At 62.2% G+C, this 457114-nt stretch carries 394 protein-coding genes, 5 tRNA genes, 6 rRNA genes, 1 other RNA gene, 1 pseudogene and 2 riboswitches (2 of these 409 cut by a window edge); of the genes and pseudogenes, 257 read left to right on the forward strand and 150 right to left on the reverse strand.

All coding sequences use genetic code 11. From position 1 onward, the window contains the following. From gshA to AC3RCG_RS04610, 10 genes are all read left to right on the forward strand, one after another. Positions 1-950, forward strand: the 3' portion of a protein-coding gene (gene gshA, locus AC3RCG_RS04565; protein ID WP_070222828.1) for a glutamate--cysteine ligase. 349 nt of this gene lie to the left of the window's left edge; the window shows 950 of its 1299 coding nt (coding positions 350-1299); its start codon lies off the left edge, out of view; it ends in the stop codon at positions 948-950. A 97-nt stretch (positions 951-1047) separates the two neighbouring features. Next, complete coding sequence (gene gshB, locus AC3RCG_RS04570; RefSeq protein ID WP_070289932.1) at positions 1048-2004, forward strand: glutathione synthase; 957 nt, start codon at positions 1048-1050, stop codon at positions 2002-2004. A 12-nt stretch (positions 2005-2016) separates the two neighbouring features. After that, on the forward strand, positions 2017-2421 hold the full coding sequence (locus AC3RCG_RS04575; protein ID WP_035824452.1) for a PTS sugar transporter subunit IIA: 405 nt from the start codon (positions 2017-2019) through the stop codon (positions 2419-2421). 92 nt (positions 2422-2513) lie between these two features. Next, positions 2514-2783, forward strand: coding sequence for an HPr family phosphocarrier protein (locus AC3RCG_RS04580; protein WP_010393142.1), 270 nt, complete (start codon positions 2514-2516; stop codon positions 2781-2783). Positions 2784-2827: 44 nt separating this feature from the next. Beyond that, on the forward strand, positions 2828-4570 hold the full coding sequence (gene ptsP, locus AC3RCG_RS04585) for a phosphoenolpyruvate--protein phosphotransferase (protein WP_492403552.1): 1743 nt from the start codon (positions 2828-2830) through the stop codon (positions 4568-4570). A gap of 133 nt (positions 4571-4703) precedes the next feature. Further along, on the forward strand, positions 4704-5903 hold the full coding sequence (metX, locus tag AC3RCG_RS04590) for a homoserine O-succinyltransferase MetX (protein ID WP_071650235.1): 1200 nt from the start codon (positions 4704-4706) through the stop codon (positions 5901-5903). After that, complete coding sequence (gene metW / locus AC3RCG_RS04595) at positions 5900-6511, forward strand: methionine biosynthesis protein MetW (protein ID WP_070222822.1); 612 nt, start codon at positions 5900-5902, stop codon at positions 6509-6511. The genes metX and metW overlap by 4 nt, the downstream gene beginning before the upstream one ends. Continuing rightward, entirely contained in the window at positions 6511-7770 is a 1260-nt protein-coding gene (locus AC3RCG_RS04600; protein WP_492403550.1) for an AmpG family muropeptide MFS transporter, read from the forward strand. Before metW ends, AC3RCG_RS04600 begins: the two co-directional genes overlap by 1 nt. After that, positions 7751-8653, forward strand: a complete 903-nt coding sequence (locus AC3RCG_RS04605; protein WP_070289936.1) for a M48 family metallopeptidase — start codon at positions 7751-7753, stop codon at positions 8651-8653. The genes AC3RCG_RS04600 and AC3RCG_RS04605 overlap by 20 nt, the downstream gene beginning before the upstream one ends. Before the next feature lies 1 nt (position 8654). Next, positions 8655-9566, forward strand: a complete 912-nt coding sequence (locus AC3RCG_RS04610; RefSeq protein WP_070289938.1) for a pseudouridine synthase — start codon at positions 8655-8657, stop codon at positions 9564-9566. A gap of 134 nt (positions 9567-9700) precedes the next feature. Here the strand turns inward: AC3RCG_RS04610 and AC3RCG_RS04615 are convergent, their stop codons facing one another. Next, positions 9701-10477 carry an exodeoxyribonuclease III gene (locus AC3RCG_RS04615; protein WP_070222814.1) on the reverse strand — a complete coding sequence of 259 codons (777 nt, stop codon included), beginning with the start codon at positions 10475-10477 and terminating at the stop codon, positions 9701-9703. 109 nt (positions 10478-10586) lie between these two features. Here AC3RCG_RS04615 and pyrE point away from each other — a divergent pair, with 109 nt between their 5' ends. Next, on the forward strand, positions 10587-11249 hold the full coding sequence (gene pyrE / locus AC3RCG_RS04620) for an orotate phosphoribosyltransferase (protein WP_070222812.1): 663 nt from the start codon (positions 10587-10589) through the stop codon (positions 11247-11249). Here pyrE and AC3RCG_RS04625 read toward each other — a convergent pair. Further along, the gene (locus tag AC3RCG_RS04625; protein ID WP_492403547.1) at positions 11246-11488 is read right to left on the reverse strand and encodes a GNAT family N-acetyltransferase; all 243 of its coding nucleotides are present in this window, start codon (positions 11486-11488) and stop codon (positions 11246-11248) included. The two genes, pyrE and AC3RCG_RS04625, sit on opposite strands and share 4 nt — an antisense overlap. Beyond that, positions 11488-12231: a sulfite exporter TauE/SafE family protein gene (locus AC3RCG_RS04630; RefSeq protein ID WP_492403545.1), complete on the reverse strand. Its 744-nt coding sequence runs from the start codon at positions 12229-12231 to the stop codon at positions 11488-11490. Before AC3RCG_RS04630 ends, AC3RCG_RS04625 begins: the two co-directional genes overlap by 1 nt. Positions 12232-12356: 125 nt before the next feature. Between AC3RCG_RS04630 and AC3RCG_RS04635 the strand changes: the two genes are divergently transcribed. The 5 genes from AC3RCG_RS04635 (at position 12357) to AC3RCG_RS04655 (ending at position 15284) form a co-directional block, all read left to right on the forward strand. Further along, positions 12357-13250, forward strand: coding sequence for a LysR family transcriptional regulator (locus tag AC3RCG_RS04635; RefSeq protein WP_070222806.1), 894 nt, complete (start codon positions 12357-12359; stop codon positions 13248-13250). A gap of 21 nt (positions 13251-13271) precedes the next feature. Continuing rightward, on the forward strand, positions 13272-14138 hold the full coding sequence (locus tag AC3RCG_RS04640) for an alpha/beta fold hydrolase (RefSeq protein ID WP_121668422.1): 867 nt from the start codon (positions 13272-13274) through the stop codon (positions 14136-14138). Positions 14139-14233: 95 nt separating this feature from the next. Next, positions 14234-14425: a YqaE/Pmp3 family membrane protein gene (locus AC3RCG_RS04645; protein WP_070222801.1), complete on the forward strand. Its 192-nt coding sequence runs from the start codon at positions 14234-14236 to the stop codon at positions 14423-14425. A 65-nt stretch (positions 14426-14490) separates the two neighbouring features. Beyond that, positions 14491-14955, forward strand: coding sequence for a carboxypeptidase-like regulatory domain-containing protein (locus AC3RCG_RS04650; RefSeq protein WP_121668423.1), 465 nt, complete (start codon positions 14491-14493; stop codon positions 14953-14955). Further along, entirely contained in the window at positions 14955-15284 is a 330-nt protein-coding gene (locus AC3RCG_RS04655) for a hypothetical protein (RefSeq protein WP_121668424.1), read from the forward strand. The genes AC3RCG_RS04650 and AC3RCG_RS04655 overlap by 1 nt, the downstream gene beginning before the upstream one ends. 21 nt (positions 15285-15305) lie before the next feature. Here the strand turns inward: AC3RCG_RS04655 and AC3RCG_RS04660 are convergent, their stop codons facing one another. The 6 genes from AC3RCG_RS04660 to gatC all read right to left on the reverse strand — a co-directional run bounded on the left by AC3RCG_RS04660 (position 15306) and on the right by gatC (position 21774). Continuing rightward, positions 15306-16343 (reverse strand): oxidoreductase, encoded by a 1038-nt coding sequence (locus tag AC3RCG_RS04660; protein ID WP_492403542.1) that lies wholly within the window; start codon positions 16341-16343, stop codon positions 15306-15308. A 249-nt stretch (positions 16344-16592) separates the two neighbouring features. Next, entirely contained in the window at positions 16593-17840 is a 1248-nt protein-coding gene (locus AC3RCG_RS04665) for a TonB family protein (RefSeq protein ID WP_492403541.1), read from the reverse strand. Further along, a complete protein-coding gene (locus AC3RCG_RS04670; RefSeq protein ID WP_070289952.1) occupies positions 17837-18220 on the reverse strand; it encodes a BlaI/MecI/CopY family transcriptional regulator in 384 nt (127 codons plus the stop codon). The genes AC3RCG_RS04665 and AC3RCG_RS04670 overlap by 4 nt, the downstream gene beginning before the upstream one ends. A 190-nt stretch (positions 18221-18410) precedes the next feature. Further along, positions 18411-19913, reverse strand: a complete 1503-nt coding sequence (gene gatB / locus AC3RCG_RS04675) for an Asp-tRNA(Asn)/Glu-tRNA(Gln) amidotransferase subunit GatB (RefSeq protein ID WP_256267197.1) — start codon at positions 19911-19913, stop codon at positions 18411-18413. An 8-nt stretch (positions 19914-19921) separates the two neighbouring features. Continuing rightward, positions 19922-21418, reverse strand: a complete 1497-nt coding sequence (gatA, locus tag AC3RCG_RS04680; protein ID WP_070311063.1) for an Asp-tRNA(Asn)/Glu-tRNA(Gln) amidotransferase subunit GatA — start codon at positions 21416-21418, stop codon at positions 19922-19924. A gap of 53 nt (positions 21419-21471) precedes the next feature. Beyond that, positions 21472-21774: an Asp-tRNA(Asn)/Glu-tRNA(Gln) amidotransferase subunit GatC gene (gene gatC / locus AC3RCG_RS04685; protein ID WP_070222787.1), complete on the reverse strand. Its 303-nt coding sequence runs from the start codon at positions 21772-21774 to the stop codon at positions 21472-21474. A gap of 351 nt (positions 21775-22125) precedes the next feature. On the opposite strand from gatC, the gene AC3RCG_RS04690 reads away from it, so the two are divergent. The 6 genes from AC3RCG_RS04690 to AC3RCG_RS04715 all read left to right on the forward strand — a co-directional run bounded on the left by AC3RCG_RS04690 (position 22126) and on the right by AC3RCG_RS04715 (position 29007). After that, entirely contained in the window at positions 22126-23169 is a 1044-nt protein-coding gene (locus AC3RCG_RS04690) for a rod shape-determining protein (RefSeq protein ID WP_010393186.1), read from the forward strand. 108 nt (positions 23170-23277) lie between these two features. Beyond that, positions 23278-24339 (forward strand): rod shape-determining protein MreC, encoded by a 1062-nt coding sequence (gene mreC, locus AC3RCG_RS04695; protein ID WP_070222785.1) that lies wholly within the window; start codon positions 23278-23280, stop codon positions 24337-24339. Beyond that, a complete protein-coding gene (gene mreD / locus AC3RCG_RS04700; protein ID WP_035824494.1) occupies positions 24336-24848 on the forward strand; it encodes a rod shape-determining protein MreD in 513 nt (170 codons plus the stop codon). Before mreC ends, mreD begins: the two co-directional genes overlap by 4 nt. A gap of 12 nt (positions 24849-24860) precedes the next feature. Then, a complete protein-coding gene (gene mrdA, locus AC3RCG_RS04705; RefSeq protein WP_492403536.1) occupies positions 24861-26831 on the forward strand; it encodes a penicillin-binding protein 2 in 1971 nt (656 codons plus the stop codon). An 8-nt stretch (positions 26832-26839) separates the two neighbouring features. Next, entirely contained in the window at positions 26840-27955 is a 1116-nt protein-coding gene (gene rodA, locus AC3RCG_RS04710) for a rod shape-determining protein RodA (RefSeq protein WP_070222781.1), read from the forward strand. Beyond that, on the forward strand, positions 27955-29007 hold the full coding sequence (locus tag AC3RCG_RS04715) for a septal ring lytic transglycosylase RlpA family protein (protein WP_070311062.1): 1053 nt from the start codon (positions 27955-27957) through the stop codon (positions 29005-29007). The genes rodA and AC3RCG_RS04715 overlap by 1 nt, the downstream gene beginning before the upstream one ends. 160 nt (positions 29008-29167) lie before the next feature. Here the strand turns inward: AC3RCG_RS04715 and AC3RCG_RS04720 are convergent, their stop codons facing one another. Genes AC3RCG_RS04720 through argS form a run of 7 tightly spaced genes read right to left on the reverse strand, consistent with a single transcriptional unit; the run spans position 29168 to position 35354 of the window. Continuing rightward, positions 29168-29857 carry an SPOR domain-containing protein gene (locus AC3RCG_RS04720; RefSeq protein ID WP_492403533.1) on the reverse strand — a complete coding sequence of 230 codons (690 nt, stop codon included), beginning with the start codon at positions 29855-29857 and terminating at the stop codon, positions 29168-29170. After that, positions 29851-30609 (reverse strand): type III pantothenate kinase, encoded by a 759-nt coding sequence (locus AC3RCG_RS04725; protein ID WP_492403531.1) that lies wholly within the window; start codon positions 30607-30609, stop codon positions 29851-29853. Before AC3RCG_RS04725 ends, AC3RCG_RS04720 begins: the two co-directional genes overlap by 7 nt. Positions 30610-30613: 4 nt before the next feature. Then, positions 30614-31417 carry a biotin--[acetyl-CoA-carboxylase] ligase gene (locus tag AC3RCG_RS04730; RefSeq protein ID WP_409027282.1) on the reverse strand — a complete coding sequence of 268 codons (804 nt, stop codon included), beginning with the start codon at positions 31415-31417 and terminating at the stop codon, positions 30614-30616. A 10-nt stretch (positions 31418-31427) separates the two neighbouring features. Beyond that, positions 31428-32189 (reverse strand): SDR family oxidoreductase, encoded by a 762-nt coding sequence (locus AC3RCG_RS04735; protein ID WP_492403528.1) that lies wholly within the window; start codon positions 32187-32189, stop codon positions 31428-31430. 37 nt (positions 32190-32226) lie between these two features. Continuing rightward, entirely contained in the window at positions 32227-32898 is a 672-nt protein-coding gene (locus AC3RCG_RS04740; RefSeq protein WP_492403526.1) for a thiol:disulfide interchange protein DsbA/DsbL, read from the reverse strand. 9 nt (positions 32899-32907) lie between these two features. Continuing rightward, positions 32908-33624: an SPOR domain-containing protein gene (locus AC3RCG_RS04745; RefSeq protein ID WP_070222766.1), complete on the reverse strand. Its 717-nt coding sequence runs from the start codon at positions 33622-33624 to the stop codon at positions 32908-32910. A gap of 20 nt (positions 33625-33644) precedes the next feature. Further along, on the reverse strand, positions 33645-35354 hold the full coding sequence (argS, locus tag AC3RCG_RS04750; RefSeq protein WP_492403525.1) for an arginine--tRNA ligase: 1710 nt from the start codon (positions 35352-35354) through the stop codon (positions 33645-33647). 376 nt (positions 35355-35730) lie between these two features. Between argS and rsmB the strand changes: the two genes are divergently transcribed. From rsmB to AC3RCG_RS04790, 8 genes are all read left to right on the forward strand, one after another. Next, the gene (gene rsmB, locus AC3RCG_RS04755) at positions 35731-37152 is read left to right on the forward strand and encodes a 16S rRNA (cytosine(967)-C(5))-methyltransferase RsmB (protein WP_230506384.1); all 1422 of its coding nucleotides are present in this window, start codon (positions 35731-35733) and stop codon (positions 37150-37152) included. A 97-nt stretch (positions 37153-37249) separates the two neighbouring features. Beyond that, the gene (locus tag AC3RCG_RS04760) at positions 37250-37756 is read left to right on the forward strand and encodes a DUF4390 domain-containing protein (protein ID WP_226939765.1); all 507 of its coding nucleotides are present in this window, start codon (positions 37250-37252) and stop codon (positions 37754-37756) included. Beyond that, positions 37756-40053, forward strand: coding sequence for a sensor histidine kinase (locus AC3RCG_RS04765; RefSeq protein ID WP_070222758.1), 2298 nt, complete (start codon positions 37756-37758; stop codon positions 40051-40053). The genes AC3RCG_RS04760 and AC3RCG_RS04765 overlap by 1 nt, the downstream gene beginning before the upstream one ends. A gap of 98 nt (positions 40054-40151) precedes the next feature. Next, positions 40152-40871 carry a response regulator gene (locus AC3RCG_RS04770; protein WP_070222756.1) on the forward strand — a complete coding sequence of 240 codons (720 nt, stop codon included), beginning with the start codon at positions 40152-40154 and terminating at the stop codon, positions 40869-40871. Next, on the forward strand, positions 40868-41269 hold the full coding sequence (locus AC3RCG_RS04775; RefSeq protein WP_492403522.1) for a GTPase: 402 nt from the start codon (positions 40868-40870) through the stop codon (positions 41267-41269). The genes AC3RCG_RS04770 and AC3RCG_RS04775 overlap by 4 nt, the downstream gene beginning before the upstream one ends. 156 nt (positions 41270-41425) lie before the next feature. Then, positions 41426-41683 (forward strand): BTH_I0359 family protein, encoded by a 258-nt coding sequence (locus AC3RCG_RS04780; RefSeq protein ID WP_070222752.1) that lies wholly within the window; start codon positions 41426-41428, stop codon positions 41681-41683. Between the two features lie 86 nt (positions 41684-41769). Beyond that, entirely contained in the window at positions 41770-42549 is a 780-nt protein-coding gene (locus AC3RCG_RS04785; RefSeq protein ID WP_071653793.1) for a class II glutamine amidotransferase, read from the forward strand. Between the two features lie 136 nt (positions 42550-42685). Beyond that, positions 42686-43966 carry an EAL and HDOD domain-containing protein gene (locus AC3RCG_RS04790; RefSeq protein ID WP_035824533.1) on the forward strand — a complete coding sequence of 427 codons (1281 nt, stop codon included), beginning with the start codon at positions 42686-42688 and terminating at the stop codon, positions 43964-43966. Positions 43967-44154: 188 nt separating this feature from the next. Here AC3RCG_RS04790 and AC3RCG_RS04795 read toward each other — a convergent pair whose 3' ends face one another. Both AC3RCG_RS04795 and metH read right to left on the reverse strand, forming a co-directional pair. Beyond that, complete coding sequence (locus AC3RCG_RS04795; RefSeq protein ID WP_492403519.1) at positions 44155-44526, reverse strand: SPW repeat protein; 372 nt, start codon at positions 44524-44526, stop codon at positions 44155-44157. A 122-nt stretch (positions 44527-44648) separates the two neighbouring features. Further along, positions 44649-48443, reverse strand: coding sequence for a methionine synthase (metH, locus tag AC3RCG_RS04800; RefSeq protein ID WP_205602323.1), 3795 nt, complete (start codon positions 48441-48443; stop codon positions 44649-44651). 637 nt (positions 48444-49080) lie between these two features. Here metH and AC3RCG_RS04805 point away from each other — a divergent pair. After that, positions 49081-51552, forward strand: a complete 2472-nt coding sequence (locus AC3RCG_RS04805) for an IPT/TIG domain-containing protein (RefSeq protein WP_492403517.1) — start codon at positions 49081-49083, stop codon at positions 51550-51552. 145 nt (positions 51553-51697) lie between these two features. After that, a complete protein-coding gene (locus tag AC3RCG_RS04810; RefSeq protein WP_070289978.1) occupies positions 51698-52105 on the forward strand; it encodes a tautomerase family protein in 408 nt (135 codons plus the stop codon). On the opposite strand, the gene AC3RCG_RS04815 is transcribed toward AC3RCG_RS04810, so the two are convergent. The 3 genes from AC3RCG_RS04815 to def form a co-directional block, all read right to left on the reverse strand. Next, positions 52106-53008, reverse strand: coding sequence for a LysR family transcriptional regulator (locus AC3RCG_RS04815; protein WP_492403515.1), 903 nt, complete (start codon positions 53006-53008; stop codon positions 52106-52108). 30 nt (positions 53009-53038) lie between these two features. Continuing rightward, positions 53039-53995, reverse strand: a complete 957-nt coding sequence (fmt, locus tag AC3RCG_RS04820; RefSeq protein ID WP_070222742.1) for a methionyl-tRNA formyltransferase — start codon at positions 53993-53995, stop codon at positions 53039-53041. A gap of 93 nt (positions 53996-54088) precedes the next feature. Continuing rightward, positions 54089-54631: a peptide deformylase gene (def, locus tag AC3RCG_RS04825; protein ID WP_034749294.1), complete on the reverse strand. Its 543-nt coding sequence runs from the start codon at positions 54629-54631 to the stop codon at positions 54089-54091. Positions 54632-54937: 306 nt separating this feature from the next. Between def and dprA the strand changes: the two genes are divergently transcribed. The 3 genes from dprA (at position 54938) to AC3RCG_RS04840 (ending at position 59565) form a co-directional block, all read left to right on the forward strand. Beyond that, positions 54938-56041 carry a DNA-processing protein DprA gene (gene dprA, locus AC3RCG_RS04830; RefSeq protein ID WP_492403511.1) on the forward strand — a complete coding sequence of 368 codons (1104 nt, stop codon included), beginning with the start codon at positions 54938-54940 and terminating at the stop codon, positions 56039-56041. Positions 56042-56135: 94 nt separating this feature from the next. Then, the gene (locus tag AC3RCG_RS04835) at positions 56136-56600 is read left to right on the forward strand and encodes a Smg family protein (protein WP_070222738.1); all 465 of its coding nucleotides are present in this window, start codon (positions 56136-56138) and stop codon (positions 56598-56600) included. Between the two features lie 298 nt (positions 56601-56898). Further along, on the forward strand, positions 56899-59565 hold the full coding sequence (locus AC3RCG_RS04840; protein ID WP_070311033.1) for a DNA topoisomerase III: 2667 nt from the start codon (positions 56899-56901) through the stop codon (positions 59563-59565). A gap of 62 nt (positions 59566-59627) precedes the next feature. On the opposite strand, the gene AC3RCG_RS04845 is transcribed toward AC3RCG_RS04840, so the two are convergent. The 3 genes from AC3RCG_RS04845 to AC3RCG_RS04855 form a co-directional block, all read right to left on the reverse strand. Next, positions 59628-60362: a hypothetical protein gene (locus AC3RCG_RS04845; protein ID WP_492403509.1), complete on the reverse strand. Its 735-nt coding sequence runs from the start codon at positions 60360-60362 to the stop codon at positions 59628-59630. A 74-nt stretch (positions 60363-60436) separates the two neighbouring features. After that, positions 60437-61846, reverse strand: a complete 1410-nt coding sequence (locus tag AC3RCG_RS04850; RefSeq protein WP_071653824.1) for an alkaline phosphatase — start codon at positions 61844-61846, stop codon at positions 60437-60439. Positions 61847-61875: 29 nt separating this feature from the next. Then, on the reverse strand, positions 61876-63327 hold the full coding sequence (locus tag AC3RCG_RS04855) for an alkaline phosphatase (protein WP_099409856.1): 1452 nt from the start codon (positions 63325-63327) through the stop codon (positions 61876-61878). A gap of 269 nt (positions 63328-63596) precedes the next feature. Between AC3RCG_RS04855 and AC3RCG_RS04860 the strand changes: the two genes are divergently transcribed. The 4 genes from AC3RCG_RS04860 (at position 63597) to AC3RCG_RS04875 (ending at position 67257) form a co-directional block, all read left to right on the forward strand. Continuing rightward, a complete protein-coding gene (locus tag AC3RCG_RS04860) occupies positions 63597-64466 on the forward strand; it encodes an MBL fold metallo-hydrolase (protein ID WP_492403507.1) in 870 nt (289 codons plus the stop codon). Positions 64467-64480: 14 nt separating this feature from the next. Further along, entirely contained in the window at positions 64481-65137 is a 657-nt protein-coding gene (locus AC3RCG_RS04865) for a DsbA family protein (RefSeq protein ID WP_492403505.1), read from the forward strand. A 94-nt stretch (positions 65138-65231) separates the two neighbouring features. Further along, positions 65232-66695 carry a catalase gene (locus tag AC3RCG_RS04870; protein ID WP_492403503.1) on the forward strand — a complete coding sequence of 488 codons (1464 nt, stop codon included), beginning with the start codon at positions 65232-65234 and terminating at the stop codon, positions 66693-66695. A 178-nt stretch (positions 66696-66873) separates the two neighbouring features. Continuing rightward, positions 66874-67257 (forward strand): hypothetical protein, encoded by a 384-nt coding sequence (locus AC3RCG_RS04875; protein ID WP_070222728.1) that lies wholly within the window; start codon positions 66874-66876, stop codon positions 67255-67257. A 54-nt stretch (positions 67258-67311) separates the two neighbouring features. On the opposite strand, the gene AC3RCG_RS04880 is transcribed toward AC3RCG_RS04875, so the two are convergent. The 4 genes from AC3RCG_RS04880 to AC3RCG_RS04895 all read right to left on the reverse strand — a co-directional run bounded on the left by AC3RCG_RS04880 (position 67312) and on the right by AC3RCG_RS04895 (position 73957). Continuing rightward, positions 67312-70890: an ABC transporter permease/M1 family aminopeptidase gene (locus AC3RCG_RS04880; protein WP_492403500.1), complete on the reverse strand. Its 3579-nt coding sequence runs from the start codon at positions 70888-70890 to the stop codon at positions 67312-67314. Between the two features lie 10 nt (positions 70891-70900). Next, a complete protein-coding gene (locus AC3RCG_RS04885; RefSeq protein ID WP_070222726.1) occupies positions 70901-71794 on the reverse strand; it encodes an ABC transporter ATP-binding protein in 894 nt (297 codons plus the stop codon). Between the two features lie 183 nt (positions 71795-71977). Next, a complete protein-coding gene (locus AC3RCG_RS04890; protein WP_070222724.1) occupies positions 71978-73174 on the reverse strand; it encodes an ABC transporter permease in 1197 nt (398 codons plus the stop codon). 3 nt (positions 73175-73177) lie between these two features. Beyond that, positions 73178-73957, reverse strand: coding sequence for an ABC transporter ATP-binding protein (locus tag AC3RCG_RS04895; protein WP_492403497.1), 780 nt, complete (start codon positions 73955-73957; stop codon positions 73178-73180). 148 nt (positions 73958-74105) lie between these two features. Here AC3RCG_RS04895 and AC3RCG_RS04900 point away from each other — a divergent pair, with 148 nt between their 5' ends. Together AC3RCG_RS04900 and coq7 are read left to right on the forward strand one after the other, a co-directional pair. After that, positions 74106-74537, forward strand: a complete 432-nt coding sequence (locus tag AC3RCG_RS04900; RefSeq protein ID WP_121668442.1) for a hypothetical protein — start codon at positions 74106-74108, stop codon at positions 74535-74537. Between the two features lie 86 nt (positions 74538-74623). Continuing rightward, positions 74624-75268 (forward strand): 2-polyprenyl-3-methyl-6-methoxy-1,4-benzoquinone monooxygenase, encoded by a 645-nt coding sequence (gene coq7 / locus AC3RCG_RS04905; protein WP_070222718.1) that lies wholly within the window; start codon positions 74624-74626, stop codon positions 75266-75268. A gap of 90 nt (positions 75269-75358) precedes the next feature. Here the strand turns inward: coq7 and AC3RCG_RS04910 are convergent, their stop codons facing one another. After that, positions 75359-75781, reverse strand: coding sequence for an OsmC family protein (locus AC3RCG_RS04910; protein ID WP_070222716.1), 423 nt, complete (start codon positions 75779-75781; stop codon positions 75359-75361). A gap of 225 nt (positions 75782-76006) precedes the next feature. Between AC3RCG_RS04910 and rplM the strand changes: the two genes are divergently transcribed. The 5 genes from rplM to erpA all read left to right on the forward strand — a co-directional run bounded on the left by rplM (position 76007) and on the right by erpA (position 79093). Next, complete coding sequence (gene rplM / locus AC3RCG_RS04915; protein ID WP_010393282.1) at positions 76007-76435, forward strand: 50S ribosomal protein L13; 429 nt, start codon at positions 76007-76009, stop codon at positions 76433-76435. Positions 76436-76444: 9 nt separating this feature from the next. Beyond that, positions 76445-76837, forward strand: a complete 393-nt coding sequence (rpsI, locus tag AC3RCG_RS04920) for a 30S ribosomal protein S9 (RefSeq protein ID WP_010393285.1) — start codon at positions 76445-76447, stop codon at positions 76835-76837. Between the two features lie 170 nt (positions 76838-77007). Then, a complete protein-coding gene (gene argC, locus AC3RCG_RS04925) occupies positions 77008-78045 on the forward strand; it encodes an N-acetyl-gamma-glutamyl-phosphate reductase (RefSeq protein WP_070312424.1) in 1038 nt (345 codons plus the stop codon). A gap of 90 nt (positions 78046-78135) precedes the next feature. Further along, on the forward strand, positions 78136-78525 hold the full coding sequence (locus AC3RCG_RS04930; RefSeq protein WP_070290243.1) for a bactofilin family protein: 390 nt from the start codon (positions 78136-78138) through the stop codon (positions 78523-78525). Positions 78526-78730: 205 nt separating this feature from the next. Further along, positions 78731-79093: an iron-sulfur cluster insertion protein ErpA gene (gene erpA / locus AC3RCG_RS04935; protein ID WP_029496047.1), complete on the forward strand. Its 363-nt coding sequence runs from the start codon at positions 78731-78733 to the stop codon at positions 79091-79093. 169 nt (positions 79094-79262) lie between these two features. On the opposite strand, the gene AC3RCG_RS04940 is transcribed toward erpA, so the two are convergent. Both AC3RCG_RS04940 and AC3RCG_RS04945 read right to left on the reverse strand, forming a co-directional pair. Then, positions 79263-80357, reverse strand: a complete 1095-nt coding sequence (locus tag AC3RCG_RS04940) for an anhydro-N-acetylmuramic acid kinase (RefSeq protein ID WP_492403493.1) — start codon at positions 80355-80357, stop codon at positions 79263-79265. A gap of 146 nt (positions 80358-80503) precedes the next feature. Beyond that, a complete protein-coding gene (locus AC3RCG_RS04945) occupies positions 80504-81871 on the reverse strand; it encodes a M23 family metallopeptidase (protein ID WP_070289999.1) in 1368 nt (455 codons plus the stop codon). A 154-nt stretch (positions 81872-82025) separates the two neighbouring features. Here AC3RCG_RS04945 and tyrS point away from each other — a divergent pair, with 154 nt between their 5' ends. The 11 genes from tyrS (at position 82026) to AC3RCG_RS05000 (ending at position 91214) form a co-directional block, all read left to right on the forward strand. After that, a complete protein-coding gene (tyrS, locus tag AC3RCG_RS04950) occupies positions 82026-83291 on the forward strand; it encodes a tyrosine--tRNA ligase (protein ID WP_492403491.1) in 1266 nt (421 codons plus the stop codon). Next, entirely contained in the window at positions 83288-83734 is a 447-nt protein-coding gene (gene dtd, locus AC3RCG_RS04955) for a D-aminoacyl-tRNA deacylase (protein ID WP_070312422.1), read from the forward strand. Before tyrS ends, dtd begins: the two co-directional genes overlap by 4 nt. Positions 83735-83767: 33 nt before the next feature. Then, entirely contained in the window at positions 83768-84400 is a 633-nt protein-coding gene (locus AC3RCG_RS04960) for a YbhB/YbcL family Raf kinase inhibitor-like protein (RefSeq protein WP_492403489.1), read from the forward strand. A gap of 3 nt (positions 84401-84403) precedes the next feature. Then, the gene (locus tag AC3RCG_RS04965) at positions 84404-85048 is read left to right on the forward strand and encodes a histidine phosphatase family protein (protein WP_492403488.1); all 645 of its coding nucleotides are present in this window, start codon (positions 84404-84406) and stop codon (positions 85046-85048) included. Between the two features lie 118 nt (positions 85049-85166). Continuing rightward, complete coding sequence (gene dusB / locus AC3RCG_RS04970) at positions 85167-86219, forward strand: tRNA dihydrouridine synthase DusB (protein WP_071653823.1); 1053 nt, start codon at positions 85167-85169, stop codon at positions 86217-86219. Between the two features lie 168 nt (positions 86220-86387). After that, complete coding sequence (locus AC3RCG_RS04975) at positions 86388-86621, forward strand: helix-turn-helix domain-containing protein (RefSeq protein WP_008445162.1); 234 nt, start codon at positions 86388-86390, stop codon at positions 86619-86621. A gap of 107 nt (positions 86622-86728) precedes the next feature. Then, positions 86729-88315 (forward strand): bifunctional phosphoribosylaminoimidazolecarboxamide formyltransferase/IMP cyclohydrolase, encoded by a 1587-nt coding sequence (gene purH, locus AC3RCG_RS04980; RefSeq protein ID WP_070290015.1) that lies wholly within the window; start codon positions 86729-86731, stop codon positions 88313-88315. A gap of 180 nt (positions 88316-88495) precedes the next feature. Next, positions 88496-89035 (forward strand): crossover junction endodeoxyribonuclease RuvC, encoded by a 540-nt coding sequence (gene ruvC / locus AC3RCG_RS04985; protein WP_058050917.1) that lies wholly within the window; start codon positions 88496-88498, stop codon positions 89033-89035. Between the two features lie 35 nt (positions 89036-89070). Then, the gene (gene ruvA / locus AC3RCG_RS04990; RefSeq protein ID WP_070222695.1) at positions 89071-89649 is read left to right on the forward strand and encodes a Holliday junction branch migration protein RuvA; all 579 of its coding nucleotides are present in this window, start codon (positions 89071-89073) and stop codon (positions 89647-89649) included. A gap of 6 nt (positions 89650-89655) precedes the next feature. Continuing rightward, on the forward strand, positions 89656-90711 hold the full coding sequence (ruvB, locus tag AC3RCG_RS04995; RefSeq protein ID WP_034749202.1) for a Holliday junction branch migration DNA helicase RuvB: 1056 nt from the start codon (positions 89656-89658) through the stop codon (positions 90709-90711). A 32-nt stretch (positions 90712-90743) separates the two neighbouring features. Next, positions 90744-91214, forward strand: a complete 471-nt coding sequence (locus tag AC3RCG_RS05000) for a YaiI/YqxD family protein (protein ID WP_070312433.1) — start codon at positions 90744-90746, stop codon at positions 91212-91214. Between the two features lie 38 nt (positions 91215-91252). On the opposite strand, the gene AC3RCG_RS05005 is transcribed toward AC3RCG_RS05000, so the two are convergent. The 4 genes from AC3RCG_RS05005 to AC3RCG_RS05020 form a co-directional block, all read right to left on the reverse strand. After that, positions 91253-92392, reverse strand: coding sequence for an OmpA family protein (locus tag AC3RCG_RS05005; protein ID WP_492403482.1), 1140 nt, complete (start codon positions 92390-92392; stop codon positions 91253-91255). Positions 92393-92405: 13 nt separating this feature from the next. Continuing rightward, positions 92406-93923: an ice-binding family protein gene (locus tag AC3RCG_RS05010; RefSeq protein WP_492403480.1), complete on the reverse strand. Its 1518-nt coding sequence runs from the start codon at positions 93921-93923 to the stop codon at positions 92406-92408. A gap of 275 nt (positions 93924-94198) precedes the next feature. Next, entirely contained in the window at positions 94199-94666 is a 468-nt protein-coding gene (locus AC3RCG_RS05015) for a DUF2147 domain-containing protein (protein ID WP_070222691.1), read from the reverse strand. Positions 94667-94780: 114 nt separating this feature from the next. After that, complete coding sequence (locus AC3RCG_RS05020; RefSeq protein WP_492403479.1) at positions 94781-97588, reverse strand: valine--tRNA ligase; 2808 nt, start codon at positions 97586-97588, stop codon at positions 94781-94783. Positions 97589-98104: 516 nt separating this feature from the next. On the opposite strand from AC3RCG_RS05020, the gene AC3RCG_RS05025 reads away from it, so the two are divergent. Continuing rightward, positions 98105-99145 carry a porin gene (locus tag AC3RCG_RS05025; RefSeq protein ID WP_070290247.1) on the forward strand — a complete coding sequence of 347 codons (1041 nt, stop codon included), beginning with the start codon at positions 98105-98107 and terminating at the stop codon, positions 99143-99145. A 7-nt stretch (positions 99146-99152) separates the two neighbouring features. Here the strand turns inward: AC3RCG_RS05025 and AC3RCG_RS05030 are convergent, their stop codons facing one another. Beyond that, positions 99153-101249: a putative bifunctional diguanylate cyclase/phosphodiesterase gene (locus AC3RCG_RS05030; protein WP_070290023.1), complete on the reverse strand. Its 2097-nt coding sequence runs from the start codon at positions 101247-101249 to the stop codon at positions 99153-99155. A 238-nt stretch (positions 101250-101487) separates the two neighbouring features. Between AC3RCG_RS05030 and AC3RCG_RS05035 the strand changes: the two genes are divergently transcribed. The 12 genes from AC3RCG_RS05035 (at position 101488) to AC3RCG_RS05090 (ending at position 113053) form a co-directional block, all read left to right on the forward strand. Next, the gene (locus AC3RCG_RS05035) at positions 101488-102228 is read left to right on the forward strand and encodes a Crp/Fnr family transcriptional regulator (RefSeq protein WP_409027257.1); all 741 of its coding nucleotides are present in this window, start codon (positions 101488-101490) and stop codon (positions 102226-102228) included. 46 nt (positions 102229-102274) lie between these two features. Further along, positions 102275-104182 (forward strand): hybrid sensor histidine kinase/response regulator, encoded by a 1908-nt coding sequence (locus AC3RCG_RS05040; protein WP_492403476.1) that lies wholly within the window; start codon positions 102275-102277, stop codon positions 104180-104182. A 28-nt stretch (positions 104183-104210) separates the two neighbouring features. Beyond that, positions 104211-105017, forward strand: coding sequence for a response regulator (locus AC3RCG_RS05045; protein WP_070222683.1), 807 nt, complete (start codon positions 104211-104213; stop codon positions 105015-105017). A gap of 39 nt (positions 105018-105056) precedes the next feature. Then, on the forward strand, positions 105057-105314 hold the full coding sequence (locus tag AC3RCG_RS05050; RefSeq protein ID WP_070222681.1) for a hypothetical protein: 258 nt from the start codon (positions 105057-105059) through the stop codon (positions 105312-105314). 108 nt (positions 105315-105422) lie between these two features. After that, positions 105423-105538: riboswitch (TPP riboswitch) on the forward strand. A gap of 79 nt (positions 105539-105617) precedes the next feature. Beyond that, positions 105618-107531: a phosphomethylpyrimidine synthase ThiC gene (gene thiC / locus AC3RCG_RS05055; protein WP_086144896.1), complete on the forward strand. Its 1914-nt coding sequence runs from the start codon at positions 105618-105620 to the stop codon at positions 107529-107531. Positions 107532-107551: 20 nt separating this feature from the next. Further along, complete coding sequence (gene thiS, locus AC3RCG_RS05060) at positions 107552-107755, forward strand: sulfur carrier protein ThiS (RefSeq protein ID WP_071079564.1); 204 nt, start codon at positions 107552-107554, stop codon at positions 107753-107755. Positions 107756-107912: 157 nt separating this feature from the next. After that, entirely contained in the window at positions 107913-108707 is a 795-nt protein-coding gene (locus tag AC3RCG_RS05065) for a thiazole synthase (protein WP_070312414.1), read from the forward strand. Next, the gene (gene thiD / locus AC3RCG_RS05070; RefSeq protein WP_492403565.1) at positions 108707-109471 is read left to right on the forward strand and encodes a bifunctional hydroxymethylpyrimidine kinase/phosphomethylpyrimidine kinase; all 765 of its coding nucleotides are present in this window, start codon (positions 108707-108709) and stop codon (positions 109469-109471) included. The genes AC3RCG_RS05065 and thiD overlap by 1 nt, the downstream gene beginning before the upstream one ends. A gap of 9 nt (positions 109472-109480) precedes the next feature. Continuing rightward, positions 109481-110104 carry a thiamine phosphate synthase gene (gene thiE / locus AC3RCG_RS05075; RefSeq protein ID WP_492403473.1) on the forward strand — a complete coding sequence of 208 codons (624 nt, stop codon included), beginning with the start codon at positions 109481-109483 and terminating at the stop codon, positions 110102-110104. Between the two features lie 78 nt (positions 110105-110182). Then, entirely contained in the window at positions 110183-110815 is a 633-nt protein-coding gene (locus AC3RCG_RS05080) for an ANTAR domain-containing response regulator (RefSeq protein WP_492403471.1), read from the forward strand. A 90-nt stretch (positions 110816-110905) separates the two neighbouring features. After that, positions 110906-112012 (forward strand): S-(hydroxymethyl)glutathione dehydrogenase/class III alcohol dehydrogenase, encoded by a 1107-nt coding sequence (locus tag AC3RCG_RS05085; protein WP_035824628.1) that lies wholly within the window; start codon positions 110906-110908, stop codon positions 112010-112012. Positions 112013-112198: 186 nt separating this feature from the next. Continuing rightward, positions 112199-113053, forward strand: a complete 855-nt coding sequence (locus tag AC3RCG_RS05090) for a hypothetical protein (RefSeq protein ID WP_492403469.1) — start codon at positions 112199-112201, stop codon at positions 113051-113053. On the opposite strand, the gene AC3RCG_RS05095 is transcribed toward AC3RCG_RS05090, so the two are convergent. Then, complete coding sequence (locus tag AC3RCG_RS05095; RefSeq protein WP_492403468.1) at positions 113050-113325, reverse strand: hypothetical protein; 276 nt, start codon at positions 113323-113325, stop codon at positions 113050-113052. The two genes, AC3RCG_RS05090 and AC3RCG_RS05095, sit on opposite strands and share 4 nt — an antisense overlap. Before the next feature lie 109 nt (positions 113326-113434). On the opposite strand from AC3RCG_RS05095, the gene AC3RCG_RS05100 reads away from it, so the two are divergent. After that, positions 113435-115744 (forward strand): UvrD-helicase domain-containing protein, encoded by a 2310-nt coding sequence (locus AC3RCG_RS05100; RefSeq protein WP_070278250.1) that lies wholly within the window; start codon positions 113435-113437, stop codon positions 115742-115744. A gap of 318 nt (positions 115745-116062) precedes the next feature. Here the strand turns inward: AC3RCG_RS05100 and AC3RCG_RS05105 are convergent, their stop codons facing one another. From AC3RCG_RS05105 to AC3RCG_RS05115, 3 genes are all read right to left on the reverse strand, one after another. Next, on the reverse strand, positions 116063-116854 hold the full coding sequence (locus AC3RCG_RS05105) for a BPSS1780 family membrane protein (RefSeq protein WP_070290041.1): 792 nt from the start codon (positions 116852-116854) through the stop codon (positions 116063-116065). Positions 116855-116856: 2 nt separating this feature from the next. Beyond that, the gene (locus tag AC3RCG_RS05110; RefSeq protein WP_492403467.1) at positions 116857-117813 is read right to left on the reverse strand and encodes a homoserine kinase; all 957 of its coding nucleotides are present in this window, start codon (positions 117811-117813) and stop codon (positions 116857-116859) included. A gap of 84 nt (positions 117814-117897) precedes the next feature. Then, entirely contained in the window at positions 117898-118293 is a 396-nt protein-coding gene (locus AC3RCG_RS05115) for a hypothetical protein (RefSeq protein WP_070312407.1), read from the reverse strand. A 292-nt stretch (positions 118294-118585) separates the two neighbouring features. Here AC3RCG_RS05115 and polA point away from each other — a divergent pair, with 292 nt between their 5' ends. Beyond that, positions 118586-121348: a DNA polymerase I gene (gene polA, locus AC3RCG_RS05120; protein WP_492403465.1), complete on the forward strand. Its 2763-nt coding sequence runs from the start codon at positions 118586-118588 to the stop codon at positions 121346-121348. A gap of 163 nt (positions 121349-121511) precedes the next feature. Next, positions 121512-122396, forward strand: coding sequence for a dienelactone hydrolase family protein (locus AC3RCG_RS05125; protein WP_492403464.1), 885 nt, complete (start codon positions 121512-121514; stop codon positions 122394-122396). A gap of 98 nt (positions 122397-122494) precedes the next feature. Here AC3RCG_RS05125 and AC3RCG_RS05130 read toward each other — a convergent pair whose 3' ends face one another. Continuing rightward, complete coding sequence (locus tag AC3RCG_RS05130) at positions 122495-122776, reverse strand: hypothetical protein (RefSeq protein WP_492403568.1); 282 nt, start codon at positions 122774-122776, stop codon at positions 122495-122497. Between AC3RCG_RS05130 and AC3RCG_RS05135 the strand changes: the two genes are divergently transcribed. Further along, positions 122664-123422, forward strand: coding sequence for a ZIP family metal transporter (locus tag AC3RCG_RS05135; protein ID WP_070222636.1), 759 nt, complete (start codon positions 122664-122666; stop codon positions 123420-123422). The two genes, AC3RCG_RS05130 and AC3RCG_RS05135, sit on opposite strands and share 113 nt — an antisense overlap. A gap of 276 nt (positions 123423-123698) precedes the next feature. After that, on the forward strand, positions 123699-125441 hold the full coding sequence (locus tag AC3RCG_RS05140) for an ABC-F family ATP-binding cassette domain-containing protein (protein ID WP_492403462.1): 1743 nt from the start codon (positions 123699-123701) through the stop codon (positions 125439-125441). 43 nt (positions 125442-125484) lie between these two features. On the opposite strand, the gene AC3RCG_RS05145 is transcribed toward AC3RCG_RS05140, so the two are convergent. The 3 genes from AC3RCG_RS05145 to AC3RCG_RS05155 are packed head-to-tail and all read right to left on the reverse strand — an operon-like array spanning position 125485 to position 128431. Continuing rightward, positions 125485-126336 (reverse strand): sulfurtransferase, encoded by an 852-nt coding sequence (locus AC3RCG_RS05145; protein WP_492403461.1) that lies wholly within the window; start codon positions 126334-126336, stop codon positions 125485-125487. A gap of 13 nt (positions 126337-126349) precedes the next feature. Continuing rightward, the gene (locus AC3RCG_RS05150; protein ID WP_492403459.1) at positions 126350-127273 is read right to left on the reverse strand and encodes a DMT family transporter; all 924 of its coding nucleotides are present in this window, start codon (positions 127271-127273) and stop codon (positions 126350-126352) included. Between the two features lie 57 nt (positions 127274-127330). Further along, the gene (locus AC3RCG_RS05155) at positions 127331-128431 is read right to left on the reverse strand and encodes an aromatic ring-hydroxylating oxygenase subunit alpha (RefSeq protein WP_492403457.1); all 1101 of its coding nucleotides are present in this window, start codon (positions 128429-128431) and stop codon (positions 127331-127333) included. A gap of 407 nt (positions 128432-128838) precedes the next feature. Here AC3RCG_RS05155 and AC3RCG_RS05160 point away from each other — a divergent pair, with 407 nt between their 5' ends. The 9 genes from AC3RCG_RS05160 to AC3RCG_RS05200 all read left to right on the forward strand — a co-directional run bounded on the left by AC3RCG_RS05160 (position 128839) and on the right by AC3RCG_RS05200 (position 135828). Next, positions 128839-129090, forward strand: a complete 252-nt coding sequence (locus AC3RCG_RS05160) for an exodeoxyribonuclease VII small subunit (RefSeq protein ID WP_046683420.1) — start codon at positions 128839-128841, stop codon at positions 129088-129090. Further along, complete coding sequence (locus AC3RCG_RS05165) at positions 129087-129998, forward strand: polyprenyl synthetase family protein (protein WP_492403455.1); 912 nt, start codon at positions 129087-129089, stop codon at positions 129996-129998. The genes AC3RCG_RS05160 and AC3RCG_RS05165 overlap by 4 nt, the downstream gene beginning before the upstream one ends. Then, complete coding sequence (gene dxs, locus AC3RCG_RS05170) at positions 129999-131867, forward strand: 1-deoxy-D-xylulose-5-phosphate synthase (protein ID WP_121668464.1); 1869 nt, start codon at positions 129999-130001, stop codon at positions 131865-131867. 165 nt (positions 131868-132032) lie between these two features. Continuing rightward, positions 132033-134126, forward strand: a complete 2094-nt coding sequence (locus AC3RCG_RS05175; RefSeq protein WP_409027246.1) for an FUSC family protein — start codon at positions 132033-132035, stop codon at positions 134124-134126. Between the two features lie 269 nt (positions 134127-134395). After that, a complete protein-coding gene (locus tag AC3RCG_RS05180; RefSeq protein WP_070222622.1) occupies positions 134396-134581 on the forward strand; it encodes a hypothetical protein in 186 nt (61 codons plus the stop codon). Positions 134582-134671: 90 nt separating this feature from the next. Beyond that, the gene (locus AC3RCG_RS05185; RefSeq protein ID WP_492403451.1) at positions 134672-135037 is read left to right on the forward strand and encodes a glutaredoxin family protein; all 366 of its coding nucleotides are present in this window, start codon (positions 134672-134674) and stop codon (positions 135035-135037) included. A gap of 31 nt (positions 135038-135068) precedes the next feature. Next, positions 135069-135260 carry a hypothetical protein gene (locus AC3RCG_RS05190; protein ID WP_070290063.1) on the forward strand — a complete coding sequence of 64 codons (192 nt, stop codon included), beginning with the start codon at positions 135069-135071 and terminating at the stop codon, positions 135258-135260. Between the two features lie 84 nt (positions 135261-135344). Then, a complete protein-coding gene (locus AC3RCG_RS05195; RefSeq protein ID WP_492403449.1) occupies positions 135345-135545 on the forward strand; it encodes a hypothetical protein in 201 nt (66 codons plus the stop codon). Between the two features lie 94 nt (positions 135546-135639). Continuing rightward, on the forward strand, positions 135640-135828 hold the full coding sequence (locus AC3RCG_RS05200) for a hypothetical protein (RefSeq protein ID WP_070222614.1): 189 nt from the start codon (positions 135640-135642) through the stop codon (positions 135826-135828). 62 nt (positions 135829-135890) lie between these two features. Here AC3RCG_RS05200 and AC3RCG_RS05205 read toward each other — a convergent pair whose 3' ends face one another. Beyond that, on the reverse strand, positions 135891-136445 hold the full coding sequence (locus tag AC3RCG_RS05205) for a cob(I)yrinic acid a,c-diamide adenosyltransferase (protein WP_070290065.1): 555 nt from the start codon (positions 136443-136445) through the stop codon (positions 135891-135893). A gap of 150 nt (positions 136446-136595) precedes the next feature. Here AC3RCG_RS05205 and AC3RCG_RS05210 point away from each other — a divergent pair, with 150 nt between their 5' ends. From AC3RCG_RS05210 to glcF, 3 genes are read left to right on the forward strand one after another with little or no spacing between them, the layout of a single operon-like run. Next, positions 136596-138086, forward strand: coding sequence for an FAD-linked oxidase C-terminal domain-containing protein (locus AC3RCG_RS05210; RefSeq protein ID WP_492403563.1), 1491 nt, complete (start codon positions 136596-136598; stop codon positions 138084-138086). A gap of 16 nt (positions 138087-138102) precedes the next feature. Next, positions 138103-139173: a glycolate oxidase subunit GlcE gene (glcE, locus tag AC3RCG_RS05215; protein WP_070312394.1), complete on the forward strand. Its 1071-nt coding sequence runs from the start codon at positions 138103-138105 to the stop codon at positions 139171-139173. Positions 139174-139179: 6 nt separating this feature from the next. Further along, positions 139180-140415: a glycolate oxidase subunit GlcF gene (glcF, locus tag AC3RCG_RS05220; RefSeq protein WP_070312393.1), complete on the forward strand. Its 1236-nt coding sequence runs from the start codon at positions 139180-139182 to the stop codon at positions 140413-140415. On the opposite strand, the gene AC3RCG_RS05225 is transcribed toward glcF, so the two are convergent. The 4 genes from AC3RCG_RS05225 to AC3RCG_RS05240 all read right to left on the reverse strand — a co-directional run bounded on the left by AC3RCG_RS05225 (position 140408) and on the right by AC3RCG_RS05240 (position 145374). Next, positions 140408-142516 carry a putative bifunctional diguanylate cyclase/phosphodiesterase gene (locus AC3RCG_RS05225; RefSeq protein ID WP_070222604.1) on the reverse strand — a complete coding sequence of 703 codons (2109 nt, stop codon included), beginning with the start codon at positions 142514-142516 and terminating at the stop codon, positions 140408-140410. The two genes, glcF and AC3RCG_RS05225, sit on opposite strands and share 8 nt — an antisense overlap. Positions 142517-142700: 184 nt before the next feature. Then, positions 142701-143186, reverse strand: a complete 486-nt coding sequence (locus tag AC3RCG_RS05230; RefSeq protein WP_121668472.1) for a glutathione peroxidase — start codon at positions 143184-143186, stop codon at positions 142701-142703. Between the two features lies 1 nt (position 143187). Further along, a complete protein-coding gene (locus AC3RCG_RS05235) occupies positions 143188-144327 on the reverse strand; it encodes a PilT/PilU family type 4a pilus ATPase (protein WP_409027241.1) in 1140 nt (379 codons plus the stop codon). A gap of 3 nt (positions 144328-144330) precedes the next feature. Continuing rightward, the gene (locus tag AC3RCG_RS05240; protein ID WP_070312390.1) at positions 144331-145374 is read right to left on the reverse strand and encodes a type IV pilus twitching motility protein PilT; all 1044 of its coding nucleotides are present in this window, start codon (positions 145372-145374) and stop codon (positions 144331-144333) included. 70 nt (positions 145375-145444) lie between these two features. Between AC3RCG_RS05240 and AC3RCG_RS05245 the strand changes: the two genes are divergently transcribed. Together AC3RCG_RS05245 and proC are read left to right on the forward strand one after the other, a co-directional pair. After that, positions 145445-146146, forward strand: a complete 702-nt coding sequence (locus tag AC3RCG_RS05245) for a YggS family pyridoxal phosphate-dependent enzyme (RefSeq protein WP_070290071.1) — start codon at positions 145445-145447, stop codon at positions 146144-146146. 16 nt (positions 146147-146162) lie between these two features. Then, positions 146163-146993, forward strand: coding sequence for a pyrroline-5-carboxylate reductase (proC, locus tag AC3RCG_RS05250; protein WP_492403444.1), 831 nt, complete (start codon positions 146163-146165; stop codon positions 146991-146993). A 6-nt stretch (positions 146994-146999) separates the two neighbouring features. Here the strand turns inward: proC and AC3RCG_RS05255 are convergent, their stop codons facing one another. The 8 genes from AC3RCG_RS05255 to AC3RCG_RS05290 all read right to left on the reverse strand — a co-directional run bounded on the left by AC3RCG_RS05255 (position 147000) and on the right by AC3RCG_RS05290 (position 152276). After that, positions 147000-147716 carry an anti-sigma factor gene (locus AC3RCG_RS05255; RefSeq protein ID WP_492403442.1) on the reverse strand — a complete coding sequence of 239 codons (717 nt, stop codon included), beginning with the start codon at positions 147714-147716 and terminating at the stop codon, positions 147000-147002. Then, complete coding sequence (locus AC3RCG_RS05260) at positions 147713-148279, reverse strand: sigma-70 family RNA polymerase sigma factor (RefSeq protein ID WP_492403440.1); 567 nt, start codon at positions 148277-148279, stop codon at positions 147713-147715. Before AC3RCG_RS05260 ends, AC3RCG_RS05255 begins: the two co-directional genes overlap by 4 nt. Before the next feature lie 90 nt (positions 148280-148369). Next, positions 148370-148927 carry a DUF3455 domain-containing protein gene (locus tag AC3RCG_RS05265; protein WP_070290079.1) on the reverse strand — a complete coding sequence of 186 codons (558 nt, stop codon included), beginning with the start codon at positions 148925-148927 and terminating at the stop codon, positions 148370-148372. An 89-nt stretch (positions 148928-149016) separates the two neighbouring features. Next, positions 149017-149364, reverse strand: a complete 348-nt coding sequence (locus AC3RCG_RS05270) for a hypothetical protein (RefSeq protein ID WP_099409806.1) — start codon at positions 149362-149364, stop codon at positions 149017-149019. Beyond that, positions 149361-149738, reverse strand: coding sequence for a phage holin family protein (locus AC3RCG_RS05275; RefSeq protein ID WP_083287244.1), 378 nt, complete (start codon positions 149736-149738; stop codon positions 149361-149363). The genes AC3RCG_RS05270 and AC3RCG_RS05275 overlap by 4 nt, the downstream gene beginning before the upstream one ends. 221 nt (positions 149739-149959) lie before the next feature. Continuing rightward, on the reverse strand, positions 149960-150316 hold the full coding sequence (locus AC3RCG_RS05280; protein WP_492403437.1) for an ElaB/YgaM/YqjD family protein: 357 nt from the start codon (positions 150314-150316) through the stop codon (positions 149960-149962). Between the two features lie 108 nt (positions 150317-150424). After that, complete coding sequence (gene ubiA, locus AC3RCG_RS05285) at positions 150425-151279, reverse strand: 4-hydroxybenzoate octaprenyltransferase (RefSeq protein WP_121668476.1); 855 nt, start codon at positions 151277-151279, stop codon at positions 150425-150427. Positions 151280-151337: 58 nt separating this feature from the next. Next, complete coding sequence (locus AC3RCG_RS05290; protein WP_070312382.1) at positions 151338-152276, reverse strand: hydrogen peroxide-inducible genes activator; 939 nt, start codon at positions 152274-152276, stop codon at positions 151338-151340. A gap of 134 nt (positions 152277-152410) precedes the next feature. On the opposite strand from AC3RCG_RS05290, the gene AC3RCG_RS05295 reads away from it, so the two are divergent. The 8 genes from AC3RCG_RS05295 to AC3RCG_RS05330 all read left to right on the forward strand — a co-directional run bounded on the left by AC3RCG_RS05295 (position 152411) and on the right by AC3RCG_RS05330 (position 162492). After that, positions 152411-152650, forward strand: coding sequence for a DUF3717 domain-containing protein (locus AC3RCG_RS05295; RefSeq protein ID WP_070222578.1), 240 nt, complete (start codon positions 152411-152413; stop codon positions 152648-152650). A gap of 33 nt (positions 152651-152683) precedes the next feature. Beyond that, on the forward strand, positions 152684-153166 hold the full coding sequence (gene rfaE2, locus AC3RCG_RS05300) for a D-glycero-beta-D-manno-heptose 1-phosphate adenylyltransferase (protein ID WP_070222576.1): 483 nt from the start codon (positions 152684-152686) through the stop codon (positions 153164-153166). A gap of 127 nt (positions 153167-153293) precedes the next feature. Continuing rightward, complete coding sequence (locus tag AC3RCG_RS05305) at positions 153294-154790, forward strand: hypothetical protein (RefSeq protein WP_492403434.1); 1497 nt, start codon at positions 153294-153296, stop codon at positions 154788-154790. Further along, the gene (locus tag AC3RCG_RS05310; protein WP_492403432.1) at positions 154787-156256 is read left to right on the forward strand and encodes a hypothetical protein; all 1470 of its coding nucleotides are present in this window, start codon (positions 154787-154789) and stop codon (positions 156254-156256) included. The genes AC3RCG_RS05305 and AC3RCG_RS05310 overlap by 4 nt, the downstream gene beginning before the upstream one ends. A 44-nt stretch (positions 156257-156300) precedes the next feature. Continuing rightward, complete coding sequence (locus AC3RCG_RS05315) at positions 156301-156738, forward strand: hypothetical protein (protein WP_121668479.1); 438 nt, start codon at positions 156301-156303, stop codon at positions 156736-156738. Positions 156739-156774: 36 nt separating this feature from the next. Next, positions 156775-160476 carry a tubulin-like doman-containing protein gene (locus AC3RCG_RS05320; protein WP_492403430.1) on the forward strand — a complete coding sequence of 1234 codons (3702 nt, stop codon included), beginning with the start codon at positions 156775-156777 and terminating at the stop codon, positions 160474-160476. A gap of 284 nt (positions 160477-160760) precedes the next feature. After that, positions 160761-161729, forward strand: a complete 969-nt coding sequence (locus AC3RCG_RS05325; protein ID WP_492403428.1) for a hypothetical protein — start codon at positions 160761-160763, stop codon at positions 161727-161729. Between the two features lie 16 nt (positions 161730-161745). Further along, on the forward strand, positions 161746-162492 hold the full coding sequence (locus AC3RCG_RS05330; protein ID WP_070312379.1) for a hypothetical protein: 747 nt from the start codon (positions 161746-161748) through the stop codon (positions 162490-162492). 113 nt (positions 162493-162605) lie between these two features. Here AC3RCG_RS05330 and trmL read toward each other — a convergent pair whose 3' ends face one another. Then, positions 162606-163076 carry a tRNA (uridine(34)/cytosine(34)/5-carboxymethylaminomethyluridine(34)-2'-O)-methyltransferase TrmL gene (gene trmL / locus AC3RCG_RS05335; protein ID WP_070222564.1) on the reverse strand — a complete coding sequence of 157 codons (471 nt, stop codon included), beginning with the start codon at positions 163074-163076 and terminating at the stop codon, positions 162606-162608. A gap of 39 nt (positions 163077-163115) precedes the next feature. After that, positions 163116-163883, reverse strand: a complete 768-nt coding sequence (locus AC3RCG_RS05340; protein ID WP_492403425.1) for a phosphoribosyltransferase family protein — start codon at positions 163881-163883, stop codon at positions 163116-163118. Positions 163884-163940: 57 nt separating this feature from the next. On the opposite strand from AC3RCG_RS05340, the gene AC3RCG_RS05345 reads away from it, so the two are divergent. The 7 genes from AC3RCG_RS05345 to AC3RCG_RS05375 all read left to right on the forward strand — a co-directional run bounded on the left by AC3RCG_RS05345 (position 163941) and on the right by AC3RCG_RS05375 (position 170013). Continuing rightward, complete coding sequence (locus AC3RCG_RS05345; protein WP_227742101.1) at positions 163941-164864, forward strand: methyltransferase domain-containing protein; 924 nt, start codon at positions 163941-163943, stop codon at positions 164862-164864. A 465-nt stretch (positions 164865-165329) separates the two neighbouring features. Further along, positions 165330-166538 (forward strand): cytochrome c oxidase subunit II, encoded by a 1209-nt coding sequence (coxB, locus tag AC3RCG_RS05350; RefSeq protein ID WP_492403423.1) that lies wholly within the window; start codon positions 165330-165332, stop codon positions 166536-166538. 13 nt (positions 166539-166551) lie between these two features. Beyond that, positions 166552-168150, forward strand: a complete 1599-nt coding sequence (gene ctaD, locus AC3RCG_RS05355) for a cytochrome c oxidase subunit I (protein ID WP_034749009.1) — start codon at positions 166552-166554, stop codon at positions 168148-168150. A 55-nt stretch (positions 168151-168205) separates the two neighbouring features. Next, positions 168206-168322 carry a cytochrome oxidase small assembly protein gene (locus tag AC3RCG_RS05360; protein WP_217494223.1) on the forward strand — a complete coding sequence of 39 codons (117 nt, stop codon included), beginning with the start codon at positions 168206-168208 and terminating at the stop codon, positions 168320-168322. 1 nt (position 168323) lies between these two features. Further along, entirely contained in the window at positions 168324-168896 is a 573-nt protein-coding gene (locus AC3RCG_RS05365) for a cytochrome c oxidase assembly protein (RefSeq protein ID WP_071650232.1), read from the forward strand. Between the two features lie 9 nt (positions 168897-168905). Next, on the forward strand, positions 168906-169112 hold the full coding sequence (locus AC3RCG_RS05370) for a DUF2970 domain-containing protein (protein ID WP_070312376.1): 207 nt from the start codon (positions 168906-168908) through the stop codon (positions 169110-169112). A gap of 40 nt (positions 169113-169152) precedes the next feature. Then, entirely contained in the window at positions 169153-170013 is an 861-nt protein-coding gene (locus AC3RCG_RS05375) for a cytochrome c oxidase subunit 3 (protein ID WP_070222559.1), read from the forward strand. A gap of 161 nt (positions 170014-170174) precedes the next feature. Here AC3RCG_RS05375 and AC3RCG_RS05380 read toward each other — a convergent pair whose 3' ends face one another. Beyond that, positions 170175-170375: a twin transmembrane helix small protein gene (locus AC3RCG_RS05380; protein ID WP_046683386.1), complete on the reverse strand. Its 201-nt coding sequence runs from the start codon at positions 170373-170375 to the stop codon at positions 170175-170177. 36 nt (positions 170376-170411) lie between these two features. On the opposite strand from AC3RCG_RS05380, the gene AC3RCG_RS05385 reads away from it, so the two are divergent. The 6 genes from AC3RCG_RS05385 to AC3RCG_RS05410 are packed head-to-tail and all read left to right on the forward strand — an operon-like array spanning position 170412 to position 175571. Then, positions 170412-171158 carry an SURF1 family protein gene (locus tag AC3RCG_RS05385; protein WP_492403418.1) on the forward strand — a complete coding sequence of 249 codons (747 nt, stop codon included), beginning with the start codon at positions 170412-170414 and terminating at the stop codon, positions 171156-171158. Then, complete coding sequence (locus tag AC3RCG_RS05390; protein ID WP_070290105.1) at positions 171139-171768, forward strand: SCO family protein; 630 nt, start codon at positions 171139-171141, stop codon at positions 171766-171768. The genes AC3RCG_RS05385 and AC3RCG_RS05390 overlap by 20 nt, the downstream gene beginning before the upstream one ends. A gap of 18 nt (positions 171769-171786) precedes the next feature. Next, positions 171787-172962, forward strand: a complete 1176-nt coding sequence (locus tag AC3RCG_RS05395; RefSeq protein WP_070290255.1) for a COX15/CtaA family protein — start codon at positions 171787-171789, stop codon at positions 172960-172962. Next, positions 172963-173862 (forward strand): heme o synthase, encoded by a 900-nt coding sequence (cyoE, locus tag AC3RCG_RS05400; protein ID WP_070290106.1) that lies wholly within the window; start codon positions 172963-172965, stop codon positions 173860-173862. Beyond that, the gene (locus AC3RCG_RS05405) at positions 173859-174452 is read left to right on the forward strand and encodes an SCO family protein (RefSeq protein WP_492403415.1); all 594 of its coding nucleotides are present in this window, start codon (positions 173859-173861) and stop codon (positions 174450-174452) included. Before cyoE ends, AC3RCG_RS05405 begins: the two co-directional genes overlap by 4 nt. A 42-nt stretch (positions 174453-174494) precedes the next feature. Further along, positions 174495-175571 carry an AI-2E family transporter gene (locus AC3RCG_RS05410; protein WP_070222553.1) on the forward strand — a complete coding sequence of 359 codons (1077 nt, stop codon included), beginning with the start codon at positions 174495-174497 and terminating at the stop codon, positions 175569-175571. On the opposite strand, the gene AC3RCG_RS05415 is transcribed toward AC3RCG_RS05410, so the two are convergent. The 3 genes from AC3RCG_RS05415 to nhaR form a co-directional block, all read right to left on the reverse strand. Further along, the gene (locus AC3RCG_RS05415; RefSeq protein WP_492403413.1) at positions 175572-176912 is read right to left on the reverse strand and encodes a hemolysin family protein; all 1341 of its coding nucleotides are present in this window, start codon (positions 176910-176912) and stop codon (positions 175572-175574) included. Between the two features lie 120 nt (positions 176913-177032). After that, a complete protein-coding gene (locus tag AC3RCG_RS05420; protein ID WP_121668490.1) occupies positions 177033-178367 on the reverse strand; it encodes an MFS transporter in 1335 nt (444 codons plus the stop codon). Between the two features lie 123 nt (positions 178368-178490). Then, the gene (nhaR, locus tag AC3RCG_RS05425) at positions 178491-179405 is read right to left on the reverse strand and encodes a transcriptional activator NhaR (RefSeq protein WP_070222547.1); all 915 of its coding nucleotides are present in this window, start codon (positions 179403-179405) and stop codon (positions 178491-178493) included. Positions 179406-179520: 115 nt separating this feature from the next. Between nhaR and AC3RCG_RS05430 the strand changes: the two genes are divergently transcribed. From AC3RCG_RS05430 to AC3RCG_RS05450, 5 genes are all read left to right on the forward strand, one after another. Then, a complete protein-coding gene (locus tag AC3RCG_RS05430) occupies positions 179521-180594 on the forward strand; it encodes a DUF475 domain-containing protein (protein ID WP_070222545.1) in 1074 nt (357 codons plus the stop codon). 131 nt (positions 180595-180725) lie between these two features. Beyond that, positions 180726-181301: a TerD family protein gene (locus AC3RCG_RS05435; RefSeq protein WP_070222543.1), complete on the forward strand. Its 576-nt coding sequence runs from the start codon at positions 180726-180728 to the stop codon at positions 181299-181301. A 73-nt stretch (positions 181302-181374) separates the two neighbouring features. After that, the gene (locus tag AC3RCG_RS05440) at positions 181375-182070 is read left to right on the forward strand and encodes a TIGR00266 family protein (RefSeq protein WP_492403409.1); all 696 of its coding nucleotides are present in this window, start codon (positions 181375-181377) and stop codon (positions 182068-182070) included. Positions 182071-182109: 39 nt separating this feature from the next. Continuing rightward, positions 182110-182691: a TerD family protein gene (locus AC3RCG_RS05445; RefSeq protein WP_070290121.1), complete on the forward strand. Its 582-nt coding sequence runs from the start codon at positions 182110-182112 to the stop codon at positions 182689-182691. Between the two features lie 80 nt (positions 182692-182771). Then, positions 182772-182990, forward strand: coding sequence for a proteolipid membrane potential modulator (locus tag AC3RCG_RS05450; RefSeq protein ID WP_070312927.1), 219 nt, complete (start codon positions 182772-182774; stop codon positions 182988-182990). Between the two features lie 93 nt (positions 182991-183083). On the opposite strand, the gene AC3RCG_RS05455 is transcribed toward AC3RCG_RS05450, so the two are convergent. From AC3RCG_RS05455 to AC3RCG_RS05475, 5 genes are all read right to left on the reverse strand, one after another. Continuing rightward, on the reverse strand, positions 183084-183581 hold the full coding sequence (locus tag AC3RCG_RS05455; protein WP_070290123.1) for a zinc ribbon domain-containing protein: 498 nt from the start codon (positions 183579-183581) through the stop codon (positions 183084-183086). A gap of 144 nt (positions 183582-183725) precedes the next feature. Beyond that, a complete protein-coding gene (locus AC3RCG_RS05460; protein WP_492403406.1) occupies positions 183726-185366 on the reverse strand; it encodes a patatin-like phospholipase family protein in 1641 nt (546 codons plus the stop codon). 84 nt (positions 185367-185450) lie between these two features. Then, positions 185451-187733: a CPBP family intramembrane glutamic endopeptidase gene (locus AC3RCG_RS05465; protein WP_492403404.1), complete on the reverse strand. Its 2283-nt coding sequence runs from the start codon at positions 187731-187733 to the stop codon at positions 185451-185453. Beyond that, positions 187730-188455, reverse strand: a complete 726-nt coding sequence (locus tag AC3RCG_RS05470) for an ABC transporter ATP-binding protein (RefSeq protein WP_492403402.1) — start codon at positions 188453-188455, stop codon at positions 187730-187732. Before AC3RCG_RS05470 ends, AC3RCG_RS05465 begins: the two co-directional genes overlap by 4 nt. After that, complete coding sequence (locus AC3RCG_RS05475) at positions 188452-189150, reverse strand: ArsR/SmtB family transcription factor (protein WP_492403400.1); 699 nt, start codon at positions 189148-189150, stop codon at positions 188452-188454. Before AC3RCG_RS05475 ends, AC3RCG_RS05470 begins: the two co-directional genes overlap by 4 nt. 76 nt (positions 189151-189226) lie before the next feature. Here AC3RCG_RS05475 and AC3RCG_RS05480 point away from each other — a divergent pair, with 76 nt between their 5' ends. Together AC3RCG_RS05480 and AC3RCG_RS05485 are read left to right on the forward strand one after the other, a co-directional pair. Beyond that, on the forward strand, positions 189227-190333 hold the full coding sequence (locus tag AC3RCG_RS05480; RefSeq protein WP_492403398.1) for a cytochrome P450: 1107 nt from the start codon (positions 189227-189229) through the stop codon (positions 190331-190333). Beyond that, positions 190330-190677 (forward strand): antibiotic biosynthesis monooxygenase family protein, encoded by a 348-nt coding sequence (locus AC3RCG_RS05485; RefSeq protein ID WP_492403396.1) that lies wholly within the window; start codon positions 190330-190332, stop codon positions 190675-190677. The genes AC3RCG_RS05480 and AC3RCG_RS05485 overlap by 4 nt, the downstream gene beginning before the upstream one ends. 3 nt (positions 190678-190680) lie before the next feature. Here the strand turns inward: AC3RCG_RS05485 and AC3RCG_RS05490 are convergent, their stop codons facing one another. Continuing rightward, positions 190681-191133, reverse strand: coding sequence for a hypothetical protein (locus AC3RCG_RS05490; protein ID WP_070222524.1), 453 nt, complete (start codon positions 191131-191133; stop codon positions 190681-190683). 177 nt (positions 191134-191310) lie between these two features. Here AC3RCG_RS05490 and AC3RCG_RS05495 point away from each other — a divergent pair, with 177 nt between their 5' ends. Further along, entirely contained in the window at positions 191311-191577 is a 267-nt protein-coding gene (locus AC3RCG_RS05495) for a hypothetical protein (RefSeq protein WP_070290134.1), read from the forward strand. Between the two features lie 89 nt (positions 191578-191666). Here the strand turns inward: AC3RCG_RS05495 and rpoH are convergent, their stop codons facing one another. The 5 genes from rpoH to AC3RCG_RS05520 form a co-directional block, all read right to left on the reverse strand. Next, positions 191667-192560 carry an RNA polymerase sigma factor RpoH gene (rpoH, locus tag AC3RCG_RS05500; protein WP_492403561.1) on the reverse strand — a complete coding sequence of 298 codons (894 nt, stop codon included), beginning with the start codon at positions 192558-192560 and terminating at the stop codon, positions 191667-191669. Positions 192561-192982: 422 nt separating this feature from the next. Beyond that, positions 192983-193903: a permease-like cell division protein FtsX gene (gene ftsX / locus AC3RCG_RS05505; RefSeq protein WP_070222518.1), complete on the reverse strand. Its 921-nt coding sequence runs from the start codon at positions 193901-193903 to the stop codon at positions 192983-192985. Beyond that, positions 193900-194643: a cell division ATP-binding protein FtsE gene (locus AC3RCG_RS05510; RefSeq protein WP_070222516.1), complete on the reverse strand. Its 744-nt coding sequence runs from the start codon at positions 194641-194643 to the stop codon at positions 193900-193902. Before AC3RCG_RS05510 ends, ftsX begins: the two co-directional genes overlap by 4 nt. 8 nt (positions 194644-194651) lie before the next feature. Continuing rightward, complete coding sequence (gene ftsY, locus AC3RCG_RS05515) at positions 194652-195707, reverse strand: signal recognition particle-docking protein FtsY (protein WP_099409837.1); 1056 nt, start codon at positions 195705-195707, stop codon at positions 194652-194654. 164 nt (positions 195708-195871) lie between these two features. After that, positions 195872-196813: a MerR family transcriptional regulator gene (locus AC3RCG_RS05520; protein WP_492403392.1), complete on the reverse strand. Its 942-nt coding sequence runs from the start codon at positions 196811-196813 to the stop codon at positions 195872-195874. Between the two features lie 204 nt (positions 196814-197017). On the opposite strand from AC3RCG_RS05520, the gene AC3RCG_RS05525 reads away from it, so the two are divergent. The 10 genes from AC3RCG_RS05525 (at position 197018) to AC3RCG_RS05570 (ending at position 206690) form a co-directional block, all read left to right on the forward strand. Continuing rightward, positions 197018-198331: an NAD(P)/FAD-dependent oxidoreductase gene (locus AC3RCG_RS05525; protein ID WP_492403390.1), complete on the forward strand. Its 1314-nt coding sequence runs from the start codon at positions 197018-197020 to the stop codon at positions 198329-198331. Continuing rightward, on the forward strand, positions 198321-199118 hold the full coding sequence (locus AC3RCG_RS05530; RefSeq protein WP_070222508.1) for a DUF1365 domain-containing protein: 798 nt from the start codon (positions 198321-198323) through the stop codon (positions 199116-199118). The genes AC3RCG_RS05525 and AC3RCG_RS05530 overlap by 11 nt, the downstream gene beginning before the upstream one ends. Further along, positions 199115-200362, forward strand: coding sequence for a class I SAM-dependent methyltransferase (locus tag AC3RCG_RS05535; RefSeq protein WP_492403388.1), 1248 nt, complete (start codon positions 199115-199117; stop codon positions 200360-200362). The genes AC3RCG_RS05530 and AC3RCG_RS05535 overlap by 4 nt, the downstream gene beginning before the upstream one ends. A 2-nt stretch (positions 200363-200364) precedes the next feature. Beyond that, complete coding sequence (locus AC3RCG_RS05540) at positions 200365-200913, forward strand: chalcone isomerase family protein (RefSeq protein WP_492403386.1); 549 nt, start codon at positions 200365-200367, stop codon at positions 200911-200913. Continuing rightward, on the forward strand, positions 200910-202190 hold the full coding sequence (locus tag AC3RCG_RS05545; RefSeq protein ID WP_492403384.1) for an MFS transporter: 1281 nt from the start codon (positions 200910-200912) through the stop codon (positions 202188-202190). The genes AC3RCG_RS05540 and AC3RCG_RS05545 overlap by 4 nt, the downstream gene beginning before the upstream one ends. Continuing rightward, entirely contained in the window at positions 202181-202741 is a 561-nt protein-coding gene (locus AC3RCG_RS05550; RefSeq protein ID WP_139143699.1) for a DUF3833 domain-containing protein, read from the forward strand. The genes AC3RCG_RS05545 and AC3RCG_RS05550 overlap by 10 nt, the downstream gene beginning before the upstream one ends. Further along, complete coding sequence (locus tag AC3RCG_RS05555) at positions 202738-203505, forward strand: SDR family NAD(P)-dependent oxidoreductase (RefSeq protein WP_230506313.1); 768 nt, start codon at positions 202738-202740, stop codon at positions 203503-203505. The genes AC3RCG_RS05550 and AC3RCG_RS05555 overlap by 4 nt, the downstream gene beginning before the upstream one ends. Next, a complete protein-coding gene (locus AC3RCG_RS05560; RefSeq protein ID WP_121668499.1) occupies positions 203502-203957 on the forward strand; it encodes a nuclear transport factor 2 family protein in 456 nt (151 codons plus the stop codon). The genes AC3RCG_RS05555 and AC3RCG_RS05560 overlap by 4 nt, the downstream gene beginning before the upstream one ends. Positions 203958-204931: 974 nt before the next feature. After that, on the forward strand, positions 204932-205996 hold the full coding sequence (locus tag AC3RCG_RS05565; protein WP_070222502.1) for a porin: 1065 nt from the start codon (positions 204932-204934) through the stop codon (positions 205994-205996). 151 nt (positions 205997-206147) lie between these two features. Then, positions 206148-206690 (forward strand): hypothetical protein, encoded by a 543-nt coding sequence (locus AC3RCG_RS05570; protein WP_492403381.1) that lies wholly within the window; start codon positions 206148-206150, stop codon positions 206688-206690. Positions 206691-206763: 73 nt separating this feature from the next. On the opposite strand, the gene AC3RCG_RS05575 is transcribed toward AC3RCG_RS05570, so the two are convergent. Continuing rightward, entirely contained in the window at positions 206764-208467 is a 1704-nt protein-coding gene (locus AC3RCG_RS05575; protein WP_492403379.1) for a thiamine pyrophosphate-binding protein, read from the reverse strand. Between the two features lie 240 nt (positions 208468-208707). On the opposite strand from AC3RCG_RS05575, the gene rnpB reads away from it, so the two are divergent. From rnpB to AC3RCG_RS05660, 17 genes are all read left to right on the forward strand, one after another. Continuing rightward, positions 208708-209047: RNase P RNA component class A (gene rnpB, locus AC3RCG_RS05580), an RNA gene on the forward strand. Positions 209048-209709: 662 nt separating this feature from the next. Beyond that, positions 209710-210138, forward strand: coding sequence for a division/cell wall cluster transcriptional repressor MraZ (mraZ, locus tag AC3RCG_RS05585; RefSeq protein ID WP_034748899.1), 429 nt, complete (start codon positions 209710-209712; stop codon positions 210136-210138). Between the two features lie 9 nt (positions 210139-210147). After that, a complete protein-coding gene (gene rsmH / locus AC3RCG_RS05590; protein ID WP_070222499.1) occupies positions 210148-211119 on the forward strand; it encodes a 16S rRNA (cytosine(1402)-N(4))-methyltransferase RsmH in 972 nt (323 codons plus the stop codon). Further along, a complete protein-coding gene (gene ftsL, locus AC3RCG_RS05595) occupies positions 211116-211385 on the forward strand; it encodes a cell division protein FtsL (protein ID WP_034748894.1) in 270 nt (89 codons plus the stop codon). Before rsmH ends, ftsL begins: the two co-directional genes overlap by 4 nt. Further along, positions 211385-213163 (forward strand): peptidoglycan D,D-transpeptidase FtsI family protein, encoded by a 1779-nt coding sequence (locus AC3RCG_RS05600; RefSeq protein ID WP_070222497.1) that lies wholly within the window; start codon positions 211385-211387, stop codon positions 213161-213163. The genes ftsL and AC3RCG_RS05600 overlap by 1 nt, the downstream gene beginning before the upstream one ends. An 8-nt stretch (positions 213164-213171) precedes the next feature. Then, positions 213172-214680 carry a UDP-N-acetylmuramoyl-L-alanyl-D-glutamate--2,6-diaminopimelate ligase gene (locus AC3RCG_RS05605; protein WP_492403376.1) on the forward strand — a complete coding sequence of 503 codons (1509 nt, stop codon included), beginning with the start codon at positions 213172-213174 and terminating at the stop codon, positions 214678-214680. Further along, entirely contained in the window at positions 214680-216110 is a 1431-nt protein-coding gene (locus AC3RCG_RS05610) for a UDP-N-acetylmuramoyl-tripeptide--D-alanyl-D-alanine ligase (protein ID WP_492403374.1), read from the forward strand. Before AC3RCG_RS05605 ends, AC3RCG_RS05610 begins: the two co-directional genes overlap by 1 nt. Before the next feature lie 2 nt (positions 216111-216112). Next, entirely contained in the window at positions 216113-217288 is a 1176-nt protein-coding gene (mraY, locus tag AC3RCG_RS05615) for a phospho-N-acetylmuramoyl-pentapeptide-transferase (RefSeq protein ID WP_070222491.1), read from the forward strand. After that, positions 217288-218844, forward strand: a complete 1557-nt coding sequence (gene murD / locus AC3RCG_RS05620; RefSeq protein ID WP_492403372.1) for a UDP-N-acetylmuramoyl-L-alanine--D-glutamate ligase — start codon at positions 217288-217290, stop codon at positions 218842-218844. Before mraY ends, murD begins: the two co-directional genes overlap by 1 nt. Beyond that, positions 218844-220055 carry a putative lipid II flippase FtsW gene (gene ftsW / locus AC3RCG_RS05625; protein ID WP_070222487.1) on the forward strand — a complete coding sequence of 404 codons (1212 nt, stop codon included), beginning with the start codon at positions 218844-218846 and terminating at the stop codon, positions 220053-220055. Before murD ends, ftsW begins: the two co-directional genes overlap by 1 nt. Then, positions 220052-221146: an undecaprenyldiphospho-muramoylpentapeptide beta-N-acetylglucosaminyltransferase gene (gene murG, locus AC3RCG_RS05630; RefSeq protein WP_492403370.1), complete on the forward strand. Its 1095-nt coding sequence runs from the start codon at positions 220052-220054 to the stop codon at positions 221144-221146. Before ftsW ends, murG begins: the two co-directional genes overlap by 4 nt. Before the next feature lie 10 nt (positions 221147-221156). Next, a complete protein-coding gene (gene murC, locus AC3RCG_RS05635; protein WP_492403368.1) occupies positions 221157-222560 on the forward strand; it encodes a UDP-N-acetylmuramate--L-alanine ligase in 1404 nt (467 codons plus the stop codon). Between the two features lies 1 nt (position 222561). Next, the gene (locus AC3RCG_RS05640; RefSeq protein ID WP_070222483.1) at positions 222562-223530 is read left to right on the forward strand and encodes a D-alanine--D-alanine ligase; all 969 of its coding nucleotides are present in this window, start codon (positions 222562-222564) and stop codon (positions 223528-223530) included. 1 nt (position 223531) lies between these two features. Next, on the forward strand, positions 223532-224350 hold the full coding sequence (locus tag AC3RCG_RS05645; protein WP_070312913.1) for a cell division protein FtsQ/DivIB: 819 nt from the start codon (positions 223532-223534) through the stop codon (positions 224348-224350). 49 nt (positions 224351-224399) lie between these two features. Then, complete coding sequence (ftsA, locus tag AC3RCG_RS05650) at positions 224400-225632, forward strand: cell division protein FtsA (protein WP_010394955.1); 1233 nt, start codon at positions 224400-224402, stop codon at positions 225630-225632. Between the two features lie 154 nt (positions 225633-225786). Beyond that, positions 225787-226995, forward strand: a complete 1209-nt coding sequence (ftsZ, locus tag AC3RCG_RS05655; protein WP_034784974.1) for a cell division protein FtsZ — start codon at positions 225787-225789, stop codon at positions 226993-226995. Between the two features lie 223 nt (positions 226996-227218). After that, positions 227219-227725 (forward strand): peroxiredoxin, encoded by a 507-nt coding sequence (locus AC3RCG_RS05660; protein WP_086139099.1) that lies wholly within the window; start codon positions 227219-227221, stop codon positions 227723-227725. A gap of 151 nt (positions 227726-227876) precedes the next feature. Here AC3RCG_RS05660 and AC3RCG_RS05665 read toward each other — a convergent pair whose 3' ends face one another. Continuing rightward, positions 227877-228644, reverse strand: coding sequence for a class I SAM-dependent methyltransferase (locus AC3RCG_RS05665; RefSeq protein WP_492403363.1), 768 nt, complete (start codon positions 228642-228644; stop codon positions 227877-227879). Between the two features lie 104 nt (positions 228645-228748). Between AC3RCG_RS05665 and AC3RCG_RS05670 the strand changes: the two genes are divergently transcribed. From AC3RCG_RS05670 to lpxC, 3 genes are all read left to right on the forward strand, one after another. Beyond that, positions 228749-229519 carry a helix-turn-helix transcriptional regulator gene (locus AC3RCG_RS05670; protein WP_492403361.1) on the forward strand — a complete coding sequence of 257 codons (771 nt, stop codon included), beginning with the start codon at positions 228749-228751 and terminating at the stop codon, positions 229517-229519. A gap of 165 nt (positions 229520-229684) precedes the next feature. Further along, entirely contained in the window at positions 229685-230527 is an 843-nt protein-coding gene (locus AC3RCG_RS05675) for a DMT family transporter (RefSeq protein WP_070290265.1), read from the forward strand. Positions 230528-230602: 75 nt separating this feature from the next. Then, positions 230603-231538 (forward strand): UDP-3-O-acyl-N-acetylglucosamine deacetylase, encoded by a 936-nt coding sequence (gene lpxC, locus AC3RCG_RS05680; protein ID WP_070222474.1) that lies wholly within the window; start codon positions 230603-230605, stop codon positions 231536-231538. 109 nt (positions 231539-231647) lie between these two features. On the opposite strand, the gene AC3RCG_RS05685 is transcribed toward lpxC, so the two are convergent. Next, entirely contained in the window at positions 231648-232157 is a 510-nt protein-coding gene (locus tag AC3RCG_RS05685) for a DciA family protein (protein ID WP_492403359.1), read from the reverse strand. Positions 232158-232436: 279 nt separating this feature from the next. On the opposite strand from AC3RCG_RS05685, the gene secA reads away from it, so the two are divergent. Then, on the forward strand, positions 232437-235208 hold the full coding sequence (gene secA, locus AC3RCG_RS05690; RefSeq protein ID WP_121668506.1) for a preprotein translocase subunit SecA: 2772 nt from the start codon (positions 232437-232439) through the stop codon (positions 235206-235208). Between the two features lie 84 nt (positions 235209-235292). Here the strand turns inward: secA and AC3RCG_RS05695 are convergent, their stop codons facing one another. Then, positions 235293-236549, reverse strand: a complete 1257-nt coding sequence (locus AC3RCG_RS05695; RefSeq protein ID WP_139143047.1) for an alpha/beta hydrolase — start codon at positions 236547-236549, stop codon at positions 235293-235295. Between the two features lie 217 nt (positions 236550-236766). Between AC3RCG_RS05695 and argJ the strand changes: the two genes are divergently transcribed. The 5 genes from argJ to AC3RCG_RS05720 all read left to right on the forward strand — a co-directional run bounded on the left by argJ (position 236767) and on the right by AC3RCG_RS05720 (position 240062). After that, a complete protein-coding gene (argJ, locus tag AC3RCG_RS05700; RefSeq protein ID WP_492403356.1) occupies positions 236767-238005 on the forward strand; it encodes a bifunctional glutamate N-acetyltransferase/amino-acid acetyltransferase ArgJ in 1239 nt (412 codons plus the stop codon). After that, entirely contained in the window at positions 238002-238883 is an 882-nt protein-coding gene (locus AC3RCG_RS05705) for an ATP-binding protein (RefSeq protein WP_121668507.1), read from the forward strand. The genes argJ and AC3RCG_RS05705 overlap by 4 nt, the downstream gene beginning before the upstream one ends. Next, on the forward strand, positions 238880-239302 hold the full coding sequence (locus AC3RCG_RS05710) for an NUDIX domain-containing protein (protein WP_230506300.1): 423 nt from the start codon (positions 238880-238882) through the stop codon (positions 239300-239302). The genes AC3RCG_RS05705 and AC3RCG_RS05710 overlap by 4 nt, the downstream gene beginning before the upstream one ends. Positions 239303-239423: 121 nt before the next feature. After that, entirely contained in the window at positions 239424-239633 is a 210-nt protein-coding gene (locus AC3RCG_RS05715; RefSeq protein ID WP_070219361.1) for a FitA-like ribbon-helix-helix domain-containing protein, read from the forward strand. Positions 239634-239639: 6 nt separating this feature from the next. Beyond that, the gene (locus tag AC3RCG_RS05720; RefSeq protein WP_492403353.1) at positions 239640-240062 is read left to right on the forward strand and encodes a PIN domain-containing protein; all 423 of its coding nucleotides are present in this window, start codon (positions 239640-239642) and stop codon (positions 240060-240062) included. Between the two features lie 3 nt (positions 240063-240065). Here the strand turns inward: AC3RCG_RS05720 and yacG are convergent, their stop codons facing one another. The 11 genes from yacG to AC3RCG_RS05775 all read right to left on the reverse strand — a co-directional run bounded on the left by yacG (position 240066) and on the right by AC3RCG_RS05775 (position 250478). Beyond that, positions 240066-240257, reverse strand: coding sequence for a DNA gyrase inhibitor YacG (gene yacG, locus AC3RCG_RS05725; RefSeq protein WP_034785391.1), 192 nt, complete (start codon positions 240255-240257; stop codon positions 240066-240068). 18 nt (positions 240258-240275) lie between these two features. After that, the gene (gene zapD, locus AC3RCG_RS05730; protein ID WP_070219363.1) at positions 240276-241031 is read right to left on the reverse strand and encodes a cell division protein ZapD; all 756 of its coding nucleotides are present in this window, start codon (positions 241029-241031) and stop codon (positions 240276-240278) included. Between the two features lie 62 nt (positions 241032-241093). Next, complete coding sequence (coaE, locus tag AC3RCG_RS05735; RefSeq protein WP_492403351.1) at positions 241094-241741, reverse strand: dephospho-CoA kinase; 648 nt, start codon at positions 241739-241741, stop codon at positions 241094-241096. Between the two features lie 22 nt (positions 241742-241763). Continuing rightward, positions 241764-242633, reverse strand: coding sequence for a prepilin peptidase (locus tag AC3RCG_RS05740; RefSeq protein ID WP_492403349.1), 870 nt, complete (start codon positions 242631-242633; stop codon positions 241764-241766). A 285-nt stretch (positions 242634-242918) separates the two neighbouring features. Then, positions 242919-243509, reverse strand: a complete 591-nt coding sequence (locus tag AC3RCG_RS05745; protein WP_492403347.1) for a DUF2867 domain-containing protein — start codon at positions 243507-243509, stop codon at positions 242919-242921. A gap of 47 nt (positions 243510-243556) precedes the next feature. Then, positions 243557-244207: a DJ-1/PfpI family protein gene (locus tag AC3RCG_RS05750; RefSeq protein WP_492403345.1), complete on the reverse strand. Its 651-nt coding sequence runs from the start codon at positions 244205-244207 to the stop codon at positions 243557-243559. Between the two features lie 132 nt (positions 244208-244339). After that, positions 244340-244729, reverse strand: a complete 390-nt coding sequence (locus AC3RCG_RS05755) for a hypothetical protein (RefSeq protein WP_492403343.1) — start codon at positions 244727-244729, stop codon at positions 244340-244342. Between the two features lie 148 nt (positions 244730-244877). Then, positions 244878-246221, reverse strand: coding sequence for an ABC1 kinase family protein (locus AC3RCG_RS05760; RefSeq protein ID WP_492403341.1), 1344 nt, complete (start codon positions 246219-246221; stop codon positions 244878-244880). Further along, positions 246218-246952 carry a TetR/AcrR family transcriptional regulator gene (locus AC3RCG_RS05765; RefSeq protein ID WP_492403339.1) on the reverse strand — a complete coding sequence of 245 codons (735 nt, stop codon included), beginning with the start codon at positions 246950-246952 and terminating at the stop codon, positions 246218-246220. The genes AC3RCG_RS05760 and AC3RCG_RS05765 overlap by 4 nt, the downstream gene beginning before the upstream one ends. Before the next feature lie 783 nt (positions 246953-247735). After that, positions 247736-248932, reverse strand: coding sequence for a type II secretion system F family protein (locus AC3RCG_RS05770; RefSeq protein ID WP_492403337.1), 1197 nt, complete (start codon positions 248930-248932; stop codon positions 247736-247738). 73 nt (positions 248933-249005) lie between these two features. Continuing rightward, positions 249006-250478 (reverse strand): DHA2 family efflux MFS transporter permease subunit, encoded by a 1473-nt coding sequence (locus AC3RCG_RS05775; RefSeq protein WP_240453532.1) that lies wholly within the window; start codon positions 250476-250478, stop codon positions 249006-249008. Between the two features lie 206 nt (positions 250479-250684). Between AC3RCG_RS05775 and AC3RCG_RS05780 the strand changes: the two genes are divergently transcribed. Further along, positions 250685-251830 carry a hypothetical protein gene (locus AC3RCG_RS05780; protein WP_492403334.1) on the forward strand — a complete coding sequence of 382 codons (1146 nt, stop codon included), beginning with the start codon at positions 250685-250687 and terminating at the stop codon, positions 251828-251830. Positions 251831-251930: 100 nt separating this feature from the next. On the opposite strand, the gene AC3RCG_RS05785 is transcribed toward AC3RCG_RS05780, so the two are convergent. The 13 genes from AC3RCG_RS05785 to cobT form a co-directional block, all read right to left on the reverse strand. Beyond that, positions 251931-253385: a cobyric acid synthase gene (locus tag AC3RCG_RS05785; RefSeq protein ID WP_492403332.1), complete on the reverse strand. Its 1455-nt coding sequence runs from the start codon at positions 253383-253385 to the stop codon at positions 251931-251933. Further along, complete coding sequence (locus AC3RCG_RS05790; RefSeq protein WP_492403330.1) at positions 253382-254188, reverse strand: ABC transporter substrate-binding protein; 807 nt, start codon at positions 254186-254188, stop codon at positions 253382-253384. Before AC3RCG_RS05790 ends, AC3RCG_RS05785 begins: the two co-directional genes overlap by 4 nt. Further along, a complete protein-coding gene (locus AC3RCG_RS05795) occupies positions 254185-255084 on the reverse strand; it encodes a cobalamin-binding protein (protein ID WP_492403328.1) in 900 nt (299 codons plus the stop codon). Before AC3RCG_RS05795 ends, AC3RCG_RS05790 begins: the two co-directional genes overlap by 4 nt. Beyond that, positions 255081-256067 carry a threonine-phosphate decarboxylase CobD gene (gene cobD, locus AC3RCG_RS05800; protein WP_492403326.1) on the reverse strand — a complete coding sequence of 329 codons (987 nt, stop codon included), beginning with the start codon at positions 256065-256067 and terminating at the stop codon, positions 255081-255083. Before cobD ends, AC3RCG_RS05795 begins: the two co-directional genes overlap by 4 nt. After that, on the reverse strand, positions 256060-257013 hold the full coding sequence (gene cbiB, locus AC3RCG_RS05805; protein ID WP_492403324.1) for an adenosylcobinamide-phosphate synthase CbiB: 954 nt from the start codon (positions 257011-257013) through the stop codon (positions 256060-256062). Before cbiB ends, cobD begins: the two co-directional genes overlap by 8 nt. Then, positions 257007-257573, reverse strand: a complete 567-nt coding sequence (cobU, locus tag AC3RCG_RS05810) for a bifunctional adenosylcobinamide kinase/adenosylcobinamide-phosphate guanylyltransferase (RefSeq protein WP_492403322.1) — start codon at positions 257571-257573, stop codon at positions 257007-257009. Before cobU ends, cbiB begins: the two co-directional genes overlap by 7 nt. A gap of 7 nt (positions 257574-257580) precedes the next feature. Then, positions 257581-258213, reverse strand: a complete 633-nt coding sequence (gene cobO, locus AC3RCG_RS05815) for a cob(I)yrinic acid a,c-diamide adenosyltransferase (RefSeq protein ID WP_492403320.1) — start codon at positions 258211-258213, stop codon at positions 257581-257583. Position 258214: 1 nt separating this feature from the next. Further along, complete coding sequence (locus tag AC3RCG_RS05820) at positions 258215-258982, reverse strand: ABC transporter ATP-binding protein (protein WP_492403318.1); 768 nt, start codon at positions 258980-258982, stop codon at positions 258215-258217. A 7-nt stretch (positions 258983-258989) separates the two neighbouring features. Further along, positions 258990-260015, reverse strand: a complete 1026-nt coding sequence (locus tag AC3RCG_RS05825) for a FecCD family ABC transporter permease (protein WP_436543966.1) — start codon at positions 260013-260015, stop codon at positions 258990-258992. Positions 260016-260104: 89 nt separating this feature from the next. Next, positions 260105-261976: a TonB-dependent receptor domain-containing protein gene (locus AC3RCG_RS05830; RefSeq protein WP_492403316.1), complete on the reverse strand. Its 1872-nt coding sequence runs from the start codon at positions 261974-261976 to the stop codon at positions 260105-260107. A 127-nt stretch (positions 261977-262103) separates the two neighbouring features. Continuing rightward, positions 262104-262345, reverse strand: a riboswitch (cobalamin riboswitch). A 44-nt stretch (positions 262346-262389) separates the two neighbouring features. After that, positions 262390-262944 carry a histidine phosphatase family protein gene (locus tag AC3RCG_RS05835; RefSeq protein ID WP_492403315.1) on the reverse strand — a complete coding sequence of 185 codons (555 nt, stop codon included), beginning with the start codon at positions 262942-262944 and terminating at the stop codon, positions 262390-262392. A gap of 1 nt (position 262945) precedes the next feature. Continuing rightward, positions 262946-263752, reverse strand: a complete 807-nt coding sequence (locus AC3RCG_RS05840) for an adenosylcobinamide-GDP ribazoletransferase (protein ID WP_492403313.1) — start codon at positions 263750-263752, stop codon at positions 262946-262948. Between the two features lie 4 nt (positions 263753-263756). Continuing rightward, the gene (gene cobT / locus AC3RCG_RS05845) at positions 263757-264797 is read right to left on the reverse strand and encodes a nicotinate-nucleotide--dimethylbenzimidazole phosphoribosyltransferase (RefSeq protein WP_492403312.1); all 1041 of its coding nucleotides are present in this window, start codon (positions 264795-264797) and stop codon (positions 263757-263759) included. A gap of 467 nt (positions 264798-265264) precedes the next feature. Between cobT and AC3RCG_RS05850 the strand changes: the two genes are divergently transcribed. From AC3RCG_RS05850 to rrf (AC3RCG_RS05870), 5 genes are all read left to right on the forward strand, one after another. Further along, positions 265265-266795 (forward strand): 16S ribosomal RNA (locus AC3RCG_RS05850). 100 nt (positions 266796-266895) lie between these two features. Further along, a tRNA-Ile gene (locus AC3RCG_RS05855) sits at positions 266896-266972 on the forward strand. A gap of 27 nt (positions 266973-266999) precedes the next feature. Next, positions 267000-267075: transfer RNA gene (locus AC3RCG_RS05860), tRNA-Ala, on the forward strand. Between the two features lie 247 nt (positions 267076-267322). After that, positions 267323-270196, forward strand: a 23S ribosomal RNA gene (locus AC3RCG_RS05865). 139 nt (positions 270197-270335) lie between these two features. Further along, positions 270336-270448: ribosomal RNA gene (gene rrf / locus AC3RCG_RS05870) — 5S ribosomal RNA — on the forward strand. Together the 16S, 23S and 5S rRNA genes with 2 tRNA genes alongside form the textbook arrangement of a ribosomal RNA operon. A gap of 230 nt (positions 270449-270678) precedes the next feature. Here rrf (AC3RCG_RS05870) and rtcR read toward each other — a convergent pair. Continuing rightward, positions 270679-272283 carry an RNA repair transcriptional activator RtcR gene (gene rtcR, locus AC3RCG_RS05875; RefSeq protein WP_492405674.1) on the reverse strand — a complete coding sequence of 535 codons (1605 nt, stop codon included), beginning with the start codon at positions 272281-272283 and terminating at the stop codon, positions 270679-270681. Between the two features lie 206 nt (positions 272284-272489). Here rtcR and AC3RCG_RS05880 point away from each other — a divergent pair, with 206 nt between their 5' ends. The 5 genes from AC3RCG_RS05880 (at position 272490) to AC3RCG_RS05900 (ending at position 278080) form a co-directional block, all read left to right on the forward strand. Further along, a complete protein-coding gene (locus tag AC3RCG_RS05880; RefSeq protein WP_492405672.1) occupies positions 272490-274061 on the forward strand; it encodes an RNA-binding protein in 1572 nt (523 codons plus the stop codon). Positions 274062-274333: 272 nt separating this feature from the next. Further along, entirely contained in the window at positions 274334-275569 is a 1236-nt protein-coding gene (locus AC3RCG_RS05885; RefSeq protein ID WP_492405670.1) for an RtcB family protein, read from the forward strand. Between the two features lie 16 nt (positions 275570-275585). Further along, the gene (gene rtcA / locus AC3RCG_RS05890; RefSeq protein WP_492405668.1) at positions 275586-276605 is read left to right on the forward strand and encodes an RNA 3'-terminal phosphate cyclase; all 1020 of its coding nucleotides are present in this window, start codon (positions 275586-275588) and stop codon (positions 276603-276605) included. Positions 276606-276735: 130 nt separating this feature from the next. Beyond that, the gene (gene pedF, locus AC3RCG_RS05895; protein WP_492405666.1) at positions 276736-277221 is read left to right on the forward strand and encodes a cytochrome c-550 PedF; all 486 of its coding nucleotides are present in this window, start codon (positions 276736-276738) and stop codon (positions 277219-277221) included. Between the two features lie 25 nt (positions 277222-277246). Continuing rightward, on the forward strand, positions 277247-278080 hold the full coding sequence (locus tag AC3RCG_RS05900; RefSeq protein ID WP_492405664.1) for a substrate-binding periplasmic protein: 834 nt from the start codon (positions 277247-277249) through the stop codon (positions 278078-278080). A gap of 159 nt (positions 278081-278239) precedes the next feature. Here AC3RCG_RS05900 and AC3RCG_RS05905 read toward each other — a convergent pair whose 3' ends face one another. After that, positions 278240-280378 carry a TonB-dependent receptor family protein gene (locus tag AC3RCG_RS05905; protein ID WP_492405662.1) on the reverse strand — a complete coding sequence of 713 codons (2139 nt, stop codon included), beginning with the start codon at positions 280376-280378 and terminating at the stop codon, positions 278240-278242. A 204-nt stretch (positions 280379-280582) separates the two neighbouring features. On the opposite strand from AC3RCG_RS05905, the gene AC3RCG_RS05910 reads away from it, so the two are divergent. From AC3RCG_RS05910 to AC3RCG_RS05940, 7 genes are all read left to right on the forward strand, one after another. Continuing rightward, positions 280583-281539 carry a beta-propeller fold lactonase family protein gene (locus AC3RCG_RS05910; protein WP_070310875.1) on the forward strand — a complete coding sequence of 319 codons (957 nt, stop codon included), beginning with the start codon at positions 280583-280585 and terminating at the stop codon, positions 281537-281539. 336 nt (positions 281540-281875) lie between these two features. Further along, positions 281876-283396 carry an aldehyde dehydrogenase gene (gene adh / locus AC3RCG_RS05915; RefSeq protein WP_070221751.1) on the forward strand — a complete coding sequence of 507 codons (1521 nt, stop codon included), beginning with the start codon at positions 281876-281878 and terminating at the stop codon, positions 283394-283396. Positions 283397-283451: 55 nt separating this feature from the next. Further along, the gene (locus AC3RCG_RS05920; RefSeq protein ID WP_070289550.1) at positions 283452-283841 is read left to right on the forward strand and encodes a DUF779 domain-containing protein; all 390 of its coding nucleotides are present in this window, start codon (positions 283452-283454) and stop codon (positions 283839-283841) included. Positions 283842-283888: 47 nt separating this feature from the next. Then, the gene (locus AC3RCG_RS05925; protein ID WP_240453534.1) at positions 283889-285625 is read left to right on the forward strand and encodes a PQQ-dependent methanol/ethanol family dehydrogenase; all 1737 of its coding nucleotides are present in this window, start codon (positions 283889-283891) and stop codon (positions 285623-285625) included. Between the two features lie 287 nt (positions 285626-285912). Continuing rightward, on the forward strand, positions 285913-287073 hold the full coding sequence (locus AC3RCG_RS05930; RefSeq protein WP_070221754.1) for a porin: 1161 nt from the start codon (positions 285913-285915) through the stop codon (positions 287071-287073). 57 nt (positions 287074-287130) lie between these two features. Further along, positions 287131-289233 (forward strand): 4Fe-4S binding protein, encoded by a 2103-nt coding sequence (locus AC3RCG_RS05935; RefSeq protein ID WP_492405659.1) that lies wholly within the window; start codon positions 287131-287133, stop codon positions 289231-289233. Further along, positions 289223-290233, forward strand: coding sequence for an FAD:protein FMN transferase (locus AC3RCG_RS05940; protein WP_492405657.1), 1011 nt, complete (start codon positions 289223-289225; stop codon positions 290231-290233). The genes AC3RCG_RS05935 and AC3RCG_RS05940 overlap by 11 nt, the downstream gene beginning before the upstream one ends. Before the next feature lies 1 nt (position 290234). On the opposite strand, the gene AC3RCG_RS05945 is transcribed toward AC3RCG_RS05940, so the two are convergent. Next, positions 290235-292223, reverse strand: coding sequence for a sigma-54-dependent Fis family transcriptional regulator (locus tag AC3RCG_RS05945; RefSeq protein ID WP_492405655.1), 1989 nt, complete (start codon positions 292221-292223; stop codon positions 290235-290237). Between the two features lie 610 nt (positions 292224-292833). On the opposite strand from AC3RCG_RS05945, the gene AC3RCG_RS05950 reads away from it, so the two are divergent. From AC3RCG_RS05950 to rrf (AC3RCG_RS05970), 5 genes are all read left to right on the forward strand, one after another. Continuing rightward, a 16S ribosomal RNA gene (locus tag AC3RCG_RS05950) occupies positions 292834-294364 on the forward strand. Positions 294365-294464: 100 nt separating this feature from the next. After that, positions 294465-294541 (forward strand) — tRNA-Ile (locus tag AC3RCG_RS05955). Positions 294542-294568: 27 nt separating this feature from the next. Continuing rightward, positions 294569-294644: transfer RNA gene (locus AC3RCG_RS05960), tRNA-Ala, on the forward strand. 245 nt (positions 294645-294889) lie between these two features. Further along, positions 294890-297779: ribosomal RNA gene (locus AC3RCG_RS05965) — 23S ribosomal RNA — on the forward strand. Positions 297780-297918: 139 nt separating this feature from the next. Further along, positions 297919-298031, forward strand: a 5S ribosomal RNA gene (rrf, locus tag AC3RCG_RS05970). 225 nt (positions 298032-298256) lie between these two features. Here the strand turns inward: rrf (AC3RCG_RS05970) and uraH are convergent. After that, complete coding sequence (gene uraH / locus AC3RCG_RS05975; protein ID WP_034785620.1) at positions 298257-298610, reverse strand: hydroxyisourate hydrolase; 354 nt, start codon at positions 298608-298610, stop codon at positions 298257-298259. A gap of 120 nt (positions 298611-298730) precedes the next feature. Between uraH and puuE the strand changes: the two genes are divergently transcribed. The 10 genes from puuE (at position 298731) to AC3RCG_RS06025 (ending at position 315977) form a co-directional block, all read left to right on the forward strand. Then, positions 298731-299684, forward strand: coding sequence for an allantoinase PuuE (puuE, locus tag AC3RCG_RS05980; protein WP_409027194.1), 954 nt, complete (start codon positions 298731-298733; stop codon positions 299682-299684). Positions 299685-299793: 109 nt separating this feature from the next. Further along, positions 299794-301260 carry a xanthine dehydrogenase small subunit gene (xdhA, locus tag AC3RCG_RS05985; protein ID WP_409027193.1) on the forward strand — a complete coding sequence of 489 codons (1467 nt, stop codon included), beginning with the start codon at positions 299794-299796 and terminating at the stop codon, positions 301258-301260. A gap of 10 nt (positions 301261-301270) precedes the next feature. Next, positions 301271-303616: a xanthine dehydrogenase molybdopterin binding subunit gene (gene xdhB / locus AC3RCG_RS05990; RefSeq protein ID WP_409027192.1), complete on the forward strand. Its 2346-nt coding sequence runs from the start codon at positions 301271-301273 to the stop codon at positions 303614-303616. 9 nt (positions 303617-303625) lie between these two features. Next, entirely contained in the window at positions 303626-304705 is a 1080-nt protein-coding gene (gene xdhC / locus AC3RCG_RS05995) for a xanthine dehydrogenase accessory protein XdhC (protein ID WP_492404604.1), read from the forward strand. 9 nt (positions 304706-304714) lie between these two features. Continuing rightward, positions 304715-306031, forward strand: a complete 1317-nt coding sequence (guaD, locus tag AC3RCG_RS06000) for a guanine deaminase (RefSeq protein ID WP_492404602.1) — start codon at positions 304715-304717, stop codon at positions 306029-306031. Between the two features lie 43 nt (positions 306032-306074). Beyond that, entirely contained in the window at positions 306075-307577 is a 1503-nt protein-coding gene (locus tag AC3RCG_RS06005; RefSeq protein ID WP_492404600.1) for an adenosine deaminase family protein, read from the forward strand. A 792-nt stretch (positions 307578-308369) separates the two neighbouring features. Continuing rightward, on the forward strand, positions 308370-311804 hold the full coding sequence (locus tag AC3RCG_RS06010) for a TonB-dependent receptor (RefSeq protein ID WP_492404598.1): 3435 nt from the start codon (positions 308370-308372) through the stop codon (positions 311802-311804). A gap of 156 nt (positions 311805-311960) precedes the next feature. After that, the gene (locus tag AC3RCG_RS06015) at positions 311961-313658 is read left to right on the forward strand and encodes a bifunctional metallophosphatase/5'-nucleotidase (RefSeq protein WP_492404596.1); all 1698 of its coding nucleotides are present in this window, start codon (positions 311961-311963) and stop codon (positions 313656-313658) included. A 16-nt stretch (positions 313659-313674) separates the two neighbouring features. Continuing rightward, positions 313675-314904: a phospholipase D-like domain-containing protein gene (locus tag AC3RCG_RS06020; protein ID WP_492404594.1), complete on the forward strand. Its 1230-nt coding sequence runs from the start codon at positions 313675-313677 to the stop codon at positions 314902-314904. Positions 314905-314906: 2 nt separating this feature from the next. Beyond that, on the forward strand, positions 314907-315977 hold the full coding sequence (locus AC3RCG_RS06025; RefSeq protein ID WP_492404592.1) for a S1/P1 nuclease: 1071 nt from the start codon (positions 314907-314909) through the stop codon (positions 315975-315977). Between the two features lie 36 nt (positions 315978-316013). Here AC3RCG_RS06025 and AC3RCG_RS06030 read toward each other — a convergent pair whose 3' ends face one another. Then, on the reverse strand, positions 316014-316778 hold the full coding sequence (locus tag AC3RCG_RS06030) for a DeoR/GlpR family DNA-binding transcription regulator (RefSeq protein WP_121668533.1): 765 nt from the start codon (positions 316776-316778) through the stop codon (positions 316014-316016). An 85-nt stretch (positions 316779-316863) separates the two neighbouring features. On the opposite strand from AC3RCG_RS06030, the pseudogene AC3RCG_RS06035 reads away from it, so the two are divergent. Then, a pseudogene (locus AC3RCG_RS06035) lies at positions 316864-317448 on the forward strand (NUDIX domain-containing protein); the annotation flags it as partial. A 513-nt stretch (positions 317449-317961) separates the two neighbouring features. Here AC3RCG_RS06035 and AC3RCG_RS06040 read toward each other — a convergent pair. The 7 genes from AC3RCG_RS06040 to AC3RCG_RS06070 all read right to left on the reverse strand — a co-directional run bounded on the left by AC3RCG_RS06040 (position 317962) and on the right by AC3RCG_RS06070 (position 326192). Beyond that, positions 317962-318933, reverse strand: a complete 972-nt coding sequence (locus AC3RCG_RS06040) for an ABC transporter permease (RefSeq protein WP_034754516.1) — start codon at positions 318931-318933, stop codon at positions 317962-317964. 4 nt (positions 318934-318937) lie between these two features. Then, entirely contained in the window at positions 318938-320017 is a 1080-nt protein-coding gene (locus AC3RCG_RS06045; protein WP_070219324.1) for an ABC transporter permease, read from the reverse strand. Continuing rightward, positions 320014-321543: an ABC transporter ATP-binding protein gene (locus AC3RCG_RS06050; protein ID WP_492404589.1), complete on the reverse strand. Its 1530-nt coding sequence runs from the start codon at positions 321541-321543 to the stop codon at positions 320014-320016. The genes AC3RCG_RS06045 and AC3RCG_RS06050 overlap by 4 nt, the downstream gene beginning before the upstream one ends. A gap of 81 nt (positions 321544-321624) precedes the next feature. Continuing rightward, positions 321625-322620: a BMP family lipoprotein gene (locus AC3RCG_RS06055; RefSeq protein ID WP_070219322.1), complete on the reverse strand. Its 996-nt coding sequence runs from the start codon at positions 322618-322620 to the stop codon at positions 321625-321627. A 493-nt stretch (positions 322621-323113) separates the two neighbouring features. Further along, positions 323114-324016 (reverse strand): LysR family transcriptional regulator, encoded by a 903-nt coding sequence (locus AC3RCG_RS06060; protein ID WP_070219321.1) that lies wholly within the window; start codon positions 324014-324016, stop codon positions 323114-323116. 85 nt (positions 324017-324101) lie between these two features. After that, positions 324102-325031: a pseudouridine-5'-phosphate glycosidase gene (locus tag AC3RCG_RS06065; protein ID WP_409027184.1), complete on the reverse strand. Its 930-nt coding sequence runs from the start codon at positions 325029-325031 to the stop codon at positions 324102-324104. Positions 325032-325034: 3 nt separating this feature from the next. Further along, the gene (locus AC3RCG_RS06070; protein ID WP_070219320.1) at positions 325035-326192 is read right to left on the reverse strand and encodes a carbohydrate kinase; all 1158 of its coding nucleotides are present in this window, start codon (positions 326190-326192) and stop codon (positions 325035-325037) included. Between the two features lie 355 nt (positions 326193-326547). On the opposite strand from AC3RCG_RS06070, the gene xapA reads away from it, so the two are divergent. The 7 genes from xapA (at position 326548) to AC3RCG_RS06105 (ending at position 335225) form a co-directional block, all read left to right on the forward strand. After that, positions 326548-327387 carry a xanthosine phosphorylase gene (gene xapA / locus AC3RCG_RS06075; protein WP_070291092.1) on the forward strand — a complete coding sequence of 280 codons (840 nt, stop codon included), beginning with the start codon at positions 326548-326550 and terminating at the stop codon, positions 327385-327387. A 118-nt stretch (positions 327388-327505) separates the two neighbouring features. Then, positions 327506-328699: a phosphopentomutase gene (locus tag AC3RCG_RS06080; protein WP_492404585.1), complete on the forward strand. Its 1194-nt coding sequence runs from the start codon at positions 327506-327508 to the stop codon at positions 328697-328699. Then, on the forward strand, positions 328696-329655 hold the full coding sequence (gene deoC, locus AC3RCG_RS06085) for a deoxyribose-phosphate aldolase (RefSeq protein ID WP_070219318.1): 960 nt from the start codon (positions 328696-328698) through the stop codon (positions 329653-329655). Before AC3RCG_RS06080 ends, deoC begins: the two co-directional genes overlap by 4 nt. A 12-nt stretch (positions 329656-329667) precedes the next feature. Next, positions 329668-332049, forward strand: coding sequence for an aldehyde dehydrogenase family protein (locus tag AC3RCG_RS06090; RefSeq protein ID WP_492404583.1), 2382 nt, complete (start codon positions 329668-329670; stop codon positions 332047-332049). Between the two features lie 117 nt (positions 332050-332166). Then, positions 332167-333489, forward strand: a complete 1323-nt coding sequence (gene deoA, locus AC3RCG_RS06095) for a thymidine phosphorylase (RefSeq protein ID WP_492404581.1) — start codon at positions 332167-332169, stop codon at positions 333487-333489. 106 nt (positions 333490-333595) lie between these two features. Then, positions 333596-334003: a cytidine deaminase gene (locus AC3RCG_RS06100; protein ID WP_492404579.1), complete on the forward strand. Its 408-nt coding sequence runs from the start codon at positions 333596-333598 to the stop codon at positions 334001-334003. Between the two features lie 4 nt (positions 334004-334007). Continuing rightward, positions 334008-335225: a nucleoside deaminase gene (locus AC3RCG_RS06105; RefSeq protein ID WP_492404616.1), complete on the forward strand. Its 1218-nt coding sequence runs from the start codon at positions 334008-334010 to the stop codon at positions 335223-335225. 1 nt (position 335226) lies between these two features. On the opposite strand, the gene AC3RCG_RS06110 is transcribed toward AC3RCG_RS06105, so the two are convergent. The 4 genes from AC3RCG_RS06110 to AC3RCG_RS06125 form a co-directional block, all read right to left on the reverse strand. Then, a complete protein-coding gene (locus AC3RCG_RS06110; protein WP_121668540.1) occupies positions 335227-336390 on the reverse strand; it encodes a dipeptidase in 1164 nt (387 codons plus the stop codon). 11 nt (positions 336391-336401) lie between these two features. Beyond that, positions 336402-336824, reverse strand: a complete 423-nt coding sequence (locus AC3RCG_RS06115; protein WP_492404577.1) for a VOC family protein — start codon at positions 336822-336824, stop codon at positions 336402-336404. A gap of 160 nt (positions 336825-336984) precedes the next feature. Next, complete coding sequence (locus AC3RCG_RS06120) at positions 336985-337254, reverse strand: hypothetical protein (protein ID WP_492404575.1); 270 nt, start codon at positions 337252-337254, stop codon at positions 336985-336987. 142 nt (positions 337255-337396) lie between these two features. Further along, entirely contained in the window at positions 337397-337879 is a 483-nt protein-coding gene (locus tag AC3RCG_RS06125; protein ID WP_034754565.1) for a hypothetical protein, read from the reverse strand. A 310-nt stretch (positions 337880-338189) separates the two neighbouring features. Here AC3RCG_RS06125 and AC3RCG_RS06130 point away from each other — a divergent pair, with 310 nt between their 5' ends. Further along, positions 338190-339125 (forward strand): choice-of-anchor A family protein, encoded by a 936-nt coding sequence (locus AC3RCG_RS06130; RefSeq protein ID WP_180279079.1) that lies wholly within the window; start codon positions 338190-338192, stop codon positions 339123-339125. A 13-nt stretch (positions 339126-339138) separates the two neighbouring features. On the opposite strand, the gene AC3RCG_RS06135 is transcribed toward AC3RCG_RS06130, so the two are convergent. After that, positions 339139-339837 (reverse strand): TetR/AcrR family transcriptional regulator, encoded by a 699-nt coding sequence (locus AC3RCG_RS06135; RefSeq protein ID WP_492404572.1) that lies wholly within the window; start codon positions 339835-339837, stop codon positions 339139-339141. Between the two features lie 10 nt (positions 339838-339847). Further along, positions 339848-341305, reverse strand: a complete 1458-nt coding sequence (locus AC3RCG_RS06140; RefSeq protein ID WP_492404570.1) for an aminotransferase-like domain-containing protein — start codon at positions 341303-341305, stop codon at positions 339848-339850. A gap of 201 nt (positions 341306-341506) precedes the next feature. Between AC3RCG_RS06140 and aptA the strand changes: the two genes are divergently transcribed. The 7 genes from aptA (at position 341507) to AC3RCG_RS06175 (ending at position 351349) form a co-directional block, all read left to right on the forward strand. Beyond that, the gene (gene aptA / locus AC3RCG_RS06145) at positions 341507-342823 is read left to right on the forward strand and encodes an omega-aminotransferase AptA (protein WP_492404568.1); all 1317 of its coding nucleotides are present in this window, start codon (positions 341507-341509) and stop codon (positions 342821-342823) included. 75 nt (positions 342824-342898) lie between these two features. Further along, positions 342899-344404: a CoA-acylating methylmalonate-semialdehyde dehydrogenase gene (locus AC3RCG_RS06150; protein WP_492404614.1), complete on the forward strand. Its 1506-nt coding sequence runs from the start codon at positions 342899-342901 to the stop codon at positions 344402-344404. Positions 344405-344448: 44 nt separating this feature from the next. Further along, positions 344449-345816: an NAD(P)-dependent oxidoreductase gene (locus tag AC3RCG_RS06155; protein WP_492404567.1), complete on the forward strand. Its 1368-nt coding sequence runs from the start codon at positions 344449-344451 to the stop codon at positions 345814-345816. Continuing rightward, entirely contained in the window at positions 345816-347096 is a 1281-nt protein-coding gene (gene preA, locus AC3RCG_RS06160; protein WP_070219306.1) for an NAD-dependent dihydropyrimidine dehydrogenase subunit PreA, read from the forward strand. Before AC3RCG_RS06155 ends, preA begins: the two co-directional genes overlap by 1 nt. A 109-nt stretch (positions 347097-347205) precedes the next feature. Continuing rightward, positions 347206-348690, forward strand: coding sequence for an NCS1 family nucleobase:cation symporter-1 (locus AC3RCG_RS06165; RefSeq protein WP_121668548.1), 1485 nt, complete (start codon positions 347206-347208; stop codon positions 348688-348690). Positions 348691-348711: 21 nt separating this feature from the next. Further along, positions 348712-350103 (forward strand): dihydropyrimidinase, encoded by a 1392-nt coding sequence (gene hydA, locus AC3RCG_RS06170; RefSeq protein WP_492404564.1) that lies wholly within the window; start codon positions 348712-348714, stop codon positions 350101-350103. 10 nt (positions 350104-350113) lie between these two features. Further along, positions 350114-351349 carry a Zn-dependent hydrolase gene (locus AC3RCG_RS06175; RefSeq protein WP_492404562.1) on the forward strand — a complete coding sequence of 412 codons (1236 nt, stop codon included), beginning with the start codon at positions 350114-350116 and terminating at the stop codon, positions 351347-351349. 9 nt (positions 351350-351358) lie between these two features. On the opposite strand, the gene AC3RCG_RS06180 is transcribed toward AC3RCG_RS06175, so the two are convergent. Continuing rightward, complete coding sequence (locus AC3RCG_RS06180; RefSeq protein ID WP_492404560.1) at positions 351359-353119, reverse strand: allantoate amidohydrolase; 1761 nt, start codon at positions 353117-353119, stop codon at positions 351359-351361. A 73-nt stretch (positions 353120-353192) separates the two neighbouring features. After that, positions 353193-354131, reverse strand: coding sequence for a LysR family transcriptional regulator (locus AC3RCG_RS06185; RefSeq protein ID WP_034754583.1), 939 nt, complete (start codon positions 354129-354131; stop codon positions 353193-353195). Between the two features lie 131 nt (positions 354132-354262). Here AC3RCG_RS06185 and AC3RCG_RS06190 point away from each other — a divergent pair, with 131 nt between their 5' ends. The 14 genes from AC3RCG_RS06190 (at position 354263) to AC3RCG_RS06255 (ending at position 370162) form a co-directional block, all read left to right on the forward strand. Next, positions 354263-355495 (forward strand): urate hydroxylase PuuD, encoded by a 1233-nt coding sequence (locus AC3RCG_RS06190; protein ID WP_492404557.1) that lies wholly within the window; start codon positions 354263-354265, stop codon positions 355493-355495. Continuing rightward, on the forward strand, positions 355492-356727 hold the full coding sequence (locus AC3RCG_RS06195) for a M20/M25/M40 family metallo-hydrolase (RefSeq protein WP_492404555.1): 1236 nt from the start codon (positions 355492-355494) through the stop codon (positions 356725-356727). The genes AC3RCG_RS06190 and AC3RCG_RS06195 overlap by 4 nt, the downstream gene beginning before the upstream one ends. Positions 356728-356784: 57 nt before the next feature. Beyond that, positions 356785-357702, forward strand: a complete 918-nt coding sequence (locus AC3RCG_RS06200; RefSeq protein ID WP_121668553.1) for a LysR family transcriptional regulator — start codon at positions 356785-356787, stop codon at positions 357700-357702. Between the two features lie 209 nt (positions 357703-357911). After that, positions 357912-358586 (forward strand): hypothetical protein, encoded by a 675-nt coding sequence (locus tag AC3RCG_RS06205; RefSeq protein WP_492404553.1) that lies wholly within the window; start codon positions 357912-357914, stop codon positions 358584-358586. A 109-nt stretch (positions 358587-358695) separates the two neighbouring features. After that, positions 358696-360024, forward strand: coding sequence for an MFS transporter (locus AC3RCG_RS06210; protein ID WP_492404551.1), 1329 nt, complete (start codon positions 358696-358698; stop codon positions 360022-360024). 4 nt (positions 360025-360028) lie between these two features. Then, a complete protein-coding gene (locus AC3RCG_RS06215) occupies positions 360029-360706 on the forward strand; it encodes a DUF2848 domain-containing protein (protein WP_492404549.1) in 678 nt (225 codons plus the stop codon). Between the two features lie 4 nt (positions 360707-360710). Next, positions 360711-362069: an amidase gene (locus AC3RCG_RS06220; protein ID WP_492404547.1), complete on the forward strand. Its 1359-nt coding sequence runs from the start codon at positions 360711-360713 to the stop codon at positions 362067-362069. Positions 362070-362197: 128 nt separating this feature from the next. Further along, entirely contained in the window at positions 362198-363490 is a 1293-nt protein-coding gene (locus AC3RCG_RS06225; RefSeq protein ID WP_492404545.1) for a paraquat-inducible protein A, read from the forward strand. Beyond that, a complete protein-coding gene (locus AC3RCG_RS06230; protein WP_492404543.1) occupies positions 363483-365123 on the forward strand; it encodes a PqiB family protein in 1641 nt (546 codons plus the stop codon). Before AC3RCG_RS06225 ends, AC3RCG_RS06230 begins: the two co-directional genes overlap by 8 nt. Continuing rightward, positions 365120-365716: a PqiC family protein gene (locus AC3RCG_RS06235; protein ID WP_070312761.1), complete on the forward strand. Its 597-nt coding sequence runs from the start codon at positions 365120-365122 to the stop codon at positions 365714-365716. Before AC3RCG_RS06230 ends, AC3RCG_RS06235 begins: the two co-directional genes overlap by 4 nt. A 47-nt stretch (positions 365717-365763) precedes the next feature. Continuing rightward, positions 365764-366171: a DUF2946 domain-containing protein gene (locus tag AC3RCG_RS06240; protein WP_227742105.1), complete on the forward strand. Its 408-nt coding sequence runs from the start codon at positions 365764-365766 to the stop codon at positions 366169-366171. 77 nt (positions 366172-366248) lie between these two features. Then, positions 366249-368363 (forward strand): TonB-dependent receptor family protein, encoded by a 2115-nt coding sequence (locus AC3RCG_RS06245; protein WP_492404540.1) that lies wholly within the window; start codon positions 366249-366251, stop codon positions 368361-368363. Between the two features lie 8 nt (positions 368364-368371). Further along, complete coding sequence (locus AC3RCG_RS06250; protein WP_070291202.1) at positions 368372-369712, forward strand: PepSY-associated TM helix domain-containing protein; 1341 nt, start codon at positions 368372-368374, stop codon at positions 369710-369712. A 57-nt stretch (positions 369713-369769) separates the two neighbouring features. Beyond that, positions 369770-370162, forward strand: coding sequence for a hypothetical protein (locus tag AC3RCG_RS06255; RefSeq protein WP_099410309.1), 393 nt, complete (start codon positions 369770-369772; stop codon positions 370160-370162). Between the two features lie 3 nt (positions 370163-370165). Here AC3RCG_RS06255 and AC3RCG_RS06260 read toward each other — a convergent pair whose 3' ends face one another. Beyond that, a complete protein-coding gene (locus AC3RCG_RS06260) occupies positions 370166-371080 on the reverse strand; it encodes a LysR family transcriptional regulator (protein WP_070219348.1) in 915 nt (304 codons plus the stop codon). Positions 371081-371182: 102 nt separating this feature from the next. On the opposite strand from AC3RCG_RS06260, the gene AC3RCG_RS06265 reads away from it, so the two are divergent. The 4 genes from AC3RCG_RS06265 (at position 371183) to AC3RCG_RS06280 (ending at position 374942) form a co-directional block, all read left to right on the forward strand. Continuing rightward, the gene (locus tag AC3RCG_RS06265; protein WP_492404537.1) at positions 371183-372292 is read left to right on the forward strand and encodes a muconate/chloromuconate family cycloisomerase; all 1110 of its coding nucleotides are present in this window, start codon (positions 371183-371185) and stop codon (positions 372290-372292) included. Positions 372293-372301: 9 nt separating this feature from the next. Beyond that, positions 372302-372592, forward strand: coding sequence for a muconolactone Delta-isomerase (gene catC, locus AC3RCG_RS06270; protein WP_128140472.1), 291 nt, complete (start codon positions 372302-372304; stop codon positions 372590-372592). A gap of 11 nt (positions 372593-372603) precedes the next feature. Beyond that, entirely contained in the window at positions 372604-373407 is an 804-nt protein-coding gene (pcaD, locus tag AC3RCG_RS06275; protein WP_492404535.1) for a 3-oxoadipate enol-lactonase, read from the forward strand. A 131-nt stretch (positions 373408-373538) separates the two neighbouring features. Next, entirely contained in the window at positions 373539-374942 is a 1404-nt protein-coding gene (locus tag AC3RCG_RS06280) for a sodium:solute symporter family protein (RefSeq protein ID WP_070219286.1), read from the forward strand. 13 nt (positions 374943-374955) lie between these two features. On the opposite strand, the gene AC3RCG_RS06285 is transcribed toward AC3RCG_RS06280, so the two are convergent. From AC3RCG_RS06285 to AC3RCG_RS06295, 3 genes are all read right to left on the reverse strand, one after another. Then, positions 374956-376350, reverse strand: coding sequence for a GntP family permease (locus AC3RCG_RS06285; RefSeq protein ID WP_070312765.1), 1395 nt, complete (start codon positions 376348-376350; stop codon positions 374956-374958). Between the two features lie 118 nt (positions 376351-376468). Further along, positions 376469-376545: transfer RNA gene (locus AC3RCG_RS06290), tRNA-Pro, on the reverse strand. Between the two features lie 54 nt (positions 376546-376599). Further along, positions 376600-378693 carry an AsmA family protein gene (locus AC3RCG_RS06295; RefSeq protein ID WP_492404532.1) on the reverse strand — a complete coding sequence of 698 codons (2094 nt, stop codon included), beginning with the start codon at positions 378691-378693 and terminating at the stop codon, positions 376600-376602. A 120-nt stretch (positions 378694-378813) separates the two neighbouring features. Here AC3RCG_RS06295 and AC3RCG_RS06300 point away from each other — a divergent pair, with 120 nt between their 5' ends. Then, a complete protein-coding gene (locus AC3RCG_RS06300; RefSeq protein ID WP_227742107.1) occupies positions 378814-379182 on the forward strand; it encodes an ArsR/SmtB family transcription factor in 369 nt (122 codons plus the stop codon). Next, a complete protein-coding gene (gene arsC / locus AC3RCG_RS06305) occupies positions 379179-379601 on the forward strand; it encodes an arsenate reductase (glutaredoxin) (protein WP_099410304.1) in 423 nt (140 codons plus the stop codon). The genes AC3RCG_RS06300 and arsC overlap by 4 nt, the downstream gene beginning before the upstream one ends. Positions 379602-379661: 60 nt before the next feature. Here arsC and ispB read toward each other — a convergent pair whose 3' ends face one another. Next, positions 379662-380651: an octaprenyl diphosphate synthase gene (gene ispB, locus AC3RCG_RS06310; RefSeq protein WP_070219282.1), complete on the reverse strand. Its 990-nt coding sequence runs from the start codon at positions 380649-380651 to the stop codon at positions 379662-379664. Between the two features lie 304 nt (positions 380652-380955). Between ispB and rplU the strand changes: the two genes are divergently transcribed. The 5 genes from rplU to proB all read left to right on the forward strand — a co-directional run bounded on the left by rplU (position 380956) and on the right by proB (position 384387). Further along, positions 380956-381267 carry a 50S ribosomal protein L21 gene (gene rplU, locus AC3RCG_RS06315; protein WP_034754730.1) on the forward strand — a complete coding sequence of 104 codons (312 nt, stop codon included), beginning with the start codon at positions 380956-380958 and terminating at the stop codon, positions 381265-381267. Between the two features lie 53 nt (positions 381268-381320). Beyond that, the gene (gene rpmA, locus AC3RCG_RS06320) at positions 381321-381593 is read left to right on the forward strand and encodes a 50S ribosomal protein L27 (protein WP_070219281.1); all 273 of its coding nucleotides are present in this window, start codon (positions 381321-381323) and stop codon (positions 381591-381593) included. A 114-nt stretch (positions 381594-381707) separates the two neighbouring features. Beyond that, the gene (gene obgE / locus AC3RCG_RS06325) at positions 381708-382817 is read left to right on the forward strand and encodes a GTPase ObgE (protein ID WP_034754647.1); all 1110 of its coding nucleotides are present in this window, start codon (positions 381708-381710) and stop codon (positions 382815-382817) included. 13 nt (positions 382818-382830) lie between these two features. Then, positions 382831-383241, forward strand: a complete 411-nt coding sequence (locus AC3RCG_RS06330) for a hypothetical protein (RefSeq protein WP_492404528.1) — start codon at positions 382831-382833, stop codon at positions 383239-383241. Positions 383242-383268: 27 nt separating this feature from the next. Continuing rightward, positions 383269-384387, forward strand: a complete 1119-nt coding sequence (gene proB, locus AC3RCG_RS06335) for a glutamate 5-kinase (RefSeq protein ID WP_492404526.1) — start codon at positions 383269-383271, stop codon at positions 384385-384387. Positions 384388-384513: 126 nt separating this feature from the next. Here the strand turns inward: proB and nth are convergent, their stop codons facing one another. Beyond that, complete coding sequence (gene nth / locus AC3RCG_RS06340; RefSeq protein ID WP_492404524.1) at positions 384514-385161, reverse strand: endonuclease III; 648 nt, start codon at positions 385159-385161, stop codon at positions 384514-384516. Then, a complete protein-coding gene (gene rsxB, locus AC3RCG_RS06345) occupies positions 385158-385886 on the reverse strand; it encodes an electron transport complex subunit RsxB (RefSeq protein ID WP_070219277.1) in 729 nt (242 codons plus the stop codon). The genes nth and rsxB overlap by 4 nt, the downstream gene beginning before the upstream one ends. 357 nt (positions 385887-386243) lie before the next feature. Between rsxB and AC3RCG_RS06350 the strand changes: the two genes are divergently transcribed. The 3 genes from AC3RCG_RS06350 (at position 386244) to AC3RCG_RS06360 (ending at position 390361) form a co-directional block, all read left to right on the forward strand. Beyond that, positions 386244-386984 carry a substrate-binding periplasmic protein gene (locus tag AC3RCG_RS06350; RefSeq protein WP_070291129.1) on the forward strand — a complete coding sequence of 247 codons (741 nt, stop codon included), beginning with the start codon at positions 386244-386246 and terminating at the stop codon, positions 386982-386984. Positions 386985-387110: 126 nt separating this feature from the next. Continuing rightward, complete coding sequence (locus AC3RCG_RS06355; RefSeq protein ID WP_492404522.1) at positions 387111-389642, forward strand: TonB-dependent receptor plug domain-containing protein; 2532 nt, start codon at positions 387111-387113, stop codon at positions 389640-389642. Positions 389643-389683: 41 nt separating this feature from the next. Beyond that, positions 389684-390361 (forward strand): DOPA 4,5-dioxygenase family protein, encoded by a 678-nt coding sequence (locus AC3RCG_RS06360; protein WP_492404520.1) that lies wholly within the window; start codon positions 389684-389686, stop codon positions 390359-390361. A gap of 67 nt (positions 390362-390428) precedes the next feature. On the opposite strand, the gene AC3RCG_RS06365 is transcribed toward AC3RCG_RS06360, so the two are convergent. From AC3RCG_RS06365 to AC3RCG_RS06380, 4 genes are all read right to left on the reverse strand, one after another. Beyond that, the gene (locus tag AC3RCG_RS06365; protein ID WP_070291132.1) at positions 390429-391649 is read right to left on the reverse strand and encodes a polyhydroxyalkanoate depolymerase; all 1221 of its coding nucleotides are present in this window, start codon (positions 391647-391649) and stop codon (positions 390429-390431) included. Between the two features lie 279 nt (positions 391650-391928). Beyond that, complete coding sequence (gene fdxA, locus AC3RCG_RS06370) at positions 391929-392252, reverse strand: ferredoxin FdxA (protein WP_010395176.1); 324 nt, start codon at positions 392250-392252, stop codon at positions 391929-391931. Between the two features lie 331 nt (positions 392253-392583). After that, positions 392584-392871 (reverse strand): protealysin inhibitor emfourin, encoded by a 288-nt coding sequence (locus AC3RCG_RS06375; RefSeq protein WP_121668570.1) that lies wholly within the window; start codon positions 392869-392871, stop codon positions 392584-392586. Positions 392872-392974: 103 nt separating this feature from the next. Beyond that, positions 392975-394372 (reverse strand): gluzincin family metallopeptidase, encoded by a 1398-nt coding sequence (locus AC3RCG_RS06380; RefSeq protein WP_070219271.1) that lies wholly within the window; start codon positions 394370-394372, stop codon positions 392975-392977. 224 nt (positions 394373-394596) lie between these two features. On the opposite strand from AC3RCG_RS06380, the gene AC3RCG_RS06385 reads away from it, so the two are divergent. Further along, positions 394597-394881 carry a polyhydroxyalkanoic acid system family protein gene (locus tag AC3RCG_RS06385; protein ID WP_070219270.1) on the forward strand — a complete coding sequence of 95 codons (285 nt, stop codon included), beginning with the start codon at positions 394597-394599 and terminating at the stop codon, positions 394879-394881. Between the two features lie 178 nt (positions 394882-395059). On the opposite strand, the gene AC3RCG_RS06390 is transcribed toward AC3RCG_RS06385, so the two are convergent. Then, a complete protein-coding gene (locus tag AC3RCG_RS06390; protein ID WP_162995550.1) occupies positions 395060-395221 on the reverse strand; it encodes a hypothetical protein in 162 nt (53 codons plus the stop codon). Between the two features lie 245 nt (positions 395222-395466). On the opposite strand from AC3RCG_RS06390, the gene proV reads away from it, so the two are divergent. Genes proV through proX form a run of 3 tightly spaced genes read left to right on the forward strand, consistent with a single transcriptional unit; the run spans position 395467 to position 398870 of the window. Beyond that, on the forward strand, positions 395467-396699 hold the full coding sequence (gene proV / locus AC3RCG_RS06395; RefSeq protein WP_070219346.1) for a glycine betaine/L-proline ABC transporter ATP-binding protein ProV: 1233 nt from the start codon (positions 395467-395469) through the stop codon (positions 396697-396699). Beyond that, complete coding sequence (gene proW, locus AC3RCG_RS06400) at positions 396696-397799, forward strand: glycine betaine/L-proline ABC transporter permease ProW (RefSeq protein ID WP_492404516.1); 1104 nt, start codon at positions 396696-396698, stop codon at positions 397797-397799. The genes proV and proW overlap by 4 nt, the downstream gene beginning before the upstream one ends. Positions 397800-397811: 12 nt before the next feature. Beyond that, the gene (gene proX, locus AC3RCG_RS06405) at positions 397812-398870 is read left to right on the forward strand and encodes a glycine betaine/L-proline ABC transporter substrate-binding protein ProX (RefSeq protein ID WP_492404514.1); all 1059 of its coding nucleotides are present in this window, start codon (positions 397812-397814) and stop codon (positions 398868-398870) included. Positions 398871-398961: 91 nt separating this feature from the next. Here proX and AC3RCG_RS06410 read toward each other — a convergent pair whose 3' ends face one another. The 3 genes from AC3RCG_RS06410 to AC3RCG_RS06420 all read right to left on the reverse strand — a co-directional run bounded on the left by AC3RCG_RS06410 (position 398962) and on the right by AC3RCG_RS06420 (position 400282). Beyond that, positions 398962-399423 carry a GNAT family N-acetyltransferase gene (locus AC3RCG_RS06410; RefSeq protein ID WP_492404512.1) on the reverse strand — a complete coding sequence of 154 codons (462 nt, stop codon included), beginning with the start codon at positions 399421-399423 and terminating at the stop codon, positions 398962-398964. A gap of 47 nt (positions 399424-399470) precedes the next feature. Beyond that, a complete protein-coding gene (locus AC3RCG_RS06415; protein ID WP_070219266.1) occupies positions 399471-399725 on the reverse strand; it encodes an acyl-CoA-binding protein in 255 nt (84 codons plus the stop codon). 200 nt (positions 399726-399925) lie between these two features. After that, positions 399926-400282 (reverse strand): FKBP-type peptidyl-prolyl cis-trans isomerase, encoded by a 357-nt coding sequence (locus AC3RCG_RS06420; RefSeq protein ID WP_034760263.1) that lies wholly within the window; start codon positions 400280-400282, stop codon positions 399926-399928. Between the two features lie 197 nt (positions 400283-400479). On the opposite strand from AC3RCG_RS06420, the gene AC3RCG_RS06425 reads away from it, so the two are divergent. The 6 genes from AC3RCG_RS06425 (at position 400480) to AC3RCG_RS06450 (ending at position 408470) form a co-directional block, all read left to right on the forward strand. Then, positions 400480-401451, forward strand: a complete 972-nt coding sequence (locus AC3RCG_RS06425) for a YVTN family beta-propeller repeat protein (RefSeq protein ID WP_475414393.1) — start codon at positions 400480-400482, stop codon at positions 401449-401451. Positions 401452-401522: 71 nt separating this feature from the next. Then, positions 401523-402308, forward strand: coding sequence for a polysaccharide deacetylase family protein (locus AC3RCG_RS06430; RefSeq protein ID WP_070312795.1), 786 nt, complete (start codon positions 401523-401525; stop codon positions 402306-402308). 32 nt (positions 402309-402340) lie between these two features. Beyond that, positions 402341-403345: a sterol desaturase family protein gene (locus AC3RCG_RS06435; protein WP_492404611.1), complete on the forward strand. Its 1005-nt coding sequence runs from the start codon at positions 402341-402343 to the stop codon at positions 403343-403345. Beyond that, positions 403345-404172, forward strand: a complete 828-nt coding sequence (locus tag AC3RCG_RS06440) for an EI24 domain-containing protein (RefSeq protein WP_492404509.1) — start codon at positions 403345-403347, stop codon at positions 404170-404172. Before AC3RCG_RS06435 ends, AC3RCG_RS06440 begins: the two co-directional genes overlap by 1 nt. Positions 404173-404203: 31 nt before the next feature. After that, positions 404204-404989 (forward strand): competence/damage-inducible protein A, encoded by a 786-nt coding sequence (locus tag AC3RCG_RS06445; protein WP_492404507.1) that lies wholly within the window; start codon positions 404204-404206, stop codon positions 404987-404989. 364 nt (positions 404990-405353) lie between these two features. Beyond that, entirely contained in the window at positions 405354-408470 is a 3117-nt protein-coding gene (locus AC3RCG_RS06450) for a transglycosylase domain-containing protein (protein WP_492404505.1), read from the forward strand. A gap of 55 nt (positions 408471-408525) precedes the next feature. Here AC3RCG_RS06450 and AC3RCG_RS06455 read toward each other — a convergent pair whose 3' ends face one another. Continuing rightward, on the reverse strand, positions 408526-409131 hold the full coding sequence (locus AC3RCG_RS06455; RefSeq protein ID WP_070312779.1) for a glutathione S-transferase family protein: 606 nt from the start codon (positions 409129-409131) through the stop codon (positions 408526-408528). A gap of 131 nt (positions 409132-409262) precedes the next feature. Here AC3RCG_RS06455 and AC3RCG_RS06460 point away from each other — a divergent pair, with 131 nt between their 5' ends. After that, the gene (locus AC3RCG_RS06460; RefSeq protein WP_070291206.1) at positions 409263-410609 is read left to right on the forward strand and encodes a TAXI family TRAP transporter solute-binding subunit; all 1347 of its coding nucleotides are present in this window, start codon (positions 409263-409265) and stop codon (positions 410607-410609) included. Between the two features lie 13 nt (positions 410610-410622). Here AC3RCG_RS06460 and AC3RCG_RS06465 read toward each other — a convergent pair whose 3' ends face one another. The 3 genes from AC3RCG_RS06465 to AC3RCG_RS06475 form a co-directional block, all read right to left on the reverse strand. After that, positions 410623-410907 (reverse strand): helix-turn-helix domain-containing protein, encoded by a 285-nt coding sequence (locus AC3RCG_RS06465; RefSeq protein WP_070291138.1) that lies wholly within the window; start codon positions 410905-410907, stop codon positions 410623-410625. Next, positions 410904-411254, reverse strand: a complete 351-nt coding sequence (locus AC3RCG_RS06470) for a type II toxin-antitoxin system RelE/ParE family toxin (RefSeq protein WP_070291139.1) — start codon at positions 411252-411254, stop codon at positions 410904-410906. Before AC3RCG_RS06470 ends, AC3RCG_RS06465 begins: the two co-directional genes overlap by 4 nt. A gap of 157 nt (positions 411255-411411) precedes the next feature. After that, on the reverse strand, positions 411412-411873 hold the full coding sequence (locus AC3RCG_RS06475; RefSeq protein ID WP_070219342.1) for a rhodanese-like domain-containing protein: 462 nt from the start codon (positions 411871-411873) through the stop codon (positions 411412-411414). Positions 411874-412258: 385 nt separating this feature from the next. On the opposite strand from AC3RCG_RS06475, the gene glnA reads away from it, so the two are divergent. The 7 genes from glnA (at position 412259) to AC3RCG_RS06510 (ending at position 422692) form a co-directional block, all read left to right on the forward strand. Beyond that, the gene (gene glnA / locus AC3RCG_RS06480; protein WP_070219258.1) at positions 412259-413674 is read left to right on the forward strand and encodes a type I glutamate--ammonia ligase; all 1416 of its coding nucleotides are present in this window, start codon (positions 412259-412261) and stop codon (positions 413672-413674) included. Between the two features lie 173 nt (positions 413675-413847). Further along, positions 413848-414330, forward strand: a complete 483-nt coding sequence (locus tag AC3RCG_RS06485) for a DUF4124 domain-containing protein (RefSeq protein WP_070219341.1) — start codon at positions 413848-413850, stop codon at positions 414328-414330. A 5-nt stretch (positions 414331-414335) separates the two neighbouring features. Continuing rightward, positions 414336-415424, forward strand: a complete 1089-nt coding sequence (gene glnL / locus AC3RCG_RS06490; protein WP_492404501.1) for a nitrogen regulation protein NR(II) — start codon at positions 414336-414338, stop codon at positions 415422-415424. A gap of 48 nt (positions 415425-415472) precedes the next feature. Continuing rightward, positions 415473-416963 (forward strand): nitrogen regulation protein NR(I), encoded by a 1491-nt coding sequence (gene ntrC, locus AC3RCG_RS06495; protein ID WP_070291141.1) that lies wholly within the window; start codon positions 415473-415475, stop codon positions 416961-416963. Positions 416964-417101: 138 nt separating this feature from the next. After that, the gene (corA, locus tag AC3RCG_RS06500) at positions 417102-418067 is read left to right on the forward strand and encodes a magnesium/cobalt transporter CorA (protein ID WP_034760218.1); all 966 of its coding nucleotides are present in this window, start codon (positions 417102-417104) and stop codon (positions 418065-418067) included. 134 nt (positions 418068-418201) lie between these two features. Next, positions 418202-419575 (forward strand): ATP-binding protein, encoded by a 1374-nt coding sequence (locus AC3RCG_RS06505; RefSeq protein WP_121668575.1) that lies wholly within the window; start codon positions 418202-418204, stop codon positions 419573-419575. 300 nt (positions 419576-419875) lie between these two features. After that, entirely contained in the window at positions 419876-422692 is a 2817-nt protein-coding gene (locus tag AC3RCG_RS06510) for a TonB-dependent receptor plug domain-containing protein (RefSeq protein WP_230506618.1), read from the forward strand. An 88-nt stretch (positions 422693-422780) separates the two neighbouring features. Here AC3RCG_RS06510 and AC3RCG_RS06515 read toward each other — a convergent pair whose 3' ends face one another. After that, positions 422781-424412 (reverse strand): NAD(P)/FAD-dependent oxidoreductase, encoded by a 1632-nt coding sequence (locus AC3RCG_RS06515; RefSeq protein WP_070219253.1) that lies wholly within the window; start codon positions 424410-424412, stop codon positions 422781-422783. A gap of 1090 nt (positions 424413-425502) precedes the next feature. On the opposite strand from AC3RCG_RS06515, the gene AC3RCG_RS06520 reads away from it, so the two are divergent. Further along, positions 425503-428502 carry a TonB-dependent receptor gene (locus AC3RCG_RS06520; RefSeq protein WP_083287270.1) on the forward strand — a complete coding sequence of 1000 codons (3000 nt, stop codon included), beginning with the start codon at positions 425503-425505 and terminating at the stop codon, positions 428500-428502. A 174-nt stretch (positions 428503-428676) separates the two neighbouring features. Here the strand turns inward: AC3RCG_RS06520 and AC3RCG_RS06525 are convergent, their stop codons facing one another. After that, entirely contained in the window at positions 428677-429402 is a 726-nt protein-coding gene (locus tag AC3RCG_RS06525) for a 16S rRNA (uracil(1498)-N(3))-methyltransferase (protein ID WP_070312782.1), read from the reverse strand. A 524-nt stretch (positions 429403-429926) separates the two neighbouring features. On the opposite strand from AC3RCG_RS06525, the gene AC3RCG_RS06530 reads away from it, so the two are divergent. The 3 genes from AC3RCG_RS06530 to gap all read left to right on the forward strand — a co-directional run bounded on the left by AC3RCG_RS06530 (position 429927) and on the right by gap (position 435994). After that, positions 429927-432665, forward strand: a complete 2739-nt coding sequence (locus tag AC3RCG_RS06530; protein ID WP_492404497.1) for a TonB-dependent receptor — start codon at positions 429927-429929, stop codon at positions 432663-432665. 244 nt (positions 432666-432909) lie between these two features. Further along, complete coding sequence (tkt, locus tag AC3RCG_RS06535) at positions 432910-434907, forward strand: transketolase (RefSeq protein WP_070312784.1); 1998 nt, start codon at positions 432910-432912, stop codon at positions 434905-434907. 76 nt (positions 434908-434983) lie between these two features. Next, the gene (gene gap, locus AC3RCG_RS06540) at positions 434984-435994 is read left to right on the forward strand and encodes a type I glyceraldehyde-3-phosphate dehydrogenase (RefSeq protein WP_010395244.1); all 1011 of its coding nucleotides are present in this window, start codon (positions 434984-434986) and stop codon (positions 435992-435994) included. A 42-nt stretch (positions 435995-436036) separates the two neighbouring features. Here gap and AC3RCG_RS06545 read toward each other — a convergent pair whose 3' ends face one another. The 3 genes from AC3RCG_RS06545 to glnE all read right to left on the reverse strand — a co-directional run bounded on the left by AC3RCG_RS06545 (position 436037) and on the right by glnE (position 440191). After that, a complete protein-coding gene (locus AC3RCG_RS06545) occupies positions 436037-436819 on the reverse strand; it encodes a YoaK family protein (RefSeq protein ID WP_492404495.1) in 783 nt (260 codons plus the stop codon). A gap of 27 nt (positions 436820-436846) precedes the next feature. After that, positions 436847-437338, reverse strand: a complete 492-nt coding sequence (locus AC3RCG_RS06550; protein ID WP_083287269.1) for a cache domain-containing protein — start codon at positions 437336-437338, stop codon at positions 436847-436849. 96 nt (positions 437339-437434) lie between these two features. Then, positions 437435-440191, reverse strand: a complete 2757-nt coding sequence (gene glnE, locus AC3RCG_RS06555; protein ID WP_492404493.1) for a bifunctional [glutamate--ammonia ligase]-adenylyl-L-tyrosine phosphorylase/[glutamate--ammonia-ligase] adenylyltransferase — start codon at positions 440189-440191, stop codon at positions 437435-437437. Positions 440192-440450: 259 nt separating this feature from the next. On the opposite strand from glnE, the gene AC3RCG_RS06560 reads away from it, so the two are divergent. The 3 genes from AC3RCG_RS06560 to tldD are packed head-to-tail and all read left to right on the forward strand — an operon-like array spanning position 440451 to position 446948. Further along, the gene (locus AC3RCG_RS06560; RefSeq protein WP_492404491.1) at positions 440451-444626 is read left to right on the forward strand and encodes a YhdP family protein; all 4176 of its coding nucleotides are present in this window, start codon (positions 440451-440453) and stop codon (positions 444624-444626) included. A 36-nt stretch (positions 444627-444662) separates the two neighbouring features. After that, positions 444663-445463: a carbon-nitrogen hydrolase family protein gene (locus AC3RCG_RS06565; RefSeq protein ID WP_492404489.1), complete on the forward strand. Its 801-nt coding sequence runs from the start codon at positions 444663-444665 to the stop codon at positions 445461-445463. 24 nt (positions 445464-445487) lie between these two features. Continuing rightward, a complete protein-coding gene (gene tldD, locus AC3RCG_RS06570) occupies positions 445488-446948 on the forward strand; it encodes a metalloprotease TldD (RefSeq protein WP_492404487.1) in 1461 nt (486 codons plus the stop codon). Between the two features lie 197 nt (positions 446949-447145). Here the strand turns inward: tldD and AC3RCG_RS06575 are convergent, their stop codons facing one another. Continuing rightward, complete coding sequence (locus tag AC3RCG_RS06575) at positions 447146-449986, reverse strand: TonB-dependent receptor (protein ID WP_492404485.1); 2841 nt, start codon at positions 449984-449986, stop codon at positions 447146-447148. Between the two features lie 498 nt (positions 449987-450484). On the opposite strand from AC3RCG_RS06575, the gene aroG reads away from it, so the two are divergent. Beyond that, the gene (gene aroG, locus AC3RCG_RS06580; RefSeq protein WP_070219338.1) at positions 450485-451549 is read left to right on the forward strand and encodes a 3-deoxy-7-phosphoheptulonate synthase AroG; all 1065 of its coding nucleotides are present in this window, start codon (positions 450485-450487) and stop codon (positions 451547-451549) included. 40 nt (positions 451550-451589) lie between these two features. On the opposite strand, the gene AC3RCG_RS06585 is transcribed toward aroG, so the two are convergent. The 3 genes from AC3RCG_RS06585 to AC3RCG_RS06595 form a co-directional block, all read right to left on the reverse strand. Continuing rightward, positions 451590-452821, reverse strand: a protein-coding gene (locus AC3RCG_RS06585; protein ID WP_492404483.1) for an IS3 family transposase whose coding sequence is annotated in 2 segments (ribosomal slippage) — positions 451590-452453 and positions 452456-452821 — 1230 coding nt in all. Because the reading frame shifts where the segments join, the coding sequence is not laid out codon by codon here. 120 nt (positions 452822-452941) lie between these two features. After that, positions 452942-455680, reverse strand: a complete 2739-nt coding sequence (locus tag AC3RCG_RS06590) for a TonB-dependent receptor (RefSeq protein ID WP_492404481.1) — start codon at positions 455678-455680, stop codon at positions 452942-452944. A gap of 461 nt (positions 455681-456141) precedes the next feature. Further along, positions 456142-457114, reverse strand: partial view of a TonB-dependent receptor gene (locus AC3RCG_RS06595; protein WP_492404479.1) — the end only. The gene runs 1706 nt beyond the window's last position; only the last 973 of its 2679 coding nucleotides appear in the window; its start codon lies beyond the right edge, outside the window — the gene reads right to left on this strand; its stop codon occupies positions 456142-456144.

Genomic DNA, 457114 nt, shown 5'->3' on the forward strand with positions numbered 1-457114 from the left:
TGCAGATCTTCCGCCAGACGGGACTGCACGTGCGCTTCGGTTCGTGGTCGCCCGAGATCACCCAGCCGACACCCTTGGCGTTGCCGGATGGCAACATGCTCGTCATCGAGCCCCTCGTGCGCCTGAACAACGGCCGCCGCCTGGGCTTGAAGGATTTCGACCCGTGCACGATTCTGCTGAATAACGACTTGTCGGACGGCATCCCTGATATCTTGCAAAATATTCATGAACAAAGCTTGCTGCCGCCCTTGCACGCGGGCTGGGCCTTGCGCCGCAAGAGCAACCACTACACGGCCTACGATGAAGTGGTGAAAAAATTCGGCAAGATGATCGATGTCGACCCGTGGATGCTCAATCCCTTCCACGCCAAGTGCAGCGACGTCAATTTCCAGGAAGGCGAGGGCGAAGACGCGCTGGCCGCCAGCGTCGATGTGCTGCTGGCCAAGATCCGCAAGAAATACAAGGAATACGGCATCAAGGAAAAGCCCTTCGTCATCGTCAAGCCCGATGCGGGCACGTATGGCACGGGCATCATGACGGTGCGCGACGCCAGCGAAGTGCGCGACCTGTCGCGCAAGCAGCGCGACAAGATGTCCATCGTCAAGGACGGCAAGGTCGTCACCGACGTCATCATCCAGGAAGGCGTGCCCACGTTTGAAAGCATCAAGGATGCCGTGGCCGAACCCGTCGTCTACATGATCGACCGCTATGTGGTGGGCGGTTTCTACCGCGTGCACGCGGAAAAGGGCGTCGACCAGAACCTGAACGCGCCCGGCTCGCAGTACGTGCCGCTGGCGTTTGCCCAGCAGCATGCCGTGCCGGACTTGAAGGCCAAGCCGGGCACGGCCGCGCCGAACCGCTTCTATGTGTATGGCGTGGTGGCGCGCCTGGCCTTGCTGGCCGCGTCGCTGGAAATGGAGCGCACGGACCCGAATCCCGAGGTGTATTGATCCCTCCCCGCAGCTTGCCGGGCGCGGTGACTACCGCACCTGGCGATCTCGGCTAGAATCAAGCATTCCTTATCCAGGCTCCCCGATTGGACGCACCATGAAAATTGCATTCCTTGCCGACCCGCTGGCAGGCTTCAAGACTTACAAAGATTCCACCTTCGCCATGATGCGCGAGGCGGCCAAACGCGGCCACGCCGTGTACGCGTTCGAGCAGAAGGACATGGCGCTGGAAGAGGGCATCGTCACGGCACGGGTAAAACACATCGCGCTGACGGGCGACGAACACGATTGGTATAAGGTCGTCTCGACCGAGGAAGTGCGCCTGTCGGCCCTGGACGCCATCATCGAGCGCAAGGACCCGCCGTTCGACATGGAATACGTGTACGGCACGTATTTGCTGGAGCTGGCGGAAAAGCAGGGCGCGCACGTCTTCAACAAGCCGTCCGCCATCCGCGATAACAATGAAAAGCTGGCGATTGCCCAGTTTTCCGAATTCACGTCGCCGACCCTGGTGACGTCGGATGAAGCGCGCTTGCGCGCCTTCCACGCCAAACACCAGGACGTCATCTTCAAGCCGCTCGACGGCATGGGAGGCACGGGCATCTTCCGCGTCAAGGCCGATGGCCTGAACCTGGGCGCCATCATCGAGACCTTGAGCGAGAACGGCGCGCAGACCATCATGGCACAGCGCTTTATTGCCGACATCGTCAAGGGCGACAAGCGCATCCTCGTCATCGGCGGCAAGCCGGTGCCGTTTTCGCTGGCGCGCATCCCGCAGGCGGGTGAAGTGCGGGGCAACCTGGCGGCCGGCGGCACGGGCGTGGCGCAACCATTGACGGCGCGCGACCTGGAAATCGCAGAAAAGCTGGGCCCGATCCTGGCCGCGCGTGGCCTGATGCTGGTAGGATTGGACGTGATCGGCGACTATCTGACGGAAGTCAATGTCACCAGCCCGACCTGCTTCCAGGAAATCATGCAGCAGACGGGTTTTGACGTGGCTGCCATGTTTGTCGACGCCGTCGAGCATGGCGTTGCGCAAGCGCAGCAGCGCTAGAGGGTATTGACTATGGTAGGGATTTTGCTCATGACACATGCACCGCTGGGACAGGCTTTCATCGCTGCCTGCGCGCATGTGTTTCGCGGTCCAACGGAGCGGTTTGAAGCCATCGACGTCGTCGCCGACCAGGACCTGGCGGAAGTGCAAAAGCTGGCGTCGGACGCCATCTGCCGCCTCGACGACGGTTCCGGCGTGCTGGTGATTACCGACGTGAAGGGCGGCACGCCGTCGAACTGCTGCAACAAGCTGGCCGATGCGGGCAGGGTGGAAGTCATCGCCGGCATCAGCCTGCCGATGCTGCTGCGCGCCATCACGTATCGCCGCGACACGCTCGACGTGGTGGTGGAGATGGCGCTGGCCGGCGCGCAAAGCGGCGCCGTGCGCGTCGATAACCGCATTCGCGTGGGCGAGTAAGGAAGTACATGGCCGCCGCCCTGAAGGCGGCGGGTTTTATAGGCCAAGATTGTCATCAGCGTAGTGCATTCAGGGATAGAGACCATACAAAAATGATTCAAAAAGAACTCGAAATCATCAACAAGCTGGGACTGCACGCACGCGCCTCCGCCAAATTTACCCAGCTCGCCGCCAAGTTCAAGAGCGACGTCTGGCTGACCCGCAACGCGCGCCGCATCAACGCCAAGTCCATCATGGGCGTGATGATGCTGGCCGCCGGCAAGGGCGCGAAAGTGACCCTGGAAGCCGAGGGCGATGATGAGCAGGCATGTGTCGATGCGCTCACCGCCCTGATTAATGACAGGTTTGGCGAAGGCGAGTAATGCCCGCCGAACGCAGCCGCAGCCGCATTCCGACAGGTCAACCCATGGCATCTTTCACGCTCCACGGCATCCCGGTTTCCCGCGGCATCGCCATCGGCCGCGCACATCTGCTGGCGCCGGCCGCCCTTGACGTCAAACATTACCTGGTCGCCCAGGAACAGATCGAAGCCGAAGTCCAGCGCCTGCAAAGCGCCATCGCCACCGTCCACAAGGAACTGCAGACCCTGTGGAACGAGCTGCCCAAGGATGCGCCCACGGAGCTGGGCGCGTTCATCGACGTGCATGCGCTGATCCTCTCCGACCCGATGATTTCCGAAGCGCCGCTCGACATCATCCGCAAGCGCCATTACAACGCCGAATGGGCGCTGTTGACGCAGATCGATGAGTTGTCGGCGCAGTTTGATGAAATCGAAGACCCGTACCTGCGCGAACGCAAGGCCGACATCCAGCAGGTGGCCGAGCGCGTATTGAAAGTCTTGCTGGGCACGGAGCAGCTGCTGCCCAAGGCCGCGGCCGAAGACGAATTGATGGCGCAGATGATCGTCGTCGCGCACGACATCTCGCCGGCCGACATGCTGCAGTTCCGCGACCGCTCCTTCATCGGTTTCATTACCGACGTGGGCGGGCAGAACTCGCACACGGCCATCGTCGCGCGCAGCCTCGACATCCCGGCCGCCGTCGGCATGTCGCAGGCGTCGATGCTGATCGACCAGGATGACTGGCTGATCATCGACGGCGACGCCGGCGTCGTCATCGCCAACCCCAGCGCGCTGGTGCTGGAACAGTACCGCGAGCGCCAGGTGGCCATGCAGCGCGCGCGCAAGAAGCTGGGCAAGCTGAAAAAGACGCCGGCCGTCACCAAATGCGGCACGCCCGTCACCCTGCTGGCGAATATCGAGTTGCCCGAGGATTGCGCGTTTGCGCTGGAGTCGGGCGCCAGCGGCGTGGGGCTGTTCCGCTCCGAATTCCTGTTCATGGGCCGCGCCCACAAGATTCCCACCGAGGACGAGCAGTTCGAGGCTTACCGCAACACGGTGCAGTCGATGAAGGGAAAAGTCGTCACCATCCGCACGCTCGACATCGGCGCCGACAAGCCGCTCGACCAGTCCGACCATACGGCCTTGAATCCCGCCCTGGGCCTGCGCGCCATCCGTTACTGCCTGGCCGAGCCGCAGCTGTTTCTGACGCAGCTGCGGGCGATTTTGCGCGCCTCCGCCTTCGGCAAGGTGCGCATCCTGATTCCCATGCTCGCGCATGCGTTCGAGATCGACCAGTCGCTGGCCATGATCGCGCAGGCGAAGGCCAGCCTGCGCGAGGAGGGCATCAAGTTCGACGACGAGGTCGAAGTGGGCGCCATGATCGAGATTCCGGCCGCCGCGCTGGCTCTGCCCATGTTCGTCAAGCGCATGGATTTCCTGTCGATCGGCACGAACGATCTGATCCAGTACACCCTGGCCATCGACCGGGTCGACTACGAGGTGGCGCATTTGTACAATCCGCTGCACCCGGCCGTGCTGCAGCTGATCTCGATGACGATCGCGGCCGGCCACAAGGCGGGCATCGACGTGGCCGTGTGCGGCGAAATGGCGGGCGACGTGAAGCTCACGCGCTTGCTGCTGGGCATGGGCTTGCGCGAGTTTTCCATGCATCCGGCGCAGCTGTTAGCGGTCAAGCAAGAGATCCTCAACAGCGACCTGGGCCTGATTGCGCCACAAATGCGCAAAATTATGCGTTCGATGGAACCAAATGTGATCGCGGAAGCCGTCCAGCAACTGCAGCTCATGTAAACTGTCACCTTAAGCATCAGGACACATCGCGCGCGGCAAGAGGTGTCCTGATGTTAAAGTTGCAGCACCTATCATCGCGGTGCTGCATCGACCATGGCCCGTGGGGCCGCCCCCCTTTTATAAACCGACACACATGTCATCCATTGGAATCGTTTCGCCGCAAACCATGTATTTTGCGCAACCCCTGCAGCTGCAAAGCGGCGCATCGCTGCGGGACTATATGTTGATGTATGAAACCTACGGCACCCTGAACGCCGACAAATCGAACGCGGTGCTGGTCTGCCACGCCCTGAACGCCTCGCACCACGTGGCCGGCGTCTATGCGGACGAGCCGAAAAGCACGGGCTGGTGGGACAATATGGTCGGCCCCGGCAAGCCGCTCGACACGGACAAGTTCTTCGTCATCGGCGTCAACAACCTCGGCTCCTGCTTCGGCTCGACGGGCCCCATGCACACCAATCCCGCTACCGGCAAGCCGTATGGCGCCAGCTTCCCCGTCGTGACGGTGGAAGACTGGGTCAGCGCGCAGGCGCGCCTGGCCGATGAACTGGGCATCACCCAGTTCGCCGCCGTGATGGGCGGATCGCTGGGCGGCATGCAGGCGCTGGCGTGGAGCATCATGTTCCCCGAGCGGCTGCGCCACTGCGTGGTGATCGCCTCGACGGCCAAGCTGTCGGCGCAAAACATCGCCTTCAATGACGTGGCGCGCCAGGCCATCCTGTCCGACCCCGATTACCATGGCGGCGACTTCTATGCGCACGGCGTGGTGCCGAAGAACGGCTTGCGCGTGGCGCGCATGGTGGGCCACATCACGTATCTGTCGAATGACGACATGGCCGAGAAATTCGGCCGCAAGCTGCGCGACGCGGCGCAGACGGGCGACTACAAATTCGGCTTCGGCATCGACTTCGAGATCGAATCGTATCTGCGCTACCAGGGAGACAAGTTCTCCGAGTACTTCGACGCGAACACGTATTTATTGATCACCAAGGCGCTCGACTATTTCGATCCGGCGCGCGCGCATGGCGGCGACCTGGCCAAAGCCCTGTCGGGCACCAAGGCCAGGTTCTTCCTCGCCTCGTTTTCCACCGACTGGCGCTTCTCGCCAGAACGCAGCCGCGAGATCGTCGAAGCGCTGGTGTGCAACCGCCGCCAGGTCACGTATGCCGAAATCGACGCGCCGCACGGCCACGACGCCTTCCTGCTGGAAGATGCGCGCTATATGAACATGGTGCGCGCCTATTATGGCCAGGTTTGGAATGACATCGGGGCGGGCTTGCCCGCTCCTGCACCGCACACTGCCGTCCGCCAGGGCGCCAAGGAGACCGCATGACTTTTGACGAATTGAGCGCGCTGCGCCCCGACCTGGCCTTCATCGCCCATTGGGTGCCGAACAACGCGCATGTGCTGGACGTGGGCTGCGGCGAAGGCGTGATGCTGCAGTATCTGCAAAGCGACAAGGAGTGCAGCGGCTATGGCATCGAGATCGCCGACGACAAGGTGCTGGCCAGCACCCTGCGCGGCGTGAACGTGATTCAGCAGGACATGGAAAAGGGCCTGGCCATCTTTGGCGACAACAGTTTCGATACGGTGTTGTGCCTGTCGTCGCTGCAGATGATGAAGCAGGTCGAGCCGCTGCTGCGCGACATCGTGCGCGTGGGCGCCGAGGCTATCGTCTCGTTCCCCAACTTTGCCTACTGGCCGCACCGCGTGGCCTTGCTGAAAGGCCGCATGCCCGTGTCGAAGTCGCTGCCCTACCAGTGGTACGACACGCCCAACGTGCGCTGCGCCACCATCAACGACTTCCGCGAGCTGGCCGAGGAATGCGGCCTGGAAGTGATCGAATGCGTGGCCCTGGCCGAAGGCAAGATGGTTTCCGTGCTGCCGAACCTGCGCGGCGACCTGGCCGTCTTCCGCCTGCGTAAAAAAGCGGTGCATTGATGAGCACAAGCCCGGTGCCCGGCTGGCGTTCCTATGCCAATGGCCGCATGCTGGCCGTGCTGGTACTGGGCTTCAGTTCCGGCCTGCCCCTGTTCATCCTGCTGTACCTGCTGCAGGCATGGCTGGCCAAGTCGGGCTTGAACGTCAAGGCGCTGGGGCTGTTCGCCCTGGTGCAGTTCCCCTACATCTGGAAATTCCTGTGGGCGCCCCTGATGGACCGCTACCGCATCCTGGGACTGGGACGCCGGCGCGGCTGGATGGCGCTCACGCAAGTGGCGCTGTTCTTTTCCATCGGCGGCATGGGCATGCTTGATCCGCTCACGCAGATCGGCCTGATCGCGGCCGCCGCCGGCGGCGTGGCCTTTCTGTCGGCCAGCCAGGATATCGTCATCGACGCCTACCGGCGCGAAATCCTGTCCGACAACGAGCAGGGCCTGGGTGCCGCCGTCATCGTCAACGCCTATAAAGTGGCGGGCATGGTGCCGGGCGCGCTGTCGCTGATCCTGGCCGACCGCATGCCGTGGCAGCCCGTCTTCTGGATCACGGCAGCCTTCATGCTGCCTGGCCTCGTGTGCACCCTGCTGATCAGGGAGCCGACCGTGTACGGTTCGCCGCCAAAGACCATGCGCGAAGCGATCATCCTGCCATTCCAGGAATTCATCGCACGCGATGGTTGGCGTAACGCAATGTGGATACTTGCCTTCGTATTACTCTACAAAATCGGCGACAGCATGGCCACGGCGCTGGCGACGAAGTTTTATCTGGACCTGGGGTTTTCCATGACGCAGATCGGCCTGGCCGCCAACACCACGGGTTTCTGGGCCAGCCTGGCCGGTGGCGTGGTCGGCGGCGTGTGGATGCTCAAGCTGGGCATCAACCGGGGCCTGTGGGTGTTTGGCGCGCTGCAGGCGATCGCGATTCTGGGTTTCGCCTGGCTGGCGCAGGTGGGGCCGAATACCATGCTGCTCAGCGCCGTGATCGGTTTTGAAGCCTTCGCCAGCCTGGGCCTGGGCGCGGCCGCCTTTGTCGCGTTCCTGTCGCGCACCACGGACCCGCGCTATACGGCCACGCAATATGCCTTGTTTTCCAGCCTGAGCGCCGTGCCGCGCACCCTGATCAATGCCTCGGTGGGCTTTCTGGTCGCGGAATTGGGCTGGTTCTCGTTTTTCATCGTGTGCTTCTTCCTGGCCTTTCCGGCCATGATGATGCTGCCTAAAATTGCTCCATGGAGGTCTGCCAATGGCACCAATATCCCTTAAACGTTACGCCATCCTGGCCAGCCTGTGCGCGGCCACCGCGCTGGCGCCCCTGTCCGCCCATGCCCAGCAGGCGACGGTCCAGGACGGCATCAAGGTGCGTCCCCTGTCGACGTCGCGCATCTTTGCCGGCGGCGCCGATTTCAATGCACAATCGAAGCAGCAATATGCGCAGCTGGTCAACGAGGCGAAGGAAAAAAATGCGCTGGTGCCCGACAGCGATCCGCAAGTGAAACGCCTGCGCGCCATCGCCCAGCGCATCATCCCGTTTGCCACGCGCTGGAACGAGGCGGCGGCCGACTGGAACTGGCAGGTCAACCTGCTCAATTCCGACCAGGTCAATGCATTCTGCATGCCGGGCGGGCAGATCGCTTTTTACAGCGGCATCATCACCAAGCTGAATCTGACCGACGACGAAGTGGCCATCGTCATGGGCCATGAGATTTCGCACGCCTTGCGCGAACACTCGCAGGCGCAGGCGGGCAAGGGCAACCTGGCCGCCGTCGGCGCCAAGCTGGCCGGCGCCGGACTGTCGGCCTGGCTCGGTGTCGATCCGAGCATCACCAGTACCGCCACGAATATGGCGGCGCAGGGCGTGATGCTGAAGTTTTCGCGCGACGATGAACGCGAAGCGGACTTGATCGGCATGGACCTGGCCGCGCGCGCCGGTTTCGACCCGCGCGCCGGTGTCATCCTGTGGCAGAAAATGGCGGCCGTGAGCAAGGGCGCGCCGCCGGAATTCCTCTCGACGCACCCGTCGGGCAAGGACCGTATCTCGCAGATGAACAGCCACATGGCGCAAGTGCTGCCCCTGTACGCGCGCAGCAAGGGCGTCAGCGTGGACGCCTTGCCGCCATACCGCAGCAACGCCATCGCGCAGCGCTAGGATGACCAAGCGTCACGCCGCCGCACCTTTGCCCATGCGCGACGGCGTGGCGGCCAGCTACCTGTGGCTGCCGGAAGGGCAGTGGCCGGACATGCTGTCCTTTCTGGTCGAGCGCTATCCGCAGATCAGCGCCGCGCAATGGAGGGACCGCATGGCGCGCGGTGAAGTGGTCGATGGCGACGGCGCCGTGCTGGCGCCCGGCAGCGGATACAAGCGCGGCATGCGCATTTTTTACTACCGCGAGCTGGAGCGGGAAACGCCGATTCCCTTCCAGGAAGATATCCTGTTTCAGGACGAGCATCTGATCGTGGTCGACAAGCCGCATTTCCTGCCCATGACTCCGGGCGGGCGCTTCGTGCAGGAGACCTTGCTGACGCGCCTGAAGAAACGGCTCGATAGCGCTGACCTCACGCCGATCCACCGCCTCGACCGCGAGACGGCCGGCGTGGTGATTTTTTCACGCCAGATCGCCAGCCGGGGCGCCTACCAGTCGCTGTTCCAGCGCCGCGAGGTGCGCAAGACGTACGAGGCGCTGGCGCCCGTGCTGGCGGGACGCGATTTCCCATTCACCTACCACAGCCGCATGGTCGAGGGCGCGCAGTTTTTCCTCATGCGCGAGGAAGCGGGTGAGCCGAATTCGGAAACCGTCATCGATGTGATCGAAGAGCGCGGCGGCGTGAATCTGTACCGGCTGCAGCCGCACACGGGGCGCAAGCACCAGCTGCGCGTGCACCTGGCCTCGCTGGGCATCCCCATCGTCAACGATGCGTTTTACCCGGTGGCCTTGCCGTGCAAGGAAGACGACATGTCGCAGCCCTTGCAGCTGCTGGCGCGGGCCATCGATTTCACGGACCCGCTGTCGGGCGAGCCGCGCCATTTCGAAAGCCGGCGCGTGCTGGCGTGGCATGCTTAATCCGCCACCATCACTGACGTGCCAACAATGCTGTCGGATTACGGTCCTGCGGACCTAACCCGACCTACAGCAGATTCAGCGTAGGTCGGGTTAGCGCGCAGCGCGTAAGCCGACACCACCACGGACGTATCAGATCAGCCCTTGACCGTGTAATCGATGATCAAGGGTGCATGGTCGGAAAACCGCTCGTCCTTGTAGACGCTGACCGTATGCGCCTGGGCTGCGATGCCGGGCGTGGCGACGTGGTAATCGATGCGCCAGCCCACGTTCTTCGCGTAGGCTTGTCCGCGGTTGCTCCACCACGTGTACTGGTCTTCGCGCTTGTCCAGGCCGCGGTGCACGTCGACAAAGCCCACTTCGTCGAAGACGCGCGTCAGCCACGCACGCTCTTCCGGCAGGAAGCCGGAATTCTTTTTGTTGCCCTTCCAGTTCTTCAGGTCGATTTCATGGTGGGCGATGTTCCAGTCGCCGCAGATGACCACTTCGCGTCCCAGCGCCTTCAATTCGAGCAAATGCGGCAGGAACAGTTCCATGAAACGGAACTTGGCTTCCTGGCGTTCCGGCCCGGACGAACCGGAGGGGCAGTACACGGAAATGACGGACAGGTTGCCAAAATCGCAGCGCACGTAGCGGCCTTCGGCATCGAATTCAGGGCTGCCGAAACCGATATGCACGGCGTCCGGCTCCACCTTGCTGTACACGCCCGTGCCGGAGTAGCCCTTTTTCTCGGCATAGTGGAAATGGCCATGGTAGCCGTGCGGGTTGAGGAATTCCGGCGTCATGTCGGGCAGCTGCGCCTTCAATTCCTGCACGCAGATGAAATCGGCCGTCTGCGTGCCCATCCAGTTGAAAAAGCCTTTTTTGGCGGCGGAACGGATGCCGTTCAGGTTGGCGGAGATAATTTTTGGCATAGAGTGAGAATGAAAAGGGCGCTGGACGGGGCCGGCGGGCGCGGCATGGCGATTGTCTCGCCGCTGCGCGCGGATTAAAATACAGGCACTTTTAAAAAATGAGGCTAATGTGAATAATTTACGCCAGCAGTTTATCGCGTTTTCAGTATCCAAGGGAGTCTTGCGGTTTGGCGAGTTCACCACCAAGGCCGGGCGATCATCGCCGTACTTCTTCAATGCGGGCCTGTTCCATGACGGCGCCACCCTGGCCGAACTGGCGCAGTTCTACGCGCAGACCCTGCTCGACTCGGGCGTGGAATTCGACATGCTGTTCGGCCCCGCCTACAAGGGCATCACCCTGGCGTCGGCCACCGCCGTGGCGCTGGCCGGCAAGGGCCGCAACACCTCGTTCGCCTTCAACCGCAAGGAAGCCAAGGATCACGGCGAAGGCGGCACCATCGTCGGCGCCAAGCTGCATGGCAAAGTTGTCATCATTGACGATGTGATCTCGGCCGGCACCTCGGTGCGCGAATCGGTGGACATGATCCGCGCCGCCGGCGCCGAGCCATGCGCCGTGCTGATCGCCCTGGACCGCATGGAGCGTTCGGGCCCGGACGGCCAGCTGTCGCCAAGTTCGGCGGTGCAGGAAGTGTCGAAACAGTACGGCATTCCCGTCATCTCGATCGGCAACCTGGACGACTTGTTCGGCTACCTGAACGGCGCGGGCGCCGATCCGGAACTGCTCCAATACAAGGATGCCGTTTCCGCGTACCGCACGCGCTACGGTATTTAAGTCGTCTTTTCCAGCAGCGCCCGCAGCCGCGGGTCGCTGCAGGCGGCGCCAGCTTGCGGATGGCATTGCAGCAGCCGCTGCAGCAGCGCGCCGCCGATGCCGCGCCGGCGGAACGGCGGTTTCACGAACAGCATGTTCACCGTCACTTCATCGGCCTCTCTGCTGATATCGAGCATGGCCACCTGCTGGCCGTCGATCCACGCGCACAGCGCGCTGTCCCCTTGCCAGTCTATCCGCATCACGCCAGCCATGGTTTGACCGCCGCATGCAGGCCCAGGGCGAACAGGCCGATAAAAAAGCAGCGCTTGAATACCTGCTGCGCGATGCGCCCGCGCAGCCATTGACCGGCCAGCATGCCGGCCAGCGCCGGCAGCAGCGCATACGCGGATGCGCCGGCCGCGCCGAGGCTGAAGTCGCCGTGCAGGGCCAGGCTGGCCGCCAGCGCCACGGTCGATGCCGTAAAGGCCAGGCCCAGCGCCTGCACCAGCGCATCGCGCGCCAGCCCCAGTCCCTGCAGATACGGCACGGCGGGGATCACGAACACGCCCGTGGCGGCCGTCACCAGTCCCGTCGCCGCGCCGGCCAATGGCCCCAGCCACGCTTCGTGCCGCGCCGGCACGCGCAGCTGCAGCGAGAACAGGCCCGCCAGCGCGTACAGCATCAGCGCCACGCCCAGCGCGACGACGGCCCAGGCGCCGCTGTCGGCCGGCAGCAGGGCGCCGCCCGCCACGGTAGCGGCCATGACGGCCGCCAGCATGGGCCACAGGCGGTGCAGCAGCGCGCGCAGGCCGGGGCCGGCTGCCAGTTGCCAGATATTCGTCACCATCGACGGCACGATCAGGAGGGCTGCCGCCTGCACGGGCGGCATGACGAGGCTGAGCGTGCCCATGGCCACCGTCGGCAAGCCCAATCCGACTACGCCTTTGACGAAACCAGCGACGAGGAAGCTGGCGCCGACGGCCAGCAGAAATGACGTCTCCATTTTTTCTGTTCCACAGTGAATTGCGTGGATTCTGCGCGCGCTGGGCGGTTTCGCCAAGGTGGATTATTTTGAGTCAGCCTCAGTAAAATACGAAGGCTGGTAAGATGGTGAAAAGGGGAGCCGTCATGCGCTTTGATCTGGTCGATTTGCAGCTGTTCGTCAACGTGGTGGAAGCGGGCAGCCTGACGGCGGGCGCCGCGCGCAGCCATCTCGCATTGGCCTCCAGCAGTGCGCGCGTGCGCGGCATGGAAGAGATGCTGGGCATGCCCTTGCTGCTGCGCGGACGGCGCGGCGTGGAGCCGACGCCCGTGGGCCAGACCTTGCTGCATCACGCGCGCCTCGTCTTGCTGCAAATGGAGAAAATGCGTGGCGAGCTTGGCGAGTTTGCGCGCGGCTTGAAAGGGCAGTTGCGCCTGCTGTGCAATACGGCCGCGCTCAGCGAATTTTTGCCCGAGGCGCTAGGCGCTTTTCTCGACCGCCATCCGAACCTGACCATCGACCTGGAAGAGCGCCTCAGTTACGATATCGTCAAGGCCGTCTCGGAAGGGCTGGCCGACATGGGCATCGTGTCCGACTCGGTCGACATGCGCGGCTTGCAGACGTTTCTGTTCCGCCCCGACCGGCTGGTGGTGATCGCCGCGGCCGACGGCGTGCATCACCGCGCCCTGGGCCAGGATGGCGTCGTCGCGTTCTCCACGCTGCTGGATCACGATTTCATCGGCCTGGCCGACGACAGCGCGATGCAGCAGTATCTGGGCATGCATGCGGCACGCCTGGGCCGCCCCTTGAAGGTGCGCGTGCGCCTGCGCAGCTTCGATGCCGTGTGCCGCATGGTGGCCAGCGGCGTGGGCATCAGCGTGGTGCCGCTGGCGGCGGCCAGCCGCTGCCAGCAGACGATGGCGCTGCGCTGCCTGGAATTATCCGATCCCTGGTCGGTACGCAATCTGACGATCTGCGTGCGCCAGTTCAGTGAATTACCCCTGTATGCGCGCCAGTTGATCGATCATCTGAAGGCGTGACAGGGCATGACAGGAGCAGCGATGCGTTTTTCAGAAGACAAGATGGCCAGCCTGCTGTGCAGCGACCGGATCGAGCGGCCCATCCACATCTGGCAGCCGGAGCATCCCCGCGCCGTGATCCTGGCGATCCACGGCGGCATGGCGCATGCGGGCGACTACGTCACGCCGGCGCTATACTTCCGCCAGCACGGCATCGCCACCGTCAGCTTCGACATGGTGGGCCACGATGGCAAGCGCAAGGTGGACATCCCCTCGTTCGACGCCTTCCTCGACGACGAGGAGCTGTTCCTCGCCTGGGTCAAGCAGGCGTATCCGGGCGTGCCGATCTTCGTCATGGGCCACTCCATGGGCGGCCTGATCGCCACCCACCTGGGGCTGCGCCGCTTTGCGGGCGATCCGGCCATCAAGGGATTTGTGATTTCATCGCCGTATTACGTGAATGCGATTCCCGTGCCGAAGGTGCTGCAGATGCTGTCGGGCTGGCTGGCGCGGCGCTTCCCCACGATGAAGGTGCCGCTGGGTAACCTGACCATGCTGCTCACGCACGATCAAACCATCACCGCGCGTCATTTCCAGGACGAGCGCGACGGCATCCGCGCCAGTGCGGCGTCGGTGCGGTTTGCCCATGCGCTGACGTCGGCGCAAAAGGAACTGGCGGGCGGCCTGTCGGACTGGCGCTTCCCCCTGTTCGCCGCAGTGGCGGGCGACGACAAGCTGGCCGACAGCCGCGCCACGGAAAGCCTGCTGCGCAGCGTGCCAGATGGCTTGCTCGACTATCATTTTTATCCGGCCAATTATCACGAGAATTTCAATGAAGTGAACCGCGAAGCGATCTTTGCCGCCATCCTGGCCTGGATGGAGAAACTGCTGGCACCCGTGCAGGCTTGAGGGCCGAGTATCGTTATAATCGGCTTGACTGCATTTACCGCCGGCGCCTGCCGGCCCGGTCCCCGCGGCACAGGGGAATACTCAAGGAACGAACGATGCGCTTGCTGATTGCCCTGTTACTCCCATGGCTGACCTTTTTCACGATCGGCCGTCCGATCGCCGGCATCATTTGCCTGATCCTGCAAATCACCTTGATCGGCTGGCTGCCGGCCACGATCTGGGCCGTGTATGCGCTGAGCCAGTACAAGACGGACCAGAAGATCGCCGACGCCATGCGCCGGCGTTGATATAGGGCTAAGGCCTGTTTAAGCTGCGCTTCCTATCTTGATTCAACCGACATGAGGAGAGTGAGATGGCATCAAACAGACGCGGTACCCTGAGCCTGGCGGCGGCGATGCTGGCCGCCGGGCTGTTGCTGGGAAGTGCGGCGCAGGCGCAAACCGACGGTGCACTGCCGCCCGTGCAGAAGAGCGGGGCGGTGGAGTACCTGAGCGGCGGCATCGGCCTCGATGAGTCGACGGCCATCAAGAGCGCCAGCCGGCATTGGCCCTTGAGTCTCGTGTTTTCCGTGCAGGCGGCGGGCAAGGCGGAATTTGCCTCCGACGTGAAGCTGGAAATACGCGATGCCAAGGGCGCTCCGGTGCTCGATACGACGGCCAGCGGACCGTTCCTGCTGGCGAAACTGCCGCCGGGCAGCTACAGCCTGCGCGCCACCCTGGCCGGCAAGTCGCTGGAGCGCAAGGTGCAGATCAAGGCGGGCAGTTCCGCGCGCGTGGAGCTGGTCTGGCCGGCGGGAACGAACCAGGGCCGGCCTTGATGTCTGGCGACGGCAAGGCGCCCGAACGGGACTTGTCGGCGCGGGGCTTGTCGGCGCATATCCTGCCCACGTCGGCGACGATGGTCGGCGTGTGCATGACGGTGCTGTCGATCGGGCATCTGGCGCCGCGCGGCGACATGCGCGTGGCCATCGACAAGCTGCTCGCCGTCGATGCCATCGTCTTTCTCGTCAGCGCAGTGCTCTCGTTCATGTCGCTGCGCCCCGGCCAGTCGCGCTTGCGCTACGAATCGTGGGGCGAACTGCTGTTCATCTGCGGCCTGGCCCTGCTGGCGCTGGGCGCCGTGGTGCTGGCCTTCGTCATCAACTGACCGCGATCAGCTGACATCGAATCAGCTGACCGCGAGCACGCGCCCTTCGGCAGCGCTTTGCAAGGCCAGTTCGATCAGGCGTATCGTCGCTGCCGCATCCTCGGCCGCCACCGGCGCCGGTGCGCCGTGGCGGATGGCGTCGGCCATGCCCTGGTAAAAGTCCTGGTAGCGGCCCGCCTGCATTTCGAGGTGTTCGCAATGGCCGTCCGGCTGCGTGCCCAGGTGCAGCGCGCCGCGCACGGGGGCCACGCCCCAGCCGGGCTGGCCCGGCCTGCCGCCCGCCTTAAGCGCATCTTCCTGCGGATCGAGGCCGAATTTCACGAAACTGCCCTTTTCGCCATGCACGGCGAAGCGCGCCGTCGGCGCCTTCACCAGGCAGCCCGCTTGCAGCACCACGCGCAGCCGGTCGTAATACAAAACGATGTGCATGTAGTCGACGGCTTGCGCGCCATCGCGCTGCAGGACGATATCGGCGTACAGTTTTTCCGGCTTGCCGAACAGCTGCATGGCCTGGTCCAGCATGTGCGGACCCAGGTCGTACAGCAAGCCGCCGCCCGGCGCGCCGGATTCGCGCCAGCGCTGGCGGATCTCGGGGCGGAAACGGTCGAAGTGCGATTCGACGCTGGCGATGCGCCCCAGCGTGCCTTGCGCCAGCAGCGCTTGCAGGGTCAGGAAGTCGCCATCCCAGCGCCGGTTGTGATACACGCTGAGCACCAGCTGGCGCTCTTTCGCCAGCGCGATCAGACTCTGCGCCTCCGCGCTGGAAATGGTGAAGGGCTTGTCGACCACCACGTGTTTGCCCGCCTGCAGGGCCACCTGCGCCAGGCTGAAGTGCGCCTCGTTGGGGGCGGCGATGACGACCAGCTCGATGGACGGATCGGCAAACAGCTGCGCGGGTTCCGCATACACGGTCGCGTGCGGCCAATCCTTGTGCACGAGCTCGGGCTTGCTGGAGGCGACGGCCGCCAGTTCCAGGGCATCGATGGCGGACAGGACGGGAGCGTGGAAGGTGGAGCCGGCAAAGCCGTAGCCGACCAGGCCGGTTTTGATCTTGTTCATGGCGGATTCACAGGTGCGTGGAAGAATCCATGATCATACCCGCAAGCGGGCGGCGGCACCGCTGCAGCAATGCTGCCACGATGTGCCGCCGCGCATGCTTTAGAGCCTATCCCAGTAGGGAGCGTCTTTTGCAAGCAGCACATCAGGAGCGCGGACAAGGCGCGAGGAGGACGCGTGGCGAGCCACGCGACGACTCCCCGCTTCTGAGGGGCGCTTGCAAGAGATGTATTCATCTACTGGGATAGGATCTTAGTGCAGGCTCCAGACGTATTGCACCTTGACGCTGGCGCTGACCGGCTTGCCGCCAGCGAGGGCCGGCTTGAACGTGCACTTGGCAATGCCAGTGCGCGCCGCCTCGTCGAGGGCAGGATGGCCGCTGCTCTTGACCACGCTTGACCCTTGGACCTTGCCGGTGGCGTCGACATCAAAGGACAGGTTGACCGTGCCCGTTTCCTTCGCCTGCAGCGATGCGGGCGGGTAGACCGGTTTGCCGCACACGCCAAAGTCGATGACGGGGCGGCGCTCCAGCACGGGTGCGCTGTCGGCGGCGACGGCCTGGCCGTAGATGCCGAGGCAGGCGCCGGCCAATGCCAGCAGCGGCACGGCCGCCTTCCAGTTCAGGGCTTGTGGTGCGGGGCGCAGCAATCGTTTGATACGTGACATAAGATCTCCTCCGTTGGCCGCCTGGGCCAGGTGGTGGGTTGAGAACTGGAGACGTTCCAGTTCCGAGAGTGCAAGAGCCAGACGCCGCGGTTCGCCCAGTTGTCTTGCTGCGAAATCATCTGCAATATGTTCGCGTTCGAGGCGCACGCCGCGTGAAATCCACCAGACGGCAGGGTGGAAGAACAGCAGCGCCTCGATGGCGTTTTGCAGCAGGTTGACCAGATAATCGTGGCGCCGGATGTGCGCCAGTTCATGCGCCAGCAGCGCATCGAGCAGGTGCGGCGGCATGCCGGTGATCAGTGCCGCGGGCACCAGCACCATGGGGCGCCAGATGCCGGCCGTGAGCGGACTGGCGATGTTGTCGAGCACGCGCAGCCGCACAGGCCGCGCCACGCCGGCATCGTGCGCCATGCGCGACAGCCTTGTCTGCAGCTGTCCATGCGTGGCGCCCGTGTTCCTGGCGCTGCGCTCTATCCACAGCATGCCCAGCGCCATGCGCACGGCCAGCACGGCGGCGCACAGGGCCCACACGCCGACGACGGCGCGCAGCAGCAGGTCCAGGTCGGGCAGGCTGTCGGGCGCCAGCAGGGCGGCGGGCAGCAAGGCGCTGGAGTACAGCGCGCCCGTGGCATCGGCCCCGGCCAGGCGCAGATACAAGCCCGCCGCCGGCCACGCCAGGCAGGCCAGCAGGGCGCCGCAACCGACGGCGTAGCGCGCCTCGGGACGCGCATTGCGCAGGGCCGCCCACGCCAGCGCCGTGGCGCAGCCGATCAGCAGCCCTTGCCACAGGAAGTGCAGCAGGGTCCAGCCCAGCGCCGGCACGAAGCCGCTCATGACTGATCGTCCTTGAGCATTTTTTCGATTTCCTCGCGTTCGGCGCGCGACACGCCCGTGCGCAGCGCCGCCAGCACCAGCGCCTTGGCCGAACCGGCAAAGGCCTTCTGCATCAATTCCTTCAGCAGATTCGTCTGCAGGCTGTCCTGCGCCTGGGCCGGCGCATACACGTGCGAGCGCTGGCTTTCGTCGCGGATCAGCAAGCCCTTGCCATGCATGATCTGCATCAGGCGCAGCACGGTGCCATAGGTGATGGCCGGCTTGGCCAGCGCCATCGCCTCGTGCACCTGCTTGGCCGTGGCCGCACCCAGCGGCCACAGCGCCTGCAGCAGATCGAGCTCGGCTGCCGTCGGTTTCGGGGTGTCGTGCGTCTTGGCCATGCGGTTTTCCTCTTGCCTGAAATTCAATATGGCTAGATTAAACCTTGTAGACAAAAATGTATACTTTAATTTTCAGTGGCGTATAAACGCTTGTCAGACGTGACATAAAACGTAGACAAGCTTGTTTATAAGGAGACCCGGCAGGCAAAAAAAAAGACGCCGCAGCGTCTTTTTTTGGGGCGAGTGAAAATTATCCAGCCAGCTTGGCCTTCAGCAGTTCCGTCAGCTGGGCCGGGTTGGCCTTGCCCTTGGATGCCTTCATGGCCTGGCCGATCAGCGCATTGATCGCCGCTTCCTTGCCGGCGCGGTACTGCTCCACCGATTTGGCATTGGCCGCCAGTACTTCATCGACGATGGCTTCCAGCGCGCCCGAGTCCGAGATCTGCTTCAAGCCCTTGGCGTCGATGATGGCGTCGACCAGGTGCTCGTCGTCCGATTTCGCTTCCCACATGCCGGCGAAGACTTCCTTTGCCGCCTTGTTCGAGATCGTGCCATCGGCGATGCGCTTGAGCATGGCGGCCAGCTGGGCGGCCGAGACGGGGGCGTCGTCCAGGTCCACGCCTTCGCGGTTCAGGGTCGACGAGACGTCGCCCATCAGCCAGTTGGCGGCGGCCTTGGCGTTTTCCTTGCCGGCCTTCTCGACCACGGCGACGAAGTAGGTGGCCATGGCTTTCGATTGCGTCAGCACCAGCGCATCGTAGTCCGGCAGTGCGTATTCGCTGATGAAGCGGGCGCGCATGGCGGCCGGCAGTTCCGGCATCGAGGCCTTGACCGTGTCGATCCACGCTTGCGAGATGACCAGCGGCGGCAGGTCAGGGTCCGGGAAGTAGCGGTAATCCTGGGCGTCTTCCTTGCTGCGCATTTCGCGCGTTTCCTTGCGGTCCGGATCGTACAAACGCGTCGCCTGCACGACCTTGCCGCCGTCTTCGATCAGTTCGATCTGGCGGCGCACTTCGACGTGCACGGCTTCCTCGATGAAGCGGAAGGAGTTCAGGTTCTTGATCTCGCAGCGCGTGCCGAATTCCTTCTGGCCGACGGGACGCACGGAAACGTTGACGTCGCAGCGGAACGAGCCTTCCTGCATGTTGCCGTCGCAAACGCCCAGCCACATGACCAGCGAGTGCAGGGCCTTGGCGTAGGCCACGGCTTCGGCGGCGCTGCGGATTTCCGGTTCCGAGACGATTTCCAGCAGCGGCGTGCCGGCGCGGTTCAAGTCGATGCCGCTCATGCCGGCATAGTCTTCATGCAAGGACTTCCCGGCGTCTTCTTCCAGGTGGGCGCGCGTCAGGTTCACCGTCTTGGTGACGAATTCGCCATCCTTTTCGTAGCCGAAGGTCAGTGCGCCGCCGATGACGACGGGGTCTTCGAACTGGCTGATCTGGTAGCCCTTGGGCGAATCGGGATAAAAATAGTTTTTGCGGGCAAAGACCGAGTGCGGCGCGACGGTGGCGCCCACGGCCAGGCCGAAGCGGATGGCGCGGTCGACGGCCTGCTTGTTCATCACCGGCAGCACGCCCGGCAGCGCCAGGTCGACGGGGCTGGCCTGCGTGTTGGCTTCGGCGCCGTACTTGATCGGCGAACCGCTGAAAATTTTGGATTCGGTCGTGAGCTGCACGTGGTTCTCAAGACCGATGACGACTTCCCATTGCATAGTGTTCTCGCTTAATTTGGTGGCGCCGCCTGGGCGGCGCAAATTTTTTCTTAGATGCCGGCCGTTGCGTTGCCTGGAGCACGCGTATGCCAGTCCGTCACTTGCTGGAATTGGTGGGCCACGTTCAGCAGTTTGGCTTCGCCAAAATAATTGCCGATGATTTGCAGGCCGACGGGGCGCTTGCCATTCTTCTCTCCTGCACCGAAACCGCAAGGGATTGACATGCCGGGCAGGCCGGCCAGGCTGGTCGACAGGGTGTAGATGTCGGCCAGGTAGTTCGCCACCGGGTCGTCCGTCTTGTCGCCCAGGTCCCAGGCGACGGTCGGCGCGACGGGGCCCATGATGACGTCGCAGACGGCGTCCGGGCCATTCAGGACGGCGTCGAAATCCTGCGCGATCAGGCGGCGGATCTTTTGCGCCTTCAGATAGTAGGCGTCGTAGTAGCCATGGCACAGCACGTAGGTGCCGACCATGATGCGGCGCTGCACTTCCGGGCCAAAGCCCTGGGCGCGCGACTTCTTGTACATGTCCTGCAAGTCCTTGTACTCGGCCGCGCGGTGGCCGTAGCGCACGCCGTCGTAGCGCGACAGGTTCGACGATGCTTCGGCCGGCGCGATCATGTAGTAGGCGGGAATCGACAGGGCCGTATTCGGCAGCGAGATGTCGACCAGGGTGGCGCCCAGCTTTTCATACTGCGCCAGCGCGCCGCGCACGGCCGCTTCCACGTCCTTGGCCAGGCCTTCGCCGAAATACTCGCGCGGCACGCCGATGCGCAAGCCCGTCAACGGCTGGCCCAGTTCACGTGAAAAATCTTCCGCCACGCCGCCCTGTTCCGGGGACAGACTGGTCGAGTCGCGTTCGTCGAAGCCGGCCATGGCGGTGAGCAGCAGGGCGCAGTCTTCGGCCGAGCGGGCCATCGGGCCGCCCTGGTCCAGCGACGAGGCAAAGGCGATCATGCCGAAGCGCGAGACGCGGCCATAGGTCGGCTTGATGCCGGTGATGCCGCAGAAGGCGGCCGGCTGGCGGATCGAGCCGCCCGTATCGGTGCCGGTAGCCGCTGGCGTGAGGCCGGCGGCGACGGCGGCGGCCGAGCCGCCGGACGAGCCGCCCGGCACGGCTGTTTTATCCCACGGGTTCTGCACGGCGCCGAAGGCCGAGTTCTCGTTGCCGGAACCCATGGCGAATTCATCGCAGTTGACCTTGCCCAAAGTGACCATGCCGGCCGCCTGGAATTTTTCCACCACGGTGGCGTCAAACGGGCTGGCGTAGTTGGCCAGCATTTTCGAGCCGGCCGTCGTGCGCCAGCCTTTCGTGACGAACAAGTCCTTGTGCGCGATCGGCACGCCCGTCAATGGCGTGGCCGTGCCGGCGGCGATGCGCGCATCGGCGTCGGCTGCTTGCGCCAGGGTCAGGGCACGGTCGACGTGCAGGAAGGCGTTCGAGTTGTCCGCTTCGATGCGGTCGAGGAAATGCGTCGCCAGTGCAACGGCGGAAATTTCCTTGTTCTGCAAAAGCGTGGACAGCTGTTTGATGGATTTTGTATGCATGGCGTTTCTATTGTGATATTCGGCAAGAAGGCGGGAACGGCGCAACGGCGTGTTTATTCGATAACCTTGGGCACCAGGTACAGGCCATCCTGTACCTTCGGCGCCACGGCCTGGTAGGCGTCGCGGCGATTCTGTTCCGTGGCGACGTCTTCGCGCAGGCGCAGGGCGATATTGTCCATGTGGGCGGCCAGCGGGTGGCTCAGGGGCGCCACACCATCGGTATTGACGGCTTGCATTTGTTCCGCCAGTGCGAAAATCTTGTTCAATTGGGCCAAAGACGTGACGGCCTGGTCGTCGGCCATTTCAAGTTGGGCCAGGTGGGCGATGCGTTTTACGTCGGAGAGTGTCAGGGACATGGCGAATGGCGCGGAGTGCCGCGCATTAGTATTAAGTTGGCGTTTTGATAAAACGCGGGTATTTACTGCTATTTTGCTCACAAAAATCGAGGAATGCCGCGTAACTCGCGGCTGCAAGAGTCGCACTTTTCCATGGTTTTTGAGCAAATCGCATTCAAATTATAAGGTAGAATGGCGGGTTAATGCGTTGCCGGCGCTGATGGACCGCTGCCGCAGCATAGAAAAGATTGCGCAAGCGCCAAGCGAAACCCGAAAAAATCGCCTCCACGGATTTTCAGGGTGCCTGAAAGCGCCCGCTTTGAAACTCCCCATAAACAGCTTTTGCGCAGCTCGATGCGCTACAGGACACTCATGTTTGGTTTTTTACGCAGGTATATCTCCACCGATCTGGCCATTGACTTGGGCACGGCCAACACCCTTATTTATGTACGCGGCCTCGGTATCGTCCTGGACGAGCCATCCGTCGTCGCCATCCGCCAGGAAGGCGGTCCGAATGGCAAGAAGACCATTCAGGCAGTCGGCAAGGAAGCCAAGCAGATGCTGGGCAAAGTGCCGGGCAATATCGAAGCGATTCGTCCGATGAAAGATGGCGTGATCGCCGACTTCACCGTGACCGAACAAATGCTCAAGCAATTCATCCGCATGGTGCATGACTCGAAATTCTTCCGTCCATCGCCGCGCATCATCATTTGCGTGCCGTGCGGTTCGACCCAGGTCGAACGCCGCGCGATCCGCGAATCGGCTCTGGGCGCCGGCGCCTCGCAGGTGTACCTGATCGAAGAACCGATGGCAGCGGCCATCGGCGCGGGCTTGCCCGTGTCGGAAGCGACCGGCTCGATGGTGGTCGACATCGGCGGCGGCACGACGGAAGTGGGTATCATCTCGCTCGGCGGCATGGTCTACAAGGGTTCCGTGCGCGTGGGCGGCGACAAGTTCGATGAAGCCATCGTCAACTACATCCGCCGCAACTACGGCATGCTGATCGGCGAACAGACGGCCGAAGCCATCAAGAAGGCCATCGGTTCGGCTTTCCCTGGTTCGGAAGTGAAGGAAATGGAAGTCAAGGGCCGCAACCTGTCCGAAGGCATTCCGCGTTCGTTCACCATTTCCAGCAACGAGATCCTCGAAGCGCTGACCGACCCATTGAACAACATCGTCTCGGCCGTGAAAAACGCGCTGGAACAGACGCCGCCGGAACTGGGCGCCGACATCGCCGAAAAAGGCATGATGCTGACAGGCGGCGGCGCACTGCTGCGCGACCTGGACCGCCTGCTGATGGAGGAAACCGGCCTGCCGGTGCTGGTGGCCGAGGACCCGCTCACCTGCGTGGTGCGCGGTTCCGGGATGGCACTGGAACGTATGGACAAGCTCGGCTCGATCTTCTCCTACGAATAATCTGACAGAAGGGCCGGAAACCATTCCGGCCTTTTTTTGGTTTTGGCGCCGGCGTCTGACCGGGGCCTGCACGTTGGCGCACTGCGCCTGGCCTGATTATTGGAAGTCATGGAATACAGTCCTCCGCCACTTTTCAAACAAGGCGCCTCCGCCCGCGTCAAGATGATGGTGTTCGCCGGCATTTCTATCGCCCTGCTGCTGGTCGATTCGCGCATGCACGCGCTGACGGCCGTGCGTCAGGCGGTCGGCACCGTGCTGTATCCGGTGCAGATGGCGGCCCTGGTGCCGCGCGACGTGGCGCTGGGCGTCGGCAATTACTTTTCTTCGCTGTCGGCCCTGGAAAAACAGGTGCGCGACCTGAAGCACGAACAGATCGCCTCGGCGCAGATCCTGCAGCAGGCGCAGCTCAACATCGTTGAAAACAACCACCTGCGCAAGCTGATGGAAGCGCGCGAGCGCGTGCCCGTCAAGACCATGATGGCCGAAGTGCTGTACGACACGCGCGATTCGGCCTCGCGCAAGATCGTGCTCGATCGCGGCATCCAGAATGGCGTGGAACTGGGCCGCCCCGTGATCGACAACCTGGGCGTGGTGGGGCAGGTCACGCGCGTGTTCCCGTTCACCTCCGAAGTAACGCTCTTGACCGATGAAGAGCAGGCCATTCCCGTGCAGCTGCTGCGCAACGGCGTGCGCAGCGTGGCCATCGGCCGCGGCAAGTCGGGCACCATGGAGCTGCGCTTCACGGCCCCCAGCGCCGACATCCAGATCGGCGACATCGTCATCACCTCGGGCCTCGACGGCCTGTACCCGGCCGGTCTGGCCGTGGCGCGCGTGACCCTGGTCGAGCGCAATGCGCATGGCCCGTTCGGCCGCGTCGTGTGCCAGCCGCTGGCCGGCATCGAACGCAACACCCAGCTGCTCATCCTGATGACGTCGCCCGATATTCCGCCGCGCCCGCCCGCCGAAGATGTCAAGACGGGCCGCAAGATCGCCGGCAAGATGGCGCCGATCAAGGACCCGGCCAAGGAGCCTGCCGCCGCCGCGACAGCCCCCGCCGCGAAGCCGCCCGCCAGCGCCGCGCCGAAACCGGCGGCGCCGGCAGGACCTGCCGCAACGCCTGTAACAACGCCAGCACCTGCCGCCGTGCCACCGAAGGAAGCGACACGATGAACCGCCCGCATTACATCCTGCTGCCGGTCAGCCCCCTGTTCATCGGTTTTTCCCTGCTGTGCGCTTTTTTGCTGAATCTGCTGCCATGGGGCCAGTTTGTTGGCGTGCCCGATTTCGTCGCGCTGGTGCTGGTCTTCTGGGGCATCCACCAGCCGCGCAAGGTCGGCATCGGCGTCGCGTTCTTCATGGGCCTGATGATGGACGTGCACGATTCGACCCTGTTGGGCGAGAATGCCTTGGCGTATACCTTGCTGTCGTATTTCGCCATCATGATGCACCGGCGCGTGCTGTGGTTCCCCATCCTGACGCAGGCGCTGCACGTGCTGCCGCTGCTGCTGCTGACGCAGGCGCTGCAATTGCTGACGCGGCTGATCGTCTCGGGCCGTTTCCCCGGCTGGCTCAATTTCATCGAGAGCTTCGTCGCCGTCGCCCTCTGGCCTTTCGTGACGTGGATCCTGCTGGCGCCGCAGCGCCGCGCCGTGGACCGCGACCATAACCGGCCGATCTGACGGGCGCCTGCCATGACCGAACTGAAAAATACCGAGCGCGAACTGCATTTTTTCCGCATGCGCCTGACCATCCTGGGCGCGCTCGTCTTCGTCTGCTTTTCGCTGCTGCTGGCGCGCTTCATCTGGCTGCAGGTGATCAAGCACGAAGACTACGCGACCAAGGCTGAAGACAACCGCATCGCCGTGGTGCCCATCGTGCCCACGCGCGGCCTGATCCTCGACCGCAACGGCGTGGTCTTGGCGCGCAATTACTCGGCCTACACGCTGGAAATCACGCCGTCGAAATTGAGCGTCAGCCTCGATTCGGTGATCGACGAGCTGTCGACCCTGGTGCAGATCGATATCAAGGACCGCCGTCGCTTCAAGAAGCTGCTGGAAGAATCGAAGAACTTCGTCAGCGTGCCGCTGCGCACGCGCCTGACGGACGAGGAAGTGGCGCGCTTCACGGCGCAGCGTTTCCGCTTCCCCGGCGTGGAAGTGCAGGCGCGCCTGTTCCGCCAGTACCCGATGGGCGAAATCGCCTCGCACGTGGTGGGCTTCATCGGCCGCATCAACCGCAATGAAGCCAAGGCGCTGGAAGAGGGCGAGGACGCGGCCAACTACAACGGCACCGACCATATCGGCAAGGAAGGCCTGGAAAAAAGCTACGAAAAGCAGCTGCATGGCACCACCGGCTACGAAGAAGTGGAAGTGTCGGCCGGCGGGCGCGCCATGCGCACCCTGTCGCGCACGGCGGCCACCCCCGGCAACAACCTGATTCTGTCGATCGACATCGAACTGCAGAAGGTGGTCGAGGAAGCGTTCGGCGAATGGCGCGGCGCTGCCGTGGCCATCGACCCGGCCACGGGCGACATCCTGGCCTACGTCTCCAAGCCAGGCTACGACCCGAACCTGTTCGTCGACGGCATCGACCAGCAAAGCTGGAACGAACTCAATACCTCGCTGGACCGGCCGATGGTCAACCGTCCCCTGTCCGGCACCTACGCGCCCGGTTCGACCTTCAAGCCCTTCATGGCGCTGGCCGCGCTGGAACTGGGCAAGCGCACGCCGAGCCAGTCGATTTCCGATCCCGGCTTCTTCATCCTCGGCGGCCACACCTTCCGCGACGACAAGGTGGGCGGCCATGGCACGGTGGACATGCACAAGTCCATCGTCGTCTCGTGCAACACCTATTACTATCAGCTGGGCCGTGACATGGGCATCGACGCCATCCACGACTTCATGAAGCCGTTCGGTTTCGGCCAGCTGACCGGCATCGACCTGAATAATGAAAAGACGGGCGTGCTGCCGTCGACGGAGTGGAAGCGCAACCGCTTCAAGACGCCGCAGCAGAAAAAATGGGTGGGCGGCGACACGATTTCGGTGAGTAACGGCTCCGGCTACAACTCCTACACGCCGCTGCAGATCGCCCACGCGACGGCCAACCTGGCCAATAACGGCGTGGTGATGAAGCCGCATCTGGTGAAGATCATCGAAGACGCGAGCACGCGTGCGCGCACCCTGACGGTACCGAAGGAAAGCTACCGCATCGCGCTCAAGCAGGAAAACATCGACATCATCAAGCGCGCCATGGTGGGCGTGACCAGCGAGCAGGGCGGCACGGCCGCGCGCATCTTCACCGGCGTGCAGTACACTGTGGGCGGCAAGACGGGCACGGCGCAGGTGGTCGGCATCAAGAAAAACGAGAAGTACAATGCCAAGCTGCTGGCCGAGCGCCTGCGCGACAACGCCCTGTTTACGGCCTTCGCGCCAGCCGACAAGCCGCGCATCGCGATCGCCATCGTGGTGGAAAACGCGGGCTTCGGCGCCGGCGTGGCCGCGCCGATCGCGCGCAAGGCGCTCGACTACTACCTGCTGGGCAAGCGCCCGAGCGACAAGGAAAAGGACACCACCAAGGTGCCCAAGGAAGATGTCGACGAAGTGCGTACCCTGGAAGAAATCACCGACGAGCAGGCCGCCCCGGCGCCGCCTGCCAGGCAATAAGGAAGCACATGCCCATTAACGAGAGGCGCTCGCTGTGGCGGCGCGCCAAACCCTACCTGGCGGTGTTCGATCCGCCGCTGATGATCATCATCCTGATGCTGCTGTGCACCAGCCTGCTGACCCTGTATTCGGCCAGCATCGGCATCCCCGGCAAGATCGAGGACCATCTGCGCAACATCATGCTGTGCTTTTTCGTCATGTGGGTGGCGGCCAACGTCACGCCGCAGATGATGATGCGCATCGCCGTGCCGGCGTACACGGTATCGGTGATCTTGCTGGTGGCCGTGGCGCTGTTCGGCACCATCAAGCTCGGTGCGCGGCGCTGGCTGCATATCGGCGTGATCGACATCCAGCCGTCCGAATTCCTGAAGATCGCCACGCCGCTGATGCTGGCCTGGTTCTTCCAGCATAATGCGGGCGCCCTGCGCTGGAAATCGTTCCTGATGGCGGCCGTGCTGCTGCTGGTGCCCGTCTACCTGATCGCGCGCCAGCCCGACCTGGGCACGGCGCTGCTGGTGGTGGCGGCCGGCTTTACCGTCATCTTCCTGGCCGGCCTGTCGTGGAAGGTGCTGGCCGGCTTGCTGATCACCTTTGTTTCCTGCCTGCCGATCGCCTGGTCGCACCTGCATGATTACCAGCGCGACCGCGTGATGATGCTGATCGACCCGACCAAGGACCCGCTGGGCAAGGGCTTCCATATCATCCAGTCCATCATCGCCATCGGTTCCGGCGGCATGACGGGCAAGGGCTGGACGCACGGCACGCAGGCTCACCTGGAATTCGTTCCGGAGCGCACCACCGACTTCATCTTCGCCGTGTATTCGGAGGAGTTCGGCCTGGTCGGTAATCTGATTCTGATGCTGATGTATTTACTGCTGGTGGGACGGGGCATGATGATCGCCGCCAACGCCCCCAGTTTTTTCACTCGCCTGCTGGCAGGAGCGATAACTATGATTTTCTTTACGTATGCGTTTGTCAACATGGGCATGGTCAGCGGCATCGTGCCGGTGGTCGGCGTTCCCCTTCCATTCCTCAGCTATGGCGGCACCGCGCTGCTGACCCTGGGCGTGGCCACCGGTATCCTGATGAGTATTCAGCGCCACCGCAAGCTGGTGCAGACCTGATGCGGGCGCCTGTCGATACCTTCGCCATGCGCGGGCTGAGCCTGGCGGCCTTGCTGACCCTGGCCGCCTGCGGCACCGCGCCGCACAAGCCCGCATCGAACAACGTGCCGCTGCCGTCGGGCGGCAAGGTCAAGGTGCCCGTGCGCCAGGATCCCACCTTGCCGGTCTTGCCGGCGGCCGGCTCCGGGCGCGGCGGCTACTACAAGGATGACGGTCCGGGCGACAATCCGCCTGCCAACCTGCGCGACGTGCCCGATGCGGAAGTGCGCAACGAACCGTATTCGACGCGCTCGAACCGCCCGTATGTTGTCTTCGGCAAGACGTACACGCCGATCACCGACAACGAGCCATTCAAGCAGAAGGGCACGGGCACCTGGTATGGCAAGAAATTCCATGGCCAGCGCACCTCGTCGGGCGAAATCTACGATATGTACAAGATGACGGCGGCCCATCCGACCTTGCCGATTCCATCGTATGCGCGCGTGACGAGCATCGACAGCGGCGAGCAGGTGATCGTGCGCATCAACGACCGCGGCCCGTTCCACGCCACGCGCGTGATCGACGTGTCGTACACGGCGGCGCTGAAACTGGGCTTTCTCGGCAAGGGCAGCCACCAGGTGGTCGTCGAACGCCTGCTGCCGGCCGATATCGATGCCATCCTGGCGGCCCGCGCGGCGCCCAAGCCGGTGCCGTCGGTGGTGGCCATCTCCATCGATACGCCGGCCGACAGCGAACCGGAAATGCGCGCCGTGGTGCAGCCTGAAATCACCGCGCTGTCAGCGGTCGATGCCACCGTGGCCGCGCCCGCGCCAGCGGCGCTGGCCACCGGCTTCTACCTGCAGCTGGGCGCCTATTCGCGTGCGGACAATGCGGAAGCGGGCCGCGCGCAACTGGCGCCGTATGCGCAAACGCTGGGCAATCTTGATGTGGTGCCGGCCGGCCCGTTGTTCCGCCTGTACGGCGGACCGTTCACGAGCCGCACCGATGCGGCGCGCGCGGCGGCCAGCCTGCCGGCGTCGGCGGGTGTCAAACCGATCGTCATTGAGAGATGAGCGTAGGTCGGATTAGCGTGCAAGCGCGTAATCCGACACCATGGTTGGCGTCGCTGGCGTTGTCGGATTACGCGCAAGCGCTAATCCGACCTACCTGGCTGAAGCACAGTGAGCATCGCAGGTTGCCTATGCCGGACGCGCAGTAGGTTTGGTCCGGCGCTTATTTACAGGAGCGCAGTTCCTGCTCGTCGAACTGCTTCGTGATCTCGGCCAGCCGCGCGCGCGTGGCGGCGTCGAGGTCGCGGAACTGGTAGGCAAATTGCTTGCTGGCGCTGTAGCGCGGCGCGACGCGGGCGCTGTGCACGCCCTGTTTGTTGAGCGATGCCAGCTGACTTTGCGCGCTCGTTTCCGACTTGAAGACGCCCAGTGAAATGCCCCAGCGCAGTGGGCTGTTTTCGTTCATGATGAAGTAATTCGTCACGCCCAGCTGCTTCAATTCGCCGGCCTTGCGGTCGGCGCCTTCCTTGCTGCCCTGCGGCGGGATGTACACCATGTAGCTGGAAATGTCCTGGCCGGCGACGTTGCGGCGCGACTGGCGGTCGCCCAGGCTCAGCGCGGCCACTTGCGCTTCGAAGCGGCGGCCATCGGCCAGCAGGAAATTGCCCACCTCCGTGCACGCATACGATGGCGGCGGCGCCGGCGTTTCTGCGGCGACCGGCGCAGGCGCTGTGGCCATGGCCGGTGCGGTCGCCTGCTCCTGCGTCAGCAAGGTGAGCTTGCCCGCCTGCAGCTGGTTTTTCAGGCGCGCCGGTTCGCGCGTCTCGCTGCGAAAACTGCCCAGATAACCCTGGCCGATGGCCAGCACCAGCAGGTTGACGCCGGCCAGCAGCCAGAAGACGAATTTCAGCATACGTGGTTTCCTTGTGTTCCTGCGGCCCCGGCGCGCGCGGCCGCCTGCAGGCCGATCATGACGATATTGTCGACCAGGTGCAGCGGCACCGCCAGCGCCAGGGCCGGTGCGATGCGCAGTGCGGCGCCGCCCGACAACAGGCAGGCGCTGGCGCCGTGCATGCGCACGGCCCGTTCGATGGCGCCCGCCTGCGCCGCCAGGCAGCCGGAGAGGATGGCGTCGTCCGTGTTGTCGGCAAAGCCGGCCGGCAGCACGGCGTCGCTGGCGATGTGCGGCAGCTGCGCCGTATTGCGCGCCAGCGAGCTGGCCATCAGTCCCAGTCCAGGCAAGATCATCCCGCCGAGGAAAACGCCGTCGGCCGTGATGGCGTCGATGGTGGTGGCGGTGCCGCAATTGGCGACGATGACGGCCTGGCCAGGCGCCAGCGCGTGCGCGCCGATGGCGGCGGCAAAGCGGTCGCAGCCCAGCTGCGACGGCGCGCGGTAGCCGTTCGTCAGTCCGGCCAGCTGCGGCAGCGAGACAAAGTCACGCGGCACGACCGGCAACATGGCGCGCAGGCGCGTGCCGATGACGGCGCCCGCCACGTTCGACAGCAGCGCTTCGCTGATGGCCAGTGGTGCCCAGTGCGCGGCCAGGGTGTCGATCTGCGCATGCGCGACGGCGCCGCTGGCCAGCCAGCCGCCGGCCGCGCTGTCGGCGGCCACGAGCGCCCATTTGATGCGCGTATTGCCGGCGTCGATCAGCAGCAGCATGCGCTCACTCCCCGGCCAGGCGCAAGGACACGTCACCCGACATGACTTCCTGCAGGCCGCCATCGGTGCGCAGCAGCAAACGGCCCAGCTGATCGACGCCGGCCGCCACGCCTTGCTGCAGCAGCTGGCCGTTGTCGAGGATTTTCACGTGCTGGCCCTGCCACGCGTGCAGCAGGTTCCAGCGTTCCGCAAACGGCGCAAAGCCGGTGTCGTCGAATTCGGCCAGCACGCCGGCCAGGCGGCTCAGCAGCGCCGCCACCAGGGTGTTGCGCTCCATCTGCGCCAGCCAGGGCACGGCCGAGACGCTGCGCCCGATCTGCCGTTCCAGCGCATCGGGCATCAAGAGATTGATGCCGCAGCCGATGACGGCCCACATGCCGCCGCTATCGTCGCCCTGTGCCTGCTGCGTCTCGACGAGGATGCCGGCCAGCTTGTGGCCATCCTTGAGCAGGTCGTTCGGCCATTTCAGTTGCACCGGCACGCCCAGCGCCGTCATGCTTTCGGCCAGCGCCACGCCGACGGCCAGCGGCAGGCCGACCAGCTGGTGCAGCGGCCCCTTGAAGCGCCAGGCCAGCGAGAACATCAGGCTGGCGTCCGCCTGCGACACCCACGGCCGTCCGGCGCGCCCCCGTCCGGCCGTCTGCTGGCCGGCGATGCGCAGGGTGGGGCCGGCCAGGCTGGCGCAGCGCGCCAGCAGGTCGGCGTTGGTCGATCCCGTTTCATCGACCACTTCGATGGCAACGTGCGAGGCGCCGGTGGCGCAATGGGCGGCGATGGCCGCGCTGTTCAAGTCTGAGTGCTTCGTCATGTTGGTCAGTTCAGTTGCGCGCCTTGTGCGGCGCATTCGCGAAGGCCCGGTCGTAGACGGCATTGGGCAGCGCGCGCAGCAGCTTGGCGACGACGCCCATCTGCCACGGGATCACGCGGTAGCTGTCGCCGTCGGCGATGGCGCGCGCGGCGCGCACGGCGAATTTTTCGGCCGGCATCAGGAAGGGCATGCGGTAGGCGTTGTGGCGCGTCATCGGCGTGTCGATGTAGCCGGGCGTGATGGTGACGACCTTGATGCCCGCCGGTTTCAATTCCAGGCGCAGCGATTCGCAGTAGCTGATGACGGCCGCCTTCGAGGCGCTGTAGGCTTCGGCGCCGGGCAGGCCGCGGATGCCGGCCACGCTGCCGATGCCCACCAGGCGTCCGCTGCCCTGGTTTTTCATGGCGGCGATGAAGGGCGTGAAGGTGGCGACGGTGGCCGTGACGTTGATGGCGATGAGGCGCGCGAAGGCGTCGAGGTCTTCCGCGTGTTCGCTCAGGGTGCCGTAGGACACGCCGGCGCTGGCGATGACGACGTCGATGCCGCCGGCGTGGGCGATGAAGTCCTGTGCTGCGCCTTTCAGGGCGGCGTGGTCGCACACGTCGACGGCGTAGGCGCGGTGGCGTTCAGGGTGGGGCAGGGAAGCGATCAGTTGCTGCAGCGCGTCGCCGCGGCGGGCCAGCAAGCCCAGTTGGGCGCCATGGCGCGCGTACTGCAGCGCCAGGGCGGCACCCAGTCCGCTCGACGCGCCCGTGATGAAAACGCGATGCATCAGGCGATGCCCGGGCGCGCCAGGGAAGTGGCCATGCTTATTTCTTTTCCGCTTTGGCTTTCGCGACCAGCACGTCCATCACGGTGAGCGCCTGGGCGTTCAGCTGCTCTTCGTTCTTGGCCGACTTGCTGCCCTGATCGGCTTGCGAAGGCGAGGTGATGTAGCGGCCGTCGATGGCGATCATGGGCCAGAACGTCACGTTATAGCCCTGCATCATGGCGTCCGCGCGGCGCACGCGGGCCGAGACGCCCATCGAACGGTAGGTGTCGATGAATTTCTGGCGGTCCACGCCCTGCTTGGCGACGAAGTCGAAGACGGCGTCGTCGGTGTTCAGGCGGTTGCGTTCCACGTGCATGGCGTGGAAGACGCCGGTGTGCAGCTTGTCGACCAGGCCCATGGCTTGCAGGGTGAAGAACAGCCGCTGCTGCGGCGCCACGCTCTCGTCGCGCGACACGTGCACGCGCTTGAAGACGATATTGTCGCCCTGTTTCTTGACCCACGCCGCCAGCTGCGGTTCGAGCACGTTGCAGTGCGGGCAGTAATAGGCGAAGAATTCCGTCACTTCGATTTTCTTGCCCGACTCCGTCGCCTGCGGCGCGGGCAGGGTTTCGTATTCGACGCCGTTCTTCGGCTCGGCCGGCGAGGCCGATGCGCCCAGGGCGATGGTGCAGAGGGCGGCGGCGAACAGGATTTTCTTCAGAAAACGCATGCTGGTTCCTTATTTTTGGTTGCGGACGACGGCGACATCGATGCCGTTTTCAGACAGTTTGGTGCGCGCGCGGTTCATCGCTTCGAGCTGGTTGAACGGCCCGATGCGCACCCGGTGCAGCACGCCGGCGTCGGTGCTGCGGTCGCTGATGGCCGCTTCGAAACCGAGCAGCGCCAGTTTGCCGCGCGTGCTTTCGGCGTCCGACATGTCATGGAAGGCGCCGGCCTGCAGATAATAAATCCATTTGTCGCTGGCTGCATCGGCCTTGGCTTCCTTCACGTCTGCCTTGGCTTGCGGTGCTGGCGCCGCTGGTGCGGCCGCCGGCGTTTTCGGCGCCGGCTTGTCCTTCAAGGTACCGATCAATTCCTGCAGCGCGTCCGGCGGCGGTGCCTTCGGCTGCTGCGCGGGTGCGGGCGCCGGCGCCGGCGCGGCAGGCTGCGTCGGCGTGACGATCTCGCGCGGCTCCTTGGAGAAGTCGCGCGCCGCTTCCTTGGCCGCTTCCTTGTTGCCGTACATCGGCTTGTTCGGGTCGGCGATCTGGCCGGCCGTCGGTTCGGCCGACTTGCCGGCCTTGCCCGATTTGTCGGTGAAGGGCGAGGCGCCCTTGGTGATCACCAGGGCGACCACCACGGCGATGCCCAGGCCGATGACCAGGCCGATGATGATGCCGACCAGGGTATTGCCCTGCTGGCGCCGGGTCGAAGAGAAGCGGGAAGCATGATTCATTGACGGTTTGACCTTCGCGATTACATTTTGTTTGGCGCGGACACGCCGATCAGTGCCAGGCCGTTGCGCAGCACCTGGCGCGCGGCGACGACGAGGGCCAGGCGGGCCATCTTGACGGCGTCGTCCTCGACCAGCACTTTTTCGGCGAAGTAGAAGCTGTGCAGGTTGGCGGCCAGCTCGCGCAGGTAGAAGGCGACCTGGTGCGGTCCCAGTTCCGCTTGCGCGCGCGCCAGCATTTCCGGGTAGGCGGCCAGGGTCGCCAGCAGGGTCGCTTCGGTCGGCGCCGTCAGCGGGGACAAGTCCACGCCGGCAAGCGTGCTTTCATCGCCGCCCCAGTTTTCCAGGATGCGGCAGATGCGCGCATGCGCGTACTGCACGTAATAGACGGGGTTTTCATCGGTGGTTTTCAGCGCCACGTCGACGTCGAAGACGAATTCCGTGTCGGCCTTGCGCGAGATCAGGAAGAAGCGCACGGCGTCGCGGCCTTTGGCGATGTCGCCGCCGCCCGACCATTCGATCAGGTCGCGCACGGTCACGTAGGAGCCGGCGCGTTTCGAAATCTTGACTTCTTCGCCGTCCTTCATGACGGTGACCATCTTGTGCAGCACGTAGTCGGGGTAGCCTTGCGGGATGCCCATGTCGACGGCCTGCAGGCCGGCGCGCACGCGCGCGATGGTGCCGTGGTGGTCGCTGCCCTGGATATTGATGGCCTGCACGAAGCCGCGCTGCCATTTCACCAGGTGATACGCGACGTCGGGCACGAAATACGTGTAGGTGCCGTCAGTCTTGCGCATGACTCTGTCCTTGTCATCGCCGAAGTCGGTCGTGCGCAGCCACAGCGCGCCATCCTGCTCGTAGGTGTGGCCCGCCTTGATCAAGGTTTCCACCGCGCTGTTGACCTTGCCGTCCGCGTACAGCGACGATTCCAGGTAGTAATTGTCGAACTTCACGCCAAACGCCTGCAAGTCGATGTCCTGCTCGTTGCGCAGGTAGGTGACGGCGAACGGGCGGATCGAATCGATGTCTTCCACATTGCCGTTGGCCGTCGCTGGCAAGCCGTCGCTGGCCGCAACCGTCTTGCCGGCCTTGAAGTCGCTGGCGATGTCGGCGATGTAGTCGCCGTTGTAGGCGGACTCGGGCCATTCGGCGTCGCCGGGCTTGAAGCCGCGCGCGCGCGCCTGTACGGAGTTGGCCAGAGTCTGGATCTGCACGCCCGCGTCGTTGTAGTAGAACTCGCGCGTCACCTGGTAGCCTTGCGCGTCGAACAGCGAGGACAGGGCGTCGCCCAGGGCTGCCTGGCGGCCGTGGCCCACGTGCAGCGGACCGGTCGGGTTGGCCGAGACGAATTCCAGGATCACTTGCTTGCCGGCGCCTGCCGTGCTGCGGCCATAGCTGTCGGCCTCGCTCAAGATGGTTTTCACCACGGCCTGCTTGGCGGCGGCGGAGACGCGCACGTTGATGAAGCCGGGGCCGGCGATTTCCACTGCCTCGATCAGGCCCTTGCCGGCCGGGTTGGCCAGCACGGCCGTCACGATGGTTTGCGCCAGTTCGCGCGGGTTCTGTTTCAGCTGCTTGGCCAGTTGCATGGCGATATTGCAGGCGACGTCGCCATGCGATGCATCGCGTGGTCGCTCGAGCACCACGGATGGCGTCAGCGAAGTGCCGGCCAGGACGGGAGCGAGGGCGGCCTGGAACAGGGCGATGATTTCTTGTTTCTGTTGGGCGAGCATGAGCAGGATGGCGGTGGAACCGCGTTAAGAATGAATAGAATGAATCAAAAAGCAAAACGGACGGCAAGTATCCAAGCCGCCCAGACTGCGTTAATTATACTGGTTTGCCGCCGGGAACAATACGCTTGCCGGCAGTGTCCCCGTGCTGGCGCGTTTCACGATATTATCAGGACAGCATGCCCATGTTGGTGCGCGAAAACATCAGCATGGCGCATTCTGCTTGTATATATGCAGTTTTTTGCCGCAATTTACATGTATCGCTGCAATCGCTTGGGTCAGAGGACGCCACAAACGCTACAATCGACCCTTTATTGATGACGCGCGGCCGCGACTTTGCCTCCATGCAGCCCGCCGCGCGCAGCCACACCGGATAACTATGAACAAGCGCCCCACGCTGAAATTGAAAACCAAGCCGGCGCCAGGCCAGGCGCCTGCCGCACCGAAATTGCGTCCCAGCTACCATCCCGACCTGAAACCGGTCTTGCAGCCAGGCTTCCAACCCGATTTGCGCGCCGACTCGCTGGCGTTTTGCCTGCTGGGCGCGGCCAATGCCGTGGCGCAAGTGCGCACGGGCACGGCCCTGCCGCAGGCGCTGGCCAAGGTGTTTGCGCAATCGAACGCCAGCCCGCAGGCGCGCGGCGCCATCCAGGATATTTCCTACCGCACCATGCGTCAGCTGGGCCGCAGCGAAACGCTGGTCGGCCTGATGACGTCGAAGGCGCCGGAGCCGCCGATGCTCGCAGCCCTGCTGTGCTGCGCGCTGTCCTTGATGTCGGCCGAGCCGGGCGAGCAGCCGTACGAAGAATTCACGGTGGTCGACCAGGCTGTCACGGTGGCCACCTCGCACCCTGACCTGGCGCATGCCAAGGGCATGGTCAACGCCGTCTTGCGCCGCTTCTTGCGCGAGCGCAAGTCCTTGCTGGAAGCGGCCTTGCAGCAACCTTTGGCGCAATGGAATTATCCGCAGTGGTGGATCGATTCGCTGCGCCTGGCTTACCCGCGCGACTGGCAAGCCATTTTGACGGCCGGCAATGCCGTACCGCCATTGACCTTGCGCGTGAATCGCCGCAAGAGCACGGTCGAAGCCTACCTGGCCGTGCTGGCGGAGGCGGGTATCGCCGCGCGCCAGGTGGGACCGTTTGCCGTGCGCCTCGACAAGCCGATCGGCGTGGCGCTGATCCCCGGCTTCGAGCAAGGTGTCGTCTCCGTGCAGGATGCTGGCGCGCAACTGGCCGCGCCGCTGCTGGATTTGCAGGACGGCATGCGCGTGCTCGATGCCTGTGCGGCGCCGGGCGGCAAGACGTGCCATATCTTGGAACTGGCCGACGTGCACGTGACGGCCATCGATGCGGACGCCAAGCGCCTGCCGCGCATCGCGGAAAACCTCGAACGCCTGGGCCTGGACGCGACCTTGAAGGCGCAGGACGCGCAATCGAGCGCATGGTGGGACGGCCAGCAGTACGACCGCATCCTGGCCGACGTGCCGTGCACGGCCTCGGGCATCGTGCGCCGCCATCCCGATATCCGCTGGTTGCGCCGCAAGGGCGACGCGTTCCAACTTGCAACACTTTCATCCAAAATTCTGGACAACCTGTGGCAGATGCTGCGCCCCGATGGTAAATTGCTGTTCGTGACATGTTCGTTGTGGCCGCAAGAGTCCGAGGCACAGGCGGCGGCATTTGCGGTGCGCAATAATGCGACCCGATTGACAGCGCCTGGCCAGCTGTTGCCGACCGGCAGCGCGGAGCAGGACCACGACGGTTTGTTCTATGCGCTATTCCAAAAAAATGCGGCTTGAGCGATTCGTCGAACCTTTTCTCACGGACACTACCGGCACACTTGTGACAACACGACTCTTCCGACTCCTGGCCCTGCTGCTGATGCTGGCATGTACCATGCCACGCGCGCATGCCGCCGATATGGTCGAGATCACCCGTGCCTACATCGAGGCCAGCGAAGAGGGCTACAAGCTGGCCGCCACGTATTCCTTCGAGCTCAATCATGACCTCGACGATGCCGTGCAGCATGGCGTGCCGCTGTATTTCACGACGGAAATCGAACTGACCCGGCCCCGCTGGTACTGGTTCGATGAAAAAGCCATCGTGGCGCGCCAGACCAGCAAGCTGTCGTACAACGTGCTCACGCGCCAGTACCATGTGTCGGGCGGCGGCTTGCAGCAAAGCTTTCCCACGCTCGACGATGCGCTGTTCCTGATCCGCCGTCCCAGCCGCTGGCTGGTGGCGCGGCGCGGCGAGCTGAAAGTGGGGCAGACGTATAACGTCACCTTGCGCATGGGCATGGACCGCGACTACCTGCCCAAGCCGATACAGGTCAATGCCTTCAATAACAGCGACTGGCGCCTGGCTTCGAATAAAAAAACCTTCTTGTATACGGCGGAGTAGTGAGTCAAGCATTGCGCTATCTGCTGGTGGTGGGCGGCGGCATAGTCAGTATCCTGCTGTTCCTGCTGGCGTCCGCTTCCGATAATTCCGGCTTTTTCGACCGTTACTACACCTGGCTGCTGGGCCTGAACGCGGCCGTGGCCGTGTCCCTGCTGGCGCTGGTGGGTATTTCCCTGGGGCGTCTGTACGCGCGCTACAAGAGCGGCAAGTTCGGCTCCAAGCTGATGACGCGCCTGGTGATGCTGTTCGCCGCCGTCGGCATCCTGCCGGGCCTGGTGATTTTCCTTGTCTCTGTGCAATTTGTCTCCCACTCGATCGAATCCTGGTTCAACGTCAAGATCGAAGCGGCGCTGGAATCGGGGATTGAGCTGGGCCGTGCCGGCCTCGATGCAGCCCTGGTCGAACTCGATCACCGGGGCCACAAGGCCGTCGAAGAAATGGGCGCCGACCCGGTGGCCGGCCCGGCCGTGCTGACCAGCCTGCTGCGCGAAGAGGGCATGCAAAATGCCATGCTCGTCAGCGGCGACGGCGTGCTGCTGGCCAGCGCCGGGCCGCACAGCGCGGCCGACTTGCCGACGCCGGCCATGCTGGTGCAGGCAGCCTTGCCGGCCGGCTATGCCTCCGCCGAAGGGGGACTGGAATTGCACGACGACGGCACGGAGTCGGGCGGCGGCGGTTTCCGCTCGGGCTTGCCGGCGTCGCTGGAAACGGCGGCCAGCCTGCGCCTGCGCGTGCTGGTGGCCGTGCCGGGACCGTCCGTCTCGCCCCGCTACCTGCAACTGCTGCAATCGGTGCCGCCCAAGCTGGCGACGAATGGCGAGGTGCTGCGCGCCGCCTACAGCGAGTACAAGGAACGTTTCGTCGCGCGCGTGGGACTGCGCAAGATGTACATGGAAATCCTCACCTTGACCTTGCTGCTGGCTATCTTTGGCGCCATCGGCAGTGCTTTCCTGATCGCGGGCAACCTGGCCCAGCCCCTGCTGCTGCTGGCAGAGGGCACGCGCGCCGTGGCCGAGGGCGACCTGTCGCCGCGCCCCATCGTCGCCACCAAGGATGAACTGGGTACCTTGACGCAATCGTTCAACATCATGACGCGCCAGCTGCTCGATGCGCGCACGGCCGTGGAAAGCAACCGCGCCGCGCTGCAAAACGCCAAGGCCCACCTGGAATCGGTACTGGCGAATATGTCGGCCGGCGTGATGGTGCTCGATGGCGACTTCAAGCTGGTGACCTGCAATGAATCGGTCGAGCGCATCCTCCAGCATTCCGGGATGAGCATGGTGGGCCAGCCGCTGGCGCAGATTGCTGGAATGGAAGAATTTGGCGGCGCCATCATCAGCGCCTTCACGGCGCAAAGCGCGCAATCGGCGTCGGGCCGCAACCAGCAGCGCCTGCATTGGCAGCGCCAGATCGAGATTCCGCGCCGTCTGGGCAGCAGTGCCGACGAGCATGACATCACCTTGCTGGCGCGCGGCTCGCGCCTGCCGCTGGAGTCCGGCAGCGGCTACATCGTCGTGTTCGATGATATTTCCGACGTCATTTCCGCGCAGCGCTCGATCGCCTGGGGCGAGGTGGCGCGCCGCCTGGCGCATGAAATCAAGAATCCGCTCACGCCCATCCAGCTGTCGGCCGAGCGCCTGCAGATGAAGCTCGAAGGCAAGCTGGAGCAGCCTGATGCCGATCTGCTCAGCCGCGCCACCACCACCATCGTCAAGCAGGTCGATGCGATGAAGCGCATGGTCGACGACTTCCGCGACTATGCGCGCACGCCGCCGGCCGTGCTCGTGCCCCTGCGCCTGAACGAGCTGATCGAAGAGATCCTGAACCTGTATCTGCGCGGCGACGATGGCGACATCATCCACCCGCTGCTGGCGCCGAATCTGCCGATGGTGATGGGCGATCCGACCCAGTTGCGCCAGGTGATCCATAACCTGCTGCAGAACGCGCAGGACGCCATGGCCGACCTGCCGCCGGATTCGCCGCATCCGCGGATTGACGTAAGGACGGAAGCAATTCATTATCGCAGTGCGGACGGCGGCGTGAATATCGCCGTGCGGCTGGCCATCACCGACAACGGTCCCGGTTTTGCGCCAAAAATCCTGGCGCGCGCCTTCGAGCCGTATGTGACCTCGAAAGCCCGCGGCACGGGATTGGGCCTGGCGATGGTCAAGAAAATTATCGATGAACACGGCGGACGCATCGATATCGAGAACCGGGTCGACGGCAATGGCGCTTCGGTGGTCATTTTGCTGTTAAAGTTAGCTCCCGACACTCCTGCCCAGGAATTCCTGGCGTGAGGGTCTGGTTTAGTATTTAAAACACTAATAAAATCATAGTTGTCCGCCGTGTACATCTTGTGCGCGACGGCCGGCGAAATGAGGAAGGCAAGACACGAATGGCAAACATACTCGTAGTGGATGATGAAATGGGTATCCGTGAGTTGCTCTCGGAAATTCTGGGCGACGAAGGACATGCTATCCAGCTGGCCGAAAATGCGCAGCAGGCGCGCGAAGCGCGTGCCGCCGGTGCGCCGGATCTGGTATTGCTGGATATCTGGATGCCCGACACCGATGGCGTCACCTTGCTCAAGGAGTGGCAGCGCGATGGCTTGCTGACCATGCCGGTGATCATGATGTCGGGCCACGCCACCATCGATACGGCGGTCGAGGCGACGCGCATCGGCGCCATGAATTTCCTGGAAAAACCGATTGCCTTGCAAAAGCTGCTGAAAGCGGTCCAGCAAGGCTTGACGCGGGCACAGGAAACCGTGCGCGCGCCGAGCGTAGCGCCGCGTCCCGCGGCACCCGTGGTGACCGAGGAAAGCAGCCATCCCGTGCCCAGCTTTGGCGGCAGCGCGCCGCAACAGCTGATGGTGCGCCCAGGCATCGCCGTACCGGCGGTGGCCGAAGGCCATGGCTACAACCTGTCGTTCGACTTGCCGCTGCGCGAGGCGCGCGATGCGTTCGAGCGCATGTATTTCGAACACCACCTGGGCCGCGAAGGCGGCAGCATGACCCGCGTGGCAGAAAAAACGGGCCTCGAACGCACCCATTTGTACCGCAAACTGAAACAGCTGGGCGTCGAACCGGGCAAGCTGGCCAAGAAAGGCCTGTGACGCCAGCCGTACGGCGTCCGACGCCGCTGACCCTGGTCAGCGGTGCTTGCGCGGCCGGGCGCGAGGCGGCCATCGCGCAAGCCTTGCAGCCTGGCCAGCGGACCGCCGTGATCCTCGAGGGTCTCGCTGACGGCAACGCCATCCTGGCCGACCTGGCCGAACAAATTTCTCCTTCTTCATCGTTTCCACTGCAACTGTTGCGTATTGCGCCCGGCTGCCTGTGCTGCAGCGGCAATCTCGTATTGCGTGTAACATTAAATCGTCTGCTGCGCCATCCACCCGCGCGCCTGTTCATCAGCCTGGCCGACGCCTCGCATATCGAACAGCTGCGCACCTGGCTGACGGCCAGTCCCTACGATGTCCTGCTGGCGCTGGAACCGGACCTGCTTGTTTCCTGAACGCGGCTTTCTGACGGTATTACCGCAGTCGCAGTTTGCATCTCGTTACAACTCTGTAGCCCGCAGGGTGGCCCGGCCGCTTGAAATGGCGGCGTGGGGACCCCACCTCTGTCCTGAAACCGCAAGAGTTTCTCTTGCTTGAGCGAAGGATGCAAAATGAACCTGATCTATAACAGCGAACAATACAGCGTCGTGGAATTCGGCGTCGATGGCGACCTGGAAGCCCTGCGCTTCGGCGGCTATGAAATCGTCGACAAGGGCGGCAAACGCGAGACTTTCATCGCGGGAGTCCTCGCGCAAAACTTCCGCCGCGACGTCACGGAATTGATCGCCAGCGAACCGAGCATGGAAGAGATCGATGAATTTTTGGGCAGCTATGATTCCCTCATGAGCCAGCCGGTCCTGTTGCACTGATTCTGGCTGTCTGATGGCCATCGCCACCATACCAATCCGCAAGGCGGCGTGGTATGGTGGGCATGTTATCCTGCTGCAAACAGACCATGTGCCAACTTCTCGGAATGAATTGCAATGTCCCCACGGATATTGTCTTTAGTTTTACCGGCTTCGCCATGCGCGGCGGCCATACCGATACCCACCATGACGGCTGGGGCATCGCCTTTTTCGAGGGCGCTGGCGTGCGCCATTTCGTCGACCACCAGGCGGCCATCGCCTCGCCCGTGGCCGAACTGATCAAGCGCTACCCCATCAAGTCGCGCAATGTCATCGCGCACATCCGCAAGGCCACGCAAGGCCAGGTGGCGCTGGAAAACTGCCACCCGTTCGTGCGCGAACTGTGGGGCCGCTACTGGGTCTTTGCCCACAATGGCGATTTGAAGGAGTTCAACCCCGTGCTGACGGGCAGTTACCGCCCCGTTGGCTGCACGGACAGCGAACTGGCTTTCTGCTACCTGCTGCAGGAGCTGCACGCGCGCTTCGGCGACGCCCCGCCGGCCTTGCCGCAACTGCATGCCGCGCTGGCGGAGCTGCTGCCCGGCATCGGTGCCCACGGCACGTTCAACATGATGCTGTCGAGCGGCGAGGCGCTGTTTGCCCATTGCTCGACCAGTTTGCACTATCTGGTGCGACAACATCCGTTTCCAACTGCTAAACTCTCCGATGAAGACCTGAGCGTGGACTTTTCCCAGGTGACGACGCCCCAGGACAGAGTGGCCGTGATCGTTACCCAGCCGCTGACGACGAATGAACAATGGACGGCGTTTGCGCCCGGCGAATTGAAATTATTTGTCGATGGGATGGTGCAAGACACGCCAGTGGCCTGATTTTTGACGACAATAGCCTTGATTACTGCCAAAATACCCACAGCGCGGGCGAAATTCAGCTAAAGTATTGTCAATAGTGAACCTTGATGCGGGCGCCGCGCGGCCGGTGTCACTCGACGTGATTGATGAAGAGTTAATGATCGATATTTCCAGCAACGACATCACCCCGAAACCCTTGCGCGTGCGCGAGTTCTATCTGGGGCGACAACCTATCCTCGACCGCAACCAGGCCCTGTTCGGCTATGAGTTGCTATTCCGCAACGCTCCGGTCGGTCCCGCCAACATTACCAGCGACCTGTCCGCCACGGCCTCCGTGATCGCCCACGCTTCCCAGCTGGGCATGGAAAAAGTCATCGGTGACGCGCTCGGTTTCGTCAACGTCGACGCCGACGTGATCATGAGCGACATCTTCGTTTTCCTGCCGCGCGAAAAAGTCGTGCTGGAAATCGTCGAATCGATGCCCGTCACGCCGGAAGTGCGCGCGCGCATCAGCGAACTGGTGGGCCACGGCTTTACTTTCGCGCTGGAAAACGTCGTCTCCGATACGGCGCAAGTGCAGGAACTGTTGCCGTTGGTGCAATACGTCAAGATGGACATGAGCACGGTCGACCCGAAAGTGCTGGCAGCGCTGGCGCCCCGTTTCAAGCAGGAAAACAAGAAACTGGTGGCGGAGAAGGTCGAGACGCGCGAAGAATTCAAGTCGGGCCTGGACCTGGGCTTCGATTATTTCCAGGGTTATTATTTTGCCAAGCCCGCCATCATGACGGGCAAGAAGCTGTCGCCGTCGCAACTGGCCGTCATGGAACTGATGACGCTGGTGACCTCCGATGCCGACAACATGGACATCGAGCGTGCCATCAAGCGCGACGTGTCGCTGGCCCTGAACCTGTTGCGCCTGGTCAATACGCCGGCCGTGGGTGCGCGCCAGCGCATCGATTCGCTGAGCCAGGCCGTGACCGTGCTGGGCCGCCGCCAGCTGCAGCGCTGGCTGCAAATCATGCTGTACGCGGAGCCAAGCAAGCGTGGCCATAGTATGACGCCGCTGCTGATGCTGGCGACCACGCGCGGCCGTTTACTCGAATTGCTCGCGCATAAACTGCGCCCGAACCATGCCCATTCGGCCGATATCGCCTTTACGGTCGGCATCATGTCGCTGATGGATACCCTGTTCGGCGTGCCGATGTCGGAAATCCTCAGCCAGATCGAAGTGATCGACGAAGTGGCCGAAGCGCTGCTGTCGCGCGAAGGCTTCTACGGCGACCTGCTGCGCCTGGCCGAATGCATCGAACGCATCGAAGACATGGAAGGCGAGATCGTGCCGACCTTGCGCGACCTGGCCATGTCGCCGGACGACCTGGTGGAACTGGAAATGGCGGCCTACGAATGGAGCGATAACGTAGTGCGTTATGCGCTGTAAGTTGGATTAGGTGGGGCCGCCGAGGCCCAAAGGGCCGTAATCCGACACAACATTGTTGGCACTGACCGGTGTTGTCGGATTACGCGCAAGCGCTAATCCGACCTACCCGCTGTAACGTCCCGGATTTCCACTTTTAAAAAACCCTGCACGGCATGCCGTGGCAGGGTTTTTTTACGCCGGTAGCTGCGCTACGCGGCAGCGCCGGGCCAGTGCTTGTGCAGTTCGGGGTCGGTGCGCAGCTCCCACAGGGCCAGCACGGCGACGGCGATACCGACGATCAGCTCGTTCCACATGACGACGCGCTGATCTGCCAGCCGCAGCACCCACGGCGAGGCGGCGACCCAGATGCCCACCAGCAGGTTGACGACGACGGCCCAGAAATAGGTCTTGTACAGATCGAAGGCGGCCAGCACGGCGATGACCAGGCCCGAGACAAAGGCGTTGATCATCTGCGGCGAGCCTTCGGGATAGGAAAAGGCCCAGGGCGAGACGAGCAGCCACAGGCCCAGCAACAGGATCACTTGGTCCTGCCAGCGTTTCAGTTTGAAGTTGGTTGCCATATTACCTCCTTGCCGGTTGGGGAACGGGCCGGAGCGGGCATGCAGCATGCCGGCCGGCATACTGCGTTAGTGCGCTGCGGCGCGCGAAAAGTTCCGCGCGCCGCAGCGCAAGGCGATGGTGCTTACGACAAGTTGGGCGCCAGCCAGCGTTCCACGTCTTCGATGCTGGCGCCACGGCGCTTGGCCATGTCTTCCACCTGGTCCATGCCGATCTTGCCGACGACGAAGTATTTCGACTCCGGGTGGGCAAAATAGAAGCCGGAGACGGCCGCGCCTGGGAACATGGCATACGATTCCGTCAGCTGCATGCCGATTTCCTCGGCCTGCATGACCTCGAACATCTCTTTCTTGACCGTGTGCTCGGGGCAGGCCGGGTAGCCGGGCGCCGGGCGGATGCCCACGTATTTCTCGGCGATCATGTCGTCGTTGCCCAAGTGTTCATCGGGCACGTAGCCCCACAAATCCTTGCGCACGCGTTCGTGCAGGTACTCGGCAAACGCCTCGGCCAGGCGGTCCGCCAGGGATTTGAGCATGATGGACGAGTAATCGTCGTGCGCATCCTCGAAGCGCTTTTCATACTTTTCGATGCCCAGGCCGGACGTGACGGCAAACATGCCGATGTAATCCTTCACGCCCGACGCCTTCGGCGCGATGAAGTCGGCCAGGCACTGGTTCGGGCGCTGCACGCCGTCGACCACGGGTTTGACGCCTTGCTGGCGCATGCCGTAATACGTGAACGCCACCGTACTGCGCGTATCGTCGGTGTACACCTCGATATCGTCGTCATTGACGCTATTGGCTGGCAGCAAGGAGACGACGCCGTTGGCCGTCAGCCAGCGTCCGTCGATGAGTTTTTTCAGCAAGGCCTGGCCTTCCGCGTACACCTTGGTGGCCGCGTCGCCCACCACTTCATCCGTCAAGATGGCGGGGAAGGGACCGGCCAGGTCCCAGGTCTGGAAGAATGGGCCCCAGTCGATATAGTTGGCCAGCGTGGCCAGATCCACGTTCTTGAACACGCGGCGGCCGATGAACTTCGGCTTTACGGGCGTGCACGGGCCGTCGAACGGCACGACCATCTTGTTCGCGCGCGCCTGCGCCAGCGGCAGGATGGGCAGGGCCTTCTTGTTGGCGTGCTGTTCGCGGATACGCGCATAGTCGAGTTCGATGTCTTCCACGTACTTGTCGCGCTGTTCCGGCGTCAGCAGCGATTGCGCCACGGACACGGAACGCGAAGCGTCCGGCACGTAGATCACGGGGCCTTCGTAGTTGTGCGCGATTTTCACGGCCGTGTGGGCGCGGCTGGTGGTGGCGCCGCCGATCAGCAGGGGAATCTTCAGCATGCGGAAGTGTTCGTCGCGCTGCATTTCCTTGGCGACATACGCCATTTCTTCCAGCGACGGCGTGATCAGGCCCGACAGACCGATGATGTCGGCGTTTTCCACCTTGGCGCGGGCGAGGATTTCCGAGCACGGCACCATCACGCCCATGTTGACCACTTCGAAGTTATTGCATTGCAAGACTACCGTGACGATATTCTTGCCGATGTCATGCACGTCGCCTTTCACGGTCGCCATGATGATCTTGCCCTTCGGCTTGGCGACGATGCCCGTGCGCTGCTCTTCGAGCAGCTTTTCTTCCTCGATGAACGGAATCAGATGGGCCACGGCCTGCTTCATCACGCGCGCCGATTTCACCACTTGCGGCAGGAACATTTTACCTTGGCCAAACAGGTCGCCGACCACGTCCATGCCGGCCATCAGCGGTCCCTCGATCACGTGGATGGGGCGCCCGCCATTGTGCAGCAGTTCCTGGCGCGCTTCTTCCGTGTCTTCCACGATGAATTGCGTGATGCCATGCACGAGCGCGTGCGACAGGCGTTCCTGTACTGTTCCCTCGCGCCAGGCCAGGGTTTGCGCTTCGGCCTTGCCGCCCGCCTTCAGGGTGCCGGCAAATTCGATCATGCGCTCGGTCGAGTCTTCGCGGCGGTTCAGCACCACGTCTTCCACGCGCTCGCGCAATTCCGGGTCCAGGTTGTCGTACACGCCCACCATGCCGGCGTTGACGATGCCCATGGTCATGCCGGCCTTGATGGCGTGGTACAGGAAGACGGTATGGATGGCTTCGCGGGCGGGATCGTTGCCGCGGAAACTGAAGGACACGTTCGACACGCCGCCCGAGATCTTCGCGTACGGCAGGTTTTCCTTGATCCAGCGCGTGGCGTTGATGAAGTCGACGGCGTAGTTGTTGTGCTCTTCGATGCCGGTGGCCACGGCAAAGATGTTCGGGTCGAAAATGATGTCTTCCGGCGGGAAGTCCAACGCATCGATCAGCAGGTGGTAGGCGCGGGCGCAAATCTCGATCTTGCGCTCGAAGGTGTCGGCTTGCCCTTTTTCATCGAAAGCCATGACGATGACGGCGGCGCCGTAGCGGCGGCACAGTTTCGCCTGGCGCAGGAATTCCTCTTCGCCTTCCTTCATGGAAATCGAGTTGACGATGGCCTTGCCCTGCACGCATTTGAGGCCCGCTTCGATGACCGACCATTTCGACGAGTCGACCATGATGGGCACGCGCGAAATATCGGGTTCCGAGGCGATCAGGTTCAGGAAACGCGTCATGGCGGCCAGCGAATCGAGCATCGCCTCATCCATATTGATGTCGATCACTTGCGCGCCGTTTTCCACTTGCTGGCGCGCCACGGACAAGGCTTCGTCGTATTGCTCGTTGAGAATCATGCGCGCGAACGCCTTGGAACCCGTGACGTTGGTGCGCTCGCCCACGTTGACGAACAGCGACTCGTCGTTGACGACGAACGGTTCCAGGCCCGCCAGGCGCAAGTCGTGCGACGGGGCCGGCACGGTGCGCGGCGTGTTTTTCGACAGCAACTCGCCGATGGCGGCGATGTGCTCGGGCGTGGTGCCGCAGCAGCCGCCCGCCATGTTCAAAAAGCCCGCGTCGGCAAACTCGCGCAGCAGGGCGGATGTGTCGGCTGGCAACTCGTCGAAGCCCGTGTCGCTCATGGGATTGGGCAAGCCCGCGTTCGGGTAGATGCAAACAAAAGTGTCGGCGATCTTGGCCAGTTCTTCCGCGTACGGGCGCATCAGGGCGGCGCCCAGCGCGCAGTTCAGGCCGATGGTCAGCGGTTTCGCGTGGCGCACGGAATTCCAGAAGGCGGGCACGGTCTGGCCCGACAGGATGCGGCCCGAGGCGTCCGTGACGGTGCCGGAAATCATCAAGGGCAGGCGCACGACGGTAGGGTTTTGTTCATAGAACAGGTCGATGGCGAACAGGGCCGCCTTGCAGTTCAAGGTATCGAAGATGGTTTCCACCAGCAGCACGTCGGCGCCGCCCTCCACCAGGCCCTGCGTCTGCTGCAGGTAGGCGGCCACCAGCTGGTCGAAACTGACGTTGCGCGCGGCCGGGTCGTTGACGTCGGGCGAGATCGAGGCCGTCTTTGGCGTGGGTCCCAGGGCGCCCGCGACGAAGCGCGGCTTGTCCGGGGTGGAATATTTATCGCAGGCGGCGCGTGCCAGCTTGGCCGCCTGGACGTTCATTTCATAGGCCAGGTGGGCCATGTGGTAATCGTCTTGCGCGATCGTCGTGGCGCCGAAGGTATTTGTTTCGATCAGGTCGGCGCCCGCCGCCAGGTAGCGCTCGTGGATTTCCTGGATGATGTGCGGCTGCGTCAGGGTCAGCAGCTCATTGTTGCCCTTGACGAACAGTTCGCGTGCGCCGCTGTCGGCCGGTGCGGCGAAATCGATGAAGCGGCCGGCGGGACCGCCACGGTACGCTTCTTCGTCGAGCTTGTACTGCTGGATGATCGTGCCCATGGCGCCGTCGAGGATCATGATCCGCTGCGCCAGGATGGCGCGCAAGGTGGCTTCGGTCGGGGACATGGCGGGGATCACGGTATCGTTCATTTCATGCTTTCAATAGGCAAACGGGCGGCGGCGCGGCGACAAGACAGGTACGGGGCGGTTGCGGGCCAGCAGGATCAGCTGACGGAGTGTGCCCGCCGGGTAGGGCAGGCAGAAGGTGGCAATCGCCTGAATCACCGGGTCTAAAATTATACGGCATCAGGCTGCTTTGGTTTTAAGCAAAAGCGGCCGTTCGCCTCGCGGCAGGCTTGCTTGCAACAGATCGGCTTGCGCCGCGCCTGATTCTGAAATGACATTCCTGAAAATCTTACTCAAAGTGTTAATTCTTCCGCCAAAATTGCCAGGAAGATATGTCCTCCAGGCTGTGGAAAAATTCCCACATTATTGGCGCCATAGCAGCCTGTTTTTAATAGATTGTATGGCAATAACTGCAAAGGAAAATAATTTTGATTCAAGGCCATGTAGGTGGGGGCGAATAATTCTTAGATAAATATTTCCAGACGAATACTTTATTATTATCAAAACCAATTGAATCAAAAGCATTAATAGTTGTCTTTGGGAATCGAATTAACCGATAATATGGGTTCTTCGAAATCACATTCTCACCAAAAGTCACCAATATGTCACATTTCTCTCGTGTCCTCCCCGGCATCGCGCTGCACCAACATGGTTGCCATCCATGAAAAACCATCTGCTTGTTGCATTGTTTCTTGTGCTGGGCCTGTCCGCTTGCGGCGGTGGCGGCGGTGGTGACACGGCGGTGGCGACCACGTCGGGCAATCCTGCCGTGGTTCCTGCCGTAACGGCCGTCTCGGCGGCGAATGTCGCCGTGGGCGGCAGGCTGGTGGTGACGGGCACGAATCTGAGCCGCGTGACGGCTTTCCAGGTAGGCGGCGTGAACGTTGCCGCCAGTGCCAGCAGCGACACCAGCGTGACCCTGGCCATGCCGGGCACCCCTGTGACGGGCGCCTTGAGCCTCGTCAGCGCCAGCGGCACGGCGACCACCAGTTATAACGTCAATGTGTACTTGCCGCTGAGCGTGAGCAGCATCGCGCCAGCGACGGGCGGCGTCGGTTCCAGCGTGACGATCGCGGGCGGCGGCATGGGCGCCGTGACGGCGGTGCAGTTCGGCAGTGGCGCGGCGGCAACGCCGCAAAGCCAGACAGCCGGCAGCGTGACGGTAGTGGTGCCTGCGGGCGCAGCGACAGGCGCGCTGACGGTGCGCGGTCCGTACAACGATGTGATCAGCAGCGACACGTACACGGTCCTGGCGAGCGTGGCAGTGACGTCGATCACGTCGGCCGTCAACGGCGCGACCTTGTCGGTGACGCTGCAGGGCAGCAATCTGGACCAGGTCAGCTCGGCAACGGTGGGCAGTACGCCAGCCGTCATCGTCAGCGCCAGTAGCAGCCAGCTGCTGCTGTCTGCGCCAGCGTCGGCAACGGGCAACGTGATGCTGTCGGCCGCTTCGCGCATCGCCGTGAATGCGGGCACGGTGTCGGCCTTTACCTTGGGCAGCATTGATTTCGCGCAGGTACTGAACTTGAATTCCAGCGATGCCGCCTTGCGCCTGACGCGCGGCAAGCCGGCCGCCGTGCGCGTCTCCGTGCTGGCCACGCAAACAGGCCAGACCAGCCCGGCCGTGATCTTGAATGCGACCGCCGCCAATGGCGGCAACCTGGGCAGCATTACCATGAGCGGCCCATCGGTCTTGCCGACGGTGAAAAGCGATTACAGTTTCAACGGCAATTTCAGCGCCGTCCTGCCTGCTGGCTGGATCTTGCCCGGCGTGCGCGTGCGCGTGACGGCAGTGGGCAATGACGGCGTGCAAGTGAGCCAGGAAGCGGCGCCCGTGGTGGGCAGCGCAGCGAAAATTCACCTGGTGCTGGTACCGCTGAGCACCGATGATGGTGTGGCGCAATTGCCGGACGCCGAGGTGATCCGTGCTGCACTGACGCGCGTGTATCCGTATGCGGCGGAAAATATCAGCATCACCACGCGCACGGCGCTGAGCATGCCAGGCAGCAGCACGGCCGACAGCTGGTGGAGCGATGCCTTGGACAAGCTGGACAACAAGCGTGCACTGGAAGACCGCGGCGCCTATTATTATGGTTTCGTGCCGAGAATGTCTTCCACGCGCACCGCCGGCCTGGCCTACATCAACCCGACGGGCAGCAGCAATGCCTTCACGGCGGCCATCGGCCTCGATGCCAGGTTCAACAGCATTGCCTCCGTCGATCCCTTTGGCAATAGCTGGCCTGAATGGCTGACCACGCTTGTGCATGAGCTGGGCCATAACCACTCGCTGCAGCACGTCGCCTGCGGCGGTCCAGCCAGTGCGGCCACCGACTACCCGTATCCGAATGGCGAACTGGGCCCGCAACCGCTGTACAACAGCGACTATGCGGGCATCATTGGCCAGTTGAGCAAGGCCGTGTATGGCGCTACGCCGATGAAGGACGTGATGAGCTATTGCAGCGGTGCCTGGTTCTCCGACTACAGCTATGTGCGGGTACAGCAATTCCTGGAAAGGCGCAGCACGCAGGTGACGGGCAGCAATGTGCTGGCCGCCAGCATGTCCGTGGCCGAGAACGGCTATCTGACCATTTCCGGCCGCATCACGCCAGCCGGTGTGGGGCTGCGTCCCGCCGTTGCCTCATCTGCGCGCATCGGCCCCGCTGCCGGCGGCAGCGGCCATGCATATACCCTGCGCGTGCTGACGGCGTCGGGACAGACTATCGACTTGCCTTTTGATGGCGTTTCCGTGGCTGATCATGGCGGCAACGCCATGAGTCATTTCCGCGTCAGCTTCGCCAACCCGGGCGACATCAGCGACGTGCAAGTGCTGCAAAATGGCAAGGCTTTAGCCAAGCTGGAGCGCTCTGCGCGCCGCAGCAGGGCCGCCGCCAACGATGCCACGTTCGATGCGACACAAAGCGGCGGCAAGCTGGCGCTGGTCTGGAATGCCGATGCGGAACCCTACGCCGCCGTGCTGCACGTGGCCGCCGATGGCCGCAAGACGGTGGTCGCCAGTGACTTGACGGGCGGCAAAGCCAGCGTCGACGTCAGCGCCTTGCCGGCCGGCGGCCGTTTCGAGGTCAGCCTGTCGTCGTCCGTGGGCGCACGCCTGATGAGGGTGCAGCGCCGCTAAGCCAGCGGGCTCGATGCAACGAGGGCTTGCCGCGGCAAGCCCTTTTTTTTTGTGTGGAATATGCACAGATCCTGTACCTGGCGAGGGCTGCCGTTTCACCTCCCGCCTGCCTAGAATGGGGCTTCATCCACTTGCGGAGCATCCCATGCCCATTCTGAACCTGCGTTTGTCCACCACGCCCGATGCGCGCCAGTCGGCCGCCATCGCCGCCACCTTGAGCACCTTGACGGCACAGTTGCTGCACAAGGCGCCCGAACTGACGTCGGTGGCGATCAGCCATCTTGACGCGGCGCACTGGTTTGTCGGCGGGCCATCCCTGCAGGTGCAGGGCAAGGCCAGCTTTTTCCTAGATATCCTGATCAGCGATGAAACGAATACGGCGGCGGAAAAGGCCGCGTATATCGCCGCCGTGTTCGCCGCCATGCATGAGCATCTCGGCGCCTTGCATGACGTCAGCTACATCCACGTGCACGACGCGCGCCAGGCGGCCTGGGGCTACGGCGGCTTGACGCAGCAGTTCCGCGCCGTGCGCAAGGCGCTGCAGCCGGCCTGATCAATCCCAGCGGTGATTTTGATAGTGTTGCACGGCAAAATCGATGAAGACCCTGACCTTCGGCGACAGCTGGCGGCTGTGCGGATACAGCGCGTACAAGGTGCGTGGGCGCAAGGTGTAGCCGGGCAAGACTTCCACGAGCTGGCCGCTGCGCAGCGCGTCGCGCACGATGAAGCCGGCCGCGCCGGCAATGCCCATGCCGCCCACGGCAGCCTCGCGCAGGGCCACGCTGGTATTGGCTTGCAGGCTGCCGCGCACGGCTACCTTGTGCACGGCGCCGCCCGCATCCGTGAACGACCACTCGGCCGGCTTCTCGCCGGAGCTGTACATCAGGCAATCGTGCTGCGCCAGGTCGTGCGGCGTGGCTGGATGGCCATGGCGGGCCAGGTAGGCGGGCGAGGCGACGGCCAAGGTGCGGCTGCTGCCCAGCTGGCGCGCCACCAGGGTGGAGTCGGGCAAGCCGCGCGCCAGGCGCAGCGCCACGTCGAAGCCATCGTCGATCAGGTCGACGATGCGGTCATTGCAGACGAGATCGATGTGGATGTACGGGTAGTGGCGCGTAAAGTCGGGCAGCCAGGCGGCCAGTTCCAGGGTGCCGAAGGCCATCGGCGCATTGATGCGCAGGCTGCCGGACGGCTGCGCCTGGTGCATGGCGACGGCGCGGTCGGCCGCATCGAGGGCGTCGAGGATGTCGCGGCTGGCCAGATAGTATTCCTGGCCGGCGGCCGTCAGGGCGAAGCGGCGCGTGGTGCGGTTGAGCAATTGGGCGCCCAGCTGGCTTTCCAGCTGGCGGATCTGGCGCGACACGATGGAGTGGGAAATGCCGAGCGCGGCGCCGGCGGCCGTGAAACTGCCCAGTTCCACGACGCGGCGCAAGGCGCGCAGGGCGGTCAGCTGGTCCATGGGCGCTTGCCGCCGGTATCGATGGCTTAATTAAACGAAACGCTTGCCTTCGAGGGGGAAGCCCTTGATGAACTCGGCTGCGGGCAGGCGCTTGCCGCCCGGTTTTTGCAGTTCCGTCAGGCGCAGCGAGCCATTGCCGCAGGCCACGACGATGCCATGCTGGGCGTCGGCCGCCAGCACCTGGCCCGGCGCTTCCTTGCTGTCCGCGTCGAGTACCTCGGCGGCCCAGATCTTGATGGTGACGCCATCGACCTGGCCGCAGGCGCCGGGAAACGGATTGAAGGCGCGGATTTTCAGGCCCAGTTCCAGCGCCGGCAAGCTGAAATCGAGCGCCGCTTCTTCCTTGGCGATCTTTGCCGCATAGGTGACGCCCGCTTCCGGCTGCGGCACCGCTTCCAGCGGCTGCTGCTGCATCTTGCGCAGGGTCTCGACGATCATCTTGCCGCCCAGTTTGGCCAATTTGTCGTGCAGGGTGGCGGTGGAGTCGCCCGCCTCGATGGGCGTGCGCTCGATGGCCAGCATGGGGCCCGTATCGAGGCCTTCTTCCATCTGCATGATGGTCACGCCCGTTTCATCGTCGCCGGCCTCGATGGCGCGGTGGATCGGCGCGGCGCCGCGCCAGCGCGGCAGCAATGAACCGTGGATATTGATGCAGGGTTTGATGTCGAGCGTACTGCGCGGCAAGATCAAGCCGTAGGCCGCCACCACCATCACATCGTAATCGGTGGCCAGCAGGCGCTCGTGGGCCGCTTTTGCCTCGGCGGCGCGCTGCGGGTCCTTGCTGTCCATGCGCAAGGACAGCGGCTGCAGCACCTCGATGCCGTGCTGCTGCGCGTACTGCTTGACGGCCGAGGCGTGCAGCTGCATGCCGCGTCCGGCAGGACGGTCGGGCTGGGTCAGCACCAGCGGAATCTCGAATCCCGCTTCGTGCAAGTCTTTCAGGGCCGTGGCGGCGAATTCAGGCGTGCCTGCGAAGATCACTTTCATAGCGTTCCTTGACGTGAGGTGCGCAGGCCCGGGCCGGAGGCGCCAGGCTGGCGTGGTGTTACGACTATTGTTGCTTAGTCTATCAGCAGCGGCTTAGAAACGACGGTTCTGTGCGCGCAAGCTCGCTTCGCGCTCGAGACCGCGGATTTCCTTGATCATCTTGGTCTTGATGCGGTTGCGCTTGAGCGGCGACAGGTATTCGACGAATACCTTGCCCAGCAAGTGATCCATCTCATGCTGGATGCAGACGGCCAGCAAGCCATCGGCTTCCAGCTCGTACTGCTTGCCGTGGCGGTCCAGGGCGCGCACCTTGATGCGGGCCGGACGCTCGACGCCGTCATACACGCCGGGCACGGACAGACAGCCTTCGTCGTAGACCTGCTTTTCTTCGCTGGCCCAGGTGATTTCCGGGTTGATGAATACTTGCAGCTGGTTTTTTTCTTCGGTGGTGTCGATCACCATCATCTGGATATGCTCGTCCACTTGCGACGCGGCCAGGCCGACGCCCGGGGCGTCGTACATGGTTTCGGCCATGTCGTCGATCAGGGTTTGCAGGCGCGCGTCAAATTCGGTGACGGGCTTGGCGATCGTGTGCAGGCGAGGATCGGGGTAACGCAGGATATTTAATATGGACATACGGATTCGACTGGTTAAGGTGGGCGCCGGTGCGCCGGATTATTCATGCCTGGGCCATGCGAACGATGGCAGGGCTATTTTATTTTTGAGTACGCTACGGTTGGGCGCGTGTGGCGCAACGGCGCGGCAGATGCGTTTGCCAGTGCGCTATTCGTTTGCTGCAAAGGGAAATTTTATCACAGACGCCCATGGCCCTGTGGACGGCGGGCCGTTTTGCGGCGTCATTGCACGCATCCTTGCGCGCGTCGGTATCGCGTGCGCGCCATGGCGCTAGCATGGGATGCCACAGTACATAACGAGGTTGTCATGCATGCACTTGCAACGATGGCGGACACGGCCACGGAACTGGCGGGCTGGCTGCGCCTCCAGCATCTGCCCGGCGTCGGGCCGGTGGCGGCGCGCGCCTTGCTGGCCCGCTTCGGCTTGCCGCCGCAAATCTTTGCCACGCCGTTCGACATCCTGCGCGAGGTGGTGCCGGCCAGCGTGGCGCGCGCCATCGTGCAGCCGCCCAAGCCGGTGGCCAACAGCCAGCTGGCGCTGACCCTGCAATGGCTGCAGCGGCCCGGCAATACCGTGCTGACCCTGGCCGATGCCGCGTATCCGCCCCTGCTGCTGGAAATCGCCGATCCGCCGCTGTTGTTATATGTGCGGGGACGGGCGGAACTGCTGTCGCGTCCGGGCGTGGCCATCATCGGCAGCCGCAATGCCAGCGCGCAAGGCATGCAGAACGCGGCCGCCTTTGCGCAAGCGCTGAGCGCGGCAGGCTTGACCATCATTTCAGGGCTGGCGCTCGGCATCGACACGCACGCGCACGAGGGCGGCTTGCGCGGCGCGGGCGCCACCGTCGCCGTGATCGGCACGGGCGCCGATTTGGTGTATCCACGCCGTAACCTTGATCTGGCGCAAAGAATTGCCGAACAGGGCTGCATCGTCAGCGAATACGCGCTGGGGCTGCCTGCCATGCCCGGCAACTTTCCGCGCCGCAACCGCCTGATCAGCGGCCTGGCGCGCGGCGTGCTGGTGATCGAGGCGGCGGCCCAGTCGGGTTCCCTGATCACGGCGCGCCTGGCGGGCGAGCAGGGGCGCGACGTGTATGCCTTGCCCGGCTCCATCCATGCGACTTTGGCCAAGGGTTGCCATGCACTCATCAAGCAGGGTGCCAAGCTGGTCGAGTCGGCCGATGACGTGCTGCAAGAGCTGCAGTGGCTGGGCGGCGTCCCCAGCGTCCCGGCCGCGGTGGAAGACGAGCCGCCGCTACTGGCCGCGCTGGGCCACGATCCCCACGACGCCGATACCCTGGCCGCGCGCAGCGGCCTGGCCATGGGCGCACTGATGGGGCAATTGCTGGCGCTGGAGCTGGCGGGCCGGGTCGAACGCTTGCCGGGAGGACTGTTTCAACGCTGCAAATGACAGCTTGTCACTTGTGTGGCGGCCTTGCCGCACGGGCGCGCTTTGTCTGCGCGCACCCTTGTGTCTTAGCGAGCTTAGCTGCTAGAGTAGAGCCATGTTCGATATCCTGGTGTACCTCTACGAGACTTACTATCGCCCCGATGCCTGCCCCGAGCCGGCAGTCCTGGCGCGCAAACTGTCGGCCGTCGGTTTCGACGACGTGGAGATTTCCGAAGCGCTCGTGTGGCTGACGGACTTGAACGCCATGGCCGGCGCCGAACAAACCCTGACGGCCAGTTCCACGGGCACGCGCTTCTACGTGCAGCAGGAAAGCGACGTGCTGGGCACGGCCGCCATCGGCTTCATCCAGTTCCTGGAAAGCGCCAAGGTGCTGTCGCCGCTGCAGCGCGAAATCGTCATCGAACGGGCGCTGGCGCTCGACGAGGCGCCCGTGTCGCTGGGCAAGCTGAAAGTCATCGTGCTGATGCTGTTGTGGAGCCAGGGCAAGGAACCGGACGCCTTGATGTTCGACGATTTATTCGTCGACGACGAAGACCTGCCTCCCCGCCTGCTACACTAATATAATACAGCGCTTGCTGGCTGCTCCTCCAGCCGTCGGCCTGACACCCCGGCGCCGCTGCCGCGCCATCCCCTTTAAGATGCACAGCACCGGCGCGCACGCCAGTCCATTGTGTTTGCGCCTGCGCATTCTTGCTTGCAGATAACTTGCCGAATTCTTCAATAGGCGCTTATCATTGGCCGCTTGACAAGACCACAAGTCACAAGGCCTTGCGCAGACAAAAGCGTCGGCGCCTGGCAATGCACTGTATGATGCGCATGCTGAAACTATCCTAGAGCATTTTTCGAGACCAAAAAATATGACAAAAACCCTCATCATCGCCGAGAAGCCTTCTGTCGCGAACGATATCGCGAAGACGCTTGGCGGCTTCACCAAGCACGATGAGTACTTTGAATCGGATGAATACGTCCTGTCGTCGGCGGTCGGCCACTTGCTGGAGATCGCCGTACCGGAAGAATTCGACGTGAAGCGCGGCAAATGGAGTTTCGCGCACTTGCCGATGATTCCACCGTATTTCGCGCTCAATCCCATCCCGAAGACGGAAGCGCGCCTCAAAGTATTAAACAAGCTGATCAAACGTAAAGACGTTTCCACCCTCATCAACGCATGCGATGCGGGGCGCGAAGGCGAGCTGATTTTCCGCCTGATCGCGCAAAACGCCAAGGCCAAGCAACCGGTCAAGCGCCTGTGGCTGCAGTCGATGACGCCGGGCGCCATCCGCGACGGTTTTGCGCACCTGCGCAGCGACGAAGAAATGCTGCCGCTGGCCGACGCGGCCCGCTGCCGTTCGGAAGCCGATTGGTTGATCGGCATCAATGGCACGCGCGCCATGACGGCGTTTAATTCGAAAGAAGGCGGTTTTTACCTGACCACCGTGGGCCGCGTGCAAACGCCGACCCTGTCCATCGTCGTCGAACGCGAAGACAAGATCAAGAAATTCGTGCCGCGCGACTTCTGGGAAGTGCGCGCCGAATTCGTCTGCGCGGCCGGCATTTATGAAGGCCGCTGGCTCGACACGAAGTTCAAGAAGGACGAGAACGACCCCGAGAAGCGCGCCGAGCGCCTGTGGAGCAAGACGGCTGCCGACTCGATCGCCACCGCCTGCCGCGGCCGCCAAGGCATCGTCACGGAAGAATCGAAACCGACCACTTCGATGGCGCCGGGCCTGTTCGACCTGACCAGCCTGCAGCGCGAAGCGAACTCGCGTTTCGGTTTCTCCGCCAAGAACACGCTGGGCCTGGCACAGGCGCTGTATGAAAAGCACAAGGTCTTGACGTATCCGCGTACCGATTCGCGCCACCTGCCGGAAGACTACATGCCGACCGTGCTGCAGGCGCTGGAAACGGTCAAGGAAAACAGCAACTACCACCAGTTCGCCAAGCAGATCATCGACAAGGGCTGGGTCAAGCCGAACAAGCGCATTTTCGACAACACGAAAATCTCGGATCACTTCGCGATCATCCCGACGACGATCGCGCCAAAGAACTTGTCCGAGCCGGAACAGAAGCTGTACGACCTGGTCACGCGCCGCTTCATGGCCGTGTTCTTCCCGCCTGCGGAATTCCAGGTCACCACGCGCTATACGGAAGTGTCCGGCCATCAGTTCAAGACTGAAGGCAAGGTCATGACCAATCCGGGCTGGCTGGCCATCTACGGCAAGGAAGCGTCGACGGACGCCGACAAGGAAAGCAATGGCAACGGCAACCTGGTCCCCGTCGCCAAGGGCGAGAAAGTGCAGACGGAAAGCGTCAGCGCCAACGGCCTGGTGACGAAACCGCCAGCGCGCTTCACGGAAGCGACCTTGCTGTCGGCCATGGAAGGCGCCGGCAAGCTGATCGACGACGACGAGCTGCGCGACGCGATGGCCGGCAAGGGCCTCGGCACGCCAGCGACGCGCGCGGCCACCATCGAGGGCTTGCTGACGGAACGCTATCTGATCCGCGAAGGCCGCGAACTGATTCCGACGGCCAAGGCGTCGCAGCTGATGACTTTGCTCAAAGGCCTGGGCGTCAACGAATTGACGGCACCGGAGCTGACGGGCGAGTGGGAATACAAGCTGTCGCAGATGGAAAAAGGCAAGATTTCGCGCGAGGAATTCATGCGCGAAATCGCGCAGATGACGCAAATCATCGTCAAGCGCGCCAAGGAATACGATAACGACACGATTCCCGGCGACTACGCGACCCTGGAAACGCCATGCCCGAATTGCGGCGGCGTGGTGAAGGAAAACTACCGTCGTTTCGCCTGCACCAAGTGCGAATTCTCGATGAGCAAGACACCGGGTTCGCGCCAGTTCGAAATCGCCGAAGTGGAGCAATTGCTGAAGGACCGCACCATCGGCCCGCTGCAAGGCTTCCGCTCGAAGATGGGCCGTCCGTTCGCCGCCATCCTGCGCATCGTGCGTGATGAAGAGATCAAGAATTTCAAGCTGGAATTCGATTTCGGCCAGAACGACGAGAGCGAAGATGGCGAAGGTGTCGATTTCACGGGTCAGACGCCTGTGGGACCGTGCCCCAAGTGCAATGCCGGCGTGTACGAAATGGGCCTGGCCTATGTGTGCGAACACAGCGTAGCCAAGCCGAAGACGTGCGATTTCCGCAGCGGCCGCATCATCTTGCAGCAGGAAATCTTGCCGGAACAAATGGCAAAACTGCTCAACGATGGCAAGACGGACTTGCTGCCGGGCTTCGTATCGCAGCGCACGCGCCGTCCGTTCAAGGCTTTCCTCGTACGGGGCAAGGATGGCAAGGTGAGCTTCGAGTTTGAAGAGCGCAAGGCCAAGCCGGGTGCGAAGACAAAGGCTGCAGCTGCCGAGGTCGAAGGCGAAGAAGGCGCGGCGCCAGCGAAGAAAACGGCCGTCAAGAAAGCGGCAGCCGTCAAAAAGGCACCGGCCAAGAAGGCCACGGCCGTGAAAAAGCCGGCCGCCAAGAAGGCGCCGGCGAAGAAGGCGGCAACGGCCGAGTAATCGGACGCCAGCCAGACAAAAGCCAGGGATTTCCCTGGCTTTTTTTATGTCCCGAGGCTGGCTTAGTCCAGGTAGTCGGAGTACTCGCGCTGCGCGTAATTCTGCAGATTTGCCCATGGCTGCGCCTTGCTGACGGTCGGCTGCAGCTTGACGTCGACCCGGCGATAGAAGGTATTCGCGCGGTCGCCGCTTTCGATGATCAGGGGAATCTGCTTTTGTTCATCCCACAGGATGCGCTGGAACACGCCGTTCTTTTCCACTTCGCGCCAGCGCGCGCCCGTCACGTTCGATGCCTGTTTCGACAGCGGCATGGCGGCCACCAGTTTCGGGTCCAGCAGATAAAAACTGTTTTCCCAGGAGCCGTCGAAATTGACGTTTTCGTATTCGGCCTTGGGAATCGAGACGACGATCTTGTCGTGCGCATCGATGTATTCCACGCGCACGGTGTTCTTTTCCAGCATCACGTGGCGCGGAATCAGCACGGGATTGAAATGCTTGTGTTCATGCTGCGTGGCCGCAGTCGACGTTTTCAGGGCCACCTTGGTGTTGTCGCCATGCTTGTGGCCCGCATGCGCGTCCGTCGACGGCGCCAGCACGCGCTCGACCCACACGTGGCCGGGGCGGCGCAGCATCTTCTCTTCGTAGCGGCTTTCGCGCGTCACGCCTTCCGGCGTCAGGACGCGGCTGTAATAGGTGATGCCCAGGTCCAGGTCGGCAGGAGCAGCAGCGGTGGGGGTGGCTTGGGCGCTGGCGGCAAAGCCGGCGGCGAGGAGGACGGCGATCAGGGACGATTTCATGGTGGTGCCTTTACGTGCAGAGGGGCGGAGGGCATACGCCATCCGCCCCGGTGGGGTTGCCGTGTTGATGTGGATCAGAAGCCGAAGGCCGCCTTCAGCAAATCAAACACCTTGGTGTTGTCCAGGGTGCCCTTGAAGGTCTTCGCGCCGGCGCCCGTGGCCAGCAGCTTGACGTCGCCGCCGCCATGGGTTTCGCTGGCCAGGCGCACGCCTGTTTCTTGCAGGTAGTTGTCTTTCAGCGCCGTGGCGCTGTCGACGTTGCTGCGCAGGTCAGGGCGGTTCGGGCCGTTGCCGAAGACCAGGGTGGTGTAGGTATTGCCATCGGCATCCTTGCTTGGCTGGTTATCCTTGTAGCCGCGGTTGATGTCGAGGATATTGTTGCCGCGCTTGCCGTAGCCGTTGAAGGCCAGCGTGTGGTCATGGTCGGCCGTGACGACGATCAGGGTATTGGCCAGGGTCGGGTCGGTTTCCTTGATCTTGGCGATGGCCGCCTTGATGGCGTCGTCGAAGGCGATGGTGTCCGTCAGCGCGCGCTTGGCATTGATGCCGTGCAAGGCGTGGTCGATGCGGCCGCCTTCGACCATCAGGAAGTAGCCGTTCGTGTTTTTCGACAGCAAGTCGATGGCTTTCAGCGTCATTTCCGACAGGCTAGGCTGGGTCGCGCCTTCGCCCAGCGGCGGCGTGGCCGTGCGGTCCAGTTCATATTCGAGGTGGCTGCGGGTGCTGTACAGGCCGATGAATTTCTTGCCGCTCGGCGCTGCCGCCATTTCCGCTTTCGTCGCGGCCACGGTGTAGCCCTTGGCGGCAAATTCCGTCAGCAGGTTGCGGCCATCGGCGCGGCCGTACTTGTTGCTCGTCGACCAAGGCGTGAAGTGGTTGCGGCCGCCACCCATCAGCACGTCGACGCCATCGCCGAGGGCTGCGTTGTAGCCGGCGCCGCCTGGCGCCGTTTGCGCGGCGATCGCGTATTGCGCATTGCGGTTGCAGATGTGCGAGAACGTCGTCGCCGGCGTGGCGTGCGTCAGTTCCGTGGTGGTGATGGCGCCCACGGCCTTGCCCTTGGCTTTCGCCAGTTCCAGGATGGTCGGCACGGTCTTGCCGCCGGCCGGGCAATTGTCCACGCCCAGGTTGCCGTTGGCATCGCGGCTCGGTTCCTTGGCGATCGTGTCCTGCGCCATCGAGATGACTTCATTGTTCATCTTGACGCCGGTCATGTAGGCGGCCATCGATGGCGCGCTGTCCGTCGTTTGCGCATCGTTCGAGAACGTCTTGATGCGCGCCGTGCGTTCCAGCGTATCCATGGTCAGGCTGCCGTCTTCGCCGTATTTGTAGATGCGCGACGCCGTCACGACGGACGGGCCCATGCCGTCGCCGAGGAAGAAGATGACGTTCTTCGCGTCGGCGGCGTAGGCGCTGGCGACGCTGGCGGCCACGAGCGTGGTCAGCAAGGAGAGTTTCAGGGCGGGTTTCAATGCGAGTTTCATGTGCTTGTCCAATTCTTGTCTCTTGGGGATTACAGACCGCCGGCGGTCTTGACCAGGCCGAATACTTTGGTGTTGTCGATGGTGCCCAGGAAGGTTTCCGAACCCTTGCCGATGGCGCCCAGGAAGACGTCGGTGCCGCCGTGGGTTTCATTGCCTGCCGTGGTGCGGATCACCGCTTCCTGGTGATAGGTATTGGCGCTGGTGACGGTTTCATCGAGGCTGGCCATGGCGGCGCGGCTCGATTGCGTGCGGTTTTCGCCATTGCCGAAGCCGATGATCGAATACGGTGCGCCGTCCAGGTCTTTCTCGACCGCGCCGGTGACGTAGTTCTTCACCACGCCCAGCACGCCAGGGTTGCCGGCAGCCGTCTTGCCCGTGCGCTTGGCGTAGCCGTTCAGCACCAGAGTATGGTCATGGTCGGCCGTGACGACGATCAGGGTATTGGCCAGGGTCGGATCGGTGAGCTTGGCTTTTTCGATGGCGGCCTTGATGGCGTTGTCGAACGCGACCGTGTCTTGCAGCGCCTTCTTGGCGGTCGTTTCGTGCAGCGCATGGTCGATGCGGCCGCCTTCGACCATCAGGAAGTAACCCTTCTTGTTCTTGGCCAGCACGTCCATGGCCTTGGTGGTCATTTCCGCCAGGCTAGGCTCCTTGGCCGCATCGCGGTCCAGGTCGTAGCTCATGTGGCTGGAAGTGAACACGCCGAACAGGCGGTCCGTTTTGGCCGGATCGACGGCCTTGAAGTCGGTGGCGTTGTTGGCGACCGTGTAGCTCTTCGCTTTCAGTTCGGCCACCAGGTCGCGGTCGTCGGAACGCTTGCCGCCGCTCTTGAATGGCGTAAAGAATTGCGCGCCGCCACCGAGGACCACTTCCAGGCCGGTGGTGCCCAGCGCGCTGTTGTAGCCCGTGCCGCCTGGCACCAGGGCCGCGGCGATATCGTTTTCCAGATCGCGGTGGCAGATGTGCGCGTAGGTCGCGGCCGGCGTGGCGTGCGTCACGCGCGCCGTGCTGACGACGCCGGCGGCAAAGCCCTTGGCCTTGGCCAGTTCCAGCAAGGTGGTGGCGGGCGTGCCGTTGCCGGTGCCGCATTTGTTGACCAGCTTGTTGCCGTTCGCATCCGTGCCCGGATCGATGGCGACCGTGTTGGCCGACATCGAGATGACTTCATTGTTCATCTTGACGCCGGTCATGTAGGCGGCCATCGATGGCGCGCTGTCGGTCACTTGCGCGTCGTTCGAGAACGTCTTGACGAAGGCCGTTTCCGGCAGGGTGTCCATGGTCAGCGAACCGTCTTCGCCCACCGAATAGATGCGCGCGGCCGTCATGGTGGTCAGGCCCATGCCATCGCCGAGGAAGAAGATGACGTTTTTCGGCGGCGCTTCAGCCACTACCTCTTCTTTTTTTGCATCGCTGCCGCAGGCGGCCAGCATCAGGGTGATGGCGACGCTGCAGCCAGCGACGGAAATTTTTCTGCGTGTCATGTGGTTCATCCGGCTAGGTTTGAAAGAGCTAGCAAGATAGCAATCCAATGTGACACCCTCATGACGCTGTGACATGTTTTGTGACGGCGCCACACCGCCGCAGCGGCGTGGCTTTCGCGCACGTCTACGCCGGAAAAATACGCCGTACCGTGCCCGCCATCGGTAGATTGCATCGAAATAAGCAACAAACTATTGCGATTTAAAGGGTTTTTCTACCGAATCAAGCAACGTAAGATGCCGTCATCCCAATCATTTTGTGAAGGCAGATCATGTTCTCCAAATCCATCAGCAGCGTTCTTGTTTCCACCCTGTTTGCCGCCGGCGCCGCTTCTGCCGCCGCCAGCGCTCCCTTGAGCCTGGAAGTCTTCAACCCGGGCGAAGCGGCGATTTTCCCCGTCGCTTCCGTGCTGGTGGCGGGCAAGCATGACGCCGTGCTGATCGATGCGCAGTTTTCGCGCGCCGAAGCGCAAAAGCTGGTGGAGAAGATCCGCGCCAGCGGCAAGAAACTGACGACGGTCTATATCAGCCACAGCGATCCCGATTTTTACTTTGGCCTGGACGTGATCAAGGCGGCGTTCCCGCAGGCAAAGATCGTTGCCACGCCGGAAACGGTGGCCGAGATCCGCCGCAAGGCTGACGCCAAGGTCGCCTACTGGGGTCCGATCCTGAAGGACAATGCGCCGCACGGCATCGTCATTCCCGAAGCATTGAAAGGCAAGCGCATCAGCCTGGAAGGCCAGTCGCTCGATATCGCCGGCCCGACGCCAGCGCGCACCTATGTGTGGATTCCATCGATCAAGGCCGTCGTCGGCGGCGTGGTGCTGTTTGGTAACTTGCACGTCTGGACGGCCGATACGCAAAGCCTGGAATCGCGCCAGGACTGGCTCAAGACCCTCGACGGCATCGCGGCGCTGCAGCCCGTTACCGTCGTGCCTGGCCACTTCAAGGTCGGTTCGCCCCTGACACCCGACAGCATCGGCTTTACGCGCGACTACCTGGTGACGTTTGAAGCGGAAACGGCCAAGGCCGCCAACTCGGCCGCCCTGATCGCCGCCATGAAACAGCACTACCCGCAACTCGGCCTCGATGGCGCTTTAGAAACGAGCGCCAAGGTGGCAAAGGGTGAAATGCAATGGTAAGCGGCAAGGCCGGCATGCCCACATTGCACTACATTTTCGACCCCCTGTGCGGCTGGTGCTACGGCGCGGCGCCGCTGGTCGAGGCGGCGCGCGCCGTGCCCGGCCTGACGGTGGCGTTCCACGGCGGCGGCATGATGACGGGCAGTAATCGCCGCCAGATCACGCCCGCCTGGCGCGGCTATGTGCTGCCGCATGACCGGCGCATCGAGCAAATGTCGGGCCAGCCCTTCGGCGACGCCTATATCAATGGCTTGCTGAACGATACGACGGCCATGATGGATTCCGAACCGCCGATCACGGCCATCCTGGCGGCTGAATCGCTGGCCGGCAAGGGCCTGGACATGCTGCAGCGCGTGCAGCGCGCCCATTACGTGGACGGCTTGCGCATCGCCGACGTGCCCGTGCTGCTGTCCTTGGCGCAAGAGCTGGGCATGGACGGGGCCGCATTCGGGGCGGAATATGCCCGGCAGGCGGGCGCCGCCACGCAACAGCACATCGACGCCAGCCGGGCCCTGCTGGCGCAGGTGGGCGGGCAGGGCTTTCCCACGTTCGTGCTCGACGATGGTAGCGGCAAGCTGTCCGTGATCGATATCGGCGGCTTCCTGGGCCAGCCGGCGAAGTTGCAGGCGGAACTCGGTGGCGTGTGCGACGCTCACGGCTGCGCATTGTAAATAACTATCGGTTCGATAAAATCAATTAGCTTTTCCTTTGTTGTTGACCTCGTTACACTAGGTTTCATCAGTCAATAACGAAGGAAAAGCAGTCATGAGCCAACAGCCGCCATTCAGTACCGCCTCGGGCATCCCCGTCGCCGACAACCAGAATTCCATCAGCGCCGGCCCCCGCGGCCCGCTGCTGCTGCAAGACTTCCATCTGATTGAAAAACTCCAGCATTTCAACCGCGAGCGCATCCCCGAGCGCGTCGTGCACGCCAAAGGCTCGGGCGCTTACGGCACCTTTACCGTCACGCACGACATTTCGCGCTATACCAAGGCCAAGCTGTTCAGTGAAGTGGGCAAGCAGACGGCCACCTTCGCCCGTTTCTCCACCGTCGGCGGCGAACGCGGCAGTGCGGATACGGAACGCGACCCGCGCGGCTTCGCCGTGCGTTTCTATACGGAAGAGGGTAACTGGGACCTGGTCGGCAACAACACGCCGATGTTCTTCATCAAGGACCCGATCAAGTTCCCCGATTTCGTCCACACGCAAAAGCGCGATCCGCAAAGCAATCTGAAATCGGCCGAGATGATGTTCGACTTCTGGAGCCATGCGCCGGAAAGCCTGCACCAGGTCACCATGCTGTTCTCGGACCGCGGCACGCCGGACGGCTACCGCCACATGGATGGCTTCGGCAGCCACACGTATAGCCTGATCAATTCGGACGGCCAGCGCGTGTACGTGAAATGGCATTTCAAGACGCGCCAGGGCATCAGGAATTTGCCTGCGGCGGAGGCGGGCCGCCTGGCCGGTGCCGATCCCGACTACGCCCAGCGCGACCTGTTCGGCGCCATCGAACGCGGCGATTTCCCCCAGTGGGAAGTCAAGCTGCAGGTGGCGACGCAGGAGCAGCTCGATGCATGGGAGCAGCGTACGGGCTGGAACCCGTTCGACCTGACGAAGGTGTGGCCGCACGCGGATTTCCCGCTGTTGCCCGTCGGTATTTTCGAGCTGAACCGCAATCCGGACAATTACCACGCGGAAGTCGAGCAGGCCGCCTTTTCGCCGGCCAACGCCGTGCCCGGCATGGGATACTCGCCGGACAAGATGCTGCAAGGCCGCTTGTTCGCCTACCACGATGCCCAGCTGTACCGCGTCGGCACGAACCACCAGCATTTGCCCGTGAATGCGGCCCGCTGCCCCTTCCATAACCAGCAACGCGATGGCGGCATGGCCATCCACAACGGCAGTTCTGCGCAGAACTACGCGAACGTGGCGGCGGCAGGCACGCAGCCGCAAGGGCTGGGCCATGGCGAAGGGGCGCTGGCGCTGGCTGGCGGCGCGGCCCGCTACGATGGGCGCGGCGTGGAAGACGATTACACGCAGGCCGGCAATCTGTTTCGCTTGATGTCGGCCCAGGCCAGGCAAAACCTGTTCGACAACCTGGCCGGCCCCCTGAGTCAGGTGCGGCCGGAAACCTTGCAGCGTCAGCTCGCTCACTTCGACCAGGCCGACCCAGCCTACGGCGCCGGCGTGCGGGCCGCCTTGCAGGCCCGCGGCGTGGCACTGTAATTGTGTGTGGCAGGCGGAATAAGCTGGTTCCGCCTGTTTGATGCAGCACAAATGAGAGCTTATTAGAGCTCGATGCCAAATATTGCCGTATGGACATATTTGCCTTCCATGCGTAGACTTGTCGGTCTGATGATCGCGCCGCCTTCCTGGCGGCGTCCTGACTAGAAAGTCTTGCAATATGAATATGGCGAAGCTGTGCGTGCATGGGGACGACCCCACGCTCAAATCCATCCTCGAAGTCTTGCCTACCGATCCGGAGCGGCAATGGCGCAAGGGCGAGGCGAAGGGCGCGAATCGCGTGCATCTCGATTCCGGCTTCGACGTGCTGATCGCGCAAGCGCCCAAATCGCAAGTGTTGCCCTCGCGCATACGCAGCTACCTGGCCGAATGCCGTTCGCGCGGCGTGACGTTCACCATGCCGCGCATCGTGGCCGAGCTGCAACTGGAGCTGAATGGCGACGACACGGTCGACGCGCCGCTCGACTTGAGCCTGGCCGACATGCAGCACCTGACGGAAATGGGCATCAGCCTGAGCCTGGTGACGCGCTGCGCCGCAGCCTGATTCCCGTGTGACACGCAAAAAAATGGCCGCCCATCAACGGGCGGCCATTTTTCGTCATGGCTCGTCGAGCTCGACGGTGACCATATTGTCATCGGGCTTGCGGTCGATCAGCTTGTTGTCAGGATCGATGCCCGCCTTGCCGGGGCGGCTGCCGACGATGACGGTGTAGCTCGCTTCACGGGCCGTCATGCGCAGGCGTTCGCGCAGCAGCGGATGGCCATTCGCGTCGTCGACGCCGATCTCGATCCAGTCATGCAGCGGCGCGTCGTGTTCCTCGCCCTGTTCGCCGGCCGTCAATTTGCTTGCCTGCACCTTGATGGTGACGGCGTACTTGCCATCGCTGCGTTTCTTGGCCGTGGCCGACAGGGCGCGGTTGTCGAACAGCACGATTTTCTCGAACAGGTCGTCGATCAGGTAAGCCTGCTCGGGCGGCGTGACCTGGCGCAAGCCCTGGACCAGCGCCGTCACGCTCGCATACGGCGGGCCTTTCTGGCCGTAGGTCTTGAGCAGCTCGCGCAGCACGCCGTTGACCTTGTCCTCGCCGATGATGTCTTGCAGCAAGTACATGGCCAGGCTGCCCTTGTGATAGTGGATGTAGGCCTGGTTTTCATTCTCGGCCAGCGGCAATTCCTTCTTGCGTTCCTCGCTACGCCCCATCAGGTATTGATTCAGGTCATAGCGCAGGAAACGGCGCATCTTGGCCGGTCCCACGGTCTTCTTCATCACCATCAGGGCCGAATATTCGGCCAGGGTTTCGCTGAGCACGGTGGCGCCCCGCGTATTGCCGCCCACCAGTTGATGCGCCCACCACTGGTGCGCCACTTCATGCGCCGTGATGTAGAACGGATAGTCGATGTCCTTCGGGTTCTTGTCGTCCACCTTGGCAATAAAACCCAGGCCTTCCGAGTACGGTATCGTGTTCGGGAACGATTGCGCAAACGTGGCGTAGCGGGGGAATTCGACGATGCGCAGGATCTTGTGCTGGTAGGGGCCGAAGTTCTTCGTGTAGTACTCGAGCGCTTCCTTGCTGCCGCGCACGAAACGCTCGAGGTTGTATTCATGGCCAGGATGGTAATACACGTCGATGGCCACGTCTTGCCAGCGCTCGTGCTTGACGGCGTAGCGGGCCGACTGGAACGCGTAGAAGTTCAGGATAGGCTGGTCCATCGTGTAATGGAAGTAATGGCGGCCCTTGGCGATCCAGTCGTTGTCCAGCATGCCCGGCGCGATGGCCGTCTGGCCGTCGACGGTGCTGACGGTGGCGTCAAAGTTGATGCGGTCGGCGTCGTTGCTGACGTAATTGTCGGCCAATCCCTTCGCATCGTCGCGCGGCAAGGCCCGTTCGCGCGCGGGCAAGCCGTGTTTCTTGCGGTCGCGCGGGTCCGTCAATTCCAGCTGCGGCTGGTAACCGATGTGCGGCAGCACGGCATTCGTGAAGAAAGTGCCGTTGGCCACCACGGGCGTGTCCTGGCCCAGGCCGAAGATGCCGCGCGGCGCGTAGCGGATGTCGAAATCGAGGCCCAGGGTGGCGCCCGGCGCCAGCGGCGCGGCCAGGCGGTAGCTGTAAAAGCCCAGCTTGCCGTCATCGAGGCCGGGATGCACGCGCGTATCGAAACGCAGGCGCATGGTGGCCGTCGGGTCTTGTTGCACAAAAATGTGGCTGATCGGCAGGCTGGTCTTGTTTTGCAGCAGATAGCGGCCCGTGACGGCCAGGGTGCGCTGCGCCGGGTAGATGGCCACGTCGAGTTTCACGTCGGTGATTCTCGGCTGCGGCGTGGCGGCAAACTTGCGGTACTGGCGCTCGATGCTGGCGCGGTCCGCATCGCGGGAAAATTCGGACTGGTAATCGTTGGCCACGTGGAACACGTAAAACAGCACGCCGCCGGCGCCGACGAAGATCAGGGCGCCGACGGCAAAGCTGGCCAGCACGCCATGCGTGAGGCCATGGCGCGCCAGGCGCAGGCGGATGCGCCAGCTGTCCTGCGCGCCGCGGGGCCAGAACAGCAGCGACAGCACCGTCAGCATGACGGCCGCGCCGCTCCAGTACAGCAAGTACCAGCGCTCGCGCAATACAAAGTGGCCGGCGCCGTTCATGGCCGAATACACGACCTCCGGCGTGCTGCCGTACAGCAGCAGCGGGTCGCCCAGGCCCAGCGAGGAAAAGCTGATGCTGGCGATGTGGTACAGAATCATGGCGAAATACGCCAGGTATTTCTGATTGATCAGCACCTGCACGAAGATGGCCAGCACGGCGACCAGCGCATAGTAGGGCAGGTGCGACAGGAACAGCGATTCCACGTACAGGCCGGGGTCGAGGCGGTAATAGCCCTTGAAGACCTGAATCGACATGCCGCACAGCATGATGACCAGGCTTAGCAAGGCTTGCAGGCCGACCAGCGCACAAAGTTTCGACAGCAGGGGCAGCCAGTTCGGCACGGGCAGGGCGTCGAGCATCAGATACGTGCCCGCTTCCCGTTCGCGCCACACCAGCTCGCCCGCGTAGAAGGTGGTAATGATCAGCATGAACAGGGCGAACGAGGCGCTGACCATGTCCAGCACCTTTTCCGTCACGGGATAGGTATTCGTGCCGTACATGGAACCCATGTCCAGCGCGCCCGCATACATGGTCAGCACGCCGGCCAGCACGATGACGACGAAATAGATGTTCTTGATGGTCTCGCGCAGGTTCAGCCAGCTCATCTTGAGGAGCAGGGCGGCCAGGTTGCGTTGCGCGAAGTCCGGCGTTTCCTGCGTGGACAGCGAAGCGTTCGACAAGCGCTGCGGCGCCTCGCCCTCGCTGCGGCGCCGGGTGGCGCCCGCGTCCGTCGTCGCGTGGAACTGGAAGCGCCAGTAGCCGAGCAGCAAGGCCACGAGGGCGAAGCCGGACCAGATGGCGCGGTTCAGCAGGTACACGCCTTCCAGGGTCACCAGGCGCGTGTTGCGTTCCGCGTTCGGCCAGTATTCCGTCAGGCGTATCAGCGCCGTGGTGCCGAAAGGGTCGATCAGGGCCGCCAGGGTCTTGTAGTCGAGGTCGCGCGCCAGCGACGGCGCCACCAGGTAGCCTATCAGCATGACCACCGAGCTGATGTACACGGGCAGCATGCGCCGCGTCAGGGCCGCGATGACGAAGAAGATGGCGCCGAAGATGAACAGGTTGGGCAGCAGGGTAAAGACGTAGGGCATCAGGTAGGCCAGCGCCCGTTGCGGCCCCAGCCGTTCGGGATCGATGCCGGGCAGCCAGGCGCCCAGCCAGGCACCGATCACGATGCTGGAAAACACCACCGCCAGCACCAGGTAGGCGCCGAGGAAGCGGCCGAAGACGTACTGGTACTTTTTGATCGGCGCGCTGAAGAAGAAATGCTGCATGCCGTACTCGAAATCCTGCTGCACCGAGCGGCCCATCATGGCGGCCACCACCACGGCGCCGAAGCAGCCCAGCACGCTGCACGTGAACGCCAGCGAACGGGGGGCGTTGATCAGGAACTTGCCGCCGAAACTGATGCTCGCTTCCTTGAAGACGCCGCCGGCGGCCGCCATCCACAGCATGGCCAGCGCCAGGAACATGGCGAAATACACCCAGGTGGACAGCAGCTTGAGCCGCTGTCGCGCTTCAAAGCGGGCGATGGCAAACATGGCCGCCCCCTCAGTCGCATTGCGGGGCGACGCGGTGGCGCCCGGCAATGGTGGCGAAATACAGGTCTTCCAGGTCGCCGATGGCTTCCTCAAAGCCGTCGCCCGGGTCGTCGTCGCTGTAGACGTGGATCAGGGTGCGGCCCGACAGCAAGCGCGTGGAAATGACGGCGTGGCGCTGCTGGAAGCTGGCCAGTTCTTTCTTTTCGACGAAGCGCGCCCAGATCTTGCAGCTGACTTCATCGATCAGTTCCTGGGTCTTGCCGCACAGCAGCAAATGGCCCTTGTTGATGATGGCCATGTTGGCGCACAGGTCGGCCACGTCGGACACGATATGGGTCGACAGGATCACCGTCTTGTCTTCGCCGATGTCGGACAGCAGATTGTGGAAGCGGACTCTCTCCTGCGGGTCGAGGCCGGCCGTCGGCTCGTCGACGATGATCAGTTTCGGGTCGCCCAGCAGGGCTTGCGCGATGCCGAAGCGCTGGCGCATGCCGCCGGAAAAGCCGCCCAGGCGCTGGTGGCGCACGTCGAACAGATTGGTTTGCTGCAATAGCCCATCGACGACTTCGCGCCGGCGCGCCCGCTGCGACAAGCCTTTTAACATGGCGAAGTGGTCGAGCAGCTCGTAGGCTGTCACTTTCGGGTACAGGCCGAAGTCTTGCGGCAGGTAGCCCAGCATGCGGCGGATTTCGTCCTTGTCGTCGAGTACGTCGTAGTCGCCGAAGAAGATGGAGCCGGAATCGCATTCCTGCAAGGTGGCCAGGGTGCGCATCAGGGTCGACTTGCCGGCGCCATTCGGGCCCAGCAAGCCGAACATCCCGGGCGGTATCGTCAGCGAAACGTTGTCCAGCGCCACCACGCCATTCGCGTAGGTCTTCGACAATTTGCGAATCTGCAATTCCATACAACTCCTTGCTCATGCTGTTGCAATCCCATGTGACGGGACTTCTCTATGCTGGCATTGTATTGAATTTAGGACGTACTGGGCAGTTGCATGCGATACACGGCATTTTCGCATGCCCAGAGTGCAGTTGGCGAGGGCGGATGGCGGGCCGGTCCTGGTCTTGTCGGCCGCGCCACGAGAGTGTCAGTTACGGAACAAAACCGATTCCCGGTTAAACCACCAGCGGCACAGCATCAGCAGCGCGCCGGCGATCACCGTCGTCGAGGCCAGGATCACGCCGAACATGCGGTAATCCATGGTGCCTTTCACCAGTTCCTTCATGGCCAGCGACACGTTCGTCAGCGGCACCATGGCCCACATCCAGTTCAGCTCGACGCCGGGCAGCATGGCCGTCACCGTGGGCAGGATGACAAACAGCATTAGCGGCGTGATCATGCCGGCCGCCTCCTTGTAGCTCTTCGCGTAGATCGAGATCGACAGCAGCAGCGAGGCGAAGATGGCGGCCGTCGGCACCAGCATCAGGGTCACCATGGCCAGGTCGGGCAAGCCGATGCTGTGCACGAGGATGGCCATGTGGCCTTCCAGCGAGCTGCCGAAGATGGCCAGCAGGACGCCCATGCTGCCCACCATCAGCACGGCGGAGGTCATGCCCACCGTAAACAGCACGAGGAACTTGGCCAGCACGATGGCGCTGCGCGGCACGGGCGCCAGCAGCAGGGTTTCCAGCGTGCCCCGTTCCTTTTCGCCGGCGCCCAGGTCGATGGCCGGATACATGGCCGCCGTCAGGCACACCATCAGCAGCAGATACGGCACCATGCCGCCGATGATGGCGCCCATCTGTTCGCGCTCGTTGGCCGTCGATTGCTTGTCGAGCACGATGGGATTGAGCGCATAGGCCAGCTGGGCAGGGCTCAGGTTCAGGGCGGACAAGGCTCCTTCGCGCAGGCTGGCGTTGTAGGCGTCGACGATTTCGCGCACGCGCTGGTGCGTCACGTCCACCGAGCTGGCGCTGTTGTAGTGCAGGGTCACCTTGGCTTGCGCCTGCTGCTTCAGCGCTTGTTCAAAATGCGGCGGGATGACGACGGCAAACTTGATGGTATCGTCGCCGATGGCGCGGCGGATGTCCGCCTCGCTGGCCAGCGGTACTTCGCGCAGGTTGTGCTGCTGCGCAAACCGCGCGCTCAGGCCCGGCGAATGGTCCTTGCCGAACAGCGCGTAGCGCAGTTCCGCCGTTTTCGCGTTCTTGAACATATTGCTGGAAACATAAGCGAAGCCGCCAAAGATCAGCGGCATGGCAAAGATGGGGATGAGGATGGTGAAAATCAGCGTCTTGCGGTCGCGCGTGAGTTCCAGCAACTCTTTCAGATAAATGGTCCACATGGCTCAGGCTCCCTGGTTGATGACGCTGACAAAGGCGTCGTACAGATCGGTACTGCCGCCCATGTGGCGCAGTTCGTCGACCGTGCCATGGAAGGCGGTGGTGCCGCGGTTGATGATGCAGACGCGGTCGCACAGCTTTTCCACCTCGTGCAGGTGGTGCGTGGAAAAGATCAGCGGCACGCGCAGCGCCTTGTAGCTGGCGATGAAGTCGAGCAGGATCTTGGCCGACATCACGTCCAGGCCCGTGGTCGGCTCGTCGAGGATGACCACTTGCGGCTCGTGCACGACGGTGCGGGCGATCGCGCACTTCTGTTTCATGCCCGTCGACAATTGATCGGCCCGCTTGCCGCCGTATTCCTCCATGTGCAGCAGGGCAAACAGTTCATCGCAGCGGCGTTTCAGCTTGTCGGCCGGCATGCCATGCAGGCGGCCAAAGTATTCCACGTTTTCGCGCGCCGTCAGGCGGCCGTACAAGCCCGTCGAACCGGACAGGAAACCGATGCTCTGGCGCGCCACCAGCGGCTGGCGCAGCACGTCGACGCCATTGACGAGGGCGCTGCCCGCGTCCGCCTGCAAGGCCGTCGACAGCAGGCGCAGGGTGGTCGTCTTGCCGGCGCCATTCGGACCCAGCAAGCCCAGCACTTCGCCGGGGGCGCAGCTGAAACTGACGTCGCGCACGGCGTGGAACCAGCCCTCATGTTCGCGCGGATCGCTCACGTGCACGCCCTTGCCCTTGTGGGGCGGCATGCGGAAACGTTTTGCCAGGTGCTTGACCTCTATCATGTGCTTCATCCATTCAACGGTGAACAACGAGAGTAGCATGCAAAAAATGTAACTTGCAAGGTGGAAATATCGTTTGGTCTATTGAAAAAAACAGCATCTTCATGCAAGCTGGCCCGGTGGGCGCCGGCGGACGGCGCGGGAGAGCGCAATGCAAACGATCGATCAGGCGATGCAGGACAAGGTATTGGCCGTGGCGCGCGCCGGCATGACCAGTGCCGAAGCCATCGGTTTCTTCCGCGTCAGCCTGGGACTGTACTATCTGGCCGGACTGATGACGGAGGAAACCCTCGATTTCAAGCAGATCGACGCGAAGTACAACCGTTTTATTTACCACTCGCTAGGTGGCGGGCACAGCATCGCCAGCGTGCTGCAATTCATGAGCGGCGAGAAAGTCTTGCGCGTGCTGCAATCGGAGCGTTTTCGCGCCGCGTTTGCCGAATACTGCCCGGACATTCCCGTCGACAGCATTTCTTTTCTGATTTCACTGAACCTGGGCGTGGCGAAAAGCCTGTCCGGGCTCGATGCCGTCGGCCCCGTGGTGGACTGGATCGAGCAGGAAAAAGCGCGCACAGGTCAATAAAGCCCCGTTCGGCCCGCGCGCGGCGTGGGGACGGCTGGCCCTGATCGTCCTATAATTCATGTTTTCCCTTACATGAATAGCCCACGATGACCGCGAACCGCCATTTTGACCCCCTGGATCGTTTGATTGTTGGCGCCGACAAGGCCTTGCGCGTCATCGCGGGCGTGGCTTCGGCCTCGCGCCCCACGCCGGCCGCGCATGCGCCCGATGCGGAGCTGAGCCCGGCCGAGCAGCGTCACAGCGCCGGCTTGATGCGCGTCAACCATGTGGGCGAAGTGTGCGCGCAAGCCTTGTACAACTCGCAGGCGCGCTATGCGCACAGCCCGGCCATCCGCGCCCAGTTCGACGAGGCGGGGCGCGAAGAGGAAGACCACCTGGCCTGGACGGCGCAGCGCCTGACGGAGCTGGGCTCGCGTCTGAGCCTGCTCAATCCCCTGTGGTATGCGGGTTCGTTTGCGCTGGGCACCATCGCCGCGCGCATGGGCGACGGCCGCAGCCTGGGTTTTGTGGTGGAAACGGAACGCCAGGTGGAAGCGCACCTGGCCAGCCACCTGCAGGAATTGCCGCCGCAAGACGCCAAGTCGCGCGCCATCGTCAAGCAGATGGCCATCGACGAGGTGGAACACGGCGCCGCCGCCCAGCGCCTGGGCGCCATCGATACGCCTGCGCCCGTGAAGGCGTTGATGGGCCTGATGGGGAAGGTCATGACCAAGACGGCGTATTACTTGTAGGTCGGATTAGCGCGGCAATGCCGCGCGTAATCCGACACATTGTTGGCGTTACGGGTGTCGTCGGATTACGCGCTCACGCGCTAATCCGACCTACTCCTCGATGATTTCAAAGGAATGCGTAATTTCCGCAGTTTTCGCCAGCATGATCGACGCCGAGCAATATTTGTCATGCGACAATGAAACGGCCCGTTCCACGGCCGTCGGTTTCAGGGCCTTGCCCCGCACGGTGAAGTGGAAGTGGATCTTGGTAAAGACTTTCGGATCGGTGTCGGCGCGCTCGGCCTTCAGGGTCACTTCGCAGCCACTGACGGCTTCGCGGCCCCGTTTCAGGATCAGCACCACGTCATAGGCGGTGCAGCCGCCCGTGCCCAGCAAGACCATTTCCATGGGGCGTGGCGCCAGGTTGTGGCCGCCGCCATCGGGCGCGCCATCCATGGTCACCAGGTGGCCGGAACCGGTTTCTGCCCGAAAACTCATGCCCGACGGGCCATTCCAGCTGACTTTGCATTCCATCGTACTCTCCGAAAATTGTAAGCGTTTTGTATTGTAATAGAGGAATGCCCATCCATGTGCCGGCCGCCAGCCCGCAGCCTGTCTGCATTGCGGCTTGACGCGGCAGGGCAAAGCCGCTTATACTTGTCGGCTTTCCGTTCGCTCAGGAAAAGTAAATAAGGCAGAGTCCGCACAGCAACATCGGCGGAACCACCATTTGAGCGTGTAATCTATTAGGAAGTCAACATGAAAACATTTTCCGCTAAAGGACATGAAGTCCAGCGCGATTGGTTCGTGGTTGACGCGACGGACAAAGTCCTCGGACGTGTTGCCAGCGAAGTGGCACTCCGACTGCGCGGCAAACACAAACCAGAATTTACTCCTCACGTCGATACCGGCGACTTCATCGTCGTCATCAACGCAGGCAAACTGCGTGTGACCGGTACCAAAGCTACTGAGAAAATTTACTACCGTCACTCTGGCTATCCAGGCGGCATCTACGAAACCAACTTCCAGAAAATGCAACAGCGTTTTCCAGGTCGCGCGCTTGAGAAAGCGGTCAAAGGCATGCTGCCTAAAGGCCCACTCGGCTACGCAATGATCAAGAAGCTGAAAGTGTACGCGGAAGGTTCCCATCCGCACGCTGCTCAGCAACCTAAAGCACTTGTTCTCTAAGGAACTGACATGATCGGTAATTACAATTATGGAACCGGCCGTCGCAAAAGTGCAGTGGCTCGGGTTTTTATCAAAGTTGGCACAGGCTTGATCGTTGTTAACGGCAAACCAGCAAACGAATACTTTTCGCGCGAAACGGGTCTGATGGTCATCCGTCAACCACTGGAACTGACCGGCAATGTCGAGCGTTTCGACATCAAAGTCAACGTCCATGGCGGCGGTGAGTCGGGCCAGGCTGGTGCAGTTCGTCACGGCATCACCCGCGCTCTGATCGACTACGATGCAGCGCTGAAACCGGAACTGGCGAAAGCCGGCTTCGTGACCCGCGATGCACGTGAAGTCGAGCGTAAAAAAGTTGGTCTGCGCAAAGCACGTCGCGCAAAGCAATTCTCGAAGCGTTAATTTCTACGCTACAGCACCTTGCGGGGTGCTGGTCGAAAAGCCGCTGGACTTCGGTCCCGCGGCTTTTTTGCATTTCAGCGTGACTCTGCGTTGCGCTGTAAAATACGCGGAAAACCCGCAGGGGGAGCGTTTCCCTTCATCTTTATGCAATCTATACACAAGGAAAGAACATGATCAAAGTTGGCATCGTCGGCGGCACTGGATACACGGGCGTGGAGTTGCTGCGCTTGCTCGCTACCCATCCAGATGTCGAGTTGACGGCGATTACCTCGCGCAAGGAAGATGGCTTGCCCGTTGCCGACATGTATCCTTCCCTGCGTGGCCACGTCAAGCTGGCGTTTTCCTCGCCGGACAAGGCGAACCTGGAGCAGTGTGACGTGGTCTTCTTTGCGACCCCGCATGGTGTTGCGATGGCGCAAGCACCAGCCCTGCTGGCCGCCGGCGTGAAAGTCATCGACCTGGCCGCTGACTTCCGCCTGAAAGACCAGGCCAAGTTCGAGCAGTGGTACAAGATTCCCCACACGGCCCCCGAGCTGATAGCCGAGGCCGTGTATGGCTTGCCGGAGCTGAACCGCGAAGACATCAAGCAGGCAAAGCTGATCGCCAACCCCGGTTGCTACCCGACCACCATGCAGCTGGGCTTTTACCCGCTGCTCAAGGCGGGCCTCGTCAATGCGGGCGGCTTGATCGCCGACTGCAAGTCGGGCGTGTCCGGCGCCGGCCGCAAGGCGGAAATCGGCATCCTGTTCTCGGAAAGCAGCGACAGCTTCAAGGCCTATGGCGTGGCCGGCCACCGCCACCTGCCGGAAACGACGGCGCAACTGCAGCGTTTCACGGATGAGAAAGTGGCGCTGACCTTCACGCCGCATCTGGTGCCGATGATCCGCGGCATGCATTCGACCCTGTACGCGCAGCTGAACAAGGATGTCAGCAATGAAGAATTGCAAGCCTTGTTCGAAACGCAATACAAGGACGAGCCTTTCGTCGACGTGATGCCATTCGGCTCGCACCCGGAAACCCGTTCCACGCGCGGCTCGAACATGCTGCGCCTGGCCTTGCACCGCCCTGAAGGCGGCAATACCGTCATCGTGCTGGTAGTGCAGGATAACCTGGTCAAGGGCGCTTCGGGCCAGGCCGTGCAGTGCATGAACTTGATGTTTGGCTTGAAAGAAACGGCAGGTTTGCAACATATCGCCTTGCTGCCGTAAAAATAGGCAGCCGTGCTTGCGCGGGTCCGGCGCCTTTTTGCCGGACCTGTGCTAAATTGGACTGCCACGTATACCAACAGGATGACGTTCATGTTCGAGCGCAACGCGAAAAACCCCATCGACACCCTGATTGGCGCTTCCACGCGGATCGAAGGCGACTTGCTGTTTTGCGGCGGCTTGCGCATCGATGGCCATGTGCGCGGCAACGTCACGGGCGAGGCGGGCGAGCCCACGCATATAGTGCTGGGCGAGGCAGGGCGCATCGATGGCGAGGTGCGCTGCTCGAGCCTGGTTGTCAGCGGCGAGATCAATGGCCCTGTGTATGTGTCCGAAATGCTTGAAATCCAGCCAAAAGCCCGCATTGTAGGAGAGGTCTATTACAAGGTGCTGGAAATGCACAGCGGCGCATTGGTGCAGGGCAAGCTCAGCCGCCACGACAGCGCCGACCCCGTGCTGCACCTGGCCGTGTCGGAAATGTGAGCAGGAACAACACTATTTTGCAGGCCGCCAGGCAAAACCGTCGCGAGCGGCAGTGATTTGTGGCTGAGAAGCGCAACTGTACTAGAGTACAGTGAGCATCGCAGGCCGCAAAGCGCGACGCGCAGCAGGTTTTGACGGTGGGCCGCAGCGCGACTTGCGCCAACAGTCTATAATGACTTAATGTTTTCTAGTAGGAGTGCCTGATATGAATGCCGTCGCTGAAATGCAAGATGTGATCCCTTCCCCTATTATCTTTACCGATAGCGCCGCTGAAAAAGTCGCGCAGCTGATCGAAGAAGAAGGCAATCCCGACCTGAAATTGCGCGTCTTCGTGCAGGGCGGCGGCTGTTCCGGCTTCCAGTATGGCTTCACCTTTGACGAAATCGTCAACGAAGATGACACCACCATGGTCAAGAACGGCGTCCAGCTGTTGATCGACTCCATGAGCTACCAGTACCTGGTCGGCGCGGAAATCGACTACAAGGATGACCTGGAAGGCGCGCAGTTCGTGATCAAGAATCCGACGGCTACCTCCACCTGCGGTTGCGGTTCGTCGTTCTCGGTATAAGCTGGCACACCTGAGAAAACGTCCATGGCGGCGTTGCATTGCCTCGCCGTACTCTTCGTACTGTCTTTGGCAATGCGCCTTGCCCTGAACGTTTTTCAGGCGCGCCAGTTTACAGGCGCAATATAAAAATAGCGGATCATCGATCCGCTATTTGTGTTTCTGCGCCCGCTTAGCGCGGGTAGAGCGCGCCCAGCACCCGCAAGCCTTGCGCACCCGTCACGGCCGGCAAGTTGCCCGGCTTGCGCTGAGTAAAGCGCCAGGCCAGCCAGGCAAACGCCAGTGCCTCGACCTGGCTGGGCGCCACGCCCAAGGCCTCCGTCGACTCCACCGCCATGCCCGGCAATTCCCGGGCCAGCGCTGCCATCAGCGCGGCGTTCTGCGCGCCGCCGCCGCACACATACACGGTTTCCGCCTGCGCTCCGTCGCGCGCGATGGCCTGCGCCAGGCTGACGGCCGTCAGCTGCGTCAAGGTCGCCTGCACGTCGGCGGCTTGGGCGCCACGGTGATTCGCCAGCTTGCCTTGCAGCCAGTCGGCGTGGAACAGGTCGCGGCCCGTGCTTTTCGGCGCCGGCAAGTCAAAATAGGGATCGTCGAGCAAATCCGCCAGCAGGGCGGGGATGACTTGGCCCGTGGCGGCCCAGGCGCCGTTGGCATCATACGGCTGGCCCAGATGCCGCAAGGCCCAGCCATCCATCAGCGCATTGCCGGGACCCGTGTCGTAGCCCGTTACCGCGCCGTCCGCGTGCAGCACGCTGATATTGCTGATGCCGCCGATATTGGCCAGCACGCGCGTGTGGCCGGGCAAGTTGAAAATGGCCTGGTGAAAAGCGGGCACCAGCGGCGCGCCCTGGCCGCCGGCCGCCACGTCGCGGCTGCGCAAGTCGGCGATGACGTCGATGCCCGTCAGTTCCGCCAGCAGGGCCGGGTTGTTCAACTGGCGCGTAAAGCCCAGCTCGGGGCGGTGGCGGATGGTCTGGCCATGCGCGCCGATGGCGGCGATGGCGTCCGGGCCGATGCCCGCGTCGCTCAACAGCAGGGCGACGCAGTCGGCGTAATGGCGCACGAGCTGAGTGGCCGCCAGCGCTTCGCGTTCGATTTCATTCTGGCCGGCACTTTGCAAGGCCATCAGGTCGGCGCGCAGGCTGGCCGGAAAGGGAATGTAGGCGTCGCCCAGGCTGCGCGTGCCGCCATCGTCGGAAAAGTCGACCAGCGCGCCGTCGACGCCATCGAGGCTGGTGCCAGACATCAGACCGATATACAGCATGGGGTTGTCCTTGAATGCATAAGTGATGGGGTGCATTGTGCCGCATTTGTGCCGTGCGTAACAGCACGCGGGAAAAAACAAAGGCACCGGCCATCTGCATGGGCGGTGCCTTTATGGGTTGCCCGAAGGCAGTGTTGCAATGTCGTTTAACGCGACGCCAGTGCCGTGTCGTTCGGACGCAGCAGGGTGAAGCGGTGCATCATGTCGGCGGAGACCATGCGGAAGCGGCTCAGCTCGGCGGCCGTCAATGGCGCCTGGGCTTGTACGTTCAGCTTGCTTGGATCTTGTGCCACGCCGCCGACGCGGAATTCATAGTGCAAATGGGCGCCCGTGGACCAGCCGGTGGTGCCGACGTAGCCGATCACATCGCCCTGGCTGACTTTTTGACCTTTTTTCAGGCCCGAAGCGAAGCGGCTCATGTGGGCGTAGGCGGTGCTGTAGTTGGCCCAGTGTTTCAGAACAACAACATTACCGTAGCCGTTCTGGCTGCCGACGGAATCGACCACGCCGTCACCGGAAGCGCGGATAGGCGTGCCCGTTGCTGCGGCGAAATCGATGCCCTTGTGCGCTTTCCAGTTGCCGGAAATCGGGTGCACGCGCATGGAGAAGCCGGACGAGATGCGGGAAAATTCGAGGGGGGATTTCAGGAAGGCTTTTTTGAGGGACTTGCCGTCGAAACTGTAGTAACCGCCGCCTTGCTTGCTGGCTGGGTCTTCGAACCAAACGGACTGGTAAGTCGTGCCGCGGTTGGTGAATTCACCGGCCAGGATGCGGCCCGCTCGGACAAATTCGCCATCTTGCCAGAATGTTTCGTAGACCACATTAAACGAGTCGCCGCGTTTCAGGTCGGAGCGGAAGTCGATATTGGTCGAGAACATTTCCACGATTTGCGCGGAAATCGAGTCTGGCAGGCGGGTACCGTCCAGGCTGGAGTCGGTGGCGGCAAACAGGGTGGAAGTGATCTTGCGCGCGTGCATTTCAACGCGGCGTTCCAGCTGGGCTGCCACTTCCGTGGCCACGAACTTGTCGCCCTTGCGGGTGATCAGGATGTTCTTGACCGATTTGTCGGTGCCGTCGACGAGGGTGGCGCGCATCCAGTTGAGGTCGCCGTTTTCGGTCGTTTGCGCTTGCACGCGCTTGCCCGATTTCAGCAACATCACGCCGCGCGCGATCTTGTCGGTTTTGATGAAATTGGCGGCCGCCGGATCATCCACGCCGAGACGGGTCAGCAGGGTGGCGAGGGTATCGCCAGCGCGGACTTTTTCTTCGTGGGTGAAATTCTGGTCTACCTGTTCCATCGCGGAAATTTGCGAGGCGAGATCAGGCATTTCCAGGTTCTGGGCGATGGACGTGACCGGCAAGTCCGATGCGTCGGGCGCCATGGGCGACACAGCGACCGCGCCGAAGGCGGCCACGGCGAGCAGGACCGCGGATGCGCCAATAATGCGCGCCTTGCGTGTCGTCGTCAGCTGTGTGTACAAGCGTGAGCCTGTGATTTTATGTATAGGGTTCATGCAATCAGTTAAAATTTGCCCTTGAACGTGACCTGAACTAGTGCTCTTTGTTATTGTTATTTTGGTTCGTTTTCATACGGCAAGATTGATGGGATCGAGCATTATAGCAAACTCCGCAAACCTACCACCATTTTGAGATTTATAGTCAAATTTTATGGAAATCAACACCACCGCATCGCCTACAAAGGCTAACGCCGCTCAGACCGCGCTCCCACTGTCGGACAGAGTACAAGAAGCCCTCGCGATTACCAAGCGTGGCGTCGACGAACTCTTGATCGAAAGCGAATTTGCGCAAAAATTAGCGCGCTCCGAGAAAACTGGTGTTCCACTGCGCATCAAACTGGGCCTGGACCCGACTGCACCCGACTTGCATCTGGGCCACACTGTCGTGCTGAACAAGATGCGCCAGCTGCAAAACCTCGGCCATCAAGTCATTTTCCTCATCGGCGATTTTACTTCCATGATCGGCGACCCTTCGGGCCGCAACGTCACGCGCCCGCCGCTGACCAAGGAACAGATCGAGATTAACGCGATGACGTATTTCGCGCAAGCATCTTTAGTGTTGGATGCCAGCAAGACGGAAATCCGCTATAACTCCGAGTGGTGCGATCCGCTGGGCGCGCGCGGCATCATCCAGCTCGCTTCCCACTACACGGTGGCGCGCATGATCGAGCGCGACGACTTCACCAAGCGCTTCCAGGGCGGCATTCCGATTTCCGTGCATGAATTCCTGTACCCGCTGATGCAAGGCTACGACTCGGTGGCCCTGAAATCGGACCTGGAACTGGGCGGCACGGACCAGAAGTTCAACCTGCTGGTGGGCCGCGAACTGCAAAAGCAGTACGGACAGGAGCAGCAGTGTATTTTGACCATGCCGCTGCTGGAAGGTTTGGATGGCGTGGAAAAAATGTCCAAGTCGAAGAATAACTACATCGGCATCACGGAACCGGGCAACACCATGTTCGCCAAGCTGATGAGTATTTCCGACGTCATGATGTGGCGCTACTACGAGCTGCTGTCGTGGCGCTCGATCGCCGAACTGGCCCAGCTGAAGCGCGAAGTCGAGGAAGGGCGCAATCCGCGCGACGCCAAGGTTGCGCTGGCGCAAGAAATCGTCGCCCGTTTCCACTCGCAGCAGGCGGCCGAAGATGCGCTGGCCGACTTCGTCAACCGCTCGAAGGGCGGCATTCCCGACGATATCCCGGCATTAACCCTGGCCGGCGCCCCGCTGGGCATCCCGCAATTGCTGAAACAGGCGGGCCTGTGCCCGTCGACATCGGAAGCCATGCGCAAGATCGACCAGGGCGGCGTGCGTATCGACGGCACCGTCATCAGCGACAAGGGCCTGCAAGTGGCGGCCGGCGAATTCGTGTTGCAAGTTGGCAAGCGCAGTTTCGCGCGCGTCACCTTGACGGCATGATCGCGCTGCTGCAGAGAGTCACGCAGGCGAAAGTCGACGTCGGCGGCGCCACCGTCGGCGCCATCGACGCCGGCCTGATGGTGCTCGTGTGCGCGGAGCGGGGCGATACGGAAAAGGAAGCGGACGCCCTGCTGACCAAACTGCTCGGCTATCGCGTGTTTGCCGACGAAGCGGGCAAGATGAACCGCAGCGTGACGGACGTGGCCGGCGGCTTGCTGCTGGTGCCGCAGTTCACCCTGGCGGCCGATACCAAGTCCGGCACGCGCCCGTCGTTTACGCCGGCGGCCGCGCCGCCGGACGGCTTGCGCCTGTTCACGCATTTCGTGGATCAGGCGCGCAGCCGCCATGCGACCGTGCAAACGGGGCAGTTCGGTGCCGACATGCAGGTGTCGCTCACCAATGACGGCCCTGTCACATTCTGGCTGCAGGTGAACGCTAAATAAGCGTCAAACAATAACTATAAAGAGGAGCAAGCGATGAAATTGTGGAGCGAGACGTTTCGTGATGGCGGCCTGATGCCGGCCGACTATGCCTTTGCCGAGATTGATCCGGCCAGCCGCGTGCGCCTCGCCGGCAACCGCAATCCCCATCTGGCCTGGGACGAGGTGCCCAACGGCACCGAGTCGCTGGCCCTGTTCTGCATCGATCCCGATGCGCCGCAAGACGCCCGCCTGGCCAACCGTGACGACCAGTCCCTGCCGCTGACGGCGCTGCGCGGCGACTTTTATCACTGGAGTTTGCTCGACTTGCCGCCCGCCATGCGTTCTATTGCCGCCGGCGAATTTTCCAGCGGCATCACGCCGCGCGGCAAGGCTGCAGGTACTGGACTGCGCCAGGGTATCAACGACTACACGGGCTGGTTTGCCGGCGATGCCGCCATGGCCGGCGATTATTACGGCTATGATGGCCCGTGCCCGCCGTGGAATGACGAGCGCATCCACCACTATATTTTCCGCCTGTATGCGCTCGACGTGCCGCGCCTGGAGCTGCCCGAGCGTTTTACGGGGCAGCAAGCCCATGCCGCGCTCTACGGCCACATCCTCGACGAAGTCCAGCTCGTCGTCGCCTACTCGCTCAACCCCGAGTTGGCACTTACCCTGAAGAAATAACGCATGAGCACCACGATTTTATTGATACGCCATGGCGAAACGGCCTGGAATGCGGGCCGCCGCCTGCAGGGCCATATCGACATCGCCCTGAACGAGGCGGGCCTGGCGCAAGCGGCCGCGCTGGGGCAGGCGCTGGCCGACGAAGCACTGGCCGCCATCATCGCCAGCGATCTGCAGCGCGCGCAGCAGACGGCGCAAGCCGTTGCTCAGTTGAAAGATTTACCCGTGCAGACCGACCCCTTGCTGCGCGAGCGCTGCTATGGCGCCTTCGAAGGCTTGCTGTATGTGGACATCGCCGCGCGCTATCCGCACGAGTATGCGCAATGGCAATCGCGCCAGATCGATGCCGTGATGCCGTCGGGCGAGCGCGACGCGGAGAGCTTCCGCCAGTTTTACGCACGCGCGAATGGCGCCATCGCCCGCTGGGCCGAACGCTATGACGGCCAGACGATCGCCATCGTGGCGCACGGCGGCGTGCTCGAGTGCGCTTACCGCGAGGCGGTCGGCATGACGCTCGACAGTCCGCGCGACTTCCAGGTCAAAAATGCCAGCGTCAACCGCTTCTCGTATGCGGACGGCAAGCTGCATTTAGTGCACTGGGGAAATATCGAGCACCTGAGCGCGCCCGCGATGGACGAGCTGGGGTAAGAGTGCCCTAAGCGGCGCCATCCTCACTCTGACGCACTGATCCAAAAAAATAGTGCTTATTAAATAGGCAGGGAATCGGTTAAAATAGCAGGTTCCTCCGTCCATTCCAGGTTCTTCAGTGCAAATCGGCCCTCACATTCTGCGCAACAATGTTTTCGTCGCTCCCATGGCGGGCGTGACGGATCGGCCTTTCCGCCAGTTGTGCAAGCAGCTGGGTGCCGGCTATGCCGTGTCGGAGATGGCGGCGTCGAATCCGCGCCTGTGGGCAACGGAAAAAAGCGCGCGCCGCACGGATCACGACGGCGAAATGGAGCCGAAAGCCGTGCAGATCGCCGGCGCCGATCCGCAAGACCTGGCCGACTGCGCCAGGTTCAACGTGGACAGGGGCGCGCAGATCATCGACATCAACATGGGTTGCCCCGTCAAAAAGGTGTGCAACAGCTGGTGCGGTTCGGCCCTGCTGCAAGATGAAAGCCTGGTCGAAAAGATCCTGCACGCCGTCGTCAACGCCGTCGACGTGCCCGTCACCCTGAAGTTTCGCACGGGTTGGAACCGTTCCAACAAGAATGCCCTGACCATCGCCCGCATCGCCGAGCAAGCGGGCATCCAGATGCTGACCCTGCACGGCCGTACGCGTGCCGATGGCTACAAGGGCGATGCCGAATATGAAACGATTGCCGCCGTGAAAGCCTCGGTGGGCATTCCCGTGGTGGCCAACGGCGACATTACCAGTCCGGAAAAGGCCCGTTTTGTGCTGGATCAAACGGGCGCCGATGCCGTCATGATCGGCCGCGCGGCGCAGGGCCGGCCGTGGATTTGCCGCGAGATCGACCATTTCCTGCGCACCGGCACCTTGTTGCCGGCGCCGTATGTGGATGAAGTGCGGACCTTGATGGACGAGCATTTGCGCGCCCATTATGCGTTTTATGGCGAGTTTCTCGGCGTGCGCACGGCGCGCAAGCACATCGGCTGGTATGTCAAGGATTTGGAAGGCGGCGAAGCGTTCCGCCAGGAAATGAACTTGCTGGAGTCGACGGATGCGCAGTTGCTGGCCGTCGATCAATTTTTTGAGTCGCAATGGAAATTTGGCGAACGGTTACAATATCGCCTCGCCGAATCCAGTGAAAGTGGCCTGATCGATACGATCAAACCTGCGGCCACGGCAGCATGAGCAGATAGCAACAAGCAGGGTAAATCAGTTAGCAGCAGTACAAGGGCGAACGCCTATACAGAGCGTCATGCAATATTAATTACAACACCGAGGCAAGAGGGCAGCACGCGGACCGCATGAGCGGCGCGGCGCCGGATGGCCAGGTGTTCAGCCGGTTGAAGCATAAAAATGAGCAAAGAAAGCATTCAGGAAGTCGTACAGAAAAGTCTAGAAGATTACTTCAATGACCTGGGCGAACAGCAAGCATCGAATATCTACGACATGGTCGTGCTGACCGTGGAAAAGCCCATCCTGGAAGTCGTGATGACACGCGCCGATGGCAACCAGTCGCACGCCGCGCAGATGCTGGGCATCAACCGCAATACCCTGCGCAAGAAATTGCAGGAGCACGGTTTGCTGTAATGCCGGCATGCAAGTGACGCCAAGATTTGAATCCGCCGCAGCGGGCCCGGCCTGATAGCTGATTGCTGCGCCATTCGCCAAGAACACTTAACCACCTAGCCACAGCCATGATCAAACAAGCTCTCCTCTCCGTTTCCGACAAGACCGGCGTTCTCGACTTCGCCCGCGCCCTGTCTGCCCTCGGCGTCAACCTCCTGTCCACCGGCGGCACCGCCAAATTGCTGGCAGACAACGGTGTTCCTGTCACGGAAGTTGCCGATTACACGGGTTTCCCGGAGATGCTCGATGGCCGTGTGAAGACCCTGCACCCGAAAGTGCACGGCGGTATCCTGGCGCGCCGCGATTTCCCTGAGCACATGTCGAAACTGGTCGAGCACGACATGCCGACCATCGACATGGTGGTGGTCAACCTGTACCCGTTCCAGGGCACGGTCGCCAAGGCCGATTGCACGCTGGAAGACGCGATTGAAAACATCGATATCGGCGGCCCGACCATGCTGCGTTCGGCGGCCAAGAACCACAAGGATGTGGTCGTCATCTGCGACCCGACCGACTACGACGCGGTGCTGGCGGAAATGCGCTCGGCCGACGGCCAGGCCGGCGACGTCAGCTATGACACCAAGTTCATGCTGGCGAAAAAAGTCTTTGCGCACACGGCGCAATACGACGGCGCCATCACCAACTACCTGACGAGCCTGGGCCCGACGAAGGTGCACGCCGAGCGCGGCGCCTATCCGCAAATCCTCAACGTTGCATTTGAGAAAGTGCAAGACATGCGCTACGGCGAGAACCCGCACCAGAGCGCCGCCTTCTACCGTGACCTCGTCGCCACCGACGGCGCGCTGGCCAACTACCGTCAGCTGCAGGGCAAGGAATTGTCGTACAACAACATCGCCGATGCCGATGCGGCCTGGGAATGCGTGAAGAGCATGGGCGGCTTCGAGCAAAGCGCCGCCTGCGTCATCGTCAAGCATGCGAACCCGTGCGGCGTGGCCCTGGGCAAGAACGCAGCGGAAGCGTACGCGCGCGCCCTGCAGACGGACCCGACCTCGGCATTCGGCGGCATCATCGCGTTTAATACCGAACTGGACGGCGCCACTGCCGGCGAAATCGCCAAGCTGTTCGTGGAAGTGCTGATCGCCCCGTCGTTCTCCGCCGAAGCGAAACAAATTCTGTCGAGCAAGCAGAACGTGCGCATGCTGGAAATCCCGCTGGGCAGCGGCGTGCACGCCATGGACTTCAAGCGCGTCGGTGGCGGCTTGCTGGTGCAATCGCCGGACGCGAAAAACGTCGGCATCGGCGACTTGCGCGTGGTCAGCAAGCTGCAGCCTACGCCGCAGCAACTGGCCGACCTGATGTTCGCCTGGAAAGTGGCGAAATTCGTCAAGTCGAACGCCATCGTTTTCTGCGGCAATAACATGACCCTGGGCGTGGGCGCAGGCCAGATGAGCCGTATCGACTCGGCCCGCATCGCTTCCATCAAGGCGCAAAACGCGGGCTTGTCGCTGACCGGTTCCGTGGTGGCGTCGGACGCCTTCTTCCCGTTCCGCGACGGCCTCGACGTTGTCGTCGACGCGGGCGCGACTTGCGTGATCCACCCGGGCGGCTCCATGCGCGACCAGGAAGTGATCGATGCGGCGGACGAGCGCGGCGTCGTCATGTTGTATACCGGAACGCGTCACTTCCGTCATTGATAGTGAAGAGAGTAGGTCGGATTAGCGGGGCCGAAGGCCGCGCGTAATCCGACAAGCGCAGTTGGCGACGCATGTCGGATTACGCGTACCGCTAATCCGACCTACAGCTCTCGATAAGGTACTCAGCGGCAGGCACCGGTTATTCACCGGTGCCTGCCGTATTCATTATAGAATCTGGCGATGATTATTCTTGGCATCGATCCTGGCCTGCGCACGACCGGCTTTGGGGTCATTGAAAAACACGGCAACAAGCTGCGCTATATCGCGTCGGGCACCGTCAAGACGGGTTCCGAAGGGGAATTGCCGCCGCGCCTGAAGGTCATCCTGCGGGGCGTGAGCGAAATCGTCGGCACCTACCAGCCCGATTGCGCGGCCATCGAAAAAGTGTTTGTCAACGTCAACCCCCAATCGACCTTGCTGCTGGGCCAGGCACGGGGCGCGGCCATTTGCGCGCTGGTCCACGCCGACCTGTCGGTGGCCGAATACACGGCCCTGCAAGTGAAACAGGCCGTCACGGGCCACGGCAAGGCGGCCAAGGAGCAGGTGCAGGAGATGGTATCCCGCCTGTTGTCCTTGCCTGGTTTACCCGGTACGGATGCGGCCGATGCGCTGGGCGTGGCCATTTGCCACGCCAACAGCATCGATGCGCTGGCCATGCTCGGCGCGCTGGCGCCGCAATTGCAGGGCTTGCGCATGAAGCGCGGCCGCCTCGTTGGATAAAGCATCAATCTAAAATTTAACATTAGGAACACGCGATGATAGGCCGTCTCTCCGGTATTTTGCTTGAAAAAAATCCGCCACAATTGCTGGTCGATTGCCAGGGCGTCGGCTATGAAGTCGACGTGCCGATGAGCACCTTTTATAACCTGCCCCACGTGGGCGAAAAAGTCGTGCTGTTCACGCACCAGGCCATCCGCGAAGATGCGCACCTGCTGTTTGGCTTCGGCAATGCGGCCGAGCGGGCCGTGTTCCGCCAGTTGATCAAGATCACGGGCGTGGGCGCGCGCATGGCCTTGTCGATTCTCTCGGGCATGACGATTGCCGACCTGGCCCAAGCCATTACCTTGCAGGATTCCGGCCGCCTGGTGAAAGTGCCTGGCATCGGCAAGAAGACGGCCGAACGGCTGCTGCTGGAATTGAAGGGCAAGCTGGGGGCCGATATCGGCGCCGGCGGCGCGCACGCGGCGCCCGATGCCCAATCGGACATCCTCAATGCGCTGGTCGCGCTCGGCTATTCCGACAAGGAAGCGCTGGCCGCCGTGAAAAACGTGCCGGCCGGCAGCGGCGTGTCGGACGGCATCAAACTGGCGCTGAAAGCGCTGTCGAAAGGCTGATAGGGCATGAGCATCCAGACCGACAGCTTCACGGAACAGCGCATCATCGACGCGGCGCCCATCTCGCACAACGAAGAGGCGATCGAACGGGCCTTGCGCCCGAAGCAGCTCGACGAGTACGTGGGACAGGAAAAGATCCGCGACCAGCTGGAAATTTTTATTACGGCCGCGCGCCAGCGCAAGGAAGCGCTCGACCATACCTTGCTGTTCGGCCCGCCTGGCTTGGGCAAGACGACCCTGGCGCACATCATCGCGCGCGAAATGGGCGTCAATCTGCGCCAGACCTCCGGCCCCGTGCTCGAGCGCCCGGGCGACCTGGCGGCAATCCTGACGAACCTGGAAGCGAACGACGTCCTGTTCATCGATGAAATCCACCGCCTGTCCCCCGTCGTCGAAGAGATTTTGTATCCGGCGCTTGAAGATTATCAGATCGACATCATGATCGGCGAAGGCCCGGCCGCCCGCTCCGTCAAGCTCGATCTGCAACCGTTTACATTAGTCGGCGCCACCACGCGCGCCGGCATGCTGACCAATCCGCTGCGCGACCGCTTCGGCATCGTCGCCCGGCTGGAGTTCTACAACACGGGCGAATTGACGAAGATCGTCACGCGCAGCGCGGCCTTGCTGAAGGCACCGATCGACCCGGAAGGCGCGCATGAAATCGCCCAGCGCGCGCGCGGCACGCCCCGTATCGCCAACCGCCTGCTGCGCCGCGTGCGCGATTTCGCGGAAGTCAAAAGCAATGGCGAGATCACCAAGGTGGTGGCTGACCGCGCGCTGGCCATGCTGGACGTCGATTCCGCCGGTTTCGACGTGATGGACCGTAAATTGCTCGAAGCCGTGCTGTTCAAGTTCGGCGGCGGCCCCGTCGGCATCGGCAATCTGGCCGCCGCCATCGGCGAAGCGGCCGATACCATCGAAGATGTGCTGGAACCGTACCTGATACAGCAAGGTTTCTTGCAGCGCACGCCCCGTGGCCGTGTCGCCACGCCGGCCGCTTACCTGCACTTCGGCGTCAGCGCGCCGCGCATGGGCCCGGGCGGCGAAGCGTGGGAACTGTGATGGCGGAAGCGGGTGAGCAAGCGAGCGTGGGCATGCAGATCTGGATCGACGCCGATGCCTGTCCCGTCGTCATCAAGGAAATTTTGTACAGAGTCGCCGACCGCCTGGAGTTGCCGCTCACCCTGGTCGCCAACCAGGGTTTGCGGGTGCCGCCCTCGCGTTTCATCCGCACCGTGCAAGTGCCGTCCGGCGCCGACGTGGCCGACCAGGAAATCGTGCGGCTGCTCAATCCCGGCGACCTCGTCATCACGGGCGACATCCCGCTGGCGGCCGACGTCCTGGCCAAGGGCGGTTTCGCGCTGAACCCGCGCGGCGAGTTTTATACGAAAGACAATATCGCCCAGCAATTGACGATGCGCGCCTTCATGGAAGAATTGCGCAGCGGCGGCGTCGACACGGGCGGCCCGGCCGCCTTCAGCCAGTCGGACCGGCAACAGTTCGCCAACAGCCTGGACCGGCATCTGAGCAAGCATCACCGCAAGCCGGCAGCGCCGCAGACGTAAAAAAACCGGCGCAAGCCGGTTTTTTGTGCGCCTAAAACTTAACGCATGACTTTGCGCGTGCCCACGACTTCCACCGTCACGCGGCGGTTCTTGGCGCGGCCGGCGGCACTCGTGTTGTCGGCCACGGGCTGGGTTTCTCCCTTGCCTTCCGTGTAGACGCGGCTCGTCTCGACACCCTGCGCCACCAGATAAGCCTTGACGGCTTCGGCGCGGCGCAAAGACAGCTTCTGGTTGTAGGCATCGGAGCCGACGGCATCCGTATGGCCGACCGTGACGATGACTTCCAGGTCCATGCCCGTCAGTTGACCGAGCAGCTGGTCCAGTGCCGCCTTGCCTTGCGGCTTGAGCGTCGATTGATCGAAATCAAACAGCGCTTCGGAAGCAAACGACACTTTTTCCGACACGGGGGCTGGCGCCGGCTTGGCCTCGATCACCGGTGCCGGCATGGCGACGACGGGGGCGACTTCGGGCGCCGGCTGGTAGGCGGGCGTGGCGCTGGCCGGACGGCCCAGTTTATACACGAGGCTGACGGAATACAGGTCCGCATCGCCGCGGTTGCCGACGGCGTCGTTCAGGCGATAACGCTCGACTTCGCCGCGCAGGGCCAGCGCTTCGCTGAACTTGTATTCGAGGCCCAGGCCCAGCTTGGCGTTGAGCTTGCGTTCGCTGGCATGGGTATTGCTCGAACCCAGCAGGCGGTTGCCGCTGAATTCCGTGTTGGTCTTGGTGTAGTGCATGCCGACACGGCCCAGCAACGACAGGCGCTGCGACAGCGGCAGCTGGCCCAACAAGTCCAGGTTTACGCCGCGAAAGGCCGCTTGTCCGTTCAGTACGCCGTTGCCGCTGGTGGTCGACTTGAAATCGAACTTTCCCAGGTCAAAGTAACCGGCTTCCACGGCGACATACTGGTTCAGTTGGCGGCCGACAAACAGTTTATAGCCGGTGTCGCGCTGGTCCTTGCTGAAACCGGTGACGGTTTCGCCGTTGGCGGCCAGGCTGGCGCGCAGGCGCGGTTCATCGATGGTGGCGCGCGACTGGCCCGCGCCCGCGCCGATGTACCAGGCGCTGTTGGCCCAGTCCGGGTTGATGAAGGTGTTGTCCTGCGCCTGCGCCGATTGCGCCGCCAGCAAGGCGCCGGCCATTACGCTCAGGGCGCCCAGTGTGTGTGCGATAGTCATGGTCATGTCCCGATTATTTGGTGATCTGATTGTTGCGCAGGGTAACGGCGGCGGCCGTCAGCACGCGGCCATTGAGCAGGGTCGTATTGTCGCCCACCGTGATGGCGGCCGACTGGCCCAGGATATTGCCCTTGAAGATGCTGTTGGCGGCCAGGGTGGTGGGGCCGACGGGCAGCCAGCTGACGTTGTCGGCCGTGGCGCCATTGTTCAGGGCAACCACCGAGTTGACGGTCGAGTTCAAGGTCAGGGCCGTGCGGAAGATGTACACGCCGGGACCGTTCAGGGTCAGGGTGCCCGTGATGCTGATGGCGCCCGCATAGCAATACACGCCGGGACCGAAGGTTTGGCCGCCCAGGTCGATGCCGCCGGCAAAGCTGACGTCGCAGCTGCGGCTGTTGCCGTCCGTGATCGCCGCTTGCAGGTCGGTCATGGCGCCGTCCAGGATGGCGCCCGACTTGTAGTTGGTATAGCCAGCCGCCTGGGTCGGATCGACCGTTTGCGAAGGTGAGCCGACGTCGCCCGTGATCAGTGTGGTGCCGCCCGAATTGTTCGTGATCGAGGTGCCTGCCAGCACGCCGAAAGGTGCCGCGCGGCCCAGGAAGATCGGGTTCAGGACGGGCGGGATGGCGACAGCGGTGACGGTCAGCATCGCGCTGCCCGACTGGCCGCCGGCCGTGGCGGTGATGCTGCTGGTGCCGGTGGCAACACCGGTGGCGATGCCCGTGTTCAGTACCGTGGCATTGGCAACGGTGCCCGAGGTCCAGGCGGCGCTGTTGGTGACAATGGCGTTCGAGCTGTCGGAATAAGTGGCGGTGGCAATGAATTGCTGCGTGGCGCCGACAGCGATGCTGGCGGTGGCCGGCGTGACGGCAATGCTGACGATGCTGGTGGCCGGCACGGTGATGGTGGTGCTGGCCGTCTTGCCGTTGAAGCTGGCGTTCATGACGCTGGTGCCAAAGGCAACGCCGGTGACGAGGCCGCCGCTGGCGACGGTGGCGAAAGCGGGCGTGACGGCAAGGAAGCTGCTGCTGGCCGTGACGTCAGCCGTGCTGTTGTCCGAGTAGGTGGCAATGACGGCCAGCTGGCGCGTCGCGGCGACGGGCACGATGGGGCTTTGCGGCGTGACGGCGATAGCCAGCAAGGTCGCTGGCGTGACGGTCAACTGGGCCGCTGCGCTCTTGCCGCCAAACGCGGCACTGATGTTGCTGTTGCCGGCAGCGATGCCGGTGCTCAAGCCTGTGGCGGCATTGACTGTCGCGCTGGCCGGTGTGGCCGACGCCCAGGCCGCCTTGGCGCTGACGTCTTGCGACGAGCCGTCGCTATACGTGGCGATGGCCGTGAATTGCTGGCCCGCACCGATGGTGACCGTGGCCGTGGCTGGCGTGACGGCCAGGCTGGACAAGGTGGCGCCCGGCAAGCCGAGGATGGGATCGCGTCCCTGGTCGCCGCCGCCGCAACCGGCAAGGGCGGCCATGGCCAGCAAACCTGCCGAGACGAGCAGCGGATTCAGATATCGCTTGAAGAGGTTCATATAGTTCCTTTGTGCATGGCAATCATTGCCGGGCATCCGCGGATGAGGTCATCCGGCAGAGCCATGCCGCTTTTCGCTACAGGCGATGGCGTCACAGGCATGCACTATTTCATTTAGGAAACTTCAAGTATGTTCGGTGGCGCGCATAGCCTGCCTTTGGTAGGAAAATGGCGCAAACGCGAGCGATTCGGCCTGGAAAACAACGGCCGTGTGCGGAATACAGACACAAAAAAGCCGGCGCAGCGACCGGCTTCGACAGGGCATACGTGTGCTGCTTAGTCTTCGCGTACCCACGTCTGCGAGCGGCCAAACATCGGCACGCCGACATAGCCGCGCACTTGCAGCTTGGTGCCGCCTTCAATCAGTTCGGCCTTGCTCTTGTAGGTCTTGCCATTGGCCGGGTCCATGATTTCGCCGCCCGTCCATTCCTTGCCGTCATATTTCAGGCCGGACAGGATCACCAGGCCGACGATGGGCTGGTCCTTGTTGGCGCCCGTGCACTTGTCGCACTTCGGATTTTGCTCTTCATTCGGGGCGCGGAACAGCTTGTCGATCTTGCCTTGCAAGACGCCGTTGCTTTCCGTGATGACGACGAGGGATTTCGGCTTGCCGCTGGCATCGTCGATGGTTTTCCAGGTGCCGACAGGGGTGTGGTTGTCATCGCGCGCGATGGCGCTGCCGGCGATGGCCAGGGCGGCCACCAGTACGCTTGCTTGAATGCTTGCTGTGAATACTTTATGCATCGCTAGTCTCCAATGGTTTTTTTTGATCGGGTCACGAACAGTTTATATACCAAGGCAAGACCAGTGGTGCTGCGCGGCGTCACGGGGACGCCGCGCAATCCTTCCAAACCTGCCTTATGCGCTGGCTAGTTTAGCAAACTGTTCGCGCAGTTTTTCAATTGTCGCCGAAAAACTGAGCAAACGCTCGTTTTCTTGCGCAACGATGGCGGCCGGGGCGCGCGCGACGAAGCTTTCATTGCCTAATTTGCTGTTTACTTTGGCAATTTCCGCTTCGATGCGGGCGATTTCCTTGCCCAGGCGCTCGCGTTCGGCCGCCACGTCGATTTCCACTTTCAGCATCAGCTTGGTGGTGCCGACGATGGCGACGGCGGCCGGCGAGTCCGGCAGCGCATCGACGATCTGCACTTCAGCCAGCTTGCCCAGCGACTGGATGTACGGTGCGTACGACGCCAGCGCGGCCTTTTCCGCCGCATTGCCCGCTTCGACGATCAGCGGCACGCGCACGGATGGCGAGATCTGCATTTCGCCGCGCAGGTTGCGCGTCGCGTCCGTCAAGGCTTTCAGCTGCTGCATCCACGCTTCGGCCGACTCATCGATCTTGTCGGTGTTGGCGATCGGATACGGCTGCATCATGATCGAATCACCCTCAGCTTTCAGGGTCTTGCCGGCCAGCGGCGCCACCGTCTGCCACAGGGCTTCCGTGACAAACGGGATGATCGGGTGGGCCAGGCGCAGCACCACTTCCAGCACGCGCAGCAGGGTGTGGCGGGTGGCGCGCTGCTGGCCTTCCGTGCCCTGCTGCACTTGCACCTTGGCTACTTCCAGGTACCAGTCGCAATACTCGTCCCAGACGAACTTGTAGATGGTGGCGGCGATATTGTCGAAACGGAAGTCTTCAAAGCCCTTGGCCACGTCCAGTTCCGCTTTTTGCAGCAGGGAGATGATCCACTTGTCCGCTTGCGACAGGTCGGCCTCGTTCGGGGTGCAATCCTTGCCTTCCGTATTCATCATGACGAAACGGGTGGCGTTCCACATCTTGTTGCAGAAGTTGCGGTAGCCTTCGCAGCGGCCCAGGTCGAAGTTGATGTTGCGGCCCAGCGAGGCGTAGCTGGCCATGGTGAAGCGCACGGCGTCCGTGCCGTAGGCGGAAATGCCTTCCGGGAATTCTTTGCGCGTCGCCTTGGTGATCTTTTCCGCGTCGCGCGGGTTCATCAGGCCCGTGGTACGCTTGACGATCAAGCCTTCCAGGTCGATGCCGTCGATCAGGTCGATCGGGTCGAGCGTGTTGCCCTTCGACTTGGACATCTTCTGCCCCGTCGAATCGCGCACCAGGCCGTGCACGTAGACGGTTTCAAACGGCACCTTGCCCGTGAAGTGCGCCGTCATCATGACCATGCGCGCGACCCAGAAGAAGATGATGTCGAAACCCGTCACCAGCACGGACGAGGGCAGGAAGGCCTTCATGTCCGGTGTTTCTTCAGGCCAACCCATGGTCGAGAACGGCACCAGGGCCGACGAGAACCACGTGTCGAGCACGTCGTCGTCGCGTTTCAAGGGGCCCGTGCTGCCGGCGGCCTGCGCCTTGGCGATGGCTTCCGCTTCTGTCTTGGCAACGAAGATATTGCCCTTGTCGTCGTACCAGGCCGGAATTTGATGGCCCCACCACAGCTGGCGCGAGATGCACCAGTCCTGGATGTTGTTGAGCCACTGGTTGTAGGTGGTGCTCCAATTTTCCGGCACGAACTTGATTTCGCCATTGGCGACCTTGTCCAGCGCCGTCTCGGCGATCGACTTGCCGGGGAAGAAGGTGCCTTCCGGGGCCGGCTTGCTCATGGCGACGAACCACTGGTCCGTCAGCATCGGCTCGATGACGACGCCCGTGCGGTCGCCGCGCGGCACCATCAATTTATGCGGCTTGACCTGTTCCAGCAAGCCTTGCGCATCGAGGTCGGCGACGATCTGCTTGCGCGCGGCGAAACGGTCCATGCCGCGATACGCTTCGGGCGCGTCGTCGGTGATCTTCGCGTCCAGGGTCAGGATGACGATCTGCGCCAGTTTGTGGCGCTGGCCCACGGCGTAATCGTTCATGTCGTGCGCGGGGGTGATCTTCACGCAGCCGGTGCCGAATTCCTTGTCGACGTATTCGTCGGCGATGATGGGGATTTCGCGGTCCGTCAGCGGCAGTTTGAGCATCTTGCCCACCAGCGCCGTGTAGCGCTCGTCCGTCGGATCGACGGCCACGGCCACGTCGCCCAGCATGGTTTCAGGACGCGTGGTGGCCACCGTCAGGAAACCGCTGCCGTCGGCCAGCGGGTATTTGATGTACCACATGGAGCCGTCTTCTTCTTCGGACACCACTTCCAGGTCGGACACAGCCGTGCCCAGCACGGGGTCCCAGTTGACGAGGCGCTTGCCGCGGTAGATCAGGCCTTGCTCGAACAGGCGCACGAAGACGTCGGTGACGACTTTCGAGCGCGGCTCATCCATCGTGAAGTATTCGCGCTGCCAGTCGGCCGAGGCGCCCAGGCGGCGCATCTGCCCGGTGATGATGGAACCCGATTTTTCTTTCCACTCCCACACTTTTTCCACGAATTTCTCGCGGCCCAGGTCATGGCGCGAAATCTTTTGCGCGTCCAGCTGGCGTTGCACGACGATTTGCGTGGCGATGCCCGCGTGGTCGGTGCCGGGAATCCAGGCCGTGTTGTGGCCCAGCATGCGGTGGTAGCGGGTCAGGCCATCCATGATGGTCTGGTTGAACGCATGGCCCATGTGCAAGGTGCCGGTGACGTTCGGCGGCGGCAACTGGATGCTGAAGGAAGGTTTTCCGGCATCGAGGGTGGCGGTAAAGTAACCGCGCTGTTCCCACTCGGTGCGCCAGAATTGTTCAATGTCGGCGGGCTCGAAAGACTTGGCTAATTCCATGATTTGGCGTGTGATTGGCAAAAGGAACCATTATAGATGACGCGGCAACGCCTGCAGCGTGGCAAGCGGCCTTTTTCAGTGTTTTGGCGGCCTGGCGGGCCGCGAACTAACAACAGAGGGCGCAATAAAACGGGGGAGAAAGGGCGGCCGATGCTATAATGCCGGCCTCGGCGCCTCCTGCCCCATCCTTGCGGACGGCGCCAGCAGACGCGGTGGTATCGACGTTTCATATCCAGCACCCGTCCGCGTCTCACGGCCAGCGCATCTGCGATGCCAGCCACCTTCAGCGCGTCCCCTTCGGGCCGGGCGCCTGAGCCACGCGCACCGCCAGCGGTGCACCATTCACGGCGGAATCAAAGCGGCACGTCCATTGCACGCCGCTGCCGCCACAGCTTAGCCAGGATCTGTTGTCCGGCGCGTCGTCTTTTGATACGGCATACCCCGCTTGGCGCCTTGCCGCCTGCGGCCTTGCCGTGGCCGCCGCTTTCCTGGTTGCGCTTTTACAAGGAAATCATCATGAAAAAAATCGCCATCGTTGCCGGTCTTGCCACCACTCTGGGCGCCTTGCCTGCCGCCCAAGCCCAGTCGTCCGTTGATGTCTATGGTCTGATGGACGCGGGCCTGGTACAGGAAGGCGGCATCAGCAAGCTCACCAGTGGCATATCGGCCGGCTCGCGCCTGGGCCTGCGCGGCACGGAGTCGCTGGGCAATGGCTGGCAAGCCGTGTTCACCCTGGAAGCGGGCGTGCAGGGCGATACGGGCCGCTCGGACCAGGCGGGGCAATTGTTCGGCCGCCAGGCGTTTGTCGGCCTCGACAGCCCGCTGGGCATGCTGACCGTGGGCCGCCAGTACAACCTGCAAAGCCAGGCCTTGACCGACGTGGCCGACCCGTTCGAAGGCGGCTATGCCGGCGCGGCGACCAACCTGGCCGGCTATTCGGCCACGCGCATCGACAATACCGTGCGCTACACCTCGCCGGAATGGCGCGGCGTGACGGGCACCGTCATGTATGGCGCCGGCGAACACACGGGTGTGGCGGCGGACCAGCGCTCGCTGGGTCTGGCCCTCGGCTATGTCAACGGTCCGTTGACCTTGCGCCTGGCGCGCCAGAGCCGTGCGGGCGAGCCGGGTAAGGCCGACGCGAACAACACGATTCTGGCCGGTAACTACAACTTCGGCGTGGCCACGGCGTTTGCCGGCTATGGCCGCAACACGGGCGAGGGCAGCACCATGTTCTTCGCGGAAAACCCATATGGCGCGGCGCAGGCGCCCACCGCGTCGAACGACAGCCGCGACGCCATCGTTGGCGTCTCCGTGCCGCTGGGCGCGACGACTTTGCTGGCCTCGTATGTGCGCAAGGATGACCGCGACAGCGCCAACCGCGATGCGCAGCAGCTGGCCATCGGCGCCACGTACGCCTTGTCCAAGCGCAGCAAGGTGTATCTTGCCTACGCGCATATCCGCAACCGCAACGACGCCGCCTACATGGTGGGCAATGCCACGGAAGTGGGCACGGGCAACCGCGCCTTCAACGTCGGCTTGCGCCACGCGTTTTAACGCCTGGTCAACCCATCGCCAGGGCCGGCAACATGCTGCCTTGGCGTAATAATGCTTCGAAGGCGGGCGCGGCCAGGGGGCGGCTGAACAGATAGCCCTGCATCTGGTCGCAGCCATGCTGGCGCAGGAAGGCCAGCTGCTGCGCCGTTTCCACGCCTTCGGCGATCACTTTCAGGCGCAGACTGTGCGCCAGCGAAATAATGGCGCGCACGATGGCCGCATCGTCGTCGCTGTGCGTGATGTCGCTGACGAAGGTTTTGTCGATCTTTAATACATCGATGGGGAAGTGGCGCAGGTAGGCCAGGCTGGAATAGCCGGTGCCGAAGTCGTCGATGGACAGTTGCACGCCCAGCGCCTTCAGGTTGGCCATGATGGCGGTGGCTTGCTCCACGTTATGCATGACCATGCTTTCCGTTAATTCCAGTTCCAGATGGGCGGCGTCGAGACCTGTCTCGGCCAGCGCCTGTGCCACAGCGTGCAGCAGATTTCTTTGCTTGAATTGTCGTGCCGACAGGTTCACGGCCAGGCGCAGCGGACCATGGCCTGCCAGCTGCCAGGCGCGTGTCTGGGCGCACGCCGTGCGCAGGACCCAGTCGCCGATGGGCGTGATCAAGCCCATTTCCTCGGCAAGGCCGATGAAGCTGGCAGGTGGAATACGCCCCAGTTGCGGATGTTGCCAGCGCAGCAGCGCTTCCATGCCCACCACCGCGCCGCTGGCCAGATCCAGCTGGGGCTGGTATTCGAGGTGAAACTGCCCGCGTTCCAGGGCGTGGCGCAATTCGCTCTCGAGTCCCAGTTGTTCCAGGGTGCCTGAATTCATGCCCGAGGCATAGAATTGCCAGTGGCCCCGTCCCTGTTCCTTGGCGCGGTACATGGCGATGTCGGCGTGCTTGATCAAGGTGTCGGCATTCTGGCCATCGTCGGGATACACGGCCACGCCCATGCAGCAGCTGAGAAAAAATTCATATTCGCCCAGTTGCAGCGGCTGCGCCACGGCGTCCTGGATGCGCTGCAGGATGGCGGCGCCCGGTTCGCCAGCGCCATGCTGTGGCAACAGCAGCACGAATTCGTCGCCGCCCAGGCGTGCCACCGTGTCGACTTCACGCGTGGCGTCGCGCAGGCGCTCGGCCACGTTTTTCAGCACCAGGTCGCCCGCATCGTGGCCCAGGGTGTCGTTGACGAATTTAAAGCGGTCGAGATCGATGAACACCACCCAAAGGGGCTGGCCGCTGCGCCGCGTCACGGCCATCGCCTGTTCCAGCCGTTCGCGCAGCAGGGCGCGGTTGGCCAGCCCCGTCAGGATATCGTGCCGGGCCTGGAATTCCAGTTCCTGCTCGAAGCGCATGACGGTGCTGATGTCGTATTGCGCCACGACAAAGTGGCTGACGGCGCCATCGCCATCGTCGCGCACGGGCGCGACGAACAGCTCGCTCCAATAAGTGCTGCCATCCTTGCGGAAATTGCGCACGATGGCCTTGCCTTCGCGCTGTTCGCGCAGTGCGGCCGTAATCTGATGCATGTCTTGCCGCCCCTGCTCCGGACCCTGCAAGTCTTCCAGGCGCTGGCCGATGACTTCGCCGGCCGCATAGCCGGTGATGCGCTCGAAGGCGGGATTGACGTATTCGATCAGGTAGCCGGGTGCGTCGGCGCTGCACAGGATGATGGCGTTGGCCGACACTTCGATGATGCGTTCGCGCAAACGCAGCGACTTTTCATTGCGCATGCGCGCCGCGATGTCTTCGGACAGGCGCAAATTGGCAAACTGCAGCGCCGCCGTGCGTTCGCCCGTGATGCGGGCAATCACGAAATTGCGCGACACCAGCTGGTATACATAGGCCGTTGCCAGCAGGCTCGACAGCAGTCCGCCCAGCAGCACATACAGCGAACCGCGATGGTTGGCATCGGGCGCCATGCCTTTGGCCGGCAGCAGGGCCGCGCCCAGCGTATGCCCGCTGGCGTAGTACTGCAGCAACAGCTTGCTGCTTTCCGACTCGATCTGGCGTGCCGAGGCGTAGCACAGGGCCGTCAGGCACAGCCCGACCGTCAGGGTGATCAGGGCCGAGATGGAGACGGAAATGGAGATACGTTTGAAGAATGATTGCATGATGGCGTCCGGTAGCAGCGCCGGCGCCGATCCATGATCCGGCAGCTCTGGCAGTGACTGACTGTAGGGCGGCAGGCGCCGCGGGGTCCGTTCGCTGGCGAACGGACAAGCATGCTTGCAAGAAATATAGTCGGGCCACTGTGCAGGCGCTGTGTTACGCTGCTGCATATGGCGCCCCTCGTTCGGACGTCTTTCACTTCTCTCCCTAGCTGACGACTGGAAACCAGGAAAACTGCCCATGTCGAGTCCGCATGCCCAGCTGCACAACCCGAATCAAAACCATTTACTCGCCGCCATGCTCGACGCCGATTTCGCGCGCCTGGCTCCCCATCTGGAGCAAGTCTCCATGCTGCTGGGCGATGTGATCTACGACTCGGGCGACAAGCTGCAGTATGTATACTTTCCCACCACGGCCATCGTTTCCATCCATTACCTGCTGGAAAACGGCGGCTCGTCCGAGATCGCCGGCGTCGGCAACGAGGGCATCGTGGGCGTGTCGCTGTTCATGGGCGGCAACTCGACACCGAGCCGCGCCGTCGTGCAGACAGGCGGCGTCGGCTACCGGCTCAAGGCCCACCTGCTGATGGAAGAGTTCGACCGCGCCGGCCCCGTCATGCGTTTGCTGCTGCGTTATACGCAAGCGCTGATCACGCAAATGTCGCAAACGGCCGTGTGCAACCGCCACCATACGGTGGAGCAGCAGCTGTGCCGCTGGCTGCTGCTGACCATGGACCGCCTGCCGAACCGCGAGCTGACCATGACGCAGGAACTGATCGCCAACATGCTGGGCGTGCGCCGCGAAGGCGTGACGGAAGCGGCGGGGCGATTGCAAGCGCGCGGCCTCATCAGCTACCGGCGCGGCCATATCACGGTGCAGGACCGCGCCGGCCTCGAAGGCCAGGTGTGCGAATGCTATGGCGTCGTGAAGAAGGAATTCACGCGCCTGCTGTCGGACGTGCGCCAGCGCCAAGGCCGCTAGGCGCCGCATTTCCCTCTCTTTATTGTTGTCATAGCCCAGGCTACCCATGCACTCAGTTGAAAATAACCCTAACCGCGCCCCGTCGCGCTGGCCCATGGCATTGGCGTTCGCGTTCAGCGCCATCGTATTGGTGGTCATCGGCGTGCTGGCCTGGCGCGCGCCGCCTTTTGATGCGGCGATCCTGATCGAGGCCCTGGTATGCCTGCTGTTGCTGATGCTGGTGGCGCTGTACCGGCGCACGGTGTCGGCCAGCCTGCCGCGCCAGCTGCTCAAGGCGGGCGCCTTGCAGGATGCGATTTTCAACAGCGCCAATTTCTCGTGCATCGCCACCGATGCGCAGGGCGTGATCCAGATCTTCAACGTGGGCGCCGAACGCATGCTCGGCTACGCAGCCAGCGACGTGGTCGACAAACTGACGCCGGCCGGTATTTCCGACGCGCAAGAAATCGTCACCCGCGCCGCCGCCCTCAGCGCCGAGCTCGACACCGTCATCACGCCGGGCGTGGAAGCGCTCGTGTTCAAGGCCACGCGCGGCATCGAAGACATCTATGAGCTTACCCACATCCGCAAGGATGGCAGCCGCTTCCCCGCCATCGTCTCCGTGACGGCCTTGCGCGACGCGCAGAGCAAGGTCATCGGCTATCTGCTGATCGGCACCGATAACACGGTGCGCAAGCAGGTCGAGGCGGAACAGGCGCTGCTGGATCAGCGCCTGCGCGAACAGCAGGCGTATACGCGCTCGCTGGTCGAGACCAATAATGCCGAGTTGAAAAAGGCGCGACTGGTGGCGGAAAAGGCCAACCGCGCCAAGTCCGAATTCCTGTCGAGCATGAGCCATGAATTGCGCACGCCCTTGAATGCCGTGCTGGGCTTTGCCCAGCTCATGGCGTCCGACGTGCCGCCGCCCAGCCCGCCGCAGCAGCGTTCGATCGAGCAAATCCTCAAGGGCGGCTGGTACCTGTTGCGCTTGATTAATGAAATTCTCGACCTGGCCATGATCGAATCGGGCAAGGTCACCCTGTCCCAGGAAGCGATGTCGCTGCTCGACGTGCTGCAGGATTGCCAGGCCATGATCGCGCCGCAGGCGGAAAAGCGCGGCATCCGCATGCATTTCCCCCGCTGCGGCAAGGCGTTCTATGTGCATGCGGACCGCACGCGCGTGAAACAGGTGATGATCAACCTGCTGTCGAACGCCATCAAGTACAACCAGGGCGGCGGCGCCGTCACCGTCGAATGCAGCCGGCATGGCGAGCGCGTGCGCGTGAGCGTGCGCGACAGCGGCGCCGGCCTCGACGCGGCCCAGGTGGCGCAGCTGTTCCAGCCGTTTAATCGCCTGGGACAGGAAAACAGCACGGAAGAGGGCACGGGCATCGGCCTGGTCGTCACCAAGCAACTGGTCGAATTGATGGGCGGCACCATCGGCGTCGACAGCGCCGTCGGCGTGGGCACCACGTTCTGGTTCGAGCTGGCCGCCAGCAGCGCACCGGAACTGGTGCTGGGCGACGGCGATGCGCTGCCGCAGGTGCAGGAACCGCAGGAAAGCCAGCGCACCTTGCTGTACGTGGAAGACAATCCCGCCAACCTGGCGCTGGTCGAGCAATTGATCGCCCGCCGCAGCGACTTGAAACTGCTGACGGCCATCGATGCGCATCTGGGCATCGACCTGGCGCGCACCTATCAGCCCGACGTGATCTTGATGGATATCAACCTGCCCGGCATCAGCGGCTACGGCGCGCTGCATATCCTGCATGATGATCCCCTCACCAGCCACATTCCCGTCATGGCCCTGTCGGCCAATGCCGTGCCGCGCGACATCGAAAAAGGCTTGCAAGCGGGCTTCTTCCGCTATCTCACCAAGCCGATCAAGGTGGTCGAGTTCATGGATGCGCTCGATGTAGCCCTGCACCATGCGGCCGCGCACGGCCTGGCCGACGACACTCACGCAATACGCTAATTCAGCAATCAATTTTAGGAATACCGCCATGCTTCAAGCCACCGAGATCCTGAACGCCAGCATCCTCATCGTCGATGACCAGGAGGCCAACGTCATGCTGCTCGAACAGGTGCTGCGCAATGCCGGCTACACGCGCATCACGTCCACCATGGACCCGCAAGCCGTGCGCGCGCTGCATCAGCAGCACCGCTACGACCTGATCCTGCTCGACTTGCAGATGCCGGAAATGGATGGCTTCGAAGTCATGGAAGGCTTGCGCGATCTCGAGGCGGGCAGCTATCTGCCCGTGCTGGTGATCACGGCCCAGCCCGGTCACAAGCTGCGCGCGCTGCAAGCGGGCGCCAAGGATTTCGTCAGCAAGCCCTTCGATCTGGTGGAAGTCAAGACGCGCATCCACAACATGCTGGAAGTGCGCTTGCTGTACCAGAAGCTGGCCGAATACAACAAGTCGCTGGAACAGATGGTGGAAGACCGCACGGCGGAATTGCGCGAAAGCGAAGCGCGCTTCCAGCGCTTCACGGAACTGTCTTCCGACTGGTACTGGGAACAGGATGCGCAGGGCAATTTGACGCGCTTTTCCGGCCCCGTGGCCGAGATGCTGGGCATCGGCAGCGAGGAAGAGCCGCAGCGCTGGAATGCCGCCGAGCGCGCCTTGCTCGATGCAAAAATTGCCGCGCGCGAACCGTTCCTCGATTTCATCTACAGCCGCGCCAACCTCGACGGCAGCACGCAGTATCTGCAGGTCAGCGGCGAACCGATGTTCGACAATGGCAGCCGCTTCATCGGCTACCGCGGCATCGGCCTCGATGTCACGGAGCGCTTGCGAGGGGCGTGATTTATACTTGGTGCTATCCACATCGACAAGGAAAGCATCATGGCTGACAAATCACCACCGCAATACTGGTTTCCCGCCAAGACCTATGGCTGGGGCTGGGGCTTGCCCATCACCTGGCAGGGCTGGCTGGTGTTCCTGGCCGCGCTGGCGCTGTTCGCCTGCGGCGCCTTCCTGTTCCCGCCGCAAACCATGCTGGTTGGCTACATCGTGTATGAAGCGGCCATCGTCGCCGTGCTCATTTTCATCTGCCAGCTGAAGGGCGAACCGACCGCCTGGCGCTGGGGCAAGAAGAAATAAGCGTGCCGGCATCTGCTGCATTGCAGCAGGTGCGCAAAGACGACACCTGCAAGAAATCATCTGGCCACGCGGCGCGAACCGCGTATAATTGGCTCGCTGCCGCAAGGCGGCAAACGCTAGGGGTCCTGCCTTTCGCTGTGGAAACACAGTGCAAGCGCGGGTGAGAAATACCCTCCGAACCTGATCTGGATAATGCCAGCGAAGGGAAGCTTTAGGATGAACGCACCCCGCTTTTCCGCGTGCGTAATTCCGAACCTCCTTAGCTGACTCCAGGCTTAAAAATAGTCTAGCCAAGGAGCCAAAATGAACGCCAACCCGAAATTCCTCTCCGCCACCGCCACGGTCGACGAAGCCGCCATCGCGCCGCTGCCCAATTCGCGCAAGATCTACGTGCAGGGCAGCCGCCCCGACATCCGCGTACCCATGCGCGAGATCAGCCAGTCCGACACGGAAGCATCGTTCGGCGGCGAAAAGAATCCGCCGATCTACGTCTACGATACCTCCGGCCCGTACACGGACCCGGACGTGCAGATCGACATCCGCTCGGGCCTCGATACGCCGCGCCTGCCATGGATCATGGAGCGGGCCGATACGGAAGAGTTGCCCGGCCCCACCTCCGACTATGGCATCGCCCGCCTGGCGGACCCGAAGCTGGCCGAGCTGCGTTTCAACCTGCACCGCAAGCCGCGCCGCGCCATTGCCGGCAAGAATGTTACACAGATGCATTACGCGCGCCAGGGCATCATCACGCCGGAAATGGAATTCGTCGCCATCCGCGAAAACATGCGCCGCCAGGAATATCTGCGTGAACTGAAAGCTTCCGGTCCCATGGGCGAGCGCCTGGCGGACCTGATGGGCCGCCAGCACCCGGGCCAGTCGTTCGGCGCCAGCATCCCGGCCGAAATCACGCCGGAATTCGTGCGCGAGGAAATCGCCCGCGGCCGCGCCATCATTCCCGCCAACATCAACCACCCGGAAGTCGAACCGATGATCATCGGCCGCAATTTCCTCGTGAAAATCAACGCGAATATCGGCAACTCGGCCGTCACCTCGTCGATCGGCGAGGAAGTGGAAAAGATGACCTGGGCCATCCGCTGGGGCGGCGATAACGTGATGGACTTGTCCACCGGCAAACATATTCATGAAACGCGCGAATGGATCGTGCGCAACAGCCCCGTACCGATCGGCACCGTGCCCATCTACCAGGCGCTGGAAAAGGTCAATGGCAAGGCCGAGGATCTGACGTGGGAAATCTTCCGCGACACCCTTATCGAGCAGGCCGAGCAGGGCGTCGATTACTTCACCATCCACGCGGGCGTGCTGCTGCGCTACGTGCCGATGACGGCCAAGCGGCTGACGGGCATCGTCTCGCGCGGCGGCTCCATCATGGCGAAATGGTGTTTGGCGCACCACCAGGAATCGTTCCTGTACACGCATTTCGAAGAAATCTGCGAAATCATGAAGGCCTACGACGTGTCGTTCTCGCTGGGCGACGGCTTGCGCCCCGGTTCCATCTACGACGCCAACGACGAGGCGCAGCTGGGCGAACTGAAAACTCTGGGCGAGCTGACGCAGGTTGCCTGGAAGCACGACGTGCAAGTGATGATCGAGGGCCCGGGTCATGTGCCCATGCAACTCATTAAAGAAAACATGGACTTGCAGCTGGAGCAGTGCGGCGAAGCGCCGTTCTACACGCTGGGACCATTGACGACCGACATCGCGCCAGGCTACGACCACATCACGTCCGGCATCGGCGCGGCCATGATCGGCTGGTACGGCACGGCCATGCTGTGCTACGTGACGCCGAAGGAACACCTGGGCTTGCCCAACAAGGCGGACGTCAAGGACGGCATCATCACCTACAAGATTGCGGCGCACGCGGCCGACCTGGCCAAGGGCCATCCGGGCGCGCAGATCCGCGACAACGCGCTGTCGAAAGCCCGCTTCGAATTCCGCTGGGACGACCAGTTCAACATTGGCCTGGACCCGGACAAGGCGCGCGAATTCCACGATGAAACCTTGCCCAAGGATTCGGCCAAGGTGGCGCATTTCTGCTCCATGTGCGGCCCCCACTTCTGTTCGATGAAGATCACGCAGGAAGTGCGCGAATATGCGGCCGGCATGGGCATCGCGGAAGACAAGGCGCTCCAGCAGGGCATGGAAATCAAGGCCATCGAATTCATCAAGAACGGCGCCGAGCTGTACCGCAAGGTCTGAAGGAGAGCGTGATGCCTGCATTGATATCCATCACGCTCAACGGCGCGCCGCACCAGGTGCCGCCGGGGCAAACCCTCGATCAACTGATCGCCGCGCTGTCGCTGGAAAACCAGGCGCTGGCGCTGGCCGTCAACCGCAACGTCGTGCCGCGCAAGGCGTGGCCAGGACAGGTCTTGCAGGTGCAAGACCAGGTTGAAATAGTCCGCGCCATCGGCGGCGGCTGAAAACGTCCAAGCAAACCTACTGCGCGTCGCGCTTTGCGGCCTGCGATGCTCACCGGCTCGGCGCCCCCGTGCTCTAGCACGGTTGCGCGTCTCGGCCACAAATCATCGCCGCTCGCTACGGTTTTCTTCGGACGTTTAAAAACTTAAGGAAAAGCACATGAATACCGCAACACATGACGACCTGCTGACCATCGCAGGCAAGCAATACCAATCGCGCTTGCTGGTGGGCAGCGGCAAGTACAAGGACTTGCCGCAGACGCGCGAGGCGACGGATGCGGCCGAGGCGCAGATTATCACGGTGGCGATCCGCAGGGTCAACATTGGCCAGGACCCTAACGCGCCCAGCCTGCTGGACTTCGTGCCGCCGGACCAGTACACGATACTGCCGAACACGGCCGGCTGCTACAACGCGAAGGACGCCGTCTACACCTTGCAGCTGGCGCGTGAACTGCTGGGCGGGCGCAACCTGGTGAAGCTGGAAGTGCTGGGTGATGAAAAGACCCTGTTCCCGCACATGCCGGAAACGTTGATTGCGGCCGAAGCGCTGGTCAAGGATGGTTTTGACGTGATGGTCTACTGCAGCGACGACCCCATCCAGGCGAAGATTCTGGAAGAGATCGGCTGCGTGGCCGTCATGCCGCTGGCGTCCCTGATCGGCTCGGGCATGGGCATCCTGAATCCGTGGAACTTGTCCTTGATCATCGACCAGGCGAAAGTGCCCGTGCTCGTCGATGCGGGCGTGGGCACGGCGTCAGATGCGGCCATTGCCATGGAACTCGGCTGCGATGGCGTGCTGATGAATACGGCCATTGCCGGCGCGCGCGATCCCGTGCGCATGGCGCGTGCGATGAAGCTGGCCGTGCGGGCCGGGCGCGAAGCGTTCCTGGCGGGACGCATGCCGCGCAAATTTGCCGCTTCCCCATCGTCGCCGATGGCGGGCCGCCTGACGTGATGGTGCCAACGTTGCCGACGGTGCTGGTGTTTGCCGGCGCCGACCCGTCGGGCGGAGCCGGCATCGCCGCCGATATTGTCGCGATTGCGGCGCAGGGCGCGCATGCCTTGCCCGTGATCACGGCGCTGACGGTGCAGGACAACGACAGGGTCTTCGGCGTGCAGCCGGTGGCGCCGGAATGGCTGCGCCGGCAGGCGCTGGCGCTGATCGACAAGATGGTAATCAGCGCCGTGAAAATCGGCATCCCGGGCAGCGCCGCGAATGCGGCCGTCATCGCGCAGCTGATCGCGCAATTGCGCCAAAGCCGGCCGGACTTGCCCGTGGTGCTCGATCCCGTGCTGGCCAGCGGCCATGGCGACGTGCTCAGCCGGGACGATGCCGTGCTGGCGCTGGCGCCCTTGCTGCCGGTGACGACCGTGATCGTACCGAACGGGCCCGAAGCGCTGGCTCTCGGCGGCGAAGCAGCGTTGCGCGCGCAAGGCTGTGGCCACGTGCTGGTGACGGGCGGCCATGGCGAGGGCCAGACGATCATCAACCGCTGGTTTGACGCCGCTGGCGGGGAGCGCGAATGGCGCTGGCCGCGCCTGCCCGGAGAATTTCACGGCAGCGGCTGCACCCTGGCCTCGGCCATCGCGGCGCGCCTTGCACTGGGACAGGCATTGCCTGAAGCGCTGGATCTGGCGCAAAGCTATTGCCATGCGGCCCTGGCCGGCGCGTATGCGATTGCGCCAGGTCAGCTCATGCCGCAACGATTCATTCAATAAGGAAACATCATGCGTGGACTGTATCTGGTTACCCCGAATTGGGACGACAGCGACCGCCTGCTCGACGTGAGCGAGCAAGCCTTGCAGGCAGGCGTGGCCCTGCTGCAATACCGTCACAAGAGCGCCGAGGCGCAGCAGCGGCGCGAGCAGGCGGGCGCCTTGCTGGCCCTGGCCCGCAAGTATGGCGTGCCCTTCATCATCAATGACTTTATCGAGCTGTGCGAAGAGCTCGACGCCGATGGCGTGCACGTGGGCGGCCTGGACGCGTCCGTGGCGCAGGTGCGCGCCCGCCTGGGCAAGGACAAGATCGTCGGCGCTTCCTGCTATGGCGACATGGCCCTGGCCAGGACGGCCGAGGCCGGCGGCGCCAGCTATGTGGCCTTCGGCGGCTTTTATCCTTCGCTGGTGAAAAAGTATCCGGTGACCACGCCCCTGGACATCGTGCTGCAGGCGAAACGCGAGATCGCCTTGCCCTGCGTGGTGATCGGCGGCATGACGCCGGAGAACGCAGCGCCGCTGGTGGCGCGCGGCGCCGACATGGTGGCGGCCATCAGCAGCGTCTTTAACAATGCATACGAGGCGGACGATGTGAATATTGCGGTGCAGCAATTCAATCAATTATTCGCGGCATGAGCATGGACATACGGGGCTGATTTGGGGCAATAATCGGCATATAATAAGAACATCATTCATTACCGAGGTTCCCCACCCATGAGTCAGCCAGCCGCCGCGAAACGCCTTATCCTGATCGTTGACGATGACCAGCTCCTGTTGGAATTCCTCGGCGAAGTCCTGCGCCATGCCGGCTACGAGACGGCCCTGGCCCATTCGGCCGAAGTGGCGCTGCAGCTGGTCGCCCAGCGCGAGCCGGACCTGGCTTTGCTCGACATCCACATGCCGGGCATGTCCGGCCTGGAACTGGCCAAGCGCCTGCATGGCGAGACGGGCGTGCCGTTCATGTTCCTGTCCGGCAGCGGCGACAGCGAATCGGGCAAGCAGGCGGCTGCCTATGGCGCCGTCGGCTACGTGGTCAAACCCGTCGACGAAGGCCGCTTGATGCCGGCGTTCGAAGCGGGCCTGGCCCGTGCCGACGAGATCCGCCAGTTGCGTCGCACCGAGCTGAACCTGAACGCGGCCCTGGCCGCCGGCCGCGAAACGAGCTTGGCCGTCGGTTTGCTGATGGGCAAGTTCCAGACGGACCGCAACACGGCGTTCGAAGTGCTGCGCGACCATGCCCGTTCCAGCCGCCGCAAGATCAATGAAATCGCCAGCCAGCTGTTGCTGGCCGAGGAAACCCTGAACGGCTTGCACGGCGCATTTTTGAACCGGGCAAAGACCAAGTAAGCGTATCCTCTCGCGCCCGCATGCCTGCCTTGCTATGATGTGGCGATACGGCGCGCTGGCGCGCCTGGTTCAACCATAGACAGGACATACATGAAAACCAAAGCAGCGATTGCATGGAAGGCGGGCGCGCCTTTGACCATCGAAGAAGTCGACCTGGCCGGCCCGCGCGAGGGCGAAGTACTGGTCGAGATCAAGGCCACGGGCATTTGCCACACCGATTACTACACCCTGTCGGGCGCCGACCCGGAAGGCATCTTCCCGTCCATCCTGGGCCATGAAGGCGCCGGCATCGTCGTCGACGTGGGCCCGGGCGTGAAAAGCCTGAAGAAGGATGACCACGTCATCCCGCTGTACACGCCGGAATGCCGCCAGTGCAAATTCTGCCTGTCGCAAAAGACCAACCTGTGCCAGTCGATCCGCTCGACCCAGGGCCGCGGCCTGATGCCGGACGCCACCTCGCGCTTCTCCATCGACGGCAAGCCCATCTTCCACTACATGGGCACCTCCACCTTTTCGAACTACATCGTCGTGCCGGAAATCGCGCTCGCAAAAATCCGCGAAGACGCACCGTTCGACAAGGTCTGCTACATCGGCTGCGGCGTCACCACCGGCGTGGGCGCCGTGCTGTTTACGGCCAAGGTCGAGGCGGGCGCGAATGTCGTCGTGTTCGGCCTGGGCGGCATCGGCCTGAACGTGATCCAGGCGGCGAAGATGGTCGGCGCCGATAAAATCATCGGCGTGGACATCAACCCGGCGCGCCAGGACATCGCGCGCAAGTTCGGCATGACGCATTTTGTCAACGCCAACGAAGTGGAAAACGTCGTCGACACCATCGTGCAGCTGACGGACGGCGGAGCCGACTACAGTTTTGAATGCATCGGCAACACCACCACCATGCGCCAGTCGCTCGAGTGCTGCCACAAGGGCTGGGGCCAGTCCATCATCATCGGCGTGGCGGCGGCCGGCCAGGAAATTTCCACCCGTCCATTCCAGCTGGTGACGGGGCGCGTGTGGAAAGGTTCCGCCTTCGGCGGCGCGCGCGGCCGCACGGACGTGCCGAAGATCGTCGACTGGTACATGGAAGGCAAGCTCAATATCGACGACTTGATCACGCACCGTCTGAAGCTCGACGACATCAACCAAGGTTTCGACCTGATGAAAAGCGGCGAATCGATCCGCTCCGTCGTGCTGTATTAATTGAAATACGCCGTACCACGGCGTTTTTGCGGAGGCTGCGGCCTCCGTTTTTTTTTGCCCCGCGTGCCATCCATCGTCCATGTCTGCCATCCAGGCAAGTCTTTTTGCAGCCTGTCGCACCGCGCTGGAGCCGTGCGCCATCCATCGCTACAGTCAATGCTCCACTACTTTTGCGACGAGGCAGCCATGTCCACTTCCCACCGTTTGATCCTCAGCCTGGCCGGTATTGTGCTTGGCGGCAGCGCGCTGGCCGTGCAGCCGTCGCAGCCGCCCGCGCCGCCGGCCGCACCGGCCGCGCCGAGCAAGAAAATCAATATTTCCATGGGCAGCGGCGATGGCTATGCGCTCGTCGACAGCAGCGAGGATAGCGTCACCATGGCCGGCACCGATGTCGACGGCCAGCAGATCAAGCAGCTGCAGCGTTCGCTCAAGGGGCAGTTCTTGTGGTTCCGCGACCAGGGCAAGGGCTATGTGACGCAGGATGCCGCGCTGCTGGCCCGCGTGCGCGACGCCTGGAAGCCGTCGCAAGATCTGGGCTTTCAGATGAGCGGCCTGGGCAAGCAGATGAGCGAACATGGCAAGGCGATGGGCGAACTGGGCAGCAAGATGGGCGCCCATGGCGCGGCGCAGGCGAACGTCGGCGCGCGCGATGTGGCGCAACTGCAGGCGCTGGGCCGCCAGCAGCAGGAACTGGGCCGCAAGATGGGCGAGGCGGCACGCCGCCAGGCGCAGGCCACCACGGAGACGGCGCGCCGCGCGGCCGGACGCGAGGTGGAACGCCTGCAGCAGCAGATGGAAGATGCGCAGGACGCCATGGAAGAGGTCAACGACCGCATTGCCACCGCGCAAGAACGCGAGGCGGACAAGGTGGATGTGCTGTCGCGCCAGATGGATCAGCGCGGCAAGCCGATGGAAACCCTGGGCAAGCAGATGGAAGCGCTGGGACGCCAGCAGGAAAAAGCCACCAAGGCAGCCGACAAGGCCACACGCCAGGTGATTGCCCAGGCGCTCAGCGAAGGCAAGGCCAAGCCGGTGCGCTAGACTTGGTTCCAGCTGGCGGCCACGGCCCGGTATTGCGCCGGCAGCTGCGCCCTGGCCTCGTCTTCGCTCGCATACACCTCATCCTGCAGCGTATCCCAGCGAGCGTCGCAGCTGAAACGGTAGACGCGCGCCTCGCCCGCATACTGGCACACGGCCAGGCCGTGGATGGCGACGGGGGCGGTGCCGTCTTCACTGGCGACGTGGCCGAAGGGCTGGTCGGACCAGGCCCAGGCCAGTACGCGGGCGCCGTCGAGGTGGGTGGGTGGTGTCATGGGGATAGAGGCCGTTGTGTCGGGATGCCGATTGTAGCGCGCGTGGGTAAAATGGCGCGACCGCTGGACAAATGCACAGTATTTTTAGCCATGCCGGTATAATCACGGGATGCAAAATCTTCTTCACAACCTCAATCCCGAACAATTGGCTGCCGTCACCCTGCCGGCCCAGCATGCGCTGATCCTGGCCGGCGCCGGTTCGGGCAAGACCCGCGTGCTGACCACCCGTATTGCGTGGCTGATCCAGACCCAGCAGGTATCGCCGCCCGGCATCCTGGCCGTGACCTTTACGAATAAAGCCGCCAAGGAAATGCTCACGCGCCTGTCGGCCATGCTGCCGATCAATACGCGCGGCATGTGGATCGGCACCTTCCACGGCCTGTGCAACCGCTTGCTGCGCACGCATTACCGCGACGCGGCCTTGCCGCAGACGTTCCAGATCCTCGATTCGCAGGATCAGCTATCCGTGATCAAGCGCCTGTTGAAGGCGAACAACATCGATGATGAAAAATTCCCGCCGAAGACGGTGATGTATTTCATCAACAATGCCAAGGACCAGGGCTTGCGCGCCACGGACGTGGAAGCGTATGACGCGCACGAGCGCAAGATGGTCGAGCTGTACCAGCTGTACGACGACCAGTGCCAGCGCGAAGGCGTCGTCGATTTTGCGGAATTGCTGCTGCGCACTTACGAGTTGCTCAGCCGCAACCAGCCCTTGCGCGAGCATTACCAGGCGCGTTTCCGCCATATCCTGGTGGACGAGTTCCAGGATACGAACAACCTGCAATACAACTGGCTGAAATTGCTGGCCGGCCATGGCAGCCGCGATGGCGGCGCCCTGTTTGCCGTCGGCGACGATGACCAGAGCATCTACGCCTTCCGCGGCGCGAATGTCGGCAACATGAGCGCCTTCGAGCACGAGTTCCAGGTGAAGAACTTGATCAAGCTGGAGCAGAACTACCGCTCGCACGGCCACATCCTCGACAGCGCCAACGTGTTGATCGCGAACAATAGCAAGCGCCTGGGCAAGAATTTGCGCACGGACGCGGGCCATGGCGAGCAGGTGCGCGTGTATGAAGCCAGTTCCGATTTGCAGGAAGCGCAGTGGATCATCGAAGAGGCGAAAAGCCTGATCGCCGACGGCGCCTCGCGCAGCGAAATCGCGATTCTGTACCGTTCGAACGCGCAGTCGCGCGTGATCGAACACGCGCTGTTCTCGGCCGCGATTCCATACCACGTGTATGGCGGCCAGCGTTACTTCCAGCGCGCCGAGGTCAAGCACGCGATTGCCTATTTGCAATTGATGGACAATCCGCACAATGACTCCGCTTTCTTGCGCGTGGTCAATTTCCCCACGCGCGGCATCGGCATGCGCTCGATCGAGCAATTGCAGGCCGCGTCGGAACAGTACGGCATTTCGCTGTACGCATCCGTGCCGTATGTGGCGGGCAAGGCGGGCAGCGTGCTGGCCGGTTTCGTCAAACTGATCGAAGGCGTGCGCTTCGAAACGCAGCAATTATCTCTGCCGGAAATGGTCAGAGTCGTGCTGGAAGCGAGTACCTTGCTGCAACACTATCAGAATGAAAAGGAAGGCGCCGACCGCATCGAGAATCTGGAGCAGATGGTCAGTGCGGCCAGCCAATTCATTTCCGAGGAAGGTTTTGGACAGGGCGCACCGGCCCACCTGGGCCCAGCAGCCCAGGCGCAGTCGGGCGCGCCCGTCGTCAACCAGGATGGCATCGAGATACTCGACGCGGACGCGCCGCTGCCGGCCGTGATGTCGCCGCTCTCCGCCTTCCTCTCGCACGCGTCGCTGGAAGCGGGCGACAACCAGGCGCAGGCGGGCCAGGATGCGCTGCAGATGATGACGGTACATTCGGCCAAGGGCCTGGAATTCGACAATGTGTTCATTACGGGCCTGGAAGAGGGCCTGTTCCCGCACGAAAGCAGTTCGAAGGAAGACAACGGCGTGGAAGAGGAACGCCGGCTGATGTACGTGGCCATCACGCGCGCGCGCAAGCGGTTGTACATGAGTTTTTCGCAGACGCGCATGCTGCACGGCCAGACGCGCTACAACATGAAGTCGCGCTTCTTCGATGAGTTGCCGGAAGAGTCCTTGAAATGGCTGTCGCCGAAGGTGCAGGCCAACTGGTTCGGCAACCGCAAGTCGGCCTGGGACGAGGCGCCCAAGGTGGCCAGCCTGGGTTCGGACAATGCGATTGCACAAAAGATCGCGCAAAAAGCCACGGGCGGCGGCTGGCGCATCGGCGAATCGGTGGCGCACGCCAAGTTCGGTGAAGGCGTGATCGTCAATATCGAAGGCGGCGGCGGCAATGCGCGCGCGCAGATCAACTTCGGACAGCACGGCATGAAGGTGCTGGACCTGGGGATTGCCAAGCTGGAACGTCTGGGACGGTGATGTGGTACGCGGGATGGCTGACGATGGCGTCGGATTACGCCTTCGGCTAATCCGACCTACGCCAGGAACGGTGATCTGGTCTGGCGCGTAGGTCGGATTAGCGTAGCGTCATCCGACATCATTGTTGGCCTCGCAGCGTCGGATTACGCGGCGTGCCGCCGCTGATCCGACCTACGCTGTGGCATTGCAAGGCATTCGAGAGCGCGTAGGTCGGATTAGCGCAGCGTAATCCGACATCATTGTTGGCGTTGCAAGGCATTCGATATATAAAAAAGGGGCAGCCTGCGCAGGCTGCCCCTTTTTATATCTGGCCGGTGATCACTCTCCGGTCTTGTCCAACGACACCGTCTTGCTCTCATCGACGGGCAGGCCGAAGATTTGCCGGTAGGCGGCGTAGAACGAGCAATGCATGATGATGGTGAGTATCATCGACAGGGGCATCATCAGCTGCATCATCAGCGGCGTGCGGCCAAAGATGACGGCCAGTAACTGGCTGGTGACGACGCTGATGGCGAACCAGGTGGCGGCGAAGACGATGAAGGCCGACAGCGAACGCCAGACGGCGAAAAAGCTGAAGAACAGCGCCTTGCCCAGGCCGGTTTGGCGCCAGTAGATCAGCGGCGCGGCAAAGCAGAAGGCCATGGCGGCCGGCACATACAGCACGATGGCCAGCAGGATGCCCAGGCCCAGGCGCGAGTCGGGGATGGCGGCGCGTGCCGCTTCTTCCGTCAGTTGCCCCGTGACCAGTTTCCACAGCAAGCCGTCGTCCACCAGGGTCGAGGCGCCGATGGCAACGATGGCCATCAGGATGTACAGCACGCCCAGGCCGAACAGGGAAGGAAACGCGGGTTTGCGGAAGCCCGAAATCAAGAGGCTGGGCAGGACGCGCTTGCCCTGGTCGATATTCAGGCAACCTTGCACGAAGGCCACGGAAAACACGGGCACCAGGATGACGGGCAGCAATTGGCCGAGCACGGGCACGATGCTGACGGCCAGCATGCAGAACATATAGCCGAGAAACAGCATCGACATGCCGCCAGGTTGCTTGCGAAACAGGGCGAATCCCTGTTTCACCCATTGCCAACCTGTACTTGCAGGTAATTTTTCCATGTTTAAAACAGTTCCGGAGCAGGTGTGGCGATACGTTCGCGCAGAATGCGTTCGAAATGCGTGGGATCGTGCGGTGTCAGCATTTCCGCTTCGCGCGGCTGGTAATAATCGTACAGGCGCGACAGCCAGAAACGCAGCGCGGCGGCGCGCAGCATCGGTTGCCATGCCGTTTGTTCTTCGTGCGTAAACGGGCGCACGGCCTGGTAGGCGTCGAGCAGGGCGCGCACGCGCACCTTGTCGAGCACGCCCGTGGCCAGGTCCACGCACCAGTCGTTGACGGTGACGGCCACGTCGAACAGCCAGGTGTCGCAGCCGGCAAAGTAAAAGTCGAAAAAGCCCGTCAGGCGCTCGCCGTCAAACATGACGTTGTTGCGGAACAAGTCGGCATGCACGGGACCGCGCGGGATGGCTTTATACGTATCGCAGGCGGCAAAGGCGTCCTGGAAGTGGATTTCCGCGCGCAGCAGGTGCGCCCTGGCATCGTCGAGATGGTGCAAGACCAGCGGCGTGGTAGCGTTCCACCAGTCCAGTCCCCGCAAATTCGGCTGCTGCAGGGGGAAGTCCTGCGCCGCCAGATGCATCTTGGCCAGCATGGCGCCGACGGCGGCGCAATGCACGGCTTGCGGCGCCATCTGCGAGCTGCCGTCGAGTTTGCTGACGATGGCGGCCGGCTTGCCTTGCAGGGCCGTCACCAGTTCGCCATTGGCATTGGCGATCGGCGCGGGCACCAGCACGCCCCGGTCCGCCAAATGGCGCATCAGTTGCAGGTAGAACGGCAATTGCTCGAAGCTGAGGTTTTCAAAGATCGTCAGCACATACTCGCCGCGCTCCGTGCTCAGGAAGAAATTGCTGTTTTCGATGCCGGAGGCGATGCCCTTGAGCGCCAGAGGTTTGCCAAGTGGAAACTGCGTGATCCACTGGCCGATATCGTCCAGGTGTAGCGCGGTAAAAACTGCCATGGGAAAGAGAGGAATGGTCTAAAAGGTCAAAAAAAGCCGGCTGCCCCCGCGCATGGCCGGGGCAGGGCAGAAGAGAGTGGCTGCTTACTTCGCTGGTGCGGGCGGTGCTGGCGCGTCCGCTGCCTCTTCATCGCGTTGTTTCTGTTTCTTCTTGCCCAGATCAAATTCCAGTACTTTCCATTGCGGGCCGCGCAGGGCGCCGCTGTGGGCCTGGTCGGCGCCGGCGGCCGGCTTCATGTAATAGGTGCTGCCGCCGCTGGTGACCTTCACTTCGCTGGTGACGCCCGCTTCGCGTTTTTCGGTAATCTGCTGCTTGGCGGCGGCCGGCGCCACGGTGATGGGCGCTTCGCCCATTTCCTCGATGCGTTCCAGTTGTGGCGGCGCGTCGCTCGGTTTGGCCGGCGTCTGGGCGCTGGCAATGGCTGAACATGCCAGCAGGGGCAGGGCGAGGAATGTCCAGAGTGTCGATGTACGCATCATGATGGGTTCGCTTCCATGTGTGGGACTGCAGCGCGTGCAGTGGTGTAATGCCGTCAATTTATCTATAAGGCATTGTAACAAACTGATAGGCAATGCTGTTTAAATGAACGGAAATGGCTGGCAGCGGCGGCACGCATGCCAGTTCGGGGCCGCCAGGGTGGCAAAAACGCCAGGAGCGGCACGCATTGCGGCCGGTGGCGCGGCCCTAAACTCTGCGATAATTGGACGATATTCCACCCGCCCGCCGCTGTTTCTTCCCGGCTGGCGTGGCTCACCTTATTTTATTGGCATTATGCAAAACACCCTGCTGTTAGTCGACGGTTCCAGTTACCTTTATCGTGCCTTCCATGCGCTGCCCGACCTGCGCAGCCCGGACGGTTACCCCACGGGCGCCATGCACGGCATGGTCAACATGCTGCGCCGCCTGCGCGCCGATTACCCGGCCGCCTACATCGCCTGCGTGTTCGATGCCAAGGGTAAAACTTTCCGCGATGACATGTATCCCGAGTACAAGGCCACGCGCGCCTCGATGCCGGACGACCTGCGGCTGCAGATCGAACCGATCCATGAAGCCGTGCGCGCCATGGGCTGGCCGATTCTGATGGTCGACGGCGTTGAAGCGGACGATGTGATCGGCACCCTGGCCGTGCAGGCGGCGGCCGCCGGCATGAACGTGGTGGTGTCCACGGGCGACAAGGACTTGGCGCAGCTGGTCAACAGCCAGGTGATGCTGATTAATACCATGAGCAATGAAAAGCTCGACGAAGCGGCCGTGCTGGCCAAGTTCGGCGTGCCGCCCAACCGCATCATCGATTATCTGTCGCTGATCGGCGATACGGTCGACAACGTGCCGGGCGTGTCGAAATGCGGGCCGAAAACGGCCGTCAAGTGGCTGACCCTGTACGACAGCCTGGAAGGCGTGATGGAAAACGCGGCCAAGGTGGGCGGCGCCGTGGGGGAAAACCTGCGCACGGCCCTGCCATGGCTGCCGCAGGCGCGCGCCTTGATCACCGTCAAGACCGATTGCGATCTGTCCGGCCATATGACGACGATCGCCGATTCGCTGGTGGCGAAACACGAAGACAAGGAAGCGCTGCTGGCCTTCTTCAACCGCTACGGCTTCAAGGCCCTGCTGCGCGAACTGGGCGCCACGCCGCCGCCGATGTCGCCCGTCGGAGCGCCGCCTGCCGCCGGCGTTTCCGTCGTCAACACGACGGGCGACATGTTCGCCGATGCCGCGCCAGCGGTGGAAGCCGAGTATGAAACCGTGCTGACGGATGCCCAGCTCGACAAATGGATCGCGCTGATCGATGCGGCTGCCCTGACGGCCGTGGACACGGAAACCACCTCGCTGGAACCGATGACGGCGCAAATGGTCGGCATTTCCCTCTCCGTGGCCGAGCACGCCGCCTGCTACATCCCGCTGGCCCACGATTATGCGGGCGCGCCGGAGCAGTTGACGCGCGAACACGTGCTGGCGAAATTGCGCCCGTGGCTCGAAGATGAAACCAAGCCCAAGCTGGGGCAGAACCTGAAGTATGACAGCCACATCTTCGCCAACCATGGCGTGATTCTGCGCGGCATCGCCCACGACACCTTGCTCGAATCGTATGTGTTCGAGTCGCACAAGAAGCACGACATGGACAGCCTGGCCCTGCGCCACCTGAACTACACGACTATCCCGTTCGAGGACGTGTGCGGCAAGGGCGCCAAGCAGATCACCTTCAACCAGGTCGAGGTGGAACAGGCTGCGAAATACGCGGCCGAAGATGCCGACGTCACCTTGCGCTTGCACAATGCCATGTGGGGCAACGTGGCGAACGATGAAAAACTCACCTTCATCTATGAAAAGATCGAGATGCCGACGGCCGTGGTCTTGCAAAAGATCGAGCGCAACGGCGTGCTGATCGACGACGAATTGCTCAACATCCAGTCGGCCGAGCTGGCCGTGAAGATCCTCGAGCTGGAAAAGAAGGCGTATGAACTGGCCGAGCAGCCGTTCAACCTGGGTTCGCCCAAGCAGATCGGCGAAATCTTCTTCGAGAAATTGAAGCTGCCGGTGGTCAAGAAGACCCCGACGGGCGCGCCCTCGACGGATGAAGAAGTCTTGCAAAAGCTGGCCGAGGATTATCCGCTGCCCAAAGTGCTGCTCGAATACAGGGGCATGGCCAAGCTGAAGTCGACCTACACGGACAAATTGCCGAAGATGATCAACGTCACCACGGGCCGCGTGCACACGAACTATGCGCAAGCCGTGGCCGTGACGGGGCGGCTGGCGTCGAACGACCCGAACTTGCAGAATATCCCCATCCGCAGCGCGGAAGGCCGCCGCATCCGCGAAGCGTTCATTGCGCCGCCGGGCAGCCACATCGTGTCGGCCGACTATTCGCAGATCGAATTGCGCATCATGGCGCATATCTCGGGCGATGAAGCGATGTTGCGCGCGTTTGCCGACGGCATCGACATTCACCGCGCTACGGCCGCCGAGATCTTTGGCGTGCCGGCCGCGGAAGTGCAGAGCGAGCAGCGCCGCTACGCCAAGGTCATCAACTTCGGTTTGATCTACGGCATGAGCGCTTTCGGCCTGGCCGGTAACCTGGGCGTGGACCGCACGGCCGCACAAAGCTATATCGACCGTTACTTTGCCCGTTTTTCCGGAGTGAAACAGTACATGGAAGACACGCGCCAGCAAGCCAAGGCGCGCGGCTACGTGGAAACCGTGTTTGGCCGCCGTTTGTGGTTACCGGAAATTAATTCGCCGAACGGCCCGCGCCGCCAGGGCGCGGAACGGGCCGCGATCAACGCGCCGATGCAGGGCACGGCTGCCGACCTCATCAAGCTGGCCATGATCGCCGTGCAAGGCTGGCTGGAAACGGATGGCTTGCAGACGAAGATGATCATGCAGGTGCACGATGAACTGGTGCTGGAAGTGCCGGACGCGGAACTGGAACTGGTCAAGCGCAAGCTGCCGGAACTGATGGCCGGTGTGGCCGCGCTGAAAGTGCCGCTGACGGCCGAGGTAGGCGTAGGCAGGAACTGGGACGAAGCGCATTGATGCTGCGTCGGCTTACGCGGGGCATGCCCCGCTAAGCCGACCTACATGTTTAATTCAGCAATGACCGTAGCCCGAACACATGTTTACTTGAGCAATGACCGTAGGTCGGCTTAGCGCAGCGTAAGCCGACATTGTTTGTCAACACACCTTTCAGGAGTAACGCATGAGCGACATGATCACCGATTGTGAAAGTTTGCTGGGCCAGAGCAGCGTGTCCGGGCCGGACGGCAGGCGCGGTTTCCTGAAGGTGGCGCTGGGCGCGGGCTTTGCCGTGGCCGTGCTGCCCGTGGCGGCGCAAAACGTCATCAAGACGGATTCCGCCGGGCTCGTCACGGGCACCATGTCGGTGATGGTCGATGGCCAGGCCGTGCCCGTGTATGCGGCCCAGCCGGAAGGCAAGACGGGTTTGCCCGTGGTATTGGTTATTTCGGAAATCTTTGGCGTGCATGAACATATCGCCGACATGGCGCGCCGCTTCGCCAAGCAGGGTTACCTGGCGCTGGCGCCCGACCTGTTCGTGCGCCAGGGCGATCCCACCAAGGTGGCCAGCATCCCGGAATTGATGAAAGGCATCATCGCCAAGACGCCGGATGCGCAAGTGATGGCGGACCTCGATGCGGTTGTTGCGTGGGCGAAACAGAATGGCGGCGACACGAGCCGCCTGGGCATCACGGGCTTTTGCTGGGGCGGCCGCATCACGTGGCTGTACGCGGCGCACAATCCGGCCGTCAAGGCGGGCGTGGCCTGGTATGGCCGCCTCGTGGGCGAAGCGACTGCCTTGCAGCCGAGCAACCCCATCGACATCGCCGCCACCTTGAAAGTGCCCGTGCTGGGCTTGTATGGCGGCAAGGATACGGGCATCACGCAGGAATCGATCGCGAAGATGAAGGAGGCGCTGGCCAAGGGCGGCAACCAGTCGGAATTCGTCGTGTATCCCGATGCGGGCCACGCCTTCAATGCCGATTACCGCCCCAGCTATGTGGCGGCCGATGCGAAAGACGGCTATGCGCGCTGCCTGGCCTGGTTCAAAAAGCATGGCGTTGCCTGAGGTTGCAAGCTGAACGGCGCTAAAAGTGCCTGATTGCCACATTTTTTTCCAGAAGTTGCCGCGAAAGGCGCACCGGGCTGTAAAATGCCCGGTTCGCGTCAATGCAGTACAATTGCATCTTCAATGCGCCACGCTGCCGCCAAGCGCGCACAAGATTGAATAATAAGCAACACCATACAGATCAAGCCAGACGCCAGCATTGCGGGCGCCCGTAGGCCGGCGCCATTTTGAGGTAAGAAAATCATCGATCCCGTCCTTATATCCATTTTGCTCGCGACCACGATCGCGGGCGTCTTCAGCATTACTGCGGCGGCGATCTTTTCGTTTGCATTCCTGTCCAAAGTGGTCGAGCGCATGGTCAGCTTGTCCGTCGGCATCATGTTGTCGACGTCCTTGCTGCATGCCTTGCCCGAAGCGTTCGAATCGCAGGCGGACCCGCGCAGCCTGTTCGCCACCCTGCTGGCGGGCTTGCTGGCCTTTTTCATGCTGGAAAAATTCGCCATCCTGCGCCATTCGCACCACCACGAAGGCGACGGCCACCACCATGCGCACGGCCACGACAAGCACGAGGCGGGCAAGGCCGGCTGGATGATCCTCGTCGGCGACGGCATGCACAACTTTACGGACGGCATCTTGATCGCGGCCGCCTTCCTGGCCGACCCGAAGCTGGGCCTGGTCACGGGCCTGGCCATCATCGCGCATGAAATCCCGCAGGAAATCGGCGATTTTATTGTACTGCTCAACGCCGGTTTCTCGCGCCTGCGCGCCTATGTCTTCAATCTGCTGTGCAGTCTGATGGCGGTGGCGGGCGGCCTGCTTGGCTATTTCACCCTGGACCGCGCCAGCAACCTGATCCCGTACGTGCTCGTGTTCGCCTCGTCCGGCTTCATCTATATTGCCTTGTCCGACCTGATGCCGCAGATGCAGCGCCGCGCCACCTTGCGCGAAACCATCCCGCAAGTGCTGCTGATCGCGCTGGGCGTGTGCATCGTGCTGTTTTTGACGCATAAGCGCCACGGCGGTTGATGCACTGATTCGGTGCCGCAGTACCACTTATGCTATATTGCCTTTCTGACTAACTTGCACAGAAAGGAGGAAAATATCATGGAAGAAAACTTGTTGCTCGCCTTGTGGCGCGCACGCTCTTTTAGCGCATTTGCCAGCTCTTGCCCACGTTCTATCGCGCTGCGATAACCTGGCCAGAGCAAAGTTACCCTCCTCTACGAGTCCTTTCCTGGTACTCCGTTGTCGTTAGCGCTCCTGTTAACGCGGATGCTTGCATCCCGAACAAAGACAAGAGCCATGACTACCCTGATTTCTACCCAAGCTTTACAACTGGATACCCACGACGGTTTCCTCTTCAACGAACTCGCCTTTACCCTGCGCCAGGGCGACCGCATCGGCCTGATCGGCCACAATGGCTGCGGCAAATCCACCTTGCTGGGCCTGCTCAGCGGCACGCGGGAAGCCACTGCCGGCACCATCCACTATGCCCGTGCCTGCCGCCTGCAGCACGTGGAGCAGCACTTGCCGCCGGAACTTGCCAGCCTGAGCCTGTACGACGCCTTGCTGGCGCCCGTGCTGGAGCAGCCCGAGCTGCATTGGCGTGTCGAGAGCCTGCTTGCCGAGTTAGGCTTCGAGCACGAGACGGCGCAAGTGCCCGTGCATTCCCTGTCCGGCGGCCAGCACACGCGGCTGCTGCTGGGACGCGCCCTGCTGCAGGAGCCGAACGTGCTGCTGCTCGACGAGCCGAGCAATCATCTGGACTTGCCGTCGCTGCTGTGGCTGGAGCAATTCCTGCTGCGCTGGCGCGGCGCCTTCATCCTCGTCTCGCACGACCAGCGCCTGCTCGACAACGTGGCCACGCGCAGCTGGATCTTGCGCGATAGCCGCCTGTACGACTTCGACTTGCCGTGCGGTCCCGCGCTGGCGGCCCTGGCCGAAGCCGATCTGGCCGCTGCCGCCCGGCATGCGGCCGAACAGAAGGAAATCGACCGTTTGTCCGCCAGCAGCGCCCGCCTGGCCCTGTGGGGCCGCACCTATGACAATGAAGACCTGGCGCGCAAGGCCAAGACCATGCAGCGGCGCATCGACAAATTGAAGGATGCGCAATCATTCGTCAGCGATGGCGCACCGTGGCGTTTGAGTTTGCGCGGCAAGCCGCTGGCGGCCGACCAGTTGCTGGCGCTGGACGCCCTGGACGTGCGCGCCGTGCCCGCTTCCCCGCTGTTGTTCCACACCGGTCAGCTGTGGCTGAAACCGGGCGACCGGGTCGCCTTGCTGGGTGCCAACGGCAGCGGCAAGTCGTCCTTGCTGCGCCTGTGCTGGCAAGCGATCCAGGAACAGGAGGAGCGGGCGGACTTGCGCTGGCACCACGCCGCCAGCATCGGCTATTACGACCAGTCGCTCAGGCAACTGGCCGATACGGCCGATTTATCCGACGCCCTGTACCCGTTTGCCGTGCAGAACGAAGCTGCGCGCAGCCAGGTGGCGCGCAAGCAAGCGTTGATCTCGGCCGGTTTCCCGTATGCGCGCCATGGCCAGACGGTGGCGACCCTGAGCGGCGGCGAGCGGGCGCGGCTGTTGTTCCTGGGGCTGTCCCTGGCCAGCTATCATTTATTGTTGCTCGATGAACCCAGCAACCACCTGGACATGCAGGGCAAGGCGGAACTGGGGCAAGCCTTGCGCGGCTTTGCAGGCGGCTGCCTGCTGGTGTCGCACGACCGCGACCTGATCGAAACGGCCTGCAACCGCTTTTGGGTAGTGGCCGATGGCCGGCTGGAAGAGTGGCCGGATGCGGCCAGCGCGTATGCACGCCTGAGTGCCGAGGATGGACAGGCGCCGTTGCCGGTGCCGCGCGTGGAAACGGCTGCGCTTGCGCCAGCGCAAACCGACGTTGATGTTCAACTGGAACGCTTGTGCGAACTGGAGCAATTGCTGGCGGAAGACCTGGCGAGAAAACCGCGCCACCAGAAGCCGGCCAGCCAGCAGGCGTGGCAGGCGGAACTGGCGCAGTTGAATCAATCGCTGGGGATAACATCATAGTTATCCACTGGATATGAAAAAGCGGACCGAGGTCCGCTTTTTTTTAGTTGCCCGTCGCCACCGGCCGCGCCGGATCGGCGCACCATTCGCTCCACGAACCGGGATACAGGGCCGCGCCAGGTAAACCGGCCACTTCCAGGGCCAGCAGGTTGTGGCATGCCGTCACGCCGGAGCCGCACTGCATGACGGCCGCTTGCGGTGCGTCAAACAGGGCGCTGAAATCGCGCCGCAGTGCTTCCGCGCTTTTAAAGCGGCCGTCCGCCTGCAAGTTATCCTTGAAGAAACGGTTTTTCGCGCCCGGGATGTGGCCGCCCACGGGGTCGATGGTTTCGTTTTCGCCGCGGTAGCGGTCGGGGGCGCGCGCGTCGATCACCGTCAAGGCTTGCGTTTCCAGGTTGGCGACGACGTCCTGCACGCTGACCGTGCGCGTCAGGCTGGCCTTTTCCGTCAGCTTGCCGACAGGGCGCGGTGCCACGGGCGTGACCAGCGGCAAGCCTTGTGCCTGCCAGGCGGCCAGGCCGCCGTCGAGCACGGCCACATTCGGGTGGCCGAGCCAGCGCAGCAGCCACCACAAACGGGCGGCGAACATGCCGCCCTGGCCATCGTACGCCACCATTTGCGTGTCGTCATCGATGCCCCAGCCGCGCAGGGTGGCCAGCAGCGCGTTGCGGTCGGGCAAGGGATGCCGGCCCGTAAATGCCGGGCCACGGGCCGTCTTGGGGCCGGACAAGGCCGTGTCGATGTCGGCGAACTGCGCGTTCTGGATATGCGCGGCGGCAAACGCGTCGCTGCCCGCTGCCGGGTTGAGCAAGTCGTGGCGGCAATCAAGGATGACCCAGTGGCTGTCATTCAGGTGGTCGGCCAGTTCGCTGGCCTGGATCAAGGTGGTGTACATCAGCAACGCTCCTTTACACTTCGCTGGCGATGGGATCCGTGCGCGCGATGGCGGCACCACGGGCCGTGTTGCGGGTATTGTAATAGGTGGCCGCGATGCCCGAGACGAGAATGATGGCGATGCCGGCCCAGCCATGCCAGTCGAACAGGTCGCCGAAGATCACCACGCCCCAGAAGCTGGAAAAGACGATGCCTGTGTACTGTAAATTGGCAACCACGAGGGTCTTGCCCAAGCGATAGGAGCGCGTCATGGCCATCTGCGCCATGGTGGCGCACAAGCCGATGGCGGCCAGCAAGCCGATGCCGTAGGCGCTCGTGTGCATGTGCCAGACGACGGGGCCGCCGCCGGCGCTGGCCACGTGGCCGATCACGCCGGCCAGGAAATTGACGACCGAGAAATAGAACACGACCCGGTATTCGGGCTCGCCCAGCAAGCCCAGTTTGCGCACCTGCAAGTAGGCGAGGGCCGACAGCATGCCGGAAATCAAGGCCGTGATGGCGCCGCTCAGCTGGTCCGTCTCGAACACGGGTTGCAGCAGCAACGTCACGCCGACAAAGCTCATGGCAATGGCCGCCACCAGCGGCCACTCGACCTGTTGCATGCCTTTCCACCAGCCGCCCGCGAGTAAAATCACGGCGATCCAGATGGGCGCCATGTAATTGAGGGTCATGGCCGTGGCCAGCGGCAGGATGGCGATGGCATAAAACCACAGCCACAGGGCGATCACGCCCACCACGCCGCGCCACAGATGCTGGCCCGGCATCGTGGTCTTAAAGCTGCCGCCCTGGTACAGAATCGTGCAGCTCATGACGAGCATGCCGATGATGCCGCGGTACATGACGATTTCCGAGGTCGAATACAGATCCGACGCCAGTTTCACGCACACGCCCATGATGGCGAACATAAAACTGGCAAACAGCATCCATAAAGATTGCATGAGTAAATCCTGACGATGAAAATGAAAAAGGGCCGCGCAATGCGGCCCTTGAGGGAATTACAGTTCGATATTGTTGCGATACCACTCGTGGAAATGCTGCATGCCGTCTTCCATGGGCGATTGGTAAGGGCCCACTTCGTTCACGCCGCGCGCCATCAGGACCTTGCGGCCCGCATCCATGCGCTGGGCGATTTCATCGTCCTCGACGCAGGTTTCCATGTAGGCAGCCCGTTCCGCTTCGACGAAGTCGCGCTCGAACAGCACAATTTCTTCGGGGTAATAGAACTCCACCACATTGCGCGTTTTTTGCGGGCCGTCGGGCCACAGGGTCGAGACGACCAGCACGTGCGGATACCATTCGACCATGATGTTCGGATACAGGGTCAGCCAGATGGCGCCATACGGCGGCGCTTCGCCGCCGCGGAATTGCAGCACCTGCTCCTGCCATTTCTTGTAGGCAGGCGAGCCGGCCTGCTGCAGGCCGCGGTGCACGCCCACCGTCTGCACGCTGTAATCCTTGCCGAATTCCCAGCGCAGGTCGTCGCAGCTGACGAAGCTGCCCAGGCCCGGGTGGAACGGTTCGACGTGATAATCCTCGAGGTAGACTTCGATGAAGGTCTTCCAGTTGTAGTCGCACTCGTGGATTTCCACGTGGTCGAACATATAGCCGGAAAAATCGAGGTCTTTCGAGACGGACAAATCTTTCAATTTTTCCATCACGTTGTAGCCATTTTGCTCGAACAGCAAGCCATTCCAGCTTTGCAGCGGCGTTTTCGACAGGTTCAGGCACGGCGTCTCGGGGAAGTGCGGCGCGCCGATCAATTCACCCTTGAGGTCGTAGGTCCAGCGGTGCAGCGGGCAGACGATGTTATTTGCGTTGCCGCGGCCATTGAACATCAGCGCCTGCCGGTGGCGGCACACGTTGGACAGCACTTCGATGCCATTGGCGTTGCGCACGAGCATGCGCCCTTCGTTCTCAGACGCCAGGGTCGCAAAATCGCCGGTTTCCGGCACCATCAGCTCGTGCCCGACATAGCGCGGGCCGGCTTGGAACAATTGCTGCATTTCACGCTGCAACAGCGTTTCGTCAAAATAGACGTGGACCGGAAGTTGCGCGTTTGAACGCGCCAGCTTGGCGTGAGTAGCCAGATCGGACATCCCAACCCCCCATAAATGTACAACGGTCAGCAGTGCCCCAGGCCATTCCCTGGGCAACCGCTACAGAGAGAAAGAATCCGCAAAGACCTGAATTCAAATTTGTTGAAACGGTATTTCGGACAGAACCGGCGATTATAGCGCGTATCGGCCTCGGCATTATCAAACCCGCCCGGTAAATGCACTACTTTAATGAGAAACATTGTCATTTGGCGTGCAATTTCCGGTAGCAAGGGGCGATTCGGCTAAAATCCACTGACAAGCTGGCAACGCTATTGACTTTGAGCGCGCCGATTGCGCTTAAGTTTTCACTTAATAGTGTGGTTTGTTCTAAAATAACGCTTCTATGCTGGCCGGGAGTCCCCGGCGTCTCCCTACAAGCCCCTCGTGCCACGAAGAGATCTGAGTCTATGTCGAAGAAATTAACTGCCGCTGCCGCAGCGCCGGCCTCGTTTGAAGAGGCGATGGCGGAACTGGCGCAGCTGGTAACGCAAATGGAAGCGGGCCAGTTGCCGCTGGAAGCATCGGTCGCGGCGTACCAGCGCGGCTCGGAACTGGTCAAGTATTGCGCTACCCAGCTCGACAGTGTCGAAGCGCAGGTGAAAGTACTGGAAGGCGACATGTTGAAACCGTTCGTGGATGCCGGCGAGGCCGCCCAATGATGGCCAATGTGCAACAAGACGGCGTGACCTTCGGCGACTGGATGCAAGCGACCCAGTCCGGCGTGGAAGGCCGGCTCGACCAATTCCTGCCGGCGGCAGACGTCGTGCCGCACAAGCTGCACGCTGCCATGCGCTATGCGCTGCTGGGCGGCGGCAAGCGCGTGCGTCCGCTGCTGGTGATGGCGGCCGGCGAACTGTTTGACGCCGATCAAGACACGCTCGCGCGCGCAGCTTGCGCGCTGGAAATGATTCACGTGTATTCGCTCGTGCATGACGACATGCCGTGCATGGATGACGATGCCTTGCGCCGTGGCAAGCCCACCGTGCACATCGCCTACGATGAAGCGACGGCCCTGCTGGTCGGCGACGCGCTGCAATCGCAGGCCTTCATGCTGCTGGCCGACGGCGCGGCGATTCCTCCCGCGCGGCAAATGGCGATGATCCGGCTGCTGGCGCACGCTTCCGGTTCCGCAGGCATGTGCGGCGGCCAGGCGATCGACCTCGACAGCGTCGGCCTGGCCTTGACCTTGCCGCAGCTGGAACAGATGCATCAACTGAAAACGGGCGCCTTGCTGCGCGCAGCCGTGATCCTCGGCGCGCTGGCGGGCAAGGATTTGACGGCGGACGAGATGTCGGCGCTGAACGCGTATGCGCGCGCCGTCGGGCTGGCGTTCCAGGTGGTCGACGACGTGCTCGACGCGACGGCCGATTCGGCCACCCTGGGCAAGACGGCGGGCAAGGATGCTGCCGCCAACAAGCCTACCTACGTATCGATACTGGGGCTGGAACCATCGCGGGCCCTGGCAGAACAATTGCGGTGCGACGCCCATGCGGCGCTGGCGCCATTCGGGGACAAGGCACGCCGTTTGCGCGAGCTGGCGGACCTGGTCGTGCAGCGGAAGGCATAAATGAAACTGTTAGAAACCATCAATGAACCAGCGCAAGTGCGCAAGCTGGCCCGCTCGCAACTGGTGCCGCTGGCGCAGGAATTGCGCAGCTTCCTGCTCGATTCCGTTTCCAAGACGGGCGGCCACTTGTCGTCCAACCTGGGCACGGTCGAGCTGACCGTCGCGCTGCATTACGTCTTCAACACGCCGCACGACCGCATCGTCTGGGACGTGGGCCACCAGACCTATTCGCACAAGATCCTGACGGGCCGCCGCGAGCGCATGCATACCTTGCGCCAGAAAGACGGCATTTCCGGCTTCCCGAAGCGCGACGAGAGCGAATACGACACCTTCGGCACGGCGCACTCGTCGACGTCGATCTCGGCCGCGCTGGGCATGGCCCAGGCCGCCAAGATCAAGGGCGACCCGCTGCATGCGATCGCCGTGATCGGCGACGGCTCGATGACGGCCGGCATGGCCTTCGAGGCGATGAACAATGCGGGTGTGCAGGAAGACGTCAACCTGCTGGTGATTTTGAACGACAACGACATGTCGATCTCGCCGCCTGTGGGCGCGCTGAACCGCCACCTGGCGCGATTGATGTCGGGCCAGTTCTATGCGGCGGCGAAAAATGTCGGCAAATCCGTGCTGCCCGGCCCCGTGCTGGAATTGGCGAAGCGCTTTGAAGAGCACGCCAAAGGCATGGTCGTGCCCGCCACCATGTTCGAGGAATTCGGTTTCAATTACATCGGCCCCATCGACGGCCACGACCTCGATTCGCTGATCCCGACCTTGCAAAACATCAAGCAATTGAAGGGTCCGCAATTCCTGCACGTGGTGACCAAGAAGGGGCAGGGCTACAAGCTGGCCGAGGCGGAACCGATCCTGTACCACGGCACGCCGAAGTTCAATCCCTTGGAAGGCATCAAGCCGGCCACGGCACCGGGCAAGATGACGTACACGGAAGTGTTCGGCAACTGGCTGTGCGACATGGCGGCGCACGACAAGCGCCTGGTAGGCATCACGCCGGCCATGCGCGAAGGCTCGGGCATGGTCAAGTTCGAACAGCAATTCCCGAACCGCTATTTCGACGTCGGTATCGCCGAGCAGCATTCCGTGACGTTTGGCGCCGGCCTGGCCTGCGAAGGCTTGAAACCCGTCGTGGCCATCTATTCGACCTTTTTGCAGCGCGCCTACGACCAGCTGATCCACGACGTGGCCCTGCAAAACCTGGACGTGACGTTCGCGCTGGACCGCGCCGGCCTGGTGGGCGCCGACGGCGCCACGCACGCGGGCAATTACGACATGGCGTTCCTGCGCTGCATCCCGAACATGGTCGTCATGGCTGCGTCCGATGAAAACGAATGCCGCCAGATGCTGACGACGGGCTACCATTATCCGGGCCCCGCCGCCATCCGCTATCCGCGCGGCGCCGGTGCCGGCGTGGCCATCGTGCCGGAACTGACCAGCATCGAGATCGGCAAGGGCGAGATCAAGCGTCACGGCAAGCGCATCGCCATCCTGGCCTTCGGTTCGATGGTGGCGCCGAGCGTGGCGGCCGGCGACAAGCTCGACGCGACGGTGGCCAACATGCGCTTCGTCAAGCCGCTCGACGTGGCACTGGTGAAGCAGCTTGCTGCCGAGCATGATTACCTGGTGACGGTGGAAGAGGGCTGCATCATGGGCGGCGCCGGTTCGGCCGTGGCCGAAGCGCTGGCGGCGGAAGGCATCGTCAAGCCGATTTTGATGCTGGGCTTGCCCGACACCTTCATCGACCATGGCGACCCCGTGCAACTGCTGAAAAGCGTGGGCCTGGACGCCACCGGCATCGCCGCGTCGATCGAGCAGCGTTTTGGCGGCTCCCAGCCGCGCCTGGCTGTCGTCAGCTAAGATTGCTTGTACGCATGAAAGCGGCACTGCGGTGCCGCTTTTTTTTCGACGGCAGGGATTTTACGCTGCACTGCAACATTTTTCGTCCGGGAATGCTACGATGACGCTTTGATACCCCTTTCAAAGCCGATCTTGCATTTCAGGAAACTCCACCGCCGTTCCCGCATGCTGGCAAGCCGCTGGCTGACGGGCATGCACGCCTATACCGACAAGCTGGCGCAGCGCCGTCCCCTGTGGATGGTCAGCCTGGCCATCGACGAAACGAATCTGTCCGAAGGCTTGCGGGCCGCCTGCGCCTCGAGCGCCATGCTGCTGCTGGGCCTGCTGTTCGACCATCCCGATTTTTCCTGGGCCGCCATCGGCGCCTTCTGGACCTGCCTGGCCGACGCGGCCGGCACGCGGCGCATGCGTTTCGTGTCGATGGTGGGTTTCGGCCTGCTGTCGACCGTGGCCGGCGGCCTGACGGCGCTGGCGGCCGGCCATGGCGTGGTGACGGCGGCCATCGCCGTGCTGCTGTTTTCCTGGGCCGGCGCGCTGGCGCGCATCTGGGGCGCGGCCACGGCGCAGGTGGCCATCCTGGCGGCCACGGCCTGCGTGGTGATGGTCACGCATCCATTGCAATCGATGACGCAGACGGCGCCTTTCCTGGGGCTGTACATGTTCGGCTGCCTGTTCGCCACCGTGCTCAGTTTTACGGTGTGGCGCATCCACCCGTTCGGCCCGAGCCGGCGCGCCATCCGCGCCGCGTATTCGCGCCTGGCCGGCATCGCGCGCGACAATGCGCGCTTCCTGGAACAGGGCCCCGCATTGCCGGACGCCGCCGCGCATGGCGCCAGCTACCGTTCGCAGGCGCGCGCCGCGCTGGAAGCGGCGCGGGTGGCGCTGGCCGCCGTGCCGCCCGCGCGCGCGGGCCGCAGCGCCCTGTACGACAATCTGCTGCTGGCGCTCAGCGACGCCGAGCGCATCTTCGCCTATCTGATCGCCGTCACGCATACGTGCGAGCGCGAGCAGCACCGGCTGCGCCAGGACCCGCGCGCGCGGCGCAGCCTGGAAGTGATGGCCGTGCTGCTGCGCCGCCTGGGGCAAGCCGTGCAGCGCCAGCCGGAAACGCCGCCCCTGGAATTGCAGCGCCGCCTGGCCGGCTGCGGACGGCGCCTGGAAGCGGCGCTGGGCGCCTTGCTGCCCTTGCGCCTGAACGTGGAATTCATGGAGCTGGGCTTGCCGCGCGCGACGCAGCTGCCGTGGCGCGAGGCGGCCTTCCTGGCGCTGGGGCAGGCGTGGCAAACGGCGAAAGTCAACGCCACGCCGCAGTCGCTGAGCTGGCGCCACGCGGCGCGCGTGTCGCTGGCGACGACGGCCGGCTTCCTGCTGGTCGAGGCGCTGCATATTCCGTTCGGCTACTGGGCCACCATGGCCACCTTATTGATATTGCAGCCGTCCGTGTCCACCACCTGGCCGCGCGGCATCGAGCGCGTGGCGGGCAGCGTGCTGGGCGCCGTGCTGGCCGTGCTGATCGGCCTCGTCATCTACACGCCGCTGGGCATCTCGCTGGTGGTGTTTCCCCTGATTGTCGCCACGATGGCCTTGCGCCGCGTCAGCTACAGCCTGCACGTGCTGTTCATGACGCCCGCCTTCGTGCTGGTGGCCGACTATGCGGCGCCGGCCAGCGAGATGGTGTATGCGATGAGCCGCCTGGGCAACAACGTGCTCGGCTGCGTGCTGGCCCTGCTGGCCACGTTCTTCCTGTGGCCGGACCGCGAGGCGGACGACCTGGACCAGCGCCTGGCGAAAGCCGTGTCGGCCAACCTGAAATACCTGCTGGCCGTGCTGGCGGCCGGTGGCAAATGGGATAGCGCCATCGCACGCCTGCGCCGCGAGGCGGGGTTGGCCAGCAATAACGCGGAACAGGTCTTGCAGCGCCTGCGCATCGAGCGCCGCCTCGACCGCAGCAGCGGCGTGGGCCTGGCGGCGCTGCGCACCTTGCCGCTGCTGCGCCGCGTGGCGGGCAGCACGGCGCGCATCAGTCTGAGCCCGCAGGCCGAGCCTGCGCCGCCCGAATTGCAACGCTGGATCGCCGAGGTCAGCGGGGAAATCGATGCGCTGCTGCGCGGTGACGCAGATGCCGGCGCGCCTGGCCCCTGCGTTGCCGAGGGCTTGACGGCCCTGCAAGCCGACGCGGTGGCCCAGGTGCAGCTGCTGCGGGGATTATTGCGCGAACATGTGCAGGCGCAGCCCGTGAGCCTGCCTGTGCCGGCCTGAATATAGCCGCCGGCCGGCTGCGCCCGCAACCGGCCTCTCCTGCTTGCGGCGCCAATATTGTATAGACGTTTGACGCCTCCCAATCTCTCCAAATTCCACATTCCATGCGCTTTGCCCGTATATTTTCCAAACTGGAAATTTATCGAAATGAAACGTTGACTCTAAAATAAGTGCGGTCTATATTCGTTTTCGTAGCAAGCAAAGATGACATTTCTTACGACTGGTCTGCCGCGATTGCCTGAGGCAATCGCTCACATGGAGAGTAGTAAATGAAAAAGATTGCAGCATTTATTTTCACCCTGGGATTGAGCGCTTCCTATGCCATGGCTTCCGATATCGGCTGCTCTACCTGCGAGGAGGAGCTGCGGGAATGCACGATGCAAAATGGCGACAGATCCCCGTTTTGCATCGGCAGTTACAAAGCCTGCCTGAGGGTCTGCGACATCGGCTCCTGATCTCCGTGCATTGCCAGGCGGCGGGCAAGCGCATGCTGCGCCGGCCGCCCTCGATCATCTACGTCTCTGATACCTATGATGCAGAAAAAAATGAAAACCATCGCCATGTATGGCCTGATCCTCGCTGCCGGCCTGGGCAGCGGTTATGGCCTGTCCTTGTTGCCGGGCTTGTTCAAGTCGAATTACACCGAGGGCAATTACGCGGCGTATTTCCCGAACGCCCAGGCGAAAGTGGTCTTGTACGGCACGGACTGGTGCGGCTACTGCGCCAAGACGCGCGCGTACTTCAAGGAAAACAAGATCGAATTCGTCGATCTCGATATCGAGAAATCCCCGGACGCGAAAAAAGCCCATGCGGAACTTGGCGGCGGCGGCGTGCCTGTTGTGCTGATCGGCAACCGCAAGATCCAGGGTTTTAATGCGGGCGCGCTGGAAGCGGCGCTGAAGAAAATCTGACGTTCCCACTTGTTAACTTGAAAGGCTGACCATGTTCAAAAAGATTGCCGCTTTCCTGTTTGCCGCCGGCGCCGCCCTGTCTTTCAGTGTCCAGGCTGGCGGCCCTGACTGCACCTTTGTCTGCGAGCGCAACTTGCTCGATTGCGTGGAATTCGGCCAGCCGGCCTGCATGGAAAATTATCAGGCTTGTCAGAAGGAATGCCTGCGCCCGCCGCATAACTGACGCGCGGAAGCACTTATGGATGACGCGTAAGGGACGGCGCGCCATGGATGTTGCTCATCGTCTCACAATTCAACAGGAGTACTTATGTTCAAAAAACTGGGTTTCTTTTTGTTTGCCATGGGCGTCAGCGCATCGTATGCGATGGCCGGCGGCGGCGAGCCGGAATGCTATGCGCAGTGTGACGATGATCTGGTGCAGTGCATGACCGACCATCCGACGGCGCCAGGCGCGTGCACCAAGATTCACCGGATGTGCATGAAAAGCTGCGATCCGATCTTGCCATAGATCATGATTGCCGGCTAACCAGTCAGTACGCTGGGCAGGCCGGCTGCGTCACTTCATCCATCCTGCCGTCCCTCATTTCCACAAAGGAGTACTTATGTTCAAAAAACTGGGTTTCTTTTTGTTTGCCATGGGCGTCAGCGCCTCGTATGCGATGGCCAGCAGTACCGCCGACATTTCGGAATGCCAATCCGAGTGCTATATGGCGCTCGACGCCTGTGTCATGGAGTTCAGTGTGCCTTCATGCGTGCGTGTCAATAAGGCGTGTCTGCAGGCCTGCGGCTAGCAAGCGCCTGTCAGCTTGATGCAACACGGCGATGCCTGTCAAACTGCATCGCCGTTTTTTATTTAGCCCCGCGTGCGGTCATGCCGCCACAGCACGTCGCTGCCGCCGGCAAAGCGGTTGAGCACGCGCGACAGCACGAACAGCAGGTCCGACAATCGGTTCACGTACTGGCGCGGATGTTCGTGCAGGGGCTCCGCATTGGCCAGGGCGACGATGCTGCGCTCGGCGCGGCGGCAGACGGTGCGGCACACATGCGCGAGCGAGGCGGCGCGCGAGCCGGCCGGCAGGATGAATTCGGAGAGGGCCGGCAAGTCCGCATTGTATTTCGCCAGCAGGTCGTCGAGGCGCAGCACGTGCTCTTCCTTGATCAGCTGGTAGCCGGGGATGCAGATTTCTCCGCCCAGGTCGAACAGGTCGTGCTGGATGGCCACCAGCTCCTCGCGCAAGGCGTCGGGCATGGCTTCGCACAGCAGCAAGCCGATGTTGGAATTGAGTTCGTCCACGTCGCCCATGGCGTGGATGCGGGCGCTGTCCTTGCTGGTGCGGCTGCCGTCGCCCAGGCCGGTGCTGCCATTGTCGCCCGTGCGCGTGGCGATTTTCGAAAGTCGGTTGCCCATGATGCTGATCCTGTAAAGAAGAATGGGGGCAGCATACGACACTGTGCGCCGCCCGGCGCCGGATTTGCAGGCAAATCGGACAAAAAATGCGGTGCGCGCCACTTTTGTGCTTACAATCGTTGCACGTCCATGCCTCTTGCCATCCATCTTATGCTCAATGCCGCCCCTGAACCCGGATTGACCGCCGCGCGCCAGCAAGCCGTCGTCGCGGCCCTGCTGGCCGTGCTGCCGGCCCGCTGCGTGCTGTCCGACGCCGAAGACACGCGCCCGTACGAATGCGACGGCCTGGCCGCCTACCGCCAGCTGCCGATGGTGGTGACCCTGCCCGACACGGAAGAACAGGTCATCGCCATCCTCGGCGTCTGCCGCGAACTTGGCGTGCCGATCGTGCCGCGCGGCGCCGGCACGGGCTTGTCGGGCGGCGCCTTGCCCATCGCCGACGGCGTGGTGCTGTCGACGGCGCGTTTGAACCGCATCGTGCGCCTCGACGCTTATGCGCGTACGGCCGTGGTGCAGCCGGGCGTGCGCAACCTGGCCATTTCCGAAGCGGCGGCGCCCCACGCGCTGTACTACGCGCCCGACCCGTCCTCGCAGATCGCCTGCAGCATCGGCGGCAACGTGGCGGAAAACTCGGGCGGCGTGCATTGCCTCAAATACGGCCTGACCGTGCACAATGTGCTGCGCGTGCGCGTCGTCACCATCGACGGCGACGTGCTGGAACTGGGCGGCGAATGCCTCGATTCGCCCGGCCTGGACCTGCTGGCCGTCTTCATCGGTTCCGAAGGCATGCTGGGCATCGTCACGGAAGTGACGGTCAAGCTGATCCCGAAGCCGGCCACGGCGCGGGTCATCATGGCCTCGTTCGGCGACGTCGTCACGGGCGGCAATGCCGTGGCCAATGTGATCGCCGCCGGCATCATCCCGGCGGGCCTGGAAATGATGGACCAGACTTCGTCGCGCATGGTCGAACCGTTCGTCAAGGCCGGCTACGACACCGACGCGGCGGCCATCTTGCTGTGCGAGGCGGACGGCACCCACGAGGAAGTGGAAGAGGAAATCGCCCGCATGACGGCCGTGCTGGAAGGGGCGGGCGCCAGCGCCATTGCCGTCTCGCAGTCGGAAGCGGAGCGCATGAAGTTCTGGTCCGGCCGCAAGAACGCGTTTCCCGCCGCGGGGCGCATCTCGCCCGACTACTACTGCATGGACGGCACCATTCCGCGCAAGCGCCTTGCCGAAGTCCTGACGGGCATCGCCGCCATGGAAACGACGCATGGCTTGCGCTGCGCCAACGTGTTCCACGCGGGCGACGGCAATCTGCACCCGCTGATCCTGTTCGACGCCAACAAGCCCGGCGAATTCGAGCGCGCCGAGGCGTTTGGCGCGGACATCCTGGCCCTGTGCGTGGCCGTGGGCGGCACCATCACGGGCGAACATGGCGTGGGCATGGAAAAGATCAATTCCATGTGCGTGCAATTTACGCGCGCCGAACTCGATGCCTTCTTTGCCGTCAAGCGCGCCTTCGACCCCCACACCTTGCTGAACCCGGACAAGGCGATTCCCACCTTGAACCGCTGCGCCGAATTCGGCAAGATGCATGTGACGGCGGGACGCCTGCCGTTCGCCAACCTGCCCCGTTTTTAATTTTCCGGAGACCCCATTGCAAGCGATAGCGGAACAATTCAGGCAGCAGATTCTGGCGTCCAGCGCGGCGGGCAAGCCCTTGCGCCTGCGCGGCGGCGGCACGAAAGACTGGTATGGCCAGCAGCTCGATGGCGAGGTGCTCGACACGCGCGCGTATGCGGGCATCATCGATTATGAACCGACGGAGCTGGTGATCACGGCCCGCTGCGGCACGCCGCTCGCCGAGATCGAGGCGGCGCTGGCAGCGCGCAATCAGATGCTGGCTTTCGAGCCGCCCCATTTCGGCGCTGGCGCCACGCTGGGTGGCGTCGTCGCCAGCGCCTTGTCCGGGCCGCGCCGGGCCAGCGCGGGCGCCTTGCGTGACTTCGTGCTGGGCGCCGTGCTGATGGATGGCCATGGCGAACGCCTGGCCTTTGGCGGGCAGGTCATGAAAAACGTGGCCGGCTACGATGTCTCGCGCCTGCTGGCGGGGTCCATGGGCACGCTGGGCCTGATCCTGGAAGTGTCGCTGAAGGTGCTGCCCCTGCCGCTGCGCGAAGCGACCTTGCGCGTGGCGTGTGCGGAAATCGCCGCCTTGCGCCTGCTCAATGAATGGGCTGGTCAACCGCTGCCGATATCGGCCAGCTGCTGGCACGATGGCGTCTTGAGCGTACGCATGTCCGGCGCCGAGGCGGCCGTGTCGGCGGCGTTGCATGCGCTGGGCGGCGAGGTGCTGGCGCCCGATGACGCGGCCGCCTTCTGGATGTCCGTGCGCGAGCAGACGCACGCCTTCTTTGCGGGCGCGGGCAGCTTGTGGCGGCTGTCGCTGCCGCCGCACGCCAGCGCCGTGATCGTCAAGGGGCGCCAGTTGATCGAGTGGGGCGGGGCGCAGCGCTGGCTCAAGCTCGACGCCGACGCCGATGCGGCCGGGGCGCTAGACATCCGCCGGGCAGTGGCCGCGCTTGGCGGCCACGCCACCCTGTTCCGCGGCGGCGACAAGGCCGTGGGCGTATTCCATCCGCTGGCGCCGGCCGTTGAAAAAATCCACCAGCGCCTGCGGCAGGCTTTCGACCCGGCTGGCATCTTCAACCCGCACAGAATGTATTGAGCGCGCATGCAAACCAATCTCGCCGATTTCATCAAGAACACGCCGGCAGGCGACGAAGCCGAAGCCATCCTGCGCGCCTGCGTGCATTGCGGCTTTTGCACGGCCACCTGTCCCACCTACCAGCTGCTGGGCGACGAACTCGATGGCCCGCGCGGGCGCATCTACCTGATCAAGCAGGTCTTGGAAGGCGCGCCCGTCACGGCCAAGACGCAGACGCACCTGGACCGCTGCCTGACCTGCCGCAACTGCGAGTCGACCTGTCCCTCGGGCGTGCAGTACGGGCGCCTGGTCGACATCGGCCGCAACGTCGTCGAGCAGCGCGTGCAGCGCCCCTTGCGCGAACGCGCGCTGCGCTTCGCCCTGAAGGAAGCCTTGCCGCGCCGCTGGCTGTTTACGCCCGTGTACAAGGCGGGGCAGGCGCTGCGCCCGCTGCTCTCGAAAAGCTTGCAGGACAAATTGCGGCCAGGCGCCGCAGCCGGTGCATGGCCGGTGCGCCGGCACGCGCGCACCATGTTGCTGCTCGACGGCTGCGTGCAGCCGGCCATGTCGCCGAACATCAATGCGGCCACGGCGCGCGTGCTCGACGCGCTGGGCGTGCAATTGATCGTCGCGCCCAAGGCGGGCTGCTGCGGCGCGCTGCGCCATCACCTGAACGACCAGGATGCGGCGCTGGACGACATGCGCCGCAATATCGACGCCTGGTGGCCCTATGTCAGCGGCATGGACAGCGCCGAAGCCATCGTCATGACGGCGTCCGGCTGCGGCGCCACGGTGAAGGAATACGGCCATCTGCTGGCGCACGATGCGCAGTATGCGCAGAAGGCGCGGCGCATCGCTGAACTGACGCGCGATCTGTCCGAGATCATGCCGGCCTTTGAGAACGAACTGGCGGCGCTGCTGAAGGGGCGCATAGTGAAAAAGGTGGCGTACCACCCGCCGTGCACCCTGCAGCACGGCCAGCAGATCCGCGGCAAGGTGGAGCAGGTGCTGCGCGCCGTCGGCGTCGACGTGCGCCTGTGCGCGGACAGCCATTTATGCTGCGGTTCGGCCGGCACGTATTCGATCCTGCAGCCGGCCCTGTCGCAGCAGCTGCGCGACAACAAGGTGGCGAATCTGGAAGCGTGCGAGCCGGAGATGATCGTGTCGGCCAATATCGGCTGCCTGAGCCATTTGCAGTCCGGCACGCAGACGCCCGTGCGGCACTGGATCGAGCTGATTGATTCGGCCTTGACGCCTAAATAGGTATTTCGCTGTACTGCGCGATGCGCCATTGCGGGGCGGGGATGAACGTGTTCGCCCACTCCAGCACGGCGTCGGCCGGCATGGGGCGGGCGATGCCGTAGCCTTGCGCCAGGTCGCAGCCGAGCTGGATCAGGCGCGCGCCATGCTCGACGCTTTCCACGCCTTCGGCGATCACCGTCAAGCTGAAGGAACGGGCCAGGCCGATGACGGCGCGCACCAGGTGCAGGTCGTCGCGGTCGTTGAGCATATTGCGCACGAAGCTCTGGTCGATCTTGACGATGTTGGCCGGCAGGCGTTTCAGGTAGGACATCGACGAATAGCCGGTGCCGAAATCGTCGAGCGCAAACGTGATGCCCAGCGCCTGGCAGGCGCGGATGATGCGGCGCACGTCCTCGATGTCGTGCAGGGCCGACGATTCGAGGATTTCCAGTTCCAGCATGCTGGCGCGCACGCCGGGAAATTCGCCGAGGATGGTTTCCAGGCGCGAGACGAAGTCCGGTTGCTGGAAGTGGCGCGCCGCGATGTTCACGCTGACCACCCAGTGCTTGCCGGTTGCGCTCCAGCGCTGCATCTGCCACAGGGCCTGGCGCAGCACCCATTCGCCGATATCGATGATCAAATCCGTCTGTTCCACCAGTGGCAGGAATTGCGCTGGCGCCAGCACGCCGCGGCGTGGATGCTGCCAGCGCAGCAGCGCTTCCATGCCCACCACCGTGCCGGCGCGCATATTCACCTTGGGCTGGTAGTACAGCCGCAGTTCGCCGTTGATCAGGGCGTGGCGCACTTCCGTGCGCTGGTTGTGGTGGGTGCGTACTTCCTCGTCGAGGTTGGTGTCGAAGAAGTGGTACTGGTTGCGCCCCGTCAATTTCGCCTGGTAGACGGCGTGGTCGGCGTGGCGCAGCAGGCTTTCCGTATTCAGGTCCTTGCCCGCGTAGACGGCGATGCCGGCGCTGGCCGTCATGTGCAGCGCCTGCTGGTCGCACTGGTAGGGACGGCTCAGCTCAGTCATCAGTTGCGTGACGTTCTGTTCGATGCTGGCGATGCTGGCCTGGCCGCACAGCAGCATGACGAATTCATCGCCGCCCAGGCGCGCCGCATAGTGGACCTGGCCCGTAAAGCCGTGCAGGCGGCCCGCTACCTGCTTGAGGATTTCATCGCCCGCCTCGGCGCCGTAGCGGTCGTTGATGGCCTGAAAGTGATCGAGGTCGAACAGGCAGACGGCCAGCAGGCGCTGGCGTTCGCGCGCCAGGAACAGTTCCTGTTCGAAGCGGGCGGCCAGCGCGGCACGGTTGGGCAGGCCCGTCAGCACATCATTATAGTTTTGCCAGGACAGCTTTTGCAGCGCCTGTTGCATGTGCACGGTTTCATTCAGCTGTTCGCCCAGCTGGCGCTGGCTGGTCTTGAGTGAGGTCAACAGTTCTTCGATATCGCCGGCCATGCCGTTGAACGACTGCGACACGGCTTGCGCCTCGGGCGTGGCGCCGGCTGCCAGGCGCACGGCGAAGTTGCCTTCGCGGAAGCGGTCGGTCGCCTGCACGAAGCGCGCCAGCAGCTTGCGGTGCGTGGCCAGGATCAAGCCCAGCAGCAGGAAGACGAGCACGATATTGATGCTGCTGAGGATGGCTTGGTCGCGTACCCGGTGCCACACTTGCGCCAGGGGCAGGCCGGGCGTGTAGTGCAGGTTCAGGGTGCCGTCGCCGCCGTCCGGCAGCGCCACCGTCAGGCGGCTGCGGATGGCATTGATACCCGCCAGGCGCGCGAACCACGCCGGCACCGTGGCCAGCGTGTCGGCAAGCTTGCTGTCGGCCAGCACCTCGACATGCCCGCCAGCCGTGTCCCAGCGGGCAGAAACGAGGCTGCGGTTCAGCGGCAGGGCGCTGCGCAGTACCTGGCGCACGCTGTCGTGCATCGCGTGACTGTCCGCGTGCACGGCCAGCGGCAGCACGCTATTGGCGAGGAACAGGTCGAGTTGCCGCGCATCGCTCTGGTAGCGCGCATTGGCCAGCGCCGTTTCCGTGCCGAGCAGGGCGTGATAGCGAACGGCGGAAACGGCGAGTATCAGGAAGAAAATAGGAAGAAAGAGGCGGGAATAAATTCCCATCCGCATCCATGAAGATAATATTTTCCCAAAGACTGGCATCGTTTTTTGATCGATATCTGCGAATAATTATGCAAACATTATCACTGAAATTTGCTATTGGAAACACAATATTGATATCAAGCATGAAATAAACACGGATTCATTGATTTGAGCAATTATTGTTTTTAATCAAACCGTCGAATGGCTATTCCTGTAGCAATTGCCGAATGTCGTCCGCCAGGCTGGCCGGTTTGCTGGCCGTCGCGTAGCGGCGAAATACGCTGCCATCCTTGCGCACCAAAAACTTGGTGAAATTCCATTTGATCGACTGCGTGCCCAATATGCCGGGCGCCGCCTGTTTTAATTGCGCAAAGACAGGGTGCGTATGCGGGCCATTCACATCGATCTTGGCAAACAGGGGAAAGGTGACGCCGAAGTTCTTTTCGCAAAAGGCTTTGATTTCCCCATTCGAGCCCGGTTCCTGCTGGCGGAATTGATTGCAGGGAAAGCCCAGCACGACCAGGCCCTGCTCGTGGAATGCGCGGTACAGCGCTTCGAGCCCCTGGTATTGCGGCGTGAAGCCGCAGGCGCTGGCCGTGTTGACGATCAGCAGTACCTTGCCCTTGTAGCGGGCCAGGTCGATCGGCGTGCCGTCCAGCGCCTCGGCCTGGAAATCGTGGATGCTGGTCATGTCAGAGGAGTCCCAGTTTGGTGGCGCCCGTTTGCGGGGCGGGTTCCGGCGCCGTGGCGCCCTTGAGTTTGATCGCCAGGCGCAGGTCGTTGACGGAGTCCGCATTGCGCAGCGCGTCTTCGTAGCTGATGGCGCCCGCTTCGTGCAGGTCGAACAGGGCCTGGTCGAACGTCTGCATGCCATGCTCGCGCGATTTTTTCATCAATTCCTTGATCTCGTGCACCTGACCCTTGAAGATCAGGTCGCTCATCAGCGGCGAGTTGAGCAGGATTTCCAGCGCCGCCTTGCGCCCGCCGCCATCCTTGTTGGGGATCAAGCGCTGCGAAATCATGCCCTTCAAATTCAGCGACAGATCCATCAGCAGTTGCTGGCGCCGCTCTTCCGGGAAGAAATTGATGATGCGGTCCAGCGCCTGGTTGGCGTTGTTCGCGTGCAGGGTGGCCAGGCACAGGTGGCCCGTCTCGGCAAACGCGATGGCGTGGTCCATCGTGTCGCGGTCGCGTATTTCGCCGATCTGGATCACGTCGGGCGCCTGGCGCAAGGTGTTTTTCAGGGCCGTGGCCCAGTCGTCCGTGTCGACGCCCACTTCGCGCTGGGTGACGATGCAGTTGCCGTGCGGATGGATGAATTCCACGGGGTCTTCGATGGTGATGATGTGGCCATGGCTGTGCGCGTTGCGGTGGCCCACCATGGCGGCCAGGGTGGTCGACTTGCCGCAGCCCGTGGCGCCCACCATGATGACGAGGCCCCGCTTGCTCATCACGATGTCTTGCAGGATGGCGGGTAAACCGAGCCCATCGAGCGTGGGGATGGCGGTATTGATCAGTCGCAAGACCATGCCTGCCTGGCCCATCTGCACGAAGGCGGACACGCGGAAACGCCCCAGGCCGTCCGGGCTGATGGCGAAATTGGCTTCGCGGCTCGATGCGAACTCGGCCGCCTGGCGTTCGTTCATGACGGCGCGCACGTAGCCGGCCGCCTGCTGCGCGGCCAGCGCGCCGCCCGCCAGCGGCGTCAGCTTGCCGTCGAGCTTGATGGCGGGCGGAAACCCGGCCGTGATGAACAGGTCGGAGCCGCCCCGTGCGCGCATCTGCGCCAGCAGCGCGTGCATGGCGCCATAGTGTTCGTGCGTCGTCTGCATGGCTTATCCGGGGAAGTTTTCGGGCGACTTGGCGGCCGAGCGGGCAGTTTCCGCCGAGATCGTGCCGCGCCGCACCAGGTCGGACAGGCACTGGTCCAGCGTCTGCATGCCCACGTTGCTGCCCGTCTGGATGGCCGAATACATTTGCGCCACTTTCGCTTCGCGGATCAGGTTGCGCACGGCCGGCGTGGCCAGCATGATTTCATGCGCGGCCACGCGCCCAGCGCCGTCTTTGGTTTTGAGCAAGTTCTGCGAAATGACGGCTTGCAAGGACTCGGACAGCATGGCGCGCACCATTTCCTTTTCCTCGGCGGGGAAGACGTCGATGATGCGGTCGATCGATTTCGCCGCCGACGAGGTGTGCAGGGTGCCGAACACCAGGTGGCCCGTTTCGGCCGCCGTCAGCGCCAGGCGGATGGTTTCCAGGTCGCGCAATTCGCCCACCAGAATGACGTCCGGGTCTTCGCGCAGGGCCGAGCGCAGCGCATTGCTGAACGAATGCGTGTGCGAGCCTACCTCGCGCTGGTTGATCAGGCATTTCTTCGGCTCATGCACGAATTCGATCGGGTCTTCGATGGTCAGAATATGGTGATTCAGGCGCTCGTTGACGTGGTTCACCATGGCCGCCAGGGTGGTCGACTTGCCCGAACCCGTCGGGCCCGTCACCAGCACGAGGCCCCGCGGGCGCATGGCCAGTTCGCCGAAGATGCGCGGCGCGTTCAGGTCTTCCAGGGTCAGCACTTTCGACGGAATCGTGCGCAGCACGGCCGAGGCGCCGCGTTCCTGGTTGTAGGCGTTGACGCGGAAGCGGGCCAGGCCGGGAATTTCGAACGAGAAATCGCACTCGAGCGCCTCTTCATACGCCTTGCGCTGGCTGTCGTTCATGATGTCGTAGATCATGCTGTGCACTTCCTTGTGCTCGAGCGGCGCCACGTTGAGGCGGCGCACGTCGCCATTGACCCGTATCATCGGCGGCAGGCCGGAAGACAGGTGCAGGTCGGAAGCCTTGTTGCTGACGGAGAAAGCGAGAAGTTCGGAGATGTCCATTTATAATCCCTGTGCCTGCATTGATGGGCTGGCGCACTGTGCCGCCGCCCCTATACACTAGAAAATGATTATGTCCACAATCGAACAGAACTTGCAAGCCGTGCGCGACAGTATTGCGCAGGCGGCCGTGGAGGCGCAGCGCGCGCCTGCCGACGTGACCCTGCTGGCCGTGTCAAAAACCTTCGGCGCGGACGCCGTGCTGGACGCCATGCGCGCGGGCCAGATGGCGTTTGGCGAAAACTATCTGCAGGAAGCGCTCGACAAGATCGCCTTTGTGAAGGAGGCCTCGCCGCAGCACGTCCCGGCATGGCATTTCATCGGCCCCATCCAGAGCAACAAGACGCGCCCCATCGCCGAGCACTTCGACTGGGTGCATACGGTGGAACGGGAAAAGATCGCCGCGCGCCTGTCCGAGCAGCGCCCTGCCGGCTTGCCTGACCTGAATATCTGTCTGCAAGTCAATATCAGCGGCGAAGCCAGCAAGAGCGGCGTAACGCCGGCTGACTTGCCGGCGCTGGCGCATGCCGTGGCGCTGCTGCCCCGCCTGCGTTTGCGCGGCCTGATGGCAATTCCCGAGCCGGAAACGGATGTCACGCTCCAGCGCCGTGCGTTCGCGCAATTGCGCGCGCTGTACGAACAATTGCAGGCGGACGGGCTGGCGCTCGACACCCTGTCGATGGGCATGTCGGCCGACTTGCGCGCCGCCGTGCTCGAGGGCGCCACCATCGTGCGCGTGGGCAGCGCCATCTTCGGTTCCCGCAACTATTCCTGATGAAGAGAGAACAAGCATGACGACAGAATTGAATATCGCATTTGTAGGCGGCGGCAACATGGCCGCGGCCCTGATCGCCGGCCTGGCGGGCAAGCTGACCCTGGGCGGCAACATCCACGTGATCGACCCGCACGCGCCGGCGCTGGAAAAACTGCAGGCGCAGTTCGGCGTCACGACGGCGACGTCCGCCAGTGACGCGTTGCGCGGCGTGGACGTGATCGTGCTGGCCGTCAAGCCGCAAAGCATGCGCGACGTGGCGGCGCAGCTGCTGCCCTTCCTCGACGGGGAAAGCGCGCCATTGGTCCTGTCGATCGCGGCCGGCATCCGCGCGGCCGATCTGTCGCGCTGGCTCGGCGATTATGGAGCCATCGTGCGCTGCATGCCGAACACGCCGGCCCTGATCGGCATGGGCATCACGGGCATGGTGGCCAGCAGCGGCGTGAGCGACGAACAGAAAAAGACGGCGGACGCCATCCTGCGCGCCGTTGGCCAGACCGTCTGGCTCGACGACGAAGCGAAGATCGACCCCGTCACGGCAGTCTCCGGCAGCGGTCCCGCCTATGTGTTTTACTTTATCGAAGCGATGCAGCAGGCAGCGGCCGAGCTGGGCTTGACGCCCGAGCAGGGCACGCAGCTGGCCATTGCCACGTTTACGGGCGCGGCGCAGCTGGCGGCGAACTCCAGCGAACCCGTGTCCTTGCTGCGCGAGCGGGTCACGTCGAAGGGCGGCACGACCTATGCGGCCTTGACCAGCATGGAAGAGAGCGGCGTGAAGGCGGCCATCGTCAAGGGCATCAAGGCGGCCGCGCAGCGCGGGCGCGAGATGGGTGACGAGCTGGGCAAATAATCCGCTCTACATCACTTTCACGGCGCGGCCGATGTAGAGCACCGGCCCTGTCGGCCGGCCCGTGGGCGAGCCCGTTTCCGGCTCCAAGGTGATTTCAAACAATTGCTCGGGCTGCAGCGGCGGCAGCTTATCCAGGGTCAGCTTGACGCTTTGCCCCGGCTTGACCAGGCCCAGCGAGACGGGCGCGCCCCAGTCCTTGCCCTTGGTCCAGAATTGCAGGGCCTTTTGCTGCGGCACGCTGGTCGGCCCCAGCGGGATCAGGCTCAGGTCGCGGTTCTTGCCGCCGCGTCCGCCCGTCTGCACGATCCAGCCCGGCGATTTGTCCTGCGGCGCCACCAGCACCACCAGATAACCGGGTCCGCTCGGCGCTTGCAGTTGCACGCTGATCAGCACGGCCAGCACAGCTGTCGCCACCAGGCCGCCGCCGGCCAGCAATCTCCAGAAGGCCAGGCTGTTCCACCACGCTTGCCAGCCGCCCGCCTGCTGCACGGTTTTCGGCGTGAACAGGCTGGCGCTGATGCGCGGCCACAGCTGGGCCGAGGGCGTTTCGGGCGGCGCCAGGGTGGTCAATGGCAGCAAGCGCTGTTCCCAGGCATCGACGGCGTCGCGCAAGGCGGCATCGCGCGGCAAGCGCTGTTCCACTTCCGCGCGTTCGGCCAGTTCCAGGGTGCCCAGCACGTATTCGCCGGCCAGCCTTTGCCATTCCTCGTCGCTGTCGATCATCCCATGCACTCCCGCAAGGCGGCCAGGCCCCGCTTGACCCAGGCCTTGACGGTGCCCAGCGGCGCTTGCAGGCGCTGCGCGATTTCGCTATGGGAACAGCCATCGACGTAGGCGTACAGGATGCTGTTGCGCTTGGGTTCGTCCAGGTGGCCCAGGCAGTCGTGCAGCCTGCCCATGTTCGCCTGCAGGGCGTAGGCGTCCGAGGTGGCGTCGGCATCGTTGCCTTCGCGTTCATGCAGCAGGGTTTCCACGGTATCCTCGTCGGCTGACAGTTCATGGGCGCGGGCGCGCGCCACGTTCAGCGCCTGGTGCCGCACCACCACATAGATCCAGCCCTTGCCGCTGCCGCGCGTGGCGTCGAAGCTGCCGGCGCGGCGCCAGATGTTCAGGAAGGCGTCGTGCAGCACGTCTTCGGCCAGCGCCCGCTGGCGCACGATGCGCAGTGCCACGCCCAGCAGATAGCGGCTTTCCTGCTGGTACAGGCCGTGCAATGCCTGCTGCTCGCCCCTGGCGCAGGCGCGCAGGGCGGCATCGTAATCGTAAGGGGCGGCGTGGGCTGGCAACGTCGGCGCAATCGTTGAGTGAACGGTTAGCAAGTTTTCAAGGCCGAGTATAGGTCAGAAACCCGCTTGCCAACCGTCGCTTGAAAGGATTTATGCCGATTTCCAGAAGATGTAGTCGGCCTGGTAGGGCACCCATTGTTTGGCGCCGACGGACTCCATGCCGCAGGGGCTGCTTGGCGCCACGCCGCCGCGGGTGGCCACGCGCTGGATGTAGCTGACGCCCTGCATGGCGCCGCTGCCCGTGGCCGGATTGGCTTTCACCAGCTGATACGGGATATTGCCCGCGCCGGCCGGTGCCACAGCCACTTGCGTCGCCGTCACTTTCGAGCCGTCCAGGTTGGCCCAGGTGGCGGGTGGTCCCACATACGTGCCCACTTGCATGCCGCTGCGGTCGTTCAGGGCCGCGTCCGGTCCCACGAAGACCCATTCATGCCCCGTCATGTCTTTCTTCGCCTTGCATTCGTAGGCGATCTTGCCCACGCCCACCGTCTGCATGGCGACCTGGTGGCCATCGGGCACCTTGACGGCGTTCGGCAATTGTTCCTGCGAGTAGCGTGCGCTCATCGGTGCGCAGGCAGCCACGAGCAGGGCGGCGCACAGGACGGTGAGCGAAGGGGCGGTATGGCGTGGTGCGGTGGTGGCATGCATGGCAAGCTCCTGGTAGTTGGCTCAACCGGCTGGTTGATACCATTACTACGCAGAGGCCGGCCATTTGGATGCAGCCAGGCAAAAATATTTTAGTTCGGCGTGTCTTTCTTGCTGAAACGCTGCGCCAGCGCCAGCACGACAGGCATGGCGGTGGTGGCGTGCTTGAGCAGTGCGCCGCTGGCCCGCAGCAGCGGCAGGAAGCGGCGCGGGCGCACCAGCAGCAAACCCAGCACGGCGCCGCCCACCATCAGGGGAATTTTAAAACGCGTGGTCAGGGTGTGGCGCAGATTGCCGCCCGTTAAAGGTTCCAGCAATTGGCGCGTCTGCACGCCCAGGGCCAGGCGCTGCAGCGCGCATTCGGCCAGCAGCGCGTCGCGCCGCTGCGCCAGGCTGGCGGCCGTGTGGACATGCGACAGTTTGGTGGGATGCGTGGTCATGGCCGCTCCGATCCCCGGCGGGCCAGCAGTTGCAGCTCGTCCAGGTCTTTGTTCAGTTCGGAAAGTGTGAAGGACAGCAGTTTCGGCTTGCTGCGGAAACTGGCGCGCACGCCCAGCAGGGTGGCGACGGCGGCGACGATGAAGACGGCGGCCGTGATGGCGATGGCGGCGATGCGGTGCGTATCCCAGAACAGCACGATGACGAGGAATACGATCAAGACCAGGCCGACGAACAGGCACAGCAGCGCCAGCATGGCCAGCGCCAGATAGGACAGGAAGCGCAGCGACTCTTCTTCCATTTCCACGGCCGCCAGGGCCAGACGGGTCTGGACGATGGCGGCGAGGGTCGCTGCGACTTGGGCGACATGGTGCATGATAGCCATATGCTGCCTTTCGCGTCAGGGGAGGCGGCCTGCGCCGCCGGTACTCCTACTACTAAGTAACCCCCAATAAATTATTGTGATTTCTGACTTCCATAACCGTCGCTCTGCGGCGTTGCTCACTGCTAGCAGTGCTCGCACTGCGTCGCAGCGAGCGCCTTGCATAGCATCCGGTTCTGTTTGTCATAAATTCACACTAATTTCCCGAGGATTACTTAGCGGCGTGACGAGGAAAGCAGCAGGCCGAACAGCACGCCCACGACGGCGCCCGCACCGACAGCTTTCCATGGATTGTCCTGCACGTATTCGTCGGTGGCCTTGGCCGCCTTCTTGGTACGGTCGAGCAAGTCTTCTTCCAGCTTGATCAAATCTTTCTTGGCCGTTTCCAGGGTGGCGATGAACTTGTCCTTGACGGCTTTGACATTCTCGCCAGTCTGATCCTTGGCGCCATCGAGCCAGCCTTCCGCTTCATTGATGACGTTTTTCAGGTCGCCGACCAGTTTGTCGCGGGCCTTGTCGGCGTCGGCGAGGATGCTGTCGCTGCTGGATTTGCCGGTATGTATCGAGTTCATGTATTACCTCATGGAAGTGAAACTGCACAGTGAAATACCAGTGTAGGCAGCTGCGGCCAGGCCTGTGTTGCGCCGCCTCAAGGGCTGCCGCGGCGCAAAGATCATTGCTTAACGGAAAGCAATGTCCAGTACCACGCCCGCAAACACCGCTGCTCCTAGCCAGTTATTATGCCGGAATGCCGCAAAACACGGCATACGCTCGCGTGCGCGGATCAGGGTGTAGTGATAAACGGCGCAGCCGGCCGCCACCAGCAAGCCCGCGACGAACCAGTAACGCAAGCCCAGGTACCAGCCGCATGCCAGCCACAGCAGCAGGAAAACGGCATAGCAGAACATGACGATGGCCACGTCGTAGCGGCCGAAGGTGATGGCCGAGGTCTTGATGCCGATTTTCAAGTCGTCGTCGCGGTCGACCATCGCATATTCCGTATCGTAGGCCACGGCCCAGAAGACATTCCCCAGCAGCAGCAGCCAGGCGACGACGGGCACGGAATCCGTGATGGCGGCAAAGCCCATGGGAATGCCGAAGCCGAAGGCGATGCCCAGATACGCTTGCGGAATCGCAAAGAAGCGCTTGAAGTAGGGATAGGTGCCGGCGATGATGACGGCCGCCACGGACAGTTGCTTGGTCAGCGCATTCAGGGGCAGGATCAGGCAAAAGGCCAGCACGGTCAGCACGCTGGCCACGGCCAGCGCTTCCTTGCCGCTGATGCGTCCGCTGGTGATGGGACGGTCCGCCGTGCGCTTGACGAATTTGTCGATATCCTGGTCGGCGTAGTCGTTGATGGCGCAGCCTGCCGAGCGCATCAGGAAAGTGCCGAGAGTGAAGATGAGCAGCAGCCGCCAGTCCGGCACGCCTTGCTGCGCCAGCCACAGCGCGCACAGGGTAGGCCACAGCAGCAATACGGTACCGATAGGCTTGTCCAGCCGTATCAGGCGGAAATACAGCGCCAGCTTGTTCATGGAAGACTCGATCTTGTTGAAGAGAAAGGTCGATTATCGCAAATAGTATGCAAATGTACTATTCGTCGTCTTCGCACAAGGGGGTGATGCCAGGCAAGTTGCAGCCGGCGATGGCCGCGCACAGGGCGTCGATGGCCGCCTTGCGCGTAAAACTCTTGCGCCACAGCATCACTACCCGGCGCGATGGCACGGGGGTGGCGAAGGGCCGGTATTCGAGCATGCCGTCGGTGGCGTGCATATTGGCGACCGAGGCGCGCGGCAAGACCGTCAGGCCGATACCGCTGGCCACCATGTGGCGGATGGTTTCCAGAGAGGAACCTTCGAACGTGCGCTGCATGCCGTTGCCGGGCGAGGAAAAGCGCGCCATTTCGGGGCACACTTCCAGCACCTGGTCGCGGAAACAGTGGCCATTGCCCAGCAACAGCATGGTTTCCGATTTCAAATCCTGTGCGGCGATTTTTTCACGCGCCGTCCACGGATGCTGGCGCGGCATGGCCACGACGAACGGTTCGTCATACAGTTCCTGCATGGCCATGCCGTGATCGGGCAGGGGCAGCGCCATGATGGCCACGTCCAGTTCGCCCTGGCGCAGCAATTCGAGCAGGCGAACCGTGAAGTTTTCCTGCAAAATCAAAGGCATCTGCGGTACCTGGTCTATCATGGCCTTGACCAGCGGCGGCAGCAGGTAGGGGCCGATCGTATAGATCACGCCCAGGCGCAGGGGGCCGGCCAGCGGGTCCTTGTTCTGCTTGGCGAGTTCCTTGATGGCGGCCGTCTGTTCCAGCACGCGCTCGGCTTGCGCGATGATCTGCGCGCCCAGGGGCGTGACGGAGATTTCCGCGCCGCCCCGTTCGAACAGGACCACGCCCAATTCGTCTTCGAGTTTCTTGATGGCCACTGACAGGGTGGGCTGGGCAACGAAACAGGCTTCGGCGGCGTGGCCGAAGTGCTTCGCTCGCGCGACTGCAACGATATATTTCAGTTCAGTCAGTGTCATAGGTTGATTGAAACACAGGAAGTACTTACTTGCAATGAATGAAAGGTGGCGCAAACGTGAAACTGTGGCGCCGATGGCGTATTGTAGCGGATCGCCCCCTATAATGCGGGAGCGGGCGGCGGAAGGAGGGGGCGATGGAACTGCGGATGCAGGCGCTGGAAGCGGCGATCAATTACTGGCGTGCCCGGCAACCGGCGCGCGGCAATGAATATGCGCTGTCGCTGCCCGTCAGCCGCCTGGCCGGCGTGTATGCGCTGATGATTTATTACCGGCAAGATCGCATCGCCGAAGAGGGCCTGGATCCTGCCGTTCTCGCCTTGATCGATGCCTGGCGCCGCCATGCCGCTGGCATCCAAGGCGATAGCCACGCCTGAGTGTGACCGTATTTAACCCAACAAGAGATATCCATGCCTGAATTTGAAAACAAACTGTGCGGTCGTGACGAACTGCGTGCCCGCGCCGCGGCCCTGCCGAAACCGGTGGTCGTGACGAACGGCGTGTTCGACATTTTGCACCGCGGCCACGTGACGTATTTGGCGCAGGCGCGCGCGCTGGGCGCTTCGCTGATCGTTGCCGTGAATACTGATGCATCAGTGAAACGTCTGGGCAAGGGCGACGACCGTCCCCTGAACAGCTGCGAAGACCGCATGGCCGTGCTGGCCGCGTTGGAAGCGGTGAGCCTGGTCGTGCCGTTCTCGGAAGACAGCGCCCTGGAAGTGGTGCAGGAGATCGAACCGGAAATCTATGCCAAGGGCGGCGATTACGACATGGCGGCCATCCCCGAAGGGCGCGCCGTGCTGGCGTATGGCGGCCAGGCCGTGGCCATCGATTTCGCGCACGACCGCTCGACCACCAAGCTGTTGACGAAAGTGCGGACGCAGCAGGGCTGAGGACCGTCGTCAATGTTTCCATACAGATAAAAAGACGTTACTATGAGAACTGCCAGGGCTGCGACTTCGTTTCGACAGCCCCAGCACGTTACACCGTCTGATATGCATTGCTTGTCATAGAAAATACATGGATCATAAAACTTCTGGGGATTGGCCACTGCCCTCCGGCGTCTGGTACGTCGATGACGCGGGCGCGTGGACCATGCAGCGCAGCGCGGACGGCCAGAATGTCTCGCCCTTGGTGAGCCAGGCCGATATCGGCAAGCTGATGCTCGCGCGGCGCCTGCCCGCGGCCGCCGGCGCGCCCGTGCGGCAGTTTCCGCCCGAATTTGCGTTCGACCCCGCCTCGGGCGCGGCCTTGCAAGTGCCGCCCGAGGCGGCCGCCACGCCGTCCGGGGTGGCGCCTTGGGTTCCTCCTTTCGGCGCGCATCCTGTCAGCGATGTGCCGCCGGCCGGTCCGGCCGGCTTGCGCCAGGCCAGCGTACCGCTGAAGCTGGCCGATCAGCGCGCGCGCGAAGAGCATGCGCAAGCCGATGCCTCGCTGCCCATGCCGCCGCCCGGCGAATACGAATTCTTTTCCGCCCCGTTCGGCACCAGCGCGCCCGCGCTGCTGGCGCTCGACCCGCGCAAGGCCGTCCTGCACGCCTGGCTGCCCGCCTCGAAACGCTGGCTGGCGCTGGACCCCGACTATGGCAGCTTGCTGGCCGAATCGGACCTGGCCCACGGCGCCTGGCGCGCCGAGCTGGTGCCGGAATTCAATAGCGTGCTGGTCTTGCCGACCAGCCATGGCCTGGCCTGCATCCGTCCCGACGTGCCTTCGCTGACCTACGTGGTCGAGCACGTGGGCGGCGCGCCGTGCGTGGCCGCGCCCGTCTGGTTCCAGAACCGCCTGTGGGCACCGCTGCGCGACAACGATGGCCGCATCCGCTTCGTCAACCTTGATGCGCAACAAAAACCGGGCAGCGACGTGCTGCTCGACGGCGTGGTCGACCTGGGCACCGTCAGCGCCCCCGTCGCCTACAACCGCATGGCCGTGTGGCCCTGCGCCAACGGCCAACTCCGGCTGCAGCTGCAGCCGGACGGCAACGTGGCCGCTTCGTTTACGCCCTGGCCCGAAGGGCTGGTGCCGCATTTCGAATTCGGCAGCCCGTACGTGTCGCGCGATGGCGGCCTGTGGCAGCTGTGCTTCGAGCGCAGCCGCGGCACCTATGTCTACGTGAAACTGGGCGCGCAATCCGAGCGGGCCGACGCGCTGGCGCCGCGCCTGTGCTCGGGCAGCTTCAATTACCGCTTCGCCGCCAAGCTGAAAACGGCGCCGTGGGAAGAACCGGAACACGGCGACGATGGCGGCAAGAACCAGGCCGTCATGCCCTTGCTGGAATCGGGCGGGGGCAGCAGCGTCTTTGGCGTCAAGTTCGCCACCAGCGCCGGCCTGTCGAGCGTGCTGCGCTCGAGCGAGCGCCTGGCGGCCCAGCTGGTGCAGGACGACGAGTTGCGCGAAACCGTATTTCACACGTTCGCCGTCAGCGAGCCGTGGCGCGTGCGCCTGTTTGTGCATGAAGGCATGCTGTGGGCCTACCACCCGCTGCTGTCGCGCATCGATGGCTGGGCCTTGCAGGCATGAAGGCGCGCTTACTGACCGTGGCTTGCGCCGCGTTTTTCAGCGCCGCCGCCGCGCATGCGGCCGGCATCCAGCAAGCGTTTCTGGTGCAAAACTCGGGCTGGATGGAGCCGTTTTACACGGATGAGCATTCACAGCTGAAAGCCCTGGTGGGCGCCGTGGCGCAGGCCGCTACAAACCCGTCCGACAAGGTCTACACCCTGGCCTTCAGCCAGAGCAGCGGCAGCAATGTGTCGCCAGCGCTGATCGGGCAAGGGCAGGGCGGCGCCGGCGTGGCGGGCCAGCTGGCCCATCTCGGCCTGGCGCGCAAGAGCGCCGGCGGCGCGCTGGCCGACACGGATTTTCAGGAAGCCGTGACCAAGACCATCACGGGCCCGTTCCAGTCCGCGTCCGGCATCGTGTGGATCTTTACGAATAACAAGAACAGCCCGAACAACGACAGCCAGACGGCCGAGCGCAACCGCGATTTTTACCGCTTGCTGCACCTGGAACCGTCGATCACCAAGACGGTGGTGTTTCCGCTGCGCATGCCCGTGCAGGGCAAGCTGTACAGCGCCAAGGGCTTGATGGTGTATGCGCTCGCGTATGGCCAGCCCGCGTCCGAGGCGTTGACCCGCATCCTGGCCGAGGGCCGGCTGTCGCAAGTGCTGACGCGTCCGCCCGCGCGGCTGAAACCGGTGGACCAGGATGCCGTGCGCATCGTGCCCCAGTCCGTCAAGAACAGCGCCAATGTGCACGCCAGCCTGGGCCGCGACGGGCGCACCATCGTGCTCGACGTCGATGCGGCGAACCTGGTGCCGCAAGTGGTGCTGGAGGCGTCCTTGCAAAACATGTTTTTCCCGTACGTGATCGACAGCGCCAGGGTGCACGCCAGCCTGGCAGGCCAGAACGCGCCGCTGCACGTTGCGCCAGATCAAATCCGCCAGCTGCAGCCGGGTGCCAGCCAGTCCGTGCAGGTGCAGTTCGCGTTGCCGATGGCGCAGATTCCGTCGCCGTGGTCGGCGCAGGCGATCGCCGCCATGGGCAAGCAGGTGCTGCTGCCCATGCAGGCGCAGGTGGGCCTGTCGGAACAGCGGCTGGCGCTGGCGTCCAGCTTCGGCAAGGATTTGCAGGAACTGTTTCCCGGCGATCCGATCTCCGGCATGTTCACGCCGCCCGACAGCGTGCGCGCGTCGCAGGCGACGATCCCGCTGCTGGTGCGCATCCAGTATCCGCTGCTGCCCGTGCTGGTGATACTCGGCGGCGTGCTGGCGCTCGTGCTGGGTTTGCTGGCGCTGGGTTTGCTGGGCACGCGCGCCACGCGCTACAAGGTGATGGCCGACGGCGTGCAGCGGCAAGTGCTGCTCAAACCCTTCAAAAGCGTGCAGATCCGCGACGATGACGGCCGCGATATTGGCGAACTCAAGCGTGGCCTGGGCAAGCCGGCCGTCGTGCGCGTGGCCGAAGGCCATACCCTGAGCCTGGCCTGATAACGATTTCCTTTTAAACTATTCAAATCCACCAGAGGCATACCATGGCGCAAGAGACTCCAAAAGACAACAGCGGTTTTACCTTGCCGGCCCCCGCATCCGCGCCACCGGCCGCCGATGCGCCGGGCGCACCAGCATCCACCACGGCCACCACCGAAGCTGCGCCCGCGTTGGACGCCGCTGCCACGACCGACACCTCGTCGCGCGACACGCTGATCGGCGGCGTCGTGCTGTTGCTGCTGTTCGTCGCCTTTTTCTTTGCCAAGAATGCCTATGCGAATGGCCTGGTGGCCAAGCGCGTGCCGCCGAACAAGGCCAATGCCTCGGGCTGGTGGCTGTTCATTTTCCTGGCCAGCCTGGCGACCGGTGTCGTGCTGGCGGCCGTGAATGCGCATAAATTCCTCGCGCCATTGTTCATGGGACCGCTGGTGCTGGTGGGCCTGGTAGCGTTGCTGTTGACGTTCACCTCCAGCCGCCGCTAAGAATACGCCGTTGCACGCATCATCGAAGGAATCACCATGGCAGAGAACCTGAACCAAACCATCACCGGCGGCGCCAGCGAGCGCAAGCAGGACAAGATCATCGAACTGCGCCCGACCCTGTTCATCGGCATCGGCGGCACGGGCATGCAGGTGCTGATGCGCGTGCGCCGGCGCATCCTCAACACGCTGTGGGGCGGCGCGGGCAACCGCACGCGCATCGAGGGGCTGGCCGACTTCCCCATCGCGCAATTCATCCATTTCGACCTCGACAATGGCGCCGTGATCGAGAGCGGCGAGTCGCAGGCGAAGGACTTGCAGTTCGACCAGGTGAAGTTCACGGACGATGACAAGGTGGTCGAATCGTTCGACATGGACAAGTACAGCCGCGATGAAGATTCCTTGGAGAAATATCCGCACATCAAGGAATGGTTGCCGCTGACGCCGCAGCGCATCCGCGAGCTGCGTTTCGACATGAGCAGCGGCGCCGGGCAGATCCGCGCCGTGTCGCGCCTGTATTTCTTCGACAAATACGCGAAGATCCGCGACAAGATCCGTTTGAAGCTGAAAGCGCTGAAGGCGGGCCTGTCGCACGAGCGCCAGCTGGCCGAACTGGGTTTGCGCATGGAAACGAACCGTTTCCGCATCGTCATCGTCGGTTCCGTGGCGGGCGGCACGGGTTCCGGTTCCTTCCTCGACATGGGCTTGCTGGCGCGCTGGCTGGCGCGCAGCGAAGTGGGCGCGGCCGACGTGGAGCTGATGCTGTTCTTGCCGACCGGCTACACCAAGGCCAACAAGGACCGGGTCGAGGCCAACGGCTATGCGGCGCTGATGGAGCTGGAATCGGCCATGATGGGCAACAAGGGTTATGTGGGCCGCTGGGATGCCTACGACCGTCCGGAGCTGACGCGCGAGCCGTACAGCGAGGTGTACCTGATCGATTCGGGCAATCTTGCCCAGCAGCACACCAAGGATGTCAGCGACGTCTACCACATGGTGGCCGACTCGCTGTTCGAGGATTTTGCCTCGGCCGACTTTGCCCGCGCCAAGCGCTCGATCGCCGTCAACCAGGCGCAACACAAGAATTCGCTGTACAACGCGCCCGTGCCGCAAGACCGCTTCGGCGACATGCGCCTGTATTTCTCGAAGCGCTTTTCCTCGTTCGGCATGGCCGTGCTCGATACACGCCAGGAAGCGGCGCGCGACGAGCGGGCCCACCGCTGGGCCGGCGCCATGCTGCAAGCGTTCTTTGGCGTGGGCGGCACGGATGCGGGCGCCAACCGCGCCACGGATACGCAGCGCGATAATTTTCTTGCTGCAAATATGTTCCTGAAGGGCACGCCCTTCAGCGATTTTCCCGAGTTTTCCGACAAAAGCATCGAACTGAAGCGTTCCAGTGGTGACTTCATCGATTTCCGCGTCGTCGACGAATTGCTGGAAGACCGCCACGGCCACTTGCTGGCCGGCGTGGAAAACCGCGTCAATACGCGCATCAACGATATCCGCACGGGCTTCGACCGCAGCGAATGGCCGGCGCAGGTGCGCGACGCCATGAAACACCTGGAACGCGACGCCGTGCGCGACCAGGATTCCACGGCCGACACGACGGAAGACCGCATCAGCAAGCGCCGCCGCGAAGTGCTCGACGACGTCAAGAAAGTCGTGCGTGACCAGTTGTATGGTTATCTTGATAATAAAGAATTCGGCGGCCTGGAATACGTGCTGTCGCTGGTGGAACAGATCAAGGACCGCATCGAGGCGCCGGGCAGCGGCTTGACGGCGCAGATCGGCGCGAATGCCGAGCGTTACCGCGAAATCAAGGAAGCCGTGCGTTCGCGCGAATACGAGCGCCTGTTGAACAACCTGGAGCAGACGCGCAGCACCTTCGGCTTCCTCAGCAATGGCGAAAAGCAGGCGGGCGTGGTGATGGATCATTTGCGCACGGAAATGGCGAATGCGCTGAAATTCCATCTGCGGGCCAAAGCGGCGGACGAGTCCGTCATCCTGCTGGGCGAGCTGTCGCGCTGGCTGGGCAACCGGGTCGGCGTCGATGCGCAGGGCCGCGCGCAGTGGAATGGCCTGGTGGGCGAGCTGCAAACGGGCCGCGAAGGCGTGCTGGCCATGCTGGCGGAACTCAAGACGGCCAATACCATCCTGCAAAAGGACCTGGACAAGGAACATGCGACCCTGATCGTCATTCCCGTCACGGAAAAAGACATCGCGCTGCCGTCGGCGGCCACCTTGCGCCAGTGGGCCGATGAAGCGTTCAAGGACATGGGCGGCTCGAAAGCGCTGTTCCCCATGCTGGGCGAACCGGCGCAGCGGGGTTTGATCCTGGCCAAGGTGACGCGCATGGCCGAGAACATGATCGCCACGGCGGGCCTGGCGGAAGGGGCGACGAGCACGCCCGACCCCCTGTTCGAGGCATTGGAACAGATGGACGTGTCCGAACGCCTGGACCGCTTCCGCAAGCTGCTGGCCTGCTCCATGCCCTGGATCGACGCCAATATGGCGGGCGACTTCACGGTCGTGTCGGACCAGTTCAAGTGCGTGATCGGCGTAGCCAACGCGGCCGCCTTCAAGGCGAAGTTCGGCGCCGAACTCGAATCGTGCGTGCCGACCCAGGTGGGCATCACGGTGAGCCAGCTGGAAATCGTCGAGACGGGCATCCGCGGGCGCGCCGTCTGCTATTGCGAGCTGGCCGGTGTGCCGATGACGGTGCTGCGGGGCCTGGAAGGCTGGCGCACCAGCTACCGCAAGGAAGGCGACAACGACAAGGCGCCGACCCACACGCATATCGATCCGACGCAATTCACGCACCCGATCGCGCCGAATACCGATGAAATGAAGCGCCTGGCCGAGGATTTCGGCGAGTTCCTGCAGGCGATCATGCTGGGCGTGCTGACGCGGCACACGGGCAGAGTCGTGCCGCCAGGCCAGTACCAGTTTGCCGTCGAACCGGGCGACCTGCGCCGCATCGGCAACGAACGGGCCATCCGCCAGAACGGCATGCCCGCCTCGTACGAGAAAAATATCGCGCTGCGCATCGAGGAAAAATTGACGGCGCTTGACGCCGTGCAGACGGCGGCCATGGCCGCGCTGGCAAAATACTATGAACGCACGGTGTATGCGCCCAAGCTGGTGGCGCAGGCCGACGGCTCGCAGCTGCCGTACGTCGGCTTTGGCAGCGCCATTTCCGCCGAGCTGGGCGCGCGTTTGCGCGAGTCGGCGCGCCGCAAGGGCATGGCCAGCGATGAGCTCGAGCGCACGGTGCAAGCCTTGCTGGGGCGCCTGAAGGAATGGGCGAACGTCATCGGCGACTCCGACGGCGACGCCTACGACTGGGAAGTGCGCGAGCCGGAAGCGGACGGCCAGCCCCGGCTGAAATATGCGATCAAGGGGGAAATGCTGGAAGCGGGGCGGCTCGAGCAATTGCTGCGCCCGGCCAGCGCGCCGGCCGCTGCCGTGGCGCCGGCCTTCGGCATGGCGCCGCCACCGCTGGGCGGCATGCCGCCGCCCCTGGTGGAGTACCAGTATTTCCTGGGCATAAACGGCCAGCAGCAGGGACCGTTCACGGCCCAGCAGATCGTGCAGTACGTGCAGGCAGGGCAGGTCGCACCCGGCACCACCAAGGTGTGGCGCGCCGGTTTGCCGGCCTGGGCCGAGCTGGCCCAGTTCCCCGAGCTGGCGCCCTTGTTCCTCAGCGCGCCGCCACCGTTGATGCCGCCGCCCTTGGGTTGAGTGCTGGAGTGCTGGAATGACGTTGGAATGAAGGATTAGTTTTGGATATCTGTAACAAATGCAAGACGGGCCTGTGGACCGTTGTCAGCCATTGCCCGTACTGCGGGCAGGCGCAGGCTGGCGTAGCCAAGCCAGCCGCGGCCGTGCCGCCGCCGCTGCCTGTGCAAGCGCCTGTCCCAGCGCCTGTGCCGCCTGTGCCAGTATCGCCGCCTGTGGCGCCCAAGCCGCCGCCTCAGCCGGTGACACCGGCGCCTGCGCCGAAAGCGCCACCCAAGCCGGCTCCGGTGCCGCCGCCAGCCGCGCCGAAGCCCGTGCCGGTGCCGCCATCGGCGCCTGCAACGGCAGTCCCGCCGCCGCGCAAGTGGCTGCGCTGGCTGGGCGGCGCCGTCGTGCTGGCGGCCGTCATCGTCTACATGAATGGCAAGCCGGGCGGCAAGAGTGAATCGGCCTGCAATGACGCCATCGACAGTGGCTTGAAGCTGGTGGCGAATGGCAGCCTGGACGGCGCCCGCCAGAAGCTGGCGACGGCGAAAAATGTGTGTACGGGCAAGTCGAGCGCCAAGGCCGACGATCTGCAGGCGGCGATCGGCAAGGCGGGCGCCGCATCGGGCAGTTGCCAGCGCGGCGTGCGCGCCATCGAGCGCAATATTGACGGCCATCAATTGCAAAGCGCCGCCAGGGGCATTGCCGGGCTCGACATCGATTGCGCGGGCGCTGCCAGCGTGGATTCCTTGCGCAAGCAGCTGGCGCGCCAGCAGGCGGCAGCCGCGTCCGTGCTGGTCGGCGTGCGCCAGGCGCTCGATGGCAAGGATGCGACGGCGGCCCGCAATGGCATCGCCAGGCTGGAAGCGATCGACCGCGAAGCGGTGGAATTGCCGCAGCTGAAGGCCGACGTGCAGGCGCTGTCGATGGTGGCGCCCGTTTCTGCCCCGTTACCGGCCCCGGCGCAGGCAGCAATGCCGGCACAGCAGGAACTGGCGCCCGCGCGCGTGGTCGAACGTCCAGCGGTGACCGAACGCCGTCCGCTGGAAACGTCGCCCGTCGATAGCGGCGCGGCCATGCGCAACGAAATGGCGCAATCATTCCTGCGCGATGCCGAACGTTCATTGCTGGAAGGTAAGTTCGATGCGGCCAAGACGTATCTGGAAAGCGCGCGCCGCATCGATCCGGGCAATGCGCGCATCGACAATCTGTCGCGCCGCATCCGCGAGCGCGAACGGCAAGTGCTGCAGACGGAAACAACGATCAATTAGTCATCCGGGAGTTACCATGCTGAATCACACCACCTTGCGCGCCGTCGCTGCGCTGACCATCGCGGCCATGCTGACCGGCTGCGCCACGGCGACTATGAGCCCGAACGGCGTGCGCCAGGACAGTTCCTATCCGCAAGGCGGCGCCCAGGCGGCCACGGATGAGGATCCGTGCAGCGTGGGCACGTCGGCGGCGGCCGGTGCGGCCGTGGGCGCGCTGCTGGGGGCGCTGGCGGGCGGCAAGAATGGCGCGCTGAAGGGCGCGGCCATCGGCGGCGGCCTGGCGGCGGCCGGTTGCCTGGCCATCAATGTCAATTCGCGCCAGACCAAGACGGCGGCGCAGGCGGACCGCGACTACATCCGTACGCGCGGCGCCTTGCCGCGCGAGCCGCAAGTGGTGTCGTACACGCCGCAGCTGAGCGCGTCGACCGTCAAGCGCGGCCAGCCGTTCAAGGTCAACTCCGTGGTGGAGCTGGTCAACGGCAGCGCGCAAAGCGTCAACGACGTGCGCGAAGAACTGGTGGTGCTCGACCCGCAAGGCCAGCCATTCAAGTCCGGCTCGAAAGCCCTGGCCAGCAACAACAAATCGGGCGGTCGCTTTGAAAACTCGTTCGAGCTGACCTTGCCGGCCGGCGTGTCGCAGGGTGTGTATGGCGTCAAGACGAATTTATATGTCAACGGCAAGCTGGCCGCCACGCGCGATTTGCGCACGCAGCTGGTGATGCTGGACGACAATAGCGGCGCGGCGCGGCTGGCGCTGCGCTGATCGCCGTATGCAAATGCGTAGGTCGGATTAGCGGGGTAAAGCCCCGCGTAATCCGACAACACCACTAACGCCAACAATGTTGTCGGATTACGGCCCCTTGGGCCTAATCCGACCTACGCGCCGCCGGCGTATCCATGCTGGCGCCAGGCCTCGTAGACAACGACGGCCACCGTATTCGACAGATTCAAACTGCGGTTGTCGGGGCGCATGGGCAGGCGGATGCGTTGCTCTGCCGGGAAACCGTCGCGCAGGGCCGGGTCCAGGCCCTTTGTTTCGGAACCGAACACGAACACGTCGCCGGGCAGGAAGGCCACGTCGCCGAACGGGCGCGAGCCGCGCGTCGTCATGGCGAACATGCGGGCGGGGTCGGGCTGGGTATCGGCCAGGAAGGCTGCCCAATTCTTGTGCACCTTCATCTTCGCGTAATCGTGGTAATCGAGGCCGGCGCGCTTCATCTTGGCATCGTCGAGGGGAAAGCCCAGCGGTTCGACCAGATGCAGCTGCGCGCCCGTGTTCGCGCACAGGCGGATGACGTTGCCCGTATTGGGCGGGATTTCAGGTTCTACCAAAACAACGTGAAACAAAATGCTCTCCTTGGTCTATCTCTCATATATACAGCGAATTTAATGCGGCGGCGTGCGCGCCACCACCAGGATGCTGACCCTGGCCGCCCCCGCGCGCTTGCAGGCGGCGGCCAGGGCGTTGACGGTATGGCCGCTGCTCATCACGTCTTCGACGATGCCGACATGGCATCCTGGCAATAACGCCGCATGGTCCGGCGCGATGGTGAACGCGTGCGCCAGGTTGGCTTGCCGTTCCTGCGGCGCCACGCCGCTTTGCGCCCGCGTCTCGCGCACGCGCAGCGCCAGCCGGGGCTGTAAAGGCACGTCCAGCAGGCGCGCCAGCGGGCGCGCGATTTCCAGCGCCTGGTTAAACCCCCGCTCGGCCAGCCGGGCCGGGCCCAGCGGCACAGGGCACAGCAGATGCGGCGCTTCCCATCCTTGTTGTTGCTGAATGGCAACATGCAGCAGTTCTGCGAACAGGGGCGCCAGCGCCAGGTGCGCGCCGAATTTCAGCTGCAGCAGCAACTGGTCGACGGGCGCCGCATAGTCGAACGCCGTGACGGTGGCGTCATATGCGGGCCGCTGGCGCAAACAGCGCCCGCACAGTTGAGCCACTTTACTGTCAGCGAGCGGATTGGCGCACTGGCGGCAGCGGTGGCGCAGTTGCCCGCGTCCTTGCCCCAGGTACTGCGCGCGGCAAGGCGGGCACAGCACTTGCGGGCAACCGATGCCGCACAGCGCGCATTGCGCCGGCAGCACGGTGTCGCCCAGCCACAGTCGCAGCGCCCGCCAGGCGGCATCAAGGCGTTGCCGGGTGGCGGTCCGCATCGCGATGGCGTCGTTCCATGTACACTGCCGACATTATCTCACCTCACCCGATTCAACATGCCAGTTCCCACCAGTCCGCCCAAAATGAGTGCGCCCATCGATGCGGTGCAAGTACGCGATTTCTTTTCCCGTCCCGCGCGCGTCGCGCCGTCGGACTTCCTGCGCCGCGAAGTGTCGGCACGCATGCACGAGCGCCTGGAGCTGGTGAAAATCACGCCGCATCGCGTGCTTGACGCCGGCTGCGGCCCAGGCGCGGACCTGGCGCAATTGCACAAGGATTATCCCGCCGCGCAGATTATCGGTCTCGATGCAGCGCAAGCGATGATGCAGGCGGCGCGCGCGCCCGCGTCGAAACTGGCCAGCCTGAATCAGTTCCTCAGCAAGTTGCTGCCGGCCAAGACAGGCGTGGATTTGTTGTGCGGCGACCTGGGCGACCTGCCGCTGGCGCAGGGCAGCATCGACCTCGTGTGGTCGAATCTGGCGCTGCACTGGCATGCCCAGCCCGACCGCGTGTTTGCCGAATGGCGGCGCGCGCTGCGCCTCGATGGCTTGCTGATGTTTTCCTGTTTCGGCCCCGATACCTTCCGCGAAGTGCGCGACGCCTTTGCCGAGGCGGATTTATATCCGCACGCCTTGCCCTTCGTCGACATGCACGATTTTGGCGACATGCTGGTCGAGACGGGCTTTTCCACGCCCGTGCTGGACATGGAGATCATCACCGTCACCTACGATACGGCGGAAAAACTGCTGGCGGACGTGCGCGCCTTTGGCGGCAACCCGCTCACCACGCGCCGGCGCGGCCTGATGGGCAAGGCGGCCTGGCAGCGCATGCTGGCCGCGCTGGAAAAGACGCGCCGTCCCGACGGCAAGCTGGGTCTGAGTTTCGAAGTGATCTATGGCCATGCCTTCCGTCCCGCGCCGCGCGTGACGCGCAATGGCGAAGCGATCATCCGCTTCGATCTGCCGCGCAAGCCCAAATAAAAGGGCAAAGAAACCGACACTTGGTCGCATTCGCGCGCGATGTGGCAACTTGGCGTTGCAAAGCGCGCGGCGGCCGGGAGAAGGGCGCGCACAAAGCCGATTATTGCTTGATGGATTCAAGTTTACTTGATTATAATCGTTGATTGTTTGTCAGCTTGCTAATTGAAAAAAACAAGGGCTGCATACAAAATAAAAAAAACAAAGCGAGACTTATTCGAAGTTACTGCATTAGTATAGTAACCATCTTCCACACGAGGCCATTTCGATGTGGGGAAGAAAAACAGGGTTCCAGCATGGTTGCGCGCCGCCGTTTTTTGCTGCGGCAGCCAGCATGGAATTCGCTGGTGCTTGACGCACATGGCCGCATTCCGGCCGTGTTGCTTTCATGGAGGAGCGGCAGCGGTCCAGTACGGAGAAATCCGCAGCCGTTTAAAATATCATTATTTTTGGGTGGTTGGGGAAAACATGACACATGCAAAGCGACTTCAATCGTTGCTGCTCGGGCTGTCTTTGACAGCGTTTGGCATCGGGCGATGGGCCACGGCGGCACCGGCTGCCAGCACCTATCCCGGCACCGGCGGTCCCGTGCCGTTCGAAATGAATCTGCAACCGCCGGCGACACAGATCGCCCATGAAATCTACGATTTGCACACCCTGATGATGATCATCTGCCTGGTGATCTTCGTGGCCGTGTTCGGCGTCATGTTCTATTCCATCTTCAAGCACCGCAAGTCCCTGGGCCACAAGCCGGCCACTTTCCACGAAAGCACCACCGTCGAGATCGCCTGGACCGTCGTGCCTTTCCTGATCGTCATCGGCATGGCCCTGCCTGCCACGCGCACCGTGGTCGGCATGAAGGACACCTCGAACGCCGACATCACCATCAAGGCCACCGGCATGCAGTGGAAATGGGGCTATGACTACCTGAAAGGCGAGGGCGAAGGCATTTCCTTCCTCTCCAACCTGGCCACGCCGCGCTCGCAAGTGGGTGCGCCAGGCGCGCCGCCGACGGAAAAACGCGGTGAAAACTACCTGATCGAAGTCGACAACGAAGTCGTCGTGCCGGTCAACAAGAAGATCCGCGTGGTACTGACGGCCAACGACGTCATCCACGCCTGGTCCGTGCCCGCCTTTGGCGTCAAGCAGGATGCGATTCCCGGCTTCGTACGCGACACCTGGTTCAAGGCCGACCATATCGGCACCTTCCGCGGCAATTGCGCCGAGCTGTGCGGCAAGGAACATGCGTTCATGCCCATCGTCGTCAAGGTCGTCTCCGCCGACGACTACAAGGCCTGGGTTGATGTAAAACAAAAGGAAATGGCCGCATTGGCTGATGATCCAAGCAAGGTGTGGACCATCGACGAATTGAAGGTCAAGGGCGAGAAAGTGTATACGGCCAACTGCGTGGTCTGCCACCAGGCGACCGGCAAGGGCGTACCGGGGGCATTTGCGCCGCTGGACGGCTCGGCCGTGGTGAACGGCCCGAAAGCTGATCAGATCCACGTCTTGCTGAACGGGCAAAAGAGCGGCAAGTATCCCGCTGAAATGCCGGCATGGAAACAGCTGTCCGACACGGAAATTGCCGCAGTGATCACTTACACGCGCAATTCCTGGTCGAACAAGGCCGTAGAGAACATCGTTCAACCAGCCGAAGTCGTGGCTGCACGCAAGTAATTAGGAGCCGCATATGAGTACGAGCACGAGCACCTTGGACCACGCCGGTCACGATCACGACCATGCCCACGACCACCCGACCGGCTACCGCCGCTGGCTGTTTGCCACCAACCACAAGGATATCGGTACGTTGTACCTGTGGTTCTCGTTCATCATGCTGCTGTCGGGCGGCGTGCTGGCCCTGATGATCCGTACGGAACTGTTTCATCCGGGCTTGCAATTCTTTCACCCTGAATTTTTTAATCAACTGACCACCATGCACGGCCTGGTGATGGTGTTTGGCGCCATCATGCCGGCCTTCGTCGGCTACGCCAACTGGATGATCCCGCTGCAAGTGGGCGCGTCCGACATGGCGTTTGCCCGCATGAACAATTTCTCGTTCTGGCTGCTGCCGCCGGCCGCGCTGCTGCTGGCCACGTCATTCCTCGTACCGGGCGGCGCCACGGCTGCCGGCTGGACCCTGTATGCGCCGCTGTCGACGCAGATGGGCCCCGGCATGGACATGGCGATTTTTGCCATGCACCTGATGGGCGCCTCGTCCATCATGGGTTCGATCAACATCATCGTCACCATCCTGAACATGCGCGCCCCCGGCATGACCCTGATGAAAATGCCGATGTTCTGCTGGACCTGGCTCATTACCGCGTATCTGTTGATCGCCGTCATGCCCGTGCTGGCCGGCGCCATCACCATGACCCTGACGGACCGCCATTTTGGCACCTCGTTCTTTAATGCGGCGGGCGGCGGCGACCCCGTCATGTACCAGCACATCTTCTGGTTCTTCGGCCATCCCGAGGTCTACATCATGATTCTGCCGGCCTTCGGCATCGTCTCGCAGATTCTGCCCGCGTTTGCCCGCAAGCCGCTGTTCGGCTATGCCTCGATGGTCTACGCCACGGCGTCGATCGCGATCCTGTCCTTCATCGTCTGGGCGCACCACATGTTTACCACCGGCATGCCGGTGACGAGCCAGCTGTTCTTCATGTACGCGACCATGCTGATCGCCGTGCCGACGGGCGTGAAAGTGTTCAACTGGATCGCCACGATGTGGAAGGGCTCGATGACGTTCGAAACGCCGATGCTGTTCTCGGTGGGCTTCATCTTCGTGTTTACCATGGGCGGCTTCACGGGCCTGATCCTGGCCGTCACGCCGATCGACATCCAGCTGCAGGATACCTATTATGTGGTGGCGCACTTCCACTACGTGCTGGTGGCCGGTTCGCTGTTCGCCCTGTTCGCCGGTTTCTACTACTGGTCGCCGAAATGGACGGGCCATATGTACAACGAGACGCGCGGCAAGATCCACTTCTGGCTGTCCCTGATCACGTTCAACGTGACCTTCTTCCCGATGCACTTCCTGGGCCTGGCCGGCATGCCGCGCCGCTACGCCGACTATCCGGCGCAGTTCACGGATTTTAATATGATCGCCTCGATCGGCGGCTTCGGTTTCGGCCTGATGCAGGTGTACTTCCTGTTCTTCGTCGTCTTGCCGACCATCCGCGGCGGCAAGGCTGCGCCAGCGAAACCTTGGGAAGGCGCGGAAGGCCTGGAATGGACCGTGCCGAGCCCGGCGCCGTTCCACACGTTTGAAACGCCGCCCACCGTCAAATAATGTCAGTGTCACGGGCCGGCGTGTTGCGCGGCCCGTCTTGAATAAAGTGCCTGCCATGACCGAAGTGAAAACTGAGCGCAAGAAACCGAACAACCTGCGTACCGGGCTGATCTTGGCCGCCCTGGCGGCCTTCTTCTTCCTGTCCGTGTTCGTCAAGCGCATGTGGCTCTGACGTGACGACGCCCCACCAACAGGAAACGCGCGGCCTGAACCGCAAGATGCTGGGCAAGCTGCTCGTCATTGCCGTGCTGATGTTCGGCTTTGGCTATGCCCTGATTCCCGTCTACAAGCAGATTTGCGAAGTGATGGGCATTAACGTGCTGACGCAAAAAGATGGCACGGTGGCTTACGACAACAATACGCAGGTCGATACGACGCGCAGCATCACCGTCGAGTTCGACGGCAATGCGCAAGGGCCATGGCGCTTCCGCCCGACCGTCTCGAGCATGCAGGTGCATCCGGGCGAGCTGGTGACCGTCCTGTATGAAGTGGTCAACACGCAAAACCGCGTCGTCAACGCGCAAGCCATCCCCAGCTACGCGCCGCAGAGCGCCACGCCGCATTTCAAGAAGGTCGAGTGCTTCTGCTTCAAGCAGCAGACCTTGAAGGCCCACGAAGCGCGGCAGATGCCGGTGGTGTTCTTCCTCGATCCGGCCCTGCCGAAAGAGGTGAAGACCATCACCCTGTCGTACACGTTTTTCGAGATTGCCGGTCTGAGCCAGGCTCAGACGCCGGCCGTCCAATAGGAGAGTGCTATGGACGAATCCAAGCAGCCTGAAAAAGCGTCGTTCCTGTATTCGCTGCGGGCCGTCGTCTGGTCGTTCACGGGACTGCGCCGCAAGAGCGATTTCGACACGGACTCGGCCAAGCTCAATCCCGTGCACATCGTCATCGCCGGTTTCCTGGTGGTGGCTTGCCTGATCGGCATCCTGATTTCAATTGTTAAATTCGTCGTTTTATAAATTATAAAAAACCACCCTATAAGTTTTTGAGGAGATGATGATGAGTTCCAACCACGCCGCCGTACCTTATTATTTCGTGCCCGGCCCGTCGCGCTGGCCCATGCTGGGCGGCGCCAGCCTGCTGCTGACCATGATCGGTGCCTCGGCCTGGGTCAACGACGTCTCCTGGGGACCATACGTGAATTACCTGGGCATCGCGGGCATCCTGCTGGTGCTGTATTTCTGGTTCGGCGACGCCATCAGCGAATCGGAACAGGGCCTGTACAGCGAGCGCATCGATCACTCCTTCCGCTGGAGCATGAGCTGGTTCATCTTTTCGGAAGTCATGTTCTTCGCCGCCTTCTTCGGCGCCCTGTTCTACGCGCGCAGCATCTCGATGCCGTGGCTGGCCGACCTCGACCACAAGGTGATCTGGCCCGATTTCGCCGCCCACTGGGGCAATACGGGCCCGGCCGGCACGGTGCAGGAATTCACCACCATGACGCCGTTCTGGATTCCGACCATCAATACGGCCCTGCTGCTGACGTCGGGTGTCACCCTGACGATTTCCCACCACGCGCTGCGCGCCGGCCACCGCGCCATGACGGCCCTGTTCCTGTTCGCCACCATCGTGCTGGGCGCCATTTTCATGGGCTTCCAGGTCTACGAATACATGCACGCCTACAGCGAACTGAACTTGAAATTGACGTCCGGCATCTACGGCGCCACCTTCTTCATGCTGACGGGCTTCCACGGCTTCCATGTGACCCTGGGCGCCATCATGCTGTCCGTCATCCTGTACCGCGTGCTGAAAGGCCACTTCACGCCCGAGCACCACTTCGGCTTCGAAGGCGCCGCCTGGTACTGGCACTTTGTCGACGTCGTCTGGCTGGGCCTGTACGTGGTCGTGTATTGGTTATAATGGCGGGGCAGGGCGCGCGTTGTTGAGGGGCGCGCCGGCACCATAAAAAAAAGCCGTACCGGGACATCCTGGGTACGGCTTTTTTCTTAGTGTGAAGAATTTTGCTAAGCAAGCAACGTCGTTGGCAACGGGGTCAGACCCGTCGGGTCTGACCCCAGCCGTTAATGTATTCCCGTCGGCTGGATGTAACCCAGATGATGCGCCAGCAGGATCAGCAAAAACAGGGTGATCGACAAGCCCACGCGCAGGGCCAGCGCCTGCACGGTGCGGTTGCTCTTGCCCTTGTCGCGCATGAGGAAGAACAGGGCCGAGCCCAGGCTGCCCAGGATCAGGATGAAGGCGATGGCAACGAGGATTTTCATGGATGGTAGCGCCAGGCTTGAGGAGGTTTCATTGTAATGCGTATCCGCTTCCATTTTAGATGGATTCCATTTGTTGTAATGCTGCTACTGGTGGCGTTGGGCGTGTCGCTGGCGCAATGGCAGCAGCGCCGTGCCGATGAAAAAGTCGCCCGCGCCGCCCGGCTCGAGGCGGGCAACCAGGCGGCGCCGCTGGCCTTGACGGCCGCACCGCTGCTGCCGGACGATGCGCAAGCGATCGAATACCGCCGCGTTACCGTCACGGGCCATTTCGTGCCCGCCTGGACGGTCTACCTGGACAACCGCCCCTACAAGGGCCAGGCCGGTTTCCACGTGCTCACGCCATTTCAAATAGACGGTTCCCCCATGCACGTACTGGTGGCGCAGGGCTGGTTGCCGCGCAACAATGCCGAGCGCACGCGCATTCCCGACTACGCCACGCCCACGGGTACGGTGACGATCACCGGCATCGCGCGCCTGAACGCGGGCCATGTGATGGAACTGGGCACGGCGCCGGCCCTGGCGCCGCACGCCATCGTGCAAAATGCCGATATCGGCCAGCTGGCCCGGGCCAGCGGCCTGGCCCTGCAGCCCTTTATCCTCGAACAAACAGTCGACCCAGGTGATCCGCCAGCATCCGGCCAGCTTCCCGTGCGCGACTGGCCGGCGCCCGACCTGGGCGCCGACAAGCACCGCGGCTATGCTTTCCAGTGGTATGCACTGGCACTGATGGCTTTTTTATTTTTTGTCTTTACAGGATTTCGACGTGCAAACAAACAGCCCTGAAGCAACGCAAGACAACAGCAACAAGCAGGCACAGAATACGGGACGGTGGAAACTGCTGGCCGTGGTGGCCGTGTGCGCCTTTCCCATCATCGCCTCCTATTTCACGTATTACATCATCAAGCCCACGGGCCGCAACAATTACGGCGCCCTGATCGACCCCCGCTTGCATCCGATACCGGAAGCCCAGCTGCAGGTGACGGAACTGGACGGCAAGCCCGCGCCGCTGGCCCAGTTCAAGGGCAAGTGGGTGCTGCTGCAGACGGGCCCGTCCGATTGCCAGGAAGCGTGCAAGAAGCAATTGTTTGACATGCAACAACTGCGTTTGATGCAAGGCAAGGAGCGCGAACGCCTGGAACGGGTCTGGCTGGTGACGGATGGCCAGCCGCTCGACACGCTCGTGATGCGCGAATTCGACGGCACCAGCATGCTGCGCGTGAATAATGACGCCTTAAAGGCGTGGCTGCCCGTGGAGCCGGGCGGCAAGACCAGCGACCACTTATATTTGATCGATCCGCTGGGCAACCTGATGATGCGCTTCCCGAAAGACGCGGACCCGAACAAGATCAAGAAAGACATCGCCAAGCTGCTCAAAGCTTCGGCGATCGGTTGAGGAGTCTGCATGCCGACGATGCATCTCTCCGCGCTGGCCCAGCTGGGCTTGACGGGTCTGCTGGTGGCGCTGCTGCCGTTGACCATGGTCTGGGTGTCCGCGGACGCCAATAAATACCGCAAGCTCGTGTGGATCGCCGTCTTCCTGACGGTCGACCTGATCATGTTCGGCGGTTTTACGCGGCTGTCCGATTCCGGCCTGGGCTGTCCCGATTGGCCAGGCTGTTATGGTTCCGCCAATCCTTTCCTCGCGCACGAACACATCGTCGCGGCGGAAACCCTGATGCCGACGGGCCCCGTGACGGTAGTGAAAGCGTGGATCGAAATGACGCACCGCTACCTGGCCATGGCCATCGGCGTCTTGATCGTGGCGATGATGGTGCAGGCGTGGCGCCAGTGGAGAAAGAGCAAGCGCGAGGAATTCGCCCCCGCGCTGCCGACGGCGCTGTTCCTGTTCGTCTGCCTGCAAGGCGCGTTCGGCGCCTGGACCGTCACCTTGAAGCTGCAACCGGTGATCGTCACCATCCACTTGCTGCTGGGCATGGGCTTGCTGGCCATGCTGACGTGGCTGGGCGGGCGCCAGGATCATGCCGTCAAACCCCTGCTGCGCGCCGATGCGGACGCTGCCGTGCTGCGCCCCGTGCGCGCGCTGGCTGTCATGTCGCTCGTGCTCTTGACGGTGCAGATCGCGCTCGGTGGCTGGGTGAGCACCAACTACGCCACGCTGGCCTGCACGGATTTCCCCCTGTGCGGCGGCAAGGTCATTCCGGAGATGGATTTCGAGCATGGTTTCCACCTGTGGCGCGAACTGGGCAAGACGGCCGCCGGCCACTATTTGCCGTTTTCCGCGCTGACGGCCATCCACTGGGTGCACCGCAACTTCGCCTTCATCGTGCTGGCCGGCATCGGCTATACCGTGTGGCGCGCGTGGAAATTGCCATCCTTGCGCGGCACGGCCCGCTGGGTGGCGCTGGTGCTGGCCCTGCAGGCGGCCACGGGCCTGGCGACCATCTACCTGAGCTGGCCATTGTCGATTGCCGTGCTGCATAACGGCGGGGCGGCGCTGCTCGTGTTGTTGCTGACCATGTTAAACTACAAGGCTAAATTCCAACTCGATGTAGCGCGCAATGTTCAGCGCGCTTGCGCCGCCGCGCCAGTGCCCTCGGCACCAGCCAGTCCTTCCCGTACCGCATAAATGACTACTCAGACCATCAGCCGTAAACCATCCCCCCGCATCGCCCAGTACTGGGCGCTGACCAAGCCCCGCGTCACGCAGCTGGCCGTATTTTGCGCCGTCATCGGCATGTTCCTGGCCAGCGAGGAGTTGCCGGACTGGCATGCGGTGGTGTTCGGCACCATCGGCATCTGGCTGCTGGCCGGCGCCGCGTTTGCCGTCAATTGCCTGGCCGAGCGCGAGATCGATGCGCGCATGGCCCGCACGGCGCGCCGTCCGATGGCCATGGGCGACATCACGGTGAAACAGACGGTGGTGTTCGCGCTCGTGATCGGCGGCCTGGGCATGGCGATTTTGTATCACCTCGTCAATCCGCTGACCATGTGGCTGACCTTTGTCACCTTTGTCGGCTATGCCTTGATCTACACCATGGTGCTCAAACCCGCCACGCCGCAAAACATCGTCATCGGCGGCCTGTCCGGCGCCATGCCGCCCGCGCTGGGCTGGGCGGCCGTCGCCAACGACGTGCCGATGCAGGCGTGGCTGCTGGTCCTGATCATTTTCGTCTGGACGCCGCCGCACTTCTGGGCGCTGGCCATGTACCGCCGCGACGATTACGCGCGCTCGGGCCTGCCCATGCTGCCCGTCACGCACGGCATGCAATTTACGCAATTCCACGTCTGGCTGTATTCGATCGCGCTGGCCGCCACCACCTTGCTGCCGTATGCCGTGCGCATGAGCGGCCTGATCTACCTGGCTTCGGCCGTGCTGCTCAATGCGGGCTTCCTGTATTACGCGTGGAAGATGTACCGCCACTACACGGACTTGATCGCGCGCAAAGCGTTTACTTTTTCCATCATCTACCTGGCATTGCTGTTCGCGGCCTTGCTGGTCGATCACTACATTCCCCTCGGCACATGAAAAAATACCTGACCTTGTTGTTGGCGGCCGCGCTGGCCGTCGTCCTCGCCGGCTGCGGCAAGCCTGCCGCACCGAAGCTGGCATTCAAGAACACGGACGTGACGGGCCTGGGCTACGCGCGCGAATTCGCGCTGACGGACCACACGGGCCACCCGCGCACGCTGGCCGACTACAAGGGCAAGCTGGTGCTGATGTTCTTCGGCTACACGCAATGCCCGGACGTCTGCCCCACGACCATGGCCGACATGGCGCAGGTGATGAAGGAAATGGGTCCGCAGGCGGACCAGGTGCAGGTGCTGTTCGTCACCGTCGACCCCGAGCGCGACACGCAGCAATTGCTGGCGCAATACGTGCCGGCCTTCGACAAGCGCTTCGTGGGACTCTATGGCAGCCTGGAACAGACGGCCAGGGTGGCCAAGGAATTCAAGGTGTATTACGCCAAGGTCGAAGGCGAAACGGACAGCAGCTACACGGTCGACCACACGGCGGGCACCTATGTGTTCGACCGCGAAGGCAAGATCCGCCTGTTCGTGCGCCACGGCGAAAAGCCTGCCGCCATCGCGCACGATCTTAAACTTCTGCTATCCTGATCCGGTCGCGCCCCCGGGCGCCATCTTCAGGATTTGCAGTACATGGACAAACGTTTCGAGCCCCACGCCCGCCTGGCAGCCATCATCTTCTTGTTGATTGGCTGCTTTTTCGTCTTGCGGCCCTTCCTGGCCGCCATGCTGTTTGCCGCCTGCGTGGGCATTTCCAGCTGGCCCTTGTATCTCCTCCTGCTCGACCGCCTGAAAGGCCGACGCAACTGGGCGGCCGCCATCATGACCCTGTCATTGCTCCTGGTCATCGTGCTGCCGCTAGCCCTCGTCACCTACAACCTGGCCGATAACGTCTCGCGCATCTATGAACAGTTGCGTACGGCGCTGGAAACGGGCGGCCTGCATCCGCCCGCCTGGCTGGCCAGCATTCCCGTGGTGGGCGAAACCATCGCCGGCTACGTGGAGCGCCTGCTCGCCGATCGCGAGGAATTATTGAATTTGGGCAAGACGATGCTGGAGCCGGCGCGCCATTTCCTCGCTTCCGGCGGCATCCTGCTGGGCACGGGCCTGGCGCAGACCAGCCTGGCCGTGTTCGTCAGCTTCTTCCTCTACCGCGACGGCCAGCAGCTGAGCCGTGCCTTGATGACGGGCGCCGGCCGCATCATCGGCGACAGCGCGCCCGGCGTGGGTTTGACCATCAGCCGCACCGTGCGCGGCGTCATGTATGGCTTGCTGGGCACGGCGCTGGCGCAAGCGCTGGTGGCCGTGGTGGGCTTCCTGATCGCCGGCGTGCCGGCCGTCGCGCTGCTGGGCGTTGCCACCTTCATTTTTTCGCTGATCCCCGTGGGTCCGCCTCTGATCTGGGGCGGTGCCGCCATCTGGCTGTTTTCAGACGGCCAGACGGGCTGGGGCATTTTCATGCTGGTGTGGGGCGCGCTGCTGATCAGCGGCGTGGACAACGTGGTCAAACCCATGCTGATCAGCCGCGGCAGCAGCCTGCCGTTTTTGCTGGTGCTGCTGGGCGTGCTGGGCGGCGTGCTGGCCTTCGGCTTCGTCGGCATCTTTATCGGCCCGACCCTGCTGGCCGTGCTGTACAGCCTGCTGCAAACGTGGACGGTGGGCGAAACCACCGTGCCGCAGGGCAAGGATACGATTACGTTGAAGAAGTAATCAGTCGCGCAAGTCCGCATCGAGATCGCGTTCCTGCTTCGGAATCACCTTGATCAGCACGATGCGGGGCCCGTTCATCTTCTTGACGACGATGTCGAAGTCGACAAAGGTGATGCGCTGGCCCTGCTTCGGAATGTCTCCCAGCTTGACCATGATCAAGCCGCCCACCGATTCCACGTCGTCCAGCCCCAGTTCCTCGTTTTCGATATCGATGCCGAGGATGCGTTCGAGCGAGAAGATGGGCAGGCTGGCCTTGCCGATCAGGGTGCCGTCGCTTTGCTTGAGCCAGTCGTTTTCATTGCGGCGGAATTCGTCGCGGATTTCACCGACCATGGCGCCAAGCAAGTTATCGAGCGTAATGAAACCCAGCGGACGCTTGCCCTTTTCGCCGATCAGGGCGAAGTGCGGCGCGCCGTCGCGAAAGCGCCGGAACAGTTCCAGTGCCGGCGTGCGCGCGGAAATGATGTCGACGGGACGCAGGAACGGCGTGAGCGAGGTGATCGGCTTGCCCGCCTGCTGGGCAAAGAACAGGTCTTTCAGGTGCACCACGCCCAGCACGTCGTCTTCATTCGTGTCGAAATACGGGTAGCGGCTGAAGCGGTTGCGCAGCACCGTGTCGAGGTTTTCTTCCAAGGTGTTCGAGGCGTGCAGGGCGATCACTTCATTGATCGGGCGCATCAGGTCCGATACCGTCATTTGTTCGAAATCAAGCGACTGGGCCAGGATGTTACGCTCGTCGCGCGTAAACTTTTCGCCGGGCTGGCTGGTGCGCAGGATCAGTTTCAATTCTTCGGACGAGTAATGGGCATCGTGGCCGCCCTTGCCGGACAGGCCCGCCAGGCGCAGCACCCAGTTGGCGCTGGCGTTGAGCAGGTAGATGGCGGGGTACATGGTCCAGTAAAAGCCGTACAGGGGAATCGCGCTCCACAGGCCGACGGCTTCCGGGTTGCGGATGGCCATCGATTTGGGCGCCAGTTCGCCCACGACGATGTGCAGGAAGGAAATCACGCTGAAGGCGAGGACGAAGGAGATGCCGTGGATCAGCTCTTGCGAGGTGACGCCGATGGCGCCGAACAGCGGCTCCAGCAAGCCGGCAAACGCCGGTTCGCCGACCCAGCCCAGGCCCAGCGAGGCCAGCGTGATGCCCAGCTGGCAGGCGGACAGGTAGGCGTCCAGCTGGCCATGCACCTTGGCCAGGATGCGGCCCCGCAGTCCCTGTGTCTTGGCGATGGCGCGGATGCGCGTGCGCCGCAAGGTGACGATGCCAAACTCGGCGGCAACAAAAAAACCGTTCAGCGCGACCAGGAAGAGGGCGAGCAGGACTAGCAAGACATTGTGCATGGGGGCGCAAAAGATGGGCTGTTAAAACGTCATCTTAAACGACGAAGGCCGCCATAGCCTAATTTAGCCGCGCGCCCCGCCCGTGCAGGCGGGCGCGCGCGGCCGGTCTTGCACGCTTGTTCAGCCTTTGGCCGCCGTTTGCGGCCCGCCGCGCATGGCAAACACCATGACGGCCGAGACGATGGCGGGGATGGCGACGACGAGGAAGATCGTGCTGTTGGGCCAGTTCAGGCGGATCAGCTCGCCGCCGAGCACGGGGCCGATGATGGAACCGATGCGGCCCACGCCCAGGCTCCAGCCGATGCCCGTCGAGCGCAGGGTGGTCGGGTAGTAGCTGGCCGCCAGGGCGTTGACGGCAGGCTGGCCGCCCACCACGCAGAAACCGGCGATGAAAATGGTGATGAACAGGAAGGCCAGCGACACGTCGGGACGGCCGATCAGGGCAATGGCCACGGCAGCGACCAAAAAGCACGGCAGCAGGATGCGGCGGAAGCTGGAACGGTCGATCAGCTGGCCCATGACGAGGGTGCCGATGGTGCCGCCCACTTGCAGGGCCGTGCCCGCCAGCACGGCGTTGGCCGTCGACAGGCCCGCTTCCTTGGCGATGGTCGGCAGCCAGTTGGACAGGAAATATAAATTCAGCAAGTTCATGAAGTTGATGACCCACAATAAAATCGTCATCTTGGCGCGGCCGCCCGTAAACAATTGCAGCACGGGCGCGCCCTTGTGTTCCTTTTCATGCACGACGTATTGCGTGTCGGCCGTGATGTTGACGGTGGGATCGATGCGCTTGAGCCACTGGGCGACTTTATCCAGCTTGCGTTTCTTGAGCACCAGGAATTGCATCGATTCCGGCAGCAGGAAGAACATCAGCACGCCGATGACCAGCGGCACCACGCCGCCCACGTAAAACACGGATTGCCAGCCGAAGGCGGGAATCAGCGCGGCGGACAATAATCCGCCCAGCACGGCGCCCAGGGTAAAGCCGCACGAGACGAGCATCATCAGGGTGACTTTCTTGCGCAGGGGGCTGTATTCGCCGGCCAGCGCCATGGCGTTCGGCATCACGGCGCCCAGGCCCAGTCCCGTGATAAAACGGATCAGCTGCAATTGCTCGATGTTTGTTGCCAGCGGCGTTACCAGCATGCACAGCGAAAAGAAGATGGTCGAGCCGATCAGCACGGGGCGGCGGCCGAACTTGTCGGCCGTGATGCTGAAGACGAGCGAGCCGACCAGCATGCCCAGCAAGCCCGCGCCAAACACGGGGCCCAGGTTGGCCTTGCTGACATGCCAGTCGGCAATGATGGCGGGCGCCACATAGCCCATCGCCTGTACGTCGAAGCCATCCATGATGACGCACAGCCCGCACAGGATCAGCATGCCGATCTGGAAGGAGCCGATCCTGTTGTTATTGATGAGATCGGGAATATCGATCGTCTTGCCTGCCGTGGACATGGTGATGCTCCTGTTTTTTATGGTGATCGCACCCTGCCGGCGAGGGTGGGGCGCGTGTTTGTCTCAGGCTTTATTACAATCGCTTTTGATTGATTATTCAAACGTTATTTTCGAATGGATTTATCAGCTTTCCTTGTGAATCTTTGGCTGGCCCTGGATGGCGGCCAGGATGACGTCCAGCGCCGGGTGCATGATCTTGCGTTCGTTTGAAATGACATAAAACTGTTCGCGCAGGGATGAGGCGTCGCCGACCAGCACGGCGCCGAATTGCTCCTCGATATCGGCCGCCAGGCTGGCCGGGGCGAAGAACAGGCCCAGGCCCTTGCGGCCGAAGGCGTTGAGCATGGCGTTGTCCTCGAATTCACCCACCACATCGGGCCGCACGCCTTGCTGCACCATCCATTCATCGATGCGCCCGCGCAAGGCGTTATTGCGCGCCGGCAGCAGGAATGGCGCGCCATGCAGGCTGTGCGGGAAGTTGTCGCGGTATTGTGCGGCCAGCGCGGGGATGCCGAACAGTTTCATGGCGCTTTCGCCCCACAGGTGGCTGGACACGCGCAGGCTGGCGCCGGCGGGCACGGCGCGGTCCGTCAACACCAGGTCCAGCTTGTGCAGGGCCAGGTCGGCCAGCAAGGATTCAAATTCGTCTTCCAGGCACACGAGCTTGACGGGCTGGTCCAGGCTGCGCGTGGCGTCCAGCATGCGGTAGGCCATCAGTTTCGGCAGGGAATCGGAAATGCCCACCGTCAAACGCATCTTTTCCGCGTCCGTATCGGCCAGCGCATCCTGCATCTGCTCGCCCAGCAAAAAAATCTGGTCCGCATAGCCGAGCGCCAGCCGGCCCGCTTCCGTCGGCACCAGGCGGCGTCCCTGCGGCTGCAGCAGGGAGCGGCCCAGTTCCTTTTCCAGCAGGGCCAGCTGGGTGCTGATGGTTTGCACGGCCAATCCCAGCCGTTCGGCCGCGCGCGTCACGCCGCCTTCCTTGGCGACCACCCAAAAGAAGTACAAATGGCGGTAATTGAAGCCTGTGGTTTTCATCGCGATATCCTATCTTCTGTTTTTACGAAGTAATACTTCCATTATCTTCTATTTTTAAATGTGTGACATGTCCCTATACTATGTTTCATTAAATCTAGATAACGGGGAACTATCGATGAAGCATTTCAGAGTGTCATTTCTAGTGACATTTATCTGCCTGGGCATTTCCGCCTGGTGGGGTTACACGCACGGTGGCGTGCAGACGATGCTGGCGGCGCTCGGTATCGCGGTGATCCTGGGCGTGATGGAAGTCTCGCTGTCGTTCGACAACGCGGTGGTCAATGCCTCGGTGCTGAAGAACTGGGACAAATTCTGGCAAAACCTGTTCCTGGGCGTGGGCATCATCATCGCCGTGTTCGGCATGCGTCTGCTGTTCCCGCTGGTCATCGTGGCGCAAGCGGCGGACCTGGGCTTGATGGAAGTATGGAATCTGGCACTGAGCAATCCGGAACAGTATTCGATGCACCTGACGAATCACCACGCGGAAGTGGCGGCATTCGGCGGCATTTTCCTGCTGCTGGTCTTCCTGAACTTCCTGCTGGACTCGGAAAAAGAAACGCACTGGCTGGGCCGCATTGAAGAAAAACTGGGCGCGCTGGGCAAGATTTCGTCGATTTCGGTGATGATCGCGCTCGGTACCCTGATGGTCAGTCTGTCGATGATCGAAGAAGGCCAGAAGCTGGTGGTCCTGACGGCCGGCCTGTGGGGTATTTTGACCTACGTGGGCGTCGATGTGATCAGCGGTTTGCTGGAAGGCGACAACGGCGACGGCAACATGGGCGATATCATCAAGCGCGGCGGTATTGGCGGCTTCCTGTACCTGGAAGTGCTCGACGCCTCGTTCAGCTTTGACGGCGTGATCGGCGCGTTTGCCATCACCAAGGATGTCGTGATCATCATGCTGGGCCTGGCAATCGGCGCGATGTTCGTGCGTTCGATGACGGTGTTCCTGGTGCGCAAGGGCACGCTCGACGAGTTCGTTTATCTGGAGCACGGCGCGCACTATGCGATCGGTATCCTGGCCGTGATCATGTTGGTCAGCATGAAGTTCCACATTCCCGAGATTTTCACGGGTCTGATTGGGGTGGCCTTCATTCTCGCCTCGCTGTGGTCGTCGATCCGCTACAAGCGCAGGATGGCCCTCGAAGAAGGCCGGACGGAAGCGCTGGAAGCGGTCAAGGCAGTGTAAAGAATGCGCGGCAAACGACTACACCCGTTTGTCGGCAAGTTGCAGCAAGCGTCGCCGCCGGCCTGGGGAGTCAGGCCGGTGGAGGACGCCAGGTGTTTGATCATATACAACCCACATAGGAGAAATACATCATGGCAATCAGTCTGCAAAAAGGCGGCAACGTCAACCTGAGCAAGGAAGCCCCCGGCATTTCGAAGATGATCATCGGCCTGGGCTGGGATGCCCGCGCCACCGACGGCGCCGCGTTCGACATCGACGGTTCCGTATTCCTGTTGAAGGCCGACGGCAAGGTTCGCGCCGACGTCGACATGATTTTCTATAACAACCTGAAGTCGAGCGACGGTTCCGTCACCCACTCGGGCGACAACACCACGGGCGCCGGCGATGGCGACGATGAAACCGTCGTCGTCGACCTGGCCACGGTGCCAGCCGAGATCGACAAGATCGCCGTCTGCGTGACGATTCACGATGCCGAAGCGCGCAAGCAAAACTTTGGTATGGTATCGAAAGCGTACGTGCGTTGCGTCAACGCCAACGGCAACACGGAAATCGCCCGCTTCGACCTGTCGGAAGACGGTTCGGCGGAAACGGCCATGGTCTTCGGCGAAATCTACCGCAATGGCGGCGATTGGAAATTCAAGGCCATCGGCCAGGGATATAAAGGCGGTCTGGGCCCACTCGCCGCGTCTTTCGGCGTCGGCGTATAAGTTGTAAATAATCAAGGCGGTCCGCAGCGCGGGCCGCCGCCATCACCATCATCGTTGAGGAAGGAACAGTTGAATGCCGGTTTTTAATGTAACAGGGGACGTCGACCCGTTTCTGCATGTGTCGCTGGCCAAGGGCGAGAAGATTTATTGCGAATCCGATGCGATGGTGATGATGGAAACCAATCTTGAGCTGAAAGGCAAGATGACGGGCGGCATCGGTGCGGCGCTGATGCGCACCTTTGCCAACGGCGAATCGTTCTTTCAGCAGCATATCGAGGCTGTGCGGGGCGACGGCGACTGTCTGCTGTCGCCCACCTTGCCCGGCGCGATGCGGGTGCTCGAGGTGGGTGCCCAGCAATACATGATCAACGACGGCGCCTTCGTGGCTGCCACGTCTGGCGTGGAATTGAAGGTGAGCACGCAAAGCCTTGGCAATGCGCTGTTTGCCCAGAGCGGTGGGTTTTTCATCACCGAGACGGCAGGCAGCGGCCAGTTGGCGGTGTCCGGTTTTGGCGCGATGTCGGAACTGGAAGTGACGCCTGGCAAGGACGTGGTGATCGACAATTCGCACGTCGTATGCTGGGACAACCGCCTGCAATACGAAATTTCCATCACGACCGGCAGCAGCGGCGGCTTTCTGGGTAATTTGATCAATAGCCAGACCAGCGGCGAAGGCATGGTGCTGAAGTTTTCAGGCACAGGAAAAATCCTCGTGTGCTCGCGCAACCGCGCGGCCTTCCTCGCCTGGACCCAAAGCAAGCCGGCGTAACTAATATTTGATGTAACCAAGCAAACAGGAGCTATGCGTATGTCTGTCAATTTGAGCAAGGGCCAGAAGATTTCTCTGGACAAAGAAGCTGGTACCACCCTGACCCGTATCACCATGGGCCTGGGCTGGGATGCGGCCAAGACCAAGGGTTTCCTCGGTTTCGGTTCGAAGACGGAAGCCGTCGACCTGGACGCCTCGTGCGTCATGTTCGACGAGAACAAGGGCACGTCCGACATCGTCTGGTTCCGCCAGCTGAAAAGCAAGGACGGCAGCATTGTCCACACGGGCGACAACCGCACGGGCGCGGGCGATGGCGACGACGAACAGATCAATGTCGATCTGTCGAAGGTGCCGGCGCACGTGAAAAGCCTGGTCTTCACCGTCAACAGCTTTACTGGCCAGAACTTCTCGCAGGTGGAAAACGCCTATTGCCGCATCTTGAATGCGAGCAATAACCAGGAAGTCGCGCGTTTCAACCTGTCTGTGCAAGGTTCCCACACGGCACAGATCATGGCCAAGCTGTACCGCCATAACGGCGAATGGAAGATGCACGCCATCGGAGAAAACGGCAACGGTCGCACGTTTGACGACCTGATGCCCCAAATCTCAGTGCATCTATAAGGAGCAGTACGCAGCGGGCGGGGGACGGACCGGATACCGGCCCTTGTCCGCTGCTCTATTTTGAAGGAGAGTATGTCGTGATGCGATTGCTGATAGCCTTGCTACTTCCGTGTCTCACGTTTTTCATGCTGGGGCGCCCGCTGGCCGGTGCCGCCGCCTTGATCTTGCAGTGCACTGTGATCGGCTGGGCGCCGGCGGCCCTGTGGGCCCTGTACACGGTGAACCAGCATAAAACGGAGAAGGAACTGGAAGGTGCGTTAAGCCGCAGCTACATGCGCAGGCGTAGTCGCTTGATTTAAGGTCGATTGATCTAAATCAACCGGGCGCCAGGAATCCTTGCGCTAAAGCCCGTACGAGCGATCGTGCGGGCTTTTTTGTGCGCGTGCGAGGCGCTACTCATCGCTTTCGGCTGGGCATATTGCCGCTTGTGCGGCCTCTTGCGAGGAGGTTTCCGCTGCCGCCAGCAGGGTGTCGACGGTGCTGGCGTCAACGCGCTTCATGTCTTTCGACCACGATACGAGTAAGGCGAAAGACAGCAACAGGCTGATCACGCCGATGACTAGCGTAAGACCGATGCCCCATTGCGACCACTTTCGTTGTACCAGGTTGAAGTGTTCAACACTTTGCCATTTTCCATTTTTCCAGGCCATCTCACGGCCTTTGATGCCCAGCCAGATGGCAACCCCGATGCCAACGTAGGGGATCAGTGCGAGTAAGCCTATCCACGTGCGGTTGCCGATCGCCCATATCCAGTTCAGCAGGAAGGCACCCCAGCTCCAGCCAGCCACACCGGCAGGCAGTGCCTCGGCGGCGTCACTGCGCGCGCCACAGTTGGCGCAAAAGTGCGTCTTGCCTTCCGCTTGCTGCGTCCCGCATGCCGTGCAAAACATGGGCTATCCTACACGATGAATGGTGACCAGGCGGCTGCGGTGCATGGGTTGATCCCCCGCAACAGCCGTACAGTGCATTCTTCTTCGTCGACGTCATGGCTGTCTTGATTACAATCAAGAGTTACCCTTGTCGTGACAGGCAGCTCATTTCTTGCAGCGTATCGGCACGTTCACGGAATTGCCGTCCGAACTCAAGTTGCGGTATTGCAAATCTTCGCTTTCGATGGCGAAGCGGGGCACGGCGTGCACGTAGCGCTGCTTGCAGACCGTGTCGTCATTGATCAGTTTGCCCGCCAACATGTAGTCGCACAGGGCGAAGCGCGATTCCTCGTCGTCGAGGATCAGCACGCGCGCGGCGCTGTACAGCGCCGATTGCAAGACGTCCGGGCTGCAGTTTTCCGGGCCCGTCAGTTTCAGATGGGTCTTCGTCTGCGTGGCCAGGCGCTGCAGCTTGACGAGGGCGGCGCGCTCTTCCTTGCGGGCACTGTCGACTTGGGCGTCGCCGCTGGACAGGCGCAGCGCCAGCGAGGCGATCTGGTCGATGGAAATATGCCAGGCAAAGCCTTCGAGGCGCGTGCGGATCTGGCCGGGCAAAGGATCGGCCGCATCGACTTCGCAGCGGTACTGGCCCAGGTGGGGACGGCACAGCACGGGAATGGCAAAGGCCGAGGTGCGCTTGCCCTTGACGAATTTCTGGCTCAGGTCGCCAAAGTTTTCATGCGTGATGGTATCGAAGCGGGCTTGCCCAAAGCCCATCTTGACGAGATTTTCCTTGCGCTGGCGCGAAAACAGGGCATCGACGGCATCGTAGATATTCTTGTTGAAGATGCGGTCCAGCGGCTGGCGCTCGTCCGACATCTTTTCGAACACGGCGCTGGAATTGGGCGCGTTGGCGTCGATGGAAATGAGGATGAAGGGCTTGCTGTTCAGGCGCGGCGGCACGACGGCCATGTCGTTGCCGTACAGTTGCGTCAGGGCCACGTCCCACAGGGTTTCCACGCCCAGGTTGTCGGCCGCGCCGCCGTCGAACAGGTGCACGTAGGACGGCGATTCGCGCGACTCGGAACCGAGTTCCGGCACGAACGTATTTTTCGGACGGAAACGCTCGAAGGTGACGGAATCGAACACGCCGGGAAAGGCGGCCGAGGTGGCCACGGCCGTGGCCAGGCGGATATCCTGGATCGGCGAATGCAGGGTGCCGTAGAAATACTCATAAGAAAACACCACGCGCTTGCCGCCATCGGTGGCATCCGTCGCGTTGGCCAGGAAGATGGGGCCGTCGTGCGGCAAGTCCTCGTAGGTTTTCTTGTCGTACAGCACATCGTCGAATACGTCGGACAGGAAGGACGTGCGCGTCTTGTTCGTCAACAACATCGTCGTCAGGTTGGCCGGTTTCAAAATGGTCTGGCCGAAGAAATCCGTTTTCAGCTTGCTGCGCAGCAAAGGCCAATCCGTCTGCCTGCCATGCAAGGCATAGTAGCCGCCCGCGATGGCGCCGCCGGACACGCCGGAGATGGCCGAGGCGCCGCTGACGAGACCGAACTGCTCCAGCTGCTCCAGCGAGGCGGCCGAGAAATTGGCTGCGCGGCTGCCTCCGCCGGACAGGGCGATGCCGATGAAGTGGTCGTTGGGCATCGGGTTCTGGATGCGCGCCTTGGGCGCGTCGATGCGCAGGCGCGGGGCTTCCTGCACGGTGAACGTGCGGTTTTCCACGCCGCTGTTGGGGCGCAGGGCGAGTACCGTGCAGCCGCTCAGCAGCGCGACGAGGATAAATGGTGCGAACAAGCGTGGCTTCATGCGTGATCTGTGCGTAGTCATTGGTTGGGATACGGACGGAAACGTGTGCGATTCTAGCAAACTTGCTGGTGATTAAGCATGCAGCTGATATGCGAGGAGGGCGGCGTTGTAGCCCGCGTGTACCAGCATGGGCGCCAGCAGCGCGCCGCTGCGTTCGTACGCGAGGCCCGCGCACAGGCCCAGCACAAAGGCAGGCAGCATGGCGGAGGGCGGATGCATCATGGCAAACAGCGCGGCGCCGATGGCGATGGCTTGCCAGGCCGGCAGCGAACGGCGCAAGCCGCCCTGCAGCAAGCCGCGGAAAATGAATTCCTCGCATAGGGGCGCGGCCAGCACGCCCAGGGCCAGCAGCCACAGGCTGTCCCACGAACTGCCGCCCGCTGCCGCCGCAGGTGCTTGCAGCACGAGCGTGCAGGCGATGCCGCAGAGAGCCGATACGGCCGCGCCTGCCGTACCCCAGCGCCAGGGGTGCCGGCCTCGTGCCATGCGCGGCACGCCGGCCGTCTTGCTGCGCCAGTAGACCAGGCGCAGCAGCACATACGTGAGCACGCCAGCCACCTTGTCCTTGAGCAGGATCAACAGCAGGATTTGCAGAATAAAAAACAGCATGGCGGCGATCAGGCCGTCGGCTGCCGTGACCCTGGCCGGCGGCGAGGCGGACGGGTCGAGCAGGTAGGGCAGCGCATCGCGTGCTTTTTGCCACAGGGCCACGGCCAGCGCCGCCGTCAGCACGACAAACACCAGTTGCTGCGCCAGGCTGCCGGCGGCCAGCGCGGCGATGTACAGGCCGGTCAGCAGCAGGTATAGATACGTGTAGGCCGGCCGTATCTTTACCGCCGCCTCGGTGGCCAGCGGATCGCTGGCAAACACGCCCAGCGCCACGGCGATCGCCGAGTACAGGGGGATGCCGGCCAGGGCCAGCAGCATCAAACCCGCCATGTCCCACCGCCAGGCGTCTTGCCAGGCCAGCGCCGCGCTGAACAGGATCAAGGGGTAGAGCAGGGCCAGCGCGGCCCACAGCTGGGCTTTTTGCCGCAGCGCCTGGTCGACGGCGACGGGAAACGTGTACAGCAGCCACAGCGCGCCGCCTTCCTTGTTGAGGGTCTGGAAGGCCGACATCATCAGCACATAAGTGCCGAGGAAAAAGCCGGTAGAGGCCAGCAAGACGGGGCTGGACAGCAGCTCGTGCAGGTCGCGCGCCTGGCCCGAGAACAGGGCCTGGCCACCGAGGATCAGCAAGGGCAGCAACAGGGTTTGCACGAGAAAATTGCGGTCGCGCAGCAGCAAGGTCAGCTCGCGGCGCTGGATCACCGTGCCGGGGCGGGCGCGCCACTTGCCAGCGGACTGGTTCGCAGGGGAGCGCTTGCGGCCGGCCTCGCGCTGGCCCGCGCCCACCACGCCGTGGCGCAGCTGGCGGCGCAGCAGGGCCATGCCCAGCTGCATCAAGCACAGGCATTGCGCCAGCAGCAGGACGGCCGGCAAGGCTGCTGCCGCACCTTGGGCATTGAGCAAACTCACCAGCAGGCCCGGCGGCGTCCAGCCGGTCCAGGCCGGCATGGCCGCCGCCCACGCGTGGGCAAAGCCGCCCGTACCCATGCCGAACGACATGCCCATATACATGGGAAACAGGCCGGCCACCGACAGCAGGGCCTGCAAGTTGCCCAGCTGCGCAGGACTGAGCGACAGGCGCAAGCCCGTGTCGATCAGGGTACGCAACATGGCTGCCAAGGCCAGCAGGAGCAGGCAGGCAAACAGCCCCGACAGCGGCGAAAACCAGCCCTGGCCCGAATACCAGGCGATCATGGTGGTGCCGGGCCACAGCACCAGCAGGCCGAGCGGGTTGACCAGCGTGCGTTCGAGCACGCGCGCCCACAGCAGGGTGCCCTTGTCGACGGGCAGGGTGACCAGCCATTCCAGGTCCCAGTCCGGCTTCGACAGTTCTCCCATGCCCAGCGGCAGCAGCAGGCTCACCAGCCACAGCAGCGCCAATTGCAAGGTCAGGGCACCCGCCAGCGCCGCACTGAACGGTTGCTCGATCAAGTGGGCGATGACGGGCGCCATCACGCGCTCGCCTGCCTGCAGGCTGCCCTTGGCCTGGCAAACGGTCACCTGGTCGAGCAGGCAATGCATGTTCAGCAGGTTGTGGCGGGCGATATTGCCGGAGGCAAATAGCATGGGCAAGACCAGCAGCGCGCCCAGCAGCCATCGCCCTCGTTTCTTTCCTGGCGTGGCGGGCCGGCTCTTGCCTCCCCGATGGAACGCCAAGCCCTTGCCGCTGACGTTGAGCAGGCGCTGCAGGCGCAAGCGGGTCAGCAGCCAGACGGCGCGCCAGGCGGTGGGCGGCGCCGGTGTCATGCGGTTTCGTCGGTGAGTTGCAAAAAGAGGTCTTCCAGGCTGCCGTCGCTGGACAGCTGCTGGCGGATCTCGTCCAGGCTGCCCGTGGCGACCAGGGCGCCACGGTGGATGATGGCAACCCGGCTGCACAGCTTTTGCGCCATGTCGAGCAAATGCGTGGAAACAAAAATGGTGGTGCCGGCCGCGGCGATGCGCAGCAAGCGTTCCTGCACGTCGCGCGACGCGCGCGGGTCGAGGCCGTTGATCGGTTCATCGAGGATCAGCACGGCGGGATCGTGGATCAGCGCGCACGCGAGGCCCAGCTTTTTCTTCATGCCCAGCGAATAATTGACGGCGAAATCCTCGCTCGCCTCGTCCAGGCCGAATTCCGTCAGCAGACGCGCCGTGCGCGTGGCCGCCTCGGCGCGTGGATAGCCATGCATTTCGGCCACGAATTGCAGGATTTCACGTCCCCGCAAATAATCGTAGAAGATGGGATTGTCGGGCAGGTAGCCCACCTTGCGCTTGACGGCGGCGCCATCGCGGTGGCAATCGAGGCCATCGATCAGCACGCGCCCGCTGCTGGGCACGAGGATGCCCATCAGCATGCGGATGGTGGTGGTTTTACCGGCCCCATTCGGGCCCAGGAAGCCGAAGACCTCTCCTTTGCCCACTTGTAAGGTCAGCGGCTTGACGGCCTCGAAGGTGCCGTAGTGTTTGGACAAACCTTCGAAGCTGATCATGGCGCACCCAGCGCGGCCAGCAGGCGCCGCTCGCCATCGGGCGTGAGGCGCAGGGCACGGCTGTCGAGTTCGCGCTCGGCCCAGCGCCGGCGCAGGGCCAGCTGCAGCAGGCCCGCCCCCAGCGCCCCGCCCAGGTGGGCGCGCCGTTCGCTCCAGTCCAGGCAGGCACAGGCAAAGCGGCGGCGCTGACGCTGCAATTGCGGCACGTCGATGCCCAGCGCCGCCATGCCGGCCGCACCCGCTTCCGACAGGCAATATTTGCCTTCGCCATCATCGTCGAGCAGCCAGCCTTGCGCGTGCAACTGGTCGTGCATGGCGACGGCGACCGTGCCGGCCATGTGGTCGTAGCAGGTGCGCGCATGGCGCAAGCGGTCCGGCGTGGAGGGTGTAAACGGCGTTGCGGGCACGCCGGCCACCACCAGCAGCGCTTCCAGCGCCCGCGCCACCTCCGTACTGGCCAGACGGTAGTAGCGGTGCTTGCCCTGCGCCAGCATCGACAGCAAACCGTCGTCGCGCAAGCGCGCCAGATGGGCGCTGGCCGTCGAGGCGCCTACCTCGGCCAAGGTGGCCAGTTCCGTGGCCGTGCGCGCATGGCCATCGAGCAGGCTGCACAGCATGCGCGCGCGGGCCGGTTCGGCGATGGCGCCGGCCAGTTGCGCCAGGCCCATGTCGGCCGAGGGAAGTTTGTCATCCATGATTCGTCCGTGGGCGAAGTGTTGTGGTGGAAGGGGCAGCATACTCGTGTCCCCACCTCACTGCAATGGAATGCGCATGCCGCTCGCCGACCCTTTTTCCGCCGTCACCCACGCGGCGCCGTATGACTACTATCGCCGCCTGGCGGAAGGCCCGCCGCTGCGTTTCGAGGCGTCGCTCGATTGCTGGCTGGCAACGGGCGCGGCCGGCGTGCGGGCCGTGCTCGAGCATCCCGCTTGCCGCGTGCGCCCGCCGGGGCAGGCCGTGCCGCTCAACCTGGCAGGCACGCCGTGCGGCGCCATCTTTGCCGAACTGGTGCGCATGAACGAGGGCGAGCGGCATGCCGTGCAGAAACAGGTGCTGGCGCGGGCGCTGGGCCAGGTGGACCTGGCGCGCCTGCATGGACGGGTGATGCAGTTTGCCGGCGACCGCGTTCCCGGCAGCGCCGCGCAGCTGAACGAGGCGATTTTTGAGCTGCCCCTGTTCGCCATGGCGGACTTGCTGGGCTTTGCGCCAGCGCAATGGCCGGCGCTGGCCGCCTGGACGCGCGACTTTGTCGCCTGTTTGTCGCCGCTGAGCAATGGAGAACAACTGGCCGGCGCGCAGCAAGCGGCCGATGCCTTGCTGCACGGTTTTACCGTATTGCTGCGCGAGGCGGATGCCTTGCCCGGCAGCTTGCTGCACGACATCGTGACCGGGGCGTATGCCGTCGGCTGGCAGGCGTCTGGCGGCGTACTGGCCAACCTCGTGGGCTTGCTGTCGCAGACGTGTGACGCCACGGCAGGTCTGCTGGGCAATGCCACGGTCGCTTTGTGCACGCAGCCGCAGTTGTTCGCGCAACTGCGCGCCGCACCCCAGCGATGGCCGGCTTTGCTGCGCGAGGTCAGCCGGCATGACCCCGCGATCCACAACACGCGCCGCTACACGGGCGATGCCGTGGAATTGCCCGGCGTGCGCATACCGGCCGGGCAGACGATCATCGTCGTGCTGGCCAGCGCCGGCCAGGCGGAGTCGGGTTTTGGCCATGGCCGCCACGCCTGTCCGGGCCAGTCCATCGCCCAGACGATTGCCACTGCATGCCTGCAGGCATGGGCCGACGGGCTGGAAGACATGCCGCTGGTCTGGTCGTACCGGCCTTCGCTGAACGCCCGCATCCCCGTTTTCAGCAATGGAGAAATAGCATGATTGCCGTGATTTTCGAAGTCTGGCCCAGCGCCGAAGGACGCCAGCAGTATCTGGATCTGGCGGCCGCGCTGCGTCCCTTGCTCGCTGAAGTCGATGGATTCATGTCCATCGAGCGCTTCAGCAGCCTGAGCGAGCCAGGCAAACTGCTGTCGCTGTCTTTCTTTCGCGACGAAGCGGCACTGGCGCAGTGGCGGCAGCTGGAAGCGCACCGCGCGGCGCAATCGGCGGGCCGGCATGGCGTGTTCGACGATTACCGGCTGCGCATCGCCGGCGTGGTGCGTGATTACGGTATGCTGGAGCGGCAACAGGCGCCGACCGACAGCCGCCAGCGCCACGATGTCTGATGCTTAGCGGGGCAGGGCGCCCTGCGTGATTTTTACCTTGACCCGGTAGGTGGGCGCGGCCGCGTCCAGGGCGGGCGGCGTGGCCGGATCGACGTCGAGCAGGGTGAACGTCAGGTGGTTGACGGTCACGGAGCTGGCGGCGCCGGGCATGGACTCGGACAAGACGATATCGGTGGCGCCCGCGCTGTTGAGCAAACTGAAACTGTAGCTGACGTAGCCTTTCCACACGCACACGGCGCCCTTGCGGCAGCGGCTGTCGTTGACGCGCTCGAGTTTCAGGGTATCGGTGGCCGTGATGGCGACCTGTTCGCCCGGCGAGAGCACGTGGGTGACGCTGCGCGGCGTGTTTTCCGCGTCGCCGGCGCTGCCAGCCGCGCCGCAGCCCGCCAGCACGGCCAGGCAGGCGATGAACAAGGGTAACAACCACGTTCGGTACGATTGATGTAGATAGTGCATGTTTTTCCTTTCAGGTAGAGCGTCCCGGCGTGGCGTCCACGCGTGGGATGAAAATGATAATAACAAAATGATATTTTTCTGGCGCACTATTGGCGCGCTGCCGATGAATTGACGCGCCGGCCACGCGGCGCGCCGATTACTGCGTAGAATGGCTGTTTTGAAAATCAGGAAACAACCATGAAAAAAACCGACCTGGCCAAAAGCGATGCCAAGAAACTGATGGGAAAGATGAATGTTCCCGGCGCCGGTGCATTCGGTAAGGAAGCGGTGGTCGTCGACCGCCGCGAGCAGCGCAAGCGCGATCAGGCGCTGGGCCTGGTGCCGTTCGCCGTCAAGCTGAACAGCGATCTGGTGTTGCAATTGCAGACCCTGGCCAAGGAGCGCGGCGCGGATCTGAATGAATTGGTCGCCGAGCTGATCACCAAGGGCTTGGCTGCAGCATAAAGGCTGACAATGTTTATCTGTTGATAAATATCATTTATAAAACTAAAAGGCGCCTTGCGGCGCCTTTTGCATTGCGGCATTGCTTTCGATTACACGTAGGCCGCCAGGGCGCCCTTCATTTTCTTCAGCGCCGCCACTTCGATCTGGCGGATGCGCTCGGCCGATACGCCGAACTCTTCCGCCAGCGCGTGCAGCGTGGCGCCGGAACCGTCGTCGTTGGCCAGCCAGCGCGTTTCGATGATGCGGCGCGAACGGGCGTCCAGTTTGGACAAGGCCGTTTCCAGGCCTTCCGATTGCAGGCGCGTCACTTGTTCCGCTTCCAGCACCTTGGTCGGCTCGCTTTGCTCCGACGACAGGTAGGCGATCGGCGAAAACTTGTCGTCTTCATCGTCGGTCGGCGATTCCAGCGCGATGTCGCGGCCGCTCAAGCGCGTTTCCATTTCGATCACTTCTTCGCGCTTCACGTCGAGCAGCTTGGCCAGCGCATCGATCTGCTTCGGCGTCATCGCATCGAGGCCCGTCTTGTGGCTGCGCAGATTGAAGAACAGCTTGCGCTGTGCCTTCGTCGTCGCGACCTTGACCAGGCGCCAGTTTTTCAGGATGTACTCATGCATCTCGGCTTTCACCCAGTGCATGGCGTACGACACCAGGCGCACGCCCTGGTCCGGATCGAAACGTTTCACGGCTTTCATCAAGCCGATATTGCCTTCCTGAATCAGGTCGGCATGCGGCAAGCCATAGCCCAGATAGCCACGGGCAATCGAGACCACCAGGCGCAGGTGCGACAGCACCAGTTCTTGCGCGGCGGCCAGGTCATTTTTTTCGCGCAGGCGTTTCGCCAGCGAAATTTCTTCGTCGTGGGTCAACATGGGCAGACGGTTCACGGCCGAAATATAGGCGTCGATATTGCCCAGATTGCCAGTGAACCCGAGGCCCAGCGCATTACTTTTGGTCGGAACCAATGCGGATGTTGCGGACATCATAGTCATGTTTTCTCCCTCGTAGTCTTGCTTTGTTCCAGTTGGCCACATCACACGACGTGGCCCGATTGTCTGTTCTGTTTTGCGTATTCGGTCTTGCACTTTGCAGATCGCGGCACCATCTTCATCTGGCGTCCATGGCGGTTCTGCTGTTGGTATGTCCCTATATTAGCACTCTCTGCCTGAGAGTGCCAATCAGCACATTTAATCGTCCTGATAGCCTAAATGCTATGGCGAATGAATGCTTGATAAATATGTCTGAACAGCGATCTGAACAGCACTGCAGGCCGCTTCACGACAACATGGCTAGTCTACGGCCTCTGGCTGAAGCGAGCCTTAAGAATACTTGCTAAATATCAAGATAACAGCAGATGGGGATGGCGAGGCGCATGGCGGCGCCAGGAGCGCCGCCATGGAAAGGAAGGTCAGTTCAGGCGCGCCAGGTGGCGCTGCACGCAGAGGAAGGCGCCGATCAGGCCCAGGCCGGCGCTGACGGCCAGCAAGCCGGCCATCGGCAGCGGCGCCAGCGGCACCAGCTGGAATTCGGACGCATACAGGCGTGCAAACTCGGCAATCGCGGTATTGAGCGGCTGCAAGGCCAGCGCCACGGCGCCCAGGGCCAGCGCACCGGCGCACAGGCCCAGCAGGGCGCCCGTGTAATAGAAGGGGCGGTGGATGAAGGTATCGGTGGCGCCGATCAGTTTCGAGATGCTGATTTCATCGCGCTGCTGCATCACTTGCAGGCGGATGGTATTGAAGACCACGGCGATGACGGCCACGCCCAGGGTGATGGCCAGCAATAGCAGCACCAGGCGCAGCACGCCCAGCAGGGCCGCCAGACGCTTGACCCAGGCCGAATCGACTTGCGCCGATTCCACGCCGGGCAGGTGGCGCAGCTGTTCCGCCACGGCATCGACGTCCTGCGCTTCGCTGGCGCTGCTGAAGGCGTCGAGTTTCAGCACATAGCTGTCGGGCAGGGGATTGTCGCCCAGGGTGCTCAGTACGTCGGCCAGGCCGTTCTTGTTCTTCAGCGTATCGAGCGCCTGTTCGCGCGGGATGAAGACGATCTTCGCCTTTTGCTCGCCGACGATCTTGCGCATGGCGCTGGCCAAGGCCACGGCTTGCTCGCGCGGCGTGTCTATTTTCAGGAAAACGCTGATTTCCGGGTCGACGGACATTTGCTCCGACATCGGGCGCACATTGTCGAGCATGGTCAAGCCGGCGAACGGCAGCGACAGGGCGATGGCGACGACGAGCACGTTCAGTAAAAAGCCGCCTGGCGACTTGCGCAAGTGAATCAGCGCCGAACCGAGCGCGAAGCGGTGTTGACGGAACCAGCCTCTCATGCCTGTTCTCCCTGCGCGTCGTCCTGGTCGGGAGCGGGCGCAAAGTCGGGATCGGGCGGGGCGAAGACGGGCGCTTGCGTGGCCTTGTCGATGGCGACCAGCTGGCCGTTCTTCAGGTGGATCACGCGGGCGGCGGCGTCGAGCATCTGTTCGTCATGGCTGGAAATGAGGCAGGTCACGCCCACCGAGTGGAATGCTTTGAGGGCGTCGAGCACCTTGTTGGCGCTGGCGCGGTCCAAGTTGGCTGTCGGTTCGTCGGCCAGGATGATCTGCGGCCGGTTGACAATGGCGCGCGCGATCGAGACGCGCTGCTGCTCGCCGCCCGACAGCGACAAAGGGCGCGCCATGGCGCGGTCCAGCAGTCCCACCTTGTCGAGCGCGGCACGCGCGCGCTGCTCGGCGGCAACTTTATGCGCGCCGACGACGAGCAGCGGCAGCATGACGTTGGCCAGGATGGAGCGGTCGTTCAGCAGTTTTTGCTGCTGGAAGATCAGGCCCATGTTACGGCGCAAAAACGGCACGCCGGCCGGCTTGATCTTCGCCATGTCCTGGCCATTGACGATCAGCTTGCCCGACGTGGGGCGTTCCATGGCGGCGATCATCTTCAGCAAGGTGGACTTGCCGGCGCCGGACGGGCCGGCCAGGAAGACCAGCTCGCCCTTGGCAATACTGAGCGAAATGTCGCTGAGCGCCACGGCGTCGGGGGAGTATTGCTTGGAGACGTGCTGAAATTCAATCATGTATAGGCTTATCCGAGCAGCGCTTCGACAAATTCGGCAGCCACGAAAGGCTGCAAGTCTTCAATTTTCTCACCGATGCCGATGAAATACACGGGCACGGGGCGCACGCGGGCAATCGCCGCCAGCACGCCGCCCTTGGCTGTACCGTCCAGCTTGGTGATCACCAGGCCGCTCAACTGCAGGGCATCGTCGAAGGCCTTCACTTGCGTGAGGGCGTTCTGGCCCGTGTTGCCGTCGATGACGAGCAGGGTTTCATGCGGTGCGCCCTCCATGCCCTTGCCGATCACGCGCTTGATTTTCTTCAATTCTTCCATCAAGTGCAACTGCGTCGGCAGGCGGCCGGCCGTGTCGACCATGACCACGTCGATGCCGCGCGCCTTCGCCGATTGCACGGAGTCGTAGGCCACGGCGGCCGGGTCGCCCGATTCCTGCGAAATCACGGTAACGTTGTTGCGCTCGCCCCAGACCATCAGCTGCTCGCGTGCGGCGGCGCGGAAGGTGTCGCCCGCGGCCAGCAGCACGGACTGGTTGTTCGACTGCATGTGCTTGGCCAGCTTGCCGATGGTAGTGGTCTTGCCCGCGCCATTGACGCCGGAAATCATCATCACCAGCGGCTTGTGGCGGCCCAGCTCGAAGCGCTTTTCCAGCGGCGAGAGCAGCTCGATCAGCAGCACTTTCAGCGCGGCCTTGACGGCGGCTGCGTCGAGCAGCTTGTCTTCCTTGACCTTTTTCTTCAATTCCGTCAGCAGGAATTCGGTGGCGTCGATGCCGGCGTCGGACATCAGCAGCGCCGCTTCCAGCTCTTCGTACAGGGCGTCGTCGATCTTCGCGCCGACGAACAGCACGGACAAGGTGTTCGAGGTTTTCGACAGGCCCGCCTTCAGGCGCGTCATCCACGATTTTTTCTCGGGTTCGGCGGCCACGATCACGGGCACGAGCTCGGCCGGCGCGCCGCTCAGGGGCGTAGCGGCTGGCTGCGGTGCGGGCGGCGTGGCGGGAAGGACGAGGGGCTCGGCTGGTGCGGCCTCGGGAGCGATGGGTTTTTTCTTGAAGAAACTAAACATGGATGTGTGGTGGCGGGTGCTGACCTAAGGCCCGGCGGCGCCGGACACTGTGTTACGGGCTATTCTACCAGAGCGCGCCCGGCCCTTCATGCTTTACTGTTCGATTGGCAACATTGCGCGCCTATCCACGGAGATCGCCGCAGTTGCCGCGCTTTCCAGCCGGATCAATGGGTTTGCAGGGCCAGCGCCTGGTGGCGGCGGCGCCAGTCGGCGATGCTTTCGTCGACTTGCCGCAAGTCCAGCACATGCAGGAAGGAGGGCGGCTGCTTGTACAGCACGGGACTGCGTCCCCCGGCCCACAATTCCATCCCTGGTGGCAAGTTCGTATGCAGTTGCTGCAGGCTGTCGCGCGTCTGCCGCTGCTTGCTGGCGCTGGAAAACGACAGCGCCACGATATCGGCCCGCTGCGCGCGGGCGGCCGCGACGATGTCCGTCAGCGGCGTTTCCACCCCCAGCGACATGCAATGGGCGCCAGCCGCCGCGCACAGCGCCTCGGCCATCAGCAGGCCCAGGCCATGACGCTCCTGCGGCAAGGTACTGAGCACGATGCGTGGCGTGCGCGTCGATGGGCTGCTTGCCTGCGGCAGGGAAAAGATGGCGTGGCGCATCACCGTTTGCAAGGTTTCGCTATACAGATGCTCTTCATACACGGCCAGGTCGCCGCAAGCCCACGCCTCGCCCACCATGCCCGTCAGGGGGGCGATGACGTCGATGGTGAACGCTTTCAAGCCCAGCACGGCCAGCGCCTGGCGCAGGGCCTCACCCAGTTCCGCCATCTGGTGGCCGCGGCACAGCGACAGGTAGTGTTCGAGCTGCGGGGGCGGCGTTGACGGCGCCGCACTGCCGGCGCTGGCCAGCTGCTGCAGTTGCACGGTGCTGTGCTGCATGATTTTTCCCGGACGAAAGCCGAGGTCCAGCAGGCGCTTGACCATGCGCAACTTCTGCACTTGCTCGGCCGGGTAGCTGCGCTCGCCAAAGGCGTCGCGCTGAGGCTGGGGAAAAGCGTAGCGGCGCTCCCAGACACGCAAGGTTTCCTTGGCCAGCCCGGTATCGCGCTCGACATCGCTGATGCTGAAGGCGGAAGTAGGTTGCAGGTCAGTATCCATACCAGGGGCTTGCTCGCATGCCAAAAAGAACGTGGAGTGCATTTTACGCCTTCCGCCGCCCCGGACCAAATAGCTGAATCCGATTGGAAATTGCCGACGTATAAGTTGTGGAACGGCCGAGGGCGCTCATTGACATAAATCAATATTTCATCGATTATCCATGAGGCTCGTTTTGTCCAGGACAAACTTAATACAGGTGTACTCATGAAAATTGCCGTCGTCGGAGCAGGAATTGCAGGTTTGTCGTGTGCCTATCGCCTGGCGCAGGCGGGCCAGGACGTGACCTTGTACGAGGCGGGCGACTATTTTGGCGGCCACAGCCATACGGTCGATGTCACGCTCGATGGCGTCACGCATGGTGTCGACACGGGTTTCCTTGTGTTTAACCACGCCACCTATCCGAACCTGGTGCAACTGTTTGACGAACTCGGTGTCGAGGCGGCCGACAGCGACATGTCGTTTTCCGTGAAGATGCCGCTGGGCACCTCGTCCGATGCCCGCGTGCTGGAATGGGCGGGCGCCAATTTCGATACCGTGTTCACGCAGCGCAGCAATCTGTTGCGCCCCGCCTTCCTGCGCATGCTGCGCGATATCGTGCGCTTCAACCGCCAGGCCAGCGCCCTGGCCATAGCCAGCGTGCCGGCGCCGGCCATGTCGCTCGGCGAGTTCCTTGATCTGCACAATTATGGCGACGAGTTCCGTCACTGGTATCTGTTGCCCATGGCCGCCTGCATCTGGTCGTGCCCGGCGCGCCAGATGCTGGCCTTTCCCTTGGCCACCTTCATCCGTTTCTGCCACAACCACGGCTTGCTGCAGGTGAGCAACCGGCCGCAATGGCGTACGGTGCGCGGCGGTGCGCGCGTGTACGTGGAAAAACTGCTGGCAGGCATTGCGCAGCAGCGCCTGGCGTGTCCCGTGCTGGCCGTGCGCCGCCAGGGGCACGGCGGCGCACGCATGGTCGAGCTGCATACGGCGGCCGGCGTCGAGCATGCCGATCATGTGGTACTCGCTTGCCACAGCGACCAGTCGCTGGCCCTGCTGGCGGACATCCGTGACGACGAGCGCTCCGTGCTTGAAGCCGTGCGCTACCAGCCGAACCGGGCCGTGCTGCATACGGATGCGTCTTGCCTGCCGCAGCGCCGCCGCGCCTGGTCGGCCTGGAATTACCAGGGACGGCCGGCCGCGCAGGAGGGCGAATCGCCGCAGGTATGCGTGCACTATTTGCTGAACCAGTTGCAGCCGCTGCCGTTTACGACGCCCGTCATCGTCTCGCTCAATCCGCTCGACGAGCCGGACCCGGCCAAGGTCATCGACGCGTTTTCGTATGCCCACCCCGTGTTCGATGGCGCGGCCATTGCGGCCCAGGCGCGCCTGGCCGGTTTCCAGGGCGCGCAGCACACGTGGTTCGCGGGCGCCTGGACGGGCTATGGTTTCCATGAAGACGGTTTGAAGTCGGGCCTTGCCGTGGCGCAAATACTCAATGGCATGGCGGCGGCGGAGCTCGGTCATGCCGCGTAATTCATCGCCGTCCGTGCCGCCGCAGCCCCAGCTGTGTCTGGGGCGGGTGCGGCATGCGCGGCTGCGTCCGCGCGCGCATGCTTTCAGTTACGGCATGTTTTATCTGCGCCTGCCCTTGCGCAGCCTGGGCGCGCACGATTTTCCTGCCCGCTTGATCTCGCGCAACGGCGCCAATGTGCTGTCCTTCCGCGACAGCGACCATGGCGATGGCACGACGCCGCTGCTGGAGTGGATCGATGGCTTGCTGCGCCAGCAAGGCGTGCTTGACGCGGGCGGCGAAATCTGGCTGCAAACCATGCCGCGCATGTTCGGCTATGTTTTCAATCCCGTCAGCTTCTGGTTTTGCCACCGTACGGATGGCGCCTTGCGCGCCGTGGTCTGCGACGTGCGCAATACCTTCGGCGAGCGCCACCTGTACCTGCTCGAGCAGGGCGGGCCCATCGCGTATGGCAGCGAATTGCAGGCCAGAAAAATTTTCCACGTGTCGCCATTTTGCAAGGTGGAAGGGCATTACCGCTTCCGTTTCCTGCGCAACAGTGAAGAGGATGGCGAGCGCCACCTGGCCCGGGTCGATTACGACGACCTTGACGGTCCTGTTTTGCAGACGAGCTTGTCCGGTACGGCGCAGACGCTGCGCGATGGCGCCATCGCCTGGGCTCTGCTGCGCTACCCGCTGATGACGTTCGGCGTGATGGCGCGCATCCATTGGCAAGCCTTGCGCCTGTGGCTGCGCCGCGTGCCGTTTTTCAGCAAACCCCACCCTCCACAAGAAAAGGTGTCCCGATGAGCTCCGACTCCCTGCCGACCGGCCTGCATGCGCGCAGCAGCGCGTGTCCCGCGCACTTGCCCGACCACACGCACCTGGATATGCCCGCTTCCGGGCGCATGATCGTGCGCCTGCTGCAAAAATTACAATATGGCGCCCTGCGTCTGCGCACGCCGGATGGCAGCATCTTGCTGTACGGCGACGGCAGCCACCCCGTCACCCTGGACTTGCACAACTGGCGCCTGTGTTCCGCCGTGTTGCGCTCGGGCGATATCGGCTTTGCGGAAACGTTTATCGCCGGCGACTGGCGCACGGACAATTTGCCGGGCTTGATCGAGCTGATGATACGCAACCGCGCACAGATCGAGTCCTTGATCTATGGCAACTGGTGGGGCAACCTGGTCTACAAGCTGCGGCATTTGCTCAACCGCAATTCGCGCGCTGGCAGCAAGAAGAATATCCACGCCCATTACGATATCGGCAACGCCTTTTATCAGTTGTGGCTGGATCCGTCGATGACGTATTCGAGTGCGCTGTTTGCCGAAGGCGCCAGCCTGGAGCAGGCGCAATGGGCGAAATACCGGCGCATTGCCGATCAGCTTCAACTGCGGCCAGGCGCCAAGGTGCTGGAAATCGGCTGCGGCTGGGGCGGTTTTGCGGAAACGGCGGCGCGCAGCTACGGCGCCCACGTGACGGGCCTGACCTTGTCGACCGAACAGCTGGCGTATGCGCGCCAGCGCCTGCAGGACGCGGGGCTGGCGGCGCAGGCCGACTTGCAGCTGTGCGATTACCGCGACAGCGCCGGCCAGTACGACGCCATCGCCTCGATCGAGATGTTCGAAGCCGTGGGGCAAAGCTACTGGCCAAGTTACTTTGCCTGCGTGGCGCGCAACCTGAAGCCGGGCGGCCGCGCCTGCATCCAGACCATCGTCATCGCCGACGACTTGTTCGAGCGCTACAGCAAGAGCACGGATTTCATTCAACAGTATATTTTTCCGGGCGGCATGCTGCCGTCGCCGGCCGAGTTCCGCCGCGCCGCCGAGGCGCAGGGCTTGCGCGTGGAAGACGCCTTCCGCTTTGGCCTCGATTACGCGCAAACCCTGCGCCAGTGGCGCGCCAGCTTCCTGGCCCAGCGCACGGCGCTGGAAAAGCAGGGTTTCGATGGCCGTTTCCTGCTGACCTGGGAGTTTTACCTCGCGTATTGCGAGGCCGCCTTCCAGGCGCACAACACGGATGTAATGCAATTTACTCTGGTGAAGGACTGACCATGCGCCGCTTGCTTGCCACTGTTGTGCTGTCATTGGCCATGTTGGGCGCCGCGGCCGCGCCGTCTGTCTTTGTCGCTGCCGACGTGCCCGAGGCCCGGCTGGCGGGGGAGGGCGAATACACGTGGTTCGGCATGCGTATTTATCGGGCACAACTGTGGGTGGGACCGCAGGGCTACCAGGGCGCGGCGTCCGAAACGGCGCCGTTTGCGCTGGAATTGCGCTACGCACGTTCGCTCGATGGCAAGAAGATCGCCGAAGCCAGTTATGAACAGATGCAGAAAATCGGCGCCGGCACGCCGGAGCAGCGCCTGGCGTGGCTGTCCACCATGCAGCGCATCTTTCCTGACGTCAAAGAGGAGCAGCGTATCGCGGGCGTCTACCGAGCCGGCATCGCGCCCGGCGTGCGCTTTTATCTCGATGGCAAGGTGCTGGCCGACGTGAGCGATGGCGATTTCGCGCGCGCGTTTTTTGCCATCTGGCTCTCGCCGTCGACCACGGCGCCCAAGCTGCGCGCGGCCTTGCTGCAGAATGCGGCGGCGCTGCCATGAACGCCGGGGCCAGCGCGTTGAGCTTGCCGGCCCTGTTCAGCTACGGCCTGTTCGGCTTGCCGCTGGCCATGCTGGCGCTGCCCATCTATATCTATGTGGCGCCGTTTTATGCGCAGCGCAGCAACCTTGACCTGGCGCAGATCGGCGCCGTGCTGCTCGCGGCGCGCATCGCCGCCGCCTTCATCGATCCGGCCCTGGGCGCCTGGATGGCGCGTGGCGGGCGCAGTTATGCCATGCTTGTCGGCGCCGCGTTGCCCTTGCTGCTGCTGGGCTTTGGCGCGCTGTTCCATCCGCCATCGATGCCGCAAGCGGCGACGCTGGCTTGGTTCCTGGCAGCCTTGCTGCTCGTCTACACGGCCTATGGCCTGGCCGGCATCGCGCACCAGAGCTGGGGCGCGGCGCTCACCCAGGCGTCCACGCAGCGGGCGCGGGTGGCGGCCGTGCGCGAAGGCTGCGGCTTGCTGGGCGTGATCCTCGCGGCCGGGCTGACTTCCGTGCTCGGTTATGACGGCTTGTCGCTGGCCTTTGCTTTTTGCCTGCTGGCGGCGGGGGCGCTGCTGCTGGCGCGCGCGCCGCGTCCCGTTGTGCGCAGTGCCGGGGAAGCGGTTTCCGGCAATGGCTGGAAGCTGCCGTTTCGCCAGCGCGCGTTCCGCTGGCTGTTCTCTGTTTTGCTCGTCAATGGCGTGGCGGCCGCCATTCCCGCCACCCTGTTCCTGTTCTTTGCCGGAGACTACTTGCGCCTGGGCCATTACGCGGGGCCGTTCCTGATCGTCTATTTTTGCGCGGCGGCCGCCTCGATGCCCGTGTGGGTGGCGCTGGCGCGCCGTTTTGGCGAGGCGCGCGCCTGGGGCGGCGCCATGCTGCTGGCCGCGACCGTGTTTGTCTGGGCATATGGCCTGGGCGCGGGCGCCGCCTGGGGCTTTGCCGCGATTTGCCTGCTGTCGGGCCTGGCGCTGGGCGCCGACCTGGCCTTGCCGCCGGCCCTGCTGGCAGGGCTGATCGGCGCGGCCGGCCATGCCGGGCGGCACGAAGCGGCATATTTCGGCTGGTGGAACTGGGGCGTGCAAATGAGCCTGGCGCTGGCGGCCGGCATCGCCTTGCCCCTGCTGGCCTGGCTCGGCTATGTGCCTGGCAACAGCAGCGGCGGTTTGCCGGCCCTGGCTGCCGCCTACGCCTTGCTGCCCTGCGCCTTGAAACTGCTGGCGGCGCTGCTGCTGTGGCGCGCGCCGCTACAACATATATATAGTGAACCCGGGGAGTATCGACCATGTACCTGATGAAATGCTGCCGGCGCGGCATGACGGCCGCCGCCTTGCTGCTGGCGCTGGCCGCCTGTTCCACGCCGCCCACGCCCGCCACTTACGCGCAGGAAACACCCAAGCTGGACCTGCAACAGTACTTCAACGGCACGCTCGACGCCCACGGCATCTTCCAGGACCGCTCCGGCAAGGTCGTGAAACGCTTCACCGTCGTGATGCGGGCCAGCTGGGCGGGCGAGACGGGTACCCTGGACGAGGATTTCACGTATTCGGACGGCAGCCGCCAACGGCGCATATGGACCTTGCGCAAGACGGCGCCCGGGCGCTTCATCGGCACGGCGCCCGACGTGATCGGCGAGGCCGTCGGCGAAGTGGCCGGCAATGCCTTGCGCTGGCAATACGTGCTGGCGCTGCCCGTCGATGGCACGGTCTACCACGTCGACTTCGAGGATTGGATGTTCCTGATGGATGACAAGGTCATGCTGAACCGCGCCGCCATGAGCAAGTTCGGTTTCAGCCTGGGCGCCGTCACTTTATCGTTCAGCAAACGTCCGCAGGCGGCCCCATGAATCGCAAGATCACCAGTTGGGCCGGCAAGCACGTATGGATCATCGGCGCTTCCAGCGGCATCGGCGCCGCCTGCGCCACCTTGCTGCTGGAGCAGGGCGCCAGCGTGGCCTTGTCGGCGCGTCACCGCGCCAGCCTCGAGCAGTTGTGCGAGGGGCAGCCGCTGGCGCAGGCATTGCCGCTCGATGTCACCCAGCACGCGCAGCTGCGGGCCGTCTGCGTGGAGTTGCAGCGGCAGTGGACGCATATCGACCTGATACTGGTGGTCGCTGGCGGTTATCAGGCCATGCGCGCCGATAGCTTCGACCTTGAGGCGGCGCAGGGCTTGCTGGCCCTGAATGTGGGCGGCGTCTTCAATTGCCTGGAGCAGGCCTTGCCGTGGCTGTTGCGCCAGGGCAGCGGCGGCATCGGCATCGTCGCCTCGGTGGCCGGCTATGGCGGCTTGCCCAAGGCGCTCGCATATGGCGCCAGCAAGGCTGCGCTGATCAATCTGACGGAGTCGCTGTATCTGGACCTGCATCCACGCGGGATTGATGTATATCAAATCAACCCCGGTTTTGTCGCCACGCCTTTGACTGCGGACAACGATTTCACCATGCCGGCCCTGATGACGGCGCAGGACGCGGCCGCCGCCATGCTCGATGGCATCGAGCGGGGGCAGTTTCACATCCACTTTCCCAAACGCTTTACCAATACCCTGCGCCTGGCGCGGCTGTTGCCGTACCGCGCCTATTTCTGGCTGATCCGCAAGGTGACGGGCGTATGAGCACAAGCATGCTGGACACGGAAGGCGTGGAACAGGCGCTGGCGCGTCTGGTGGCATTTTACGAGCACCTGAGCCTGGAACGCCTGGCCCAGCTGGGGGCCGTGTACGCGCCGGACGCCCATTTCAAGGACCCGTTCAACGAGGTGAAGGGGCATGCCGCCATTCTGGCCATCTTCGAGCACATGTTCGTGCAGGTTGATGCGCCCCGGTTTGTCGTGCTGGAAAGCCTGGGGCAGGGGCAACAAGCCTTTCTGACCTGGGAGTTTCGCTTCCGCATGAAACGACTGGTATCTGGCGAACAATGCATACGCGGCGCCACACATGTGCGCTTCGATGCGCAGGGACGGGTGCTCGTGCACCGCGATTATTGGGATGCGGCGGAAGAGTTGTATGAAAAACTGCCGTTGCTGGGCTCTTTCATGCGCCTGCTCCGGCGCGCAAGCCAGCGTTAAAGCTTGTTTCTCTATGCTTTTAAGAAAAAAATGCAAAAAAGAGAAAGTAAAGATGTGAAATGGGGCCGCTGAAAACTTGATTTCGGTCAAAGTGTCGTTTTTTAGACACAAAAATATCAAAATATTGAGAAGGCAACATTGTAAGAAATTGTTTCAAGTGATGCGCAATTTGCAAGCAAGAGTCGTACTCATCCGTTCCAATCGGATGGTGGAAGCGTGGTCTGAAAAACATGGAAAACATTTCTATGTGAGCAATTTAAATTACCGGAAAGTCAGTAATTGTGTTGATACTCTGCCTATTTTTTTGACGCGTGCGCCGACGTCGAAAATAGCGCCTACGCCCCTGAATAATGCGGCAACGCACCAAAAATGGGCGCATGCATTCCCGTTTTTGGGCATTCGGCAGCAAACATTGCCGATGCCGTGTATGCTTCGTCCCGTTTATCCATTATCGCCTGACAAATTGTGCGCTTTGTCGCGTAAATCTTGGAGGGCAAATGAGGGGTAAAGCATGTTGACGTTTTAATCACTCGCCTGATACTGTTGCACTAATACAACGGGTGTCGACTAGGCATGCGCTATGATGGAATGGTCAATCAGGCCAATGCATTGGTTGGCAAGGGGCACTGGCTCTGTCGCGTAGTACGGTTGGCGATGGTCGGGATGCCTGAAAAAGCCCCCGGCCTGGTACCGGAAGTAACATGTTGGAACTTGATGGAATGTGAAACGGTCGTTATAGTGCCGCTTCCGGTGCCGTTTGAGCACCGAACCGGCGCACGAATAACGGTCGTTATGCAGCCTTCAAGCTTATCGGTGCAATAGCGTGCCGATACCGATATGAATGTTCCTCTGACCGGAACAGCAATGTGGCAGGTGGAGACCTTGCCCTCACTCATAAAAAGCGCTCTGCTAGAGCGCAGCTCGAGATGCATAGGCTGTATTACTTTTTGCTTCAAAAATTAAAGGAAATCGCAATGAAAAAAACTCTGATCACCCTGGCAGTTCTGGCAGCAGCCACTGGCGTAGCCCAAGCTCAATCGAGCGTTGTTATCTACGGTACCGTTGACGCTGGTTTCGTCAGCGAGCGCGGCGGTGTTAACGGCAACGTTAACAAACTGGACAGCGGCATTGCTTCGGCTTCCCGTATCGGCTTCAAAGGCACCGAAGATCTGGGCAGCGGCCTGTCGGCACTGTTCGTTCTGGAATCGGGCTTCGGCGTTGACAACGGTCAACAAGACGTTGCAGGCAGCTTGTTCAACCGTCAAGCTTACGTTGGTCTGAGCAGCAAAACGACCGGTACCCTGACCCTGGGTCGTCAATACACCCCTTGGTACAACACCCTGTCGAAAGTTGCTGATCCATTCGCAGCTGGCTACGCTGGTTCCGCTAAGAACCTGTTCCCATCGAACACCCGCACCAGCAACACCGTGCTGTACACCTCGCCAAACTTCAACGGCTTTGACGCTGACGTGGCTTACACCTTCGGCGAGCAAGCTGAGTCGAACAAAATCGGCCGCAAAATCGGCGCGTCGGCTGGCTACTCGAACGGTCCTTTGAACGCTCGTATCGCTTACAACAACACCAGCAACGACACCGCAACGACCGAAACCGGTAGCGGCCGTAACTGGTTGGCTGCAGCTAACTACGACTTCGCAGTTGCTAAAGCTTACATCGCATACGGCGCAAACAAAGGCCAAAACAGCGCCATCCGCAACAACGGCAATGTTAACGCGTTTAACTACACTTCGGCTGGCTACAGCACCGACAGCAACAACATCCTGGTCGGCGCAACCGTACCTGTTGGCCCAGCTGGCACCGTAATGGCTTCGTTCATCCGCACGAACGACAAAACCGCTGCTAACGCTGATGCTGATCAATGGGCACTGGGCTACTCGTACGCTCTGTCGAAGCGCACCAGCACCTACGCTTCGTACGCTAAAATCAAGAACAAAAACAACGCTGGCTACACCGTTGGTAACAACAGCAATGTTGGTACGGGCGACAAAGCCTTCAACGTTGGCGTTCGTCACTCGTTCTAATATTCGCGCAAGCGAAGCTTAGTACCGCTGCAGCCATCCCTCCGGGGATGGCTGCCAGCAAAGAAACGCGTCTCCAGGCTAGTCCTGGCGGCGCGTTTTTGCATTGGCGGCGCCAGTTATAATGGCGCCGTTACCCAAGTAAAGGAATGCCATGTATTCATTCACCTCGCCGCGCCTGGCCGCCATGCTGGCCGCGCTGCTGCTCGCTGGCGCCACGGGCGCCGCTGTTGCCGCCGTCAAGGGCAAGAAGCCGGCCGGACTGGAGCGCTATGGCGTGGCCGTCTATTCGGACCTGTGCCTGCAAAAGGATAGCGGCGAAATCGGCGGCCAGCGCGTCACCCTGCACCGCTTTGCCGAGGCCGATTCCGTCATCTATGAATTCACGGCAGGCGCCCTGAGCTGGCCTATCGTGGCCAACGACGTCAACCTGGACGCCGCCACGGGCGCTTTCGACTTCACCATCGCCGGCGCCGACAGCGAGGAACGCACCATCGTCGGCAAGTTTTCCAAAGACGGGCAGACCCTGACCCTGGAAGGTGATTATTGCGGCGGCAACGTGCGCATGCCGATGAAACTGAGTCGCGTGCGCGATTTCGGCCGTCCCCTGAAAAACTGCACGCCATGCCCGCCGATGCCGGAAGCGCCGGCCGAGGCGGCGCCAGCCCAGGAAAGCGCGCCAGCGCCCGCCGCCTGAGCGATCGCCGCTGTCAGCAAGAAAAAGGCCCGGTATCGACCGGGCCTTTGTTATTTCTCGCCTTGCAAGAGGCTTATTTGGCCGCTTGCGCCTTTTCCGCATTCGCGCGGATCGTCGCCAGTGTCGCGTTTGGCGTGATCAGGTTGCCGTCGTAGCGCAGCTCGATCAGGGCCGGCAAGTTGTGCGCCCTGGCATGCGCCAGCGCCTGCTGCAGCGCAGGGGCAAACTCTTCCGTCGTATTCACCACTGCGCCATGCGCGCCGTACGCCTGCGCCAGCGCCGCAAAATCGGGGTTGTGCAGGGTCGTGCCCGACACTCGGCCCGGGTAATCGCGTTCCTGGTGCATGCGGATGGTGCCGAACATCTGGTTGTTGAAGACGATGATGACGACGCCCGCCTGGTATTGGACGGCCGTGGCCAGTTCCTGGCCATTCATCATGTATTCGCCGTCGCCGGCAAAGGTAATCACGGTGCGTTCCGGATGCACGATCTTCGCCGCCACGCCCGACGGCACGCCGTAGCCCATGGCGCCGTTCGTCGGCGCCAGTTGCGTGCGCATGCCGCCGTAGCGATAAAAACGGTGCGCCCACGAGGCGTAATTGCCGGCGCCGTTCGTCACGATGGTGTCGGCCGGCACCTGCGCCATGATTTCCTGCGTCACTTGCCACAGGTCCAGCGGCGCCTGGCCATCCTGGAAGATGAGCGGCTGCTCCTGGTAGGCGGCCAGTTCGGCCTTCGCTTCCGCCGGCGTATGTTTCCACGCGGAAGTATCGACGGGGACCATGGCGGCCAGCATGGCGCACACTTGCGGCATGCCGCTGTTGATCATCAGCTCGGCCTGGTAGACGCTGCCCAGCTCCTCGGCGTCCGTATGGATGTGCACCAGGCGCTGGCGCGGCACGGGCGAGTCGAACAGGGTGTAGCCGCCCGTCGTCATTTCGCCCAGGCGCGGGCCGATGGCGATGACCAGGTCGGCATTTTTTACGCGCGCGGCCAGTTTCGGGTTGATGCCGATGCCGACGTCGCCGATGTAGTTCGGGTGTGCATTGTCGAGCAAGTCCTGGAAGCGGAAGGCGCAGGCGACGGGCAGGTGGTTGCTTTCCGCGAACTGCTGCAGGTCGGCGCACGCTTGCGGCGTCCAGGTGGTGCCGCCGAGCAAGACCAGCGGCTGCTTCGCCGTCGCCAGCATGGCGCGCAGCTGCTGCAGCTGGGCGTCGGACGGCGCCGCCTGCACGCTCCGGTAGGCGCGCGTGTCGGCGACAGTCGCCATGGAAATGAGCATGTCTTCCGGCAGGGCCAGCACGACGGGGCCGGGACGCCCGCTAGTGGCGACCTGGAAGGCGCGCGCCAGGTATTCGGGGATGCGCTCGGCGCGGTCTATCTGCGCCACCCACTTGGCCATCTGGCCGTACATGCGGCGGTAGTCGATTTCCTGGAACGCTTCGCGGTCGACGAAATCGTTGCCCACCTGGCCGATGAACAGGATCATCGGGGTGGAGTCCTGGTAAGCCGTGTGCACGCCGATCGAGGCGTTGGTGGCGCCCGGACCGCGCGTGACGAAACAGATGCCCGGCTTGCCCGTCAGCTTGCCGTAGGCTTCGGCCATGAAGGCGGCGCCGCCTTCCTGGCGGTTGATGATGAAGCGGATGCCCGAGTCGTGCAGGGCGTCGAGCACGTCGAGGTAGCTTTCGCCAGGCACGCCAAAAGCGGTGTCGACACCGTGGATCTGCAGGGCATCGACCAGGATCTGGCCGCCGGTACGGGGTTGTTGCGTCATGTTCGGCTCTTTATATTCTAGTTGGGTGGCAAAGAAATGGGGCAAGCGGTGTGCATGCGCCTGCATGCAGGCGGCTTGCCCCATTCATTCTATGTGAGCCGATTTGGCCCGGCTTTTGAAATGGCGACACCGAATTACATAATCCCCCGGGCCGGAGCCCGACGCGGGGCCCGGCGAGCGGTATCGTTCCCGCACAGGCCTTTTTGCAGAAACATGCTGCGGCGCGGTACAATGGCGGGTGAAGCAGGCCAGACAGTCGCTGGCCGGCGCAGCAATGCGCTGGCGGGAGGAAGGTCCGGACTCCATAGAGCGGGGTGACGGTTAACGGCCGTCCGTCGAAAGCCGCAAGGTATAAGGCGAGGAATAGGGCCACAGAGACGAGCGTATTAAGTTACGGTGAAACGCGGTAACCTCCACCTGGTGCAATTTCAAATAGGCACGCGATGATGCTGCTCGCGGAGCGTGCGGGTAGAAAGCTTGAGCGCCCGAGTAATCTGGCGCCTAGAGGAATGACTGTCATAGCGCCAACCTGCAAGGGAAGGCGCCGTAACAAAATCCGGCCTATCGGCCTGCTTCACTTGAATTCCTGCTCCCTGGCTTGCCGGGGAGTATCTTGGTCACCGCAGTTTGCATGCTGCGCACCAAGCAAAAGCCCCCGCAACGGGGCTTTTTTTGTTTCTAAAAATAGTGCAGCGAAGATAAAGTTGTATAGACAACTAAAGATGGACAATTGGTTAAAGTTTCTTGGTTCTAATTAATTGCTGCAGTGCAAAAATAATTTTCCTGTGTCAGGCCAGGCCCGGAAAACAGGGCAGGTATGCGCCATGGGCAAGGGTTTTATGCTTTAAACCAAGTCTTTCTCTGCAGCTGCTGGCCGTTGTGCCTGCATGACGAAAGTATTGTCATGTGTCAACTAACTGTAAAAAATTCAATTTTTTGATTTCGTTTTTTTCGATGTTTACGGTAGGAAAACACATGTGTGCAGATGAGGTAGCACATTCACTATCTTTCATAAGTATCTAATTTATCGATATATTTTTATTTGAGACTCCTTCAACGATCTGCGCTAAGTCCTTAATTTCATTAATAAAATTCCTGTTTTGCCAATCGGAAACCGCTTGACCACTATCTTTGCTTCCTCTAAAGTGGGCAACTGTGTGAAAAAGTGTGTTTTTGTGGGAAATTTTCCCTTTCCATCGCGATGCGCAAGCGTTGCAAGCCAAGCTCAAAAAAAGGTCTTCCGTGTTTCAAGGCGCGTCCGCAATCAATCTCGATGCCAAAGGCAGGATGTCTATCCCTGCCAAGCACCGTGACGCGCTGGCGATTCAATGCGAAGGCCGTTTGACGCTGACCAAACACCCCGATGGCTGCCTGCTGTTTTTCCCCCGTCCCGTGTGGGAAAGCCACCGCCAGCAAATCGCCGCCTGGCCCATGTCGGCGCGCGCCTGGCAGCGCATCTTCCTCGGCAACGCCGTCGACGTCGAGCTGGACTCGGCGGGCCGCGTGCTGATCTCGCCTGAATTGCGCAATGCCGTCGGGCTGGCGCGCGAAGTGATGATGATCGGTATGGGCAGTCACTTTGAAATATGGGATGCCGCCAAATTGGCCGACAAAGAACAGCAGGCGATCGATGCCGGCACCCCCGATGTACTTTCCAATTTTTCTTTCTAAGGCTCCGTAATGACACAACTCACGGTGCCGGAATTTCAGCATCGCACGGTGCTGCTCGATGAAGCGGTCGATGCGCTCGACCTGTCGGGCGACCGCGCGCACGGCATTTACGTCGATGGCACGTTTGGCCGCGGCGGCCATAGCCGCCTGATCCTGTCGCGCCTGGCCGATGACGCGCGCCTGATCGGCTTCGACAAGGATTTGCAAGCCATCGCCACGGCCGAACAGATTGCCGACCCCCGTTTTCAGATCGTCCATGACAGCTTTGCCACCATGACGGCCAGCCTGGCCGAACGCGGCGTGCAGCAGGTGGACGGCATTTTGCTCGACCTGGGCATCTCGTCGCCGCAGGTCGACGACGCGGCGCGCGGTTTCAGCTTCCGCAACGACGGACCGCTGGACATGCGCATGGATACCACGCGCGGCGTCTCCGCGGCCGAGTGGCTGGCGGTGGAAACCGAGCAGAATTTAGAGAAAGTGATACGCGATTATGGGGAAGAACGGTTTGCTTTTCAGATTGCAAAGGCGATTGTTGCTGGCCGGGCAGTCCAGCCAATTTCAAGCACACGACAGCTTGCCGGCATCGTGGCAGGCGCCGTCAAGACCCGCGAGAAGGGTAAGGACCCCGCTACCCGCACCTTTCAGGCAATCCGCATTTTCATTAACAAAGAGCTCGAGGATCTCGAGATCGGTCTGAACCAGGCGTATGCCTGCCTGGCGCCCGGCGCGCGCATGGCCGTGATCAGTTTTCATTCGCTCGAAGACCGCATGGTCAAGCGCTTCTTCGCCTCGAAGGCGAACGTGGAGCAGCCTGACCGCCGTCTGCCGATCCGCGCGGTCGACTTGCCGCAGCCGGAAATGAAGCTGATTTCGAAAATGAAGCCGTCCGACGCCGAGATCGAGGGCAATCCCCGTTCGCGTTCGGCCGTGATGCGCGTGGCGCAGCGTTTGCCCATTCCAGTTAGTGGCGGCGCCCGATGACTGGCAAGCTGTGTGTCGTGCTGTCGGCCCTGCTGGTGTGCTGCGGCCTGTCGCTGGTGAACGCGCAGTACCAGTCGCGCCACCTGCTGATCGACCTGGAACGCGCGCAAGCGCTGTCGCGCCAGCTCGACATCGACTGGGCGCAACTGCAGCTGGACCAGTCCACTTTGGGCAAGCATGAACGCATCGAATCGATCGCGCGGCGCGACCTGAGCATGACGCCGCTGACGGCGGCGCGTACGCAATACCTGACGGAGGGCGAATAATGAAGTTGGGCGGTAATAGCAACGGCCGGGTGGCGGCATCGAAAGGCGTGCCATTCTCGAAGAACCCCGTACTGGCGGTGCGTCTGCCCGTCTGGCGTTCGCGCGTCGTGCTGTTCCTGCTGTTCTTCGCTTTCGCCGGCCTGGGCGCGCGCGCCCTGTGGCTGCAGGGCGTGTCGACGCAGTTCCTGCAAAAGCAGGGCAAGGCGCGCTATGAGCGCACGCTGGAATTGCCGGCCACGCGCGGCAAGATCACCGACCGCAACGGCCAGGTGCTGGCGTCGTCCGTCCCCGTGAAAGCCATCTGGGCCATTCCCGACGACGTGCTGCAGGCGTCGCCCGAAAAAATCAATGCGCTGGCCGGCCTGCTGGAAATGAACGTCAACGAATTGCGCAAGAAGCTCGATTCGGACCGCAGCTTCGTTTACCTGAAACGCCAGGTCGAAATGGACGTGGCCGACAAGATTTCCAAGCTCGGCATCGACGGCATCGACGAGCGCAAGGAATACAAGCGCTTCTACCCACAGGGCGAAGTGATGACCCACGTGGTGGGCTTTACCAACGTGGAAGACGTGGGCCAGGAAAGCATGGAACTGGCCCAGCAGAAAACCCTCGTCGGCACCACCGGCAGCCGCCGCGTGATCAAGGACCGTCTGGGCCACATCGTCGAAGACATCGGCTTCATCCACGAACCGCATGACGGCAAGGACCTGACCCTGTCCGTCGACAGCAAGATCCAGTACATCGCCTTCACGCAGCTGAAGGAAGCGGTGGAGAAATTCAACGCCAAGGCCGGCGGCGCCGTAGTGCTCGACGTGCACACGGGCGAAGTGCTGGCCCTGGCCAATTACCCGAGCTACGACCCGAACGACCGCCGCAAGCTCACGGGCCAGCAGCTGCGCAACCGCGTCATGACCGATACTTTTGAGCCCGGTTCGACCCTGAAACCGATCACGGTGTCGCTGGCGCTCGACACGGGCCGGGTCAAGCCGACCACCCTGATCGACACAGGCCCGGGCCGCTACACGATCGCCGACCGCACGATTACCGACACCAAGCCGCACGGCGTGATCAACGTCTCCGAGATCATCGAGATGTCGTCGAATATCGGCACCTCGAAGATCGCGCTGGGCATGCCGTCGCAGGAAATGTGGGAAATGTTTACCAAGGTCGGCTTCGGCCAGCAGCCGAAATGGGGCTTCCCCGGCGCCGTGGCCGGCCGCGTGCGTCCGTATAAATCGTGGCGCCCGGTGGAACAGGCGACCATGAGCTACGGTAACGGCATTTCCGTGTCGCTCATCCAGCTGGCGCGCTCTTATATGATGTTCGCCCGCGACGGCGACACGATTCCCCTGTCGTTCCAGAAGGTCAATGAACTGCCCGTGGGCCAGCAGGTGATCAAGCCGAAGACGGCCGCCGACATGCGCGCCATGCTGGAACTGGTGGTCTCCGGCGCGCACGGCTCGGCCAAGCGCGCCCAGGTCGCCGGCTACCGCGTGGGCGGCAAGACGGGTACCGCCTATAAGGTGGAAAACGGCCGCTATGCGATGCCGCGCAAATACATCGGCTCTTTCGTGGGCATGGTGCCGATGTCGGCGCCGCGCTTCATCATCGCCGTGATGATCGATGAACCGACCGGCCCCGCCCACTATGGCGGCCAGGTCGCCGCTCCCGCTTTCGCGGCGATTGCGACCAACGCGCTGCGCGCGATGAACGTACCGCCCGATTCCTCCGTTACCGAAATCGTGGTCCCGGCCAATGCCGGCCCGGAGGCCATGTGAAGTCACTCATGACCATACAAGACATCAGTTTGTGGATCAAAACGGCTGCCCCGTCCGGGCAGCTGACGTCCGATTCGCGCCGCGTGCAGCGCGGCGACGTGTTTTTCGCCTATGCGGGCGCCACCGATTTCATCGCCGCCGCCATCGCGCAGGGCGCCGCCGCCATCGTGCATGACGCCGTGGAATGGAACGCCGCATGGAGCGTGCCGCACCTGCTGGTCAGCGACCTGAAACGCCTGGCCGGCCCCGTGGCGCATGCTTTCTACGACATGCCCGACAGCGCCATGTTCAGCGCCGGCGTAACGGGCACGAACGGCAAGACCTCGTGCGCCTTGTGGCTGGCGCAAGCCCTGGCGCGCCTGGGCGAGCCATCGTCCGTCATCGGGACGTTGGGCGTGGGCCTGTGCAAGCCGCGCGGCGCCATCGAATTTGACGTCACCGGCTACACCACGCCGGACGCCGTGCTGCTGGCGCGCAAGCTGGCCGCCATGCGCGATGCGGGCGCCAAGGCCGTCGCCATCGAAGTGTCGTCGATCGGCCTGGACCAGGACCGCGCGGCCGGCATGCATTTCGACGTCGCCATGTTTACCAATCTGACGCGCGACCACCTCGACTACCATGGCGACATGGCGGCCTACGAGGCGGCCAAGGTCAAGCTGTTCGACTGGCCCGGCCTGAAAACGGCCGTCATCAACCTGGACGACCCCATGGGTTTGCGCCTGGCGGCGCACGTGGATGGCAAGCCGGCCGGCGAATATCCCGTCATCGGCTACACCCTGCAGGATGCGGCCGCCTTGCCCGACCTGCCGGGCGTGCTGATGCTGCGCGCCAGCCAGTTCCGCAGCCGCAATGCCGGCACTGACTTCCACCTCGAATGCGCGCTGGGCGTGGCGCTGGTCAAGACGCAGCTGGTGGGCCACTTCAATATCAGCAACGCGCTGGCCGTGCTGGGCGCCTTGCTGGCGCACGGCACCGGCCTGCGCGCGGCCATCGACGGCATCGAATCCTTGCAGCCGGCCCCGGGCCGCATGCAGCAGGTGGGCGGCCAGGAAGCGCCGATGGTCGTCATCGATTACGCGCATACGCCGGACGCGCTGGAAAAAACCCTGGCCGCCTTGCGCCAGGTGGCGCAGGAGCGGGGCGGCCAGCTGTGGTGCGTGTTCGGCTGCGGCGGCGACCGCGATCCGGGCAAGCGTCCGCAGATGGGCGCCATCGCGCAGCTGGCCGATCACGTGCTCGTCACCAGCGATAATCCGCGCAGCGAAGACCCGCACGCCATCATCGCGCAGATCGTCGCCGGCATGCGCGCAGACGGCCCGCAGCCGCAAGCCATCGAAGACCGCGCCGCCGCCATCCTGTCGGCCATCAAGCACGCCGCCAAGCCGGACGTGATCCTGTTGGCGGGCAAGGGCCATGAACCGTATCAGGAAATCAAGGGCAAGAAACTGCCGTTCTCCGATGCCGACCATGCGCAGCTGGCCCTGTCCGCGCGCCTGACCATGATGAGGACGAACTGATGCGCGGCACCCTGACAGAACTGATGCCGTCGCTGGACGGCGCGCAGCGGACGGGCGACGCCGTTTTTGACGGTGTCTCCACCGACAGCCGCAGCGCCCAGGCCGGTTCGCTGTTCGTCGCCCTGCGCGGCGAGAGTTTCGATGCCCACGACTTCCTCGAGCAGGTGGCCGCGCGCGGCGTCGCCGCCGTGGTGGTCGAGCGCCTGCCCGCAGGCTGGGACAGCGGCAAGGTGGCGGCCATTGTGGTGCCCGATACCCTGGCCGCGCTGGGACGCATCGCCAACCACTGGCGCGGCCGTTTCAATGTGCCCGTCATCGGCGTCACTGGCAGCAATGGCAAGACCACCGTCAAGGAGATGATTGCATCGATCCTGGCGGCGGCCTTTGGCGAAGAGGCGCGCCTGGCCACGCGCGGCAACCTGAATAACGAGATCGGCGTGCCGTTGACCCTGTTCCGCCTGAATGAAGAACACAAGGCGGCCGTCATCGAGATGGGCATGAACCATCCGGGCGAAATCGCGCGCCTGGCCGCGATCGCCGCGCCGACCCTGGCGATGGTCAACAATGCGCAGCGCGAACACCAGGAATTCATGCATACGGTGGCAGCGGTGGCGCGCGAAAACGGCGCCGCGCTGGCGGCATTGGCCGGCGACGGCGTGGCCGTCTTCCCGCATGGCGACGAATTCACACCCTTGTGGCGCGAGCTGGCCGGCGCGCGCGCCGCCATCACCTTCGGCCTGTCGAAAGAGGCGGACGTGAGCTGCACGCACCGCGCGGCCGAGGATTTTGGCAGTGACCTGTTCGTCAGCGTGCGCGCGCAGGACGGCGCCTTGCGCCAGTTCTTCGTCGGCCTGCAGGCGGCGGGCGAACACAATGTGCGCAATGCGCTGGCCGCTGTGGCATGCGCCGTGGGCGCTGGCATCGCCATCGAACATATCAAGCAGGGCCTGGAGGCGTTCGCGCCCGTGAACGGCCGCCTGCAGAAAAAACGTGCCGCCAACGGCGCCACCATCATCGACGACACGTATAACGCCAATCCGGATTCGGCGCGCGCGGCCATCGATGTACTGGCGCAGGCCGCGGCACCACGCATCCTGGTGCTGGGCGAGATGGGCGAAGTCGGCACGCAGGGGCAGCAGTTCCACGAAGAGATCGGCGCCTACGCCGCCGCCAAAGGCATCGAACACGTGCTGGCGACGGGCGGCCTGGCGCGCCATCTGGTGAGTGCGGCGCAGGCAGCCGCCAGCCAGGAATCGGGCACGGTCGTGGAGTATTTCGAACAGTTCGACGGTTTGCTGGCGGCGCTCGATGCGCATTTGTCCGGCCGTTCGGATGCAACAGTATTAATCAAGGGCTCCCGCTTCATGAAGATGGAACGGGCCGTGCAGCATTTGATTGGTTCAAACAACAATAACAAGGAAGCTCACTAATCATGCTGCTCTGGCTCGCTCATTATTTCCAGGACGACATTGGCCCATTGCGGGTCTTTAACTTCATCACTTTCCGCGCCGTCTTCGCCACCTTGACGGCGATTTTGATCGGCCTGTGCGCCGGCCCCGCCGTGATCCGCATGCTCACGCGCATGAAGGTCGGCCAGGCCGTGCGTACGGACGGCCCGCAAACGCATCTGAAAAAACACGGCACGCCTACCATGGGCGGTGTGCTGATCCTCATCGCCATCGGCATTTCCACCTTGCTGTGGGCCGACCTGTCGAACCGCTTCATCTGGCCGGTCCTGATCGTCACGCTGGGCTTTGGCGCCGTCGGCTGGGCCGACGATTACCGCAAGGTGGTGCACCAGGACCCGGAAGGCATGCGCTCGCGCGAAAAATACTTCTGGCAGTCGCTGATCGGCATCGTCGCCGCGTTTTACCTGGCGTTTTCCGTCTCCGTGTCGGAACCTGACGCGGGCCACGTGTGGAACCTGATCTATGCCTGGGTACAGTCGGGCTTCGCCATGGACCTGCCGCCGAAGGCCGATCTGATCGTCCCGTTCTTCAAGACCATCAGTTATCCGCTGGGCGTGTGGGGCTTCATCGCGCTGACCTATTGCGTCATCGTCGGCACCAGCAACGCCGTCAACTTCACGGACGGTCTCGATGGCCTGGCCATCATGCCGACCGTGATGGTGGGCACGGCCCTGGGCCTGTTCGCCTACCTGACGGGCAACGCCACGTATGCGCGCTACCTGTTCATCCCGCACATTCCGGGCGCCGGCGAACTGGTGATCTTCTGCGGCGCGCTGGCAGGTTCCGGCCTGGCCTTCCTCTGGTATAACACGCACCCCGCGAAAGTGTTCATGGGCGACGTGGGCGCGCTGGCACTGGGCGGCGCACTGGGCACCGTCGCCGTCATCGTGCGCCAGGAAATCGTGCTGTTCATCATGGGCGGCATCTTCGTCGTCGAAACGCTGTCCGTGATCATCCAGGTCGTCTGGTTCAAGTACACCAAGAAGCGCTTTGGCGCGGGCCGCCGCGTCTTCCTGATGGCGCCATTGCATCACCATTTTGAACAAAAAGGCTGGAAGGAGACGCAGGTTGTCGTGCGTTTCTGGATCATCACCATGATGCTGGTGCTGCTCGGCCTGACCACCTTGAAGCTGCGCTGATGATGTACGACGCTAAAACCGCACTGGTACTGGGCCTCGGCGAATCGGGGCTGGCGATGGCCCTGTGGCTGGCCCGCAGCGGTGCTTGCGTGCGCGTGGCCGATACGCGCGAAGCGCCAGAGCGCCTGGCCGCGTTGCAGGCTGCCGTGCCGCAGGCGCAGTTCATCGCCGGCGCCTTTACGGCCGAGCTGCTCGATGGCGTCGACTTCGTTGCCGTCAGCCCAGGCCTGGCGCCGGGCCGCGAGCTGGCTGGAATCGCCCCGGCCGCACTTGAGAAAAACATCCCCGTGTGGGGCGAGATCGAACTGTTCGCGCAGGCACTGGCCGCACTCAAGGCGGAACGCGGCTATGCGCCGAAAGTCATCGCCATCACGGGCACGAATGGCAAGACGACCGTTACCAGTCTGGTAGGCCTGCTGTGCGAGCGCGCCGGATTGGTCACGCGCGTGGCCGGCAATATCAGCCCCGCGGCGCTGGACGTGCTGCGCGAAGTGCTCGATGCCGAGCCCGCGCCACAGCCGGTGGAGGCGGACGCTGAAGCGGCGGAACCCGTCGCCGGCACCTTGCCGCAGGCGTGGATACTCGAGTTGTCCAGCTTCCAGCTGCACACCACGTTCAGCCTGCAGGCCGATGCGGCCACGGTCCTGAATCTGTCGCAGGATCACCTGGACTGGCATGGCGACATGGCCGCGTATGCCAAGGACAAGGCGCGCATCTTCGGCGAGCAGACCGTGCGCATCCTGAACCGCGACGATGCCTTGGTCATGCACATGGCCGATCCGCTGGCCGAGACGGTCACCTTCGGCACGGGCGAGCCGGCGGAAGTGGACAGCTTCGGCCTGGTCAATGAACGCGGCATCTTCTGGCTGGCGCAAGCCGTGCCCAGCGAAGAAGTGATCGAGAAAAAACGCAGGAAGAACGATCCGGCGCCGGAACCGGTGCCGACGATGGCCAAGAAACTGATGCCGGCCGACGCGCTGAAAATCCGCGGCCAGCATAACGCCTCGAATGCGCTGGCGGCGCTGGCCCTGTGCCGCGCCATCGGCTTGCCGTTCGCGCCGCTGCTGCATGGCTTGCGCGAATACCAGGGCGAACCGCACCGCGTGGAGCTGATCACGGCCGTGGGCGAGGTCGAATATTACGACGACAGCAAGGGCACCAACGTGGGCGCGACAGTGGCCGCGTTGTCCGGCCTGGGCAAGGCGTTTGGCGGCGCGGAACAGCGCCTGGTGCTGATCGCCGGCGGCGACGGCAAGGGGCAGGATTTCTCGCCGCTGGCCGAACCGGTCTCGCGCTATGTGCGCGCCGTGGTGCTGATCGGCCGTGATGCGCCAGCCTTGCGCGCGGCGCTCGAGCCGGCCGGTGTGGACATCATCGATTGCGCCACCTTGCCGGAAGCCGTCAAGCGCGCCAGCAGCCTGGCACTGGCCGGCGACGCCGTGCTGCTGTCGCCCGCTTGCGCCAGCCTGGACATGTTCAAGAACTATGCGCACCGCGCGCAGGTGTTTGTCGACGCCGTGCGCGACATCGCCCTGGAAAACGGACAGGATATCTGATGGCCTTCCAACTGCCTTTCCGCTTTGGTTCCGGCTCGGCTGCCAAGCCGCTGGATAGCCGCGCGCGGCAGTCGAAGATGATGGACTATGACAAGCCGCTGGTGTGGGTGGTCCTGCTGCTCATGTTGCTGGGCATGGTGATGGTGTATTCGGCGTCGATCTCGCTGTCGGACGCGCGCAAGTTTGCCGCCTACACGAACAATTATTTCGTCGTGCGCCAGGCGCTGTTCATCGGCGTGTCGGTGATCGCCGGCGCGCTGGTGTTCCGCATCCCCATCGCGACCTGGCAAAAAATCGCGCCGTGGCTGTTCATCGGCACCCTGGTGCTGCTGGTGATGGTCCTGATACCGGGCCTGGGCGTGTCGGTCAACGGCGGTCGCCGCTGGCTGAATCTGCCGGGCCTGCGGCCGCAGCCGTCCGAGCTGATGAAGGTGGTAATGGTGCTGTACGCCGCCGACTACACGGTGCGCAAGCAGGAATACATGCACAAGCTGACCAAGGGCTTCATGCCGATGGCGCTGGCTGTGAGCTTCGTCGGCTTGCTGCTGCTGATGGAACCCGATCTGGGCGCCTTCGGCGTGATCGTCTGCATCGCCATGGGCATCCTGTTCCTGGGCGGCGTCAACGCCATCTGGTTCGGCGGCATCGGCGCCATGCTGACGGCGATCTTCGTCACCATCATCGCCCTGTCGAAATTCCGCCGCGAGCGGTTTTTTGCGTATCTCGATCCGTGGCAGGAAGACAATGCGCTGAACAAGGCGTATCAGCTGACGCACTCCTTGATCGCCTTCGGGCGCGGCGAGCTGTTTGGCGTGGGCCTGGGCGGCAGCGTGGAAAAACTGCATTACCTGCCCGAAGCGCATACGGACTTTTTGCTGGCCGTGATCGGCGAGGAACTGGGCCTGGTGGGCGTGCTGGTCGTGATCGGCATGTTCTACTGGATTATCAAGCGCGCGTTCGACATCGGCCGCCAGGCGATCGCCATCGACCAGACCTTTGCCGGCCTGACGGCGAAAGGCATCGCCATCTGGATCGGCGTGCAGACCTTCATCAACATGGGCGTGAACCTGGGCCTGCTGCCGACCAAGGGCCTGACCTTGCCCTTGATGAGTTATGGCGGCACGGGCGTACTGATTAACTGTATCGGCCTGGCGATTTTGCTGCGCATCGATTACGAAAACCGGATCCTGATGCGCGGAGGCCGGCTATGAACAACGTGACGAATTTGAAAACGACGAAAAGACTGATGATCATGGCGGCCGGCACCGGCGGCCATATCTTCCCGGGCCTGGCGATTGCGCAGACGATGCGCGCGCGCGGCTGGGAAGTGAGCTGGCTGGGCACGACCCATGGCATGGAGCAGGAACTGGTGCCGAAAAGCGGCATTCCCATGGATGCCATCGAATTTTCCGGCATGCGCGGCAAGGGCCTGGCGCACACGGTCAAAGGCGGCTTCAGGATGCTGGCCAGCTTCTTTGCCATCCGCCGTTTCATCGCCAGCCGCAAGCCGGACGTGGTGATGGGCATGGGCGGCTACGTCACCGTGCCGGGCGGCCTGATGGCGCGCCTGAAGGGAGTGCCGCTGGTGCTGGTCAATGCCGACGCGGCGCTGCTGCTGTCGAACAAGACCCTGGTGCCGCTGGCGCAGCAGGTGTGCTTCGGGTTCCCCGCCGATTTCGGCAGCGCCGCCGGCAAGGCCGTCGTCACGGGCAATCCCGTGCGTGCCGAGATCCTCGCCATGGCACCGCCAGCCTCGCGTTTCGCGGGACGCAGCGGACAGCTGCGCATCCTGGTGGTGGGCGGCAGTCTGGGCGCGAAAGCGCTGAACGACAGCCTGCCTGCCGCGCTGGCCCTGATGCCGGAGGGCGAACGCCCGCTGGTGACGCACCAGTCGGGCAAGAAGAATATCGACGCCCTGCACGCTGCATATGCGCAGGCGGGCGTGCAAGCGAACGTGGTCGACTTCATCGACGACATGGCCAGGGCGTATACCGAGGCCGACCTGGTGATTTGCCGCGCGGGCGCCATCACCTTGTCGGAATTGACGGCGGCCGGCGTGGCCAGCGTGCTCGTGCCGCTGGTGGCGTCGACCACCAGCCACCAGCGCGACAACGCGCAATGGATGGCGAAGCAAGGCGCGGCGATTCATCTGCCGCAGACGGAAATGAGTGCAGTGTCGCTGAGCACTCTGCTGGCGTCCTTGACGCGCGAGACCTGCCAGCAGATGGCGCAGGCGGCACTGGCAGCAGGCAAGCGCGACGCCAATGAGGCGATCGCACACGTATTGGAAAAATTGGCATGAGGTTAGCTCTGTGAAGCATAAAGTAAACAATATCCACTTTGTCGGCATTGGCGGCAGCGGCATGAGCGGCATCGCCGAAGTGCTGGTCAACCTCGGCTACAAGGTGTCGGGCTCCGACCTGGGCAGCAATGCGGCGACGCAGCGCCTGGCGAGCCTGGGCGCGACCGTCATGCTCGGCCACGCGGCCGAGAACATCGGCGACGCCGATGCGGTGGTGACGTCGGGCGCCGTCCCGCAAGACAATCCGGAAGTGGCGGCCGCGCGCGCGCGCAAGATCCCGCTGGTGCCGCGCGCCGTGATGCTCGGTGAATTGATGCGCCTGAAACGCGGCATCGCCATCGCCGGCACGCACGGCAAAACCACCACCACCAGCCTGGTCGCTTCCGTGCTGGCGCAGGGCGGTCTCGACCCGACTTTCGTCATCGGCGGCCGTCTGACCAGCGCCGGCGCGAACGCCAAGCTGGGCTCGGGCGACTACCTGGTGGCCGAAGCCGATGAATCGGACGCCTCGTTCCTGAACCTGACGCCGATGATCGAAGTGATCACGAATATCGATGCCGATCACATGGACACCTACGAGCACGATTTCGAAAAGCTCAAGCAGGCCTTCGTGCAGTTCACGCACCGCTTGCCGTTCTATGGCCGCGCCATGCTGTGCATTGACGATCCGCACGTGCGCGCCATCATCCCGTCCGTCACCAAGCCCGTCACCACCTACGGTTTCGCGGAAGACGCGCAAGTGCGCGCCATCAACGCGCGCGCCGTGGGCCTGGAAATGCATTTCATCGTGCTGCAGGAAGGTTATCCGGACCTCGACGTGGTGCTGAACCAGCCCGGCATGCACAATGTGCAGAATGCCTGCTCGGCGATCGCCATCGCGCGCGAAATCGGCATCGCCGACAGCGCCACGCAGCAGGGCCTGGCCGAGTTTTCCGGCGTGGGCCGGCGTTTTACGCGCTATGGCGACGTGGCGCTGCCGAACGGCGGCACTTTCGCGCTGGTCGACGATTTCGGCCACCATCCGGTGGAAACGGAAGTGACCCTGGCCGCCGCGCGCGCCGCCTATCCGGGGCGCCGCCTGGTGCTGGCTTTCCAGCCGCACCGCTACAGCCGCACGCGCGACCTGTTCGAGGATTTCGTCAAGGTGCTCGGTGCGCCCGACGTGCTGCTCTTGTCCGAAGTGTATGCGGCGGGCGAGGCGCCTATCGTCGCCGCCGACGGCCGCGCCCTGGCGCATGCGCTGCGCGCGCGCGGCAAGATCGAGCCGATTTTCGTCGAGTCCATGACGGACATGGCCGACACCATCATGAGCGTGGCGCGCGACGGCGACGTCGTGCTGACCATGGGCGCCGGTTCCATCAGCGGCATCCCGAATCAACTGACAACGTATCAATCTCACACTGTAAAGGCCTGACGTGAACCAAGCTTCAGCTATCGACGTTAAACAATTGGGCAAGGTCGGCGTCCTGTTCGGCGGCCGCTCGGCCGAGCGCGAAGTGTCGCTGATGTCCGGCGCGGGCGTGCTGGCCGCATTGAAAAGCCATGGCGTGGATGCGCATGGCTTCGACACGGGCGAACGCAGCCTGGCCGAACTGGCCGCTGAGAAGTTTGACCGCGTCTTCATCGCGCTGCACGGCCGCTTCGGCGAAGACGGCAGCCTGCAGGGCGCGCTGGAACAGCTGGGCATCCCGTACACCGGCAGCGGTGTGATGGCTTGCTCGGTGGGCATGGACAAGGTCTATACCAAGATGATCTGGCTGATGCACGAGCTGCCGACGCCGAAGTACGCGGTGCTGGACGACAGCTCCGACCTGGCCAAGGTCGCCGCGGAACTGGGCTTGCCGCTGATCGTCAAGCCGCCGCATGAAGGCTCGAGCATCGGCATCACGACGGTCAACGAGGCCTCGGCCTTCCAGGCGGCTTACGACATCGCCGCCGGCCTCGATGATTCGGTGCTGGCCGAGGAATTCATCAAGGGCCGCGAATTCACCGTGGCGATCCTGGGCAAGGGCGCCGCGGCGCGCGCGCTGCCGCCGATCGAAATCGTCGCGCCGCAAGGCAATTACGATTACCAGAACAAGTACTTCACGGACGATACGCAGTATTTCTGCCCGCCGCAGCTGGACCCGGCGATCATCGCCGAGATGGAACGCATCGCCCTGGCGGCCTACCGCGCCCTCGGCTGCGAAGGCTGGGGACGGGTCGATGTGCTGATGCGCGCGGCCGACAGCAAGCTGTTTTTGCTGGAAGTGAATACCTCGCCAGGCATGACGGGCCACTCGCTCGTGCCGATGGCGGCGCGCGCGGAAGGCACCAGCTATGAGGACCTGTGCCTGGAAATCGTTTCCGGCGCAAGCCTGAAAATGCACAAGGGACAGCGCTGATATGTGGCATGACGCTAAAAGCCTCAATACGACTGCCAACGGCTTGCTGGCCGCGGTGCTGGTCGTGTGCGTGGCCGCCGGCGTCTGGTGGGTGTCGCAGCGTCCCATGTTCGACCTGCGCACGATCAAGGTGGAAAGCGCGGACGACAAGGGCCTGCGCCACGTGAATTACCTGACCCTGCGCAGCGGTACTTTGGGCCGCATCAAGGGCAATTTTTTCACGACCAACCTGGAAAGCGTGCGCGGCGTGTTTGAATCGGTGCCCTGGGTGCGCCGCGCCAGCGTGCGGCGCGAGTGGCCGAACCAGCTGATCGTGGCGCTGGAAGAACATGAAGCACTGGGCACCTGGGGCGAGGATGGACGCCTGCTGTCGGTCAAGGGCGATGTGTTTACAGCCAATGTGGCCGAAGCCGAGGACGACCATGAGTTGCCCGCGTTTGCCGGCCCCGATGGCAGCGAGAAGGAAGTACTGGCCACCTATGTGCAGCTGGCAAAGTGGTTTGCGCCGTTGAAGATGGTGCCGGAAACCCTGTCGCTGTCGAGCCGCTATGCATGGACGGTGAAACTGAATAACGGCATGAGTGTGGCGCTGGGGCGCGAGCAGAATCATACAACCCTGAAAGCGCGGGTCGACCGGCTGGTGGGCATCTACCCGCAGCTGGCGAGCCGGCTGGAAAATATCGACACGATCGATATGCGCTACCAGAATGGCCTGGCGCTTAGTTCAGCCGGCCTGGTGATACCGGCCGAAGGCAAGGATGGCAGGCCGGCGCCGGCGATCAAGAAGAAAAATGGCAGTCCGATTAAAAAACCGGCTTGACCGAATACTCAATTAATCAATTAATAGCCCAAAAAACTAGGCGAAAGAAATGACAAAAGACGCGAAAAACCTGATCGTCGGCCTCGACATCGGCACCTCGAAAGTGGTGGCGGTGGTTGCCGAAGTGATGTCCGATGGGCGCCACGAAGTGATCGGGCTGGGCCAGCACGAATCGAAGGGCCTGAAAAAAGGCGTGGTGGTCAATATCGAGGCCACGGTGGAGTCCATCCAGCGCGCGCTGGAAGAGGCCGAGCTGATGGCCGACTGCAAGATCCGCAATGTGTACGCAGGCATTGCGGGCAGCCATATCCGCAGCTTCAATTCCAGCGGCATGGTGGCCATCAAGGACAAGGAAGTGACGGCGACCGACGTGGCGCGCGTCATCGAGACGGCAAAAGCGGTTAACATTCCGACCGATCAGCAATTGCTGCACACGGTGCCGCAAGAGTTCATCGTCGACAGCCAGGAAGATGTGCGCGAGCCTATCGGCATGAGCGGCATCCGCCTGGAGGTGAAGGTGCATATCGTCACCGGCGCCGTGTCGGCGGTGCAGAACATCGTCAAGTGCGTGCGCCGCTGCGGCCTGGAAGTGTCGGACCTGATCCTGCAGCCGATGGCGTCCGCCGATGCGGTGCTCACGCCCGACGAGAAGGAACTGGGCGTGGTCCTGATCGACATCGGCGGCGGCACGACCGATGTGGCGGTATTTTCCGATGGCGCGATCCGCCATACGGCAGTCATTCCCATCGCCGGCGACCAGATCACCAACGACATCGCCATGGCCTTGCGTACCCCGACCGCGGAAGCGGAAGAAATCAAGATCCGCTATGGCGTGGCCAAGCAGGTCCTGGCCGACCCCGGCGAATCGCTGGAAGTGCCTGGCCTGGGCGACCGCGGCCCGCGCAACCTGTCGCGCCAGGCGCTGGCGGCAGTGATCGAGCCGAGGGTCGAGGAGCTGTTCGCGATGGTGCACCAGGTGGTGCGCGAATCCGGCTACGAAGGCGTGCTGTCGTCGGGCATCGTGCTCACGGGCGGCACGTCCATCATGCCCGGCATGGTGGAAATGGCCGAAGATATTTTCCTGAAACCGGCGCGCCTGGGCACGCCCGAGTATCGGGGCCAGCTGGCCGACGTGGTGCGCAGTCCGCGCTATGCCACGGTATTGGGCCTGCTGCTGGAAGCGAAGAAGCAATACCTGCGCGGCCACATCGTGACGCGTCAGGACGGCTCGGTGAAGGCAGTCTGGCAACGCATGAAGGAATGGTTTTTAGGGAATTTTTAAGGGCATGATTTACGCCCGGCAGTACAGGTTTTTTGGCAGCATCGCAGGTACACACACATAACTTTATTTTATATTTAACCGCAGTTTTCAATCTCCAGTTCTCCTACCAATATGAGGCCTGGCGCTTGGAAACCGCATCTGATAGGAGCACATCATGGAGTTCGATATGGTCGATAACACAGCTTTAGGTACCGTCATCAAGGTCGTCGGCGTCGGCGGTGCGGGTGGCAATGCAGTCCAACACATGATCAACAAAGGCATGTCGGGCGTGGAGTTCATTGCCGCCAACACCGACGCACAGGCCCTGTCGACATCGAAGGCCCACAACATCATCCAGATCGGCGATACCGGTCTGGGCGCCGGCATGAAGCCTGCCGTCGGCCGCCAGCTGGCCGAAGAATCGCGCGCACGCATCGCCGATTCGCTGCGCGGCGCGCACATGGTCTTCATCGCCGCCGGCATGGGCGGCGGCACGGGCACGGGCGCCGCTCCTATCGTGGCCGAAGTGGCCAAGGAACTGGGCGCCCTGACGGTGGCCGTGGTCTCCAAGCCATTCTCGTACGAAGGCCAGAAATGCATGGACATCGCCGACGAAGGCCTGGAGCAGCTGTCCCTGCACGTCGATTCGCTGATCATCATCCTCAATGAAAAACTGGAAGAGATCTACGAAGACGAAAGCATGCTGGAATGGATGCAGCACGCCGATGATGTGCTTAACAACGCGGTGGCCGGCATCGCCGAAATCATCAACGTGCCTGGCCATATCAACGTCGACTTCAACGACGTGAAAACCATCATGGGCGAGCAGGGCAAGGCCATGATGGGCACGGCGACGGCGTCCGGCGTCGACCGCGCGCGCATCGCCGCCGAACAGGCTGTCGCTTCGCCGCTGCTGGACGGCATTGATCTGTCTGGCGCGCGCGGCGTGCTGGTCAACGTCACGGCCAGCCGTGGCCTGAAAGGCAAGGAGATCAAGGAAGTCATGGCTGCCGTGCGCGCGTTTGCCGCGCCGGACGCGTCGATCGCGCAAGGTATCGCCTACGACGACGCCATGGGCGACGATATCCGCGTTACCGTGGTGGCCACGGGCCTGGGCCGCGCGAAGAAAAACATCCAGCTGGTACCGCAGCAAGTGCTGCGCACCGGTACCCACAACAGCCCGCTGACCCCGTCGGCTGCCATGGGTAGCGCTCAAGCGGCGACGACGACGGTTGGCGTAGCCACGCCGGCAGCCGGTTTTGACGGCATGAAGGCACCGGCCGTATGGCGCCGCGAATCGGCTTCCGAGCAAGTGCGCGCGATGGAAAAGAATGGCATGGAAACCTACGACATTCCAGCGTTCCTGCGCAAGCAAGCAGATTAAGGTGATCTGATGTCAGTAACGATGACGGCGGCCTGAGGGCCGCCGTTTTTTTTGCCGTTTTTTGATTTTTGGCTTTGCCTTTCCGGCCGCTTTCTGCACAAATGCGGCAAGTCAGGCATACTATCGCGCAGTGCCGGCATCATGCCGGCAGAACCAGATCACGGGCGCCGTCCGCTCCATGGAGCGGGCGGCGTCCTTAACCGACAGTACACAAGGAGTCAACATGACCATCAAGATCGGCGACACCCTGCCAGAAGGCACCCTGGCCGAATTCATCGAAAGCGAAACCGAGGGTTGCGCACTGGGCCCGAACACGTTCAACGTGCAAGACCTGGTCAAGGGCAAGAAGATCGCCATTTTCGGCCTGCCAGGCGCCTACACCCCGACCTGCTCCGCACAGCACGTGCCAGGCTACGTCAAGCACGCTGCCGACCTGAAAGCCAAGGGCGTCGATGAAATCTGGTGCATCTCCGTCAACGACGCGTTCGTGATGGGCGCCTGGGGCCGCGACCAGAAAGCCACCGGCGTCGTACGCATGATGGCTGACGGCAATGCCGCCTACAGCAAGGCACTGGGCCTGGACGCCGATTTCTCCAAGCACGGCATGGGCACGCGCTCGCAGCGCTACTCGATGCTGGTCGACAATGGCGTCGTGACGCAATTGAACGTCGAGCAGGGCGGCAAGTTTGAAGTGTCGAATGCCGAGACCTTGCTGGGCCAGCTGGCCTAAGCAGATCGCAGGTCGGCGTAGGTCGGCTTAGCGCAGCGTAAGCCGACGAGCGGAATTGGCATCACGTTTGCTCTGGCATTGTTGGATTACGCGCTGCGCGCTAATCCAACCTACGCAATAAAAAACGGCCCCATCGGCGCCGTTTTTACGTTTACTGTACCGATGGCTTGGTCGCTTCGAACATGGCCGCATCGATGCTGAACGAATAGTCGTCCTGCAGCGCGAAATACCGGCGCGCTTCCTCTGGCGCGCCATCGAACAGGTTGCGGATGGCCGCCACGCGCTCGTCCGGCGTGCGCATGCGCGCCACCCACTCGTCGAACTGCATCGTCAGTTTCCATACGCTGCGCAAGCTGTGCGTAAAGCCCGCGTTGTCGAACTTGGCGCCCCATTCGCACGTGCGGTAGTCGCGCACGTGCGAGGCGTCGCGCAGCATTTCCACCGCCTGCAAGGTGCTGTCGTACAGGGCCGTCTTGGGCGCCACGATATCGACCACCAATAACGTGCCGTTCGGGCGCAGCACGCGCCACGCTTCGGCCAGGGCGCCCGCCACGTCGTTCCAGTGGTGCGCGGAAAAGCGCGTGACCACCATGTCGAAGCTGGCATCGGCAAACGGCAGACGCGCCACGTCGCCCTGTTGCGTGCGGATATTGTGCAAGCCCCGCTGCGTTCTGGCGTGCTCCACCACGTCGAGCATGGGTTGCGCCAGGTCGTAGGCGACGACGGATGCCGCCACGGGGGCGACGGCAAAGCTGGCGTGGCCGGCGCCGCAGCCCAGGTCCAGCACGGCCGGCCGGCCATGGCGGCGCGCGCATTCCTGCATCAGCACCAGGTCGGCGCCTTGCGCATGGATCGCGCTGCTCAGGTAGGCATGGGCTGTCTTGCCAAACTGTTCGGTAACGACATCGTGCTGCTGCATGGTTTTCTCCTGTTGATGGCTGAGTTCCTGCAGAATAGGGATAAAATTATCCTGTAACAAGACCATAACTTATACTGGTATATCCACTACCATGCATCTGTGCCATGTCGAACAAGCTCGCTGAATTCATCCGCGCCCGGCGCGAAGCCGTCACCCCCGCCATGGCTGGCTTGCCCGGTGGCGGGCGTCGGCGCACGCCGGGCCTGCGGCGCGAAGAGCTGGCGCAGCTGTGCGACGTCAGTCCCACCTGGCTGACGTGGCTGGAGCAGGGGCGGCCCGTGTCGGCGTCGGCCAAGATGCTTTCTCGCCTGGCGCAGGTGCTGCGGCTGAGCCAGGCCGAGCGCGCCTATCTGTTCGAGGTGGCCGACAAGCATGACCCCAGCCATGGCACAGGCGAGGGCGGCGGGCCTGCCAGCGCCGAGCTGGCGGCCATCGTCGCCGCCATCGACGCGCCCGCCTACATCCTCGACCGCGAATGGAGCGCCGTGGCGTGGAACGGAGCGGCGTCCGCCTTGTTCACGGGCTGGCTGCATGGCGACGGGGACGCGCCGAACCAGCTGCGCTTCATGTTCCTGGAACCTGGCGCGCGCGACCTGATCGTCGGCTGGCCCGAGCGGGCGCGGCGGCTGGTGGCGGAGTTTCGTGCCGATATCGGCCGCCAGGCGGACCAGGCGCCGCTGGCCGGCCTGATCGCGGAGCTGGCCGACGCCAGCCCTGAATTTTGCCAGTGGTGGAGCGCGCAGCAGGTGCAGGGCCGCGATGGCGGCTTGCGCCGCTTCCAGCATGCGCAACAGGGGCTGCTGGAGTTCAATCAGGTCACCTTGCACCTGGCGCGCCAGCATGAATTGAAACTGGTGATGCTGTTGCCTGTGTAGTTGCTCCTTTGAAAATGTAAAGCGGCCGCGCTTGCTATAATCGGCTTGATGGTTTGGCCTTGCCATGCTGTCCTGGCTCCGGCCGTCGCCATGATGACGGTCCCGCTCTTTCGCCAGGAGTCTGTCCTGATACCCCGCAATCCTAACCTGCGCAGCATCTATGTGATGCTGGTCGCCGTCGCCATGTTTTCCCTGATGGACACGGCCATGAAGCTGTTGTCCGCCCACTATCCGCCCATGCAGGTGACGGCCTTGCGCGCCCTGTCGTCATTGCCGCTCGTTTGCCTGTACCTGCTGTACCGGGGCGCGTTCAAGAATGTGCTGCAGGTGCGCTGGCCGCTGCACTTGCTGCGCGGCGCGCTGGGCGTGCTGATGATTACCCTGTTCGCGTATGGCTTGAAGCGCATGTCGCTGGCCGAGACGTATGCGCTGTTTTTTGTTGCGCCCTTGCTGATCACGGTGCTGTCGGTTTTTATCTTGAAGGAAAAAGTCGACGTCGCGCGCTGGTGTGCCATCGCCGTGGGTCTGCTGGGCGTGCTGGTGGCGCTGCGTCCCGACGGTTCGGGATTCTTTTCGCTGGCCGGGCTGGCCGTGCTGGGCTCGGCTGCCTGTTACGCCATTTCCGCCGTCACGGGCCGCATCCTGAGCCGCACGGATGCCAGCGAAAGCATGGTCTTCTGGCTGATGGTGATGATGGCCGCCGGCGGCGTGGCCTTGTCGGCGCACGAATGGGTGAGCATCCGCCGCGAAGACTGGTGGCTGCTGGCCGGCTTGTCGCTGAGCGGCTTCCTGGGGCAGCTGGCCATCACGGAGGCATTTCGTTTTGGCAAGGCATCGAGCGTGGCGCCGTTCGAATACTCGGCCCTGGCCTGGGGCATGGCCCTGGACTGGATGCTGTGGCGCGCCTTGCCCGACGAATACACCTTGATCGGCGCGGCCATCATCATCGGCAGCGGCATTTACCTGGTGCGGCGCGAAGCCGTGCATGCGGAAAGCGAACATCCGTGAGGAACGGTTGTGGTATTTCTGGCGTAGGCCATGCCGCACCGCAACGAAAATCCGGCAAATAGATATAATCGACAGATGTTAAAACAACGCACCATCAAACAACAGGTCCGCACCATCGGTGTCGGTTTGCACTCCGGCACCAAGGTTGAGCTGATTCTGCGTCCCGCCGCGATCGACACGGGCATCGTGTTTCGCCGCATCGACCTCGATCCCATCGTCGAGTTTCCCGCCAGCGCCATGGCCGTAGGCGATACGCGCATGGCGTCCGTACTGATCAAGGACGGCGCCAGGGTTTCCACGGTGGAACACCTGATGTCGGCCGCAGCCGGCCTGGGCATCGACAATATGGTGATCGACGTGAATGCGGAAGAAATTCCCATCATGGACGGTTCCGCCTCGTCCTTCGTCTACCTGCTGCAGCAAGCCGGGGTGGAAGAGCAGCAGGCGCCGAAGAAATTCATCAAGGTCATCAAGCCCGTGGAAGTGCGTCAAGGCAAGGGCGACGCGGAAAAATGGGCGCGCCTGTCGCCGTACGACGGCTTCAAGCTCGATTTCTTCATCGAATTCAACCATCCTGCCGTCGATGGCACGATGCAGCGCGCTTCCGTCGATTTCGGCGACGTGTCCTACGTGCACGACGTGGCGCGCGCGCGTACCTTCGGTTTCATGCAGGACGTGGAAAGCTTGCGCGGCATGGGCCTGGCCCGTGGCGGTTCGCTGGAAAACGCCATCGTGATGGACGAGTACCGCATCCTCAACGCCGATGGCTTGCGCTATGAAGACGAGTTCGTGCGTCATAAAATCCTCGACGCCATCGGCGACCTGTACCTCGTGGGCCACCCGTTGCTCGCGTATTACACGGCGCACAAGTCCGGCCACGCGCTGAACAACCAGCTGCTGCTGGCGCTGCTGGAGCAGCCGGAATCGTATGAAATCGTCTCGTTCGATACCAATGAGGCGGCGCCGCAATCCTACCTGCGCCAGATGGAGCGCGAGTGGTCGTTGACGTAGGTCGGATTAGGCCGCAGGCCGTAATCCGACAACCCCGCAGGCGCCAACAATGTTGTCGGATTACGGCCCGAAGGGCCTAATCCGACCTACGTGCTGCCGCCTGGCGTTGCTAATCTTTAGGTTCGCGGTGGTGGCGCACCATATTGCGCAGCGCCGCGATCAACTGCTCGTTCTGCTTCGATGGCGGCAATGCCGTGCTCAGCTCTTCCAGGGCCGACATGGCCTTTTCCGGCAAGACCAGCGCCCGCGTATGCACGATGGGCGCGATGCTCTTGATGACTTGCACTTTCAGCTTGATGCCTGCAATCTGCCAGCCCTTTCTTTCCAGTTCCCCTTGCAGTTTCGGCAATTGCTGCTTGAGCTTGGCCGCCAGCGCCGCGTTCGGCGTGGCCAGCACCAGCTGCCCGCCTTCGAATTGCAGGATGTCGCAATGCTCGAACATCGCCGGCAAGGCCTTGGCGCAATCTTTCTGCAGGGCGGCCAGGCGCGTGACGGTGGGCATCAGGGAAGCCATCGTCGCGTTGCCGCGCAGAAAATCAGTTGCCCCCGTCGCGGCCGGGCCGGAACGGGCAAAGCCGTAGCCGCGGCGCGGCGCCGGAGAATAAGTGGGAGTTCGCATGGCCGAAACATAGCACACTCGCCCGCGCATGACGAGTGCGGCGGCGGGTGCGGCGCAGGCGGGCAGGTCGTATTGCCTTACAGTATGGGAAATGTCCGCAATTTCTGCCATTTGTTTGTCATTAAGCTATTGTTATATGGTGCATTACCCCAACCTTGGCGGGAACGCATGATAAAATCATCGTCTTTTGCCATAGTCGAACTCCGTGCGGTGACGCGATTACTACCTCGTTGTTCCCTACCGAGCTTTTTTTAACGGCGTTTTTTCAAGAATTCAAGCATGTCATTACTGACCCAGATTTTCGGTAGCCGCAACCAGCGGCTGCTCAAGCAATACCAAAAAACGGTACGCGAGATCAATGCGCTCGAGCCGGCCATCGAAAAGCTGTCGGATGCCGAGCTGCAAGCGAAAACGCCTGCCTTCAAGGAACGCATCGCCGCTGGCGAATCGCTCGATGCCTTGTTGCCGGAAGCGTTTGCCGTTTGCCGCGAGGCCAGCAAGCGCGTCCTGCGCATGCGCCATTTCGATGTGCAGATGATCGGCGGCATGGTCTTGCATTTCGGTAAGATCGCGGAGATGGGCACGGGCGAGGGCAAGACCCTGATGGCAACCTTGCCAGCCTACCTGAACGCCTTGTCGGGCAAGGGCGTGCATATCGTCACCGTCAATGACTACCTGGCGCAGCGCGATGCCGAGACCATGGGCCGCCTGTATGCATGGCTGGGCCTGTCGACGGGCGTGAACATGTCGCAGATGGAGCACAGCGCCAAGCAGCAGGCGTACAACTCCGACATCACGTACGGCACGAACAATGAATTCGGTTTCGACTTCTTGCGCGACAATATGGTCTACGAAGCGCGCGAGCGCGTGCAGCGCAGCCTGAACTTCGGCATCGTCGATGAAGTCGACTCGATCCTGATCGATGAAGCGCGTACGCCGCTGATCATTTCGGGCCAGGCCGAGAACCACACGGACCTGTATCACAAGATCAATGAACTGCCTGCGCGCCTGACCCTGCAGATCGGCGAAGAAACGCCGGACGGCAAGGGCAAGGTTGAAGTGCCGGGCGACTACACCAAGGATGAAAAAGCGCACCAGGTGCTGCTGACGGAAGCCGGCCACGAAAAGGCCGAAGGCATCCTGATGGAGATGGGCCTGCTGCCGGAAGGCGCGTCGCTGTACGATTCGGCCAACATCACCCTCGTGCACCACCTGTATGCGGCCCTGCGCGCGCATGCGCTGTACTTCAAGGATCAGCACTATGTGGTGCAGAACAATGAAGTGGTGATCGTCGATGAATTCACGGGCCGTCTGATGACGGGCCGCCGCTGGTCCGACGGCTTGCACCAGGCCGTCGAAGCGAAGGAAGGCGTCAAGATCCAGAACGAGAACCAGACCCTGGCCTCGATCACCTTCCAGAACTACTTCCGCATGTACGCCAAGCTGGCCGGCATGACCGGTACCGCCGATACCGAAGCGTACGAATTCCAGGAAATCTACGGCCTGGAAACGGTCGTGATTCCGCAAAACCGTCCGCTGCAGCGCAAGGACCGCCAGGATCAGGTCTACAAATCGTCGGCGGAAAAATACAACGCGATGTTGAACGACATCCGCGACTGCTACGAGCGCGGCCAGCCCGTGCTGGTGGGTACGACCTCGATCGAGAACTCGGAACTGCTGTCGGGCATCCTGACCAAGGCCGGCTTGCCGCACAACGTGCTGAACGCGAAGCAGCATGCGCGCGAAGCGGAAATCATCGCCCAGGCAGGCCGTCCGAAAGCCATCACCATCGCCACCAACATGGCAGGCCGCGGTACGGACATCGTGTTGGGCGGTAACGTCGAAAACCAGATCAAGTTCATCGAAGCCAATGCTGAGCTGAGCGACGCCGACAAGGCAGCCCAGTCGCAGACCTTGCGCGATGAGTGGCAGTCGCTGCACGACCACGTGGTCAATGCGGGCGGCTTGCACATCATTGGCACCGAACGCCACGAATCGCGCCGCGTCGACAATCAGTTGCGTGGCCGTGCCGGCCGCCAGGGCGATCCGGGTTCCTCGCGCTTCTACCTGTCGCTCGACGACGCGCTGCTGCGCATCTTCGCCGGCGACCGCGTGCGCGCCGTGATGGACCGTTTGAAAATGCCGGAAGGCGAACCGATCGAGGCAGGCATCGTCTCGCGTTCGATCGAGTCGGCCCAGCGCAAGGTCGAAGCGCGCAACTTCGACATCCGCAAGCAATTGCTGGAATACGATGACGTCGCCAACGACCAGCGCAAGGTCATCTACCAGCAGCGTAACGAGCTGCTGGAAACGACCGATATTTCCGAGATGATCGGCTCGCTGCGCCATGGCGTGTTCACGGACCTGGTGCACGAATACGTGCCGCGCGAATCGGTGGAAGAGCAGTGGGATATCAAGGGCCTGGAAAACACCCTGGCCAGCGAATGGCAGCTCGACCTGCCGCTGCAGCAAATGCTGGAAGCCGATTCGACCCTGACGGACGAAGAGATCCTGGAAAAAGTGCTGGCCGCGGCCGATGCCGTGTACCAGTCGAAGATCGATATCGTCGGCAAGGAATCGTTTGGCGGCTTCGAGCGCAATGTCATGCTGCAAAGCGTGGACAGCCACTGGCGCGAACACCTGGCGGCGCTCGATCACCTGCGCCAGGGTATTCACCTGCGCGGTTATGCGCAGAAGAACCCGAAACAGGAATACAAGCGCGAAGCGTTTGAACTGTTTGGCCAGATGCTCGACATGATCAAGAACGACGTCACGAAACACGTGATGACGGTGCGTATCCAGTCGCGCGAAGAAGTCGATGCGGCCGAACAGGCGATGCAGCAGTCGCACGTGGAAAACGTGCACTACCAGCACGCCGAATTCGACCCGAACGCTGCGCCGGAAGAACTGCTGGCGCCGACGGCTGGCGACAGCAACGACCAGTATGTCGACGACATGAGCGTGAGCATGGGCGTCAAGGTCGGCCGCAACGATCCATGCCCTTGCGGCAGCGGCAAGAAGTACAAGGCTTGCCACGGCAAGCTGGCTTAAGCGCGGTTTGTCAGCGTGAACAAAAAACGGAGACTGCGGTCTCCGTTTTTTTATGCTTGCTTTTCTGTCGCAGTCAATGCCAGCTCAAGGAAATTCCCAATACCGCGGCACGGGTAATGGCCTGCCCCGCAACCCGCCACGATCTTTTGCCCGCAGACCCGCCTTGATCATGGTGGCAACATCGGTCAGTACGACACGATTGCTGACAAGATAGTCGTGGCCGATAAAGTTCATTGTCACGTTCGAGGCATCGATAAAATCAAGGCCGGGAATGTTGACGATGGGGCCGCGGATGTCGCCAATTTTGTCCCAACCGGAATACCTGTAGGACAAACGCATAGCCATGTCATTCTTCGATGCATACAGCGTGACTGGCAAGCCCAGACTGGCAAGGCGAGGTGCGATCTGCTCGCGGAATACATCGGCGTTGATGTCCGGCGCCGCCAGCACCACTTGCTTGAAACGCGGCAGCAGTTCCGGGCGTTTTTCCAGCAAGTTGGCCAGGGCCATCGTCGTCGGGCGGTTACCCATGCTGTGCGCAATGATGTAAATATCGGTGGCATCGGAGCGGTCGGCGAAATCAGCGAGGAAGTTTTGCAGATGTGCCTGCGTCCATTGAGCAGAGTTGTCATCAAAACGATAGCCGGTAAATTCTCCCTTCGATGGCCAGCTGTAAAACACGGGCATGGCGTTGACATTAAGATCGACAGCCATCTGCGCAGTGCGCAAGGCGGCATCGTCAAACGCATTGTAGTATCCATGGATATAAATGAAGGCGGCCCGCCTCTCCGGGGGGAGAGAGGCTGCCAGCCGCGTTTTGACTGTGGCAAAAAACCTGGCGGCCGACCAGCGCTCCAGGTCCATGATGAGCATGTATTTTCGGGCGTCGCCGCCTTGACCTAAAATCCACCACGGCGTTTTTGTTACGGTGCCGATTTTCCTATCCTCGGGAACACTGACCAATACGCTGCCGTAACTTAAATGAGGCGCTTTGCGGTTTGGTTGCCAGCTATAGTTTTTCTTGTCAGCTTGAAATTGCCGGTCGGTGGCGTAATAAACCCTGACCAGCGTGCTGCCCGCTTGCGCCGCTACCTCTGCCGGCAGTCCGCCCGATACCGGCGGCGGGGCCGGAGCAGACCGTGGCGGCGGGGGAGGCGGAGGCGGAGGCGGCAGCGAAGCCGTTGCAGGCGCTTCCGGGGCGGGCTCGATCGTGCTGATCGATGCTGGTGGCGTCAGGGATGCGCATGCGCTCAGCACACTGCACAATAGGGCCAGGGACAAAGGCCCGGCTGTCACACGATATGATTTGATCAGGCAAACGCATTTCTGTTGATTCAGCATGGCATTCTCTCTTCTGTTGGTGCCGCATTGGAAGGTCGCACGCGAAGTACCGTGCACTCTCACCTTAGGCACGCATGTCTCTGCCATCATGACAAATCGCAAGCTTGCGAGCCGGGGCAGGAGCGAATGTTCGTCGAGTATAAGGGCGCCCGCATGGTCAATGCCGCCGCGAAGGCGCTACAATAGCGCTTCCCTTTTCCCTCGCAGAAGAACTCATATGGCCGTCAATTCTCCCAAGCCCGTCGCCGCCGACTTGAAAGCCGTCGCCGGCATTGAAATCGGTGTTGCCGAAGCCGGCATCAAGAAACCCAACCGCAAGGATTTGCTGGTATTGAAACTGGCTCCGACGGCCACCGTGGCCGGCGTGTTCACCCTGAACCGCTTCTGCGCCGCGCCCGTGCAAATCTCGAAAGCCAACCTGGCCGCCGTGACGGCCGGCGCCGCGCCGATCCGCGCGCTGCTGGTCAACACGGGCAACGCGAATGCGGGCACGGGCGAATCGGGCCTGGCCGACGCGCAGGCCAGCTGCGCCGCTCTGGCGGAGCTGCTGGGCTGCACGCCGCAGCAAATCCTGCCGTTTTCCACCGGCGTGATCCTCGAACCGCTGCCCGTGCAGCGCCTGGTCGCCGGCTTGCCGCAAGCCGTGGCCGCGCTGACTTCGGATAACTGGTTCTCGGCCGCCGAAGCCATCATGACCACCGACACGCAGCCGAAAGCCGGTTCGCGCACGGTCGCCATCGGTGGCCACACGGTGACCCTGACGGGCATCAGCAAGGGCGCCGGCATGATCAAGCCGAACATGGCCACCATGCTGGGCTTCCTCGCGTTCGACGCCACCGTGGCCCAGCCCGTGCTGGACCAGCTGGTGAAACAGGCGGCCGACAAGTCGTTCAACTGCATCACCATCGACGGCGATACGTCCACGAATGACTCGTTCATGCTGGTCGCCACGGGCGCCGGCAGCCTGGTCATCGATTCCATCGATTCGCCGCATTATGCGGAACTGGCGGCCGCCGTCACCGAACTGTCGACTTTCCTGGCGCAAGCCATCGTGCGCGACGGCGAAGGCGCCACCAAGTTCATGACGGTGACCGTGGAAGACGGCCGCAACGTGGAAGAATGCCGCAAGATCGCCTATTCCATCGCCCATTCGCCGCTGGTGAAGACCGCGTTCTTTGCCTCCGACCCGAACCTGGGCCGCATCCTGGCCGCCATCGGCTACGCGGGCGTGGACGACCTGGACGTGGGTCAATTGAACCTGTACCTGGACGACGTGTGGGTGGCCAAGAACGGCGGCCGCAACCCCGATTACCAGGAGCAGGACGGCCAGCGCGTGATGCAGCAAAGCGAAATCACCATCCGTGTAAAACTGGCGCGCGGCGATGCCACGGCCACCCTGTGGACGTGCGATCTGTCGCATGATTACGTGTCGATCAACGCCGACTACCGCTCATGACCGCCCTCGATCAATTCCTGATCCGCGCCGAGCGGGTGCTGGCGCGCCTGGAGTCGATCTTGCCGCCGGCCTTGCCGGCGACCGACTGGAACAGCTTTGCCTTCCGCTGGCGCCGGCGGCAGGGCGCCGCCAGCCATCTGCAGGCGGTGGCGCACGTGTCGTCCATCGCCCTGGATGACTTGCATAACATCGGCACGCAAAAAGCGCAGATCGAGCAGAACACGCGCCAGTTCGTTGCCAGCCGTCCCGCCAACAACGTGCTGCTGACGGGCGCGCGCGGCACGGGCAAGTCGTCGCTGATCAAGGCATGCCTGAACCAGTTCGCCGGCCAGGGCCTGCGTCTGATCGAAGTGGACAAGGCGGACCTGGCCGACTTGCCCGACATCGTCGACCTGGTGGCGGCGCGTCCCGAGCGCTTCATCATCTTTTGCGACGACCTGTCGTTCGAAGAGGGCGAAAGCGGCTACAAGGCGCTGAAAGTGGCGCTCGACGGCAGCATCGCCGCGCAATCGGACAATGTGCTGATCTACGCCACCTCGAACCGCCGTCACCTGATGCCCGAACGCATGTCGGACAACAGCAGCTACAAGACGGACGACGATGGCGATTTGCATCCGGGCGAGACGGTGGAAGAGAAAATCTCGCTGTCCGAGCGCTTCGGCCTGTGGCTGTCGTTCTACCCTTTCAAGCAGGACGATTATCTCGATATCGCGGCGCACTGGCTCGCCTCGTTCGGCTGCACGCCGGAACAGATCGCGCAAGCGCGCGGCGACGCCCTGCGCTGGGCCTTGCAGCGCGGTTCGCGTTCGGGCCGGGTGGCGTGGCAATTCGCGCGCGATTATGCTGGGAAACTACCTGCGGGAAAGCTGCCGCAATGAGCGAGATGAAAGTGAAACCGGTTGATGTGGCCGTTGGCATCCTGATGAAACCGAATGGCGACGTGCTGCTGGGCCAGCGTCCGGCCGGCAAGCCGTATGATGGTTATTGGGAATTTCCTGGCGGTAAAGTCGAACCGGGCGAAGCCATTTTGGACGCCTTGAAGCGCGAGTTTGTCGAGGAGCTGGGTTTATACATCGACAGCGCCGAAGCCTGGTGCGGCGTCGAATATGTGTATCCGCACGCCCATGTGCGCCTGCATTTCTATATCAGCCGCAACTGGCGCGGCGAGCCGCAAAGCCTGGAAGGGCAGGCGTTCGCCTGGCAGGGCACGGTCGGCGTGGAACCCTTGCTGCCGGCCACCATTCCCCTGCTGGAATGGCTCGACGCGGTACGCCGGGAATCCCTGATACCTGCCTGATCTCCACTTGTGCCGGCGGGCAGCACCATGCTGCATGCTGGCGCAAGCTTTGCTGTGACTTTCCTTGTATCGCGCGCGCTTTGCGCTACAGTGCTTTCATCAAGCACCGGGGGAGTCTCGCATGCCGCTGACACTGACCTTTACCGATACCGATGAATTGCTGATCGCCGCCTTGCACAAGCGTGCCCGCGCGCATGGGCGCAGCATCGAAGACGAGCACCGCGACATCCTGCGCAGCGCCTTGCGGCCCTTGCCGAAGCGCCCGCTCGACGATATTTTGCGCGGCATGCCCGACGTGGGCCTGGACGCGGATTTCGAGCGCCGCCCCTGATGCTCCATGCCTATGCCCGCCTACCTGGTCGATACGGATGTGATCGTTGCCGCGCGCAAGGGCAGTGCTGCGCCGGCGGGCGTGGCCGATTTTTTCGAGCGGGTAGCGCCCGAGATGCGTTATGTGCCGGTGCAGGTGATCGCGCAATTGCGCGCAGGCATACAGTGCAGCTGGCGGCGCGAAGCGGCGCTGGAAGCACTGGCGCTGGAGGGCTGGCTGGAAGCCGTGCTGGCGGAATATGCGCCGCGGCTGCTGGAATTCGACCTCGATTGCGCGCTCGTGTGCGCGCGTCTGCATGGCCGTAGTCACGCGCATGGCGTCGATGGACAGATCGCGGCGATGGGTATTGCCTATGGCTTGACGGTGGTCAGCGGCAGGCTCGACAGTTTCGCGGCGCAGGGGCTGCGCCTGGAAAATCCATTCAAATGAAGCTTACTGGGGCTTGTTGTCTTCGTCTGCAAGGGGATCTTCGAACGGGTCGGCGGCGGGGATCGTGTATTTCTCTTCCGCCCAGGCGCCCAGGTCGATCTGCTTGCAGCGTTCCGAGCAGAAGGGGCGGTATTTATTGGCCTCAGTCCATTCGACTTTGGCGGCACAGGTAGGGCAGTTAACGACGGTCATGATGGGGCAAATAAGTAACAGTTAAAAATTACAGAGCGTGAGCTCGAATGGTACATCTTCCTCCAGCGGCTTGGGTTTCAAGTCGCCGCCCTGGGTAGTGAAGCGTACCCACAGCATGTATTTGTTGGCGGAAATTTCCGGGATGGCGCCGCTGTTTTCATCGAGGCTAAGGCGCAGCATCTGATACACCTTGCCTTGCAGCATTTGCTGGTAGCTGCCGCCATTGGCGATCAGTTTCACTGGGCCGCCGGAATCGCGCAGCAGGCGCAAGACCAGGGCCAGCGCGTCGAACAGCGGCGCCAGCGGGGCGAACCACGCGTGGATATCGGTCAGGCGCTGCTCGCAGCTGCGCTTTTGCCAGGCGAAGTACGAGGGCAAGTCGAATTCGCAGGCGCCGCCCGGGATGATGGTGCGGCCGCGGATGCTCATCAGCCATTCATTGTCGCGGATATTCTGGCCCGTCTTGCCTTGCGCCGCCACGAGGGCGCCGCTGACACTGTCGAGTTCGCCGAGGATGGCATCCAGGGTTTCCGGTTCCACATTCGGATTGCTGCGGTAGCCCAGCAGGCTCTGGCGCTGGCGCTCGAGTTCCTGCAGCAGGTCCGATTTCAGGTCGGCGCGGCCGGCCACTTCAAGCATATCGAAAATAGTTGCCAAAGCAACATGGTGCTGCATTGCATGCTCTTGCTGGATGAAGAACTTGAATTTGTCGTACAGGTCTTCCAGCCGCAACAAGGTACGTATGCGTTCGTTGAAAGGGTATTCGTAGACAATCAAAATAATTCCCTTAAGTAAGGACCTGCAAACAATCCCGTGATTTTGAACCAAGCGTCGACAAATTACAAACGTTGCGGCCCGATTCCAGCCATTCTTTTTGAAAATGCCAGATATAAATCGTGCAACTGGGCAATCTGCGGCGCCAGGGCCGCCAAATCGCCATTATTGTCGATCACATCGTCCGCCGCCGCCAGGCGCATGGCGCGCGTGGCCTGCGTGGCCATGATGGCTTGGACTTGTTCTTCCGACAAGCCATTGCGCGCCATCACGCGCGACACTTGCAGGCTTTCCAGGCAATCGATGACCAGTACGCGGTTGACCCGCTCCACCCAGCCGCCGGACTCGACCAGCAGGGGCACGGCAAAGATCACATAGCTGCCCGTTGCTGCGGCGGCCGCCTCCAGGGTCGCCTGGCGGATGCGCGGGTGCAGGATGGCTTCCAGTTTCGCCTTGGCGGCGGCGTCGGAAAACACGAGGTTTCGCATTTTTGTACGGTCGAGGGCACCGCGTGCATCGGCGTAGCCGGGGCCAAATTCCGCCACCAGGGCTGGCATGGCCGCGCCATTGGGCGCCGTCAGGCTGTGCGCGATCTGGTCGGTGTCGACGATGGAGGCGCCGCGCGCGGCGAACAGGTCGGCCACCGTGCTCTTGCCGCAACCGATGCCGCCGGTGAGTCCGACGCTGAAATAGGGGGCGTTTTGTAATTGCATGTGTGTATCCATAAGGGGCCGGTCAGCCGGTCAGGCCCAGCGTGAGCCGCGACAGGGGCGTGCCGTACAGCAGCGCGATCAGGCCTGCCGCCGCCAGGTAGGGGCCGAAGGGAATCGGTTTGTCGCGTCCCCGCTTGGCAAACACGATCAGGCCGATGCCGACCACGGCGCCGACCACCGACGACAACAATATGATCGTCGGCAACATGGTCCAGCCCAGCCACGCACCGAGCGCCGCCAGCAATTTGAAGTCACCATAGCCCATTCCCTCCTTGCCTGTCGCCAGCTTGAAGGCCCAGTACACGGCCCACAGGGCCAGGTAGCCGGCGGCCGCGCCGATGACGGCGTCCTGCAGCGGCACGAAAGTGCCGTTGATATTGACCAGCAAGCCGGCCCACAGCAGGGGGAAGGTCAGGTCGTCGGGCAGCATTTGCGTGTCGGCGTCGATGAAGGTCATGGCGATCAGCAGCCAGGCAAACACGAGCGTTGCCAGGCCCGTCCAGCCGCTGCCGAAATGCCAGATCAGCAGGGCCGACAGCGCGCCCGTCAGCAGTTCCACCAGCGGATAGCGCACGGAGATGGGGGCCTTGCAGGCGCTGCATTTGCCGCGCAGCAGCAGGTAGCTGAGGACGGGGATGTTTTCCATGGCCGTGATGCGGTGGCCGCAGGCGGTGCAGTTCGAGTGCGGCAGCATCAGGTTGTAGCGGTCCGTGTGCGGCAGGGGCAAGCCGCTTTCCTCCGCCACGTAATTAGCGGAGTCGCGCTCCATCATTTTCGGTACGCGGTGGATCACCACATTCAGAAAACTGCCGACGATCAGGCCGAACAGGGCGGCGACGAGGGCGACGGGCAAATTGCCGGGCGCAGCGAACAGCAGGGTATCTTGCAGCATGGTGGCGTTGTCTGAGGTGATGATATTGCCGCGCAAACATTGCTTGGCACTGCCGCAGTGTAAAACATCTGCCGGCACATGGGGATGTTTTGCGCAGGGTGCTGGTCGAGGGATGACGTCGGGCCAGCATGGCGGCCGTAGTTTTCGCGTGGATCGAATTCTTCCAGTCGCTCACCGATGTGTGGGTTTGTCACCCGGCTTGCGGAGGCTATCCCGCAAACCGGACGCTGTAAACTTCTGCGCTGCCTTTAGATGGTCAATATTCGCTTAGCGGCAACAATGAGGTCACCTTTCTGGCTTACGGTGCACCTTGTCGCGCCGGTTGACCGCGCGCGCCAACAGCGAGCGAGTCAGGAACTTATGAAACGGCATGATGATAAACAAATAAACTCTTCCAAAGAGATTGTTTATTTTAACCAAGGTTGAAATCGTCACTTCCGATCCCTTCAGACTCGGTTGAATGCTTATCCAGATCCGAAAATCCAGATGCTTGTCGTCACCACCGACGACGACTTCAGTGCCCGTACTTGAAATAATCGGAAACATGCCAATCTTGCCCAGCCCGCGATCGCTAAAGCTAATACTTTTCTTTAGTCCCAGCGGTGCGACGATTCCATTGCGCAGAATAATGAGCCAGGCGAGCATGCGATGCGGTTCAGCGAACACGGCGCGCCCCGCTTGTTCGGCGTCCACGTAGGTTCTATCCCCCTGACCGGAATAGCCGTCGGAGAAATCAATGCGCGTCAATCCGGACGCCGACATGGCTGCTGTCGGTGCGGCAATGAGGAAGACTTTGTTTGCTTCGTTTGTCATGAATAAAACGCTCTCTGTAAAGTGAGTGACGGTCGGACTGCGGTTGTTTTGATTGGCGCGCATTCCAAGTTTGCAAACGTGCACTGGCGAACGGAGTGCTTGCATAGTGGTCACATGGGCCGGAATGCTCCGTCTAATATTGCGCCAACGCCTGCTTTCGGGGCAATGGCGTCTCGAATACTCGTATCAATTAGTCGTTCATAGATTGCGCTTTGGCCGGCCGGAATAAGTTCTCTGAGTGTTTCTTTACGTTTGTCCCGGCCGAACAAGGCCTCAACGGCCCAAGCGATCAGATACACGGCAGACAAACAGCCGCCTGCGGTCGCCACATTCCCTTCGCATACCAGGGGCAAATCGAGAACCTCAATTCCCAGGGCTTGCAGTTCCTCTTTGGCATCGGGATGAGTCGTGGCTGGCCCCTTTGCCAGCAGACCCAACTTGGCAAGAATGAAGGAGCCGGCACAGATCGATCCGATGAGCTGCGTATCTGGATTCAGGGAAAATGCACGCATGAAATCCTGGTCGGCGATGGCGCCTTTCACGCCAACTTTACCGCTGGAAAACAAGACAAGGTCTGCGTCATTCGCTTCGCTGATGCACCCGTGGGTCTTGATAACCAGACCGTTTGCGGATTGATGCGCTTCCTTTGTTCCCAATATCTTCACTTGCCAATCCGTCTTATTCCTCCCAAGGATGTCCCACATCAGGAATAAATCCAAATCGGTGAAATGATCAAAAATCACGATGACTATTTTCTTCATGTTGCGCTCCGCCGTTTGCGTTGATTCAAAATGAGACCACGGACGAGCACCACTTTTTTTTGCGTCCGCAGTTGTGACTAAGTCCGTCAAATATCTGTTTGGGAGGAACTTCTTTTCCTGATTGGAGGGGGCTCAGTGCTGGCCCGCCAGGACAGTTCTTGCCGACTGCGCGTCGGCTTTCAGTGCGAAGTAGGTCCACATTCCTCCAAGCAGATCTGCGACGCCGAAAAAAACGATCATTGGGCTGGCAAGGCCTATGGCAGCGAAGGTCGTGAAGGCCGCGAACACGAAGAGGCGCGTGTATACCGACGCTACCAGAAACGGCTTGTTTTCGTGCTTGGCTGCGACCCACGCATAGACGCCAATCATGCATACAATAACGCCAAGCAAATGAATCCAGACCTCGGAGGTTGGCGGCATTTGTAAGATCGACAGCAAGAAGTTCGGCGCGACGACTAACACTGGCCCAACGACGAACAAGTAGATGGCGAATACTTTGGCGCTATACGCAGACTTGGACATGTTTTTCCTTTTCGAGAGCGTTGCCGATAGGCTTGGTGGTTTCAAGGCGGGTGATTGAACTGTGGTGGCAATACTGCGCAAGCGCGGCACGGCTGCTGCCAGGCATGATGAAGACCGCGCATCGCGGAGGCGGAAACGTGGTATGCATTTAACGAATCCAGGCGTTGGCGGTACGTACACGTGCACCGAGGGTTTTGAGAAGCTGGATCAGACCTAAATAGGCCCGGTCTACGTAGGGCAGTTCCTCCGGCAAGGACTGCAGGTGCTGAAGTGCCTGGCGCTGATGCTCGGCTGATGGACGTGGGTATGGCGGGTGTTGCGCAAAGTCATACACCGCCACGGTAAACGGCAACTTCTGCCAGGCATGCCGCTCGGCCATTGCCGGCAGCAGTTGCTGGCAAAAGTCCTGCTCATTCAGATTCGGCCCAATCAGGCCCAAGTCCCGATAGGCCTGCTGCATGGCACTGTGGTCCGCCGGGTCGCGCAACTGTGCTGACCAAAGCGCGCTGAGCGCTTGGCAAAAGTCAGCGTCCAGCGTGCGGGTGCAGCCAAAGTCCAGCAGGCCCAGTCGGCCGTCCGGCATGAACAGATAGTTGCCCGGATGCGGGTCGGCTTGCAAGCGGTGCAGCACAAAGGTGCAATGAAAGAAGGCGTCAAACAGCAACTGACCAGCCTGATCACGTGCGGCTTGATCAGGTTCGGTCAGCAACCATTCGTTGAGATGCAGTCCCGGCAGGCGTTGCATGGTCAGCACGCGGCGTGTGGTGCGGTCCATTACCGGCTGGGGGATCACCAGGCCCGGCAGCGTGAGATGCTGTGCAAACCATTGCATGGTCTGTGCCTCGTGCAAATAGTCCAGCTCCTCGGCCAGTTTCTGTTCGATGTCATCCATCATGCGCGCGATGATATCGGCTTTGGGCATCATCTCCGAGCGTTCCCCCCAGGCTTGCAGCAGGCTGCGCAGCATACGCATGTCGCTGCCAATGGAGTCCGCCATTCCGGGGTATTGTAGTTTGACGGCCACTGCCAGACCGTCGCTCATGATGGCAGCGTGGACCTGACCCAGACTGGCGGCAGCAAAGGCGATCGGATCGAATTGCTGGAACAGGGCTTGCGGATCCTGGCCAAACTCCTGGCGCATCACTTTGATCACCAACGCGCGGTTCAGCGGCGTAACCTGGTAGTGGGCGCGGGCCAGTTCCTGGCGCATGCCCTCGGGTAGAAAGCCTAGTTCCATGCTGAGCAGCTGCGAGGCTTTGAGTGCCGTGCCCTTGAGCTGGTTCAACGCGGCAAACAGGATGCGCCCGAGTTCCGCCTCATGTGCCACGCGGGCCTGCTCCGTTTTCGCATCGTCGCGCGTCATCGACTTGGCCTTATGGCCCAGGTGGGTCAGCCCGGCCCGCGCCACTGCCATGCCGACAATCGCGCCACGCGAAAGACGTCCGGTACGCGGCAACTGCGCAACGTTGTTCGTCCTGGTCGTGGGCTTCATGAGCGTGCCCCGCCCAGGCCGCGGCGGGCCAATTGCAGCAGGTCCAGCAAGCCATTGCCGTCTTGCATCAGGCGCGCCAGCTGGCTGCGCACCATGAAACCGCCCAGCTCCAGCAGCTTGTCCACCAGGCCGCTGCGCAAGGCTAACATCAGCACGCCCAAACTTAAATCGACCATTTGCGTGGTGTTGGAAAATTGCTCGGAGGTGTCGCGCAGCCAGTACGCAATGACGCCGTACACATAGTCGGCCAACAGTCCGGCCAGGCTGGGCTTGAAGCCGCAAGGCACGATTTCACCGGTCGTCTCGGCCTGCTCCAGCATCTGGAGGAAGGTTTGCTGGAGCAAAGGCTTGCCGGGTAGTTGCTCGCCCAACAGCAGCGTGGGCGCACGCTCCACCATGCCGCGCGCCAGACCCACAAATTCGCGGTCGGCCAGCAAACCTTCCAGCAGACTCTCGATCACCAGTTGCAGGCGCTCCTGCAGCGAAAATTCGTTCTGTCCCTGCGTCTTGTCGGCCTGCGCCACTGCGTCTGCAATTGCTTGCTGAAAGTAGGCGGTTACCAGTTTCTCCTTCGTAGGGAAGTATTTGTAGATGGTGGCATCACCCACGTCGGCGGCACGTGCGATCTGCTTCATCGTGGTGCCCTCAAACCCATGCTGGGTCATCAGGTCCACTGCGGTCTGAATGATCAGCCGATGGTTTTTGGCTTGTTGGGCTTTGGAAGTACGCATGATCGAAATTTGAAGAAGAGTGGAATGTCGGGGCGGGGCAAAACAATCAAGTCTGGCCCAACCATGTAAGAAATGCGACGGCGAGCAGGCCGATCGTTGCCCCCGCAGCTACAAAATATCCATTCATAGAATGCCTGGCGAGAAAGGTGCAGCCACGTGCCTCTTGAACTTGACGACGCCACAGACGACGCGTGCAAGCCCCGACCAGTACGTGAACCAGACCACTGTATTTGCCATATCCATTCTCGAGATTACCTCATGCCCTACATTGCGATATGAATATACGATACTTACTATCTATTCGTTTAATATATTTCACATCTATTGCATAGTCAATGACTATTATTTGATAAAGAGGTCGATGTATTCCAAGCATGGCTTCATGCCGGGTGTCGGTGGCAATCCACCGAACTTGGCAGCGCCGCGCCTCGGCACGGCTTCTGACTCATGGATTTGTGCGATTCCGGACGTGGAGCCCGAGGCTGCGATTTGATGATGCCAGAGCGGTGCCAGTAGGCGAGCGGCAACGCGCCATGTGGGCCTAAGTAGTACCGGGCGACGGCATGGCCCTGCTCAGTAGCTCGTAAGAACCATATTCTTGCGGCTACGTAGTCGATTCGGACACCGTCCCTGGAGATGCATGAGGACTGGCGACATTGATTTGGGCATCGGCACGTCTAAGCCCGGCTTCGAATGCCCATCGTGATACGGCATGTTGCACCGAGTACTGACTCATCGAACGCTTCCATCATGTCTCATCACTGATAACCTACAGGCGCGCAGTCAAATCACGGCCCCCAACTTGAAAATCGGCAAATACAGGGCAATCACGAGGGAGCCGACGAGCACACCCAGCACCACCATCAGCGCCGGTTCCAGCAGGGCCGACAGGGTGGTCACGGTGGCGTCGATGTCCGCCTCGATGATCTCGGCCGCCCGCGACAGCATGGCGTCGAGCGCGCCCGATTCCTCGCCGATCAGGGCCAGTTGCGTCAGCAGCGGGGGAAACACGCCGCTGTGCTCCATGGCCAGGGCCAGGCTGCCGCCGGCGCGGATTTCACGCTCGATGCGCGCTGTCGCTTCCTGGTACAGCGCGTGGCCGGAGGCGGCGCCCACGAGGCCCAGCGAGTCGAGCAGCGGCACGCCGGCGGCGAACATGGCGGCCAGGGTGCGCGTCCAGCGGGCGATTGCCGCCTTGCGCAGGAGCGGGCCGAACACGGGCAGGCGCAGTGCCCGCAGTTGCGTGTTGCGCCTTAAGGCGGGCCAGCGGCGCCAGGCCAGGTGCAGCAGCACGCAAGCGAGCACGAGCGCTGCCAGCAAGACCAGCCAGTAGCGGACCAGAAAGGCGGACACGCCCATGACGGCCAGGGTGGGCAACGGCAAGGGCGCGCCGAAGCTGTCGAAGACCTGGCGGAAGGCGGGCACGACCACGCTCATGATGATGGCCGTGACAACGATGGCGACGAGTACGATGACCAGCGGATACATCAGCGCGCCGCGTAGCTGCCGCCGCAAGGCGATGGCCTTTTCCTGGTGCGTGGCCAGGCGCGCCAGCAAGTCCTGCACGATGCCGGCCTGTTCGCCCGCCGCCAGCAGGTTGCAATACAGCTCGTCAAACAGCAGCGGGAACTGGCGGAACGCTTGCTGCAGGCTGCTGCCCGCTTCGATGTCGTGGCGCAGGTCGCGCATCAGCTCGGTGATCGCGGGTTTGGCGTGCCCCTTGCCGGCGATGTCGAAGGCGTGCAGCAGCGGCACGCCGGCCGCCATCATGGTCGACAGCTGGCGCGTGAACAGGGCAATATCCTTGCGCGTGATGGCCTTGCCCGGCGCGCTGCGCGCAGCCTGCACCCGGGTGGCCAGGATGCCCTGGCGTCTTAGCGCGACCGTGGCTGCGCCGGCGTCGGCGGCGCGCAAGACGCCTTCGGCCGCCTTGCCATGGCGGTCCGTGCCCTTCCATGCAAAGCGCCGCTCGGCCGCCATGTGCACCTCCTGCCGTCACGGTAGCAGCGCCGGACAAAAGCACCAGCGGCGCTGGCGGCAGGCTTGATGTGGCTCAGCCTTTTGTGGTTTGCACTTCCGTCTGCACAACGGCCTGGGCCTTCACGTCGGCCGCATCGTCCTCGTCGCTGTCCGTGCCCTTGCTGATGCTTTCGCCATCGTCGCGGCGCAGGGTCCAGAAGGTCAGCGAGGACAGCACCGTCAGCGCGGCCAGGGTCAGGAAGGCGTGGTGCAGGGCCGTACTGAGCATGGCGCGGTCCGACTGCGGCATGTCGCCCAGGTACCAGCCCGTGATCAGCGAGCCGAAGGCGAGGCCAAAGCTCATCGACAGTTGCTGCATCGAGCTGGCGATGGTGCTGGCCATGCTGGAATCGGCCTTGTCGACGTCGGCATACGCGATGGTGTTCATGCTGGAAAACTGCAGCGAATTGAAAAAGCCCATGCACAGACTGATGGCGACGATCACGTACAGGGGCGTGCCCGCGCCCACCTGCGAAAACATGGCGATGGTGATGCCGATCAGCACGGTGTTGACGATCAGCACCTGGCGGTAGCCGAAGCGGGCCAGCACGCGCGCGGAAATGAATTTCATGCCCATGGCGGCGGCCGCGGACGGCATCATCAGCAAGCCCGATTGCCAGGCGGGCAAGCCCAGGCCCAGCTGGTACAGCAGCGGCAACAGGAAGGGCAGGCCGCCCACGCCCAGGCGCGTGACGAAGCCGCCCACCACCGAGACGCGGAAGGTGCGGATCTTGAACAGGGTCAGGCGCAGCAGCGGGTGCAGCACTTCGCTCGAATGCCAGGCATACGCGGCCAGCAGGCTGATGGAGATGAACAGCAGCACGGCAAACGAAGTGCCGTCGATGCGGTGTTCGCCGAAGATTTCCAACAGCCACGACAGCAGCGCGATACCCGTGCCGAACAGCACCAGGCCGATCAGGTCCAGCGGACGCGGCTTGTCCCCGTAGTAGTCGGGCATGTAGCGGTGCGCCAGGTACAGCGCCGCCAGGCCGACAGGGACGTTGACGAAGAAAATCTCGCGCCACGACAGCCAGTGCACGATCAGCCCGCCCACCGTGGGACCCAGCAGGGGGCCGATCAGGGCGGGGATGATGACGAAATTCATGGCCGCCAGCAATTGCGACTTGGGAAAGGTGCGGATGATGGTGAGCCGGCCCACCGGCATCATCATGGCCGCGCCCACCCCTTGCAGCAGGCGCGCGGCGACCAGCATGGGCGCATTGACGGACAGGCCGCACAGGATGGAAGCGATGGTAAAGATGGCAACGGCGGCGGAAAACACGCGCCGCGTGCCGAAGCGGTCGGCCATCCAGCCGCTGATGGGAATGCACACGGCCAGGCTCAGGATGTAGCTGGTGACGACGGCCTTCAGGCTCAGCGGCGTCACATGCAGGCTGGCGGCCATGGCGGGAATGGCGGTGTTGACGATGGTGGAGTCGAGTTGCTCCATGAACAGGGCGGTGGCGACCACCCAGGGAAGGTAGCTTTTAATCGGGGAACTGGTCATGGATGCGAGCCTGAGGAGGTAAGACGGAGCCGACAGTACGATGAATTGTCACATAAATGGCGCCCGCGTGCCGCCCGCGCCATTCATTCTGGCAGTGCGCCGGGGGCATCGTCCATGGAACATTTGTTCCATGGCAATAGATTACTGGCAAGGCTAGCATGTGTTTTCCGGCAGTTCCCGCCCCTCCTTCCCGAAAGTCCTATCACATGAAAAATGCACTTACCTTCCTTGCCCTGAGCGCCGCCCTGTCCGCCTGCGGCGGCGGCAGCGATGGCGGTACGCCGGAAGCGCCAGTCACGCCGCCCGTCGTGGTCACGCCCGTCGCCGATCCCGTGACGGTCGCCTCGCAAGCGGTCGCGGCCCAGGCTGGCCTGGCCGTGATCGCCGGCGCCAATGCGGACGAGACGGTGTATGACGTGGCGGCCGATATCGGGGACACGTGGCGCATCACGTTCGACAGCGCGAAGAAAACCTACGCGATCCGCGTGCTGTCGACGCAGTTCGGCTTGAGCGACCGCAGCGGCACGTTCAGCGCCGTCACCGTCGGCAATCTCACCACTTACACGGCAACGGATTTCAGCGTCACCGTCGATGCGCGCACGCGTCTTCTTTCGGGCAATATCAAATTGGGTAATATGGTCTCGACCGTCAGCGGCACCGGCTATGCGGTGGGCGACGTGGCCAGGCTGGCCGGCAGCTATATTTTCCTGGGGGCCATGCGCAATGCCTCGAACGGCGGCGACCGTTTCAATCCGAAAGGCAGCCTCAAGGTAGCGGCCGACGGCAGCGCGCAACTGTGCAATGGCGGCGTGTTCAATGCGCAAGGCGTGTGCTCCGCGGTATCGCCGCAGCTGGAAGCGGAAAACGCCGACCTGACCCTGGTCAAGGATGCGAAGAATGGCTTGCTCGTCGCCCGCCAGGGCCAGCAGGATTTCGGCATTGTCCACGTGCATGCGGGGGACCGGGGGCTGGCGCTGTTCATCGACCGCTACAGCCGCAACCAGGAAAACGTGCTGCGCGTCGGCACCATCGTGGCCGCCAAACAACAGAAGATCGGCAGCGAAATCGCCGGCAGCTACGCCTGCGCGGCGCCGGGCATCAGCGCCAAGATCGAGATTGCGGGCAACACCGCCACCTTGACGAATAACACGAGCGGCAAGACGCACGCGGAAACCATCACCGCCAACAAGCTGGGCCTGGGCGCGCAGGCCGTCGATTTCGATGGCATCGCCGTGTTCAAGGACCCGGCCGACGTGCCGGCAGATTACTCGATGTTCATGCCGGTGTCGTCGAGTATGGCGGTCGAGTTTTCGACCGACCGCTCGTATATGGGCACATGCTTGAAAAATTAAGGGCTAGGTGTCGGATTACGCGCTCACGCGCTAATCCGACCTGCCACGGGTCGGTGCAAGCAGGTCGGGTTAGCCGGTACGGCGTAACCCGACAACATCATCAGCCCGGCAATCGTTCCAATGCCTCCATCAACGGCATCGCCGCATCGGCAATCCGCTCCAGGCTCGCTTCGCGCAGGGCGGCGGTGTCCACCGTGTGGCCGGAGTCCAGCCCCGCCCAGCGCAGCAGCGCCGCACACGCGGCGGGCGTGTCGAACATGCCGTGCAAGTAGCTGCCCAGGATTTGCCCGTCGTCCGATACGGCGCCTTCCGGCCGCCCGTCGATGACAAAGGCCGGCTGCGCCAGCGCCGCGCCATGCGAGACACCCATGTGGATTTCATAGCCTGACACGGGCGCTTCGGCCGCGCCGGCAAACGCGCAATGGCCGGCGACTTGCTGCAGGCGTTTTTCCGCTGTCAGCTCCGTCACCAGGTCGAGCAGGCCCAGTGCTATTGACTCTCCCGCCGCGCCTTCCACGCCCCGCGGATCGCGCACGCTTTGCCCCAGCATCTGGAAGCCACCGCAAATGCCGAGCACCTTGCCGCCATAGCGCAGGTGTTTCGCCAGGTAGGCGGGCCAGCCCTGCTGCTGCAGCCAGGCCAGGTCGCCGCGCGTGTTCTTGCTGCCGGGCAGGATCACCAGGTCGGCCGCTGGAATCGGCTGCCCTTGCTGGATGAATTGCAGGTCGATACCGGGGTGGGCGCGCAGCGCGTCGACATCCGTGTGGTTGCTGATGCGCGGCAGTTGTGGCACCACCACCTTGAAGGCGCCCCGTTCGGCCTGCGTCGCTTCGACGGCATCCTCTGCGTCGAGGAACAGGCCTTGCAGGTAGGGCAGCACGGCCAGCACGGGCTTGCCCGTCTGCTGTTCCAGCCACTCGATGCCGGGCGCAAGCAGCGAGATGTCGCCGCGGAAGCGGTTGATGACGAAGCCGACGATGCGTGCGCGTTCGCTGTCGGACAAACACGCCAGGGTGCCGATGATGTGGGCGAAGACGCCGCCCCGGTCGATGTCGGCCACCAGGATCACGGGGCAGTCGACGGCTTCGGCAAAGCCCATGTTGGCGATGTCGCGTGCACGCAGATTGACTTCGGCGGGGCTGCCCGCGCCTTCGACGACGACAGTGTCGTACTGCTGGCGCAAGCGCGTAAAGGATTCCAGCACGGCGCCCATCGCGATGGTCTTATATTGCTGGTAGTCGCGCGCATCCATCTCGGCGCGCACCTTGCCGTGGATGATCACTTGCGCGCCCGTGTTCGACGACGGTTTCAAGAGCACCGGATTCATGTCCGTGTGCGGCGCGATGCCGCAGGCCAGTGCCTGCAAGGCCTGGGCGCGGCCGATCTCGCCGCCGTCGCTCGTCACCGCGCTGTTCAAGGCCATGTTTTGCGGCTTGAACGGCGCTACCGTCACGCCACGCCGTTTCAATAAGCGGCACAGGGCCGCGACGACGGTGCTCTTGCCCGCGTCGGACGTCGTGCCCTGCACCATCAGGACGGGAAAGGGAAGCTTCATGCCTGCTGCTCCTGCAGATGTTGCCAGCGCGCGATGATGTCGCTGATCTGGCGCAGCCCTTCGGTAATCGCCGCCGGGCCGGGCGACAGGATGTCGGGCGACTTGATCTCGAACAGCATCTGGTTTTTCACGGCGGGAATCGCATCCCAGCCCGGGCGCGCCGCCAGCTGTGCCGGCTGGAATTTCTTGCCGCACCAGCTGGCGAGGATGATGTCGGGCGCGCGGGCGACCACGTCATGGGAATCGGCGATGATGCGTTCCTTTGCGCCCGGCTGCACGGACAATGCCGGGAAGGCGTCCGTGCCGCCGGCGATGGCGATCAATTCCGCCGCCCAGCCGATGCCGCTCATCAGGGGATCGTTCCACTCTTCAAAGTAAATCACGGGCTTGCGCGTCCACGACATTGCGCGGGCCTGTGCGGCGGCGATGTCCGCGCGCAGGCTGGCGATCAGCAATTTTCCCGCTTCCTCGCGCTGCACCAGCGCGGCCAGCACGGCGATCATGCGCAGGATGCCGTCGACCGTGCGCTGGTTGAACTGGTGTACTTCGATGCCGGCCTTGACCAGGTCGCGGCAAATATCGGCCTGCATGTCGCAAAAGCCGATCACGAGATCCGGTTCCACTGCCAGGATGCGTTCCAGGTTCGTGGACGAAAAGCCGCTGATCTTGGTCTTTTCCTCGCGTGCGCGGGGAGGGCGCACGGTGAAGCCGGATATGCCTGCGATGACGTCTTGCGCGCCCAGCGCATACAGCGTTTCCACAGCTTCCGTCGACAGACAGGCGATGCGTTGGTAGTGGCTCATGATGCGGACTTGGCGCGGCGCTGGCGGGCCGCTTCCAGCTGTTCGCACATGGCGGCCGTGCCTTCGATCATGCGCGGGCCGGCGCGGTTGAGCAGGTCGCCATTCAGGCGGAACAGGTTATTTTTGCGCACGGCCGTCATCGACGGGAAGGCGCGCCACATGGCCAGGCCGCCTTCGCTGCGCGGGTCGCTTTTTTCGCTGGTGCCGAAGATGACTTCCGGGTCTTCCTGCAGCACGCCTTCCGGCGTGACGACGGGCGCCACCACCTTCATCGCGGCGAACACATTCTGGCCGCCGCACACGCGCATCGAATCGCTGATGATGCTCGCGCCGCTCAAGGTATATAGAGGTTTGTCCCATACCTGGTAAAACACGCGCACGGGCGGGCGCTGCGCGTATTGCGCCGTCAAGCTGGCCAGTTTGGCGCGCAGCTGGGCGGCGGCCGGCCTGGCGATTTTTTCCGTGCCCATCAGCTGGCCCAGGCGCTCCATGCTGTCGGGGATATCGGCCAGCTTGCGCGGCTCGCTGTGATAGATGGGCACCTTCAGCTGGCGCAGCATGGCGATCTGGCGCTCGGCGCTGCCATGCATCCACACGACGATCAGGTCCGGCTTCATGGCGATGATGCGTTCCATGTCGTACTGGCGGTTGTCGCCCACCTGAGGCAGTTTCTTGGCCGCTTCCGGGTAGTCGCTGTAGCTGACGACGCCGGCGATCTTGTCGCCGCCGCCGGCCGCGAACAGCAGTTCCGTGACGTGCGGCGCCAGCGCCAGGATGCGCTGTGCTGGTTTTGCCACGGTGACGGTATTGCCGTCGTCGTCGCGCACGGTGATGGCGGCATGCGCCTGCAGCGAGACCAGTCCGGCCAGCAGCAGCGATATTTTCAGGATTTTCATGTGTGCTTCCATGTGGTAAGGGCCTGCTGCAGGCGCAGCCAGGCATGTTCGTCGGGGGGCAGGCCCAAGCGGATGCCGTGGGCGGCGTGGCGGAACAGGCGTACCCAGATGCCCGATTCCGCCATGTGGCGCCAGAGCGCCTCGGCGCGTGCTTCAGGCCACCATTGAAACAGCGCCGTGCCGTTGCTGGCGATGCCGTGCGCCGCCAATAACTGGTGCAGGCGGGCGCCTTCGCCGCGCAGGCGCTCGCGCATCGCTTCCTGCCAGTGCGTGTCGTTCAGGGCGGCCAGCGCCACTTGCTGCGCCGGGCCGCTGACGGTCCATGGCCCCAGCAGTTCGGCCAGCTGGGACAGCAAGGCGGGAGGGGCGGCGACTAAGCCCAGGCGCAATCCCGCCAGGCCAAAGAATTTGCCCACCGAGCGCAGCACGATCAAGCCTGGCCGATGCGTATGCGGACCCAGGCTGGCGTCTGACTCCGTGTCGCCAAACGCTTCATCGACCACCAGCCAGCCGCCGCGCGCGGCCAGCTTGCCGGCCCACTCCAGCAGCAGTTCCGGTGCGATGCGTTCGCCCGTGGGATTGTTCGGGTTGCAGACGACCAGCACGTCGCAGCTGTCCACGGCGGCGGCCAGTTGCGCATACGGCACCTGGCGTAAATCGTGGCCGTGCTGGCCCCAGTGGTGCGCGTGTTCCGCATACGAGGGCGCGGCCACGACCACGCGCGACGGCGCGCGCAGCCGGGGCAGGGCCTGGATGGCCGCTTGCGTGCCTGCCACGGGCAGCATGGCTGGCGCGTCGTAATACGCGCAGGCGGCAGCCGCCAGCGCGGGATCGGCTTCCGGCAGCCGGTGCCAGGCGTTGGCGTCGGGTGCTGGCGCTGCATACCAGTGCGGGTTGATGCCGGTCGACAGGTCGATCCAGTCGGCGATCGGCCGGTCGTATTCACGCGCCGCGTCGCGCAGATTGCCGCCATGTTCAAGCAAGATACTTCCCTTTCAGGTAGAACAGGCCCGCCAGCAGCGCCACCCAGATCAGCCACAAGACAGCCGTTTCGGCGACCAGGCGCCAGGCGCGGTCGATGTCGCGCGCTTCGGCGGGACGGCCGGCGCCCAAAGGCGGGCGGCGTTCCAGTTCGCCGTCATAGATGGCGTCGCCGCCCAGGGCCAGGCCCAGGGCGCCGGCGCCGCTGGCCATCACGGGCCCCGCATTCGGGCTGCCCCAATTGGGCGCCTGCGTGCGCCAGCAGTGCCATGCGTTTTTTTTGTCCGCCATGCTCTTGCCCAGCAAGACATAGGACAAGGCCGTCAGACGCGCCGGCAGGTAATTGAGGATGTCGTCGATGCGCGCGGCGCAGCAGCCGAACCAGTCGTAGCGCGCATTGCGGTAGCCCCACATGGCGTCGAGGGTATTGGCCAACCTGAAAAGCACGGCGCCCGGACCGCCCGCCACGGCAAACCAGAACAGGGTGCCGAAGACGGCGTCGTTGCCGTTTTCCAGCAAGGACTCCGTGCTGGCCTTGGCCAGGCTGGCCGCATCGGCATTGGCCGTGTCGCGGCTGACGATGCGCGCCGTCAGCAGGCGCGCGTTGTCCAGGTCATCGATGGCCAGGGCATCGGCGATCGGTTGATTGTGGTCGCGCAGGCTGCGCAAGCCGAGGCACAGATACAGCAAAAGGACGTGCAAGGCCGCCCCGGCCAGGCCGCACAGCCACCAGGCGGCATAGCTGAGGGGCAGCACGGCCAATGCCCATGCCAGCGCGCCGCGCAGGAAACGCCCACGGCCCCGGTTCAGCAGGCGCTCGAGCGCGCTGGCGAGGCGGCCAAAACCCACCAATGGATGCCAGCGGCGCGTTTCTCCCAGCAGCATGTCGAGCAGCACGCCGGCCGCCATCAAGGCGGCCAGCATGGGCAGCGACAGGCCGCTCAGCATGGGCTGCCTTTCAGGTACAGGGGCAAGCCGGCGGCGACAAAGACAGCCTTGTCGCACACGGCGGCCACGGCCTGGTTCAAGCGGCCCGCTTCATCGGTGAAGCAGCGCGAGATGGCGCCGTAGGGGACGATGCCCATGCCCACTTCGTTCGAGACGAGCACGAGGTCGCAGCCGGTGTCTTCGATTTCGGCCAGCGCGTACAGCAGATGCGCGCGCTCGCTGTGGAACAGTTCGGGCAGGGCCAGGTCGCCCACGTCCGGATACGTCGCGCCGCCGGAAAACATCAAATTTGTCAGCCACAGTGTCAGGCAGTCGACCAGCAGCAGCCTGCCGGGCAGTGCTTCCCGCAGGATGGCGTCGCCCAGGCGCAGCGGTTCTTCCAGTGTTGTCCACCCGGCCGGGCGCTGGGCACGGTGATGCGTGATGCGCGTAGCCATCTCGTCATCGCCCGCCTGCGCGGTGGCGATGTAGAGCACTTCCTTGCCGGACTCGCGGGCCAGCTTTTCGGCATAGGCGCTCTTGCCGGAGCGGGCGCCGCCGAAGACCAGGGTGCGCGTCATGGCGCTGTTACCACTCGGTGCCGATTTGTGCGCCGATGCCGGCCGCGTACGCATGCTTGACGACGGCCATTTCGGTGACGGTGTCGGCGATGGCGATCAATTCGTCCGGCGCGCCGCGGCCCGTGATGACCACGTGCTGCATGGCCGGGCGTTCCAGCAGGTCGGCGATGACTTTATGCACGTCGAGGTAGTTGTACTTGAGGGCGATATTGAGTTCGTCGAACAGCACCAGGCCGTAGCTGGGGTCGGCCAGGAAGGTTTTCGCCTGCTCCCATGCCAGTTCGGCTTTTTCGATGTCGCGTTCGCGGTTCTGCGTTTCCCAGGTATAGCCTTCGCCCATCGCATGAAAACTGATTTCATCGGGGAAGCGGCGCAGGAATTTCTCTTCGCCCGTCGACATGGCGCCCTTGATGAACTGCACCACGCCTACTTTCATGCCGTGGCCCATGGCGCGGATGGCCATGCCGAAGCCGCTCGAGCTCTTGCCCTTGCCGTTGCCCGTGTTGACGATGATGATGCCGATTTCCTTGTCGGCCTTGTCGATGGCCGCGTCGATGATGGCCTTTTTTCTCTCCATGCGCACGCGGTGGCGTTCGTTGATTGCGGCTGTTTCTACGTCGATAGGTTTGTTGTCGCTCATGTCAGTCCTCTTTCGGTATGAATATCTTGCGTTTGCCGTGATCGATGATCTCGATAGGGTGGCCCAGGTAGTCGCCCAGGATGGAGGCCTGCATCACCTCGGCCACAGGGCCGGCCAGCCAGCCGCCGTCGCCCATCAGCAGCAGCGCATGGGTCGAGACGCTGTGCGCCAGGTTCAGGTCATGGCCGACCATGACCACGGTTTTATTCTGTTCGCGGCACAGCCTGGCCAGCAGGCCCATGACGCTGACCTGGTGCGCCAGGTCCAGCGCGTTGGCCGGTTCATCCAGCAGCAGCAGGGGCGTGTCCTGTGCCAGCATGGCGGCGATCGCCACGCGCTGGCGTTCGCCGCCGGACAGGCTGCGCACGTCGCGCTCGGCCAGGTGGTCCACTTCCATCGAGGCCAGTGCCGCCAGGGCGATGCGCTGGTCGTCGCTGCCTTCCCAGTAATGGTTGTCGTGATACGGGTGGCGCGCCGACAGCACGGTTTCGATGACGCGGTACGAGAACGCGTCGTGCCGCGCCTGCGCCAGGAAGGCCCGTTCGCGCGCCAGTGCTTCCAGTGGCCAGTCGATCAGGGCGCGGCCCTGTATCGTCACGTGGCCGGCATCCGGTTCGCGCAAGCCGGCCAGGGTGCGCAGCAAAGTACTTTTGCCGGCGCCGTTGCGGCCGATGACACTCCAGCATTCGCCGTCTTTGATCTGCCAGGTGAGGTTTTCCACGAGGGAGCGCGTGCCCGCCTTCAGGCCAAGTTGGTAGGTGCGTATCATGCTTTTTTCATCTCCTGCGCAATCGATGGAGCTGGTACAGGAAGACGGGTGCACCGATCATGGCTGTCACCACGCCGACGGGCAGCTGCAAGGGTGCCAGCACGGTGCGCGCCAGGGTATCTGCCAGGACGAGGAAGGTGCCGCCGGCCAGAGCGGCGGCCGGTATCAGCAGGCGGTGATCGGGGCCGCAGGCGAAGCGCAGCGCGTGCGGCACGATCAGTCCCACGAAGCCCACGCTGCCGGCGCTGGTGACGGCGCTGGCCGTGAGCAGGCCGGAACAGAAGAACAGGCCCTTGCGCAGGGCGCCCACGCGCACGCCCAGGGTGCTGGCCGCTTCCGCGTGCAGGGCCATGACGTTGAGCGAACGCGCGCAGCGCAGCGCAAAGACCATGGCGCCGGCCAACACCAGCCAGGGCATCAGCCGCGCGGGCGCGCCGGACAGGTCGCCGATCATCCAGAACACCATGCTGCGCAAGCGGCTTTCCGGGGCGATGGACAGCATCAGGGTGACGATGGCCATGCAGGCCGAGGCCAGGATCACGCCCGTCAGCAGCAACAGCGAGGCGCCGCCTTCGGCCGCCGTGCCGCCGCGCAGGTCGCGCCGGGCAAAGAAGTACAGCAGCATGGACACGCCGACGGCGCCGGCGAAGGCGGCCGCGTCGACCACCCACAGCGCGCACATGAACAGCAACGCGGCCAGCGCGCCAACGGAAGCGCCGGCGGAAATGCCCAGCACGTAAGGATCGGCCAGGGGATTGCGCAGCAGCGCCTGCATCATCAGGCCCGCCAGCGACAGCGCCGCGCCGGTGACAAAGGCGGTCAGCGCGCGGCCCAGGCGCAGGTCGAGCAGGGTGGCGGCGAGGGTATCGGTCTTGCCCTGCACGACATGGAACAGGGCGGAAGGCAGGTCGGCGAGCGGAATCGCGATCGAGCCGATCATGCCTGAGAAAATCAGGCTGGCAATCGCGCACACGATCAGCACCGTGAGGATCACGGTGGCGCGGTGGCGCATGTTGCGGAAAAATGGGTGCATGTACTGCCTTGGAAACGGGGACTGCCGAACTGCATCTGCGGGCGATGAAAGCAATGCCATCGCCCGCAGCTTACATCATTACTACGTGCTTATTTCATGCCGTAGCGTACACCGACGAAGACTTTCGAGCCTGGTGTCGCGTAGAAGCGCGCCAGTTCGTAATCCTTGTTGGCGATGTTGTTCCAGCGCGCCAGCACCGACCAGTCGCGGGTGAACTGGTAGGTGGCGTACAGATTGACCAGACCATATCCGCCCAGGACGTTCTTGTTGGCGGCATCATCGAAACGTTTGCCCGACAATTGCCACTCGGCGCCCGACGTCAGCGCACCAGCCGTGTAGTCGATGGCGAAGTTGGCGTGCTGCTTGGCGCGGCGTACCAGTTGCTTGTCCTTGGTTTCATCGCGCGGGTCTTGCAGGTCGATGTTGCCGCTGACATTGAACGCGCCGAACTTGCGTGCGCCAGCGATGGTCAAGCCTTCCAGCAGCGCCTTGTTGACGTTGTAGGCGCAGCCGTAGCCGGTGAACAGCGGATCGGGGCAAGGCGAGGTATTGAGCAGCAGGTCGCTGACCTTGTTGTGGTAGTAGCTGGCGCTCAGTTTCGACACGCCGTCGTCGTAGCGCAGACCCACTTCGGCGTTGCGGCCCGTTTCCGGCTTGTTCGTCGCCAGGCCATAGCCCGGGTAGTACAGCTCATTGAAGGTTGGTGCACGGAAGCTGGTGCCGTAGCTGGCGTTGGCGCGCAATGCGTTGGTGATGCGGTAGCCGTAGGCGACGCTGCCCGTGTTGTGCGTGCCGAATGCCGAGCTGTCATCACGGCGGCCGCTGATGCTGACCAGGTGCGCGCCGCGTACCAGGTTGTACGACGCAGCGAAGGATTTGGTGTTGCGTCCACCGGTGACTTCTTTATTCAGGGTCGACGTCACATCTTCATCGCGGTAGCTGGCCAGCAGTTGCAGGTTGTCGCGGCCGAAGCGGATGTCATTTTGCCAGGTCAGGTCGGTCTGCTTGGTGTTGATCTGGCTCTTGCTCCACGAATCGGTGCCGCCATCATTGCCGGCCTTGTCGCGCGCTTCCGCATAACGCAGTTCGCTGGTCCAGTTGGGCAGGAATTCGTTCTTCGTGAAGACGGAGACGTTTTCCAGTTTCTCGTTGCTGCGTGCATCGTAACCAGGACCGGCGTCATACTGCGCTTTCAGTTCGCTATTCAGGAATGTCAGGCCCACTTCATGGCCTTTGGCCATCTGATAGCCGAACTGGCCGCTGAAGCTTTCCTTGTCGTAGCCATCTTTGTCTGGATTGTAGGTGTATTCAGGCGATGCACCGAGCTTCGAGGCCGAGAAACCATCCGATTTTTCCTTGCCTGCAGCCAGCGCATAGCTGAAGCTGTTCGGACCAGCGGTGGAACCGGCCACTTGCGCTTCGACCTGGCGCGTGTTGTTGCTGCCGTAACCGGCGAAGGCGGAGACGCGCGTGGCGCCATCGCCTTTTTTCGTGAAGATCTGGATCACGCCGCCGATGGCGTCGGCACCGTACATGGTGCTCAGTGGACCGTAAACGATTTCAATGTGGTCGATGCTGGAAAGGGGCAGGGCGCTCCAGTTGGCCGTGCCCAGGGTGGACGAGCCAATGCGCACACCATCAACCAGCACGATATTCTGGTTGCTGTTCGCACCGCGAATGAATACGCTGGCAGAGGTGCCTGGGCCGCCGTTACGCGCCACTTCGATGCCGCGTTGTTTTTGCAGCAGATCGACAATCGAGCTGGCACCCGAACGCGCGATGTCTTCCGCGCTGATGGTTTGCGTATCGCTCAAGACTTCGCTCAGGTGCTGTGGGTAGCGGCTGGCGGTCACGACGATCGGATCGAAGGTGTCGGGTGTGGTCTGGGCGAAAGCGGCAGGCGCGGCAATGGCTAGCGCGAGCGACGTGAGCGCCGCGTGGCGGGAAACAGCATGGGTCATGATAATTTTCAGTAAGTAATATGCAACCAGCCGACGTCCCCGTAGGCCAGATTGAACAGAAGTGGGAACTGAAGATGACGATCGAAGATGGCCATCGGCCATTCGGATCGCGAACATCCCCGTTCGCACACTTCCACCTGTCCTGGCCGGTATCCGGGCTGGCAAGTACGGCTATCCCACCTTCCCATGCTCGATGATTGCAAGCACAGTGGTTGTCAGAGATAGCTTGTCGTCCGCTTCCTGTAGAGAGGGGCGACACTTGCTTACCGTTGCGGGGGCAGCACACGTTCGCCGCGGTTACGGCATCGTGTTTCCCGTTTAACTGCGCTCATGGACATGAGCGCGGGCACCAAAACCCGGTCATTATACGTGCAGTGAGCGTGGACTGATATGGCTGGCTGGACGATTCGCTATCAGAAATCGATGACGACCGTCGCACCATAGGCGATTTTGTGGGCGGAATGGGCGGCCAGCAGGGCCGTTTCCTCCAATGGCAGCCGCGCCTGCAATGCCGACAGCAGGCGGATGGTGCCCGCATGGCAGATGATGACCGCCGTGTCGTGTTGTTCGCGCAACAGATCGCCTAAAAATGCATCGACGCGGGCAGCCATCGCCAGCACATTTTCGCCGCCGCCGGGGCGGTACCAGGCCAGGTCGGCGGCCCAGGCATCGATGTCCGCGCGCGCAATCGCGTGCCATGGCTGCATTTCCCAGGTGCCGAAATCCATTTCGGCCAGCCTGGCATCAAAGTGTAGTTCGCTCGCAGGCAGATCCTGCGCCAGGGCCGTCGCCAGGCTGGCGCAGCGGCGCAGCGGACTGGCGTAGAGCGGCACACCGGGTGGCAAGGTCGCTTGCAGATGGGCGCGCACCCTCGCGATTTCATGCGGCGCCACCGCCACGTCGCTGCGGCCATAGCAGGTGCCGCTGGTGACTTGCGGCGCGGGGTGGCGCACTAAAATCAGTCGCATATTAATAGAAGCGTATGGGAGGCTGAAAGCTGGAAAGGATGGCCAGGTAAATCGCCACTTCCGCCAGTTGCTGCACGGCGCCCAGGCAGTCGCCCGTGTAGCCTTGCAGGCGGCGCTGGCATTTGCGGCCCAGCCAGAATGCGGCAGCTGCCGCCGCGACGATGGCAAAGACCAGCGCCGCCCAGTCAACTATCCCCAGCAGGGCGCAGGCGATGGCAGGCAGCAGGGCGCAGACGGCGGCGATGATGAATTCCCCCGTCGTCATTTCCTGCGCCATCGGTTTGGCCTTGCCTTCGTCGCGCGCATAGTCCATGAGCCAGATCAGCGAGACGGCGGCCAGGCGCGAGAGCGGATGGGCGATGAACAGGGTCGCCACCACGGAGGCAGGCGGCAGCGAGGCGAGTGCCGCGCACTTGATGGCCAGCAGGCAGACGATGCCGATGGCGCCATAGGCGCCGATGCGCGAATCCTTCATGATTTCCAGCACCCGCTCGCGCGTCAGGCCTCCGCCGAAGCCGTCGCACATGTCGGCAAAACCGTCTTCATGGAAGGCGCCCGTCAGGTAGATGCCGGCGGCGACGGCCAGCAGCACGGCCACCGCCGAAGGCAGGAGCCAGCTGGCCAGCAGATACACGGCGCCGCTGATGGCCGCCACCACCACGCCGACCAGCGGAAAGTAGCGCGAGGCGTGTTGCAGCCAGGCCGGCTCGAAACCCACCCAGCGGGGGATCGGCAAGCGCGTGAAGAACTGCAGCGCGATAAAGAACAGGCGGCACTGATGGACTGCGGCGGAAACGGGGTTGCTCATGATCTTAGTCTGGCGTGGACTTTTCGCTGACCTGGGCCGAGGCAAAGGTGGCCATTTCGCGCATGAAGTTGACGGCCGCGTGCAGCAGCGGCAAGGCCAGCGCCGATCCCGTGCCTTCACCGAGGCGCAAATCGAGGTGCAGCAGCGGACGCGCTCCGAGGCTGGCCAGCAGTTGGCGATGGCCGTTTTCATCGGAGCAGTGCGAAAACACGCAGTAATCGAGGATGGCTGGCTGCAAACGGGCCGCCACCAGTAGGGTGCTGCTGACGATGAAGCCGTCGATCAGCAGAATCATGCGCCGTTCGGCTGCCTTGAGCATGGCGCCGGCCATCATGGCGATCTCGAAACCGCCAAAGGTGGCCAGCACGTCGAGCGGCTCATGGATTGCTGCATGATGGGCGACGGCCGCCTCGATCACCTGCTGCTTGTGCAATATGCCTTCCTTGGACAGGCCGGTGCCGGCACCGACGCAGTCGGCAACCGGCGTTTGCGTCAGCTTGTGCATCAGTGCGGCAGCGGCCGTGGTGTTGCCGATGCCCATTTCGCCAAAGCCCAGCACATTGCCGTCCAAGGTGGCGGCCAGGTCCATGCCCGCCTGCATGGCGGCCAGGCATTGTTCCTGGCTCATGGCGGGTTCGTTGGCAAAGTTGCGGGTGCCGGGAGCTTGCTTGCGGTCCAGCAGGCCGTCGCGCGGGCCGAAATCGTGGTTCACGCCGGCGTCTACTATATAGAGGGCGCAATCGGCCTGGCGGGCAAAGACATTGATGGCGGCGCCGTTGCCGAGGAAGTTCTCCACCATTTGCCAGGTCACGCTTTGCGGATAGGCGGAAATGCCTTCGGCGACGACGCCATGGTCGGCCGCGAAAACGATGATGGCGGGTTGGCGCAATGCCAGTTGCGTGCTTTGCTGGATCAGGCCGATCTGGCGCGCCAGGGTTTCCAGCATGCCGAGACTGCCCAGCGGCTTGGTCTTGCTATTGATGGCATGTTCGAGGGCGTTGGCCAGGGCGGGATTGGCGGTGGGGACGATGTGTGGGATAGGCATGGAAGTCAAGGTGATGGGGCAGGGGATTGTCGGCACTACGATATCACACAGCAATATTTGCCCAGCTGCAAATTAGCGCTTGCGGCGCGCGCAGGGCAGGGCTATAATTCGCCCCCTCGCTGAACGACGCATGCAAATGCCGAGTAAAGCAGGGTGAAAAAAGAAGGTTGACGAATGAGCCGAAACGCTTCATACTCTTCCTTCTTCGCAGCTGACAAACACAACGCTTTGTCGATAGCGCGAAAGCAGTACCGAATACAGTTCTTTAACAATTAACAGTCGATAAGTGTGGGCATTTGATGTCAGTGCAGCAGTGATCTTCGGATCGCTGTAAAACTTAAAATATCAAATGTTCACGAATAAATAAATGAAATAGGACGCTTCGCAAGAAGTGGCCTGTCAGTTGTTTTTGAAGTGAGCGACCCGTCGCAAGACGGTGCCGGTAAAACGGCAAAGTAACAGAGATTAAACTGAAGAGTTTGATCCTGGCTCAGATTGAACGCTGGCGGCATGCCTTACACATGCAAGTCGAACGGCAGCACGGAGCTTGCTCTGGTGGCGAGTGGCGAACGGGTGAGTAATATATCGGAACGTACCCTGGAGTGGGGGATAACGTAGCGAAAGTTACGCTAATACCGCATACGATCTACGGATGAAAGTGGGGGATCGCAAGACCTCATGCTCGTGGAGCGGCCGATATCTGATTAGCTAGTTGGTAGGGTAAAAGCCTACCAAGGCATCGATCAGTAGCTGGTCTGAGAGGACGACCAGCCACACTGGAACTGAGACACGGTCCAGACTCCTACGGGAGGCAGCAGTGGGGAATTTTGGACAATGGGCGAAAGCCTGATCCAGCAATGCCGCGTGAGTGAAGAAGGCCTTCGGGTTGTAAAGCTCTTTTGTCAGGGAAGAAACGGTGAGAGCTAATATCTCTTGCTAATGACGGTACCTGAAGAATAAGCACCGGCTAACTACGTGCCAGCAGCCGCGGTAATACGTAGGGTGCAAGCGTTAATCGGAATTACTGGGCGTAAAGCGTGCGCAGGCGGTTTTGTAAGTCTGATGTGAAATCCCCGGGCTCAACCTGGGAATTGCATTGGAGACTGCAAGGCTAGAATCTGGCAGAGGGGGGTAGAATTCCACGTGTAGCAGTGAAATGCGTAGATATGTGGAGGAACACCGATGGCGAAGGCAGCCCCCTGGGTCAAGATTGACGCTCATGCACGAAAGCGTGGGGAGCAAACAGGATTAGATACCCTGGTAGTCCACGCCCTAAACGATGTCTACTAGTTGTCGGGTCTTAATTGACTTGGTAACGCAGCTAACGCGTGAAGTAGACCGCCTGGGGAGTACGGTCGCAAGATTAAAACTCAAAGGAATTGACGGGGACCCGCACAAGCGGTGGATGATGTGGATTAATTCGATGCAACGCGAAAAACCTTACCTACCCTTGACATGGCTGGAATCCCCGAGAGATTGGGGAGTGCTCGAAAGAGAACCAGTACACAGGTGCTGCATGGCTGTCGTCAGCTCGTGTCGTGAGATGTTGGGTTAAGTCCCGCAACGAGCGCAACCCTTGTCATTAGTTGCTACGAAAGGGCACTCTAATGAGACTGCCGGTGACAAACCGGAGGAAGGTGGGGATGACGTCAAGTCCTCATGGCCCTTATGGGTAGGGCTTCACACGTCATACAATGGTACATACAGAGCGCCGCCAACCCGCGAGGGGGAGCTAATCGCAGAAAGTGTATCGTAGTCCGGATTGTAGTCTGCAACTCGACTGCATGAAGTTGGAATCGCTAGTAATCGCGGATCAGCATGTCGCGGTGAATACGTTCCCGGGTCTTGTACACACCGCCCGTCACACCATGGGAGCGGGTTTTACCAGAAGTAGGTAGCTTAACCGTAAGGAGGGCGCTTACCACGGTAGGATTCGTGACTGGGGTGAAGTCGTAACAAGGTAGCCGTATCGGAAGGTGCGGCTGGATCACCTCCTTTCTAGAGTTTGCACGAATCAGGTAACTGGTTCACGCATCAAATGTTCACACTTATCGGCTGTTAGTCAAAGAAGAAACAGTAGTCGTAGAAGTTCCGCGTTGGGGCTGTAGCTCAGCTGGTTAGAGCACCGTGTTGATAACGCGGGGGTCGTTGGTTCGAGTCCAACCAGCCCTACCAGTAAGACCCGAGTCGTAGAAATATCCTGGGGGATTAGCTCAGCTGGGAGAGCACCTGCTTTGCAAGCAGGGGGTCGTCGGTTCGATCCCGTCATCCTCCACCAAGTACTTTGAAAGTGCAAACGTAAGCCGGTCAACAAGACTGTGGTTTAGGTTTGATCTTTTAGCGATCAAAGCTGTTTCGTTCTTTAACAATCTGGAAGAAGTAAAGATTATTTATTGATCGGTTTGCCGTAAAACGCAAATCGATGGGTAATGATTGTATGTATCAACAAACAAGCAACAACGTTGTACTTTCTTATCCCTGTAGCGCTCTTTGATGGTTTCGACTATCAGAGGCTAACGTTATAGGGACAAGCGAATAAGTGCACATGGTGGATGCCTTGGCGATTACAGGCGATGAAGGACGTAGTAGCTTGCGATAAGCTGCGGGGAGTGAGCAAACACACTTTGATCCGCAGATTTCCGAATGGGGCAACCCACCCTTTTAGGGTATTGCATACTGAATACATAGGTATGCAAGGCGAACGCGGCGAACTGAAACATCTAAGTAGCTGCAGGAAAAGAAATCAACCGAGATTCCCAAAGTAGCGGCGAGCGAAATGGGAAGAGCCTGTACGTGATAGTCGGACCGATAACAGAATCCTCTGGAAAGTGGAGCCATAGCGGGTGATAGCCCCGTATGTGAAATCGGACCGGTGGTACTAAGCGTACGACAAGTAGGGCGGGACACGTGACATCCTGTCTGAATATGGGGGGACCATCCTCCAAGGCTAAATACTCGTAATCGACCGATAGTGAACCAGTACCGTGAGGGAAAGGCGAAAAGAACCCCGGAAGGGGAGTGAAATAGATCCTGAAACCGTGTGCATACAAACAGTAGGAGCGGACTTGTTCCGTGACTGCGTACCTTTTGTATAATGGGTCAGCGACTTACATTCAGTGGCAAGGTTAACCGCATAGGGAAGCCGTAGAGAAATCGAGTCCGAATAGGGCGATCAGTCGCTGGGTGTAGACCCGAAACCAAGTGATCTACTCATGGCCAGGATGAAGGTGCGGTAACACGCCCTGGAGGTCCGAACCCACTAATGTTGAAAAATTAGGGGATGAGCTGTGGGTAGGGGTGAAAGGCTAAACAAACTTGGAAATAGCTGGTTCTCTCCGAAAACTATTTAGGTAGTGCCTCAAGTATCACCATCGGGGGTAGAGCACTGTTATGGCTAGGGGGTCATTGCGACTTACCAAACCATTGCAAACTCCGAATACCGATGAGTGCGAGCTTGGGAGACAGACGTCGGGTGCTAACGTCCGGCGTCAAGAGGGAAACAACCCAGACCGCCAGCTAAGGTCCCAAAGATTGGCTAAGTGGAAAACGAAGTGGGAAGGCTAAAACAGTCAGGATGTTGGCTTAGAAGCAGCCATCATTTAAAGAAAGCGTAATAGCTCACTGATCGAGTCGTCCTGCGCGGAAGATGTAACGGGGCTAAGCCAGTCACCGAAGCTGCGGATATGCGTAAGCATATGGTAGGAGAGCGTTCTGTAAGCCTGCGAAGGTGTCTTGTAAAGGATGCTGGAGGTATCAGAAGTGCGAATGCTGACATGAGTAGCGATAATGGGGGTGAAAAGCCTCCACGCCGTAAGCCCAAGGTTTCCTGTTCAACGTTCATCGGAGCAGGGTGAGTCGGCCCCTAAGGCGAGGCAGAGATGCGTAGCTGATGGGAAGCAGGTTAATATTCCTGCACCGTCGTATGATGCGATGGGGGGACGGATCGCGGAAGGTTGTCTGACTGTTGGAATAGTCAGTTTCTGTCTCATAGAAGGCGCTTAGGCAAATCCGGGCGCGGAATTCAAGGGGATGGGACGAGTGAATTTATTCACGAAGCAATCGGAAGTGGTTCCAAGAAAAGCCTCTAAGCTTCAGTCATACGAGACCGTACCGCAAACCGACACAGGTGGGCGAGATGAGTATTCTAAGGCGCTTGAGAGAACTCGGGAGAAGGAACTCGGCAAATTGGTACCGTAACTTCGGGAAAAGGTACGCCCCGGTAGCTTGACTGGTTTACTCCAGAAGGGTGAAAGGGTTGCAATAAACTGGTGGCTGCGACTGTTTAATAAAAACACAGCACTCTGCAAACACGAAAGTGGACGTATAGGGTGTGACGCCTGCCCGGTGCTGGAAGATTAAATGATGGGGTGCAAGCTCTTGATTGAAGTCCCAGTAAACGGCGGCCGTAACTATAACGGTCCTAAGGTAGCGAAATTCCTTGTCGGGTAAGTTCCGACCTGCACGAATGGCGTAACGATGGCCACACTGTCTCCTCCCGAGACTCAGCGAAGTTGAAATGTTTGTGATGATGCAATCTACCCGCGGCTAGACGGAAAGACCCCATGAACCTTTACTGTAGCTTTGCATTGGACTTTGAACCAATCTGTGTAGGATAGGTGGGAGGCTTTGAAGCGGGGACGCTAGTTCTCGTGGAGCCAACCTTGAAATACCACCCTGGTTTGTTTGAGGTTCTAACCTTGGTCCGTTATCCGGATCGGGGACAGTGCATGGTAGGCAGTTTGACTGGGGCGGTCTCCTCCTAAAGTGTAACGGAGGAGTTCGAAGGTACGCTAGATACGGTCGGACATCGTGTTGATAGTGCAATGGCATAAGCGTGCTTAACTGCGAGACTGACAAGTCGAGCAGGTACGAAAGTAGGACATAGTGATCCGGTGGTTCTGTATGGAAGGGCCATCGCTCAACGGATAAAAGGTACTCTGGGGATAACAGGCTGATTCCTCCCAAGAGTTCATATCGACGGGGGAGTTTGGCACCTCGATGTCGGCTCATCACATCCTGGGGCTGTAGCCGGTCCCAAGGGTATGGCTGTTCGCCATTTAAAGTGGTACGTGAGCTGGGTTTAAAACGTCGTGAGACAGTTTGGTCCCTATCTGCCGTGGGCGTTGGAAATTTGAAGGGGGCTGCTCCTAGTACGAGAGGACCGGAGTGGACGAACCTCTGGTGTACCGGTTGTCACGCCAGTGGCATTGCCGGGTAGCTAAGTTCGGAAGAGATAACCGCTGAAAGCATCTAAGCGGGAAACTTGCCTTGAGATGAGATTTCCCAGAGCCTTGAGCTCTTTGAAGGGTCGTTCGAGACCAGGACGTTGATAGGCTGGGTGTGGAAGTGCAGTAATGCATTAAGCTAACCAGTACTAATTGCCCGTACGGCTTGTCCCTATAACCTTAGCAGGTACAGAGGATAAGACGGTACAACGTTGCGTGTGTGTTGATACACCAATTCATTACCCCAATCTTTGCTTCTTCCAGATTCATGGCCTTGTCGTCCTACAGGAGACAAACGCCGGTACAAGTTATGCCTGATGACCATAGCAAGTTGGTCCCACCCCTTCCCATCCCGAACAGGACCGTGAAACAACTTTGCGCCGATGATAGTGCTGCAACCAGTGTGAAAGTAGGTTATCGTCAGGCTTGTTATTCGCAGTAAGAGAAAAACCCCGCCGGATTCCGGTGGGGTTTTTTTTCGTCTGGCGGTTGGATGTGCTGGCGGTGTGTCGGCTTACGCTGCGCTAAGCCGACCTACGCCGGCCTGCGCCGGCCTGCGCCGACCGACATCGACCTACGTCAACCTGCGCTTGACTCCGGTACTTCGCCGTTGGGGAATGCTGGACGAAAAAAAGCAGCGCTGTGCGCTGCCTCTGTTATCTAATACTGTCCCATTCCAGGTCAAAGCGGGCCAGGAATTTCTTGAGCCGGTCCGCATCATTCGGTTTCGCTTTTGCCTCGCGCGAAACGGCATACAGCTTGCGGCCCGCATCGGACAGGCTGTTGGACTGTCGGCACACCTGGATGACTGCCTGCAGCTGCAGCGCATCGAACAGATCGAGTTGCGCTGCCGCCTGCTCTCCCATCAGCTCTGCCAGGTCCACTTCCGGACGACCGGTTCGCCCATCATGATGCTGCCACATCCGGTTCAGGCGCTGGATCTCTTCGTCGACCACACTATCCGTGATGCGGCCCGCTTCCGACAGCGTGGCAAGGCGCGTGACGGCGGCGGACAGGTCGCGGAAATTCCCCTTCCATGCGGAGGTAGGCAGGCTGGCGAAGTGCATGAAGCGGTCGCGCGCCTCCTTGTTGAAGCGCACTCTTTCGCCCGTCTCCGCACCGTACTGCGCCAGCAGGTAGTCCAGGTTCGGCTCAATATCCTCGGCTCGCTGCGCCAGACCTGGTAATTCGTACGTCCACAGGTTGATGCGCGCATACAGGTCTTCGCGGAAGCGGCCGGCCGCCACCTCCTTGCCCAGGTCGCGGTTGGTGCCGGCGATCAGCTGGAAGTCGCTTTGCACCTCCGTATCGGCGCCGACGGGGAAGAAGCGTTTTTCTTCGATCGCTTTCAACAGCATCGCCTGTTCATCGAGTCCCAGCTCGCCGATTTCATCGAGAAACAGCAAGCCCTTGTGCGCGCTGCGCAACAAGCCTGGACGGTCCGCACCGGCGCCCGTGAATGCCCCCTTGATATGGCCGAACAAGGTAGAGGCTGCGCCATCGCCATGCAGGGTGGCGCAATTGAGGTCGATGAATTTGCCGTCGATCTGATGGCGCGATTTTTTCAGTTCATACACGCGGCGCGCAAGAAAGGACTTGCCGGCACCGGTAGGTCCCATCAGCAGCATGGGAGCGCGCGACTTGATGGCGACGCGCTCGATTTCCTCGATCATGCTGTTGAACTTCGCATTGCGCGTGGCGATGCCGGACTTCAGGAAGGCCACGCCCTCGGCCTGTTCGCGCGTAAAACGCTGGGCGATCTGGTCGTAGCGCGACAGATCGAGGTCGATCAGCGCGTAGCTGCCTGGATTGCCGGCGGCCTGCCGTTTCGGCGGCGACGTTTGCACGAGGCGGCCCGGGAAATAGCGCGCTTCCGTCATCAGGAACATGCAGATTTGCGCCACGTGGCTGCCAGTGGTGATGTGGATCCAGTACTCCTCCTTGTCCGGATCGAAGGCGTAGCTGTTGGCAAAATCGTAGAGCGCGCCGTACACGTCCTCAAAATCCCAGGCATCGCTGATGGGTAGTTCATGGGCGACCAGCCTTGTTTCAGGCGAGACGCTGGCGATGTCCTGCGATACCTGGCGCACCAGGTTATCGAACTGCCTGCCTGCATACAGCAGTTCGAAACGGTCGATGATCTTGTCTTCATGCTGGGTCAGGGCGACGCTGGGGCGCCACTTTTCCCAGCGTGCCGCTCCTCGGCCATTGTCGAGCTGCGTGCCGAGAAAGCCGATGACGACGGTGCGTTTTGCTTGCATATCTTGGATAAAAATTTATCTGAAAAGATAATTGTATTCGAAATCGTAATCGAGGGGATAGTTTCAAGGCAAAGCATGCATGAGAATATTATTCCAAAAAATCAATGGCTTACATTTGTTTTTGGGAAAATTATTAGAGCTGGCACAGCGCTTGCAATAGAGGAGATACCAACGAGATAAACGTAGAGAGCAGAGAGGAACGAAAAATGGCCAACGCCCAGCTATTCCAGAGCGCACAACAGAGCGCGACCTTGCCTTCGGCACTGGCACGCAATGCCGAAGGCGCGCCAGCGTATGCACTGACGCCACGGCATCAGTTGGCGCAATATGCTGCCACCGGTTGCCTGAACACGACGTTCTATGCCAGCGCCGAAGCGCAGCTGGCGATGGTACTGGAACTGTGCAAGGCGGTCGAACCAGCCTTCATCGCACAAACGGCCGTGTACTGCCGCGAACGGGGCTACATGAAAGACATGCCGGCCTTGCTGGTGGCCGTGCTGGCGGGGCAGGGTGCTGCAGAATTTACGCAGGCCTTCCAGCGCGTGATTAACAACGGCAAGATGCTGCGCAATTTCGTGCAGATCATGCGTTCGGGCGCCGTGGGCCGCAAGTCGCTGGGATCGCGTCCGAAAAAGCTGGTACAGGCATGGTTGAACAACGCATCCGAGCAGGCCTTGCTGGCCGCTGCCGTGGGCAATGCGCCGTCGCTGGCCGACGTGGTGAAAATGGTGCATCCGAAACCGCAGGCAGCGTGGCGGGAGGCATTCTTTGCCTGGCTGATCGGCAAGGAATATACACGCGATGCCTTGCCGCCGGCGCTGGCCGCGTTCGAGGCATACAAGGCCGATCCTTCGCAGCCGATACCGGCAGTGCCGTTCCAGATGCTGACGGCGCTGCCCTTGAGCGCGCAGGATTGGGCGCAGATCGCCCGCCAGGGCAGCTGGCAGATGGTGCGCATGAATCTGAATACCTTTGCCCGCCATGGCGTGTACGCGATCGATGGCATGCCGGAACTGATCGCCGCCAAGCTGCGCGATCCCGAAGCGATTGGCCGGGCGCGGGTCTTTCCCTATCAGCTGATGTCGGCGTACATGGCCGCCGGCGACAAGGTACCGCGCATCGTGCACGCAGCGCTGGAGCAGGCGCTGGAAATATCGCTGGCGAACGTGCCGCGGATCGCGGGCAAGGTGGTGGTGTGTCCTGACGTTTCCGGCTCGATGGCCTCGCCCATTAGCGGTTTTCGCGGCAGCGCCACCTCGAACGTGCGCTGCATCGACGTGGCGGCTCTGGTGGCGGCAGCCATGCTGCGCAAGAATCCGGACGCCGTGGTGCTGCCGTTCGAGCACAACGTGGTGCAGTGCGCACTTGGCGCCGATGACAGCGTAATGGCGAATGCGGCCAGGCTGGCGGCCATCGGCGGTGGTGGCACCAATTGCAGCGCACCCCTGCTGCGCATGAACAGCAGGAAGGAGCTGGCCGACCTGGTGATCTATGTGTCTGATAACGAATCGTGGATCGACGCGAAGCGCAGCGGCGCCACGGCGACGATGGGACAGTGGACGGTTTTCAAGCAGCGCAATCCGCAGGCAAAGCTGGTGTGCATCGATATTTCGCCGCATGCCACGACACAGGCGATGGAGCGCGAGGATATCCTGAATATCGGCGGTTTTTCCGACGACGTCTTCAAGATCATCGCCGCCTTTGCCGCCGGTCAGCTGGACCCGGCCCACTGGGTGGGAGAAATCGCCACCATCGATATCGCGGTACCAGCGTGTTGAAGTAACGCGCACGAATGCGGACAAGACTACATGTGAGACGTCCTGTCCAGGTTTGTCATGCGCCGCAGTACCCCGAATGCCGACAGGATTACATCGATCAGCCGCGTCAAACCGGCCTGCCAGACGCAGTGCGCCTGGCAGAAAATCCTGTCCCCCCTTGTCGGGTTGTCGTACTGATGAATGCCGGTGGAACTACATCCAGAGCCGATGCGTCGGCAATGTTTCACCAATCCTTGTCATCACCCCTTATACAATAGAAGAAGAGCATAGCGATGAAAAACGAAGAATACGAAGTTCTGCATACCGAAGGCAGCCGTCCCGTGAAAATGTGGACGCGTGGCGTGCCTGTCGAAGAAGCGGCCAAAAAACAATTGCGCAACACGGCGACCCTGCCGTTCATCTACAAGCATATCGCCGTCATGCCCGACGTCCACCTGGGTAAAGGGTCGACCATCGGCAGCGTGATCCCCACCCTGGGCGCCGTGATTCCGGCAGCCGTGGGCGTCGATATCGGTTGCGGCATGATGGCGGCGAAAACCACGCTGACGGCCAGCGATTTGCCCGATAACCTGGGGCCGCTGCGCAGCGCCATCGAGCGCGCCATTCCGCACGGGATGTCGCCGAAGACGCGCGGTCACCGCGGCCGCGACGAGGGTTCCTGGCAGACGCCGCCCTCGGTGGTCGATGCCGCGTGGCTGCAGCTGAAGGATGAATTCGACGCCATCTGCCTGAAAACGCCCAAGCTGAAGAACACGAATAACTATCGTCACCTGGGAACTTTGGGCAGCGGTAACCACTTCGTCGAAGTCTGTCTCGATGAACAGGGTTCTGTATGGTTCATGCTGCATTCCGGTTCGCGCGGCGTGGGCAATGCCATCGGTACGCATTTCATCGAACTGGCCAAGCAGGATATGCGTACCCATTTTATTAACCTGCCCGACCAGGACCTCGCCTATCTGGCCGAAGGCACGCGGCATTACGACGATTACGTGGAAGCGGTGGGCTGGGCCCAGCGTTTCGCGCGCAACAACCGCGAAGTGATGATGCAAAACCTGATCGCGGCCGTGCGCACGGTCATCCATAAGCCGTTCCAGACGCATGTGGAAGCCGTCAACTGCCACCATAACTATGTGCAGAAGGAGCACCACTTCGGCAAGGACGTGCTGGTCACGCGCAAGGGCGCCGTCTCGGCCCGCGCCGGCGAACTGGGGATCATTCCCGGTTCCATGGGCGCGAAGAGTTTTATCGTGCGCGGCAAGGGTAATGCGGACAGTTTCCATAGCTGCAGCCACGGCGCGGGACGCACGATGAGCCGTACGGAAGCGAAGCGGCGCTTCAACCTGGACGACCAGATCCGCGCCACGCAAGGCGTGGAATGCCGCAAGGATGAAAACGTGATCGATGAAATTCCAATGGCCTACAAGGATATCGATGCGGTGATGCTGGCACAGCGCGAGCTGGTCGACGTCGTGCATATCCTGAAGCAGGTCGTTTGCGTCAAAGGTTAATAAAGAGAAAGTACAGATGATAGAAATTGATGGAGCGCAAGGTGAAGGCGGCGGACAGATTTTGCGCTCGGCGCTGAGCCTGTCGATGATCACGGGACAGCCGTTCCGGCTGACGAATATTCGCGCGGGACGGGACAAGCCAGGCTTGCTGCGCCAGCATTTGCTGGCCGTGCAGGCAGCGACCGCCATTTGCGGGGCGCGCACGACGCCGGTGGCGCTGCGCGCGTCGAGCCTGGAATTCGTGCCTGGGCCCATACGCGGCGGCGATTATCGCTTTGCCATCGGCAGCGCCGGCAGCTGCACCCTGGTGTTGCAAACCTTGCTGCCGGCTCTGCTGCATGCGGATGGGCCGTCTACCGTGCGCATCAGCGGCGGCACGCACAATGCCATGGCGCCGCCCGTGCATTTTTTGCAGCGCGCGTATGGCCGCATCCTGGAACAGATGGGCGCCGAGGTGGAGATTACGCAGCAGCGCTATGGCTTTCATCCCGCAGGTGGTGGCGAGGTGCTGGCCACCGTGCAACCGTGCCAGCGTTTGCGGCCTATTTCACTGCTGCAGCGCGGCGAGCGGAAGGCCGGGTATGCGGAAAGCGTGGTGGCGGGCGTGCATGTGAACGTGGCGCAGCGCGAGCTCGAGCGTGTAGCCGACGGCATGGGCTGGAGCGGCAAGCAGCTGCGCCTCGTCGGCTTGCCGGCGGAGCAGGGACCGGGCAACGTCCTGTTGCTGACATTGGAACATGAGCACGTCACGGAAGTATTTACGTCGTTCGGCGAAAAGCACTTGCTGGCCGAATCCGTGGCCAAGCGCCTGTTGAACGAAGTGCGCGCCTATCTCAAGACGGACGCGGCCGTGGGCGAGCACCTGGCGGACCAGCTCCTGCTGCCGATGGCGCTGGCCGGCGGCGGTAGCTTCAGTTGCAGCAAGGTGTCGCAGCATGCGTTGACGAATGCCGAAGTGATTGCCCGCTTCTTGCCCGTGCGTATCACTTTCGAGCAGCAGGAGAGGCACAGCATTTGCACGCTGGCCGCCGCCTAACGTGCGCCGTGACACAATCGCTGTTGCAGCTGTTCCAAATTGATACATGGGCCGCCCGATGTGGGGCATATACGCATGGCATGGCATTTGCTCTTCTTGGATATTCACTAAAAAAACCAAGGAGACCAGCATGACCTATTCCATCCGTACTCTGCTCGGCATGGCCGCCGCCGGCGCCGTTGCCCTCACCTCCCTGCTGACCTTGCCGCATGCCTATGCGCACGGCAATGTCACGCCGCAAGGCGTCGACACCACGGGCTTGCCCAAGGTGGGCGACAAGTGGCTCGAGCAAAACCCGTATCGCGGCAACAAGCTGGCCCTGACGGTGGGCACCTCGGCCTATAACCAGAATTGCGCGCGTTGCCACGGCATCGAAGCCATTTCGGGCGGCATCGCGCCGGACTTGCGCCAGCTGGACCGTGATTGCTTCGGTATCAAGAATGAGACAAAGAAACAGGCGTGCTACAAGGAAACGGATAATTATTTCCTGGCGACCATCCGTCACGGTAAAGTGCGTAATGGCGCCGTGTACATGCCGCCGTTCGAGGGCGTATTCAACCAGGAAGCGATGTGGGCCATCAAGACCTACCTGGAAACCCGCCGAGAGTCTAATTAGGTCGAACTGATAACGAAGGAGTTCCATGCGTTCATTTCAACTCCGTGGCGCGCGCGCGATGCTCTCGCTCGCTTGCATGGCGCTGTGCGCGGCCGCGCCGGCGCGCGCCGATTGGCAGAAAGTGCAGCAGTCGGGCAGCCTGAAGGTGGCTGTGTATAACGAGCTCGCGCCGTTTTCCGACAAGGGCGCGGGCATCGATATCGACATCGCCGAAGCGCTGGCGAAAAAGCTGGGGCTGAAACTGAGCTTGCTGCCCTTTCCCGCCGGCGAAAACCTCAACGACGATTTGCGCAATATGGTGTGGAAGGGGCATTACCTCGGCTATGGTCCCGCCGACGTGATGCTGCACGTGCCGGTCGACAAGAAATTGATGGCGGACAACGACAAGGTCGAGATATTCGCCCCGTATTACGTGGAAACCGTGCGCCTGGCCCGCAGCGCGCAAGCCGTGCCGCAATTCGATGGGGTCGCTTCGCTGGCGGGCAAGCGTATCGGCGTGGAAAAGGTCTCGATCGCGGCCATGCTGATGTTGGGCGAAGACAATGGCAGATATCGCGACGATGTGCGCATCTTCGATACGGCCGCCGAAGCCTTGCAGCAATTGCAGGCTGGCCAGCTCGACGCCGTGTTGGCGAACCGATCGGAAATCGAGTCGGTGCTGAAAAGCGATCCTGCTTTCCCCTTGAGCGAAGTGGCGTTCGCCCGCTTGCCGCGTGCCGGCTGGGCCGTGGGCCTGGCCGTCAGCAAGCAACAGCTCGACGTGGCCAAGTTACTGCAGGCGGCCATGAACGAGATGGCGGCCAGCGGCGAATTGAAAGCCATCTTTGAGAAGTATGGCGTGAAGGAAGCGCGGCCCTGAAGTAGCCTGCTTGAGTTGAAAAGCCCGCGCATCGGAAGAGGCGCGGGCTTTTTCATGAGAACGCCTGAAAAATGTTCAGGGCAAGGCGCATTGCCGCAGGCAGTACGAATAGTACGACAAGGCAATGCAACGCCGCCATGGACTTTTTCTCAGGTGTTCTTAAAAGGAGTATTGGGCGCTCACACCCAACAACCAGTTACGGCCTGGCGCCGCTTCATAGTAGCGCTTGTTGCTGTCGCCGACGATGACGGAGCCCACGTAGGTCTTGTCGAAAAGATTATTCAGGCGGGCAAACTCCTTGAAGCGCCAATTCCCTACGTTTTGCTTGGCGTTGAAGCGGGCATTGAACACCGTGTAGCCGGGTGCCGGCTTTTCGATGTTGCTGTCTTCCGCGTAGACCTGGTTGCTGGCCACGCTTTCCAGTGCCGCGCCGAAACGGTCGAGCGTGTCTTTCCAGGCCAGTTCCGCGAACAGGTTGGCGCTGGGCACGCCCGGTAAACGGCTGCCTTCGCGCACGCTGCCGAAGGCCTGGTCATACACGGCGTGCAGGCTGGTCAGCGCCACTTTTGTCGTGAAACCATACGGCAAGCTGGAGTCGAGCGACACTTCCATGCCTTGGCGTAAGGTCTTGCCCGCATTGCGGTAGCTGGTGCGCCCGCCGCTGGAACTGTCGACGACCAGTTCATCGTTGGTCTTGATCTGGAACACGGCCGCGTTCACATGCGTGTTGTGATTGATCCTGGCCTTGATACCCGCTTCCAGGTTGGTGCTGGTGGCCGGTTTCAGCTGGTAATTGAAGCCGCCGCCCGTGCCCGAGTAAAACAGTTCGTTCAGGGTGGGTGCTTCGAAACCGCGCGCGGCGCTGGCGTACACGTTGACGTTGGGCGTCAGTTTATACAGCAGGCCCAGCACGGGTGTCGTGTGGCTGAACTCCAGGCTGCCGCTGTCGTTGCCATTGCCGAGGAAGCGGTCGTTGACCGACACTTTCATTTTGCTGTAGCGCACACCTGCGCTGAGCAGCCATGGCCCGCTCTGCCATTCTGCCTGGATATACGGATCGAGGCTGGAGACGACATCCTGCTCGTCGCGGCGCAGCTTGCCCTTCACGCCAAACGTGTTGCCGATGTAATTTTCATAACCGGTGCGGTCATCGCTGGAGCGGCCATAGTCGATGCCGATGGTGGTGCTCAGCTTGCCACCGGCCAACTGGCTGACGTGCAGCCAATTGGTGTCGATGCCGTAGAACTCACGCTGGAAGTCGACCACGCCGCCCGAATGGCTGGCCGGTGCCTGGAAACCCTTGGTGAATGCCTGGTACTGGATCACGTCGCGGTTGCCGCCGTAGGCCGTCACGTGCAGGCGGTCATCGCCGAACGACTGTTCATAGGTGGCGCCGATTTGCTGGTGGTCGATGCTCTTGCGCGTGTTGTAGCGTTCGGCCAGGGTGCGTTTCGGGTTTTGCGTGTCGCTCGCATCGATTTCGCCGGCGCGCGGATCGCGGGAAAACGTGGCCCAGGTGGCGCCCAGCGGATCTTGCGTATTGCCCTGGTGCAGGCTGTTGGCGACGATGGTCAGCTTGCTGTCCGTATTCGGCTTGACCGTGATCTTGCCGAACGCCTGTTCGCGCGTGGCGGCGCTGTGGTCTCGAAAGCCATCCGTGCGGAAGCGCGAACCGTCGAGCACGTAGCCGATGCCGCCTGCCTGGCCCTGCGCCGACAGGTCCACCTTGCTGGTGCCGAAGCTGCCGCCCGTCACGTTCAGTTCGACGGAGGGGGGATTTTTCCCATCCTTGGAAAACAGCTGGATCACGCCGCCCGAATGGTTGCCATAGATGGCAGAAAACGGCCCGCGCAGCACTTCGATGCGCTCGGCCGTATCGAGGTTGAAGGTGGCGGCCTGGCCTTGCCCGTCGGGCATGCTGGCGGGAATGCCGTCGCTGATCAGCTTGACGCCGCGCACGCCGAAGGCCGAACGGGCGCCGAAGCCGCGCGACGAGATTTGCAAGTCTTGCGCGTAGTTTTGGCGGTTTTGTACGACCAGACCCGGCACGGCGGCCAGCGCTTCCGAGGCATTGACGCGGATTTGGCCCTCCTGGATGCGGGCGCTGTCGACGACGTCGATGGACGCGGGCACTTCCTGGCTGGGGTGGGCGATGCGGCTGCCGCTGATGACCACCGTATCCATGAGTTGCCCGGCGGCCAAGTCAGCGGGCTCGGCGGCAAAGACGTGGGGGGCCAGGGTGGCGCTGCCGGCGACAAACAGGCTGGCGATGGTGTTCAGGCGGAAACGATGCTGCATGCGGATTCTCCAATGTGAATAAAAGCCTGCTTGAGCGCGTGAGCGGCGCAGGTCTGCATAGTTGTATCAAGCAATATGCCTGCCATGTCTCCATTGGTGGGCGGAAATTATACGCGTGTCAGTGGCACGGCGTTTGCATGCAGCAATTATCAGATGCGCCGCTACCGCGCGCTTTTCCTGTGTTTTGCCATTGAAAAGGTGATTATGCCCAACTTCTTCCCGCGCTTGCGCCAGGTGTGCTGGCTGCTGCCTGCGCTCTTCAGCACGGCCCTCCAGGCCGCTCCTTTTGCCTATGTCCCCAATGAAAAATCGGGCACCGTGAGCGTGATCGACACGGCGACCGACCAGGTCGTGCGCCAGATCGCCGCAGGCAAGCGTCCGCGCGGCATCGCCGCCGACCCCACCGGGCGGCAATTGTTTGTCACCGATGCGGCCAGCAGCGCCTTGCTGCTGATCGATAACGAAGCTGGCGCACCAGTCCGCATGGTGGCGCTGGGCAAGTCGCCCGAAGGCGTGAGCGCCTCGCACGACGGTCGTTACGTGGCCGTGGCCGTCGAGGAAAACAATAGCGTGGCCTTGCTCGATGGCCAGACGGGCGTCGTGCTTGCCGATATCAAGGTGCAGGGACGCAACCCGGAACATGCCGTGTTCAGTCCCGATGGGCGCTGGCTGCTGGTCAGTGCGGAAGAGGCCGAGCAAGTCGATGTCATCGACGTGGCGCAACGCCGCCAGGTCGCGTCCATTGCCGTGGGCTTGCGTCCGCGCGGCATCGGTTTCAGTCCGGATTCGGGCCTTGCCTACGTGGCGTGCGAACTGGTCAATGCCGTCTACGTGATCGATATGACGGCGCGCAAGGCCATTGCCACCATTCCAGCGGGCAAGAATGCGAATGGCATCGTCGTCCATCCCGGTGGCAAGCAAGTGTATGTATCAAATGGCACGGACGGCACGGTGATGGTGATCGATACGGCCAGCAAGCAGGTGACGGCCACCATTCCCGTCGGCAAGCGCCCGTGGAACATGGCCATCACGCCCGACGGGGCCAAGCTGTACGTGGCCAATGGCCGCTCGAACAGCGTCTCCGTCATCGATACGGCCAGCGCGCGCAAGGTGGCCGATATCGCCGTCGGCGAATTGCCATGGGGCGTGGTGATTCGGTAGCGTTACAGGAACAGGTGTTCCAGTCTGGTACACCTGTTCCATTGTGCAGCGGCGACGGGCCGCAGCAGCAGGGCTGGCCCGGATTGGAACAGGATGCCTTCACCTTGTTCAAAACGCAAACAGGCTCGCTCCCGCGGCTCAAGCCCGGGCATGCGCCGAAAAGCACACCGGTATTGAAGCCGCGCCCTTGTAACAGGGGTAAAAGCGGCTAAGTTTGTAGTGGGATGGCGAGCTGGCACGGCATTTGCGGAAGACTGCGTGTACTCACCCCATCTGTACCAGGACGTTTGATTTTAATTAAGTAACTCCATTCTAATTAACCCGATAGAGGACGACATGAATCTCGCAGACATCAGCAAACTGGGCGTAGCCAATCCCTTCAAACAACGCTATGACAATTACATCGGCGGCAAATTCGTTGCACCAGTAAAAGGTGAATACTTTCCTAACATTACGCCGATCACGGGCTTGCCGTTTTGCGAAATCGCCCGTTCCACGACGGAAGACGTCGAGCTGGCGCTGGATGCCGCGCATGCCGCCAAGGAGGCCTGGGGCAAGACTTCGCCTGCCGAGCGCGCCAACATCCTGAACCGCATCGCCGACCGCATCGAACAGAACCTGAGCTTGATCGCCACGGCGGAAACGATCGATAACGGCAAGCCGATCCGCGAAACGATGAACGCGGACATTCCGCTGGCCATCGACCATTTCCGTTACTTCGCCGGCTGCATCCGCGCGCAGGAAGGTTCCGTCGCGCAAATCGATGCGGAAACCTATGCCTACCACTACCACGAGCCGCTGGGTGTCGTGGGCCAGATCATTCCGTGGAATTTCCCGATTCTGATGGCCGTGTGGAAACTGGCGCCAGCCCTGGCCGCCGGCAATTGCGTCGTCCTGAAACCGGCAGAGCAAACCCCCGCTTCCATCATGGTGTTGATCGAGCTGATCGGCGACCTGCTGCCACCGGGCGTGTTGAACATCATCAACGGTTTCGGCCTGGAAGCGGGCAAGCCGCTGGCCTCGAGCAAGCGCATCGCCAAGATTGCCTTTACGGGCGAAACGGGCACGGGCCGCCTGATCATGGGCTATGCCGCGCAAAACCTGATTCCCGTCACCCTGGAGCTGGGCGGCAAATCGCCGAACATCTTCTTTGAAGACGTGATGGATGCGGACGACGAGTATTTCGACAAGTGCCTGGAAGGCTTTGCGATGTTCGCGCTGAATCAAGGCGAGGTGTGCACCTGCCCATCGCGCGTGCTGATCCAGGAATCGATCTACGAGAAATTCATCGAACGGGCCCTGAAGCGCGTGGCCGCCATCAAGCAGGGCAATCCGCTCGATTCTTCCACCATGATCGGCGCCCAAGCGTCGCAGGAGCAGCTGGAAAAAATCCTGTCCTACCTCGACATCGGCCGCCAGGAAGGCGCCGAGGTGCTGGCTGGGGGCGAGCGCAACACGCAGGCGGGCGACCTGGAAGGCGGCTATTACGTGCGTCCGACCGTGTTCAAGGGGCACAACAAGATGCGCATCTTCCAGGAAGAAATTTTTGGACCGGTCGTGTCCGTGACCACCTTCAAGGATGAAGCTGAAGCGCTGGCGATTGCCAACGATACCTTGTACGGCTTGGGCGCCGGCTTGTGGACGCGTGACGGTTCGCGCGCCTTCCGCATGGGCCGCGCCATCCAGGCGGGCCGCGTGTGGACCAATTGCTACCACCTGTATCCAGCCCACGCCGCTTTCGGCGGCTACAAGCAATCGGGCATCGGCCGCGAAAACCACAAGATGATGCTCGACCACTACCAGCAAACGAAGAACTTGCTGGTGAGCTATAGCCCGAAAGCGCTGGGCTTCTTCTAAACCGGCAACAGGCGCCGCGCCCGTAGTCCAGGCGCGGCGCGCAGAAAGGGATGCCATGAGTGCAGCAATTGCCAGGGTGGTCGCCACCGATGCGGCGCTGGAAATGATGGACAAGTTGCGCCAGCGTCACGGCCCGCTGATGTTTTTCCAGTCGGGCGGCTGCTGCGACGGCAGTGCGCCCATGTGCTATGCGCTGGGCGAGTTCGATGTCAGCGATACCGATATCTATCTCGGCAATTTGAATGGCGCACCGTTCTACATGGGACTCGAGCAATTCGAGTACTGGGAGCATACCCAGTTGATTATCGATGTGGTCGATGGCAATGGCGGCATGTTTTCACTCGACAACGGCACGGGCAAGCGCTTTTTGACGCGTTCGCGCCTGTTCACCGATGAAGAGTGTGCGCTGTTGCATGCCCAGCCGCATGAGCACCGCAAGACTTGACACACATACTAATAAAACAGAGGGAGATGATTGTGCAGAAAAAAATCATGGGGATACTCATCGGTTTGGGTGTGGCATCACTGGCCCAGGCGGCCGACGTGGGCAATGTCACCACCGCCATGCTTGACAGCACGGCAAAGAATCCGTCCAGCGTCCTGTCGTTCGGCATGGGCACGCAGGGCCAGCGCTATTCGCCGTTGACGCAGATCAATGACAAGACCGTGGCCAAGCTGGTGCCGGCCTGGTCGTTCTCGTTTGGCGGCGAAAAACAGCGGGGCCAGGAATCGCAGCCGTTGATTCATAACGGCAAGATGTTCGTCACGGCATCGTATTCGCGCATCTTTGCCGTCGACCTGAAAACGGGCGCCAAGCTGTGGAAATATGAGCATCGCTTGCCGGACGGCATCATGCCCTGCTGCGACGTGGTCAACCGCGGCGCCGCCCTGTACGGCAACCTGGTGATTTTCGGCACGCTGGACGCCTACCTGGTGGCGCTGGACCAGAATACGGGCAAGATCGTCTGGAAGGAGAAAGTTGACGATTACGCGGCCGGCTACTCGATGACGGCGGCGCCACTGATCGCCGAAGGCTTGCTGCTGACGGGTGTGTCGGGCGGCGAATTCGGCATCGTCGGCCGGGTAGAGGCGCGCAACCCCATGACGGGCGACCTCGTGTGGAGCCGTCCGACGGTGGAAGGCCATATGGGCCACCGCTACGACAAGGATGGCAAGGCCATCGATAACGGCGTGTCCGGTACCGTGAACAAGACCTGGCCGGGCGACCTGTGGAAAACGGGCGGCGCCTCGACGTGGATGGGCGGCACCTACGATCCGCAGACCAAGCTCGCTTACTTTGGCACGGGCAACCCGGCGCCGTGGAACAGCCACTTGCGCCCCGGCGACAATCTGTACTCGTCGTCCACCGTGGCGCTGGACGTGAAAACGGGGCAGATCAAGTGGGCGTATCAGAATACGCCGAACGATGCCTGGGATTTCGACGGCGCCAACGAGTTCGTCACCTTCGACATGGATGGCAAGCGCTACGGCGGCAAGGCCGACCGCAACGGTTTCTTCTACGTCATCGATGCGGCCAACGGCAAGCTGCAGAATGCCTTTCCGTTCGTCAAGAAAATCACCTGGGCCAGCAGCATCGACCTGAAGACGGGACGGCCGAACTATATCGCAGCCGGCCGCCCTGGCGACCCGACCAAGGGAGAAGAAGGCAAGAAGGGTTCGACCGTGTTTGCCGCGCCGGCTTTCCTCGGTGCAAAAAACCAGATGCCGATGGCGTACTCGCCGCAAACCAAGCTGTTCTACGTGCCCGCAAATGAATGGGGCATGGATATCTGGAACGAGCCGATTAGCTACAAGAAGGGCGGCGCCTTCCTCGGCGCCGGTTTTACCATCAAGCCCTTGTTTGACGACTACATTGGCGCCATGCGCGCCATCGATCCGAAGACGGGCAAGATCGTCTGGGAAATCAAGAACAACGCGCCGCTGTGGGGCGGCGTGATGAGCACGGCCGGTAATCTGGTGTTCTACGGCACGCCGGAAGGCTTCCTGAAAGCCGTCGACGCGAAGACGGGCAAGGAGCTGTGGAAATTCCAGACGGGTTCCGGCGTCGTGGCGCCGCCCGTCACCTGGCAGGATGGCGACACGCAATACGTGGCCGTCGTCTCCGGCTGGGGCGGCGCCGTGCCGCTGTGGGGCGGCGAGGTGGCGAAGAAGGTCAACTTCCTGGAACAGGGCGGTTCCGTGTGGGTATTCAAGCTGGCGTCGAAGTAACGGGGTGAAGCGCCCGGGCCACACGGATGGGTGTCTCCCTGTCCGCCGGGTGCTTTCTTTTTGCTGACGGCCCAGGCCGTCAGTTTTTTGTTTACGCAGTTGCGCGATCAGCGTGCTGGCGGTCAAAAAAGGAACACCGTGCGGGGCGATTGATCCGCTGCTGCACACGTCAAACACGTCATTTCTCTTTCTCCCTGTGAGCCGTGCTGGGCACGCTTATTGCCAAAGCTTGAGGTACATCAATCACTGATGTGCACACTAAAAACAGAGAAGAAAGAGGAGACGCAATGAACACATTGAGCAAGCTGGGGAGCGTGGGTGTCATGACAATCGCAGCGGTGGGGCAGGCGCAAGCCGTCGACATCAAGGCGGGCGACTGGACCGTGTCGGTGGGCGGCATCGTCAATGCCTATTACACGCAAGTGTCGTGTTCGGGCGATGCCGTGGGCGGGCTGGCGCTGGGCGGCCAGGCGCTCGGTTGCGGCGGCGAAAAGGACCGCACCACCATCGGCAACGGCCTGCTGCCGAATGGCTTGATTACCTCGGCTTCGTCGCGCCTGGGCGAGTACGACGTGAAAGCCTTGATCGGCATCTATAACTCGACAGCCACGGACAGTGCCATCAGCCAGAACAGCGTGGTCGACGTGCGCCAGGCCTTCTTTACGTTTGGCAATGAACAGATGGGCACCTTCAAGCTGGGCCGCGACTACGGCATCTTCGGCGCGAATGCGATCCTGTCCGACATGACCTTGTTGGGCTCGGGCGCGCCGGTGCAGGCGACGCAGCGGGGCCGGGTGACCCTGGGCCATATCGGCGCCGGCTATACCTATCTGGGCAACTATGGCCAGATCATGTACAGCACGCCGAAGTCCAGCGGTTTTGGCGCCGATGTGGCGCTGGTCAGCCCCGTTTCCGATACGCCCATCGTGGCAGGCTCGACCTATTCTTCGAAGTCGAGTCCGCAAGTGCAGGCGCAGCTGACGTATGCGCAAGAGGGCTTGAAAGCCTGGCTCGGTGTGAAGTCGCAAAAATTCACATCGAAAACGCCTGGCGTCGATGACCTGACCATGCGCGGCGTGGAAGTGGGCGGCTCGTACCAGATGGGACCGGCTGGCGTGCTGCTCAATTTCCAGGGCGGCAAGGGATTGGGCATTCTCTCCGATGCGGACCAGGGCGATACCAAATCGAAGAACTGGCTGCTGCAAGGCACGTATAAAACGACGGACAAGCTGAAGCTGGGCTTGTCCTACGGCATCAGCAAGAACGACGACAACACGGCCGGCACGGGCGGTTTGAAGTCGAACGCCAACCTGACCCTCGGTGCGTATTACTCGCTCAACAGTGCGATCACCCTCGTGGGGGAGCTGGGCCAGACGCGCTCGAAAGGCTTTACGGGCGGCGAAGCGAAGATGAATGGCGTATCCCTGGGCGGCATTATTTTCTTCTAACCAATGAATGCGGCGCCGGAAGCTGCGGCGCCGCACGGAGTGCAATGCATGCGGATAATGCGGTTATTCATCGGATGCTGGCTATTCCTGTTTATCCTGGGACAGGCGTGGGCCGGCGTGCTCACCAAGGCCGAGCTGGCGCGGCGCTTCCCTGCGCCCCTCGTCGTCGGCGACAAGGAAGCCGAGCTGCCCGTCTGGCCCCTGTTCAAGCAAAACGCCACGGCAACGGAACTGGTCGGCTATGTCTTCGAGTCGGTGGACCTGGCGCCGATTCCCGGCTTTTCCGGCGTTCCCGTCAATTTATTGATCGCCATCAATCCGCAGGGTAGTTTTCTCGACGTGGCCGTGCTGTCGCAGCACGAACCCGTGTTTCTCGATGGCCTAGGTGAAGCGCCGCTGTTCCAGTTCGTCAAACAGTACCAGGGCCTGTCGTTGAAACAGAATATCGCCATCGATGCCAGGAAGAAGCGCGCCGCCGATGCCACGCACGCTGATATCGACGGCGTGTCGAAGGCGACGGCTTCCGTGCGCATCATCAACCAGAGCGTGCTGGCGTCCGCCTTGAAAGTGTCGCGCAAGAAACTCGGCTTCGCGCAGGGGCGCGATCCGGACCAGATCGCCCGCATCCGCATGGATGTGTTCGAGAAACGCAGCGTGGCAAAGATGCTTGAGCAGGGCTTGATCCAGCATGTGCGCCTGAGCAACAAGGACGTCGAAACCCTGTTTGCCGGCAGTCCCGGCGCGGGACTCGATGCCGAGGCACAGCGCGAGCCGGACGGCCTGTTCATCGATCTGTATCTGGCCTATGTCTCCGTGCCCACGGTGGGACGCAATCTGTTGACGGAACGCAGCTGGAACAAGCTGCGCAACCGGCTCGACGAGGACGACCACGCCATCCTCGTCATGTCGCGCGGGCGCTACAGCGTGCTGGGCGACGATTTCGTGCGCGGCACCGTGCCGGACCGGTTGTTGCTGAAGCAGGATGGCTTGCCCATCGACATGCGCGACCTGGACTTGGAATTGAGCTTGTCGGAGGCGGGACCGTTACCGACTGAAAATATCGCCGTATTGCGCGTCATCAGCCAGGCGGGGCTTGATGCGGCCAGCCCGCTGGCATTTGCTCTCCCCATCACGCGCAGCAAGGGCATCGTGTATCCGGAGCGCATCGCGCGCAACGTCGATTTCAGCTACCGTCTGCCGGCCGGGTTTTATACAGCGCCGCAAGGCGACGATGCCGGCTGGCGCGGCACGTGGAAGGCGCGCCGGGCTGAACTGTTGATCTTGCTGGCCGGGCTGGCGCTGCTTGCCGGCGCATTGGCATGGCAGAAACGCCTGGTGCGTAATGGCCGGCAATTTGCATGGTTCCGCCGCCTGTTCCTGCTGTTCACCATCGGCTTCATCGGCTATTACGCCCAGGGGCAATTGTCGATCGTCAACATCACAGGGGTGATCCAGGCGCTGCTGGCGGGGCGCAGCCTGGGCTTCTTCCTGTTCGACCCGATGACGGTGATCCTGTGGGCTTTCGTTCTGCTCAGCCTGTTCATTTGGGGCCGCGGCACGTTTTGCGGCTGGCTGTGCCCGTTTGGCGCCCTGCAGGAATTCACGGGCAAGCTGGGCCAGTGGCTGCGCTTGCCGCAGTGGAAGATCAAGCCGCGCCTGGACGGGCGTTTGAAGTGGATCAAGTATGGCTTGCTGGCGGCCATTCTGGCCAGCAGCATGTTTTCCAGCCAGATCACGGACAAGCTGGTGGAACTGGAGCCGTTCAAGACGGCCATTACCCTGAACTTCGTGCGCGCCTGGCCCTTCGTCGCGTATGCCGTGGGCTTGCTGTTGCTCAGCGGTGTTTCCTATAAATTCTTTTGCCGCTACCTGTGCCCGTTCGGTGCGGCGCTGGCGCTGCTGGGGCGCTTTCGCCTGTTCAACTGGATTCCCCGCCGCAAGGAATGCGGCACGCCATGCCAGACTTGCCGCCACCGTTGCGAGCACCATGCCATCGCGCCGAGCGGCAAAGTCGATTACGGCGAATGTTTCCAGTGCATGGATTGCGTGGTGATCTATGCCAGCGATGAAAAATGCGCGCCCTTGATGCTGGAAATCAAGCGTGCCCGCACGATACCCATTGTCCGGGCCACGGCAGAGGAGAGCAGCAATGCAGCGTAGAACCTTTATATCCGCAGCGATAGGCAGCGTGGCCGGCATGGCGGGCTTGTCTTTGCCGGGCAGCATGGCGCGCGGCACGGCCACGGCATCCGGTGTGCGCCCTTATCAAGGTGCAGCCCTGGCGTTTGGCACGACAATCGCCGTCACCGTGTTGCATCACGACCAGCGCCAGGCCGAGCTGGCCATCGAAGATGCCTTGCATGCGGCCAGGAGTGTCGACCGCCTGATGAGCATTTACAGTCCTGCCAGCCAAGTCTTCCAGCTGAACCGCGATGGCCGCCTGGCCCGGCCGAATGCCCATCTGCTGACGGTGCTGGCGCAGGCGCAAGCCTTGTCGCAATGGAGCGACGGGGCGTTTGATATCACCGTGCAACCCTTATGGCGGCTGTTTCGGTCGGCGGCAGATCAGGCAAGTTTGCCGGCGGAAGCATTGCGCCGCGAAGCGCAGGCGCGGGTAGGCTGGCGGCAACTGGCGTGGGATCGCCGTGAAGTGCGTTTTCTCCAGCCCGGCATGGCGCTGACCTTGAATGGCCTGGCGCAAGGCTACGCGGCGGACATGGCACTGGCGGCCGTGCAGGCGCGCGGCGTGCGGCACGCGCTGCTCGACACGGGCGAGTTCGTCGCGCGCGGGCAGCGTACCGTGCGGCGCCCGTGGACTTTGGGCATCCAGGACCCGCGCGACGCAGAAATCTTGGCGGCCACCTTGAAAGTGGAGGGGCGCAGCGTGGCTACGTCGGGCGATTACGAATGCACGTTCACGCCCGACTTCGTGCATCACCACATCTTCGATCCTGCGAAAGGCGATTCGCCGCGCGAGCTGGCCAGCGTGACGGTGCTGGCGCCCACGGGCTTGCTGGCCGATGGCTTGTCGACGACCTTCATAGTGACGGGGGCGGCGCGTGCGCATGCGATGGCCGCGCGCATGGACGGAGTCGACCTGATGACCATCGACAAGCAGGGCCGGCGCAAGATGTCGCCCGGCTTTCCCCGTCTACTCTAGGCTATTTCAGGTGCGGCACCTTGCGATAGATCGTGTTGCGCGACACGCCCAGAGCCCGGGCCGTGGCCGAGACGTTACCGCCGTGGGCATCGAGTGACTTGAGGATCACGCTTTGCTCCATTTCCTCCAGATTGGCGCCGGCCGCGATCATGCGGTCCGTGCTGGCGCTGGCGGCAGTCGCTTGCGTCATCTCAATATCGTCGAGGAAATCATCGGGCATGTGGCGCAAACAGATTTCATGCTCGTCGCCGGCCATGACGATGGCTGTGCGCAACAGGTTCGTCAGCTGGCGGAAGTTGCCTGGCCACTTATGCTGGTGGAACAGGCGCAGGATATCGGGTGCCACCGTGTAACGCGTATCGGGCGCTTCCGTCGCGAGGATTTTTTTCACGACCGTGTCGAGGTCCGTGCGCTCGCGCAGCGACGGCAGTTTCACCACCAGGCCATTCAATCGGTAATACAAGTCTTCGCGAAATAAACCCTTGGCCATGCGTTCGCGCAAGTTGTGATTCGTGGCGCAAATGAGTTCCACATTGACGGTGATCGATTTGCTGCTGCCCAGCGGCGTGACCATGCGTTCCTGCAGCACGCGCAACAGACGTGCCTGCAAGCCGAAGGGCATGTCGCCGATTTCGTCGAGGAACAAGGTACCGCCATTGGCTTGCAGGATCTTGCCGATCGCCCCTTTCTTGCGCGCGCCCGTAAACGCCCCGTCTTCATAGCCGAACAGTTCGGACTCGATCAGGGTTTCCGGGATCGACGCGCAATTGACGGCAATAAACGGTCCCATGGCCCGTGGCGAATCGTTATGGATGGCTTGCGCCAGCAATTCCTTGCCCGTGCCTGTTTCGCCCATGACGAGGATGGGAATATCGCGCCCCAATACCTTGTTGACCTTTTCGATCACCAGTTCCAGTTGCGGATCGCCCGTGCGCAGGTAGCGCAGGCCAGACAGGCGGCGCGCCGCGTTGGCCGCATGGCTGGCGGGTGCGGGAACCTGGGCCGGCACGGCGTTGATATCGCTGTGATCGGTGCTGGCAGTAAAACCGTGCTGGAAGACGCTATTGGACAGGCGCAACTGCGCGCGCCCATACACGCGCACGCCGCTGTGCATGCACAGGTTCAGCAAACCGGGCGAGGCCGTGCGGTAATGCTCGTACAGGGCGGACACTGGCAAGCCGAACAGGGAGCTGAACGTGTGCGATTGTAGTGCGGCAAATGACAGGCCCAACTGGAACAAGCCATTCTTGTTGGCCGATAAGAACCGGCCGCCCGGCGTGAACGAGGCGATGCCTTCCATCAATGTGCCGATGAATTCGGGGCGCGCGTGGAAGTGCACGGTGATGGCGTCTTCGAAGGTGGCGGAAAACAGCTGATTTTCGATCATCAGGGCCGACATGCGCACGAGGGCCATCGTATGCTTGTGAAAACTGCGCTGGTCGCTCGAGACGTCCAGCACGCCGATGACATTGCCCCGGTGGTCGGTAATCGGTGCCGCAGAGCACGTCAAGAAGTGATTGGCAGCCAGGTAATGCTGGTCCGCATGGACCAGAGTCGGTACTTTTTCCGTGATGGCCGTGCCGATGGCATTCGTGCCGCGGCTTTGTTCCGACCACGCTACGCCCGGCTGCAGGGCGACGCGGTTTGCTTTCTCCAGGAAATCATCGTCGCCCAGCGAATGCACGATTACGCCATTGGCATCCGTCAAGATCACCATATTGTGCGTGTTGACGATTTGCTGGTACAGGGTTTCCATCGCGGGCAGCGCGTGCGTGTGCAGCATGCGGTTTTGCTCGATCAGCAAGGACAGGTCGGATTTGCCGGCTGGCGTAAAGTCAGGCGTGGCCGTGGGCGACAGGCCAAAAGCGACGGAACGCTGATGGGACGTTTCGATGATGACGGGGACGTTGTCCTGTCCTGCCGGCAAAGTGTTCGCGTCCGCGATGGACGAAAACGGTGCGCTACGGTAAGTAGCTGATGGTTGATACATGATCTCGTTGCCTCCGTTGGGCCCTGTACTGCGGCGCTCTTTTGAATATCGAGAGTGTTCCATAATGTAGCACCTGTCACAAATGGGAGCAAAGCAAAGCGAGCCGGGCTGTCCCCAGTGTTGCTGCCAGGCCCAGAGTTGCTCTCATCAGTGGACAGTGCATAGGGCTGTATAAGCAAGTGCGGTGCCAGGGCCGTTTCACGGCGCGGGAAAATAGCCCTTGCGGCGCGCGCAGGGCAGGGCTATAATTCGCCCCCTCGCTGAACGACGCATGCAAATGCAGCGTGAAGCGAGAAAAAAGAAGGAGTTGACGGACGTAGTAAATTGCTTCATACTCTTCCTTCTTCGCGGCTGACAAACACAACGCTTTGTCGATAGCGCGAAAGCAGTAACCGAATACAGTTCTTTAACAATTAACAGTCGATAAGTGTGGGCATTTGATGTCAGTGCAGCGTCAATCTTCGGATTGGCGTCTAACTTAAAATATCAAATGTTCACGAAGAAATAAATGAAATAGGACGCTTCGCAAGAAGTGGCCTGTCAGTTGTTTTTGAAGTGAGCGACCCGTCAGCAATGACGGTGCCAATAAAATGGCAAAGTAACAGAGATTAAACTGAAGAGTTTGATCCTGGCTCAGATTGAACGCTGGCGGCATGCCTTACACATGCAAGTCGAACGGCAGCACGGAGCTTGCTCTGGTGGCGAGTGGCGAACGGGTGAGTAATATATCGGAACGTACCCTGGAGTGGGGGATAACGTAGCGAAAGTTACGCTAATACCGCATACGATCTACGGATGAAAGTGGGGGATCGCAAGACCTCATGCTCGTGGAGCGGCCGATATCTGATTAGCTAGTTGGTAGGGTAAAAGCCTACCAAGGCATCGATCAGTAGCTGGTCTGAGAGGACGACCAGCCACACTGGAACTGAGACACGGTCCAGACTCCTACGGGAGGCAGCAGTGGGGAATTTTGGACAATGGGCGAAAGCCTGATCCAGCAATGCCGCGTGAGTGAAGAAGGCCTTCGGGTTGTAAAGCTCTTTTGTCAGGGAAGAAACGGTGAGAGCTAATATCTCTTGCTAATGACGGTACCTGAAGAATAAGCACCGGCTAACTACGTGCCAGCAGCCGCGGTAATACGTAGGGTGCAAGCGTTAATCGGAATTACTGGGCGTAAAGCGTGCGCAGGCGGTTTTGTAAGTCTGATGTGAAATCCCCGGGCTCAACCTGGGAATTGCATTGGAGACTGCAAGGCTAGAATCTGGCAGAGGGGGGTAGAATTCCACGTGTAGCAGTGAAATGCGTAGATATGTGGAGGAACACCGATGGCGAAGGCAGCCCCCTGGGTCAAGATTGACGCTCATGCACGAAAGCGTGGGGAGCAAACAGGATTAGATACCCTGGTAGTCCACGCCCTAAACGATGTCTACTAGTTGTCGGGTCTTAATTGACTTGGTAACGCAGCTAACGCGTGAAGTAGACCGCCTGGGGAGTACGGTCGCAAGATTAAAACTCAAAGGAATTGACGGGGACCCGCACAAGCGGTGGATGATGTGGATTAATTCGATGCAACGCGAAAAACCTTACCTACCCTTGACATGGCTGGAATCCCCGAGAGATTGGGGAGTGCTCGAAAGAGAACCAGTACACAGGTGCTGCATGGCTGTCGTCAGCTCGTGTCGTGAGATGTTGGGTTAAGTCCCGCAACGAGCGCAACCCTTGTCATTAGTTGCTACGAAAGGGCACTCTAATGAGACTGCCGGTGACAAACCGGAGGAAGGTGGGGATGACGTCAAGTCCTCATGGCCCTTATGGGTAGGGCTTCACACGTCATACAATGGTACATACAGAGCGCCGCCAACCCGCGAGGGGGAGCTAATCGCAGAAAGTGTATCGTAGTCCGGATTGTAGTCTGCAACTCGACTGCATGAAGTTGGAATCGCTAGTAATCGCGGATCAGCATGTCGCGGTGAATACGTTCCCGGGTCTTGTACACACCGCCCGTCACACCATGGGAGCGGGTTTTACCAGAAGTAGGTAGCTTAACCGTAAGGAGGGCGCTTACCACGGTAGGATTCGTGACTGGGGTGAAGTCGTAACAAGGTAGCCGTATCGGAAGGTGCGGCTGGATCACCTCCTTTCTAGAGTTTGCACGAATCAGGTAACTGGTTCACGCATCAAATGTTCACACTTATCGGCTGTTAGTCAAAGAAGAAACAGTAGTCGTAGAAGTTCCGCGTTGGGGCTGTAGCTCAGCTGGTTAGAGCACCGTGTTGATAACGCGGGGGTCGTTGGTTCGAGTCCAACCAGCCCTACCAGTAAGACCCGAGTCGTAGAAATATCCTGGGGGATTAGCTCAGCTGGGAGAGCACCTGCTTTGCAAGCAGGGGGTCGTCGGTTCGATCCCGTCATCCTCCACCAAGTACTTTGAAAGTGCAAACGTAAGCCGGTCAGTGACTCAGGTTTAGGTTTGATCTTTTAGCGATCAAAGCTGTTTCGTTCTTTAACAATCTGGAAGAAGTAAAGATTATTTATTGATCGGTTTGCCGTAACAAGCGAATCGATGGGTAATGATTGTATGTATCAACAAACAAGCAACAACGTTGTACTTTCTTATCCCTGTAGCGCTCTTTGAGGACTTCGGTCTTCAGAGGCTAACGTTATAGGGACAAGCGAATAAGTGCACATGGTGGATGCCTTGGCGATTACAGGCGATGAAGGACGTAGTAGCTTGCGATAAGCTGCGGGGAGTGAGCAAACACACTTTGATCCGCAGATTTCCGAATGGGGCAACCCACCCTTTTAGGGTATTGCATACTGAATACATAGGTATGCAAGGCGAACGCGGCGAACTGAAACATCTAAGTAGCTGCAGGAAAAGAAATCAACCGAGATTCCCAAAGTAGCGGCGAGCGAAATGGGAGGAGCCTGTACGTGATAGTCGGACCGATAACAGAATCCTCTGGAAAGTGGAGCCATAGCGGGTGATAGCCCCGTATGTGAAATCGGACCGGTGGTACTAAGCGTACGACAAGTAGGGCGGGACACGTGACATCCTGTCTGAATATGGGGGGACCATCCTCCAAGGCTAAATACTCGTAATCGACCGATAGTGAACCAGTACCGTGAGGGAAAGGCGAAAAGAACCCCGGAAGGGGAGTGAAATAGATCCTGAAACCGTGTGCATACAAACAGTAGGAGCGGACTTGTTCCGTGACTGCGTACCTTTTGTATAATGGGTCAGCGACTTACATTCAGTGGCAAGGTTAACCGCATAGGGAAGCCGTAGAGAAATCGAGTCCGAATAGGGCGATCAGTCGCTGGGTGTAGACCCGAAACCAAGTGATCTACTCATGGCCAGGATGAAGGTGCGGTAACACGCCCTGGAGGTCCGAACCCACTAATGTTGAAAAATTAGGGGATGAGCTGTGGGTAGGGGTGAAAGGCTAAACAAACTTGGAAATAGCTGGTTCTCTCCGAAAACTATTTAGGTAGTGCCTCAAGTATCACCATCGGGGGTAGAGCACTGTTATGGCTAGGGGGTCATTGCGACTTACCAAACCATTGCAAACTCCGAATACCGATGAGTGCGAGCTTGGGAGACAGACGTCGGGTGCTAACGTCCGGCGTCAAGAGGGAAACAACCCAGACCGCCAGCTAAGGTCCCAAAGATTGGCTAAGTGGAAAACGAAGTGGGAAGGCTAAAACAGTCAGGATGTTGGCTTAGAAGCAGCCATCATTTAAAGAAAGCGTAATAGCTCACTGATCGAGTCGTCCTGCGCGGAAGATGTAACGGGGCTAAGCCAGTCACCGAAGCTGCGGATATTGTTCTGTGATTTATCACAGATATATATGGTAGGAGAGCGTTCTGTAAGCCTGCGAAGGTGTCTTGTAAAGGATGCTGGAGGTATCAGAAGTGCGAATGCTGACATGAGTAGCGATAATGGGGGTGAAAAGCCTCCACGCCGTAAGCCCAAGGTTTCCTGTTCAACGTTCATCGGAGCAGGGTGAGTCGGCCCCTAAGGCGAGGCAGAGATGCGTAGCTGATGGGAAGCAGGTTAATATTCCTGCACCGTCGTATGATGCGATGGGGGGACGGATCGCGGAAGGTTGTCTGACTGTTGGAATAGTCAGTTTCTGTCTCATAGAAGGCGCTTAGGCAAATCCGGGCGCAGGATTCAAGGGGATGGGACGAGTGAACTTGTTCACGAAGCAATCGGAAGTGGTTCCAAGAAAAGCCTCTAAGCTTCAGTCATACGAGACCGTACCGCAAACCGACACAGGTGGGCGAGATGAGTATTCTAAGGCGCTTGAGAGAACTCGGGAGAAGGAACTCGGCAAATTGGTACCGTAACTTCGGGAAAAGGTACGCCCCGGTAGCTTGACTGGTTTACTCCAGAAGGGTGAAAGGGTTGCAATAAACTGGTGGCTGCGACTGTTTAATAAAAACACAGCACTCTGCAAACACGAAAGTGGACGTATAGGGTGTGACGCCTGCCCGGTGCTGGAAGATTAAATGATGGGGTGCAAGCTCTTGATTGAAGTCCCAGTAAACGGCGGCCGTAACTATAACGGTCCTAAGGTAGCGAAATTCCTTGTCGGGTAAGTTCCGACCTGCACGAATGGCGTAACGATGGCCACACTGTCTCCTCCCGAGACTCAGCGAAGTTGAAATGTTTGTGATGATGCAATCTACCCGCGGCTAGACGGAAAGACCCCATGAACCTTTACTGTAGCTTTGCATTGGACTTTGAACCAATCTGTGTAGGATAGGTGGGAGGCTTTGAAGCGGGGACGCTAGTTCTCGTGGAGCCAACCTTGAAATACCACCCTGGTTTGTTTGAGGTTCTAACCTTGGTCCGTTATCCGGATCGGGGACAGTGCATGGTAGGCAGTTTGACTGGGGCGGTCTCCTCCTAAAGTGTAACGGAGGAGTTCGAAGGTACGCTAGATACGGTCGGACATCGTGTTGATAGTGCAATGGCATAAGCGTGCTTAACTGCGAGACTGACAAGTCGAGCAGGTACGAAAGTAGGACATAGTGATCCGGTGGTTCTGTATGGAAGGGCCATCGCTCAACGGATAAAAGGTACTCTGGGGATAACAGGCTGATTCCTCCCAAGAGTTCATATCGACGGGGGAGTTTGGCACCTCGATGTCGGCTCATCACATCCTGGGGCTGTAGCCGGTCCCAAGGGTATGGCTGTTCGCCATTTAAAGTGGTACGTGAGCTGGGTTTAAAACGTCGTGAGACAGTTTGGTCCCTATCTGCCGTGGGCGTTGGAAATTTGAAGGGGGCTGCTCCTAGTACGAGAGGACCGGAGTGGACGAACCTCTGGTGTACCGGTTGTCACGCCAGTGGCATTGCCGGGTAGCTAAGTTCGGAAGAGATAACCGCTGAAAGCATCTAAGCGGGAAACTTGCCTTGAGATGAGATTTCCCAGAGCCTTGAGCTCTTTGAAGGGTCGTTCGAGACCAGGACGTTGATAGGCTGGGTGTGGAAGTGCAGTAATGCATTAAGCTAACCAGTACTAATTGCCCGTACGGCTTGTCCCTATAACCTTAGCAGGTACAGAGGATAAGACGGTACAACGTTGCGTGTGTGTTGATACACCAATTCATTACCCCGATCTTTGCTTCTTCCAGATTCATGGCCTTGTCGTCCTACAGGAGACAAGCGTCAGTACAAGTTATGCCTGATGACCATAGCAAGTTGGTCCCACCCCTTCCCATCCCGAACAGGACCGTGAAACAACTTTGCGCCGATGATAGTGCTGCAACCAGTGTGAAAGTAGGTTATCGTCAGGCTTGTTATTCGCAGTAAGAGAAAAACCCGTCAAGCAATTGGCGGGTTTTTTTTCGTCTGTGCTTTTGTGCCGGTGGCTGTCGGCTTACGCTGCGCTAAGCCGACCTACGCCGACATACGCCGACCTACGCCGGCCTGCGCCGACGGACATCGGCCGACATCGACCAAACCAGGTAGGTCGGATTAGCGCGCAGCGCGTAATCCGACAACATTGTTGTATGGTGGGATCAGCTACCGCGATAGGTCGAGTATGACCACGGCGATACCACCAGCGGCACGTGGTAGTTCTCATCCGTATGCGCAATGCCGAAGGACAGGGTCACCAGATCGATGAAGCGGGGTGAAGGCAATTCCACGCCCTGGGCGGCGAAATAGTCGCCGGCATTGAACACCAGCTCATACTGGCCCGCCTTCATGCTGTCGCCTTCCAGCAAGGGCGAGCTGCAACGGCCGTCGCTATTGGTCATATCCATCTTCAACAACACTTTGCCTTCCGGCGCGACTGAAAACAGGGCCACCTTGACGCCGGCTCCCGGCCTGCCGTGGGCGATATCGAGTACATGCGTGCTGAGTTTTCCCATTTGCTATCCTGTATATAGGGTGAGTGAATGTGCTTATCTTGCAAATCATATACCTGCATCAGCGGCTGGCTATATGATTGGGCATATAACCAACATTGTCTCCTATAGGCGAGCCACCGCATGAGTACTTATGAAAATTATCCGCGCGATTTGATCGGCTATGGCCGCACGCCACCTCACCCTCAATGGCCGGGAAAAGCCCGCATCGCCCTGCAATTCGTCCTCAATTACGAGGAAGGGGCGGAAAACAGCGTGCTGCATGGCGATGCCGCCTCGGAAACGTTTTTGTCGGAAATGATCGGAGCGGCGGCTTTTCCCGCGCGCCACCTGAGCATGGAGTCGATTTATGAATACGGTTCGCGCGCCGGATTATGGCGCTTGCTGCGCATGTTCGAGGAGCGGCGCCTGCCGTTGACCGTGTTTGGCGTCTCGATGGCCCTGAAGCGCAATCCGGAGGCGGTGGCTGCCTTCCAGGAACTGGGCCATGAAATTGCCTGTCATGGCTTGCGCTGGATTTCCTATCAAAACATGGATGAAGCGACGGAGCGCGCACACATGCACGAAGCCGTGCAGATCATCCGCGAATTGACGGGTTCCGCCCCGCAAGGCTGGTACACGGGGCGCGATTCGCCCAATACGCGCAAACTGGTGGTCGAGCATGGCGGCTTCCGCTACGACGCCGATTATTACGGCGATGACTTGCCATTCTGGGAAAAAGTGGCGTACACGGATGCGGCCGGCATGCCGGCCATGCAGCCGCAGCTGATCGTGCCCTACACCCTGGACACGAACGACATGCGCTTTGCCGCCATGCAGGGCTTTAATTCGGGCACGCAGTTTTTCGATTACCTGAAGGATGCCTTCGACGTGCTGTATGCGGAAGGCGATCCGAACGGCTTGAACCAGCCGAAAATGCTGTCCGTCGGCCTGCATTGCCGCCTGGTGGGGCGGCCGGGCAGGGCCGCGGCATTGGCGCGCTTTCTCGACTATGTGCAGCGCCATGAACAGGTGTGGATCACGCGCCGCATCGATATCGCCGAACACTGGCATGCGACGCATCCCTGCATTGCCTGAGAATGCCTGATAAGTATTGATATTGGATGATAAGTAAAATCAGTCTTTGCATATAGTTGTCCCATATGCCGGTGTTAATCTCCTATACTGGGACTATACCGAGGCCAGCATGTCAGAACCGATCCGCTTTTACTACCGTGGTGCCGTACAGGAAGTACGCAACGCCGCCCCTACGCAGACTGTGTTGCAGCACCTGCGCGAGGACTTGCATTGCACGGGCACCAAGGAGGGCTGCGCGGAAGGCGATTGCGGCGCCTGCACCGTCGTCATCGGCAGCCTGGTTGACGGCCAGGTCGAGATGAAGGCCGTCAACGCCTGCATTCAGCTCACGCCGACGCTCGATGGCAAAGCCCTGTTTTCCGTGGAAGACTTGCAGCAGCCCGATGGCGCCCTGCATCCGGTGCAGCAGGCGATGGTCGAGTGCCACGGCTCCCAGTGCGGTTTTTGTACGCCCGGTTTCGTCATGTCCTTGTGGGGCATGTATCTGGAGAAAAACGGCGCCACGCCCACGCGCTGCGAAATCGACGATACGCTGTCGGGCAATCTGTGCCGCTGCACCGGTTACCGGCCCATCATCGACGCGGCCAGGCGCATGGGTGAATTGCCGCATGTCACGTTTGATCGGGATGCCCTGGCGCAGCAATTGCAAGCGCTGCAGCGCGCTAGCGTGAGCACGTATGAACATGGCGGCCAGCACTTCCACGCGCCGCGTACCATTGAGGAACTGGTGGCGCTGCGCGCGGAAAAACCGCAGGCCTGCCTGCTGGCCGGCTCCACCGATATTGGCCTGTGGGTGACTAAGCAACTGCGCGACCTGGGCGACATCATTTATCTGGGCAACGTGGCTGCGCTGAAAACCATCGGCATTGTTGACGGCAAGCTGCACATCGGCGCTGGCGCCAGCCTGAACGATGCGTATGCGGCGCTGTGCCGGCATTATCCGGACGAATTGTCGGAACTGTGGCAGCGTTTTGCTTCTTTGCCGATCCGCAACGCGGGTACCCTGGGCGGCAATGTGGCGAATGGTTCGCCCATCGGCGACTCGATGCCGTGGCTGATTGCGCTGGGCAGCGATATCGTGCTGCGCGGTCCTGCCGGACAGCGGATCATGCCGCTTGAAAAGTTCTATTTGGGTTATCAGAAGAAAGACTTGCAGCCCGGCGAATTCGTCGAAGCCGTGCGCGTGCCCTTGCCCCGCGCCGAGGTGCATTTCCGCACGTATAAACTGGCCAAGCGCTTTGACCAGGATATCTCGGCCGTGTGCGCCGCGTTCGCGTTTGAACTCGATGGCGAGCGCATCGTCGATGCGCGCATCGCCTTTGGCGGCATGGCGGCCACGCCGCAGCGTGCTGCGCAAACGGAAGCGTTTCTGCGCGGACAGACATGGAGTGAGGAAAATCTGACTATGGCCATGCGCTTGCTGGCCGACGATTACGCGCCCCTGTCCGACATGCGCGCGTCGAACACCTACCGCATGACGACGGCGCAAAACCTGTTGCGCCGCTTCTGGCTGGAAACCCGTCCCGGTGCGCCATTGCCACCGACGTCCCTCAACGCCTACGCTTGCCGCGCCTGAAAGGACCAGCATGAACCATCCTGCCACGCCCGAACTGCAAGCGGCCGCCTGGAGCGCCGTGGGCAAGCCCAGCCCCCATGAATCGGCGCAACTGCATGTGCTGGGGCAAGCCACCTACACGGACGATATCGCCGAATTGCAAGGCACCTTGCACGCGGCGCTGGGCCTGTCGCAAAAGCCGCACGCGCGCATCACGGCCATGGATTTATCTGCCGTGCGCGCCGCTGCCGGTGTTGTCGCCGTCTACACGGCGCAGGACATTCCCGGCACCAACGATTGCGGTCCCATCATCCATGACGATCCCATCCTGGCTGCTGATCTGGTGCAATACGTGGGCCAGCCCATCTTCATCGTGGTGGCCGATACGCATGACCATGCGCGCCGCGCCGCCCGCCTGGCGCAAGTGTCCTATGACGAGTTGCCCGCGATCATGACGCCGCAGGCGGCCAAGGCCGCGCAATCGTATGTGCTGCCGCCCATGCAGCTGACACGCGGCAACTACCAGGCCGCGTTCGAGAAGGCGCCGCATGTGGTCAAGGGCCAGCTGTATGTGGGCGGCCAGGAACAGTTTTACCTGGAAGGACAGATTTCCTACGCCATTCCGAAGGAGGCGCAGGGCATGCTGGTGCTGTGTTCGACCCAGCATCCGAGCGAGATGCAGCACGTGGTGGCGCATGCGCTGGGTGTACATTCGCACAACATCACCGTCGAATGCCGGCGCATGGGCGGCGGTTTCGGCGGCAAGGAATCGCAATCGGCCCTGTGGGCGGCGGCCGCATCGATTGCGGCGGCGAAACTGAAACGTCCCGTCAAATTGCGTGCCGACCGCGACGATGACATGCTGGTGACGGGCAAGCGCCACTGTTTTTACTATGAATACGAAGTCGGTTACGACGACGATGGCCGGATCCTGGCCGCCAAGGTCGACATGACCACGCGCGCAGGGTATTCGGCGGACTTGTCCGGTCCCGTCGCCACGCGCGCCGTCTGCCACTTCGACAACACCTATTATTTGTCCGACGTGGACATCCGCGCCGCCTGCGGCAAGACGAATACCCAGTCGAACACGGCTTTCCGGGGCTTTGGCGGGCCGCAGGGCGCCATCGCCATCGAGTATGTGATCGATGAAATCGCCCGCCATTTGCAACGCGATGCGCTCGATATCCGCCTGCTCAATTTCTATGGCCGCAACGATGCGGAAGGGCGCAACGTCACGCCGTACGGGCAAAAAATCGTCGACAATGTCATCCATGAGCTCGTCGCGGAACTGGAAGAGAGCAGCGACTACCGCGCGCGCCGCCGCGCCATCGATGCGTTCAACGAAGCCAGCCCGGTCTTGAAGAAGGGGCTGGCATTCACGCCCTTGAAATTCGGTATCGCCTTCAACGTCACGCATTTGAACCAGGCCGGCGCCCTCGTGCACGTGTATGTGGATGGCTCCGTGCTGGTCAATCATGGCGGCACGGAAATGGGGCAGGGAATCAATACCAAGGTGATGCAGGTGGTGGCGCACGAGCTGGGACTGGACCTCGAATGCGTGCGCGCCACGGCCACCGACACCAGCAAGGTGGCGAACACGTCGGCCACGGCGGCATCCACCGGCGCCGACCTGAATGGCAAGGCGGCGCAGGATGCGGCGCGCCAGATCCGTGAACGCCTGGCCGATTACGCGGTCAAACTGTACGGTGGCGATGCTGGCACTGTGCGCTTCTTCGACAACCATATCCACGTCCATGGTCACGTCGTACCGTTTGCCGAGCTGGTGCAGAAGGCATATCTGGCTAGAGTGCAATTGTGGTCCGATGGTTTTTATGCCACGCCCGGGCTGTCGTGGGATGCGAAAACGATGACGGGCCATCCGTTTTCCTACTATGCCTATGGCGCGGCCGTGGCCGAAGTGGTGGTCGATACCCTGACGGGCGAGTGGAAACTGCTGCGCGCCGATGCCTTGTACGATGCGGGCCAGTCGCTCAATCCCGCGATTGATCTGGGGCAAGTGGAAGGCGCATTTATCCAGGGCATGGGCTGGCTGACGACGGAGCAGTTGTGGTGGAATGCGGCGGGCAAGCTGATGACGCACGCGCCATCGACCTATAAAATTCCCGGCATTTCCGATTGCCCGGAAGATTTTCGTGTGAAACTGTTCCAGAACCGCAATGTGGAAGACAGCATCCACCGTTCCAAGGCCGTGGGCGAGCCGCCGTTATTGTTGCCGTTTTCCGTGTTCTTTGCCATCCGCGACGCCATTTCCAGCGTGGGTCACCACGCCGTGCAGCCACCGCTGAATGCACCGGCCACCAGCGAGGAAATCCTCAAGGCGGTCATGGCCGTCCAAGCGGCGCATGTCGGCGCCTAGGAGCAGAAGATGAGCGACTGGCTGACAGTGATGGACAACGACACGCAGGCATCCGTGCTGGTGACGGTTGTCCTGGTCGAAGGTTCCGGGCCGCGCGAGGCGGGCGCGAAGATGCGCGTCACCCTCGATGGCGAGGTCGACACCATCGGCGGCGGTCACCTGGAATTGCGTGCCGTCGAAATTGCCAAGACCATGCTGGCGACAGGAGACACGCATGCGCGGCTCGAGCGTTTTGCGCTGGGCCCCAGCCTGGGCCAATGCTGCGGCGGCGTCGTCCACCTGGCATTTGAATATGTCGATGCCGGCCTGAAAGAATTGCTGGCAGCCTTGCGCGAACGCCGCCAGCAGGACAGCTGGCGTTTGACGGCGCTCGATGGCGAACCCGCCTCTGCGCTGTTCGATGCTGACGGCAGCTTGATTGCCGGCACGCCAGGCCAGGCGCCCGATACGTTTTCGCGCGAGCGCGCAACCCATGTCGCGCAGGGGAGTGAAGGGCGGCGCTGGCTGGTCGATCCCTGCCTGGCGCCGCGCGCGCATCTGACCTTGTTTGGCGCCGGCCACGTGGGCGCCGCCATCGTGCGCGCGCTGGCCCACTTGCCCTGTAATATCACCTGGGTCGATGAACGCGAAGACATGTTTCTCGCAGCATTGCCGGCGGGGTTGCCAGCTAACGTGCGCATCGCCGCCACCGACACGCCCGAGGAATTCGTTGCCATGGCGCCGCCGGGCGGTAGTTTTCTCGTCATGACGCATAGCCATGCGCTCGATCAACGCTTGACGCAAGCCATCATGGAGCGCGAGGATGCGGGCTGGTTCGGGCTGATCGGTTCGCACACCAAGCGCAAGCAGTTCGAGCACCGGCTGCAGGCGCGCGGCGTGCCGGACGAGCGCATTGCGGCCATGGTGTGTCCGATCGGCATGCCCGGCATCCGCAACAAGGCGCCGGCCGTGATCGCCTCCTCCGTTGCCTGTCAATTACTGACGGTGTGGGAGGAAGCGGCCGCGGCCGCCCTGGCCGCACCGCTGCGGCTGGCTTCTGCCAGCGCGCCACCGCGCCGCCGGACACGCGCCGCCATTCATCCGTTATAGAAAGAAGTCATGCCGATTGTTCCTGCCACATTGCAAGCCTACCGAGCCAGCTTGCTGCACTTCCACGCCGATCCCGCTTTTAATGAGGTTGCGCACGCCTGGCATGCGGATGGCTTGCTGATCGTGGCCGACGGCAAGATCGTCGCGGCCGGCGATTACGCGCAGCTGCAAGCCACTTTGCCGCTTGGCACCGAGATCGTCGATTACCGGGGCAAGCTGATCGTGCCGGGTTTCATTGATACCCATCTGCATTTCCCGCAGACGGAAATGATTGCCTCGCCCGCGCCGGGTTTGCTGCCATGGCTGGAAACGTACACCTTCCCTACCGAGCGCGCGTTTGAGAATCCCGAGCATGGGCGCGATGTCGCCGAGTTCTTTCTCGATGAACTGCTGCGCTGCGGCACCACGACGGCCATGGTGTATGGCAGCGTGCATCCGCAATCGGTCGATGCCTTCTTTGGCGCCAGCGAGGCGCGCGGCTTGCGCATGGTGGCGGGCAAGGTCATGATGGACCGCAACTGCCCCGAGTTCCTGCGCGACACGGCCGAGTCCGGCGCGCGTGAAAGCGAGGAATTGATACGCCGCTGGCACAAACACGGCCGCTCGCTGTATGCGATCACGCCCCGCTTCGTGCCGACATCGACAAATGAACAGATGCACCTGGCGGGCGAGCTGGCGCGCGCCTATCCGGATACCTATCTGCAGACCCACGTGTCGGAGAACGAGGATGAATGCCGCTGGGTGCGCGAACTGCATCCGCAGGCGCGCAGCTACCTCGATGTATATGACCACTACGGCATGCTGCGCCCGCGCGCCATGTTCGGCCACTGCATCTGGCTCGATGAGCGCGACCGCGCGCGCATGGCGGAAACGTCCTCGGCGGCCGCCATTTGTCCTACATCCAACCTGTTCCTCGGTAGCGGCCTGTTCGACTTTGAGCGGGCCGATGCGGCGAAAGTGCTGCTGTCGCTGGCGACCGATGTGGGCGGCGGCACCTCGTTCTCGATGTTGCAAACCATGAACGAAGCCTATAAAGTAGCACGCTTGAAAGGCAGCTATCTGCCTGCCTTGCGCATGTTTTACCTGGCGACCCTGGGCGCCGCGCGCGCCATGCAGCTGGAAGGCACCCTGGGCAATTTCACGGCAGGCACGGAAGCGGACTTCATCGTGCTCGACAAGCAAGCGACGCCGCTGCTCGAGCGCCGCACGGCTGGCTGTCAAAGCCTGGAGGAATTGCTGTTTGCCTTCGCGCTGCTGGGTGACGACCGCGCCGTGGCCGCCACTTATTCAGGCGGGCAATGCGTGCATGTGCGGGGGCAGGGCTGACCTACCCGTTGTTCAACACGAATTATCCTCAGCGAGAACGCGAATGCACAAGAAACTCACTGGCCTGGCGCTTGGCGCCGCGCTGGCATTGACCGGAACGGCGCAAGCCGCCAAGGCCGTGGCCACTCCGTCTTCCAACGAAGCGGCCACGGCGCGCCATTTTGCTACCCTGGTGTCCGGTGCACAGCCGAAGACAGCCGAGTTGAGCCTGTTCTTTTCCATGATGCCCAAGGGCGGTGATTTGCATCACCATTACTCGGGCGCCATTTATGCCGAGCAATTTCTCGACTGGGTCGACAAGGAAAACTATTGCGTCAACAAGACAACCTACCGTATCGAAAGCAACAAGGACGTCGTGGCGGCCGAGCGCGCCAAGCCGGCCGCACAGCGCAGCTGCCTGTCGTCCACGGAAGTGTTTGCCGATGCGGGCCTGTATGCGGAATTGCTGCAGCGCTGGTCGACCAAGGATTTCTATAACCACGGCGCCATCCAGACGCCGCCGGACCGTACCTTTTTTGACACCTTCGGCTACTTCGGTCCCGTGGCATCGACGAATACGGCCGATGGCCTGAAAACGCTGAAGCAGCGTGCCATCGCGGAAAACCTCAGCTACATCGAGACGATTTTCGAGCTGTCGCCCTTCGTGCAAAACGCGCAGTTCGACCAGCAAGTGCTGGCGCCGGGCTTGCCGCCGGCCGCGTTGCAAGCGCTGCTGGCCAAGTGGACCGCCAGCCTGGACCAGGACGCCAGCTTCCAGAAAAGCATCACCGCCTATAACGACAATGTGAACGCCAGCAGCGCCGGCATCGACGATGCGCACTTCACCATGCGCTACCAGGCGTATGTGCTGCGTTTCCTGTCGCCATCGCAAGTGTTCTCGTCCATGGTGGCCGCGTTCAAGGCGGCCAGCCTCAATCCGCTGCTGGTGGGCGTGAACATCGTGGGCCAGGAAAGCGTGAACGTGTCCATGCGCGATTACAGCTTGCACATGGAAATGTTCAAGTTCCTCAAGACAAAATATCCGAACGTCAAGATCGCCCTGCACGCGGGCGAGCTGGCGCTGGGCATGGTGCCGCCGGAAGGCATGGCTTTCCATATCGCCGAAGCCGTCGATGTGGCGGGCGCCGACCGTATCGGCCACGGCATGGATATCGCCTACGAGCACAATGCGCTGGCGACCATGCAAAAGATGCGCGAGCGGGGTATCCCCGTGGAAGTGAACCTGACCAGCAACGATTACATCCTTGGCATCAAGGGCCAGGCGCATCCGGTCACCCTGTACCGCAAGTATGGCGTGCCCTTCGTCATCTCCACCGATGACGCGGGCGTGTCGCGCAACACCTTGTCGAATGAATACGTGCTGTTTGCCAGCCAGTACAAGACCGATTATGCGGAAATCAAAAAGCTGTCGTATAACAGCCTGCGCTATTCCTTCCTGGCGGAAGCGGACAAGCAGCGTTTGCTGAAAGCGCTCGATGCCCGTTTCACCCGGTTTGAAGCGCAAATTGCCGCGGCCGACAAGGCAGGCAAGAGCGGCAAACCGTAAGTTACGCGACTTTCCCAACTGATACTCTCAGGGCGGCCGGATCTTCCGGCCGTTTTCCATTTCTCCCCTCCCTTTCTTGTGATGTGTTTTTGTTAATGTTGTGGCGGCCATGCGACACAATTAACAGCAGATACACGACTTTATCCAATTTCCTGGATGAATCAATTTCAAGTACATATTGCTCATTTATAATCTCGCGCCATAAGCCCGAACGCTGTCAGCACGATATCAATCCAGCTAGTTACCCCATGCTATTTATATTTTAAATATATAAATATGTAAAAAAAATCGTATTTGTCATCCATTTTTTGATGATGCATAGTGAGATGAAGATGATATTAAAAAGTCACAATTCATCTGGGCGATATCGTAAGAAGATGGGTATTTGCAGTAAATAAAGGTGAGATGCAGAGTGAAGCAAACAGTCGCGCAGCTAAATCACGACATTCTTCTGCATTTTGCCGCCGTGTCACAGTCTTGAAATATTTAACAATTACACTCGCGGCTTGCCATGTTGGCCGGCTAAGCATGTGGGATGAATGACACAGGTGCTAGCGCCCTGGGTCATACGGATCGGTAGCAGTTTTTTCCACCGTTATTGTCTGGATATAAATAGTTGTGATGTGTGGAGCGGCGTTTTGTGATGGTCTTGTCAGGACCGCAGCCAGTCCCGCCGGCGTAACAGTTGCAGCATCGTAAAGAGGAGATCTTGTGTTTGTGTTGCTGTGCGGCGCAGCCGGACGGTGGGCAATCCAGGATGTTCAAAAATAATAGTCTTTTCTGGGGTTAAAGATGATCAATCACAAGCGACTTCGGCTAACGCAAATCGCGTTCAGCCTGTCTATTGCACTGGCGGCGGCACCATCGTTCGCACAGAACACTACGTCTTCCATCGGCGGCCGTATCTCGGCCACCGACGGCAAGCCGGCAGCTGGTGCCACCGTTACCATCGTGCATACCGAATCGGGTTCCGTCAGCAATGTGACGACCGATGCGGAAGGCCGCTACGTCGCCCGCGGCTTGCGCGCCGGCGGTCCATACACCATCACCATCACCAAGAATGGTGAAGTGGAAAAACGCGAAGGCGTGTACGTGCAGCTGGCGGAAACAGCCAATGTGGACGCGACCCTGGGCGCCCAGATGCAAACCGTGAACGTCACGGGCACGGGCGCACGCGCACAGATTTTTAACCGCAGCAACATGGGTGCGGGCACCAACATTGGCGCGAACGAATTGGCCATGCAGGCGTCGATCCAGCGCAATCTGCAAGATTACGCCCGTTCCGATCCGCGTGTTTCTCAAACGGACAAAGAGCGCGGCGAATTGTCCGTTGCCGGTCAAAACTCGCGCTACAACTCGATGACCATCGATGGCGTGGCCGTGAACGATACGTTCGGCCTGGAATCGAACGGCAGCCCGACGGCCAAGCAGCCGATCTCGATCGATGCGATCCAGTCGGTGCAAGTGAACGTCGCCAACTACGACGTGACGCAAAAAGGCTATACGGGCGCCAACATCAATGCCGTGACCAAGTCCGGTACCAATGATGTCAAGGGCAGCGTCTATTATGTGTTCCGTAATGACAGCATGGCCGGTGACCGTTACGACAACGTCAAAGACAGCTATTACGCACCTGCGCCGTTCCGCGAAACGACCAAGGGTGTTTCCGTCGGCGGCCCGCTGATCAAGGACAAGCTGTTCTTCTTTGCCAACAAGGAAAAGCTGGAAAGCACTCGCACTGCGCCAAACTTTGGTCCCATTGGCAGCGCGATGACGAACGTCGGTATTACCGAGTCCGCTATTGCCGCTTTACAGACGATTGCCAAGGATAAGTACAACTTGCCAGTCGGTACCACGGCCGTCCCCGCAGGCACGAAGTTGACGGTAGATGATGTCTTGCTGAAACTGGACTGGAACATCAACGACAACCATCGCGCGATGGTTCGCTACTCCAAAACCGATCAATCCGAGCCGATGTTTACCGGTGTATCGGATAGCGGCATCGCCTTAAACTCGGCCTGGCGCTCGCAGGAAAAGTCGATCGAAACCATCGTCGGCCAGTGGTTTGCCGACTGGACGCCAAATTTCTCGACGGAATTCAAAGTATCGTCGCGCGACTATGAAAGTCTGCCGAAGAACAATTCCACCCTGCCAACCATGTCCCTCAAGTTTACGGGTGATGTGCCGGCAGGATCGCCTGCAGGCGTGTCGACCAAAGACCGCTACCTGAACTTTGGTACCGACCAGTCGTACCAGTTCAACGTCTTGCGCACCAAGACCAAGGATGCCTACCTGGGCGCCAACTGGGCCTTGGGCGATCATGAAGTCAAGTTCGGCACCGACTTCAGCAAGAACGATGTCTACAATGCGTTCCTGCAGAACATCAACGGCAACTACACCTTCGGCTGTATCAATAATGTCGGATACTCGTTTGTCAAACCGAACCCTGACGGCAGCACTACTTTCAACTGCAACAGCTCGGCCGCTCTTCAGGAACAAGCCGTACTGGAAAATTTCCGTACCGGACGCCCGAGCTCTTACCAGGTGCAAGTACCGTTGCCAGGTGGCTCGCTGGAAAACGCCATTGCTGATTTCAGCCTGAAAAACTATGGCTTCTTCGCTCAGGACGTATGGACCGTCAACAAACAGTTGACCGTGCAGTATGGCGTGCGTGTCGACAAGGCCGGCATCAGCGACCGTCCGCTGTATAACGCTGCTGCGGCTGCACCTATGGTGGCTGCCAACGCGCAGACGGGCAAGGCACAAAGCGGTGGTTTTGGCCTGAACAATACGCAAACCATCGATGGTCAGACACTGTGGCAGCCACGTGTGGGCTTCAACTACAAGTTTGACAGCGCCCGTCCTACCCAGTTGCGCGGCGGCGTCGGCCTGTTCCAGGGCGCGGCAGCCACGGTCTGGATGTCGAACCCGTTCGCCAATCCTGGCGTGGCAACCCGTATCGTCGGTTGCGGCACCAGCGGCTTCAAGGCTTGCCCATCGGTAGGTGGCTTGTTCAATCCTGATCCGAACACCCAGCCGACGAACTTCCCTGATGCCGCCCCTGCAGCCAACGTCGACTTCCTGTCGCCTAACCTGCGCCAGCCATCGATCTGGAAGGGCAACCTGGCATTCGAACATGAGTTGCCATGGATGGGCCTGGTTTTCGGCGCGGAATACCTGCGCACGCAAAACAAGGATGCCATTTACTATGAGCATCTGAACCTGGGCGCGGCGACGCGTACCGGTACCGATGGCCGTGCGTTGTACTATTCGAACACTGCCTACAATACGAACTGCTGGACTTCCACCGGTGGCTTGTCGTCGACCAATGCGGGTTGCGCGGGTTCCTTCGCCAAGGCACTCAAGAACCCTGCGTTCAACAACGTCATGGTTGCGCAGAAAACGGACAAGGGCGCGGGTAATCTGGTGACGCTGTCGGTCAGCCAGCCGATGACCAAGGGCTTTGGCTGGTCGGTTGCCTACACCTATACGGATGCAACGGAAGTGTCGCCGCTGACCTCGTCGGTATCGACATCGAACTTCAACGCCCGTTCGATCTTCAATCCGAATGAAAACGTCGCCGCCAATTCCGGCTACCTGGTGAAAGACCGCTTCAATGCTGTGTTGAACTTCCAGAAACGCTTCTTCGACAACTACAAGACCAGCTTCGGCCTGTTCTATGAAGGCCGCAAGGGCAAACCATACAGCTGGACCTACAGCAATGACTTGAACGGTGACGGCGTCAGCGGCAATGACTTGATGTATATCCCATCGAAACCAGGTTCGGGCGAAGTGGTATTCCGTGGCGATACGGCAACCAACCATGCCAACGAAGATCGTTTTTGGGCATTTGTGAACGCAAACGGCGACCTGCGCAGTTCGAAAGGCGGCGTGGTGAAGCGTAACGACAGCTTCTCGCCTTGGACCAACAGCTTCGATATGCGTGTCAGCCAGGAAGTCCCAGGCTTCTTCAAAGGCAACAAAGGCGTTTTCACGATGGACTTCTTCAACGTGGGCAACATGATCAACCGCAAGTGGGGCCGTATCAATGAAATGGCTTTCCGCTCGGCTGGCGGTCAAACGCGTAACTTTGTTGATTTTGCCGGTCTCGATGCTCAAGGTCGCTACATCTATCAAGTGCGTGACAAGGTAGAAGACTACACCGTGCGTCAACAAAAGGGTGAGTCCCAATGGGCGATCCAGGCGACGGTCAAGTACGAGTTCTAATCTCGACGCTTGATTGACGTTCCGAACGGCTGGTGGCGACACCGGCCGTTTTTTCGTTTATGTTGTGCTTTCTGGTAATACTCTGATGGGCTTGCGGCGCACGGCGTCCCCCCGGATGAGACGGCTTTTTTGAATACTGATAACCATGTGGGGACCATGAAACATCATCCGACACCACTGGCCGCCGCGGCGGCCCTGACTGTGCTGCTGGCCGCCTGTGCCACGCCTCCCGCGCCTAGCGCGACGCCCATCGATATCAACCTGGTCGCCCTGAACGACTTCCACGGCAACCTCGACCGCAGCAAATTCACCTACACGAGCGCCGCCGATGCCGGGAGCAAGACGGTGCAGGCGGGCGGCATCGATACCTTGTCCGGCGCATTGACAGCGTGGCGCCGCGAAGATGCGCAGCTGATTTTTGTCGGCAATGGCGACCTGATCGGCGCCAGCCCCGCCATGTCGGCGCTGTGGGCGGACGAACCGAGCATCGTCGCCATGAACATGCTGGGCATGAAAGCCAGCTCCGTCGGCAACCATGAATTTGACCAGGGCAAGGCGGAATTGCTGCGCCAGCAGCGCGGCGGTTGCGAGTCATCGCGTGCCGACAAGGCCTGCAAGTTCACGCCCGACTTCAAGGGCGCCAGCTATACCTATATGGCGGCCAATGTCATCGACACGCAGACGGGCAAGTCCCTGCTGCCCGCCTACCGCATCGAAGAGGCGCATGGCGTCAAGGTGGGCCTGATCGGCGCCGTGCTGAAAGATACGCCGTCCGTGGTGACGGCCGCCGGCATTGCCGGCCTGCAGTTCGGCGATGAAGCGGACGCCATCAACGCCACCTTGCCGCAGTTGCGCGCGCAGGGCGTGGGCGTGTTCGTCGTGCTGCTGCACCAGGGCGGCGAGACGAAGGAAGCCGTCGACCAGCCCGACTGCAGCCACCTGAAGGGCGAAGTGGTCGACGTGGTCAAGCGCCTCGACCCGGCCATCCAGCTGGTCATCAGCGGCCATTCGCACCAGGGCTATCTGTGCCGCGTCGATGGCCGGCTGGTGACGCAGGCACAGATGGGCGGACACATGCTGACGCGCATCAAGCTCAAGGTCGATCCCGTCAAGAATGCCTTGATCGATGCCAGCGCGCAAAACGTCGTCATGCTGCCAGGCATGTATGAGCCGGCCCCGGCAGTGGCAGCCTACCTGGAATCGGTCAAGCAGCGCAGCGCGGCCGAATTGTCGCGCCCCGTGGCCGCCATCGCCGTGCCGAACGTCGGCCGCAGCACCAAGGGCAGCGGCGCTTCCGCGCTGGGCGACCTGGTGGCCGACAGCACCCTGTTCGGCGCACGCGCTGCCGACGCGCAAATCGGCTTGATGAACAATGGCGGCATCCGCAAGGACCTGGAAGCGGGTGCCGGCCTGATGACGAATGTGGGTCAGAACCAGGCAGTTGTCCCGTTCGGCAATACCCTGATCGTCGTCAGTCTGTCCGGCGCGCAAATCCGTACCTTGCTCGAGCAGCAATGGCCGGGCGCCGAAGCGGAGGAGAACAATCTGCTGCAAGTGTCCGAAGGTTTCAGTTATCGCTGGGACAGCACGCGGCCCCAGGGCCAGCGCGTGCTGCCGGGCAGCATCATGCTCAATGGCATTCCTCTGGAAGACAATCAACAATACCGTGTCGCCGCCAACAGTTTCCTCGCTGGCGGCGGCGACCGCTTCACCGTGCTGGCGGCCGGCACGCGCCGGCTCGACACGGGCGTGCGCGACATCGACGCCTTCAGCGATTACCTGATCGCCCGCGCGCGCGCCGGCAAACCGGCCGGCAGTGCCACGGCGGCGGGCCGCATCGTGCGCGTCAAATAATCTACAAGGAATAACCATGCGTCATTTATCTGTTTCCCTGCTCGTCACTACCCTGTTCGCGGGCACGGCCCACGCCGATTTCACGATACCCGGCTTTGAGCTGGTGCACACCTCGCCCGTGGAAACGAGCTTGACCAATCCCGACCTTCGCGAGCCCGTCGCCGTGTGGAGCGAGCTGTTCGATTCGGCCAAGAAAGAGATCGTCATCGCCCAGTTCTATGCCGTCAGCAAACCGGGCACGGCCTTTGAAAAGGTGCTGGCCAGTTTGACGGCCGCCGGCCAGCGCGGCGTGAAGATCCGCTTCCTGCTGGACCAGAAGGGCGTGGGCCTGTCGGAAGCGGCGACCATCGCCCGCATCAAGGCGATTCCCAACCTGGACTTGCGCCTCATCGATTTCAATAAAATCACGGGCAACGGCATCGTGCACGCGAAATACCTGGCCGTCGATGGTGAAGTCGCGTACATCGGCAGCCAGAACTTCGACTGGCGCTCGTTCGAGCACATCCATGAAACGGGCTTGAAGATCACGGAACCCGCCATGGTGGGCCAGGTGCAGGCGATTTTTGAACAGGATTGGCAAGCCCAGGCGCTGACGTCGCAAGGCAGCCGCGCCACGGTGCTCAACAGCAAGGTCGTGCCGGCCAATTACGCGCAAAACGCTTTCCTGCTGGCCAGCCCGAACGCCTACAACCCGGCCGGCGTGGGCGACTCGGAAACGGGCTTGCCCGCCCTGCTGGCGGAAGCGAAAAACGAAGTGCGCATCCAGTTGCTCGACTATGCGCCGCTGTCGTATGGCCCGAACCGCACGCGGCCGTACTACGCCGTGATCGACAACGCCGTGCGCGCCGCCGCCCAGCGTGGCGTCAAAATCAAGCTGATGGTGTCCGCCTGGAATACGGAAGCGCCGGCCATCGCCTACCTGAAAAGCCTGGCCCTGGTGCCGAACGTGGAAATCCGCATCGTGACGATTCCCACGGCCTCGACGGGTTTCATCCCGTTTGCGCGCGTGATCCACAGCAAGACCATGAGCATCGATGGCAAGCTGGCCTGGGTCGGCACGAGCAACTGGGCGGGCGGCTATTTCGATTTGTCGCGCAACCTGGAAGTGGTGCTGCGTAACGATGCCATGGCGCAGCGCATTGCCGCGCTGCATGAGCAGACGTGGAGCTCGGCGTATGCGCAACCGATCGACATCAACAAGCGGTATCCGAAGCCGGCGAAAGCCACGCCGCAAGCAAAGGAATAAGCATGAAGAAACTATTCTGCGTGCTGGCGCTGGGCGCCGCATTCGCTTCCAGCAATGTGCTGGCCTGGGGCAATGACGGCCACCGCGCCGTGGGTGCCATCGCCGATCAATTGCTCAAGGGCAGCGTGGCCCAGGCGCAGGTGGCCAGGTTGCTGTTGCCCGGCGAAAGCCTTGAAAAGATCGCCAACTGGCCCGACTGCGTGAAGGGCACGTATTGCGGCCCGCAATCGCCGGAGATGTTGAGCTATGTGGCGGCGAATCCCAAGCATGGCGAATATCACTACACGAACGTGCCTTTTCAACATGCGCATTACCACGACCATGGCGTGGGCACGGCCGATGACGATATCGTGCAGACGCTCAAGTGGGCGATCCTGGTGTTGCAGGGCAAGGCCGATGCGGCCAGCAATCCGCACGGCTTCAGCCAGCGCGAAGCCTTGATCCTGATCACGCACCTGGTGGGCGATATCCACCAGCCGCTACATGTAGGCAATGCATTTCTCGGCAAGGATGGCCAGTTCTTCGTGCCCGCCACGCAGGCGCAGATCGACGACGTCGCCGTTTTCAATGCGCGCGGCGGCAACGACTTGCTGCTCGACGATGCGAAGATGACGGCGCTGTCGGACGCCGTGATCCCCGCGCCGCTGCCGGCGGAAGCGGGCGATGCCAAGCCTGCCAGCAGTTATCCGAAGTCGCCCACCAGGCCCCTGCATTCCTACTGGGATACGACCGTGGTCGATTACGCCATGCGCCGTTTGAGCACGCGCACGCCGCAGCAGTTCGCGCGCACCGTGATCGCCACCGCGCCCGTAGTGAGCGCCAACAGCGGCGACCCCGCCACCTGGCCCTATCAGTGGGCCGATGCCGCGCTGGCGGCGTCCAAGATTGCTTTCACGGATGTGGTGGCCGGTCCCGCCACGCAGCAGACCAGCCGCAAGGGCGAGGTCTACAACGTCTGGAGCTTGACGGTGCCGGACAATTATCCGGTACCGAGTTCTGCGCTGGCGAAGCAGCAGCTGACCGAGGCGGGCTATCGCCTGGCCGCCGTGCTGCAGGCGATTTGGCCACAGTAAAGATGTCATGTGAAAGCGGCCTGCGGGCCGCTTTTTTCATGCCAGGGTGATGGCGATTCCCATCTCGCGGAACGGCGCGACGAGGGCGTCCTCCACGTCGCGGTGCACGATGATATCGTTGACCTGGCTCATGGGTGCGATTTGAAACGGCGAAGCCGTGTTGAACTTTTCCGGCGAGGCCAGCACGACGGTGCGGTTTGACGCCTCGCTCAAGGCACGCTTCACGCACGCTTCTTCATAGTCGCCCGTGGTGATGCCCGCTTGCGGATGCAGGCTGGATACACCCATGAAATACAGGTCGGCGCGGATGCGGCCGATGGCTTCCACGGTGGCCGCGCCGACGCCCACGATCGAGTGCTTGTACAGGCGCCCGCCCAGCATCAGCACCTCGATGAACGGGTGATGCACCAGCTCGACGGCAACCGAGGGGCTGTGCGTGACGACGGTGGCGCGCAAATCGCGCGGCAGCTGGCGCGCCAGCTGCACGGCGGTCGTTCCGCCATCGAGAAACACCACTTGCCCCGTTTGTATCATGGCGCCCGCCGCGCGTCCGATGGCGGGCTTGGCTTCGGGCGAAATCTGTTCGCGGGCCGCAAACGGTGCCAGCGCGGGCGAACTTGGCAGCAAGGGGAGGGCGCCGCCGTGCACGCGTTCCAATAACCCTTCTTTCGCCAATTCGCGCAGGTCGCGCCGTATCGTGTCTTCCGACAAGCCCAGACTATCGCTGACGGCCTTGGCGACGATCTGCCCTTCGCGCTGGAGCAAGTCCAGCAGATATTGTTTGCGTTGATGTGTCAGCATGGTTTTTCTTGAGTGTTCTTGTATTTTCTTGATATTGCACGAGTTTGCATGATAAAGTCGGCGAAGGCAAGCACAAGGAGATGATATGCACGAAGATAATTCGAGACAGCAACGGGTCCGCATCCAGCAGGTGCAAACCCTGTCGCACGACTGGTATCTGCTGCAAAAGACCACGTTCGATTACCTGCGCCACGATGGCGAATGGCAGACGCAGACGCGGGAAACCTATGACCGCGGAGATGGCGCCACCATCCTGCTCTACAACAAGGCCAAACGCACGGTGATCCTGATCCGCCAGTTCCGCTTTCCCACGTATCGCGAGGGCCACGATGGTTTCCTGATTGAATCAGCGGCCGGCTTGCTGGAAGAGGCCAGCGCGGAACAGCGCATCCGCGCCGAAGTGGAAGAGGAAACCGGTTACCGGGTGGGGCAGGTGCACAAGGTCTTCGAAGCCTTCATGAGTCCCGGCTCCGTGACGGAACGCCTGCATTTCTTCGTCGCTGAATACGACCCCGCCAGCCGCATCGGCGACGGCGGCGGCCTGGCGCACGAGGGCGAAGACATCGAGGTGCTGGAGTTGCCGCTGGCGCAAGCGATGCGGATGGTGGCGGACGGGCGCATCTGCGACGGTAAGACCATCATGCTGCTGCAGCATGCGCAGCTGCATTTGATGCCAGGCAAACGGGGGCAGCAGATTCTCGTTGCCGGCCCTTACCGTTCGGGCACGGGCGACGACCCGGCCCTGATGGCGGCGAATGTGGCAGCCATGGAAGCCGTCTGCCTGCCGCTGTATGAAAAGGGCCACATGCCCGTGCTCGGTGAATGGCTGGCTTTGCCCATGCTGGCGCTGGCCGGTTCAACCCAGGTGGGCGACGCCGTGTATGAGGAACTGTTCCACGCGCATGCGACGCGTTTATTGAGCCATTGCGATGCCGTGCTGCGTATCGGCGGCGCATCGGCTGGGGCAGACCAGATGGTGGACGTGGCGCAGGATCTCGGTTTACCCGTGTATTTCTCGCTGGACGAGATTACCCAGGCGTAAAAAAAGCGAAGCCCAAAGGCTTCGCTTTTTGTCATTTTAGGGAGCGCCTGAAAAATGCCCAGGGCTAGGCGTCTTGCCGAAGGCAGTACGAATGTACGACGAGGCAAGGCAACGACGCCATGGGTATTTTCTCAGGTGCTCTTAACGGGACTTGACAAAGGGGATGCCGATGGCTTTCGGCGCGATGGATTTCGCCATCAAGCCCGCCAGCACGATCACGGTGACGACGTACGGCACCATCTGGATCAGCGAACCGGGGATGCGGCCCACGACGGGCAAGTCCACGCCTTCAATCTGAATCTGGATGGCGGCGAAGAAGCCGAACATCAGGCAGCCGAGGAAGGTGTAGACGGGGCGCCAGTTGCCGAACACCATGGCCGTCAGTGCCAGGTAACCGGCGCCGGCCGACATGTCGCGCAGGAAGAAGCCGCTTTGCACGATGGCCAGATACGCGCCCGAGAACGAGCACAGGATGCCGGCCACCAGCATGGCCAGGTAGCGCGTCGCTTCCACGCTCACGCCGGCCGAGTCGGCCGCATGCGGGTTTTCGCCGCAGGCGCGCAGGCGCAAGCCGAAGCGCGTGTGGTACAGCAGCCAGTGCACGAGCGGGATCAAGAGGAAGGCCACGTAGACGAGGATGGAATGGCCGCCGATCAGATGGGCATACACCCAGCCGATGAAGGGAATGTGTTCCACGTACTGCGTGCCCGGCAAGACGACGTCGAACAGGCGCGCCGAACCGAGGTCGGGCGTGCGGCCGCCTTGCTGGAAGAAAAATTGCGCCAGCACGAAGGTCAGTCCGCTCATGGCGATGTTGATCGCCATGCCGGCCACCAGCTGGTTGCCCTTTTGCGTGATGCTGACGTACGCCTGCAGCAGGGCCAGGGCGACGCAGACGAGCATGCCTGCAGCCATGCCGTAATACGGGTTTTGCGTCGTGTAGGCGACGGCTGCGGAAGCGAAGGCGCTGGCCAGGATCTTGCCTTCCAGGCCGATGTCGATCATGCCGCTGCGTTCGGCAAACAGGCCGGCCATGGCGGCAAAGATCAGGACGGGCGCATTGCGCACGGTCGATACCAGGATGCTGGCGAATTGAAAGTCGTCGAGTGTCATGGTGTTAGCCTTTGGTGCGCTTGAGCAGGGCTGAAATGGCCGGTGCGTAGAAGTTTTCCATGGCGCCGCAGAACAGGATGATCAAGCCCTGGATGAAAATGAACGTTTCCGTCGGGATATTCGGTTTTTCCAGCGACAGGTCGAAGCCGCCCTGGATCAGCGCGCCGAACAGCACGGCGGACAGGAAGATGCCGACCGGATGCTGGCGGCCCATCAGGGCGATGGCGATGCCGATGAAACCGGCGCCGCCGACAAAATTGAGCGACAGGTAATGGGTCGAACCCATGATGGAATTGACGGAACCCAAGCCCGCCAGCGCGCCCGAGATCAGCATGACGACGATGATCATCTTGCTGATCGACACGCCCGCATAGTGGGCCGCGTGCTTGTTGAGGCCCGTGGCGCGCAGCTTGAATCCCCACGACGAACGCCAGACCATCACGCCGTAGATCACCAGCGCGGCGATCGCCAGGATAAAGCTGATGTTCAGCGGCGTGTCGCCCAGCGACGGGAACCAGGTGGAGAGGCGTGGCATTTCGCCGCTTTCCGCAAACACGCGGCTGGCCGTGTTCTGCTCGCCCGGCGGAATCAGGTACTTTACGATAATAAAATTCATCAGACTGGCGGCGATGAAGTTGAACATGATGGTGGTGACCACGATGTGGCTGCCGCGCTTCGCTTGCAGATAGCCGGGCAAAAAGCCCCACAGGGCGCCGAACAGGGCCGCGCCGATCATGGCGGCAGGAATCAAGAGCCAGGCGGGCAGGGTCTGGTCGAAGGCCAGCATGGCCACCGTCAAGCCCAGGCCGCCGATATACATCTGGCCTTCGGAACCGATATTGAACAGCCCGGCCTGCATCGCCACGGAAACCGACAGGCCCGTGAAAATGAAGGTGCTGGCGTAGAACAGGGTGTAGCTCAATCCTTCCGGATTGAGGATGGCGCTGTGGACGAGGATGGACAGCGATTCGGCCGGGTCTTCGCCCAGCATATAGATCACCAGGGCCGCGACCAGCAAGGCCGACAGCAGGTTTAACATGGGCATGACAAAGGCTGTCGCCCAGCGTGGCAAGTCGTTATTCATGATTTATGCATTCCCCCCATCAACAGACCGATGCGGGTGGTATCGAATTCTTCAATTTTCAGTTCGCCGGTGATGCGTCCGCCGCACATGACGAGAATGCGGTCGGCCAGCGCCCGCACTTCTTCCAGTTCGACGGACACCAGCAGGATCGCCACGCCCGCGTCGCGCAGGGCCAGCAATTGCGTATGGATGCTTTCGATGGTGCCGATGTCGACGCCGCGCGTGGGTTGCCCCACCAGCATCAGTTTCGGCTTGGCCAGCACTTCGCGCGCGATCACCACTTTTTGCTGATTACCGCCGGACAGTAAGCCGATGCGCAAGTCCGGATTGGCCGGGCGCACATCAAACGTTTTCAGCAGTTCCGCGCAGCGGGCGCCGATGGCCTTGAAGTTGAACAGGCCCCAGCGGTTTTTCAGGTGATCCTGGTAACCGAGGATGGTGTTCTGCATGACGGAGAAATTCTTCACCACGCCATCGCGCAAGCGGTCTTCCGGAATGTGGGCGATGCCCAGCTCGCGGAAGGCCAGCGGCAAGCCGTCGGCATCGTGGCGCTTGGCAAACGGCAAGTCCTTGTCGAGAAAACGCAGCTTGCCGGACGTGGGCAAGCGCATGCCTGACAGAATTTCCAGCAGCTCGCTCTGGCCATTGCCGGAAACGCCCGCGATGGCGACGATTTCGCCGGCGCGCAAATTGAAACCGATATCGGCCAGCAATTTGACTTGCTGCTCGTCGGCCAATTGCAGATCAGCCACTTCCAGCACCGTGGCGCCCGGATTGTACGGTGCGCGGGGCAGGTGGCTCTGGATGGGGCGGCCCACCATCATGTTGGCCAGCTCCTCTTTCGAGGTGCCGGCCGTTGCCACGGCGCCGACCACCGTGCCGCCGCGCATGACGGTGACGTTGTCGGTGATTTCCAGGATCTCTTGCAGCTTGTGCGTGATCAGGATGATGGTCTTGCCTTGCTCCTTGAACAGGCGCAGGATTTCAAACAGCGAGGCCGTTTCCTGGGCCGTCAGCACGGCCGTCGGCTCGTCGAGGATCAGAATACTGGCGCTGCGGTAAATCTGCTTGAGGATTTCCACGCGCTGCTGCGCGCCGACGGACAAGTCTTCGATCTTCGCCAGCGGGTCGACGTCGAGGCGGTAGCGCGCGCAAATCTCGCGCAGTTTCGCTTCCGCTTCCGTGCGGTGGCTGGCCAGGCGAAAACCGCCTTCCGTGCCCAGCATGATATTGTCGAGGACGGTGAAGTTCTCGACCAGCATGAAGTGCTGGTGCACCATGCCGATGCCGAGGTTGATCGCTTCCTGACTGTTGCGGATAGGCTGTACTTTCCCGTCGAGCAGGATTTCTCCGCCGTCGGCACGGTAGTACCCGTACAGGATGCTCATCAAGGTCGATTTTCCGGCGCCGTTCTCTCCCACCAGGCCGTGGATACTGCCCTTGGCGATGGAGAAGCTGACGTCGGCGTTCGCCTTCACATGTCCAAACTGCTTGGAAATGCTGCGAAATTCTACTGCTGGCTGCATAGGTTCATAACTGGATAGTTTCATGGAAACGCGCCGCGCGGAGACAGGCCCCGGCGGCGCGCTAAAAGATACGGAGAAAAATTAAACCGGGCAGCTGCTGCCGACGCGGTAATCGATCACTTTGATCTTGCCATCGATAATGTCCTTACGCGCACCCAACACGCGTTTTTCGATTTCCGGCGTAATCAGCTTGCGGTTGTTCTCATCGAGGGCCCAATCCACGCCGCCCTCTTTCAAGCCTTTATAGCTGACGCCGCCCTTCCAGGTGCCGTTCTTGACTTGCATGAAGCTGTCGTAGACCGTGTTGTCGACGCGCTTGACCATCGAAGTCAGGATGCTGCCTGGATACAAATGGTTCTGGTTCGAATCGACGCCGATCGCCAGCTTGCCTTTTTCCTTGGCCATTTGCAGGGTGCCCATGCCGCTGCCGCCGGCGACGGCGAAGACGACATCAACGCCGCGCTCGAATTGCGAGCGGGCCAGTTCGCCGCCCTTGGCCGGGTCATTCCAGGCGCCGGACGTGGTGCCGACCATGTTTTGCGTGATTTCCGTCTTCGGATTGACTGCCTTGACGCCTTGCGCGTAGCCGCAGGCGAAGTTGCGGATCAGGGGAATATCGATGCCGCCGATGAAGCCTACTTTCTTGCTTTTGCTGGCCATGGCTGCAGCCACACCGACCAGGTAGGAGCCTTCTTCTTCCTTGAAGACGACGGAGTTGACGTTGCTGCCGGCGGCCTGGCCGTCGATCAGCACGAATTTTACGTTCGGAAATTCCTTGGCGACCTTTTGCACGGCTTGCGTTTGCGCAAAGCCGATGGCGGCGATCATGTCGAGTTTCTTGCGGGCCAAGCCACGCATGACTTGTTCAGCCTGCGTATCGCTCGATGCCTGCACTTCGATGAAGGAAATGCCCGTGTCTTTTTTGAAGCGCGATGCGCCTTCGAAAGCGGATTGGTTGAACGACTTGTCGAACTTGCCGCCCGCGTCATACACGACACCCAGTTTTGGGGTAGCCGCGGACGCTTGAGCAGTCAGAAATACGGCTGCGATCGTCAAACTAAATTGTGTAAGTTTCATGAATTGGCTCCTGGAAGATCGATATTGTATATTTTTTATAGGTGAAACATATAATTTGGGGCCGATTTAGCCTGTTTTTGATGCACGAGGTGATAATTCCTTATCAACATTGCACTGTATCGCACAAGATCATTGCTGACCTCGCGTGCTTTCATGTCGACAGTGTGATGCTCATGCAACAGTCGCGCCCCGTCTCTTTTATAGGTACAACATCGAATGGGGCTGCCGGAGCGGGCTGGGATGCGCCGTCAGTGGACGGGCAGGGCAGGCACGGAACCGGCGCCGCGATGGGCGTCCGAATCACTATGCATCATGCCAGATATGTATGACAAATACGTTTTTGTTTAGCTATTTATATGATCGCCATATAAATTGGAATGCAAACCCAAAACGAAGGGCTGGGGTCGGACGGGGACGCCGAGTCCCTGAGGGTCCGACCCCGGTCTTGCTGCTTTTCGGGTTGGCGTTGCTTGCTGACGCTTGAGGCTTTGCCTCAATTAGCTGGGGGATTGATGATATTCAGGAAAGCCCGCACGACGGGAGCGTCGTCGAGCGTCGTGTAGCTGATGTACAAGTTGGCCGACGGCGGATTGGTCTTGATCGGCAGAAATACCACGCCGGGCCAGCCGATGCGGCTCGTCGTTTCCGGCACCAGGGTCACGCCCAGGCCCGCGCCCACCATGGCCAGCAGGGTCTGCGGCTCGCTCGCTTCCTGGAAAATCACGGGTTCGAAACCGGCGTTGATGCAGCATTGCACCAGGTAGCGGGGGAACGCGGACTTGTCCAGGTTGAGGGTCAGCATCGGCTCGTGGGCGATGTCGATCAGCTCGATGGCCGTGTTTTTTGCCAGCGGATGGTGTTCATTGACGGCCACGCAGACGTTTTCGCGGAAGCACAGTTCCTGGCGCAGATTATCGTGGCGCAAGTCGTCGTCGTTGAGTTTGGGTTCGCGCCAGAAACCCACGTCGATCTGTTTGGCGCGCAAGGCTTCGTATTGCACCGTGGGACCGAATTCATGGATGGTCCAGGTGACGCGGGGAAATTTGGTCTGGAATTCTTCCAGCAGGCTGGGGATGGGGCCCCACATGGCCGAGCCGACGATGCCCACGCGCAAGCGGCCCACTTCGCCGCGGTCGATCTGGCGGATGGTATCGATGGTCATGCGCATCTTGGCCAGCAGCTCGGCCGCCTCGTTCATCAACGCCTTGCCCGCCACGGTCAGCTCGAAGGTGCGCGTGGTGCGCGCAAACAGGCGCACGCCCAGTTCGCTTTCCAGTTTCATGATCTGCTGGCTCAGGGGCGGCTGCGAGATATGCAGGCGCTCGGCCGCGCGGCTGAAGCTTTTCTCCTCGGCAACGGCAAGAAAATACTTTAACTGTTTCAGATCGATGGACATGCTTTCCTTGGCGTTGCGTGGTGCCTGGCGATGGAACGGCGCGCGGACCGGTAACGGCGCGCGCGCTTTCTTTACAGCGGTCCTATTATCGTGCCACGACCGCCTGCATGGCAATGGCCAGCGCGGTGCCGACTTGGGCATTGTGTTTGACCAGGGCGATATTCGTCGCCAGGCTGCGGCCATCCGTCAGCTGCTTGATGCGCGACAACAGGAATGGCGTGACTTGCTTGCCCTTCACGCCGCCCGCGTCCGCTTCCTGCAAGGCTTGCGTGGTGATCGCATCGATCTCTTCCTTCGGCATCGCTTGCGCGGCCGGCACGGGGTTGCTGACGATCACGCCGCCTTTCAAGCCCAGCTGCCACTTGGTGCCGATGAAGGCGGCCTGCTCGGCGGCCGTGTCGAGGCGGAAATCGGCCTTGAAGCCGCTTTCGCGCGTGAAGAAGGCGGGGAAACCTTCCTGGCCCACGCTGATGACGGGCACGCCGTGGGTTTCCAGGTATTCCAGGGTCAGGCCGATGTCGAGGATGGATTTGACGCCCGCGCAGACGACGGCCACGGACGTGTGCGCCAATTCCTGCAAGTCGGCGGAAATGTCGAAGCTCGTTTCCGCGCCGCGGTGCACGCCGCCGATGCCGCCCGTGACGAACACGGCAATACCGGCCAGTTCCGCGCAGATCATGGTAGCGGCCACGGTGGTGGCGCCCAGTTTGCCCTGCGACAGCACGAACGGCAGGTCGCGGCGGCTGACCTTCATGGCGTCGGGCGAGGTGCCCAGCAATTCCAGCTGCTCCGGCGACAGGCCCACACAGATCTTGCCGCCGATGATGGCGATGGTGGCCGGCACGGCGCCGCCGTCACGGATGATCTGCTCCACTTCGCGCGCCATTTCCACGTTTTGCGGATACGGCATGCCGTGCGAAATGATGGTCGATTCCAGCGCCACGATGGCCTTGCCGGCGGCGCGCGCATCGAGCACTTCTTGCGAGAACGAGAGGAAATTATTCAGTTGCGTCATATGTCAATCCTGTTGAAAGAGGGTAGGGGGAGGCGGCGCCAGGTCGGCGTCGTCGATGTCGTCGAGGGCGCCGGCCGAAATCAGGGGCGAGACGGTGGCAGCCGATTCCAGGGTCATGGCCGCCAGCTTCAGGCCGCGCCGGCAAGCCAGTTTCAAGTCGCTGATGTCGTGGTACAGCGACCAGCAGACGGCGGCGGAAAACGCGTCGCCTGCGCCCGTCACGTCGACGGCGTCCACTTCGCGCGCGGCCAGGTGCACGATGGGTGCATCAAGATGGTCGCCATCCGTGAAATACACGCCTTCGCCGCCGCAGGTGACGATCACCTGGCGCGCCCCCTGGCGCTGTACTTCGCGGCAGGCGGCGCGCACCTCGAACGCCGTCGGCAAGGCGCGCGCCACGCGCGTTTCCAGTTCGCCCCGGTTCAGGATCAGCAGGTGCAAGCCCGTCAGGTCTTGCGGCAGGTGCGCCATCTTCGGCTGCGAGACGGCGACGATGACGAGCGGCGTCGCGCGGGCCGCGTCCTGGCGCGCATCGGCCAGCAGTGCCTGCACGCTGTCGTGGCTCAGGTTCAGGTCGCAGACGGTGAGGGCGGCGGCGGCGCGCTGCGGCTGGCGGCTGTGCAAAAAGGCCGGCGTCAGCTGTTCGTACAGCTGCATGTTGGCCATCGCCAGCAGCATTTCGCCATGCTCGTCGAGCACGGCGGTATAGGTGCCGCTGCTGGTGTTGCTTAAATGCAGGCTGCCGCGCATGTCGATGCCCGCGTCTTCCGCGTGCGTCTGCAGCGCGTGGCCGGCCGCATCGTCGCCCAGGGCCGTCAGCAGGGCAACGGGAATCGACAGCCGGGCCAGGTTTTCCGCGATGTTGCGGCCCACGCCGCCAAACACTTCTTCCGAGCGCACGGGATTCGAGGTGCCCATCTGCAGGGTCGCCAGCGTACGCATCTTGCGGTCGAGGTTGGCGGCGCCTATGCACAGCACGGGACGGCTGTCGGGCAGCACGTAGGCGCGTCCCAGCAGGCGTCGCTCGCGGATGAGTCCGGCGATGTGGCCGGCGACGGCCGAGCGCGACAAGCCCAGCTCGCTCGCCAGGTCTTGCTGCGAGATGAAGGGGTTGTTGCGGATCAGCGCATATAGCTGGTCTTTTTTATTGGTATCGGTCACAAGGTTTCACTGAAAGGATAAACATTTGTCCGAAACTTTAAACATTTGTCCGATTGGTGTCAAGCGTGCATAAAAAACCTTCGTATGGAGCTTGTATGCATGCATTTCCCGGGCATGGCGGGCCTGGGCTAGCCTCGACTATAATATCGGCCATTTATATTTGAATTGTATAAATGGGCAAGAAAAATGGTATTTGCCATACATATTCCGTTTGATGCATAGTGGCGGCAAATACAGCCATACGCATTTCGATATACCAGTAACACCATACATACCCGCTACCTGGGCCGCAGTCCATACCGGGCACGGCCGTGCAGGCAGCAACCAATCATCATTAGTCAATCAGAGGATAACCATGTCGAACAACACCCCTTTCCACGCCGCCGAAATCATCCGTGCCCGCGCTCCTGAAAATTTCAAGCCGCGCGTGGCGATGATCCTCGGCTCCGGCCTGGGCGTGTTGGCCGAGCAAATGACGGACGCCGTCAGCATCAGCTTTGACGAATTGCCGGGTTTCCCGATCAGCACCGTGCACGGCCATGCCGGCGAACTGGTGGTCGGCACCTTGTCGGGCGTCGCCGTCGTCTGCATGAAGGGCCGTGGCCATTTCTATGAAGGCTATGGCATGGGCGTGATGACGAGCGCCATCCGCACCCTGAAACTGCTGGGCTGCGAAATGCTGTTCGTTACCAACGCCGCCGGTTCCCTGCGCCCTGAAGTGGACGCCGGCAGTCTGGTCGCCATCAGCGACCATATCAACCTGTTGCCAGGCACGCCGATGGTCGGCCCGAACGACGACCGCTTCGGCCCGCGCTTCTTCAGCATGGCCAACGCCTACGATGCGGACCTGCGCAAGCTGGTCAAGGACACGGCAGCCGCCAGCGGCATCACCCTGCACGAAGGCGTGTTCGTCGCCTACCCTGGCCCGAACTTCGAGACGGCCGCCGAAATCCGCATGATGGCGCGCCTGGGCGCCGACACGGTCGGCATGTCCGTGGTGCCGGAAGTGGTCTCGGCCCGCCATTGCGACCTGAAAGTGGTGGGCGTGTCCGTCATCACCAACCTGGCCGAAGGCATGTCGCCATTCGCCCTGTCGCACGAACAAACCCTGAAATACGCGGCCATCGGCGCGAAAGACCTGGTCAAGCTGATTCTGGCCTTCCTGGCGACCGTATCGGCTACGCCGCAAGCCTAAGCACTTTTTTATGCAGCAGCGGCGCGCCGGCCATCGGCGCTGCCGCGCGGCAGGCCGGGAAAATCCGGCCTACACTGACCGCATCATCTTTGCATCACTCCATAAAGCGAGCCTTATCATGTCACGCGCATTTATCCTCCTGCTTGATTCCTTCGGCCTTGGCGCGACGCCAGACGCCGCCAAGTATGGCGACGCAGGTGCCAATACCTTTGGTCACATTGCCAGCACTGTCGCCAAAAGCGGCAAGACCTTGAAACTCCCGAACATGGAACGCCTGGGACTGGGCGCCGCGGCGCACCTGGTCAGCGGCGAATGGGCCACGGGCTTCGACCAGCGCGACGGTTTCACCGGCGCCTACGGCGCGGCGCGCGAGCGCTCCACCGGCAAGGACACGCAGAGCGGCCACTGGGAAATCGCCGGCGTGCCCGTCGAATTCGACTGGGGATATTTTCCCCGCACCACGCCGTCGTTTCCGGCCGACCTGACCGACAAACTGAAAGCCCTGTCCGGCGTGCCGGGCTTCCTCGGCGACTGCCATGCCTCGGGCACGGACATCATCAACAAGCATGGCGACGAGCACGTCGCCACCGGCAAGCTGATTATCTACACCTCGGGCGACTCGGTGATGCAGATCGCCGCGCATGAAGAATCGTTCGGCCTCGAGCGCCTGTACGAAGTGTGCGAAATGGCCTTCAAGCTGGTCGAGCCGTACAACATCGGCCGCGTCATCGCCCGTCCGTTCACGGGCAGCAACGGCAACTACACGCGCACTTCCAACCGCCACGACTATGCGGTGGCGCCGCCAAGCAAGACCCTGCTCGACCACGTCAAGGATGCGGGCGGCGAAGTCGTCGGCCTGGGCAAGATCAGCGACATTTTCGCCACCCAGGGTATTTCCAGAGTCGTGAAGGGTGTCGACAACATGGCGCTGTTTGAAGCGCTGTTGAAGACGGCCGATGAAGTGCAGGACAAGTCGCTCACTTTTGTCAACTTCGTCGATTTCGACCAGGCATTCGGCCACCGCCGCAACGTCGAAGGCTATGCCGACGCGCTGCGCGAAATGGATGCGCGCCTGCCGGAATTCATGGCCAAGCTGAAGGAAGGCGACCTGGTCGTGATCACCGCCGACCATGGCTGCGACCCCACCTGGCACGGCTCCGACCACACCCGCGAACACATTCCGATGATCTTCTTCGGTCCCGGCGTCGCCCCGCGCGCGCTGGGTATTTCCGAGACGTTCTCCGATATTGGCCAAACCCTCGCCAAGCACCTTGGCGTACCACCACTTGCTAATGGAACCAGCTTGTTATGACACTCATGCACCCCGAATTCAAGCGTAACGAGGCCGTTGGCCTCGACCTGGGCTGGATCAACCAGATCCGCGTCAACCGCGCCGCGACGGACCGCCGCGCGGCCAGCCTGGCGAACCGCCGTACCGTGAAAAAGGAATACCAGGCCGCCTGGCTGGTGAAAGCCATCCAGATGATCGACCTGACCACCCTGGGCGGCGACGATACGCCGGGCCGCGTGGAGCGCCTGTGCATGAAGGCCATGCGCCCGTTGCGCGCCGACCTGATGGACGCGCTGGGCCTGACGCAGCTGAGCACCGGCGCCGTGTGCGTGTACCACGAGATGATTCAACCGGCCGTGAAAGTCATCCAGGGCCGCTTGCCCATCGCCGCCGTGTCGACCGCCTTTCCTGCCGGCCTGACGAACATGGAAACGAAGCTGCGCGAGATCGAACTGTCGGTCGCCGCGGGCGCTTCGGAAATCGATATCGTCATCACGCGCCAGCATGTCCTGAACGGCAACTGGCAAGTGCTGTATGACGAAATGCTGGCTTACCGCAAGGCGTGCGGCGAAGCGCACGTGAAGGCGATTCTCGCCACGGGCGACTTGCTGACCATGGAAAACGTGGCCAAGGCGTCGTGGGTGTGCATGATGGCGGGCGCCGATTTCATCAAGACCTCCACCGGCAAGGAAAGCGTCAACGCCACCATTCCCGTGGCCCTGACGATGGTGCGCACGGTGCGCGAATACTATGAACAGACGGGTTTCAAGGTGGGCTTCAAGCCGGCCGGCGGCGTCAGCTCGGCCAAGAGCGCGCTGCAATACCTGACCCTGATGAAGGAAGAGCTGGGCAACGAATGGCTGCAGCCGCACCTGTTCCGCATCGGCGCTTCCAGCCTGCTGACCGACATCGAGCGCCAGCTCGAGCACTACGTCACCGGCAGCTACTCGGCCAATCATCGTCACGCACAACCTTAAAGAACAATCGTCATGCCTACAATTAACGAGATTCTCACTACTATGGACTACGGCCCTGCTCCCGAAAGTCAAAAAGAAGCGCAAGCGTGGCTCGACGGCCATCAGCGCACATTCGGCCTGTTCATCGACAACGCCTGGAGCGAGCCGGCCGAACTGTTCGCCTCGACCAATCCTGCCGACGGCACGCAGCTGGCCGAGCTGACGCAAGCCACCGACGCCGACGTGGAACGCGCCGTGGAAGCGGCGCGCCGCGCGCTGCCCGTATGGCAAGGCATGGGAGGCCATGGCCGCGCCAAGGTCATGTACGCGCTGGCCCGTCTGCTGCAAAGGCATTCGCGCCTGTTCGCCGTGCTGGAAACCCTGGACAACGGCAAGACCATCCGTGAAACGCGCGATATCGACCTGCCGCTGGCCGCGCGCCATTTCTACCATCACGCCGGCTGGGCGCAGCTGCAGTCGGAAGAATTCGCCGACTACCGCGCCGTGGGCGTGGTGGGCCAGATCGTGCCGTGGAATTTCCCCCTGCTGATGCTGTCGTGGAAAATCGCCCCGGCCCTGGCGGCCGGTAACACGGTCGTCTTCAAGCCGGCCGAATTCACGTCGCTGACCGCCATGCTGTTCGCCGAATTGTGCGTGCAGGCGGGCGTGCCGGCCGGCGTGGTCAACATCGTCACGGGCGACGGCAGAGTGGGCTCGGCCATCGTCAACCACCCCGGCGTCGACAAGATCGCGTTTACGGGTTCCACCGAAGTTGGCCGCTTGATCCGCGAAGCGACGGCCGGCAGCGGCAAGAAGCTGTCCCTCGAATTGGGAGGCAAGTCGCCGTTCATCGTCTTCGAAGACGCGGACCTGGACGGCGCCGTGGAAGGCCTGGTCGATTCGATCTGGTTCAACCAGGGACAAGTGTGCTGCGCCGGCTCGCGCCTGCTGGTGCAGGAATCGGTCCAGGAGCGCTTCCTGAACAAGGTGCGCGCCCGCATGGAAAGCCTGCGCCTCGGCTCGCCCCTGGACAAATCGATGGACGTCGGCGCGCTGGTCGACCCCGTGCAGCGCCAGCGCATCGCCGCGCTCGTCGATTCGGCCCGTGCCGAAGGCTGCGACGTGTGGCAGCCCGCGTGCGAACTGCCGGCTGACGGCTCGTGGTTCCCGCCGACCCTGATCACGGGCGCGTCGACATCGGCTGCCGTGGCGCAGGCTGAAATCTTCGGCCCCGTGCTGGTGGCCATGAGCTTCCGTACGCCGCCCGAAGCGGTGCAGCTGGCGAACAACACGGTGTACGGCCTGGCCGCCAGCGTGTGGACCGAGTCGATCAGCCTGGCCCTCGATATCGCGCCCGCCATCAAGGCCGGCGTGGTGTGGATCAACAGCGCCAACCAGTTCGATGCGGCCTGCGGCTTCGGCGGCTACCGCGAATCGGGCTTCGGCCGTGAAGGCGGCCGCGAAGGCATGCTGGAATACATGACGGCCCTGGCCGAAGATGCACGTCCGGCCTTGCCGGTGGTGGAAGCGAAAGCCAAGGCCAACGTGAAGCCGGCGGCAGCGGCCCCCTTCGCCATCGACCGCACGGCCAAGATGTACATCGGCGGCAAGCAGGCGCGCCCTGACAGCGCCTACAGCGCGCCCGTGTTCGGCGCGAATGGCGCCTTGCTGGCCGAAGTGGGCGTGGGCAGCCGCAAGGACATCCGCAACGCCGTCGAAGCGGCCCATAAAGCGTCCGGCTGGACCAGCGCCACGGCGCACAACCGCGCACAAGTGCTGTACTACATCGCCGAAAACCTGGCTGCGCGCGCCGACGAATTCGCCGCCCGCATCGCCGCCATGACGGGCAGTAAAAATCCGGAGAAGGAAGTGCAGGCTTCGATCGAGCGCCTGTTCTATTACGCCGCCTGGGCCGATAAGTACGACGGCCTGGCGCACCAGCCGCCGACCAAGGGCATCACCGTGGCGCTCAATGAAGCGGTCGGCGTAATCGGCATCGTCTGCCCGAATGAAGCGCCTTTGCTCGGCTTCATTTCGCTGGTGGCGCCGGCCATCGCGCTGGGCAACCGCGTGGTGGTGGTGCCGTCGGAAGCGCATCCGCTGTCCGCGCTGGACCTGTACCAGGTGTTCGACACGTCCGACCTGCCGGGCGGCGTCGTCAACATCATCAGCGGCAACGCCGATGAACTGGCGCGCACCCTGGCCACGCACGCCGACATCGACGCCGTCTGGCGCCATGACGGCTCCGCCGACGGTTGCGCGGAAGTCGAGCGCCTGTCGGCCGGCACGCTGAAGCGCACCTGGGTCGGCGGCGCCAAGGGCCGCGACTGGTACAGCGCCGCCCAAAGCGGCGGCCGTGCCGTGCTGGCGCATGCGTCGCAAGTGAAAAACGTGTGGATTCCTTACGGCGTTTAACTGACTGATCATTGGTATCGCAAAGCTGGGGTCAGACCCGTCGGGGGGGATACGCCAATGGGCGTATCCCGATCCCGCAGGGACTGACCCCAAACCTATTTTTATTGGAGTTATTCCATGTTTTTGACCCAGGAAATCATCCGCAAGAAGCGCGACAAGGGCGTCCTGAGCGCCGAGGAAATCCAGTTTTTCGTACGCGGCATCACTGACGGCAGCGTCAGCGAAGGGCAGATCGCGGCGCTCGGCATGGCCGTCTATTTCAACGACATGAACATGGACGAGCGCGTGGCGTTCACCCTGGCCATGCGCGATTCCGGCCAGGTGCTGGACTGGCGTTCGCTGAACCTGCCGGGCCCCATCGTCGACAAGCATTCGACGGGCGGCGTGGGCGACGTCGTGTCCCTGCTGCTGGGCCCCATGGTCGCCGCGTGCGGCGGTTACGTGCCGATGATCTCGGGCCGCGGCCTGGGCCACACGGGCGGCACCCTCGACAAGTTCGACGCCATTCCAGGCTATTGCACGGTGCCGGACAATGCACTGTTCCGCAAGGTGGTGCAGGAGATCGGCGTGGCCATCATCGGCCAGACGGCGCAGCTGGCGCCGGCCGACAAGCGCTTCTACAGCATCCGCGACGTCACCGCCACGGTGGAATCGGTGGCGATGATCACCGGCTCCATCCTGTCGAAGAAACTGTCGGCCGGGCTGGACGCGCTGGTGATGGACGTGAAAGTGGGCACGGGCGCCTTCATGCCGAGCTACGACAAGTCGGTGGAACTGGCCGAGAGCATCGTCGCCGTGGGCAATGGCGCGGGCATGCAGACGTCGGCGATTCTGACGGACATGAACGAGTCGCTGGCGCCGTACGCCGGCAATGCGCTGGAAGTGCGCGGCGCCATGGATTACCTGACGGGCCGTTCGCGTCCCGCTCGCCTGCACGAAGTCACCCTGGCGCTGTGCGCCGAGATGCTGGTGCTGGGCGGTCTGGCCGCCACCGAACAGGAAGCGCGCGTGAAATTGATCGCGGCCCTCGATTCGGGCGAAGCGGCAGAGCGCTTTGCGCGCATGGTGTCGGCCCTGGGGGGCCCGGCCGATCTGGTCGAGCATCCTGATAAACACCTGGAACAGGCGCCGTTCGTCGTGCCGGCGCCAGCGCCGTCGGCCGGCTTTGCCAACGTGCGCGATTGCCGCGCCATCGGCCTGGCAGTCGTGGCATTGGGCGGTGGCCGCCGCCGTCCGAGCGACAGCATCGATTTTGCCGTCGGCCTGACGGACCTCGTGGGCCTGGGCGAGCAAGTGGCTGTCGGCCAGCCGCTGGCCATGGTGCACGCGCGCACGGAAGCGGCGGCGCAGCAAGCCGTCAGGGAAATCCAGCAAGCGTATGACATCAGCACGGTGGCGCTGGCGGGCAATCCGGTGATTTATCGTACCATTCGACCGTAGTTGAAAACTGGGGTCAGACCCCCGTTTGCGATGGTGCTGAGCTATGTATCAGCGGTGTTGAGGGTCTGACCCCGGCCTTAATGATTTCAAAGGTATAACAGAAAAAATGAACAACCAAGAACTGATCGCCGAAGCCAACGCCGGCCGTGAACTGGCCTACGCGCCATACTCGCGTTTCAAGGTGGGCGCGGCGCTGCTGTGCAAGGATGGTCGCGTCTTCCGCGGCTGCAACGTGGAAAACGCCGCGTATGGCCTGTGCAACTGCGCCGAGCGCACGGCGTTTTTCAGCGCCGTCGCGCATGGCTGCAAACCGGGCGACTTCGCCAGGCTGGCCGTCACGGGCGACACGGTCGAGCCGATTTCCCCATGCGGCGCCTGCCGCCAGGTGATCTTCGAGATGGGCGGCGCCGACCTGCCCGTGATCCTGACGAACCTGAAAAACGATGTCATGGAAGTGACGGCGGGCTGGCTGCTGCCGCACGGCTTCGGCAATTCCGACCTGGACATGAAGTAACAGGATCCGCTTGAACAAGACGATCGACATCCAGGCTGCCGTGGCGATAGCCGCGGCCGAAGCCATGGCGGCGAAGACGCAGGGTACCTTTGGAGTGGGCGGCGTGCTGCTCGACGGCGCCGGCAACGTGCTGCAATCGATGCATAACAACGTCGTGCGCCAGGGGCTGGTGTTCGACCCCACGGCGCATGGCGAGCGCCAACTGGTGGACTGGTATTTCGCCGAGCGGGCCAAGGGCGCGCTCTTGCCGCCGCCGGGCGAACTGACCATCGTCACTTCGCTCGACCCCTGCTGCATGTGCACGGGGGCGATTCTGGCGGCAGGCTTCAACGTGGTGGTGGCCGCGCCCGACGTCAAGGCGGGCATCAATTACGATGGCAGCGCCACGTTTACGGCCTTGCCGGCGCCGCTGCAGGCGCAGGCCGGCCGCAGTTTTTGCTATCCGGCCGTGCGCGGCGCCACCGAGTATGCGCGCCTGCCGTCCGGCGCCGCGCCCAAATCTTTTTTCATTGGCAAGAGCATCCATGAGGCGACGCAGGCACTGTGCTCGCTCGTGTTCGAAGCGACATCGGCGCAGGTGATGCAGCTGCTGAACGCCGGCGACGACGTGCCCCTGCGCGATCCCGCCGCCTTGCCGCCCGAGCATGTCGTGGTGCGCGCCTTGCGCCGCCGCTATCCCGACGCCCTGACTTACCGCTGCGACCCGCACGCGCCCGATGCGGGCCTGGCGCCATTCCTGCAGGCGGCCATGGAGCAGGACCTGCGCGATGGCGGCCAGGGCGATGCGGCCGCCTTGCTCGATTCCTTCGGCAACCTGCTGCTGTGCATGCCGGGAAAGTTGAGCCAGTCGGCCATCCGCACGCCGTTCATGGAATGCACGCGCCAATACGCGCAGCTGCGCTTCGAGTTGATGGCGAGCGCCGATCCTGCGCTGCAGGAAGACATCAAGAGCTATCTGGGCCACCCCAAGCACGGCACTTTCGTGCAGGCCATCGGCCCGGACGACAGCGCCGCCAGTTTCATGACCCTGGGCGCCTACGGCTCCACCATGGAAGGGGCGCTGCCGGAGAATAATCCCGCGCAATTCCAGTACGTGCACCCGGCGATGGCGCAAGACGCGCTGCAGGCGCTGTGCGAGTCGATGCCGCCGCTGTACCGCAAGCTGATACGCATCCGGCCGCGCCAGGTGGCGGACCAGGCCCTGGTCCAGGCGCTAGGTTAGTCTAGGCGTCATCGTCGGGCAGGTTCTTCAGCAGGAAGTCGCGCACGTTTTCGCCTGCCACGCGGCGGATCTGCGCTTCCGACAGTCCAGCATCCAGCAGCGCCTGCGTCAAGCGCGGCAAGCCCGCCGCGTCGATGGCCGTGGTGACGGCGCCGTCGAAGTCCGAGCCATAGGCCACGTGTTCGGCGCCGATCAGTTTGACCGTGTACTTGATGGCGCGCGCGATGGAGGCCACGTCCTTGCCGCAGACGGCCGTATTCCAGAAGCCGATACCCACCAGGCCGCCTTGGGCGGCGATGCGTTTCAGCTGGGCGTCGCTCAGGTTGCGCCCGTTGGCGCAGGTGCCGCGCACGCCCGTGTGCGACACCATCACGGGGCGTTTCGCCAACGTCAGTACGTCGTCGATGGTGGCCGGCGAGGCGTGCGCCAGGTCGACGATCATCTTGCGCTGCTCCATGGCGCGCAACCATTGCTTGCCCAGCGGCGTCAGGCCGCCTTTTTTCAGGCCGTGCTGGGAGCCGGACAGTTCCGTGTCGAAGAAATGCGTGGGCGCGGCCATGCGGTAGCCGGACTGGTACAGGGTGTCGAGATTGTCCAGCTTGCCTTCGAGCGCATGCGCGCCTTCCAGTGTCAGCCAGCCGGCCAGCAGGGCGGGGTCTTTTTCGCGCGCGGCGATGAAGCTGCGCAACTGGGCGCGGCTGCCGATGACGCGCACCTTGCCATGACTCTTTGCCGCTTGCTGGCGCAGCTCGTCGGCCTGCCAGGTGGCGCGCGCCAGCAGGCTGTTCCACGTGGCTGGCGGCAAGCCTTGCGCCACCACCAGGGCCGTGATGTTGTCCGTGTCGCTGCCATTACGCTCGATATTCATCTTGCGCGGCGTCTTGGTGACGACGGAAAAGGCTTGCAGCGCCACGTTGGCCCGCTGCAGGCGGGGAAAGTCGACGTGGCCGCGCTGGCTGTCGCGGTTCAGGTCGCGTTGCCATAGCAGGCTGTCGGCGTGCAGGTCGGCGATCCACAGGCTCTGATGCAGGGCCACAGTGGCTGCCGACGGCGCCTTGCCGGACGGGGGATGAATGCGGTTGAGATGTTCGTCGACGAGGACGGGAGCGGACAGGAAACCGCCGATCAGCGCAAGGCTGGCGGCGGTGAGGGTAGCGACAATCATTGTTCTCCGTTTTACCATGGATCGTAGGTGCCCAGGCTCCAGATGTGGCCTTCCGGGTCGCGGCAGGTAAAGCCCCGTCCGCCGTAATCTTCATCCTTGATGTCGAGCACGATCTCGGCGCCGGCTTCGCGCGCGCTGCGGTAGACGGCGTCGGCGTCGCTGACGACCAGGTAGCAGTTTTGCGTGTTGGCGCCGCCGATGTCGCTTGGCAGTTTCATCAGGCGGCCGTAGTCGCTGTCGAGGGCGGGTGCCACCATGACCATGCCGTTGCCAAAGCTCAGTTGCGCATGGGCGACACCACCATTGCCGTCAGGCACGATCAATTGTTTTTCGAAACCGAGTGCCTTGCACAGCCATTCGATGGCGGCGGGCGCGTCGCGGTAGCGCAGGCAGGGAATGGTCGTATTTACTGTAGCTTTTGCTGTCGTGGTCATCAGAAAACTCCTATGGCTGAGGGGGAGTAGCTTCGATCATGGATACTGCGTAGCGTTCCGTATCAAATCCTTCCATTTGGATGGTTTTGATGCCCGTCAGTGCCGCGCCCATCCATAGTGCCATAGAACCATCATTGCACTCTTGCCACGCCGCAAATTTTTATTGCGGCGAATGCTGCGAACCCGACGCTTTCTGATCTGTGCCGGCATCGTCGTTGTTGCTTGCCCATCTCAGCAGCATGACGAGGGCAAACAGCATGATGGCCAGCGGCAAGATGGTGATCAGGAACGCCAGGCCCAGGCAGCAGACCAGCAGCATGGGCCAGGACATGGCGCGCAAGGCAGCCATCCCCTGGCGCGCGTAAGCGCACAGTTCGTTCCAGAAAGCGCTGAAGGAAGTGCTGCCCGGTGCCGAATTGATGTCTTTCATGCCGTTCTCCTGTCGTGTGGGTGCCGCTGCCGTATGCATGCTGGCAATGAAACCACTATAGGCAAATCCTTGCTGCCGGGTATGGCGTATGCGACGAATGGCAGGAATGGCGGACCGAACGGCGACAGGCAACGACAAACGGTTACTCGAATACCTTCAGTTTCAGCTGGAAACTGAGCGCGCCATACAGGCGGTCCTTGTAGGAGGGTACGATGGCGATATTCACGCCCACGCGCTGGTATTCATAGCTGATGGTGGGGACCAGGGCCGGGAACCAGCCGCCATCGCGCATCTTCGGATAGCCGCTGAAGCCGCCAACGACGGCGCCGATGCGCAGCGGGCCCACCTTGATCGGCTGGTAGTACACGCCCAGGTAATTCGAGTAGGCGCGGTCGCTATTGTAGAAGCGGCCGGCCGTGACCGACGCGACCGTGGAGAAGCGGTATTCGGCGCCCAGGCCCGGATTGCTGTCGTTCAGGTTCTTGTCGCGCTGAAAGTGATACGAATAAAAGCCCGCGTTGAGCCAGGTTTCGCTGAGCGGCTGGTTGTCGATCATGTTAAACACATCGGCGTGCGCGCCGCAGGCATATGCCAGCATCAGTGCGCCTAGGGACAATCGTTTCATGCGTGCTTCATCCTTATGATTTCATACTTTGTGGGCTGGCCTGGTCTGGCGCTGCCGCGATCGTATCACCAAGTTGGCTGCGCTTCTAAGCAATATTGAAAGTGCAGAACAGACGGCTGTTTGCCCGTCTGTTTTCAGCGTCAGCCGGATGGCTGCGGCGTTCTCCGGGCAGCGCCAGGAGAATGATTCCCGTCGAGCAACTATGTTTTCATTATTGTTACAAAAGTTGTTGGTTTGCGACATATTAAAGCGAATGGATATGATATTCTGACGTCAAGTTAATTTTCTTTTTGGAAATAAAATGTCAATCATGCCTAAATCATCATTCGTTCTCGTTCTGTCGACCGTGTTTGCCGCCGGCGCCGCGCAAGCCGGTGTTGTCGATTTGGGCATCGGTGGCGCCAATTTGTATTCCCTCAGTAACTTCAGCGCGTCCGGCAGCGATGTCGAAGGCGGCGTGCTGGTCGCCGGTAACTTGACGGCATCGAACTATTCGGTCAATGACAAGAACAAGGATGCCTACGTCACGCATGGCAACACCGGCTATGCGCTGGTGGTTGGCGGCAACCTGAACTACAGCTCCGGCTCGATCAAGAACGGCAATTACTATGTGGGCGGCAGCACGACGACGAGCAGCGTGGGCCTGAACACGGCTAGCAAGACCACGGTGTCGCCCGTGTCGTTCGCCACGACGTCGGCGCAGCTGAAAAACACCTCGACCTCGCTGGCCAACGTGGCCGCGACGGGCAGCAGCTCGGTGGCCTATGGCGGCATGACCCTGAAGGGCGGCACGGGCAATGTGCAAGTGTTCGACCTGACTTCCGCGGCGCTGGGCTCGGTGAACAACTTCAAGTTCAGCAATCTGCACACGAACGACACCCTGATCCTCAATATCAGCGGCACGAATGTGAACCTGTCCGGTGGCTACGGCGATTTCAGCAAATACAATGTGCTGTACAACTTCTATGAAGCGCAAACCATCACCTTGAACGGCGTGGGCCTGTACGGCAGCGTCCTGGCGCCGCTGGCGACCCTGGCCGGTGGCAATGGCCAGATCAACGGCAGCGTCGTGGTGGGGAACTGGGCCTCGAACATCCAGGTCAATGCGAACCATTATTTCAACGCTACCAACGTGTCCGGTTATGTGTCGGCCGTGCCGGAACCGGAAACCTATGCGATGCTGCTGGCAGGCCTGGGCATGATCGGCTTCATGGCGCGCCGCCGCAAGAACAGGACGGCTGCGTAAGCGTTCGCGCCGTTCAGAAAACCGCCTGTCGAGGCGGTTTTTTTTCGCCTGCCGGCGGCATGGCCACCGCCGCCAGCACCATGTGCGCGATCAGGATTTCGGCGTCCTCATAGTCCTTGCGCGTGAGCTGCTTGCGTTCCAGCACCAGGGCCATCTGTGCCGAAAAATCCGCATACGATTGGGTCATGGCCCAGATGGCGAACATCAGGTGCGTGGCGTTGACAGGCGCGATCCGGCCGGCGGCGATCCACGCTTCGAAGACGGCGATATCCTTGCGCAGCAGGGGCACGACCCGGTCGCGTATCTGCGCGCCGTACAGGGGCGCGCCATTGATCACTTCCAGCGCATACACGCGCGAGGCCCATGGCTGTTCGCGCGAAAAACGCAGCTTGGCGCCGATATACGCGCGCAGCACGTCGCGCGGCTCGTCGTGTTCATTGGCCAGCATGTCCATGCGCGCCAGCCAGTCGTCGAGCACGTCGTCGAGCACGCGCTGGTACAGCAGCTGCTTGGACGGGAAGTAATACATCAGGTTTTGCTTCGACAGGCCGGCCCGCTCGGCGATGGTGGCGATCGACGCGCCCTCATAGCCGCATTCGGCGAACGCGCGCACGGCTTGCTCCAGGATGTCCGCTTCCAGGCGGTCGCGGTTTTGCAAACGCCGGCCGCCGGCATTTTTCACGGGAAGGGCAGGGGATTTGTCGCTGACCATGGCGGTTTCTTTAGCGTGGGCGTATCGATTGCAGGAAGGCCTGCAGCACGGGGGTATCGGTGTAGGCCACGTTGAAGCGGAACCACACCGTCTCGGGCGCGCGCAGCATGAAAAATTCGTTCGGCGACAGCAGGATGCCCGCCTTCAAGGCCATGTCGGCGATGACCTTGCCGTTCCATTCCGGCGTTTGCACGTCGGGCCAGCCGGCGCTGACGAACATGCCGCCGCGGGGCCGCGCCACGGGCGCCATGCCCGCCTGCGCCAGGCAGTCGATGCTGCGCTCGCGGGCCGCATCGAGCTGCGCCACGAGCCGTTCGACCATGCGCTTGTAGGGTCGCGCGCAGATGGCGTGGTAGACGGCGCGCTCGTTGATTTCCGACGTCGTCAGTCCCGCCAGCATTTTGACGCGCACCAGTTCGGCCACCAGCGGCGGCGAGGCGCAAATCGATCCCACGCGCAGCACGGGCGAGAGGGTCTTGGAAAAACTGCCCACGCGGATCACGCGGCGCAAGCCGTCCATCGCCGCCAGCGACGCTTCGCCGCGCGCCGCCAGTTCGCGGTAGATATCGTCTTCCACCAGCCAGAAATCGAATTGCTCGGCCAGTGCCAGCAGGCGGTGCGCCTGCGCCTGGGTGAGCGATGTACCGAGCGGATTTTGCAGCACCGTGTTGACGAACATGAGTTTCGGCTGCGTGCGCGCGGCTTCAACGGCCAGCGCATCGAGATCGAGGCCCGCCTCGCCGCGTGCAATGCCCACGGGGATGCAGCCGTGGTGGCGTATCAGCGACTGCAGATTGCTGTAGCCGGGGTCTTCCACCAGCACCGTGTCGCCCGGCTTGGTCAGGCTGCGCAGGATCAAGTCAAAAGCATGCGTGGCGCCGTGCGTCAGCAGGACCTGGTCCGGCTCGACCTGGAACAGCTCTTCCGACAGGCTGCTTGCCAGGTGCTGGCGCAGCGAGGGAAAGCCGAGAGGGTGGCCATAGCCGCGCAGGCGGCTGGCGGGAATGCGCATGGCCTGGCGCACGGCGTCGAGCACGGTCGCTTCGCCATACATCTCGGGCGGCAGCCAGCCCGCTCCCACGGGCAGCGCGTCTGACACGCCCGAATACAGGTCCGGCGTGAGGGCGTCGATGGCCGTGGGGCTGGCGTGCACAGCCAATTGCGGCGAGGCGGCGATGTCGTGGCGCGCGACGAAATAGCCGGAACCGCGCCGCGACGACAGCAAACCGAGGTTGACCAGGCGGTCATACGATTCGACGACGGTAAACGTCGACACGCCATTGCAGCGGGCGAACTGGCGCACGGACGGCATGCGCGTGCCGATGCGCAGGGCGCGGCTGCCCACCATGACGCTGATGGCGATGACGATCTGCTCGACGAGGCCGCCCTTCTTCTGGCGGTCGATGTCGAGCACAGGCCAGCCGCTGGCTTGCTCGGGGGCATCGTCTGTGCTGTCGCTGTGCTTCACGGTGGCTCCTTATGCTGCCTTGCACAAAAAACTGTAGTGGTTTTTCGACCTGTACGGTTGGGATACTTTGCCGTTTGTGTATCTGTGCCATTGGGGATGGCCTGTCTATTATTACATCAGCTTTTTGCCAACTGGTAAATTATTTTACGCTTCGTCAAAAACGATCCTGGCCCCGCGCCAGCCCATCCCAAGGAGAAGGTCATGAACGAAACAAGGCCGGAATCGATGTCGGCATTCTGGATGCCGTTTACGAATAACCGTGATTTCAAGGCCCATCCGCGTTTGCTGGTGTCGGCCGAAGGCATGTACTACAAGGACGTCGATGGCAACGCCATCCTCGATGGCACGGCGGGACTGTGGTGCGTGCCGTGCGGCCATGCGCAGCCGAAAATCGTCGGCGCCATCCGCGACATGGTGGGCCAGCTCGACTTCGCCCCCACTTTCCAGATGGGCCATCCGGCCGCCTTCGACCTGGCGGAAAAACTGATGGACTACACGGGCCACAAGTTCGGCCACGTGTTTTATACGAACTCCGGCTCCGAAGCCGTCGATACGGCGTTGAAGATCGCGCTGGCCTACCACCGGGCGCGCGGCGAGGGCGCGCGCACGCGCCTGATCGGCCGCGAACGCGGTTACCACGGCGTGGGCTTCGGCGGCATTTCCGTGGGCGGCATCGGCGGCAACCGCAAGACCTTCGGCCCCTTGCTGCCGGGCGTGGACCACCTGCCGCACACGCATAACCTGGACAAGAATGCCTACACGGTGGGCGAACCCGAATACGGCACCCACCTGGCCGATGAACTCGAGCGCATCGTCGCCCTGCACGACGCCTCGACGATCGCCGCCGTCATCGTCGAACCGGTGGCCGGTTCCACAGGCGTGCTGATCCCGCCGAAAGGCTATCTGAAACGCTTGCGCGAACTGTGCACCAAGCACGGCATCCTGTTGATTTTCGATGAAGTGATCACGGGCTTCGGCCGCATGACGACGCCGTTCGCGGCCGACTATTTCGACGTCGAGCCGGACCTGATGACGACGGCCAAGGGCCTGACCAACGGCATGGTGCCGATGGGCGCCGTATTCAGCAAAAAGTATATCCACGATGCCTTCATGGATGCGCCACCGGGCATCGAACTGTTCCACGGCTATACGTATTCCGGCCACCCGCTGGCCTGCGCCGCCTCGCTGGCCACCTTGCAGGTGTTCGAGGAGCAGGACATCCTGGGCCACGCTAAAGCGATGCAGGCGTATTGGAGCGATGCAGTGCATTCCTTGAAAGGTTTGCCGCACGTGATCGACCTGCGCAGCATCGGCCTGATCGCCGGCATCGAACTCGATCCCATCGCCGGCAAGCCGGGCACGCGCGCCTTCAGCGCCTTCAAGCAAGCCTTCGCCGACGGTGTGCTGATACGCACGACGGGCGACATCATCGCGCTGTCGCCGCCGCTGGTGCTGGAAAAACAGCATGTCGACGAGCTGTTCGGCAAGCTGGCCACGGTGCTGAAGAACCTTGATTAAGCCCCGGGGTCAGACCCGCCGGGTCTGACCCCAGAATTTGCCCTTGGGGTAAAGAGAGGAAATAACGTGAACCAAATTAACACACAGCTCGACACCATCACCCACTACATCAACGGCGCCAAAATCGACACCCAAAGCGGCCGCTACGGCGACGTCTACAACCCGGCCCTGGGCGAGCCTGTGGCGCGCGTGGCGCTGGGCACCGTGGAAGACGTGGACGCGGCCGTGCAGGCGGCCTCCGCCGCCTTCCCCTCGTGGTCGGCCACGCCGCCGCTGACGCGCGCCAGGGTCCTGTTCCGCTACCTGCAGCTGTGCCAGCAGCACACGGACGAATTTGCCGCCATGCTCACGCGCGAGCATGGCAAGACCTTTGCCGATGCGCAGGGCGAAGTGGCGCGCGGCATCGAGATGGTGGAATTTGCCGTCGGCATACCGCAACTGCTGAAGGGCGAATTCACGGACCAGATTTCGCGCGGCATCGACGCCTGGTCCATGCGCCAGGCTCTCGGCGTGGTGGCCGGCATCACGCCGTTTAACTTTCCCGTGATGGTGCCGATGTGGATGTTCCCGGTGGCGATTGCCTGCGGCAATACCTTCGTCTTGAAACCGTCCGAGCGCGATCCGTCCGCGTCGCTGCTGCACGCGAAATTGCTCAAGGATGCAGGTTTACCCGACGGTGTCTTCAACGTGGTACAGGGAGACAAGGTGACGGTCGACGCCTTGCTCGACCACCCCGTCGTGCAGGCGATCAGCTTTGTCGGCTCGACGCCGATCGCCGAATACATCTATGCGCGCGGCAGCGCCAGCGGCAAGCGCGTGCAAGCCCTGGGCGGCGCGAAAAACCACATGGTGGTGATGCCCGACGCGGACATGGAGATGACGGTCGACGCGCTGATCGGCGCGGCCTACGGATCGGCGGGCGAGCGTTGCATGGCCATCTCCGTCGTGGTGGCCGTGGGCGACGCGGGCGACAAGTTGATCGATGCACTGGCAACGCGCACGGCCGCACTGAAAGTGCGCGACGGTATGGAAGATGGTGCGGAAATGGGACCGGTCGTGTCGCTGGCGGCCAAGCAGCGTATCGAAAAACTGATCGCCTCCGGCGTGGAGCAGGGCGCGACTTTGGTGGTCGATGGACGCAACCATGTGGTGCCTGGCCGCGAGAACGGTTTCTTTGTCGGCGGCACCTTGTTCGACCACGTGACGCGCGACATGAGCATCTACAAGGAAGAAATTTTCGGCCCCGTGCTGTGCGTGCTGCGGTGTCCTGATGTGGTGCAGGCAGTGGAGCTGATCAACGCCAACGAGTATGGCAACGGCGTGGCCATCTACACGCGCGACGGCGGCGTGGCGCGCGAATTCGTGCGCCAGATCCAGGTCGGCATGGTGGGCGTCAACATCCCCTTGCCCGTGCCGATGGCCTTCAACAGTTTCGGCGGCTGGAAGCGCAGCATGTTCGGCGACCACCACGCGTATGGCCCCGAAGGCGTGCGCTTCTACACGCGCCACAAGGCCGTGATGCAGCGCTGGCCGAACACGGCAAGCGCTGGTGTGGAATTTGCTTTTCCCCAGATGAAGTAAGAGTTTTAAGTCAAACATTGGCCGCACAAAAAAAGGAAACCGCGATGATCGAGTCCTTGAGTTATTTACCGCATTCCGCCCTGCCCAATGAGGAATTGGCGGGCCATTTCACGGACCTGGCGCCGCCCCTGACGGCGCGCCAGGCCGCCATCGAAAGCGCCCGCTGCCTGTATTGCTACGACGCGCCGTGCAGCCGCATCTGTCCGTCGGAAATCGACGTGGCCAGCTTCATCCGCAATATCCACGACAAGAACATCAACGGCGCCGCCGCCGGCATCCTGAAACAGAACATCCTGGGCGGCAGCTGCGCGCGCGTCTGCCCGACGGAAATCCTGTGCGAAGACGTCTGCGTGCGCAACCACGACGCCGAAGGCCAGCCCGTGAAAATCGGCCTGCTGCAGCGCTACGCGGTCGACCACATGCGGTTTGCCAGCCATCCGTTCAAGCGCGCGGCTGCCACCGGCAAGACCATCGCCATCATCGGCGCGGGACCAGCCGGCCTGTCGTGCGCGCACCGCCTGGCCATGCTGGGCCACGACGTGGTGATCTTTGAAAAAGAGGGCAAGGCGGGCGGCCTGAATGAATACGGCATCGCCAAGTACAAGCTGACGGACGATTTCGCGCAGAAGGAGGTTGAATTTTTAATGGGCATCGGCGGCATCGCCATCCGATGTCGCCAGACGCTGGGCGAAAACGTGCAGCTGCGCGACTTGCATGCGCAGTACGACGCTGTCTTCCTCGGCCTGGGCCTGGGCGCCAGCCGCAAGCTGGGCTTGACGGGCGAGGACGCACCGGGCTTGCTGGCCGCCGTCGATTACATCGCCGCGCTGCGCCAGGCGGATGACCTGGCCGCGCTGCCCGTGCCGAAACGCGCGATCGTGATTGGCGCCGGCAATACGGCCATCGACATGGCCGTGCAGATTCAGCGTCTGGGCGCCGAGGAAGTCACCCTGGTCTACCGGCGCGGTTTCGACGCCATGACGGCCACCCACCATGAACAGGAGATCGCCAAGGCGAACCAGGTGCGCATGCTGACGTGGGCCCAGCCGCAGCAGGTGCTGCTCGATAGCGGGGGCAAGGTGGCCGGCATGCGTTTCGAGAAAACCCGCATGCAGGGCACGCGCCTGGCGGGCACGGGCGAAACGTTCGACGTGGCGGCCGACGCCATCTTCAAGGCCATCGGCCAGAGCCTCGATACGCAGCTGCTGCATGACCCGATGGCGTCGTTGCTGCAGCGTGAAGGCGACAAGATCGCCGTCGACGCGGGTTTCCGCACTGTGCTGCCGGGGATCTACGCGGGCGGCGACTGCGTGGCGCCGGGGCAGGACTTGACGGTGCAGGCCGTCCAGCATGGCAAGCTGGCCGCACTGGCCATCCATTCCGATCTGTTCAATAAAGTGGAGGCTGCATAATGGCTGATCTCAGCATCGAATTTTGCGGCATCAAGGCGCCGAATCCCTTCTGGCTGGCGTCCGCACCGCCGACCGACAAGGCGTATAACGTGGTGCGCGCCTTCGAGGCGGGGTGGGGTGGCGTCGTGTGGAAAACGCTCGGTGAAGACCCTGCCGCCGTCAACGTCTCGTCGCGCTATTCCGCCCTGTACGGCAAGAACCGCGAAGTGGTGGGCTTCAACAACATCGAGCTGATTACCGACCGCTCTCTGGAGATCAACCTGCGCGAAATCACGCAGGTGAAAAAGGACTGGCCCGACCGCGCCATGATCGTCTCCCTGATGCTGCCTTGCGAAGAGCACTACTGGGCCGACATCCTGCCCAAGGTCGAGGCGACGGGGGCGGACGGCATCGAGCTCAATTTCGGCTGCCCGCACGGCATGCCGGAGCGGGGCATGGGCGCGGCCGTGGGCCAGGTGCCCGAGTACGTGCAGATGGTGACCGCCTGGTGCAAGAAACACAGCCGACTGCCCGTCATCGTCAAGCTCACGCCCAACATCACGGACGTGCGGATGCCGGCGCGCGCGGCCAAGGCGGGCGGCGCGGACGCCGTCTCGCTGATCAACACCATCAACTCGATCACCTCGCTGGACCTGGACCGCATGGTGGCCTTGCCCATCGTGGGCGGCGCCAGCACGCATGGCGGCTATTGCGGCGCGGCCGTGAAACCCATCGCGCTGAACATGGTGGCGGAAATCGCCCGCGATCCGCAGACGCGCGGCTTGCCCATTTCCGGCATCGGCGGCATCGGCAACTGGCGCGACGCGGCCGAATTCATCGCCCTGGGCGCCGGCTGCGTGCAGGTGTGCACGGCCGCCATGCTGCATGGCTTCCGCATCGTCGAAGAAATGAAGGATGGCCTGTCGCGCTGGATGGACGAGAAGGGCTATGCACGCATCAGCGATTTTTCCGGCAAGGCCGTGGCCAACACGACGGACTGGAAATACCTGGACATGAATTACCAGGTGATCGCGCAGATTAACCAGGACGACTGCATCAAATGCGGCAAGTGCTACGTGGCTTGCGAAGACACCTCGCACCAGTCGATTGCGCAACTGATCGACGCCGCCGGCACGCGCACATATGAAGTGATCAAGGAGGAATGCGTGGGCTGCAACCTGTGCGAAATCACCTGTCCGGTGCAGGGCTGCATCACGATGGTGCCGCAGGCCACGGGCAAGCCGTACATGAACTGGACGCAGGATCCGCGCAACCCCCGGGCATTGGCGGAATCGGTATAGGGCACGTTTTTTGCGTACGCATATTTTATAAACAGTTGCCCAACTTTGCAGTAAGCTAGGCCGCAGCCGTTTTTAAAACGCCCAACCTCCCAACCGATGGAGCAACCCTGTGAACCACGACTATTCAGGCAACACGCAACTCTGGAATGAAGACCTGGCGCCCACCACGGCGGCGCAGCGCACCTGGCGCTGGTATCACTTCGCCGCGCTGTGGGTGGGCATGGTGATGTGCATTCCCGCCTACACCCTGTCGGCCAGCCTGATCGACAGCGGCATGTCCGGCTACCAGGCCGTGCTCACGGTATTTCTCGCCAACGCCATCGTGCTCTTGCCCATGCTGCTGATCGGCCATGCGGGCACCAAGTACGGCATCCCGTATGCCGTGCTGGCGCGCGCCTCGTTCGGCACCATGGGCGCGCGCCTGCCGGCCCTGATGCGCGCCATCGTCGCCTGCGGCTGGTACGGCATCCAGACCTGGTTCGGCGGGCAGATGATTTACACGCTGATGGGCGTGCTGATGGGGCATGAGCTGGGCGGCGAGAAGATCGCTGGCCTGGGCATCAACGGTAGCCAGCTGCTGTGCTTCCTGGCCTTCTGGGCCATCCAGTTCTATTACATCCTGCATGGCATGGAATCGATCCGCAAGCTCGAGACCTACACGGCGCCCTTGAAAATCCTGATCTGCTTCGTGCTGCTGTACTGGGTGCACAGCAAGGCCGGCGGCGTGGCCAGCCTGCTGGACCAGCCATCGCAATTCATCCCCGGCGGCAAAAAGGCGGGCCAGTTCTGGAGCGTCTTCTGGCCGTCGCTCACCGCCATGGTGGGCTTCTGGGCCACCTTGGCATTGAACATTCCCGACTTCACGCGCTTTGCCAAGACGCAGCGCGACCAGATCGTGGGCCAGTCGGTCGGCTTGCCCGTGCCGATGGGTTTGCTGGCCATGCTGGCCGTGATCGTCACTGCCGGTTCGGTCGTCATGTACGGCAAGGCCATCTGGGACCCCGTCGACCTGGCCAGCCGCATGACGGGCGCCGCCGTGCTGATCGCCCTGATCATCCTCCTGATCGACACGGTCAGCGTCAACCTGGCGGCCAACCTGGTGGGGCCTGCGTACGACTTTTCCTCGCTGGCGCCGAAGCAGATTTCATACAAGATGGGCGGCTACATCACGGCCTTCATCGCCATCGTCATGATGCCGTGGAAGGTGCTTGAGTCGACACAGGGCTATATCTTCACTTGGCTGATCGGCTACTCGGCCTTGCTGGGCCCCATCGCCGGCATCCTCATCGTCGACTATTACTTTGTGCGCAAGACGCAGCTCGACGTCAGGCAGTTGTACCGCGACGACGGCGTCTACTCGTATGGCAATGGCTGGAACATGGCGGCGCTGATCGCCTTTGTCATCGCCGTGCTGCCGAATATCCCGGGCTTTCTGAATGCGGCCTTTCCCACGGCGTTTCCCGGCGTGGGCGAAGGCTTCAAAACCATCTATACCTACGCCTGGTTCGTGGGCGTGGCCATCGCCGCAGTCGTCTACGGCGTCATGATGAAGGGCAAGGTAGCTGCGCTCGTACAGCAGGCGCCCCAGTCCTGATCTTTTCGAGAAGGAGACAAGATGACTACACTGATACGTGGCGGTACCGTCGTCAACGCCGACCGCGCGTTTCGCGCCGATGTGCTGATCGAGGGCGACACGATCGCCGCCGTCGGCGAGAACCTGCCCGTGCCGGCTGGCGCCACCGTGATCGACGCGGGCGGCCTGTACGTGATGCCGGGCGGGATAGATACGCACACGCACATGAACCTCCCTTTCATGGGCACGGTGACGTCCGACGATTTTTTCACGGGCACGGCGGCGGGCCTGGCCGGCGGCACCACCACCATCATGGACTTCGTCATTCCCGCGCCGAAGCAGTCGCTGATCGAGGCGTATCACCAGTGGCGCGCGTGGTCGGCCAAGGCGGCCGGCGACTATACCTTCCACGTGGCGATCACCTGGTGGAGCGAGCAGGTACATGAAGAGATGGGAGTGCTGGTGCGCGAGCATGGCGTGAACAGCTTCAAGCACTTCATGGCCTATAAAAACGCCATCATGGCCGACGATGAAACCTTGGTGAAAAGCTTTACCCGCTCGCTGGAACTGGGGGCGCTGCCCACCGTCCATGCGGAAAACGGCGAACTGGTTTTCCAGTTGCAGCAAGCCCTGCTCAAAAAAGGCATCACCGGGCCGCAGGCGCACCCGCTGTCGCGCCCTCCCGCCGTGGAAGCGGAGGCGGCCAACCGCGCCATCGCGATCGCCAACGTTTTGAATACCCCCGTGTACATCGTGCACGTCTCGTGCGCGGAGTCGCTCGACGCCATCACGCGCGCGCGCGCCAACGGGCAACGCGTATATGGCGAAGCGCTGGCGGGCCACCTGGTGATCGACGACAGCGTCTACCAGAGCGACGATTTCGACTACGTGGCGGGCCACGTCATGAGCCCGCCGTTCCGCGGCAAGCACCATCAATCGGCCCTGTGGCACGGCCTGCAAAGCGGCAACCTGCACACGACGGCCACCGATCACTGCACCTTTTGCGCCGAGCAGAAGGCGGCCGGCAAGAACGACTTTACGCGCATCCCGAACGGCTGCGGCGGCGTCGAGGAACGCATGGCCGTGGTGTGGGATGCTGGCGTCAATTCGGGCATGCTCACCCCCTCAGAATTCGTCAAGGTGTCATCGACCAATGCGGCGCAGATCTTCAATATGTATCCACGCAAGGGCGTCATCGCCGCAGGCAGCGATGCCGATATCGTGCTGTGGGACCCGCAAGGCACGCGCACCATTTCCGCCGCCACCCAGTTCGCCAAGGGAGGCTTCAATGTCTTCGAAGGGCGCACCGTGCGCGGCATCCCCCGCACCACGATTGCCGCCGGCAAGGTGGTGTTCCACCAGGGCGAACTGACGGCCGTCGAAGGGGCAGGGCGCTATATCGAACGCCCCGCCTTTTCCGCCACGACCGCATAAGGAGTTGACGATGGATGCATTGCGTATCAATGGCGAGCGCCTGTGGGCAGCGCTGATGGAGCTGGCGCGGATTGGCGCGACGGCGAAGGGCGGCGTCAAGCGCCTGGCCCTGACGGATCTCGACAAGGAAGGCCGCGACCTGGTGGTGCGCTGGGGCAGGGAGGCGGGCATGAGCATCACGATCGACCAGATCGGCAATGTCTTCATGCGCCGCGACGGCATGGACAATACCTTGCCGCCCGTGATGACGGGCAGCCACATCGACACACAACCCACGGGCGGCAAGTTCGATGGCAACTACGGCGTGCTGGCCGGCCTGGAAGTGGTGCGCACCCTGAACGATCTGAAGATCAAGACGCAGGCACCGATCGAGGTGGCCTTCTGGACCAACGAGGAAGGCTCGCGTTTCGTGCCCGTGATGATGGGCTCGGGCGTGTTTTGCGGCGCCTTCTCGCTGGAAACCGCGTATGCGGCCAGGGACACGGAAGGCAAGACCGTGGGCGAAGAACTTGCGCGCATCGGATACAAGGGCGAGCAGGTGCCGGGCGACCATCCGATCGGCGCCTATTTTGAGACGCATATCGAACAGGGCCCCGTGCTGGAAGACGCGGACAAGGTTATCGGCGTGGTGCCGGCCGTGATGGGCCTGTCCTGGTACGACTGCGTGGTGACGGGCATGGAAGCGCATGCGGGCCCCACGCCCATGGGCTTGCGCAAGGATGCGCTGCAGGTGGCCACCACCATCATGCAGGAAGTGGTGGCGATTGCCAACCGCTACCCGCCGTACGGGCGCGGTACGGTGGGCATGGTGCAGGTATTCCCGAACAGCCGCAACGTGATCCCCGGCGAAGTCAAATTCAGCATCGACCTGCGCAACGTGAACGACGAGCTGCTCAACACCATGCACGGCGAGATCACGGCTTTCATCGATGCCACGCGCGAAAAAACAGGCTTGGGCATTTCACTGGAAAGAGTCTCCTACTACCCGCCATGTCCGTTCCACCCCGACTGCGTGGGCGCCGTGCGCAACGCCACGGCCAAACTCGGCTACTCCGTGATGGACGTGGTGTCCGGTGCCGGCCACGACGCCATCTACGCAGCCCGGCTGGCCCCGGCCGGCATGATCTTCGTGCCGTGCAAGGACGGCATCAGCCACAATGAAATCGAGGACGCCAGGCCCGAGCACCTGGAAGCGGGCTGCAACGTGCTGCTGCACGCGATGCTGGAGCGGGCCGTGGCCGTGTAGCCACGACCGCTATCCCTGCGGCTTGGGCTGGAAGTTGCGCAAAAACGCCAGCAGCGCGCGCGCCGCGATGTCGGCGTCGTCGGCCGTCATGGTTTCCAGCGGGTTGTGGCTGATGCCGCCATTGCCGCAGCGGGTAAACAGCATGGCCACGTCGGTGATGGCGGCCATGGCCATGGCGTCGTGGCCGGCGCCCGACAGCAGCGCATACGGTGCGATGCCGACGGATTCCACGGCCTGCGCCAGCTGTGCCATCAGCCACGGCGCGCACGGCGCCGCGCGCGCCGACAGCAGCAGTTCCAGCTGGTAGTCGATCTGGCGCCGCGCGCAGATGGCGGCGATGCCATCCAGAATATCGTCGACGGCTGCCTGGCGCACGGCATCAACGGCCGCGCGGATATCGAGCGACAGGATGCAGGCGCCGGCGATCACGTTGACGGAGCCGTTGGGCACCTGCAGCTGACCCACAGTACCCACCAGCGCTTCGCCGTGGCTGCAGCGCCGTTCCACCAGCAGGATGATTTCCGCGGCCGCGCTGGCCGCATCCTTGCGCATGGTCATGGGCGTGGTGCCCGCATGGCTGGCCACGCCCCCAAGACTGACCAGGTAGCGCGAGCTGCCGGCGATCGCCGTGACGATCCCCAGCGGCAGGTCGCGCTCGAGCAGCACGGGACCCTGCTCGATGTGCACTTCCACATAGCCGAGCAAGTCTTCGGGATCGCGCGCGATGGCGCCGATGGCGCTCGCCTCGTGGCCGGCGGCGGCCAGCGCGTCGCGCATGCTCACGCCATCCGCATCCAGCTGCTCCAGCAGCGACACGTCGAACTTGCCCGTCACGGCCGTGCTGCCCAAAAACGTGCTCTTGAAGCGCACGCCTTCCTCTTCGGCGAAACCGACGACCTCGAAATGAAACGGCAGCTTTTCGCCCCGCTCATGCAGGTGGCGCACGACGGCGATCGGCAGCACGATACCCAGGCGGCCATCGTACTTGCCGCCGTTGCGCACGGTGTCGTAGTGCGATCCCGTCATCAGGGTCTTCGCGCCCGGTGCGTCGGACAGATAGCGGCCGACGACATTGCCGACGGCGTCGATGTGCACCTGCATGCCCGCGTCCCGCATCCAGTCGGCCAGCTGCGCGGCCGTTTTGCGGTGCGCCGGCGTCAGGTAAGCGCAGGTCAGGTTGTAATCGCTGTCGCTCCAGCCGGCCAGCGTTTCCGCCTGCTGCATGATGGCGGGGCCGAAGTCCAGGCGCACGTCGAACAGGTCGTTCAGGCGCAGTTCGGCGATGCGCTTGATCTGCCGCAGCGATTCGGCCAGTTCATCGGCGCGCCGGTTTTTCAGGCGCCGCGCAAACGTGGCGATGATGTCCTGGCGCGTCAGGCCCTCGCCCGTCGGACCCTTGACGGCCAGGATGAAGGGAAAGCCGAACTTGGCGTTGTATTCGCTGTTGAGGCGCTGCAGGGTGGCGAATTCATCAGGGCTGCACAGGTTCAGGCCCGACTTGGCCTGTTCGCGCGTCGATTCCGCCGTCAGCTGCCCGGCGATGGCGGCCTTGCCGGCCAGCTCGGGGTGGGCGCGTATCAGTCCCAGCTGCTCTTCGGGCGAGGCTTGCGCCAGCACGCGCTGCAGCTCCGTCTTGAGGGCCGTCAGGCTGGCAAACGGCCGGGCGGCGGCCGCGCGCTGGGCGATCCAGGGCGAGTGTTCGTAGATGCCATGCAGGTGCGCGATAAAATCGGCCTGGCTGCCGGCGTTCAGGTCTGAAAGGGTGGTCATGGTTTTCCGATCATGCAAGCGGTGATGATAGCGCCCCGTTCCTGCCTCCATTATATGCGCGCGCTGATAGCGGCTATCGCTGCACCAGCGCCTTGGCGGCCGCGCTGACCTGGTCGCGCAGCCATTTGTGTTCGGGCGCCTGGTGCACGCGCTGGTGCCACAGCTGGTAAAAGCGCATCGGCGGGAATTTCAAGGGCACGGTGTACGTTTTCAGCGGCAGGGTCTTTTCATAGAAGCGCATGAATTGCCGGCCCGTGGTGAGCACCAGATCCGTCTGCGTCAGCATGTAGGGGATCAGGCCGAAATACGCCGACTCCACCACCACGTTGCGCTGCAGGTTTTGCCGTTCGAGGAAGGAATCGATCACGCCGTGGTAGCCGGGCATCATCTGCGACGGTGCCACGTGGGGCAGGCTCAGGTAGTCGTCGAGCGTCATGGCGTCGCTGGCCGTACGGCGCGCATAGGCGTTTTCCGCATGCATGGCGCAGATGATGGGGTCTTCGAACAGCTTCGAGATGTGCAGGTGCGCGGGCGGCTCGTCCCAGTTGGCGATCACCAGGTCCAGGCCACCGTCGGAGAGCTGGCGGATATGGTCGATGCCCGGCCCCAGGCTGTGCAGCACGACGCGGCTTTTCGGCGAGCCGCGGCGCAGCAGGGCCACCACGTTGGGCAGGAACTGGCTGTCCAGGTAGTCGGGCGCGGCGATATGGAAGGTGCGCGCCTCTTCCTGCGCCACGAACGGCGTCTTCTTGACGAACAGGCTTTCCGTCTGGTCGAGGATGCGCTTGGCCGGATTGAGCAGGCTTTCGCCATGCTGGGTCGGCACCATGCCGCGCGCGCCGCGCACGAGCAGCGGGTCGCCCGTCAATTCGCGCAGCTTGCGCAGGGAGGCGGAAATCGAGGGCTGCGGCTGATTGAGCTTGAGCGCCACGCGCGAGACATTCTTTTCCACCAGCAGCAGGTAGAGGATGCGGATCAGGTGCAGGTCGAGGTGTTGCGGCAGGCTGGACATGTGGCGGCGGCTCTGTTGTATATCGATTTGAATATGTCAAATATACGATATTTTTCATGTGATGGGCGGTAAATCCGTTTATCTTGTGTAGATTGGCACGAATATGGGTTCGGTCTGACTAGAGGAAATTTATGGAAGTATTTGCCTACCTGATTCCGTACGGCCTTGAGTGGCTGAACCTGATCGTCCGCTGGCTGCACGTCATCACGGGCATCGCCTGGATCGGTGCTTCCTTTTATTTCGTCTGGCTCGACAATTCCATACGTCCGCCCGCGCCCGGCTCCGAGCTGGCGAAGAAGGGCGTGTCGGGGGAATTGTGGGCCGTGCATGGCGGCGGCTTCTATAACCCGCAAAAATACCTGGTGGCGCCGGCCGAACTGCCGAAGGAACTGCACTGGTTCAAGTGGGAAGCGTATTCCACCTGGCTGTCCGGCTTTGCGCTGCTCACCATCGCGTATTACTTCAATGCCCAGGCCATGATGATCGACAAGGCCGTGGCCGATATCTCCAGCGGCCAGGCCGTCGGCATCGGCATCGCCACCCTCGTCATCGGCTGGACCGTGTACGACCTGCTGTGCCGCTCGAAGCTGGCGCAATATGAACTGTGGTTCGGCGTGACGGTGTTCGCGCTGATCGTCGGCGCCGCGTACGTGCTCACGCATTTGCTCAGCGGGCGCGCCGCCTACATCCACGTGGGCGCCATGATCGGCACCATCATGGTGGCCAATGTGCTGATGCTGATCATTCCAGGCCAGCGCAAGATGGTCGAGGCCATGGCCGCCGGCAAGCTGCCCGATCCCAAACATGGCCTGAAAGCCAAGCAGCGCAGCGTGCATAACAATTATTTTACGTTACCCGTGCTGTTCATCATGATCAGCAACCACTACGCGATGACTTACCGCAACGACCACGCGTGGCTGGTGCTGGCGCTGATCATGGCGGCCGGCGTCTTCATCCGCCACTTCTTCAACCTGCGCCACAAGGGCCGCGTCGAGTGGCGCTACCCCGCCCTCGGCGTGGCCCTGCTGGTGGCCGTGGCCGTGGCCATCGCGCCGAAAGCGCCCGTGGCCCTGGCGGCCGCGCCGGCGGTGGACCCGGCGGCGCAGTTCACGAGCGTGCACGCCATCATCGCCCAGCGCTGTGCCACCTGTCATTCGGCCCAGCCCACGCAGCCGGGCTTCGCCACGGCGCCGGCCGGCATGATGCTGGATAATGAGACGCAAATCCGCCAGCACGCGGCGCAAATCTACAAGCAGGCCATCGAGCTGAAAGCCATGCCGATCGGGAACCTGACCAATATGACGGAGGCCGAGCGCAGCGAACTGGGCGCCTGGCTGCAACAGACCATGCAAGGAGCAAAATGACTACGCACGCAGAAAAAATCACGGCCTGGATCGACGAGCACTTCGACGAGGAGATCGCCTTTTTACAGAAGGTGGTGCAGCAGCCGACGGATACGCCGCCCGGCAATAACGCGCCCCATGCAGACCTGGTGGCGCAACTGCTGCAGGCGTATGGCTGGAACGCGGAAAAACACGCCGTGCCGGCGGACCAGGTCGAGGCGTATGGCATGCAGAGCATCACCAACCTGATCGTGCGCCGGCCATATGCGGCAGGCGGGCCGACGGTGGCCTTGAATGCGCATGGCGACGTGGTGCCGCCCGGCGACAACTGGACGTATCCGCCGTACGGCGGCCAGATCGACGGCGGCTATATCTACGGCCGCGCGACGGCCGTGTCGAAAGGCGATTTCGCCACCTATGTGTTTGCCGCGCGCGCCCTGGAGGCGCTGGGCATTCCGCTCAAAGGCCAGCTGGAACTGCACTTCACCTACGACGAGGAATTCGGCGGCTTGCTGGGGCCGGGCTGGCTGCTGGAACAGCAGCTGACGAAGCCCGATTTCGTCATCGCCGCCGGTTTCAGCTACGGCATCGTCACGGCGCACAACGCCTGCCTGCAGCTGGAAATCACCGTGCACGGCAAGTCGGGCCACGGCTCCATGCCGGAAACGGGCCACGATGCGCTGCAGGCGGCCAACAAGATCCTCAACGCCATTTACGGCCAGCTGCCGGAACTGAAAAAGATCAAATCGAAAGTGGCCGGCATCGACTCGCCCACCATGCTGGTGGGTCGCATTGACGGCGGCACGAATACCAATGTGGTGCCGGGCAAGGTCGTCATGAAGATGGACCGCCGCATGATTCCCGAAGAAGACCCGGTGGCGGTGGAAGCGCAGGTGCGCGCGCTGATCGAAGACGCGGTGCGCGGCGAGCCTGGCATCCGCATCGAGATCCGCCGCCTGCTGCTGTCGCATGCGCTGCGGCCCTTGCCCGGTTCCGAACAGCTGGTCGGCAGCCTGCAGAAAAACGCGCAAGCCATCCTTGGCGAGACGATACCCGCTGTCGGCACGCCCCTGTATGCGGATGCGCGCCTGTATGGCGAACGGGGCATCCCCGCCGTGCTGTATGGCGCCGGCCCGCGCACGGTGCCCGAATCGAACGCGAAGAAGGCCGACGAGCGCCTGGCGCTGGACGACTTGCGCAAGGCCAGCAAGATCGTCGCCCTGACCTTGCTCGATTTCCTGGCGCAGAAATAGGGCGGGGCGCTTTGGCTTACAATGGGGCGACCACACTCTAGGTGAAGAAGAGCTCCATTGAATACCCGTTTTCTCGAAGCGTTTGTCTGGGCTGCGCGGCTGGGCAGCTTCCGCACGGCGGCCGACAAGCTGCACATCACGCAGGCGGCCATTTCCAACCGCATCGCCTCGCTGGAGCAGGACTTCGGCACGCGCCTGTTCGACCGCGATGCGCGTGACATCCGCCTGACTTTTGCCGGGCGCAACCTGCTTGTGTACGCCGAGCGCATGCTGGAGCTGTGCCGCGACATGTATGCGGCCAATTCCTCGCCCGCGCAGATCACGGGCGAAGTGCGCATCGGCGTCATCGAAACCATCGTGCATACCTGGCTGATCCCGTTTCTGCAGCGCGTGCAGGAGCGCTATCCGGGCATCGAGATTCAATTGACGTCGGAATCGACGCGCCGCCTGCACGAACAGCTGCAGCAGGGCGAACTCGATATCGCGCTGCAGACGGACATGCTGACGGGCGACCATATCCGCAGCACGGGCAGCGGCGCCATCGCCATGGGCTGGGCCGGCAGGGCCGCCGACTGGCCCGACACGGGCGTGCCGTTCACGGTGGCGCAACTGGCGCAGCATCCGATCATCACCATGAACCGCGGTTCGCAGCCGCATTCCGCCTTGAAGGCGCTGTGCCAGGACGAGGGCGTGCAGCTGGGCCGTGTCCACTGCGTCAGCTCGATTTCCGCCATCGTGCGCCTGGTCAAAGCGGGCTTCGGCATCGCCGTGCTGCCGCTGGCGCCCCTGCGCGAGGAAATCGAGCAAGGCAATATCGCGCTGATTCCCTGCGCCAGCAGCCTGGCGCCGCAGCGCATCGTCATCAGTTACAGCGAAGACATCACGACGGAAGCGATTCAATTGGTCGCTATGCTGGCGTGCGAGGAGGCGGCCAGGTTCACGCTGGCGCTGGGCGAGGAATATGGTGCCGGGTGATGTCGGCTTACGCTGATGCTAAGCCGACCTACGATGCATATTAGTCGGGTAGGTAGGATTAGCGGCGGGACGCCGCGTAATCCGACAACATTGTTGGCCCCACCCACAAGAAAAACTTATCAGTCGCGTTCAGAATAACCCGTTTGCCAAGTGATGGCGTGCCACCTATTCTGGGTTGGCACTCCACTTACAACGCAAACGGAACCCTCATGACGACGTCCACCACCACCTTGCCCGGCATCCTGTTCGTCTGGACCAGCGCCGACCCGGAACACGAGCTTGATTTCAACCGCTGGTATGACCGCGAGCACGTGGAAGAGCGCGTGCGCATTCCCGGCTTCGTCAGCGGCACGCGCTACCAGAGCGTGCGCGGTCCGCGCAAATACCTGGGCCTGTACCGCACCGTGTCGCTCGCCGCCTTCCAGACGCCCGACTACTTCAAGGCCTTCGGCCAGCAGACGCCATGGTCGCTGACGAACCTGCAGCGCATGGTCGATCCGATGCGCCGTGTCTGCGCCATCGAGGCGGAAACGGGCATGGGCACGGGCGCCTGGCTGGCCGTGCTGCGTCTGGGCGCGCCAGCCATCGGCCAGGACGCGCAAGCCGTGGCCGGCTTGGCCACGCTGGGAGCGACGCTGCTGCAGATCGACGGCGTCATTGCCACGCGCTTGCTCACGCCCGACGCCAATCTGTCCGGCCCCCTGCCGGAGGAACGGACGGAGGGCCGCGTGCTCGATCCGATCTTCCTGATCGACGCATCGTCCGAAAGTGCCGCCGTGGCGGTCGCCGATGCCGCCAGCGCGGCGCTGGGGCTCGACGGGGAACAGGCAGCCATCCTGCAACTGTCCTGGCAGCTGCGCGAGGCGGACCTGCACGCTGCCTGACGCGCCGCAAGCGCATCTTGCCGGCACTGATAACACGAGACACGGGCCACGGCGCAGGGCAAAGCATCCTGCGCCGGGCCTGCAATAAAACTGACGAGAGAGGTAGGCTATGACCACATATACGAACGCCGCGCATCCGGCAGCCCAGGCACCGGGCGAGAAGGCCACGACGGCCAAGACGGGCCGCCTGGCCACGGCCAGCATGGTCGGCACGACCCTGGAATGGTATGACTTCACCGTCTACAACACCATGGCCGCGCTGATCTTCAATCACCTGTTCTTCCCTTCCTTCGATCCGCTGACGGGCACCATCCTGGCCTTTTCCACGTATGCCGTCGGCTATATCTCGCGTCCGATCGGCGGCGTGATCTTCGGCCACCTGGGCGACAAGCTGGGACGCCGCTGGGTGCTCGTGGTGACCCTGATGCTGATGGGCGTGACGACGGGCCTGATGGGCCTCTTGCCCACGTATGCGACGGCCGGCATCTGGAGCCCCGTCCTGCTGGTGGCGCTGCGTTTCGTGCAGGGCATCGCTTTGGGCGGCGAATGGGCCGGTGCCGTGCTGATCTCCGTCGAACACGGTGCGCCGGACAAGCGTGGCCGCAACGCCTCGTGGACGCAGGTGGGGCCGTCGTTCGGCACCTTGCTGGCGACGGGCTGCATCGGTCTGATCACCTATCTGCTGCCGCATGAAGCGTTCATGGACTGGGGCTGGCGCATGCCGTTCATCGCCAGCCTGCTGCTGGTGGCGTTTGGCATGTGGATACGCAGCGGCATCGAGGAAACCCCGCTGTTCAAGGAACTCGACCAGCAGGATGCCAAGGCCGAAGCGCCGATCGGCGACGTGCTGCGCCTCTACTGGCGCCGTCTGCTGATCGCCGGCGGCGTGCGCATCGGCTCGGACGTGCTGTATGCGCTGGTGGTGGTGTTCACCCTGACGTATGTGACGACGGTGCTGCATCTGTCGTCGACCCTGGCGCTCACCGCCATCATGATCGGCACGGCTTGCAATGCGCTGTCGGTGCCGCTGTTTGGCGCGCTGTCGGACAAGATCGGCCGCCGCCCCGTGTATGCGCTGGGCGCAGCGCTGGGCCTCGTGTGGGCGTTTGCCTTCTTCACCTTGTTAGACACGGCCAGCCCGGCCGCCATCGTCACGGCCGTCGTCGTGGGTCTGGTCATCCACGCCATCATGTACGGCCCGCAAGCGGCCTTCGTCATCGAGCAATTCCCGACCAAGGTGCGCTATGCGGGTTCCTCGCTGGCCTATACCCTGGCCGGCGTCATCGGCGGCGGCTTCGCGCCGCTCGTCATCGCCAGCCTGTACCGCTCGTACAACAGCACCGTGGCCGTCTCGCTGTACGTGGCGGCGGCCTTGCTGATCACCGGCGCGGCAGTGTTTGCCGCACGCGAAACGGGCCGCGGCCCCCTGGAGGAATAAAATCATGGCGACATTGCGTTTTCAACTGGCAGGCCACGGTCCCGTCACCTTCGACATCGATCACCTCATCATCGCCGGCTGGACGGGCCGCGACATGGCGATGGTGGAACACCATATCGCCGAACTGGAAGCCATCGGCGTGGCGCGCCCGAAAAGCGTGCCGACGTTTTACCGCGTGGCGGCATCGCTGCTGTCGAGCGACGCCGCCATCGAAGTGCCGGGCGGCGATTCGTCCGGCGAGGCCGAATTCGTGCTGTTTTCCACGGAATACGGCCTGCTGGTGGGCATCGGCTCCGACCATACGGACCGCAAGGTGGAAAGCTATGGCGTGACGGTGTCGAAACAGATGTGCGGCAAGCCCGTGGGAGACACCCTGTGGCGCTATGCCGACGTGGCTGGCCACTGGGACCAGCTGCAGATGCGCTCCTGGCGAGAACGGGCCGGCGTGCCGGCCCTGTACCAGGATGGCCCCGTGACGCGCATGCTGTCGCCGGAAGACCTGATTTTGCGCTACACGGGACAAAGCAGCCTGCCCGTGGGCAGCGCCATGTTCTGCGGCACGCAACCGATCATCGGCGAGATGGGCCATGGCGACGCGTTTGAGCTGGAGCTGTATGATCCAGCCTTGCAGCGCCGCCTGCAGCACCGCTATGCCGTGCAAACCCTGCCCGTGGAAGGATAAGAGAATGACCGAACTGACCAAGACCATCCGCGAACTGGCGGCCGACCTGGCCGCCGGCCGCATCACCAGCGTGGCACTGACCGAGCGGATGCTGGCGCGCGCCGAGGCGCACCGGGCGCAGGGCGGCCATGCCTATGTCAGCCTTGATGGCGAACAGGCCTTGGCCGAGGCCCGTGCCAGCGATGCGGCGCGCGCCGCCGGCATCATTGCCTCGCCGCTGGCCGGTATCCCCATTTCGATCAAGGACCTGTTCGACGTCAGGGGGCAGGTCAGCAGCGCCGCCTCGCTGGCGCTGGCCGACGCGCCGCTCGCCGTGGCCGATGCGCTTGCCGTGGCGCGCCTGCGCGCGGCCGGCGCCGTTCTGCTGGGCCGCACCAACATGAGCGAATTCGCGTTTTCCGGCCTGGGCTTGAATCCCCATTACGGCACGCCGCGCAATCCGCACGACGGCGTGCGCGTGGCGGGCGGCTCCACCTCGGGCGGCGCCGTCACCGTGGCCTTGGACATGGCGGCCGGCGCGCTGGGCACGGATACGGGCGGCTCGATCCGCATTCCATCGGCCTTTTGCGGCCTGACGGGCTTCAAGCCGACGGCGGCGACTGTGCCGCTGGCCGGCACGGTGCCCCTGTCGCGCTCCCTCGACTCGGCCGGGCCCATCGCCCGCAGCGTCGATTGCTGCGCCATTTTGTATGCAGCGCTGTCGGGCCATGACATCGGCGCGCAGGCGCCGGCACTGAAAGGCTTGCGCTTCGGCTTTACCCTGGACTACGTCGGTACGCACGTGGAGCCGCAGGTGCAGCAGGCTTTCGACGCCGCGCTGGACAAGCTGCGGCAAGCGGGCGCCCTGGTGGAACAGTTCGATTTTCCGGAATTGCTGGAGCTGCCGACGATCAATGGCGGCGGCGGCCTGGTGGCGGCGGAAGCGTGGCACTGGCATCGCGCCCTGCTCGAGGAAAAGGGCGCGCAGTACGACCAGCGCGTGGCGGCGCGCATCCGCCGCGGCCAGCAGCAGGGCGCGTTTGACTACATCGACTTGCTCGATGCGCGCGCGCGCCTGATCGCCATTGCGCAGCAGCGCCTGGTGCCGTTCGACGCCTGGCTGATGCCCAGCGTGGCCATTCTGGCGCCGCAGGTCGCGCCGCTGGAAGCGGATGACGCCACCTTCTTTGCCACGAACGGCCTGGTGCTGCGCAACGCCAGCGTGATCAACTTCCTCGACGGCTGCGCGCTGTCGCTGCCTTGCCATGCCGACGGCGAGCTGCCCGTGGGGCTGGGCATCTGCGGCCTGGCCGGCGCCGACGATACGGTGTTGCAAATCGGCCGCGCCGTGGAGGCGTTGTTGCGGGGGAGTGGAAAAGAATAGTGCCGTAGTGCAGGAAAATGCCAATTCTGTCATGATGGCTGGCATTGACATGGGATAGTCGCGCTGCGGGCGCCGGCAAACTTCACACTGTGCACCGATACGACCTGATTAGCTGTCATGACTGCGGCGTGCTGTACCGCAAACGTCCGCTGCGTCCCAGCGAAAAGGCGCGCTGCATCCGTTGCCGCTCGGTGCTGTACCGCGGCGCTCACGCGCGGGGCGCATCGGCCGAATTGAGCAAGGTGGTGGCGCTCACCCTGGGCGCCGCCTTTGTCTTCCTGATCGCCCAGTTTTTCCCCATCGTCGAACTTGACGTCAATGGCCTCACTTCCAGCGCCACCTTGCTCGGCTCCATCCGCGTGCTGTGGTACGAGCAGATGCACATCGTGGCGACGATGGTCTTCCTGTTTACCATCCTCTTTCCCGCCATCGAACTCGGTTCGCTGCTGTATGTGGCGCTGGGCTTGCGCGGCGGCGTCAAGGTGCCCGGATTTAACCGCGTGCTGCGCGCCGTGCAGACGGCGCGCGAATGGGGCATGACGGAGGTGCTGATGATCGGCATCCTGATCACCGTTGTCAAGATGACCGGCCTGGCCACGGTGCTGCCGCAACCGGGCTTGTTCGCGTTTGGCGCGCTCACCGTGCTGCTGGCCATCGTCGTCTCGTTCGACCCCAAGGCCCTGTGGAATCTGGGCGACGACCTGACCCGGCAAGCGCTGCCCGGCATCCGCTACAAGGCTTTCGCGCCCGGAGAGAAGGTGGTGCCATGCCATGCCTGCGGCCTGGTGGCGCCGCCCGTGGGCAAGGGCAGGCACCTGGCGTGCGTGCGCTGCGGCACGGCCCTGCACGTGCGCAAGCCGGACAGCATCAACCGCACCTGGGCCTTGCTGATCGCCGCCATGATCCTCTACATTCCCGCCAACCTGCTGCCCGTGATGGTGACGCAATCGCTGTTCGGCGCGCAGGACGACACCATCATGAGCGGCGTCGTGCTGTTCTGGACCAGCGGCTCGAAGGGCCTGGCCATCATCATTTTCATCGCCAGCGTGGTCGTGCCCATGCTCAAGCTGGGCGTGCTGGCGCTGCTGGCGTTTACGGCGCAGCGGCGTTCGCGCTGGCGGCCGCGCCAGCGCACCATCTTGTACCGCATGGTCGAATTCATCGGCCGCTGGTCCATGCTCGACATCTTTGTCGTCACCCTGACGGTGGCGCTGGTGCGCTTCAAGTCGCTGGCCGTGATCACGGCGGGACCCGGCGCGCTGGCCTTCGGCGCCGTGGTGGTGCTGACCATGCTGGCGGCGATGCAGTTCGACCCGCGCCTGATCTGGGACCCCGTCGACGGGCAGGTGCCTGGCGAGGAAGAGCCCGTGGTGGTGGCAAATACCGGAAACAATACAGTGATTGGAGAACAGCATGTCTGACAAAGAAGCGGGCGGTCTTGCCGAAACGGGTGGCCAGGGCATCCCCCCGTTGCCGGAACCCGATGTGGAACAGGGCAGCCGCTGGCTGCCGTCGCTGGTATGGCTCATTCCGCTGCTGGCCGCGCTGATCGGCGCCGGCCTGGCCGCCAAGTCCATCTTCGACCAGGGACCCACGGTGACGGTCAGCTTCAAGAGTGCCGAAGGCCTGGAGCCGGGCAAGACCAAGGTCAAATACAAGGATGTCGACATCGGCCAGGTGCGCGCCATCACCCTGGGCGACGACTTGAGCAAGGTGCTCGTGACGATCGACATGAGCAAGGAAGCGCGCCGCTTCGCCACCGCCGATTCGCGCTTCTGGGTGGTGCGCCCGCAGATCGGCGCCAGCGGCGTGACGGGCCTGGGCACCTTGCTGTCGGGCGCCTACATCGGCGTCGACACGGGCAAGTCGGAGCAGAAGAAGGAGAGCTTCATCGGCATGGAGAGTCCGCCCGCCGTGGCGGGAGACCAGAAGGGCAAGCTGTACACCCTGCATGCGGACAGCCTCGGCTCCGTCGACGTGGGCTCGCCCCTGTTCTTCCACCGCCTGAGGGTGGGCAAGGTGGTCAGCTTCGCTCTGGACAAGGATGGCAACGGCATCACCATGTCGGTCTTCGTGAATGCGCCGTACGACCAGTTCGTCGGCAAGGATGCGCGCTGGTGGCATGCCAGCGGCGTTGACGTGCGCCTCGATTCCAACGGCTTCAAATTGAATACGCAATCGCTGGCTGCCATGCTGGTGGGCGGCATCGCCTTCGAGGCGGAAAACGGCCGCAAGCCCGTCGAACCGGCGCCGGCCGGCACCAATTACCGCCTGGCGGCCGACGAAGCGAGCGCCATGCGCGAGCCCGATGGCGAGGCGATCACCACCGTGTTCTATTTCGACCAATCGCTGCGCGGCTTGCAGCCTGGCGCCACGGTCGATTTCCGCGGCATCGTGCTGGGCGAGGTGCGTTCGGTCGGCATCGAGTTCGACCCCGTGAAGAAGAACTTCCGCATGCCCGTCACCGTCAATCTGTACCCGGCCCGCCTGGGCATGCGCTTCAAGGCCGCCGTCGACGATGAGGAAGGCTCGGCCGGCCACCAGCTGCTCGAACGCATGGTCAGCCGCGGCTTGCGCGCGCAGCTACGCACGGGCAACCTGCTGACCAGCCAGTTGTATATCGCGCTGGACTTCTTTCCGAAAGCGCCGAAGGTGGCGCTCGATCCGAACAGGTACCCGCTGGAAGTGCCGACCGTACCGAATACCCTCGATGAATTGCAGACGCAGATCGCCAGCATCGCCCGCAAGCTCGATCAGGTGCCGTACGCGGAGATCGGTAACAACCTGAACGCCACGATCAGGCAGGCCAATACCCTGTTCAAGCAGCTCGATGGCCAGGTGGTGCCGGAAATGCGCGATACCCTGACGGCGGCGAAACAGACGTTCGGCACGGCCGAACAGGTGCTGCAAAAGGATTCGCCGCTGCAGTCGGACGTGCGCCAGGCCTTGCAGCAGCTGACGCAAACCCTGCAATCGCTGAACGCGCTGTCCGATTACCTGGAACGCCACCCCGAGTCCCTGATCCGCGGTAAAAAAGGAGATGAAAAAAAATGATGAAGCCGATGTTTTCCGCGCTGCTGGCGGCCAGCCTGCTGGGTGCCTGCTCCACGCCCCAGCCCGAGCATTTCTATACGCTCAGCGGCGGCGCCGACGCGCAGCCGGCCAAGCCCGTCAAATACTATGTCGAGGTGCTGGCCGTCAGCGTGCCGCAGCAGGTGAGCCGCAACCAGTTTGTCGTGACGGCGCCGTCGGGCCGCATCGAATTGCTGGAGCAGCAGCGCTGGGCGGGGCCGCTGGCCGGCGAGATTGGCCAGGCCCTGTCCACGGCCGTGACGAACGACCTGGGCGCCATCGACGTGTTCCGCACGCCGCATCCGGACAATCTGCCCGTGTACCGCATCAGCACCAATGTGCAGCGTTTCGAGTCCGTGATGGGCCAGTATGCGCTGATCGATGCCGTGTGGAGCGTGCGCCAGCTGGCCAGCGGCAAGGTGGTCACTTGCCGCACAATCGCCAATGAAAAGGTGGGCGCCGGCTATGATGAACTGGTGCTCGGTCACCGCCGCGCCGTGAATCGCATCGCCGCCGATGCGGCCAGCGTCGTGCGTGCTTTTGACAACGGCAGCGCCGCCTGCCCGGCCGCCTGAGCACCTTTCCGCTACCCAGTCCCGGCGGCCGCTGGTAAAATGCGGCCATGGGAATGACCTTGTTCACGCGCCGCTTTGCCGCCTGGATCGCCTGTTTCGCGATCCTGCTGGCGGCGCTCGCGCCATCGATTTCCCGGGCCGTCGCCAACGCCAAGCAGGAATCCGGCTCCGGCTGGGCGGAAATCTGCTCGGTGGCCGGCATCCGTTTTGTGCAGCTTGATCAGGCCGATGACGGCGCCGCCGATGGCAAGTCCGGCGGCAAGGCCATGCAGATGGAGCATTGTGCCTTCTGTTCCACGCATGCGGGTTCCGTCGGCTTGCCGCCGGCCAGTCCCGTGCTGCCGCTGCTTGTGGCCAGCGGCACGGCCATCTTCCCGGCCCTGTACTACCAGTCCCCGTCTCCGCTGTTCATCTGGTCCACCGCGCAGTCGCGCGCGCCGCCCGGTCTCATTTAAGTTTTTGCATTTTCAATGCTGGCGCTGTCCACCTTGCGGTGTGACGCCCCGCATCCGCACACTTAAACGAGAATCACATGAACAAGAAATTATTGATGCTGGCGGCAGCCATTGCCCTGGCCTATCCCTGCGCGCAGGCGCAGCAACTTGACCACGCCATCGACACGGTCGTCGTTTCCGGCTCGCGCGCGCAATCGTGGCTGTCCGAGACGCCGCAGGCGATCGGCGTCGTCAATGCCAAAACCCTGGAGCGCGACAAGCCCAGGACCATGGGCGATATCCTCAACCGCATCGCCGGCGTGTACTGGAATGACCTGGGCAACGAGCAGCACAGCATGAGCATCCGCCAGCCCATCGGCACGAATGCCGTCTACCAGTACCTGGAAGACGGCATACCCATCCGCCCGCTGGGTGTCTTCAACCACAACTCGCTCAACGAGATGAACATGGCGGGCGCCAGCGGCGTGGAAGTGGTGAAGGGCGCCGCCTCGTCGCTGTACGGCAGCAATGCCGTTGGCGGTGCCGTGAATTTCCTCACGGCCGGCGCCAGCGCCACGCCGACGGCAAGCGCGGGCGTGCGGCGCGACAACGTGGGCGGCTTCACCCGCTACGACACGGCCGCCAGCGATACCTGGGGGCCGCTGGGACTGCGCTTTTCCCATTACAGTTCGCGCCGTTCGCGCGACAACTGGCAAGAGTACAGCTATGGCGACAAGGATTCGTTCTCGCTGCGCGCCGACTATGCGCTCGGCCCCGCGTCGCAGCTGCGCGCCACCCTCGTGCACACGGATCTCGATGCGGCCATGACGGGCAGCCTGTTCGAGAACGATTACCGCAGCAATCCCGGCAAGAGCCTGAATACGTTTACCTACCGCAAGGACAAGACCACGCGCATGAACCTGGCATGGGAGGGCGCGACGACGGCCAATGGCACGAGCACCGTCACCGTGTTTACGCGCAAGAACGACCATGGGCAGCTTCCCGCGTATTCCATCGGCAGCTGCGCGGGCATGCTGTGCAAGGGCGTCATCAACAACAACCATGTCGATTCGCTGGGGCTGGATGTGAAACACCAGCAGGAATTCGCGTGGCTGCGTTCGCGCCTGATCGCCGGCGTGTACGTGGACAAGAGCGACAATCCCTTTGTCAGCGACAATCTCTCCATCGTGCGCGATGCGGCCACGGGCCGCTATCTGCGCTACACCCTGGCCAATGCCAGCAATCCGCAGGGCGTGCGCGACTACCAGACGGACATCTTGAACACGGCCGTCTTCGCGCAGTGGGAATTTTCTCCGCTGGCGGGCACGCGCGTGGTGCTGGGTGGACGCTCGGACGCCATCCGCTACGACTATCATAACAATCTGGCGCCCGGCGGCAGCGTCAACTACGGCGCGCCCGACGAGTCGCGCAGCTTTTCTCATGTGAGCCCGAAGTTGGGCGCCACCTACGCCATCGGCCATGCGGGCAGCGCATATGCGAACGTCAGCCAGGGCTTTACCCCGCCCGAGGTCAGCCAGCTGTATGGCAAGACGGGCATCGCCGACTTGCAGCCGTCCGTCTACAACAACTATGAACTGGGCTTGCGCTGGGCCTTCCTGCAGGGCCGCTTGAAACTCGACACGGCACTGTACCGGCTCGACGGGCGCGACACCATCGTCAGCTACACGCTTTCGCCGGGCAACAGCGAAAACCGCAATGCGGGACGCACGCGCAGCGAAGGGCTGGAGCTGGGTTTGAACTACGACAGCGGGCCGTTCGACGCGCGCTTCGCCACGGCCATCGCGCGCCACCGCTACCTGCGCTACCAGGTCTCCAGTACCCTCGATTACAGCGGCCGCATCATGCCGCAGGCGCCGCGCGACATCACCTCGTTCGAGATCGGCTACAAGCCCGTGACGGGCGCGCGTATCGCACTCGAAGCCGTGCATCAGGGCCGCTACTGGATGAACAACGCCAACACGGTGGAGTATGGCGGCCACGCGCTGCTGAACCTGCGCGCCAGCTACCAGCTTGCGCGGGGTCTGGAAGCGTGGGCACAGGTGCGCAATGTGGCCGATAAGCGCTATGCCGATTCGGCCAGCAGCAGCTATGCGGGCACGGGCAGCTATGCGCCGAACAGCCAGAACCAGTACACGCCCGGTGCGCCGCGCAGCGTGATGCTGGGCCTGGCCTATACCTATGACGGACTGTGAGGATGGCCATGGACGACGCAACTTTTCTTGTGGCACGGCGCAAGAGCCTGTACTGGCGCATCCATTTCTGGGCCGCGCTGATCGCCTCGCCGTTTGCGCTGGTGGCCACCCTGACGGGCATTTTGTATGTGTTCACGCCGCAGATCGAGGCGCGGCTGTACCAGCACCTCGACCATGTGGCGCCGCAAGCGTCCATGCTGCCGCTGGACGCCGCCGTGGCGGCAGCGGAGCGGGCGGCCCCGCATGGCTGGACGGTGCAGCACGTGGTGCCGCCGTTTCAGCAGGACGACGCGGTGCAGGTGGCGTTCGCGCCGCCCGGCGGCGCGCCCGATGAACATGCGGGCCATGGAGGACATGCCGCACCGGTCAAGCCGAAGTTCGGCCTGCCCGCGCAAGCCGTGATCGTCTACGTGAATCCGTATGACGCGCGCGTGCTGGGCAGCCTGGCCAGCAGCGAACGTTTCGGCAACTGGGCGAAAAAGCTGCATTCGCGCCTGCTGCAAAACGATGGCTGGCGCTGGATGATCGAGCTGGCCGCCAGCTGGCTGATGGTGATGCTGGTGACGGGCGTGGTGCTGTGGTGGCCGCGCGGCGCGCAATCGGGCTTGCCGAAGCGGGGCGCGCAAGGCCGCAACGGCTGGCGCCAGTGGCATGCTTTTCTCGGCGTGGCGCTCGGCATCGTCAGTGTCGTGATCCTGACGACAGGATTGACGTGGAGCCAGCAGGCGGGCGGGCGCATCCGCACGTTGCGCGACGTCAGCGGCCAGGCGCCGCCACCCGTGCCGCGCGGCCTGCACTCAAGCGAAGAGGGCTCTCCGCTCGACTGGCAGGATGCGTGGCAAGTGGCGCGCAGTCACGCGCCCGCCATCGCCGTGCAACTGACGGCGCCGGCCAGTCAGGACGATGTGTGGCGCGCCACCATGGCCGACCGCAGCCAGCCCACCTTGCGCTTCGACCTGCAGTTCGACGCCTACAGCGGCAAGCCCCTGTATTACGCGGGGTGGGACGCGCAGACGGCGTTCGGCAAGGCCACCGCCATCGGCATCCCGTTCCACCGCGGCGAATTCGGCTGGTGGAACCAGGCCTTGCTGCTGCTGTTCGGCGCCAGCGTGCTGTTTTCGCTGGTGTCGGGCTGGGTGATGTTCTTCAAGCGGCGCCTGCCGGGCTCGCTGGGCTTGCCCAAGCTGCTGCCGGGCGCCTGGACCTCGCCGTCCGCGCTGGCCTGGCTGGCGGCGGCCGGCATGTGCGCGCTGATGCCGCTGCTGCTCCTGTCGGGCGGCATGCTGGTGCTGCTGGAATTGGGGCTGGCAAAATGTGGGCCGCGTGTCGGCCGCATGTGGCTGCGCTAGAATAAGGGATGCGGCCAGGCTCGTTGCCAAGGGCCGCGCCTTTGTAATGGCTGAACCATGGTATTCATCGATTTTTCCGCCTTGTCCGCACTGGCCGCCGCGTCGGCCGGTGTCACGCAAAAATGCAGTTGCTGCACCGTTCCGCTCGATGCCTGGCAGCGGCTGCCCACGTCGCTGGAACTTGACCGTTTCGAGGAGGTCGGCACCTTGCGCGCAGATCCGTACGAGGAACCGACGTTTGACGAGTACCACCCGCACGGCACGCGCTACGACAGCGTCGACGCGCCCATCGCGCCGCGCTTTTATCCCGCGAACCTGAGCCAGGTGGCCCGCTGCCTGAACTGCGGCCGCCACTACCTGCGCTACAACGAGGCGGGCGGCTATTTCACGGAGCTGCGCATCCGCGCGCTGCGCCCGGAATTGCTGGCCGATGCACCGCTGTCAAAGTGAGGGCTACAGGCTTTCCTTGACGTGCGCGATGCCGTGTTCATCGTAGATCGAGTACACGGCAGCGAGAAGGTTTTCCAGTTCCGGCGAGCGGTCCATATGCCGCATGCTGAATAAAATGGGCGAGAACGCATGCTTGTCGTCCAGCTTGCGGTACACGACGTTCCGGTGATGCATGGCCTGCACGCTTTCCGGCACGATGGAAATGCCCTGGCCGGCCGCCACCAGTCCCATGGAAATCTGCAGCTCGCGCACTTCCGTGACGGGACCGGGTGTGACATTGCCTTCGCTGAACATGGCCAGCACCTGGTCGGCAAAGCTGGGGCGCGGCGCTTTCGGATACACGAGCAGGGTCTCGTGGATCAGGTCTGTCAGGCGCAAGCCGCCTTCCCCCTTGGCCAGCCGGTGGCCGGGCGGCAGGGCCACCACGAGCCGCTCTTCGCGCAGCAGGATGCGGCGGATGCTGGGGTCTTCGCTTTTCAAGCGTCCGAAACCCACGTCGATGCGGCCTTCCTTCAGGGCCTTCAACTGCTGCACCGTCGTCATTTCATGCAGGGTCACATCGACCTCGGGATGGTGTTCGCAAAAGCGGTGCACGATGTCGGGCAATTCCCCATACAGCGTCGAGGCGACGAAGCCGATCGACAGGGTGCGTTCCAGCTTGCCCACGCGCTGCGTCATCGCCTGCAGGTCGCGCACCTGGTCGAGCAGGGGGCGCGCATGGGCGAGGAAAAACTCGCCCGCTTCCGTCAGCCGCAAGGGCCGCGACCCTTTTTCGATCAGCGCCACGCCCAAGGTTTCTTCCAGCTGCTGCATCTGCCGGCTCAGCGGCGGCTGCGCGATATGCAGGCGCGCGGCGGCCCGCGTGAAGTTCCTTTCCTCTGCGACCGCAACGAAGTAGCGCAAGTGCCGTAATTCCATCTTCATACCTTTCAGGTATAGGTTTGATACCAACTCGGTGTTGGACGTGGGGGCATTCGGGGAATATCGTGTCACCACTCCACAGAATTATACGGAATAAATATGATTCAAAATATCGAGACCTACCTGGTCGATGTGCCAACCATTCGCCCGCACCGGATGTCCGTCGCCACCATGAATACGCAAACCCTGGTGCTGGTGAGGCTGCGCTGCGCCGACGGCATCACGGGCTGGGGCGAGGCCACCACCATCGGCGGCTTGAGCTACGGCGGCGAAAGCCCGGAAAGCATCAAGACGAATATCGATACCTATATCGCCCCGCTGCTGGTCGGCATGGAAGCGAGCGAAGTGGCCAAGGCGATGGCCCTGGTGCGCAAGGTCATCCAGGGCAACCGCTTCGCCAAGTGCGCGATCGAGACGGCGCTGCTCGATGCGCAGGCGCGCCGCCTGAACGTACCGCTGTCGGAATTGCTGGGCGGCCGCGTGCGCGATGCGCTGCCCGTGGCCTGGGTGCTGGCCAGCGGCGACACGGCGCGCGATATCGCCGAAGGGGAAAAGATGCTGGACCTGCGCCGCCACCGCATCTTCAAGCTGAAGATCGGCCTGCGCGACGTGATGGACGATGTGGCCCACGTGCTGGAGATCAAGCGGGTGCTGGGCGAACGGGCCAGTGTGCGGGTCGACGTCAACCAGGCCTGGAGCGAGACGGACGCCGTGCGCGGCATCGCCGCGCTGGAAGCGGGCGGCATCGACCTGATCGAACAACCGGTGAAGGCGGGCAACCGCGCCGCGCTGGCGCGCCTGAAGCAGCGCTTCGACGTGGCCATCATGGCCGACGAAGCCTTGCACGGCCCCGCCGATGCGCTGGCGCTGGCGCAGGCCGATGCGGCCGACGTGTTTGCCGTAAAAATCACCCAGTCGGGCGGCTTGCTGCCCGCGCTGGAAGTGGCCACCGTGGCGCGCCTGGCCGGCGTCGGCTTGTACGGCGGCACCATGCTCGAAGGCGGCGTCGGCACGGCCGCCACGGCCCATGTCTGCTCGACGTTTGCCGAACTGGCCTGGGGCACGGAATTGTTCGGGCCTTTGCTGCTGACGCAGGAAGTCTTGCGCGAACCGCTCGTGTACCGCGACTTCATGCTGCAGGTGCCGACGGGCCCGGGTTTGGGCGTCGAGATCGACCTGGACAAGCTGCGTTCCATGCAACGCCAATAAGGAGAAACCATGTTATTCCATGTACGCATGAACGTGAACCTGCCGTTGAGCATGCCCGCCGAGCAGGCGGCGCAGCTCAAGCAAACGGAAAAGGAACTGGCGCAGCGCCTGCAGCACGAGGGCAAATGGCGCCACCTGTGGCGCATCGCCGGCCAGTACGCCAACGTCAGCGTCTTCGACGTGGACAGCGTGGACGAGCTGCATAATTTGCTCACCTCGCTGCCGCTGTTCCCCTACATGCAGATCGACGTGATGCCGTTGTGCCGCCATCCTTCGTCGGTGCGCGGCGACGATTCCTGAGGAGACATGCAATGACGCAGATAGGCAACGATACTGCCGGGAAAACGTGCGAGGTCGACGGTATCGGCCTGCATTACCGCACGGATGGCGAGCGCGGCAAGCCCTGCCTCGTCCTGTCGAATTCCCTCGGCACGGATCTGTCCATGTGGGATGCGCAGGCGGCCGCGCTGGCGGGCGACTTTTTTGTCGTGCGTTACGATACGCGCGGCCATGGCCAGTCCGCCAGCGCCGGCGCGCCGTTCGGCATCGGGCGCCTGGGCCTGGACGTGGTGGCGCTGCTCGACCACCTCGATATCGCGCGCGCCGCCTTCTGCGGCATTTCCATGGGCGGCTTGATTGGCCAGTGGCTGGGCATACACCAGCCGCGGCGCTTGACGCAGCTCGTGCTGGCGAATACGGCGGCGCGCATCGGCGGCGCCGCGCCGTGGCAGCTGCGGGCGGAACAGGTGCGCCGCGACGGCATGGCCGCGGTGGCCGACGGCGCCGCCGCGCGCTGGTTCACGCCCCAGTTTATCGCGCGCGAAGCGGACACGGTGGCGCGCATGGTGGCCACCTTGCGCAGCCAGGATGCCGGTGGCTACGCGGCCTGCTGCGACGTGCTGGCCCAGACGGACTTGCACGCCGGCGTCGGCACGATCAGCGTGCCCACCCTGATCATCGCGGGCGAGCACGATCCCGTGACCACCGTCGATGACGGGCGCTGGCTGCAGCGGCAGATCGCGGGCGCCCGCCTGGCAAGCGTGCCCGCCTCGCATATCTCGAACGTCGAAGCGGCGGACTTGTTCACGGCGCAGTTGCGGACCTTTTTGTTGTGAGGCTTGCTGTACCGTATAGGTATGGCAGGAATTTGACTTTCCCCTGAGCACCGCCACCGGCTCGTCCGGCATGCGGCAGGGGAAGCTTTCTTGAAAAATAATAATAAGAAAAGCAGACTTGGAGTAGACGGATGGAAAACAGATTGATCATCATCGCTGCGATCACGGTGGGCTATTTCGCCCTCATGTCGTACATTACCTACAGCGTGCGCAAGCATGCCAACAGCGCCGAGGGCATGACGGCGGGCGGGCGCAATTATCCCGCTTACCTGATCGGCGCGCTGTTGTTGTCGGAATTCATCGGCAGTTCGGTCAGCATCGGCACGGCCCAGAAGGGCTATGAACTGGGCATTTCCGCCGCCTGGAATCTGGTGGCGCTGTCGCTGGGCTTCTTGCTGCTGGCCATCGTGCTGGTCAAGAAATACAAGGAAAGCGGGCAGTCGACGATTTCCGGCATCCTGGCGCAAACGTATGGCGAGCCCGTGCGCTATGCGGCGTCCATCCTCACCATCGTCGCGCTGAGCATCGTCGCCGTGGCCCTGTATGCGAGCGGCGGCGCCGTGCTGGCGGCCGTGCTGCACATCAACAAAACGGTGGCCATCTTGCTGGTGGGCGCCATCACCGTGATCTATGTCAGCCTGGGCGGCATGCGCTCGGTCGTGTACACGAACTTTGCCCACTCCATCGTCAAATACCTGGGCGTGATCCTGGCGCTCGCGTATGCGCTGGAAGCCTCCGGCGGCATCGGCGCGCTGCAGGCGCAGCTGCCCGCCAAGATGTTCAACTGGGTCGAGATCGGCTGGGGCCAGATCATCGCCTGGATGATCGGCGGCATCGGTTCCATCTTCGCCACGCAATACGTGATCCAGGCCCTGGTCAGCACGGACAACCCGGCCGTGGCCAAGCGCGCCTGCTATTACGTGTCCTCGCTGATGATCCCGTTCGGCCTGATGGCGGCCCTGATCGGCATGTGCAGCGCCGTGCTGTATCCTGGCATGAAGTCGATCGACGCCTTTCCGACATTGATCGCGCACATGCCCGCGTTTTCCGCCAGCATCATGATCGTCGGCCTGGCCGGCGCCCTGTTCGGCGGCATTTCCGCCACCACCCTCGCATCGGCCACCCTGGCCATGAAGGATTTTTATGATCCCTGGTACAACAAGGCAAAGAATGACGCGAAATCGCTGATGTTCCTGCGCATCGCCATCGTCGTGGCCGGCCTGCTGCCGCTGGTGCTGGCGCTGTATGCGGAAAAACTGCTGATGATCGCCTTCCTCGGCAAGGCCCTGCGCGCCACCCTGGCCGTGCTGGTGCTGATGGCCTTCTATGCGCCGAAATTCGGCACGCCGCGCGGCGCCTTCGTCGGCGTGATCGTTTCCGTGATCGCCACCATCGGCTGGTTCCTGGCGGGCAATCCGTATGGCGTGGACAGTTCCTACCTGGCGCTGGCCGGCCCGCTGCTGACCATGGGCATCAGCCACCTGTTCAAGCCGGCGCACGCTGTGGCGAAGCCGGCATCGTCGTCGCGCCTGTAGTTTGCCCCGACCCTCAGACCAGTCCCGTCATGTAATAGAGGGCAATGACGAGGAACACGGCCACCGTCTTGATGACGGTGATGCCGAAAATATCGCGGTAGGACTGGCGGTGGGTGAGGCCCGTGACGGCCAGCAGGGTGATCACGGCGCCATTGTGCGGCAAGGTATCCATGCCGCCGCTGGCCATGGCCACCACGCGGTGCATGACTTCGAGCGGGATATGCGCCTGTTGCGCGGCCTGGATAAAACTGTCCGACATGGCCGCCAGCGCAATGCTCATGCCGCCCGAGGCCGAGCCCGTGATGCCGGCAAGGGTCGTGACGGAGACGGCCGCGTTGACGAGGGGATCGGGCACGCTGCGCAAGGTGTTGCTGACGGCAAGAAAGCCGGGCAGGGCGGCGATGACGCCGCCAAAACCGTATTCGGACGCCGTATTCATGGCCGCCAGCAGGGCGCCGCCCACGGCCGCCTTGGTGCCTTCGGCAAAAGCGGCGCGGATACGCCCGAAGGCCGTTGCGCACACAAGCAGGATTCCCAGCAACAAGGCGCCTTCCACGGCCCAGATACCGGTGACGGAGGCGATCGACGTGGATACGGGCGCATGCAAGCCCGGCAGGGCCTCGGCGGTGAGCACGTAGCTGGCGCCATACCAGTGGGGAATCAGCTTGGTCAGCGCAAAGTTGGCCACGCCCACCAGCACCAGAGGCGCCACCGACAGCAGCGGATGGGGCAGGTCGCCCGCGTCGGCCGTGGCCTTTTCGGCCTCGGCCCCATACCCTTCGCCCGTCGCCATGACGGAACGGCGGCGCCATTCCAGGAAGGCCAGCCCCATGATCACCGTCAGCACGGCGCCGATGGTGCCCAGCCATGGCGCGGCCCAGCCGGTTGTGTTAAAAAAAGTGGTGGGGATGATGTTCTGGATTTGCGGCGTGCCCGGTAAAGTATCCATGGTGAACGAAAACGCGCCCAGGGCGATGGCGCCCGGCATCAGCCGCTTGGGGATATTGCTCTGGCGATACAGTTCCGCCGCGAACGGATACACGGCAAACACCACCACGAACAGCGACACGCCGCCATAAGTCAAGGCGGCGCACACGGCGACGATCACGGCATTCGCGCGCGCGCTGCCGATGTAGCGGATGGCGGCCATGACGATGGACTGGGAAAAACCGGACAGCTCGATGAGTTTACCGAACACGGCACCGAGCAAAAAGACGGGGAAATACAGTTTGATGAAGCCCACCATCTTTTCCATGAAGATGCCGCTGAACACGGCCGGCACGGCCGACGGATCGGTGAGCAATACGGCACCGAGCGCGGCGACGGGCGCAAACAGGATCACGCTGTAGCCGCGGTAGGCGGCCAGCATCAGGAAGGCCAGTGCGGCCAGAACTATCAGGAAAGACATCGGTCAGGCCCTTGCGCGAGAAGTGATCAGGACATTAATGATGTAATTAATATCATATTTCTCGGCAACACACCAACGCGCAGGTCAAGAGTGTGCAGTGCAGGCAGAGGGGAAATGCTGGTCGGGGTGAGAGGATTCGAACCTCCGGCCTCTGCGTCCCGAACGCAGCGCTCTACCAGGCTGAGCCACACCCCGCTTACTGTTATTACAGCAGATGGCGGGGCGGGTTTCAAGCGGCTGCGTCAAGGTCTATTTCTTTTCCTGCTGTGCCTTGTTGATGTCCGCTTCGCTGACCTTTTTCGCCGGCGCATTCGTCGCAGGCGAGCTTGGCGCCTTGCGCGTGGCGTTCGCTTGCGCCATGACGGCGGCGCAATCCGTGTCGGGGGCTTTGTCGACGTTGACCAGCGGCAGCAGGGCGGCCAGCGGGGTGACGACGGTGGCCAAGGCCACGGCGGCGCCGGCCTTTAATGCCAGCGGGCCTTTTTGCGGACCCACGTCCGGGTTCTTGAACGTGCCTTTCGCATACAGCGGCGTGCGCAGGGTGATGATGCGCGCGCCCTTGGTGCGGGGCCGCACGTCGAGGTCCAGGGTTTCTGTTGCCAGGTTGACGTTGCCCGTGATATTCACCACGGCCGTGTCCGTATCGAGCACGAAGCGGCGCACGTCGGCCTGGCCATTCGTGACGGCGAAATCGCTGGCCAGGCAGTTCAGGTGCACCTGCTTGTCGCCGAAGATTTTCACGAAGACGGCGTTGGCCAGGTTCAGGCCGGCCAGTTCCAGCATGAACTGGCTGACGGAGCCTTCGCTGACGGTGGCCGCCAGTTCGCCATTCGCGCTGGCCAGCATGGCGGAAACGGAATTGCCGTGGCCCGTCAGCGCCGCATCGCCATACACTTCACCGAAGCTCGCCTGCATCGATTGCAGCTTGGGAAACAGTTCGCGAATCTTGAGGTGGCGCGCCGCCACCTTGGCTTGCGCGGCGATGGTTTTTTGACGGCCGTCGAGTGTGATGTTCGAGGTGATGTCGCCGCCGGCCATGCCGAAATTGAGCGGCGTCAAACTCAGCACCTTGTCTTTCATGCGGATAGTGGCGACGATATCGTTGAGCGGGATATCGTGCGTGCGCACCAGTTTCTTGCCCGTGAATTTCACGTCGGCGTCGAGCGCATCCCATTTCGCCGTATTGAACTGTTCCACCGGCAAGGCTTTATTGTCGGGCTGCACGGGCGTCTTGCCGCGCGCCTGTTTCTTGGCATTGCTGTCGGCGCCGATGGCGGGGCCCAGGTCTTCCAGGCGCAATTGCTGCGACGTCACCTCGCCGCGCAGCAAGGGGCGGGGCCGGCGCGGCAGGTATTGCAAGGTGCCGGCCAGGTCGCTCTGGCCCACCGTGCCCTTGAAATTCTGATAAGTCCAGTTCCAGCTGGCGCCGTCCTTCTTGCCCAGCAGGCGGCCTTTGGTGGCGTAGTCCGGCGTTTCCGGCAGCAGCAGGCCCGTCAGCGGATACAGGTCGGCCATGCTGGCGCCTGCCAGGCTCAGCTGCAAATCGATGCCGGACAGCGAGCGCGGGTCCGTCAGGGTGCCATCGATGCTGGCCTTGTTCTTGCCCAGTACGGCATGCGCCTGCACGGGATACACGGTGTTATTGTCGGTCAATGACAGCACGGCGCCCGCCTTGCCGCCGCCCGTCACGGGCGCCTTGCGGTAGCTGCCGCCCAGGGTGAAGGCGATGCCGTATTTCTGCCCGGGGACGTTGCCCTGCGCGTCGCCCGGCGTGGCGTCGGGCGCCGTCGAGCTGACATTGGCTTGCACGTCGAGCGCGATGCCTTCGTCCAGGTAGCGGATGGCGCCGTCGGCGAAGGCCATGCGCTGGATTTCCACGTCCCATGCCGAAGGACCGTTATCCTTCAAGGTCCAGCTGTTGCTGCCGTCGGCGCGCCGCTGCAAGGCGATATTGGGTGCGTCGAGCGCCAGGTCTGTCAGCACCACGCGGTGCTGCAACAGGGGCAAGGGATGGATGGCCAGGTCGATGCGTTTCGCGCTGGCCAGTTGCGGGCCGGCTGTCGCCCAGTCCGGGTTGCTCATGCGCACGTCGTGGGCGCTGATGACAGGCCGCGGCACGTAGCGGCGCCAGCCCGGTTCCGTTTTCAGGCCTTGCTTCCACTTCACCTGCAGGTCGCCGCCGATGACGAAGCTGCGGCCCGTGCTTTCCGACACTTTTTCGTTGATGTAGGGACGGGCGCGGTTCCAGTCGAAGGTCAGCACGAAGATGGCCACGATGGCGATGAGGGCAAGCAAGGCGGCCAGGCTCCAGCCGAGGATGTTGAGCGGGGTTGAGCGTGTCATGGGAATGCCGATCGCAGTGATTTTTCATCAAGGTAGACCGATAGGCCGGGACAGTCGGTGCGCTGGGTTACGTAAGACACCGCGCTTGAAATGATTCAATAATTCGACTATTATTGAAATATGGAAAATGAAAAGACAATAGCGAACCAGGCGACGCCGCTGACGAGCGCTTCCGCCATCGTGGCCCTGGCTGCGCTGGCGCAGGAATCGCGGCTGGCCGTATTCCGCCTGCTGGTGCAAGCGGGGCCGGAAGGCATGGCCGCGACGAAAATTGCCGACGCGCTGGCGATTGCGCCATCGTCGCTGTCATTTCACTTGAAAGAACTGGCGCACGCCAATCTGGTGACGGCGAACAAGGCAGGCCGTTCCATCATCTATGCCGCCAATTATGCGGGCATGAACGGCTTGCTCGCCTTCCTGACCGAGAACTGCTGCGCCGGCGCACCTTGCTGCGTCAGCGAACCCAATGTAAAGGACATCACACCATGACGATCACGATTTATCACAACACGGCATGCGGCACGTCGCGCAACACCCTGGCCCTGATCCGCAACACGGGCGTCGAGCCCGTCATCATCGATTACGTCAAGCATCCGCCTTCGCGCGAGGAACTGGTCGACCTGATCGAGCGTGCGGGCCTGTCCGTGCGCGCCGTCATGCGCGACAAGGGCGCCCTGTACGACGAGCTGGGCCTGGCCAATCCTGAGCTGAGCGATGCGGCCCTGCTGGACGCCATGCAAGCCCATCCTATTTTGATCAACCGCCCCATCGTCGTCACGGCACTGGGCGTGCGCCTGTGCCGGCCGTCGGAAAAGGTGCTGGAGATCCTGCCGCTGCCGCAGCAAGGGGCATTTGCCAAGGAAGATGGCCAGGCCGTCGTCGGCGCCGACGGCAAGCCGGTGAAATGAGCGGAGTATAAAAAACGGCGCCAGTGGCGCCGTTTTGTATTGCATATAAGTACAACGCGATCAGTGATTGCGGTCCACGGCAAACGAGCACAGTTGCAGCATCGATTGCTTGTAGATGCTGTCGGGCCAGCCGGCGATGGCATCGGCGGCGCGCTGGCCGGCGATTTCCGCCTGCTTGCGCGTGTAGTCGAGGGCGCCGCTGCTGGTGATGGCCGTCAGGACCGTATCGAAATGCTGTTCGTCGCCTTGCTCGATGCAGCTGCGCACCAGTTCGCGCTGTTCCGGCGTACCGTTTTCCATCAGCCAGATCAGCGGCATGGTGGGTTTGCCTTCGCGCAAGTCGTCGCCCACGTTCTTGCCGATTTCGGCGGCGTCGCCTGCATAGTCGAGCACGTCGTCGATCAGCTGGAAAGCCGTGCCCAGCGAGCGGCCGTATTCGGCAGCCGCTTCGATATCGTCTTCGCTGGCGCCGGCGATCAGGGCGCCCAGTTGCGCCGATGCTTCGAACAGCTTGGCTGTCTTCGAGCGGATGACGTTCAGGTAGCTTTCCTGCGTCACGTCCGGATCGTGCATGTTCAGCAATTGCAGCACTTCGCCTTCGGCGATCACGTTGGTGGCGTCGGAGAGGATTTGCATGACGCGCATATTATTGAGCGACACCATCAGCTGGAACGAGCGCGAGTGCAGGAAGTCGCCCACCAGCACCGAAGCGGCATTGCCGAACAGGGCATTGGCCGTCTGGCGTCCGCGGCGCATCGACGATTCGTCGACGACGTCGTCGTGCAGCAGGGTGGCCGTGTGGATGAATTCAACCACGGCGGCCAGTTCATGGTGCGCCGTGCCGCGATAGGCGTGGGCATTGGCCACCAGCAAAATCAGCACGGGACGGATGCGTTTGCCCCCTGCGCTGATGATGTACTCAGCGATCTGGTTGATCAGAATGACATCGGAGTGCAGCTTTTGGCGGATCACCGTATTGACTGCATCCATATCGGCGGCAATCGTTTGCACGATGGTGTTTTGGTTAACGTGTTTGTTAGCGTCAGACAAGGCGAACCTGCATTAGATTGTGGGTGCCGCGATTATACGACAAGGCTTGCGCACGCGTGATGTTTGCCTATGGCTGTAAGGCAATTGTTTGATCTTGTTGGCACTGCCGCGCGTTTTCCTGTCTGCCTGGCGCGAGCCTGACATGATGGTCAGGTTGTCGACATACCACGATCGTCAAGCTTTGTGAATACTTTTTGACGCAATTTCTCAGTCCGTGTATAATCGCTGGTTCCCCCTGTTGTGTACGGCTTGCTTTGCGTGACAGTGGGACAAATTCTTTCAACATTTGATGAGGTTTCAAATCATGTACGCGGTCATAAAAACCGGTGGCAAACAATACAAAGTTGTCGCTGGCGAAAAACTTAAAGTAGAACAGATACCGGCAGACATTGGTTCCGAAATCACCATCGATCAAGTTCTCGCAGTAGGCGCGGGCGACAGCATCAAGTTTGGTGCTCCATTGGTCGAAGGTGCAACGGTACTGGTTACGGTTGTGGCGCATGGTCGCCATGATAAGGTCAAAATTTTCAAGATGCGTCGTCGTAAGCACTACCAAAAGCATCAAGGCCATCGCCAGAATTTTACCGAAATCCAAATCGTTTCGATCAACGGCTAATCGCCGCTGTTTGACGCAGTTTGTCTACATAATCAGCTATCAAGGAGTCTTAAATGGCACATAAAAAAGGCGGCGGCACAACGCGAAACGGCCGTGATTCAGAATCAAAGCGTCTGGGCGTTAAAGTCTACGGCGGCCAAGCTATCAATGCTGGCGGCATCATCATTCGTCAACGCGGCACCCCAGTGCGCGCCGGCGAAGGCGTAGGCATGGGCAAGGACCACACGTTGTTCGCGCTGATCGCGGGCAAAGTGAAGTTCGTTGTCAAAGGTGCCGGCTCGAAGCAATTCGTGACCGTTGTACCAAACGAAGCAGTACCAGCGTAATTCATTGGCGGAGCGCCAGTTCGCTCCGCAATGATCGCATGATGTAAGGCGCAAGCCTTCAATCGAAAGGCTCTGCCCAAGGTAGAGCCTTTTTAGTTTTATGGCGGCAAAATTATGAAGTTTATCGACGAAGCAAAAATCGAAGTCATCGCGGGCGATGGCGGCAACGGCTGCGCCTCTTTCTGCCGTGAAAAATTCCGGCCTTTCGGCGGTCCCGATGGCGGCGATGGCGGCAAGGGCGGCACCATTTGGGCAGTCGCCGACCGCAATATCAACACGCTCGTCGATTTCCGCTTCTCCAAAATGCACAAGGCTCGCAATGGCGAGCCTGGCCGTGGCGCAGATTGCTATGGCAAGGGCGCCGATGACATCCACCTGCGCATGCCGGTTGGCACCTTGATCATCGACAACGCGAGCGGCGAAATCCTGGCCGATCTGACCGAACACGGCCAGACCGAAATGCTGGCCAAGGGCGGCGAAGGCGGCTGGGGCAATATCCACTTCAAGTCCTCGACCAACCGCGCACCGCGCCAAAAAGGCGAGGGCAAGGAAGGCGAACGCCGCGAATTGCGCCTGGAACTGAAAGTCCTGGCCGACGTGGGCCTGCTGGGCATGCCGAACGCCGGCAAATCGACGTTCATTTCGGCCGTCTCGAACGCGCGTCCGAAAATTGCCGATTATCCATTTACCACCCTGCACCCGAACCTGGGTGTGGTGCGCGTGTCGCACGAGAAGAGCTTTGTGATCGCCGATATTCCCGGCTTGATCGAAGGCGCTTCCGAAGGCGCGGGCCTGGGCCATCAATTCCTGCGCCACTTGCAGCGCACGGGTCTGCTGTTACACATCGTCGACCTGGCGCCGTTTGAAACCAACGTCGATCCTGTCAAGGAAGCCAAGGCGCTGGTCAAGGAATTGAAGAAGTACGACGAGTCGCTGGTCGACAAGCCGCGCTGGCTGGTGTTGAACAAGCTCGACATGGTGCCGGAAGAAGAGCGCAAGAAGATCGTCAAGGACTTCCTCAAGCGTTTCGCCTGGAAAGGTCCCGTCTTCGAGATTTCCGCGCTGAACCACCAGGGTTGCCCGGAACTGGTCAATGCCATCTACCAGCACCTGGAAGAGAAGAAACACAGCGAAAGCCGTGCCGAAGAAACGCAGATGACCGAAGAAGCACGCGGTATCTCGTCGATCGACCCGGATGATCCGCGTTTCAAGATCCTCGACTAAGCGCCTTACCCTGATGTCGGTACAGACGGTCGCTGCCGCGTTCGCACGCAAGCAAGCGTGGCAGCGCCGTGTATTGCATCTGATCGCGTATGCTTACGGGCTGAGCGCGGTCGCCTGTCTGCTGTTCGCCGATGACATGGCGGCCGGCATGGGCATCTTCCTCAACGGCGTCGATGGCTACAGCCAGTTCTACGCTTCCCATGTCGGTGTCTGGGGCGCTACCGCGCTCCTGGCGCTGTTCGCGGCACGGCAGGGCGAACCGCCTGTCCTCGGCGATATCACTGCAATGTTGGTCCTGGCGCAGCCCGCCGGCCGTCTGTTCGCGGCCATCAGCTTCGGCTTGCCCCAGGGTTTTGTGTTGTTCATGTGCGCAATGGAGTTGACGGCGGGGCTGGCCTTGCTGCTGCTGCGTCCTGCGCGCTGACGTCTATTAAGTGAAGAGCGCCGCCCCATGGATTCCGTGATTCAAAAAGCTACCCGCATCATCATCAAAGTCGGCTCCTCGCTGGTCACCAACGATGGCCGCGGACTCGACCATGCTGCCATCGCGCGCTGGGCTGCGCAGATTTCCGGCTTGCGTGCCCTCGGCAAGGAAGTGGTGTTAGTGAGCTCCGGCGCCATCGCCGAAGGCATGCTGCGCCTCGGTTTCGAGCAGCGCCCCACCGATATCCACGAATTGCAGGCGTGCGCCGCCGTCGGCCAGATGGGCCTGGCGCAAATCTATGAAAGCAGCTTCCGCGCCCACAGCCTTGGCACGGCGCAAGTGCTGCTCACGCACGCCGACCTGGCCGACCGCGAACGCTACCTGAACGCCCGCTCCACCCTGACGACCCTGCTGCGCCTGGGCGTGGTGCCGATCATCAATGAAAACGATACCGTCGTCACCGATGAAATCAAGTTCGGCGACAACGATACCCTGGGCGCCCTGGTCGCCAACCTGATCGAGGCCGATGCGCTGGTCATTCTGACGGACCAGCACGGCCTGTTTTCGGCCGACCCGCGCAAGGACCCGAACGCCTGCCTGATCACGCAAGGCATCGCCGGCGATCCGGCCCTGGAAGCGATGGCCGGCGGTGCCGGCAGCAGCCTGGGCCGTGGCGGCATGCTGACGAAAATCCTCGCCGCCAAGCGCGCCGCCAAGTCCGGCGCCCATACCATCATCGCCTGGGGGCGCGACAGCGACGTGCTCAGCCGCCTGGCACAGGGCGAAGCGATCGGCACGCAGTTGCTGGCGCAAACGGGCCAATTGACGGCGCGTAAGCAGTGGATGGCCGATCATCTGCATACGGCCGGCGCCGTCGTGCTCGATGCGGGCGCCGTGCAAAAGCTGCGCCAGGAAGGTAAGTCGCTGCTGCCGATCGGCGTGACGGGCGTGAACGGCGAATTCGGCCGCGGCGCCGTCATCACCTGCGTCGACGCGCACGGCGAGCCCGTGGCGCGCGGCCTGTCGAACTACACGAGCGGCGAAGCGCGCCGCATCATGCGCAAGCCGTCCACCGAGATCGAATCGATTCTCGGCTACATGGAAGGCCATGAGCTGATTCATCGCGACAATATGGTGTTGTTGTAGGTCGGATTAGCGGCGAACGCCGCGTAATCCGACGCCACCACCGGCCAACAAGGTCGTCGGATTACGGCGCCTTGCGCCTAATCCGACCTACGCAGCAACGACATCGGCCCTATTCGGGCCGTTGCTTTACACCACGGCCGGCACCGGCGACTTGTCCTTGTAGTCACACAGGTCGGCGATCATGCAGTTCCAGCATTGCGGCTTGCGCGCCGTGCAGGTGTAGCGGCCGTGCAGGATGAGCCAGTGGTGGGCGTCGTGCAGGAATTCCTTGGGCACGAATTTGAGCAGCTTTTGCTCGACGATATCGACATTCTTGCCCGGCGCAATGCCGGTGCGGTTTGAGACGCGGAAGATATGCGTGTCGACCGCCATCGTCGGTTCGCCAAACGCCGTGTTCATGACCACATTGGCCGTCTTGCGGCCCACGCCGGGCAAGGCTTCCAGCGAAGCGCGGTCGCGCGGCACTTCGCCGCCGTGCTGATCGAGCAGGATCTGGCAGGTGGCGATGACGTTCTTCGCCTTGGTGCGGAACAGGCCGATGGTGCGGATGTAGCTGGCCAGCTCGTCGACGCCCAGGGCCAGCATCTGGGCCGGCGTATTGGCGACCGGATACAGAAGGCGCGTGGCCTTGTTGACGGACACGTCGGTTGCCTGCGCCGACAGCAGCACGGCGATCAGCAGCTCGAACGGCGTCGTGTATTCGAGTTCCGTTTTCGGGGAAGGATTGGCGGCGCGGAAGCGCGTAAAGATTTCCAGGCGTTTGGCGGCGTTCATGCGTCTTTTTTCGGCGTGTTGGGGGCGGGCGGTTCGGTCTGGGTGCTGGCGGCGGCCTTGGCGCGCGCGCGCTCCATGGCGGCGGCGATGATGGCGCGCTTGCGCTCCTTTTCCGCCAGTTCATCTGGCGTGACCGGCACTTCCTGCGTCACTTCCTGCATCTTGGCGACGGCCTTGGCGGCCAGGCGCGCATCGTTGGCCTCCGCTTCGCGGCGCAGCCGCTGCGTGCGGAAATCGTGGCGCGCGCGCGCATCGTCCGCATCCATCTGGCTCCAGGCATCCCAGCCTGTGGCGTCGCCGCTGACCGGGTACATGACGATGCAGTCGACGGGGCACGGTGCCACGCACAGGTCGCATCCCGTGCACAAGCTGGTCACTACCGTATGCATCTGCTTGGCGGCGCCGACGATGGCGTCCACGGGACAGGCCTGGATGCACAGGGTACAGCCGATACACAGCGATTCGTCGATATAGGCGACAGATCGCGGACGTTCGAGGCCGTTGACGGGATTGAGCGGAATAACTTTTTTGCCCAGCAAGCCGGCCAGGCGCACGATGCCCTGCGCGCCGCCCGGTGGGCACTGATTGATGTCGGCGCTGCCTGCGGCTATCGCTTCCGCATACGGGCGGCAGCCGTTGTAGCCGCATTTGGTGCATTGCGTTTGCGGCAGCAAGTCTTCGATCTGGTCGGCAAGTGAGGCAGGGGCAGGGTGCGGCACGGTCATCTTCCACGGTAAAACGTCATTATCGGCCATCTGGGCCGCGCACAAGTAAAAACCTGTTTTGTAGGAGGGGATAGCGGGTGCCAGGGCCGGCTGTTGCAGGCGCGCCGCAATCGTATTTTATTTCCCTTTGGAATGTCAAAGTGCAAATAAACAACTTTGCAATTCCTTTTTTTTGTGGGAGCATGATTTTCATCAAGCTACTAATCAAAAAGCCGACCGCCAGTCCTGTTGTCGCCCCCTGTGAGGCGTACCAGGTCATAGGAGCAAAACATGCGTTTCCTCCGGACAGTTGGTTTGCCCTTCTGTTTATTCATGCACTCCACACTTGCCCTTGCATACGGGCAAGCTGGCTCTCCCATGGCGGCGCCGGGCGCTGCCAGCTCGCGCATCGTCCGCTTCGCGGCGGAAGACTGGCCTCCCTTTATTTCCCGCAGCCTGCCTGCCGACGGCATGTCGGGCGCCATGGTCAGCGCCGTCTTCGAACGCATGGGCTATGTCGTCAAATATGAGTATTTTCCCTGGAAGCGCGCCATGCAGTTTGGCCTGGCCAGTCCCCGCTACGCCGGTTTCCTGGCCGTCTGGCGCACGCCCGAACGGGAAAAACTTTGTCATTTTTCTGTTCCGGTTGGTAACACGCAAGGTGTGCTGGCCTACCTGAAGGAGGATGGCGTGCCCGGCGCCGCCCTGACTGATCTGGGCAAGCTGCGCATCGGCACCGTGGCCGGTTATTCGAATGGGGAGCAATTCGACGGCATGGTGGCGCGCGGCGAGCTGAGGACGGAAGAGGGCTTGAACGACGCGACGAATCTGAAGAAACTGTTGATCAAGCGTTATCGCGTGATCGTCATCGAGCGCCATGTGCTGCAGCACTTGCTGATGGGACGCAACTTCAGCAAAGCTGAACGGGAGCGCATCGCCATCATCGATACCGTCTTCAAGGAGCGCCCCGTGCATGTGTGCTTCCAGCGCGATGCCGAGGGGGCAGCCCGGCAAAAGCGCTTCAATGAGGCGGCGCGCGATATCGACACGGCCCGCCTCGAACGCGATTATTGGAAGCGGCTCGATCAGAGCCTGGCGGCGGCGACAGCTCATCCCTGACACTGCGCGCCGCTGTTGTTCGTTGCCAAAACGAAATATCTAAATACGAAACCATTCGTTCTTGTTTGTTTGTCCATCCTTTAGTCTGCAGCCACTGTGTTGACGACTTTGAAAGGATGTTTTCGTATGCCGGAATTGATTCACAAGCAAGAGCCCGTCCCCCGTTTGCTGCAATTGGCGCACGCCGTCTCGTTGGCCGTGCTCGTGCTGGGAGCGCCTGGCGCGGCCCATGCGCAAGCGCCGCTGGACACCGTCATCGTCACGGGTGCGCGCGGCACGGGCCGCACAGTGGCCAACAGCGCCGCGCCGATCGACGTGATCAGCGCGCAGCAATTGCAGGCCACGGGCAAGTTGAACCTGCTCGATGCGCTCGATACGGCCTTGCCATCGTTTAACTTGCCGGCCCGCGTGCAGCCCGACCTGGGCAGCATCGTGCGCGCGGGCCAGCTGCGCAACCTGGACCCATCGCATACCCTGGTGCTGGTCAACGGCAAGCGCCGGCATACGACGGCCATCGTCAATGAGGATGGCTTTCCCGGCTCCGTCGCCACCGACCTGGCCCTGATCCCCACGGGTGCCATTGCCCGCGTGGAAATCCTGCGCGACGGCGCCTCCGCCATCTACGGTTCCGACGCCATCGCCGGCGTCATCAACATCATCCTGAAAGCGGATGACAAGGGCAGCTTCAGCACGCAGCTCGGTTCCACCTACGATGGCGACGGCACGAACGGTTCCGCGCGCATCGATGGCGGCACGCGCCTGGGCGAACACGGCTTTGCCCACTTCGGCGCCGAAGTCCAGCGCCAGGGCATTGCCGTGCGTAACTTCGGCTTGAATCCCGGCTACCTGTCGTATCCGGCCGTGCGCAACAGCGATGGCCAGCTGGTCAAATTGGGGCCGAACAACAGCTTGCCGGCCGGCGCCTCGCCGAACCCGGCTGAAGCGACGCGCAACAGCAATCCCTGGCGCAATACGGGTGTGCCGCAAAGCACGACCGCCTCGCTCAGCGCCAATCTTGGCTATGACGTGTCGAACGAAGTACAACTGTACGGTTTCGGTACCTACGCGCACCGCAATGCCCGCTCGGCGCAGAATTTCCGCCTGCCCAATACCATTTTCAATAACAACAAGGGCTTGCTGGCCGTGTATCCCGACGGCTTCACGCCGTATGAAACGACGAGCGAAAACGACTTTTCCTTGACGGGCGGCATCAAGGGCGAGACGGCCGGTTGGTCCTGGGACCTGAGCACGACGTATGGCCGCGACGATATCGACGTGGGCGTGGAGCACTCGGCCAACTATTCACTGGCTTATCCGGGCGGCAAGACGAATTTTGACATCGGCAATCAGCGCTACAGCCGCTCGACGACGAATGCGGACGCACGCCGTCCCGTGCAGCTGGGCTTGAGCGAGCCGGCCGATCTCAGCATCGGTCTCGAGTACTCGCATGAAACGCAGCAGCGCAGCCCGGGCGAACCCGCTTCCTGGCAGGGCAGCGGTTCGTCGGCATTGGCTGGCTACCTGCCCGTCGATGCGTCCGACACGGCGCGCCACAGCTATGCGGCGTACGTCGGCCTGGGCGCGAAGCTGACGCCGCAATGGCTGCTCGACACGGCCTTGCGCGCCGAAAAATATTCCGATTTCGGCAGCAAGACGACGGGCCGTTTGTCCGCCCGTTATGACGTCACGCCCGCCGTGGCGTTGCGCGGCACCGTCAGCAACGGTTTCCATGCACCTAGCCTGGTGACGCAGTCATATTCGAACACGTCCGACCATGCGGGCGTGCCCTACACCCTGGCACAGCCCAATTCCGTTGCCGCGCGGGCCCTGGGCGCGCAAGCGTTAAAACCTGAAAAATCGACGAATCTGTCGGCCGGGTTGACCTTCAACCCCACGCCGACCCTGCGCCTTGCCGTTGACGCGTATCAAATCAAGGTCAGCGACCGCCTGGGCGTGTCGTCGAATATCGGCATCGACCGCAGCTCGGGCATGGCGCTCGATGGCAGTGGCCGGCCGCTGACGGCGGCGCAAGCGGGCGTCATTGAAAACCTGCTGCGCTCGGCGGGTTTGACGGTGGGCAATGGCCTCGTCGCGCATTACTTTGCCAACGTGGGCGACACGCGCACGCGCGGCATCGACTTCACGGCCGAGGATGTGCTGCGCGTGGCCGACGGCAAGCTGCGCTGGACGGCGGCCGCGAACATCAACCATACGAGCCTGGTGGGCAAGGCGGACCTTCCCGCCGTGCTGCAAGGCTTGCCGAACATCGGCACCCTGAGCAAATCGGCCGAGTACGACTTGCTGTACCGCGCGCCGCGCGACAAGGAAATCCTCACGCTGGCGTATGAAAAAGCCGGCTGGACATTCAATGTACGCGAGACGCGCTACGGCAAGCTCAAGCGCCTGAACGCCATTACGGGCGGCGATTACCAGCTGAAAGCGGCCTTCGTGACGGATGTCAGCGTCGGCTACGACATCAGCAAGCGCATCAACGTGACGGTGGGCGCCAACAATGTCTTCGACCAGAAGCCGAACCAGGTGCCGCGCGAAGCGCGCAGCGCCGCCAGCCTGGCGCAGTACGCGGGCGCGTATGACAACTCGGGACCGCTGGGCGTGCTGGGCGGCTATTACTACGCCCGCGCCACCGTCTCGTTCTGATTTTCCCCATCCTCTACCTCTCATCAAGAACAGGAAATCCTATGTCTGAACACAATCAACACGCCGCCATCGATCTGGAATGGGCCAGTCTCCTTTCGCCGCAGCGCCGCACGGTCTTGCGCGGCGGCGGCCTGGTGGCGGCGCTGGCCGCCTCGGGGCTGGCGGGGACGGCGCTGGCGCAGGATGGCGCGGTAAAACGAGTCAAGCCGCCACCCGGTAAAAGCCCATGGGGCGAGCATACGGATACGGCGCCCACGCCGCGCCCCGTCAGCGTGCGCCCCGGCGAGGAAACCTTGCCGAGCAAGCCGCGCGCCTACACGGATATCGAGAGTTATCACGCGCATATCTATTTTGACGAAGACAGTTACCAGAAGGCGGCGCTGATACGCAAGTGGGCGGCCGAGCGCTTCCAGATCGAGCTGGGCGACTGGAATCTGGAGCCGCGCGGCCCCCACGTGACGCCGTCGTTTTACTTTGGCTTTACGAATGACCTGTTACCGGTGATCGTGCCGTGGCTGCAGCTCAACAGCCTGGGCCTGACGATATTGATCCACCCGAATACGGAAGATCCGCGCGCCGACCACCTGTATTACGCGCTGTGGGTGAACCGTTCGCAGCCCGTGAACGGCTATGCGATGAAGAAGCCGGGACCGGGCGAGCCAAGGGTCGAGCAAATCTTTGTCAATACGCGCCCGACGGTGAAAATCGAACGGGCATGAGCGAGGCATAAAAGAAAACGCCACGCCAGTATGAACTGGCGTGGCGTTTCGATGGGTATGCCGTGTATCAGCCGTGTTTCTGGATGAATTCGCCGATCTTCGGGCAAATGATCTCGCGCCAGCGGCGGCCCGAGAAGATACCGTAGTGGCCGCATTTCGGCGCCACGAAGTCTTGCTGCATGTCGGCAGGGATGCCCGAACACAGATCATGCGCCGCCTGCGTCTGGCCGGCACCGGAAATGTCGTCCAGCTCGCCTTCCACGGTAAACAGGGCCACGTTCGTGATGTCTTGCGGACGCACCAGCTGACCGCCCACTTTCCATGTGCCCTTCGGCAGGCTGAATTCCTGGAAAACCGTTTTAATGGTTTCCAGGTAGTACTCGGCCGGCATGTCCAGTACGGCGTTGTACTCGTTGTAGAACTGGCGGTGGCCTTCCGCCGGCTCGTCATCGCCCGTCACCAGGTGCATGTAGAACTCGCGGTGGCTTTGCGCGTGGCGGCCCGGGTTCATGGCGATGAAGCCGGCGTGCTGCAGGAAGCCCGGATACACCTTGCGGCCAAAGCCTGGGTAGTTCGGCGGCACCGCGTAGATCACGGTGTTTTCAAACCACGAGAACTTCTTTTCCGTCGCCAGGTTGTTTACTTGCGTCGGCGAGCGGCGCGGGTCGATCGGGCCGCCCATCATCGTCATGGTTTTCGGCATGTGCGGATCTTTTGCCGTCGCCATCAGCGAGATGGCGGCCAGCACGGGCACGGTCGGTTGACAGACGGAAATCACGTGCAAATCAGGCGCCAGCAGGCGGATGAATTCTTGCACATAATAAATGTAGTCATCGAGGTGGAACGGGCCTTCCGTCAGCGGTACCATGCGCGCGTCCGTCCAGTCGGTGATGTAGACATCGTGCTCGGCCAGCAAGCCGCGCACGGTATCGCGCAGCAGGGTCGAGTGGTGACCGGACAGGGGGGCAACCAGCAAAACTTTGGGCTGTTGCAAGCCAGTGGCTTCTTTTTTGAAGTGAATCAGGCGGCAAAACGGTTTTGTCACGACAACGTGTTCGCGTATGTCGACGCTCTCGCCCTGGACGAGAACGGATTTGATGTCGAATTGCGGTTTTTCGTAGTCTTTGCCAAGGCGGTACATCAGCTCGTAGCCGGCTGCGATGCGTTGCGAAAACGGGGTGTGGGCCAGAGGGGAAACCGGGTTGGTAAATAACTTGGAGGACATGTCTGCCCATTGCATCACCGGAGTGAGGAAAGAGCGTTGCAGTTCGTGCAGTTGGTAAAGCATATAGAGTCCTTGTTTGATTCCAAGCGCCAATATCGGCTCAAATATCATAATCCAATTTTACGATATTTGTTGAGGACAAAATGTGCTTTACCGCGCATAGGTCCACTGTTTGCGCATAGTTGTGACAGCGCGCCACAGTTACGTGGATAGAGCTGCAACGATGCTTTAAAAGCAAAAAAAGCAGCGTTTCCGCTGCTTTTTGTCTGTTTTTTTGCCGCCACGCCCCTGCGGGGAAGAATATCCATCCCCGCCGGAATTGCCGCCGCAGCTGCCGTGCGCTTAGCGCACCAGCATGTCGAGCTTGTCCTTGACGTCCTTGTATTGCTCCGCTTCCGGCAAGGCAGCTTTCGTCTTGGTGATCGAAGGCCAGTTACGGGCCAGATCGACGTTGATCTTGATGAAGGCTTGCTGGTCGCCCGGCACGTCCTCTTCCGCGAAAATCGCGTTCACCGGGCACTCTGCCACGCAGACGGCGCAGTCAATACATTCGTCCGGATCGATTGCCAGGAAGTTCGGGCCTTCCCGGAAACAATCTACCGGGCAGACATCGACGCAGTCGGTATAGCGACAGGCGATGCAGGATTCGGTGACAACGTGGGTCATAACAGTCCTATCAATTTGGGGGAGGTGCTGTAGCGCCTGCAGGAACCTCGGCGGCGCATACTAAAGCAAAGCATTGTATTTTAAGGCAATTCGCTATTTCTCACAAATCCCGCTTATATACAATACATATAAGCAAATTCATTTTTTGGCAGTGTCATTGCCGCGCAGAGCGGGCAATTCAGCGACTATCCGGGACGTTGCCATGAAGAACGCGGCAAGAACGCGACAGTCGCCCGATGCTGCAGGGGGCAGGGCGGGGGATGTGCTGGCTTGCCGTGTGGTGTTTTTGTTTTACTCAAATCAAGATCGGCACAAATAAGTGCCGGAACACTCAGGCGCTGGCGCGTATTTGCGCCAGCAATTGCTGCCATCGTGCATTTTCAGCACTGCCATCCTCGGCAAACGTGATGGTGCGGCGCGCGGTGGGCGCATCGACGGTGATCTGCCAGCGGGGAATATCGGCGCCCACCTGTTCATCCGTGGCCTGCGGCTGCGTGAAAAAGCCGCTGCTGGCCAGTGCCGCTTCCAGCCTGGGGCCAGCGGGATGGGCTTGCGTATCGATCTCATACTGTTCGCTCAGGCCGGCAAAGCCGCCGCTGCTGCGGGCTGAAATTTTCATGCTGCTCCTTGCTGTTGTGGGTGGTGTGGGCCGCGTCATGGCCTGCCGCTGCTGCGGCTGGCCTGAAGCGGACGCGCCGGTGCGCTGCCTTGCATGGGACTGGTTACCGGGGACCGTAACTGCGGCACCAGGCGGCCAGCGCTTCGCGCTCCGCTTCGAGCAACTGGTCCGATTCGCTGTATTCCGCATGGTTCATGGTACCGCAGCAGGCGCGCCGGTCTTGCACGGCGCCGTCTTCGTCGACGATATCGGGGGCAAATGTCATTTGCCCCTCCTCCGTCATGGCATTGGCCTTGAGCACTTCGCGCACGGTAAAGCTGTTGCGGATAAAGTCCAGGTAGGCGCCGTTGCCGTCGGCCTGGGCGATCGTCAGCATGTGGCCGGCCACGTCGGCATAGGTGGCGGCCTGGTCCGGCGATGCCACCAGCGCGCGCAGGACCAGGCTGCGCAGGTAGTCGCCGCAGCGGTGCAGGACGGCCGCATCGTCTTCCAGCTGGGGCTGGCGTTCGTGGGCAAAGATGTCGGCCAGGATGTCGTAGATGGCGCCCGTAAACACTTGCGAGATGGCGTGCACTTCCGTGCCCGCTTCCGACAATTTGATGTCATTGTCGGCATTGCGCAAGCCATTCGGCCGGCCCAAGGCCAGGCCGAACTGCTCCGCCAGGTCGGCCAGGAAGGTTTTATCGTGCAGGTCGGATTTCGTTTGCGCGATCACCGCTTCCACCTGGTCCAGCTGCGACAGGGCCAGGAAGATGGCCGTCAGGTCGCCAAACGATTCGTGCAAGCCGCCCGTTTGCGGCGGATTGTTGCTGAGCAGCCAATTCGGCTTGAGGCCATCGAGCACGGCGTGCCCCGTTTCATGCGAGACGATGTCGAGCGAGCGGCAGGTGTAGACGCGCTCGGTGGCGCCGCTGGGGATGAAGTCGCCGAACTTGAGTGCCTTGTCGCTGCGGCTGTAATACGCATTCATGACATTGGGCAAGCCATGCGGGAACACGCGCAGCGGTGCCGTATTGCTGGCGCTGTTCCATTGCCAGGGCAGGGGCGGCGCCGTGTCGTTGCTGGCCAGCGCGCGCTGGTACATGGTGAGCGTCATGCGCACGATGGCAAACGTGTGCACGGCGTCGAACTGGTCGGTGTTGGGCGAGACGATGAAGTCGCCGAAGGCATTCGGGCTGACTTGCGCGATGCCCGGTTCGCCAAACGTGATGCGCGCGTCGCGCGGGCCTTGCAGGATCAGCCCGGGCAAAAAGGCTTTACGGGTGCCCAGGTCGCTGACGGACGGATCTTGCTTCCAGATCAGCACGCGTGAACCGACGGGCACGGCGGCCAGGTTGCGCACCGTTGCCTCCGTCAGGCGGGGCGGGCCCGGCTGCAGGGTCAGTTGCGCATTCTTGCGGTGCTGGCGGTAGGGCGCCGAGGGGGTAGGGACATAGCCGACGGGCAGGGACACGCATTTGGTCAGGACGGCTTCGACCGGCACGATGACTTTCTGGTCCATGGTAGTTCTCCAAGACACGCGCAACTGGAACTGGAACTGGAACTGGAACTGGAACTGGAATAGTCGTCCCGCTTGGGCGCATCCGGTTTGATTCCGCGCAAACGATGCGCGGGAAGGACGGGCTTTTTTGGCCGTCCGGCGCCCGCTGCGGCCGTGCCCGCCGCATGGCGGCTGGTATGATGCTGGCCGTATTGCCCCCGTTTTTATAATAAAAGGATCGTTTGATGGCGGATATAAATATAGTTCAGCAACATAAGCTGACAGCAGCAAAGGCGCGCGAAGCGGCGCAGCAAGTGGCCGACAAGCTGGCCCAGGAATATGACCTGGCGTGCGCCTGGGATGGCGATGTGCTGCGCTTCGAGCGCAGCGGCGTCGATGGTTCGCTGACCCTGGAAAAAGAGCAGGCGCAACTGCAAATCAAGCTGGGTTTCATGCTCAGCGCCTTCGCCTCCACGATTGAAGGCAAGATTGCCGAGAAAATGCGCAAGGTGTTTACCGAAGCAGTTTGATGGCATTTGGCCCGCTTGTCTGGCGCCCTGTTTGGTGCTAGGGAGCATGTCGCGGCGATGGGCGAAAAGACGATGAAAACATGTCGCTTTTCGCCTTTTTTACGTCCGACTGTACGCTGGCGAACATTGCTAGCACATTTCTATTTGGAAAGCCATTGGACTTTGATGGCTTTTTGCGTTATACTTGAGTCATATTTACAACAGCTACACCGCGTTTCACCTTCTGCTTCGCAGTACTCTCCGCTCGCTGAGTGGTGAATAATTCTTCGGGTTTTACACCCGCATCCAGTTTAAAAGTAGCTTGGTCGATTTTTTTTCGGTCAAATACATTTGGTGCCATGTATTTGCATGGCGCTAGCGTTGTTAAAAGTCCTGAACCACAGCCTCTTTTAGCACGCACACGGCACCCCGGCACCGGCTTTGGCCATCCGCTGGTCACACGCGTGTCACCCCCTGTTTCCTGTCGCTCCCGTGCGCATTGTGCGCCGTGGCGTAGCCGACGCAACAGGGTTTGCTGATTCCCGCCGCAAGCTAGCAGGCTTGCTGGGTTTCAATCCATTCGTCAAATCGAGGGAGAACCACATCGTGGCAAAACAAATCATTATCGACCATGTGTTCAAAGTGTTCGGCGACAAGCCAGAAGAAGCACTTGAACTCGTCCGTCAGGGCGCCAGCAAGCAGGACATCCTGGCCAAGACCGACTGCACCATCGGCGTCTTCGACGCCACCTTTACCATTGAAGCGGGCGAGATTTTCGTCATCATGGGCCTGTCCGGTTCGGGCAAGTCGACCCTGGTGCGCATGCTGAACCGCCTGATCGAGCCCACCGCCGGCCGCATCCTGATCGACGGCAACGACATCAATACCTTGCCGGACGCCCAGCTGCGCGCCCTGCGCCGCAAGGACATCAGCATGGTGTTCCAGTCGTTCGCGCTGCTGCCGCAAATTACCGTGCTCGACAACACTGCCTTCGGCATGGAACTGGCCGGCATGCCCAAGGCCGAGCGCCATGCGCTGGCCCAGCAAGCACTGGAGCAAGTGGGCCTGGACGGCTACGGCGCCAGCTATCCCGACGAATTGTCGGGCGGCATGCAGCAGCGCGTGGGCCTGGCGCGTGCGCTGGCTTGCGATCCATCGATTTTGCTGATGGATGAAGCGTTTTCCGCGCTCGATCCGATTATCCGTACGGAAATGCAATCGGAACTGCTGCGTTTGCAGCAAATCAAGCGCCGCACCATCGTCTTCATTTCGCATGACCTCGATGAAGCCATGCGCATCGGCGACCGCGTCGCCATCATGAAAGACGGTCACGTGGTGCAAGTGGGCACGCCGGAAGAAATCCTGCGCAAGCCGGCCAACGATTATGTGCGCAACTTCGTGCGCGGCGTCGATGCGGCGGCCGTCTTCAAGGCCAGCGATATTGCCCGCAAGAGCCAGATCGTCGTGTCGGAATCGCCGAGCCGCGGTTCGCGCGCCGCGCTGTCGATGCTGGAAGAGCAGGATCGCGCGTTTGCCTATGTCGTCAATCCGCAGCGCAAGTTCCTCGGCGTCGTCTCGGCCGATTCGCTGCGCAGTGCGCTCGACGGCCATGTGGGTCCGCTGGGCCTGGCGCATGCCTATCTGCCCGACGTGCAGACCATCGATGCAGACGAGCCCGTCGCCGGCCTGTTCGGCCAGGTGGCGCAACTGCCTTACGCCGTCCCTGTGGTGGCCAATGACGGCAGCTTCCGCGGCGCCATCAGCAAGACGACCTTGCTGAAGTTCCTCGACCGCGACACGCCAGCCATAGCCGAACAACAACAGAAAGGACAAGCATGAACCCAAGCACCGTTTCCACAGTAGAACCTGTTGTTGAACAGGCCGCCCAGATCAATCCCTGGGCGCTGACGCCGCCCACCGACGCCAGCACCGCCTGGCTCGACGCCGCCGCACCCGCCGTGCAGCCGGAACATGCGGCCGGCTTTCATCTGACGCAGATTTTCGACGGTTCGCTGCCGCTGGAAAGCTGGATCAACCAGGGCCTGGGCTGGGTCGTGGCCCATTTTCGCCCCTTCTTCCAGGCCGTGCGCGCGCCCATCGACAGCGTGCTGTCCGGCGTGGAAGGCGTGCTGCTGGCGGCCCCGTCGCTGACGGTGATCGCCATCATCGGCTTGCTGGCGTGGCAATTTACGAGCCGCACCCTGGCCATCGGCACCGTGCTGGCGCTGCTGCTCGTGTCGATGCTGGGCATCTGGCCGGAAGCCATGACGACCCTGTCGCTGGTGTTGACGTCGCTGGCCTTCTGCCTGGCCATCGGCTTGCCGCTCGGTATTTTCCTTGCCAGCAGCGACCGTGCACAGAATATCCTGCGCCCCCTGCTCGATGCCATGCAGACGACGCCCGCCTTCGTTTACCTGGTGCCGGTGGTGATGCTGTTCGGTATCGGTAATGCGCCGGGCGTGATCGTCACGATCATCTTTGCCCTGCCGCCGCTGGTGCGCCTGACCAACCTCGGCATCCGCCAGGTGCGTCCCGACCTGATCGAAGCGGCCCGCGCCTACGGTGCCTCGCCGTGGCAGTTGTTGACCCGCGTGCAGTTTCCGCTGGCCATGCCGTCCATCATGGCCGGTATCAACCAGTCGCTGATGCTGTCGCTGTCGATGGTCGTGATCGCTTCGATGATCGCCGTGGGCGGCCTGGGCCAGATGGTATTGCGCGGCATCGGCCGCCTGGACATGGGCCTGGCAACGGTGGGGGGGCTCGGTATCGTGCTGCTGGCCATCACCCTGGATCGCTTGACGCAAGCGATGGGCCAGCCACGCCGCGGCGTGCGCCACTGGTACCAGACGGGTCCCGCCGGTTTCGTGCTGCGCCTGGTGCGCGGCAACACGGAGAAAAATAATGTTGAACAGCAAGCAACGCTGGCCAACGTACAATAAGAAAGGATTTACATGCATCAAATTGACAATTTTAAAGTGACGCAAAAATCGCAACGCAAGTTCCAGCTGTTTTCCGCCCTGGCCATCGCCGCCATGGCCCTGACCACCAGCCTGGCCATGGCGCAGGCGCCGGCCGCAACGGCTGACGCGCTGCCCGGCAAGGGCGTCAAGGTGCAGCCGCTGCAAAGCTCGATTGCGGAAGAAACCTTCCAGACCATGCTGGTCGACAAGGCCCTGGAAAAGCTCGGCTACGAAGTGCAGCCGATCAAGGAAGTGGAATACCCGACCGCGCATATCGCCATCGCCAACGGCGACGCCACCTTCATGGCCGTGCACTGGGACCCGATGCACAAGGATTTCTATAACAATGCGGGCGGCGACGCCAAGTTGTCGCGCACGGGCCAGTATGCGGGTCCTGCGGCGCAAGGTTATCTGATCGACAAGGCGACTGCCGAGAAATACAACATCACGAATATCGACCAGTTGCGCGATCCCACCCTGGCCAAGCTGTTCGACCACGATGGCGACGGCAAGGCCGATTTGACGGGCTGCAACCCGGGCTGGGGCTGCGAAGCGCTGATCGAGAATCACATGGATGCGTACAAACTGCGCGAAACGGTAACGCACGTGCAGGGCAGCTATGCGGCCCTGATCGCCGACACCCTGGGCCGCTACAAGCGCGGCGAACCGATCCTGTACTACACGTGGACGCCGTACTGGGTCAGTGGCGTGCTGGTGCCGGGCAAGGACGTGGTCTGGCTGAAAGTGCCGTTCTCGGCCAATCCGGACAAGGTGAATACCCGCCTCGACGATGGCAGCGATTACGGTTTTGCCGTCAACACGGCGCGCATCGTATCGAACAAGGCCTGGGCGGAGAAAAATCCGGCCGCGGCCAAGCTGTTCGAGGTGATGCAATTGCCCGTGGCGGACATCAATGCGCAGAACGAGCGCATGCGCCGCGGCGAAAACACGCAAGCCGATATCGCGCGCCATACGGCTGGCTGGATCAAGTACCACCAGCAAAAGTTTGACGGCTGGATCGCGCAAGCGCTGGCGGCGGCAAAAAAGTAAATTACGGCTGATACAGGCGTAAAAAAAGTGGCTACCGGTTTGGTAGCCACTTTTGCGTTAGCGGCCTGTTTTGGTGGTTTTTGGTGAGTTTTCAGCCGTTTTCGGCCAGTTTCAGGTGCAAAATGGGGAAAGGCTTGCCAAAGGGGTCGCATTCCGAGCGGCTTTCCCCGATAAAACCCAGGTGGCGGTAAAAGCCGTGCGCTTGCGTGTTGTGCTCGTTGACGTCGACGGCCGTGGCGCCCAAGGCCGTGATGGCGTACTGGACCAGCGTGCGGCCGGCGCCGCTGCCGCGTTGATCGGGATGCACGAACAGCATCTCGATCTTGGCGTGCTCGACGCACAGGAAAGCGTAAGCGCTGCCATCGGCATCGCGCAGCACGTGCAGCAGGCGTTCGGCCGTCACTCTGGCCAGCTCATCGCGAACGAAGGGCATGAGGAAAGCGATATCGCTGTCGGCGAGGAAATCGTGGGTGGCGCGTACGGACAGGTGCCAGACGTCGAACAAACGGGGCAGGTCGGCGGCATGGGCCAGGGAAATCGGTGATGGTGTCATGCGGAAATAATAACATTGCCCCGGGCTGTGCCGGGGCAGGGGGATGATCAGTCCTTCAAGTCTTCGATCAGGTCGATGTATTGCTGCTGCGCATCTTCCTTCGACGTGCCGGCCAGGGCCGCCCAGGCGTCGAACTTGGCGCGGTTGACGAAGTCGGTCATGCCAGGGCGCTCGCCCGTGGCGTCGCCGCTCGAGGCTTGCTTGAACAAGGCGTAGATTTTCAGCAAGGTCATATTGTCCGGACGCTCGGACAGGGTCTTGGAATCGAGCTGCGCTTGGTCGAATTGCTCTTGTAAACTCATGATGGCTCCTGTGTGCTGATGGAATCGCTGGAAAAGTGCGGCAGGCGCGGCGGAGTGGCCACCGTGCGTGCTGCAGTGCCTGACATCATAGTGAAAAAAGCGCGCCGTGCATTAGAGGACACACTCAAAACAAAAGCGCCGCCGCTGAATGAACAGGGGCGGCGCCAGGTACAGTCGCTCGAGCGCTGTGGAGTCTGTTCTTATACGCCCAGCAGTTCGACGTCGAAAATCAGGGTCGCGTTCGGTGGAATTACGCCGCCGGCGCCGCGTGCGCCATAGCCCAGTGCTGCCGGGATGATCAGCTGGCGCTTGCCGCCCACTTTCATGCCTTGCACGCCTTCGTCCCAGCCCTGGATGACGCGGCCTGCGCCCAGCGGGAATTCGAACGGGTCGTTGCGGTCCTTGCTCGAATCGAATTTCGAACCGGCGCTGCCGTCGTCGTTCTGCAGCCAGCCCGTGTAATGCACGACAACATTGTTGCCGGCTTGCGCTTCAGCGCCTTCGCCGACGACGGTATCGATGTATTGCAGGCCGGAAGCGGTAGTGGTGGTGGTCATGATAATCCTTGTGTTGGCGATGAAAGCTTCAGATTGTAGAGCAATGAGTTGCAAAGCGCCATTCCAGGCCCGCTGCAGGGAAAATGGGGAAGTTACGACGAGGTTTGGCGACGGCTTGTATTTAAGGGGGGATTTCACACAATAAATACGGTGTTCCACGTAAAATGCATGTTTTGTATTTAACAGTGATTTCTTCCATGTTCCGCAGTCTACGCCGCCTTGTTTTTTCCTCGCTGTGCCTGGTTTCCGCAATATCGACGGCGCAAGCCGAAGTGGTGGTGGTACTCAATTCCCGTGATGCTACGGTGCAACTGCTGGACCAGAAAACCTACGCCCCCCTGTCCACCTTTGCCGTCGGCAAGGAACCGCACCACCTGATGGAGACGCCGGACGGCAAGTCGCTGATCGTCGCCAGCTCCGTCGGCAACGAACTGATCTTCCTCGACCCCGTGTCGGGCCAGATCCAGCGCCGCATCAGCAACATCCTCGATCCCTACCAGATCGGCTTTTCGCCGGACCAGAAGTGGTTCATCTCGAATTCGCTGCGCCTGGACCGCATCGACCTGTACCGCTACGACGGCAAGAACCTGACCCTGGCCAAGCGCATCCCGCTGCCAAAATTGCCCAGCCACATGGCCTTCACGGCCGACAGCAGCATGGCGTTCATTACGCAGCAAGGCAGCAACCAGGTCAGCGCCATCGACCTGGCCACGCAGACGGTGAAATGGACCATGCCCGTCGGCCCCGCGCCGGCCGGCATCACGATGACGCCTGATGGCAAGCATTTGCTGGTGGGCATCATGGGCAGCGATTACGTGGAAGTGATCGACTGGCGCACGCAAAAGACCGTCAAGCGCATCAAGGCGGGCGCCGGCACGCATAATTTCCGCGCGCTCGGTGACAACCGCATGACGTTCGTGTCGAATCGCGTGTCGAACACGATCAACATCATCGACCAGCAAACCCTGGAAAACGTGGGCACCATCAACGTGCCTGGCGGCCCGGACTGCATGGAAATCACGCCAGATGGCAAGACCATGTGGGTCACCCTGCGCTGGATCAAGAAAGTGGCCGTGATCGATTTGACCACGCGCAAGGTGATCAAGACGATCCCCGTGGGCCGCTCGCCCCATGGCGTGTATTTCGCCACGCACTCGCCGCGCATGTGATGACGGGTGTGATGATGAAACGCCTGATTTCCGCGGGCCATGTGCCCGCCGTGCTGCTGTGCGCCGGCACCATGCTGACGCCCGCGCATGCTGCCGCACCTGCCGCACCTGCCGCCGCTGCACCAGCCGCAGCATCAGCGCCGGCCGCCTGCAAGGGTACGATCTACATGACGTTCGACACCGGCAGCCAGTCGCAAGCGCAACTGATCGCCGACGTGCTGAACAAGCGCCAGATCAAAGCCACGTTCTTCCTGGCCAACGAAAAGACGACGCGCGGCGACTATTCGCTCGATCCGTCGTGGGCACCGTACTGGAAAGCCCGGGTCGCCGAAGGCCATGCGTTCGGCACGCATACGTTCGACCATGTGTACTGGAAGAAGGATCTGGCCAACGGCTTGATCCAGGTTAAGCCCCAGTTCGGCAAGGACGGCGGCAAGCTGGCGTCGGTGACGGATCAGCAGTTCTGCGAGGAATTGCGCCGCGTCGATACGCGCTTCCAGGAACTGACGGGCCGCAAGCTCGACCCGTTCTGGCGTGCGCCGGGCGGCTATACGTCGCCGCGCACCCTGGCGGCCGGCAGCGCCTGCGGCTACCAGCATGCGGGCTGGGCGCCAGCGGGGTATTCCGGCGATGAATTGCCTAGCGATAAGTATCCAAACGCCATGCTGCTGAAGAAAGCGCTGGCGAACTTGCGCAGCGGCGACATTTTCATTGCGCACATGGGCATCTGGTCGCGCAAAGATGCATGGGCGCCCGCCAACCTCGATGCCTTGATTTCCGGCCTGCAAGACAAGGGTTTCTGTTTTGCCACCCTGCGCGAGCATCCTGCCTACGCGCGGAAGAAGGGCCAGCCATGATCGCCGCCGACATCGTCAGTTTCGTCACCCCGATGATCGACGCCGTGGTCGACGCCTTTGGCGTGGCGCAAGGCTGGCTGTTCCAGACTGTGGTGAATCCCCTCGTCTATCACCTGGGCTTTGGCGAATTTACGGAAGAAGCATTCGAGGGCACGGAATGGCTGCTGATCGGCCTGTGCGAACTGGTGCTGCTGTTCCTCGTGCTGCGCCCGCTCGAAGCCCTGATTCCCGCGCAAAAGATCACCGACCCGCGCGCCCGCTGGAACGACTTCATCTACACGGTACTGCACCGCATCGGCCTGTTTTCCGTGCTGGTCTTCTTCACGCTCGATCCGCTGATGGATGCCTTGGCAGGCGCCTTGCGTTTCGACAATATCCATCCATTGAACCTGGAATCGCTGTTGCCCGGCATCAGTCCCTTAGTCAGTTTTATCATTTATTTTGTGATACTGGACTTCGTCGACTATTGCTATCACCGGGCCTCGCACCATTTCGGCTGGTGGTGGGGCTTGCACAGCCTGCATCACAGCCAGCAAAACATGAACTTGTGGAGCGATGACCGCAATCACTTGCTCGACGACTTTTTGCGCGACGTGGTGATGGCGCTGGTGGCGCTCGGCATCGGCGTGCCGCCGGGCCAGTACGTGCTGCTGGTGTCGGTTTCGCGCATCCTGCAAAGCTTGCAGCATGCGAATGTGAGGATACACTTCGGCCGCATCGGCGAGCGGCTGCTGATCTCGCCCCGTTTCCACCGCACGCACCATGCGATCGGCGTGGGGCATGAGTCGAAAGGCAAGGGCAGCATGGGTGGTTGCAACTTCGGCGTGGTCTTGCCGATTTGGGATATGCTGCTGGGCACCGCGAATTTCTCGGCCGGCTATGCGCGCACGGGCGTGCGCGACCAGCTGGCCCGTATCGACAGCCAGGGCGTGGGCCGGCCCGGGCGCAACTATGGCCGCGGCTTCTGGCAGCAGCAATGGCTGGGCCTGCGCCGCATGGTGGAATTTGCAAGAATCAAACGAAAAGGACGCCGTTGATGCGTAATGTGCTGAATTCGTATGGCCGTGCTTTCCTGTCGCAATTGCACGGCAGGATATTGCTGTTGAGCATAGCGCCGTTCATCCTGTCGCTGATCCTGTGGGGCGCCCTGCTGTATGTGGGCTTGCAGCCGCTGATCGACAGCCTGCATGCGCTGTTTACGCAATATGACTTCTTCCGCACCAGCGGCCAGGTGCTGGCCGCCTTTGGCCTGGGCATGCTGAAAGCGGTGATCGTGCCGTTGATCGCCATGTTCATGCTGTTGCCGCTGATGATCTTGACGGCGCTGATCTTCATGGGCCTGTTCGCCATGCCGGCCATCGGCCGACATATCGGCGGGCGGCATTTTCCGCAGCTGGAAAAGAAGCATGGCGGCAGCCTGCTGGGCAGCGTCGCCACTTCGCTGGCGACGTTCCTGCTGTTCATCATCGTCTGGGTGCTCATGCTGCCCCTGTACGCGTTTCCGCCGGCCGCGCTGGCGGGCCAGGCCGTGCTGTGGGGCTGGCTGACCTACCGCGTGATGGCGTATGACGCCATGGCCGACTACGCCAGCGTGGAAGAGCGCCACGCCATCATGCGCGAGCAGCGCTGGCCCCTGCTGGCCATCGGCATGGTCTCCGGCGCGGCCGGCGCCGTGCCGGGCATGCTGTGGATGGGCGGCGTGATGTCGGTGGTGTTCTTCCCCTTCCTGGCGGCGTTCGCCATCTGGCTGTATGTCTTGATCTTTATTTTTACGGGTCTGTGGTTCCAGTATTACTGCCTGGAAGCACTGGCGCGTTTGCGGGGCGTACGCGGCATGACCGACGTGGCGCCGGCGGACGCTTGAGTATTTTCATCGAATTCTACGAGGGAGCTTCATGGCTATCGGATTGATCATCATCGGCGACGAAATCCTGTCGGGCAAGCGCACGGACCAGCATTTTCCGAGAGTCGTGAGCATGCTCAAGGCACGCGGCTTGCAGCTGAGTTGGGCGGAATACGTGGGCGACGAGCCGGCCCGCCTGGTCGCCTTGCTCCAGCGCAGCTTTGCAAGCGGCGACATCGTCTTCAGCTTTGGCGGCATCGGCGCCACGCCGGACGACCATACGCGCCAGGCGGCGGCCGATGCGCTGGGCTTGCCGCTGGTGCTGCATCCGCAGGGCAAGCTCAATATCCAGCAGCGGATCACGGAAATGGGCGAGGAGGCGGGCGTGCCGGCCGATTTGAACTCGCCGGAAAACCTGCACCGCCTGAAAATGGCGGAATTCGTGCAGGGCGCCGAGCTGATTCCGAATCCGTACAACAAGATTGCCGGCTTTGCCGTGCGCGAGCATTATTTCGTGCCGGGCTTTCCCGTCATGTCCTGGCCCATGATCGAATGGGTGCTCGATACGCATTACGCCCACCTGTTCAACCAGGTGCCGCACGCGGAACATGCCTTGCTCGTGTATGAAACGGCCGAATCCTTGCTCACGCCGCTGATGGTGCGCCTGGAAGCGGAGTTTCCGCTGATCAAGGTGTTCAGCCTGCCCAGCGTGGGCGATGCGCAGACGCGCCGGCATATCGAACTGGGCGTCAAGGGCGAGCCCGTGCAAGCGGCGGCTGCCTTTGCCGAGATGCGAGCCGCACTCGATACCTTGCAGGCGGAATACACCACCATCTGAGATGCCGCCAGCCCGGCGCCGGCGGCTTTTTCGCTGGCGTCCAGCCCGCCATGCATCTATGTACGCCAGCGTACGTTCCAAGACGTTGTTTTTTTGCGAAAATCTTCAATGAAGCAAGATTTTTGTGCGCGCTCGTCAGTCGTTTTCATGCCGATGTGGTGGAATGGTGAACAGGGGCCTTGCGTGTCGAACGCGCGGTCGCCTGCCTGTGCAGTAGCGTGTTTTTTTGATTCACCGGTATGGACATCATGTTAAGCAAGTTTTGTTGTGACCGGCCCTGGCTGGCCCTCGTCTTATCCTGCGCGGAGCGGCATCGTTGCCGCCTTTTCCGCGCCGTCCAAACCCAACCTTACCCCAGCATCCCATGAAAGACACAGGCGTCAATCTGGCCGCGCAAGAGCGGCCCCCCTCTGATCCAGCTCCCGAGGCGCCGCCGCCGGCGAGCCCGCCGAAGAAGCGCCGTTCGCGCATCTGGCCGATCTTTGCCATCATCGTGCTGGCGCTGATCGCCGGCGTGGCGTGGTTCGTCATGCGCGAAGTGCGCACGTCGGCCCTGCAGGCAGAGTTTTTCACGCGCCTGGACCGCCAGCTGGCGTTCAAGGTCGAGCCCGGCCCTGCACCGGCGGGCGCCATCCGCTATCCGCAGCACGGCCCGTATGACGAGCGGCTCGGCTATGCCAGCTTGCCCGACTTCATCACCAAACTCAATGCGCGCGACTACGCCGTCACGGCGCAGGCGCGCATGTCGCCGAAAATGGTGCAGCTGGTCGACCGTGGCATCTTTGCCACCTATCACGAGAAAAATCGCGCCGGGCTGACCATCCTCGATTGCCGCGCCGCACCGCTGTTCGCGGCCAGCTATCCCGAGCGCATGTTCGACGGCTTTGCCGAAGCGCCGCCGGCGCTCGTGCAAAGCCTGCTGTTCATCGAAAACCGCGAGTTGCTCGACCCGGGCACGCCCGAGCGCAATCCCGCCGTGGAATGGGACCGTCTGAGCAAGGCGATCCTCGATAAGGCGCTGAACCTGTTCGGCGGCCACCGCGGTGGCGGCGGCAGCACGCTGGCCACGCAGATCGAAAAATACCGGCATTCGGAAGACGGGCGCACCAGTTCCATGCAGGACAAGCTGCTGCAGATGATCTCGGCCAGCCTGCGCTCGTACCAGGATGGCGAAAACACCATGGAAGCGCGGCGCAAGATCGTCGTCAATTACCTCAATACCGTGCCGCTGTCGGCAAAGAGCGGCTTTGGCGAAGTCAACGGCATCGGCGACGGCATGTGGGTCTGGTATGGCCGTCCGTTTGCCGAAGTGAAAACCTTGCTTAGTGGAAAAATGGACCAGCCGGGCAGCGCGCTGGCCTACAAGCAGGCGCTGAGCCTGCTGATCGCGCAGCGCCGTCCTTCCCATTATCTGGTGGCCGGCGGCGCCGACCTGGAAGAATTGACCAACAGCCATCTGCGTTTGCTGGCGCAGGCGGGCGTGATTTCGCCGCAGCTGCGCGATGCGGCCATCGCCGAGAAGCTGCGTCCGTCGACGGCGTCCGGCGTGCAATCGGAAGCGTCGACCTCGTTCGTTACGCGCAAGGCTTCGAATGCCGTGCGCAACCACCTGGCCACCATGCTCGGCGATCCGCGCTTGTACAACCTCGACCGCCTTGACCTGAAAGTGGTCAGCACGCTCGACGCGCAGGCGCAAAACGCCGTCACCAAGGTCTTGCGCGAGCTGCGCGACCCGGAAGTGGCGAAAGCGGCGGGCCTGACGGGCAAGGGCATGCTGGGCAATGGCGACCCCGCCAACGTGGTCTACAGTTTTACCTTGCTGCAAAAGGGCGAGCAGGCCAACTTGCTGCGCGTGCAAACGGATAACTTTGACCAGCCGCTCGACATCAACGAAGGCGCCAAGCTGGACCTCGGTTCCACGGCCAAGCTGCGCACCCTGGTCACGTACCTGGACATCATCGACCAGTTGCACCAGCGCTACAGCGGCATGGGCGCGGCCGAACTGGGCAAGATTGCCGTCGATCCCAAGGATATGCTGTCGCAGTGGGCGATTGCCTATCTGAAACCATTGCCGCTCGGCGAAGCGCGCAACCTGCCGGCCATGCTGGCGGCCGCCATGGAACGCAAATATTCGGGCAACCCGGGCGAAGGCTTCTTCACGGGCGGCGGCTTGCACCATTTCGGCAACTTCTCCAAGCTCGACGACAGCCGCATCATGACGGTGCAGCAGGCGCTGCGCCAGTCGACCAACCTGGTGTTCGTGCGCCTGATGCGCGACGTGGCCCGCTATTACATGTTCTCGCGTCCCGATTCTTCGGCCTCGCTGCTGGCGGACGCGGACGATCCGCGCCGCGCGCAGTACCTGAGCCGCTTTGCCGACAAGGAAGGGCGCGAATTCCTGCACCGTTTCTATCAGAAGTACCGCGGCAAGAGCGTTGACGAGCAGGAAAAGATTTTATTGGCCAGCATTCGCCCGACGCCCGTGCGCCTGGCGAATATCTTCCGCACCGTCAATCCGAAGGGCACGGTGGCGGAATTCGGCGATTTCCTCAACGCCAACCTGCCGTCGCAAAACGAAGTGCCGCCCGAGCGCGTCGCCAAGATGTACCAGCAGTACGCGATGGAAAACTGGTCCTTGGCCGACCGCGGTTATCTGGCCAATGTGCATCCGCTGGAACTGTGGATGGTGGCGTATCTACGCCAGCATGAAGGTTCCACCCTGACGCAGATGGTGGCGGCCAGCGAAAAGGAACGCCAGGAAGTCTACAAATGGCTGTTCAACACGCACCGCAAGCATGCGCAGGACCGCCGCATCGCCAACTTGCTGGAAGTGGAAGGCTTCCTGGAAATCCACCGCCAGTGGAAAAAGATGGGCTACCCCTTCGATTCGCTGGTGCCGTCGTATGCGACCACCTTGGGCGCGTCGGCCGACCGTCCCGCCGCGCTGGCCGAGTTGATGGGCATCATCATCAACGATGGCGTGCGCAAGCCGAGCGTGCGCATCGATTCCATGCATTTCGCCGCCAACACGCCGTACGACACCATGGTCAAGCGGGGCAGCAAGGTGGAGGCGGAGCAAGTGCTGTCGCCGGACGTGGCCAAGGCCGTCGCCAAGGCCATCCGCGAAGTCGTGTCGGACGGTACGGCGAAACGGGCGAAGACGGCATTCGTCGGCGCCGACGGCGTGCCGATCCCGATGGGCGGCAAGACGGGCACGGGCGACCAGCGCTTCGACGTGTATGGCGCCGGCGGCCGCCTGATCGAGTCGCGCTATGTGAACCGCTCGGCGACATTTGTGTTCAATATCGGCGAGCGCTTCTACGGCAGCATGACGGCGTATGTGCGCGGACCGGAATCGAAGAACTATGATTTCACCAGCGCCTTGCCCGTGCAACTGCTGGTGTCGCTGGCGCCGAGTTTGATGCCGCTGATCGAGCCGCCTGCGCCGGCCGAGGGTGTGGCCAGGCAGTGCACGAATTAACCGGCAGTATGCGGATTGAGCAAAACGCCAGCTTCCATGCTGGCGTTTTTTCTTGCTAGCCGGCAAACGCGGCCGTTTTATCTTCCAGGCGCGCGTGATAGGCGGCAATGGCCGGATACGCTGGACGTTGCATCGGGGCCATCAGCCAGCGCTTGACGGACAGGCCCAGCACGATATCGGCCAGGGTGAACGCTTCGCCGCAGACGAATGCGCCCGTGCGCTGCAGCTGCTGTTCCAGCACGCCCATCATCTTGTTCCATCCGGCAATACCGGCCGCCAGCTGCGCCGCATCCTGGTGGGCCGGGCTGTGGCGCACCAGCGACATGAAGGCGTAGCGCCAGCTGTTGTTCAAATCGCCCATCTGCCAATCCATCCATTTTTCCACTTCCGCGCGGGCGCGTGGCGTGCTTGGAAGCAAGTCGTCGCGGCCCGCCTGGGCGCACAGGTAGCGGCAGATCGTGTTCGATTCCCACAGCACCAGGTCGCCGTCCACCAGCACGGGCACCATGGCGTTCGGATTCAGGGCCAGGAAGGCCGGGTCGTCGGTACTGCGAAAGCCGCTGCCCCAGTCTTCGCGTTCGTAGGGCAGGTCGAGTTCTTCGCACGTCCACAGGACTTTGCGGACATTGATCGAGGCGGCTTTTCCAAGAATTTTCAGCATGCGGGGCTCCAGAGGGCAGGTGGTCGATCTGCCACTGTAGCGGAAATGGCCACGCCGCGCATGTGAAAGTGCCTTGCATAGTTGGGCTTTTCTTGGCATCGTAGCCACCCATGAAACCTATGCGCCACCACATGTCCAAAATCCTCGCGTTCAGCCGCTTTTCCGTGCGCGATTTCCTCGCCACCGCCGGTCCCACCCTGCTGCTGGTCGGCGCATTCTGTGCGCTTGCCTACTGGCTGGTCGACCCGGCGCCGCCGCGCCAGGTGAGCCTGTCGACGGGGCAGGACAATAGCGCGTATGAAGAGTTCGGCAAGAAATACGCGGCCACCCTGGCCAGGCACGGCATCAAGGTGACCTTGCAGCCATCGCTGGGTTCGCAGGAAAACCTGCAGCGCCTGAACGCGGGCAAGACCGATATCGCCTTCGTGCAAAGCGGCTCGACGGAACACGCTGATGCCGAGCGCCATGGCCTCATCTCCCTGGGCAGCCTGTTTACGGAACCCGTCTGGCTGTTCTTGCGCGAAGACAAGGCGGTGACGGAACTGACGCAATTGAAGGGCATGAAGATCAACCTGGGGCCGGAAGGCACGGGCGTGCCCAGCCTGTTCCGGCAGTTGCTGTCCGTGAATGGCGTGGAAGCGAACGAGCTGACGGTGAGTGCCTTGCAAAACACGCCCGCCACGGTGGAGCTGCTGGAAGGACGCATCGACGGTCTGGTGTTCAGTTCGGCGCCGGAAGCGCCGCTGATCCAGATGCTGCTGCAGACGCCGGGCATCAAGTTGTTTGATTTTTCGCAAGCGGAGGCGTACACGCGGCGCCTGCCTTTCCTCACGCATGTGGTCTTGCCGCGCGGCATAGTCGACCTGGGAAAAAATATCCCGGCGCAGGATTATCATCTGATCGCGCCGACCGCCACCCTGGTTGCGCGCGAAGACTTGCATCCGGCCCTCGTCGACCTGTTCGTGCAGGCGGCGGCCGGCATCCATGGCGGCACGGGCTGGTTCCAGCAGCAGGGGCAGTTCCCGTCCGCGCGCTACACGGAAATTCCTGTCGCGCCCGAAGCGCTGAAATTCTACAAGGATGGCGCGCCCGTGCTGCAGCGCTATATGAGTTTCTGGCTGGCTAATTTCTTCGACCGCATGTGGGTGCTGGTGGTGGCGCTCGGTGCCTTGATATTGCCCTTGTCGCGCGTGGTGCCGCCCCTGTACGTGTGGCGCATCCGCTCGCGCGTGTACCGCTGGTACGGCCAGTTGCGCACGGTGGAGCAGGCGCTGGAAGACGTGCCGCCAGCGCAGCGCGCGCAAGTGTATGCGGAGCAATTGAAGCGGCTGGACCAGATCGAGGACATGGTCAACCAGATCTCGATTCCCCTGTCGTTTGCCGATGGCCTGTATGGCTTGCGCAGCCATATCAATTTCGTGCGCAAGCGCATATTGACCTTGATGGGCGAGCATCCCGAGGCAGGCGAGGCGGCCTGAGCGCTTAAGTCGCTTAAACGAGGGTGACCGACAGCTTGCGTCCAAGCAGCGCGGCGGCCCGCTCCAGCGTGGAGAGCGTCACGTCGCTGCCGGGGTCGAGCAGGCGGTCGAGCTGCGAGCGGCTCGTCTGCAACAGGTCCGCCATGCGCGTCTTCGACAGCGATTGCTCCTGCATCGCCTGCGTCAGTTGCCAGGCGATCACTTCCTTGATGGCGCGGGTTTGCGTTTGCTCAAAGATGCCTTCTTCCTTGAGGAAGTCGTCGAGGCTGCTGCCGAGATGGGGGGCGGTGGCGTTCATGTCAGTTCCTTGTAGCGTTTGCGGGCCAGCGCCAGGTCGTCTTCCGGCGTCGTCCGGGTTTTCTTGATAAAGCCGTGCAGCGCCACCAGGCAATCGCCGTGATGGCAGATCAGCACGCGCGCGATGCGGTTGCCGGGCAAGCTGCTGCGCACCTCCGACAAGCCGTGCCCGAGATGCCGGCACAGGGGCATGCCCACGGGCCAGCGCCATTGCGCATGCATCAAGTCTTGTCCGATCACATGGCGTTCCTCGATGGGGAGCGACTTGAGCCAGTCGCGCACGGGTTCGCCGCCATTGCCATTCGCGTAGAACAGCAGGGTAATCTGCCGCAAGCCGGAAGCATCCATGACGCACCTCTACGTTGTACTATATAAGGTACATTTCTTCAAGGAGAATTTGCGCCGCAGTTGAAAAAATCGGGCGCGCATGGATGGTTGTAGTCGATGACGGGCCATCGCGTGGCCCGCCAGATCAAACACTGTTCAGATAGTCAGGCGGCCAGCGTCAGGCGCCCAGCCACGGCAGCCCGGCCTTGCACCAGCCGCCGATCTGCTTGCGGTGGCCGTCCGCATCCTTGTCGCCTTCAAACCCTTCAAGGATGTCGAAGCAGTTGATATAGCCGTGCTCGGTGGCCAGCTTGGCGGCATGGCGCGAACGCACGCCCGAGCGGCACAGGAACAGCAGCACCTCGTCTTTGCCGGCCTGGGCCGCCAGCTGCGCGAGGAAATCGGGATTCGGCACGCCGCCCGGGTAGGTGGCCCACTGCACCGCACCATGCTGGGTATCGGCGATGTCGACCCGGCCTACCCAGTCGCGCTCGGCGTTCGTGCGCACGTCGATGAGCTTGGCGGCTGCGTCCAGTTGCAGCAGCGCGTACGCTTCCTGCGGCGTCACGGCGCCGGCATACGGCGTACCTTCATTGGCCCGGCTGCGGGCGGTGGTCAGGATGTCGGCGGCGGTAGTCATGGCGTCCTCGATGAAAGTGGGCAGGTATGGTCGATTATAGTGCGCCATCCGCGCCCCGCAAACGGGAAACCACGGCGCCCGGCGCATGCACCACAACGAGGCATTTTTCAAGAATGCGCACAAAATGCACGATAATGGTGCGTTATTCGTTTTTTGCACTTGCATAGTGCATTCTTGATTTGATGCAAACTCAGCAGGAAAATCGCGGGCGGGAAAACTTTCATTGGGATAGCCGGTTTTTGCCTCTGGCGGCCAGGTCTCTTCTGGAGCTGGCATGGAATCTGCTATGATCCTTATGAGTTTTGGTGGCACGCAATGTTTGCTTCGCTTCATCAGCCCAGACGCACTAAGGTCGGCTCACCCCACATTCATTTAGGAGATACGCATGGCAATGACAGCCGCAGAAGTCTTGAAGATGGTAGAAGAAAACGAAGTCAAATTCGTTGATTTCCGCTTTGCTGATACCCGTGGTAAAGAGCAGCACGTGACGGTTCCCGTGTCGCACTTCGACATGGACAAATTCGAGTCGGGCCACGCCTTTGACGGTTCTTCGATCGCTGGCTGGAAAGGTATCGAAGCGTCCGACATGATCTTGCTGCCGGATCCAAACACGGCCAATATCGACCCGTTCATGGAAGAAACGACCCTGTTCATGCAGTGCGACGTGATCGAACCGTCGGACGGCAAGGGCTACGACCGCGACCCGCGCTCGATCGCGAAACGCGCCGAAGCCTACCTGAAATCGTCGGGCATGGGCGACACCGCCTACTTCGGCCCTGAGCCGGAATTCTTCATCTTCGACAGCGTGCGCTGGAAGATCGACATGTCGGGCTGCTTCGTCAAGATCGGTTCGGACGAAGGTTCCTGGTCGACCGGCAAGGATATCGAAGGCGGCAACAGCGGCCACCGTCCTACCGTCAAGGGCGGCTACTTCCCCGTGCCGCCAGTGGACAGCTTCCAGGACATGCGTTCGGAAATGTGCCTGATCCTGGAATCGCTGGGCATCCCGGTTGAGGTACATCATCACGAAGTGGCCGGCGCCGGTCAGAATGAAATCGGCACCAAGTTCTCGACCCTGGTCGAGCGCGCCGACTGGACGCAAAACCTGAAATACGTGGTGTGGAACGTGGCGCACAGCTATGGCAAGACCGCCACCTTCATGCCGAAACCTATCGTTGGCGACAACGGTTCGGGCATGCACGTGCATCAATCCGTATGGAAAGATGGCAAAAACCTGTTCGCTGGCGATGGCTATGCCGGCCTGTCCGATTTCGCCCTGTACTACATCGGCGGCATCATCAAGCACGCCAAGGCACTGAACGCGATCACCAATCCGGGCACCAACTCGTACAAGCGTCTGGTACCAGGCTACGAAGCGCCGGTGAAACTGGCGTACTCGGCGAAAAACCGTTCCGCCTCGATCCGTATCCCGCACGTGGCCAATCCAAAAGGCCGCCGCGTCGAAGCGCGCTTCCCGGATCCACTGGCGAACCCGTACCTGTGCTTCGCCGCACTGCTGATGGCCGGCCTGGACGGCGTTGCCAACAAGATCCATCCGGGCGAAGCCGCCTCGAAAGATCTGTACCATCTGCCGCCGGAAGAAGACGCACTGATCCCTACCGTGTGCGCTTCGCTGGAAGAAGCACTGGAAGCCCTGGACAAGGACCGCGAGTTCCTGACCCGCGGCGGTGTGTTCAGCGATTCGATGATCGACGCTTACCTGGAACTGAAAATGCAGGACGTGCAGCGCATGCGCATGACCACGCATCCTGCCGAGTTCGACATGTACTACTCGCTGTAATGGCGCCACGCCGGCAACGTGCCGGTAGTGAATAAAAAAACGCGGGTGAGGCGATGGTCTTGCCCGCGTTTTTTGTTATGGCGCCACAGTGCGTTGTTGTATAGTCGGCCCAGGAACGATGCGGCATGTGCCGACAGGAGTAGAGATTGACCAAGCATTACAGAATGGCGCTGATGGCAGGATTGCTGGGCGCGGCGGCACAGGCGCACGGGCAGTTGTATGTGTGCGCCGATGCGCAGGGACACAAGACGTACACGGACAGGCGGGCCGGCGCGCATTGCCAGCTGCTCGATTTGCCGGGCGCCCTGACGGAGCCGCCACGCAAGACGGCGCCGCTGGCCGGCGCGCCTGCCCGGTCCGCCACGCAGGCGGTGGCCACGGCGGCGCCTGCCGCCGGCGCGTTTCCCAAGGTCGATGGTGCGGAGCAGCGCGCGCGCGACCTGGACCGGCGCCAGATCCTGCAGGACGAATTGCGCAGCGAAGAGCAGAAACTGGCGGCGCAGCGCCTGGAATTTAACGGCGGGCAGCCCGAGCGCCAGGGCAACGAGCGTAACTATGCGAAATATCAGGAACGGGTGGCGCAACTGAAGGACAACATCAGCCGGACGCAGCAGAACGTCGAGGCCCTGAAACGCGAGATCGCGAATATTCGGTAAAGCACATGACACTAGACAACCATTCCAGCCGCCCGGCCCACCTGGCAGGCCTTGATCTGCTCGCTTCGGCCGTGATCCTGCTCGACGGCGACGGCCGCATCAGCTATGCCAACGCGGCGGCGGAAAACCTGCTGGAAAGCTCATTAAAGGCGCTGTCGCGGCAAAAACTGATGGCGCTGTTCCTCAATCCCGAGGAGCTGGCCGGCATCTGCGCGCAGGCGCTCGAACATAAATTTTCCGATTTGCGCCAGGACCTGAGCCTGGAACGCCTGGGGCGCGAGCCGCTGGGCGTGCACAGCATCGTCAGCGCCCTCGACGCACCGCGCGACGGCGTGCTGATCGAACTGCGCGAAAATGTGCAGCAATTAAAACTCGACCGCGAGGAGCGCATCCTCGACCAGAGCCAGGTCAACAAGGAGCTGATCCGCAACCTGGCGCATGAAATCAAGAACCCGCTGGGCGGCATCCGCGGCGCGGCCCAGCTGCTGGAGCTGGAATTGCCGGCCCTGCACCTGAGCGAATTGCGCGAATACACGCAAGTCATCATCAAGGAAGCGGACCGCCTGCAGACGCTGGTCGACCGCCTGCTGGCGCCGCACCGCCGCCCGCACATCGTGGGCGACGTGAATATCCATGAAGTGTGCGAACGGGTGCGCAGCCTGATCCTGGCCGAGTTTCCCAGCGGACTGACCATTTCGCGCGATTACGACGCCTCGATCCCCGAGTTTCGCGGCGACAAGGAGCAACTGATACAGACCGTGCTCAACATTGCGCATAACGCGGCGCAGGCGCTGGCCGAGCGCATCGAAGCGGGCGATGCGGAGCTGATTTTCAAGACGCGCGTGGCGCGCCAGGTGACCCTGGCCAAGGTCCGCTACAACCTGGCATTAGACTTGCATATCATTGACAATGGACCGGGCATCGCACCCCAGATCCGCGACCGGATTTTCTACCCGCTGGTGTCGGGCAGGGAAGGCGGCAGCGGACTGGGACTGACCTTGGCGCAAACCTTCGTGCAACAGCACCTGGGCGTGATCGAGTGCGAAAGCCGGCCTGGATACACCGATTTCAGGATCGTTCTCCCCTTGCCATAAGCGAGGCAGTATCCCACCCATGAAATCCATTGCGGGACGCACACACTAATGAAGCCAATCTGGATAGTTGACGACGACGAATCAATCCGCTGGGTGCTGGAAAAAGCCCTGGCGCGGGAAAATCTCGCCACCAAGAGTTTTGCCAATGCGCGCGACGCCATCGCCGCGCTGGAATTTGACACGCCGCAAGTGCTCGTGTCGGACATCCGCATGCCGGGCGCGTCCGGCCTGGAGTTGCTGCAAACGGTCAAGTCGCGCTTTCCCGGCTTGCCGGTCATCATTATTACCGCCTTTTCCGACCTCGATTCGGCCGTCGCGGCCTTCCAGGGCGGCGCCTTCGAATACCTGGCCAAGCCGTTTGACATCGACAAGGCTGTCGAGCTGATCCGCCGCGCGCTGGAAGAAAGCCTGCGCGAGACCAGCGTCGAATCGGGCCCGTCGGAAACGCCGGAAATCCTCGGTCAGGCGCCGGCCATGCAGGAAGTCTTCCGCGCCATCGGCCGTTTGTCGCAATCGAATGTGACGGTGCTCATCACGGGCGAATCCGGTTCCGGCAAGGAACTCGTGGCGCGCGCGCTGCACAAGCACAGCCCGCGCGCGGCGCAGCCCTTCATCGCCCTGAACACGGCGGCGATCCCGAAGGATTTGCTCGAGTCCGAACTGTTCGGCCATGAACGCGGCGCGTTTACGGGCGCGCAGACGACCCGCCGGGGCCGCTTCGAGCAGGCCGAGAACGGCACCCTGTTCCTCGATGAAATCGGCGACATGCCGTTCGACCTGCAGACGCGTTTGCTGCGCGTGCTGTCCGACGGCCATTTCTACCGCGTCGGCGGCCATCAGCCCATGAAGGCGAACGTGCGCGTCATTACCGCCACGCACCAGAACCTCGAGCAGCGCGTGCGCGACGGCCTGTTCCGTGAAGACTTGTATCACCGGCTGAACGTGATCCGCCTGCGCCTGCCCAGTTTGCGGGAGCGGCGCGAGGATATCCCCATTCTGGTGCGCCACTTCCTGGTGCAAAGCGCGCGCCAGCTGGGCGTGGAAGCCAAACGCATGAGCGAACCGACGATGCAGTTCCTCAGCAGCCTCGACTTGCCGGGCAATGTGCGCCAGCTGGAAAACCTGTGCAACTGGATCACCGTCATGGCGCCGGGCCAGACGGTGGAAATCAAGGACTTGCCGCTGGAATTGACGCAGGGGCAGGGCGATGGCGCCGCCACCGCCGCGGCGGGCGAGGCCGCGTCGCCAGCTGTTGCTCACCAGCAGGGCGGTCAGGTCTTCGAAGCGGCCGCGCCCGCCAACGGCGCGCCGCCGGGCTGGATCGGCTTGCTGGAATTGCAGGCGGCCGGCATGCTGGGCGCGGGACAGCAGGAAGTCATGGCCGTGCTGGGGCGGCAATTCGAATCGGCCCTGATCAAGACGGCGCTCAAGCATACGCACGGGCGCAAGAACGACGCCGCCGTGCGCCTGGGCATCGGCCGCAACACCATCACCCGCAAGATATCCGAACTGGGCATCGACGGCGCCAAGGACGATTGACGCCTTGCCGGACGGGGACTCTCCCGTCCGCTTTTTCTTGCGGTGTTCCTTGCACGCCACAACACCCACAGCAGGCGATAAGGTAAGCTGACGCCTGCCGGACTGTTTCGTCCGGTCTTCATTTGATTGTGGAACTGTATGCTTATAAACTGCGTGGCCTACCAGGATGGCAAAAAACTGGCCGACTTGCCGATCGACGATATCAGCGATTACGTCGAGCGCCCCGATTGCTTCGTCTGGGTGGCCCTGCTCGACGCCACGCCGGACGAGCTGAAACAGATGCAGCACGAGTTTTGCCTGCACGAACTGGCGGTGGAAGACGCGCAGCGGGGCCACCAGCGTCCGAAGATCGAGGAATATGGCGATTCCCTGTTTGCCGTGGTGAAAACCGTGGAAATGGTCGAGAATGAACTGGTGCTGGGCGAAGTCGATATCTTTGTCGGTGCCAATTACGTGCTTTCGTCGCGCAGCAACAGCTCGCAAGGTTTCCTCGGTGTCCGCGCGCGTGCCGAGCGCGAACCGCATCTGCTGCGCCAGGGCTCGGCCTTCGTGCTGTACGCGCTGATGGACGCGGTCGTCGACCGTTACTTTCCCGTGCTCGACGCGCTCGAATCGGAGCTGGAGCTGATCGAGGACCGTATCTTCGACCGTGGCACCGAGCGCGACAATATCGAACGGCTGTATCAATTGAAACGCAAGGTCATGGTCTTGCGCCACGTGGTGGCGCCCCTGATGGAAGCGGTGGGCAAGCTGCACGGCGGGCGCGTGCCGCCGCTGTGCCACGATACCCAGGAGTATTTCCGCGACGTGCACGACCATTTGGCGCGCATCAACGGCACGCTCGACACCATCCGCGATACGATCAGCACGGCCATCCAGGTGAATCTGTCGATGGTGGCCATCGACGAGAGCGAAGTGAACAAGCAGTTGGCGGCCTGGGCGGCTATCTTTGCCGTGTTTACCGCATTTGCCGGCATCTGGGGCATGAACTTCAAGTTCATGCCGGAACTGGACTGGCATTATGGCTATCCGGCCGCCGTGGCAGTGATGAGCTGTGTCTGCGGTTATATGTATTACTTGTTCAAGCGTTCCGGCTGGCTATAAAAATTTCCTGCGTATCTGTATTATTAAACAATAGCCAGGGGTACAATCGCGGCAAGTCCCCTGACCAGGGCCTTTGCTGAGGATCGCCGCGCCGGCAGCTTTGCCTGCGCTTCCCGTGCTGCGCAGGAGCATTCATGAGTATTCCGTTGTTCGATGTGAATTCGCAAGAACCCCTGTTCGATCCCGAGCAGCGGCGCACCCTGGCGGAAGCGGCCCTGCGCTCGATCACCGCCTCGACGGCGCACGCCCGTGGCGACGACTTCCTGCGCATCCTCGTCAAGGACCTGGCCGAAGCGCTCGACGTGCACTATGTGATCGCCGGGCGGCTGGTGCGCATGGACGATGGCAGCGAAGGCATCCGCACCCTGGCCCTGTGGGGCGGCGATGACTACCAGCCGAATATCGAATACAGCCTGCAGCACACGCCTTGTCAGGACGTGACTTGCCAGAGCATGTGTTTTCACGGCAGCGATATCCAGCGTCGCTTTCCACTCGATACCCTCCTGGTCGACATGCATGCGGAAAGCTATGTCGGCATGCCGCTGATCGATACCGATGGCAAGACCCTGGGCATCCTGTCGGCCATCGACACGCGTCCCATCGATGAAAACAAGCGCTTGCTGGCGCTGTTGCTGTTGTCGATCTTCTCGGCGCGCGGCGCGGCCGAGCTGCAGCACCAGGAGCGCACCCAGCAGCTGGAAGAAATCGTGCGCGTGCGCACCGAGTCGCTGCTGGCGGCGCAGGCCAACCTGATCGAGCAGGAACAGATGGCGGCCCTCGGTTCGCTGGTGGCGGGCGTGTCGCATGAAGTCAACACGCCCATCGGCGTGGCGCTGACAGCCGCGTCGAGCATGGGCAGCTATGCCGACCAGCTGGTGCAGCTGCTGGGCGGCGCCAAGGTCAGCCGCACCGAACTGATCGACATTGCCGAATCCCTGAAAGGCGCGGCGGCCTTGATCGAGCGCAACCTGGCGCGTGCCGCCGACCTGATCGGCAATTTCAAGCAGCTGGCCGTGGACCAGGTCAGCGAATACGTGGCGGACCTGGCGCTGCACGATTATGTGCACGGCCTGGTGTCGGCGCACAGCCCGGAACTGCGCAAGGCGGCGCTGGGTGTGGAACTCGATATCGCGCCCGATTGCCAGGTACGCCTGGCGGCCGGCAAGCTGTCGCAAATCCTCTCGAACCTGCTGATGAACAGCGCCCGCCATGGCTATCCGCAAGGCGGCCCGGGGCGCATCACGATCCGCGCGCGCATCGAGGAGGAGGGGGAAGACGCCGCCGGGCGCTGGCTGCTGCTGGACTTCTCCGATGACGGTATCGGCCTGGCGCCGGCCGTGCGCGAACACATGTTTGAACCGTTCTTCACCACCAAGCGGGGCCAGGGCGGCTCCGGCCTGGGCATGCACATCGTCTACACCATCGTGCAGCAACTGGGCGGCCAGGTGTGCGCGATCGACTGCACTCCCGGCTGTCATATACAAATCAGGCTGCCGCTGGCCAGCTGATGCCGCATGGCCTCGCGGCTAGCCGCGAGCGCGCCTTATCCCTTGTCGCCCCTGCTTTTCATATGTTGTATGTACGCCATACGCATGTTGAGTTCTGTTGACACTCATATTCTTGCCGTGATTCTATGTAGTTGTCTAGTTGACTTTTAGTTGCCTAGTTCCATTTCTGTACACGTGTCCCAGCGAACTTCACGGCGCCTGATCCGGTGCCGTGCGAGGCGTTTCCTTTAGATGAACGAGTGTAATCCGGGTAACAAATCCGGAGTCATATATAACCGTACAAATGAAAAAGGGTTCACCATGCTTAAAGAAACCGTCATCTCTCGTGCAGTTCGCATCGTCTGCGCCGGTGGTATGGCAGCGGCCTTGTCCGTTGCCTCGCAGTCTGCGGTAGCACAAGATGCGCAGGGCGCCGATGCGCAAATCCAGCGCGTTGAAGTCACCGGTTCGTCGATCAAGCGTATCGCTGCCGAAGGCGCCTTGCCGGTCACCGTGCTGACCGCCGAAGCCATCCGCACATCGGGCGCCACTTCGGTCACCGATCTGGTCAAGAAGCTCTCTTCCGCCCAGGGTGCCACGAGCGAAAGTTCCTCGGTTGGGGGAAGCACCTTCGGTTTCTCCGGTATTTCCGTGCATAACGTGGGGGAGACGCGTACGCTCGTCTTGCTGAACGGCAAGCGCCTGGCCCAGTTCGGCGGCCAGACGCTGACGGGTTTCGCCGCTGGCTTCGACTTGAATTCGATCCCTATCTCGGCCATCGAGCGTGTGGAACTGCTGACCGATGGCGCCTCCGCCCTGTACGGTGCCGATGCGATCGCCGGCGTGGTCAACTTCATTACCAAGCACGATACGACGATCGGTGATGTGTCCATCGGCTACTCCGCACCAAAAAACGGTGCGCGTGAGAAACGCCTCAGCGCCACCAAGGGTTTTGGCAACCTGGACGAAGATGGCTACAACGTGGTGCTGACCTTTGGCCACGACGAGCGCGACAAGCTCGCTTCCGTCGACCGCAAGTTCGCCAGCACGGGCAAGGTGCAATTCTCGGCCAATGGCAAGCGCTATCAGAAGCAACAGTTTTCGGCCAGCCCGATTCCGGCCAATGCCACCGATGACAATGGCCAGCTGATCAGCCCTTACCAGAAGGCCAACGGCTCCTGCCCGGACAAGACGTTCCGCGTGATCGAACCGTATAACGACGGCAGCGGCCTGGTCGATGACTACTGCGGCTACGACTTCACCAAGGACCTGGAAATCTATCCGGAGCGCAAGCGTGACAACTTCATGGCATCGGGCACCTTCAAGATCGCCGGCCAGGAAGTGTATGCGGACGTATTGCTGTCACGCACGAAACAAACTTCGCGTATCGCCCCCGTGCCTGGGGCGATCGCTGTCGATGCAGGCACGCCGCTGCATGACAAGTATTTAGTGCCAGCTGGTATTACCGGCGACAGCACGGCTTTTTACCGGCTGTTCGACATGGGCCAGCGTACCTCGAAAGATACGGCCGATTTTGCCAGTGTGGTGGTCGGCACGCGCGGCATTCTGGCCGGTTGGGACTATAACGCTGCTTATAACTTTTCCGAAAGCCGCGTAAAAGGCAGTATTTCCGGCTATCCTGGTGCCATTGCTGTCAATAATCTCACATCGAGCGGCCTGCTCGATCCCTTCGTCGGCCCGGGCAAGCAGTCCACCGCGGCACAGGAAGCCATCAAGGCTGCCGCGTACACCGGTTACTGGGATGGCGGCACTTCGCGCCTGCAAACGATTAACCTGAATGGCTCGACGGAACTGCGCCGACTGCCTGGCGGCGCGATGATGCTGGGCATGGGAGTCAACATCAATCGCGAAGAATTCTCCGCGAAGCCAAGTCCGTTTGCGCAAGGCATCCTGGCCGACCCCGTGAAGGGCACCTTGTGCGGCGGCACGACAGGACTGGAGTGCGACCAGCGTTTCGGCGATGCGGCCAGCAGCCAGCCGTACAGCGCCAGCCGTACGTCGAAGGGCATTTTTGGCGAAGTCATCGCGCCTGTGCTGAAAGAGCTGGAATTGGGCGCGGCCTTGCGTTTCGATGAATTCTCGGACTTCGGTGGCGCCACCACGGCCAAGGCCAGTTTTAAATGGACGCCGGCACCCACCTTGCTGATCCGCGGCTCTGTCGGCAACGGTTTCCACGCACCGACAGTGCCGCAAGTCAACGCCCTGCAGCGCGGCTATGGTGTCACCAGCGAGAAGTACACGTGCACGCCGGCACTGCAGGCGATCGCCACGCGTCTGAACGCACAATGCCAGCCAGGCAATCGCCAGTACGACCAGCTGGCCGGCGGCAACCGCGAGTTGCAGCCTGAGAAATCGAAACAGGCGACCATCGGCTTCCGTTACGAGCCGATCAGCGCCATTACCCTGGGCGCCGACCTGTGGCATGTGCAGATCCGCGATTCCTTCGGTCAGTTGACCGAACAGCTGGTATTCGGCAATCCGTCCAACTTCCCGAAATCCTGGGGCGTCAACAAGGACGTGGGCACGGGTACCACCTACCTGGCCTTCCTGGCGGACAACCAGAATCTGGGCAAGTCGTTTGCCACCGGTGTCGATATCGATATCAGCGCCCGTTACCGTTCCGGCATTGGCCTGTTCACGTCGCAGCTGAACGCGACGCAAATGCTGCGCGAGGATGTGCAGCTGGAACGCGGCGGCAAGTATTATTCGGCGCTGGGCAACTTCGCCGATCTGGGGACGGTGACTTTCCGCACGCGCGGCCAGTGGACGAATACCCTGAAAACGGGCAACTGGGCCAACTCGCTGACGGTCAACTTCCTGTCCGGCTACAAGGACCAGGAAACGTCGGTCGATGTACTTGACGCTTCGGGCGCCGTGACGGGCCAGGAAAAGATCCGCATGCAGGTCGGTTTCTATTCGACGCTCGACTGGCAAACGGTGTGGACGCCAAGCAAGAGCTGGGTCCTCACCGCCGGCGTGCTGAACTTGACCGACAAGAGTCCGCCATTCGTGCCATCGACGTCCGGCGCGAACCGCGGCCAGCAATTCGGCTATGACGACCGCTATTACGATCCGCGCGGCCGTACCGGCTACCTGAATGCCTCGTACAAGTTTTAAAGAGCGGGAGCAGGCATAAAAAAAACCGGCACTGTGAACTCAGTGCCGGTTTTTTTTCGTCCCGCCTGCAGGCAGAGGCTGGCGTAGCTTAGCCGCGCGCCGCCATCGACAGCGCCACCGCCTCGGCCACCTTGATGCCATCGACGGCCGCCGACAGGATGCCGCCCGCATAGCCGGCGCCTTCGCCTGCGGGAAAGAGGCCCCGTGTATTCAGGCTTTGCAAGTCGTCGTCGCGGCGCTTGATGCGGATCGGCGACGAGGTGCGCGTTTCCACGCCCGTCAGCACGGCGTCGGCCTTGTAGTAACCCTTGATCTGCTTGTTGAACGCCGGAAACGCTTCGCGCAGCGCCGTGATCGCGTACTCGGGCAAGGAGGGCGCCAGGTCCGTCAGATGCACGGCCGGCTTGTACGACGGTACCACGCTGCCGAATTCCGTCGAGGCGCGGCCAGCCACGAAGTCGCCGACCAATTGTCCTGGAGCATCGTAGTTGCCGCCGCCCAAGGCAAATGCGCGCTCCTCCAGCTCGCGCTGCAGGGCGATGCCGGCCAGCGGGTCGCCCGGGTAATCGGCCGGCGTGATGCCGACGACGATGGCGCTGTTGGCGTTGCGCTCGTTGCGCGAGTACTGGCTCATGCCGTTCGTCACCAGGCGGCCCGGTTCCGAGGCGGCGGCCACCACCGTGCCGCCCGGGCACATGCAAAAGCTGTAGACGGAGCGGCCGTTGCTGGCGTGATGCACGAGCTTGTAGTCGGCCGCGCCCAGGATAGGGTGGCCGGCGCTGGGGCCGAAGCGGCAGCTGTCGATCAACGATTGCGGGTGTTCCACGCGGAAGCCGATCGAGAACGGTTTCGCTTCGATGTACACGCCGCGGCGGTGCAGCATCTCGAAGGTGTCGCGCGCGCTGTGGCCGATGGCCAGCACGACGTGGTTGCTGGCGATGGTTTCGCCATTGTCCAGCACCACGCCGCGCACCTGGCCGCCATCGCTGCCCGGCTCGATGTCGAGATCGACCACTTTGCTGCTGAAACGGTATTCGCCGCCCAGCCGTTCGATATTCGCGCGCATTTCTTCCACCATCTTGACCAGGCGGAAGGTGCCGATGTGCGGCTTGCTCACGTACATGATTTCTTCGGGCGCGCCGGCCTTGACGAATTCCGTCAGCACCTTGCGGCCGTAGTGCTTGGGATCCTTGATCTGGCTGTACAGTTTGCCGTCCGAGAAGGTGCCGGCGCCGCCTTCGCCGAACTGCACGTTCGATTCCGGGTTCAGTTCGCGCTTGCGCCAGAAACCGAAGGTGTCGACCGTGCGCTCGCGCACCTGCTTGCCCCGTTCCAGGATGAGGGGGCGCAAGCCCATCTGTGCCAGGATCAGCGCCACGAACAGGCCGCAGGGGCCCGTGCCGATGACGATGGGGCGCGGTTCATTGGTATGGCCGGCCAGCTGTTCGCCGCCGGCGACGAATTTATAGTCGGTATCGGGCGCGGGCATCAGGTGGATATCGTGGCCCAGGCGCGCCAGCACGGCCGCTTCATTCTTGACGTCCACGTGCAGCGAGTAAATCAACACCACGGCGCTGCGCTTGCGCGCGTCATAGCTGCGCTTGAAGACGGTAAAGCCGAGCAGCTCATCCGCGGCAATGCCGAGGCGCGCCAGAATGGCGGCGGGCAGGGCCGCTTCGTCGTGTTCGAGGGGGAGTTTTACTTCGTTGAGTCGCAACATGGTGTGTATTTTTAAAAATTGCCGGGCTCCGTATCTAGCGGAGAGTGTGCGGTGCCGCGTGACGGCATCCGAGCGCTATTTTACCTCCACATCGTTCACTGCTTCGTTTACCCGGACTTTTTTCGGGGGGAAACAGGCGGCAGTGCCGTCTGTTCGCATGGTCGCCACCGTGCCGTGGCGCGATATGGCGGCGTTTCCTGGCTGCTACAAACTGGTGCAAAATCGGCGCGTTGCTGGTGCATCCGCCGCCCCTTGTTGGGGCGTGCAAATCGGGGCCAAATTTTCCCCGTAATTTGTGTTGCTTTTTTGTTGTGGCTGCTTGATTTTGTTGACGCCTTGCCATTGCGTGTGATTTGATAGTGTTTTGTTTCTTGCAGGTGCAATTCTGTATCTTTGCTTCGCACGCATTGAAGGAAATGAGCAGCGCTGACTCTTGCCGCTGTCGCGTCATCAATGGAATGCAGGATTTATTTTTGAGATGATGACGAGATATTTTTTTATATGGAACTATCCTGAAAAAATCTGATTGATTTATTGCGGGATGGATGTGCAATATATTCGGCCTCGTCCCGTAAAATAATTTCGACTTGCGCGTCATTTATTTTTCGGGCTTTTTATATTCATCTTTTTTTAGAAACAACTCTTCCTGCAGCATTCTGATGCCATTGGTGCAAAGCCACTGTTTGCAGGCATTCCAAGTAAATTTGATTATCGTCCGCGAGTGTTTTCATTCAGCCTGGATGCGCTTCTGCTCGTCTATTTTTTGTATAAATTGAAGTGTTGCGCCAACAGAACAGTTTTTCTAATTTTATTGACCAGCCCGTTTCAATATGTTCCGATGTGTCATTCTGTTTATTTTGCGTATGCAAAGTGGATCGAGAGGATGCCTTGTATGAAGGGATTACAAGGTGATGAGAGTAAAAAGCGTTCAAAAACGCATAAGTGTGAGTGATAAACTCCTTTACCAAAGCAGTAATACTGCGCTCATAAATAAATAGGGAATGACATGTTGAGAAAAACTGTAATAGCACGTGCATTAACGATCGCTTTCAGCGCATCGGTATTGAGCGCTGCGATTGTTCCAACGGTAATGGCACAGTCGAATGCCACGGGCAATATCATCGGCAAGATCGCGCCGGATGCCAGCGCATCGGTGCAGATCGTCGGTGCTGACAATGGCTTCAAACGGACCATTTCGCCCGATGCAAGCGGTACTTTCCGCATCACCTCCCTGCCAGTTGGCAACTACAAGGTGACCCTGCTGAAAGGCTCTTCCGTCGTCAGCTCGCAGGATGTGGAAGTGCGCATCGGCCAGGAAAGCGAAGTGGCGCTGCAGCAGGTGCAAACCGTGAACGTGACGAGCCGCCGCCGCGCGATCGATGTCACCAGTTCCAACTCCGGTTCTTCCTTCAATTCGCGCGAACTGGCTACCCTGCCATTGGCGCCTACGGTTGCCAACATCGTGCAATTGGCTGGCGGCACCACGCGCGCCGACTCGCGCTACGGCAACAACGCCGCCAGCTTCGGCGGCTCCAGCGCGTCGGAAAATGCGGCGTACATCAACGGTTTCCCCGTCACCAACAGCCTGTATCAGGTTGGTTACTCTTCCCTGCCTTTCGGCTCGATTGCTGAAGCGCAAATCATCACCGGCGGCTACGGCGCCGAATTCGGACGTTCGACGGGTGGCGTGGTCAACATCACCACCAAGAGCGGTACGAATAACTGGGAATTCGGCGCCGGCTTTACCTACGCGCCTGATTCGCTGCGCGGCAAAGCCAAGAACATCATGTTCCCGAATACGGGCGCCAATCCCAAGACGGATGGTAAGATCTACAACTACCGCGAAGGCGACAAGCTGACCGAGAAGGTCTATAACGCCTATGTCAGCGGCCCGCTGATCAAGGACAAGCTGTTCATCTATCTGGGTGGCGAATTTACCAAGATGGACCGCGAAACGGCGCGTCTGGCATCGACCAGCCAAGTGAACAACCAGACCGGCTGGCTGGTGCAGAAATCCGATGTGCCGCGTTATATCGCCAAGATCGACTGGAATATCACCGACAACAACCGCCTCGAATACACGCACATTTCGGACGAGTCGAATGTCAACGATCAATACTACGGCTTCAACTACGACACCAAGCAGCGCGGCTATGTGCAGAACGGCGGCGCCAGATTCAAGAACTATTCGGCAGGCGTGCTGTTCCTCAACGCCACCGGTGCCGCGCTGGCGGCAGCCCAGGGCTCGAACATCGACATCCTCAAGCTGACCAGCTATGTGACCGACGATCTGACCGTGCAAGCCCTGGTTGGCCAGGCGAAGACGCAACGCGAGCAAAATCCGTTCGGCTACATTCCAGGCTTGCGTCCAATCGTCGTTAGTTCTCCAGAGTTTAAGGTACCAGGCCTGAATTATTCGCCTAGCCAAGTGCAGGGTTTCAGCTCGGCCCTGCTGCGCGACGGCGCGCAAGACACCAACCGCGGTTATCGCCTGGATCTGGAATACAAACTGGCCAAGCAGCATACGATACGCGGCGGTCTTGACCACAACAAGATCAATGCCCTGAACGGTACGGAAGCGGCTGGCGGCGGTACCTGGACGTATCTGAAAACCGATCCGAACACCGTATTGTCTGGCCACAATATCTCGCCGGCAGCTGGCGGCGGTTATGGCACCCAAGGTTACTACGTGCGTGAAAACCTGCAGCGCGGCGGCTCCACCCCGACCGTCGAGCAGTCGGCGCAATACATCGAGGACCGCTATCAGGCCACCGAAAACCTGGTCGTGACCCTGGGCTTGCGCAATGAGTCGTTCAAGAACATGAACGGTATCGGCGAAACCTTCGTGGAACAGAAAAACATGCTGGCACCGCGTTTGAATGCGGCCTGGAATGTGTATGGCGACGGTTCCCTGAAAGTCTTCGGTACGGCTGGCCGCTACTTCATGCAATTGCCGGCCAACATGGCCGTACGTTTTGCCGGCGCTTCGCTGAACACCGACCGCTTCTACACCTACACGGGCGTCAACCCGACCACGGGCGCACCGCTGGGCTTGAACCCGATCAGCAATGTCGTGTCGGCTAACAATGAATTTGGCCAGGAAAAACGCGCCAATGAGCTGGCTTCGACCAACTTGAAGGCCCACTTCCAGGACGAGATCAACCTGGGCTTCGAGAAGGCGCTGACGCCTGACTTCAACGGCGGTATCAAGTTCACCTATCGCAAGCTGAAAAACACGATCGATGACTACTCGGATCCACGCGCCATTTCGGCCAAGCTGACAGGCGCTGAAAAAGAGTACTTCGACGATCATGGCTGGAACGGCGCCCTGTTCAATCCAGGCAAGGACAACACCTTCATGATCCCGGTGGGACCAAACGGTGCACAGCGCGCGGTGACGATTACGGCTGCCGATGCCGGCTTCCCGGAAAAAGCCAAGCGTACCTATACGGCGCTGGAATTCATGCTCGAACATCCGATGCGCAATGGCTGGTACGGCAAGATGAACTACACCTGGTCGCGCAGCGAAGGCAATCAGGAAGGTCAGACCAAGTCGGATAACGGCCAGGCCGACGTGGGCTTCAGCTCGGGATGGGACTTCCCTGAGACGATGATCAACGGCAGCGGCTTGTTGCCGAACAACCGTACGCACCAGTTGAAAACCTATGGCTACTATGAGTTCACGAGCCAGTTCGGCGTCGGTGGCAACTTGCTGGTGGCAACGGGCCGTCCTATGTCGCGTACTTGCAATATCCCAGCGTCCATGGATCAACAGGGCTTGGGCTTGTCGCAATACGGTTCGATCTTCTTCCTGTGCCCAACCGGCCCGAACGGCCGTGGCGCTTACGGCACGCTGCCAACGGAAATGCGCCTGGACTTGAACTTCATCTACAAGCCAGAGCAGATCAAGGGCATCGTGTTTAAAGTCGACGTGCTGAACGCAACCAACCGTCAAGTGGCGCAATCGATCGACGAGGCTTACAACACCAGCGCCGCTGGTACTGCCGTCAGCACGACCGCCGGCATGGTCAACTCCTACTCGAGCCCGCGCACCGTGCGCTTGTCGGCCCAGTACAGCCACAAGTTCTGATGTGATTCCCTCCTTGCCGGTTGACAGTCGTCAGCCGGCGGAGACGGGGATGCACGGACGGACGGATACAGCAAAGGCATCATCAGTCATGCCAGTAAAATGCCCCGCAAGCTGCAAAGCTTGCGGGGCATTTGTTTTGGCGGCACGCTCGGTGCCTGATCGTCGTACGCTGGCTTACATCCCGCCCCACAAGGCGCCCAAGGTGGCCAGCGCCGTCAGGCCCGCCGTTTCCGTGCGCAGGATGCGCGGCCCCATAGCCAGGCCGATGGCGCCGGCGGCCAGGGCCGCCTTTTCTTCCGCTTCCGAAAATCCCCCTTCCGGCCCCACCATCACGGTGATCGCCTGCGGCGGCTGGTGACGCGCCCAGTCGGCCAGCGACTGCTCCGCACGCGGCGTCAGGATGATGCGTTTATGTAAATCCTGCTGGCTGCTCCAGCTATTAAAATCTTGTAATGGCGCCAGCTGCGCCAGGCGGTTGCGCCCGCATTGTTCCGATGCGGACACGATGATCGCTTGCCAATGGGCCAGTTTTTTCTCCGCCCGCTCGGCGGACAGGCGCACGACGCAGCGTTGCGCCGCCAGCGGCACGATGCCGGCCGCGCCCAGTTCGATGGCTTTTTCGATGATCCAGTCCATTTTGGACGCTTCCGGCAGCGCTTGTGCCAGGGTCACGGCGTAGGGCAGTTCCGCTTCGCGCGCCGTGTGGGACTTCAGTTCGGCGCTGGCGCGTTTTTTCTCGACGTTGCACAAGACAGCCGTGTACTCGCCGCCCTCGCCGTTGAAGACGGTGATGGCCTCGCCCGGCATAAGGCGCACCACATGGACGTGGTGGGCGACGGCGTCGGGCAGAGCGATGGTGGCGCCTATGGCGAGTGGCTGGGGACAGAAAAAACGCGGCATGCAACATCCTGGCGGAGAGAAACAATGGGAGGTGCCGCGCCGCGCGCGGGTGGGGCGCGCGCGGCAGCGACTCGAGAGTGCAATTTTAGTGCCGCTGCGCGCGGCCGGGGGAAATTCTTGCCGCTGGGCCTGCGCGGCGCATCCGGGACGGGAAATTGCGTGGAGATAACAAGCTGACTAAAACGAAATGTTGTTTTTTGATTTCATAAATCATTGCATTATTGACAGTGATACTTTTGGCGTGGTTTGATGACTATACAAGTTGTGTTGAACGACATCAATTGTTTCCAGCAATGTCGTCCGTGATGTGATTCGGTATGGCATGGGGAGACGCCGCACGTTTCAATGCCCGGGCCTATGACCCCGGGCGCGTTGCGGCCAGCTTAAATTGGTTGGACAAGCATGCCACTGTAGCGGGAGGGGCCTTGCAGTTTTTCGCAAGACCATGAGAGATTTAAGTGATTATAAAAATACAAACTAATCGCTTATCAAGTGATATCAGGGATCATGAAAAGGAATAAGTTATGATGTTTCGCGAAAAAAAGAGTGTGCAGGTGGTGAGATTGGCGTTGGCCGCGTTCGCCGGCGTCGCAACGATGAGCGTGCATGCGCAGGAAGCGATCGATGCGCCGGTGCCTAAGGTGCAGCGCGTCGAAATCACCGGTTCGAGTATCAAACGCATCGAAGCCGAAGGTATTTCCCCGATCACCGTGATGACGCGCGAATCGATTGCCCGTTCGGGCGCGACGTCGGTGCTGGATCTGATGCGCAACCTGACTTCTGCTGGCGGTAACGGCGGTGAGCTGGCGACATCGAGTTCCTTCCGAAACGGCGCCACCAGCGTCTCGCTGCGCGGTCTGCCGACCCTGATTCTGTTGAACGGCTATCGCCTGCCGGCGTCCGGTTCGGACGATTATAGCGGCCAGACCTCCGTCGATCTGAACGCCATTCCGCTGTCGGCCATCGAGCGCATCGATGTGCTCAAGGACGGCGCCTCGGCCATCTACGGCACCGATGCCGTCGGCGGCGTCATCAACTTCATCCTGCGCAAGGATTACCAGGGCTTGACTCTCGACGCCAGCACCGGTTCGACCACCTATGGCGACGGGCAAAACCATAAGGTGTCCGTGTCCGGCGGTTTCGGCGACCGTGACGCACAGAAATTCAACGTGACTTATTCGGCCTCGTACGAAAAAACCAAGGCTATCCACGGCGTCGACCGCGATTGGGCGAACAGTACCGATTTCACCGGCCACAAGGGCGGCCTGTATCAGGGTGGCGTGTACGGCGCCAAGGGCCGCGATCCCGGCACCATATCGCTTGGCGGTTCGCAGCGCATGCCCGATCCGGAGTGCGACGCGGCCCACAGCAAGCCCTATCCGGATGCGCCGGAATGGGTGGCTGGGCCGAATCGCAGCTCCTGCATGTATTCCGCCGCTGAGTCGATAGACCTGGTGCGCCCGTCCACACGCTACGGCGGGGCGGTCACGGCGAACTGGGATTTGACGCCGGATGTATCGCTGTTCGCCAATCTGTTTTACAACCACTTCGACACGCGCGTCCAAGGTTCGCCTGCCTGGATCCAAAATGCCGACCGCTCCGGCGTGCTGCGTGTGGCGGCGAACAACCCCTTCAATACCTACGGCGTGCCGGTCAATATCCGCCGCCTCTTCCCTGCCGTCGAGGGTGGTACGGGCACCAATGTTGACACCACCTGGCTGGTTGGCGGCGCCACCGGCCGCGCAGCCAACTGGGATTGGACCGTGTCTGTGGGCCACAGCCAGGAGAAGGGCGAAACGCGCGTGTACGGCTCCTTCATGCACGATAAATTGCAGAGTTACCTGGCGCAGGGCAAGTTCAACCCCTTCGGCGGCAACCATAATTCGGAGCAGATCATCAACGAACTGACGGCCGACCAGTACACCAAGACCAAGTCCTCGACGGATTTTGCCAAGGTGACTGCTTCCAGCGAATTTGGCCAACTGCCCGGCGGCAAGATCGGTGTGGCCGTCGGTGCCGAGTACAAGCGCGAGAAGCTCAGCTACGATCCGTCGCAGGCTTGGCGCGATGGCGCAATCGGCATCTATTCGACCCTGCGCGGCATCGACGGCTCTGAGTCGCTCGGCGCCGTGTTCGGCGAGTTGGCCCTGCCGCTGCTGAAAAACCTGGAAGCGCAGGCGGCCGTCCGCTATGATCGCTACCAGTTGGCTGGCGGTACCACCAACCCGAAGCTTGGCCTGCGCTGGACCGCCTTGCCGACCTTGATGTTCCGCACCAGCTACAGCACCGGTTTCCGCGCGCCGACACTGTCGCAGCGCTTTAACGAAGGCCGCGGCGGTTTCGTCGCGACCAAGGATCCGAAGCGTTGCATCGTGGGTGACGCGTATTTTGACACCGCTTGCAGCGGTTCGGCGCTGTCTCTGCTGTCCGGCACGAAGGATTTGAAGCCCGAAAAATCGAAGCAGTTCAACCTGGGCGTGGTCGCCGAACCGATCAAGAACCTGACGCTGGGTTTAACCTACTGGAATATCAAGTGGAACGATCGCGTCGAGAATCTTGACAACGAAACCGTGTTGGCGGGCGAGGATGGTCAGTACAAGGACGCCGTCACGCGCTATGCCGTCACGGCGGAAGACCAAGAGAAGTATAACGCGCTGAGCGCCGCCCAGCGCGCGACGCTGGGTCCGTTGGTAGGTCGCCTGAAGCAGCTGCAGGTTGGCCTGATCAACCGCAGCAAGGTCGTCACCGACGGTCTGGATGTCGAAGCGTCGTACACGCTGCGCACGGCCGAGATGGGGCGTTTCAAGGTGTTCGGCGAGGCGAGCTACACGCTGTCCTACAACCGCACGCTGCTGCCTGACGATCCGGCGATCAATTGCCCCAACAACACGGCTTGCGAGGCAGGTGAATACGGCTATCCTAAGCTGCTGGCCAAGCTGGGTGTCAACTGGGACCGCGGTGCTTGGGCGGCGACGACGAGCGCCAACTTCACTTCGCATTACCACGTGGACCGGACACCGTCGGCGACGATCAACCTTTACTACGACGAGTACGCGAACGGCCTGATGATCCCGAGCGCGACCCTGGTTGACGCCTCGCTGTCCTACAGCGGCTTCAAGAACCTGGTGCTGCGTGGTGGCGTCAATAACGTGTTCGACCGTGCGCCGGCATTCGATCCATCGTCGAACATCGGCTACGACACCGCCTACGGCAATCCGCGTGGCCGCTACATCTACATGTCGGCGTCGTACTCCTTCAAATGACGTGAGGGTGGACTGACGGGTGGGGCGGGCCGATTTGCGGCGCGCCCCACAGCGGCGTACGTCGCGAAAAACCGGGCCTGGCCCGGTTTTTTTTCGCCCCTGCCGGGCGCAAGCGGCACAAGCTGCGGCGGCGCGCGTTGCGCGGTTTGATTTTTCCCCTTGCTGGTCTGGTAAAATACATAGCTCTGACTGCGCCCAGCTGCGCTGCAAACGAATTTAAACTCCGCGACTGACCCACACCATCATGACAACTACGCTCCCGACTACCAAAATGGCCAATGCGATCCGCGCACTGGCAATGGACGCTGTACAAAAGGCCAATTCCGGCCATCCAGGCATGCCGATGGGCATGGCCGAGATCGCAGTTGCCCTGTGGAGTGGTCACTATCGCCACAATCCCGCGAACCCGAAATGGCAAAACCGCGACCGTTTCCTGTTGTCGAACGGCCACGGCTCGATGCTGCACTACGCGCTGCTGCACCTGACGGGCTACGACCTGTCGATGGATGACATCAAGGCCTTCCGCCAGATGCATTCGAAAACCCCGGGTCACCCGGAAGTCGATATCACGCCCGGCGTGGAAACGACCACCGGCCCGCTGGGCCAGGGCATTGCCAACGCCGTCGGCATGGCCCTGTCGGAGCAATTGCTGGCCGCTGAATTCAACAAGCCTGGCCACGACATCGTCAACCACTACACCTACGCCTTCGTCGGCGATGGTTGCCTGATGGAAGGTATTTCGCACGAAGTGTGCGCACTGGCCGGCACCCTGGGCCTGAATAAACTGATCGCCCTGTACGATGACAACGGCATTTCCATCGACGGCAAAGTCGAAGGCTGGTTCACGGACGACACCCCGGCCCGCTTCGAAGCGTACGGCTGGAACGTCATCCGCGCCGTCGACGGTCACGATGTGGCCGCCGTCGCCGCCGCCATCGCCGCCGCCAAGACCGCATCGAAGCCAACCCTGATCTGCTGCAAGACCATCATCGGCAAGGGTTCGCCGAACCTGCAAGGCGGCGACAAGGTCCACGGCGCCGCGCTGGGCGACAAGGAAATCGCTGCCGTGCGCGAATACATCGGCTGGGATGCTGCCCCGTTCGAAATGCCGGCCGACGTGTACGCCGCGTGGGACGCCAAGAAGCAGGGCGCCCTGCTGGAAGCGGACTGGAACGAGCGCTTTGCCGCCTACAGCCGCGAATTCCCGCAGCAAGCCGCTGAACTGACCCGCCGCATGCAAGGCGAACTGCCACAGGCATTCGAAGCGGCCCTGAGCGCCGCCATCGCGTCCTGCGTGGAAAAGAAAGAAAACATCGCCACCCGCAAGGCCAGCCAGAACGCCATCCAGGCACTGGCTTCGTCGCTGCCGGAATTCCTCGGCGGCTCGGCCGACCTGACCGGTTCGAACCTGACCAACTGGAAAGAGTGCGTGGCCGTGCGTTCGGGCCAGCCTGGCAACCACATCAACTACGGCGTGCGCGAATTCGGCATGAGCGCCATCATGAACGGCATCACCCTGCACGGCGGCTACATCCCGTTCGGCGCCACGTTCCTGACGTTCTCCGACTACAGCCGCAATGCGCTGCGCATGGCTGCCCTGATGAAACTGCGTTCGATCTTCGTGTTTACCCACGATTCGATCGGCCTGGGCGAAGACGGCCCGACGCACCAATCGGTCGAGCACGTCTCGTCGATGCGCCTGATCCCGAACCTGGACAACTGGCGTCCGTGCGACACCGTCGAGTCGGCTGCCGCCTGGGGCGCCGCCGTGCGCCGCAAGGATGGCCCGTCGACCCTGATCTTCTCGCGCCAGAACCTGCCGTACCAGGAGCGTAGCGCCGAACAGATCGAGAACATCTACCGCGGCGGCTATGTGCTCAACGACGTGCTTGAGCCCAAGGCGATCCTGATCGCCACCGGTTCCGAAGTGGAACTGGCCGTCGCCGCCGCCAGCGCGCTGGCCTCGGAAGGCATCAATGTGCGCGTCGTGTCGATGCCGTCGACCGACGTCTACGACCGCCAGGACGCCGCCTACAAGGCCAGCGTGCTGACGAAAGGTGTGCCGCGCGTGGCCATCGAAGCGGGCGTGACCAGCTTCTGGTACAAATACGTGGGCCTGGAAGGCGCCGTGGTCGGTATCGACACGTTCGGCGAATCGGCGCCGGCTGGCGTGCTGTTCAAGCACTTCGGCTTCACGGTCGAGAACGTCGTCGCCAAGGTGAAAGCCGTTATCGCTGGCTAATATTGATTTTTAACGGTCCTGGCGATGTTGTCGCCGGGGGCGTGCATGTACCTTCTTTTTTAATCAGGAGCAGAGTATGACGATCAAAGTTGCAATCAATGGCTACGGCCGCATCGGCCGTAATGTGTTGCGCGCTTTCTACGAAGGCGGCAAGAAACAGGATATCCAGATCGTTGCCATCAACGACCTGGGCGATGCCAAATCGAACGCCCACCTGACCCGCTACGACACTGCGCACGGCAAGTTCCCGGGCACGGTCACCGTCGAAGGCGACAACATGATCGTCAATGGCGATCCGATCCGCGTGTTCGCACAGCGCAACCCTGCTGAAATCCCATGGGGCGAACTGGGCGTGGACGTCGTGCTGGAATGCACGGGCTTCTTCACCACCAAAGAGAAGGCTTCGGCTCACTTGAAGGGCGGCGCGAAAAAAGTCATCATCTCGGCGCCCGGCGGCAAGGACGTCGATGCGACCGTCGTGTTCGGCGTGAACCACTCGGTGCTGAAATCGACCGACACCGTCATCTCGAACGCTTCGTGCACCACCAACTGCCTGGCACCGCTGGTCAAGCCATTGAACGACGCCATCGGCATCGAAACGGGCCTGATGACCACCGTGCACGCCTACACCAACGACCAGGTGCTGTCCGACGTGATGCATGAAGATCTGCGCCGCGCCCGTTCGGCCACCATGAGCATGATACCGACCAAGACGGGCGCCGCCGCCGCCGTGGGCCTGGTGCTGCCTGAGCTGAATGGCAAGCTGGACGGCTTCGCCATCCGCGTGCCGACCATCAACGTGTCGCTGGTCGACCTGTCCTTCATCGCCAAGCGCGACACCACGGTGGAAGAAGTCAACGCGCTGATGAAAGCCGCGTCGGAAGGCGCCCTGGAAGGCATCCTGACCTACCAGACCGAACCGCTGGTGTCGATCGACTTCAACCACAACCCGGCGTCGTCGAACTTCGATTCGACCCTGACCAAGGTGTCGGGCCGTCTGGTGAAAGTATCGTCGTGGTACGACAATGAGTGGGGTTTCTCGAACCGCATGCTCGACACCACCGTCGCACTGATGTCGGCCAAGTAATTTTGTGACCGCATAAGAAAAAACGCCCTTCGGGGCGTTTTTTTATTCATGGCTGTGCGAATAAAAACGGCGCCGGTAGAAGCGCCACAAGACGCGCAAGTCGCGCAGCACGGGCACGCCCGATAGCAGGGTCAGCACGCCGGCGAGCAGGATGGTGGCGGCGGGAAAGCCGATGTGCTTGAAGGCCAGTGCGCCGCTGACGCCGCCGATGAAGAAGCAGCTGATCAGCAGGCTGTGCGTCCTGAGCTTGCCGCGGTTGACCTTGACCATGCGGTCCGGCAGGTGGCGCCGGTTGTAATACGCCATCTTGCCCAGTTCGATGCCGATGTCGGTGGACAGCCCCGTCACATGCGTGGTGCGGATGACGGCGCCCGAAATCTTGGTGATGATGGCGTTCTGCAAGCCCATGACAAAGCACAGCAGCAAGATGGTGACGGAGCCCAGCACGTCGGGCATGGCGGCCAGGTAATTGCCCGTCAGGCCGAACAGCAGCAACAGCGCCGCTTCCAGCAGCAGGCTGGCGGCAAACTGGCTGTGCAGCCGGCGCCGCTTGCCCCAGTTCACCATGATGGCCGTGACGGCCGCGCCGCTGACAAAGGCCAGCCAGGCGCCCAGCGCGGCCAGGGCTACCGTGACGTTGCCCAGCGCCAGGTCGTCCGCCATGCCCGAGACGATGCCCGTCATGTGCGAGGTATAGCCGCCGATGGCAAGAAAGCCGCCCGCGTTGACGGCGCCCGCCACCAGCGCCAGCACGCAGCCCAGCTGCAGATTGGCTTGCGTATCGCGCGCCGATCCGCTCAGACGGGACAGGTAATGGAGCGGCATGCGGGCGCGTTTTCCTCTTGCCGTGGCTTATTTATAGATGCCGGAGCCGACGATCATATTGTCGACCCGTTCGATGTAGCCGGATTTTTGTTCGACCACCTTGGTCAGGGGATTGGGCCACTTGAAGTCTACCCAGCCGCGTCCGGCCGGCGTGCTGGCCGTGGCGATCAGCGACTTGATGACGGCCTTGCCTTCATTGTCCTTCAGGTCGATCAGGTTCTTGCCGACCATCTTGGGATTGTTGCCGTGCGCCAGGGTGACGCCATTCATGTCGTACACATAAATGTACAGGTCACGGTCATGGAAGCTGGTGTTGGCGGGATCGGCAATGGCGGCAAAGGCCTTTTCCTTGCCGTCGGCCTTGATCATGGCCACGGCGCGCTTGGTCATGGCGATGGCTTCATCCGCGCTGCCTCTGGGGGCGGCCCATGCCGTTGCCGGCATGGCGCAAAGGATGAAACTGGCAACGAGGGCGTGGATGCCCGTTTTTACACTTGCCGTTTTTACACTTGTCTTCATACGCTGTCTCCTGGTATGGGCAACCCCGGCGCGGCCTGTTGTACGGCACCACTGGGAAGTGGAGTTGCCTGTACGTATCATACGCCGGCGCCGGGCTTATGCAATCGTTGCGGGAAAGATCGTGTGCCACAGGCGCATCACGTTGTCCGCATGCACGCGCACCCGCTCCGGTTCCACCCGGGCCAGGTCCTGCCCTTGCAGGCGCAGCTGATGCTGCAGCTTGCGCAGCGTGCGGTAGGCGTCGGCAACCGAAGCGGCCAGGCTGGCGTCGATCAGGCCCAGCTCGCCGCACAGGCGCAGCAGGGCGATATTGCCCGAGTTGGCCGTCAGCTGCGGATACTGCGCCGCATGCTGCAGCACCAGGTATTGCACCATGAACTCGATGTCGATCATGCCGCCCGGATCCTGTTTCAGATCAAAGCTGCCGGGACGGGGAGGATGCGCATCGAGCATCTTCTTGCGCATGGCCACCACTTCACCCTTGAGCGGACCGTTTTCCGGACGTTCCTTGCGCAGGATCGTGTCGCGGATGCGCTCGAAATGCTTGCCGATGCTGACGTCGCCCGCGCAAAAGCGCGCGCGCGTGAGCGCCTGGTGTTCCCACACCCAGGCCGCGCTGCTCTGGTAGCGCTCGAACGCCTGCACGCTGGACACCAGCATGCCCGAGGCGCCGTCGGGGCGCAGGGCGATGTCGATGTCGAACAGGATGCCGGCCGAAGTGTGCGAGGTCATCCAGGTGATGAAACGCTGCGCAAGCTTGGCGTACAGGCCGGGCGCTTCCTGGTCGTCGTCGTCGAACAGGAAGATGACGTCAAGGTCGGAGACATAGCCCAGTTCCTTGCCGCCCAGCTTGCCATATGCGATGACGGCGAATTTCGGCACCTCGCGGTGGCGCGCAGGTAACGTTTGCCACACGGCTTGCACGGTGGCGGCGACGATGATGTCGGCCAGCTGCGACAGGTAATCGGCCAGTTTTTCCACGCTCAGGTCGCCCGCCAGGTCTTGCGCCAGGCACTGGAACAGCTGCGCGTGGTGCATTTCGCGCAGGATATCCATCTGCCGCTCCGTGTCACCGGGGGCGTCGTCGAGCTGGCGCTGCAGGTCCAGCGCCAGCGCGGCCGGGTCGGGCACCGTGTTGCGGATGCGTTCATCGAGCAGCTCGTCGAGCAGGATCGGGTGCTGCGTGAGGAAGGTGGCGGCCCAGCCGCTGGCGCACACCATGCGCACCACGCGCTCGAGCGTGTGCGGGTACTCTGTCAGCAATGACAGATAGGCCGAGCGGCGCGCAATGGCTTCCAGGAAATCGAGCAGCCGGCCCAGGGTGGCCAGCTGGCTGGCATTGCCGTTGGACACGGAGCAATCGGTGATCAGGGGCAGGGCGGAATTGACGAGGGCCACCAGACGCGTGCGGCTCGCTTCGGGCAAGGATTGCAGGCGCGGTGCTTGCCACGTGGCCAGCAAACGGCGCGCGCAAGCTGCCGGTTCATGGAAACCCATGGCGGCAAAGCGCGCCTCGATGGCTTCCTGCTGGTCGGACGCGGCGCAGTCGTTCGAGGTTTGCGGGTCGATGCCCGTGTCGGCCGGCGGCGTGCCGCTGCTCTTGTCGCTGAACATTTCGTCAAATTGACCGGCGACAAACACGCGGTGCGCTTCCAGCTGGGCCAGCAGGGTAGCGACGTCGGGCAGGCCCATCATCTGCGCCACCACCAGGCGGTCGGTGTCATTCGCGGGCAGGGTGTGTGTCTGTGCATCGTCAAGATACTGCAGCCGGTGTTCGAGGTTGCGCAGGAAAGTGTAGGAACCAAGCAACTGTTCCACGATGGCCGGTTCCAGCAAGCCCTTGTCCGCCACCGTACGCAGGGTGGCGCGCGTGGAGCGCTCGCGCAGCTCGGCGTCGCGCCCACCGCGTATCAATTGGAATACTTGCGCGAGGAATTCGATTTCGCGGATACCGCCACGGCCCAGCTTGACGTTGTTGCTGCGGTCCGGATGCAGCCGTTCCTGGCGGTTGACCTCGGCGCGGATCTGGCCGTGCATGGTGCGGATGGCGTCGATGACGCCGAAATCGAGGTAGCGGCGGAAGACGAAGGGGCGCACGATGGCGTCGAGCGAGGCGATGTCCTCCGGCTTGCCCGTCACGGCGCGCGCCTTGACCCAGGCATAGCGCTCCCATTCGCGTCCCTGCACAATCAGGTATTGCTCGACCATGCCCAGACTGGCGGCCAGCGGACCCGAGTTGCCGTTCGGACGCAAGGCCATGTCCACGCGGAAAGTAAATCCGTCCTGTGTGATCTCGGCCAGGGCGGCGATCAGTTTCTTGCCCATGCGAATGAAAAACTCGTGGTTGGACAGGCTGCGCTGGCCCGGCAAGGTCGCTTGCGTGTCGCCATCTTCCGGATACACAAAGATCAGGTCAATATCCGACGAGACGTTGAGTTCGCCGCCGCCCTGCTTGCCCATCGCCAACACCATCAAGGCCTGTTCCTCGCCCGACTCCTCGCCGACAGGCATGCCGTGCAGGGCCACCATTTCGGCCATGATGGCGTCCACATGCGTGCGGATGGCGAAATCGGCAAAGCCCGTCATGGCCGTGACGACTTCATGCAAGTCGGCCTGACCGCCAAGATCGCGCGCGATCAGGCCGCAGACGAACAGATTGCGCAGGCGGCGCATGGCCCGCTCGGGCGGCAGCGGCGGCCTGGCTGCGTTCGATTGCCCGGCCAGCGCGGCGGCAAAGTCGAGCCCGTCCAATGGTGCGCGCACCAGTTGCGCTACCTGCGCGGCGCGCTCGGGGGCGGCGTCCAGCCAGCGCTGGTAGAAACGGGAGGCGAAGATCAAAGGCTGTGTGCTCATGGTATCGGTAAGGGTCTCGTGGATGCTGCGTGCATGTTCTTGTTTAACTTGGCGGCGAACGGCGGGGGATGCGGTAAAATTGTGCCGCCGGCCCAATACCGCCGGTAGTGCGTGCTCTTCCGAACGATGGTAAGGGAGGCTTTGCTCAGACGCAAGCGCAAGGATGCAGGCGCGCACCACGAATGCAGACGATTTTTGCCATTATTTGACGCCGGGCCAGTTTATTAGCTTATTGATGCAAAAACCGCCAGAAGCAAGCGTGACAGAGCATGTGCCCTTGGCCCTGCGCTGGCAGCGGCTGCGTGCCGCCTATCGCCTGGCCAATCTGGCCACCCACCATGTGCTGGGTTTTACCATCAAATTGGTGCTGCTCGCGTATTTCGCCTTCGCCGTGCTGTTTTTATTCCTGCGCTACGCGATCCTGCCGAATATCGATTATTACAAAGGCGATATCGAGCGGGCGGCCAGCCGCGCGCTGGGCAACCCTGTCAGCATCGCGCGTATTTATGCCTCCTGGCATGGCGTCCGGCCCAATCTCTTCTTCGGCGACGTGACCCTGCGCGACCAGGCGGGCCGCCAGGCGCTGAGCCTGCCGAGCATATCGGCCACCGTGTCGTGGTGGAGCGTGCTCGGTTCCGTGCGCTTCACCACCCTGGAAATCACGCGGCCCGACCTGGACGTACGGCGCAGCAAGGATGGCAAGCTGTATGTGGCCGGGGTGTTGATCGACAGCACGCAAGGCAGCGATGGCAAGGGCGCCGACTGGCTGCTGTCGCAGCATGACATCATTATTCGCGACGGCAAGGTGCGCTGGACGGATGAAGCGCGCGGCACGCCGGAGCTGGCTTTGTCGCAGGTCAATCTGCTGCTGCGCAACCGCTGGCGCAGCCACAGGCTGGGCTTGCAGGCGACGCCGCCCGCCAGCCTGGCCGCGCCCATCGATGTGCGCGCTCACTTCACGCATCCGCCTTTCAGCACGCGCATCTCCGATGTATCGATGTGGAAGGGCGAGCTGTACGCGGACCTGAAAAACGCCGACCTGGCCGCCTGGCGCCGCTACCTCGACTATCCATTCGAACTGAGCCAGGGCAAGGGCGCGCTGCGCGCCTGGTTGAGCCTGGATCACGCGCGCCTGGCCGGCTTCACGGCCGATGTGGGCTTGACGGATGTGCAGGCGCAGCTGGGCGAGCATATCGCGCCGCTCGACCTGCTGTCGGTCAGCGGACGCATTTCGGCCAAAGAAGAGCTGTCGGCGCAGGTGCCCGACGGCAAGCCCACCTTTGGCGCGAATGGCCATCAGGTGGAATTGACGAATTTCGCGGTGGAAACCCGCGATGGCCTCAGCCTGCCGCCCACGACCTTGTCCGAGCGTTTCATCGCTGCCACGAAGCGCAAGCCGGCGCGCACGGAAATCACGGCCAAGTCGCTCGATTTGCAAACCCTGGCCGCACTGGCCGACAAGCTGCCGCTGGGCGAGCAGCAGCGCCAGCGCCTCGACGCCCTGGCGCCGCGCGGGCGTTTGCAGGATTTTTCAGCGCAATGGGAAGGAGAGATGGGCACCCCCGCCAGCTACCGTCTGCGCGGCAAGCTCATCGATCTGGGCCTGAATGCGCAGCCGGCGCGCCTGGCCGTGGCGAAGACGGCGACCAGCCCCGCGCAGGCCGCCGCGCCCGCCATTCCCGGCTTCGATAAGCTCACCGGCAGCATCGACGCCAATGACAAGGGCGGCACCATTGCCATCGACGCGCAGGACCTGGTGCTGCAATTGCCCACGTACTTGAGTGAGCCGGCCTTGCCGTTCGAACAGTTCGAAATGGAGGCGCGCTGGGCTTTCCAAGCAGACAATATGCTACAAGTCGACCTGGACAGGCTTGATCTTAATCAACAAGGCATGCGAGTCGCCCTGCATGGTTCGCATCGGATGCCGCTCGACGGCAAGAACCTGGGCCAGGTCGACTTGGCGGGCACCATCGATAATTTCGAGATCAACACCATCGGCCGCTACCTGCCGCTGCAAACGCCCGAGCACCTGCGCCACTGGCTGACGGGGGCGCTGGAAGGCGGCATGGCGCACGATGTCAGTCTGCGCCTGCGCGGCGAACTCGAGCATTTTCCGTTCAAGGCCGATACACCCGCCCAGCGGAATGCCGCCCAGCGCAATCGCGGCGACTTCCGTATTGCCGGCAAGATCGAGAATGGCAAGCTGAACTATGCGCCCGGCGAATTTGCCGAAAGCGGCCCGCTGGCGGGCAAGGCGCCCCTGTGGCCGCAGGCGGAAAAGATCAAGGGCAGTTTTGTGTTCGAGCGGGCGCGCATGGAAATTCGCGGCGACACGGCCACCACGGGCGGCGTGGCCTTGACGAATGTCAAAGCCGTGATCCCCGACCTGACCGTCTTCGACACCTTGCTTGACATTGAAGGCAATGCGGCCGGACCGATGCAGGAATTCCTCAAGTACGTGACGGCCAGCCCCGTGCTGGGCTGGATCGAGCATTTCACGGACGAAACGACGGCGACGGGCAACGCCAGGCTGGCCCTCAAACTGCACTTGCCGATCGAGCGCATGCTCGAGTCGACCGTGCAGGGCAGCTTGCAGCTGGCGGGCAACGACGTGGTGCTGTTCCACGACATGCCGCCCGTGCTGGGCACGCAGGGCAAGATCGAGTTCAACGAAAAGGGCGTCAACCTGAATGGCTTGAATGGCAGCCTGCTGGGCGGGCCGCTGGCCATCTCGGGCGGCACGCAGGCGGACAGTTCGATTCAAGTGAAAATCGCCGGCAACATGACCATCGACGGCTTGCGCAAGACCTATCCGGCGCCCGTGCTGCAGCGCCTGGCGAAACATTTGAATGGCGGCGCGCGCTACAACGGCTTGATTACGGCGCGCGACCACCAGGTGTTGGTCAATGTCGAGTCGCCGCTGACGGGCCTGGGCCTGGATTTCCCCGCTCCCCTGAAAAAGCCGGCCGGCGACAGCCTGCCCGTGAAATTCACCCTGACGGGCAATGCGGCCAACGGCGCGGGCCTGCGCACGGATGATATCCGCATCGCGCTCGGCTCCGGCATCGCTGCCCGCTACCAGCGCCAGAAGCAGGGCAAGGACGCCTGGCGCCTGGTGCGCGGCGGCATCGGCGTGAACGTGCCGGCGCCCGAGCCCGATAGCGGCATGATGCTTAACGTCAACATGAAAACCCTGGACGTGGACAGCTGGATCGCCGTCGGCAGCGAGATCGCCGGCAGCGCCTCGGCGTCCGGCGACAGCGGCGCCGCCGACGATGCGCCCGATATCGCGCAATATGTGGTGCCGGACATGATGGCGGCCCGTGCCAGCGAACTGATGCTGGGCGAGCGCAAGCTGGAAAACGTCGTGGTCGGCGCCACGCATCAAAAGGATGTGTGGCAAGCCAATATCGACGCAAAACAAGTGTCGGGCTATGTGACGTGGCTGGAAACGCCGTCCGGCCTGGGCAAGATGACGGCGCGCCTGTCGTCGCTGATCATTCCGGAGTCGGCCGCCAACGACGTCAAGAATTTGCTGGAAGGAAAGAGTGGCGCCCAGTCGATCCCCTCGCTCGATATCGTTGCCGAGCAATTTGAACTGTTCAACAAGAAGATCGGCCGGCTGGAGTTGCAGGCCTATAACACGATGGCGGCGGGCGGGCGCGAGTGGCGCGTGGGTAAGCTGCAACTGTCGAACGCCGATGGCGCGCTGAGCGGCAGTGGAAAATGGGTCATCAAGGACGGACAAAGCACGACCAGCCTGCGTTTCGGCCTCGATATCGTCGATGCGGGCAAGCTGCTCGACCGCTTCGGCTTTGCCGACACGGTGCGCCGCGGCAAGGGCCGTCTGAGCGGCGATATCGCCTGGAATGGCTTGCCGTATTCGCTAGACATTCCCACCTTGTCGGGACAGATCGAGATGAAGGTGGAATCGGGCCAGTTCCTCAAACAGGACCCGGGCGCGGCCAAGCTGCTGGGCGTACTCAGCCTGCAAGCCTTGCCCCGCCTGCTGAAACTCGATTTCCACGACGTGTTTTCCGAAGGCCTGGCCTTCGACGGCATCACGGCCAACGCCAGCATCAAGCGCGGCGTGGTGACCACCGACAATCTCAAGATGCATGGCGTGGCGGCCACCGTGCTGATGGATGGCACGGCCGATATCGCCAATGAAACGACGAATTTGCACGTGGTGGTGATCCCCGAATTCAACCTGGGCACGGGGCCGCTCGTGTACGCGCTGGCCGTCAATCCCGTCATCGGCCTGGGCAGTTTCCTGGCGCAATTGTTCCTGCGCGCGCCCGTGATGAAGGCACTCACCTACCATATGCAGATCGCCGGCCCGTGGAAATCGCCCGTCGTGACCAAGCTCGATGGTGGTAAATTGGAACCTGTCGCCATGCCCGCAGCGGCGGCGAGCGATGCCGTGGCGAAATAAGTGCCATTCGGCAAGGTCGAATGTACAAGAGGTGAAATGATGCATACAGTTGCAGCAGTACAAATGATTTCCTCGCCTTCCGTGGAAGACAACCTGGCCACGGCGCGGCGCCTGGTGGCGCAGGCCGCCGCCGGTGGCGCGCAGCTGGTGGTGCTGCCCGAATACTGGGCCATCATGGGCAAGCAGGAAACGGACAAGCTGGCTCATGCGGAACAGCCCGGCCACGGGCCGATCCAGGATGGCATGGCGCAGATGGCGCGCCAGCACGGCATCTGGCTGATCGGCGGCACCTTGCCCCTGATTTCCGGCGAGGAGGGCAAGGTCCTGAACACCACGCTGGTGTACGACCCGCAAGGCGAGCCGGCCGGCCGCTACGACAAGATCCACTTATTCGGCTTTACGCGCGGCGCCGAGTCGTACAACGAATCGCGCACCATCGTGCCCGGCGCGCAGGTGCGTGCCATCGAGACGCCGTTTGGCCGCGTCGGCCTGTCCATCTGCTATGACCTGCGCTTTCCCGAACTGTACCGCGCCATGGGCGATTGCGCGCTGATCGTCGTGCCGGCCGCGTTTACCCATACGACGGGCAGCGCCCACTGGGAAGTGCTGCTGCGCGCGCGCGCCATCGAAAACCAGTGCTATGTGCTGGCCTCGGCGCAGGGCGGCCTGCATCCGAACGGCCGCCGCACCTGGGGCCACAGCATGCTGATCGACCCGTGGGGCGAAGTGATCGCCGTGCTGCCGGAAGGCGAGGGCGTGGTCAGCGGCGAGATCGACCTGGTGTTTTTGGCCGGCGTGCGCGAGTCCCTGCCCGCGCTAACCCATCGGACGATGTAAATTGAATGTTGAGAAAAGATAGCCATGATTCCATTTGAACCCAATCTGTCCAGCCTGGCCGTGGCGCGCGATATCCTGCTCACGCCGTTCGGCCTGGACGAAGACAAGCTGCTCAAAGCCCTGGGCACGATGTTTACGCACAAGGTCGACTATGCCGACCTGTATTTCCAGTCGACCAAGAGCGAAGGCTGGAGCCTGGAAGAGGGCATCGTCAAGACGGGCAGCTTTTCCATCGACCAGGGCGTGGGCGTACGCGCCGTGTCCGGCGACAAGACGGCGTTTGCGTACTCCGATGACATTTCCGAGCGGGCCCTGCTGGAAGCGGCAGCGGCCACGCGCACGATTGCGCGCGCGGGCGCCGGCAAAATCAAGATCGCGGGCCGGATGCAGCCGCAGGGCGGACGCTCGCTGTACCTGCCCAACGATCCGCTCGCCTCGCTCGATGCCACGGCCAAGGTGCAGCTGCTCGAGCGCGTGGAAAAGATGGCGCGGGCGAAAGACCCCCGGGTGGTGCAAGTGATGGCGGGCCTGGCCGGCGAGTACGACGTGGTGCTGGTGCTGCGCAGCGACGGCGTGCTGGCGGCCGACATCCGCCCGCTGGTGCGCGTGTCGCTGACCGTGATCGCGGAACAGAACGGCCGCCGCGAAACGGGCTCGGCCGGCGGCGGCGGGCGTTTCAGCTACGACTATTTCAGCGATGCCGTGCTGGAGCAATATGCCAGCGATGCCGTCAATTCGGCGCTGGTGAACCTGGAAGCGCGCCCCGCGCCCGCCGGGCCCATGACCATCGTGCTGGGACCGGGCTGGCCCGGCATCTTGCTGCACGAAGCGATCGGCCACGGCCTGGAAGGCGATTTCAACCGCAAGGGTTCGTCCGCGTTTTCGGGCCGCATCGGCGAACGCGTGGCGGCCAAGGGCGTCACCGTGGTCGATGACGGCACCCTGGCCGGCCGGCGCGGTTCGCTCAATATCGACGACGAGGGCAATCCCACGCAGTGCACGACCCTGATCGAAGACGGCATCCTGAAGGGTTACATCCAGGACACGATGAACGCGCGCCTGATGAAGATGCCCGTGACGGGCAACGCGCGTCGCGAATCGTTCGCCCACCTGCCCATGCCGCGCATGACGAATACGTATATGCTGGGTGGCGACAAGGACCCAGGCGAGATCCTCGCTTCCGTGAAAAACGGCTTGTATGCCGTCAACTTCGGCGGTGGCCAGGTCGACATCACGAATGGCAAGTTCGTCTTTTCGGCCAGCGAAGCGTACATGATCGAAAACGGCAAGCTCAGCTATCCGGTGAAGGGCGCCACCCTGATCGGCAACGGCCCGGACGTGCTCAACCGCGTCTCCATGATCGGCAACGACATGCGCCTCGACTCGGGCGTGGGCGTGTGCGGCAAGGAAGGGCAAAGCGTGCCCGTGGGCGTGGGGCAGCCGACCTTGCGCCTCGACGGCATCACGGTCGGCGGCACGGCCTGATTTTGCTGAACACGGGGCGGCCAACACGGTTGTCGGATTACGCCCTCCGGGCTAATCCGGCCTACTTTTCCGAGATGGCGCTCGCGTAGATCGGGTTAGCGCAAGGCGCGTAACCCGACACCACTGCCGGCGCGTCAACACGGTTGTCGGGTTACGCGTGGCTGCGCCCCGCTAATCCGACCTACGCTCCCGATTTTTCAGAACTTGTATTTCACCCCCGCACTGATGAAGCGTCCCGCCGCGCCCGCGTAGTCGAGCGGGTTGTAGCCCGTGGCGCCATACGTCAGCGGGTCGAGCGGGGCGATCTTGTCGAACAGGTTTTGTATCGTCGCAAACACTTCCAGCTTGGGCGTGGCCAGCCAGCGGGCCGTCAGGTCCACCGTGGTGAACGAGGCGATGCGGCAGCCGCGCGGCGCGTCCGTGCCGTCGGCAAAATGCGTGGCGCAGCCGTCCGGGTCATTCTTGAACCGCACGTTGTCGAGCGGGGCGCGGTAGTTGACGTTGGCCGTGACGCGCCAGTTCTGGCGTTCCCAGGTGGCGCCCAGATTGATGCGGTCGTCCGGCGTGCCCATGCAGTTGGACACGTCGCAATTGCCATGCGTGCCGGCAAAATCGCGCTGCGTGCCATCCTGTTCCGTGCGCAGCCATTTGTACAGGTGCGTCCACTTCAGGTCGAACACCAGGTTGCCATAGTCGCTGCCCAGGTTGAAGCGCTGGCGCGCGTCGATATCGATGCCGCGCACCGTCGTTTGCGCCGAATTCACATAGTTGGCCAGCACGGCCGTGATGGCGCCCGGATCGCCGGGAATACCGGTGGCCGTGGACGGGTCGCGCGCCACGTTGCCGGCGGCAATGGCCGCATCCGTCTGCTCCTGGTTGATTTCATTCTTGCGGCGGATTTGCCACAGGTCGACGGAAATGCTGCTGCGCGGCAGCGGGTCCCACACGGCGCCCACGGAATAGCTGCGCGAACGTTCGGGCGACAGGTTCGGATTGGGTGAGGTGATGACGGCGATCGGCGCCGGATCGCAGGCCACTTCCACGCCCAGCGCGCAGCGCAGCGGATCGCTGGCGGTGGAGAACGCGGCCAGGCCGCCGACGCCGTTTTCCGCCGCGCTTGGAGCGCGGAAGCCCTTGGCAAAGGTGCCGCGCAGGGCCAGTTCGCGTATGGGCGTCCATTTCACGCCCACTTTCGGCGTGTAGGAATTGCCCACGTCGGTAAAATGGTCGGCGCGCAGGGCGCCCGACAGTTCCACGGTTTTCAGCACGGGCGCCAGCACTTCGGCATAGATGGCCGAGGCGTTGCGGCTGCCCTTGTAGGCGGAATAGCCGAGGCCAATGATATTGCCCCGTTCCGTGCCCGTGGTGGGCTTGAGTTCCGTCGCTTCGTGACGGAATTCTGCGCCCACGGCCACACCGAGGCCGCCGCCGTCGAGCTTGGCCACCTCGCGGCTGGCCTTGAAGTCGATCTGCGCGATATGTGTCTTGGCGTCGTTCGAGATGCGCGGCGACAGGGCCGCGTACAGCGCGGGCGAATTGAGGCCCGCGTTTTCCGCGATGCGCCACAGGCTGCCCGCCGGCAGGGCCGCATACGCGGGGTTCAGGCTGGCAGCCGCCACATTGGCGGCTGTCGGGTTGAGCAGGGCGAAGGCGACGTCGCGCTGCAGATAGCCGTTCAAGTCGTTCGAGACCTTGTTCTGCGAGTACAGCAAGGCGCTGTCGATATCCCAGCCCGCCACGCTACCCTTGATGCCGGCCACGAAGCGCGTGAAGGTGGAGTCGACTTCCGACAGGCGCGGCCCTACGTCGGCCGCCAGGTAGCGCAGCCGCGCCGCCGTGCCGAAATACGGGTTGTCCGGGTGCGCAGCACCGAGCGACACGCCGGCATTGCTGACGGGGCCGCCCGGATAGCCGACCGAACCGCTGACCGTCGAGGGCGTGGTGACGGAATTCGATTCGCTGTGATACACGTTCAATTCGGCATACGTTTGCAAGGCAGGCGTCAGTTGCCAGGCGGCGCGGCCGAAGAAATTAATGTTCTTTTGCTTGGGCTGGATCTGGCCGTATTGCTGCGCGGCATCGGTCAGGCAGCCGCCGCCCGGGTCGCCCTGCGGATGTGTGGTGAAGTTGCCGCAGGCGGCGCCGGGGAAGGTGCGCGTAAAGCCCACGCCGGCCAGGTTGCCGCGGTTGTAGTAGTCGAGCGTGTCGGGATTGCGCACATTGCCGTTGACGGCGCTGCCGGCCGCGTTGTTGGTGGTGATGGCGCCCGCGCCGCTGAGGGTTTCCTGTGCGCTGAAGCCCAAGTCGCGCAAGTCGCTGCGGCCGACGGCGCCCCGTCCGGCCCGGTCGCGGTTCCAGATGGCGGCCTTTTCGCTGTACTCGAGGTTCAGCAGCACGTTGTAGCGGTCGCTGTCGATGTCGCCGAAGCCGTGCGTGATGGCGGCGCGCGCGTCGCGCCCGTCCCACTCTTTCGTTTTGCCGTAATTGCCCTTGATGGCCGTGCCCTGGTAGTCGCGCCGCAGGATCACGTTGACCACGCCGGCGATGGCGTCCGAACCGTAGATGGCCGAGGCGCCATCCTTGAGGATTTCCACCCGTTCCACCGCTTCCAGGGGAATGATGTTCAGGTCGGCAAATACCTTCTGGCCATCGTCGGCCAGGCCATATGGCGCCACGCGGCGCCCGTTCAGCAGCACCAGGGTCGAGGCCGTGCCCAGGCCCCGCAGCGACACGCCGGAAGCGCCGGCGGCAAAGCCGTTGCCGAAGGTAGTGGGCACGGAGCCCTGGTTGTCGACGGCCAGGGTCTGCAGCAGTTCGGCCACGCTGGACTTGCCCGATTTTTCAATGTCGGCCGCGTTCAGGGTTTGCACGGCCGACGCCGTTTCCGCCTGCGCGCGGCGGATGTTCGAGCCGGTGATTTCCACGCGGGCAATGGGAGCCGCTTCCTGTGCCAGGACGGGCAGGGCGAGCAGGGCGCTTGCCAGAGCCAGGCCCATGCGTGGCGGTGAAAATGGATGGACAGATTGTTTGTAGATCATGCGAGTCTCCGGAAGGTCAGACAGAAAAAGGTGAGGTACACCTTGCAGTCTTGGCCGTGCGGCCTGGCGGGGATTCGATCTACATCAGTAGTGCGTCGCTTCCCAAGGTCAAAACGGGCTGGCGTGGCGTGCGCGCCACGGCGGCCCCAGCGTTGTTGGCCAGCCGGTGCGGACCTGCAGCGCGCAACTTTTTACGCTTTTTGGCGTGTTTTTCAGTGTGAAACGGCAGCGGCATGCGGCTTTGCCGACAAATACGCTTGCCAACCCTTGCGATTTAGGTTTATAGTCGATCATCACTTAGGGATGACTCGCATGTTCGCTCGCCACTTTTTTACCGCTTATTTTTACTTTAGCAATTCCAACCCCAAAGGCGGTGGAGTAGCGGTCGGTTCACGTAGCAGCAAAAAACGAGACCCCAGCACATTCTAAAAAACCGCCACTGATGGCGGTTTTTTTTTACCCAGATGTTTTACCCATCCTTAAATTTTGGAGAAAATGATGCCCCGCACCGATGATTTGCGAATTCGCGAAATGAAGGAATTGACCCCGCCGTCCCACCTGATCCGCGAATTCGCCTGCTCGGAGCAAGCCGGACAGACCGCCGCCAGCGCCCGTATCGCCCTGCACCGCATTTTGCATGGCCAGGACGACCGCCTGATGGTGGTGATCGGGCCTTGCTCCATCCACGACACCAAGGCGGCGATGGAATATGCGCGCCTGCTGGTCAAGGAGCGCGCGCGTTTCGCGGGCGAACTGGAAATCGTCATGCGCGTCTACTTCGAGAAGCCGCGCACCACGGTGGGCTGGAAGGGCCTGATCAACGATCCGTACATGGACAACAGCTTCCGCATCAACGACGGCTTGCGCATGGCGCGCGAATTGTTACGCGATATCAATGAGCTGGGTTTGCCTGCCGGTACCGAGTTCCTCGACGTCATCAGCCCGCAATACATCGCCGACCTGATCAGCTGGGGCGCCATCGGCGCGCGCACGACGGAGTCGCAGGTGCACCGCGAGCTGGCGTCGGGATTGTCGTGCCCGGTTGGCTTCAAGAATGGCACGGACGGCAATGTGAAGATCGCCGTGGAAGCCATCAAGGCCGCCTCGCAGCCGCACCATTTTCTTTCCGTCACGAAGGGCGGCCACTCGGCCATCGTCTCGACCAACGGCAACGAGGATTGCCATATCATCTTGCGCGGCGGAAAAACGCCGAACTATGACGCGGCCAGCGTGGACGAGGCGTGCAAGGCCATCGCCGCGCAAGGGCTGGCGGCGCGCCTGATGATCGACGCCTCGCATGCGAACAGCTCGAAAAAACCGGAAAACCAGATCCCCGTGTGCGCCGACATCGCCAGCCAGGTGGCGGGCGGCGATGGCCGCATCGTCGGCGTGATGGTGGAATCGCATCTGGTGGCGGGGCGCCAGGATTTGATCCCCGGCAAGGAATTGATCTATGGCCAGTCCGTCACGGACGGCTGCATCGACTGGAGCGCCAGCGTGGCCGTGCTGGAAAACCTGGCGGCGGCCGTGAAGCAGCGCCGCTTGCAGGGCGACGCGGACTAACATGGCGCGCATGTCCAGTCCTAAAATAGGTTGACAGTATTTATTGCTGCACAAACGCCCGATGCACCGCATCGGGCGTTTTGTACTTCAAGGCCGTATGTGGTCGTTCCTGGTTGTATATCCGCACCGATTGCGCCACCATTTTGCTCGCCTGTTTCAGGTCTGCAGGTCGATTCAGCAAGAACTCGCCTTTCAGGATGCCGTTGATACGTTCGGCCAGCGCATTCTGATAGCAGTCGTAGCCGTCGGTCATGGAGCAAGTCAGTCCATGACGACGATGAATTTCTTGATAGTAAGTCGAGCAGTACTGGATGCCCCTGTCTGAATGATGGATCAGCGGCGTCTTGCGCTGTCGTGCTCGCAGGGCCATCTTCAAGGCCTCGCTGACCTCTTCGGTTTGCAGGCTTGCGTGCGCGTGATAGCCCACGATCTTGCGCGAATACGCATCCGTTACCAAGCTCAGATAGACGCATTTTCCGGCGGTCGGGAGATACGTGATATCGGCTACCCACACCTGCTCCGGCCGCGTGGCGAGCACTTGTCCCGGCCCCTCCCTGAGTAAATTGGGATGGCGCCGGAAGCGGTGATGGCTATTCGTGGTCTTATGATAGGCCCGCTGTGGTTGCACCAGCAGCCGCTCCTGGCGCAAGATATCAAAGAGTCCATCGCGTCCCAATTTGATTTTTGCACCGGAAAAGGCTGCACCGAGCATGCTGTGCAGCTTGCGCGTGCCGATGCGTGGCTGGCGCAGGCGTATCGGCTGCACCAGCTTGACGACAGTTTGCGCCCTGTCCAGGCAATGTCGCTCGCGCTGACAGCGCTGGTAATACGCTTGGCGGCTGATGCCGACACAGCGGCAGGCCCGTTCGACGCTTAATCCTTCGACTTGCTTGCGCGCGATGACCTGCCCAAAGGCTTTTTTACCGGCACCCCGTATTCGTCACGCAGGACGTCGAGAACCGCCTCGAACAGCGCGGATTTCTGTTTTTCTTCCTTGAGCTGACGCTCCAGCTCCTTGATGCGCTGCTCTGGCGTCAGTGGCCTGACTGGTGTGTCTGTCATGGTCGCTCTCCGTTGGCTTCGGCCCCTGGGATGCGTCCAATCCTGCAGGCCGTGTTTGCGACACCATACCAAAACTGTCGACCGACCCTGTATTCCGTAGCGCGTTTGCGCCTGCTTGTACGTCATCTCGCCTTTTTCAACCTGCTCGACAACGCTCAATTTAAAAGCCAGGCTGTAATCTCGCTGACTGCGTCGAAACCCTTGTTCCATCGGACACTCCTTCTCTGTAACGAAAAAGTGTCAACTTATTCCAGGACGGGTCAGCAGCATGAAAAAAAGCCCGAAAAGCTAAGCTTTCCGGGCTTTTTTAGTTTTCAGCTGACAGGAAGCTTAGAACTTGTAGGAACCGCTCACATAGAACTGGCGGCCCAGGGCGCTCGAGTACGATGGGTTGTAGCCTACTTGATGCGAACCCGTGTTACGCAGGGTGAACGGCGGATTGCGGTCGAACAGGTTCAGGATGCCGCCCGTGATTTCCACGTTCTTCAGCGGACGGTAAGCCGTCTGGAAGTCGAAGGTGGTGTAGCTCGGCACTTCCAGCTGGATGCCATAGCATTCGCCAGGGCTGCCGGCCACGATCACGGCGCAATCGTCAGCCGTCTGTTCCTTGTCCGTGTAGCCGTTGCGGTAGCTGGCGCTCAGCGTATGCGTGAACTTGGCCGTCTCATACGAGGTGGTGGCGCGGATGATGTTGCGGAAGCTGACCTTGTCGTTCGAACCGTAGCGATTCAGGCTGGTTTCCCATTGATCATCGGTGCCCGGCGTCGTGTAGCGCGAACGCAGCAGGTAGGTACCCATCAGGCGGCTCGTCAGGCGGCCGTCCAGCAGCTTCATCTTGTGGGTGAAGTCGTAGTCGATACCGCGGTTTTCCACCTTGCCGATGTTAATCGGCAGCAGCTTGATGGCCAGCACGTCCTTGCCCGTCGAGCTGATGTGCTTGGTGGTGAACAGGTTGGCGTACTTGGCAGGATCGTTGAAGATCAGGCCTTCCGAAACCGCCGTGACCTGGTCGCGGATTTCCACGTTCCACAGGTCGAACGACATCGACAGGCTGTCGATCGGCTCGAACACGGTACCGATGCTCCATTGCTTCGACGTTTCCGGCTTCAGGTCCGGGTTGCCGCCCTGGAAGGCTTCGAACTGCTGGCGTCCGACGCCGCTGCAGTAGCCGGCCAGCGGGTGGCCGCCCATGCCGTTCGCTGCCGTCAATGGGCATTGGTAGTTACCGCCCGTGACGCCCCAGTCTTCCAGTGGGCCAGCGATTTCCTGCATGCTGGCGGCGCGGAAGCCGGTACCGGCAGCGGCGCGGAACATCAGGCTCTTGGTGGCGGAATACTTGCCGCTGACTTTCCAGGTGGTGGCGTTTTCTTTCTTGCCTACCGTCTTGCCCGTCAGCTTGTCGTCGATGGATCCGATCTGGTCATAACGCAGCGAGCCGGTCATTTCCAGTTTTTTCGAGATCGGCATCATCAGCTCGGCGTAGGCGCCGGCATTGTCGCGCGCGTATTCGCTGTCGACTTGTGCATTGTCAAACAGGATCTGCGCCTGCCTGGCGACGTCGGCCTGCTTCACCTTGTACGAGGTGTTGCGGTAGTCGGCGCCCACACCCAGCATGGCCGTGCCGCCTGGCAGCGAGAACACAGGGCGCGAAGCGCGGCCGTCGATGCCCTTCATTTCCACGGTTTGCGTGTTGTAGGTGCCGCTGAAGCCCGTGCCCAGCAGGGCCTGGCGCATGGCGTCCGGCATGGAACCGACAGGGTAGGCGAACGGGTCGATATTGCCGGCGGCTACTTGCGCGTCGAATTTGTCGGCCAGCGGGAAGCCGCTGACGTATTTCTGCGTCTGCTTGTTTTTCGAGTACGTCACGGCCGAGTTGATGTCCCAGCCGAATGCATTGCCATCGATGCCGGCGACGATGTGAGTGGCCTTGGTGCCGTAGTCGTACACGCGGTTGCCCATTTCCGACAGGCGGTATTTGGCGACGGCGCCCGTGGCGTTGGCCAACTGCGCCGGCGTCAGGTTCGGTGCCAGATATTTGTTGAACAGCGGCGAGCCGACATCGACGGAGAAATCGGCCGGGTACGGCGCGATGCTGGCGACGACGCGCGCTTCGGTGTAGGCGAGGTCATAGAAACCCTGGAAGCCGGTTTTGCCCAGCTTGACGGTGCCCGAGCTGAAGATGGCGTCGCGCTTCGATTCGGGATTGATTTCGATGGTCGATGGCGAATCGAAATAGCAGTTGCCGTCGCCATAGAAATCCATGTTGCTGGCGGCGCATTTGCCGCCATGGGCCAGGGCGTACGGGTTCAGATTGACGTTGTCGATGAAGGGCTTGTTGGTCTCTGGATTGATGACCACATTACCGTTCGCATCGGTGCGTTTGTAATCGACCGTGGCATTGCCAGGGGCCGAGCGCGAGGAACCGTTGATGAATTGCAGTGCCTTGCCGGTCTTCGGATCGTTGAAATTGATGATGCCGCTTTTCGCGAAGCTGCGCTGCGATGCCTTCAGCGATTTTTGTTCGTCATGGCTGGCCGACACGAAGATGCTGTAGCCGTCTTCGTCGATATCGCCGAAGCCCTTGCTGATCGAGATCGAGTTGCTGGCGCCGCCTTTTTCTTCAGGACGCGAATACTTGGCATTGATTTCCAGCGGCGATGCGCCTTTTTTCAGGATGAAGTTGACCACGCCGGCGATGGCGTCGGCGCCGTACAGGGCCGAGGCGCCGTCCGTCAGCACTTCCACGCGCTCGATGGCCGACAGGGGGATCGAATTGAGGTCGATGGTGGTGCCGGAATTGGATGGCGCGATACGGCGGCCATTCAGCAGCACCAGCGTGTAGGCTGCGCCGATATCGTGGATCGAGGCCGTTGTGACGCCGCCGCCGCCGCCGCCCACCGAATCGGCGGCCACGGAGAAGCCCTGCATCGCAGGAATTTGCTGGATGAAATCGGTCACCGTGGTGACGCCGGTTTTCTTGATGTCTTTCTGGTTGAACGACTGCACCGGCAGCGACGCTTCGGAAGCGATGCGCTTGATGCTCGAACCCGTGACTTCCACGCGTTGCATGGTGCCATCTGTTGTTTCTTGTGCGTACGCGGCGTGCATACTCAGGGCCATGCCGCCTGCAAACATCAGGCGCAGCGACCGCGATATTACATTTTCTATCATCATCTGAAATTCCTTGTTATTGTGATAAAGGCGGCAATTATTTTGAAATAACTTGTTGCTTGCCAACAATTTATTTGCCTTTTTGAAAATCCACCAATGAAAATTCTGTAAATTTTCTGGGCCCTCATCAAAACATTCACGATTCAGATTGTCAATTTCACGCGGACTTTTTGGACGAAATGCAACATTTCCCTGTTTTTTTTGTAATCCTTCAGCAATAAAGTATCGTGAACCCTTGTCAGCCTTGCTCAGATGCGTAAAATAAAACGGCGCACATCATCGCTGATGGCGCCGCTTTTCTGTTGCTGGCACGCTGTTGCCAGCGCTGCCTGTTTTATCTATTGACCTGAAAATTCCCCTTAAAACGTATAGCTGCCGCGCAAGTACCAGGCGCGCCCGATCGGGTCCGTGTAACGCGGGTCGTAACCTTTCTGGAACAAGGTGCCCTGGTTCGAGAACGGCGGTTCCCTGTCGAACAGGTTTTTCACGCCGGCCGTCAGCAGCAAGCCTTTCCACGCGTAGCTGCCCGACACGTTCAGCAGGCTGTACGACGGCACATCGTGGCGGAACTGCGGATCCACCAGATTCTGATCCGTGTAGCCGGACTTGAACGATTGCGATACGGTGGCGCCCCAGTTGCCCATGCGCCAGTTCAGCGCGGCCGTATGTTTCCAGCGGAACACGGGATTGTTGTCCGCGTAGCGGCCCACGTTGGCAATGAAGGCGCCGCCCCGTTCGTTCTGGTAGTCATACTTGTGGGTCCACGTGCCATCGACCGACACGCTGACATCGCCATACGCGCCACGGGCCAGGCGCGCATTGAGGCTGACGTCGATGCCGTCCGTTTTCACTTCGCCGAGATTGTCGTTCAAGTCCAGGATGGCGTAGGGTGAACCATCGGGATTGCGCAGGAACAAGGCCTTGTATTTTTCGTAGTTGCCGAAGATCGATTGCTCGGGCAAGGACGAAATCTTGTCCTTCAAATGGATGTTCCAGTAATCGATGGCGAGCGTGACTTCCTTGATGGGTTCGAGCACAAGGCCGACGGCAAAGGTCGTGGATTTTTCCGGTTTCAGCTTTTCATTGCCGCCCTGTAGCTTGAATTGCTGCAGGTCGCAGTCGCGCAGGGGATTGGCACCGGGCTGCGGCACGCCGCCGGGGCACAAAATCGGGTCGTCGTAGGTGTCGTTGGTATCGTTCTTCGACGGCGGCGCATTCTTTTCAAACAGGGTGGGCGCGCGGAAACCCGTGCTGGCCGAGCCGCGCAGCACCAGCGCGCTGCTGGCCTGGTAGCGCAGGGCCACCTTCGGATTGGTGGTGCTGCCCACGTCG

This window comes from Janthinobacterium sp. GW823-FHT01H08 (genome assembly GCF_058797855.1).

What these genes read in the sequence shown, in the direction of transcription:
- gshB (WP_070289932.1), top strand. Translation starts at nt 1,048, where the DNA reads ATGAAAATTGCATTCCTTGCCGACCCGCTGGCAGGCTTCAAGACTTAC.
- AC3RCG_RS04575 (WP_035824452.1), top strand. Translation starts at nt 2,017, where the DNA reads ATGGTAGGGATTTTGCTCATGACACATGCACCGCTGGGACAGGCTTTC.
- AC3RCG_RS04580 (WP_010393142.1), top strand. Translation starts at nt 2,514, where the DNA reads ATGATTCAAAAAGAACTCGAAATCATCAACAAGCTGGGACTGCACGCA.
- ptsP (WP_492403552.1), top strand. Translation starts at nt 2,828, where the DNA reads ATGGCATCTTTCACGCTCCACGGCATCCCGGTTTCCCGCGGCATCGCC.
- metX (WP_071650235.1), top strand. Translation starts at nt 4,704, where the DNA reads ATGTCATCCATTGGAATCGTTTCGCCGCAAACCATGTATTTTGCGCAA.
- metW (WP_070222822.1), top strand. Translation starts at nt 5,900, where the DNA reads ATGACTTTTGACGAATTGAGCGCGCTGCGCCCCGACCTGGCCTTCATC.
- AC3RCG_RS04600 (WP_492403550.1), top strand. Translation starts at nt 6,511, where the DNA reads ATGAGCACAAGCCCGGTGCCCGGCTGGCGTTCCTATGCCAATGGCCGC.
- AC3RCG_RS04605 (WP_070289936.1), top strand. Translation starts at nt 7,751, where the DNA reads ATGGCACCAATATCCCTTAAACGTTACGCCATCCTGGCCAGCCTGTGC.
- AC3RCG_RS04610 (WP_070289938.1), top strand. Translation starts at nt 8,655, where the DNA reads ATGACCAAGCGTCACGCCGCCGCACCTTTGCCCATGCGCGACGGCGTG.
- AC3RCG_RS04615 (WP_070222814.1), bottom strand. Translation starts at nt 10,477, where the DNA reads ATGCCAAAAATTATCTCCGCCAACCTGAACGGCATCCGTTCCGCCGCC.
- AC3RCG_RS04625 (WP_492403547.1), bottom strand. Translation starts at nt 11,488, where the DNA reads ATGCGGATAGACTGGCAAGGGGACAGCGCGCTGTGCGCGTGGATCGAC.
- AC3RCG_RS04630 (WP_492403545.1), bottom strand. Translation starts at nt 12,231, where the DNA reads ATGGAGACGTCATTTCTGCTGGCCGTCGGCGCCAGCTTCCTCGTCGCT.
- AC3RCG_RS04635 (WP_070222806.1), top strand. Translation starts at nt 12,357, where the DNA reads ATGCGCTTTGATCTGGTCGATTTGCAGCTGTTCGTCAACGTGGTGGAA.
- AC3RCG_RS04640 (WP_121668422.1), top strand. Translation starts at nt 13,272, where the DNA reads ATGCGTTTTTCAGAAGACAAGATGGCCAGCCTGCTGTGCAGCGACCGG.
- AC3RCG_RS04645 (WP_070222801.1), top strand. Translation starts at nt 14,234, where the DNA reads ATGCGCTTGCTGATTGCCCTGTTACTCCCATGGCTGACCTTTTTCACG.
- AC3RCG_RS04650 (WP_121668423.1), top strand. Translation starts at nt 14,491, where the DNA reads ATGGCATCAAACAGACGCGGTACCCTGAGCCTGGCGGCGGCGATGCTG.
- AC3RCG_RS04655 (WP_121668424.1), top strand. Translation starts at nt 14,955, where the DNA reads ATGTCTGGCGACGGCAAGGCGCCCGAACGGGACTTGTCGGCGCGGGGC.
- AC3RCG_RS04660 (WP_492403542.1), bottom strand. Translation starts at nt 16,343, where the DNA reads ATGAACAAGATCAAAACCGGCCTGGTCGGCTACGGCTTTGCCGGCTCC.
- AC3RCG_RS04665 (WP_492403541.1), bottom strand. Translation starts at nt 17,840, where the DNA reads ATGAGCGGCTTCGTGCCGGCGCTGGGCTGGACCCTGCTGCACTTCCTG.
- AC3RCG_RS04670 (WP_070289952.1), bottom strand. Translation starts at nt 18,220, where the DNA reads ATGGCCAAGACGCACGACACCCCGAAACCGACGGCAGCCGAGCTCGAT.
- gatA (WP_070311063.1), bottom strand. Translation starts at nt 21,418, where the DNA reads ATGCATACAAAATCCATCAAACAGCTGTCCACGCTTTTGCAGAACAAG.
- gatC (WP_070222787.1), bottom strand. Translation starts at nt 21,774, where the DNA reads ATGTCCCTGACACTCTCCGACGTAAAACGCATCGCCCACCTGGCCCAA.
- AC3RCG_RS04690 (WP_010393186.1), top strand. Translation starts at nt 22,126, where the DNA reads ATGTTTGGTTTTTTACGCAGGTATATCTCCACCGATCTGGCCATTGAC.
- mreC (WP_070222785.1), top strand. Translation starts at nt 23,278, where the DNA reads ATGGAATACAGTCCTCCGCCACTTTTCAAACAAGGCGCCTCCGCCCGC.
- mreD (WP_035824494.1), top strand. Translation starts at nt 24,336, where the DNA reads ATGAACCGCCCGCATTACATCCTGCTGCCGGTCAGCCCCCTGTTCATC.
- mrdA (WP_492403536.1), top strand. Translation starts at nt 24,861, where the DNA reads ATGACCGAACTGAAAAATACCGAGCGCGAACTGCATTTTTTCCGCATG.
- rodA (WP_070222781.1), top strand. Translation starts at nt 26,840, where the DNA reads ATGCCCATTAACGAGAGGCGCTCGCTGTGGCGGCGCGCCAAACCCTAC.
- AC3RCG_RS04715 (WP_070311062.1), top strand. Translation starts at nt 27,955, where the DNA reads ATGCGGGCGCCTGTCGATACCTTCGCCATGCGCGGGCTGAGCCTGGCG.
- AC3RCG_RS04720 (WP_492403533.1), bottom strand. Translation starts at nt 29,857, where the DNA reads ATGCTGAAATTCGTCTTCTGGCTGCTGGCCGGCGTCAACCTGCTGGTG.
- AC3RCG_RS04725 (WP_492403531.1), bottom strand. Translation starts at nt 30,609, where the DNA reads ATGCTGCTGCTGATCGACGCCGGCAATACGCGCATCAAATGGGCGCTC.
- AC3RCG_RS04730 (WP_409027282.1), bottom strand. Translation starts at nt 31,417, where the DNA reads ATGACGAAGCACTCAGACTTGAACAGCGCGGCCATCGCCGCCCATTGC.
- AC3RCG_RS04735 (WP_492403528.1), bottom strand. Translation starts at nt 32,189, where the DNA reads ATGCATCGCGTTTTCATCACGGGCGCGTCGAGCGGACTGGGTGCCGCC.
- AC3RCG_RS04740 (WP_492403526.1), bottom strand. Translation starts at nt 32,898, where the DNA reads ATGCGTTTTCTGAAGAAAATCCTGTTCGCCGCCGCCCTCTGCACCATC.
- AC3RCG_RS04745 (WP_070222766.1), bottom strand. Translation starts at nt 33,624, where the DNA reads ATGAATCATGCTTCCCGCTTCTCTTCGACCCGGCGCCAGCAGGGCAAT.
- argS (WP_492403525.1), bottom strand. Translation starts at nt 35,354, where the DNA reads ATGCTCGCCCAACAGAAACAAGAAATCATCGCCCTGTTCCAGGCCGCC.
- rsmB (WP_230506384.1), top strand. Translation starts at nt 35,731, where the DNA reads ATGAACAAGCGCCCCACGCTGAAATTGAAAACCAAGCCGGCGCCAGGC.
- AC3RCG_RS04760 (WP_226939765.1), top strand. Translation starts at nt 37,250, where the DNA reads ATGCCACGCGCGCATGCCGCCGATATGGTCGAGATCACCCGTGCCTAC.
- AC3RCG_RS04770 (WP_070222756.1), top strand. Translation starts at nt 40,152, where the DNA reads ATGGCAAACATACTCGTAGTGGATGATGAAATGGGTATCCGTGAGTTG.
- AC3RCG_RS04780 (WP_070222752.1), top strand. Translation starts at nt 41,426, where the DNA reads ATGAACCTGATCTATAACAGCGAACAATACAGCGTCGTGGAATTCGGC.
- AC3RCG_RS04785 (WP_071653793.1), top strand. Translation starts at nt 41,770, where the DNA reads ATGTGCCAACTTCTCGGAATGAATTGCAATGTCCCCACGGATATTGTC.
- AC3RCG_RS04790 (WP_035824533.1), top strand. Translation starts at nt 42,686, where the DNA reads ATGATCGATATTTCCAGCAACGACATCACCCCGAAACCCTTGCGCGTG.
- AC3RCG_RS04795 (WP_492403519.1), bottom strand. Translation starts at nt 44,526, where the DNA reads ATGGCAACCAACTTCAAACTGAAACGCTGGCAGGACCAAGTGATCCTG.
- metH (WP_205602323.1), bottom strand. Translation starts at nt 48,443, where the DNA reads ATGAACGATACCGTGATCCCCGCCATGTCCCCGACCGAAGCCACCTTG.
- AC3RCG_RS04805 (WP_492403517.1), top strand. Translation starts at nt 49,081, where the DNA reads ATGAAAAACCATCTGCTTGTTGCATTGTTTCTTGTGCTGGGCCTGTCC.
- AC3RCG_RS04810 (WP_070289978.1), top strand. Translation starts at nt 51,698, where the DNA reads ATGCCCATTCTGAACCTGCGTTTGTCCACCACGCCCGATGCGCGCCAG.
- AC3RCG_RS04815 (WP_492403515.1), bottom strand. Translation starts at nt 53,008, where the DNA reads ATGGACCAGCTGACCGCCCTGCGCGCCTTGCGCCGCGTCGTGGAACTG.
- fmt (WP_070222742.1), bottom strand. Translation starts at nt 53,995, where the DNA reads ATGAAAGTGATCTTCGCAGGCACGCCTGAATTCGCCGCCACGGCCCTG.
- def (WP_034749294.1), bottom strand. Translation starts at nt 54,631, where the DNA reads ATGTCCATATTAAATATCCTGCGTTACCCCGATCCTCGCCTGCACACG.
- dprA (WP_492403511.1), top strand. Translation starts at nt 54,938, where the DNA reads ATGCATGCACTTGCAACGATGGCGGACACGGCCACGGAACTGGCGGGC.
- AC3RCG_RS04835 (WP_070222738.1), top strand. Translation starts at nt 56,136, where the DNA reads ATGTTCGATATCCTGGTGTACCTCTACGAGACTTACTATCGCCCCGAT.
- AC3RCG_RS04840 (WP_070311033.1), top strand. Translation starts at nt 56,899, where the DNA reads ATGACAAAAACCCTCATCATCGCCGAGAAGCCTTCTGTCGCGAACGAT.
- AC3RCG_RS04845 (WP_492403509.1), bottom strand. Translation starts at nt 60,362, where the DNA reads ATGAAATCGTCCCTGATCGCCGTCCTCCTCGCCGCCGGCTTTGCCGCC.
- AC3RCG_RS04850 (WP_071653824.1), bottom strand. Translation starts at nt 61,846, where the DNA reads ATGAAACTCGCATTGAAACCCGCCCTGAAACTCTCCTTGCTGACCACG.
- AC3RCG_RS04855 (WP_099409856.1), bottom strand. Translation starts at nt 63,327, where the DNA reads ATGACACGCAGAAAAATTTCCGTCGCTGGCTGCAGCGTCGCCATCACC.
- AC3RCG_RS04860 (WP_492403507.1), top strand. Translation starts at nt 63,597, where the DNA reads ATGTTCTCCAAATCCATCAGCAGCGTTCTTGTTTCCACCCTGTTTGCC.
- AC3RCG_RS04865 (WP_492403505.1), top strand. Translation starts at nt 64,481, where the DNA reads ATGCCCACATTGCACTACATTTTCGACCCCCTGTGCGGCTGGTGCTAC.
- AC3RCG_RS04870 (WP_492403503.1), top strand. Translation starts at nt 65,232, where the DNA reads ATGAGCCAACAGCCGCCATTCAGTACCGCCTCGGGCATCCCCGTCGCC.
- AC3RCG_RS04875 (WP_070222728.1), top strand. Translation starts at nt 66,874, where the DNA reads ATGAATATGGCGAAGCTGTGCGTGCATGGGGACGACCCCACGCTCAAA.
- AC3RCG_RS04880 (WP_492403500.1), bottom strand. Translation starts at nt 70,890, where the DNA reads ATGTTTGCCATCGCCCGCTTTGAAGCGCGACAGCGGCTCAAGCTGCTG.
- AC3RCG_RS04885 (WP_070222726.1), bottom strand. Translation starts at nt 71,794, where the DNA reads ATGGAATTGCAGATTCGCAAATTGTCGAAGACCTACGCGAATGGCGTG.
- AC3RCG_RS04890 (WP_070222724.1), bottom strand. Translation starts at nt 73,174, where the DNA reads ATGTGGACCATTTATCTGAAAGAGTTGCTGGAACTCACGCGCGACCGC.
- AC3RCG_RS04895 (WP_492403497.1), bottom strand. Translation starts at nt 73,957, where the DNA reads ATGATAGAGGTCAAGCACCTGGCAAAACGTTTCCGCATGCCGCCCCAC.
- AC3RCG_RS04900 (WP_121668442.1), top strand. Translation starts at nt 74,106, where the DNA reads ATGCAAACGATCGATCAGGCGATGCAGGACAAGGTATTGGCCGTGGCG.
- coq7 (WP_070222718.1), top strand. Translation starts at nt 74,624, where the DNA reads ATGACCGCGAACCGCCATTTTGACCCCCTGGATCGTTTGATTGTTGGC.
- AC3RCG_RS04910 (WP_070222716.1), bottom strand. Translation starts at nt 75,781, where the DNA reads ATGGAATGCAAAGTCAGCTGGAATGGCCCGTCGGGCATGAGTTTTCGG.
- rplM (WP_010393282.1), top strand. Translation starts at nt 76,007, where the DNA reads ATGAAAACATTTTCCGCTAAAGGACATGAAGTCCAGCGCGATTGGTTC.
- rpsI (WP_010393285.1), top strand. Translation starts at nt 76,445, where the DNA reads ATGATCGGTAATTACAATTATGGAACCGGCCGTCGCAAAAGTGCAGTG.
- argC (WP_070312424.1), top strand. Translation starts at nt 77,008, where the DNA reads ATGATCAAAGTTGGCATCGTCGGCGGCACTGGATACACGGGCGTGGAG.
- AC3RCG_RS04930 (WP_070290243.1), top strand. Translation starts at nt 78,136, where the DNA reads ATGTTCGAGCGCAACGCGAAAAACCCCATCGACACCCTGATTGGCGCT.
- erpA (WP_029496047.1), top strand. Translation starts at nt 78,731, where the DNA reads ATGAATGCCGTCGCTGAAATGCAAGATGTGATCCCTTCCCCTATTATC.
- AC3RCG_RS04940 (WP_492403493.1), bottom strand. Translation starts at nt 80,357, where the DNA reads ATGCTGTATATCGGTCTGATGTCTGGCACCAGCCTCGATGGCGTCGAC.
- AC3RCG_RS04945 (WP_070289999.1), bottom strand. Translation starts at nt 81,871, where the DNA reads ATGAACCCTATACATAAAATCACAGGCTCACGCTTGTACACACAGCTG.
- tyrS (WP_492403491.1), top strand. Translation starts at nt 82,026, where the DNA reads ATGGAAATCAACACCACCGCATCGCCTACAAAGGCTAACGCCGCTCAG.
- dtd (WP_070312422.1), top strand. Translation starts at nt 83,288, where the DNA reads ATGATCGCGCTGCTGCAGAGAGTCACGCAGGCGAAAGTCGACGTCGGC.
- AC3RCG_RS04960 (WP_492403489.1), top strand. Translation starts at nt 83,768, where the DNA reads ATGAAATTGTGGAGCGAGACGTTTCGTGATGGCGGCCTGATGCCGGCC.
- AC3RCG_RS04965 (WP_492403488.1), top strand. Translation starts at nt 84,404, where the DNA reads ATGAGCACCACGATTTTATTGATACGCCATGGCGAAACGGCCTGGAAT.
- AC3RCG_RS04975 (WP_008445162.1), top strand. Translation starts at nt 86,388, where the DNA reads ATGAGCAAAGAAAGCATTCAGGAAGTCGTACAGAAAAGTCTAGAAGAT.
- purH (WP_070290015.1), top strand. Translation starts at nt 86,729, where the DNA reads ATGATCAAACAAGCTCTCCTCTCCGTTTCCGACAAGACCGGCGTTCTC.
- ruvC (WP_058050917.1), top strand. Translation starts at nt 88,496, where the DNA reads ATGATTATTCTTGGCATCGATCCTGGCCTGCGCACGACCGGCTTTGGG.
- ruvA (WP_070222695.1), top strand. Translation starts at nt 89,071, where the DNA reads ATGATAGGCCGTCTCTCCGGTATTTTGCTTGAAAAAAATCCGCCACAA.
- ruvB (WP_034749202.1), top strand. Translation starts at nt 89,656, where the DNA reads ATGAGCATCCAGACCGACAGCTTCACGGAACAGCGCATCATCGACGCG.
- AC3RCG_RS05000 (WP_070312433.1), top strand. Translation starts at nt 90,744, where the DNA reads ATGCAGATCTGGATCGACGCCGATGCCTGTCCCGTCGTCATCAAGGAA.
- AC3RCG_RS05005 (WP_492403482.1), bottom strand. Translation starts at nt 92,392, where the DNA reads ATGACTATCGCACACACACTGGGCGCCCTGAGCGTAATGGCCGGCGCC.
- AC3RCG_RS05010 (WP_492403480.1), bottom strand. Translation starts at nt 93,923, where the DNA reads ATGAACCTCTTCAAGCGATATCTGAATCCGCTGCTCGTCTCGGCAGGT.
- AC3RCG_RS05015 (WP_070222691.1), bottom strand. Translation starts at nt 94,666, where the DNA reads ATGCATAAAGTATTCACAGCAAGCATTCAAGCAAGCGTACTGGTGGCC.
- AC3RCG_RS05020 (WP_492403479.1), bottom strand. Translation starts at nt 97,588, where the DNA reads ATGGAATTAGCCAAGTCTTTCGAGCCCGCCGACATTGAACAATTCTGG.
- AC3RCG_RS05025 (WP_070290247.1), top strand. Translation starts at nt 98,105, where the DNA reads ATGAAAAAAATCGCCATCGTTGCCGGTCTTGCCACCACTCTGGGCGCC.
- AC3RCG_RS05030 (WP_070290023.1), bottom strand. Translation starts at nt 101,249, where the DNA reads ATGCAATCATTCTTCAAACGTATCTCCATTTCCGTCTCCATCTCGGCC.
- AC3RCG_RS05035 (WP_409027257.1), top strand. Translation starts at nt 101,488, where the DNA reads ATGTCGAGTCCGCATGCCCAGCTGCACAACCCGAATCAAAACCATTTA.
- AC3RCG_RS05040 (WP_492403476.1), top strand. Translation starts at nt 102,275, where the DNA reads ATGCACTCAGTTGAAAATAACCCTAACCGCGCCCCGTCGCGCTGGCCC.
- AC3RCG_RS05045 (WP_070222683.1), top strand. Translation starts at nt 104,211, where the DNA reads ATGCTTCAAGCCACCGAGATCCTGAACGCCAGCATCCTCATCGTCGAT.
- AC3RCG_RS05050 (WP_070222681.1), top strand. Translation starts at nt 105,057, where the DNA reads ATGGCTGACAAATCACCACCGCAATACTGGTTTCCCGCCAAGACCTAT.
- thiC (WP_086144896.1), top strand. Translation starts at nt 105,618, where the DNA reads ATGAACGCCAACCCGAAATTCCTCTCCGCCACCGCCACGGTCGACGAA.
- AC3RCG_RS05065 (WP_070312414.1), top strand. Translation starts at nt 107,913, where the DNA reads ATGAATACCGCAACACATGACGACCTGCTGACCATCGCAGGCAAGCAA.
- thiD (WP_492403565.1), top strand. Translation starts at nt 108,707, where the DNA reads ATGGTGCCAACGTTGCCGACGGTGCTGGTGTTTGCCGGCGCCGACCCG.
- thiE (WP_492403473.1), top strand. Translation starts at nt 109,481, where the DNA reads ATGCGTGGACTGTATCTGGTTACCCCGAATTGGGACGACAGCGACCGC.
- AC3RCG_RS05080 (WP_492403471.1), top strand. Translation starts at nt 110,183, where the DNA reads ATGAGTCAGCCAGCCGCCGCGAAACGCCTTATCCTGATCGTTGACGAT.
- AC3RCG_RS05085 (WP_035824628.1), top strand. Translation starts at nt 110,906, where the DNA reads ATGAAAACCAAAGCAGCGATTGCATGGAAGGCGGGCGCGCCTTTGACC.
- AC3RCG_RS05090 (WP_492403469.1), top strand. Translation starts at nt 112,199, where the DNA reads ATGTCCACTTCCCACCGTTTGATCCTCAGCCTGGCCGGTATTGTGCTT.
- AC3RCG_RS05095 (WP_492403468.1), bottom strand. Translation starts at nt 113,325, where the DNA reads ATGACACCACCCACCCACCTCGACGGCGCCCGCGTACTGGCCTGGGCC.
- AC3RCG_RS05100 (WP_070278250.1), top strand. Translation starts at nt 113,435, where the DNA reads ATGCAAAATCTTCTTCACAACCTCAATCCCGAACAATTGGCTGCCGTC.
- AC3RCG_RS05105 (WP_070290041.1), bottom strand. Translation starts at nt 116,854, where the DNA reads ATGGAAAAATTACCTGCAAGTACAGGTTGGCAATGGGTGAAACAGGGA.
- AC3RCG_RS05110 (WP_492403467.1), bottom strand. Translation starts at nt 117,813, where the DNA reads ATGGCAGTTTTTACCGCGCTACACCTGGACGATATCGGCCAGTGGATC.
- AC3RCG_RS05115 (WP_070312407.1), bottom strand. Translation starts at nt 118,293, where the DNA reads ATGATGCGTACATCGACACTCTGGACATTCCTCGCCCTGCCCCTGCTG.
- polA (WP_492403465.1), top strand. Translation starts at nt 118,586, where the DNA reads ATGCAAAACACCCTGCTGTTAGTCGACGGTTCCAGTTACCTTTATCGT.
- AC3RCG_RS05125 (WP_492403464.1), top strand. Translation starts at nt 121,512, where the DNA reads ATGAGCGACATGATCACCGATTGTGAAAGTTTGCTGGGCCAGAGCAGC.
- AC3RCG_RS05130 (WP_492403568.1), bottom strand. Translation starts at nt 122,776, where the DNA reads ATGATGCCGACGGACAAGCTGACCATGCGCTCGACCACTTTGGACAGG.
- AC3RCG_RS05140 (WP_492403462.1), top strand. Translation starts at nt 123,699, where the DNA reads ATGACTACCCTGATTTCTACCCAAGCTTTACAACTGGATACCCACGAC.
- AC3RCG_RS05145 (WP_492403461.1), bottom strand. Translation starts at nt 126,336, where the DNA reads ATGTACACCACCTTGATCCAGGCCAGCGAACTGGCCGACCACCTGAAT.
- AC3RCG_RS05150 (WP_492403459.1), bottom strand. Translation starts at nt 127,273, where the DNA reads ATGCAATCTTTATGGATGCTGTTTGCCAGTTTTATGTTCGCCATCATG.
- AC3RCG_RS05155 (WP_492403457.1), bottom strand. Translation starts at nt 128,431, where the DNA reads ATGTCCGATCTGGCTACTCACGCCAAGCTGGCGCGTTCAAACGCGCAA.
- AC3RCG_RS05160 (WP_046683420.1), top strand. Translation starts at nt 128,839, where the DNA reads ATGTCGAAGAAATTAACTGCCGCTGCCGCAGCGCCGGCCTCGTTTGAA.
- AC3RCG_RS05165 (WP_492403455.1), top strand. Translation starts at nt 129,087, where the DNA reads ATGATGGCCAATGTGCAACAAGACGGCGTGACCTTCGGCGACTGGATG.
- dxs (WP_121668464.1), top strand. Translation starts at nt 129,999, where the DNA reads ATGAAACTGTTAGAAACCATCAATGAACCAGCGCAAGTGCGCAAGCTG.
- AC3RCG_RS05175 (WP_409027246.1), top strand. Translation starts at nt 132,033, where the DNA reads ATGCTGGCAAGCCGCTGGCTGACGGGCATGCACGCCTATACCGACAAG.
- AC3RCG_RS05180 (WP_070222622.1), top strand. Translation starts at nt 134,396, where the DNA reads ATGAAAAAGATTGCAGCATTTATTTTCACCCTGGGATTGAGCGCTTCC.
- AC3RCG_RS05185 (WP_492403451.1), top strand. Translation starts at nt 134,672, where the DNA reads ATGAAAACCATCGCCATGTATGGCCTGATCCTCGCTGCCGGCCTGGGC.
- AC3RCG_RS05190 (WP_070290063.1), top strand. Translation starts at nt 135,069, where the DNA reads ATGTTCAAAAAGATTGCCGCTTTCCTGTTTGCCGCCGGCGCCGCCCTG.
- AC3RCG_RS05195 (WP_492403449.1), top strand. Translation starts at nt 135,345, where the DNA reads ATGTTCAAAAAACTGGGTTTCTTTTTGTTTGCCATGGGCGTCAGCGCA.
- AC3RCG_RS05200 (WP_070222614.1), top strand. Translation starts at nt 135,640, where the DNA reads ATGTTCAAAAAACTGGGTTTCTTTTTGTTTGCCATGGGCGTCAGCGCC.
- AC3RCG_RS05205 (WP_070290065.1), bottom strand. Translation starts at nt 136,445, where the DNA reads ATGGGCAACCGACTTTCGAAAATCGCCACGCGCACGGGCGACAATGGC.
- AC3RCG_RS05210 (WP_492403563.1), top strand. Translation starts at nt 136,596, where the DNA reads ATGCTCAATGCCGCCCCTGAACCCGGATTGACCGCCGCGCGCCAGCAA.
- glcF (WP_070312393.1), top strand. Translation starts at nt 139,180, where the DNA reads ATGCAAACCAATCTCGCCGATTTCATCAAGAACACGCCGGCAGGCGAC.
- AC3RCG_RS05225 (WP_070222604.1), bottom strand. Translation starts at nt 142,516, where the DNA reads ATGGGAATTTATTCCCGCCTCTTTCTTCCTATTTTCTTCCTGATACTC.
- AC3RCG_RS05230 (WP_121668472.1), bottom strand. Translation starts at nt 143,186, where the DNA reads ATGACCAGCATCCACGATTTCCAGGCCGAGGCGCTGGACGGCACGCCG.
- AC3RCG_RS05235 (WP_409027241.1), bottom strand. Translation starts at nt 144,327, where the DNA reads ATGCAGACGACGCACGAACACTATGGCGCCATGCACGCGCTGCTGGCG.
- AC3RCG_RS05240 (WP_070312390.1), bottom strand. Translation starts at nt 145,374, where the DNA reads ATGGACATCTCCGAACTTCTCGCTTTCTCCGTCAGCAACAAGGCTTCC.
- AC3RCG_RS05245 (WP_070290071.1), top strand. Translation starts at nt 145,445, where the DNA reads ATGTCCACAATCGAACAGAACTTGCAAGCCGTGCGCGACAGTATTGCG.
- proC (WP_492403444.1), top strand. Translation starts at nt 146,163, where the DNA reads ATGACGACAGAATTGAATATCGCATTTGTAGGCGGCGGCAACATGGCC.
- AC3RCG_RS05255 (WP_492403442.1), bottom strand. Translation starts at nt 147,716, where the DNA reads ATGATCGACAGCGACGAGGAATGGCAAAGGCTGGCCGGCGAATACGTG.
- AC3RCG_RS05265 (WP_070290079.1), bottom strand. Translation starts at nt 148,927, where the DNA reads ATGCATGCCACCACCGCACCACGCCATACCGCCCCTTCGCTCACCGTC.
- AC3RCG_RS05270 (WP_099409806.1), bottom strand. Translation starts at nt 149,364, where the DNA reads ATGACCACGCATCCCACCAAACTGTCGCATGTCCACACGGCCGCCAGC.
- AC3RCG_RS05275 (WP_083287244.1), bottom strand. Translation starts at nt 149,738, where the DNA reads ATGCACCATGTCGCCCAAGTCGCAGCGACCCTCGCCGCCATCGTCCAG.
- AC3RCG_RS05280 (WP_492403437.1), bottom strand. Translation starts at nt 150,316, where the DNA reads ATGAACTCGATACATACCGGCAAATCCAGCAGCGACAGCATCCTCGCC.
- ubiA (WP_121668476.1), bottom strand. Translation starts at nt 151,279, where the DNA reads ATGAACAAGCTGGCGCTGTATTTCCGCCTGATACGGCTGGACAAGCCT.
- AC3RCG_RS05290 (WP_070312382.1), bottom strand. Translation starts at nt 152,276, where the DNA reads ATGACACTGACTGAACTGAAATATATCGTTGCAGTCGCGCGAGCGAAG.
- AC3RCG_RS05295 (WP_070222578.1), top strand. Translation starts at nt 152,411, where the DNA reads ATGGAACTGCGGATGCAGGCGCTGGAAGCGGCGATCAATTACTGGCGT.
- rfaE2 (WP_070222576.1), top strand. Translation starts at nt 152,684, where the DNA reads ATGCCTGAATTTGAAAACAAACTGTGCGGTCGTGACGAACTGCGTGCC.
- AC3RCG_RS05305 (WP_492403434.1), top strand. Translation starts at nt 153,294, where the DNA reads ATGGATCATAAAACTTCTGGGGATTGGCCACTGCCCTCCGGCGTCTGG.
- AC3RCG_RS05310 (WP_492403432.1), top strand. Translation starts at nt 154,787, where the DNA reads ATGAAGGCGCGCTTACTGACCGTGGCTTGCGCCGCGTTTTTCAGCGCC.
- AC3RCG_RS05315 (WP_121668479.1), top strand. Translation starts at nt 156,301, where the DNA reads ATGGCGCAAGAGACTCCAAAAGACAACAGCGGTTTTACCTTGCCGGCC.
- AC3RCG_RS05320 (WP_492403430.1), top strand. Translation starts at nt 156,775, where the DNA reads ATGGCAGAGAACCTGAACCAAACCATCACCGGCGGCGCCAGCGAGCGC.
- AC3RCG_RS05330 (WP_070312379.1), top strand. Translation starts at nt 161,746, where the DNA reads ATGCTGAATCACACCACCTTGCGCGCCGTCGCTGCGCTGACCATCGCG.
- AC3RCG_RS05340 (WP_492403425.1), bottom strand. Translation starts at nt 163,883, where the DNA reads ATGCGGACCGCCACCCGGCAACGCCTTGATGCCGCCTGGCGGGCGCTG.
- AC3RCG_RS05345 (WP_227742101.1), top strand. Translation starts at nt 163,941, where the DNA reads ATGCCAGTTCCCACCAGTCCGCCCAAAATGAGTGCGCCCATCGATGCG.
- coxB (WP_492403423.1), top strand. Translation starts at nt 165,330, where the DNA reads ATGACACATGCAAAGCGACTTCAATCGTTGCTGCTCGGGCTGTCTTTG.
- ctaD (WP_034749009.1), top strand. Translation starts at nt 166,552, where the DNA reads ATGAGTACGAGCACGAGCACCTTGGACCACGCCGGTCACGATCACGAC.
- AC3RCG_RS05360 (WP_217494223.1), top strand. Translation starts at nt 168,206, where the DNA reads ATGACCGAAGTGAAAACTGAGCGCAAGAAACCGAACAACCTGCGTACC.
- AC3RCG_RS05370 (WP_070312376.1), top strand. Translation starts at nt 168,906, where the DNA reads ATGGACGAATCCAAGCAGCCTGAAAAAGCGTCGTTCCTGTATTCGCTG.
- AC3RCG_RS05375 (WP_070222559.1), top strand. Translation starts at nt 169,153, where the DNA reads ATGAGTTCCAACCACGCCGCCGTACCTTATTATTTCGTGCCCGGCCCG.
- AC3RCG_RS05380 (WP_046683386.1), bottom strand. Translation starts at nt 170,375, where the DNA reads ATGAAAATCCTCGTTGCCATCGCCTTCATCCTGATCCTGGGCAGCCTG.
- AC3RCG_RS05385 (WP_492403418.1), top strand. Translation starts at nt 170,412, where the DNA reads ATGCGTATCCGCTTCCATTTTAGATGGATTCCATTTGTTGTAATGCTG.
- AC3RCG_RS05395 (WP_070290255.1), top strand. Translation starts at nt 171,787, where the DNA reads ATGCATCTCTCCGCGCTGGCCCAGCTGGGCTTGACGGGTCTGCTGGTG.
- cyoE (WP_070290106.1), top strand. Translation starts at nt 172,963, where the DNA reads ATGACTACTCAGACCATCAGCCGTAAACCATCCCCCCGCATCGCCCAG.
- AC3RCG_RS05405 (WP_492403415.1), top strand. Translation starts at nt 173,859, where the DNA reads ATGAAAAAATACCTGACCTTGTTGTTGGCGGCCGCGCTGGCCGTCGTC.
- AC3RCG_RS05410 (WP_070222553.1), top strand. Translation starts at nt 174,495, where the DNA reads ATGGACAAACGTTTCGAGCCCCACGCCCGCCTGGCAGCCATCATCTTC.
- AC3RCG_RS05415 (WP_492403413.1), bottom strand. Translation starts at nt 176,912, where the DNA reads ATGCACAATGTCTTGCTAGTCCTGCTCGCCCTCTTCCTGGTCGCGCTG.
- AC3RCG_RS05420 (WP_121668490.1), bottom strand. Translation starts at nt 178,367, where the DNA reads ATGTCCACGGCAGGCAAGACGATCGATATTCCCGATCTCATCAATAAC.
- nhaR (WP_070222547.1), bottom strand. Translation starts at nt 179,405, where the DNA reads ATGAAAACCACAGGCTTCAATTACCGCCATTTGTACTTCTTTTGGGTG.
- AC3RCG_RS05430 (WP_070222545.1), top strand. Translation starts at nt 179,521, where the DNA reads ATGAAGCATTTCAGAGTGTCATTTCTAGTGACATTTATCTGCCTGGGC.
- AC3RCG_RS05435 (WP_070222543.1), top strand. Translation starts at nt 180,726, where the DNA reads ATGGCAATCAGTCTGCAAAAAGGCGGCAACGTCAACCTGAGCAAGGAA.
- AC3RCG_RS05440 (WP_492403409.1), top strand. Translation starts at nt 181,375, where the DNA reads ATGCCGGTTTTTAATGTAACAGGGGACGTCGACCCGTTTCTGCATGTG.
- AC3RCG_RS05445 (WP_070290121.1), top strand. Translation starts at nt 182,110, where the DNA reads ATGTCTGTCAATTTGAGCAAGGGCCAGAAGATTTCTCTGGACAAAGAA.
- AC3RCG_RS05450 (WP_070312927.1), top strand. Translation starts at nt 182,772, where the DNA reads ATGCGATTGCTGATAGCCTTGCTACTTCCGTGTCTCACGTTTTTCATG.
- AC3RCG_RS05455 (WP_070290123.1), bottom strand. Translation starts at nt 183,581, where the DNA reads ATGTTTTGCACGGCATGCGGGACGCAGCAAGCGGAAGGCAAGACGCAC.
- AC3RCG_RS05465 (WP_492403404.1), bottom strand. Translation starts at nt 187,733, where the DNA reads ATGACACCGGCGCCGCCCACCGCCTGGCGCGCCGTCTGGCTGCTGACC.
- AC3RCG_RS05470 (WP_492403402.1), bottom strand. Translation starts at nt 188,455, where the DNA reads ATGATCAGCTTCGAAGGTTTGTCCAAACACTACGGCACCTTCGAGGCC.
- AC3RCG_RS05475 (WP_492403400.1), bottom strand. Translation starts at nt 189,150, where the DNA reads ATGGATGACAAACTTCCCTCGGCCGACATGGGCCTGGCGCAACTGGCC.
- AC3RCG_RS05480 (WP_492403398.1), top strand. Translation starts at nt 189,227, where the DNA reads ATGCCGCTCGCCGACCCTTTTTCCGCCGTCACCCACGCGGCGCCGTAT.
- AC3RCG_RS05485 (WP_492403396.1), top strand. Translation starts at nt 190,330, where the DNA reads ATGATTGCCGTGATTTTCGAAGTCTGGCCCAGCGCCGAAGGACGCCAG.
- AC3RCG_RS05490 (WP_070222524.1), bottom strand. Translation starts at nt 191,133, where the DNA reads ATGCACTATCTACATCAATCGTACCGAACGTGGTTGTTACCCTTGTTC.
- AC3RCG_RS05495 (WP_070290134.1), top strand. Translation starts at nt 191,311, where the DNA reads ATGAAAAAAACCGACCTGGCCAAAAGCGATGCCAAGAAACTGATGGGA.
- rpoH (WP_492403561.1), bottom strand. Translation starts at nt 192,560, where the DNA reads ATGATGTCCGCAACATCCGCATTGGTTCCGACCAAAAGTAATGCGCTG.
- ftsX (WP_070222518.1), bottom strand. Translation starts at nt 193,903, where the DNA reads ATGAGAGGCTGGTTCCGTCAACACCGCTTCGCGCTCGGTTCGGCGCTG.
- AC3RCG_RS05510 (WP_070222516.1), bottom strand. Translation starts at nt 194,643, where the DNA reads ATGATTGAATTTCAGCACGTCTCCAAGCAATACTCCCCCGACGCCGTG.
- ftsY (WP_099409837.1), bottom strand. Translation starts at nt 195,707, where the DNA reads ATGTTTAGTTTCTTCAAGAAAAAACCCATCGCTCCCGAGGCCGCACCA.
- AC3RCG_RS05520 (WP_492403392.1), bottom strand. Translation starts at nt 196,813, where the DNA reads ATGGATACTGACCTGCAACCTACTTCCGCCTTCAGCATCAGCGATGTC.
- AC3RCG_RS05525 (WP_492403390.1), top strand. Translation starts at nt 197,018, where the DNA reads ATGAAAATTGCCGTCGTCGGAGCAGGAATTGCAGGTTTGTCGTGTGCC.
- AC3RCG_RS05530 (WP_070222508.1), top strand. Translation starts at nt 198,321, where the DNA reads ATGCCGCGTAATTCATCGCCGTCCGTGCCGCCGCAGCCCCAGCTGTGT.
- AC3RCG_RS05535 (WP_492403388.1), top strand. Translation starts at nt 199,115, where the DNA reads ATGAGCTCCGACTCCCTGCCGACCGGCCTGCATGCGCGCAGCAGCGCG.
- AC3RCG_RS05540 (WP_492403386.1), top strand. Translation starts at nt 200,365, where the DNA reads ATGCGCCGCTTGCTTGCCACTGTTGTGCTGTCATTGGCCATGTTGGGC.
- AC3RCG_RS05545 (WP_492403384.1), top strand. Translation starts at nt 200,910, where the DNA reads ATGAACGCCGGGGCCAGCGCGTTGAGCTTGCCGGCCCTGTTCAGCTAC.
- AC3RCG_RS05550 (WP_139143699.1), top strand. Translation starts at nt 202,181, where the DNA reads ATGTACCTGATGAAATGCTGCCGGCGCGGCATGACGGCCGCCGCCTTG.
- AC3RCG_RS05555 (WP_230506313.1), top strand. Translation starts at nt 202,738, where the DNA reads ATGAATCGCAAGATCACCAGTTGGGCCGGCAAGCACGTATGGATCATC.
- AC3RCG_RS05560 (WP_121668499.1), top strand. Translation starts at nt 203,502, where the DNA reads ATGAGCACAAGCATGCTGGACACGGAAGGCGTGGAACAGGCGCTGGCG.
- AC3RCG_RS05565 (WP_070222502.1), top strand. Translation starts at nt 204,932, where the DNA reads ATGAAAAAAACTCTGATCACCCTGGCAGTTCTGGCAGCAGCCACTGGC.
- AC3RCG_RS05570 (WP_492403381.1), top strand. Translation starts at nt 206,148, where the DNA reads ATGTATTCATTCACCTCGCCGCGCCTGGCCGCCATGCTGGCCGCGCTG.
- AC3RCG_RS05575 (WP_492403379.1), bottom strand. Translation starts at nt 208,467, where the DNA reads ATGACGCAACAACCCCGTACCGGCGGCCAGATCCTGGTCGATGCCCTG.
- rsmH (WP_070222499.1), top strand. Translation starts at nt 210,148, where the DNA reads ATGACACAACTCACGGTGCCGGAATTTCAGCATCGCACGGTGCTGCTC.
- ftsL (WP_034748894.1), top strand. Translation starts at nt 211,116, where the DNA reads ATGACTGGCAAGCTGTGTGTCGTGCTGTCGGCCCTGCTGGTGTGCTGC.
- AC3RCG_RS05600 (WP_070222497.1), top strand. Translation starts at nt 211,385, where the DNA reads ATGAAGTTGGGCGGTAATAGCAACGGCCGGGTGGCGGCATCGAAAGGC.
- AC3RCG_RS05605 (WP_492403376.1), top strand. Translation starts at nt 213,172, where the DNA reads ATGACCATACAAGACATCAGTTTGTGGATCAAAACGGCTGCCCCGTCC.
- AC3RCG_RS05610 (WP_492403374.1), top strand. Translation starts at nt 214,680, where the DNA reads ATGCGCGGCACCCTGACAGAACTGATGCCGTCGCTGGACGGCGCGCAG.
- mraY (WP_070222491.1), top strand. Translation starts at nt 216,113, where the DNA reads ATGCTGCTCTGGCTCGCTCATTATTTCCAGGACGACATTGGCCCATTG.
- murD (WP_492403372.1), top strand. Translation starts at nt 217,288, where the DNA reads ATGATGTACGACGCTAAAACCGCACTGGTACTGGGCCTCGGCGAATCG.
- ftsW (WP_070222487.1), top strand. Translation starts at nt 218,844, where the DNA reads ATGGCCTTCCAACTGCCTTTCCGCTTTGGTTCCGGCTCGGCTGCCAAG.
- murG (WP_492403370.1), top strand. Translation starts at nt 220,052, where the DNA reads ATGAACAACGTGACGAATTTGAAAACGACGAAAAGACTGATGATCATG.
- AC3RCG_RS05645 (WP_070312913.1), top strand. Translation starts at nt 223,532, where the DNA reads ATGTGGCATGACGCTAAAAGCCTCAATACGACTGCCAACGGCTTGCTG.
- ftsA (WP_010394955.1), top strand. Translation starts at nt 224,400, where the DNA reads ATGACAAAAGACGCGAAAAACCTGATCGTCGGCCTCGACATCGGCACC.
- ftsZ (WP_034784974.1), top strand. Translation starts at nt 225,787, where the DNA reads ATGGAGTTCGATATGGTCGATAACACAGCTTTAGGTACCGTCATCAAG.
- AC3RCG_RS05660 (WP_086139099.1), top strand. Translation starts at nt 227,219, where the DNA reads ATGACCATCAAGATCGGCGACACCCTGCCAGAAGGCACCCTGGCCGAA.
- AC3RCG_RS05665 (WP_492403363.1), bottom strand. Translation starts at nt 228,644, where the DNA reads ATGCAGCAGCACGATGTCGTTACCGAACAGTTTGGCAAGACAGCCCAT.
- AC3RCG_RS05670 (WP_492403361.1), top strand. Translation starts at nt 228,749, where the DNA reads ATGTCGAACAAGCTCGCTGAATTCATCCGCGCCCGGCGCGAAGCCGTC.
- AC3RCG_RS05675 (WP_070290265.1), top strand. Translation starts at nt 229,685, where the DNA reads ATGCTGGTCGCCGTCGCCATGTTTTCCCTGATGGACACGGCCATGAAG.
- lpxC (WP_070222474.1), top strand. Translation starts at nt 230,603, where the DNA reads ATGTTAAAACAACGCACCATCAAACAACAGGTCCGCACCATCGGTGTC.
- AC3RCG_RS05685 (WP_492403359.1), bottom strand. Translation starts at nt 232,157, where the DNA reads ATGCGAACTCCCACTTATTCTCCGGCGCCGCGCCGCGGCTACGGCTTT.
- secA (WP_121668506.1), top strand. Translation starts at nt 232,437, where the DNA reads ATGTCATTACTGACCCAGATTTTCGGTAGCCGCAACCAGCGGCTGCTC.
- AC3RCG_RS05695 (WP_139143047.1), bottom strand. Translation starts at nt 236,549, where the DNA reads ATGCTGAATCAACAGAAATGCGTTTGCCTGATCAAATCATATCGTGTG.
- argJ (WP_492403356.1), top strand. Translation starts at nt 236,767, where the DNA reads ATGGCCGTCAATTCTCCCAAGCCCGTCGCCGCCGACTTGAAAGCCGTC.
- AC3RCG_RS05705 (WP_121668507.1), top strand. Translation starts at nt 238,002, where the DNA reads ATGACCGCCCTCGATCAATTCCTGATCCGCGCCGAGCGGGTGCTGGCG.
- AC3RCG_RS05710 (WP_230506300.1), top strand. Translation starts at nt 238,880, where the DNA reads ATGAGCGAGATGAAAGTGAAACCGGTTGATGTGGCCGTTGGCATCCTG.
- AC3RCG_RS05715 (WP_070219361.1), top strand. Translation starts at nt 239,424, where the DNA reads ATGCCGCTGACACTGACCTTTACCGATACCGATGAATTGCTGATCGCC.
- AC3RCG_RS05720 (WP_492403353.1), top strand. Translation starts at nt 239,640, where the DNA reads ATGCCTATGCCCGCCTACCTGGTCGATACGGATGTGATCGTTGCCGCG.
- coaE (WP_492403351.1), bottom strand. Translation starts at nt 241,741, where the DNA reads ATGCAATTACAAAACGCCCCCTATTTCAGCGTCGGACTCACCGGCGGC.
- AC3RCG_RS05740 (WP_492403349.1), bottom strand. Translation starts at nt 242,633, where the DNA reads ATGCTGCAAGATACCCTGCTGTTCGCTGCGCCCGGCAATTTGCCCGTC.
- AC3RCG_RS05745 (WP_492403347.1), bottom strand. Translation starts at nt 243,509, where the DNA reads ATGCGCGCCAATCAAAACAACCGCAGTCCGACCGTCACTCACTTTACA.
- AC3RCG_RS05750 (WP_492403345.1), bottom strand. Translation starts at nt 244,207, where the DNA reads ATGAAGAAAATAGTCATCGTGATTTTTGATCATTTCACCGATTTGGAT.
- AC3RCG_RS05755 (WP_492403343.1), bottom strand. Translation starts at nt 244,729, where the DNA reads ATGTCCAAGTCTGCGTATAGCGCCAAAGTATTCGCCATCTACTTGTTC.
- AC3RCG_RS05760 (WP_492403341.1), bottom strand. Translation starts at nt 246,221, where the DNA reads ATGAAGCCCACGACCAGGACGAACAACGTTGCGCAGTTGCCGCGTACC.
- AC3RCG_RS05765 (WP_492403339.1), bottom strand. Translation starts at nt 246,952, where the DNA reads ATGCGTACTTCCAAAGCCCAACAAGCCAAAAACCATCGGCTGATCATT.
- AC3RCG_RS05770 (WP_492403337.1), bottom strand. Translation starts at nt 248,932, where the DNA reads ATGGCGGCCGAGCGGCGCTTTGCATGGAAGGGCACGGACCGCCATGGC.
- AC3RCG_RS05775 (WP_240453532.1), bottom strand. Translation starts at nt 250,478, where the DNA reads ATGACCAGTTCCCCGATTAAAAGCTACCTTCCCTGGGTGGTCGCCACC.
- AC3RCG_RS05780 (WP_492403334.1), top strand. Translation starts at nt 250,685, where the DNA reads ATGAAAAATGCACTTACCTTCCTTGCCCTGAGCGCCGCCCTGTCCGCC.
- AC3RCG_RS05785 (WP_492403332.1), bottom strand. Translation starts at nt 253,385, where the DNA reads ATGAAGCTTCCCTTTCCCGTCCTGATGGTGCAGGGCACGACGTCCGAC.
- AC3RCG_RS05790 (WP_492403330.1), bottom strand. Translation starts at nt 254,188, where the DNA reads ATGAGCCACTACCAACGCATCGCCTGTCTGTCGACGGAAGCTGTGGAA.
- AC3RCG_RS05795 (WP_492403328.1), bottom strand. Translation starts at nt 255,084, where the DNA reads ATGAAAATCCTGAAAATATCGCTGCTGCTGGCCGGACTGGTCTCGCTG.
- cbiB (WP_492403324.1), bottom strand. Translation starts at nt 257,013, where the DNA reads ATGCTGAGCGGCCTGTCGCTGCCCATGCTGGCCGCCTTGATGGCGGCC.
- cobU (WP_492403322.1), bottom strand. Translation starts at nt 257,573, where the DNA reads ATGACGCGCACCCTGGTCTTCGGCGGCGCCCGCTCCGGCAAGAGCGCC.
- cobO (WP_492403320.1), bottom strand. Translation starts at nt 258,213, where the DNA reads ATGAGCGACAACAAACCTATCGACGTAGAAACAGCCGCAATCAACGAA.
- AC3RCG_RS05820 (WP_492403318.1), bottom strand. Translation starts at nt 258,982, where the DNA reads ATGATACGCACCTACCAACTTGGCCTGAAGGCGGGCACGCGCTCCCTC.
- AC3RCG_RS05825 (WP_436543966.1), bottom strand. Translation starts at nt 260,015, where the DNA reads ATGCACCCATTTTTCCGCAACATGCGCCACCGCGCCACCGTGATCCTC.
- AC3RCG_RS05830 (WP_492403316.1), bottom strand. Translation starts at nt 261,976, where the DNA reads ATGACCCATGCTGTTTCCCGCCACGCGGCGCTCACGTCGCTCGCGCTA.
- AC3RCG_RS05835 (WP_492403315.1), bottom strand. Translation starts at nt 262,944, where the DNA reads ATGCGACTGATTTTAGTGCGCCACCCCGCGCCGCAAGTCACCAGCGGC.
- AC3RCG_RS05840 (WP_492403313.1), bottom strand. Translation starts at nt 263,752, where the DNA reads ATGAGCAACCCCGTTTCCGCCGCAGTCCATCAGTGCCGCCTGTTCTTT.
- cobT (WP_492403312.1), bottom strand. Translation starts at nt 264,797, where the DNA reads ATGCCTATCCCACACATCGTCCCCACCGCCAATCCCGCCCTGGCCAAC.
- rtcR (WP_492405674.1), bottom strand. Translation starts at nt 272,283, where the DNA reads ATGCAAGCAAAACGCACCGTCGTCATCGGCTTTCTCGGCACGCAGCTC.
- AC3RCG_RS05880 (WP_492405672.1), top strand. Translation starts at nt 272,490, where the DNA reads ATGGCCAACGCCCAGCTATTCCAGAGCGCACAACAGAGCGCGACCTTG.
- AC3RCG_RS05885 (WP_492405670.1), top strand. Translation starts at nt 274,334, where the DNA reads ATGAAAAACGAAGAATACGAAGTTCTGCATACCGAAGGCAGCCGTCCC.
- rtcA (WP_492405668.1), top strand. Translation starts at nt 275,586, where the DNA reads ATGATAGAAATTGATGGAGCGCAAGGTGAAGGCGGCGGACAGATTTTG.
- pedF (WP_492405666.1), top strand. Translation starts at nt 276,736, where the DNA reads ATGACCTATTCCATCCGTACTCTGCTCGGCATGGCCGCCGCCGGCGCC.
- AC3RCG_RS05900 (WP_492405664.1), top strand. Translation starts at nt 277,247, where the DNA reads ATGCGTTCATTTCAACTCCGTGGCGCGCGCGCGATGCTCTCGCTCGCT.
- AC3RCG_RS05905 (WP_492405662.1), bottom strand. Translation starts at nt 280,378, where the DNA reads ATGCAGCATCGTTTCCGCCTGAACACCATCGCCAGCCTGTTTGTCGCC.
- AC3RCG_RS05910 (WP_070310875.1), top strand. Translation starts at nt 280,583, where the DNA reads ATGCCCAACTTCTTCCCGCGCTTGCGCCAGGTGTGCTGGCTGCTGCCT.
- adh (WP_070221751.1), top strand. Translation starts at nt 281,876, where the DNA reads ATGAATCTCGCAGACATCAGCAAACTGGGCGTAGCCAATCCCTTCAAA.
- AC3RCG_RS05920 (WP_070289550.1), top strand. Translation starts at nt 283,452, where the DNA reads ATGAGTGCAGCAATTGCCAGGGTGGTCGCCACCGATGCGGCGCTGGAA.
- AC3RCG_RS05925 (WP_240453534.1), top strand. Translation starts at nt 283,889, where the DNA reads ATGGGGATACTCATCGGTTTGGGTGTGGCATCACTGGCCCAGGCGGCC.
- AC3RCG_RS05930 (WP_070221754.1), top strand. Translation starts at nt 285,913, where the DNA reads ATGAACACATTGAGCAAGCTGGGGAGCGTGGGTGTCATGACAATCGCA.
- AC3RCG_RS05935 (WP_492405659.1), top strand. Translation starts at nt 287,131, where the DNA reads ATGCGGTTATTCATCGGATGCTGGCTATTCCTGTTTATCCTGGGACAG.
- AC3RCG_RS05940 (WP_492405657.1), top strand. Translation starts at nt 289,223, where the DNA reads ATGCAGCGTAGAACCTTTATATCCGCAGCGATAGGCAGCGTGGCCGGC.
- AC3RCG_RS05945 (WP_492405655.1), bottom strand. Translation starts at nt 292,223, where the DNA reads ATGTATCAACCATCAGCTACTTACCGTAGCGCACCGTTTTCGTCCATC.
- uraH (WP_034785620.1), bottom strand. Translation starts at nt 298,610, where the DNA reads ATGGGAAAACTCAGCACGCATGTACTCGATATCGCCCACGGCAGGCCG.
- puuE (WP_409027194.1), top strand. Translation starts at nt 298,731, where the DNA reads ATGAGTACTTATGAAAATTATCCGCGCGATTTGATCGGCTATGGCCGC.
- xdhA (WP_409027193.1), top strand. Translation starts at nt 299,794, where the DNA reads ATGTCAGAACCGATCCGCTTTTACTACCGTGGTGCCGTACAGGAAGTA.
- xdhB (WP_409027192.1), top strand. Translation starts at nt 301,271, where the DNA reads ATGAACCATCCTGCCACGCCCGAACTGCAAGCGGCCGCCTGGAGCGCC.
- xdhC (WP_492404604.1), top strand. Translation starts at nt 303,626, where the DNA reads ATGAGCGACTGGCTGACAGTGATGGACAACGACACGCAGGCATCCGTG.
- guaD (WP_492404602.1), top strand. Translation starts at nt 304,715, where the DNA reads ATGCCGATTGTTCCTGCCACATTGCAAGCCTACCGAGCCAGCTTGCTG.
- AC3RCG_RS06005 (WP_492404600.1), top strand. Translation starts at nt 306,075, where the DNA reads ATGCACAAGAAACTCACTGGCCTGGCGCTTGGCGCCGCGCTGGCATTG.
- AC3RCG_RS06010 (WP_492404598.1), top strand. Translation starts at nt 308,370, where the DNA reads ATGATCAATCACAAGCGACTTCGGCTAACGCAAATCGCGTTCAGCCTG.
- AC3RCG_RS06015 (WP_492404596.1), top strand. Translation starts at nt 311,961, where the DNA reads ATGAAACATCATCCGACACCACTGGCCGCCGCGGCGGCCCTGACTGTG.
- AC3RCG_RS06020 (WP_492404594.1), top strand. Translation starts at nt 313,675, where the DNA reads ATGCGTCATTTATCTGTTTCCCTGCTCGTCACTACCCTGTTCGCGGGC.
- AC3RCG_RS06025 (WP_492404592.1), top strand. Translation starts at nt 314,907, where the DNA reads ATGAAGAAACTATTCTGCGTGCTGGCGCTGGGCGCCGCATTCGCTTCC.
- AC3RCG_RS06030 (WP_121668533.1), bottom strand. Translation starts at nt 316,778, where the DNA reads ATGCTGACACATCAACGCAAACAATATCTGCTGGACTTGCTCCAGCGC.
- AC3RCG_RS06040 (WP_034754516.1), bottom strand. Translation starts at nt 318,933, where the DNA reads ATGACACTCGACGACTTTCAATTCGCCAGCATCCTGGTATCGACCGTG.
- AC3RCG_RS06045 (WP_070219324.1), bottom strand. Translation starts at nt 320,017, where the DNA reads ATGAATAACGACTTGCCACGCTGGGCGACAGCCTTTGTCATGCCCATG.
- AC3RCG_RS06050 (WP_492404589.1), bottom strand. Translation starts at nt 321,543, where the DNA reads ATGCAGCCAGCAGTAGAATTTCGCAGCATTTCCAAGCAGTTTGGACAT.
- AC3RCG_RS06055 (WP_070219322.1), bottom strand. Translation starts at nt 322,620, where the DNA reads ATGAAACTTACACAATTTAGTTTGACGATCGCAGCCGTATTTCTGACT.
- AC3RCG_RS06060 (WP_070219321.1), bottom strand. Translation starts at nt 324,016, where the DNA reads ATGTCCATCGATCTGAAACAGTTAAAGTATTTTCTTGCCGTTGCCGAG.
- AC3RCG_RS06065 (WP_409027184.1), bottom strand. Translation starts at nt 325,031, where the DNA reads ATGACGCAACTGAATAATTTCCTCTCGTTCTCGCAAGAAGTGCTCGAT.
- xapA (WP_070291092.1), top strand. Translation starts at nt 326,548, where the DNA reads ATGTCGAACAACACCCCTTTCCACGCCGCCGAAATCATCCGTGCCCGC.
- AC3RCG_RS06080 (WP_492404585.1), top strand. Translation starts at nt 327,506, where the DNA reads ATGTCACGCGCATTTATCCTCCTGCTTGATTCCTTCGGCCTTGGCGCG.
- deoC (WP_070219318.1), top strand. Translation starts at nt 328,696, where the DNA reads ATGACACTCATGCACCCCGAATTCAAGCGTAACGAGGCCGTTGGCCTC.
- AC3RCG_RS06090 (WP_492404583.1), top strand. Translation starts at nt 329,668, where the DNA reads ATGCCTACAATTAACGAGATTCTCACTACTATGGACTACGGCCCTGCT.
- deoA (WP_492404581.1), top strand. Translation starts at nt 332,167, where the DNA reads ATGTTTTTGACCCAGGAAATCATCCGCAAGAAGCGCGACAAGGGCGTC.
- AC3RCG_RS06100 (WP_492404579.1), top strand. Translation starts at nt 333,596, where the DNA reads ATGAACAACCAAGAACTGATCGCCGAAGCCAACGCCGGCCGTGAACTG.
- AC3RCG_RS06110 (WP_121668540.1), bottom strand. Translation starts at nt 336,390, where the DNA reads ATGATTGTCGCTACCCTCACCGCCGCCAGCCTTGCGCTGATCGGCGGT.
- AC3RCG_RS06115 (WP_492404577.1), bottom strand. Translation starts at nt 336,824, where the DNA reads ATGACCACGACAGCAAAAGCTACAGTAAATACGACCATTCCCTGCCTG.
- AC3RCG_RS06120 (WP_492404575.1), bottom strand. Translation starts at nt 337,254, where the DNA reads ATGAAAGACATCAATTCGGCACCGGGCAGCACTTCCTTCAGCGCTTTC.
- AC3RCG_RS06125 (WP_034754565.1), bottom strand. Translation starts at nt 337,879, where the DNA reads ATGAAACGATTGTCCCTAGGCGCACTGATGCTGGCATATGCCTGCGGC.
- AC3RCG_RS06130 (WP_180279079.1), top strand. Translation starts at nt 338,190, where the DNA reads ATGCCTAAATCATCATTCGTTCTCGTTCTGTCGACCGTGTTTGCCGCC.
- AC3RCG_RS06135 (WP_492404572.1), bottom strand. Translation starts at nt 339,837, where the DNA reads ATGGTCAGCGACAAATCCCCTGCCCTTCCCGTGAAAAATGCCGGCGGC.
- aptA (WP_492404568.1), top strand. Translation starts at nt 341,507, where the DNA reads ATGAACGAAACAAGGCCGGAATCGATGTCGGCATTCTGGATGCCGTTT.
- AC3RCG_RS06155 (WP_492404567.1), top strand. Translation starts at nt 344,449, where the DNA reads ATGATCGAGTCCTTGAGTTATTTACCGCATTCCGCCCTGCCCAATGAG.
- preA (WP_070219306.1), top strand. Translation starts at nt 345,816, where the DNA reads ATGGCTGATCTCAGCATCGAATTTTGCGGCATCAAGGCGCCGAATCCC.
- hydA (WP_492404564.1), top strand. Translation starts at nt 348,712, where the DNA reads ATGACTACACTGATACGTGGCGGTACCGTCGTCAACGCCGACCGCGCG.
- AC3RCG_RS06175 (WP_492404562.1), top strand. Translation starts at nt 350,114, where the DNA reads ATGGATGCATTGCGTATCAATGGCGAGCGCCTGTGGGCAGCGCTGATG.
- AC3RCG_RS06180 (WP_492404560.1), bottom strand. Translation starts at nt 353,119, where the DNA reads ATGACCACCCTTTCAGACCTGAACGCCGGCAGCCAGGCCGATTTTATC.
- AC3RCG_RS06185 (WP_034754583.1), bottom strand. Translation starts at nt 354,131, where the DNA reads ATGTCCAGCCTGCCGCAACACCTCGACCTGCACCTGATCCGCATCCTC.
- AC3RCG_RS06190 (WP_492404557.1), top strand. Translation starts at nt 354,263, where the DNA reads ATGGAAGTATTTGCCTACCTGATTCCGTACGGCCTTGAGTGGCTGAAC.
- AC3RCG_RS06195 (WP_492404555.1), top strand. Translation starts at nt 355,492, where the DNA reads ATGACTACGCACGCAGAAAAAATCACGGCCTGGATCGACGAGCACTTC.
- AC3RCG_RS06205 (WP_492404553.1), top strand. Translation starts at nt 357,912, where the DNA reads ATGACGACGTCCACCACCACCTTGCCCGGCATCCTGTTCGTCTGGACC.
- AC3RCG_RS06210 (WP_492404551.1), top strand. Translation starts at nt 358,696, where the DNA reads ATGACCACATATACGAACGCCGCGCATCCGGCAGCCCAGGCACCGGGC.
- AC3RCG_RS06215 (WP_492404549.1), top strand. Translation starts at nt 360,029, where the DNA reads ATGGCGACATTGCGTTTTCAACTGGCAGGCCACGGTCCCGTCACCTTC.
- AC3RCG_RS06220 (WP_492404547.1), top strand. Translation starts at nt 360,711, where the DNA reads ATGACCGAACTGACCAAGACCATCCGCGAACTGGCGGCCGACCTGGCC.
- AC3RCG_RS06230 (WP_492404543.1), top strand. Translation starts at nt 363,483, where the DNA reads ATGTCTGACAAAGAAGCGGGCGGTCTTGCCGAAACGGGTGGCCAGGGC.
- AC3RCG_RS06235 (WP_070312761.1), top strand. Translation starts at nt 365,120, where the DNA reads ATGATGAAGCCGATGTTTTCCGCGCTGCTGGCGGCCAGCCTGCTGGGT.
- AC3RCG_RS06240 (WP_227742105.1), top strand. Translation starts at nt 365,764, where the DNA reads ATGGGAATGACCTTGTTCACGCGCCGCTTTGCCGCCTGGATCGCCTGT.
- AC3RCG_RS06245 (WP_492404540.1), top strand. Translation starts at nt 366,249, where the DNA reads ATGAACAAGAAATTATTGATGCTGGCGGCAGCCATTGCCCTGGCCTAT.
- AC3RCG_RS06250 (WP_070291202.1), top strand. Translation starts at nt 368,372, where the DNA reads ATGGACGACGCAACTTTTCTTGTGGCACGGCGCAAGAGCCTGTACTGG.
- AC3RCG_RS06255 (WP_099410309.1), top strand. Translation starts at nt 369,770, where the DNA reads ATGGTATTCATCGATTTTTCCGCCTTGTCCGCACTGGCCGCCGCGTCG.
- AC3RCG_RS06260 (WP_070219348.1), bottom strand. Translation starts at nt 371,080, where the DNA reads ATGGAATTACGGCACTTGCGCTACTTCGTTGCGGTCGCAGAGGAAAGG.
- AC3RCG_RS06265 (WP_492404537.1), top strand. Translation starts at nt 371,183, where the DNA reads ATGATTCAAAATATCGAGACCTACCTGGTCGATGTGCCAACCATTCGC.
- catC (WP_128140472.1), top strand. Translation starts at nt 372,302, where the DNA reads ATGTTATTCCATGTACGCATGAACGTGAACCTGCCGTTGAGCATGCCC.
- pcaD (WP_492404535.1), top strand. Translation starts at nt 372,604, where the DNA reads ATGACGCAGATAGGCAACGATACTGCCGGGAAAACGTGCGAGGTCGAC.
- AC3RCG_RS06280 (WP_070219286.1), top strand. Translation starts at nt 373,539, where the DNA reads ATGGAAAACAGATTGATCATCATCGCTGCGATCACGGTGGGCTATTTC.
- AC3RCG_RS06285 (WP_070312765.1), bottom strand. Translation starts at nt 376,350, where the DNA reads ATGTCTTTCCTGATAGTTCTGGCCGCACTGGCCTTCCTGATGCTGGCC.
- AC3RCG_RS06295 (WP_492404532.1), bottom strand. Translation starts at nt 378,693, where the DNA reads ATGACACGCTCAACCCCGCTCAACATCCTCGGCTGGAGCCTGGCCGCC.
- AC3RCG_RS06300 (WP_227742107.1), top strand. Translation starts at nt 378,814, where the DNA reads ATGGAAAATGAAAAGACAATAGCGAACCAGGCGACGCCGCTGACGAGC.
- arsC (WP_099410304.1), top strand. Translation starts at nt 379,179, where the DNA reads ATGACGATCACGATTTATCACAACACGGCATGCGGCACGTCGCGCAAC.
- rplU (WP_034754730.1), top strand. Translation starts at nt 380,956, where the DNA reads ATGTACGCGGTCATAAAAACCGGTGGCAAACAATACAAAGTTGTCGCT.
- rpmA (WP_070219281.1), top strand. Translation starts at nt 381,321, where the DNA reads ATGGCACATAAAAAAGGCGGCGGCACAACGCGAAACGGCCGTGATTCA.
- obgE (WP_034754647.1), top strand. Translation starts at nt 381,708, where the DNA reads ATGAAGTTTATCGACGAAGCAAAAATCGAAGTCATCGCGGGCGATGGC.
- AC3RCG_RS06330 (WP_492404528.1), top strand. Translation starts at nt 382,831, where the DNA reads ATGTCGGTACAGACGGTCGCTGCCGCGTTCGCACGCAAGCAAGCGTGG.
- proB (WP_492404526.1), top strand. Translation starts at nt 383,269, where the DNA reads ATGGATTCCGTGATTCAAAAAGCTACCCGCATCATCATCAAAGTCGGC.
- nth (WP_492404524.1), bottom strand. Translation starts at nt 385,161, where the DNA reads ATGAACGCCGCCAAACGCCTGGAAATCTTTACGCGCTTCCGCGCCGCC.
- rsxB (WP_070219277.1), bottom strand. Translation starts at nt 385,886, where the DNA reads ATGACCGTGCCGCACCCTGCCCCTGCCTCACTTGCCGACCAGATCGAA.
- AC3RCG_RS06350 (WP_070291129.1), top strand. Translation starts at nt 386,244, where the DNA reads ATGGCGGCGCCGGGCGCTGCCAGCTCGCGCATCGTCCGCTTCGCGGCG.
- AC3RCG_RS06355 (WP_492404522.1), top strand. Translation starts at nt 387,111, where the DNA reads ATGCCGGAATTGATTCACAAGCAAGAGCCCGTCCCCCGTTTGCTGCAA.
- AC3RCG_RS06360 (WP_492404520.1), top strand. Translation starts at nt 389,684, where the DNA reads ATGTCTGAACACAATCAACACGCCGCCATCGATCTGGAATGGGCCAGT.
- AC3RCG_RS06365 (WP_070291132.1), bottom strand. Translation starts at nt 391,649, where the DNA reads ATGCTTTACCAACTGCACGAACTGCAACGCTCTTTCCTCACTCCGGTG.
- fdxA (WP_010395176.1), bottom strand. Translation starts at nt 392,252, where the DNA reads ATGACCCACGTTGTCACCGAATCCTGCATCGCCTGTCGCTATACCGAC.
- AC3RCG_RS06375 (WP_121668570.1), bottom strand. Translation starts at nt 392,871, where the DNA reads ATGAAAATTTCAGCCCGCAGCAGCGGCGGCTTTGCCGGCCTGAGCGAA.
- AC3RCG_RS06380 (WP_070219271.1), bottom strand. Translation starts at nt 394,372, where the DNA reads ATGGACCAGAAAGTCATCGTGCCGGTCGAAGCCGTCCTGACCAAATGC.
- AC3RCG_RS06385 (WP_070219270.1), top strand. Translation starts at nt 394,597, where the DNA reads ATGGCGGATATAAATATAGTTCAGCAACATAAGCTGACAGCAGCAAAG.
- AC3RCG_RS06390 (WP_162995550.1), bottom strand. Translation starts at nt 395,221, where the DNA reads ATGGCACCAAATGTATTTGACCGAAAAAAAATCGACCAAGCTACTTTT.
- proW (WP_492404516.1), top strand. Translation starts at nt 396,696, where the DNA reads ATGAACCCAAGCACCGTTTCCACAGTAGAACCTGTTGTTGAACAGGCC.
- proX (WP_492404514.1), top strand. Translation starts at nt 397,812, where the DNA reads ATGCATCAAATTGACAATTTTAAAGTGACGCAAAAATCGCAACGCAAG.
- AC3RCG_RS06410 (WP_492404512.1), bottom strand. Translation starts at nt 399,423, where the DNA reads ATGACACCATCACCGATTTCCCTGGCCCATGCCGCCGACCTGCCCCGT.
- AC3RCG_RS06415 (WP_070219266.1), bottom strand. Translation starts at nt 399,725, where the DNA reads ATGAGTTTACAAGAGCAATTCGACCAAGCGCAGCTCGATTCCAAGACC.
- AC3RCG_RS06420 (WP_034760263.1), bottom strand. Translation starts at nt 400,282, where the DNA reads ATGACCACCACCACTACCGCTTCCGGCCTGCAATACATCGATACCGTC.
- AC3RCG_RS06425 (WP_475414393.1), top strand. Translation starts at nt 400,480, where the DNA reads ATGTTCCGCAGTCTACGCCGCCTTGTTTTTTCCTCGCTGTGCCTGGTT.
- AC3RCG_RS06430 (WP_070312795.1), top strand. Translation starts at nt 401,523, where the DNA reads ATGCTGACGCCCGCGCATGCTGCCGCACCTGCCGCACCTGCCGCCGCT.
- AC3RCG_RS06435 (WP_492404611.1), top strand. Translation starts at nt 402,341, where the DNA reads ATGATCGACGCCGTGGTCGACGCCTTTGGCGTGGCGCAAGGCTGGCTG.
- AC3RCG_RS06440 (WP_492404509.1), top strand. Translation starts at nt 403,345, where the DNA reads ATGCGTAATGTGCTGAATTCGTATGGCCGTGCTTTCCTGTCGCAATTG.
- AC3RCG_RS06445 (WP_492404507.1), top strand. Translation starts at nt 404,204, where the DNA reads ATGGCTATCGGATTGATCATCATCGGCGACGAAATCCTGTCGGGCAAG.
- AC3RCG_RS06450 (WP_492404505.1), top strand. Translation starts at nt 405,354, where the DNA reads ATGAAAGACACAGGCGTCAATCTGGCCGCGCAAGAGCGGCCCCCCTCT.
- AC3RCG_RS06455 (WP_070312779.1), bottom strand. Translation starts at nt 409,131, where the DNA reads ATGCTGAAAATTCTTGGAAAAGCCGCCTCGATCAATGTCCGCAAAGTC.
- AC3RCG_RS06460 (WP_070291206.1), top strand. Translation starts at nt 409,263, where the DNA reads ATGTCCAAAATCCTCGCGTTCAGCCGCTTTTCCGTGCGCGATTTCCTC.
- AC3RCG_RS06465 (WP_070291138.1), bottom strand. Translation starts at nt 410,907, where the DNA reads ATGAACGCCACCGCCCCCCATCTCGGCAGCAGCCTCGACGACTTCCTC.
- AC3RCG_RS06470 (WP_070291139.1), bottom strand. Translation starts at nt 411,254, where the DNA reads ATGGATGCTTCCGGCTTGCGGCAGATTACCCTGCTGTTCTACGCGAAT.
- AC3RCG_RS06475 (WP_070219342.1), bottom strand. Translation starts at nt 411,873, where the DNA reads ATGACTACCGCCGCCGACATCCTGACCACCGCCCGCAGCCGGGCCAAT.
- glnA (WP_070219258.1), top strand. Translation starts at nt 412,259, where the DNA reads ATGGCAATGACAGCCGCAGAAGTCTTGAAGATGGTAGAAGAAAACGAA.
- AC3RCG_RS06485 (WP_070219341.1), top strand. Translation starts at nt 413,848, where the DNA reads ATGGCAGGATTGCTGGGCGCGGCGGCACAGGCGCACGGGCAGTTGTAT.
- glnL (WP_492404501.1), top strand. Translation starts at nt 414,336, where the DNA reads ATGACACTAGACAACCATTCCAGCCGCCCGGCCCACCTGGCAGGCCTT.
- ntrC (WP_070291141.1), top strand. Translation starts at nt 415,473, where the DNA reads ATGAAGCCAATCTGGATAGTTGACGACGACGAATCAATCCGCTGGGTG.
- corA (WP_034760218.1), top strand. Translation starts at nt 417,102, where the DNA reads ATGCTTATAAACTGCGTGGCCTACCAGGATGGCAAAAAACTGGCCGAC.
- AC3RCG_RS06505 (WP_121668575.1), top strand. Translation starts at nt 418,202, where the DNA reads ATGAGTATTCCGTTGTTCGATGTGAATTCGCAAGAACCCCTGTTCGAT.
- AC3RCG_RS06510 (WP_230506618.1), top strand. Translation starts at nt 419,876, where the DNA reads ATGCTTAAAGAAACCGTCATCTCTCGTGCAGTTCGCATCGTCTGCGCC.
- AC3RCG_RS06515 (WP_070219253.1), bottom strand. Translation starts at nt 424,412, where the DNA reads ATGTTGCGACTCAACGAAGTAAAACTCCCCCTCGAACACGACGAAGCG.
- AC3RCG_RS06520 (WP_083287270.1), top strand. Translation starts at nt 425,503, where the DNA reads ATGGCACAGTCGAATGCCACGGGCAATATCATCGGCAAGATCGCGCCG.
- AC3RCG_RS06525 (WP_070312782.1), bottom strand. Translation starts at nt 429,402, where the DNA reads ATGCCGCGTTTTTTCTGTCCCCAGCCACTCGCCATAGGCGCCACCATC.
- AC3RCG_RS06530 (WP_492404497.1), top strand. Translation starts at nt 429,927, where the DNA reads ATGATGTTTCGCGAAAAAAAGAGTGTGCAGGTGGTGAGATTGGCGTTG.
- tkt (WP_070312784.1), top strand. Translation starts at nt 432,910, where the DNA reads ATGACAACTACGCTCCCGACTACCAAAATGGCCAATGCGATCCGCGCA.
- gap (WP_010395244.1), top strand. Translation starts at nt 434,984, where the DNA reads ATGACGATCAAAGTTGCAATCAATGGCTACGGCCGCATCGGCCGTAAT.
- AC3RCG_RS06545 (WP_492404495.1), bottom strand. Translation starts at nt 436,819, where the DNA reads ATGCCGCTCCATTACCTGTCCCGTCTGAGCGGATCGGCGCGCGATACG.
- AC3RCG_RS06550 (WP_083287269.1), bottom strand. Translation starts at nt 437,338, where the DNA reads ATGAAGACAAGTGTAAAAACGGCAAGTGTAAAAACGGGCATCCACGCC.
- glnE (WP_492404493.1), bottom strand. Translation starts at nt 440,191, where the DNA reads ATGAGCACACAGCCTTTGATCTTCGCCTCCCGTTTCTACCAGCGCTGG.
- AC3RCG_RS06565 (WP_492404489.1), top strand. Translation starts at nt 444,663, where the DNA reads ATGATGCATACAGTTGCAGCAGTACAAATGATTTCCTCGCCTTCCGTG.
- tldD (WP_492404487.1), top strand. Translation starts at nt 445,488, where the DNA reads ATGATTCCATTTGAACCCAATCTGTCCAGCCTGGCCGTGGCGCGCGAT.
- AC3RCG_RS06575 (WP_492404485.1), bottom strand. Translation starts at nt 449,986, where the DNA reads ATGATCTACAAACAATCTGTCCATCCATTTTCACCGCCACGCATGGGC.
- aroG (WP_070219338.1), top strand. Translation starts at nt 450,485, where the DNA reads ATGCCCCGCACCGATGATTTGCGAATTCGCGAAATGAAGGAATTGACC.
- AC3RCG_RS06590 (WP_492404481.1), bottom strand. Translation starts at nt 455,680, where the DNA reads ATGCAACGCGTGGAAGTCACGGGTTCGAGCATCAAGCGCATCGCTTCC.